At 64.3% G+C, this 459703-nt stretch carries 435 protein-coding genes, 11 tRNA genes, 3 pseudogenes and 1 riboswitch (2 of these 450 running past the window's edge); of the genes and pseudogenes, 233 read left to right on the top strand and 216 right to left on the bottom strand.

Features of this window, described 5'->3' with window-relative positions; translation table 11 throughout:
- From G9408_RS04905 to G9408_RS04890, 4 genes are all read right to left on the bottom strand, one after another.
- Positions 1-824: the start of a DUF11 domain-containing protein gene (locus G9408_RS04905; protein WP_168452922.1), read on the bottom strand. It extends 4330 nt beyond the left edge of the window; only the first 824 of its 5154 coding nucleotides appear in the window; it begins with the start codon at positions 822-824; the stop codon falls past the left edge of the window.
- A gap of 67 nt (positions 825-891) precedes the next feature.
- Positions 892-1968 (bottom strand): DUF11 domain-containing protein, encoded by a 1077-nt coding sequence (locus tag G9408_RS04900; protein ID WP_168452921.1) that lies wholly within the window; start codon positions 1966-1968, stop codon positions 892-894.
- Positions 1969-2041: 73 nt separating this feature from the next.
- Positions 2042-2506 carry a hypothetical protein gene (locus tag G9408_RS04895; protein ID WP_235957471.1) on the bottom strand — a complete coding sequence of 155 codons (465 nt, stop codon included), beginning with the start codon at positions 2504-2506 and terminating at the stop codon, positions 2042-2044.
- A gap of 11 nt (positions 2507-2517) precedes the next feature.
- Positions 2518-3519, bottom strand: a complete 1002-nt coding sequence (locus G9408_RS04890; protein WP_168452919.1) for a DUF11 domain-containing protein — start codon at positions 3517-3519, stop codon at positions 2518-2520.
- A gap of 198 nt (positions 3520-3717) precedes the next feature.
- On the opposite strand from G9408_RS04890, the gene G9408_RS04885 reads away from it, so the two are divergent.
- Together G9408_RS04885 and G9408_RS04880 are read left to right on the top strand one after the other, a co-directional pair.
- Positions 3718-4914 (top strand): AI-2E family transporter, encoded by a 1197-nt coding sequence (locus G9408_RS04885; protein ID WP_168452918.1) that lies wholly within the window; start codon positions 3718-3720, stop codon positions 4912-4914.
- 43 nt (positions 4915-4957) lie between these two features.
- Positions 4958-5034: transfer RNA gene (locus tag G9408_RS04880), tRNA-Asp, on the top strand.
- 78 nt (positions 5035-5112) lie between these two features.
- Here the strand turns inward: G9408_RS04880 and G9408_RS04875 are convergent.
- From G9408_RS04875 to G9408_RS04860, 4 genes are all read right to left on the bottom strand, one after another.
- Positions 5113-5343 (bottom strand): DUF2842 domain-containing protein, encoded by a 231-nt coding sequence (locus G9408_RS04875; RefSeq protein WP_328804386.1) that lies wholly within the window; start codon positions 5341-5343, stop codon positions 5113-5115.
- On the bottom strand, positions 5340-5933 hold the full coding sequence (locus G9408_RS04870; protein ID WP_168452917.1) for a 5-formyltetrahydrofolate cyclo-ligase: 594 nt from the start codon (positions 5931-5933) through the stop codon (positions 5340-5342). Before G9408_RS04870 ends, G9408_RS04875 begins: the two co-directional genes overlap by 4 nt.
- Positions 5934-6164: 231 nt before the next feature.
- Complete coding sequence (locus G9408_RS04865) at positions 6165-6605, bottom strand: cell division protein ZapA (protein WP_120216120.1); 441 nt, start codon at positions 6603-6605, stop codon at positions 6165-6167.
- Positions 6598-6804: a hypothetical protein gene (locus tag G9408_RS04860; RefSeq protein WP_120216121.1), complete on the bottom strand. Its 207-nt coding sequence runs from the start codon at positions 6802-6804 to the stop codon at positions 6598-6600. The genes G9408_RS04865 and G9408_RS04860 overlap by 8 nt, the downstream gene beginning before the upstream one ends.
- Before the next feature lie 168 nt (positions 6805-6972).
- Between G9408_RS04860 and tkt the strand changes: the two genes are divergently transcribed.
- The 5 genes from tkt (at position 6973) to G9408_RS04835 (ending at position 12829) form a co-directional block, all read left to right on the top strand.
- Positions 6973-8940: a transketolase gene (tkt, locus tag G9408_RS04855; RefSeq protein WP_168452916.1), complete on the top strand. Its 1968-nt coding sequence runs from the start codon at positions 6973-6975 to the stop codon at positions 8938-8940.
- Positions 8941-8977: 37 nt separating this feature from the next.
- Complete coding sequence (gene gap / locus G9408_RS04850; RefSeq protein WP_168452915.1) at positions 8978-9985, top strand: type I glyceraldehyde-3-phosphate dehydrogenase; 1008 nt, start codon at positions 8978-8980, stop codon at positions 9983-9985.
- Positions 9986-10002: 17 nt separating this feature from the next.
- Complete coding sequence (locus G9408_RS04845; RefSeq protein WP_168452914.1) at positions 10003-11199, top strand: phosphoglycerate kinase; 1197 nt, start codon at positions 10003-10005, stop codon at positions 11197-11199.
- Between the two features lie 78 nt (positions 11200-11277).
- Positions 11278-12168 (top strand): fructose bisphosphate aldolase, encoded by an 891-nt coding sequence (locus tag G9408_RS04840; protein WP_168452913.1) that lies wholly within the window; start codon positions 11278-11280, stop codon positions 12166-12168.
- A 4-nt stretch (positions 12169-12172) separates the two neighbouring features.
- Positions 12173-12829 carry an O-methyltransferase gene (locus G9408_RS04835; RefSeq protein ID WP_168452912.1) on the top strand — a complete coding sequence of 219 codons (657 nt, stop codon included), beginning with the start codon at positions 12173-12175 and terminating at the stop codon, positions 12827-12829.
- A gap of 115 nt (positions 12830-12944) precedes the next feature.
- Here the strand turns inward: G9408_RS04835 and G9408_RS04830 are convergent, their stop codons facing one another.
- On the bottom strand, positions 12945-13346 hold the full coding sequence (locus G9408_RS04830) for a hypothetical protein (protein WP_235957470.1): 402 nt from the start codon (positions 13344-13346) through the stop codon (positions 12945-12947).
- A 35-nt stretch (positions 13347-13381) separates the two neighbouring features.
- On the opposite strand from G9408_RS04830, the gene thiE reads away from it, so the two are divergent.
- The 4 genes from thiE to G9408_RS04810 all read left to right on the top strand — a co-directional run bounded on the left by thiE (position 13382) and on the right by G9408_RS04810 (position 17937).
- Positions 13382-14029, top strand: coding sequence for a thiamine phosphate synthase (thiE, locus tag G9408_RS04825; protein WP_168452911.1), 648 nt, complete (start codon positions 13382-13384; stop codon positions 14027-14029).
- 298 nt (positions 14030-14327) lie between these two features.
- Positions 14328-16286, top strand: coding sequence for an OPT family oligopeptide transporter (locus G9408_RS04820; protein ID WP_168452910.1), 1959 nt, complete (start codon positions 14328-14330; stop codon positions 16284-16286).
- Between the two features lie 107 nt (positions 16287-16393).
- Positions 16394-16957, top strand: a complete 564-nt coding sequence (gene efp / locus G9408_RS04815; RefSeq protein ID WP_168452909.1) for an elongation factor P — start codon at positions 16394-16396, stop codon at positions 16955-16957.
- Positions 16958-17118: 161 nt separating this feature from the next.
- A complete protein-coding gene (locus G9408_RS04810; protein WP_168452908.1) occupies positions 17119-17937 on the top strand; it encodes an inositol monophosphatase family protein in 819 nt (272 codons plus the stop codon).
- A 98-nt stretch (positions 17938-18035) separates the two neighbouring features.
- Here the strand turns inward: G9408_RS04810 and G9408_RS04805 are convergent, their stop codons facing one another.
- Entirely contained in the window at positions 18036-18518 is a 483-nt protein-coding gene (locus tag G9408_RS04805; protein ID WP_168452907.1) for a YbjN domain-containing protein, read from the bottom strand.
- 228 nt (positions 18519-18746) lie between these two features.
- Between G9408_RS04805 and G9408_RS04800 the strand changes: the two genes are divergently transcribed.
- From G9408_RS04800 to G9408_RS04700, 21 genes are all read left to right on the top strand, one after another.
- Positions 18747-19121, top strand: a complete 375-nt coding sequence (locus tag G9408_RS04800) for an NADH-quinone oxidoreductase subunit A (RefSeq protein ID WP_120216133.1) — start codon at positions 18747-18749, stop codon at positions 19119-19121.
- Positions 19118-19672 carry a NuoB/complex I 20 kDa subunit family protein gene (locus G9408_RS04795; protein ID WP_120216134.1) on the top strand — a complete coding sequence of 185 codons (555 nt, stop codon included), beginning with the start codon at positions 19118-19120 and terminating at the stop codon, positions 19670-19672. The genes G9408_RS04800 and G9408_RS04795 overlap by 4 nt, the downstream gene beginning before the upstream one ends.
- Positions 19672-20592 (top strand): NADH-quinone oxidoreductase subunit C, encoded by a 921-nt coding sequence (locus G9408_RS04790; RefSeq protein ID WP_168452906.1) that lies wholly within the window; start codon positions 19672-19674, stop codon positions 20590-20592. The genes G9408_RS04795 and G9408_RS04790 overlap by 1 nt, the downstream gene beginning before the upstream one ends.
- Before the next feature lie 35 nt (positions 20593-20627).
- Positions 20628-21845: an NADH-quinone oxidoreductase subunit D gene (locus tag G9408_RS04785; RefSeq protein ID WP_210423257.1), complete on the top strand. Its 1218-nt coding sequence runs from the start codon at positions 20628-20630 to the stop codon at positions 21843-21845.
- Positions 21845-22024 (top strand): hypothetical protein, encoded by a 180-nt coding sequence (locus G9408_RS04780; protein WP_168452904.1) that lies wholly within the window; start codon positions 21845-21847, stop codon positions 22022-22024. Before G9408_RS04785 ends, G9408_RS04780 begins: the two co-directional genes overlap by 1 nt.
- The gene (locus tag G9408_RS04775) at positions 22017-22685 is read left to right on the top strand and encodes a complex I 24 kDa subunit family protein (protein WP_168452903.1); all 669 of its coding nucleotides are present in this window, start codon (positions 22017-22019) and stop codon (positions 22683-22685) included. Before G9408_RS04780 ends, G9408_RS04775 begins: the two co-directional genes overlap by 8 nt.
- Before the next feature lie 3 nt (positions 22686-22688).
- On the top strand, positions 22689-23978 hold the full coding sequence (gene nuoF / locus G9408_RS04770; protein WP_168452902.1) for an NADH-quinone oxidoreductase subunit NuoF: 1290 nt from the start codon (positions 22689-22691) through the stop codon (positions 23976-23978).
- A complete protein-coding gene (gene nuoG, locus G9408_RS04765) occupies positions 23978-25990 on the top strand; it encodes an NADH-quinone oxidoreductase subunit NuoG (RefSeq protein ID WP_168452901.1) in 2013 nt (670 codons plus the stop codon). The genes nuoF and nuoG overlap by 1 nt, the downstream gene beginning before the upstream one ends.
- Positions 25987-26127, top strand: coding sequence for a hypothetical protein (locus G9408_RS04760; protein ID WP_168452900.1), 141 nt, complete (start codon positions 25987-25989; stop codon positions 26125-26127). The genes nuoG and G9408_RS04760 overlap by 4 nt, the downstream gene beginning before the upstream one ends.
- Positions 26124-27176 carry an NADH-quinone oxidoreductase subunit NuoH gene (gene nuoH, locus G9408_RS04755; protein ID WP_168452899.1) on the top strand — a complete coding sequence of 351 codons (1053 nt, stop codon included), beginning with the start codon at positions 26124-26126 and terminating at the stop codon, positions 27174-27176. The genes G9408_RS04760 and nuoH overlap by 4 nt, the downstream gene beginning before the upstream one ends.
- On the top strand, positions 27173-27550 hold the full coding sequence (locus G9408_RS04750) for a hypothetical protein (protein WP_168452898.1): 378 nt from the start codon (positions 27173-27175) through the stop codon (positions 27548-27550). Before nuoH ends, G9408_RS04750 begins: the two co-directional genes overlap by 4 nt.
- Positions 27547-28035, top strand: coding sequence for an NADH-quinone oxidoreductase subunit NuoI (gene nuoI, locus G9408_RS04745; RefSeq protein ID WP_077029565.1), 489 nt, complete (start codon positions 27547-27549; stop codon positions 28033-28035). The genes G9408_RS04750 and nuoI overlap by 4 nt, the downstream gene beginning before the upstream one ends.
- Positions 28036-28047: 12 nt before the next feature.
- On the top strand, positions 28048-28659 hold the full coding sequence (locus G9408_RS04740; RefSeq protein WP_168452897.1) for an NADH-quinone oxidoreductase subunit J: 612 nt from the start codon (positions 28048-28050) through the stop codon (positions 28657-28659).
- Between the two features lie 160 nt (positions 28660-28819).
- Positions 28820-29125, top strand: a complete 306-nt coding sequence (gene nuoK / locus G9408_RS04735; RefSeq protein WP_168452896.1) for an NADH-quinone oxidoreductase subunit NuoK — start codon at positions 28820-28822, stop codon at positions 29123-29125.
- A 4-nt stretch (positions 29126-29129) separates the two neighbouring features.
- Positions 29130-31190 (top strand): NADH-quinone oxidoreductase subunit L, encoded by a 2061-nt coding sequence (nuoL, locus tag G9408_RS04730; protein WP_168452895.1) that lies wholly within the window; start codon positions 29130-29132, stop codon positions 31188-31190.
- The gene (locus tag G9408_RS04725; protein ID WP_137869808.1) at positions 31187-32740 is read left to right on the top strand and encodes an NADH-quinone oxidoreductase subunit M; all 1554 of its coding nucleotides are present in this window, start codon (positions 31187-31189) and stop codon (positions 32738-32740) included. Before nuoL ends, G9408_RS04725 begins: the two co-directional genes overlap by 4 nt.
- Complete coding sequence (gene nuoN, locus G9408_RS04720) at positions 32737-34170, top strand: NADH-quinone oxidoreductase subunit NuoN (RefSeq protein ID WP_168452894.1); 1434 nt, start codon at positions 32737-32739, stop codon at positions 34168-34170. The genes G9408_RS04725 and nuoN overlap by 4 nt, the downstream gene beginning before the upstream one ends.
- Complete coding sequence (locus tag G9408_RS04715) at positions 34092-34895, top strand: biotin--[acetyl-CoA-carboxylase] ligase (protein WP_168452893.1); 804 nt, start codon at positions 34092-34094, stop codon at positions 34893-34895. Before nuoN ends, G9408_RS04715 begins: the two co-directional genes overlap by 79 nt.
- A gap of 2 nt (positions 34896-34897) precedes the next feature.
- Entirely contained in the window at positions 34898-35683 is a 786-nt protein-coding gene (locus tag G9408_RS04710) for a type III pantothenate kinase (protein ID WP_168452892.1), read from the top strand.
- A complete protein-coding gene (locus G9408_RS04705; RefSeq protein ID WP_168452891.1) occupies positions 35680-37314 on the top strand; it encodes a ribonuclease J in 1635 nt (544 codons plus the stop codon). Before G9408_RS04710 ends, G9408_RS04705 begins: the two co-directional genes overlap by 4 nt.
- A gap of 14 nt (positions 37315-37328) precedes the next feature.
- The gene (locus tag G9408_RS04700) at positions 37329-37589 is read left to right on the top strand and encodes a DUF1467 family protein (RefSeq protein WP_168452890.1); all 261 of its coding nucleotides are present in this window, start codon (positions 37329-37331) and stop codon (positions 37587-37589) included.
- A gap of 518 nt (positions 37590-38107) precedes the next feature.
- Here the strand turns inward: G9408_RS04700 and G9408_RS04695 are convergent.
- Positions 38108-40480, bottom strand: a complete 2373-nt coding sequence (locus G9408_RS04695) for a hypothetical protein (protein WP_168452889.1) — start codon at positions 40478-40480, stop codon at positions 38108-38110.
- A 68-nt stretch (positions 40481-40548) separates the two neighbouring features.
- Between G9408_RS04695 and G9408_RS04690 the strand changes: the two genes are divergently transcribed.
- A complete protein-coding gene (locus G9408_RS04690; RefSeq protein ID WP_120216153.1) occupies positions 40549-40845 on the top strand; it encodes an Hpt domain-containing protein in 297 nt (98 codons plus the stop codon).
- A 185-nt stretch (positions 40846-41030) separates the two neighbouring features.
- The gene (locus G9408_RS04685; protein ID WP_168452888.1) at positions 41031-42329 is read left to right on the top strand and encodes a tetratricopeptide repeat protein; all 1299 of its coding nucleotides are present in this window, start codon (positions 41031-41033) and stop codon (positions 42327-42329) included.
- 84 nt (positions 42330-42413) lie between these two features.
- On the opposite strand, the gene G9408_RS04680 is transcribed toward G9408_RS04685, so the two are convergent.
- Positions 42414-42887, bottom strand: a complete 474-nt coding sequence (locus G9408_RS04680) for an Lrp/AsnC family transcriptional regulator (protein WP_120216155.1) — start codon at positions 42885-42887, stop codon at positions 42414-42416.
- A gap of 184 nt (positions 42888-43071) precedes the next feature.
- On the opposite strand from G9408_RS04680, the gene G9408_RS04675 reads away from it, so the two are divergent.
- The 3 genes from G9408_RS04675 to G9408_RS04665 all read left to right on the top strand — a co-directional run bounded on the left by G9408_RS04675 (position 43072) and on the right by G9408_RS04665 (position 45914).
- Positions 43072-44715: a histidine kinase dimerization/phospho-acceptor domain-containing protein gene (locus G9408_RS04675; protein WP_168452887.1), complete on the top strand. Its 1644-nt coding sequence runs from the start codon at positions 43072-43074 to the stop codon at positions 44713-44715.
- A gap of 28 nt (positions 44716-44743) precedes the next feature.
- The gene (locus G9408_RS04670) at positions 44744-45769 is read left to right on the top strand and encodes a polysaccharide deacetylase family protein (protein WP_328804385.1); all 1026 of its coding nucleotides are present in this window, start codon (positions 44744-44746) and stop codon (positions 45767-45769) included.
- 69 nt (positions 45770-45838) lie between these two features.
- Positions 45839-45914, top strand: a tRNA-Ile gene (locus tag G9408_RS04665).
- 17 nt (positions 45915-45931) lie between these two features.
- On the opposite strand, the gene G9408_RS04660 is transcribed toward G9408_RS04665, so the two are convergent.
- Complete coding sequence (locus tag G9408_RS04660; RefSeq protein ID WP_137869801.1) at positions 45932-46300, bottom strand: hypothetical protein; 369 nt, start codon at positions 46298-46300, stop codon at positions 45932-45934.
- 135 nt (positions 46301-46435) lie between these two features.
- Between G9408_RS04660 and G9408_RS04655 the strand changes: the two genes are divergently transcribed.
- On the top strand, positions 46436-47911 hold the full coding sequence (locus tag G9408_RS04655; RefSeq protein WP_168452886.1) for a M20 family peptidase: 1476 nt from the start codon (positions 46436-46438) through the stop codon (positions 47909-47911).
- Between the two features lie 30 nt (positions 47912-47941).
- On the opposite strand, the gene G9408_RS04650 is transcribed toward G9408_RS04655, so the two are convergent.
- The 3 genes from G9408_RS04650 to G9408_RS04640 form a co-directional block, all read right to left on the bottom strand.
- Positions 47942-48018, bottom strand: a tRNA-Pro gene (locus G9408_RS04650).
- Positions 48019-48034: 16 nt separating this feature from the next.
- Positions 48035-48382: a hypothetical protein gene (locus tag G9408_RS04645; RefSeq protein WP_168452885.1), complete on the bottom strand. Its 348-nt coding sequence runs from the start codon at positions 48380-48382 to the stop codon at positions 48035-48037.
- Positions 48383-48586: 204 nt separating this feature from the next.
- On the bottom strand, positions 48587-50008 hold the full coding sequence (locus G9408_RS04640) for a M20/M25/M40 family metallo-hydrolase (protein WP_168452884.1): 1422 nt from the start codon (positions 50006-50008) through the stop codon (positions 48587-48589).
- Between the two features lie 140 nt (positions 50009-50148).
- On the opposite strand from G9408_RS04640, the gene ettA reads away from it, so the two are divergent.
- A complete protein-coding gene (gene ettA, locus G9408_RS04635; protein WP_168452883.1) occupies positions 50149-51828 on the top strand; it encodes an energy-dependent translational throttle protein EttA in 1680 nt (559 codons plus the stop codon).
- Positions 51829-51831: 3 nt separating this feature from the next.
- Here the strand turns inward: ettA and G9408_RS04630 are convergent, their stop codons facing one another.
- Positions 51832-52935, bottom strand: coding sequence for a phospholipase effector Tle1 domain-containing protein (locus G9408_RS04630; RefSeq protein ID WP_168452882.1), 1104 nt, complete (start codon positions 52933-52935; stop codon positions 51832-51834).
- 238 nt (positions 52936-53173) lie between these two features.
- On the opposite strand from G9408_RS04630, the gene G9408_RS04625 reads away from it, so the two are divergent.
- Complete coding sequence (locus G9408_RS04625; RefSeq protein WP_168452881.1) at positions 53174-53617, top strand: PaaI family thioesterase; 444 nt, start codon at positions 53174-53176, stop codon at positions 53615-53617.
- Positions 53618-53690: 73 nt separating this feature from the next.
- Positions 53691-54263 carry a DUF1579 domain-containing protein gene (locus G9408_RS04620; RefSeq protein ID WP_168452880.1) on the top strand — a complete coding sequence of 191 codons (573 nt, stop codon included), beginning with the start codon at positions 53691-53693 and terminating at the stop codon, positions 54261-54263.
- Positions 54264-54376: 113 nt separating this feature from the next.
- On the opposite strand, the gene G9408_RS04615 is transcribed toward G9408_RS04620, so the two are convergent.
- Entirely contained in the window at positions 54377-54955 is a 579-nt protein-coding gene (locus tag G9408_RS04615) for a hypothetical protein (RefSeq protein WP_168452879.1), read from the bottom strand.
- Positions 54956-54969: 14 nt separating this feature from the next.
- Positions 54970-55611, bottom strand: coding sequence for a carbonic anhydrase (locus G9408_RS04610; RefSeq protein ID WP_168452878.1), 642 nt, complete (start codon positions 55609-55611; stop codon positions 54970-54972).
- Positions 55612-55673: 62 nt separating this feature from the next.
- On the opposite strand from G9408_RS04610, the gene lipA reads away from it, so the two are divergent.
- Together lipA and G9408_RS04600 are read left to right on the top strand one after the other, a co-directional pair.
- Complete coding sequence (gene lipA / locus G9408_RS04605; RefSeq protein ID WP_168452877.1) at positions 55674-56609, top strand: lipoyl synthase; 936 nt, start codon at positions 55674-55676, stop codon at positions 56607-56609.
- Positions 56610-57089 carry a type II toxin-antitoxin system RatA family toxin gene (locus tag G9408_RS04600; RefSeq protein WP_168452876.1) on the top strand — a complete coding sequence of 160 codons (480 nt, stop codon included), beginning with the start codon at positions 56610-56612 and terminating at the stop codon, positions 57087-57089.
- Here G9408_RS04600 and G9408_RS04595 read toward each other — a convergent pair.
- Positions 57032-57589 (bottom strand): CinA family protein, encoded by a 558-nt coding sequence (locus G9408_RS04595; RefSeq protein WP_328804384.1) that lies wholly within the window; start codon positions 57587-57589, stop codon positions 57032-57034. The genes G9408_RS04600 and G9408_RS04595 overlap by 58 nt on opposite strands.
- A 4-nt stretch (positions 57590-57593) precedes the next feature.
- Entirely contained in the window at positions 57594-58772 is a 1179-nt protein-coding gene (locus G9408_RS04590; protein ID WP_168452875.1) for a bifunctional 2-C-methyl-D-erythritol 4-phosphate cytidylyltransferase/2-C-methyl-D-erythritol 2,4-cyclodiphosphate synthase, read from the bottom strand.
- A gap of 95 nt (positions 58773-58867) precedes the next feature.
- On the opposite strand from G9408_RS04590, the gene dusB reads away from it, so the two are divergent.
- The 7 genes from dusB to hflX all read left to right on the top strand — a co-directional run bounded on the left by dusB (position 58868) and on the right by hflX (position 68083).
- Positions 58868-59866 (top strand): tRNA dihydrouridine synthase DusB, encoded by a 999-nt coding sequence (gene dusB, locus G9408_RS04585; RefSeq protein ID WP_168452874.1) that lies wholly within the window; start codon positions 58868-58870, stop codon positions 59864-59866.
- Entirely contained in the window at positions 59863-60954 is a 1092-nt protein-coding gene (locus tag G9408_RS04580; protein WP_168452873.1) for a two-component system sensor histidine kinase NtrB, read from the top strand. The genes dusB and G9408_RS04580 overlap by 4 nt, the downstream gene beginning before the upstream one ends.
- Positions 60951-62360 (top strand): sigma 54-interacting transcriptional regulator, encoded by a 1410-nt coding sequence (locus G9408_RS04575; RefSeq protein ID WP_168452872.1) that lies wholly within the window; start codon positions 60951-60953, stop codon positions 62358-62360. Before G9408_RS04580 ends, G9408_RS04575 begins: the two co-directional genes overlap by 4 nt.
- A gap of 84 nt (positions 62361-62444) precedes the next feature.
- The gene (locus G9408_RS04570; RefSeq protein WP_235957469.1) at positions 62445-64745 is read left to right on the top strand and encodes a sensor histidine kinase; all 2301 of its coding nucleotides are present in this window, start codon (positions 62445-62447) and stop codon (positions 64743-64745) included.
- The gene (gene ntrX, locus G9408_RS04565; protein WP_120216173.1) at positions 64735-66114 is read left to right on the top strand and encodes a nitrogen assimilation response regulator NtrX; all 1380 of its coding nucleotides are present in this window, start codon (positions 64735-64737) and stop codon (positions 66112-66114) included. Before G9408_RS04570 ends, ntrX begins: the two co-directional genes overlap by 11 nt.
- A 116-nt stretch (positions 66115-66230) precedes the next feature.
- On the top strand, positions 66231-66734 hold the full coding sequence (gene hfq / locus G9408_RS04560) for an RNA chaperone Hfq (protein ID WP_168452870.1): 504 nt from the start codon (positions 66231-66233) through the stop codon (positions 66732-66734).
- Positions 66735-66742: 8 nt separating this feature from the next.
- The gene (gene hflX, locus G9408_RS04555) at positions 66743-68083 is read left to right on the top strand and encodes a GTPase HflX (protein WP_328804414.1); all 1341 of its coding nucleotides are present in this window, start codon (positions 66743-66745) and stop codon (positions 68081-68083) included.
- Here hflX and mazG read toward each other — a convergent pair.
- From mazG to G9408_RS04510, 10 genes are all read right to left on the bottom strand, one after another.
- On the bottom strand, positions 68058-68834 hold the full coding sequence (mazG, locus tag G9408_RS04550) for a nucleoside triphosphate pyrophosphohydrolase (RefSeq protein WP_168452869.1): 777 nt from the start codon (positions 68832-68834) through the stop codon (positions 68058-68060). The two genes, hflX and mazG, sit on opposite strands and share 26 nt — an antisense overlap.
- 121 nt (positions 68835-68955) lie before the next feature.
- A complete protein-coding gene (locus G9408_RS04545; RefSeq protein ID WP_168452868.1) occupies positions 68956-69132 on the bottom strand; it encodes a hypothetical protein in 177 nt (58 codons plus the stop codon).
- A complete protein-coding gene (locus G9408_RS04540; protein ID WP_168452867.1) occupies positions 69129-69893 on the bottom strand; it encodes an MBL fold metallo-hydrolase in 765 nt (254 codons plus the stop codon). Before G9408_RS04540 ends, G9408_RS04545 begins: the two co-directional genes overlap by 4 nt.
- 13 nt (positions 69894-69906) lie before the next feature.
- Complete coding sequence (locus G9408_RS04535; protein ID WP_168452866.1) at positions 69907-70683, bottom strand: TatD family hydrolase; 777 nt, start codon at positions 70681-70683, stop codon at positions 69907-69909.
- Positions 70683-72260, bottom strand: a complete 1578-nt coding sequence (gene metG / locus G9408_RS04530) for a methionine--tRNA ligase (protein WP_168452865.1) — start codon at positions 72258-72260, stop codon at positions 70683-70685. The genes G9408_RS04535 and metG overlap by 1 nt, the downstream gene beginning before the upstream one ends.
- 38 nt (positions 72261-72298) lie before the next feature.
- Positions 72299-73285, bottom strand: a complete 987-nt coding sequence (locus tag G9408_RS04525) for a DNA polymerase III subunit delta' (RefSeq protein ID WP_168452864.1) — start codon at positions 73283-73285, stop codon at positions 72299-72301.
- Entirely contained in the window at positions 73276-73896 is a 621-nt protein-coding gene (gene tmk / locus G9408_RS04520) for a dTMP kinase (RefSeq protein WP_168452863.1), read from the bottom strand. The genes G9408_RS04525 and tmk overlap by 10 nt, the downstream gene beginning before the upstream one ends.
- 75 nt (positions 73897-73971) lie before the next feature.
- Entirely contained in the window at positions 73972-74784 is an 813-nt protein-coding gene (locus G9408_RS16455; protein WP_235957573.1) for a D-alanyl-D-alanine carboxypeptidase family protein, read from the bottom strand.
- Positions 74785-74938: 154 nt separating this feature from the next.
- The gene (locus G9408_RS04515) at positions 74939-75910 is read right to left on the bottom strand and encodes a septal ring lytic transglycosylase RlpA family protein (RefSeq protein WP_168452862.1); all 972 of its coding nucleotides are present in this window, start codon (positions 75908-75910) and stop codon (positions 74939-74941) included.
- Positions 75894-76955, bottom strand: coding sequence for a lytic murein transglycosylase (locus G9408_RS04510; RefSeq protein ID WP_408021861.1), 1062 nt, complete (start codon positions 76953-76955; stop codon positions 75894-75896). Before G9408_RS04510 ends, G9408_RS04515 begins: the two co-directional genes overlap by 17 nt.
- A gap of 148 nt (positions 76956-77103) precedes the next feature.
- On the opposite strand from G9408_RS04510, the gene G9408_RS04505 reads away from it, so the two are divergent.
- The 5 genes from G9408_RS04505 (at position 77104) to G9408_RS04485 (ending at position 84857) form a co-directional block, all read left to right on the top strand.
- Positions 77104-77193 (top strand) — tRNA-Ser (locus G9408_RS04505).
- A gap of 288 nt (positions 77194-77481) precedes the next feature.
- Complete coding sequence (locus G9408_RS04500) at positions 77482-80694, top strand: autotransporter outer membrane beta-barrel domain-containing protein (RefSeq protein WP_168452860.1); 3213 nt, start codon at positions 77482-77484, stop codon at positions 80692-80694.
- 233 nt (positions 80695-80927) lie between these two features.
- Positions 80928-81449: an RNA polymerase sigma factor gene (locus tag G9408_RS04495; RefSeq protein WP_168452859.1), complete on the top strand. Its 522-nt coding sequence runs from the start codon at positions 80928-80930 to the stop codon at positions 81447-81449.
- Entirely contained in the window at positions 81439-82371 is a 933-nt protein-coding gene (locus G9408_RS04490) for a FecR family protein (RefSeq protein WP_168452858.1), read from the top strand. Before G9408_RS04495 ends, G9408_RS04490 begins: the two co-directional genes overlap by 11 nt.
- A 2-nt stretch (positions 82372-82373) precedes the next feature.
- Entirely contained in the window at positions 82374-84857 is a 2484-nt protein-coding gene (locus tag G9408_RS04485) for a TonB-dependent receptor domain-containing protein (RefSeq protein ID WP_168452857.1), read from the top strand.
- A 303-nt stretch (positions 84858-85160) separates the two neighbouring features.
- Here the strand turns inward: G9408_RS04485 and G9408_RS04480 are convergent, their stop codons facing one another.
- Both G9408_RS04480 and G9408_RS04475 read right to left on the bottom strand, forming a co-directional pair.
- On the bottom strand, positions 85161-86300 hold the full coding sequence (locus G9408_RS04480) for an acyl-CoA dehydrogenase family protein (RefSeq protein ID WP_168452856.1): 1140 nt from the start codon (positions 86298-86300) through the stop codon (positions 85161-85163).
- 112 nt (positions 86301-86412) lie between these two features.
- Complete coding sequence (locus G9408_RS04475) at positions 86413-87606, bottom strand: acyl-CoA dehydrogenase family protein (protein ID WP_168452855.1); 1194 nt, start codon at positions 87604-87606, stop codon at positions 86413-86415.
- A gap of 165 nt (positions 87607-87771) precedes the next feature.
- Between G9408_RS04475 and G9408_RS04470 the strand changes: the two genes are divergently transcribed.
- Positions 87772-88848: an MBL fold metallo-hydrolase gene (locus G9408_RS04470; protein WP_168452854.1), complete on the top strand. Its 1077-nt coding sequence runs from the start codon at positions 87772-87774 to the stop codon at positions 88846-88848.
- Here G9408_RS04470 and G9408_RS04465 read toward each other — a convergent pair.
- The 3 genes from G9408_RS04465 to G9408_RS04455 all read right to left on the bottom strand — a co-directional run bounded on the left by G9408_RS04465 (position 88845) and on the right by G9408_RS04455 (position 91913).
- Positions 88845-89741, bottom strand: a complete 897-nt coding sequence (locus tag G9408_RS04465; RefSeq protein ID WP_168452853.1) for a type II toxin-antitoxin system prevent-host-death family antitoxin — start codon at positions 89739-89741, stop codon at positions 88845-88847. The genes G9408_RS04470 and G9408_RS04465 overlap by 4 nt on opposite strands.
- Before the next feature lie 97 nt (positions 89742-89838).
- Positions 89839-91467: a TadG family pilus assembly protein gene (locus tag G9408_RS04460; protein WP_210423176.1), complete on the bottom strand. Its 1629-nt coding sequence runs from the start codon at positions 91465-91467 to the stop codon at positions 89839-89841.
- A 2-nt stretch (positions 91468-91469) separates the two neighbouring features.
- Positions 91470-91913: a TadE/TadG family type IV pilus assembly protein gene (locus G9408_RS04455; protein ID WP_168452851.1), complete on the bottom strand. Its 444-nt coding sequence runs from the start codon at positions 91911-91913 to the stop codon at positions 91470-91472.
- On the opposite strand from G9408_RS04455, the gene G9408_RS16635 reads away from it, so the two are divergent.
- Positions 91912-92037: a hypothetical protein gene (locus tag G9408_RS16635; RefSeq protein ID WP_268932529.1), complete on the top strand. Its 126-nt coding sequence runs from the start codon at positions 91912-91914 to the stop codon at positions 92035-92037. The two genes, G9408_RS04455 and G9408_RS16635, sit on opposite strands and share 2 nt — an antisense overlap.
- 44 nt (positions 92038-92081) lie before the next feature.
- Here the strand turns inward: G9408_RS16635 and yghU are convergent, their stop codons facing one another.
- Both yghU and G9408_RS04445 read right to left on the bottom strand, forming a co-directional pair.
- Complete coding sequence (gene yghU / locus G9408_RS04450) at positions 92082-92957, bottom strand: glutathione-dependent disulfide-bond oxidoreductase (RefSeq protein ID WP_168452850.1); 876 nt, start codon at positions 92955-92957, stop codon at positions 92082-92084.
- A gap of 75 nt (positions 92958-93032) precedes the next feature.
- Positions 93033-94211 carry a CaiB/BaiF CoA transferase family protein gene (locus G9408_RS04445; RefSeq protein ID WP_168452849.1) on the bottom strand — a complete coding sequence of 393 codons (1179 nt, stop codon included), beginning with the start codon at positions 94209-94211 and terminating at the stop codon, positions 93033-93035.
- Positions 94212-94352: 141 nt separating this feature from the next.
- On the opposite strand from G9408_RS04445, the gene G9408_RS04440 reads away from it, so the two are divergent.
- Both G9408_RS04440 and G9408_RS04435 read left to right on the top strand, forming a co-directional pair.
- Positions 94353-97592: an amidohydrolase family protein gene (locus G9408_RS04440; protein ID WP_168452848.1), complete on the top strand. Its 3240-nt coding sequence runs from the start codon at positions 94353-94355 to the stop codon at positions 97590-97592.
- 91 nt (positions 97593-97683) lie between these two features.
- Positions 97684-97773, top strand: a tRNA-Ser gene (locus G9408_RS04435).
- Between the two features lie 66 nt (positions 97774-97839).
- On the opposite strand, the gene G9408_RS16560 is transcribed toward G9408_RS04435, so the two are convergent.
- Both G9408_RS16560 and G9408_RS16555 read right to left on the bottom strand, forming a co-directional pair.
- Positions 97840-98271: a YIP1 family protein gene (locus G9408_RS16560; protein WP_328804383.1), complete on the bottom strand. Its 432-nt coding sequence runs from the start codon at positions 98269-98271 to the stop codon at positions 97840-97842.
- Complete coding sequence (locus G9408_RS16555; protein WP_235957468.1) at positions 98272-98469, bottom strand: hypothetical protein; 198 nt, start codon at positions 98467-98469, stop codon at positions 98272-98274.
- Between the two features lie 188 nt (positions 98470-98657).
- On the opposite strand from G9408_RS16555, the gene hspQ reads away from it, so the two are divergent.
- Positions 98658-99032, top strand: coding sequence for a heat shock protein HspQ (gene hspQ / locus G9408_RS04425; RefSeq protein ID WP_168452847.1), 375 nt, complete (start codon positions 98658-98660; stop codon positions 99030-99032).
- Positions 99033-99035: 3 nt separating this feature from the next.
- On the opposite strand, the gene G9408_RS04420 is transcribed toward hspQ, so the two are convergent.
- Positions 99036-99908 (bottom strand): ABC transporter permease, encoded by an 873-nt coding sequence (locus G9408_RS04420; protein ID WP_168452846.1) that lies wholly within the window; start codon positions 99906-99908, stop codon positions 99036-99038.
- Between the two features lie 118 nt (positions 99909-100026).
- On the opposite strand from G9408_RS04420, the gene G9408_RS04415 reads away from it, so the two are divergent.
- Both G9408_RS04415 and G9408_RS04410 read left to right on the top strand, forming a co-directional pair.
- Positions 100027-100722 carry a GcrA family cell cycle regulator gene (locus G9408_RS04415; protein WP_168452845.1) on the top strand — a complete coding sequence of 232 codons (696 nt, stop codon included), beginning with the start codon at positions 100027-100029 and terminating at the stop codon, positions 100720-100722.
- 10 nt (positions 100723-100732) lie between these two features.
- Complete coding sequence (locus tag G9408_RS04410; RefSeq protein WP_168452844.1) at positions 100733-101131, top strand: PaaI family thioesterase; 399 nt, start codon at positions 100733-100735, stop codon at positions 101129-101131.
- 56 nt (positions 101132-101187) lie between these two features.
- On the opposite strand, the gene G9408_RS04405 is transcribed toward G9408_RS04410, so the two are convergent.
- Positions 101188-102018, bottom strand: coding sequence for an outer membrane protein (locus G9408_RS04405; RefSeq protein WP_168452843.1), 831 nt, complete (start codon positions 102016-102018; stop codon positions 101188-101190).
- Between the two features lie 169 nt (positions 102019-102187).
- On the opposite strand from G9408_RS04405, the gene parE reads away from it, so the two are divergent.
- Together parE and G9408_RS04395 are read left to right on the top strand one after the other, a co-directional pair.
- Positions 102188-104167: a DNA topoisomerase IV subunit B gene (parE, locus tag G9408_RS04400; protein ID WP_168452842.1), complete on the top strand. Its 1980-nt coding sequence runs from the start codon at positions 102188-102190 to the stop codon at positions 104165-104167.
- 37 nt (positions 104168-104204) lie between these two features.
- Positions 104205-105515 carry a serine hydrolase gene (locus G9408_RS04395; protein ID WP_168452841.1) on the top strand — a complete coding sequence of 437 codons (1311 nt, stop codon included), beginning with the start codon at positions 104205-104207 and terminating at the stop codon, positions 105513-105515.
- Positions 105516-105533: 18 nt separating this feature from the next.
- On the opposite strand, the gene G9408_RS04390 is transcribed toward G9408_RS04395, so the two are convergent.
- From G9408_RS04390 to uvrC, 7 genes are all read right to left on the bottom strand, one after another.
- Positions 105534-106325: a LysR family transcriptional regulator gene (locus G9408_RS04390; RefSeq protein WP_168452840.1), complete on the bottom strand. Its 792-nt coding sequence runs from the start codon at positions 106323-106325 to the stop codon at positions 105534-105536.
- The gene (gene apaG, locus G9408_RS04385) at positions 106322-106723 is read right to left on the bottom strand and encodes a Co2+/Mg2+ efflux protein ApaG (RefSeq protein WP_120218160.1); all 402 of its coding nucleotides are present in this window, start codon (positions 106721-106723) and stop codon (positions 106322-106324) included. Before apaG ends, G9408_RS04390 begins: the two co-directional genes overlap by 4 nt.
- Before the next feature lie 17 nt (positions 106724-106740).
- Positions 106741-107946, bottom strand: coding sequence for a trans-sulfuration enzyme family protein (locus G9408_RS04380; RefSeq protein WP_168452839.1), 1206 nt, complete (start codon positions 107944-107946; stop codon positions 106741-106743).
- A 5-nt stretch (positions 107947-107951) separates the two neighbouring features.
- Positions 107952-108998, bottom strand: a complete 1047-nt coding sequence (gene leuB, locus G9408_RS04375) for a 3-isopropylmalate dehydrogenase (protein ID WP_168452838.1) — start codon at positions 108996-108998, stop codon at positions 107952-107954.
- A 166-nt stretch (positions 108999-109164) separates the two neighbouring features.
- Positions 109165-109902 (bottom strand): DNA repair protein RecO, encoded by a 738-nt coding sequence (gene recO, locus G9408_RS04370; protein ID WP_235957467.1) that lies wholly within the window; start codon positions 109900-109902, stop codon positions 109165-109167.
- Complete coding sequence (locus G9408_RS16550) at positions 109890-110282, bottom strand: PaaI family thioesterase (RefSeq protein ID WP_235957466.1); 393 nt, start codon at positions 110280-110282, stop codon at positions 109890-109892. The genes recO and G9408_RS16550 overlap by 13 nt, the downstream gene beginning before the upstream one ends.
- A 156-nt stretch (positions 110283-110438) precedes the next feature.
- Positions 110439-112373, bottom strand: coding sequence for an excinuclease ABC subunit UvrC (gene uvrC, locus G9408_RS04365; protein WP_168452836.1), 1935 nt, complete (start codon positions 112371-112373; stop codon positions 110439-110441).
- A 68-nt stretch (positions 112374-112441) separates the two neighbouring features.
- Here uvrC and G9408_RS04360 point away from each other — a divergent pair, with 68 nt between their 5' ends.
- Complete coding sequence (locus G9408_RS04360; RefSeq protein ID WP_168452835.1) at positions 112442-113161, top strand: SDR family oxidoreductase; 720 nt, start codon at positions 112442-112444, stop codon at positions 113159-113161.
- A 270-nt stretch (positions 113162-113431) separates the two neighbouring features.
- Here the strand turns inward: G9408_RS04360 and G9408_RS04355 are convergent, their stop codons facing one another.
- The 8 genes from G9408_RS04355 to G9408_RS04320 form a co-directional block, all read right to left on the bottom strand.
- The gene (locus G9408_RS04355; RefSeq protein ID WP_168452834.1) at positions 113432-113959 is read right to left on the bottom strand and encodes a F0F1 ATP synthase subunit B family protein; all 528 of its coding nucleotides are present in this window, start codon (positions 113957-113959) and stop codon (positions 113432-113434) included.
- Positions 113952-114452 carry a F0F1 ATP synthase subunit B family protein gene (locus tag G9408_RS04350; protein ID WP_120216210.1) on the bottom strand — a complete coding sequence of 167 codons (501 nt, stop codon included), beginning with the start codon at positions 114450-114452 and terminating at the stop codon, positions 113952-113954. The genes G9408_RS04355 and G9408_RS04350 overlap by 8 nt, the downstream gene beginning before the upstream one ends.
- 79 nt (positions 114453-114531) lie before the next feature.
- Entirely contained in the window at positions 114532-114759 is a 228-nt protein-coding gene (locus G9408_RS04345; RefSeq protein WP_003044110.1) for a F0F1 ATP synthase subunit C, read from the bottom strand.
- Positions 114760-114800: 41 nt separating this feature from the next.
- Positions 114801-115586, bottom strand: coding sequence for a F0F1 ATP synthase subunit A (locus tag G9408_RS04340; protein WP_120216211.1), 786 nt, complete (start codon positions 115584-115586; stop codon positions 114801-114803).
- A gap of 67 nt (positions 115587-115653) precedes the next feature.
- Positions 115654-115974 (bottom strand): AtpZ/AtpI family protein, encoded by a 321-nt coding sequence (locus G9408_RS04335; RefSeq protein ID WP_120216212.1) that lies wholly within the window; start codon positions 115972-115974, stop codon positions 115654-115656.
- A gap of 209 nt (positions 115975-116183) precedes the next feature.
- Positions 116184-116585 carry a YdbL family protein gene (locus G9408_RS04330; protein WP_120218162.1) on the bottom strand — a complete coding sequence of 134 codons (402 nt, stop codon included), beginning with the start codon at positions 116583-116585 and terminating at the stop codon, positions 116184-116186.
- Between the two features lie 17 nt (positions 116586-116602).
- Complete coding sequence (locus tag G9408_RS04325; RefSeq protein ID WP_168452833.1) at positions 116603-116818, bottom strand: YnbE family lipoprotein; 216 nt, start codon at positions 116816-116818, stop codon at positions 116603-116605.
- The gene (locus tag G9408_RS04320; protein WP_235957465.1) at positions 116815-120003 is read right to left on the bottom strand and encodes a YdbH domain-containing protein; all 3189 of its coding nucleotides are present in this window, start codon (positions 120001-120003) and stop codon (positions 116815-116817) included. The genes G9408_RS04325 and G9408_RS04320 overlap by 4 nt, the downstream gene beginning before the upstream one ends.
- Positions 120004-120172: 169 nt before the next feature.
- On the opposite strand from G9408_RS04320, the gene radC reads away from it, so the two are divergent.
- Both radC and rnk read left to right on the top strand, forming a co-directional pair.
- Positions 120173-120883: a RadC family protein gene (gene radC / locus G9408_RS04315; protein WP_168452832.1), complete on the top strand. Its 711-nt coding sequence runs from the start codon at positions 120173-120175 to the stop codon at positions 120881-120883.
- A 228-nt stretch (positions 120884-121111) separates the two neighbouring features.
- A complete protein-coding gene (gene rnk, locus G9408_RS04310) occupies positions 121112-121510 on the top strand; it encodes a nucleoside diphosphate kinase regulator (protein ID WP_168452831.1) in 399 nt (132 codons plus the stop codon).
- Positions 121511-121580: 70 nt separating this feature from the next.
- Here rnk and G9408_RS04305 read toward each other — a convergent pair whose 3' ends face one another.
- Both G9408_RS04305 and G9408_RS04300 read right to left on the bottom strand, forming a co-directional pair.
- A complete protein-coding gene (locus tag G9408_RS04305; RefSeq protein ID WP_168452830.1) occupies positions 121581-122054 on the bottom strand; it encodes an EF-hand domain-containing protein in 474 nt (157 codons plus the stop codon).
- A gap of 31 nt (positions 122055-122085) precedes the next feature.
- A complete protein-coding gene (locus tag G9408_RS04300) occupies positions 122086-122358 on the bottom strand; it encodes a hypothetical protein (RefSeq protein WP_168452829.1) in 273 nt (90 codons plus the stop codon).
- A gap of 196 nt (positions 122359-122554) precedes the next feature.
- On the opposite strand from G9408_RS04300, the gene purB reads away from it, so the two are divergent.
- The 8 genes from purB (at position 122555) to G9408_RS04260 (ending at position 130144) form a co-directional block, all read left to right on the top strand.
- A complete protein-coding gene (gene purB, locus G9408_RS04295; RefSeq protein WP_168452828.1) occupies positions 122555-123871 on the top strand; it encodes an adenylosuccinate lyase in 1317 nt (438 codons plus the stop codon).
- 69 nt (positions 123872-123940) lie between these two features.
- A complete protein-coding gene (locus tag G9408_RS04290; protein WP_168452827.1) occupies positions 123941-124288 on the top strand; it encodes a lipopolysaccharide assembly protein LapA domain-containing protein in 348 nt (115 codons plus the stop codon).
- Positions 124285-124959, top strand: coding sequence for an orotidine-5'-phosphate decarboxylase (pyrF, locus tag G9408_RS04285; protein ID WP_137870645.1), 675 nt, complete (start codon positions 124285-124287; stop codon positions 124957-124959). The genes G9408_RS04290 and pyrF overlap by 4 nt, the downstream gene beginning before the upstream one ends.
- A gap of 113 nt (positions 124960-125072) precedes the next feature.
- Complete coding sequence (locus tag G9408_RS04280) at positions 125073-125705, top strand: phosphoribosylanthranilate isomerase (RefSeq protein WP_168452826.1); 633 nt, start codon at positions 125073-125075, stop codon at positions 125703-125705.
- Positions 125706-125803: 98 nt separating this feature from the next.
- The gene (trpB, locus tag G9408_RS04275; protein WP_168452825.1) at positions 125804-127024 is read left to right on the top strand and encodes a tryptophan synthase subunit beta; all 1221 of its coding nucleotides are present in this window, start codon (positions 125804-125806) and stop codon (positions 127022-127024) included.
- Positions 127021-127812 (top strand): tryptophan synthase subunit alpha, encoded by a 792-nt coding sequence (gene trpA, locus G9408_RS04270; protein ID WP_168452824.1) that lies wholly within the window; start codon positions 127021-127023, stop codon positions 127810-127812. The genes trpB and trpA overlap by 4 nt, the downstream gene beginning before the upstream one ends.
- The gene (gene accD, locus G9408_RS04265; RefSeq protein ID WP_168452823.1) at positions 127809-128660 is read left to right on the top strand and encodes an acetyl-CoA carboxylase, carboxyltransferase subunit beta; all 852 of its coding nucleotides are present in this window, start codon (positions 127809-127811) and stop codon (positions 128658-128660) included. Before trpA ends, accD begins: the two co-directional genes overlap by 4 nt.
- 143 nt (positions 128661-128803) lie before the next feature.
- Entirely contained in the window at positions 128804-130144 is a 1341-nt protein-coding gene (locus tag G9408_RS04260) for a bifunctional folylpolyglutamate synthase/dihydrofolate synthase (protein WP_168452822.1), read from the top strand.
- A 156-nt stretch (positions 130145-130300) separates the two neighbouring features.
- Here G9408_RS04260 and G9408_RS04255 read toward each other — a convergent pair whose 3' ends face one another.
- Together G9408_RS04255 and G9408_RS04250 are read right to left on the bottom strand one after the other, a co-directional pair.
- Positions 130301-131857, bottom strand: coding sequence for an AmpG family muropeptide MFS transporter (locus G9408_RS04255; protein ID WP_168452821.1), 1557 nt, complete (start codon positions 131855-131857; stop codon positions 130301-130303).
- 261 nt (positions 131858-132118) lie between these two features.
- A complete protein-coding gene (locus G9408_RS04250; protein ID WP_235957464.1) occupies positions 132119-132604 on the bottom strand; it encodes a response regulator in 486 nt (161 codons plus the stop codon).
- Positions 132605-132748: 144 nt separating this feature from the next.
- On the opposite strand from G9408_RS04250, the gene G9408_RS04245 reads away from it, so the two are divergent.
- Positions 132749-133570: a pseudouridine synthase gene (locus G9408_RS04245; protein ID WP_328804380.1), complete on the top strand. Its 822-nt coding sequence runs from the start codon at positions 132749-132751 to the stop codon at positions 133568-133570.
- Positions 133570-134112, top strand: coding sequence for a 16S rRNA (guanine(966)-N(2))-methyltransferase RsmD (gene rsmD / locus G9408_RS04240; protein ID WP_168452819.1), 543 nt, complete (start codon positions 133570-133572; stop codon positions 134110-134112). Before G9408_RS04245 ends, rsmD begins: the two co-directional genes overlap by 1 nt.
- Here rsmD and G9408_RS04235 read toward each other — a convergent pair.
- Positions 134099-135367, bottom strand: coding sequence for an MFS transporter (locus G9408_RS04235; protein WP_168453451.1), 1269 nt, complete (start codon positions 135365-135367; stop codon positions 134099-134101). The two genes, rsmD and G9408_RS04235, sit on opposite strands and share 14 nt — an antisense overlap.
- 126 nt (positions 135368-135493) lie before the next feature.
- On the opposite strand from G9408_RS04235, the gene G9408_RS04230 reads away from it, so the two are divergent.
- The 4 genes from G9408_RS04230 (at position 135494) to G9408_RS04215 (ending at position 141075) form a co-directional block, all read left to right on the top strand.
- On the top strand, positions 135494-137806 hold the full coding sequence (locus G9408_RS04230) for an ATP-dependent helicase (protein ID WP_328804379.1): 2313 nt from the start codon (positions 135494-135496) through the stop codon (positions 137804-137806).
- Positions 137807-137880: 74 nt separating this feature from the next.
- On the top strand, positions 137881-138789 hold the full coding sequence (locus G9408_RS04225; protein WP_168452818.1) for a DUF4349 domain-containing protein: 909 nt from the start codon (positions 137881-137883) through the stop codon (positions 138787-138789).
- A 53-nt stretch (positions 138790-138842) separates the two neighbouring features.
- On the top strand, positions 138843-139889 hold the full coding sequence (locus G9408_RS04220; RefSeq protein WP_235957463.1) for an aspartyl/asparaginyl beta-hydroxylase domain-containing protein: 1047 nt from the start codon (positions 138843-138845) through the stop codon (positions 139887-139889).
- Between the two features lie 22 nt (positions 139890-139911).
- Entirely contained in the window at positions 139912-141075 is a 1164-nt protein-coding gene (locus G9408_RS04215; RefSeq protein ID WP_168452816.1) for an acyl-CoA dehydrogenase family protein, read from the top strand.
- A 26-nt stretch (positions 141076-141101) separates the two neighbouring features.
- Here the strand turns inward: G9408_RS04215 and G9408_RS04210 are convergent.
- Positions 141102-141177 (bottom strand) — tRNA-Ala (locus G9408_RS04210).
- 96 nt (positions 141178-141273) lie between these two features.
- Here G9408_RS04210 and G9408_RS04205 point away from each other — a divergent pair.
- A complete protein-coding gene (locus tag G9408_RS04205; protein ID WP_168452815.1) occupies positions 141274-142290 on the top strand; it encodes an NADP-dependent oxidoreductase in 1017 nt (338 codons plus the stop codon).
- A 21-nt stretch (positions 142291-142311) separates the two neighbouring features.
- On the opposite strand, the gene G9408_RS04200 is transcribed toward G9408_RS04205, so the two are convergent.
- Together G9408_RS04200 and G9408_RS04195 are read right to left on the bottom strand one after the other, a co-directional pair.
- Complete coding sequence (locus G9408_RS04200) at positions 142312-143721, bottom strand: DEAD/DEAH box helicase (protein WP_168452814.1); 1410 nt, start codon at positions 143719-143721, stop codon at positions 142312-142314.
- Positions 143722-143833: 112 nt separating this feature from the next.
- Entirely contained in the window at positions 143834-144358 is a 525-nt protein-coding gene (locus tag G9408_RS04195) for a hypothetical protein (RefSeq protein WP_168452813.1), read from the bottom strand.
- Between the two features lie 176 nt (positions 144359-144534).
- Here G9408_RS04195 and G9408_RS04190 point away from each other — a divergent pair, with 176 nt between their 5' ends.
- From G9408_RS04190 to G9408_RS04180, 3 genes are all read left to right on the top strand, one after another.
- Entirely contained in the window at positions 144535-145959 is a 1425-nt protein-coding gene (locus tag G9408_RS04190; RefSeq protein ID WP_168452812.1) for an FAD-binding oxidoreductase, read from the top strand.
- Between the two features lie 112 nt (positions 145960-146071).
- Positions 146072-146851 (top strand): SapC family protein, encoded by a 780-nt coding sequence (locus G9408_RS04185; RefSeq protein WP_120216324.1) that lies wholly within the window; start codon positions 146072-146074, stop codon positions 146849-146851.
- A gap of 14 nt (positions 146852-146865) precedes the next feature.
- Positions 146866-147420, top strand: a complete 555-nt coding sequence (locus tag G9408_RS04180) for a cytochrome b (RefSeq protein ID WP_168452811.1) — start codon at positions 146866-146868, stop codon at positions 147418-147420.
- Positions 147421-147440: 20 nt separating this feature from the next.
- On the opposite strand, the gene G9408_RS04175 is transcribed toward G9408_RS04180, so the two are convergent.
- Positions 147441-147650, bottom strand: coding sequence for a DUF1674 domain-containing protein (locus G9408_RS04175; RefSeq protein WP_120218181.1), 210 nt, complete (start codon positions 147648-147650; stop codon positions 147441-147443).
- A 57-nt stretch (positions 147651-147707) separates the two neighbouring features.
- On the opposite strand from G9408_RS04175, the gene G9408_RS04170 reads away from it, so the two are divergent.
- Positions 147708-149009 carry an RsmB/NOP family class I SAM-dependent RNA methyltransferase gene (locus G9408_RS04170; RefSeq protein ID WP_168452810.1) on the top strand — a complete coding sequence of 434 codons (1302 nt, stop codon included), beginning with the start codon at positions 147708-147710 and terminating at the stop codon, positions 149007-149009.
- Here the strand turns inward: G9408_RS04170 and G9408_RS04165 are convergent.
- Both G9408_RS04165 and G9408_RS04160 read right to left on the bottom strand, forming a co-directional pair.
- Positions 148999-149151, bottom strand: coding sequence for a hypothetical protein (locus G9408_RS04165; RefSeq protein ID WP_168452809.1), 153 nt, complete (start codon positions 149149-149151; stop codon positions 148999-149001). The two genes, G9408_RS04170 and G9408_RS04165, sit on opposite strands and share 11 nt — an antisense overlap.
- Positions 149152-149172: 21 nt before the next feature.
- Complete coding sequence (locus G9408_RS04160; protein WP_168452808.1) at positions 149173-150894, bottom strand: DUF885 domain-containing protein; 1722 nt, start codon at positions 150892-150894, stop codon at positions 149173-149175.
- 129 nt (positions 150895-151023) lie between these two features.
- On the opposite strand from G9408_RS04160, the gene G9408_RS04155 reads away from it, so the two are divergent.
- The 4 genes from G9408_RS04155 to G9408_RS04140 all read left to right on the top strand — a co-directional run bounded on the left by G9408_RS04155 (position 151024) and on the right by G9408_RS04140 (position 155211).
- Positions 151024-152337 carry an MFS transporter gene (locus G9408_RS04155; RefSeq protein WP_168452807.1) on the top strand — a complete coding sequence of 438 codons (1314 nt, stop codon included), beginning with the start codon at positions 151024-151026 and terminating at the stop codon, positions 152335-152337.
- A gap of 124 nt (positions 152338-152461) precedes the next feature.
- The gene (locus G9408_RS04150; RefSeq protein WP_168452806.1) at positions 152462-153130 is read left to right on the top strand and encodes an RBBP9/YdeN family alpha/beta hydrolase; all 669 of its coding nucleotides are present in this window, start codon (positions 152462-152464) and stop codon (positions 153128-153130) included.
- On the top strand, positions 153127-154047 hold the full coding sequence (gene cysK / locus G9408_RS04145) for a cysteine synthase A (protein WP_168452805.1): 921 nt from the start codon (positions 153127-153129) through the stop codon (positions 154045-154047). Before G9408_RS04150 ends, cysK begins: the two co-directional genes overlap by 4 nt.
- A gap of 9 nt (positions 154048-154056) precedes the next feature.
- The gene (locus tag G9408_RS04140) at positions 154057-155211 is read left to right on the top strand and encodes a cell wall hydrolase (protein ID WP_168452804.1); all 1155 of its coding nucleotides are present in this window, start codon (positions 154057-154059) and stop codon (positions 155209-155211) included.
- A gap of 60 nt (positions 155212-155271) precedes the next feature.
- Here G9408_RS04140 and G9408_RS04135 read toward each other — a convergent pair whose 3' ends face one another.
- From G9408_RS04135 to G9408_RS04115, 5 genes are all read right to left on the bottom strand, one after another.
- The gene (locus G9408_RS04135; RefSeq protein WP_168452803.1) at positions 155272-156411 is read right to left on the bottom strand and encodes a zinc-binding dehydrogenase; all 1140 of its coding nucleotides are present in this window, start codon (positions 156409-156411) and stop codon (positions 155272-155274) included.
- A gap of 256 nt (positions 156412-156667) precedes the next feature.
- Entirely contained in the window at positions 156668-157417 is a 750-nt protein-coding gene (locus G9408_RS04130) for a 3'(2'),5'-bisphosphate nucleotidase CysQ (RefSeq protein WP_168452802.1), read from the bottom strand.
- Positions 157418-157419: 2 nt separating this feature from the next.
- Positions 157420-159321: a sulfate adenylyltransferase subunit CysN gene (gene cysN, locus G9408_RS04125; RefSeq protein ID WP_168452801.1), complete on the bottom strand. Its 1902-nt coding sequence runs from the start codon at positions 159319-159321 to the stop codon at positions 157420-157422.
- On the bottom strand, positions 159321-160226 hold the full coding sequence (cysD, locus tag G9408_RS04120; RefSeq protein WP_168452800.1) for a sulfate adenylyltransferase subunit CysD: 906 nt from the start codon (positions 160224-160226) through the stop codon (positions 159321-159323). Before cysD ends, cysN begins: the two co-directional genes overlap by 1 nt.
- A gap of 81 nt (positions 160227-160307) precedes the next feature.
- A complete protein-coding gene (locus G9408_RS04115; protein WP_168452799.1) occupies positions 160308-161210 on the bottom strand; it encodes a LysR family transcriptional regulator in 903 nt (300 codons plus the stop codon).
- 98 nt (positions 161211-161308) lie between these two features.
- Between G9408_RS04115 and G9408_RS04110 the strand changes: the two genes are divergently transcribed.
- From G9408_RS04110 to G9408_RS04075, 8 genes are all read left to right on the top strand, one after another.
- Positions 161309-162478: an isovaleryl-CoA dehydrogenase gene (locus tag G9408_RS04110; RefSeq protein WP_168452798.1), complete on the top strand. Its 1170-nt coding sequence runs from the start codon at positions 161309-161311 to the stop codon at positions 162476-162478.
- A complete protein-coding gene (locus G9408_RS04105; protein WP_168452797.1) occupies positions 162475-162825 on the top strand; it encodes a hypothetical protein in 351 nt (116 codons plus the stop codon). Before G9408_RS04110 ends, G9408_RS04105 begins: the two co-directional genes overlap by 4 nt.
- A 17-nt stretch (positions 162826-162842) precedes the next feature.
- Entirely contained in the window at positions 162843-163115 is a 273-nt protein-coding gene (locus tag G9408_RS04100; protein ID WP_210423243.1) for a hypothetical protein, read from the top strand.
- Entirely contained in the window at positions 163112-164710 is a 1599-nt protein-coding gene (locus G9408_RS04095) for a carboxyl transferase domain-containing protein (protein ID WP_168452795.1), read from the top strand. The genes G9408_RS04100 and G9408_RS04095 overlap by 4 nt, the downstream gene beginning before the upstream one ends.
- A 94-nt stretch (positions 164711-164804) precedes the next feature.
- Positions 164805-165302, top strand: coding sequence for an endonuclease domain-containing protein (locus tag G9408_RS04090; protein WP_168452794.1), 498 nt, complete (start codon positions 164805-164807; stop codon positions 165300-165302).
- The gene (locus tag G9408_RS04085) at positions 165299-167140 is read left to right on the top strand and encodes an acetyl/propionyl/methylcrotonyl-CoA carboxylase subunit alpha (protein ID WP_168452793.1); all 1842 of its coding nucleotides are present in this window, start codon (positions 165299-165301) and stop codon (positions 167138-167140) included. The genes G9408_RS04090 and G9408_RS04085 overlap by 4 nt, the downstream gene beginning before the upstream one ends.
- A 131-nt stretch (positions 167141-167271) precedes the next feature.
- A complete protein-coding gene (locus G9408_RS04080) occupies positions 167272-167721 on the top strand; it encodes a MaoC family dehydratase (protein WP_168452792.1) in 450 nt (149 codons plus the stop codon).
- 139 nt (positions 167722-167860) lie between these two features.
- A complete protein-coding gene (locus G9408_RS04075; protein WP_168452791.1) occupies positions 167861-168712 on the top strand; it encodes an HpcH/HpaI aldolase/citrate lyase family protein in 852 nt (283 codons plus the stop codon).
- A gap of 96 nt (positions 168713-168808) precedes the next feature.
- Here the strand turns inward: G9408_RS04075 and G9408_RS04070 are convergent, their stop codons facing one another.
- From G9408_RS04070 to hisI, 5 genes are all read right to left on the bottom strand, one after another.
- Positions 168809-170320: a phospholipase D-like domain-containing protein gene (locus G9408_RS04070; protein WP_168452790.1), complete on the bottom strand. Its 1512-nt coding sequence runs from the start codon at positions 170318-170320 to the stop codon at positions 168809-168811.
- 45 nt (positions 170321-170365) lie between these two features.
- Complete coding sequence (locus tag G9408_RS04065) at positions 170366-172168, bottom strand: acyl-CoA dehydrogenase C-terminal domain-containing protein (RefSeq protein ID WP_168452789.1); 1803 nt, start codon at positions 172166-172168, stop codon at positions 170366-170368.
- 53 nt (positions 172169-172221) lie between these two features.
- Complete coding sequence (locus tag G9408_RS04060) at positions 172222-172653, bottom strand: MerR family transcriptional regulator (protein WP_120216354.1); 432 nt, start codon at positions 172651-172653, stop codon at positions 172222-172224.
- Between the two features lie 66 nt (positions 172654-172719).
- Positions 172720-173262 carry a hypothetical protein gene (locus tag G9408_RS04055; protein ID WP_235957462.1) on the bottom strand — a complete coding sequence of 181 codons (543 nt, stop codon included), beginning with the start codon at positions 173260-173262 and terminating at the stop codon, positions 172720-172722.
- On the bottom strand, positions 173246-173626 hold the full coding sequence (hisI, locus tag G9408_RS04050; protein WP_168452788.1) for a phosphoribosyl-AMP cyclohydrolase: 381 nt from the start codon (positions 173624-173626) through the stop codon (positions 173246-173248). Before hisI ends, G9408_RS04055 begins: the two co-directional genes overlap by 17 nt.
- Positions 173627-173768: 142 nt before the next feature.
- On the opposite strand from hisI, the gene purF reads away from it, so the two are divergent.
- Genes purF through G9408_RS04035 form a run of 3 tightly spaced genes read left to right on the top strand, consistent with a single transcriptional unit; the run spans position 173769 to position 176412 of the window.
- On the top strand, positions 173769-175226 hold the full coding sequence (gene purF, locus G9408_RS04045; RefSeq protein ID WP_168452787.1) for an amidophosphoribosyltransferase: 1458 nt from the start codon (positions 173769-173771) through the stop codon (positions 175224-175226).
- Between the two features lie 4 nt (positions 175227-175230).
- Positions 175231-175965: an SDR family NAD(P)-dependent oxidoreductase gene (locus G9408_RS04040; RefSeq protein ID WP_120216357.1), complete on the top strand. Its 735-nt coding sequence runs from the start codon at positions 175231-175233 to the stop codon at positions 175963-175965.
- Between the two features lie 60 nt (positions 175966-176025).
- Entirely contained in the window at positions 176026-176412 is a 387-nt protein-coding gene (locus G9408_RS04035) for a hypothetical protein (protein WP_168452786.1), read from the top strand.
- 37 nt (positions 176413-176449) lie between these two features.
- Here G9408_RS04035 and G9408_RS04030 read toward each other — a convergent pair whose 3' ends face one another.
- Genes G9408_RS04030 through G9408_RS04005 form a run of 6 tightly spaced genes read right to left on the bottom strand, consistent with a single transcriptional unit; the run spans position 176450 to position 184289 of the window.
- Complete coding sequence (locus G9408_RS04030; RefSeq protein ID WP_168452785.1) at positions 176450-177622, bottom strand: serine hydrolase domain-containing protein; 1173 nt, start codon at positions 177620-177622, stop codon at positions 176450-176452.
- A 20-nt stretch (positions 177623-177642) separates the two neighbouring features.
- The gene (locus G9408_RS04025; RefSeq protein ID WP_168452784.1) at positions 177643-178923 is read right to left on the bottom strand and encodes an SAM-dependent methyltransferase; all 1281 of its coding nucleotides are present in this window, start codon (positions 178921-178923) and stop codon (positions 177643-177645) included.
- 35 nt (positions 178924-178958) lie between these two features.
- Entirely contained in the window at positions 178959-180347 is a 1389-nt protein-coding gene (locus tag G9408_RS04020; protein ID WP_168452783.1) for a cryptochrome/photolyase family protein, read from the bottom strand.
- On the bottom strand, positions 180344-181333 hold the full coding sequence (locus G9408_RS04015) for a metal-dependent hydrolase (protein ID WP_235957461.1): 990 nt from the start codon (positions 181331-181333) through the stop codon (positions 180344-180346). The genes G9408_RS04020 and G9408_RS04015 overlap by 4 nt, the downstream gene beginning before the upstream one ends.
- 59 nt (positions 181334-181392) lie before the next feature.
- On the bottom strand, positions 181393-182430 hold the full coding sequence (locus G9408_RS04010; RefSeq protein WP_168452782.1) for a 2-oxoacid:ferredoxin oxidoreductase subunit beta: 1038 nt from the start codon (positions 182428-182430) through the stop codon (positions 181393-181395).
- A complete protein-coding gene (locus tag G9408_RS04005) occupies positions 182427-184289 on the bottom strand; it encodes a 2-oxoacid:acceptor oxidoreductase subunit alpha (protein WP_168452781.1) in 1863 nt (620 codons plus the stop codon). The genes G9408_RS04010 and G9408_RS04005 overlap by 4 nt, the downstream gene beginning before the upstream one ends.
- A 197-nt stretch (positions 184290-184486) precedes the next feature.
- Here G9408_RS04005 and G9408_RS04000 point away from each other — a divergent pair, with 197 nt between their 5' ends.
- Both G9408_RS04000 and G9408_RS03995 read left to right on the top strand, forming a co-directional pair.
- The gene (locus G9408_RS04000) at positions 184487-185434 is read left to right on the top strand and encodes an alpha/beta hydrolase (protein ID WP_168452780.1); all 948 of its coding nucleotides are present in this window, start codon (positions 184487-184489) and stop codon (positions 185432-185434) included.
- Positions 185431-185907 carry an RNA pyrophosphohydrolase gene (locus tag G9408_RS03995; protein WP_168452779.1) on the top strand — a complete coding sequence of 159 codons (477 nt, stop codon included), beginning with the start codon at positions 185431-185433 and terminating at the stop codon, positions 185905-185907. The genes G9408_RS04000 and G9408_RS03995 overlap by 4 nt, the downstream gene beginning before the upstream one ends.
- Here the strand turns inward: G9408_RS03995 and G9408_RS03990 are convergent.
- On the bottom strand, positions 185868-186557 hold the full coding sequence (locus G9408_RS03990) for a uracil-DNA glycosylase (protein WP_168452778.1): 690 nt from the start codon (positions 186555-186557) through the stop codon (positions 185868-185870). The genes G9408_RS03995 and G9408_RS03990 overlap by 40 nt on opposite strands.
- 23 nt (positions 186558-186580) lie before the next feature.
- Between G9408_RS03990 and folK the strand changes: the two genes are divergently transcribed.
- The 4 genes from folK to galE all read left to right on the top strand — a co-directional run bounded on the left by folK (position 186581) and on the right by galE (position 189563).
- Positions 186581-187102, top strand: a complete 522-nt coding sequence (gene folK, locus G9408_RS03985) for a 2-amino-4-hydroxy-6-hydroxymethyldihydropteridine diphosphokinase (RefSeq protein WP_168452777.1) — start codon at positions 186581-186583, stop codon at positions 187100-187102.
- A gap of 42 nt (positions 187103-187144) precedes the next feature.
- Positions 187145-187220, top strand: a tRNA-Lys gene (locus G9408_RS03980).
- A gap of 202 nt (positions 187221-187422) precedes the next feature.
- Positions 187423-188427: an NAD-dependent epimerase/dehydratase family protein gene (locus G9408_RS03975; protein WP_168452776.1), complete on the top strand. Its 1005-nt coding sequence runs from the start codon at positions 187423-187425 to the stop codon at positions 188425-188427.
- A 119-nt stretch (positions 188428-188546) separates the two neighbouring features.
- Positions 188547-189563: a UDP-glucose 4-epimerase GalE gene (gene galE / locus G9408_RS03970; protein WP_168452775.1), complete on the top strand. Its 1017-nt coding sequence runs from the start codon at positions 188547-188549 to the stop codon at positions 189561-189563.
- Here the strand turns inward: galE and G9408_RS03965 are convergent.
- The 6 genes from G9408_RS03965 to G9408_RS03940 form a co-directional block, all read right to left on the bottom strand.
- Complete coding sequence (locus G9408_RS03965) at positions 189560-190132, bottom strand: TMEM165/GDT1 family protein (RefSeq protein ID WP_168452774.1); 573 nt, start codon at positions 190130-190132, stop codon at positions 189560-189562. The genes galE and G9408_RS03965 overlap by 4 nt on opposite strands.
- Positions 190133-190149: 17 nt before the next feature.
- Positions 190150-190334, bottom strand: a riboswitch (yybP-ykoY riboswitch).
- On the bottom strand, positions 190306-190590 hold the full coding sequence (locus G9408_RS03960) for a hypothetical protein (RefSeq protein WP_120216371.1): 285 nt from the start codon (positions 190588-190590) through the stop codon (positions 190306-190308). Its footprint overlaps the riboswitch before it by 29 nt.
- Positions 190590-194819 carry a translocation/assembly module TamB domain-containing protein gene (locus tag G9408_RS03955; RefSeq protein WP_168452773.1) on the bottom strand — a complete coding sequence of 1410 codons (4230 nt, stop codon included), beginning with the start codon at positions 194817-194819 and terminating at the stop codon, positions 190590-190592. Before G9408_RS03955 ends, G9408_RS03960 begins: the two co-directional genes overlap by 1 nt.
- Entirely contained in the window at positions 194819-197146 is a 2328-nt protein-coding gene (locus G9408_RS03950; RefSeq protein WP_235957460.1) for an autotransporter assembly complex protein TamA, read from the bottom strand. The genes G9408_RS03955 and G9408_RS03950 overlap by 1 nt, the downstream gene beginning before the upstream one ends.
- A 141-nt stretch (positions 197147-197287) precedes the next feature.
- Positions 197288-198472 carry a nucleotide sugar dehydrogenase gene (locus G9408_RS03945; protein ID WP_168452772.1) on the bottom strand — a complete coding sequence of 395 codons (1185 nt, stop codon included), beginning with the start codon at positions 198470-198472 and terminating at the stop codon, positions 197288-197290.
- An 82-nt stretch (positions 198473-198554) separates the two neighbouring features.
- Positions 198555-200018 carry a protein adenylyltransferase SelO gene (locus G9408_RS03940; RefSeq protein ID WP_168452771.1) on the bottom strand — a complete coding sequence of 488 codons (1464 nt, stop codon included), beginning with the start codon at positions 200016-200018 and terminating at the stop codon, positions 198555-198557.
- A gap of 173 nt (positions 200019-200191) precedes the next feature.
- On the opposite strand from G9408_RS03940, the pseudogene G9408_RS03935 reads away from it, so the two are divergent.
- Positions 200192-200922: pseudogene (locus G9408_RS03935) on the top strand (IS5 family transposase).
- Here G9408_RS03935 and G9408_RS03930 read toward each other — a convergent pair.
- Positions 200890-201593: pseudogene (locus G9408_RS03930) on the bottom strand (IS5 family transposase). The pseudogenes G9408_RS03935 and G9408_RS03930 sit on opposite strands and share 33 nt — an antisense overlap.
- 350 nt (positions 201594-201943) lie before the next feature.
- Between G9408_RS03930 and G9408_RS03925 the strand changes: the two are divergent.
- The 18 genes from G9408_RS03925 to G9408_RS03840 all read left to right on the top strand — a co-directional run bounded on the left by G9408_RS03925 (position 201944) and on the right by G9408_RS03840 (position 221857).
- Positions 201944-202999, top strand: coding sequence for a polysaccharide biosynthesis protein (locus G9408_RS03925; protein WP_168453445.1), 1056 nt, complete (start codon positions 201944-201946; stop codon positions 202997-202999).
- Positions 202996-204135 carry a polysaccharide biosynthesis C-terminal domain-containing protein gene (locus tag G9408_RS03920; protein ID WP_168452770.1) on the top strand — a complete coding sequence of 380 codons (1140 nt, stop codon included), beginning with the start codon at positions 202996-202998 and terminating at the stop codon, positions 204133-204135. The genes G9408_RS03925 and G9408_RS03920 overlap by 4 nt, the downstream gene beginning before the upstream one ends.
- The gene (gene wecB, locus G9408_RS03915) at positions 204132-205286 is read left to right on the top strand and encodes a non-hydrolyzing UDP-N-acetylglucosamine 2-epimerase (RefSeq protein WP_168452769.1); all 1155 of its coding nucleotides are present in this window, start codon (positions 204132-204134) and stop codon (positions 205284-205286) included. The genes G9408_RS03920 and wecB (G9408_RS03915) overlap by 4 nt, the downstream gene beginning before the upstream one ends.
- 11 nt (positions 205287-205297) lie before the next feature.
- Positions 205298-206512 (top strand): glycosyltransferase family 4 protein, encoded by a 1215-nt coding sequence (locus G9408_RS03910; RefSeq protein ID WP_168452768.1) that lies wholly within the window; start codon positions 205298-205300, stop codon positions 206510-206512.
- A gap of 34 nt (positions 206513-206546) precedes the next feature.
- The gene (locus G9408_RS03905) at positions 206547-207716 is read left to right on the top strand and encodes a DegT/DnrJ/EryC1/StrS family aminotransferase (RefSeq protein WP_235957459.1); all 1170 of its coding nucleotides are present in this window, start codon (positions 206547-206549) and stop codon (positions 207714-207716) included.
- 272 nt (positions 207717-207988) lie between these two features.
- Positions 207989-209290, top strand: coding sequence for a phosphoenolpyruvate mutase (gene aepX, locus G9408_RS03900; RefSeq protein WP_168452766.1), 1302 nt, complete (start codon positions 207989-207991; stop codon positions 209288-209290).
- Complete coding sequence (gene aepY, locus G9408_RS03895) at positions 209290-210435, top strand: phosphonopyruvate decarboxylase (protein ID WP_168452765.1); 1146 nt, start codon at positions 209290-209292, stop codon at positions 210433-210435. The genes aepX and aepY overlap by 1 nt, the downstream gene beginning before the upstream one ends.
- Entirely contained in the window at positions 210425-211591 is a 1167-nt protein-coding gene (locus tag G9408_RS03890; protein ID WP_168452764.1) for a phosphonoacetaldehyde reductase, read from the top strand. Before aepY ends, G9408_RS03890 begins: the two co-directional genes overlap by 11 nt.
- A gap of 10 nt (positions 211592-211601) precedes the next feature.
- Positions 211602-212324, top strand: a complete 723-nt coding sequence (locus G9408_RS03885) for a LicD family protein (RefSeq protein ID WP_168452763.1) — start codon at positions 211602-211604, stop codon at positions 212322-212324.
- Positions 212321-213781: an oligosaccharide flippase family protein gene (locus G9408_RS03880; RefSeq protein WP_168452762.1), complete on the top strand. Its 1461-nt coding sequence runs from the start codon at positions 212321-212323 to the stop codon at positions 213779-213781. The genes G9408_RS03885 and G9408_RS03880 overlap by 4 nt, the downstream gene beginning before the upstream one ends.
- Positions 213782-213795: 14 nt before the next feature.
- Complete coding sequence (locus G9408_RS03875) at positions 213796-215124, top strand: Sec-independent protein translocase subunit TatA/TatB (protein WP_168452761.1); 1329 nt, start codon at positions 213796-213798, stop codon at positions 215122-215124.
- A gap of 93 nt (positions 215125-215217) precedes the next feature.
- Entirely contained in the window at positions 215218-215997 is a 780-nt protein-coding gene (locus tag G9408_RS03870) for a sugar phosphate nucleotidyltransferase (RefSeq protein WP_168452760.1), read from the top strand.
- Positions 215994-217100, top strand: coding sequence for a CDP-glucose 4,6-dehydratase (gene rfbG, locus G9408_RS03865; RefSeq protein WP_168452759.1), 1107 nt, complete (start codon positions 215994-215996; stop codon positions 217098-217100). The genes G9408_RS03870 and rfbG overlap by 4 nt, the downstream gene beginning before the upstream one ends.
- 1 nt (position 217101) lies before the next feature.
- A complete protein-coding gene (locus G9408_RS03860) occupies positions 217102-218322 on the top strand; it encodes a glycosyltransferase (protein ID WP_168452758.1) in 1221 nt (406 codons plus the stop codon).
- A gap of 10 nt (positions 218323-218332) precedes the next feature.
- Positions 218333-219214 (top strand): NAD-dependent epimerase/dehydratase family protein, encoded by an 882-nt coding sequence (locus G9408_RS03855; RefSeq protein ID WP_168452757.1) that lies wholly within the window; start codon positions 218333-218335, stop codon positions 219212-219214.
- Between the two features lie 84 nt (positions 219215-219298).
- Positions 219299-220453: an N-acetyl sugar amidotransferase gene (locus tag G9408_RS03850; RefSeq protein ID WP_168452756.1), complete on the top strand. Its 1155-nt coding sequence runs from the start codon at positions 219299-219301 to the stop codon at positions 220451-220453.
- Positions 220450-221061 carry an imidazole glycerol phosphate synthase subunit HisH gene (hisH, locus tag G9408_RS03845; RefSeq protein ID WP_168452755.1) on the top strand — a complete coding sequence of 204 codons (612 nt, stop codon included), beginning with the start codon at positions 220450-220452 and terminating at the stop codon, positions 221059-221061. Before G9408_RS03850 ends, hisH begins: the two co-directional genes overlap by 4 nt.
- 1 nt (position 221062) lies before the next feature.
- On the top strand, positions 221063-221857 hold the full coding sequence (locus G9408_RS03840; protein WP_168452754.1) for an AglZ/HisF2 family acetamidino modification protein: 795 nt from the start codon (positions 221063-221065) through the stop codon (positions 221855-221857).
- 16 nt (positions 221858-221873) lie between these two features.
- Here the strand turns inward: G9408_RS03840 and G9408_RS03835 are convergent, their stop codons facing one another.
- The 12 genes from G9408_RS03835 to G9408_RS03785 all read right to left on the bottom strand — a co-directional run bounded on the left by G9408_RS03835 (position 221874) and on the right by G9408_RS03785 (position 234889).
- A complete protein-coding gene (locus G9408_RS03835) occupies positions 221874-222548 on the bottom strand; it encodes a PIG-L deacetylase family protein (protein ID WP_168452753.1) in 675 nt (224 codons plus the stop codon).
- Positions 222541-223488: a methionyl-tRNA formyltransferase gene (locus G9408_RS03830; protein WP_168452752.1), complete on the bottom strand. Its 948-nt coding sequence runs from the start codon at positions 223486-223488 to the stop codon at positions 222541-222543. The genes G9408_RS03835 and G9408_RS03830 overlap by 8 nt, the downstream gene beginning before the upstream one ends.
- Positions 223485-224075, bottom strand: a complete 591-nt coding sequence (locus G9408_RS03825) for a sugar transferase (RefSeq protein WP_168452751.1) — start codon at positions 224073-224075, stop codon at positions 223485-223487. The genes G9408_RS03830 and G9408_RS03825 overlap by 4 nt, the downstream gene beginning before the upstream one ends.
- 115 nt (positions 224076-224190) lie before the next feature.
- On the bottom strand, positions 224191-224832 hold the full coding sequence (locus G9408_RS03820) for a NeuD/PglB/VioB family sugar acetyltransferase (protein ID WP_168452750.1): 642 nt from the start codon (positions 224830-224832) through the stop codon (positions 224191-224193).
- A gap of 117 nt (positions 224833-224949) precedes the next feature.
- Positions 224950-226218, bottom strand: a complete 1269-nt coding sequence (locus tag G9408_RS03815; RefSeq protein WP_168452749.1) for a tetratricopeptide repeat protein — start codon at positions 226216-226218, stop codon at positions 224950-224952.
- A complete protein-coding gene (locus G9408_RS03810; protein ID WP_268932526.1) occupies positions 226218-228407 on the bottom strand; it encodes a GumC family protein in 2190 nt (729 codons plus the stop codon). Before G9408_RS03810 ends, G9408_RS03815 begins: the two co-directional genes overlap by 1 nt.
- A 41-nt stretch (positions 228408-228448) precedes the next feature.
- The gene (locus tag G9408_RS03805) at positions 228449-229153 is read right to left on the bottom strand and encodes a polysaccharide biosynthesis/export family protein (protein WP_168452747.1); all 705 of its coding nucleotides are present in this window, start codon (positions 229151-229153) and stop codon (positions 228449-228451) included.
- Positions 229154-229221: 68 nt separating this feature from the next.
- Complete coding sequence (locus G9408_RS03800; RefSeq protein WP_168452746.1) at positions 229222-230634, bottom strand: O-antigen ligase family protein; 1413 nt, start codon at positions 230632-230634, stop codon at positions 229222-229224.
- 4 nt (positions 230635-230638) lie between these two features.
- Entirely contained in the window at positions 230639-233107 is a 2469-nt protein-coding gene (locus G9408_RS03795) for a polysaccharide biosynthesis protein (protein ID WP_235957458.1), read from the bottom strand.
- 203 nt (positions 233108-233310) lie between these two features.
- The gene (locus G9408_RS16545; RefSeq protein ID WP_235957457.1) at positions 233311-233559 is read right to left on the bottom strand and encodes a hypothetical protein; all 249 of its coding nucleotides are present in this window, start codon (positions 233557-233559) and stop codon (positions 233311-233313) included.
- A 94-nt stretch (positions 233560-233653) separates the two neighbouring features.
- Entirely contained in the window at positions 233654-234028 is a 375-nt protein-coding gene (locus G9408_RS16540; protein WP_235957456.1) for a transposase, read from the bottom strand.
- A 69-nt stretch (positions 234029-234097) separates the two neighbouring features.
- Positions 234098-234889 (bottom strand): metallophosphoesterase family protein, encoded by a 792-nt coding sequence (locus G9408_RS03785; RefSeq protein WP_235957455.1) that lies wholly within the window; start codon positions 234887-234889, stop codon positions 234098-234100.
- 235 nt (positions 234890-235124) lie between these two features.
- Between G9408_RS03785 and wecB (G9408_RS03780) the strand changes: the two genes are divergently transcribed.
- The 12 genes from wecB (G9408_RS03780) to G9408_RS03725 all read left to right on the top strand — a co-directional run bounded on the left by wecB (G9408_RS03780) (position 235125) and on the right by G9408_RS03725 (position 247362).
- Entirely contained in the window at positions 235125-236246 is a 1122-nt protein-coding gene (gene wecB, locus G9408_RS03780) for a non-hydrolyzing UDP-N-acetylglucosamine 2-epimerase (protein WP_168452745.1), read from the top strand.
- The gene (wecC, locus tag G9408_RS03775) at positions 236233-237528 is read left to right on the top strand and encodes a UDP-N-acetyl-D-mannosamine dehydrogenase (RefSeq protein WP_168452744.1); all 1296 of its coding nucleotides are present in this window, start codon (positions 236233-236235) and stop codon (positions 237526-237528) included. The genes wecB (G9408_RS03780) and wecC overlap by 14 nt, the downstream gene beginning before the upstream one ends.
- A gap of 12 nt (positions 237529-237540) precedes the next feature.
- The gene (locus G9408_RS03770) at positions 237541-238383 is read left to right on the top strand and encodes a class I mannose-6-phosphate isomerase (RefSeq protein ID WP_235957454.1); all 843 of its coding nucleotides are present in this window, start codon (positions 237541-237543) and stop codon (positions 238381-238383) included.
- Positions 238384-238437: 54 nt separating this feature from the next.
- Positions 238438-239004 carry an ATP-dependent protease subunit HslV gene (gene hslV, locus G9408_RS03765; RefSeq protein ID WP_168452743.1) on the top strand — a complete coding sequence of 189 codons (567 nt, stop codon included), beginning with the start codon at positions 238438-238440 and terminating at the stop codon, positions 239002-239004.
- A 5-nt stretch (positions 239005-239009) separates the two neighbouring features.
- On the top strand, positions 239010-240311 hold the full coding sequence (gene hslU / locus G9408_RS03760; protein WP_120216397.1) for an ATP-dependent protease ATPase subunit HslU: 1302 nt from the start codon (positions 239010-239012) through the stop codon (positions 240309-240311).
- Positions 240312-240851: 540 nt separating this feature from the next.
- Entirely contained in the window at positions 240852-241718 is an 867-nt protein-coding gene (locus tag G9408_RS03755; protein ID WP_168452742.1) for a helix-turn-helix domain-containing protein, read from the top strand.
- Between the two features lie 113 nt (positions 241719-241831).
- Positions 241832-242776 (top strand): YbgF trimerization domain-containing protein, encoded by a 945-nt coding sequence (locus tag G9408_RS03750; RefSeq protein WP_168452741.1) that lies wholly within the window; start codon positions 241832-241834, stop codon positions 242774-242776.
- Entirely contained in the window at positions 242730-243734 is a 1005-nt protein-coding gene (tilS, locus tag G9408_RS03745) for a tRNA lysidine(34) synthetase TilS (RefSeq protein WP_168452740.1), read from the top strand. Before G9408_RS03750 ends, tilS begins: the two co-directional genes overlap by 47 nt.
- A gap of 80 nt (positions 243735-243814) precedes the next feature.
- Positions 243815-245761, top strand: coding sequence for an ATP-dependent zinc metalloprotease FtsH (gene ftsH / locus G9408_RS03740; protein ID WP_168452739.1), 1947 nt, complete (start codon positions 243815-243817; stop codon positions 245759-245761).
- Between the two features lie 39 nt (positions 245762-245800).
- Positions 245801-246211, top strand: coding sequence for a hypothetical protein (locus G9408_RS03735; RefSeq protein WP_235957452.1), 411 nt, complete (start codon positions 245801-245803; stop codon positions 246209-246211).
- Between the two features lie 85 nt (positions 246212-246296).
- On the top strand, positions 246297-246737 hold the full coding sequence (locus G9408_RS03730; RefSeq protein ID WP_168452738.1) for a hypothetical protein: 441 nt from the start codon (positions 246297-246299) through the stop codon (positions 246735-246737).
- 19 nt (positions 246738-246756) lie between these two features.
- A complete protein-coding gene (locus G9408_RS03725; protein WP_168452737.1) occupies positions 246757-247362 on the top strand; it encodes a DUF3800 domain-containing protein in 606 nt (201 codons plus the stop codon).
- A gap of 235 nt (positions 247363-247597) precedes the next feature.
- On the opposite strand, the gene rpoZ is transcribed toward G9408_RS03725, so the two are convergent.
- Positions 247598-247942 carry a DNA-directed RNA polymerase subunit omega gene (gene rpoZ / locus G9408_RS03720; RefSeq protein ID WP_120216404.1) on the bottom strand — a complete coding sequence of 115 codons (345 nt, stop codon included), beginning with the start codon at positions 247940-247942 and terminating at the stop codon, positions 247598-247600.
- 141 nt (positions 247943-248083) lie between these two features.
- Between rpoZ and G9408_RS03715 the strand changes: the two genes are divergently transcribed.
- Positions 248084-249280 carry a phospholipase D-like domain-containing protein gene (locus G9408_RS03715; protein ID WP_168452736.1) on the top strand — a complete coding sequence of 399 codons (1197 nt, stop codon included), beginning with the start codon at positions 248084-248086 and terminating at the stop codon, positions 249278-249280.
- Here G9408_RS03715 and G9408_RS03710 read toward each other — a convergent pair.
- Positions 249277-249915, bottom strand: a complete 639-nt coding sequence (locus G9408_RS03710; protein WP_168452735.1) for a class I SAM-dependent methyltransferase — start codon at positions 249913-249915, stop codon at positions 249277-249279. The two genes, G9408_RS03715 and G9408_RS03710, sit on opposite strands and share 4 nt — an antisense overlap.
- Positions 249916-250066: 151 nt before the next feature.
- Here G9408_RS03710 and G9408_RS03705 point away from each other — a divergent pair, with 151 nt between their 5' ends.
- Positions 250067-251386, top strand: a complete 1320-nt coding sequence (locus tag G9408_RS03705; RefSeq protein ID WP_168452734.1) for an MFS transporter — start codon at positions 250067-250069, stop codon at positions 251384-251386.
- 76 nt (positions 251387-251462) lie between these two features.
- On the opposite strand, the gene G9408_RS03700 is transcribed toward G9408_RS03705, so the two are convergent.
- Positions 251463-253790: a CDC48 family AAA ATPase gene (locus tag G9408_RS03700; protein WP_210423171.1), complete on the bottom strand. Its 2328-nt coding sequence runs from the start codon at positions 253788-253790 to the stop codon at positions 251463-251465.
- A 153-nt stretch (positions 253791-253943) separates the two neighbouring features.
- Here G9408_RS03700 and G9408_RS03695 point away from each other — a divergent pair, with 153 nt between their 5' ends.
- Positions 253944-254822, top strand: coding sequence for a LysR substrate-binding domain-containing protein (locus G9408_RS03695; RefSeq protein ID WP_120216408.1), 879 nt, complete (start codon positions 253944-253946; stop codon positions 254820-254822).
- A gap of 6 nt (positions 254823-254828) precedes the next feature.
- On the opposite strand, the gene G9408_RS03690 is transcribed toward G9408_RS03695, so the two are convergent.
- Positions 254829-254903 (bottom strand) — tRNA-Thr (locus G9408_RS03690).
- A 106-nt stretch (positions 254904-255009) separates the two neighbouring features.
- Between G9408_RS03690 and G9408_RS03685 the strand changes: the two genes are divergently transcribed.
- Positions 255010-255150 (top strand): hypothetical protein, encoded by a 141-nt coding sequence (locus G9408_RS03685; RefSeq protein ID WP_168452733.1) that lies wholly within the window; start codon positions 255010-255012, stop codon positions 255148-255150.
- Here G9408_RS03685 and G9408_RS03680 read toward each other — a convergent pair.
- Both G9408_RS03680 and G9408_RS03675 read right to left on the bottom strand, forming a co-directional pair.
- A complete protein-coding gene (locus G9408_RS03680) occupies positions 255140-255454 on the bottom strand; it encodes a DUF1905 domain-containing protein (protein WP_210423170.1) in 315 nt (104 codons plus the stop codon). The genes G9408_RS03685 and G9408_RS03680 overlap by 11 nt on opposite strands.
- Before the next feature lie 102 nt (positions 255455-255556).
- Positions 255557-256567: a peptidylprolyl isomerase gene (locus G9408_RS03675; protein WP_168452732.1), complete on the bottom strand. Its 1011-nt coding sequence runs from the start codon at positions 256565-256567 to the stop codon at positions 255557-255559.
- 73 nt (positions 256568-256640) lie between these two features.
- Here G9408_RS03675 and G9408_RS03670 point away from each other — a divergent pair.
- Positions 256641-256731: transfer RNA gene (locus G9408_RS03670), tRNA-Ser, on the top strand.
- Positions 256732-256757: 26 nt separating this feature from the next.
- Here G9408_RS03670 and G9408_RS03665 read toward each other — a convergent pair.
- A complete protein-coding gene (locus G9408_RS03665) occupies positions 256758-257849 on the bottom strand; it encodes a flavin reductase (protein ID WP_168452731.1) in 1092 nt (363 codons plus the stop codon).
- A 109-nt stretch (positions 257850-257958) separates the two neighbouring features.
- Positions 257959-258939 (bottom strand): NAD(P)H-dependent flavin oxidoreductase, encoded by a 981-nt coding sequence (locus tag G9408_RS03660; RefSeq protein ID WP_168452730.1) that lies wholly within the window; start codon positions 258937-258939, stop codon positions 257959-257961.
- Positions 258940-259070: 131 nt separating this feature from the next.
- On the opposite strand from G9408_RS03660, the gene G9408_RS03655 reads away from it, so the two are divergent.
- The 5 genes from G9408_RS03655 (at position 259071) to G9408_RS03635 (ending at position 264663) form a co-directional block, all read left to right on the top strand.
- Positions 259071-260165, top strand: coding sequence for an acyl-CoA dehydrogenase family protein (locus tag G9408_RS03655; RefSeq protein WP_168452729.1), 1095 nt, complete (start codon positions 259071-259073; stop codon positions 260163-260165).
- Entirely contained in the window at positions 260162-261367 is a 1206-nt protein-coding gene (locus tag G9408_RS03650) for an acyl-CoA dehydrogenase family protein (protein ID WP_168452728.1), read from the top strand. The genes G9408_RS03655 and G9408_RS03650 overlap by 4 nt, the downstream gene beginning before the upstream one ends.
- Before the next feature lie 10 nt (positions 261368-261377).
- Positions 261378-262160 (top strand): SDR family NAD(P)-dependent oxidoreductase, encoded by a 783-nt coding sequence (locus G9408_RS03645; protein WP_168452727.1) that lies wholly within the window; start codon positions 261378-261380, stop codon positions 262158-262160.
- 118 nt (positions 262161-262278) lie between these two features.
- On the top strand, positions 262279-263529 hold the full coding sequence (locus G9408_RS03640) for an acetyl-CoA C-acetyltransferase (protein WP_168452726.1): 1251 nt from the start codon (positions 262279-262281) through the stop codon (positions 263527-263529).
- 3 nt (positions 263530-263532) lie between these two features.
- Entirely contained in the window at positions 263533-264663 is a 1131-nt protein-coding gene (locus G9408_RS03635; RefSeq protein WP_168452725.1) for a CaiB/BaiF CoA transferase family protein, read from the top strand.
- 114 nt (positions 264664-264777) lie between these two features.
- Here G9408_RS03635 and G9408_RS03630 read toward each other — a convergent pair whose 3' ends face one another.
- Together G9408_RS03630 and G9408_RS03625 are read right to left on the bottom strand one after the other, a co-directional pair.
- The gene (locus G9408_RS03630) at positions 264778-265473 is read right to left on the bottom strand and encodes an acyl-CoA dehydrogenase family protein (RefSeq protein WP_168452724.1); all 696 of its coding nucleotides are present in this window, start codon (positions 265471-265473) and stop codon (positions 264778-264780) included.
- Complete coding sequence (locus G9408_RS03625; RefSeq protein WP_168452723.1) at positions 265470-266609, bottom strand: acyl-CoA dehydrogenase family protein; 1140 nt, start codon at positions 266607-266609, stop codon at positions 265470-265472. The genes G9408_RS03630 and G9408_RS03625 overlap by 4 nt, the downstream gene beginning before the upstream one ends.
- 50 nt (positions 266610-266659) lie before the next feature.
- Between G9408_RS03625 and G9408_RS03620 the strand changes: the two genes are divergently transcribed.
- Both G9408_RS03620 and G9408_RS03615 read left to right on the top strand, forming a co-directional pair.
- On the top strand, positions 266660-267463 hold the full coding sequence (locus G9408_RS03620; protein ID WP_168452722.1) for a crotonase/enoyl-CoA hydratase family protein: 804 nt from the start codon (positions 266660-266662) through the stop codon (positions 267461-267463).
- Positions 267460-268248 carry a tyrosine-protein phosphatase gene (locus G9408_RS03615; protein WP_235957451.1) on the top strand — a complete coding sequence of 263 codons (789 nt, stop codon included), beginning with the start codon at positions 267460-267462 and terminating at the stop codon, positions 268246-268248. The genes G9408_RS03620 and G9408_RS03615 overlap by 4 nt, the downstream gene beginning before the upstream one ends.
- A 125-nt stretch (positions 268249-268373) precedes the next feature.
- Here G9408_RS03615 and G9408_RS03610 read toward each other — a convergent pair whose 3' ends face one another.
- The 9 genes from G9408_RS03610 to G9408_RS03570 form a co-directional block, all read right to left on the bottom strand.
- The gene (locus G9408_RS03610) at positions 268374-269699 is read right to left on the bottom strand and encodes a Xaa-Pro dipeptidase (RefSeq protein WP_168452721.1); all 1326 of its coding nucleotides are present in this window, start codon (positions 269697-269699) and stop codon (positions 268374-268376) included.
- 54 nt (positions 269700-269753) lie between these two features.
- The gene (locus tag G9408_RS03605) at positions 269754-270512 is read right to left on the bottom strand and encodes a sulfotransferase (RefSeq protein WP_235957450.1); all 759 of its coding nucleotides are present in this window, start codon (positions 270510-270512) and stop codon (positions 269754-269756) included.
- Between the two features lie 102 nt (positions 270513-270614).
- Complete coding sequence (locus tag G9408_RS03600; protein WP_168452720.1) at positions 270615-271535, bottom strand: aminotransferase class IV; 921 nt, start codon at positions 271533-271535, stop codon at positions 270615-270617.
- A 48-nt stretch (positions 271536-271583) separates the two neighbouring features.
- Positions 271584-271883 (bottom strand): hypothetical protein, encoded by a 300-nt coding sequence (locus G9408_RS03595; protein WP_168452719.1) that lies wholly within the window; start codon positions 271881-271883, stop codon positions 271584-271586.
- Positions 271884-271927: 44 nt separating this feature from the next.
- Positions 271928-272566 (bottom strand): phosphatase PAP2 family protein, encoded by a 639-nt coding sequence (locus G9408_RS03590; protein ID WP_235957547.1) that lies wholly within the window; start codon positions 272564-272566, stop codon positions 271928-271930.
- 2 nt (positions 272567-272568) lie between these two features.
- A complete protein-coding gene (locus G9408_RS03585; RefSeq protein WP_168452717.1) occupies positions 272569-273171 on the bottom strand; it encodes a hypothetical protein in 603 nt (200 codons plus the stop codon).
- 27 nt (positions 273172-273198) lie between these two features.
- Positions 273199-274596: a dihydrolipoyl dehydrogenase gene (gene lpdA / locus G9408_RS03580; protein ID WP_168452716.1), complete on the bottom strand. Its 1398-nt coding sequence runs from the start codon at positions 274594-274596 to the stop codon at positions 273199-273201.
- Positions 274589-275017 carry an endonuclease domain-containing protein gene (locus G9408_RS03575; protein ID WP_168452715.1) on the bottom strand — a complete coding sequence of 143 codons (429 nt, stop codon included), beginning with the start codon at positions 275015-275017 and terminating at the stop codon, positions 274589-274591. Before G9408_RS03575 ends, lpdA begins: the two co-directional genes overlap by 8 nt.
- Before the next feature lie 66 nt (positions 275018-275083).
- Complete coding sequence (locus G9408_RS03570; RefSeq protein ID WP_168452714.1) at positions 275084-276397, bottom strand: pyruvate dehydrogenase complex dihydrolipoamide acetyltransferase; 1314 nt, start codon at positions 276395-276397, stop codon at positions 275084-275086.
- 159 nt (positions 276398-276556) lie between these two features.
- Here G9408_RS03570 and G9408_RS03565 point away from each other — a divergent pair, with 159 nt between their 5' ends.
- The gene (locus G9408_RS03565) at positions 276557-277012 is read left to right on the top strand and encodes a universal stress protein (protein ID WP_120216478.1); all 456 of its coding nucleotides are present in this window, start codon (positions 276557-276559) and stop codon (positions 277010-277012) included.
- Here the strand turns inward: G9408_RS03565 and G9408_RS03560 are convergent.
- Entirely contained in the window at positions 277009-277401 is a 393-nt protein-coding gene (locus tag G9408_RS03560) for a hypothetical protein (RefSeq protein WP_168452713.1), read from the bottom strand. The genes G9408_RS03565 and G9408_RS03560 overlap by 4 nt on opposite strands.
- Before the next feature lie 119 nt (positions 277402-277520).
- Between G9408_RS03560 and G9408_RS03555 the strand changes: the two genes are divergently transcribed.
- Entirely contained in the window at positions 277521-278366 is an 846-nt protein-coding gene (locus tag G9408_RS03555) for a helix-turn-helix domain-containing protein (protein ID WP_235957449.1), read from the top strand.
- A gap of 123 nt (positions 278367-278489) precedes the next feature.
- Here G9408_RS03555 and G9408_RS03550 read toward each other — a convergent pair whose 3' ends face one another.
- From G9408_RS03550 to phaR, 4 genes are read right to left on the bottom strand one after another with little or no spacing between them, the layout of a single operon-like run.
- Positions 278490-280811, bottom strand: a complete 2322-nt coding sequence (locus G9408_RS03550) for a ribonuclease R family protein (RefSeq protein ID WP_168452712.1) — start codon at positions 280809-280811, stop codon at positions 278490-278492.
- Positions 280808-281236, bottom strand: coding sequence for a GxxExxY protein (locus G9408_RS03545; protein ID WP_168452711.1), 429 nt, complete (start codon positions 281234-281236; stop codon positions 280808-280810). The genes G9408_RS03550 and G9408_RS03545 overlap by 4 nt, the downstream gene beginning before the upstream one ends.
- Positions 281237-281294: 58 nt before the next feature.
- Positions 281295-282821: a proline--tRNA ligase gene (gene proS / locus G9408_RS03540; protein WP_168452710.1), complete on the bottom strand. Its 1527-nt coding sequence runs from the start codon at positions 282819-282821 to the stop codon at positions 281295-281297.
- A gap of 47 nt (positions 282822-282868) precedes the next feature.
- Entirely contained in the window at positions 282869-283405 is a 537-nt protein-coding gene (phaR, locus tag G9408_RS03535; RefSeq protein WP_168452709.1) for a polyhydroxyalkanoate synthesis repressor PhaR, read from the bottom strand.
- Positions 283406-283939: 534 nt separating this feature from the next.
- Between phaR and G9408_RS03530 the strand changes: the two genes are divergently transcribed.
- The 3 genes from G9408_RS03530 to G9408_RS16695 all read left to right on the top strand — a co-directional run bounded on the left by G9408_RS03530 (position 283940) and on the right by G9408_RS16695 (position 289448).
- Entirely contained in the window at positions 283940-287236 is a 3297-nt protein-coding gene (locus G9408_RS03530; protein ID WP_168452708.1) for a TonB-dependent receptor domain-containing protein, read from the top strand.
- Positions 287237-287316: 80 nt separating this feature from the next.
- On the top strand, positions 287317-288462 hold the full coding sequence (locus G9408_RS03525) for an aspartyl/asparaginyl beta-hydroxylase domain-containing protein (RefSeq protein ID WP_168452707.1): 1146 nt from the start codon (positions 287317-287319) through the stop codon (positions 288460-288462).
- 5 nt (positions 288463-288467) lie between these two features.
- Positions 288468-289448: a 2OG-Fe(II) oxygenase gene (locus tag G9408_RS16695; protein WP_168452706.1), complete on the top strand. Its 981-nt coding sequence runs from the start codon at positions 288468-288470 to the stop codon at positions 289446-289448.
- On the opposite strand, the gene alr is transcribed toward G9408_RS16695, so the two are convergent.
- A complete protein-coding gene (gene alr / locus G9408_RS03515) occupies positions 289445-290494 on the bottom strand; it encodes an alanine racemase (RefSeq protein WP_168452705.1) in 1050 nt (349 codons plus the stop codon). The genes G9408_RS16695 and alr overlap by 4 nt on opposite strands.
- A 44-nt stretch (positions 290495-290538) precedes the next feature.
- On the bottom strand, positions 290539-292170 hold the full coding sequence (locus tag G9408_RS03510) for an MFS transporter (protein ID WP_168452704.1): 1632 nt from the start codon (positions 292168-292170) through the stop codon (positions 290539-290541).
- 196 nt (positions 292171-292366) lie between these two features.
- Between G9408_RS03510 and G9408_RS03505 the strand changes: the two genes are divergently transcribed.
- Positions 292367-293134 carry a cyclase family protein gene (locus G9408_RS03505; RefSeq protein WP_168452703.1) on the top strand — a complete coding sequence of 256 codons (768 nt, stop codon included), beginning with the start codon at positions 292367-292369 and terminating at the stop codon, positions 293132-293134.
- Positions 293135-293374: 240 nt separating this feature from the next.
- Here G9408_RS03505 and G9408_RS03500 read toward each other — a convergent pair whose 3' ends face one another.
- The 10 genes from G9408_RS03500 to G9408_RS03455 form a co-directional block, all read right to left on the bottom strand.
- The gene (locus tag G9408_RS03500) at positions 293375-293782 is read right to left on the bottom strand and encodes an MAPEG family protein (protein WP_168452702.1); all 408 of its coding nucleotides are present in this window, start codon (positions 293780-293782) and stop codon (positions 293375-293377) included.
- Positions 293783-293858: 76 nt separating this feature from the next.
- Complete coding sequence (locus G9408_RS03495) at positions 293859-294863, bottom strand: alpha/beta hydrolase (protein WP_168452701.1); 1005 nt, start codon at positions 294861-294863, stop codon at positions 293859-293861.
- A gap of 95 nt (positions 294864-294958) precedes the next feature.
- Positions 294959-295330 (bottom strand): tRNA-binding protein, encoded by a 372-nt coding sequence (locus G9408_RS03490; RefSeq protein ID WP_168452700.1) that lies wholly within the window; start codon positions 295328-295330, stop codon positions 294959-294961.
- Between the two features lie 108 nt (positions 295331-295438).
- Positions 295439-297460 carry an acetyl-CoA carboxylase biotin carboxylase subunit gene (locus G9408_RS03485; protein ID WP_168452699.1) on the bottom strand — a complete coding sequence of 674 codons (2022 nt, stop codon included), beginning with the start codon at positions 297458-297460 and terminating at the stop codon, positions 295439-295441.
- A complete protein-coding gene (locus G9408_RS03480; RefSeq protein WP_168452698.1) occupies positions 297460-297963 on the bottom strand; it encodes a hypothetical protein in 504 nt (167 codons plus the stop codon). The genes G9408_RS03485 and G9408_RS03480 overlap by 1 nt, the downstream gene beginning before the upstream one ends.
- A 150-nt stretch (positions 297964-298113) precedes the next feature.
- Entirely contained in the window at positions 298114-299115 is a 1002-nt protein-coding gene (gene bioB / locus G9408_RS03475) for a biotin synthase BioB (RefSeq protein WP_328804413.1), read from the bottom strand.
- Positions 299116-299228: 113 nt separating this feature from the next.
- Positions 299229-301376, bottom strand: coding sequence for a methylmalonyl-CoA mutase (gene scpA / locus G9408_RS03470; RefSeq protein WP_168452697.1), 2148 nt, complete (start codon positions 301374-301376; stop codon positions 299229-299231).
- A gap of 93 nt (positions 301377-301469) precedes the next feature.
- Entirely contained in the window at positions 301470-301910 is a 441-nt protein-coding gene (mce, locus tag G9408_RS03465) for a methylmalonyl-CoA epimerase (protein ID WP_168452696.1), read from the bottom strand.
- Between the two features lie 168 nt (positions 301911-302078).
- Positions 302079-302435, bottom strand: a complete 357-nt coding sequence (locus G9408_RS03460; protein ID WP_168452695.1) for a contact-dependent growth inhibition system immunity protein — start codon at positions 302433-302435, stop codon at positions 302079-302081.
- The gene (locus tag G9408_RS03455; protein ID WP_168452694.1) at positions 302432-303964 is read right to left on the bottom strand and encodes an acyl-CoA carboxylase subunit beta; all 1533 of its coding nucleotides are present in this window, start codon (positions 303962-303964) and stop codon (positions 302432-302434) included. Before G9408_RS03455 ends, G9408_RS03460 begins: the two co-directional genes overlap by 4 nt.
- Positions 303965-304175: 211 nt before the next feature.
- On the opposite strand from G9408_RS03455, the gene G9408_RS03450 reads away from it, so the two are divergent.
- Positions 304176-305588: a helix-turn-helix domain-containing protein gene (locus tag G9408_RS03450; RefSeq protein WP_168453434.1), complete on the top strand. Its 1413-nt coding sequence runs from the start codon at positions 304176-304178 to the stop codon at positions 305586-305588.
- Between the two features lie 122 nt (positions 305589-305710).
- On the opposite strand, the gene gor is transcribed toward G9408_RS03450, so the two are convergent.
- The gene (gene gor / locus G9408_RS03445) at positions 305711-307057 is read right to left on the bottom strand and encodes a glutathione-disulfide reductase (RefSeq protein ID WP_168452693.1); all 1347 of its coding nucleotides are present in this window, start codon (positions 307055-307057) and stop codon (positions 305711-305713) included.
- A 110-nt stretch (positions 307058-307167) separates the two neighbouring features.
- A complete protein-coding gene (gene pgi / locus G9408_RS03440) occupies positions 307168-308673 on the bottom strand; it encodes a glucose-6-phosphate isomerase (RefSeq protein WP_168452692.1) in 1506 nt (501 codons plus the stop codon).
- Between the two features lie 279 nt (positions 308674-308952).
- Between pgi and lepB the strand changes: the two genes are divergently transcribed.
- From lepB to era, 3 genes are read left to right on the top strand one after another with little or no spacing between them, the layout of a single operon-like run.
- Positions 308953-309771, top strand: coding sequence for a signal peptidase I (gene lepB / locus G9408_RS03435; protein ID WP_168453433.1), 819 nt, complete (start codon positions 308953-308955; stop codon positions 309769-309771).
- Positions 309768-310448 (top strand): ribonuclease III, encoded by a 681-nt coding sequence (gene rnc, locus G9408_RS03430; RefSeq protein WP_168452691.1) that lies wholly within the window; start codon positions 309768-309770, stop codon positions 310446-310448. The genes lepB and rnc overlap by 4 nt, the downstream gene beginning before the upstream one ends.
- Entirely contained in the window at positions 310445-311338 is an 894-nt protein-coding gene (gene era / locus G9408_RS03425; protein ID WP_168452690.1) for a GTPase Era, read from the top strand. The genes rnc and era overlap by 4 nt, the downstream gene beginning before the upstream one ends.
- Positions 311339-311441: 103 nt before the next feature.
- On the opposite strand, the gene G9408_RS03420 is transcribed toward era, so the two are convergent.
- The 4 genes from G9408_RS03420 to G9408_RS03405 all read right to left on the bottom strand — a co-directional run bounded on the left by G9408_RS03420 (position 311442) and on the right by G9408_RS03405 (position 318109).
- Positions 311442-312563 carry a lipase family protein gene (locus G9408_RS03420; protein WP_168452689.1) on the bottom strand — a complete coding sequence of 374 codons (1122 nt, stop codon included), beginning with the start codon at positions 312561-312563 and terminating at the stop codon, positions 311442-311444.
- 134 nt (positions 312564-312697) lie between these two features.
- Complete coding sequence (gene topA / locus G9408_RS03415; RefSeq protein ID WP_168452688.1) at positions 312698-315253, bottom strand: type I DNA topoisomerase; 2556 nt, start codon at positions 315251-315253, stop codon at positions 312698-312700.
- A 98-nt stretch (positions 315254-315351) separates the two neighbouring features.
- On the bottom strand, positions 315352-316344 hold the full coding sequence (locus tag G9408_RS03410) for a hypothetical protein (RefSeq protein WP_168452687.1): 993 nt from the start codon (positions 316342-316344) through the stop codon (positions 315352-315354).
- Between the two features lie 130 nt (positions 316345-316474).
- Positions 316475-318109: a vWA domain-containing protein gene (locus tag G9408_RS03405; RefSeq protein ID WP_235957448.1), complete on the bottom strand. Its 1635-nt coding sequence runs from the start codon at positions 318107-318109 to the stop codon at positions 316475-316477.
- Positions 318110-318257: 148 nt separating this feature from the next.
- On the opposite strand from G9408_RS03405, the gene G9408_RS03400 reads away from it, so the two are divergent.
- Complete coding sequence (locus tag G9408_RS03400; RefSeq protein ID WP_168452686.1) at positions 318258-319238, top strand: 2OG-Fe(II) oxygenase; 981 nt, start codon at positions 318258-318260, stop codon at positions 319236-319238.
- Between the two features lie 9 nt (positions 319239-319247).
- Here G9408_RS03400 and dprA read toward each other — a convergent pair whose 3' ends face one another.
- Positions 319248-320345 (bottom strand): DNA-processing protein DprA, encoded by a 1098-nt coding sequence (gene dprA / locus G9408_RS03395; protein WP_328804374.1) that lies wholly within the window; start codon positions 320343-320345, stop codon positions 319248-319250.
- The gene (gene plsY / locus G9408_RS03390) at positions 320342-320947 is read right to left on the bottom strand and encodes a glycerol-3-phosphate 1-O-acyltransferase PlsY (RefSeq protein WP_168452685.1); all 606 of its coding nucleotides are present in this window, start codon (positions 320945-320947) and stop codon (positions 320342-320344) included. Before plsY ends, dprA begins: the two co-directional genes overlap by 4 nt.
- Positions 320948-321161: 214 nt before the next feature.
- On the opposite strand from plsY, the gene murI reads away from it, so the two are divergent.
- Complete coding sequence (gene murI / locus G9408_RS03385) at positions 321162-321965, top strand: glutamate racemase (RefSeq protein WP_168452684.1); 804 nt, start codon at positions 321162-321164, stop codon at positions 321963-321965.
- 4 nt (positions 321966-321969) lie between these two features.
- Here the strand turns inward: murI and G9408_RS03380 are convergent, their stop codons facing one another.
- A complete protein-coding gene (locus G9408_RS03380) occupies positions 321970-322497 on the bottom strand; it encodes a hypothetical protein (RefSeq protein WP_168452683.1) in 528 nt (175 codons plus the stop codon).
- Between the two features lie 198 nt (positions 322498-322695).
- On the opposite strand from G9408_RS03380, the gene hemA reads away from it, so the two are divergent.
- Genes hemA through G9408_RS03365 form a run of 3 tightly spaced genes read left to right on the top strand, consistent with a single transcriptional unit; the run spans position 322696 to position 325068 of the window.
- Positions 322696-323910 carry a 5-aminolevulinate synthase gene (gene hemA, locus G9408_RS03375; protein WP_168452682.1) on the top strand — a complete coding sequence of 405 codons (1215 nt, stop codon included), beginning with the start codon at positions 322696-322698 and terminating at the stop codon, positions 323908-323910.
- Between the two features lies 1 nt (position 323911).
- A complete protein-coding gene (locus tag G9408_RS03370) occupies positions 323912-324382 on the top strand; it encodes an SF0329 family protein (protein ID WP_168452681.1) in 471 nt (156 codons plus the stop codon).
- Positions 324379-325068 carry a nitroreductase gene (locus G9408_RS03365; RefSeq protein ID WP_168452680.1) on the top strand — a complete coding sequence of 230 codons (690 nt, stop codon included), beginning with the start codon at positions 324379-324381 and terminating at the stop codon, positions 325066-325068. The genes G9408_RS03370 and G9408_RS03365 overlap by 4 nt, the downstream gene beginning before the upstream one ends.
- A gap of 247 nt (positions 325069-325315) precedes the next feature.
- Here the strand turns inward: G9408_RS03365 and G9408_RS03360 are convergent, their stop codons facing one another.
- From G9408_RS03360 to G9408_RS03335, 6 genes are all read right to left on the bottom strand, one after another.
- A complete protein-coding gene (locus G9408_RS03360; protein ID WP_408021866.1) occupies positions 325316-325825 on the bottom strand; it encodes a fasciclin domain-containing protein in 510 nt (169 codons plus the stop codon).
- A 128-nt stretch (positions 325826-325953) separates the two neighbouring features.
- Positions 325954-326661, bottom strand: coding sequence for an anti-sigma factor (locus tag G9408_RS03355; protein WP_168452678.1), 708 nt, complete (start codon positions 326659-326661; stop codon positions 325954-325956).
- A complete protein-coding gene (locus G9408_RS03350) occupies positions 326654-327232 on the bottom strand; it encodes a sigma-70 family RNA polymerase sigma factor (protein WP_168453430.1) in 579 nt (192 codons plus the stop codon). The genes G9408_RS03355 and G9408_RS03350 overlap by 8 nt, the downstream gene beginning before the upstream one ends.
- 41 nt (positions 327233-327273) lie before the next feature.
- Positions 327274-327867, bottom strand: a complete 594-nt coding sequence (locus G9408_RS03345; RefSeq protein ID WP_168452677.1) for a GNAT family N-acetyltransferase — start codon at positions 327865-327867, stop codon at positions 327274-327276.
- Positions 327868-327969: 102 nt separating this feature from the next.
- Entirely contained in the window at positions 327970-328404 is a 435-nt protein-coding gene (locus G9408_RS03340; RefSeq protein ID WP_168452676.1) for a hypothetical protein, read from the bottom strand.
- 50 nt (positions 328405-328454) lie between these two features.
- Positions 328455-329444, bottom strand: coding sequence for a threonine ammonia-lyase (locus G9408_RS03335; RefSeq protein ID WP_168452675.1), 990 nt, complete (start codon positions 329442-329444; stop codon positions 328455-328457).
- 64 nt (positions 329445-329508) lie between these two features.
- On the opposite strand from G9408_RS03335, the gene G9408_RS03330 reads away from it, so the two are divergent.
- From G9408_RS03330 to G9408_RS03320, 3 genes are all read left to right on the top strand, one after another.
- Positions 329509-330717 carry a saccharopine dehydrogenase family protein gene (locus G9408_RS03330; RefSeq protein ID WP_168452674.1) on the top strand — a complete coding sequence of 403 codons (1209 nt, stop codon included), beginning with the start codon at positions 329509-329511 and terminating at the stop codon, positions 330715-330717.
- Between the two features lie 153 nt (positions 330718-330870).
- Positions 330871-331224 (top strand): DMT family protein, encoded by a 354-nt coding sequence (locus G9408_RS03325; protein ID WP_120216515.1) that lies wholly within the window; start codon positions 330871-330873, stop codon positions 331222-331224.
- Positions 331225-331237: 13 nt separating this feature from the next.
- Positions 331238-332410, top strand: coding sequence for a carboxynorspermidine decarboxylase (locus G9408_RS03320; protein ID WP_168452673.1), 1173 nt, complete (start codon positions 331238-331240; stop codon positions 332408-332410).
- Between the two features lie 139 nt (positions 332411-332549).
- On the opposite strand, the gene G9408_RS03315 is transcribed toward G9408_RS03320, so the two are convergent.
- Positions 332550-334202, bottom strand: coding sequence for an FAD-dependent oxidoreductase (locus G9408_RS03315; RefSeq protein WP_210423168.1), 1653 nt, complete (start codon positions 334200-334202; stop codon positions 332550-332552).
- Positions 334203-334537: 335 nt separating this feature from the next.
- On the opposite strand from G9408_RS03315, the gene G9408_RS03310 reads away from it, so the two are divergent.
- Entirely contained in the window at positions 334538-335731 is a 1194-nt protein-coding gene (locus tag G9408_RS03310) for a type III PLP-dependent enzyme (protein WP_168452671.1), read from the top strand.
- A 22-nt stretch (positions 335732-335753) separates the two neighbouring features.
- Here G9408_RS03310 and G9408_RS03305 read toward each other — a convergent pair whose 3' ends face one another.
- Together G9408_RS03305 and G9408_RS03300 are read right to left on the bottom strand one after the other, a co-directional pair.
- Positions 335754-336785: an NAD(P)-binding domain-containing protein gene (locus G9408_RS03305; protein WP_168452670.1), complete on the bottom strand. Its 1032-nt coding sequence runs from the start codon at positions 336783-336785 to the stop codon at positions 335754-335756.
- Positions 336782-337771: a TauD/TfdA family dioxygenase gene (locus G9408_RS03300; protein WP_168452669.1), complete on the bottom strand. Its 990-nt coding sequence runs from the start codon at positions 337769-337771 to the stop codon at positions 336782-336784. Before G9408_RS03300 ends, G9408_RS03305 begins: the two co-directional genes overlap by 4 nt.
- 221 nt (positions 337772-337992) lie before the next feature.
- Here G9408_RS03300 and G9408_RS03295 point away from each other — a divergent pair, with 221 nt between their 5' ends.
- The 5 genes from G9408_RS03295 to G9408_RS03275 all read left to right on the top strand — a co-directional run bounded on the left by G9408_RS03295 (position 337993) and on the right by G9408_RS03275 (position 342816).
- On the top strand, positions 337993-339075 hold the full coding sequence (locus G9408_RS03295; protein WP_168452668.1) for a helix-turn-helix transcriptional regulator: 1083 nt from the start codon (positions 337993-337995) through the stop codon (positions 339073-339075).
- A gap of 206 nt (positions 339076-339281) precedes the next feature.
- Positions 339282-340604, top strand: a complete 1323-nt coding sequence (locus G9408_RS03290) for an MFS transporter (protein WP_168452667.1) — start codon at positions 339282-339284, stop codon at positions 340602-340604.
- Positions 340605-340716: 112 nt separating this feature from the next.
- Positions 340717-341871: a CaiB/BaiF CoA transferase family protein gene (locus G9408_RS03285; protein WP_210423235.1), complete on the top strand. Its 1155-nt coding sequence runs from the start codon at positions 340717-340719 to the stop codon at positions 341869-341871.
- A 65-nt stretch (positions 341872-341936) separates the two neighbouring features.
- Positions 341937-342368, top strand: a complete 432-nt coding sequence (locus G9408_RS03280; protein ID WP_120216524.1) for an MAPEG family protein — start codon at positions 341937-341939, stop codon at positions 342366-342368.
- 13 nt (positions 342369-342381) lie between these two features.
- On the top strand, positions 342382-342816 hold the full coding sequence (locus G9408_RS03275) for an MAPEG family protein (protein ID WP_168452665.1): 435 nt from the start codon (positions 342382-342384) through the stop codon (positions 342814-342816).
- An 89-nt stretch (positions 342817-342905) separates the two neighbouring features.
- Here G9408_RS03275 and G9408_RS03270 read toward each other — a convergent pair whose 3' ends face one another.
- The 8 genes from G9408_RS03270 to G9408_RS03235 all read right to left on the bottom strand — a co-directional run bounded on the left by G9408_RS03270 (position 342906) and on the right by G9408_RS03235 (position 352794).
- Complete coding sequence (locus tag G9408_RS03270) at positions 342906-344105, bottom strand: class I SAM-dependent RNA methyltransferase (RefSeq protein ID WP_168452664.1); 1200 nt, start codon at positions 344103-344105, stop codon at positions 342906-342908.
- Between the two features lies 1 nt (position 344106).
- Positions 344107-345459 (bottom strand): NAD(P)H-hydrate dehydratase, encoded by a 1353-nt coding sequence (locus G9408_RS03265; RefSeq protein WP_168452663.1) that lies wholly within the window; start codon positions 345457-345459, stop codon positions 344107-344109.
- Between the two features lie 147 nt (positions 345460-345606).
- Positions 345607-345975, bottom strand: coding sequence for a hypothetical protein (locus tag G9408_RS03260; RefSeq protein WP_235957447.1), 369 nt, complete (start codon positions 345973-345975; stop codon positions 345607-345609).
- Between the two features lie 17 nt (positions 345976-345992).
- Positions 345993-347849, bottom strand: a complete 1857-nt coding sequence (gene ilvD, locus G9408_RS03255) for a dihydroxy-acid dehydratase (protein ID WP_168452661.1) — start codon at positions 347847-347849, stop codon at positions 345993-345995.
- A gap of 59 nt (positions 347850-347908) precedes the next feature.
- A complete protein-coding gene (locus G9408_RS03250) occupies positions 347909-348640 on the bottom strand; it encodes an N-formylglutamate amidohydrolase (protein WP_168452660.1) in 732 nt (243 codons plus the stop codon).
- Positions 348637-349488, bottom strand: coding sequence for a 4-(cytidine 5'-diphospho)-2-C-methyl-D-erythritol kinase (locus G9408_RS03245; protein ID WP_168452659.1), 852 nt, complete (start codon positions 349486-349488; stop codon positions 348637-348639). The genes G9408_RS03250 and G9408_RS03245 overlap by 4 nt, the downstream gene beginning before the upstream one ends.
- Positions 349485-351047 (bottom strand): tetratricopeptide repeat protein, encoded by a 1563-nt coding sequence (locus G9408_RS03240; protein WP_328804369.1) that lies wholly within the window; start codon positions 351045-351047, stop codon positions 349485-349487. Before G9408_RS03240 ends, G9408_RS03245 begins: the two co-directional genes overlap by 4 nt.
- Before the next feature lie 91 nt (positions 351048-351138).
- Positions 351139-352794: an electron transfer flavoprotein-ubiquinone oxidoreductase gene (locus G9408_RS03235; protein WP_168452658.1), complete on the bottom strand. Its 1656-nt coding sequence runs from the start codon at positions 352792-352794 to the stop codon at positions 351139-351141.
- Positions 352795-352912: 118 nt separating this feature from the next.
- Here G9408_RS03235 and G9408_RS03230 point away from each other — a divergent pair, with 118 nt between their 5' ends.
- The 4 genes from G9408_RS03230 (at position 352913) to G9408_RS03215 (ending at position 357213) form a co-directional block, all read left to right on the top strand.
- The gene (locus G9408_RS03230) at positions 352913-353701 is read left to right on the top strand and encodes a uracil-DNA glycosylase family protein (RefSeq protein WP_168452657.1); all 789 of its coding nucleotides are present in this window, start codon (positions 352913-352915) and stop codon (positions 353699-353701) included.
- A gap of 36 nt (positions 353702-353737) precedes the next feature.
- Positions 353738-355471: a lytic transglycosylase domain-containing protein gene (locus tag G9408_RS03225; protein WP_235957446.1), complete on the top strand. Its 1734-nt coding sequence runs from the start codon at positions 353738-353740 to the stop codon at positions 355469-355471.
- On the top strand, positions 355461-355985 hold the full coding sequence (gene moaB, locus G9408_RS03220) for a molybdenum cofactor biosynthesis protein B (protein WP_168452655.1): 525 nt from the start codon (positions 355461-355463) through the stop codon (positions 355983-355985). Before G9408_RS03225 ends, moaB begins: the two co-directional genes overlap by 11 nt.
- 139 nt (positions 355986-356124) lie before the next feature.
- The gene (locus tag G9408_RS03215; protein WP_408021860.1) at positions 356125-357213 is read left to right on the top strand and encodes a PA0069 family radical SAM protein; all 1089 of its coding nucleotides are present in this window, start codon (positions 356125-356127) and stop codon (positions 357211-357213) included.
- Positions 357214-357337: 124 nt separating this feature from the next.
- On the opposite strand, the gene G9408_RS03210 is transcribed toward G9408_RS03215, so the two are convergent.
- The 10 genes from G9408_RS03210 to tpiA form a co-directional block, all read right to left on the bottom strand.
- Positions 357338-358936 carry a long-chain fatty acid--CoA ligase gene (locus G9408_RS03210; RefSeq protein ID WP_210423232.1) on the bottom strand — a complete coding sequence of 533 codons (1599 nt, stop codon included), beginning with the start codon at positions 358934-358936 and terminating at the stop codon, positions 357338-357340.
- 79 nt (positions 358937-359015) lie between these two features.
- Complete coding sequence (dnaE, locus tag G9408_RS03205) at positions 359016-362504, bottom strand: DNA polymerase III subunit alpha (RefSeq protein WP_168452653.1); 3489 nt, start codon at positions 362502-362504, stop codon at positions 359016-359018.
- A gap of 143 nt (positions 362505-362647) precedes the next feature.
- Complete coding sequence (locus G9408_RS03200; protein WP_168452652.1) at positions 362648-363124, bottom strand: glutathione peroxidase; 477 nt, start codon at positions 363122-363124, stop codon at positions 362648-362650.
- The gene (locus G9408_RS03195) at positions 363121-363729 is read right to left on the bottom strand and encodes a hypothetical protein (protein ID WP_235957445.1); all 609 of its coding nucleotides are present in this window, start codon (positions 363727-363729) and stop codon (positions 363121-363123) included. The genes G9408_RS03200 and G9408_RS03195 overlap by 4 nt, the downstream gene beginning before the upstream one ends.
- A gap of 26 nt (positions 363730-363755) precedes the next feature.
- The gene (locus tag G9408_RS03190; protein ID WP_168452651.1) at positions 363756-364433 is read right to left on the bottom strand and encodes an ABC transporter ATP-binding protein; all 678 of its coding nucleotides are present in this window, start codon (positions 364431-364433) and stop codon (positions 363756-363758) included.
- Positions 364426-365676, bottom strand: coding sequence for a lipoprotein-releasing ABC transporter permease subunit (locus tag G9408_RS03185; RefSeq protein WP_168452650.1), 1251 nt, complete (start codon positions 365674-365676; stop codon positions 364426-364428). Before G9408_RS03185 ends, G9408_RS03190 begins: the two co-directional genes overlap by 8 nt.
- Before the next feature lie 472 nt (positions 365677-366148).
- Positions 366149-366832, bottom strand: coding sequence for a Crp/Fnr family transcriptional regulator (locus tag G9408_RS03180; RefSeq protein WP_120216539.1), 684 nt, complete (start codon positions 366830-366832; stop codon positions 366149-366151).
- Positions 366833-366859: 27 nt separating this feature from the next.
- On the bottom strand, positions 366860-368491 hold the full coding sequence (locus tag G9408_RS03175; RefSeq protein WP_168452649.1) for a CTP synthase: 1632 nt from the start codon (positions 368489-368491) through the stop codon (positions 366860-366862).
- Positions 368492-368598: 107 nt separating this feature from the next.
- Positions 368599-369048 carry a preprotein translocase subunit SecG gene (gene secG, locus G9408_RS03170; protein WP_120216541.1) on the bottom strand — a complete coding sequence of 150 codons (450 nt, stop codon included), beginning with the start codon at positions 369046-369048 and terminating at the stop codon, positions 368599-368601.
- A gap of 254 nt (positions 369049-369302) precedes the next feature.
- The gene (tpiA, locus tag G9408_RS03165) at positions 369303-370052 is read right to left on the bottom strand and encodes a triose-phosphate isomerase (RefSeq protein ID WP_168452648.1); all 750 of its coding nucleotides are present in this window, start codon (positions 370050-370052) and stop codon (positions 369303-369305) included.
- A 179-nt stretch (positions 370053-370231) separates the two neighbouring features.
- Between tpiA and G9408_RS03160 the strand changes: the two genes are divergently transcribed.
- The 6 genes from G9408_RS03160 to trpC all read left to right on the top strand — a co-directional run bounded on the left by G9408_RS03160 (position 370232) and on the right by trpC (position 377606).
- Positions 370232-372178, top strand: coding sequence for a peptidylprolyl isomerase (locus tag G9408_RS03160; protein ID WP_168452647.1), 1947 nt, complete (start codon positions 370232-370234; stop codon positions 372176-372178).
- Positions 372179-372185: 7 nt separating this feature from the next.
- Positions 372186-373703, top strand: coding sequence for an anthranilate synthase component I family protein (locus G9408_RS03155; protein ID WP_168452646.1), 1518 nt, complete (start codon positions 372186-372188; stop codon positions 373701-373703).
- A 144-nt stretch (positions 373704-373847) separates the two neighbouring features.
- Positions 373848-374909: an alpha/beta fold hydrolase gene (locus G9408_RS03150; RefSeq protein ID WP_168452645.1), complete on the top strand. Its 1062-nt coding sequence runs from the start codon at positions 373848-373850 to the stop codon at positions 374907-374909.
- Positions 374910-375128: 219 nt separating this feature from the next.
- The gene (locus G9408_RS03145) at positions 375129-375719 is read left to right on the top strand and encodes an anthranilate synthase component II (RefSeq protein WP_168452644.1); all 591 of its coding nucleotides are present in this window, start codon (positions 375129-375131) and stop codon (positions 375717-375719) included.
- Positions 375716-376714: an anthranilate phosphoribosyltransferase gene (gene trpD, locus G9408_RS03140; protein WP_168452643.1), complete on the top strand. Its 999-nt coding sequence runs from the start codon at positions 375716-375718 to the stop codon at positions 376712-376714. The genes G9408_RS03145 and trpD overlap by 4 nt, the downstream gene beginning before the upstream one ends.
- A gap of 106 nt (positions 376715-376820) precedes the next feature.
- Positions 376821-377606 carry an indole-3-glycerol phosphate synthase TrpC gene (gene trpC, locus G9408_RS03135; protein WP_168452642.1) on the top strand — a complete coding sequence of 262 codons (786 nt, stop codon included), beginning with the start codon at positions 376821-376823 and terminating at the stop codon, positions 377604-377606.
- A gap of 266 nt (positions 377607-377872) precedes the next feature.
- Here the strand turns inward: trpC and G9408_RS03130 are convergent, their stop codons facing one another.
- Together G9408_RS03130 and G9408_RS03125 are read right to left on the bottom strand one after the other, a co-directional pair.
- The gene (locus tag G9408_RS03130; RefSeq protein WP_168452641.1) at positions 377873-378211 is read right to left on the bottom strand and encodes a 2Fe-2S iron-sulfur cluster-binding protein; all 339 of its coding nucleotides are present in this window, start codon (positions 378209-378211) and stop codon (positions 377873-377875) included.
- Complete coding sequence (locus G9408_RS03125) at positions 378208-379293, bottom strand: cysteine desulfurase family protein (protein WP_168452640.1); 1086 nt, start codon at positions 379291-379293, stop codon at positions 378208-378210. The genes G9408_RS03130 and G9408_RS03125 overlap by 4 nt, the downstream gene beginning before the upstream one ends.
- A gap of 277 nt (positions 379294-379570) precedes the next feature.
- Here G9408_RS03125 and G9408_RS03120 point away from each other — a divergent pair, with 277 nt between their 5' ends.
- On the top strand, positions 379571-380227 hold the full coding sequence (locus tag G9408_RS03120) for an alpha/beta hydrolase (RefSeq protein WP_088441609.1): 657 nt from the start codon (positions 379571-379573) through the stop codon (positions 380225-380227).
- A gap of 147 nt (positions 380228-380374) precedes the next feature.
- Here the strand turns inward: G9408_RS03120 and G9408_RS03115 are convergent, their stop codons facing one another.
- Positions 380375-380539 (bottom strand): hypothetical protein, encoded by a 165-nt coding sequence (locus tag G9408_RS03115; protein ID WP_168452639.1) that lies wholly within the window; start codon positions 380537-380539, stop codon positions 380375-380377.
- Between the two features lie 113 nt (positions 380540-380652).
- On the opposite strand from G9408_RS03115, the gene rpiB reads away from it, so the two are divergent.
- The 8 genes and pseudogenes from rpiB to G9408_RS03080 all read left to right on the top strand — a co-directional run bounded on the left by rpiB (position 380653) and on the right by G9408_RS03080 (position 384974).
- Complete coding sequence (rpiB, locus tag G9408_RS03110; protein WP_168452638.1) at positions 380653-381105, top strand: ribose 5-phosphate isomerase B; 453 nt, start codon at positions 380653-380655, stop codon at positions 381103-381105.
- Complete coding sequence (glyA, locus tag G9408_RS03105) at positions 381102-382409, top strand: serine hydroxymethyltransferase (RefSeq protein ID WP_168452637.1); 1308 nt, start codon at positions 381102-381104, stop codon at positions 382407-382409. Before rpiB ends, glyA begins: the two co-directional genes overlap by 4 nt.
- 5 nt (positions 382410-382414) lie before the next feature.
- Positions 382415-382633, top strand: a complete 219-nt coding sequence (locus G9408_RS03100) for a hypothetical protein (RefSeq protein ID WP_168452636.1) — start codon at positions 382415-382417, stop codon at positions 382631-382633.
- Positions 382634-382636: 3 nt separating this feature from the next.
- Positions 382637-383101, top strand: a complete 465-nt coding sequence (gene nrdR, locus G9408_RS03095; RefSeq protein ID WP_088441605.1) for a transcriptional regulator NrdR — start codon at positions 382637-382639, stop codon at positions 383099-383101.
- 77 nt (positions 383102-383178) lie between these two features.
- Positions 383179-383388 (top strand): annotated as a pseudogene (locus G9408_RS16690) (GIY-YIG nuclease family protein); the annotation flags it as partial.
- 165 nt (positions 383389-383553) lie between these two features.
- A complete protein-coding gene (locus tag G9408_RS03090; RefSeq protein WP_328804412.1) occupies positions 383554-384330 on the top strand; it encodes an RNA methyltransferase in 777 nt (258 codons plus the stop codon).
- Positions 384331-384363: 33 nt separating this feature from the next.
- Positions 384364-384591, top strand: a complete 228-nt coding sequence (locus G9408_RS03085; protein ID WP_120215978.1) for a hypothetical protein — start codon at positions 384364-384366, stop codon at positions 384589-384591.
- A 134-nt stretch (positions 384592-384725) separates the two neighbouring features.
- A complete protein-coding gene (locus tag G9408_RS03080; RefSeq protein ID WP_168452634.1) occupies positions 384726-384974 on the top strand; it encodes a hypothetical protein in 249 nt (82 codons plus the stop codon).
- Positions 384975-384980: 6 nt separating this feature from the next.
- Here the strand turns inward: G9408_RS03080 and G9408_RS03075 are convergent, their stop codons facing one another.
- Positions 384981-385295 carry a chorismate mutase gene (locus tag G9408_RS03075; RefSeq protein WP_120215976.1) on the bottom strand — a complete coding sequence of 105 codons (315 nt, stop codon included), beginning with the start codon at positions 385293-385295 and terminating at the stop codon, positions 384981-384983.
- 213 nt (positions 385296-385508) lie between these two features.
- On the opposite strand from G9408_RS03075, the gene rpsD reads away from it, so the two are divergent.
- Positions 385509-386120 carry a 30S ribosomal protein S4 gene (rpsD, locus tag G9408_RS03070; RefSeq protein ID WP_120215975.1) on the top strand — a complete coding sequence of 204 codons (612 nt, stop codon included), beginning with the start codon at positions 385509-385511 and terminating at the stop codon, positions 386118-386120.
- 63 nt (positions 386121-386183) lie between these two features.
- On the opposite strand, the gene G9408_RS03065 is transcribed toward rpsD, so the two are convergent.
- Positions 386184-388106, bottom strand: a complete 1923-nt coding sequence (locus G9408_RS03065) for an alpha/beta hydrolase family protein (protein ID WP_168452633.1) — start codon at positions 388104-388106, stop codon at positions 386184-386186.
- A 161-nt stretch (positions 388107-388267) separates the two neighbouring features.
- Here G9408_RS03065 and G9408_RS03060 point away from each other — a divergent pair, with 161 nt between their 5' ends.
- From G9408_RS03060 to aguB, 3 genes are all read left to right on the top strand, one after another.
- Entirely contained in the window at positions 388268-389950 is a 1683-nt protein-coding gene (locus G9408_RS03060; protein WP_168452632.1) for a M28 family metallopeptidase, read from the top strand.
- 114 nt (positions 389951-390064) lie between these two features.
- Entirely contained in the window at positions 390065-391048 is a 984-nt protein-coding gene (locus G9408_RS03055) for an agmatine deiminase family protein (protein WP_168452631.1), read from the top strand.
- A gap of 7 nt (positions 391049-391055) precedes the next feature.
- Positions 391056-391907: an N-carbamoylputrescine amidase gene (gene aguB, locus G9408_RS03050; protein ID WP_168452630.1), complete on the top strand. Its 852-nt coding sequence runs from the start codon at positions 391056-391058 to the stop codon at positions 391905-391907.
- A gap of 15 nt (positions 391908-391922) precedes the next feature.
- Here the strand turns inward: aguB and G9408_RS03045 are convergent, their stop codons facing one another.
- The 3 genes from G9408_RS03045 to G9408_RS03035 form a co-directional block, all read right to left on the bottom strand.
- Complete coding sequence (locus G9408_RS03045) at positions 391923-392534, bottom strand: PilZ domain-containing protein (protein ID WP_168452629.1); 612 nt, start codon at positions 392532-392534, stop codon at positions 391923-391925.
- A gap of 271 nt (positions 392535-392805) precedes the next feature.
- Positions 392806-393516 carry an anti-sigma factor gene (locus G9408_RS03040; RefSeq protein ID WP_168452628.1) on the bottom strand — a complete coding sequence of 237 codons (711 nt, stop codon included), beginning with the start codon at positions 393514-393516 and terminating at the stop codon, positions 392806-392808.
- Positions 393513-394001 (bottom strand): RNA polymerase sigma factor, encoded by a 489-nt coding sequence (locus G9408_RS03035; protein ID WP_168452627.1) that lies wholly within the window; start codon positions 393999-394001, stop codon positions 393513-393515. Before G9408_RS03035 ends, G9408_RS03040 begins: the two co-directional genes overlap by 4 nt.
- Positions 394002-394125: 124 nt before the next feature.
- Here G9408_RS03035 and G9408_RS03030 point away from each other — a divergent pair, with 124 nt between their 5' ends.
- Positions 394126-395397, top strand: coding sequence for a S8 family serine peptidase (locus G9408_RS03030; protein WP_328804368.1), 1272 nt, complete (start codon positions 394126-394128; stop codon positions 395395-395397).
- A 141-nt stretch (positions 395398-395538) separates the two neighbouring features.
- Entirely contained in the window at positions 395539-396339 is an 801-nt protein-coding gene (locus G9408_RS03025; protein ID WP_168452625.1) for a hypothetical protein, read from the top strand.
- Between the two features lie 110 nt (positions 396340-396449).
- Here the strand turns inward: G9408_RS03025 and G9408_RS03020 are convergent.
- Positions 396450-396534 (bottom strand) — tRNA-Leu (locus G9408_RS03020).
- 119 nt (positions 396535-396653) lie between these two features.
- Here G9408_RS03020 and G9408_RS03015 point away from each other — a divergent pair.
- A complete protein-coding gene (locus tag G9408_RS03015) occupies positions 396654-397772 on the top strand; it encodes an AI-2E family transporter (protein ID WP_168452624.1) in 1119 nt (372 codons plus the stop codon).
- Positions 397773-397881: 109 nt separating this feature from the next.
- On the opposite strand, the gene G9408_RS03010 is transcribed toward G9408_RS03015, so the two are convergent.
- Complete coding sequence (locus G9408_RS03010; RefSeq protein ID WP_168452623.1) at positions 397882-399336, bottom strand: coniferyl aldehyde dehydrogenase; 1455 nt, start codon at positions 399334-399336, stop codon at positions 397882-397884.
- On the opposite strand from G9408_RS03010, the gene G9408_RS03005 reads away from it, so the two are divergent.
- The 4 genes from G9408_RS03005 (at position 399335) to G9408_RS02990 (ending at position 402681) form a co-directional block, all read left to right on the top strand.
- A complete protein-coding gene (locus G9408_RS03005) occupies positions 399335-399559 on the top strand; it encodes a hypothetical protein (protein ID WP_168452622.1) in 225 nt (74 codons plus the stop codon). The two genes, G9408_RS03010 and G9408_RS03005, sit on opposite strands and share 2 nt — an antisense overlap.
- Before the next feature lie 28 nt (positions 399560-399587).
- Positions 399588-400418 carry a 23S rRNA (adenine(2030)-N(6))-methyltransferase RlmJ gene (locus tag G9408_RS03000; protein WP_168452621.1) on the top strand — a complete coding sequence of 277 codons (831 nt, stop codon included), beginning with the start codon at positions 399588-399590 and terminating at the stop codon, positions 400416-400418.
- Positions 400419-400716: 298 nt separating this feature from the next.
- Entirely contained in the window at positions 400717-401904 is a 1188-nt protein-coding gene (locus tag G9408_RS02995) for an acetyl-CoA C-acyltransferase (RefSeq protein WP_168452620.1), read from the top strand.
- A 312-nt stretch (positions 401905-402216) separates the two neighbouring features.
- Positions 402217-402681, top strand: a complete 465-nt coding sequence (locus G9408_RS02990) for a DUF1090 family protein (RefSeq protein ID WP_168452619.1) — start codon at positions 402217-402219, stop codon at positions 402679-402681.
- Positions 402682-402754: 73 nt separating this feature from the next.
- Here G9408_RS02990 and G9408_RS02985 read toward each other — a convergent pair whose 3' ends face one another.
- Complete coding sequence (locus G9408_RS02985) at positions 402755-403213, bottom strand: SH3 domain-containing protein (RefSeq protein ID WP_120218131.1); 459 nt, start codon at positions 403211-403213, stop codon at positions 402755-402757.
- Positions 403214-403350: 137 nt separating this feature from the next.
- On the opposite strand from G9408_RS02985, the gene G9408_RS02980 reads away from it, so the two are divergent.
- Positions 403351-404349: a 2-hydroxyacid dehydrogenase gene (locus G9408_RS02980; protein ID WP_168452618.1), complete on the top strand. Its 999-nt coding sequence runs from the start codon at positions 403351-403353 to the stop codon at positions 404347-404349.
- Between the two features lie 120 nt (positions 404350-404469).
- On the opposite strand, the gene G9408_RS02975 is transcribed toward G9408_RS02980, so the two are convergent.
- The 4 genes from G9408_RS02975 to G9408_RS02960 form a co-directional block, all read right to left on the bottom strand.
- Positions 404470-404772 carry a GIY-YIG nuclease family protein gene (locus G9408_RS02975; RefSeq protein WP_168452617.1) on the bottom strand — a complete coding sequence of 101 codons (303 nt, stop codon included), beginning with the start codon at positions 404770-404772 and terminating at the stop codon, positions 404470-404472.
- Positions 404773-404817: 45 nt separating this feature from the next.
- Positions 404818-406221, bottom strand: a complete 1404-nt coding sequence (locus tag G9408_RS02970) for an NAD(P)H-dependent flavin oxidoreductase (protein ID WP_168452616.1) — start codon at positions 406219-406221, stop codon at positions 404818-404820.
- Positions 406222-406323: 102 nt separating this feature from the next.
- Complete coding sequence (locus tag G9408_RS02965) at positions 406324-407469, bottom strand: glycosyltransferase family 4 protein (protein WP_328804366.1); 1146 nt, start codon at positions 407467-407469, stop codon at positions 406324-406326.
- Positions 407466-408368 (bottom strand): alpha/beta fold hydrolase, encoded by a 903-nt coding sequence (locus G9408_RS02960; protein ID WP_168452614.1) that lies wholly within the window; start codon positions 408366-408368, stop codon positions 407466-407468. Before G9408_RS02960 ends, G9408_RS02965 begins: the two co-directional genes overlap by 4 nt.
- A 155-nt stretch (positions 408369-408523) precedes the next feature.
- On the opposite strand from G9408_RS02960, the gene astD reads away from it, so the two are divergent.
- The gene (gene astD / locus G9408_RS02955; RefSeq protein WP_168452613.1) at positions 408524-409969 is read left to right on the top strand and encodes a succinylglutamate-semialdehyde dehydrogenase; all 1446 of its coding nucleotides are present in this window, start codon (positions 408524-408526) and stop codon (positions 409967-409969) included.
- Between the two features lie 7 nt (positions 409970-409976).
- On the opposite strand, the gene G9408_RS02950 is transcribed toward astD, so the two are convergent.
- A complete protein-coding gene (locus tag G9408_RS02950; RefSeq protein ID WP_168452612.1) occupies positions 409977-410141 on the bottom strand; it encodes a hypothetical protein in 165 nt (54 codons plus the stop codon).
- On the opposite strand from G9408_RS02950, the gene cobA reads away from it, so the two are divergent.
- The 5 genes from cobA to G9408_RS02925 all read left to right on the top strand — a co-directional run bounded on the left by cobA (position 410140) and on the right by G9408_RS02925 (position 414205).
- Entirely contained in the window at positions 410140-410928 is a 789-nt protein-coding gene (gene cobA / locus G9408_RS02945; RefSeq protein ID WP_168452611.1) for a uroporphyrinogen-III C-methyltransferase, read from the top strand. The genes G9408_RS02950 and cobA overlap by 2 nt on opposite strands.
- Positions 410925-411221 carry a DUF2849 domain-containing protein gene (locus G9408_RS02940; protein ID WP_168452610.1) on the top strand — a complete coding sequence of 99 codons (297 nt, stop codon included), beginning with the start codon at positions 410925-410927 and terminating at the stop codon, positions 411219-411221. Before cobA ends, G9408_RS02940 begins: the two co-directional genes overlap by 4 nt.
- A gap of 150 nt (positions 411222-411371) precedes the next feature.
- Complete coding sequence (locus tag G9408_RS02935) at positions 411372-413003, top strand: nitrite/sulfite reductase (RefSeq protein WP_168452609.1); 1632 nt, start codon at positions 411372-411374, stop codon at positions 413001-413003.
- Positions 412996-413409, top strand: coding sequence for a DUF934 domain-containing protein (locus tag G9408_RS02930; protein WP_168452608.1), 414 nt, complete (start codon positions 412996-412998; stop codon positions 413407-413409). The genes G9408_RS02935 and G9408_RS02930 overlap by 8 nt, the downstream gene beginning before the upstream one ends.
- A complete protein-coding gene (locus G9408_RS02925) occupies positions 413402-414205 on the top strand; it encodes a phosphoadenylyl-sulfate reductase (protein ID WP_168452607.1) in 804 nt (267 codons plus the stop codon). The genes G9408_RS02930 and G9408_RS02925 overlap by 8 nt, the downstream gene beginning before the upstream one ends.
- A gap of 41 nt (positions 414206-414246) precedes the next feature.
- On the opposite strand, the gene G9408_RS02920 is transcribed toward G9408_RS02925, so the two are convergent.
- A complete protein-coding gene (locus G9408_RS02920) occupies positions 414247-415746 on the bottom strand; it encodes a replicative DNA helicase (protein ID WP_168452606.1) in 1500 nt (499 codons plus the stop codon).
- Positions 415747-415876: 130 nt separating this feature from the next.
- Here G9408_RS02920 and G9408_RS02915 point away from each other — a divergent pair, with 130 nt between their 5' ends.
- From G9408_RS02915 to G9408_RS02885, 7 genes are all read left to right on the top strand, one after another.
- Complete coding sequence (locus tag G9408_RS02915) at positions 415877-416374, top strand: UPF0262 family protein (RefSeq protein ID WP_120215951.1); 498 nt, start codon at positions 415877-415879, stop codon at positions 416372-416374.
- 3 nt (positions 416375-416377) lie between these two features.
- Positions 416378-417130 (top strand): glycoside hydrolase family 25 protein, encoded by a 753-nt coding sequence (locus G9408_RS02910; RefSeq protein ID WP_328804365.1) that lies wholly within the window; start codon positions 416378-416380, stop codon positions 417128-417130.
- On the top strand, positions 417127-417573 hold the full coding sequence (locus tag G9408_RS02905) for a cytidine deaminase (RefSeq protein ID WP_168452605.1): 447 nt from the start codon (positions 417127-417129) through the stop codon (positions 417571-417573). Before G9408_RS02910 ends, G9408_RS02905 begins: the two co-directional genes overlap by 4 nt.
- Positions 417574-417744: 171 nt before the next feature.
- Positions 417745-418299: a dCTP deaminase gene (dcd, locus tag G9408_RS02900; protein ID WP_077146023.1), complete on the top strand. Its 555-nt coding sequence runs from the start codon at positions 417745-417747 to the stop codon at positions 418297-418299.
- A 71-nt stretch (positions 418300-418370) separates the two neighbouring features.
- On the top strand, positions 418371-418889 hold the full coding sequence (locus G9408_RS02895; RefSeq protein WP_168452604.1) for a DoxX family protein: 519 nt from the start codon (positions 418371-418373) through the stop codon (positions 418887-418889).
- Between the two features lie 69 nt (positions 418890-418958).
- Positions 418959-420128, top strand: coding sequence for a saccharopine dehydrogenase family protein (locus G9408_RS02890; protein WP_168452603.1), 1170 nt, complete (start codon positions 418959-418961; stop codon positions 420126-420128).
- 7 nt (positions 420129-420135) lie between these two features.
- Positions 420136-420936, top strand: coding sequence for an acyl-CoA thioesterase (locus G9408_RS02885; protein ID WP_168452602.1), 801 nt, complete (start codon positions 420136-420138; stop codon positions 420934-420936).
- 71 nt (positions 420937-421007) lie between these two features.
- Here the strand turns inward: G9408_RS02885 and G9408_RS02880 are convergent, their stop codons facing one another.
- From G9408_RS02880 to G9408_RS02865, 4 genes are all read right to left on the bottom strand, one after another.
- Positions 421008-422354, bottom strand: coding sequence for a sensor histidine kinase (locus tag G9408_RS02880; RefSeq protein ID WP_287408301.1), 1347 nt, complete (start codon positions 422352-422354; stop codon positions 421008-421010).
- Complete coding sequence (locus G9408_RS02875; protein WP_168452601.1) at positions 422351-423085, bottom strand: response regulator; 735 nt, start codon at positions 423083-423085, stop codon at positions 422351-422353. The genes G9408_RS02880 and G9408_RS02875 overlap by 4 nt, the downstream gene beginning before the upstream one ends.
- 153 nt (positions 423086-423238) lie before the next feature.
- Complete coding sequence (locus G9408_RS02870) at positions 423239-423844, bottom strand: EF-hand domain-containing protein (protein WP_168452600.1); 606 nt, start codon at positions 423842-423844, stop codon at positions 423239-423241.
- A gap of 229 nt (positions 423845-424073) precedes the next feature.
- Positions 424074-424295, bottom strand: coding sequence for a hypothetical protein (locus G9408_RS02865; RefSeq protein WP_168452599.1), 222 nt, complete (start codon positions 424293-424295; stop codon positions 424074-424076).
- Positions 424296-424496: 201 nt separating this feature from the next.
- Here G9408_RS02865 and G9408_RS02860 point away from each other — a divergent pair, with 201 nt between their 5' ends.
- Positions 424497-424982 carry an FKBP-type peptidyl-prolyl cis-trans isomerase gene (locus tag G9408_RS02860; protein ID WP_168452598.1) on the top strand — a complete coding sequence of 162 codons (486 nt, stop codon included), beginning with the start codon at positions 424497-424499 and terminating at the stop codon, positions 424980-424982.
- A 76-nt stretch (positions 424983-425058) separates the two neighbouring features.
- Here G9408_RS02860 and G9408_RS02855 read toward each other — a convergent pair whose 3' ends face one another.
- The 3 genes from G9408_RS02855 to G9408_RS02845 form a co-directional block, all read right to left on the bottom strand.
- Complete coding sequence (locus G9408_RS02855; protein ID WP_168452597.1) at positions 425059-426876, bottom strand: glycoside hydrolase family 9 protein; 1818 nt, start codon at positions 426874-426876, stop codon at positions 425059-425061.
- Between the two features lie 92 nt (positions 426877-426968).
- Positions 426969-429596: a TonB-dependent receptor gene (locus tag G9408_RS02850; RefSeq protein WP_168452596.1), complete on the bottom strand. Its 2628-nt coding sequence runs from the start codon at positions 429594-429596 to the stop codon at positions 426969-426971.
- Positions 429597-429809: 213 nt separating this feature from the next.
- A complete protein-coding gene (locus G9408_RS02845) occupies positions 429810-431063 on the bottom strand; it encodes an ROK family protein (protein ID WP_168452595.1) in 1254 nt (417 codons plus the stop codon).
- 223 nt (positions 431064-431286) lie between these two features.
- Here G9408_RS02845 and G9408_RS02840 point away from each other — a divergent pair, with 223 nt between their 5' ends.
- The 3 genes from G9408_RS02840 to G9408_RS02830 are packed head-to-tail and all read left to right on the top strand — an operon-like array spanning position 431287 to position 434565.
- On the top strand, positions 431287-432246 hold the full coding sequence (locus G9408_RS02840) for a carbohydrate kinase family protein (RefSeq protein ID WP_168452594.1): 960 nt from the start codon (positions 431287-431289) through the stop codon (positions 432244-432246).
- Positions 432247-432280: 34 nt separating this feature from the next.
- Positions 432281-433540: an MFS transporter gene (locus tag G9408_RS02835; protein WP_168452593.1), complete on the top strand. Its 1260-nt coding sequence runs from the start codon at positions 432281-432283 to the stop codon at positions 433538-433540.
- On the top strand, positions 433537-434565 hold the full coding sequence (locus G9408_RS02830) for an SIS domain-containing protein (RefSeq protein WP_210423167.1): 1029 nt from the start codon (positions 433537-433539) through the stop codon (positions 434563-434565). Before G9408_RS02835 ends, G9408_RS02830 begins: the two co-directional genes overlap by 4 nt.
- A gap of 117 nt (positions 434566-434682) precedes the next feature.
- Here G9408_RS02830 and G9408_RS02825 read toward each other — a convergent pair.
- A tRNA-Gly gene (locus tag G9408_RS02825) sits at positions 434683-434756 on the bottom strand.
- 101 nt (positions 434757-434857) lie between these two features.
- Here G9408_RS02825 and dinB point away from each other — a divergent pair.
- Positions 434858-435988, top strand: a complete 1131-nt coding sequence (gene dinB, locus G9408_RS02820) for a DNA polymerase IV (protein ID WP_168452592.1) — start codon at positions 434858-434860, stop codon at positions 435986-435988.
- Between the two features lie 39 nt (positions 435989-436027).
- Here dinB and G9408_RS02815 read toward each other — a convergent pair whose 3' ends face one another.
- The 6 genes from G9408_RS02815 to hisG all read right to left on the bottom strand — a co-directional run bounded on the left by G9408_RS02815 (position 436028) and on the right by hisG (position 443521).
- On the bottom strand, positions 436028-437626 hold the full coding sequence (locus tag G9408_RS02815; protein WP_120215940.1) for a peptide chain release factor 3: 1599 nt from the start codon (positions 437624-437626) through the stop codon (positions 436028-436030).
- Between the two features lie 153 nt (positions 437627-437779).
- The gene (locus tag G9408_RS02810) at positions 437780-439894 is read right to left on the bottom strand and encodes a sodium-translocating pyrophosphatase (protein ID WP_168453423.1); all 2115 of its coding nucleotides are present in this window, start codon (positions 439892-439894) and stop codon (positions 437780-437782) included.
- A gap of 181 nt (positions 439895-440075) precedes the next feature.
- Complete coding sequence (gene thiL / locus G9408_RS02805) at positions 440076-441005, bottom strand: thiamine-phosphate kinase (protein ID WP_168452591.1); 930 nt, start codon at positions 441003-441005, stop codon at positions 440076-440078.
- Between the two features lie 118 nt (positions 441006-441123).
- Positions 441124-441576: a transcription antitermination factor NusB gene (gene nusB / locus G9408_RS02800; RefSeq protein WP_168452590.1), complete on the bottom strand. Its 453-nt coding sequence runs from the start codon at positions 441574-441576 to the stop codon at positions 441124-441126.
- Positions 441577-441585: 9 nt separating this feature from the next.
- A complete protein-coding gene (gene hisD / locus G9408_RS02795) occupies positions 441586-442878 on the bottom strand; it encodes a histidinol dehydrogenase (protein ID WP_168452589.1) in 1293 nt (430 codons plus the stop codon).
- Entirely contained in the window at positions 442865-443521 is a 657-nt protein-coding gene (gene hisG / locus G9408_RS02790) for an ATP phosphoribosyltransferase (protein ID WP_168452588.1), read from the bottom strand. The genes hisD and hisG overlap by 14 nt, the downstream gene beginning before the upstream one ends.
- Positions 443522-443559: 38 nt before the next feature.
- Between hisG and G9408_RS02785 the strand changes: the two genes are divergently transcribed.
- Positions 443560-444639, top strand: a complete 1080-nt coding sequence (locus G9408_RS02785) for a DUF2332 domain-containing protein (RefSeq protein ID WP_168452587.1) — start codon at positions 443560-443562, stop codon at positions 444637-444639.
- A 238-nt stretch (positions 444640-444877) separates the two neighbouring features.
- Here G9408_RS02785 and G9408_RS02780 read toward each other — a convergent pair whose 3' ends face one another.
- Complete coding sequence (locus G9408_RS02780) at positions 444878-445327, bottom strand: DUF1465 family protein (protein ID WP_235957444.1); 450 nt, start codon at positions 445325-445327, stop codon at positions 444878-444880.
- Between the two features lie 101 nt (positions 445328-445428).
- On the bottom strand, positions 445429-445626 hold the full coding sequence (locus G9408_RS02775; RefSeq protein ID WP_120215935.1) for a YdcH family protein: 198 nt from the start codon (positions 445624-445626) through the stop codon (positions 445429-445431).
- A gap of 125 nt (positions 445627-445751) precedes the next feature.
- Between G9408_RS02775 and G9408_RS02770 the strand changes: the two genes are divergently transcribed.
- A complete protein-coding gene (locus G9408_RS02770; RefSeq protein ID WP_120215934.1) occupies positions 445752-445910 on the top strand; it encodes a DUF465 domain-containing protein in 159 nt (52 codons plus the stop codon).
- Between the two features lie 49 nt (positions 445911-445959).
- Here the strand turns inward: G9408_RS02770 and G9408_RS02765 are convergent, their stop codons facing one another.
- From G9408_RS02765 to G9408_RS16530, 3 genes are all read right to left on the bottom strand, one after another.
- Complete coding sequence (locus G9408_RS02765) at positions 445960-446349, bottom strand: PilZ domain-containing protein (protein WP_168452586.1); 390 nt, start codon at positions 446347-446349, stop codon at positions 445960-445962.
- 104 nt (positions 446350-446453) lie between these two features.
- Positions 446454-446915: an RNA polymerase-binding protein DksA gene (gene dksA / locus G9408_RS02760; protein WP_120215932.1), complete on the bottom strand. Its 462-nt coding sequence runs from the start codon at positions 446913-446915 to the stop codon at positions 446454-446456.
- Between the two features lie 714 nt (positions 446916-447629).
- Positions 447630-448610 (bottom strand): hypothetical protein, encoded by a 981-nt coding sequence (locus G9408_RS16530; protein ID WP_235957443.1) that lies wholly within the window; start codon positions 448608-448610, stop codon positions 447630-447632.
- 320 nt (positions 448611-448930) lie between these two features.
- Between G9408_RS16530 and serS the strand changes: the two genes are divergently transcribed.
- From serS to G9408_RS02730, 4 genes are all read left to right on the top strand, one after another.
- The gene (gene serS, locus G9408_RS02745) at positions 448931-450211 is read left to right on the top strand and encodes a serine--tRNA ligase (RefSeq protein ID WP_168452585.1); all 1281 of its coding nucleotides are present in this window, start codon (positions 448931-448933) and stop codon (positions 450209-450211) included.
- Between the two features lie 124 nt (positions 450212-450335).
- A complete protein-coding gene (surE, locus tag G9408_RS02740) occupies positions 450336-451109 on the top strand; it encodes a 5'/3'-nucleotidase SurE (RefSeq protein ID WP_168452584.1) in 774 nt (257 codons plus the stop codon).
- 270 nt (positions 451110-451379) lie between these two features.
- Positions 451380-452345, top strand: coding sequence for a LysM peptidoglycan-binding domain-containing M23 family metallopeptidase (locus G9408_RS02735; protein ID WP_235957442.1), 966 nt, complete (start codon positions 451380-451382; stop codon positions 452343-452345).
- A complete protein-coding gene (locus G9408_RS02730) occupies positions 452342-453409 on the top strand; it encodes a potassium channel family protein (RefSeq protein WP_168452583.1) in 1068 nt (355 codons plus the stop codon). Before G9408_RS02735 ends, G9408_RS02730 begins: the two co-directional genes overlap by 4 nt.
- Here G9408_RS02730 and G9408_RS02725 read toward each other — a convergent pair.
- On the bottom strand, positions 453406-453807 hold the full coding sequence (locus tag G9408_RS02725; protein ID WP_120215927.1) for a DUF1761 domain-containing protein: 402 nt from the start codon (positions 453805-453807) through the stop codon (positions 453406-453408). The two genes, G9408_RS02730 and G9408_RS02725, sit on opposite strands and share 4 nt — an antisense overlap.
- A gap of 73 nt (positions 453808-453880) precedes the next feature.
- Between G9408_RS02725 and G9408_RS02720 the strand changes: the two genes are divergently transcribed.
- A complete protein-coding gene (locus tag G9408_RS02720; RefSeq protein WP_168452582.1) occupies positions 453881-454585 on the top strand; it encodes an alpha/beta hydrolase in 705 nt (234 codons plus the stop codon).
- Positions 454586-454721: 136 nt separating this feature from the next.
- On the opposite strand, the gene G9408_RS02715 is transcribed toward G9408_RS02720, so the two are convergent.
- The 3 genes from G9408_RS02715 to ligK are packed head-to-tail and all read right to left on the bottom strand — an operon-like array spanning position 454722 to position 457322.
- Positions 454722-455591, bottom strand: coding sequence for an amidohydrolase family protein (locus G9408_RS02715; RefSeq protein ID WP_168452581.1), 870 nt, complete (start codon positions 455589-455591; stop codon positions 454722-454724).
- On the bottom strand, positions 455584-456645 hold the full coding sequence (locus G9408_RS02710) for a 4-oxalomesaconate tautomerase (protein ID WP_168452580.1): 1062 nt from the start codon (positions 456643-456645) through the stop codon (positions 455584-455586). The genes G9408_RS02715 and G9408_RS02710 overlap by 8 nt, the downstream gene beginning before the upstream one ends.
- Positions 456645-457322 (bottom strand): 4-carboxy-4-hydroxy-2-oxoadipate aldolase/oxaloacetate decarboxylase, encoded by a 678-nt coding sequence (ligK, locus tag G9408_RS02705; RefSeq protein WP_168452579.1) that lies wholly within the window; start codon positions 457320-457322, stop codon positions 456645-456647. The genes G9408_RS02710 and ligK overlap by 1 nt, the downstream gene beginning before the upstream one ends.
- A gap of 88 nt (positions 457323-457410) precedes the next feature.
- On the opposite strand from ligK, the gene G9408_RS02700 reads away from it, so the two are divergent.
- The 3 genes in view from G9408_RS02700 to G9408_RS02690 are tightly spaced (at most 57 nt apart) and all read left to right on the top strand, a layout consistent with a single transcriptional unit that may run on beyond the window.
- Positions 457411-458565 (top strand): LysR family transcriptional regulator, encoded by a 1155-nt coding sequence (locus G9408_RS02700; protein ID WP_328804362.1) that lies wholly within the window; start codon positions 457411-457413, stop codon positions 458563-458565.
- A gap of 57 nt (positions 458566-458622) precedes the next feature.
- On the top strand, positions 458623-459432 hold the full coding sequence (locus G9408_RS02695; RefSeq protein WP_168452578.1) for an NAD(P)-dependent oxidoreductase: 810 nt from the start codon (positions 458623-458625) through the stop codon (positions 459430-459432).
- Positions 459429-459703, top strand: partial view of an amidohydrolase family protein gene (locus G9408_RS02690; RefSeq protein WP_168452577.1) — the 5' end (the start) only. 751 nt of this gene lie beyond the right edge of the window; 275 of the gene's 1026 nt are visible here — the first part of the coding sequence; its start codon is at positions 459429-459431; the stop codon falls past the right edge of the window. The genes G9408_RS02695 and G9408_RS02690 overlap by 4 nt, the downstream gene beginning before the upstream one ends.

The raw sequence follows: 459703 nt of genomic DNA, 5'->3' as shown, positions 1-459703 counted from the left end.
CCGAAAACCTGCGCGGGCTGACCCGTCGCGGCGTCGACGATGGTAACGCGGCTGCCCGGAACCGGCGCGCCGTCGCCGCTATCGAACACGATGCCGAAGGGATCGACGAGGAAGTTGATCGTCGCCAGCGCGACCAGGCTGGCGTTCGCCTGGTCGGTGACGCGCAGCGACAGCGCCGCGCCCGGATTGACCGACAGACGGCAGTCGCCCGGCGCGACGGCGGGCGGGACGCCGACCGTGTTGATAAACCCGACGAATTCGCCGCTGTTGTTGGCCGTTTCCGTCAGCGTAATCTGCTCACGGTCGCCATTTTCAAGCTCGAGCACGACGTCGAGCGTATCACGCGCCTGCGGATCGGCATTCGCCGATGCGAGCGTGACCCCGACGACGAGCATTTCGCCGGCGCGGAAATTGTCGGTGCTTTGCAGCGAGGCAGGGGCGGTCGAGATGCCCTCATAGACCCCGCTGAGCGGGATCGTGCTGCTGGTGCTGCCGAGGCTGGTGCTGCCGTTCGCGATGCCGCTGCTCAAGGCGTTGGCGATGGGGCCGCCGGCACGGCTGCACTGGGTCGGCGCCAGCGGCACCGATTTGTTGCCGCCGCCGTTGGTCAGGCGGTACGTGGTAATCGTCGGCCGTTCGGGCGGACGCGGCGCCACGGTGACGTCGACGCGGTTCGACAGCGCCTGACCGGGGTTCCCGTCATGCGTCCACTGCGCCGAAGCGGTGTTCGTGATCACCTGCGCTTCTGCCCGGGGAACCGCAGGCAGCAGGGCTGCCGCGACCAGGGAGGTCACAAGGCCGAAATATTTGGTTCCGAGTGCCATGACAGCCCCGAATGGAGCAGCGGGAGGCGGTTTTTGGGCCGCACCCGCTGCTCAATCGGTTCTCCGATCAGTTGACCGTCGCGCGGAAGACGAGCGTGCTCGTGGCGCCCGCTGCGATCGATGCGATCGTGCCCGACACGTTGGGCGCGGTGTAACTGCCGCCCGCGGTGCCGTTGAAATCGCACGTGCCGCTGGGAACGGTGCCCGTGTAGGTACCGCCGAGCAGGATCGAACTCGGAATGTAGGTCAGCTGGCCCGGCACGGCATCGTTGATGACCACCGAGCTGGCGGCCGCCGCGCCTGTATTGGCGACGGCGATACAATATTCGACAACTGCACCCGGGATCAGCTTCGGATTTGTCGTGCCGTTGAACGGATCCGAGATCACGCGGCTGCTCTTGGCGACCGCAAGCGTCGCCGTCTGCACCGTATAGTCGTCGTTGTCGCTGTGCGAACCGTCGCGCGCGGCGTCGCCGGTCACGCCCGCGATGTCGGCAAAGACCGTGTCCTTGCCCGCCGTATTGGCTCCGGTCGTCTCGGTGATCGCAGCGCCCTGGGTGCTCGCGGTACCGCCTTCGCGAGCGGTGGCGCGCAAGGTAACGCCGGCGACGGCGTTGTTGGCGAGCCCCGCCGGAATGTCGGCGACGACGAACAGGCGGATCGCGGTATCGACGACCAGTTCATCGACGAAACCGGTGAGCAGGGTATCGCCCACATCCCAGCTGCCGACCGTACCGGTGACCGTATTATCGCGGTAAATCCGTACGTTGGTGGCGTTGAACGTGTCCGTCCCACCGTGCGCCGCGGTGCCGCCGACGATCTGCGACGCGACGAGCGCGAAATCGAGCGTTTCGTTCGAGCTGTTCGTCAGCTGGAATGTCGTGACGGCGTTCGTCTGCCCCGGCACGACGTTGGTCGTGACCGTGCCGACTTCTTCGACGAGCAGGTTGATCTTGCGGTCGACGGTGAAATTGTTCGACGCCGATTGCTGGCCCTGCGCAACGCCACCGACCTGATAGTCGACGGTGGCGGTATTCGTGATCGTGGTACCCGCGGTCGTCCCGGCAGCAAGTGCCGGGGTGGCGGCGAGACTTGTGATCGCCGCCAGACCGATGATGCCCACGGTGTTCAGCTTGCTGGTCATAGCTGAGCTCCTTGGCTTTGGTCGATTGCCGTTTCCCCACCGCTGGCAATCATTAAGCGGTTATTTTAATTCACTATTTTACGACTCCTCGAAACATCAGCTTGCCGCTGGCACCCGCCGGAATGGGCTTTTGAAAGGCCCAGCGGATGTGCGTGACATCGTCCGGCTGCGCGGCGCGGCGGGTGCCGTCGGCCATCGTCACCGTGAGTTGATCGAGCTGGCCCCAGCCCCGACCGCCATCGATCGAGACGAGCGGCCTGCTGTCGCCCGCATCGGCAAAGCGAACGGCCGCGGGCAGGGGGTTGGTGATGACAAATTTGTCGGCGGGCTGAGCGCCCGCGTTGCGATAATTGAGCACGAACACCAGCCGATCGCCGGGAACGACGACCTTTGGTTCTTCGAGCAAGATCCGCTGCTTACCTTGCGCGTCGGTGCTGACGCGCTCGACAAACACGTCGTTGGCGAGTGCCACCTGGTTGGCGGCAAGCGCCTGACCCGGCAAAAGCGCCGCGAAAAGCAGGAAAAGGGCGGTGCGCATGCGCATCTCCATCAATCGATCGTGGTACGGAAGGTGACGGTGCGGGTCTGGCCCCCGGCAACCGTGCCAAGTGCGACGTTGATCCGCGTGCCATTATAGTCGCCCGCGTCGGCATCGACCGCGTCGGACTGCGCGACGCCGCCAAGCGTGATCGAGCCCGCGACATAGCTGGTGTCAGCGGGGATATTGTCGGTGATCGCCAGCCCGCTGACCGAGCCGCTGCCCGCGACGGTCGCAACGATCGTGTAGGTGATGGTGGCGCCCGGAATCGGGTCTGCGGTGCCGAGCGTGTTGGTCACGACGGCCGATTTCACCAGCGTGACGGTCGCGGCCGACACGATGAACGCGCCCGCGTCGGTGCCATCGGCGCCGGTCGAGCCGACGACGGCGTCGCCGCCGCCTTCGCCCATGCCGGCAAAGCTGTCGCCCGGATCGCCGGTGCCGGTTACCGCGGCCGCAACCAGGCTGACGATCCCGCGGTTGCCGTCGACGACGGTGCCCGGCGTGGTCGCGACGACAAACACCGTCACGCTTTCGTCGGGATCGAGCTCAGGTTCGTTGGCACCGGGCGTATAAAGCGTGTCGGTGCCTGCGTCGAACACGCCGTCGCCATTGTCGATGTAGATTTGGGTGACGACCGGGTCGTAATTGTCCCCGCCAGCGTTGGCGATCGTGCTCAGCACGAAATTTTCGACGCCATTGCCGTTATTGGTGACCGAAAAGGTCAGGACCTGTCCGGTCGCGCCCGGGGTGGTCGGCACATCCGCCGGATTGCTCGAATCGACGGTGACGTCGAGCAATTCATCGACGAGCAGGTCGACTTGGTTCGAATTGATCGTCGTCGAACCGCCGCCTGTGTCAAAGCTGGCCGAGGCGGTGTTGCTGATCGTCGAGCCGGCACGCGTTCCGGCGGCTTGCGCCTGCATTGGCAGCGCGAGCGCGGCCAGCAGGGCGATGGCTGAACAAGAGGGTAGAAGCTGATGCTTCGCGCCCCCCACAGGCGCTTTCATCATCACTTTGACTCCGAAGTGGTTGGTCCTTGGAGCCCTCAGTCGACGAAAAAGGGTAATTTACGGTTAAAAAGCAGCGAGAAAGACGCGTTCTGCCCCAGAAGGAGACAGGTGCCCGGCGCGATTCGTCGCAAAACGGGGCGGCTGGCGCAAAATGCAAAGCACGCGTAAGAAGAGGCGGTTAACGCAAGGAGGCATGGGGTGGCGGACGATCGGGGGAGCAGAGACGCGCGCCCGCGTTCGAACCCTCTCCATCAAATCGAGATCGATGATTTTCGCCGCGATCGGCTGCTCGCGGCGCTTACGCTGATCTTTGGCGCGAGCTTCTGCCTGGGGTTGCCCTTTGCCCTGCAGCACGGCGCAGAGTTTTTTCTGCCACTGACCGCTGCGATCGTGATCGCGATCGCGTTGGTGCCGTTGCTCGAATGGCTCGAGCGGCGCGGCGTTCCGTCGGCGCTGGCGGCGTTTCTTTCGCTCACCGGGTTTCTGATGCTGATCAATGCCGCGCTGGCGATCATCGTCGTGCCCGCGACGGGCTGGTTTGCGCGGCTGCCCGATTCGATCCCGCGGATCCAGAGCAACCTGGCGCCGCTGATCGATTTTTATTCGACGCTGCAAAGGTTTGTCGATCGCACATTGTTGTCGATGGCGAGCGGGAGCGAGGCGACGGCGCAGGCGGTGGCAGCGACAGCGCCAACGTCGGTCGTCGACTATTTCATCTCGGCGGCGCCATCAGCGGCGATCCAATTGTTCTTTGCCGTGCTGGTCATCTTTTTCTTTCTGTCGGGATGGACGCGCCTCCGCAAAGGTACGATCCGGCGCCGTGGCAGCTTCGATGGCGCGATGCAGACGGCGCGGGTGATCCAGAATGTTGTTGATGCCACCGCCGACTATCTCGCCACGATCACCTTGATCAACGCAATCCTGGGACTGTCGGTCGCGCTGCTATTGTGGGCGCTTGGCATGCCGTCGCCCTTCATGTGGGGCGGCATCGTCTCGCTATGCAATTTCGTGCCCTATGTCGGCCCGATTGTGGCGGCGATCCTGCTGGGACTGGGTGGGTTGATGACCTTTGATGCGGTCGGGCTGGCGTTGCTGCCCGCGCTTTTGTTCATCGGTGTCCACACTGTGGAGGCGAATCTGATCACGCCGTTGGTGCTCGGCAAGCGGCTGACAATCAATCCCTTGCTGATTCTGGTGTCGCTCAGCTTCTGGGGCTGGGTGTGGGGCGCGCCCGGAGCGCTGCTCGCGGTGCCGCTGCTGCTGATTTTGCAAACGGTGTTGCAATCGACCGGGACGCCCGATCTCGCGGGATTCCTGTTCGAACGCGGCACGTTGACGACGGTCGACGAGATGCGCGATCGATTAAATCGAAGCCAATTCGAAAGGGATGGTTGACAGGTCGGGGCGAGCGCCATATTGGCGCGGCTCCCAAGCGCACGCGGGTGTAGCTCAGTTGGTTAGAGTGCCGGCCTGTCACGCCGGAGGTCGCGGGTTCGAGCCCCGTCACTCGCGCCATTCCTTGTCTTTCGGGACGGAATGGCCACCGCAGCTTGGAACTATTCCATCACCGGAAATCTGGAAATGGCGCGGCTGTCAGTCGCGCCATCTCCCCAATTCCATCCATCGCAGCAGCGGCTTGAGCGGCAGGATCCAGACGATCCCGGCGACCAGATAGAAAATCGCCTGGACCAGCACCGGCCAGGCGCCGATCCATGGCGACAGGCTGGCGACGATCGCGGTCCAGCCGCCGATCAGCGCGAGGATCAGGAACATGCCCGCGGGCTTGCGCCAGCTTGGCTGGGGGTTGGCCGGATCCTCACTCACAAACGATCTCCGCAAAGGATGAATTCCTGTTCGGTCAATATCGCGTCGAGCGCGACGTCGGTCGATTCGCGCGGCGTAGCGTCGATTTCCTGCACCGACCAGCCGATACCGATCCGCAGCGCATCGGGATGCGCGGCGAAATAGCGATCATAATGACCGCCGCCCTGGCCGATGCGGCCGCCTTGGCGGTCGAAACCGACCAGCGGGCAAAAAATGAGGTCGGGTTCCACGCGCGGCGCATCATCGGCGGGCTGCCGCGTTCCCCACGGCCCCTTTTCCAGCGCTTCATCGGGCTGCCAGCGCCGAAAATCCATCGTATCGACGCGCGCGGCGTGGTGCGGCAGCGCGAGCGCGCCCGCCGCCGCGAGCTCGCCGAACATCGGCAGGATGTCGGGTTCGTCGCCCCACGCGGCATAGGCGCCAACAATGGCATGGCGGGCGAGCAGGTCCGAAAGCGATGCGGGTAGCGCGCGAAACGCCGCAAACTGCGCCATCCCGTCGAGATTCGCGGCGAAATGCTTGCGGCGAAACCGCAGCTTTTCGCGCAGCCTCTGTTTCTGCTGGACCAGATCGGCGGACCAATGGCTCATCGCGCCCTCCGGCTTCGGATACGCCCGTTTAAGGGTCGGTTGGCGGGACCGCCGAGGTCGTTTGCTGGAAGATCCTCTGACGCCAGTAACGTCAGGTGGGGACCATGTACGTCGGACCAGGGTCCGGGCAGGGACAGCCCCCTAGGATGATGTATCGCCTCAGGGATTTTCGCAAAAGCTCGTGCCGGGCAGTACCCGCCGTCCCTTATGTAGGGGGGCGAGTGCCTGCGCTCAAGAGATTTGCTCGACTTTCGTCGCCAAAGCCTCGATCCGATCGGCGATCTGCAGCAGGGCGCGATCATGGGCCGGCTTCGCGGACGCCGCCGCCGGGGCCGAGCGCAACGCTTCCAGTTCTTTGAGCGCCGCCTGTTCGCGCGTCACCGCGGCGCGCAGTTCGTCGCGCGCCGCGGCCTCGCGGCTTTCGGCCAGCGCGACCGCCGCGCGCAGCGAATCGGACTGCGGCTCGGCCTTGTCGGCCTTGCCCCTGGCTTCCTGGGCATCGTCGGCGAGCATCAGCGCGGCGAACAGGAGCTGACGAACTTCGGTTCCGCCCTGAATTCCGCGGGCCTTTTCATCGACGACGGCGGCGAGCTGGAGCAGCTGCGCTTCCTCTCCGTCGGCGCAATGAACGTCGTAGGGACGTCCGGCGATCATCAGCTTGACATCAGCCACGGTCGGCCTCCGCAATCAATCGGTCGAGTTCGCCGATCACCGCGGCGACTTCGGCCCGGAGCGCCGACTGGTCGGCTGCCGGGGCCGCTGAAGCGGATGGCGGCTGCTTTGGCGGATTGGCCAGCGCCTTTTCAATGCGACTGAGCGCGCGTTCGATGCGGCCGATGGCCAGGCTGGATTCGTCGAGGTCGAGTTCCATGCGCGATGGGTAGCAGCGCGGGCAGGGGGGTGCAATTGCCCTGTCGGTCCAAAATGCGCCGATTTTCCGTTCGCAGCGGTTGACTCCTGACCCCGCCGCCGCAAAGGGCTGTGCGCATCCAGTCGGGCCGTAGCGTCCGGCGCCTGCCCAGCCATTTCCGGGGGACAAATGACACTGCCCGAACGTCAGCTCGCCAATGCGATCCGCGCGCTTGCGATGGACGCTGTTCAGGCCGCAAACAGCGGCCATCCGGGGATGCCGATGGGCATGGCCGACGTCGCGACGGTGCTCTATTCGGACTATCTGAAATTCGATCCCAGCGACCCCAAATGGGCCGATCGCGACCGATTCGTGCTGTCGGCGGGGCATGGTTCGATGCTCGCCTATGCGACGCTGCACCTCGCGGGCTATGCGCGGCCGACGATCGACGACATCCGCAATTTCCGCCAGCTGCACAGCCCGTGCGCGGGGCATCCCGAAAATTTCGAGCTCGAGGGCGTCGAAACGACGACCGGCCCGCTGGGGCAGGGGCTTGCGACCGCGGTCGGCATGGCGATCGCCGAGCGTCACCTCAACAGCCTCTATGGTGACGATCTGGTCGACCACCGTACCTGGGTGATCGCGGGTGACGGCTGCCTGATGGAAGGCATCAATCACGAAGCCATTGGTCTGGCAGGTCATTTGCAACTCGGTCGGATGACCGTGCTGTGGGATGACAACAAGATCACGATCGACGGGGCGACCGATCTGTCGACGAGCGAGGATATTGCGGCGCGCTATGCTGCGACCGGCTGGCATGTCGAAAGCTGCGACGGGCATGATCCCGCCGACATTCGCCGCGCGATCGATGCGGCGCTCGCCGATCCGCGGCCGTCGCTGATCGCATGCCGCACGATCATCGGCTTCGGTGCGCCTAACAAGCAAGGCACGTCGGCAACGCACGGTGCGCCGCTGGGTGCCGACGAGATTGCCGCGGCGCGCAGCGAACTCGGCTGGACCGCCGAACCTTTCGATATTCCGGCCGACATAGCGGCGGCGTGGGCAGCCTTTGGCAAAAAGGGCAAGGTTCTTCATGCCGAATGGAATGACCGACTTGCAAACAACGAAAAGAAAAAGGAATTTGAAGATCGCCTGAGCGGCAAGTTCGTTCCGGGCGATGCCTTCAAGGCCTATCTCGATGGGCTGGTGGCCGAGCCGCCGAAGGTCGCGACGCGCAAGGCTTCGGAGAACACGCTGAGCGCGCTGACTGCCGATATTGCCGCACTCGTCGGCGGTAGCGCCGATCTGACGGGTTCGAACAATACCAAAACGTCGTCGACCAAGCCGCTGACGAAGAATGATTATTCGGGGCGCTACATCTATTACGGCATCCGCGAGTTCGGCATGGCGGCAGCGATGAACGGCATGGCGCTGCATGGCGGTATCGTTCCTTATGGTGGCACCTTCCTCGTCTTCGCCGATTATTGCCGCGCCGCGATCCGGCTGTCGGCGCTCCAGCAGCAGCGCGTGGTCTATGTGATGACGCACGACAGCATCGGGCTCGGCGAGGACGGCCCGACGCACCAGCCGATCGAGCATCTCCAGTCGCTGCGCGCGACGCCGAACCTGCTGGTGATGCGCCCCGCCGACGCGGTCGAGACCGCCGAGTGCTGGGCGCTGGCGCTGGCGCAGGAAAGCCGCCCGTCGTTGCTCGCGCTGACGCGTCAGAACCTCCCGCCGCTGCGTCATGACGTCACGGAAAATCTTTGCGCGAAAGGTGGTTACCGCCTGCGCGAAGCCAGCGCCGACCGCAAGGTCGTACTTGTCGCGACCGGCTCCGAAGTCTCGCTTGCGGTCGAGATCGCGGACAAGCTGGAGGCCGCGGGCCATGGCGCCGACGTTGTCTCGATGGTCTCGACCGAATTGTTCGACGAACAGGACGGCGCCTATCAGGATGCGATCCTGCCGCGCGACGCGCTGATCGTCTCGATCGAGGCGGGCGCGACCTTTGGCTGGGAACGCTACACCGGCCGCGACGGCCTCCGCTTTGGTATCGACAGCTTCGGTGCCTCGGCACCGATTGACGACCTGTACAAGCATTTCGGCCTGACCGCCGATGCGATCACCCCCCAGATACTGGCAAAGCTCGGCGCCTAACGACCGGGCTTCCATTCGCAGAAAGGACATCATCGACATGGCAGTGAAAGTTGCAATCAACGGTTTCGGGCGCATCGGCCGCAATGTGGCGCGCGCCATCCTCGAACGGACCGACCACGACCTCGAACTCGTGTCGATCAACGATCTGGCCGACGCCAAGGCGAACGCCCGACTGTTCCAGCGCGATTCGGTCCATGGGCCGTTCAATGGCACGGTCGAAGTCGACGGCAACGACCTGATCGTCAACGGCAAGCGCATCCAGGTGACCGCCGAGCGCGACCCCGCCAAATTGCCCCATGCCGCCAACGGCATCGACATTGCGCTCGAATGCACGGGCTTCTTTACCGACCGCAAGGGCGGGCAGGCGCATCTCGACGCCGGTGCCAAGCGCGTCCTGATCTCGGCCCCCGCCAAGGAAGTCGACCTGACCGTCGTTTACGGCGTGAACCACGACAAGATCGGCGCCGAGCATGTGATCGTCTCGAACGCGTCGTGCACCACCAACTGCCTCGCGCCGATGGCCAAGGTGCTGCATGAGAAGATCGGCATCGAGCGCGGCCTGATGACCACGATCCATGCTTATACCAACGACCAGAAGATCCTCGACCAGATCCACTCCGATCCGCGCCGCGCCCGCGCCGCCGCGATGTCGATGATCCCGACCAGCACGGGCGCGGCGGTTGCCGTCGGCCTCGTCCTGCCTGAGCTCAAGGGCAAGCTCGACGGCTCGTCGATCCGCGTTCCCACCCCGAATGTCTCGGTCGTCGACCTGACCTTCACCCCCAGCCGCGACACGACCGCAGAAGAGGTCAACAAGCTGCTGAAGGAAGCCGCCGAAGGCGAGCTCAAGGGCGTGCTCGGCTTCACCGACGAGCCGCTGGTCTCGATCGACTTCAACCACGATGCGCACAGCTCGACGATCGACAGCCTCGAAACCGCGGTGATCGACGGCAAGCTGGTGCGTGTGCTCAGCTGGTATGACAATGAATGGGGCTTCTCGAACCGCATGATCGACACCGCAGGTGTGATCGCCAAGTTCCTCTAAGCCAAAGGAAAGCAGCGATGACCGCGTTCAAGACCCTCGACGACATCGGCGACGTCACCGGCAAGAAGATACTGGTGCGCGTCGACCTCAATGTCCCGATGATCGACGGTGCGGTCGGCGACAAGACGCGGATCGAAGCGGCGATGCCGACGATCCGCGAATTGTCCGACAAGGGCGCGATCGTCCTGCTTCTGGCGCATTTCGGACGGCCGAAGGGCGCGAAAAACCCGACGCAATCCTTGAGCCTCGTCATGGGCGGGGTCGAGGATGTGCTCGGCCATTCGGTGATGTTCATCCCCGAAGCCGTGGGCGAGGGCGCGAAGGCGGGCGTCGCGGTGCTCGCCGCCGGCGATGTCGCGGTGCTGGAAAACACCCGCTTTTACCCCGGCGAGGAAAAGAACGACCCAGCGTTCGCCGACGCGCTCGCCGAGGTCGGCGACCTTTATGTCAACGATGCCTTTTCGGCGGCGCACCGCGCGCATGGTTCGACTGAAGGCATTGCGCGCCGGCTACCTGCTTATGCGGGACGCGCGATGGAAGCCGAGTTGAAGGCGCTCGACGCCGCGCTCGGCAATCCAGTGCATCCGGTGGCTGCGGTTGTCGGCGGCGCCAAGGTGTCGTCGAAGATCGACGTGCTGCGCAATCTGGTCGGGCAGGTCGATCATCTGATCATCGGCGGCGGCATGGCAAACACCTTCCTCGCCGCGCGCGGGGTCGATGTCGGCAAGTCGCTGTGCGAGCATGACCTGGTCGAGACCGCCAATGCGATCTTCGATGCCGCGGACGCCGCGGGCTGCACCATTCACCTGCCTTACGACGTCGTGGTGGCGAAGGAATTCGCGCCCAATCCCCCGACACGGACGGTCAATGTGCATGAGGTGGCTGCCGACGAGATGATCCTCGACGTCGGCCCTGCGGCGACCGAAGCGCTGGCCGATGTGCTCAAGAACTGCCGCACTTTGGTGTGGAACGGCCCGCTCGGCGCGTTCGAGACGCCGCCGTTCGACACCGCCACCGTCGCGCTCGCGAAAACCACAGCGGCGCTGACGCGCGAAGGCTCGCTGATCTCGGTTGCCGGCGGCGGCGATACCGTCGCAGCGCTCAACCACGCCGGGGCGGGCAAGGACTTTACCTTTGTTTCGACCGCTGGCGGCGCCTTCCTCGAGTGGATGGAAGGCAAGCCGCTGCCGGGCGTCGACGCGCTCAAAGCCTGATTTTTCGGCGCATTTGCATCCCGGTGTCGGGATCGCTATGCGCGCCGCACCATACGTATGCAAACCCACGGAGACGTTATGACCACCGCCAATGCCGCCATGCTGGAGCAGATCAAATCGGGACAGGGCTTTATCGCCGCGCTCGACCAGAGCGGCGGCTCGACGCCCAAGGCGCTCAAGGGTTATGGCATCGAAGCAGACGCTTTCTCGAACGACGAGGAAATGTTCGCGCTGATCCACGACATGCGCAGCCGAATCGTTACGGCGCCCTGCTTCAACGGCGACAAGGTGATCGGTGCGATCCTGTTCGAGCGCACGATGGATGGTGACGCGGGCGGCAAGCCGGTTCCGGCGCTGCTGTGGGAACGCGGCGTGGTGCCGTTCCTGAAGATCGACAAGGGGCTCGAGGACGAAGCCGATGGCGTCCAGCTGATGAAGGCGAACCCCGGGCTTGACGATCTGTGCAAGCGTGCGGTCGCCAAGGGTGTGTTCGGCACCAAGATGCGCAGTGTGATTAACCTCGCCAACGAGGCGGGCGTCAAGGCGATCGTCGAGCAGCAGTTCGCCGAAGCGGCGCGCATCGCAGCGCACGGCCTCGTCCCGATCATCGAACCCGAAGTGAACATCAAGAGCGCCGAGCGCGACGCCGCCGATCGGCTGCTGCTCAACGAAACGCTCGCCGCGCTCGACGCCTGGACCGGCGCGCCGGTCATGCTGAAACTGTCGTTGCCGACCGAAGCGGGGCTGTTCCAGCCGCTCGTCGATCATCCCAAGGTGCTGCGCGTCGTTGCGCTGTCGGGCGGCTTCGCCCGCCCCGAAGCCTGCGTCGAGCTTGCAAAGAACCCGGGGATTATCGCGAGCTTCAGCCGGGCCTTGCTGGAAGACCTTCGCCACCAGATGAGTGACGACGAGTTCAACAGCTCGCTCGGCGGCGCGATCAACGAAATTCACGCGGCCTCCGTGGCCTGAAGTGATGGGAGAGAGGTGGCAAGCCGTCGATGATTATATCGCCGGCAAATTGCTCGGCGCCGACGACGCGCTTGCCGCCACTCTCGCCAACAATGCCGCGAACGGGTTGCCGCCGATCGACGTGTCGGCCGCCCAGGGCAAGATGCTGTTCTTGCTGGCACAAACCGCGGGTGCCAAAAACATTCTCGAGATCGGAACGCTCGGTGGTTATTCGACAATCTGGCTGGCGCGCGCGCTGTCCGAGGGCGGCCGCTTGGTGACGCTGGAGCTCGAGGCACATCATGCCGATGTCGCCCGGGCCAATCTGGAACGCGCCGGCGTCGGCGGGCTGGTGGACATTCGGGTGGGGCGGGCAAGCGACACCCTCGCCGCGATGACCGGCGAAACGGCGTTCGACTTCGTGTTCATCGATGCCGACAAGCAGAACAATGTGCATTATGTGCGCGAGGCAATCAGGCTCGGGCGCGCCGGAACGACGATCGTCGTCGACAATGTCGTGCGCGAAGGCGGGGTGCTGGACGGTGACAGCGACGACGAACGGATCGTCGGAACACGCGCGCTGTTCGACATGCTGAGCGCCGAACCGCGACTTGATGCGACGGCGGTGCAGACTGTCGGCGCGAAAAAGTGGGATGGGTTTGTGCTGGCGCGCGTTCGCTGAGCGGACGTTTCATGTTCCGTCATCCCGGCGAAGGCCGGGATCTCACCGTGGCAATTTAAAGCAGCGTTGAGATCCCGGCCTTCGCCGGGATGACGAGACTAAAGTGTGGCATTTGTCAGAGCCCACCCGCGAAACGGAACGCAAAGCGGTAATCCTCCGGCTTCAGCTCGACGTTCGTCATCCTGTCGGGGCGCACCGATTCCAGCGTGATGCTCCCGTCGGCAAGCGGCGTCGCTTCGCCCAGCGTTACTTCGAACGGCTCCTGTTCGCCGTTGCCGCGAATCCACAGCATCTGCACCCGCACGCGCCCGGCCCAGATGCAGCGGGCGTTCATCGGGCAGCGGCTGTCCTCCAGCACCGCGACCGGCTGAACGATCGGCCCGTCGGCATAGGCGCGCTCGCCGAGCGCGACGTCGCTGGCATCGGCGAGCGGCGCCGGATCGCGCGTCGTGGCGCATGCCGACAGCGCGAAGGCGGCGGCCAGAAGGAGAGGGGTAAGGCGAGGGCGGTTCTGCATTTGCGGGTTCATGAGCGCATCGCTATGAACCCGCCATGACCCAAGTGACCCGCATTCCTTGCCAGCTCTACCTCATCTCGCCGCTTGATGTCGGCGGCGATTTTCCGGGCCAACTTGTGGCCGCGCTCGATGCCGGGCCCGTTGCCGCGTTCCAGTTTCGGGTGAAGGGACTCGATCAGCACGAAGCGGCACGCTTGGCCGAGCCCTTGCAGGCGATCTGTGCGGCGCGCGACGTGGCGTTTATCGTCAACGACGATGTCGCGCTGGCCAAGCGATTGGGCGCCGATGGTGTGCATCTGGGGCAGGGCGACGGCGATCCCAAAGCGGCGCGGCGCGAACTGGGGCCCAGCGCCCAGATCGGGATCACCTGTCACGCCAGCCGCCATCTCGCAATGGAAGCGGGCGAGGCCGGGGCGGATTATGTTGCCTTTGGGGCGTTTTTCCCGACCACCACCAAGACCGTCGAACATCACGCCGATCCGGCCATCCTGGAATGGTGGCAAAGCATGTTCGAATTGCCCTGCGTCGCGATCGGCGGGATCACCGTCCAAAATGCGCGCGAGCTGGTCGATGCCGGAGCCGACTTCCTCGCGGTATCGGGCGGGGTATGGGCGCACCCCGATGGTCCGGCGGCGGCAGTGCAGGCGTTTACCGCGCTGCTGATAGATCAGCCGGCAGGATAATCACGTCCCGGCTTCTTCGACATTTCGGCGGATGGGCCGGGCGGAACGCCATCCTTGCGCCAGCCAAACAGGCCGGCGCAAGGCGCTGGGCGGTGCGGTGGTACGGCACCGCTGCCGCGTGGTCGGGGCGTGACGTGGGAAAGATCGCTATTCATCATGCCGCCGATATGCCGCGAAGCAATGCCTCCATATTGGATCGATACGTCAAATCGGCTTCGGTTCATCGCTTTTCGGCTAGCCCAAATTTGGACTTGCGCAAGGCGGGGCGGGCCGCGAGACAGCGGGCGGGGAGAATGACATGACCGACAGCACCACGGCGAGCACACGCGGGCGCGAACTGACGATCCGCGCGATTATTCTTGGCGGCGTGCTGACGCTGATGTTCACCGCCGCGAACGTCTATCTGGGGCTGAAGGTTGGGCTGACCTTTGCAACCTCGATCCCCGCCGCGGTGATTTCGATGGCGCTGCTGCGTTATATGGCGGGGTCGACAATTCTCGAGAATAATATCGTCCAGACGATCGCCAGCGCGGCGGGGACGCTGGCGGCGATCATCTTCGTCCTGCCGGGGCTGGTGATGGTCGGGTACTGGCAGGGCTTCCCCTTGCTCGAAACCACCGCGATCACGATGCTCGGCGGCATTTTGGGCGTGCTGTTCTCGGTTCCGCTGCGCCGCGCGCTCGTCGTCGATTCGGACCTGCCTTATCCCGAGGGCCGCGCCGCCGCCGAAGTGCTGCAGGTCGGCGCCGCCAGCGCGGAAGGCGCGGCGGAGAACAAGGCGGGCTTGTCGGCACTCCTGTGGAATTCGATTGTCGCTGCGGGTTTCACGCTGCTGACCCAGATGAAACTCGCCGGCGCAGAAGTTGCGCGCTGGTTCGCGGTCGGCAGCGGCGCCACCGGGATTGCGGGCGGGCTCGCCTTTGCGCTGTTCGGCGTCGGTCATCTTGTCGGCCTGTCGGTCGGCATGGCGCAGCTGGTCGGGCTAGTTACCGGCTGGTGGGTGCTGCTGCCGATTCTGACCCAAGGTGGGGTGGGCGACGCAGAAACGCTGGCGAACACCGTGTTTCGCGCCGATGTGCGCTTCTTTGGCGCCGGGGTCATCGCGGTTGCCGCGATCTGGACGCTGATCAAGATCGCCAAGCCGGTAGTCGGCGGCATCCGATCGGCAATGGCGGCCAGCCGCGCGCGGCAGGGCGGGCACGCGCTGGCGATCGAGGAACAGGATATGTCGATCGGCTGGGTGTTCGGCGGATCGCTGTTCCTGATGCTCCCGATCAGCATCCTGCTTTGGTCCGAACTGTCGGGAGGACCGCTCGCCGGGGCGTCGTTTGCGCTGATCGCCGGTGCAATCCTGTTCATCATCATCGTCGGGCTGATGATCGCGTCGGTCACGGGTTATATGGCGGGGCTGATCGGCGCGTCGAACTCGCCGGTTTCGGGGATCGGCATCCTTGCAATCATCGCTTCGTCGCTGCTGCTGCTCGGCCTCCTCGGTCGCGGTGGAAGCGAGGCCGAAGTCAATGCGCTGGTCGCTTATGCGCTAATCGTCACCGGGCTGGTGTTCGGGATCGCGACGATCTCCAACGATAATCTTCAGGACCTGAAGACCGGCCAGCTCGTCGGCGCGACGCCGTGGAAACAGCAGGTCGCGCTGATCATCGGCGTGATCTTTGGCTCGCTCATCGTGCCGCCGGTGCTCAATGTCCTCAACGAAACGGTCGGATTTGTCGGCGCCCCCGGCGCGGGCCCGAATGCGCTTGCCGCGCCGCAGGCGGGGCTGATCTCGTCGCTCGCGCAGGGTGTGCTCGGCGGGGACCTCAACTGGACGATGCTGGGTTACGGCGCCCTCGCCGGGGTGGGCTTTATCATCGTCGATGCGCTGCTCGGCCGCGCAGGCAAGCTGAGCTTGCCGCCACTCGCGATCGGCATTGGTATCTATCTGCCGATGGCGGTGATCCTGCCCGTGGTGATCGGCGCGGTCGGTGGCTGGTTTTACGACCGCTGGGCAGCGAAGCGTCCGAACGCGGGCTTCGCGCACCGCATGGGCGTGTTGACTGCAACGGGGATGATCGTCGGCGAAAGCCTGTTTGGTGTCCTTTATGCCGGGATCGTCGCGGGCAGCGGCAGCGATGCGCCGCTTGCGGTCGTCGGTGATGGCTACGCCCCCTATGCGCCGTGGGTCGGGCTGATCCTGTTCGTCGGGCTCGTCTGGCTCAGCTATCGGCGAACGCGCGCGATGGTTGTCGCCACGGCCTGACACGCGGCTTGCCCTTAGCCGCTGGCGCGGCTAAAGGCGCGCACCTGATAGCGGTGCCCGTTGGGCGCGGCTTTGCTCTTTCCATCCTTGTCTAGTGAGTGTGCGCGATGAAGATCACCGGCGTTGAAATCCGTCCCGGCAATATCCTCGAATATGAAGGTGGCATCTGGAAGGTCACCAAGATCCAGCATACCCAGCCGGGCAAGGGCGGCGCCTATATGCAGGTCGAAGCCAAGAATCTGATCGACGGGCGCAAGCTGAACAACCGTTTCCGCAGCGCCGACACGGTCGAAAAGGTCCGCCTCGACACCAAGGATTTCCAGTTCCTCTATGCCGAGGGCGACGACCTGGTGTTCATGGACAAGGATACGTTCGAACAGATCAACATTTCCAAGGACGTCATCGGCGAGGCGCACGAGTTCCTGCAGGACGGCATGGATGTCGTTCTCGAACTTTGGGAAGATCGCCCGATCTCGGTCGAACTGCCCGAAACGATCGAAGCGACGATCGTCGAGGCCGATGCGGTGGTGAAGGGCCAGACGGCGTCGTCGTCGTACAAGCCCGCAATCCTCGACAATGGCGTGCGCGTGATGGTGCCGCCGCACATCACCAGCGGAACGAAGATCGTCGTGCATGTGTACGACCGTGAATATGTTCGCCGCGCCGACTAAATAACGTCGCCCCCGCGACGGCGGGGGCCGCTATCGGCGTAGCGCAAGGTTGCTTGCGGCCGGTGTAGGGTTGGACATGCCCCCCGGCATGTCCAAGGGTTGTCCGGGGGACAACCCGACCCTCTACCCCTTCGCGGGGGCGACGCTTTGGAGATCGAACAATGGCCGTATCCGGCATCATCACCGTCATGGAGCGCGCTGCGCGCAAGGCTGGCACCAAGCTGCGCCGCGACTTTGGCGAGATCGAGCATCTGCAGGTTTCGCAAAAGGGACCTGCCGATTTCGTGTCGAAGGCCGATCAGGCGGCCGAGCGCACCCTCTATGACGAACTCGGCCGCGACCGTCCGGGCTGGGGCTTTGTGCTCGAAGAGGGCGGGGTGATCGAGGGCGAGCCGGGCAAGCCGCGCTTCATCATCGATCCGCTCGACGGCACATCGAACTTCCTCCATGCGATCCCGCATTTCGCGATTTCGATCGCGGTGCAGGAGCCGAAGCCCGGCGGCGGCTGGGGCGACATCACCTCGTGCCTGATCTATCAGCCGGTCACTGACGAAAGCTATTGGGCCGAACGCGGTCGCGGCGCGTGGCTGCACGACCGCCGCCTGCGCGTGGCGTCGCGCCGCCACCTCAACGAATGCCTGATCGCGACCGGCATCCCCTATATGGGTCATGGCGATTTCGCGCAGTGGAGCCGCATTTTCGGCGCCGTCGCTCCTGAAGTCGCGGGCATCCGCCGCTTTGGCGCCGCCAGCCTCGACCTCGCATGGGTCGCCGCAGGGCGTTACGACGGCTTCTGGGAAAGCGACCTCAAGGTCTGGGACGTCGCGGCGGGCATGCTGCTCGTCCGCGAAGCCGGCGGCTTCGTCAGCGATTTCCGCGGCGGCGACCGCGCGATCGAGCGCAGCGAATTCATCGCGGGCAGCGCCGCGGTGCATTCGAAGTTGCAGAAACTGGTCGCTGGCGCGCTGCGCAACGCGTGAACCTATCCGTCATCCCGGCGCAGGCCGGGATCTCGCCGTTGCGTCATAGGGCGAGGGTGAGATCCCGGCCTTCGCCGGGATGACGTATTTGGCTTACATCATTTCTCGAACACATACTCGCGGAACGAATCCATCAGCGTCGCCCAGGTGTTGAACGTCTCGCCGACATTTTCGCGCGGGATGCCCGCGAAATCCAGGTCGACGTCCATTTCCAGCACCGGATCGCCCTCGTCGTCCTTGTACGCGCGGGCGAAGCGTTTGTCCTTGTTCCACTTGTTCAGCTTTTCCAGCGTCACGTCCTTCGCGTCGCTGAACCCCATATAATATTGCAGCGTCTTGCATTTCTTGCCCTCGTCGCAGTTCATGAACAGGACGAGGAATTTGAGGCCGTTGCGGTTGCTTTCGATATAGGGGTCGTCACCCGGCTTGGCGACGATCGTCGCGGGCCAGCCCTGCGACTCGACGATCGCCTCGATCGTCGCCGGATCGGTCGCGTTGACCAGTTCGGCGTGCGCGGGCGTCGCGGCAAGCAGGGCGGATGCGCCCAAGGCAAGCGCGGTGCGCGTGGCAAATGATCTCATGAAACTCCTCCCTGCATGAACCGCCGTCGAAATCGCCCCGAAAGCGCTCAATTAACCCCAATTCGTGCGGCGTATCACAGCGATAGGCGCTGCCGCCAGCGGCGTTTGTGCTTTTGGTCACTCGGGGCATGAAAATCATGCCCGCGGCGCTTGCGACGGGCGGCAGGCTGGCCTAAAGCGCCCGCATAACGGGTGGCAAACACCTCTAAAACAAGACTGCGAGCTCCCATGGTCGATCTGACGCAATATTTGCCGATCCTGATATTCCTGGTCATTGCGGTCGGGCTGTCGTCGGCGTTCGTGTTCCTGCCGATGGGCGTGGCGCGGCTGACCGGGGCGCACAAGCCCGAGCCGGCAAAGCTGACCGAATATGAATGCGGCTTTCCCGCGTTCGAGGATGCGCGCAGCCAGTTCGATGTCCGCTTCTATCTCGTCGCGATTCTGTTCATCATTTTCGACCTCGAAGCGGCCTTCCTCTTTCCCTGGGCGGTCAGCCTGGAGGAGATCGGCTGGGCCGGTTGGGCCACGATGATGATCTTCCTCGCCGAACTCACGCTCGGCCTTGTGTACGCGTGGAAAAAAGGCGCGTTGGATTGGGAATGAGCACGTCCAGCATCATCATGCCCGGCCAGATGCCGGTGGCTCCCGGCACGAATCCGGACCAAAGCTTTTTCGACGATCTCAACAGCGAGGTCGGCGACAAGGGTTTCCTCGTCACCTCGACCGAGGATCTGTTCAACTGGGCGCGCACCGGTTCGCTGTGGTGGATGACCTTTGGCCTAGCGTGCTGCGCGGTCGAGATGATCCACGTCAACATGCCGCGTTATGACATGGAGCGTTTCGGCGTCGCGCCGCGCGCGTCCCCGCGCCAGTCGGACGTGATGATCGTCGCCGGCACGCTCTGCAACAAGATGGCACCCGCGCTCCGCCGCGTGTACGACCAGATGTCGAACCCGAAATATGTGATTTCGATGGGCAGCTGTGCCAATGGCGGCGGCTATTATCATTACAGCTACTCGGTGGTGCGCGGCTGCGACCGTATCGTGCCCGTGGACATCTACGTCCCCGGCTGCCCGCCGACCGCCGAAGCCTTGCTCTACGGCGTGATGCAGTTGCAGCGGAAAATCCGCCGCACCGGGACGATCGAACGGTGATGGCCCATCCTGCTCCCCTCGTCGCGCCGCAGCCCACGCTTGCGGCAGCACTCAAGGCGTTGCTTGGCACCGATCTGCTGACGCATGATTTCGCTGCCGACGAAGACAGCATCACCGTCGATCGCGCCGCGGTCGCCGGGGTGATGATCGCGCTGCGCGACAATCTCGAATATCAGCAGCTCATGGAGATTGCCGGGGTCGATTACCCCGACCGCGCCGAGCGGTTCGAAGTCGTCTATCACCTGCTCAGCGTGACGAAGAACCACCGCCTGCGCGTGCGCGTGTCGACCGACGAGGCGACGCCGGTGCCGACGATCGTACCCGTGTGGCCGAACGCCGGCTGGCTCGAGCGCGAAGTGTTCGACATGTATGGCGTGCTGTTCGCGGGCAATCCCGACCTTCGCCGCATCCTGACCGACTATGGGTTCCAGGGGCATCCGCAGCGCAAGGACTTCCCGCTGACCGGCTACACCGAGCTGCGCTACAGCGAAGAGGACAAGCGCGTCGTTTATGAGCCGGTGAAGCTGGCGCAGGATTTCCGCAACTTCGACTTCCTTAGCCCATGGGAAGGCGCCGACTATGTGCTGCCCGGCGATGAAAAGGCTGGCGGGACCGGCGAGGCGCCCGGTAAGGGCGCGCCGACGCCGATGACGTCGAAGGAGGTCAAGGCCGCCGACGACAAGGCGAAGGCGCCGCCGCCACCGACCCCGAAGACCACCGACAGCCCGGCGCAGACGGGCGCGGGTGCCAAGGTCAACAAGGCCGCGGCAAAGACGAGCCGCGACGGCGCGAAGGCGACGACGAGCGCCAAGGCAAAGACTCCGGCAACGAAGAAAGCCGAGGATCCCGCCAAGACCAAGGCCAAGGCGCCGACCAAACCGCGCGCGCCGCGCAAGCCCAAAACGGGAGGTGACGCATGACCGACGTTCCTCAGGTCAAGCACCACGGCAGCGACATGTTCGCAGGCTATCCGGTCGACACCGCGAACACCGCGGGCGATCAGGCGGTTACCAATTACACGATCAACTTCGGCCCGCAGCACCCCGCGGCGCACGGCGTGCTGCGCATGGTGATGGAGCTTGACGGCGAGATCATCGAGCGCGTCGATCCGCACGTCGGGCTGCTCCATCGCGGCACCGAGAAGCTGATCGAATATAAGACCTATCTGCAGGCTTTGCCCTATTTCGACCGGCTCGACTATTGTTCGCCGCTCGGCATGGAGCACAGCTATGTGCTGGCGATCGAGAAGCTGCTCGATCTCGAGGTGCCCGAGCGTGCGCAATATCTGCGCGTGCTGTTCGCCGAGCTGACGCGCATCTGCAATCATATGCTCAATATCGGGTCGCACGTCATGGACGTTGGCGCGATGACCCCGAACCTGTGGGTGTTCGAGCTGCGCGAGGATTGCCTCAACTTCTTCGAGCGCGCCTCGGGCGCGCGGATGCACAGCGCCTATTTCCGTCCCGGCGGCGTCCACCAGGATGTTCCCGAGCGGCTGCTCTATGACATCGGCGAATGGTGTGAAAAGCGGCTGCCGAAGCTGTTCGGCGACGCGATGAGCCTCGTCATCGACAACCGCATTTTCAAACAGCGCAACGTCGACATCGCGACGGTGAGCAAGGAAGACGCGCTCGCATGGGGTTTCTCCGGCCCGATGATCCGCGGCAGCGGCATTGCATGGGACCTGCGTAAGTCGCAGCCCTATGACGCCTACGCCAAGATGGATTTCGACATTCCCGTCGGCACGCGCGGCGACTGCTACGACCGCTTCATGGTCCGTGTGCAGGAAGTCCATCAGTCAGCGCGCATCATCCTGCAGTGCCTGCGCGAGATGCCCACCGGCCCGATCGCCAGCCTCGACCGCAAGGTCGTCCCGCCGAAGCGCGGCGAGATGAAGCAGTCGATGGAATCGCTGATCCACCACTTCAAGCTCTATACCGAGGGTTTCCACGTCCCCGCGGGCGAAGTCTATGTGGCGACCGAAAGCCCGAAGGGCGAATTCGGCGTCTATCTGGTAAGCGACGGCACCAACAAGCCGTATCGCTGCAAGATCCGCCCGACGGCGTTTTCGCACCTTCAGGCGATGGATTTCATGTGCAAGGGCCACATGCTCGCGGACACCACCGCGATCATCGGCGCGATCGACGTCGTGTTCGGGGAGTGCGACCGGTAATGTTGCGCGAACTCGCCATTCTTGTCCTGGTGTTTGCAGGCTTTGCGTCTGCGGTCGCGGCTTATCTTGCCGCGTTCCATGGCGAGGTAACGATAAAGGAAGTCGTCTCGACCGCATTTGCCGCAACGCTCGGCATGTATGTCGGACGATATATTGAACGAGGTCTGGCCCGTGGCTGACGCACCCCAAATCCCTGACGAAGCCGAAGTCCGCGCGCGCTGGGGCGCTTTTGCGTGGACCAAGGAAAATGCCGAGAAGGCGAAGGCCGTCATCGCGCGGTACCCCGCGGGGCGCCAGCGCTCGGCGGTCATGCCGTTGCTCGACCTTGCGCAGCGTCAGGTTGGCGCCGAGACGCAGACGCAGGGCTGGCTGCCCGTGCCGGTGATCGAATATGTCGCGGCCGAGCTCGATATGCCCTTCATCCGCGCCTATGAGGTCGCGACCTTCTACACGATGTATAATCTCGTCCCCGTCGGCCGCTATCATGTGCAGGTGTGCGGTACGACGCCGTGCCTGCTGCGCGGGTCGGACGATGTCATGGCGGCGTGCAAGAACCGCGGCATGGTGAAGGGCAAGACGACGCCCGACGGCCTGTTCACGCTGACCGAGGTCGAGTGCATGGGCACGTGCACCAATGCGCCGATGGTCCAGATCAACGACGATAACTACGAAGATCTCGATTTCGACAGCATGGCGCGCATCCTTGACGATCTCGCCGCGGGCAAGTCACCCAAGGCAGGCACCCAGAACCCGAAGCGCCACACGAGCGAGCCCGAAGGCGGCCCGACGACGCTGAAGGATATGGTCAAGGCCAACCACGACTACCGGAAGGAGTGGTAAGCCATGCTCGCCGATAAGGATCGCATTTTTACCAATCTCTACGGATTCCAGCCGTGGAACCTCAAATCTGCGCAGATGCGCGGCGACTGGGACAAGACCAAGGATCTGATGAAGCGCGGCCAGGACGCGATCATCGAGGAGATCAAGGCGTCGGGCCTGCGCGGCCGCGGCGGCGCGGGCTTCCCGACCGGGCTCAAGTGGAGCTTCATGCCGAAGGAGCCGCGCGCCGACCGCCCGAGCTTCCTCGTCATCAACGCCGACGAATCCGAGCCGGGTAGCTGCAAGGATCGCGAGATCATCCGCCACGATCCGCACAAGCTGATCGAAGGCGCGCTGATCGCGGGCTTCGCGATGCGCGCACGCGCCGCCTACATCTATATCCGCGGCGAGTTCATCCGCGAGGCCGAAACGCTCTTCGCCGCGGTGCAGGAGGCGTATGACGCCGGGCTGCTCGGCAAGAATGCCGCGAAGTCGGGCTATGATTTCGATGTCTTCGTCCATCGCGGCGCCGGCGCGTACATCTGCGGGGAAGAAACCGCGATGATCGAAAGCCTCGAGGGCAAAAAGGGCCAGCCGCGCCTGAAACCGCCGTTCCCGGCGGGCGCGGGCCTTTATGGCTGCCCGACAACGGTCAACAATGTCGAAAGCATCGCGGTCGTCCCGACGATCCTGCGCCGCGGCGCATCATGGTTCTCGTCCTTCGGGCGCGAGAACAACAAGGGCACCAAGCTTTTCCAGATCAGCGGCCATGTGAACACGCCGTGCGTCGTCGAGGAAGAGATGGGCATCACTTTCCGCGAACTGATCGACAAGCATTGCGGCGGCATTCGCGGCGGCTGGGACAATCTCCTCGCGGTCATCCCCGGCGGCTCGTCGGTCCCGCTCGTCCCCGCGGCTGAAATCATGGACTGCCCGATGGATTTTGACGGGCTGAAGGCTGTCGGTTCGGGCCTCGGCACCGCCGCCGCGATCGTGATGGACAAGTCGACCGACGTCGTTCAGGCGATCAGCCGCATCAGTTACTTCTACAAGCATGAAAGCTGCGGCCAGTGCACGCCGTGCCGCGAAGGCACCGGCTGGATGTGGCGCGTGATGGAACGGCTACGCACCGGCGACGCCGACATCAGCGAGATCGATACGCTGTACGACGTGACCAAGCAGGTCGAAGGCCACACCATCTGCGCGCTCGGCGATGCCGCGGCGTGGCCGATCCAGGGCCTGATCAAGCATTTCCGCCCCGAAATCGAACGCCGCATCCGCGAGAATGGCGGCGCGCTGGAGGCAGCTGAATAATGCCTAAAGTTACCGTAGATGGCGTAGAACTCGACGTCCCGCAGGGCGCGACCGTGCTGCAGGCGTGCGAGCTGGCGGGGAAGGAAATTCCGCGTTTCTGTTACCATGAACGCCTGAGCATTGCCGGCAATTGCCGCATGTGCCTCGTCGAAGTGTCGCCGGGGCCGCCGAAGCCGCAGGCGTCGTGCGCGTTGCCGACCGCCGAGGGGCAGGTGATCAAGACCGATAGCCCGATGGTGAAGAAGGCGCGCGAAGGGGTGATGGAGTTCCTGCTCATCAACCACCCGCTCGACTGCCCGATCTGCGACCAGGGCGGCGAATGCGACCTGCAGGACCAGTCGGTCGCCTATGGCCGCGGCGCGACGCGCTATGACGAGAATAAGCGCGCGGTCACCGAGAAATATATGGGTCCGATCGTCAAGACGGTGATGACCCGCTGCATCCAGTGCACGCGCTGCGTCCGCTTTGCGGAGGAAGTCGCGGGCGTCGAGGACATCGGCGCGATCTATCGCGGCGAGAATATGCAGATCACGTCGTATCTCGAGCGCGCGGTCGCGAGCGAGCTGTCGGGTAATGTCGTCGACCTGTGTCCGGTCGGCGCGCTGACCAGCAAGCCCTATGCGTTCGAAGCGCGTCCGTGGGAGCTTGCCAAGACGCTCGGCATCGACATGATGGACGCGGTCGGCACCAATGTGCGGATCGACGCGCGCGGGCGCCAGGTGCTGCGCGTGCTGCCGCGCGTCAACGACGATGTGAACGAGGAATGGGCAAGCGACAAGACGCGCCACCATGTCGACGGCCTGACGCGCCGCCGCCTCGACCGTCCCTATGTGCGCAAGGATGGTCAGCTGGTCGAAGCGAGCTGGGCCGAAGCGTTCGACGCGATCAAGGTGGCGAAGGCTGGCAAGTCGGTCGCGGCAATCGCGGGCGATCTTGTCGATTGCGAGACGATGTTTGCCGCAAAGGCGCTGGTGAACGCGCTCGGTTCCGACCTGCTCGAAGGGCGCCAAACCGGCCTCGACTATGACGTTTCCAGCCTGTCGGCGGTCAATTTCAACACCGGCATCGCCGCTGCTGAGAATGCCGATGTCATCCTGCTCGTCGGCACCAACCTCCGCTGGGAAGCGCCGCTGATCAACACGCGCATCCGCAAGGCGGTGTGGAAAAAGGGCGCGAAAGTCTTTGCGATCGGGCCCGAGAAGGACCAGACGTACAAGGTCAGCTGGCTGGGCGACGATGCCTCGCTGGTCGGCAAGCTGCCCGCGGCGGCGCTTGATGCGCTGAAGGGCGCCGAGCGCCCGCTCATCATCCTTGGCGGCGGCGGCCTCGCGGTGCCCGGCGTGCATGGCGCGGCCATCGCGCTCGCCAAGTCGGTCAATGCCGTGAAAGACGGCTGGAACGGCTTCAGCGTCGTCCATATGGCTGCGAGCCGCATGGGCGGGCTGATGCTCGGCTATGCGCAGCCCGGCGGGATCAAGGATGTGGTTGCGGCCAAGCCGAAACTCGCTTTCTTCCTCGGCGCCGACGAGGTTGATTTCACCGGCTTTGCCAAGACGTTGAAGGTTTATGTGGGCCATCATGGCGACAAGGGCGCGCATGCGGCCGACGTCATCCTGCCTGCCGCGGCGTGGACCGAAAAGGATTTCACCACGGTCAACACCGAAGGCCGCGTCCAGCGCAGCGAGAAGGCGGTGTTCGCGCCCGGCGACGCGCGCGAGGATTGGAGCATTTTTCGTGCGCTTGCCGACGCGCTTGGCGTCAACGTCGGCTTCGACAGCTTCGACCAGTGCCGCGCCGCGATGATCGCGGCGGTTCCGGCGCTCGGGCAGGAAGGCCTCGCCGATTATGGCTGGTCGGCTCCCAAGCTGCCCGCCAAGCCCGAGGCTCGCGCGATCCCGTCGCCGATCAAGGATTTCTACCTCACCAACGCCATCTGCCGCGCGTCGCCGACGATGCAGCGCTGCTCAGAAGAGCTGGTGCATGGCGTGGATTTTGCGGAGGCCGCGGAATGACCCCGGTGCATGCCATCGCGTCGATGCTGTTCGTCAGCTTGGGCTATGCCGTCTGGCGCGGCTTTAATCCCAAGGGCAAGTCGGACAAGCCCGGCCCGCATAACGGCTGGCGCAACCAGGATGGGGCAGGGAAATGACCGAGACCTTCATCTCTTGGGGCATGGACCCGAACTGGGCGTGGGGCGTCGCGACGATTTGCGGCATCCTGCTCATCGCGCTGCCGCTGATGCTCGCGGTCGCGATGATCATCTATGCCGACCGCAAGATCTGGGCAGCGATTGCACTGCGCCGCGGCCCTAACGTCGTCGGTCCCTTCGGCCTGCTTCAGTCGTTCGCCGACGGTCTGAAAGTGTTCCTGCAGGAAACGATCATCCCCACGTCCGCCAACCGCGGCCTGTTCCTGATCGCGCCGATCATCACCTTCACCGTGGCTTTGCTCGCGTGGGCGGTGATCCCGTTCAATTCGGGCGCGGTGCTCGCCGACATCAACGTCGGATTGCTCTACATCCTCGCGATCTCGTCGCTCGGGGTGTACGGCGTGATCCTGTCGGGCTGGGCGTCGAACTCTAAATATCCCTTCTTCTCGGCGATGCGCGCCTCGGCGCAGATGATCTCCTATGAAGTCTCGATCGGCTTCATCCTGATCGGCATCGTGCTCTACGCCGACAGCTTCAACATGAACGAAATCGTCAAGGCGCAGATCGGTCACGGCTTCGGGCTGGTCAACGCCTTCGGCTTCAACCTGCTGCTCTTCCCGCTCGCGGTGATGTTCCTGATCTCGTCGCTCGCCGAAACCGCGCGCGCGCCGTTCGACCTCACCGAGGCCGAGAGCGAGCTCGTCGCGGGTTACCAGACCGAATATTCGTCGATGAGCTTCGCGCTCTTCTGGCTCGGCGAATATGCCAACGTCCTCCTGATGTGCACGCTCAACGCGGTGCTCTTCTGGGGCGGCTGGCTGCCACCGCTCAATATCGACCTTATCCCCTGGTTCGACATTCCGGGTGTGATCTGGCTGTTCGCGAAGATCCTCTTCTTTTTCTTCGTGTTCAGCTGGGTGAAGGCGACCGTGCCGCGCTACCGCTACGACCAGCTGATGCGGCTGGGCTGGAAGGTCTTCCTGCCGATCTCGCTGATCTGGATCTTCCTGATCTCGGGCTGGCTGATGCTGACGAGGTATGCAGCGTGAGTATAGCGGCCGCTTCTTTTCTTGCCGTCGTGCTGAATTGCACCGGAACCGTGTCGTCGGCGCCGCTGTGGTCCGAGTCCGCGAGTGAGTTCCAGTTGATCGTGGAACCTGGCGACTTCTTTGGCGTCAAAGGGCCATTCGAGAACGCCTTCGACGATCGCAAGGTGTCGGGATCCGCAGACGGAAGCCGCACGCTCACTGCCAAGCTGCCAGATTCTCCCGGGGCGACCTTCTCGGGGCGCCTCGGTAGCCTTTACGAAGAGAGTCCGTTCGTCTGGCAGGTCGTTGAAATTACATCCAAGGATGGTCGCGGTACGCTTCAAATCGACGGCAAGGCGACCTGCAAGTCAGACAATCAAGTGAGCGCGCAATGAGCAGTATCGCCCATCTCGTCAAAAGCTTCACCTTGTGGGAGTTTGTGAAGGCGCACGCCCTCACGCTGAAATACTTCTTCAAGCCCAAGGCGACGATCAACTATCCGTTCGAGAAGAACCCGCTGTCGCCGCGCTTCCGCGGCGAGCATGCGCTGCGCCGTTATCCGAACGGCGAGGAACGCTGCATCGCGTGCAAGCTGTGCGAAGCGGTGTGCCCGGCGCAGGCGATCACGATCGAGGCCGAACCGCGCGACGACGGCTCGCGCCGCACGACGCGCTACGACATCGACATGACCAAGTGCATCTATTGCGGCTTCTGTCAGGAAGCGTGCCCGGTCGATGCGATCGTCGAGGGGCCGAACTTCGAATTCGCGACCGAAACGCGCGAGGAACTGCTTTATGACAAGGCCAAGCTGCTCGCCAACGGCGACAAATGGGAACGCGCGATTGCGGCGAATCTTGCCGCTGACGCGCCCTATCGATAAGGGCGCGCGCACATGATCCAGCTTATCGCCTTTTACCTGTTCGCGACCATCGTCATCGCCTCTGCGGCGATGGTGATTTTCGCGCGCAACCCCGTCCACAGCGTCATGTGGCTGATCCTCGCTTTCTTCAACGCGGCGGGGCTGATGTTGCTCGCGGGTGCCGAATTCATCGCGATGCTGCTTGTCATCGTTTATGTCGGCGCGGTCGCGGTGCTGTTCCTGTTCGTCGTGATGATGCTCGACATCGATTTCGCCGAATTGCGTGCCGGTTTCGTGCGCTATCTGCCGCTGGGCGCGCTGGTGGCGATCATCCTGGCGGCCGAGCTCGTCTTTGCGGTCGGCGCATGGAGCGCGGGCGGGGTTGACCTCGCGGCGCGCGCCGCGCCGGTGGTGACCGACAAGAGCAATATCCAGCAGATCGGCGAGCTGCTCTACACGAAATATATCTTCCTGTTCGAGGCGGCAGGCATCGTCCTGCTGGTTGCGATGATCGGCGCGATCGTGCTGACGCACCGCCAGCGTGGTGGGGTGCGTACCCAGAATATTTCGGCGCAGAACCGGCGCCGCCCCGAGGACGCAACGCGCCTCGTCGATCCGGGCGTCGGGCAGGGGATGGAATTGTGATTTTGGTCTTTCAGATCCTCCCCGCTTGCGGGGAGGGGGACCGCCGCGAAGCGGTGGTGGAGGGGGGCTGCGGCCTCAAGCAATGGCGGCGGGCCTCGACAACCCCCTCCGTCAGCCGCTTCGCGGCTGCCACCTCCCCACAAGTGGGGAGGATCGGATAATGATCTCCGTCGGCCATTATCTCGCCGTTTCGGCGGTGCTCTTCACGCTCGGCGTGCTCGGCATCTTCATCAACCGCAAGAATATCATCGTCATCCTGATGGCGATCGAGCTCATCCTGCTCGGGGTGAACATCAATCTCGTCGCGTTCAGCGCGGCGCTGAATGATCTTGTCGGGCAAGTTTTCTCGATGTTCGTGCTGACCGTCGCTGCGGGTGAAGCCGCGATTGGTCTCGCCATTCTCGTTATCTACTTCCGCGGCCGCGGCACCATTGCCGTCGACGATGCCAACCGGATGAAGGGGTGAACCGGTGATCCAGGCGATCGTATTCCTGCCGCTGCTCGCGGCACTTATCGCAGGCCTCGGCCAGCGCATCATCGGCACCACCGCGTCGAAAATCCTGACGACGGGCGCGCTGTTCACGAGCTGCGCCCTCAGCTGGCCGATCTTCCTGTCGTTCGTGATGGGTACTGGCGAGGCCGAAGTCGTCACCGTGCTGCACTGGGTCAGCTCGGGCGCGCTCCAGTTCAACTGGGAATTGCGCGTCGATACGCTGACCGCAGTGATGCTCGTCGTGATCACGACGGTATCGGCGCTCGTCCACCTTTATAGCTGGGGCTATATGGAGGAAGACCCGGACCAGCCGCGCTTCTTCGCCTATCTGTCGCTCTTCACCTTTGCGATGCTGATGCTGGTGACCGCGAACAACCTCGTCCAGATGTTCTTCGGCTGGGAAGGCGTCGGCCTCGCGTCGTACCTGCTCATCGGTTTCTGGTACAAGAAACCGAGCGCCAATGCCGCCGCGATCAAGGCGTTCGTTGTCAACCGCGTCGGCGACCTTGGCTTCATGCTCGGTATCTTCGGCACCTTCCTCGTCTTCGGTACCGTCTCGATTCCCGAGATCCTTGCCGCCGCCCCGGGCATGGCGGGTTCGACGATCACCTTCATGGGGATGCGCCTCGACACGATGACGATCCTCTGCCTGCTCTTGTTCATCGGCGCGATGGGCAAGTCGGCGCAGCTTGGCCTGCACACCTGGCTGCCCGACGCGATGGAAGGCCCAACCCCGGTGTCGGCGCTGATCCACGCCGCGACGATGGTCACCGCGGGCGTGTTCATGGTGTGCCGCCTGTCGCCGATGTTCGAAACGAGCGAAGTCGCGCTTGGCGTCGTGACCTTTGTCGGCGCAGCGACCTGCCTTTTCGCCGCGACCGTCGGCACGACGCAGTGGGACATCAAGCGCGTCATCGCCTATTCGACCTGTTCGCAGCTTGGCTATATGTTCTTCGCCGCGGGCGTCGGCGCCTATGGCGCGGCGATGTTCCACCTGTTCACGCACGCCTTTTTCAAGGCGCTGCTGTTCCTCGGTGCGGGCTCGGTGATCCACGCGATGCACCACGAACAGGACATGCGCTATTATGGCGGCCTGCGGAAACACATCCCGATCACCTTCTGGGCGATGATGATGGGGACGCTGGCGATTACCGGCGTCGGCATCGCGGGCGTTGCTGGTTTCGCGGGCTTCCATTCGAAGGACGGCATCCTCGAAGCGGCCTTTGCCGCGGGCGGCGGCGGCGTAATCGCCTTCTGGGTCGGCATCTTCGCCGCGCTGCTGACAAGCTTCTATTCGTGGCGCCTCGTCTTCCTAACCTTCTATGGCAAGCCGCGCTGGGAACAGAGCGAGCATATCCAGCACGCGGTGCACGACGACCATGGTCATGGCCATGACGACCATGCGCATGCCGCGCAGGGCGATCATCATCACGATGCGCACCATAGCGCTTCGGGCGATGGCACTGCGGGCTACCACCCGCACGAAAGCCCTGTATCGATGATCATCCCGCTGGTGCTGCTGTCGATCGGTGCGGTGTTTGCGGGCTATGCATTCAAATATCAGTTCATCTACCCCGAACAGGGGCTGGCCTTCTGGAACGGCAGCATGCTCGCCTATGATGCTGAGCTGATGCACCATTCGCATCAGGTGGACACTTGGGTGAAGTGGACGCCGTTCACGGTGATGGCGATCGGCCTGTTCCTCGCGTGGAACAGCTATATCCGCAACACCACGCTGCCCGCGCGCTTCGTGGCGCAGTTCAAGCTGCTCCACCAGTTCCTGTACAATAAATGGTATTTCGACGAGCTCTACAACGTCCTCTTCGTGAAGCCCGCCTTCTGGATCGGCCGCTTCTTCTGGAAGAAGGGTGACGAAGGCACCATCGACCGCTTTGGTCCCGATGGCGCCGCGGCGCTCGTCGCTGGGGGGACCCGTCTCGCGGTCCGGCTGCAATCGGGTTATGTTTATGGATATGCGTTTGTGATGCTGCTCGGTCTTGTCGGCCTCGCCAGCTGGGCCATGGTGAATTTCCTGTGAGCGGCTTTCCCATCCTTTCGCTGATGCTGGCGGTTCCGCTGGTCGGTGCCATCGCCTGCCTGTTCGTTGGCGACAAGATGTCGCGCTTCGTCGCACTCGGCGCGACGCTCGCGACCTTCGTCCTCGGCTGCATCCTCTGGGCGAACTTCGACATCGGCGGCGCGCAGTGGCAGTTCACCGAACGCGCCGATCTGTTCGGGCGTTTCCAGTGGGCGCTCGGCATCGACGGCATGGCGCTGATGCTGATCATGCTCAGCGTTTTCCTGATGCCGCTCTGCATCCTCGCCAGCTGGGACGCGATCAAGAGCCGTGTCGGGCTCTACATGGCGATGTTCCTGATCATGGAAGTCGTCATGATCGGCGTCTTCATGGCGCAGGATCTGCTGCTCTTTTACATCTTCTTCGAGGCCGGCCTCATCCCGATGTATTTCATCATCGGCATCTGGGGCGGCGCGAACCGCAAATATGCGGCGTTCAAATTCTTCCTCTACACGCTGCTCGGGTCGGTGCTGATGCTGATCGCGATGATCGTCATGATCGCCGAAGCGGGCACGACCGACATTCCGACGCTGCTGAATTACGACTTCCCGGCGGGGATGCAGACGTGGCTGTGGCTTGCGTTCTTCGCCAGCCTTGCGGTCAAGATGCCGATGTGGCCCGTCCACACCTGGCTTCCCGACGCGCATGTGCAGGCGCCGACCGCGGGTTCGATGATCCTCGCGGGTGTGCTGCTGAAGCTCGGCGCCTACGGCTTCCTCCGCTTCATGATGCCGATGTTCCCCGACGCCTCCGCGCAGCTGATGTGGCTGGTCTTTGGCCTGTCGATGGTGGCGGTAGTATATACCAGCCTCGTCGCGCTGGTCCAAAGCGACATGAAGAAGCTGATCGCCTATTCGTCGGTCGCGCACATGGCGATCGTCACCGCGGGCCTGTTCGCGTTCAACCAGCAGGGCATCGAAGGCGCGCTGATCATCATGCTCAGCCACGGCGTGGTGTCGGCCGCGCTCTTCTTCTGCGTCGGCGTGATCTATGACCGGCTCCACACGCGCGAGATCGACCGCTACGGCGGGCTCGCGGTGAACATGCCGGCCTACGCGTTGTTCTTCATGCTGTTCACCATGGCGTCGATCGGCCTGCCGGGGACCAGCGGCTTCGTCGGCGAATTCCTGAGCCTGCTCGGCATCTATGAAGCGTCGAGCGTCGTCGCCTTCGTATGCACCACCGGCATCATCCTGGGCGCCGCATACATGCTTTATCTCTACCGCCGCGTCGTGTTCGGCGAACTTACCAAGGACGATGTGAAGGCGATGCCCGACCTAAACGCGCGCGAATGGACGATCATGGTGCCGCTGGCCGCCGTGGCGCTGTGGATGGGCGTCTATCCCGAAAGCTTCCTCGCGCCGATGCGCGGCGACGTCACGACCGTTGTGGCGCGCCTTGCGCCGGCGAAGCCCGCGGGCGACGCGCATCTCGCCGCCGGGAAGCCCAAGCCCGCCGCGGCGCAGGGTGAAACCGCCCACGGCTCCGCGCATGCGGGAGGCGCAAAATGACCGCCGATCTCGCGCTCATCTGGCCCGAACTGATCCTGACGATCGGCGGGCTTATCACGCTGATGCTCGGTACCTTCCTTGGCGATCGCCAGGTCGGTATCTACCAGCTCAGCGCGCTGCTCACGCTCGCCGCCGCTGCGGCCGCCGTCGTCGCATTGTTCGGCGTTGAAACGACCGTTTTTTCGGGCACGCTTTCGGTCGATGGCTTCGGCGGTTTTGCCAAGCTGCTGATTTATGCTGCAAGCTTTGTCTGCATTCTGATCGCGCCGCGCTTTTTCAGCGGTGGCATGCGCGCCGAATATCCGACGCTGATCGTCTTTGCGGCGCTCGGCATGGGCATCATGGCCTCCGCACGCGACCTGATGACGCTCTATGTTGGGCTCGAACTCAACAGCCTCGCGGCCTATGTGCTTGCGAGCTTCATGCGCACCGACGAGCGGTCGAGCGAGGCCGGGCTCAAATATTTCGTCCTCGGCGCGCTGGCGTCGGGCATGCTGCTCTACGGCATTTCGCTGCTCTACGGCTTCACCGGCACCACCGACTTTGCGGGTATCGCAGCGGCGATGGGCGGCCAACTCAACATCGGGTTGATCTTCGGGATCGTGTTCGTGCTTGCGGGCCTTGGTTTCAAGGTCAGCGCGGTACCGTTCCACATGTGGACCCCCGACGTCTATGAAGGCGCGCCGACCCCGGTGACGACCTTCTTCGCGAGCGCGCCCAAAGTGGCGGCGATGGCGCTCATGACGCGCGTCGTGATTGACGCGATGGGTCCCGCGCTCGGTGCGTGGCAACAGATCATCATCTTCCTCGCGCTCGCCTCGATCATCCTCGGCGCGGTCGGTGCGATCGGGCAGAAGAATATCAAGCGCCTGCTTGCTTACTCATCCATCAACAATGTCGGCTTCATGCTGATCGGCCTAGCCGCGGGAACGCAGCAGGGCGTCGAGGGCGTGCTGACCTATCTGCTCGTCTATGTCGTGACCACGCTCGGCGCCTTCCTCGTCGTGCTTCAGCTGCGCGATGCGGACGGCAACCAGATCGAGAGCATCCCCGCGCTTGCCGGGCTGTCGCAGCGCCGCCCGGGCCTCGCCGCCGCGATGGCGGTGTTCATGTTCAGCCTTGCGGGCATCCCGCCGCTCTTCGGCTTCTGGCCGAAATATCTGGTGTTCGAGGCCGCGGTGAACGCGAACCTCGTCCCGCTCGCGGTCGCGGGTATCGTCGCTTCCGTGATCGGCGCCTTCTACTATATCGCGATCATCAAGATGATGTATTTCGACGACAAGTCGGACACCGAGATTCCGGCGGGCGGCGGCGCGATCGTCGAGGATGCGGTCATCACCGCGAGCGCGTTGTGGCTCTCGGTCATCGGTTACCTTTTCATCCCCGTGCTGGCGGTCGTTTCGGCCAGCGCTGCCGCGGTGCTGTTCTGATACCGCCCATCGAGCGAATCGCGCAGACAGGTTCGACCAACGCCGACCTGCTGGCGCGGCTGGCCAGCGGCGAGCATGTCGGTGAGGGGCATTGGCTCGTCGCGGACCGTCAGACCGCCGGGCGCGGCCGCCTCGGGCGGGACTGGAACGACGGGCAGGGCAATTTCATGGGCTCGACCGTCGTCCATCTGACGATCGGCGATCCGTCGGCGGCGACGCTGGCTCTCGTCGCCGGGGTGGCGCTTGCAAAGACCGTAGCCGCGCTGGCGCCGGGCGTCGGTGCGCAGCTTAAATGGCCAAATGACCTGCTCGTCGATGGCGCCAAATGCGCGGGCATATTGATGGAGCGCACGGGCAATTCGGTTGTCATCGGGATTGGCGCCAATCTGGTCGCCGCCCCCGATTTGCCCGACCGCCCGACCGCGACGCTGGCGGGGCAGGGCGCGTCGCTCGACCGCGACCATTTTGCCGGGGCGCTGGGCATCGCGATGATCGACGCGTTGTGGACCTGGCGGCAGGAGGGCGTCGCGAGCATCGTTCGGGCGTGGCTGCCGCTCGCGCATCCGCTCGGCACGCCGCTGCATGTGTCCGAACAGCGCATCGATGGGACCTTTGACGGGCTTGCCGAGGATGGCGCGCTGCGCTTGCGCGTTGCGGGTGGCGGGACCATGCTGGTGCACGCAGGCGACGTCGAACTGCGTCGCCCGGTCGAAGAAGGGAGATAGTCGTGCTGCTCGCGATCGATGTCGGCAACACCAACGCCAAATTTGCGCTGTTTCGCGGCACGAGCCTGCTGGCGCGCTGGCGCATCGCCACCGACGATCGCCGCACCGCCGACGAATATATGGTGTGGCTTGACCAGTTGCTGCGGATCGAGGGGCATGACCGCGCCGAGGTCGATGCGGTGATCATCTCGACCGTCGTGCCGCGCGCGCTCCACAATCTTCAGTTGCTCGCGGTCAAATATTTCGGCGTCGAGGCGCTGGTCGCCGGGCGCGAGCCGGTTACCTGGGGCATCGCGCTCAAGGTTGACGAGCCGCAGTCGGTCGGCGCCGACCGTGCGGTCAACGCGATCTCGGCGCAGGCGGTGGAGCCGGGCAAGGACAAGCTCGTCATCAGCTTCGGCACCGCAACGACGCTCGACCATATCGGACCCGATGGCGCGTATCTGGGCGGCATCATCGCGCCCGGGGTCAATTTGTCGCTGGAAGCGCTGGTCGCCGCCGCCGCGAAGCTGCCGCGCATCGCGATCGAGGCACCCGCGACGACGAGCGTCATCGGCCGCACGACTGAAAGTCAGATGCTGATCGGCGTCTATTGGGGCTATGTGTCCATGATGGAAGGGCTGATCGCACGGATGAAGGCGGAGATCAGCAAGCCACTAACGGTCATCGCCACCGGCGGCCTTGCGACATTGTTTCAGGAACAGGCGCATCTGTTCGACCGCATCGAACCCGATCTGACGCTGAACGGGTTGATGCACCTCTATCATCAACGAAAGCCAACGACATGACGACTCCGGGTAAGGAGCTGCTTTTCCTCGCATTGGGCGGGTCGGGCGAGATTGGCATGAACGCCAATCTTTATGGCTGCGACGGCAAATGGATCATGCTCGATCTGGGCGTGACCTTTGGCACCCATGATTATCCCGGCATCGATATCATCATGCCCGACCTGGAATTTATCGAGGATCGCAAAAAGGATCTGCTCGGCATCGTGCTGACCCACGGGCATGAGGATCATATCGGCGCGCTGCCCTATCTCGCCGCCGACCTCGGCGTACCGCTCTACGCCAACCGCTTCACCGCCGGGCTGATCGCGAACAAGCTGGCCGAAGAGGGGCTGGAGAAGGACGTCAAGATCAAGACGGTCGACATCGACGCGCAATTCCAGCTCGGCCCCTTTGGCATCCGCCTGATGCCGCTCGCGCATTCGATCCTCGAAATGAGCGCGGCGGTGATCGACACCCCCTATGGCCGCGTGTTCCACACCGGCGACTGGAAACTCGACGATGATCCGGTGCTCGGCACCCCGTCGAGCGCCGCGGCGCTGACCGCGATCGGCGACGAGGGGGTCGATTTCCTGATCGGCGATTCGACCAACGCCTTCAATCCCGAGGCATCGGGCAGCGAGGGCGACCTTTATGACGGCCTGCGCGGTGCGGTCGGTGCGGCGAAGGGGCGCGTGATCGTCACCACCTTTGCATCGAACGCGGCGCGGCTGAAAACGCTCGGCCGCGTGGCCGAGGCGACGGGCCGCACCCTATGCGTCGCTGGACGCTCGCTCGATCGCATCCTCGGCGTTGCGCGTGCGGTCGGTTACCTCAAGGATTTCCCGCCGACGGTCGATTTCGACGAAGCAATGCGGCTGCCGCGCGACAAGGTGATGGTGATCGCGACCGGCGGGCAGGGCGAACCGCGCGCGGCGCTGGCGCGCATGGCGTCGGACAGCCACCAGATCAAGCTGCAGGCGGGCGACACCGTCGTCTTCTCGTCAAAGCAGATCCCGGGCAATGAGGTCGCGATCGGGCGGATCATGAACCAGCTCGCGGCCAAGGACGTGCTGACGGTTACCGAAAAGCAGGCGCATATCCATGTCAGCGGCCACCCGGGACAGCCGGAACTGGCGGCGCTCTATGGCTGGCTGCGCCCGAAACTGGTGGTGCCGGTGCATGGCGAGATCCGCCACATGCACGAACAGGCGCGCTTTGCGCTCGAAACGGGCGTGCCGGAGGCGCTGGTCCAGGAGAATGGCGACCTGGTCCGGCTGTCGCCCGGTCCCGCCAAAATCCTCGAACGCGTCCGCGCCGGGCGCCTGATCCTCGACGGCGACGTCATCCTGCCCGCCGATGGCGAGACGATCAATGAGCGCCGCAAGCTGGCGCTGCACGGGCATATCACCGTTGCGGTCATCTTTACCGATCAGCGCTTCACCGACGTCGCGGTCAGCTATCGCGGCGTCCCGGTCGAGGATGAGCGCGAGGCGTTCATCGACGAGATGCGCGAGGCGGCCGAACAGGCGGCGCTGGCACCCGCCAAGGAACAGGAAAAGATGCGCGAAGCGATCCGGCTGAGCGTGCGCCGCGTCGCGACCGACTGGACGGGCAAAAAGCCGGTCGTCGATGTCATGCTTGTGCAACTCTGAACGGAATACTGACGATGAAATGGACGTCCGCGCTTGCCATCTATTCGCTGTTCTTCGCGCTCAGCGCCTTTTTTGTGCTGCCGTTCCACGGTCGCAAGGCGAGCGACGATGAAGCGCCATTGGTGAGGGGGCAGGATCGCGGCGCGCCCGCGGTGTTCCGTCCCGGGCGTATCCTGCTCCAGATGGCGATCGTCGCGACGATCGGGTTCGTGCTCTACTATGCCGCTTATGTGAACGGTGTTGTCGATCCTGACGTGGTGAGCGGTCGGGCCTGAGGCGACGCTCGGAGGCTAGTTTCATGGGTTTCCCGCGATTGCGCCGGGGTTGGGGCCGTTCACTACTCCGTCGATGAGTATCCAAAGTTCAGTAAAAGTCAGCCCAACGACGGCTGTCTTGCGATCCTATGAATATGCTCGATGGGCCGTGTCGATGAGGTGGCACGAAGGCTGGCACAGCCAAAGATTGTAGGAAAGATCTATTTGAGAGCGATGTCGGTTTTGGGGTGGAGAGCGGACGTTTGCTTATCCGTCATCCTGGCGAAGGCCGGGATCTCGCCGGTGCGGTTCGACGATAGGGTGAGATCCCGGCCTTCGCCGGGATGACGATGCTATAGATCCTCCCTGTGGCGAAGCCATGGGGAGGGGGACCGTTCGCGAAGCGAATGGTGGAGGGGCAGCAACGGTTGCGCCAAAAGCCCCTCCGTCAGCGCTCCGCGCTGCCACCTCCCCATCGCTGCGCGACAGGGAGGATCGATGGCAGCTACCGACCGTCAGCCGACCCTCGCGTCCGCCGGTCAGTTCCGCAGGCGGTCGATCGCTTGCGCCAGCGCGACGTACAGTTTGCCGATGTCCGACGACAGCAAGGTTACGCTGATTGCCGACCCGTCGCGCGCGCCGATCAGCAGGCGGAGCATCGCTTCGAAATCGTGGATGAACTGGTTCACCGACGCGTGGAAACCGTCGTCATTCTGGTAAAGACGGAGAATTTCCTTGGCCTCGCTGTTTTCGATCAGCTTGACCGCGCGGCGCGCGAACACGCCGCGATCGCCCTTCAGATACGCGTCCCATGCGGTGTCGCTGACTTCGGTCGACAGGATCTTGGTGACGTCGATCGCGGTCGATTTCAGCGCTTCGGTGAGTAGCCCGACCTGTTTGGCAAGCGAATCGCGGCCCGATGTGGCGATTGCCTGTTCGGCCTCGGCGACACGCTGTTCGACGCTGGCGCTGGTGTCCATGATCGTGATGAGCTGGCGCATCAGGCGGTCGGCGGCGCCGTTCGCCGCCGCCACCGCGCGTGCGGAGGCTTCTTCGATTGCGGTCAGCTGGGCCATGATTTCATTCTTGAACGCCGCGTCGATCGCCTCGGTCGCGGTGGCCTGCATCGCTTCGCGTGCGCCCGACACCAGCTTTTCGAGCGTCTGACGCGCCTCCTCGGCCGCTGAATCGGCGGTGGCGCGCACCTCGCCCAGCGTTGCGATCATCCGCGCGCCGCCCTGTTCGGCAAATTCATCGGCGCCGTCGCGCAGTTTCGCCAGCGCGGCCTCGGCGTCGGCGAGCGATCCGTTGATCCGGTCGACGAGCGCCTGCTGGCTGGTCGCATGCCCGGCCATCTGTTCCTCGTTCGACTTGAGCGTCGCCTGCACCGCATTGACGTGCGACATCGTCGATTGCGCGACAAGTTCGGACGCCTCGAGCATCGGGCGCAATTGCGCCAGCGCGGTTTGCGTTGCCTTGCCGTGCGATGCCATGCGGTCGAGCGCATGCGGCAGCGTTTCGTCTAGTTCGCGAGTCACCGCGTCGAGCGCGAGCAGCAGCGATTCGGCGTGCGTGATAAGCTGATGCGCGGACGCATTGCCGCTCTGCACTTCCTGCATGAAGGCGCTGAGCTGGGTCTTGGTGTCCTCGATCGAGCGACCGATGACGCCGGTGCTGGCCGTCACGCTGACATCGAGCACGTCGAGCTGCTGCGCGACTTCGGCGACATGCGCGGTGATCCGCGTCGCAAGCGCGTCGCTGGCATCGGCGTGGGCGGACAATTGCGCGCCCATCGCATCGCCCGCATCGCGCGCGGCAACGAGCTTGGCATCCATTTGCGCGGCGGCGGTATCGACACCCTCGCGGAACCGGCGCCAGCTTTCGTCGATCTGCGCGGTGATTGTGGCGACGGTCGATGCCATGTCGTCGCGCGCCGTAGCGCCGGCGCTGGTGATCCGCGCGAGCGCGGCGTCGTGCGCGCTGCTGACCTGGGTGGAGGCAGCGAGCAGGCCGGTTTCGGTCTCCTTGCTCTGTTCTTGCAGCGCGACGATCGCTTCTAGGACGCTGGCGGTCGCGCTTTCGCCGGTTTGGGCGGTTCTTGCGGCTGCTTCGCCAAGTTCGGCGAGCTTGGCCTCAAGGCTCGCGCCCTGCTGGTGCGCGACGAGGCCGGCTTCACGGAAATTGACCGCGAGCCGCTGCGCGACATCGTCGATTCGTGGCAGGCCAGCGAGCAGCCCGTCCATCCGCTGCAAGGCGACATCACCCGAACGCGCGAGCTGATCATGCGCATTGGCAATCACCGACGCGTTGCTGGCCAGCTTGTCGCTGCTTTCGCCCAGCCGCATCACGGTATCGAGGCCGAGTTGCTGGACGATCTTCGCCTGTTCGCCGAGCTGCTTCTGGGCGTCGGCCAGGTGCAGGCCGAGCGAGTGCATCGATTGATTGAGCGCCAGATTTTCCTCGCGCAGCGCGGCAGCGACGCGCGCGAAACGCGCCTGTTCCGAACGACCCGACCGCAGCAGCACCATCCATAGCACCGCGAGCAGGGTCAGCGGCATGGCGATCGTCGCAATCAGCGTCGGTAAGGAGGCAAGCACCGGTGCGCGCGCAAAATTGTCGGTCGCGACGGCCAGCGCGAATCCGGTCCACCCAATCGCCAGTAGAACAAGCAGGGCAGGGGCAACTCGGTCGCGCCACGCCGACGCCCGTTGCGCCGCATCGTCAGCGGAGTCGTCAAGGTCGTCGTCCGCATCAAGCACCGACATGCCGAGCCATTCGCGTTCGACCGGGGCAGCCGCTTCGGGCGCGGGCACCGTTTCCGGCGGCGCGGCATCGGCCTGCGCGGCGCTGTCGGCTTCCTGGATTTTGGCGGAATCCCGCCACAATCCGACGATTTTCTTGTCCCCCGTCATCGCGCCATCTTAGCATCAAATGACCGTCTTGAAACGGAAACTTAACTACAAGCTGCCAACCCTGTGGAATGTCGTTCGATAGTGGCCCCCTTGACCGTTACCTCAGCGCCGCGATCGGTGACGATCCGGCGATCGCGATGGACCTGCGCACGGCCTTTGCCAGCAGCGCGCGCGACCTCGCCGACCTGATGCGCCGGGCCCGCTGCGACGCCAATTGGGAGGTTGCGGCGCTCCGCCTGAAAGGGCTGGCGGCGACCTTTGGCATCATCTCGCTCATCGAACTTGCCGAGCAGGCGATGGCTGGCGCGCCCGGCGACCCGCTGGTGCTGCGCCAGATCAACGCGGCGATCGACGAGCTCGGCTGAGCGACGAGGCGCGCCCTGGGCGGGGTTCAATCGCCGTTCAGCCGCTTTCTTCCAAATAATATCGGTACGGGCCGTCTTGCCTTGGCAACGCGACGGGTTTAGCCGCGTTATGAACGCGCGCCGGAACCCTGTTTGCGTTGCCTGTTTTCGTTGGGCGAGCCGGCCGATTCTGAGGAGAGATTTCGATGTTCACCCGTTTCCGCTCGATGCCCGCGACGGCCATGGCCGCCGTGCTGGGCTGCGCGCTGATGGCGACCGCTACCCCGGCTGCCGCTCAGAAGAAGGAAAAGCCGAAAAAGGAAGAAGCCGCCAAGGGCAAGCAGCTGACCGCAAGCAAAGGTTTTGCGCCTGCGCTCAAGAAGATGACCGACGCCAACTCGGCCAAGGATGCCGCGGCGCTGCAGGCGGCGCTGACCGAGGCGCAGGCCAGCGCATCGACCCCCGATGACAAATATCTCGTCGGCTTTTACCAGCTCCAGCTTGGCATCCTGGGCAAGGACCAGGCGTTGCAGGGGCAGGGGCTGGACGTGATGCTCGAGTCGGGGCTGACCCCGGCGGAGAACATCGGCGTCTATAATTTCTATTCGGGCAACTTCGCCTATGGCGCGAAAAACTACACCAAGGCGATTCAGCGGCTGGAAGCGGCAAAGGCCGCGGGCTCGACCGAAGCCGCGCTGGCACCGATGCTGATGGACAGCTATCTGAATGCCGGTCAGATCGACAAGGGCTGGGAAATTGCACAGGCGGGGATCGCGAGCGCGCGCGCAGCCGGCACAAAGCCGTCTGAAGAGCTGTTCGTGCGCCCCGCGCAGGCTTTTCAGAAAGCCAACCGGACCAACGAGATGCTCGACGTGCTGACGATGCGCGTTCAGGATTATCCGACCCCGGCGACGTGGCGCAACACGCTGTACATCCTGTTGCAGCAGTCGGGCGGTGACAAGGAGCTCAACCTCGACATCCTGCGCTTGATGCGCGCGACCAATTCGATGACCCAGCGCCCCGAATATCTGGAATATGCGGGCTTGGCGACCGAAGCGGGTTATCCGGGCGAGGTTGTCGCGCTGATCAAGCATGGCCAGAACAGCGGCGCCATTCCCAAGACTGACGCGCATTTCGGCGGCATCCTCGAATCGCAGACGCCGCGCGCCACGGCTGACGCCGCGGCGGTTGCGGCGGATGCGACCAAGCCCGCCACGCTGAGCAACCCGAAGGCGGCGCGTGCGACCGCCGACGCGCTGGTCGGTAATGGCGATGCCGCAAAGGCGATTCCGCTGTATCAGGCCGCGCTGGCGGCCAGCCCGACCGATGCGGTCATCCAGTATCGCCTGGGCGTGGCGCAGGCGCTCGCCGGGCAGAGCGATGCGGCGGTGGCGAGTTTCGCGAAGGTGCAGGGCAATCGCCAGCGGTTGGCGCAGCTGTGGACCGTGCGTGCCAAGGCTGGCGGAGCGCCTGCTGCGGCTCCGGCGGCCACGCCTGCGAGCTGAGGCGCGGCTTCACGACATAAAAAAAGGGCGCCGTTCCGATGGGAGCGGCGCCCTTTTTGATGAGCGGTCAGGCGTCGATAACGGTCACGAGTCGACCGGAATGCCCGCCAACTGCTTCGCGGTGCGGATGGTCAGCGACGTCTTGACGCTGGTGACATTGGGGGCCGAGGTCAGATGCGCGGTCAGGAACGACTGGAAACTCTGCAAATCGCGCGCGACGACTTTCAGCAGAAAATCGATTTCACCGTTGAGCATGTAGCATTCGCGCACTTCGGCAAGGCCGCCGATGTAATCCTCGAAGGCTTTCAAATCGGCTTCGGCCTGGCTGCGCAGGCTGACCATCGCGAACACGGTGATGCCATAACCCAGCTTCGCCGCGTCTAGATCGGCATGATAGGACCGGATGACCCCCGATTCCTCCAGGGCACGAACCCGGCGCAGGCACGGCGGCGCGGTGAGCCCGACCATTTGCGCCAGTTCGACGTTCGTCATCCGGCCATTTTTCTGCAGCTCACCCAATATCTGAAGGTCGATTTGATCGAATTTCTGACTCGCCATCGTTGAAACATCCGCTTTCCAAAACTGCGGTGACCATAATATTATTTCAGGCGATTGCAATTGTCCCACAATGTGACGAGCCCGGTTAAGGCACTTTCATGACCAAGGGATTCACGCTAGCCGGTAAGCGTAGGGTAACCAACGATAGAAGCTGTGGGGTTCGGTTCGCGTGATGGCTGACTCGATGATCGCGACCATCCTGCGCCAAGCGCCTTCGGACACGCGCGCGAGCATCGCGGCGTGGCGGCAACTGTCCGATATTCTGGCGCAGCGCGGCAATCAACTGGGTGATGACGATATTCGTCGCAGCCTGCATGCGCTCGCGGTTTTGCGGCCGCGCGTTCCGGAAGCGGTACGCCGCGATTGTGCGCGAGCGATCGCCAAACGGGGCCGATTTGCGCCGCTGGTTGCGCTCTACGCCAATGATGTCCCGGCGGTTGCCGCGATCATGCTCGGCAGCGCGCAGCTGCCCGAGGCCGATTGGCTGGCGATGCTGCCCGCGACCAGCGCGATGGCGCGATCGGTGCTGGCGGGGCGGAGCGATTTGCCGCGCGGCGTCTATCGCGCACTGGCCAGCCTCGGCAGCGCCGCGGTGGCCTTGCCGCAACCGGCGGTATCGGTCGAAGCCGCCCCCGCGCCGCTGGTGGCGCTGCACGCCGCGCCCGATGCGGCGATTGGCAGCGGAACCAGCCAGATCAGCGAACTTGTTCGGCGGATCGACAAATATCAGTCGACCCGCGGCCAGCCCGCGACCGCCGCGGCTCCGCAACAGCAGCGTTCCGCCTTCCTGTTCGAAACCGGCCCCGATGGGGTGATTCACTGGGTCGACGGCGTCACCCGCGGCGCCGTGATCGGCCTGTCGATCGCCGAGGCGGCGTTTGGCGGCGAACCGGGAACGGACGGCGTGGCTGCGGGGGCATTTCGCCAGCGCGCCGAAATCCTCAATGCGCGGATGATGCTGGAAGGCACGCCTGCCGATGGCGGCGAGTGGCGCTTTTCGGCGCTGCCGTGGTTCGATCCGGCGACCGGGCAGTTTCGCGGCTATCGCGGCAGCGCGCGCCGTCCCAACCGCAACGAAATGCCCTATGGTCGGCCCGTCGGCGAAGATTCGGGCGATTCGATTCGCCAGTTGATCCACGAGCTGCGCAGCCCGCTCAATGCGATCTCGGGCTTTGCCCAGATCGTCGCCGGGCAGATGTTCGGGCCGGTCAGCCAAGGTTATCGCACGATGGCCGACACGATCGTCGCCGACGCGCTGTCGGTGCAAACGATCATCGATGATCTGGAAACCGCGGCGCGCAGCAATGTTGCCACCGCGATCGACCCGTCCCCGGACGAAGTCGTCGATATGGGCGCGGTGGTGACGCAGGTGGAAAGCGACCTTGCCCCGCTGCTGGCGGAACAGCATGTGGACCTCAGCATCTCGCGGGTTGGCGGCCCCTTCATGGGGCTCGCCAATGATGCCAACGCACGGCGAATGGTCGGCCGCCTGCTGACCGCGCTGATAGATGTATCCGAAACGGGTACAATTCTTGTCGGCCAGCTCGTCACCGAGACGCCGCACGACGATATGCTCCAGCTACGGATCGTTCGTCCGGCGACGATTCGCTTCGCGACCGCATCCGACCTGCTCGATCCGGGCTTCAGCCCCGAAGGCGAAGCCCCGGGGGCGGCGGTGCTCAGCCTCGGCTTTTCGCTTCGCCTCGTCGATAGCCTGGCCCGTGCCGCGGGCGGGCGGCTCGACATCGGGCATAACGCCTTGACCTTGCACCTGCGCTCCGCCAACTCGAAGACCGAAGCCGGGCTGGAGGCCCAGCAGGGCGAATAGCCCGACCGGTCTGGAAGCAAGGGGGAGCGTGGTGCAGCCTGCGGGCAATTTCTTTGCTGAGCCTGCGCCGTCCGACCTGGTGGAACTCGCAGCGGACGAACGGCCGCGCTTCTGGGTCACGATCGATACCGAAGAGGATTTCGATTGGGAGGCGCCCTTTGCCCGTACCGGCTATGGCCTTTCGTCGATTCCCGCGCTCGCCGATTGCCAGCGATATTTCGCCAATGCGAAGGTGAAACCCATCTATCTGGTGGATTGGCCGGTCGTCGCCGATGATCGCGCCGTCGATATTCTGGGCGCGGCGCGAGCCGACGGCGCGTGCGAAATCGGCGCGCAGCTGCATCCCTGGGTGACCCCGCCCCACGACGAGGATGTCAGCGCGCGCAACAGCTATACCGGCAATCTGCCGCGCGATTTGCAACGAGCAAAGATGATCGCGCTGCGCGATGCGATCCGCGATCGTTTCGCGATGATGCCGACGGTTTATCGCGCCGGGCGCTATGGGCTTGGCGAGGAAACCGCCGCGATGCTGGCCGAACTTGGCTTTCGGTGCGACACATCGGTGCGGTCGGGCTTCGATTATCGTTTCGGCCATGGCCCCGATTACCGCAATGCCCCGCTTCATCCCTGGTGGGTGCGCACCGCAGCCGGGGCGGTGCTTGAGGTGCCCGTGACCACCGTGTTTGGTGGCCTGCTAGGGAAGGCGGGTGAGCCGGTCTATCACCGCGTCGCACGCAACGGCACCCACGCCGGGGCGGCACTCGCGCGGCTGGGGATCGTCGAACGCATTGCGCTGACGCCGGAAGGCATTCCCGCCGACCGGGCCTGCAAGGCGATCGATATCGCGGTGGAGCTGCGCGTGCCCGTTCTCAACTTCTCCTTCCATTCGCCGTCGTTGCAACCGGGAAATACCCCCTATGTCCGCAGCCATGCCGATCTCGACCTGTTCTACCAGTGGTGGGATGTCGTGCTGGATCATCTGGCGCGGCGCGGGGTCGAGGCGACGACCGCAGCGGACATCATGGCCATGGCGGCGCGCAAGGCGCCCGGCTGAGCCTTGGTGCTTGCCAATATAGCGCGCGCTCCGCTATCGCCCGCGCATCCCCTACCGGGTTTCGACGGGGGGCCTGTAGCTCAATGGTTAGAGCTGGCCGCTCATAACGGCTAGGTTGCGGGTTCGAGTCCTGCCGGGCCCACCACTCCCCGATCTGACGCGCTAGGGCGCCTTGGGCCGGAGCCGCTGCGCGGCGGTCAGGTCGCGCAATACCTGCGCCCGCATCTCCAGTTCGCGCCGTTCGGAATCGGACAGGCCGTCGCGCCCGTAACGATCGGCAAGCGTCGATATTTGCCCGGCCTCGCGGCGCAGCGCGCGCGCTTCGCGTTTCGACAATTGTCCGGCATCGCGCCCATCGCGGATCCGCGCGCGGGTTTCGCGAAGATCATGATCGACGGTCGATCGCTGGGCTGCCGTCCCCATATCGGATATTCCGGGCATCCGGTCGCTAGGCGGCGGCGTTCGCGGTACAAACTGCGCCTGTGCCGCGGTCGGCACCAGCAGGACGGCAAGGACGACAGACAATCGCATGGGCGGCCTCAATCGCAGGGGTGAAGCAGAAATCGCGCTGCGGTGATGAATGTGCACTGAACCCGCAGGAGGCATGCATAATGCTTGCAAATCGAAACCGATAACGGTCCATTGGCGGGGGAGCAGGAGGGCGATATGGGGAAGCGGCGCGTAATATTGATCGGTGGTCTGGCGATCATTGCGGTGGTGGCGGGAACGGTGGCGGTACGCACTGCCAGCTTTGCGCCGAAAGACATCGCCGATGGCAGCGATGTCCGACTGGCAGCGGTGCCGCCTTATGAGCTGGACGCCGCGGTTGCGAACCTGAGCGCAGCGGCACAGATCCGCACGATCTCGCACCAGGATCCCGCCGACGACGAGACGGCCGAATGGGACCGGTTGCACGCCTGGCTTGCCGCGACCTACCCCGCCACCCACCGCGCAATGGCGCGCACGATCCTGCCCAACCGCACGCTGATCTATCATTGGCCGGGCAGCGATCCGGCGCTGGCACCGATCATCCTGATGGCGCATCAGGACGTGGTGCCGGTCACCGAAGGAACCGAGGGCGACTGGAAATATCCCCCCTTCGCCGGGACGATCGCCGAACAGGCGGTGTGGGGGCGCGGCACTGTCGACGACAAGGGCTCGCTGGTCGCGCTGTTCGAGGCACTCGAAGCGCTGAGCGGGCAGGGGTTTCGGCCCAAACGGGGCATTTATCTGGTGTCGGGGCATGACGAGGAGGTCGGTGGTTCCGGCGCGGCCGCGGCGGCGGCGAAGCTGAAGGCCGACGGGGTGAGGGCGATCTTCACGCTGGATGAAGGCAGCGTCGTGCTGACCGACACGCCCGTGATCAACGGCCCTGCGATCATGATCGGGATCGCCGAGAAAGGCTATGCGACGCTGAAGGTCACCGCCGATGCGCCGGGCGGCCACAGTTCGATGCCGCCCGCTGAAACCGGCGTCGCGACGCTGGCGCGGGCGATCACCGCGATCACGGAAAAGCCTTTTCCTTTGAGCATTCAGGGACCGGGCGCCGCGATGCTCGAAACGCTGGCCGCGAAAAAGGGCGGGACCACCAAAATGGCGGTGGCGAACCAATGGCTGTTCGGCCCGATCCTGAAAGGCGAAGTCGCCGCGACGCCATCGACCGCGGCGGCATTTCACACGACGATTGCGCCGACGATGCTGGAGGGAAGTCCAAAGGAAAACGTCCTGCCGCAGACCGCGAACGCGCTGATCAACTATCGCATCGCGCCGTGGAATCGATCCGGCGATATCATGGCCCGCGCGCAGGGCGCCGTCGGCGATTTGCCGGTCAAACTGGCGTGGGTGAAACCGCCGCGCGAACCGTCGCGGGTGTCGTCGACCAGCTCGCAAGGCTGGAAATGGATCGCGGCGACGGCGCGAGCCGACGCGCCGAATGCGGTATTGTCACCGATCCTGGTCGTCGGCGGCACCGACAGCCGCAGCATGGAACCGGTATCGGACGATGTGTACCGATTTATGCCGATGCATTTCTCGCTGAAAGAAACAGCGATGATCCATGGCACCAACGAACATATGAAGATCGACAGCTTCAAACGCATGATCGATTTCTATGCGCGGCTGATCGCAACGTCGGCGGGGTAGCCGGGCCGGGCTCATTTTTTTGGGGGGCAGTGGTCGGGGAGACAGGATTCGAACCTGCGACATCCTGCTCCCAAAGCAGGCGCGCTACCGGGCTGCGCTACTCCCCGACTACTGCTGGGCGCCTTAGACAGCGCGCGCGCGCAAGTCTATCCCGCCGTTGCAAAAGGCAAAGAAAAAGGCGGCCTTCCCGAAGGAAGACCGCCCAATTCTAGTTTCGGTCAACGCCCCGAAGGGCTGTGACTTACTTCTTTTCTTCAGCCGGAGCGGCCGGAGCAGCAGCGGCGTCGGCCGGAGCAGCAGCGGTCGCAGCAGCGTCAGCCGGAGCAGCGGCAGCAGCGTCGGCACCAGCAGCGGCAGCTTCGGCACCAGCAGCAGCGGCGTCGGCGCCAGCAGCAGCGGCGTCAGCGCCTTCTTCAGCAACAGCTTCAGCAGCCGGGGCTTCCGTGGTGGCTTCTTCAGCAGCCTTTTCACCGCAAGCGGCGAGGGCGAACATGCTGGCAGCAACGGCGATAGCAGCAAATTTCTTCATGATGTGTGGGCTCCCTAAAATGCCTTACCGCGATGGGGAAACTTCCCGTCCCGCGAGCGGCGGGATTTAGCCGTTCCGTATGGATCGTCAACAAAAATAATTGAGATGCCGTGCGCTGGCGGAAAACTGTCATTTCCGCGCAACATTCACGGCAGCTCGGCGTCGCTGCTATTGGCGAGAATCGCCAGTGCCGCGCTCCAGACCGCGACATTTTGCCGCAATTGCACCGGATCGATCTTGTCGAGCGTATCGTCGGGCGTGTGGTGCAGATCGAAATAGAGCGTCCCATCCTGGGCCAGGTCGATCGTGGGCACCCCCGCGGCGACCAGCGCGCCAATATCCGCACCGCCACTTGCGGGCTGTCGACCGCGCACGACGCCGAAGGGAGCTACGGCAGAGGTCAGCCGGTCGGCGAGCGGCTTTGCGCTGTCGGGCAGCTTGAAATCGATGCGCCACACGCGATCGGCTCCAAAATCGGACTCGAGCGCGACCGCATGCTTCTGTTCGCCATGGCGCTCAAAATAGGCCTTGCCGCCGAACACGCCCACTTCCTCCGCTCCCGCCCACAAAATGCGGATCGTCCGGCGCGGCTGGCCTGCCGTCATCACATGTTTCGCCGCTGCGGTGATAATCCCGCACCCCGCGGCGTCGTCGATCGCGCCGGTGCCCAGATCCCAACTGTCGAGATGACAGGCGATGATGACCGGGCTGGCGCTGCGATCGCTTCCGGGCACTTCGGCGATGACGTTCCCCGATTTGCGGATGCCGAGGTTCTGCGGAGTCAGGATGAGCTTCATGCGGAGCGGCTCGGCGATATAGCCGAGCGGAGTTTCACTCTTTCGCATCAGTTGCGCGCGTTTCCATTGCCTGACCAGCTGGTCGGCGTCGGGATTCGAAATCGCGCCAGCCGGAATTGGCGCGACGCCCGCCTCGAAATTCGTGCCGCCGGTGTGCGGATTACGGTGGTCGTCGGTGCCGATCGCGCGGATCACGGTGGCGATCGCGCCTTTCTTTGCGGCAACATTAGCGCCGATGAAGCGTGCGCGGCCATAAGCGCCATAGCCGCTGCCGTCCTGCGTCGGCACCATCTGATGGTCGATAAAAACGATCCTGCCCTTCACCAGATGGTCGGGCGCCGCGAGCAGCGCGTCGAAATTCTTGAAGTAGGCAATATCGCCTTCGATCCCCTTCGCGCCGGTCGAGGCGCTGGTACCGAGCGCGGTGATCGCGAGCTTCTGCGGCAGGAAGGGGCTCGTCAGCCAGGCCTCTTCGGCGCCGCGCACCCACGTGGGCATATCGAATGGTTCTTCGCGGACGTTGGCAAAGCCCATCGCCTGCAACCGCGCGATCGTCCACTTTCGCGCCGCAGCCTCCGCTTCGGTGCCAGCCATGCGCGGGCCTATTTCGGTCGTCAGATCCTCGGTGATCGACCAGGCGAGATCATCGCCTTGCTGCGCCAGCTCGACCGCGCTGGGCGGCGGCGGAATCGAGGCCGACAGCGGCGCTGCAAAAAGGGCGAGGCTCGCGCTGCCAAGCGCGAAAAGGCGGAAAGGGATCTGGATGGTCATGGTACAGTCCTAGCGAGGCGGTTCGCGCAGGTGCAAGCGCCGATTGCCCCGGTGATTGCCAAGCCCGCGCCCATTCGCTAACCGGCGCGCAACATCTCTCCCGGCCGCGCCTGCGGCCCAGCCCTCACCGGAGCATTTCCATGGCCGCCCAATATAGTTTCGTGATGAAGGGTCTGACCAAGACCTATCCCGGCGCGCAAAAGCCGACGCTCAACAATTTGAGCCTGCAATTCTATCCCGATGCCAAGATCGGCATCGTCGGTCCGAACGGCACGGGTAAATCGACGCTGATGAAGATCATGGCGGGCATGGACACCGAATTTTCGGGCGAGGCCTGGCCGGGCGAGGGGATCACTGTCGGTTATCTCGCGCAAGAGCCCGAGCTCGACCCGACCAAGACGGTCAAGGAAAATGTCATGGACGGCGTTCGCGGTGTCGCCGACATGATGGACCGCTTCAACGAGATCAGCACGCTGATGGCCGATCCGCCCGCCGACGCCGATTTCGACGCGCTGATGGAGGAAATGGGCACGCTGCAGGAAAAGATCGACGCGGTCGACGGCTGGACGCTCGACAACCAGCTTGAAATCGCGATGGAAGCGCTGCGTTGCCCGCCGGGCGATTGGAGCGTCGAGAATCTGTCGGGCGGCGAACGGCGCCGCATTGCGCTGACCCGTCTGCTGCTCGAAAAGCCGTCGATCCTGCTGCTCGACGAACCGACCAACCACCTCGATGCCGAAAGCGTCGCCTGGCTCGAAAAGCATCTCGTCGATTATCCGGGCAACGTCATCCTCGTCACCCACGATCGCTACTTCCTCGACAATGTCGTGAACTGGATCCTCGAACTCGATCGCGGCCGCTATTTCGTCTATGAAGGCAATTATTCGACCTATCTGGAAAAGAAGGGCAAGCGCCTCGAACAGGAAGCGCGCGAGGACGCCGGTCGCCAGAAGGCGATTAAGGACGAGCTCGAGTGGATCCGGCAGTCGCCGAAAGCGCGTCAGGCCAAGTCGAAGGCGCGTATCAAATCGTTCGATCAGCTCATCGAGGCGCAGGAAAACCGCGCGCCCGGCAAGGCGCAGATCGTCATCCAGGTTCCCGAACGCCTTGGCGGCAAGGTGATCGAGGTGTCGGGCATCTCGAAAGCCTATGGCGACAAACTGCTCTTTGAAGATCTGTCGTTCACGCTGCCGCCGGGCGGCATCGTCGGCGTCATCGGCCCGAACGGTGCGGGCAAATCGACGCTGTTCAAGCTGATCACCGGGCAGGAAACCCCCGACAGCGGCAGCGTCGCGATCGGCGATACTGTACGCCTCGGCTATGTCGACCAGAGCCGCGATGCGCTCGACCCGAACAAGAATGTCTGGGAAGAGATTTCGGGCGGCCATGACATGATGAACATCGGCAAGCACGAAATGCAGACCCGCGCCTATGTCGGCGCCTTCAACTTCAAGGGCACTGACCAGCAGAAAAAGGTCGGCCAGCTGTCGGGCGGTGAACGCAACCGCGTCCATATGGCGAAGATGCTGAAGCAGGGCGGCAACGTGCTGCTGCTCGACGAACCGACCAACGACCTCGACACCGAAACGCTCGCCGCGCTCGAAGAAGCGCTCGAAAATTTCGCGGGCTGCGCCGTGGTCATCAGCCACGACCGCTTCTTCCTCGATCGCCTCGCGACGCACATTCTGGCGTTCGAAGGCGACAGCCATGTCGAATGGTTCGAGGGCAATTTCGAGGCGTATGAAGAGGATAAGATCCGCCGCCTTGGTGAGGGCGCGACCCGTCCGCACGCAACGACGTACAAGAAGCTGTCGCGCTGACCCCTAAATCTGCAGAATGTCGTCGAAATAGCGCTGGAGGTCCGGGTCGACCTTCAGCGTCTCGAAACGTGCCGCCAGGACGTTCGCGCACCAAGGATAGCCGGGACGTCGATTGAACGTCACGGTCTCAAGATCGCTGCATATCGGGTGGAGGGTTTCATCGCCGCTGTTTGGGTCACGGGGGTTGCGCCGAAAACCTTTCCCGATGCTTCTGTGTTGGTCGATAAAATAGTGGCGGCTGTGATAGCCCTCTCGAAAGCGCTCCTCCTTGGCGTCGATCGCCGACTGGCGGATGCCTAAATTGGTATGCTCCTTGATGAAATGGACCATCGCGAGAAATGACGCGCGTCCCCAAACCGCATTGCCGGTCCCCCCAACGTCCGAGTGAAGTCCGGGCATCCATATCTGCTTGAGCATCCGTGTCGCGTCGAAGTCGGGCTTTCTTGCCCGCGGCGTGATTCCATCCCAAACATTGGGTTTGAAGTGGCGCCGGTTTTCGTCGATCGCCAGGATCTGGATCGCCCGGCGGCATCGAGCCGGTAGCTTGAAATTCTTGAAACGGATGGGGTTGAAGGTGCGAAGCCAGCTGACGCCGCCCATCACCGAGTCGAATAGCCCTACAAACTCGACCTCGGCGTTTTCCACCTCGACCTTGGGGTTGAGGTTAGGTTTCCCCAGCGACCGATTCCACGCATCCAGGACAATAGGCAGGTCGCGAATATGCTCCGGACGCAACAGGCCAAATTCGGAGATCAGCCCGGCGAGTGCCCTGATCGCCATGGCGCCGCGCGAGAATCCGAAAAGATAGATTTTGTCACGGCTGCCTTCGGGCGCGTCGAAATTATAGTTCGAGCAAATATTGATGTACTGATCGATGATCTGCGACCAGATCGAGTTGCCGGTGACGAGGTCGTAGGGGCTCCATGTGTCGGGCCGTGACGATATCCCCGAAGAGTAGAAAACAATCTGTGGCCCCCCGTCGTCCGAGCGGTCGCTCAGTTGCAGAAGGCACGCGAGTTCGAAGACGTTGGAATAGGAGCCGTAGGCGCTGGCGGTCGATGGTGACACCATCGTTCCATCGATCAACCCGACAAGATGTCTCACCATGCTTTCTCTTCCTTGAGCAAAGCAGATCATTCCCGCGCAGCGAGGCAGCTACGCAGTCGTTCGGAGGCTCAATCTAACCACAGCCATTTTCAAGCTCGATTGATTCCGATCCGGTTCGATATTTCGCTGGGAACGCGCGCTGTCATCGCATTTGATGGGGGCACTGCATCGGCGTTCTGTTGACCCACCATGCGTAACGGACTTTACGCGCTCGCCAACCATCGCGTATCGCGTTGCTATGTCACAATCGATACCAATCTCGTCGAGCGCGATCCGGCTGGACGCCGACGCGCTCAACGCTTTCATGGCGGACGCCTTTCCCAATTCGGCGCCGGGTTCACGCGGCACCGTCGTGTCGGCGGCGCCTGGGCATATCCAGGCGCGGATGGACCCGAATGAAAACGCTTTGCGCCCCGGTGGCCTGATTTCCGGACCCACGCAGATGGGCTTTGCCGATATGGCGGCCTACGCGCTCGTTCTGGCGCATATCGGTCCGGTCGCGATGGCGGTGACGAGCGCGCTCAATTACCAGTTCCTGCGTCCGTGCCGGCCGGGGCCGCTGTTCGCCGATGCGCATATGTTGCGGCTTGGGAAACGGCTCGCGGTGATGGACGTCCGGATCTGGACCGACGACCCAGAAAAGCCGGTCGGGCAGGCAAATGTGACTTACGCCATTCCCTAGATCGCCGCTTGAACGCCTATTCTCCTCGGCCATGCGCTGTGTTATAGCGATAACACAATTGGGGAGGGATATCATGCGAATTGCTCTTGTTGCCGCAGCCTTGCTGTCGGTTGCCGTCTTGCCCGCGCAGGCGCAGATGCGGACCGATCCTGCGGTCATCGCCGAACAAAAGGCCGCGATCGCCCGATTGGCGAAGCTGCACGGCGAGTGGCGCGGGACCGCGACGATCACGTCGCCGGGCGGCACGATCAAGCTGGTGCAGACCGAACGCGCCGGGCCGATGCTGGACGGCACCGCGCTGGTGATCGAGGGGCGCGGTTATGACGAGGCGGGCAAGCTTGCCTTCAATGCCTTTGCGGTGATTTCGTACGACGCCGCGACCGATCAATATGCCATGAACAGCTGGACCGACGGTCGCACCGGGAAATTCCCTTTTGCGGTGACCGACACAGGCTTTGAATGGAGCATCCCCGTCCCGAACGGCGCCACGATCAAATATGTCGCGACAGTCGCCGACGGCAAATGGACCGAAGTCGGCAGCTACATCGGCGCTGGCATGCCGCCGGTCGAGTTCGCCAAGCTGGAGGTTGCGCGGACCGGCGACACCGATTGGCCCGCGGCGGGGTTTGTCACGGCGAAACCGTAACAGGGACATTTCATTCTCGTCATTGCGAGGAGCGAAGCGACGCGGCAATCCAGAGCCTACGTAAACCCGCACTGGATTGCTTCGCTTCGCTCGCAATGACGCCGAGACGAAGGTCAGGCGGGCGGCACCTCCCACAAGATCAATTTGGTCGCATGGACATCTTCGCGCGCCTTGGCGGCGTCGAGGCGTTCGAGCTTGATGCTGCCCTTCAGCGCCCCCATTTCGATCATCGCGCCGATCACGACGACCCCGCCCGCCCCGACTTCGATGTCGAACTCGGCGGGGTGCGCCAGCTTCGCCTTGGCGGTGGCGATATGCAAATGATGCATGCCCGGCGCGACGTCGGCCATCAGCATCTGGCCCGACTTGATCTGACCCTTCGCCGCGCCGTCGAGCGTAACGTCCATCCCTTGCAACGCCGCAACAAAGCCCCGGCGCACCACGTAGATTCGTGCCTGGCCGGCAGGCGCTTGCATCGTTCGCGCATCGGCGATCGCTGCGGTATCGGCCTTCGCGCCGCCCTTATTGCTCGACAACGCCCAAAAGCAGAAGATGACAACGCCCCCGATCAGCAGCACCGACAGGATGAGCAGGGTTTCGGGTGCCAGCACGCTGGCCAGCGACGGCCCCATGAACGCCCCGATGATCGCCGCCGCAAAAATCAGCGTCAACCACATCGCATTCTTGCTCATATCGCGCTCCTGTTTCAGGCGGCAGGCAGAAACTCCCGCGTCGCATCGTCCATAAGGTGCAGCACTCCGTCGCTGATCGCGAAAAAGGCGCCGCGCAGCCGCAAGGTGCCGCGCCGTTCCTTTTCCTGGATGCAGGGGAAGGTGCGGAGATTGTCGATGCTGACGCGCACCGCGGCCAGTTCCATCGCGCGGCCCGCTTCGCGGTTGTCGATGTCGGTATGATCGTGGCGCACCTGTTCGCTGGCATCGTCGAGCAGCGCGATCCAGTCGGCGATGAAGCCGCCGCGGCCCGGCTCGGCGCCCGCCATAGATTTGTGAAGCGCGGCGTGGCACCCGCCGCAGAGGCCGTGGCCCATCACGACGATTTCCTCGACCTTCAGGAACTGGACGGCGAATTCGAGCGCCGCCGACACGCCGTGACGGCCCGGCGTCGTTTCGAAGGGCGGGACCAGAGCGGCGACGTTGCGCACGACAAAGATTTCGCCCGGATTGGTATCGAAAATCTGCGACGGTTCGACGCGGCTGTCGGAACAGGCGATCACCATCACCTTGGGCGACTGGCCTTCGGCCAGTTCGTCCCAGCGGTCGCGCTGTTGTTGCCAGCCGCCGTTACGGAAACGGCGGTATCCCTCGATCATGTCGGTAAAGTGAGTCATGGACTCGCCTTAGCATAGGTAGAGAGGTTGAGAAGAGGCGCGCGCGCGACTATGTGGGCGGCATGACCGCTCCCGCACAGCCCGTTTCGACTGCCAGCCAACGCTCGCGCAAGCCCGACTGGATCCGCGTCAAGGCGCCGACCAGCCCCGGCTATGCCGAAACGCGCAAGCTGATGCGTGAGCTCAACCTGCACACCGTGTGCGAAGAGGCGGCGTGCCCGAACATCGGCGAATGCTGGACCAAGAAGCATGCGACGGTGATGATCCTGGGCGATACCTGCACGCGTGCCTGTGCTTTCTGTAACGTCAAGACCGGGATGCCGCGGGCGGTCGATCCGTTCGAGCCCGAGCATACGGCGATCGCCGCGGCGAAGATGGGGCTGAGCCACATCGTCATTACCTCGGTCGACCGTGATGACCTGCCCGACGGCGGCGCCAGCCAGTTCGTGAAGGTCATCAACGCGCTACGCCGCGAAACGCCGCAGACGACGATAGAGATTCTGACGCCCGATTTCCGCAACAAGCCCGAAAGCGCAGTTGCGGCGATCGTCGATGCGCGGCCCGACGTCTATAATCACAATCTCGAAACCGTCCCGCGGCTCTATCCGACGATCCGTCCCGGCGCGCGCTATTATGCGTCGCTGCGCCTTCTCGAGAGCGTCAAGCGCCGCGATCCGTCGATCTTTACCAAATCGGGCATCATGCTGGGGCTCGGCGAGCAGCGGATGGAAGTGCATCAGGTGATGGACGACATGCGCAGCGCCGACATCGATTTCATGACGATGGGCCAATATCTCCAGCCGACGCCGAAGCACGCCAAGGTCATCGACTTCGTGACGCCGCAGGCGTTCGATGCCTATGCGCAAATTGCGCGCGCGAAGGGCTTTCTTCAGGTCGCCTCGTCGCCGCTGACGCGCTCCAGCTATCACGCCGGGGATGATTTCGAGCGGATGCGCGCTGCCCGCGAAGCGCAATTGGCCCGAACCAAGGCGGACTGATTGCCAAGGCACCATGAAACCCGCGTTCTGCCGTATAGCGACGAGCAGATGTTCGCGCTCGTCACGGACATCGAGCGCTATCCCGAATTCCTGCCGTGGGTGATCGCGCTGCGCCTTCGCAGCGACAGCGAGCATGAAGCGGTCGCCGACATGATCGTCGGGTTCAAGGGGCTGCGCGAAAGCTTTTCGTGCCGCGTCCACAAGGAACGGCCGCGCGAAGTGACCGTGAGCTATATCGACGGGCCGATGCGCCACTTGAACAATGAATGGCATTTCACGCCGACCGAAGACGGTGGATGCCGCGTCGATTTCATGGTCGATTTTGCGTTTCGTAGCCGCATGTTCGAAGCGCTGGCGGGCCAGATGTTCGACAAGGCGCTCCGGAAGATGATCGCGGCGTTCGAGACGCGCGCCGATGACCTTTACGGCGCGGGGAGGGCGATGTCCTCCGACGGGCGCAGCGCGTCCCTTTCGGGCTGAAGCAGGTCGAGCGCGAACAGCGTGGCCGCATGGCGGATCGCGGCGCGGTCGGTCGATTCGAACTGTACCCGCTGGGTGAAATAATCGTCGGGATCCTGACCGCGCAGCGCGCGGGCGAAAACGACCAGCCCGACGGGCTTCTTTTCCGATCCGCCGCCCGGGCCGGCAATTCCGGTGATCGCTACGGCAATATCGGCGTCGCTATTGGCGAGCGCGCCGCTCGCCATCGCCCACGCCGTCGCCAGCGACACTTCGCCGAAGGTTTCGAGGATTTCGCTGCTGACGTCGAGCTGGCTTTGCTTGGCATGGCCCGAATAGGTGATGAAGCCGGCAGAAAACACGTCCGAACTGCCCGCGATGTCGGTCAGCGCGGCGCTGACCATGCCGCCGGTGCAGCTTTCGGCCACCGCCACCTTGCGCCCCGCCGCGCGATTGTTGGCGAGCACGCTGGTCGCGAGCTCGTCGCGCGCGAAAAGGCGCGATTCAGGGTCTGGCAACACGGTATCAATTCTCCGGAAGTCGCAGGGTCGCGACGGCTTGGGCAGCTATCCCTTCGCGGCGACCGGTGAACCCCAGCCGCTCTGTCGTTGTTGCCTTCGCACTAACCCGTTCGACCGGAATCGCAAGGATTTCGGCAATCCGCGCGCGCATCGCGGCGCGGTGCGGGCCAATCTTCGGCGCTTCGGCGATGATGGTGAGATCGACATGGTCAATCCGGCCCGAACGCGCCGCAACGCGCGCCGCGGCAAAGGACAGGAAGCGGTGCGAGGCGGCGCCGCGCCATTGCGGATCGCTGGGCGGGAAATGATCGCCGATGTCGCCGTCGCCGAGCGCGCCGAGGATCGCATCGGTCAACGCATGAAGTCCGACATCGGCGTCACTATGGCCTTCAAGCCCATGACTATGCGCGATTTCTATGCCGCCGATCCACAGCGGCTTACCGGCAACAAGCCGGTGGACGTCATATCCCATTCCGACGGCGGTTCGTGTCATGGTCTCAATCCCCAACAATCCCGACAGGATTGCCATATCTTCGGCATAAGTCAGTTTGTGGAGCCGCGCGTCGCCCGCGACGGTTGCGACGGAAAGCCCCAGGCGCCGCACCAACTGCGCATCATCGGTCGCCGCCGCCTCGACCGTTGCGACGTGGGCGCGGCGCAATGTCCCAAGATGAAACGCCTGCGGGGTCTGAACGCGCGCCAGCGCGGCGCGATCGACGACGTCACCAGCTTTGCCCCCCGCGTGCTCGACGAGGGTATCGGGAACCGGCAGCGTCGGAATTGCAGCGTTGGCGACATCGAGCGCCGCAAGCAGCCGATCGATGACGTCGGCGGTCACGCCGGGCCGCGCCGCGTCGTGAACCAGCACCCGCACCGCGTCGTCGCAGTGGGCCATCGCGGCCAGCGCGCTGGCGACCGATTGTTGCCGTTCTTCTCCGGGATCGGCGGAAATCCAGCCATCCGGCAGCGTACCAAGCGCCGCCATGACGTCATCATTGCCCACGACAACGCCGCCAGCGATTGCAGGGTGGTCAGCAAGGGCGTCGAGGCTCCAGCGCAAGACCGGCCTGTCGCCGAGCATCGCAAGCTGCTTGGGGATCACGAAACCGGCGCGGCTCCCTCGACCGCCCGCGAGCAATATGGCCATCGCGCGCGGCGTGGCGAAGGGAGCGGACTCAGTCATGTTGCGCGCCGGTTAGCGCAGCGGCGGCTTGCGGGAAAGCGGCTTAGCGTGTACGGGCTGCTCAAATTTTAGGCAATTTCGAGAAAGCTCCCGCCATGGCGCCGCTGCGGCCCATCCAGATCGGCAACATCACCATCGCGGATCCCGTGATCCTTGCGCCGATGACGGGCGTCACCGACCTGCCGTTCCGCAAGCTGGTGCGCTATTATGGTTCGGGGCTCAACGTCACCGAGATGATCGCGAGTCAGGCCGCGATCCGCGAAACGCGCCAGTCGATCCAGAAAGCCGCCTGGGATCCGGTCGAAGAGCCGGTTTCGATGCAGCTTGTCGGGTGCACCCCCTATGAAATGGGCGAGGCGGCGAAGCTCAACGAGGACCGCGGCGCGTCGATCATCGACATCAACATGGGCTGTCCGGTGCGCAAGGTCACCAACGGCGATGCCGGATCGGCGCTGATGCGCGACCTGAAGCTCGCTGCGGCGCTGATCGACAGTTGCGTGAAGGCGGTGTCGGTCCCGGTGACGGTCAAGATGCGCATGGGGTGGTGCCACGACAGCCTGAACGCGCCCGAACTGGCGCATATTGCCGAGGATCTGGGCGCCAAGCTGGTGACGGTGCACGGCCGCACCCGCAACCAGATGTATCGCGGCGAGGCCGACTGGGCTTTTGTCCGCTCAGTCAAGGATGCGGTGTCGATCCCGGTTATCGTCAATGGCGACATCTGCTCGGCCGATGACGCCAGGACGGCGCTGGCGCAAAGCGGCGCCGACGGGGTGATGATCGGTCGCGGCGCCTATGGTCGCCCGTGGCTGCTGGGTCAGGTGATGGCGGCGCTGCGCGGCGAGGGCGAGCGTCCCGACCCCGGCATCGACGAACAATATGACGTCATTACATCGCACTACCGCGCGATGATCGACCATTATGGCGAGATCACCGGGGTCAATATGGCGCGCAAGCACCTCGGCTGGTACGTCAAGGGGCTGCACGGATCGGCCGAGTTTCGCAACATGGTCAACCAGATCCCGAGCAGCCGTGACGTGCTCGACGCGCTCGAACGCTTCTATGCGCCTTTCCTGACCAAGGCCGCCGCGTGACCACGCTCACGTCGAGCATCCCGCGTTTCGACCATGACGAGCTGATCCACTCGCACCCCGTTCCCACCCTGCTGATCGACAAGGGTGCCGTCGTTCTGTTCGTCAACGCCGCCGCCGAGCAAATGTGCAATATGAGCCGGTCGGCGATGGTCGGCCGCGTGGTCTATGACGTGATCGACATGGACCGCAGCTATCGCCAGCGAATGAGCGACGCCGCGACGTCGGCGCTGTTCGCGCATCGCGCCGAAATTTCGGTGGGTGGGCGCAAGGCGATTTATGTCGACATGCAGATGGTGCCTTATGGCCAGAGCGGCCACCGCATCCTGGCGCTGATTCCGGCCCACAGCGATGCCGAACTGATGGGCGGCGCGATTGGACGGTCGGGACGCGCCGCCGGCGGCGCTGCATCGATGCTGGCGCACGAAATCAAGAATCCGCTCGCGGGGATAAAGGGCGCGGCGCAATTGCTGGCGCGCAAGACCGACGCCAGCGGCGAACGCTTTACGACGCTGATCTGCGCCGAAGTCGACCGGATCGCGACGCTGATCGATCAGATGGAGCATTTTTCGCGCGGGCAGCCGATCGCCTGCGCCGCGATCAACCTGTACCAGCCGATCCACCAGGCGATGGAAACCGCGCGCGCGCGCCAGTTTCCGGGCGTGCGCTTTGCCGAGGATTTCGACCCGTCCTTGCCGCTGGTGCACGGCAACCATGACGCCATGGTGCAGATATTGCTCAACCTGGTCACCAATGGCTGCGAAGCGCTGGGTGGGCGCGACGACGGCGTGGTGCGGATCGCCACCGCCTATCGTCACGGGCTGTCGATCGACAATGGCGACGGGCGCGGACGCATCGCACTGCCGATCGAGGTCAGCGTCAGCGACAATGGCCCGGGGGTTCCAGCCGATATTCGCGGCGACCTGTTCGATCCGTTCGTGACGACGAAGCGCGAGGGGCGGGGGCTGGGGCTCGCGCTCGTGGCCAAATTGGCGCGCGATATGGGCGGCACCGTCCAGCACATGCGCGACGGCGACTGGACGCGCTTTCGCGTTCATTTGCCGGTCGCGCAAAAGGCCCGCCCTGCATGAGCACCGCCAAGACGATCCTGCTGGTCGAAGATGATCCCGCGATCGCGATGATCATTCGCGAAACTTTGCTTGGCGAATGCGGACATTTCGCATCGGTCGCCAGCATTGCCGAGCGCAACGCCTGGCTGACGGGCAACCGCCCCGATCTGGTCATCACCGACGTCGTCCTGCCCGATGGCGACGGCATCGATTCGCTGCGCATCGATGCGGCGATACCGGTCATCGTCCTGTCGGCGCAAAATACGCTCGACACGGCGGTGCGCGCGACCGGGATCGGCAGCTACGACTATCTGCCCAAGCCGTTCGACCTCGACGAATTGACCGCGAGCGTCCGCGCCGCGCTGCAACGCCGCGCCGAACCGGCGACGAGTGCCGACCCGGCGCAGGCCGACAGCCATGGGCTGGTCGGGCGCGCGCCCGCGATGCAGGCGGTGTACCGCACCATCGCGCGCCTCGCATCGAACGATCTCGCGGTGCTGATCCTCGGCGAATCGGGGACCGGCAAGGAAGTCGTGGCGCGCGCGATCCACGCCACGGGGCTGCGCCGGTCGGGCCCGTTCGTGGCGATCAACATGGCCGCCATCCCGCGCGAACTGATCGAGGCCGAGCTGTTCGGCCACGAAAAGGGCGCCTTCACCGGCGCGCACAGCCGCAATGCGGGGCGGTTCGAGCAAGCGGCGGGCGGTACGCTGTTCCTCGACGAAATCGGCGACATGCCGCTCGAGGCACAGACGCGGCTGCTTCGCGTCCTGCAAAGCAACGAATATTCGACCGTCGGCGGCAATCAGGCGCTGCGCGCCGATGTCCGCGTCATTGCCGCCACGCATCGCGACATGCGGACGCTCGTCGCCGATGGCCGGTTCCGCGAGGATCTCTTCTACCGCCTCAACGTCATCCCGGTCACGCTGCCGCCGCTGCGCGACCGGCGCAGCGACATCGCGGCGCTCGTCCGCCATTTTGTCGACGCGGGGCGCAGCTCTGGGCTGCCCGACCGCCAGTTTTCGCCCGCCGCGATGCAGTGGCTCGAACGCCATGACTGGCCGGGCAATGTCAGGGAACTTGGCAATGTCGTTCAGCGTCTTGCCGTGCTGTCGCGCGACACCGTCGTCACCGAGCGTGATGTCGAAACGGTGCTGCACGAGAATGGCGAGAGCGGCGGCGTGGTCGCGCCCGCCGACCTGATCGCCCGGGCGGTCGACGATTGGGCGCGCGAGCAGATGGCGAGCGGCGCCAGCGAAGGCGATCTGCACGGCCAGCTGGAGGCGATCGTCGAGGCCGCTCTGTTCCGCCGCATCCTGCGCGAGGTGCGCGGCAATCAGCTCGAGGCGGCGCGGCGGCTGGGGATCAACCGCAACACATTGCGCAAGCGCTTGGGTCAGCTCGACATCGACCCAAACCAGCTGTGATGGCGCCGAACTAGTTCATAATAGCGTCATTCAGCCTGCCCGAGCGCAGTTTGTGTGTTTTCTATGCAACAGGTTTGTCGTAGCATGGCAACAATGGCGCATGCGGCACCCCTGACTCACGATCATGATCTCGCGGAGGAGGAAGCGCGCTCGGGCTTCTGGCGCTTCGCCGCGCCCGAATATTACACGCTGGCGCTGATCGTCAGCATCGGCATCGCGACCTATGTCTTCGTCACCGGCGACGCGCAGAGCGAACGGCTGCTGACGCCGGCGCTGGTCGCGGCGATCATGGTCGCCAATCTGGTGCCCGCGATGGCGCTGATCGTGCTGATTGGCAGCCGCATCGCGCGGGCGCGCGCGGTGCGATCGATGGAGGGGGGCAATGGCCGCCTGCACGTCCGGCTCGTGGCCTTGTTTTCGCTGATCGCGGCTACGCCGACATTGCTTGTCGTGATTTTCGCGTCGCTACTTTTCCAGTTCGGCGTCGATTTCTGGTTCTCGGATCGCTCACGCGGCATGTTTGAGAATGCGGCGAACCTCGCCGAGGGATATTATCAGGAAAATCAGCGTGAGGTTGGCGCGAACACGGCAAAAATGGCTGAGGATCTCGGCAATCTTCTGACGCGGGTGCGGATCGATGATCCCGATTTCTCAAACTATTATTTCCAGCAAGTTGTGGTCCGAAGCCTCAACGAGTCAGCCATTATCGAAATTGGAAAAGATGGCGTGGCGCGCACCGCCGCGGCGGTCAGCCCTGACGATCGCGTGGCCGAGAGTCGATTGACGCCGACGATGAGGAACAGGCTCTCGGCGGGTGAAGACGTCGTTGTCGTCCGGCAGGCTGATCGGGTGGAGGCCGCAGCGCGTCTCCCTGGTCGAGACGGCGCATTTGTGTACGCATCGCGTGATGCGAATGTACCCGGTTTTCAACAGTCGGAACGCGCCAGCACGGTGTTGGCAGACTATAACGGCTTGTTCGAGCGCTCGCAGCTCTTGCAGCTGCAGTTCAACGGCGCCCTTTACCTCGGTTCGTTGCTCCTCCTCGCGTTGGCGGTCATCGCCGCAATCGTCGTCGCGGACCGCATCGTCCGCCCGCTCGGTACGCTCATCGGCGCGACGCGCACGGCGGCGGGGGGCGATCTGTCGGTTCGTGTGACGCCGCCTGCACGCGATGACGAGATTTCGGTGCTGACCCGCGCCTTCAACCGCATGACCGAACAGTTGGAAGGCCAGACCGGCGCTCTGGTTAGCGTCAACGAACAGCTCGAGGCGCGCCGCAGCTTCATCGAAGCGGTGCTCAGCGGAGTGTCGTCGGCGGTGATTTCGGTCGATGCCGACCACCGGATCCAGCTCGCCAACGCCGCTGCGGAACGTCTGATCTGTCAGTCGACCGACTGTTTGACCGGACGGCCTTTGGCCGAGGTCGCGCCCGAATTGGCGCAATTGCTGACCGGCGACGAACATGAGGCGATCGTGCAACTCGCCCGTCCCGATGCCGAGCCCGCGACGCTGGCCGCCAAGGCGGTTGCGCAGGGCGACGGCTTTGTCCTTAGTTTTGAAGATATTACCCAGCAATTGCTCGATCAGCGCCGCGCCGCCTGGTCCGACGTTGCACGGCGCATCGCGCACGAGATCAAGAACCCGCTCACCCCCATCCAGCTCGCCGCCGAACGGCTCCAGCGCCGCTTCGGCGACAAGGTCGAAGGCGACAGCGCTACCTTCAAAAAGTTGACCGATACGGTGATCCGCCAGGTTCACGACATGCGGCGGATGGTCGACGAGTTTTCGAGCTTCGCCCGCATGCCCAAGCCGACCTTCGGGGTCGAGGACGTCCGCGATATTTTGCGCCAGTCGGTCTTTCTGTTCGAGGTCGCGAAGCCCGAGATCACGTTTACGATCCAAACCGCGGACGAGATCGAGCCGCTGGTTTGCGACCGCCGCCTGTTGTCGCAGGCAATGACAAATATTGTCAAGAATGCGGTAGAAGCCATTGAAGAACGGCTAAAAAGCTCCGATTCGACCCCAAGCGGACATGTCGACGCGGCGCTTGACATGGGGCCGCGCGGTGAATTGATCATTCGGATATCGGACGACGGCATAGGGCTGCCGCAGGCCCGCGAAGCAATTGCCGAGCCCTATATGACGACCCGCCAGGGCGGGACCGGGCTGGGGCTCGCCATCGTTAAGAAGATCGTCGAGCAACATTATGGCGAACTGGAATTTTCCGACAATCCGGCAGGGCAGGGGACGTGCGTCACGCTGACGCTCCATCCCGACCGGCTGCGCGGATTGGAAGGCAAGGGCGAAGAAACAAGCATGGGGTACGCAGAATCGGTCCCGGGGCGGATCCGCAACCGACAGGACAGAGAAGAACATGGCGCTTGATATTCTGATCGTCGACGACGAGCGCGACATTTGTGATCTGGTCGCCGGCGTCATGGAAGACGAAGGTTATGAGGCGCGCATCGCCTCGGACAGCGACTCCGCTCTCGAAGCGATCCGCCAGCGGCGACCGTCGCTCGCGCTGATCGACGTATGGTTGCAGGGCTCGCGGCTCGACGGCCTGGGCCTGGTCGAGGCGATCAAGGATTTCGACCCGACGCTGCCGATCATCGTCATTTCGGGCCATGGCGGGCTCGACACCGCCGTCGCAGCCATTCGCCGCGGCGCCTATGATTTCATCGAAAAGCCGTTCGAAGCCTCGCGTTTGCTCCATCTGGTCGCGCGCGCGACCGAGAGCGAACGGCTGAAGTTCGAATATGAGCAGCTGCGCGAAAAGGCGGGGCCGTCGGACGAGCTCACCGGAACCAGCGCGGCGATCAACAATGTCCGCGCGACGCTGAAGCGCGTGGCGGGCACCGGCAGCCGGGTGCTGATCACCGGCGCGGCAGGGGTCGGGAAAGAAGTCGCCGCGCGTGTGCTGCACGGGTGGAGCGGCCGCCACAATGCGCCGTTCCGGGTCATTTCATCGGCGCGCATGGATCCGGAGACCGTCGAAACCGAATTGTTCGGCGCCGAAGGCGACGACGGGGCGATCCGTGTCGGGTTGCTCGAACAGGCGCATGGCGGAACCTTGTTCCTCGACGAGGTCGCTGACATGCCGCTGACGACGCAGGGCAAGATCCTGCGCGTCTTGACCGACCAGAGCTTTACGCGCGTGGGCGGCCGCACGATGATCCGCGTCGATGTGCGGATCATTTCCGGATCGGCGCGCGACCTGATGACCGAAATCGCCGAGAGCCGCTTTCGCGAGGATCTCTATTACCGGCTCAACGTCGTGCCGGTGCATATCCCGCCGCTGCGCGAACGGCGTGACGACATTGCCAGCCTGTGCGACCATTATATCCGCCGCTACGCCGCCGACCGCCGCGTGCCGCCGCCCGAGATCAGTTCGGAAGCGATGGCGGCGTTGCAGGCGCATGAATGGCCGGGCAATGTCCGCGAGCTGCGCAATGTCATTGAACGCGTGATGATTCTGGCGCCGAGCGACCGGCTGGCGCGCATCGACGCCGACATGCTGCCCGGCGAGCTGGTGCGCGGCGGCACCGACATCCTGCCCAATTCGGAATCGATCACCGCGATCCCGCTGAAAGAAGCGCGCGAGAATTTCGAGCGCGAATATCTGCGGATCCAGATCAATCGGTTTTCGGGCAATATTTCGCGCACCGCGACCTTTATCGGCATGGAAAGGTCGGCACTGCACCGCAAACTGAAACTTTTGGGGCTCACCGAGAGTTCGGACGGCGAGGGGTAAAGGCTTTGCGCTAGACCTGAGGCAGGCTTTGCCGCATATTGACAGCAAGAAGAAGGTCTTAAAGCCGGAAAACCGGAGCATACCCGCGGTCGTACCGCCAAAAACAGGAGGCAAATGTGTCCGATAAGAGCCAGAATCTCCAGGATATTTTTCTCAACGCCCTGCGCAAGAGCAAGACGCCGGTGACGATGTTCCTCGTCAAGGGCGTGAAGCTTCAGGGCATCATCACCTGGTTTGACAATTTTTCCTTGCTGCTGCGCCGCGACGGCCAGTCGCAGCTTGTCTATAAGCATGCGATCTCAACAGTGATGCCGTCGCACGACTTTGACCTGTCGTTGCTTGGACCCAGTTTGCGCGATGCGCCCGCGAGCAAGGGCAAGGCTTTGCAGGACGTATTCCTGAATGCGGTGCGCAAATCCGACGAATCGGTGACCATGTTCCTGGTCAATGGCGTGATGCTGCAGGGCGATATCGTCGCATTCGATCTGTTCTGCATGCTGCTCGAGCGCGAGCGTCAGGTGCAGCTCGTGTACAAGCACGCGATTTCGACGGTGCAGCCGAACGGCCCGATCAACCTGACCGATAGCGGCGAGGGTGACGGCGAAGCGGACGACGCCTGATCGCCTCGATTATCGACAGTCCGGAAGAGGTGACCCGCGGCGCGGCCGCGCTGTTGGTCGTGCCCGAATGGCATAGCCAACGGCTGGCGCGCGATCTCGACGCGCGCGCTGAGGAGGCGCGGGGACTTGCGCTCGCGATCGGGCTCGACGTCGTTGCCGTCCACAGTTTGCGCCTGCGCCAGACGCGCGCAGCGACCTTGCTCGGCGTCGGACAGATCGAAGCGATTACGCCCGACATCGAGAAATACGGCGTCCAACTGGTCGTGGTCGACGCCGCGCTCAGCCCGATCCAGCAGCGCAATCTGGAAACGGCCTTTGGCACCAAGGTGATCGACCGGACCGGGCTGATCCTCGAAATCTTTGGCGAACGCGCCGCAACCGCCGAGGGGCGGTTGCAGGTCGAACTCGCGCACCTCGATTATCAGGCGGGGCGGCTGGTGCGCAGTTGGACCCATCTCGAACGCCAGCGCGGCGGCTTTGGCTTCCTTGGCGGTCCCGGCGAAACGCAGATCGAAGCCGACCGCCGGATGATCCGCAACCGCATGGCCCGCATCCGCCGGTCGCTCGACGATGCGCGGCGCACGCGCCAGCTCCAGCGATCCAAGCGGCAGCGCGCACCATGGCCGGTGGTTGCGCTGGTTGGCTATACCAACGCTGGTAAATCGACGTTTTTCAATCGCTTGACGGGAAGTGACGTCATGGCGGAAGACATGTTGTTCGCGACCCTCGACCCCACAATGCGCGAAATCCGGCTGCCCGGGATCGACAAGGCGATCCTGTCCGACACCGTGGGGTTTGTGTCGGACTTGCCGACCGAACTGGTCGCGGCCTTCCGCGCGACGCTCGAAGAGGTCACGACTGCCGACCTGATCGTCCACGTCCGCGACATCGTCCACCCCGACAGCGAAGCCCAATATGACGATGTCTGTGCGATCCTGAGCTCGCTGGGCGTTAACGGGCCGCAGGACGACGGGGAGGGGGATGCCCCACCGCCGATCCCCCAGATCGAAATCTGGAACAAGATCGACACCGCAGACGACGAGCGACGCGCCGCGATCGAGGAGATGGCGGCGCGGCGTTCTGACGTCGCGGTCATCTCGGCCGTAACGGGCGAGGGTGTCGAAGACGCGCGCACGCTGATGGCGGCGCAGCTGACCGCGCTCCACAAGATCCAGCGGATTTACCTGAGCTATCAGGACGGCGAAGCTGCGGCATGGCTTTACGCGCGCGGTGAAGTGCTTGCGGACGAGCCGCAGGGGGAAGGCCATGTGCTGACCGTGCGGCTTGATCCCGCCGATGGCGCGCGATTTGCGCGGCTTTGGCCTACGGACGACGCTCCGACGCCTTGACCGCCTGCCAATGGGCTTCCTGCACGTCGAGCGACAGCCCGGCCAGGCTGCCGCCGGCGCGATCTTCCATGGCGGCAAAGCGGCGCGCGAATTTCGCGTTGGCATCGCGCAGCGCCGTTTCGGCATCGACGCCCAGATGGCTTGCATAATTGACGACGGCGAACAGCAGGTCGCCGACCTCCTCGTGGCGCGCGGCATCGTCGGAGGCGGTCGCGACCTCCTCCAATTCTTCGGCAATCTTGGCGCGCGGTCCTTCGGCATCGGGCCAGTCGAAACCGACGCGGGCAGCGCGCGACTGGAGCTTTTGGGCGCGCAGGAGTGCCGGAAGCGACAGCGCCACGCCCGACAGGGCGCCCTTCGGGCCGTCGGCTGCGCGCTCGTCGGCCTTGATTTGTTCCCATTGCTGGCGGACGTTTTCCGTCTTGCCGTCACCAAAGATATGCGGGTGGCGCCGCTCCATCTTGTCGCCGATCGCGGTGGCGACGTCGTTGAAGTTGAACAAGCCTGCATCGGCGGCAATCTGGCTGTGGAACACAACCTGGAGGAGCAAATCGCCAAGCTCGTCGCAAATCGCGGCAGGATCGCCGCCAGCGATGGCATCGGCGACTTCATAGGCCTCTTCGATCGTGTAGGGTGCGATCGTCGCGAAACTCTGCGCAAGATCCCATTCGCATCCACCATCGGGATCACGCAATTTGGCCATCACGGCCAGCAGGCGATCGATGGGGGAGTGGAGCGACGTGTCAGGCATGCAATTATCCGATAATATATATTATGTTAAATCTACATCGATATGGTGGGGCCAGAAAGCCCCCTGCCGTTGGAATCAGGCAGCTTTCCGGGCAATCGTCAGGCCGCCTATTCGCTACCGATCATGTGACGAGCTGCCACGTCCGAATGACCAGAAAGACCAAAGCGAAAATCGCTACCCACGCCAGCGCCATTTTGACCCAGTCGGTCATTGGCAAGCGCCGCGCGACCAGCGAGCTGATCACCAGCGCGAACGCCCCGACGAACCAGATCAGCTGTACGCCCGTGTCACCGCTCATAGCTGCACCTCCAGCCCGTCATAGCCTGGCTCGACCCCCGGCGGCAATTCGCCCGCCAGATCGTCATAATCCATCGTATTGTCCATATGAGTGATGATCGCGCGCGGATTGCCGCATTTTTCGAGCGCCGCGAGCGTCATCGCCAGATGCGGATGCGTCGGGTGTGGATAGCGGCGCAGCGCATCGATTACGAACAGATCGACACCCTGGAAAAAGTCGACCATCTCGTCGTTAAATTTCGAAAAATCAGTGGCATATCCAATTTTGTGGACACCATCGCTAAAGACCAGTCCGCTCGCCTTGATCGGCCCGTGCGGCATTTCGATCGCCGACACCTCGATGGGACCGATCGACTGGTGATCCAGCAGATCGATCGGATCGACCAAGGCCGGATAGCCGGCGTTTCCTGCAAAGGCGTAAGTGAAGCGCCATTTGAGCGTGTCGAGCACATGGCCGCGCGCATAGGCGGGCACCTGCGACCCGCGCAGGTGCATGATCTGGCGCAGATCGTCGAGACCATGGCAATGGTCGGCATGCTCATGCGTCCAGATGATGCCGTCGATGACGCCGACCTTGGCATCGAGCAGCTGGAGCCGCATGTCGGGGCTGCTGTCGACCAGCAGGCGAAAACCGCCGAGCGAGATCAGGATCGATGCGCGGCTGCGCAGGTTGCGCGGATTGTCGGGGTCGCATTGTCCCCAGTCGTTGCCGATCCGCGGTACGCCTGACGACGTTCCGCAGCCCAGGATGCGAACCTTCATAGCGCGCTTGACGTCACGGCGCCGCCTTTTTGAAAAGCTTGTAAAAATTGGCGCTGGTTGCCGCGGCCAGCACCTCCTGATCCTCGCCCCGCAGCGTCGCCAGAAACGCCAGCGTATCGGCAACAAAGGCGGGTTCGCCGGTCTTGCCGCGGTGCGGGACGGGGGCGAGGAAAGGGGAGTCGGTTTCGATCAGCAGCCGGTCCTGCGGCAGCCATTTGACGGTCGCCTGCAGATCGGCGGCATTCTTGAACGTCACGATGCCCGAGATCGAAATGAACAATCCCAGTTCGAGCGCCCTGCGCGCGAAATCGTCACTCGCAGTGAAGCAATGGATCACGCCGGTAAACGCCGCCCTGCCCATCTCTTCGCCCAGCAGCGCCAGCGTGTCCGCTTCGGCGTCACGGGTATGGACGATGATCGGCAGCCCGGTTGCCTGCGACGCGTGGATGTGGCGGCGGAAGCTGTCCTGCTGCCGGACGCGGTCGCTTTTGTCGTAATAATAGTCGAGGCCGGTCTCGCCGATGCCAACCACGCGCGGGTGCGCGGCACGCTCGATCAGCTTGGCGGTATCGACATCGGGATGATGATCAGCGTCGTGCGGGTGGATGCCGACACTGGCCCACACGTCCGGATTGGCCTCGGCCGCCGCCAGGACATCGGCCCATTCGCTCTCGCGCGTCGCGATGTTGAGCATCGCCGTCACGCCGCGCGCGCGAGCGCGGTCGAGCACCTCGCCCTGCTGTTCGGCGAGCCCCTTGTAATTGAGGTGACAATGCGAATCGACGAGCATCACGCCTCCCCTTCCCCTTCCGGCACGTCGAGGCGGGGGAAGAGGGGGGTCGGCTGGCCAACGACAAATCCGCGAGCAGCTAAGTTCACGAACCAATCGCCATCAGTCAACGCTGCGAAATTGCGCTCATCTTCGCTGATTCCCATCTGGTCGAGTAGGGTGTCGGCTGCACTAGGCACTACCGGTCGGATCGCAATCGCGAGCGTACGGACGACTTGAAACAATGTCATCAGCACTGCGCGCATCCGGTCGGGGTCGGTCTTGCGGAGCGCCCACGGGGCTTGGGCATCGACATATTGATTGCAGGCGAACACGGCACGAAGCCACTCCTCAATTCCCACCGAGAACGCGAGTTGTTCAAATTCTCGCGGCAAGAGGTTGCGACAAGCATCGTTCACGATCGACAGCAGTGCGCGATCATCCTCGTGCGACGAGTAATCAGCAGTCAAAATGCCGTTCAAGTTCTTGAAAATCATCGATAAGCTGCGCTGCGCCAGATTGCCAAAGCTGTTTGCCAGATCGGCGTTCGCAGTGCGCACGATTGCCTCGGCCGAATAGGTACCGTCCTGTCCAAAGCTGACTTCGCGCAGCAGATAATAGCGCAGCGGATCGACCCCGAAGGTGTCGGCGAGCGTCATCGGGTCGACGACATTGCCCAGCGACTTGGACATCTTTTCGCCGCGGTTCAGCAGGAAGCCGTGGCCGAACACCTGTTTGGGCAGCGGCAGGCCTGCGCTCATCAGGAAAGCCGGCCAGTAAACCGCGTGAAAACGGACGATATCCTTGCCGATCATGTGGATATTGGCGGGCCAGAATTTTCCGAAATCACCATCGAGATCGGGATAACCCAGCCCCGAAAGATAGGTGGTGAGCGCGTCGACCCACACATACATCACATGCCCGGGTGATCCCGGAACCGGAACGCCCCAGTCGAAGCTGGTGCGCGAGACGCTGAGATCCTTGAGCCCGCCTTCGACGAAGCGCATCACTTCGTTGCGGCGGCTTTCGGGGCGGATGAAATCGGGCTGCTCGTTGTACAGCGCGAGCAATTTGTCCTGATAGTTCGACAGGCGGAAGAACCAGCTTTCTTCGACCGTCCACTCAACGGGGGTGCCTTGCGGCGACAAGCGGACATCCCCTTCCCCGTCGACCAGCTCGCTCTCGTCGTAGAAGGCTTCGTCGCGAACCGAATACCAGCCCTCATAGCGGTCGAGATAAAGATCGCCATTGGCTTCCATCGCGCGCCAGATCGCTTGCGATGCGGCATGATGCGCTGGGTCGGACGTGCGCATGAAATTGTCATAGCTGATATTCAGCTTGGCATACATCTCACGGAAATAAGATGACATTTCATCAGCGAGGTCGATCGTTTCACGGCCCTGGTCACGCGCCGTCTGGAACATTTTCAGCCCATGTTCGTCGGTGCCGGTGATCAGCCGCACGTCGCGGCCCTTGGCGCGCTGGAACCGCGCCATCACGTCGGTGGCAATCGCTTCATAGGCGTGGCCGATATGCGGACGGCCATTGGGGTAGCTGATCGCGGTGGTGATGTAGAAAGGGGCGCTGTTTTCGGACATGGCCGCGCCTTAGCCGCTGGCGCGCGCGAGGGAAAGCGTCAGCGTGCCGGTTGCGTCGAACGCGGCGCCAGTTCAGCAAGGCAGTTGCCGATTTCGAACCCGACCATCGTGCCGTCATAGGAGCCGCGGATCGCATCGCGAACCGTGCGTTGGATGCGGTCCCATTGCGCCAAGATGGGAGCGATCTCGGCTACTGACCGTTCGCGCGCCAGCCGCGCGAGCAGCCCGGGGACGATGTCGATCACCAGTTCGAGCCGGGGGCGATTGCTCGTGCCGCCGACCTCGCGCGCCAGCGCCTCGCGCAACCGGTTTTCGGGGTCGCCGGTCGCGGCGATCGCAAGCAGCTTTTTCTCCATCGCGGCGACATCGCTGTCGATCAGCGCCAGCGCCTTGCCCGGCACCCCGCCCGATGCGGCGACGATCGCGCGCACCTCGGCGACATCGAGCATCGGACGCAGATCATGCAGCCATGCAGTCATGACGTCACGCTCAACGGGTTGAAAACGCAGCGTTCTGCACCGCGACCGGATCGTCGGCAATAAACGTCCCGGTGAGTGGCTGACGAGCAGGAACAGCGTTTTTGCCGGCGGTTCCTCCAGCGTCTTGAGCAGCGCATTGGCGGCGTCGGTTTCCAGATCGTCGATCGCGTCGACGATGATCACGCGCCAGTCGCCCAGCGACAGCGACAGATGCAGGCGGCGGATCATGGTCCGCACCTGATCGATCGTGACGTTGCGCGCGAGATCCTTGCTCTTGTCTTTCAGCTGGCGCGTCAGGTGCAGGATTTCGGGATGATTGCCCGCCTCGACCAGTCGCCCCGCGGCGCTGTCCCCCGGATCATCGAGCCCAATCGCTTGGCCGTCGCCGCCGCTGCCGTGGGTGACGAGGAAGCGTGCGACGCGGGCGGCAAAAGCCCCCTTCCCCATTCCCTGCGGCCCGGCGAGCAGCCAGGCGTGATGCAGCCTGCCGCCCTGCCAGCCTTCGAGAAAGGCGGCTTCGGCTTCCTGATGACCGATCATAGCCATTCGGTCAGCCCCGCGAGGATCGCCGCGGTGACCCGTTCGGCGGGGGCATCGGCATCGACGATCCGCCAGCGTTGGGGCTCGGCCCCAGCCATTTCGACGAAGCGCTCGGCGAGGCGCGCCTGATATTCGGCGGGCTTGCTCCCCATGCGGTCGCTGCCGCCACGGACCGTCAGGCGGCGCGCGGCCTCGGCGGGGCTGACGGTGAGCAGGAACGTGCGGTCGGGCATCAACCCCTCGGATCCGACACCGTGCAGCGCCAATATGTCGGCGTCGGTCAGGCCGCCGCCGCCGCCCTGATAGGCGCGGCTCGAATCGACAAAGCGGTCACACAGCACCCACGCGCCGCGGGCCAGGGCCGGACGGATCGTCCGCGCGACATGGTCGGCGCGCGCCGCGGCGAACAGCAGGGCTTCGCTGCGCGCATCCCAGCGGTCGTCGCTGCCTTCCATCAACAGCGAACGGATCGCTTCGGCACCCGCGCTGCCGCCGGGTTCGCGCGTTGCCACGACGTCGAGGCCGCGCGCCCTAATCGCCTCGGCCAGTGCGGCGATTTGCGTCGACTTGCCGACCCCCTCGCCGCCTTCAAGCGTGATAAAGCGCCCGCGTGTCATGCTGAAAGCCGACGAGGATCGAATGGGAAGCGCGCGTGCATTGCACGGCGGTAGCCGCCAGCACGGCGTTTGTCATCACGGCGCAGCGCGCGCGCCGCCGCTCGTGATCTTTTTGCCCTTGCCGCTTTCGTTGGTGGCCATCGATATGGCGAAACCCCAAGTCATCAGCCGCTCGGCTTCGTCGCGGCGCGCTTTGTCGCTCGGCAGGCCGGCAACGACCATGATCAGCCGCCTACCATCGCGCTTGGCCGATCCCAGCAGGCAATAGCCGGCTTCCGAGGTGTGGCCGGTCTTCAATCCGTCGGCGCCCAGAACGCGCCCGAGGATGGGATTGCGGTTGGCCTGGATGATCGGTTTGCCTTCGGGCGAGATACCGTGCTGGAGCCGGGGAAGTGAAAAATAGCGGGTGTAGCCCCCGGGATGATCACGGATCAGCCGGTCGGCAAGCGTGATGAGATCGGCGGCGCTGACCTTGGTCACTCCCCCGTCAGGCCAGCCGTTTGGCGTTCCGAAATTACTCGACGCCATACCAATCTTTACCGCTACGGCGTTCATTCTTTTTACGAAAGCTTCCTCGCTGCCATCGATGCCGACGGCCAGTGCGGCGGCAGCGTCGTTGCCCGATACGGTGATCAGGCCTTTGAGCAGGTCGTCGACGGAGACTTTTTCGCCCGGGCGAAGAAACATCGTCGATCCGCCGTTGCTGCCCCGCCATTTCTTCCAGGTCGCTTCGCTGACCGTAAACTGCTTGTCGCGCGTCAGTTCGCCCTTTTTGATCAGGTCGAGCACGACATAGGCTGTCATGACTTTCGCCATCGACGCGGGCGCGAAGCGTTTTTCCGCACCGCGTGAAAACAATATTTCGCCTGAATCGAGATCCTTGAGCATCACGATCGGCGCCTGCGTGATGTAGGCGGGGCGCGTTGCCGCTGCGCTATTGGGTTGCGACCCGTCGGCTGCCACCGCTGGCGTCGCCGAAGCCAGTAGGCTGGCTGCGAAAATCGCGACGCTTTGCTTTGTAGTCTCTCGCACGTGGCGCCCGTCAGCGATCGCGCTGGACCACCGCGTCGCGGAAGCCTTTCGCCTTCGCCGTGCCGAGCGCGGTGCGCGCTTCGGCGTCGCTCGCAAAGGGGCCCATTCGCACGCGCCAGAGATTTCCGGCCTTGCTGACCGTGCCGCCCACTGACTTTGCGGCGGCATCGGCGCGGCTTTCGCTGCTGAAAGCGCCAACCTGGACGACGAATTTTCCAGACACCGCGGGAACGGGCTTGGCGGGTGTTGCGGGTTTGGCCGCAGGCTTTGGTTTTTCAACCGCAAGCCGGTCATCGCCGGGCTTCGCTTTTCCCGATGCAATGGGCGCCGCGGGCTGCACTTCGACCGGCGGCGCGGCTGTCGGCGCTTTCGGTGCCGGCATCGCTTTGAGCTTGGTGCGCAGGATCGACAGCAATGAGTCGGGCGTCGCGATCCGCTCTGGAACCGCGCGGCCTGCGCGCAGTTGCGCCCGCTCGGCGACGGGCGGGTTGGTGCGGCGGACCCGAACCGCGGATACGCCGTCGGTCAGGCCCAGCTGTTCGGCGGCGCCGCGCGACAGGTCAATCAGCCGGTCGCCGACCATCGGCCCGCGATCGTTGATGCGCACCAGGATTGTCCGTCCGGTGTCGAGCGCGGTCACTTCGACATAGCTCGGCAGCGGCAACGTCTTGTGCGCGGCGCTGATTCCGGCGGGATCGAACGTCTCGCCATTGGCGGTCGGCCGTCCAGCGAGTTCGTCGCCATACCAACTGGCGTAACCGACATCGTCATAATCGGCGATATCCGCGGGAGTGTAGGTGGTGCCTGCGATCGTATAGGGATCGCCGATCTTGACTGGCGTATCGCTCACGCCGCCGACGGATTGGGCCGGTGTCGGGCTGGCGGTTGGACCGCCCGTGCGCTCGCCGCCAAAACTGCCGCATCCGGCGAGCATCAGCATCGCCCCGGCCATCAGCGCCGTTTTTCTACCGATCGATTTCATCCGCCAGCAACCCCACTGATAGTGCGTAAAAATTGGAACAATTATAGTCCAATATCGCACGATAGTTACCGGTCAGCAAATAGGCGGTTCGTCCCGGCCCATCGGGTTCGAGCAGAACCGCCTGAACCTGTCCGTCGGGCCAGCGCCCGCTGATCGGCTGGATGCCGTCGGCGCGCCATTCGGCCATCGAGCGCCAGCGGCTGTGGCGGGCAAAAACGCGGGGGCAGCGGGTGGGGGTCAGGCGGCTGGCAAAACGATTGCGGTCAAAGCCATTTGGTACGGTTACCGCGACGCCCCACGGCTGCCCGGCGCGCCAGCCGGCGCGGCGCAGATAGGCCCCGATCGATTCGATCGCGTCGGCCTCGCTCGACCAGATATTGGCGCGTCCGTCGCCGTCGCCATCCTCGGCGACCGCCAGATAGACCGACGGCAGAAACTGCGGATAGCCGAAGGCGCCCGCCCAACTGCCCTTCAAGACTTCGCGCGGCACCCCGCGCTGAACCATTTCCAGCGTCGCGAGGAACTCGGGTTCGAACAGGCTGCGGCGCCGTCCTTCATAGGCCAGTGTCGCGAGCGCTTCGGGAAGGTCGAAATTGCCCGTGACCTGACCATAAGCGGTCTCGTGGCCGTAAATCGCGATCATGATGCTCGTCGGCACCCCGGTGCGTGCTTCGATGCGCGACAGCAAGGGCAGCAAGCGGTCGTGGACGCGGCGCCCGCCGCCGATCCGCGCCGCATCGACATGCTTTGCCTTGTAGGGCGCGAAATTCGGGATCGGGGTGTCGTTGGTCGGCGGGCTACCCAGATTGTCGCGGTCGAGCGCGACCACGCGCGGGTTGTAGCGCAGACCGGCGGTAACCCGGTCGAACACCTGCCGCGACACGCCGCGCGCCTGCGCCTTGGGCCACAGCGACTGGACATAGGCATCGAAGCCGCTGTCGCCGCTTTGCGCATGCAGCGGCGCCGATGCGGTGAGCAGCCATGCCGACAGAATGGCAGTGGTGACAGCGAAAAGGCGTCCGATTTTTAAACTGATAGCGTGCATGATGCTCCCACCCATAGGGCGTGTCTCGCACAGATGCGAGCGGCTTGGCTAGGCAAGGGCGGGACGAGCCGAGTCATTCGCGCGGCGGGCCGAGCCGACAAGGTTTTTCTTGCCGCAGCGCATCCGCGCGCTATGGCGGCGGCCAAGCGGACAGGTGGCCGAGTGGTTTAAGGCAGCGGTCTTGAAAACCGCCGTGGGTACAAGCTCACCGTGGGTTCGAATCCCACCCTGTCCGCCACGGCATGCACAAACAGCATGCAGCGTTTCGCAAATTACCGCGATGCCCGGTGCAGAGTGGACGCTACCCCAGGCCCAACGTCCGAAACGGTCGCGGCGAAATGCCACGGCGACCTTATGTTTTTGCCCCCCGTAGCGCGGTCGGCCATATCAGGCGGGTTGCCTATGGTAAACCCGATGTCCGGGCGGCTTTGAAGCGCGCGATTTTTGTTCAAGGCTGTGCCGCCCCCGCTCCGTCTTGTGGTTGTCGCCGGGATGACATCCCGGCTCCGATCACAAGAGGAACCCGATGCGCAATACCTTGCTGGCCACCACCTGTCTGGCCGCCCTGCTTTCGACCGCAGCCCAAGCGGAAACGACGATCACCACCGCGACCACGGCGCCGGTGCGGACGTCGACGATCAAATCGGGCGCGCCCGACGATATCAAGGTTACCTCGACGGGTTCGGTAAAACCCGCGGGCGGCGCTGCGGTCACCATCGACAGCAATCACAAGGTGATCAACGAAGGCACGATCGAGATCAGCAACGTCAACGGCGCGCGAGGAATCGTCGCCAATGCGGGGACGGTCGGCGCGATCACCAATGCCGCGACGGGCAAGATCATCCTCGACGAACCCTATGCGCCGACCGACATCGACAATGATGGCGACATCGATGGCGCTTTTGCGCTGGGCAGCAACCGCGTCGGCATTGCGACACTCGGCGCCTTTACCGGGAATATCGTCAACAGCGGCGCGATCACGATCGAGGGCAATGATTCGGCAGGCATTCGCCTCGGCGGGCCGCTGACGGGCAATTTCACGAACGACGGCACCATCTCTGTGCTGGGCGACCGCGCGCTCGGCGTCGGCTTGCAGGATGTGACCGGCAACGTCCGGTTAGCCGGGACGATCACCGCGACCGGCCTCGACGCCACAGCTGCGCGGCTGGCGGGCAACATCACCGGCGCGCTCGTCGTTCAGGGCAATCTGACCGCGACCGGTTACCGCTTCACGACGCCGCCCGCCGACCCGTCGAAGCTCGACGCCGACGACCTGCTGATCGGCGGTCCGGCGCTGTCGGTCGAGGGAAATGTGACCGGCGGCATTATCCTTGCGGTCCCGCCGAAGGATACGAGCACGACCGACAATGACGAGGACAAGGACGGCATCCCCGACGACAAGGAAGGCAGCGCCGCGGTGCGGTCCTTCGGTTCGGCGGCGGCGGTGCGTATCGGGTCGGCAACGCAAAGCGTGACGATCGGCCCGGTCGCGGGAACCGGCACCGGCTTCGGCCTGATCATCGATGGCGGCGTGATCGGCAACGGCCTTTATGCGGGCAAGGACGGCAACGGGATGCAGATCGGCGGCCTTGGCGGCGCCGTGACCATCGCAGGCGGGATCGGTATTGGCGCGACGGGCAGCGTCGCGGCGCTGTCGAAAGATGTCGCGGCAACCGCGATCCGGATCGGCAGCGGTGCGACGACCCCCGAACTGCGCAACGCGGGCAAGGTCGAGGCGACGACCGCAGACAACGTCGCGAGTTCGGTTGCGACCGCGGTGCTGGTCGAAGCGGGAGGCAACGTCGCGTTGATCCGCAACAGCGGCTTGATCGCGGCTAAGACCGGCGGCGACAATGGCACCGCGCGCGCGATTGTGGATCTGTCGGGCACCGTCGCCACGGTCGAAAACAGCGGCACGATCAGCGCCACCGGCGCGCTCGCCACATCGGATCGCAATATCGCGATCGACCTGTCGGCCAATGCCGCGGGCGCTACCGTGAAGCAGACCGCGGTTGCGTCGGGCGTCACCGCCCCCAGCATCGTCGGCGACGTTCGCTTTGGCGGCGGCAACGACGTGTTCGACATCGCCGACGGGTCGGTGAAGGGGAACAGCTTCTTTGGCGGCGGCAACAACCGCCTCGCGCTGTCGGGTGACGCGATTTACACCGGCAACGCGCGCTTTGGCGCCGGGAACGACAGCATGGCGCTGGTCGGCACGTCGAAATTCACCGGTGCGGTCGATTTCGGTGGTGGCGCCGATACGCTCAGCATCGGCGGTACCTCGATCTTCTCGGGCTCGCTGGCCAATGCGCAGGGACTCGCCGTCTCGGTCGGCGGCGGCACCTTTGACGTCACGGGCGCAGCGCGGATTGCATCGCTGGCGGTCACCGACAAAGGAACGCTGGGCGTGCTGCTCGACACCGGCAGCACCGGCACGGCGTTGCAGGTCACGGGCAACGCAAGCTTTGGCGCCGAATCCAAGCTGGCGCTGCGCCTGTCGAGCATCGAACAGGCCGAAGGTCGGCACGTCGTCCTGACCGCCGGTACGCTGACCGGCGCGAACAATCTCACCGCGTCGCAAACGCTGCTGCCGTTCCTCTACAAAGGCACGTTGACGTCGAACGCGACGCAGCTGATCGTCGATGTATCGCGCAAGAGCACGTCCGAACTCGGGCTCAATCGGTCGGAAGCGGGCGCGTTCGACGCGGTGCTCGATGCCGTGGTCGCCGATCAGAAGATCGAGGACGTGTTCCTGGGGATCACCAGCGGCGATCAGTTCCGCAGCCAGCTGGGCCAGATGCTGCCCGAGCATGAGGGCGGCGTGTTCGAGACGGTGACCTCTGGCTCGCGCGCGCTGTCGCGTCATTTGCAAGACCCCAACGCGCCGTTCCAGGACGAGGGAAAATGGGGTTATTGGGTGAACCAGGCCGTCTGGGGTACGTCGAAGAGCGTCGGCGATACCGCGAGCTATGACGTCAGCGGCTGGGGCATCGGGCTCGGCGCGGAGATCAAGAGCGACATCGGCAACTTCGGTGGTTCGGTCGCTTTTCTGAGCGGCAAGGACAGCAACGGCAGCAATGCGAACGAGGTCAGCACAAGCCAGTTCGAGGGCGCCCTGCATTGGCGCCTGCGGTCGAAGGGCTTCATGGCCAACGCCCGCGTCTCGGGCGCGCCGATCAAGATGAAAGGCACCCGCATCTTCAGCGCCGAGGCGGGCGCTGACGACATCGAGAAGACGATGAAGGGGAAATGGGACGGTACCCTGTGGTCGGCGTCGGGCTCGCTCGCCTATGACGCCCGCGCCGGGGGGATCACGATCCGCCCGATGGTTGCGGTCGATTACTTCAAACTGACCGAAAAGGGCTATCAGGAAACCGGCGGTGGCGACGCGCTCGACCTGAAGGTGCTGGGGCGTGACAGCGATGAGCTGGCGGTGTCGGGCACCGTGGCGCTCGGCATGGATTTCGGCGGCCTTGACCAATATGACGGCTGGACGCGCTTCGAAATCGAAGGCGGCCGTCGCCAGATCGTCGGCGGCACGCTCGGCGCGACGACGGCGTCGTTCAAGGACGGCACGCCGTTCACGCTTATCCCTGATGATCGCACGAGCGGCTGGGTCGGCCGTCTCCGTGGCATCGCCGGCAATTCGGCCTTTCAGGTCGCCGGTGAAGTGTCCGCGGAGGAACAGCAAAGCCATATCGGCTGGGCGTTCCGTGCGAGTCTGCGGGTCGGCCTCTAGCCCCCCGGCCGGCCCCGCGTGCAAGGGGGAGGCACCTCCCTACCCCCGCCTCCCCCTTGCTTAGACAGAAATGAAACAAGACGCCGATGTTTGCACAACCCCTTCCCTCTCGTCCGGCACCGCGGTTGCGCGGTGGGACTTGGCCGCTATATGACGGCGGCATCAGGGGAAGCTATGGCGCGCGCCGGGGCGGCGCCAACCGGCAAAAGATGGCGTTCCAGAGCAAGCAATCGATGACCAGTTCGAACGACCGAACCGATGCCGCGCAAGGCATCGAAGGCGTATTGCTCGCCAACCGCGATCGGATCGTCCGTTTCTTGCTGGCGCGCGGCGCGGGGGATGCGGCTGAGGATCTGTTCCAGGATTTGTGGATGCGGCTGACCGATCGTCCGGCGGGGCCGATCGCCGATCCCCTGCCCTATGTCATGCGCGCCGCCAACAATCTGATGCTCGACCGCTATCGCTCGGCACGGCAAAGCGCGCTGCGCGATCAAGCCTGGGGAGAGACGGCGGCCACCCACGCCCCGTCGGCAGAGATCGCACTGATCTCGCGCGAGCAGCTCGCGCTGGTCGAGGCGGCGATTGCGGGTAGCGGCGAACGCGCCGCCCGCATCTTTCGCCGGTTCCGCGTCGACGGCGCCAATCAACGCGATATTGCCAGTGAAATGGGGGTCAGCCTGAGCACAGTCGAAGCCGATTTGCGCAAGGTGTATGCGATGCTTGCCGCGTTACGGAGACAGTTCGATGCGTCCTGATATCGACAGCATTGAAGCGCGCGCCATCGACTGGCTGATCCGCCAGCGCGACCCGGCGTTCGACGATTGGGACGGCTTTACCGACTGGCTCGGCGAGGATCCTGACCATGCCGCCATCTACGATACCGTCGCCAGCCTCGATCAGGATCTTGGCGCGCTGCCTCCGGCGGTTAAGCCCATGGCCGCGACGGTGCCGACCACGCCGCTGCGTGCGTCACGCCGTGGCTGGTTTGGCGGCGCCATGGCGGCGGCCTTGGTCGCGGTGGTCGGGCTATCGACCCTCAATCCCTTCGGTAGCGCCGATCGGATCGAAACCGCGGCGGGCGAGCAGCGCACGATCGAGCTTGCCGACGGATCGCGGATCGAGATCAATGGCGGGTCGGTGGTCGAAATCGACAAGGATCGCCCGCGCTTTGCTCGTCTGGAAAGCGGTGAGGCGATGTTCCACGTCGTCCACCGCGATAACGATCCCTTTGTCGTCGAAACGGGCGGCAACCGGATCGTCGATCTGGGAACCGCGTTCAACGTCGTTCGGCGCGAGCGCCAGACGTCGGTCGCCGTTTCGGAGGGTATCGTTCTTTACAACCCCGATCGCGACAAGGTTCGCCTGGTCGCGGGCAAGGCGATCGAGGTCCGTGATAATGATCGAAAGGCGCCGGTCGTGCAGGACGTCGATGTGGCCAGCATCGGCGGCTGGCGTAGCGGGCTGCTGGTTTACAACGGCGCGCCGCTCGCGGTGGTCGCCGAAGATCTGAAGCGAACCGCGGGAATGGACGTTCGGATCGCACCTGTGGCCGCCGACCTGTCGTTTCGCGGCGCGCTGATCATTGACAAGAACCGCGGTCGTACGATCGCCGATCTTGCCGCCTTGTCGGGAACAAAGGCGCAGCGACAGGGCGACGGCTGGATATTGACCCGCTGACGATGCACCCGCGCCTTGCCCTTGTCGCCGCTGCGACGCTGCTGGCCCTCCCCGCGCAGGCCTTGGCGGCGGAGGAACGCACGTTCGACGTACCGAAAGGGAGCCTGTCGACCGCCCTGCCGGTGATCAGTCGGCAGGCCGGGGTGAGCATCAGCGTCGTTGACGCGAAACTGTGGCAAGCGCGGGTCAAACGGGTACGCGGACGGATGAGCGTCGAGCAAGCGATCCAGCGGCTGTTGAGCGGTTCCGACGCCCGCGCGATCCGTGTCTCGGCCACGAGCTGGCGTATCGAACGCCGTCCGCTTGCGCCGCGTGTCGCCCACCGCCCCGCCCCGCCGCCGCGGCAGATGCCGCAGCCGCGCGCGCGCGAACCTTCGCAGGATATGATCGCCGCGGCGCAGGACGAGATCATCGTCACCGCGTCGAAAACCGACCTGCCCTATTCGCATTTTGCCGGCGTCGTCACCCAATTGAGTGGCGGCGATTTGGCGTTTGGCGGCGAACGCGGAATGGAATCGATCCTGTCGCGGACCGCGACCGTCTCGTCGACGCATCTGGGGTCGGGGCGCAACAAGCTGTTCATTCGCGGCATCGCCGATTCCAGCTTCACCGGCCCGACGCAATCGACCGTCGGGCAATATCTGGGCGACATCCGGCTCAGCTATAACGCCCCCGATCCCGATCTGCGTCTTTATGACGTCGACAATGTCGAAATCCTCGAAGGACCGCAGGGCACGCTCTATGGTGCCGGATCGCTCGGCGGCATCATCCGCGTCGTCCCCAAATCGCCCGATCCGCGCGCGATGTCGGTGCAGGCGATCGCAGGCGTCTCGGTCACCCAGCATGGCGACCCCGGCGGCGACATCGCCGCGATCGCCAATCTGCCGGTGGGCGACAACGGCCATGCGCTACGTCTCGTCGGCTATATGCTGACCGACGGCGGCTATATCGATAACCCGCTACGGGGACAGAATGACGTCAACCGCGTCCATGTGCGCGGCGGCCGCGCGGCCTTTCGCTTCGACGCTGGCGATGACTGGACCGTCGATCTGGGCGGCGTTTACCAGTCGATCAAATCGAACGACGCACAATATGCCGACAAGGCGGCCGACCCGCTGACGCGCAATTCGATGGTCGAGCAGAATGCCTCGGCGCGTTACGGGCTCGGTACGATGGTGGTGATGAAAGACTGGGACGGTCTGCATTTCCAGTCGTCGAACGCCTTTGTCGACCATCGCCTGTTCGAACGCTTCGACGCCAGCCTGCCAGAAGCGCCGCCCGGATCGGTCGTCTCGAGCGGCGCGGTCGATGTCGAGCGCCTGTTCGCACCAATCCAGGTTATCCCGCTCAGCACGGTGCCCCGCGTGCTCGACCAGCGCAACGCGACGCGAATGTTCGTCAGCGAAAACCGCTTGTCGCGTCCCTATCATGACGGGTTGGGCTGGGTGATCGGCGCGAGCTTCATCGACAATCGCGCGCGGCAGAACCGCGAATATCGCTATGGCGCGCTGCGCGCGGTCCTCCCCGGCGTCACCAACAAAATTTCCGAAGTCACGGGCTATGCCGAGGCGACGGTCGAAGTGACGCCGAACCTGATCGCGGCGGGCGGCGTCCGCCTGTCGCACGCGCGACTGGGCGGGATGGCGGAAGGCGTGTCGTTCGCGCTCGCCCAGGCGGGCCGCGCGACGACCGCGTCGCGAAGCGAAACCGACCTGCTGCCCTCCTTCTCCCTGCTCGCGACGCCGCTGCATAACCTGCGCCTCTACGCGCGCTATCAAGAGGGGTTCCGGCCCGGTGGGCTTGCGGTCGATGGCAATTTCGTGCGGCGCTTCCTGAACGATCAGGTGCGGACGTGGGAGGCGGGTGTACGCTTCGGCGACAAGGGGCAAAGCCTGTTCGATGCCAGCATTGCAGTGTCGCACAGCCGTTGGCGCAACATCCAGGCCGATTTCATCGACAGCACAGGCTTTCCGACCACCGCCAATATCGGCGATGGCCGGATCACCAGCGTTTCGGGCGCGCTGGCGATGCGCCCGACCGAGGCACTGACCTTTGAACTCGGCGCAGTCTATAACCACAGCCGCGTCGACGATCTGGCGCTGGAAATCCTGCCGGTATTTGCCGCAGCGCCCGCGCGACTGGGCCGCATTCCCAACGTCGCCAGCCATGCGGTGCGCGGATCGGTCAATTATGCTACCGTGATCGGCGACGAGGATTTTCGCGTCAATGGCTGGGCCAATTATGTCGGACCGTCACGGCTGGGGATCGGGCCGGTGCTGGGCGAAAGCCAGGGCGACTATATCGACACCGGACTGGCAATGCGCGTCGGCAATGAACGGCGCGGACTGTCGCTGACGCTGACCAATCTGTTCGATTCGCGCGGCAACCGCTTTTCGCTGGGGACGCCGTTTGTCGAGGGTAACGAAGGTTTCATGACCCCGCTGCGGCCAAGGACGCTGCGGATCGCGGTGGATGTGGCGTATTAGCGAATGTCGGCTTTGGGGTGGAGTGCGGACGGAGCGATCCTCCCCGGAACGGGGAGGGGGACCAGCGAAGCTGGTGGAGGGGCACCATCGGTTTGCCTTGCCGCCGAAGTCGTGCTCCATTGCTACGTTCCCGGAACGCTTGGCTCTTCCAACCCGGCGTCGCGGCAACCTCCTGTGCCCCTCCACCACCCTTCGGGTGGTCCCCCTCCCCCGTTGGGGGAGGATCGGCTATGTCCGCAATCGGGCGGTTCCTGCCATTACCGTCGTTTATGCCCCCTCTCCACCCGAGAGGGGTTCGTTGGATCAATCCGCCAGCACAAGCCGTTCGTAACGGTCCATGTGATAGTCATGGCTGCCGAACTGGGCTTCGATCAACGTCGCGCGCTTGAAATAGTGGCCGATCGCCAATTCCTGCGTGATGCCGATGCCGCCATGCGTTTGGATCGCGTTCTGGCCGACAAATTTGGCGCCGCGCGCGACCTTCGCCTTGGCGGCCGAAACCGCGGCCATGCGTTCGTTCGCGGGCAGGCCGAGCTTCAGTACGCCCATGATCGTCATCGAACGCGCCTGTTCGACTTCCATGAACATGTCGACCATGCGGTGCTGCAGCACCTGGAACTTGGCGATCGGAATGCCGAACTGCTTGCGCTGCTGCGTATATTCCAGCGTGCCTTCGTGTAGTTTCTGCATGACGCCGGTCGCTTCGGCGCACACCGCGACGGTCGCTTCATCGACGATCTGTTCGACCAGCGGCAGGCCGGTGCCTTCGCCGCCGAGCAGCGCGTCGCCGGGGATCGCGACATTTTCGAAATAGATTTCCGACGCGCGGCTGCCATCGACGGTCGGATAGTCCCGGCGCACGATACCGGGCAGATTGGCGTCGATCAGGAATAGCGACACGCCCTCGCGGTCGCGCTGGCCACCGCCGGTACGCGCGGTAACGAGCAGATGCGTCGCCCAGGGCGCGGCATAGACGACGCCCTTGTGCCCGTTCAGCACATAGCCCGCGCCATCTTTCTTGGCGGTCGTGCGCAAAATGGCGAGGTCGTAGCGGCCTTGCGGCTCAGCATAGGCGAAGGCGATGATCGCATTGCCCGCGATAATCTCCGGGATCAACGCATCAGCCTGCGCCCCGCCGACGGCTTTCAGCGCGCCGCCCGCGATGACGACGGTCGGCAGATAGGGTTCGATCCCGATGACCTTGCCCAATTCCTCCATCACGATCGCATTTTCGAGCGCGCCGCCGCCGAGGCCGCCATGGTCCTCGTCAAAGGCTGCGCCGAGCATGCCGAGCTCCTGCGCCAGGGCGGTCCAGATCGCCGGATCGCGACCGCTGTCCGAATTGATGAACTTCTGGCGCGTTTCAAAATCATAGGTGTCGCTGAGGAAGCGCGACAGCGTGTCGCGGATCATGTCCTGCGTTTCGGTATAGGTGAAATCCATTATCGTCGTCCCTGAACTTGATCGTCATCCCGGCGAAGGCCGGGATCTCACCGTTGCGTCATGGCTAGAGGTCGAGACCCCGGCCTTCGCCGGGGTGACGGCTGTTTTCCGATTAGAGGCCGAGCACCATCTTTGCGATGATGTTGCGCTGAATCTCGTTCGATCCGCCATAGATCGTCGTCTTGCGCATGTTGAAATAGGTCGGCGCGGCGCGGTGCGCGTAGTCGGGGCCGATCGGATGTTCGTTATCGCCCTCGCCAAAACCGCGGAAATAGGGCGCGCCATAATGGCCGACGGCCTCCAGCGACAATTCGGTCAAGCGCTGCTGGATTTCCGATCCCTTGATCTTGAGGAGGCTCGATTCCGGCCCCGGGCCACGCCCGGCATTTGGGCCGCCAAGGCTGCGCAGCTCGGTAAATTCGAGCGCCGCCAGATCGACTTCCAGCTCGGCGACCTTGCGCTTGAAGAAGGCGTTGGCGAGCAGCGGCTTGTCGCCGTCGACCTCGGTGCGGGCGATGGCCTTGACCTTTTCGATCCCGCGCTTCGAGGCAGCAACGCCCGCGATGCCGGTGCGTTCATGCGCGAGCAGGAATTTGGCGCAAGTCCAGCCCTTGTTTTCCTCGTAAACGCGGTTGGCGACGGGGACGCGGACATCCTCCAGCCATACCTCGTTGACCTCATGCTCGCCGCCCAAGGTGATGATCGGGCGCACGGTGATACCGGGCGACTTCATGTCGATGAGCAGGAACGAAATTCCCTCCTGCTGCTTGGCGTCCTTGTCGGTGCGCACGAGGAAAAATCCCCAGTCGGCGTGCTGCGCGAGCGTCGTCCAGGTCTTTTGCCCGTTGACGATATAATCGTCGCCGTCGCGGACCGCCGTCGTGCGAAGCGAAGCAAGGTCCGATCCCGAACCCGGTTCCGAATAGCCCTGACACCACCAATCCTCGCCCGACAGGATACGCGGCAGGAAATGGACCTTCTGTTCGGGCGTGCCAAAGGTGTAGATCACCGGGCCAACCATCGCGAGACCAAAGGGCATCAGGCGAATGCAGTCGGCGCGCGCGGTTTCCTCCGACCAGATGAACCGCTGCGTCGGGGTCCAGCCGGTGCCGCCATATTCGACCGGCCATGCGGGTGCGATCCAGCCCTTCTTGTGCAGGATCTTGTGCCAGACGAGGAAATCCTCCTTGGACATCTCCTCGCCCTCATCCTGCTTCTCACGCAGTTCGGCGGGGTAATTTTCGGCGATGAAGTCGCGCACTTCCTGCTGGAAGGCGAGATCTTCGGGGCTGAATTCCATGTCCATCACGAATCTCCCATTGGGTAATGGCGCGCTTATACTGCGCGCTCACCTTTACGTAAACGGCAAGTTGCGACTTGCAACTTTCCTTGGCCCAATGATTGCGCGTAACATCGCCGCTTGTCCAGCGCGTGCATTCGTCACGGACGGACAAAGTTGGGGGGATGGGACATGACAAAAGGCAAGCGTACAGCGCTCTGGGTGGCAGCGGTCATTGGTGTCGCCGTATTCTCCGCATGGTTGTTCCAGCGGTCGATCGGCCTGTGGCTGTTCGAGCGCGCGGTCGACCGCGCCGCCGCGCGCGATACGCTCAAGGATCTGCCCGATGGATTGCACGTCGGTCTCTGCGGCACCGGCTCTCCCCTTCCCAGCCGCGAGCGCGCGGCGGCCTGCACTGTCGTGATCGCGGGCAAGGCGATATTTGTTGTTGATGCCGGAGAGGGCGCGGCGCGCAATATCGCGCAGATGGGCCTGCCCAATGGCCGCATCAAGGCGATGTTCCTGACCCATTTTCATTCGGACCATGTCGACGGGATGGGGCCAATGATGCTGCTGCGCTGGACCGCCAGCGACAACAGAAGTCCCCTGCCCGTTTATGGGCCGTCGGGTGTCGAGCAGGTTATTGCCGGGTTCAACGCCGCCTACGCACTCGATAATGGCTATCGCACCGCGCACCATGGCGAGGCGATCACGCCCCCCGCGGCTGCCGGCGCGACGGCGATCGCGTTTGCGCTCCCGGCGGCACCGACGGTCATCTACGACGCGGGCGGCCTTCGCGTCACCGCTTTTGCCGTCGATCACCGACCGGTCCAACCGTCGGTGGGCTATCGGTTCGACTATAAGGGACGCAGCCTCGTCGTCAGTGGCGACACGGCACCATCAAACTCGCTGGAAGTGGCTTCCAAAGGCGCTGACCTTCTGATTCACGAGGCACTGAACCCCGCGATGGTCAAGACGCTCGCGGCAAAGCTCGACAAGGCGGGCCGCAAGCAGACTGCACAGATCATGCGCGATATCCTCGATTATCATGCCAGCCCGGCGCAAGCCGCCGACAGCGCGCGCATCGCAGGGGTCCAGATGCTGGTGCTCAGCCATGTCGTGCCGTCGATGCCGTCGTCCTACCTCAATGCGGCGTTTCTCGGTGGCGCCGAAAGTCACTTCGACGGGCCGATTATCGTCGGCGAGGACGGCCAATATTTCTCGCTGCCCGCTGGCGGTGAGACAATCGAACGCGGCAGCTGGTTCTAGGCAGCGCGTCGGGTGACCAGAACAACCGCACCATCGCTGGCATAAGGTCCACGGACTTCGGCGATCGTCAGATCGACGTCGATGGCGTCGCCGTCGCGCGTCACGATTTGGGACGCAATGCAGACGGGCTGGCCCGATCGGAACAGCGCCTCCAGTCCCTCAGAAAAACCCGACCGATCACCGACCGCCAACAACGCCGAAAAACGCACCCGCCGGATCGCGGCGGCATCGACCCCGAGCATAACGAGTAGCGTGTCGTTCGCCGCCTCGACCGCTCCGCGCACCGATATGCGGGCGTGTCCGATGCTGCCCTGCGCCTCGACCGCGCTCAACAGGGCGGCGCGTGCATCGGTTGCGGCAAAATCGTCGATGGCACCGCTGACGTCGCGCAGGATCACCGCCCCGCCTGTCGGGGTCGGCACAAGGTCGATCCGCAGCCATTGGCGCGGTCGCAAGATGTCCGGCAACTCGCCCGAAAAACGCTCGCGATGGTCGATCAGGCGGATGATATGCTGCGCCAGCATGCTGCGTTCGATCCGTGGCACAGCGGTCGTCAGCGGCACGCCGATCATCGCAGCGCACGATCGTTCGAGCATGTCGCAGGCAGCCGGGTTGGCGGCGACGATCCGCCATTGCCGATCGATCAGGATCACTCCGTCGCGGATCGATTCGATCAGCCCCGCCAGCGATTGTTGCACGCGGTCTGCGGTCCCGGCGACATCATTCGCCTCGCTATCGAGCCGACGATAATCGTCGAGCGAGATCAGCACATGGGCATCCTTGCCATGGTGCGTCACGACGACGGGCTCGCGCGCCGATTGAAGGCGCCAATTGGCAAAGCCGCGGATGAAATCGGCTGCCGATACTCGCTGCGGTTCCTGCGCCGTCGCCACACTGACCTCCCGAAATGTCGATGCTTCGCGAGTATATTGGGACGTTTTCCCAAAGCTTGGCCGCGAAGTGCGTCCGATCCGGTGCCGGTCTGGCGGATCAGACCAGCTTCGCTTTCCCGCAGCGCAGCGCGTTGACCCGCGCGTCGGCCTGCCCGACATGCACGCCGAGCAGCCCGGTGAGGTCGGCGATGACGGTGTGGACCACGGGCGCGGCAAGCGCGACGCCGTCGGCGACCGCGGAGCGCAGCGCGTTGAGGTTGAGCCCGATGCCCAGCACATTGACGCGAAGATCCATGCGGTCGGCGAGCGATTGGGCGGCACCGGCGACCATGCCGCTGCTCGATACGGTCTTGACTTGCCCATCGTCGATATCGCGGCGTGAAAAGGCGACCGGTTTTTCGGCGAGGTCGGAAAGCACCAGTTCGGCCTCGGCGTCGACGCTGGCCAGCGGCAGTTTCACCACGCGCGCCGGTGCGGGATCGAGCGGGCGCTTCATGTCCTGGAAATCGGCGGCGTCGACGGTGCCGATCGCCAGCATGGCGGGCGACGTCACCACCGCGAGCGACACCGCCGCGCTGCTGTCGGGAGCACAATCGATCTCAGAAATCCGCGCCGATGCCGAGCCGAGTTCGGCAAGCACCGGGACGTGGACGCTGGCAAGCAGGGTCTGGACCCTCGTGTCGATCTTGAGCCGTACCTGCGCGGTGCGGACGACGACCTGATTGGTGTCGGTCACCGCGATCAACGGCGAATGGGCTGGCGGCTCGCCGATGAGCAGCGCGATGTCGATCCCGGACCCGCCCGGCAGCGCGCTCGCGACCGAAAGGTCGACCTGGCGATTGGCGTTGCTCAGCAACAACATCGCGCGCAGCAGGCTGAGCGCATTGACTTTGACGGGGTTGGCGGGGTCAACGCGAATGCTCGACGAGCGCGGCCCCAGATCGATCGCGCGCGACGGCAGCAGGCTGCGCGGCAAGGCGCGTCCGGCGATATGTTCGAGCACCCCTGCGGCTTGGCCATCCGATGCGCTGGCCAGCGCTGATACGACCTGCGGCAGCGTAACATGGCTGTCGAGCGTCTGGCCAAAGGTCAGCACATCGGCATCAATCTCGGTCCGGAGCGCCTCGGAAAAGGCGAGCAAGTCGATTTCGGTGCTGGCGAGGGCGTTATAATCCATCAGCGACAGGCTGAGCTCGCTGCCGGTCAGCCCCGACAACAGCGCGTTGGGAAGGCCGCCGTGTACCGCAGCGACGCGCGAACCGAGCGAAAAGGCCGCGTAGCCGCGCCGCGCGCCGGTGGCCGTGGCGCGGATGACGGTGTCGCTCCTGCCGGTCAGGAAGCGGCCGAAGTAGAGCGGGCGGTTGCGGGTCAGGCTGATCTGCACGGCGTTCGCCGACACTCCCCCGGGCGCAAAACGCTGCTCGGCCGCCACGGTCCTTTCGGGCGTATAGGTGCCGGTGGTGAGCGCTGCGATCTGGATGCCGCAATCGCAATTGGCGGCGATGATCCGTTCGGCCGCCGCCCGCTCCTCACCCGGTCGCCCGGCTGCCGCCATCGCGGCGGCGTCAGCGATACCCTGCAATTTGCGCCGGTCGAGGTAGAGCGAGCCGACATCGACCGCGAGCGCCGCGGCACCGATCAGCATCGTCATTGCGAAGGCGGTCGCGATGCTGATCCCCGCGCGGCGATCGCGGCCCAAGCCGCAAAGAAACGGGAGCGGCATCATCGTCAATCGACCGGCAATTCAAAGGTCGCGCGCGACCGAATGACATTGGTCGGCGACGGGACTAGCGCCGAACGCAGGAAGCTGTCCGGCGGGGCGGTAAAGGCGACCGCAACCGTGATGGCTTCGTTCGTTTCGGACACGGCGACGCTATGCGAGCCGCTCACCGATTGCAGGCTCCGCGCAACCGCGCGCGTCGCCACCGCGCTGCGATCGGCGGCATCGAGCCCGACGATGGCGGCGCGTGCACCGTCGTTCGCCGCCTGCTGGACGCTGTGCGCGAGCATGAAATATTGACCATAGACCAGCATCCCCATCAGCAGCATCAGGAGCAGCGGCAGCACCAGCGCCATTTCGACGATGGCAGCGCCGCGCTCCTCGCGCGCCAGCGTGGGGCCGGGCGGAAACGGAGGGCGGGCGGGTCGCGGCAAGGCAGGGAAAGCTGTCATGGCCGCCAGCATGACGGTCCGAAATGAAAGCGGCGTCGAGATCGCCCGACGCCGCTTTTGCGTATTTTACATAGTCTTTGCGCGCAGTGCGGCGGCCTTGTCCGCGGTTTGCGCCATTCCTTGACGCAGCGCTAACGGCGGGCGGTCGTCGCCCGTCGCAAATTGCGCTTATTGAGCGGCCTCCAGCTTGTCCTGGGTCTTGAGGTCAAAGTCCGATGCGTCGTGGCGTTCGCGAAGCTGACTCGCCGGATCGCCGGTAACGCGATTGACCATCCGCCCGCGCTTGACCGCGGGGCGCGTGGCCAGTTGGTCGGTCCAGCGCTGTACATTCTTATATTCATGCACCTGCAGGAACTCGCCAGCGTCATAGACCAGCCCCTTGGCCAGCGCGCCGTACCAGGGCCAGATCGCCATGTCGGCGATGGTGTAGTCGGCGCCCGCGATGTATTCGCTCTCCGCGAGACGCCGGTCGAGCACGTCCATCTGGCGCTTCACTTCCATCGCATAGCGATTGATCGGATATTCCTGCTTCGTCGGCGCATAGGCGTAGAAATGGCCAAAACCACCACCGAGGAACGGCGCGCTGCCCATCTGCCACATCAGCCACGACAAGGTCTCGGCGCGCGTCGCGGTCTCGGTCGGCAGGAAGGCGCCAAATTTTTCGGCAAGATGAATCAGGATCGCTCCCGATTCGAACACGCGGATGGGCTCGGCGCCGCTGCGATCGACGAGAACAGGGATCTTGCTGTTCGGGTTCGCCGCGACATAGCCGCTCGAAAACTGATCGCCCTCGCCGATGTTGATCAGCCACGCATCATATTCGGCGCCGCTGTGGCCCGCCGCCAGCAGCTCTTCGAGCATCACCGTGACCTTCACCCCATTGGGGGTGCCGAGCGAATAGAGTTGCAGCGGATGCTTGCCGATGGGCAGATCCTTGTCGTGCGTCGGACCGGCGATGGGGCGATTGATGTTGGCAAAACGCCCGCCGCTATCCTTGTCCCACGTCCACACTTTTGGCGGCACATATTCGGCTTGATCGGTCATCGTGGAGCTCCTGCACTCAATTTCATACTGATCGGTATCTAAAGATCGATACAACCGCCGTCCACCCCTTGCGGCTCAAATAATATTTGCCGCGCGCAAAGCTGCGATCCCGGCGGCGTCATAGCCGAGTTCGGCCAGGATCGCGTCGCTGTGTTCGCCGACTTGCGGCGCGCGCGTCGAAGCGACCTTGTCGCTGCCCGACAAATTGATCGGCGCCCGAATGACGGGCGCGCCGCCGGGCGTCCCGGGATAGTCGGCAGGCTCGACGAGCCCCATCGCCGCCACTTGCGGCTGCGCCAACGCTTCGGCTGCGCGCAGCACCGGCGCTGCCGGAACGCGGGCCGCGCCCAGTTCGGCGATCGCGTCAGCGCTGCTCCGATCGATGCACCATATCTGCATGATCGCGCTCAGCGCTTCGCCATTGTCGCCGCGCTGGATATCGCTGGCATAGCGCGGATCGTCGATAAGGTCGGGCCGCCCGACCAGATTGGCCCAGCGGGCAAAGATGCCGCCGCCGACGATCTGGGTAACGATCCACCCGTCGCGGGTGCGAAAGATGTCGGTCGGTGCCGAGCTGTAGCTGCGATTGCCGATCGGCTGGCGCTCGATCCCATTGAGCGCATGATCGATCGCCAGCGCATTCGAAAAGGCGAGCGCGGTACCGAGCAGCGACCCCGAAACGCATTGCCCCTTCCCCGTCGTTTCGCGCTCACGCAGCGCCAGCATGACGCCAAAGGCGGTGTGCAGCGCGGTGCCGAAATCGACATAATTGACCTGCGCGCGGTACGGCTGATCGGGCGTCCCGGTCAGGTGCACCGCGCCCGACATCGCTTGGCCGACCGCATCGAAACCGACGTTCTGCGCCAGCGGCCCCTCGCTGCCGAATGCCGACGCGGTGGCAAGGATGATCCGCGGGTTGATCGCGGACAGGCTGGCGAAATCCAGCCCCAGCTTGGTCAGCGCATCGTGCGGCAGGTTGGCGACGACGACGTCGGCGGTTTCGACGAGCTGCCGGACAATCTTGCGTCCTTCGGGGCTGCCAGGCTTCAGCGTCAAGCAGCGCTTGCCGCGGTTCATCTGCAGGAACATAGCGCCCGATCCGTCGTCGGCCACCGGAACCGTGAACCGGTCGTCATTGCCGCCCGGCGCCTCGATCCGGATCACGTCGGCGCCGTAGTCGGCGAGCAGGGCGGCGCAATAGGGGCCGGCGATATAGCGTCCGAAATCGAGGACTCTTATTCCCTTGAGCGGCACGCTTCACTCTCCCGATCGCTGTCTTTGGGTCGGGCTAGCAGCCGCCTGTCGAGCGTGCCAGCGCCTTCGTCGAAACCTGTCGCTTGCATGTTCGTTACAGCATCATATGGTCGGCACATAATTTCAAACGGGGATAATTTCATGGCGCGCTTCGCTCTCGCCCTTGCGGCGACTTTGGCTTGTTCGACTTCGGTTTTTGCGCAGCAGGCGGCGCCAGCGCCCGCCACAGATGCGAAAGCCGAGAAATGGGACGTTAACGCTCCGCCGGGGATGGCGACGCGCAAGGTGCCGATTGCCGTCGATGAAGGCAGCTGGATGAACGTCGATGTGTCGCCCGACGGCCGCACCATCGCTTTCGACCTGCTTGGCGACATTTACACGATGCCGATCGAGGGCGGCACCCCGACGCGCGTCGCAGAAGGTCTCGCGTTCGAGCATCAGCCGCGCTTTTCGCCCGACGGCAAGCGCATCGCGTTCGTGTCCGACCGTGGGGGCGGCGACAATATCTGGCTGATGAATCGCGACGGCAGCGGCAAGGTGCAATTGAGCAAGGAAGATTTCCGCTTGCTCAATCAGCCAAGCTGGTCGCCCGACGGGCAGTTCATTGTCGCGAAGAAACATTTCACCACGGGCCGCTCGCTCGGCACCGGCGAGGTGTGGATGTACCATGTCTCGGGCGGCGCCGGCGTGCCGCTGGTCAAGAAGCCCAATGAGCGCCACCAGAAGGAGCTAGGCGAACCGATCTTCGCCGCCGACGGCAAGAGCGTGTTTTACACGCGCAATGTCACCCCCGGGCCAATCTTTGAATATGCGCAGGACAGCAACACCGACCTGTTCCACATCGAACGCTATGATTTGCAGGCAGCGAAGGTCACCACCGCGGCGTCGGGCGATGGCGGGGCGGTGCGCCCCACCCCTTCGCCCGACGGCAAGCGACTGGCGTTCGTGCGCCGTGAAGCGACCCAATCGAAGCTTTATGTGAAAGATCTCGCTTCGGGCATCGAGCGCAAGGTTTATGACGCGCTCGATCAGGATGTGCAGGAAACCTGGGCGGTCACCGGCGTCTATCCGAACATGGCGTGGACTCCCGACAGCAGCGATATCGTCTTTTGGTCGGGCGGCAAGCTGCGCCGCGTCAGTAGCCAGGGCGGCGACGCGCGGATCATTCCGTTCAGCGTCAGCGACGACCGCGTGATCATCGACGCCACCCACCCCGCGGTCGAGGTGGCACCGGACAGCTTTACGACACAGATGCCGCGCTGGGCGGAGGTGTCGCCCGACGGGCGCAGCGTCGTGTTCGAAACGCTCGGCAAGCTGTACATCAAGCCTGTGACTGGCGGTGCCGCGCGGCGACTGACCGCCGCGAGGGACGATGCGATGGAGGCATGGCCAAGCTGGTCGCGCGACGGCAAATCGCTCGTCTTCGTCCGCTGGACCGACAGCGGGCTCGGCGAGATTCATGTCGTTGGTGCCGGTGGTGGCGCATCGCGCAAGCTTACGACCGTTCCCGGCCATTATGCCGAACCGCGTTTCTCGCCGGATGGCAAGGCAATCGTGTTCGAGCGGCGTGGCAGCGGCGGGCTGACCTCGACGCGCTGGAGCGAGGACACCGGCGTCTATCGCATGGCGGCAAGCGGCGGCACTGCCGAACTGGTCAGCCGCGATGGCGCGAAGCCGCAATATGGTGCGACCAACGACCGTATTTTCATGGTGACCGCGGGCGACGGCAAAAGCCAGCTCGTCAGCACCGACCTCAGCGGCCAGGACAAGCGCACCCATGCCAACGGCGAACTGGTCAGCGACTATGAAATCTCGCCCGACGGCGGGACGCTGGCATTCCGCCAGAATTACGACGCCTATGTCACCCCGCTGATGCCCGGCGGTCAGGACGTTTCGCTCGGCACCAAGAGCGGCGCCTTGCCCGTAACGCGGGTTAGCGGCAGCGGCGCCGAATATATCCATTGGTCGGACGGCGGCCGACGCCTTCACTGGAGTCGGGGAGCGACGCTGTTCAGCGCCGACCTGGCGCGCTTGTTCACCAACGCACCCGCCGACGACAAGGCTCCCAAATTCACGCCGCCGACCGATGGCGTCTCGCTGGCCATGACGCAAGCGGCGGCCAAACGCCGCGGCACCGTCGTCATCACCGGCGCGCGCATCGTCACGATGGCGGGCGCCGACGGCGGCATCATCGACAATGGCGCGATCGTCATCGAGGGCGACCGCATCACCGCGGTTGGCCCCTTGGCGTCGATCAGCGTCCCAACGGGCGCCGTTACCGTCGACGCAACCGGCAAGACGATCGTCCCCGGCTTCGTCGATGCGCACGCCCATGGCAGTCATGGCGACGACGAACTGATACCGCAGCAGAACTGGTCCGAAATCGTCAATCTGGCGATGGGGACCACGACCAGCCACAACCCCTCGTCGCGCGCCTCGGAAATCTTTGTGTCGTCCGAAATGCAGCGCGCCGGGCTGATCCTGGCGCCGCGGATCTTTTCGACCGGCGAGATCATCTATGGTGCCAAGGCGGCGGGGGTCTATGCCGAGATCAACGGCTATGACGACGCGCTCGCGCATGTCCGCCGCCTGAAGGCGCAGGGCGCGCATAGCGTCAAAAATTACAACCAGCCGCGCCGCGATCAGCGCCAGATGGTCGTCAAAGCGGCGCAGACCGAGGGGATGCTCGTCGTTCCCGAGGGCGGCTCACTCTACACGATGGACGTGTCGTTGATCCAGGACGGCAATTCGACCGTCGAGCACAACATCCCGCTCCACACCTTCTACAAGGATCTGGTGCAGCTGTGGGGGCAGACGCAGGTCGATTATACCCCGACGCTGGTCGTCACCTACGGCGGCCCGGCGGGCGACCCCTATTGGCGCGCGCACACCAATGTATGGGAGCATCCGATCCTGACCAGGCACATCCCGCCTGCCCAGCTCGCCGCGAACAACAAGCGCCGCACGATCGCGCCCGAGGGCGACTATGTCGACGATGATTCGGCGCGCGAGGCAGGAAAGATAGCCGCCGCAGGACGCATGGTGTCGATCGGCGCGCATGGCCAGCAATCGGGGCTTGGCGCCCATTGGGAAATCTGGTCGTTCGTGCGCGGCGGGTGGAGCAATATCGACGCGCTACGCGCCGCGACGATCATGCCCGCGACCTCGCTCGGCTATGGCAAGGATGTCGGATCGCTCGAAGCGGGCAAGCTCGCCGATCTGCTGATCCTCGACGCCGATCCGACACAGGACATCCGCAATACCGAAAAAATTCACCGCGTGATGCTGGGCGGGCGGCTGTACGATCCGCTGACGATGAACGAGGTCGCGACAGGCAATCGCACGCGCGCGCCCTATTGGTGGGAAGCCGAAAAGCCCTGATTGGGGCGCCATCGGGCGGCGGACGCGCGAAATTGTGACGAGAGGGTTGCAACTCGCGCGAGCCGCCGCTAGGGGCGTCACCTCTCAGCGAGGAGAGTTGGCTGAGTGGTCGAAAGCGTCGCACTCGAAATGCGAAGTGCCGGCAACGGTACCGAGGGTTCGAATCCCTCACTCTCCTCCATTTTTCCCCTGATCTGACCACCAGCGGATGTCCGCCCCGGCATCGCTGCCGGGACGGTCGAACGGACTACATGCGAATGTCGGGTAGCGAAGGTGCGGTCAGCGACGCGCCGATCGCGCCGACGATCAGGAACAGGACGATCGCGACGATGATCACCACCACCGTGTAGCCCATCGCCTTGTCCTGCGGCACTTTCATCAGGATCGGTAGTCCCAGATACAGAAGGTAGAGGCTGTAGAGGCCGAGCAGGCCCAGGATCGCAAGCGCCGGGATCAGGCCGAAAATTCCCGCGAGCCATCCCGCAGTCGCCGAATAGGCCGCGACCTTAAGCGCCTGCACCTGGTTCTTCTGCCCGCCGAAATTCGGGGCCAGCCCATCAATAACCAGCGCGAGGGCAAAGGTCGTCGCCAGCGCCAGACCGTAAGACAAGATCGCCGAAACCAGCGCGGTCCCGATCGGCGGGTGGAAGCTGATCCCGAATGCGCCGTAACCGAACACCTACCCGCCGATAAGCTGGGCGATCGGTCCGATCGCCGCCAGCACCAGCACATAAGGCATATAGATCGACTGGGTCGTCGCGGGTTCGGCGTCGATGACCGCCCAAGTCTCTTTCGGTTTGAGGATGATGTTCTTGGCCCGCTCGATGATCCCCGCTGCGGGGCTCGGCGGTGGGTTGCTCGTCGGAATGTCGCTCATGCTCTGCCTTTCCCTGTTGCAATCAACACGGCCCGCAATTCAGCCCGGTATTACCGGCGGCCGAGCAGACAGCTTAGCTCGGCCCGCGCCAACATCTGTAACGCGTATCACAGCCGGGATTCGGCTCACCGGCGGGCAAGCGAGTGTAACAGGGTTGAAACGGCAGGGAATAGCCATAGATTAGACGCATGATTTCCAAATCTTCCTCCGACCATGGTGGGGCGGTAACGGCACCGCTGATCGGTGCTGCCAGCTTCGCGCCCGGCGATATCGTGCGCCACCGGATGTTCGATTTTCGCGGCGTCGTGTTCGACATCGACCCGGTCTTTGCGAACAGCGACGAATGGTATGAAGCGATCCCGGAGGAAATCCGTCCGGCGAAAGAGCAGCCCTATTACCATCTGCTCGCCGAAAACGGCGATTCATCCTATATCGCTTACGTCAGCCAGCAGAATCTGGTGCCCGACGCCGAAGGCGGGCCGATCGATCATCCGCAGATCGACGCGATGTTCGAAGGGCTGGACGACGGCCGTTACCGCGTCCGCGCCATCCATCGCCACTGATGGTCAGGCCTTGAGCTTCCAGCCCGAAGCAAGCAGGCGATAGGTCAGCAGTCCCAGCACGATATTGACCGCGATCAGCACCGCGATTGCGGTCGCCACCGGGTTGTTGATCGTCGAATCGACTGTGCCAATAAAGCCGTAGCGAAAGCCCATGATCGCGTAATAGACGGGATTGCCGTGCGCGACGGTCTGGAACCAGGGCGCCAGCCGGTCGACCGAGTAGAAGGTGCCCGAAAGCAGCGCGAGCGGGGTGACGACGAAATTGGTCACTGCGGCGGCATGATCGAATTTCTCTGCCCACACCGACGTAATAAGGCCCAGAAACCCGAGCATCGCGGCACCGAGAACCCCGAACACCGCGACCGCCCAAAAATGCTGAGGCGTCACGCTGACCCCCGGCCACAGCGTCATCGCGAGCCACAGTGCGATCCCGACAAGGATAGCCCGCGTGATGGCGGCGCCGATCAGCGCGATGATCAACTCGCCGACCGCGAGCGGCGGCATCAGATAATCGACGATGGTGCCCTGGATCTTGCCGACGAGTAGCGAAAAGCTGGAATTGGCAAAGCTGTTCTGCAGCATTGCCATCATGATCAGCCCCGGCGCGATGAAGTCGGCGAAGGGAACTCCGATCACTTCGCGGCCCGCGCCGCCGAGCGCCACGGTGAAAATGACCAGAAACAGCAGCGTCGTGATCGCGGGCGCCCAGATTGTTTGCAGCTGGACCTTGAAAAACCGCCGCACCTCCTTGACATATAGCGCCTGCATGCCGGGCACGTTGAGCGTCCGGATGTGCGGCACCCCCGGTTCGGCAAAGGGCGGGGTTGCCGCGAATTTGCTCGAGTCGGGTCGCGAAATTTGGGGCTGGTCGTTCATGGCGTTCTCGCCTATCGCCTCCCCGATCTTACCGCAAGCTGGGCAGTGGCGCCGATCCGCAGGGATCGCATCGATGACCGCGACATCACCCGCGGCGTGGAATGATAAGGATTTGAATATGTCTTGGACCGATGAGCGCATCGAAAGCCTGCGCACCATGTGGGAAAAAGGGCTGACCGCCAGCCAGATCGCCGACGAATTGGGCGGGGTCAGCCGCAACGCGGTGATCGGCAAGGCGCATCGCCTAGGTCTGAAATCGCGCCCCTCGCCGGTCAAGGCGACCGACAAGGTCAAGCCGGCGAAAGCCGCAGCCCCTGCGGCGCCCAAGCCGGCGGCGCCCGTCGCCGCCCCGCGCGCCGCTGCACCGGTCGCGCCGCGGCCTGCTGCACCCGCGCCGCCCAAGTCCGAAGCACGGCCGACGGTCGATACGCCGACCGCCGACGGATCGGTGGGCGACCAGCCTCCGAAGAGCGACCAGCCGCGTATCGTATCGATCGGCCCCGGCGGCTTCATTCGCCAGGGTCCTGGCGATCAGCAGGCGCCGATCCCGCCCGCGCCGCCGCGCCGCCTGGTACCGGCCAAGCCGAGCCCGGAAATCGCGGACAAAACCAGCCTGCTTGACCTTAATGACCGTATCTGCCGCTGGCCGATGGGGCACCCGGGCGAGCCCGATTTCCATTTCTGCGGGCAGGCCGTGAACCCGGGTTTTCCCTATTGCGTCGAACATTGCGGCCGCGCCTATCAGGCTCAGTTGCCGCGCGGCACGCGCCGTCCGCCGCCGCCGCCGCCGTTCGGAGGTCCGCGCGTACGATAGGGCGCGCTCGGTGAGGACGTTCGCTCAGGAGTTCGAGTTCGCGCGCGCGCTCGGCCTGCAAATGGTCGAGCGCGGCGACGGGCGCTGCGTGATGGCGATCGACGTCAATCGCCATCAGCATTTCAGCCCGCAAGGTGCCGCGCACGGCGGTGTTGCCTATTCGCTGGCTGACACCGCGATGGGGGGTGCGCTGACCAGCGTGCTCGACGCCGATCGATGGTGCGCGACGCTGGAGATCAAATTCAACTATCATGTCCGCGTCGGCGAAGGGCGGCTCACCTGCGAAGCGCAAGTGCTGCACCGCGGCAAACGCGTCGCCAATATCGACGCCAAACTGTATCAAGATGGCCGCCTGGTCAGCAGCGCGAACGGAAATTTCGCGATCTTCGCGGCACCGACGCCCGAATAGCCAAAAGGCGCCGGATCTTTTGATCCGACGCCTTTCAACTACTTGTTTTCAATAGTTTAGAAGCGGAAGCTCAGCGTCCCGCGCACGCTGTGGGTGCGGAAATGGTCGCTGCTACGCTTCATGTCCGTGCCGCCGCCATTTAGCAGGAACGGATTGGTCGCGGGTGCCGTACCCTGGCCGACATTGACGACAAAATCATTGTCCTTGATGTCGGTGTACAGATATTCGAGCCCAACCGCGATGTTGTTGGTCACCATGATTTCGGCGCCGCCGCCTGCGGTATAGCCCCAGCCGTTGGTCTTGCCGTTGTTGGCAAAGCTGTTGGCGGTGTTGCTCGTGGTGAAGCGGTTATCGAGACGGGCATAGGCGCCGCCGCCGGTCACATAGAACAACGCGCCCCCACCGGGGGTGTAACCGGCGCGCAGGCGGGCATTCGCCTGATAATCGGCTTCACGGCTGAAGGTGTAGCTCGCCGGCGTAGTCGAGAATGCCGTGACGCTGTCGCGCGCCACGCTGCGACCGCCCTCGATCACGGCGCCGAGGACGAAATTGCCCATGCGCTTGTCAAAGCCCAGCCGGGCGAAATATTCGGGGCCGTCCTTGTCGTTGCGGCAATTGAGGTTAGCGCTGCTGGTGGCCGCGCCATTGCAAAAGCCGGTCGAAAAGGCGTTGGCGCCGCCAACGGTCGTTACCTGGTCGCCATACGTGCCATCGCGGTTGGTATCGAACAGCACGGTTTCGCCGCGATCGCTGCCTTGCAGCGTGCCGCCGCCGCCAATGCTGATGTAGGGACCGTCAAAATCCTGCGACGGGTCGCGGTCTTGCGCGAAGGCCGGGACGGCGACGGTAGTGGCCGCCAGAACGGCGAGGAGAGAGAGAGCTTTCATGTTTTACTCCACTTTTTGAATGACTTTTTAGTCACCCGCCAAACCCGTCCTGCTTGCCCAAAGTTCCGTCGATACACAAAAACGGGACGAATTGAGTGCCTGCGGTTCGGTTCGCATCGCCCGAAAACCGCGCTTGCCAGCGGGCTTTCCCGCCCCCTATAGCCAAGGCATGAGTCACGATTTGTTCGACGCCGCGACCCCGGCTACCGAGAGCTACAATGCTTCGCAGATCGAAGTGCTGGAGGGGCTGGAGCCTGTCCGGCGGCGCCCCGGCATGTACATCGGCGGCACCGACGAGCGCGCCCTGCATCACCTTGCCGCCGAGGTGATCGACAACAGCATGGACGAGGCGGTGGCAGGCCATGCCAGCCGCATCGAAATCACGCTCGATGTCGGCAACCGGTTGACCGTCACCGATAACGGTCGCGGCATCCCGATCGACCCGCATCCCAAATTTCCCGGCAAATCGGCGCTGGAGGTGATCCTGACGACGCTCCATTCCGGCGGAAAGTTCGAAGGCAAGGCCTATGCGACATCGGGCGGCCTGCACGGCGTCGGGATCAGTGTCGTCAACGCGCTGTCGATCGATACCGAGGTCGAGGTTGCGCGCGGCAAGCAATTGTACCGCCAGCGCTTTGCGCGCGGCACCCCGGTCGGCGGACTTGAGGAGCTCGGCCCGACCCCCAACCGCCGCGGGACCAGCGTGTCATTCACCCCCGACCCCGAAATCTTCGGCGACCATCAGCGCTTCAAACCGCAGCGGCTGTATCGCATGGCGCGGTCAAAGGCCTATTTGTTCGCGGGCGTGGAAATTCGGTGGAAATGCGCCGCCGAGTTGATCGGTGACGATACGCCTGCCGAAGCCACCTTCCAGTTTCCGGGTGGTCTCGCCGATCATCTGAAGGAGCAGATCGGAACGCGCGAATGTGCGACCGCCGAGCCCTTCATCGGCCGTCAGGATTTTCCGGGGGACCAGGGCCGTGCTGAATGGGCGATTGCCTGGCCGCTGTGGTCCGACGGCAGCTATAGCTGGTACTGCAACACCATCCCGACCCCCGCCGGCGGCACGCACGAGGCGGGGCTGCGCGCGGCGCTGACCAAGGGTTTGCGGGGTTTTGGCGAGCTGATCGGGCAGAAAAAGGCGGCGCAGATCACCGCGGAGGACGTGTTCAACGGCGGCGAAATGATGCTGTCGGTGTTCATTCGCGACCCGCAATTCCAGAGCCAGACCAAGGATCGTCTGTCGAGCCCCGAAGCGGCGCGCCTGACCGAAAACGCCGTTCGAGACCATTTCGACCACTTCCTTTCGGACAATATGGATCGTGGCCGCGCGCTGCTCGGGCTTGTCCTCGACCGCATGGACGAGCGGCTGAAGCGCAAGGCCGAGCGCGAGGTCAAGCGCAAGACGGCAACCAGCGGGCGCAAGCTTCGCCTGCCGGGCAAGCTGACAGATTGTGCGAATGACGGCCCCGAAGGCACGGAATTATTCATCGTCGAAGGCGACAGTGCCGGCGGCAGCGCCAAACAGGCGCGCGACCGCAAGACGCAGGCGATCCTGCCGATCCGCGGCAAGATATTGAATGTCGCAAGCGCGAGCGCCGACAAGATCCGCGCCAATCAGGAGATCGCCGACCTGGCGCTCGCGCTGGGCTGCGGCATGCGCAAGGATTGCGATGCCGACCGGCTGCGCTACGAAAAAATCGTGATCATGACCGATGCCGATGTCGACGGCGCGCATATCGCGACCTTGCTGATGACCTTTTTCTTTCAGGAAATGCCCGACATCGTGCGCCGTGGGCATGTCTATCTGGCGCAACCGCCGCTCTATCGCCTGACCGCGGGCAGCACGTCGGCCTATGCGCGCGACGACGCGCATCGCGCCGAGCTTGAAGCGACACAGTTCAAGGGGAAGAAAGTCGAGGTTGGCCGCTTCAAAGGGTTGGGAGAAATGAATCCTAACCAATTGAAAGAAACGACGATGGACCCGGCGACGCGCTCCATGCTGCGCGTTACGCTGCCACAGGAATATGAAGAGCGGTACCTGGTCAAGGATCTGGTCGACCGCTTGATGGGCAAGCATCCCGAACATCGTTTCCAGTTCATCCAGGCCAATGCCGCGACGCTCGACGAGGCGGCAATCGACGCGTAGGATTGCCACGGATTTTTTGCCTGAAACGGGGTTCGTCATGGTCCGAAAGGCTGTTTTACTGGCATCTGCGCTTGGGCTGACGTTGCCCGCCGGACAGAGCTTGGCGCAGTCGCCCGAAATGCAGGCCGCGGCTGACTCCGCCTTCGAGCGGCGCGCCGCGCAGCTTGTCGATGTGCTGGGCGGCGCGGTCGCGTTCGCCGACTATTTCGACCAGACATTCCAATCTGCCCTGCCCGAGGCGCAGTTCAGGGCGATGACCGCCAGCCTGATCGCGCAATATGGCAAGCCGATCGCGGTCGAGAAGCTGGTGTCGAACGACGGCCGTTCAGGCTCGCTTGCGCTGCGGTTTGAGAAGGGCGTCGGGGCGGTACTGCTCGACGTTGGCGCCGATCCCGACGCGCGCGTCATCGGGCTGCGCCTGACCGGCTTTGAAATGGCGAACGACAGCTTCGACACGATCGCTGCCGAAATTGCCGCATTGCCGGGATCGACCGGCTTCCTCGTTGCCGAAATCACCGGCGACACCGTTCGCCCGCTCGCATCGGCCAACCCCGACCAGCAATTCGCCGTCGGATCGACCTTCAAGCTCTACATACTCGATGAACTGGCGGCTCAGGTCGCCGCGAAGAAGCGCCGCTGGTCCGATGTCGTGCCGCTGTCGCATCTCAGTTTTTCGTCGATGGGCACCGCAAACTGGCCGAAGGATACACCGGTCACGCTGCAAAGCCTGGCGAACTGGATGATTTCGGTCAGCGACAACAGCGCGACCGATACGCTGATCCACCTGCTCGGCCGCGAGGCGATCGAGGCGCGGATGCGGACGGCGGGGCACAGCAATCCGTCGCGCAACATCCCGTTTCTGACCACGGTCGAGGCCTTTGCGCTCAAGGGGAATAATTTCGAAGGCGAGCGTACCGCCTTTATCGCGGGTGACGATGCGGCGCAGCGCGAACTGATCAATACCAACCAGCTCCGGTTGACCCTTTCCAATGTTGACGGCGTGAGCTTCGCTGGAAAACCGCGCTATATCGACAGTCTCGAATGGTTCGCCAGCCCCAACGACGTCGCAAAATTGATGATTGACCTGCGCAAGCGCAACTCGCCGACGGCGATGTCGGTGATGGCGATCAACCCGGGCGTAAACCCGGGCGCCACCAAGGATTGGAGCTGGCTCGGTTACAAGGGCGGGTCCGAGCTTGGCGTGATTTCGATGAGCCTACTCGGCCAGCGCAAGTCGGACGGCAAATGGTTCGTGGTCACGGCGAGCTGGAACAACCCGGACGCGCCGGTTGCCACTGAAACGATGGTCGGGCTGGTCACAAGATTGCTGACGCTGGCGGTCAAATAGCGACCTTGAGGTCGATGTTTACGCCGTCAACGCGGCAACCAGCGCCTTGACCTTGGCCTGACGCCACTGCGGCGTCGGGGCGACCAGCCAGTAACCCCGCTTCACGGTAACGGTCTCGCCAATCTGGCGAACGCGGCCCGCCGCAATATCGGCTTCCGCAAGCATCGCCGGGACATTGGCGTGGCCAAGTCCGTTGGCTGCCGCATCGATGGCGAGACCGGCATCGCCCAAACGCAGCGCGGGTTCGCCATCGGCGACCGGGCAACCCGGCCAGGCGATCCGCGTGTCGCTGCTGCTGCCCGGGCCCGCAACGGTCACCATCAGCGGATCGGCGAGCGCCACGCCCTCATGATCGCCCGTGCCGTCGGCCCAGAAAATCGCGAGATCGAGGTTGGCCTCGGTGAAGTCGATACCGCTGTCGGCGGACACCAAAGTGAAACGCACGTCGGGCGCCTGCTGGCTATAGCGCGCGAGCCGCGGCGCAAGCCATTTTGCGGTCAGGTCGCGCGGCGCCGCGATCGTCAACGACTGCGACGACTGCCCCGCCTGCATCGCGCGGACCGATTCCTCGAACTGCAGAAAGCCTTGTCGCAGCGCATCAAGGCCTGCCTCGGCCTCACCGGTCAGCTCCAAGCCCTTGGGCGTGCGGCGGAACAGCACGACGCCGAGCATATCCTCGAGCGCGCGGATTTGTTGTCCGACCGCAGCCGGGGTTACCGCGAGTTCGTCGGCAGCGCGCGTGAAGCTCAAATGCCGGGCAGCGGCGTCGAACACGCGCAGGGCGTTGAGCGGCAGGTGCGTGCGTTTCATGCGGCGGTCGCAGGCGCCACGAGCGGGAAATGCGGGATGGCGACCAGCATCTGCGATCCGTCGCCGATTTCCATCGCATAACTGCCGACCATCGACCCTTCGGGGGTCGGCAGCGGGCAACCCGACACATAGTCATAGGCGCCGCCGGGTGCGATCAGCGGCTGTTCGCCGACCACCCCTTCGCCTTCGACTTCGCTGATCTGGCCGCGCCCGTCGCTGATCCGCCAATGACGGCTGATCAGCTGGACCGCAACGTCGCCATGATTTTCGATCCGGACATGATAGGCCCAGAACCAGCGACCGAGCGCCGGGTGCGACTGTTCGGGCAGATAGCTGACCGACACGCGCACGGTGACGGGGCCGGTGGTCGCGGCAAAGGGGAAGAAGGAGTCGATCATCGCGCCTACAGCGTCGCTCAAAGCCCGACTTTGGTCAATGCCTGGTCCAGATCGGCGATCAGGTCGCGCGGGTCTTCGAGCCCGATATTGATCCGCAGCATGCCGTCGACGACCCCCATGTCGGCGCGCGCTTCGGCACTGACGCTATAATGGGTGGTCGATGCGGGGTGGCAGCACAAGCTCCGTGAGTCGCCGATATTGTTTGAAATATCGACCAGTTCGAGCGCGTTGAGCAGCGCCATCGCCTGTTCGCGCCCTTCGAGAATGAAGGAAAAGATCGGCCCGCACGCCTCCATCTGGCTCATCGCCAGATTGTGCTGCGGATGACTGGCAAGGCCTGGGTGGAGGATCTTCGGCACCCGCTTTTCGACAAACTTGCCGACCGCCAGTGCATTCTCCGACTGGCGCCGCGCGCGCAGGTCGAGCGTTTCGAGGCCTTTCAGCACCACCCACGCGTTGAACGGCGACAGGTTGGGGCCTGTGTTGCGCTGGAACGGCAGCAACACGTCGTTGATGAATTTCTCGGTCCCGCACACCGCACCCGCGAGCACGCGCCCCTGCCCCTCCATCAGCTTGGTCGCCGAATAGGCTACGACGTCGGCGCCGAAGTCCATCGGGCGCTGAAGCACGCTCGTGGCAAAGGCATTGTCGACCACCGTCGTGATGCCATGCGCGCGCGCCACGCTGCACACATGTTTCATGTCGACGATGTCCATCGTCGGGTTCGCAGGCGTTTCGAAGAAAAAGACCTTGGTGTTTGATTTGATGGCCTTTTCCCAAGCATCATTGTCGCGCCCATCGATCACCGTCGTTTCGATTCCGAAGCGCGGGCACAGCTGGTCAACGAGCCAACGGCACGATCCGAACGCCGCCTTAGCGGCGACGATATGGTCACCCGCCGATAGCTGACAGAGCAACGCGGTCGTCATCGCCGCCATGCCGGTTGCCTGCGTCCGGCACGCCTCGGCGCCCTCCATCAGCGCGATGCGCTCCTCGAGCATCGCGACGGTCGGGTTCTGGAGCCGCGAATAGGTCATGCCCTGCGCCTCGCCCGCGAAACGCGCGGCGACCGTCTCGGCATCGTCATAGGTGTAGCCCGAGGTCAGGAACAGCGCCTCCGACGTTTCGCCATGTTCGCTACGCCATGTGCCGCCGCGCACCGCCTGCGTCGCCGGGTGCCAGTTGCGGGTGGTGCTGCGATCGAAGCCCGTGGTCTTTTTCATCTGATCTATCCGTTCAAAGCCGCAACAACTGCATCGCCCAGCGCCGCCGTGCTCATATTTCCGCCCAGGTCGGCGCCGCGGCACCCGTCGGCCAGAATTTTTGCCACCGCCGCCTCGATCCGCGCCGCGCTCGCCTCGTCGCCGCCCGAATGGCGGAGCAGCATCGCGAGCGACAGGATCATCGCCAGCGGATTGGCGACGCCCCTGCCCGCGATGTCGGGTGCGCTGCCGTGGATCGGTTCGTACAGGCCCAAGCGGCCTTCGCTGAGCGACGCGGATGCGAGCAGCCCGATCGAACCGACGCACATCGACGCCTGATCCGACAAGATGTCGCCGAACAGATTGCCGGTGACGATGACATCGAACTGGCCGGGGTTGCGCACGAGCTGCATCGCGGCGTTGTCGACATACATGTGGGTCAGCGCGACGTCGGGATATTCCTTCGCGACCTCGATCACCACATCGCGCCACAGCTGCGAGGTTTCGAGCACATTCGCCTTGTCGACCGAGCAAAGCCGCTTCCCGCGGCCCTGCGCCGCACGGAAGGCGACATGCGCAATGCGCCGCACTTCGCTCTCGCTGTACGACATGACGTCATAGCCTTCGCGCTCGCCGTCTGGCGTCGTGCGCATACCCTTTTCGCCGAAATAGACGTCGCCGTTGAGCTCGCGAACGATCAGCAGATCGATCGCCGAGGCGACCTCGGGACGCAGCGCCGAGCTGTCCTCGAGCCCGGCGAACAGCTTGGCGGGGCGAAGATTGGCGAACAGGCCGAGTTCGGCGCGGAGCCCGAGGATCGCCTGTTCGGGGCGCAGATGCCGCTCGACATTGTCGAAGCGCGGATCCCCGACCGCGCCGAACAGGATCGCATCGGCGGCTTTTGCCTTTTCGAGCGTTTCAGCCGGCAGCGGATGGCCCGTCGCCGCGAACGCCGCACCGCCGACGAGCGCGCGGTCGAGCATGACGGGCAGCGCGAGCGCGCCAAGGACCTTTTCGGCCTCCGCCATGATCTCGGGACCGATACCGTCGCCAGCCAGCAGCAGGATTTTCAATGCGTCACCCTTTTCGTCCAGAAACACCGTTCGCCCTGAGCTTGTCGAAGGGCCGCTCTTCCCTTTGGCGCCGTCAAAGAAAGGACGGTGCTTCGACAAGCTCAGCACAAACGGAGTGGGCGGATAGTCCCGGTTTAACGCTGCTCCTCTAGGCAGCACGGCCGAGTCACGCAACCGCCCTCTTGAGCCGGTCGACCAATCTTTGCCTTGCCGTCAGCAAGTCGCGGTTGCGGCCATCGAGGACGTCACGGTCAAGGAAATGGCCGGTGATGGCAAGGCTGTCGAGAACGTCGCCCATCGCCGGGCTGGCGTCATTCCCGCGCAGGAAGCCCGGCAGGCGAAACAACCGTTCCTCATAACCCGCCGCCGCCGCGACGCTCACCGCCCCGCCCGATTTCGGGCTGACGAAAGCGAGTTTGTCCGTAGCGCCGGTCACCACGCATTCCTCAAGGTTCAGCCCGAAACCCAGTTCGGCGAGCAGCAGCAATTCGTAACGCGCCAGCGCTGCCGCCCATTGCCGCGCCGCGGAGGCGGCGCCGATCGCGTCGAGCACCGCCGAAAGCGCGGAATATAGCGCCGGGTAGGGCTGGCTTTCGGGCAGCGTTGCCGTGGTCAGGCTGGTCACCCAGTCGATCGCCGCCGCCGCGAGCGGTTCGGCCAATAGCGGCGCGCGGCTGGCGAGCAGCTCGGCGGTCGCACTCGCCAACTGCTCCTCGGTCCGCGCGCGCAGCTCGAGCGCGACCAGATTGCCCGGGATCAGGATCGGACGCAGCCGCGTCGACCGCCCGCCGCGCACATAGCCGCCGACGAGTCCGGCTTCCTCGGTCAACGCGCGCAAAATCGCGCCATGCTCGCCGTGCGCACGGACCGCGCAGACGATGGCGGTGGCGGTCAGGCTGGCCAAAGCACCATCTGCGTCTGCGTTACCAACGCCACGTCGGCGCCGTCCTCGGTGCGAATGCGCGTCTGCCAGACCGACAGCCGCTTGCCGATCTTCACCGGCGTCGCTTCTCCGACCAACACCGATCCGACCGGCCCGGCGCCAAGGAAATTGGTCTTGCTCTCGATCGTCGTGGTGCCCTGCGCTCCTTCGGGCAGCGTCAGGAACGCGCCGACAGCGCCAAGGCAGTCGGCGAAGGCCATGATCGCGCCGCCATGGACGATATGGCCCGCGGTGCAGATCTCGGGACGCACGGGCAGCTTGCCCGCGACGCATTCTTTGCTTCCTTCGTGGATCGTAACGCCGAGCGTTCCCGCAAGCGGCATGGCGGCTGCAAAATCCATGTCCTGTCCCTTCCTAACCCAAAGCCCTCCCCTTCAGGGGAGGGCAGCGAGACTTGGCAGCATGCTGCCTAGTCGCAGCGGGTGGGGGCCATCGGCCTTGCGCAAGGCCGACGGCCCCCACCCCAACCCCTCCCCTGAAGGGGAGGGGCTCAATCTTCATCCCCCCGGATTGTAGAAATCATAGACTGCCTGCGCGACGCCTGCACTGACCCCCGGCGCCTTCTGCAGGTCCTCCAGACTCGCCCCCTTGATCGCGCGCGCGGTGCCGAAGTGCATCAACAGCGCCTTCTTGCGCGCCGGGCCGATGCCCGGCACCTCATCGAGCGGCGAGCTGCCCATCGCCTTCGCGCGTTTCGCCCGGTGCGCGCCGATCGCGAAGCGGTGCGCCTCGTCGCGAAGCCGCTGGATATAGAACAGCACCGCATTGTTCGTCGGCAGCGTGAATTCGCGCCCGTCGGGCAGGTAGAAGGTTTCGCGCCCGGCGTTGCGATCGGGTCCCTTTGCCACCCCGACGTAGGGCAGGTCGTCGATACCGAGTTCGGCGAAAACCTCGGTCACCGCCGAAACCTGCCCCTTGCCGCCGTCGATCAGCACCAGGTCGGGCCATTCGCCCTTCGTGCGCTCGGGATCCTCCTCTATCGCGCGCGCGAAGCGGCGCTGGAACACCTCGCGCATCATCGCGAAATCGTCGCCCGGCTGCGTTTCGGCGCGCTTGATGTTGAACTTGCGGTATGCGCCCTTGATCCAGCCCTCCGGGCCCGCGACGACCATCGCGCCGAGCGCGTTGGTCCCCTGAATATGGCTGTTGTCGTAGATTTCGATGCGCTGCGGCGGTTCGTCGAGGTCGAACAGGTCGGCGAGTTCGCGCCCGAGCTTCGCCTGACTGCTGCTCTCGGCGAGCCGCCGGTCGAGTTCCTCGCCCGCGTTGCGCACCGCCTGATCGAGCAGACGCTTGCGGTTGCCGCGCTGCGGGACGCTGATCTCGACCTTGCGCCCCGCCGCTTCCCCCAGCGCTTCGGCGAGCAACGCGCATTCGTCGGGTTCGCGGTCGACGAGGATCAGTTTCGGCGGCGGCACGCCCTCGTAGAATTGCATCAGGAAGCTTTCGAGTACCTCCCCCTCGGGTACGCCTGCGACATGTGCGGGGAAGAAGCTGCGATGCCCCCAATTCTGCCCGCCGCGGATGAAGAAACCCGCGATGCAGAGCTGGCCGCCCTTCGCCGCGAGCGCAAACACGTCGGCGTCGCCCAGCCCGTCGGCGTGGACCGACTGGCTGCCCTGAATGAAGGTCAGCGCCTTCAGCCGGTCACGCAGCACCGCGGCCTGCTCATAATCCATCGCTTCGGCGGCCTTGGTCATCGCGTCGCCTAGCCGCTTCTGCACTGCGGTTGAGCGGCCTTCAAGGAAGTCCTGCGCGTCGCCGACCAGCGCCGCATAATCGGCCTTGTCGATGCGGTCGACGCATGGCGCGCTGCACCGCTTGATCTGATAGAGCAGGCACGGCCGCGAGCGATTGGCGAAGAAACTATCGGTGCAGCTGCGCAGCAGAAAGGTTTTTTGCAGCGCGTTGAGCGTGCGCCCCACCGAACCCGCGCTCGCGAACGGGCCATAATAGCGCCCCTTGGCGCGCCGCGCACCGCGATGCTTCTGCACGCGCGGAAAATCATGATCGGTGCGCAGCAGGATGAAGGGGAAGCTTTTGTCGTCGCGGAGCAGCACATTGTACGGCGGGCGGTAGCGCTTGATCAGCTGCGCCTCGAGCAATAGTGCCTCGGCCTCGCTGGTGGTCGTGACGATCTCCATCGCGCGCGTCTGGGACACCATGCGCTGGAGCCGCTGCGGCAGCCGCGCGACCTGGGTATAATTGGTCACCCGGTTCTTGAGCGCGCGCGCCTTCCCCACATACAGCACGTCGCCGCGCGCATCGAGCATGCGGTAAACGCCCGGACGCACCGGCAATTTGCGCACGACGCTGCGGATCGCCTCGGCCCCGCGCTCGAGGTCGGGCTTGTCGCCCTCCTCGCCGCCGCCGCGCACGACATAGGTCGCCTTCTCTTCATTGAATCGGTCAGGAGCGTTCGGGCGGGCCATGATTTTGCATGTAGGCGAAGGTGATACGACCCGCCATAGTGTGCGGGGTAAAACATGGGATGGGTCTTATGGAGTTACGCGGCAAACTGGCGCTAGTCACCGGCGGGAGCGACGGCATCGGGCGCGAGATCGCGCTGCAATTGCAGGGGCTCGGCGCCGATGTCATCGTCACGGGGCGCTCGGCGGAAAAGCTTCAAGCGATGGCGGCGCTGGGATTCGACACGATCGCTGGCGACCTGTCGACCGCCGCTGGGGTCGATGCCGTCGTGACGGGCGTAGCGGGGAAACCGCTCGCCATACTCGTCAACAATGCCGGGATCGGCAGCGAATATGAGCTTGAGGACGCCGGGACGCTGGGCAGCGCCGAATTGTGCATCCGAACCAACCTCGACGCCCCGATCGCGCTTTGCACCCGCCTGCTCCCGGCGCTGCGCGCCCAGCGCGAGGCGACGATCGTGAACGTCACCTCGGGCCTTGCGATTGCGCCGCGCGCCGGCGGTGCGATCTATTGCGCCACCAAGGCCGGGCTCCGGAGTTACACCCAGGCGATCCGTCACTTGCTCAAGGACAGCAATGTCCGTGTGATCGAGGCGTTACCGCCCGTCGTCGAAACCAACCTGACCGCGGGCCGCAGCGGCAAGAAAATGAGCGCCCACGACTGTGCCGCCGAAATCGTCCACGGCATCCGCACCGGCAAGGCCGAGATCAACGTCGGCATGGTAAAGATTTTGCAGCTGGTCCACAGCATCTCACCGGCTCTGGCGCGGCGGATCATGATAAAGTTCTGAGGCAGGAAGGCGTTTGCCAAAGCCAAGCTGTCCATGGACGGAATGTCGAGCGTCGGGTGGCTTCCCGATCATCTCCTACCTCCGTTCGTGTCGAGCGAAGTCGAGACATGCCGAAGGCCCACGCCAAGCCACGCGTATCTCGACTTCGCTCGATAGGAACGGGGACTGGATTGAACGGCTGCTTCCAGTCGCCAGCAGTCGCGCGGTCCACATCCAGCAAAACGCCCGCGGAAATCCGCGGGCGCTCTGTATTCGGCAATGTCCGGACAATCAGCCCTTCGCGACGCTCGCAATGGCGTGATCGACCAGCGCCTTGTCGGCGTTGGCGTCATGCTTTTCGGCGATCAGCGCCGCTGCGGCGGCGGTCGCCGCCTTGGCCGTCGCTGCGCGGACTTCGGCGAGTGCGCCGGCTTCGGCAGCAGCGATACGATCTTCGGCCATCTGCTTGCGGCGTCCGATCAGCGCGGTGGCGTCGGCTTTCGCCTTGGCGATCACCGCTTCGGCTTCGGCCTCGGCACGCGTGCGCATGTCGTCGGCTTCCTTCGTCGCCGTCGCCAGTTTCGCTTCATACTCAGCCTTCAGCGATTCGGCGTCGAGACGCAGCGCTTCGGCTTCGTTCAATTGCTTCGAAATCTCGGCAATCCGCTTGTCGAGCATGGCGCCGATCGCGCCCGGAACGCCCTTCCAGATCAGGATGCCCAGGAAAACGAGCATCGCGATCGAGACCCAGACCGTTGCGTCCATCCCGAACGCGGTCGGAGCGGCGCCTTCGGCAAAAATCAGCGTCAGATTAGCCATGGAGCACCGCCTTCACCGCTGCCTTGGCGTCCGCCGCAGCAACCTTTACGCCCGACAGCTTGGCGACCAGGTCGCCCGCTGCGTCGGCCGCGACCGATTCGATTTCCGCCATCGCCGATTTGCGCGCCGCTGCAACCCCGGCTTCCGCTGCAGCCAGCTTCTCGCTGAGTTCGGCGTCGACCTTGGCCAGACGCTTTTCGGCGTCCTTTGCGGCCTTGTCCTTGGCGGCAGCCACCGCCTTTTGCGCAGCAGCACGGCTTGCGTCGCTCTGCTGGCGATAGCTTTCTTCCAGATTGTCCGCGGCGGCGTGCGCCGCCTTGGCGGCAGCCAGATCGTCGGCAACCTTGCGGTCACGGGCGTCCACCGTCGCTTCGATCTTGGGCAGCATCCCGCGGCCGATCACCAGGTAAATCCCGGCGAAGACGACCAGCAGCCAGAAGAGCTGCGAGGCAAGATACCAGTTGTCAGCGGTGAGCTGGGCTATTTGAGGCATGGAAGGCGAGCCTTAACTTACTGAAAAACCTGCATGGGAAGGCCGACCCCGCGGGGGTCGGCGCTACCCGATCGTCGGATCAGACGACGAACAGCAGGATCATCGCAACGACGAACGCCAGCAGGCCGAGAAGTTCGGCAGCGGCGAAGCCGATGAACAGGCGGCCCTGCTGGCCGTCGGCGGCTGCCGGGTTGCGCAGCGCGCTTTCGAGGAAGCTGCCGAACACGTTGCCCACGCCGATGGCGGCCATGCCGGCACCAATGGCTGCCAGACCGGCACCGATCAGCTTTGCTGCTTCTGCGTCCATTATATTACTCCTTGGTATAATCGTTTGAAAATAAACGTAACTTAGTGAAGGTTGACCGCGTCGTTGATGTACAGCGAGGTCAACAGGGCGAAAACATAAGCCTGGATTCCGGCCACCAGCAGCTCAAGCGCGCTGATCCCGATCATCAGGATGAAACTGAGCACCGACACGATCGAACCGAGCCAGAGCGTTTCGGCGTTGAAGCCGTTGATGACAAAGCCCGACAGCACTTTCAGCAGCACGTGACCCGCGGTCATCGCAACGAACAGGCGCAGGCCAAGGCTGAACGGGCGGACCATGAACGACACGAACTCGATTGGCGCAATGATCGGGATCATCGGCAGCGGCGTTCCGTGCGGCACGAACAGCGAGAAGAAGTGGAGGCCATGGCGCCAGAAACCGACGACAAGGACGATCGCAAAGCTGATCAGCGCGAGCACGCCGGTGATCGCGATATGGCTGGTGACGGTGAAGGGATGAAGCCCCAGCACGCCCAGCGGCAACATGCCGAGCAGGTTGCAGAACAGGATGAACATGAACAGCGAGAAGACATAGGGCGTATATTTGCGGCCTTCGGTGCCGATATTCGCCATCATCATGTTCGAAATGAAGCCGGTGAAGCCTTCGACCGCGGCCTGCCAGCGGCCCGGGACCAGCTGACGGCGCATGCCGCCCCACATGAACAGGCCCAGCGCAATCGCCGCGATCACCATCCACAGCGCGCTGTTGGTGAACAGGACTTCATGCCCGCCGAGGTTGAAACCGCCGCCGAGCGGGGTCACCTCGAACTGGTGCATCGGGTCGATCTTGCCGGATTCCGCCGCCACTCTTCACTCCACGCGTCTGGCGAGGCGGCGAATGCGCCGTCCCGCTGAAAATATCTGGCGCGCCTCGCTAGTTGCGTGGCGTCTTTGACAGGCGAATGATGTTCCGAAAGGCCACGATTATGCCCATGAACAACATCACCAACAGACCCCAGGGTGACGTTTCCGCGAAGCGGTCGATCAGCCAGCCAAACAATGCGCCGCCGATCAAACCGCCCAGCAGTTCGGCCAGAACGCGGTTGCCGAGCCGATAGTTGGCATCGGATTCCGGTCCGGCGTTCACCGCGGTCCGCTTTGCCTCTGCGGCTTCGGCCCGGTCCAATCGCTCGTTGAGCGAGACCAGGCGCGAATCCTCTGAGCCAAGTTCCGGATCGCTGCCGTTCCCCGTCATTTTCCGCCATCCTCCTGAAACAGAACCGGAAAGCCCCGATTCCGCCTGCGAAAAAAGGCCCGAAAAATCGGGAGACCCCTAAGGCGCGGTCCGTTTAGGAATGACGCCCGATGAAGTCAATGCTTGTGCGCAAGTGCACAAAAATGCCGCCGCGTTTAGGGGCGCGGCGGCATGTGGCGCTCGCGGGCGCCCTTGAACGATGTTGTGCCTCAGGGGCAGCTGGCGTTGCGCACCGGCGGGCTATCGTCGCGCGTCAGCCAACGCCCGTCGGGCGCCTGATATTTCTCACCCGGCTTGGTGTTCGCGATCAGGTTGCAACCGCTGGTAAAGGCGAATTGTTCAACGGTGCTGCCCGTTGCTTGCGCGCGCTCGGTATAGGCGGCCTTCCGCTTGATATTCAGATCCTGCACCAACGCGCGGATTGCCGGGGTCGGCGGGCTGGCAAAGCCGAGATAGCCGTCGGGCTGTTCGCCGATCTGGCCCGCGGCGCGGGCGGCTGCATAAGCGGGATCGCGCTGCGCCATCGCCGACGGCACCGCGAGGGCAACAGCGGCGGTCGCCGCGATCGCGGCCAGCGCCAGCCCGGTGGGTTTCCACATCTTCAAACGCATCTGTTCATTCCCTGTCATCAGAATATCTCGCTATTCTGCTCGATGAGCTTTTTGGCATCGCCATCAAGCCTGTACACCACTTCCTGACGAATGTTGATGTTCAGGTTGATTTCGATCGGCTTGTCGGGCGTTTCGATCTGCACGCAACCGGTCAAAGCCGCTGCGCCGATCAGAACCGCCAGCTTGCGTGCCGTTTTGGCCAGCCTCCTTGCTCCTGTCTTCGTGATGTTCATCGCATGGGCTCGCTTTCTGGAGGCTGAACGGGGGCGGATCCGGCCTTTGCGGCCGCTTCGGCTTCTTCCTGGGCGCGCATCAGCGCCGGCAGATTCTGTTCGATCAACAACGACGGATCGTAAAATCCCTTGGCCGAAGTCAGCAGCTGGCGGAACGGCGCGGTAATCTTCACGTTGAAGACCAGCGGGATTCTGGCGACCGCATTGGTCAGGAAGTTGCGCGTCGCGCCCTCGCCCTGCCCTACGCCGCCAAAGCGGATATCGGTCACCATTTCGCCGTCGAGATCCCCATTCAATATGATCGTCAGATCATCATATTTCAGGCTGCGGAGCGCACCAAAGGCAAAATTGGCGATCGCGCCCAGGTTGCGGTTCGACAATTCGCCGACATAGGCCAGTGTGCCGCCACCGGCGCGCGAATCGATGCGTCCTCCGACAATGCGCCCACCCAGCCCGCTGAATTCGACCGGCAGGGTGCCGTCGAACTTGCCGGTCGCGTTGATATTCTCGAACCCGAAGCTTTGCAGGAATACCGCCGCATCGACCCCGACGATGTCGAATGACAGCCGCCGCGTCTGTTCGGCGCCGAAGTCGAGCGTCGTCGGGTGGAGCAACAACTGCCCCCCGGCAAAGGGCCAGCTGCCGCCCTCGACCCGCACCCGGTTATCGCCGAGCAGCTGATATTCGATTTCGCCGTCGAGCACTGGGATGCCCGGGTTGATTTCCTTGATCTTGGCGATCTGCCCGGGAGCCGACCGCAGCCCGATCAAATCATCAAAGGTCAGCGTCGATGTCAGCCCGCTCACCGGGCCGAACGCCGCCGCCAGACTGGCGTCGGCGGTGGCAAAGGTGCCGCGGCTGGTCACCCCCTCGGCGGTCCATTCGATCCGACCGTCTCCCACGACCGACCCGCGCACATTGGCGACGACGCCCAGCGCAAGGTTGGTCAACTGGTCGGGCTGGAACCGTTCGTCGAACCGCAATTCCTTGACGACCAGGTCCGCCGACCCACTGCCGTCGGCCAATCGGTGACGAATGATCGCATCCAGAATTTTGGTGCCGGTCGTGCGCTCGCTGAATGCCGCCTTGGCGTCGATCCGTCCATCGGCAAGACGCAGGCTCGCGTCGTTGCTGATCAGCGGCGCAAAGCGCGCTTCCGGCGCCGCATCGGTCAGCAGCAGCCCGCCGTCGAGCGTCAGCGCGCCATCGGCCCAGCGCCATCCGCCCGTGATTTCGCTCATGTTGAGCGGCACCGCGCCGATCCTGGCACTGGCATCGCGCAGATCGCCCGCCATGCCCTGCGCGGTGGAACGCCCGCTAATCGTGCCGGCACTGAAGCGCGTGACGCTCTCACCCTCGCCTAGCCGGAAATCGGCGAGCGCCAGCGACCAGCGCATCGTGGTCAGATCGACATTTGCCGGTCCGCTGGTCACGGCAAACGGCGAATCGCCGCTTGTGCCACGCAGATTGATGCCCGGAATGCGAATTTGGCCGCGCAGGCCATCCGGCCCCGCACTCAGCAAAGGAGCACCGGGACGGCTGCACAGGTCGATCGCGCTGCGACCGATCTGGAAACCCGATATGACGGCGCGATCCGCGCTCACCCGGCTGCATCCCCCATCGAGCGCCAGCGCGCCTGTCGGCGCCAGAAAGCCGCTGAGCGGCACGCTCAGCCGGTCGATACGCCCGCCCGCGAGCGGACCCGACACATCGGCGCGCGTCGCAAACCGCAGCAGGCCACTGCGGTCGCCGGAAAAGCGCACCGGTGCCAGCGCTAGGCGCGCAGTGCCCGCCTGATAGGGGTCGAAGTTCGCCACACCGGTCATCGAACCGTCGCTACGGCGATCGAGGTTGAGCGAACCGGCGGGCAGATCGCCGCCGCCGAAACGCCAGCGCCCGGCAGCGACAACCGTCGGCTGCGGCGCGCCATAACCATAGCTGATGCGGCTGTCGGCGCTGCCGGTGAAGCGGGCGCCGCTCGCGCTCGTCAATCGCGGAGCGATCAGGTCGATGCGGGCAAGATTGCCCTCCCCGGCCAGGGCGAACGCCGCGCTGCCCCCGACATCGGCGAGCATCCGGCTGACCGCTGCGCCCGCCTTGGCCGCGAGCGGGCCAAGCGGGGTTTCGTCCAGGTTGCGCGCGCCGTCGGTAAGCGCGCGCCGCATCGCCGCGCTGCCGCTCGCGCGGGCAAAGCGGATTTGACCATCCAGTTTCGGCGCGGAGCGCCCGACCACACCCTGTGCATCGACGTTTACCGTCTGGGCGGTGAAATCCGAACCGCGGACGCGCGCCATGGCGGCGTTGATATCCAGCTTGGTTGCCGCCGCATTGCCTTCGAACCTCGCGAGCACGCCCAGCCGATCCGCTTCGACCGAGCCCGCGATCAGTTTCGCGACACTGGCGTCGGCTTCGCCCTTCCAGCTTTGCAGATCCTCCGACAACGACAGGTCGAGCACGACCTGCGGCGACGCCGCGGTGACGTCGCCCTTGTCGCACGACAGGCTTTGGCCGCGCAGGGGACCGACGAGTTGCGCGCGAACGTCGCGCACCAGCAGCGTGCCATAGAAGCTGACGCCCTCGCCATTGCACCCCGCAGCGCTGACGCGCGGCGCGACGAGCGCCAGTTTGCCGGTGAAATCGCGGCGGAGATTGCCGCCGCCGTTCAGTGCGGCGCCGACATTCCCCCACGGCGTGTCGACCCGCGCGCGCGCATCGCGCAGCACGACGGTCAGGTCGGGCAAGGCAAAGGGATCGGTGCTCGTCGGATCGCGAAACTTGTCGAGCGCCCCGAACGAGAGCCGCCCTCCCGAAAAACGGCCATAGAGCCGAACTCCCTCGGCGCGGATCTCGGTGACATAGGGGCCGGACCAGCCGTAGCCGAGCAGCACCTCGACCTTTTTCGCGGTCAGGTCGGGATTTTCGGGATCGCCAATCACGACATTCGATAACCGCTCGCTGCGGAACCCGATCGCGTCGATGCGATATTGCGCCGGAACACCCCGGCTGCCCAATTCATCGCTGATGAAACGGTCGGCAATCGGTTCGCGGGCAATCCATACCCCCGCGATCACCACGATCACCGCGCCCGCAGTCAGCCAGCGCTTTTTGAACAGCAGCGTGCGATGCCGCCACCTTGGCTTTAGGCTCTGGTCGGCGTCGCTCACGGTGCGGACGACCTCAGCCAAGTCCTGTCAGCGGATGACGTCATGGCGTCCACTCGTCCTCCGGTCCGACCCATATTCCTGGCAGCAACGCCGGAAATCCCGTTTCGCTGCAACAAATTGGTCCGGATTGCCATCATCTGTGTCCTATGCCCGTTGAGTGCGGCTCACAAGGCGGTTATTCGGCGGACCGATGGCCAATGCCGACACGCCCGCGCCTGTGCCCGATCTGGCCCCCGACCATGCGGGCCATCGTTCGCGGCTCCGCGGGCGGCTGATCGGCGGCGACGCCGATGGGATGGCCGATTACGAGCTGGTCGAATATCTCCTCGCGCTGGCGATTCCGCGCCGCGATACCAAGCCGCTGGCCAAGGCGTTGCTGCGCGAATTCGGCTCACTGGCACAGCTGATCAGCGCCGACCCCGAATCGCTGCGCCGCGTCGATGGGCTGGGCGAATCGGGCATCGCGGCGCTCAAGATTGTCCAGACCGCCAGCCTGCGGCTGCTGAAGGGCGGGTTTCGCGACAAGCCCCTGCTTTCCAGCTGGGACGCGCTGCTCGACTGGCTGCGCGCCGACATGGGGCCGATCGACATAGAACGCGTGCGCGTCCTATACCTGAACGCCCGCAACATGCTGATCCGCGACGAACTCGCCAGTGAGGGATCGATCGACCAGTCGGCGATCTATGTTCGCGAGGTGATCAAGCGCGCGCTGGAACTCGGCGCATCGGCGATCATCCTCGTCCATAATCACCCCAGCGGCAGCCCCGACCCAAGCCGACAGGACATCGCGATCACCCGCGAAATCGCCGATGCGGGCACGCGCCTGGGGATCGTCCTGCACGATCATATCATCATCGGCGGTTCGGAATATCGCAGCTTCCGGGCGATGGGACTTCTCTGACGGCCGGTCGCCGAAGCGCTGCATTTGACTTCGCCCGTGCGCTGCGACATCATTTGACCCATGCAGATCCGGCGCGGCCTTCTTCGCTTCCGTTTCCACGGGGGACAACTTCTCGCGGGCCTTTAGCCCCGGGTTCCGGCGCACTTGCCCCGAACCCGGGGCAACCTTCCTTTGCAACACTGCTGCGCGCGACTCCGATCGCCGCGCCTCAGCCGGAAAGCTCGTGCCATGTCAAATACCCAGGCCGCGAGGCCGCACATCCATATGATCGACAGCGAAGCCGACATATTGACCGAACTCACGCTGTTGAAGCAGCGCGATTCCCTCAACCTTTGCGAAGGCTTGCTCGACGAAATCGATCGCGCGACGATCTGTAGCCGTTCCGACATTCCGTCCGACGTCGTGACGATGGGGTCGGAGGTGACCTTTGTCGACGCGACGAACGGCGCCGAGCGATCGGTGCGCCTGGTTTATCCGGGTGACGCCGACATCGCTGCCGGTCGTATCTCGATCCTGACGCCGGTCGGCGCAGGCCTGATCGGCCTCAGCGTCGGACAGTCAATCAGCTGGCCCGACCGCAGCGGCGACGATCATGAGCTGAGGATCGTTTCGGTGCGGCAGCCTTAAGGCCGCCCCGCGCACGGCGATGCAGCCGCCGGATCGCTCCGACGGCTGCACCACCCCGCGGGAAGCCTGTTCAGGCGCCGCGCGAAAGGAAACCGGTGAGCTCGGCCTTGTTGACCGCGCCCGATTTGTCGCCATCGGCGGCGGCAAACGCCTGCCCGATCCATGTCTTCACCTCAGCCGACTCGGTGTCGACGGTAGGTTCGGTGGCGGCGCGCAGCTTTTTCATCCACGCCGAAAATTCGGCCTCGTTCAGATCGCCATTGGCATCGCCGTCATAGGTCGGAAATTCCTTGTCGACGATCTGCGCGATCTGGCTCGGCGTTGCCGGGGCGCCAGCGGCGGGTGCCGGTTCGGTCGCCGTCGGCGGCGCCGAAGCATCGGGGGCCGGAGCCGGGGCGGGCTCAGCCGACATCGTCGTGTCGGGCGTCGTGGCCGGTTCGGCAGCGCTCGTTGGGGCGGCAGGATCGGCCGCAGGCGGGGTCGTCTGCGCCAGCGCCGGGAAACTCACGGCGGCGGCACCGATCAAAAGCATCTGTTTCAACATGGTCATTCTCCTAATTCATTCGTCGGGGGTGTTATTCCGGGTCCGGTTCGGGGGTCGGTTCGGGCTCCGGAGCGGGTTGGTCAGCCGGCGGAGTCGGCTCGGCTGCCGGGGGCGTGTCGGTCGGCATGGCGTCCTCGGTCGGCGCCGTGCCGTCGGTCGGGTTGGCATCGTCGGCGGGCTTTTCATCCGGCGCGGGTGCCATGGTGTCGGTCGGGGCAGGTTTCTCACCCGTCGGGGCCGTGGTCTGCGCCAGCCCGGGGAAGCTCACCGCCACGGCGCCGATCAAAAGCATCTGTTTCAACATGAAATTCTCCTTTCGCGGCGACTTTTAAGGCCCGGGGCCGGTCGCCTGTTCTGATGGGGCATGAAAGCAACCGCCGGGTTTGGGCATGGTTGCCGGTCTGCGGCATTTGGCGAAACGCCCCGTCCCTGCTACGGGGCGCCCCGGCGCGGTTCCGCAGGGATTCCGCGATGGAGCGCCCTAAAAGGAAGGAAATTCAATGGTTCCGCGTTACGCCAGGCCGGAAATGACCGCGATCTGGTCAGCCGAGAATCGCTTTCGCATCTGGTTCGAGATCGAAGCGCACGCCACCGACGCCTTGGCCGAGCTTGGAACCGTGCCGAAATCCGCTGCGAAGGCCTTGTGGGATTGGTGGGCGACCAAGCCCGTCATCGACGTGGCGGCGATCGATGCGATCGAGGCCGTCACCAAACATGACGTCATCGCCTTTTTGACCTGGGTGTCCGAAAATGTGGGCGAAGAAGCACGCTTCATGCACCAGGGCATGACCAGCTCCGACGTTCTCGACACCTGCCTTGCGGTGCAGCTGGCGCAGGCCGCCGACCTGTTGATCGCCGACCTTGATGCGCTGCTCGCCGCCATCAAGCGCCGCGCCTTTGAACATAAGCTGACCCCGACGATCGGTCGCAGCCATGGCATTCACGCCGAGCCGGTAACCTTTGGCCTCAAACTGGCGCAGGCTTATGCCGAATTCGACCGCTGCAAGGCGCGCCTGATCGCTGCGCGCGCCGAAGTGGCCACCTGTGCGATCTCCGGCGCGGTTGGCACTTTTGCCAACATCGATCCGCGGGTCGAAGCGCACGTCGCGGCAAAACTCGGGCTCGCTATCGAGCCCGTGTCGACCCAGGTCATCCCGCGCGACCGTCACGCCATGTTCTTTGCGACGCTCGGCGTGATCGCGGGCTCGATCGAGCGCCTTGCGACCGAAGTCCGCCATTTGCAGCGCACCGAAGTTCTCGAAGCCGAGGAATATTTCTCGCCGGGGCAAAAGGGTTCATCGGCGATGCCGCACAAGCGCAACCCGGTGCTGACCGAAAATCTCACCGGCCTCGCGCGCATGGTCCGCAGCGCGGTCGTTCCGGCGCTGGAAAATGTCGCGCTCTGGCACGAACGCGACATCAGCCATTCGTCGGTCGAACGCTTCATCGGTCCCGATGCGACGATCACCCTCGACTTCGCGCTTGGTCGCCTGACCGGGGTTGTCGACAAGCTGCTCGTCTATCCCGAACGGATGCAAAAGAACCTCGACCGCATGGGCGGCCTTGTCCATTCGCAGCGCGTTTTGCTGGCGCTGACGCAGGCGGGAGCAAGCCGCGAAGACAGCTATCTGCTGGTCCAGCGCAACGCGATGCGGGTTTGGGAAAGCGACGGCCAACTGTCGCTGCTCGACCTGCTGAAGGCCGATGCGGACGTCACCGCGCGGCTGTCAGCCGACCAGCTGACGGAACTTTTCGACCTTGGCTATCATATGAAACATGTCGACACGATCTTCGACCGGGTTTTCGGCTCCGCGTAACGCGGGGTGGAAACCCGCTGGAAACTCGCATAGGGTCGGCGGACCCAAGCGAATGAGGAGCAGACGATAGTGGGAATCCTGCGAACGATCATCTGGGTGTTGCTGACCGCGGTGCTGGTCATTTTTGCCATGGCGAACTGGCTGCCGGTGACGGTGACCATCTGGCCGGGGCAGGTGCTCGACACCAAATTGCCCGTGTTGATCCTTGCCGCTTTCCTGATCGGCAGCGTACCCATGTGGATCGCGCTGCGCACCACGCGCTGGTCGTTGAAACGCCGCCTCGACACCAGCGAGCGCCAGCTCGCCGACATGCGCGCGCTGGCCAATCGTCCCGTGGAACCCATGTCGGCGCCGACGCCCGCCCCCGCTCCCGCCACTGGAACCGCTTCCCCCACCCTGCCACTGGATATCCCATGAGCTCGCCGCTTTATCTCGCCATCGATCATCCCCACCTCGACGCAGCGGTGACGCTGGCGCAAAAGGTGCGGCATCATGTCGGCGGACTGAAGCTCGGGCTCGAATTTTTCTGCGCCAACGGGCATCATGGCGTGCATGAAATGGCCAAGCTTGGGCTGCCGATCTTCCTCGACCTTAAGCTCCACGACATTCCGAACACGGTCGCGAAAGCGATCCAGGCGCTGCGTCCGCTCGAACCCGCCATCCTGACCGTGCACGCCGCGGGCGGCCGCGCGATGCTGGAAGAAGCCAAGGCGGTGGCGGGACTGAATACCAAGGTGGTCGCGGTCACCGTGCTGACCAGCCTCGACGCCCCCGACCTCGACGACATCGGCGTCGGCGGCACCCCGCACGATCAGGTCGTCCGCCTCGCCGCGCTGGCGCGCGAAGCCGGGCTCGACGGGATCGTCTGTTCGGGACAGGAAGTGAAAGCGGCGCGCAAGGCGTGGCCCGGCGGCTTCTTCGTCGTTCCCGGCGTGCGGCCCTCCAACGGCAAGGCGGGCGACCAGAAACGCGTCGTCACCCCGGCGCAGGCGATGGCCGACGGCGCGTCGATCCTGGTCGTCGGACGCCCGATCAGCCAGTCGCCCGATCCCGACCTTGCGGCGCGCGAAATCGAAGCGACGCTTTAGCCCACCCCAATTCCCGTTCGTGTCGAGCGAAGTCGAGACACCCATCGGTACGACACTTGGTCGAGGGACATCTCGACTTCGCTCGATGCGAACGGACAGCTTGAGTCTGAACCATGCCCCCCTTCGTCAAAATCTGCGGCCTTTCCACCCCCGAAGCCGTCGACGCCGCCATCGAGCAGGGCGCCACGCATATCGGGCTCGTTCATTACGAGCCCAGCCCGCGGCACGTCGATCTCAAGACGGCCGCTGAACTGCGCAAGCGCGCCGGACGCCATGTCGAGGTCGCGTTGCTGCTCGTCAACGCGTCGCAGCAGCTGACCGGCGAGGCGCTGGCGGCGGTGCGTCCGGACATCATCCAGTTTCACGGCAACGAAAGCCCCGAATGGCTCGCCGTGGTCAAGCGGATCGCGCCTGCGCAGGTGTGGAAAGCCGTCGGGCTGAAGGACGCAGGAACGCTGGAGCGGATTCAGAAATATCACGGCGCGGCCGACCGGATCCTGTTCGACGCCCCCGCAGCCGCGCTGCCCGGCGGCACCGGAACCCGTTTCGACTGGTCGCTGCTCAAAAATCATCGTCACACGATGGATTGGGGCGTCGCGGGCGGGCTCACCCCCGCCAACGTCGCCGAAGCGATCGCCGCGACCGGCGCGCCGCTGGTCGATGTCTCGTCGGGGGTCGAAAGCGCTCCGGGCGTGAAGGATGTGGACAAGATCGCCGCTTTCCTTAAAGCGGTCGCCGCATGTTGACGGCACGCCCCTTGCCCATGCGCATCGGAAAACGATGGCGCTGATCGCTTCAAATCCCGTTTGAGCGAGCGCCCACCCCATTGCCGATGGAAATGACCATGACCGATACGACGACCCTGCCCAACAGCCTGCGCACCGGCCCCGACGAACGCGGCCATTTCGGCCAGTTCGGCGGCCGCTATGTCGCCGAAACGCTGATGCCGCTGATCCTCGACCTCGAACGCCATTATCGCGCGGCGCAGGCCGACCCGGCGTTCAAGGCCGAGTTCGACTATCTGCTCAAAAATTATGTCGGCCGCCCCAGCCCGCTGTGGTTCGCCGAACGGCTGACTGAGCATCTCGGCGGCGCGAAAATCTATTTGAAGCGCGAGGATCTCAACCACACCGGGGCGCACAAGATCAACAATTGCATCGGCCAGATCCTGCTCGCCAAGCGGATGGGCAAGACCAGGATCATCGCCGAAACCGGCGCGGGCCAGCATGGCGTCGCGACCGCGACCGTTGCCGCGCTGTTCGGCCTGCCCTGCACCATCTTCATGGGGGCGGTCGATGTCGCACGTCAGCAGCCGAACGTATTTCGCATGAAGCTGCTCGGCGCCGAAGTCGTCGCGGTCGAGAGCGGCGCCAAGACGCTGAAGGATGCGATGAACGAGGCGCTGCGCCACTGGGTCGCGAACGTCCACGATACCTTCTACATCATCGGCACGGTCGCGGGTCCGCACCCCTATCCACAGCTCGTGCGTGATTTCCAGTCGGTGATCGGTGACGAAGCGCGCGCGCAGATATTGGAGGCAGAAGATCGCCTGCCCGACGTGTTGATCGCGCCGGTCGGCGGCGGTTCGAACGCGATCGGGCTGTTCCACCCCTTCCTTGATGACCCGGACGTCGCGATCGTCGGAGTCGAAGCTGCGGGTGAAGGGCTGGACGGCAAGCACGCCGCGAGCCTCGCGGGCGGCAAGCCCGGCATCCTCCACGGCAACAAGACCTATCTGCTGCAAGATGAAGACGGCCAGATCACCGAGGCGCACAGCATTTCGGCGGGGCTCGACTATCCGGGCATCGGCCCCGAACATAGCTGGCTCCACGACATCGGTCGCGTCCGCTACGAGCCGGTGACCGACGCCGAGGCGCTCGCGAGCTTCCAGAAGCTGACCAAGCTCGAAGGCATCATCCCCGCGCTCGAAAGCGCCCACGCGATCGCCGCCGCCGAGCGGATCGCGCCGACGCTGGGCAAGGACAAGATCATCATCGTCAATTGCTCGGGTCGCGGCGACAAGGACATCTTCACCGTGGCGGATGCGTTGGGGGTGGCGCTGTGACCCGCTTCGCTGCTGCCTTTGCCAAACCCCACCCTGCACTCGTCGCCTTCATCACCGCAGGCGATGGCGACACCGCCGCCAACCTCGACGCGCTGGTCGCGGGGGGCGCCGATGTCATCGAGCTGGGCATGCCCTTCACCGATCCGATGGCCGATGGCCCCGCGATCCAGGCCGCGAATTTGCGCAGCCTCGCCAAGGGTACGACGACCGCCGACCTGTTCGCGATCGCCGCCGCTTTTCGCCAGCGCCACCCCGACACCCCGCTGGTTTTGATGGGTTATGCCAACCCGATGACGATCCGGGGCGGCGACTGGTTCGCGGCCGAATGCGCCAAGGCTGGCGTCGACGGCGTCATCTGCGTCGATGTTCCCGCCGAGGAAGACCCCGAACTCGGCCCTGCGCTGCGCGCCGCCGGGGTCGACCTGATCCGCCTCGCGACGCCGACCACCGATGCAGCGCGCCTGCCCGACGTGCTGAACGGCGCCAGCGGCTTCCTCTATTATGTTTCGGTCGCGGGTATCACCGGCCAGCAGCAAGCGGCGCAGGCGAGCATCGAGGATGCGGTCGCGCGGCTGAAGGCGGCAACCGACCTGCCCGTCGCGGTCGGCTTTGGCGTCCGTACCCCCGATCAGGCGGCGCAGATCGCGCGGGTCGCCGACGGTGTCGTCGTCGGATCGGCCTTCATCGACATCATTGCCGAGCATGGGGACGCTGCAGCGCCGCATGTCGAGGCCTTCACCCGCACCCTCGCCGATGCTATTCATAGCGCCAAGGAGATCGCCGCATGAGCTGGCTCGACCGCGTCCGCAACGCCCTGCCCTTTGGCGCCAAGCGCGATACCGCCGACAATCTCTGGCATAAATGTCGCCAGTGCCAGCAGATGGTGTTCGTCAAGGAATGGGAAGACAATCTCAACGTCTGCCCGCGCTGCGACCACCACGACCGCATCGGCGCCAAGGAACGCTTCGCGCAACTCTTCGACGGCGGTATTCACGAGTTGATCGCCGCCCCGGCAGCGCCCGAGGATCCGCTGAAGTTTCGCGACACCAAAAAATATGTCGACCGCATCAAGGCGGCGCGCGCGCAGACCGGCGACCGCGACGCCTATCAGAACGCCTTCGGCCGCATCGCGGGCCAGGGCGTCGTGATCGGCGTGCAGGATTTCGCCTTCATGGGCGGGTCGATGGGCGTCGCGGTCGGCGAAGCCTTCGTCGCGGGGGTCGAGAATGCGATCAAGCGCGGCGTACCCTATATCGCGATCACGGCCGCGGGCGGCGCGCGGATGCAGGAAGGCACGCTGTCGCTGATGCAGATGCCGCGCGCGACGGTAGCCTTGGCCCGCCTACGCCGCGCAGGCCTGCCCTATATCGTGCTGCTTACCGACCCGACGACGGGCGGCGTGACGGCCAGCTATGCGATGCTCGGCGACGTCCAGATCAGCGAACCCAAGGCGCTGATCGGCTTCGCGGGCCAGCGCGTGATTGAAAACACGATCCGCGAAAAACTGCCCGAAGGTTTTCAGCGCGCCGAGTATCTGCTCGACCACGGGATGATCGACATGGTGGTGCATCGCAAGGAGCTGCCCGAAACATTGGGCCGCCTGATCGGTTATCTGGCGCCTGAGAAGGCGGCCTGACTTTAGACAATCGGCGACCCCCCATTTTTCCGTTCGCCCTGAGCTTGTCGAAGGGCTGTTCTTTCTACTGACGTCGCTAGAAGAACGGTGCTTCGACAAGCTCAGCACGACCGGATCTGGGATCGCTCAGGTTCAATCGCCCCATGCCCGACCACGCCCACTCCTCCGACCCCGCCGTCCAGACCCAGCTCGACCGCCTTGCCGCGCTGTCGCCGGGCCGCGACATCCTCGGCCTCGAACGCATCGCCGAGCTCTGCGCGCGCCTCGGTAACCCGCAAAACCAGCTCCCGCGCACTTTCCACGTTGCCGGGACCAACGGCAAAGGCTCAACCTGTGCCTATCTGCGTGCGATCCTCGAAGCAGAGGGGCGCCGCGTTCACGCTTACACCAGCCCGCATCTCGTGCGCTTCAACGAGCGTATCCGCCTCGCCGGAACGCTGATCGACGACGCGCTGCTTGCCGCGCTGCTCGAAGAAGTGCTCGACGAAGCCGCGGATCTTCAAGCGAGCTTCTTCGAAGTCACCACTGCCGCAGCCTTCCTTGCTTTCGCGCGTATCCCGGCGGACGACTGCATCATCGAGGTCGGGCTTGGCGGGCGCCTTGATGCGACGAACATCATTCCGCCCCCGACGGTCGTCGGCATCGCCTCGCTCGGCATCGACCATGAGGCCTTTCTGCTTGCGCCCGAAGCCGGGACGCCAAGAGAGCCCGCAATGCGTATCGCGTGGGAAAAGGCTGGCATCATCAAACCGGACACGCCCGTCGCCACCCTTGCCTATCCACCCCCCGTTCGCGACACCATCGCGGCCAAGGTCGCCGAGGTCGGCGCGACGCTCTTTCCCGAAGCCGACGGCTGGACGATCGAAGTCGAGGGCAACGCCTTTCGCTGGCATTCGAAACTGGGTTCGGTCGACCGCCTGCTCCATCCACGTATGACGGGTGCGCACCAAATGCGTAATGCCGGGCTCGCCATCGCGATGCTGCGCCTTGCGCCTGATCCGCAGCCGACCGACGCGGCCATCGCGACCGGCGTCGCCAAGGCTTTCTGGCCGGGCCGGATGCAGCGCCTCGGCGCCGGGCCGCTCACCGCGCTTCTGCCCGCGGGCGCACAAATCTGGCTCGACGGTGGGCATAATCCCGATGCCGGGGTCGCGCTCGCCAAGGCGCTCGAAGGCCGCGCGCCGCTGCACATCGTCTGCGGCCTGCTGCGCAACAAGGACGCCACGGGCTTCCTTCGCCCCTTCGCCGATCGCATCGCATCGTTTCAGGCCGTCCCCATCCCGGGACACGAACATCATGATCCCAAGGATCTCTGCCATTGGGTCCAGAGTGAGCTTGGCATTGCCGACGCGCAGCCCTGCGACGATGCGGCCGCAGCGCTCCGCCATATCGCGGCGCACCGTCCGGCGGGCGATGTTCTGATCTGCGGGTCGCTTTATCTGGCGGGGGTGGTGCTGGGCGCGAACGGCGAGATGCCGGTTTAGGGGATATCATGTGGGGGCGGTTCAACACCGCCCTCGGTTTCAGTTCGTGTCGAGCGTAGTCGAGACACGCGAAGGCACGCGCGCCTCATGGATGTCTCGACTACGCTCGACACGAGCGGGTTGAACATTCTGGTTTGACCGCGCGCCCGAAAGCCCTCACGCCACCTTCGCTGTCGGCCCCTTCCACGCCAGCAGCGCGCCAACAAGCAGGGCGGCGAGCGACGCATACATGATTTGCGATGCCAGCTCGAGCTGGTTGGCCAGCAACACGCCGACAACCCCCGCGACGATCAACGCAAAGCCCGCGATGCGCGCGGCACCGACGGGCTTGCGAAGCTTGCCTTCGTCGATCGCGCCGCTCTGGCGGATCGATTGCACGACATAGCCCTTGCGCCACATCATCCACAGCAGGATCATCCCCGGGATGGCGGCGAGGATCGTGAGCCCCCAGAAGCCTGTCCATCCCAGCCTTTCCGCGGCAAACCCGGCAGGCCCGGCCATGAAGGTTCGCCCGATCACCGCAACCGACGACAACAGCGCAAATTGCGTCGCGGTATAAGCGATGTTCGACAGTCCCGAGAGATAGACGGCGACGACGGTCAGGCCGATGCCGCTGGTGATATTCTCGGTCACGATCGCCGCAACCAGCATCCAATAGTCGTTGCCCACGATCGACAGCGCCATGAACATGACGTTCGAGAACATCATCAGCAGCACCGAAACCAGCAGCGCCCGGCCCATACCGAGCCACAGCACGAACGGCCCGCCCAGCGCAGACCCGATAATCAGTGCAGCGAAGCCCCAGATCTTGTTTGCCGAAATATAGTCGAGGTCGGCGAAGCCGAGATCGACGATCATCGGGCCGAGCATCGCCTGCCCCATCGCATCGCCGACCTTATAGACCAGGATGAAGAGCAAGATCATCAGCGCGCCGTTACGGGTCAGGAACTCGCGGAACGGGTTGACCACCGTTTCGACGAGCCACTGCCCCGGCTTCATGCCCGATGCGCTACTGAAGCGGTCGACAAATTTGCCCTCACCCGCCCAGAAGGCGCCTAGGACCGCGGGAAGCACGCAGAGCGTCGTGAGCCCGTAGGCCATGGCCCAGCCAAGCCCCAGCCCTTCCTGCGAGGCAAAGTAGATCGTCCCCGCGCCCGCGATCAGATTGCCGGTGCGATAGCCGAACTGGTTGGTGGCGGTACCGTGAGCGAATTCGTCCTCTTCCAGGATTTCGATGCGATAGGCGTCGATGACGATGTCCTGCGTTGCCGAGAAGAAGGCCGTGACGACCGCCCAGAACAAAAACCAGCGATAATCGTCCGGCTGCGGGTTGCTCGCACCCATCTGCCAGATCGAGATCACGAGGAAGAATTGAACAAGAAACAGCCAGCTTCGCCGCTGGCCGAGCGCCTTCGTCAAGACGGGCAAGGGAATCTTGTCGACCAGCGGCGCCCATAGGAATTTGATCGTGTAGGGGATGCCGACCATCACCGCAAAACCGATGGTTGTCGGCGTGAAGCCGACCTTTGCGAGCCAGAAGGTCATGGTGGCGGCGACCAGCGTGAACGGGAACCCGCTGGAAATGCCGAGAAGGAAAGCGACGGCGGGATTCTTGCGCAGATAGGGCCGGAAGGCCGGGACCGCGAGCGCAACGACGACCAGCCCGCCGAGGATACCGGCAAAAATGAGAAAACGGATAAGGTCGACGGACATTCTGTGCTCCCCGCGGGCCGCGGGCGAGCGGCTCTGTGCTTGGCGCCAAGGCCTAATGCCTTGGGGTCAAATTGGAAGCGGGTATTTGGCGCCACGGCCCGCTATCGCGACGAGGCGTCTGCAAGATTGCCGCCAGCAACATGCGCGCAGACAAAATCGTCGTCATCGCGGCGGAGGCCGGGATCTCGAACGATCATTATGACACACCGGCGAGATCCCGGCTTTCGCCGGGATGACAAAAAAGATGGTGATCCGTCGCGCTTACGCCGCCTCGGGGCGCCAATAGGTGGTGAGGCCGCTGACCTTGCGTGGCATCTTGTTCTGGCAGCTTATCGATTCCACCGCGCGCAACGCGGCAACGAGGGCCGAGGCGCTGTGCGGTTTGCTGAGGCGGGCGACCGCGATATCGCCAGCGTCGTCGGGGCATTGCCCGGTCACGAGCAGGACCGCGATACCCCGGTCGCGTGCCAGCCGCGCCACTTCGCGGCCCGTCATATGCCCGGCCAGCCCCAAATCAAGCACCAGGGCATCGATCTGTTCAGCGGCGATGATCGGCACGGCCGCTTCGCCCGAATCGACCGTCGCGACGATATCGTAACCGCTGTGTTTCAGCGTCCGCTCGTTATCGAACGCGACCAGCGGATCATCCTCGATGATCAGCAGCCGCTTGATGCAGGACGGGCGGGACGCAAACAGCATGGATACTCCCTTTAACGGCGCCATGACGCGCCCGCTGGCACTGTGCAAGATTGCTTCTGCTTCCCATCGACGAAGCGACACTTTTCCGGCTATGAGCGTGGCTGCAGGGCAACACTATGCCCCACATAATGACAAAAGGCCGTATCCGTTCCAATGACCACTCGCCGCCCTCCCCGTGCCGCCCCGCGGACCGTGTCCAAAGCCGCCGGCGACAGCGACGCGCCAAGAGGACGCCGCGCCGCGCGCGGCGCCGCCTCCGCCCTCAAAACCAAGCCGGCAGAGGGCGAGCGCGAAGATGGGCCGCAGCGGATCGCCAAGCTGCTGGCGCGTGCCGGCGTCGGTTCGCGCCGTGACGTCGAACGGATGATCGAGGAAGGCCGCATCGCGCTGAATGGCCAGGTCATCGTTCAGCCCGCGCCTTTGCTCGCTTCGCTCGAAGGCCTGACGGTCGACGGTAATCCCGTCGCCAAACCCGTTTCGACGCGCCTCTACCGCTTTCACAAGCCTGCAGGCTGCCTGACCGCAGCCCGCGACCCCAAGGGCCGCAAGACCATCTATGACCTGTTGCCGAAGGATCTGCCGCGGCTAATGCCCGTCGGCCGCCTCGACTATAATACCGAGGGGCTGTTGCTGCTGACCAATGACGGCGAATTCAAGCGTCAGCTCGAGCTGCCCGCGAGCGGGGTCGAGCGCACCTATCGCGCGCGCGCTTTTGGCGACATCAGCCAGGCGCAGCTTGAGGAACTGGCGATGGGGATCGAGATCGACGGCGTTCGCTATGGCAAGATCGACGCGAACCTCGAGCGCCGCACGGGCCGCAACCAGTGGGTCGAAATGACGCTGACGGAAGGCAAGAACCGCGAAGTGCGTAAGGTGCTCGAACATTTCGGGCTTCAGGTGAGCCGCCTGATCCGAACCCGCTACGGCGCCTTCGAGCTAGGCGGCATGCCGCTGGGCGCGGTCGATGTCGTCCCCCGCGACGAATTGTTCAAATTCCGGCGGCAGATGGGCTGATGCGCGTCATTTCGGGCGAATGGCGCGGCCGCAAGCTGCTCGCGCCGAGGAATGACGCGACGCGCCCTACCGCCGATCGCACGCGCGAAACGCTGTTCTCGATGCTGACCAGCCGCGTCGGCAGTTTTGAGGGACTGGTGGTCGCCGATCTGTTTGCGGGATCGGGCGCGCTGGGGATCGAGGCGCTGTCACGCGGCGCCGAACAATGTCTGTTCGCCGAGCAGGATCGCGACGCGCTCGATGCGCTGCGCAAGAATCTGGCGACGTTGGGCGCAACCGGGCGTGCCGATGTCCGCGCCGGGTCGGTGCTCGCGCTTGGTCCGGCGCCGCGCACCTATGACCTCCTGATGCTCGATGCACCCTATGGCACCGGCGCGGGCGGCGTGGCGCTCGACAAGCTGGGTCGCCTCGGCTGGATCGGGCCGGACAGCTGGATTTCGATCGAGACGGCGCACAACGAAGACGTCGATGCTGCTGGGTTCGAAATCGATGCGACACGCAAGGTCGGCAAGGCGAAGCTGACGCTGCTCAGGCCTGCCTGATCATCTGCTGCCGCACCATCAGCAACCCCAGCCAGCTCACCACGCCCGCCAGCGCCAGATAAAGCCCGACCGTTTCGGTCCCGCCGCGTTCGGCGAGCGCCTGCGCGATGATCGGCGCCATCGCCCCGCCCAATATGCCGCCCGCGTTGAACGTCACCGACGCCCCGGTATAGCGGACGTGGACGGGAAACAGCGCGGTCAGCCAGCTGCCGAGCGGACCATAGACCAGTCCCATCACGAACAGCGCGGCGGCCAGCCCCGCAAATATGATCAGCCAGCTTCCCGACGCCAACGCAGGCCCAAAGACGAAGCCGATCAGCACCGTCGCGCCGCAGCCCCATGTCAGTACGCGCTGCGCGCTCAACGCGTCGCTCGCATAGCCTGCAAAGATGATCCCCGCCGCCATGAACAGGATCGCGCCAAGCTGGATCAGCAGGAACTGCTCCTTCGGATAACCGAGCGCTGTGGTGCCATGGGCCAGCGCAAAGCTGGTCGCGAGATAGAAGATCGCGAAGCAGGCGACGACCGCGAAAGTCCCCGCCAGCGTCGGCACCAGATGATGCCGGAACAGCTCGCCGATCGGGACGCCCACCGGCTTGTCCTTCTCCAGCGCTTCCTGAAAATCGGGCGTTTCGCCGATCTTCAGCCGCACCCAGAGGCCAAGCCCAACGAGCAGCGCCGAAAACAGGAAGGGAATTCGCCAGCCCCAGCTCGTAAAGTCGGCATCGCTGAGGCCGAGCCCGAGCAGCAGGAAAAGCCCGTTCGCCGCGATAAATCCGACCGGTGCGCCCAATTGCGGAAACATGCCGAAGCGCGATTTCCAGCCCGGCGGCGCATTTTCGACCGCCAGCAGCGCTGCCCCGCCCCACTCGCCGCCAAGCCCGAACCCTTGCCCGAACCGAAGGATGCATAGCAGCAGGGGCGCGACCCAGCCGACCATCGCATAGGTCGGCAGGAAGGCGATCAGCAGCGTCGAGGCGCCCATCAGCATCAGCGAGGCGACAAGCGTCGATTTGCGCCCGATCCGGTCGCCATAATGGCCGAACACGATGGCTCCCACGGGCCGGGCAAAAAAGGCAAGGCCAAAGCTCATGAAGCTCAGCATCAGCTGCGCCGACGGCGATTCGGACGGAAAGAAGAGCGGCCCGAACACGAGCGCTGCGGCCGTCCCGTAGATATAGAAATCGTAAAACTCGACCGCGGTGCCGACAAGGCTCGCGGTCAGGATGCGCCGATGCTGTCGATAGGGTACCAGTTCCACGCCCAATGCCCCTTCCCGGATTGATTGCGCCGCCTTGGACGCGACGAGGCGATCGGTGCAAGGTCAAAATGCGCCTGCCCGCGCTGGACAGCCTGCCCTGCGTTCCCTAATCGTTCGCGCGTGAACACGCCCCCCATCTCGACGCCCGACCTCACCCGCCCCGACCCATCGGACCCGCCCTATCTGCAAGGATTGAACGGGCCGCAGCGGCAGGCCGTGCTGACGACCGAGGGGCCGGTTCTGATGCTCGCGGGTGCGGGCACGGGCAAGACCGCGGCGCTCACCGCGCGGCTCGCGCACATTATCGCGACGCGCCGCGCCTGGCCTTCCGAAATCCTCGCGGTCACTTTCACCAACAAGGCGGCGCGCGAGATGCGCGAGCGTATCGGACGGATGATCGGCGACGCGGTCGAAGGAATGCCATGGCTCGGCACCTTTCACAGCATCGCGGCAAAGATGCTCCGCCGCCACGCCGAACTGGTGGGTTTGCAGAGCAATTTCACCATCCTCGACACCGACGACCAGCTTCGCGTCCTGAAACAGCTCATCCAGGCCGAAGGGCTCGACGAAAAGCGCTGGCCCGCGCGTCAGCTCGCGGGGCTGATCGACAAGTGGAAGAACCGCGGGCTGACGCCTGCCGACCTCGATGCCGCCGACAAGGAAGCCTATGCCGACGGCAAGGGCCAGCATTTCTACGCGCTCTATCAGGCGCGGCTGAAGACGCTCAACGCTTGCGATTTCGGCGACCTGTTGCTCCACATGCTGGTCATATTGAAGACGCACCGCGATGTGCTCGAACAATATCAGGCGCGCTTCAAATATGTGCTCGTCGACGAATATCAGGACACGAATGCCAGCCAGTACCTCTGGCTTCGCCTGCTCGCGCAGGCGCGCAAGAACATCTGCTGCGTCGGCGACGACGACCAGTCGATCTATTCGTGGCGCGGCGCGGAGGTCGCGAACATCCTGCGCTTCGAAAAGGATTTTCCGGGCGCGACCGTCATCCGCCTCGAACAGAATTACCGCTCGACGCCGCAGATCCTCGCCGCCGCATCGGCGCTGATTGCGCAGAACTCGGACCGGCTTGGCAAGACGCTGTGGACCGAGCTCGAACCCGGCGACAAGCTCCGCGTCGTCGGGGTGTGGGACGGCCCCGAAGAAGCGCGGCGGATCGGCGAGGAGCTCGAAACGCTCCAGCACCGCCAGGTCAGCCTCGACCGCGCCGCGATCCTCGTCCGCGCGCAGTTCCAGACGCGCGAGTTCGAAGACCGCTTCATCGCGATCGGCATGCCCTATCGCATCGTCGGCGGCTTCCGCTTCTACGAACGCGCCGAAATCCGCGACGCGCTCGCTTACCTTCGCCTCGTCCAGTCACCTGCCGACGACCTCGCGTTCGAACGCATCGTCAATGTTCCGAAACGCGGGCTCGGCGACAAGGCGCTTGGGCGCATCCACCAGTTCGCGCGGGCCGAGCGCGCGCCGCTTTTCCACGCCGCAGCGCGGATCACCGAAACCGACGAGCTGACGCCGCAGGCGCGCCGCCAGCTCGCAAATTTCGTCGCCCAGATGCGCAATTGGCAAAGCAAGGCCAACGAGCTGTCGCACCCCGAGCTGACCCAGCTCATCCTCGACGAATCGGGCTATACCGCGATGCTCCAGGCCGACCGCAGCGCCGAGGCCGCGGGACGCCTCGAAAACCTCTCCGAACTCGTCCGCGCGATGGAGGAATATGAAACGCTCGAGGAATTTCTCGAGCATGTCAGCCTCGTCATGGACCGCGACAATGACGATCAGGTCGAGACGGTCACGATCATGACGATCCACGCCGCCAAGGGGCTCGAGTTCGATCATGTCTTCCTCGCCGGGTGGGAGGACGGCGTTTTCCCGTCGCAGCGGTCGATGGACGAAGGCGGCATCGCCAGCCTCGAGGAGGAGCGTCGCCTCGCCTATGTCGCGATCACCCGCGCCCGCCAGCGCGCAAGCATCTATCACGCCGCGAACCGCCGCATCTATGGCCAGTGGATGAGCAGCATCCCGAGCCGCTTCATCGCTGAAATCCCGCCCGAACATGTCGACAGCGAAAACAGCTTCGGCGGCGGGCAGAGCCTGTGGCGCGCGAATTGGTCGGCGCAGGGCGATCCCTTCGCGCATGTCGCCGAACGCCAGCCGTCGCGCATCATGACGCGCGGTCCGGCGTGGCAGCGCGCCACCGCGCAATCCTCGACGATCACCCGCGCCCCCGCCCCCAGCGAAAAAGGCCCGGCGGCGTCGGTCGGTGCCAAACCGCGTGCCGACCTCGCGATCGGGATGCGCGTGTTCCACGAAAAATTCGGCTATGGCGAAATCGCCGACATCGACGGCAACAAGCTGGAAGTCGCCTTTGAACAGGCGGGCAGCAAGCGCGTGCTCGACAGTTTCGTCCGCCTCGCCTGAGGCTATTGTCAACTAGAACAGTTATGTTATGCCATCCCACGCGACCATCGAGTCGCGTTTTGGGAGAATCCTCGATGAAAATGAAGCTCTTAGCGGGCGCGATGGCGCTCGCCCTGATCGGCTGCTCGGAACAATCGTCGGATGAAGCAAGCATAGAAGCCGTTGCGGAGACCGAAGCGCCCGCAGCAATGGAGGAAAGTGCCGACGCCGCAGCCGCGCCCCGCATCGCAATCGGAGCTGCCCCCGGCGTCGCCTTTGACTATGCCTACACTTTCCGCCTCGGCGACAAGAAGATCGCGAGCGTGCAAGAAGACCATGCCGCCGCCTGCGAAACGCTCGGCACCCAGCGCTGCCGCATTGTCGATGTCCGATACCAGCTCACCGACGAAAAGCTCGTCGAAGCCCAAACCCAGTTCAAGCTCGACCCCGGCATCGCGCGCAAATTCGGCGCCAATGCGATCGCCAGCGTCGAAAAGGCCGAGGGCGTATTGGCCGACGCCAGCGTCGCGGGCGAGGATGTCGGCACCGAAATCCTCGCCTCGCAGCAACGCAGCGCCGGATCGGAGGCCGAGATCGCACGGCTGGAAGGGCGGCTCAAAGCGGGCGGGTTCGACAAGCGCGAGCGCGCCGAGCTGCTGTCGCAGATCAGCCAGCTCCGCGGACAGCTCGGCGATGAACGCCAGAGCCGCCGCACGGGCGAAGCGCGGATCGCGTGGACGAGCGTCGCGTTCAATTATGTCAGCGACGGCGGCTTGCCCGGGATCGGCCACGAGAACCCCTTTGCTAATGCCGGCGAGACGCTGATGCGCAGCGGCAGCACTGCGCTGAATTTCGTGCTGACGCTCGGCGCCGCGCTCCTGCCGTGGGGCATATTGCTCGCGCTGCTCATCGCCTTCTGGCGCAGCCGCTTCGTCGGCGCTGTGCGCCAGCAATTGCGAAGCACGCAAAAGGCGGTTGATCCGGTGATTCCGCCTGGCGTCTGACAGAAAGCGGCGCGCCGTTTGCAAAGGCCGGTTGCTGCGTTATGTCGTGGTCCATGACGCAGCAACCGACATGGCTCCAGCAAGCGCGCGACGCCGAACGCCGCGGCGATGTCGAGGCCGAAGCCGCTATTCTGCGGGCGGCGATCCAGGCCGATCGTGCCAACATCGCCGCGATCCTGGCGATGGCCGAATTGCAGCGCAGCTTGCAAGATGACCGCGCGGCGGGGACATTCTATCGCCTGGCGCTCGGCACCGCGGCCCAGATGGGCAATGTACCGACCGCGCTTCACTCGGGCCTTCAGCGCGCCGAACAGTTCATCATCGCGTCCGAACGCGCCTTCGCCGACCATTTGCTGGGTCAATTGCGCGGCGCGGGCATCGATGCGCGAACCGCGACACCGCGCGTTGCCGAAGCGCTGCGCCTGCTGGCGGGCGAGCAGCAAGTCTATCTGCAGCAACCGAACATGTTCTATTTCCCCGGCCTTGCGCAGCGGCCCGTCTTCGACCGGGCCATGTTCGATTGGGTCCCGGCGATCGAAGCGGCGACCGATGCCATACGTGCCGAGTTGCTGGCGTTGACCGACACCGCATCGGATCGCTTCGGTCCCTATGTCACGGCGGCACCCAATCGGCCGCCGCCCAACAACCCGCTGCTCGACAAACCCGATTGGGGCGCGGCGTGGCTGTGGAAGGACGGCAAGGTCGCCGATGGAATGGACCTGCTTTGCCCCGCCACGCTTGCCGCGCTCGAATGCGCCCCCCAACCGGTCATCCCGGGCCGCGCCCCACTCGCGCTATTTTCGCGCCTGACCCCCGGCACCCACATCCAGCCGCATCACGGCATGCTCAATACGCGGCTGATCTGCCACCTTCCGCTCGTGGTACCCGATGGCTGCGGCTTGCGCGTCGGCCCCGAAACGCTTGGCTGGACCGAGGGCGAATTGCTGGTTTTCGACGACAGTTTCGAACATGAAGCGTGGAATCGCGGCACCAGCGATCGTACCGTCCTGCTGTTCGAAATCTGGCGTCCCGACATCGATGCCGACGAGCGGGAACAGCTGACCCGCATTTTCTCGGCGATCGACAGCTATTCGGAATAATGGACCAAGGGACAGGAATATAATGACCAATCCGGGAATGGACGCCGACATCTACGACGCCTTTATCGAGCAGTTGCAGCGCTATGTTCGCGAGCGACTGATCCCGGCGGAGGATCAGCTTGAAGAGCTGGGCCGCGTCCCCGACGACATCTTGGCCGAAATGCGCGACATGGGCCTGTTCGGGGTCACCATGCCCGAACAATATGGCGGCGCGGGCATGAATATCAGCCAATATGTCGGCTTCATCCGCGAAATCGCCTATGCCTCGCCAGCCTATCGCTCGATCGTATCGATCAATATCGGCATGGTGTGCAAATCGCTGCTCGGCTTTGGCACCGAGCAACAGAAGGAATATTGGCTGCCCAAGCTGGCGACGGGCAGCATTGCCGCCTTTGGGCTGACCGAGCCCGACAGCGGATCGGACAGCGCAGCCATGAAGACCCGCGCGGTGCGCGACGGCAACGGTTATGTGCTGAACGGCACCAAACGCTATATCACCAATGCGCCCTTTGCCGACATGATCCTTGTGATGGCGCGTACCAATGCCGAACCGCTGCCCAAGAACGCCCATGTCAGCGCGTTCCTTGTCCCGCGCGATGCGCCCGGCGTCTCGATCGGCAAGCCCGATGGAAAAATGGGCCAGGCCGGATCACAGATCGCCGATGTCATCCTGGAAGACGTTCATGTCGACGGCGACGCACTGCTCGGCGGCGAAGAAGGCATCGGTTTTCGCGCCGCGATGCAGAGCCTCGACAATGGGCGCCTGTCGGTTGCGGCCGCCAGCGTCGGCTATGCCAAGCGGATGCTCGACGCGGGCCTCAAATATGCGATGGAGCGCAAGGCATTTGGCGAACCGATCGCCAATTTCCAGCTGATCCAGGCGATGCTTGCCGACAGCAAGGCCGAAATCTATGCCGCCGACTGCATGTTGAACGACGCCTGCGCGCGCGCCGATCGTGGCGAGAAAATCCTGGTCGAGGCCGCGGCGACCAAGATGTTCGCCAGTGAAATGTGCGGCCGCGTCGCCGACCGGGTCGTCCAGATCCACGGCGGCGCCGGCTATCTGAAGGAATATCTCGCCGAGCGCTTCTATCGCGACTGCCGCATTTACCGCATTTATGAAGGAACGACGCAGATCCAACAGCTAGTCATCGCCAAGAACATGATCCGCGATTACGCAGGCTGATCGGTCGTGCGGGTGGATGGGGTCGCTGGTGGAGCCGAGGGGAATCGAACCCCTGACCTCTGCAGTGCGATTGCAGCGCTCTCCCATCTGAGCTACGGCCCCGCGACCGCGGCGTAATAAACGCACCGCATTGCAGTTGGCAACGGCTTTTCTGACCACCGCCGTCATCGCCGCGCAAATCAGGGAATGGGGGTTCCGATGAGCAAAGCTTGGCATTTGATCAGCCGCCCGCAGGGGCTGCCGACGATGGACAATTTCGCGCTGCGCGAGATGCCCGATACGGCGCTGGAACCCGATCAACTGCGCGTGCGCAACCTGTGGCTGTCGGTCGATCCCTATATGCGCGGGCGGATGAACGACGCGAAAAGCTATGCCGCGAGCTTCCAGATCGACCAGCCGATGACGGGCGGCGCGATCGGCGAAGTGGTGGAAAGCCGGATGGAGGGTTTTGCCCCCGGCGACCTGATCCTGCACATGGGCGGCTGGCGCGACGGCGGCGTCGTCGGACTCGACATGATGCCGAATAAGCTGCCGCGCGCGGCGCTGGACGCGGGGATGACGCCGCAGACCTTCCTGCACAATATGGGCCTGACCGGCGGCACCGCGTGGATCGGGCTGCTCCGCGTCGCCGCAGCGAAACCCGGCGATGTGGTGTTCGTGTCGGCCGCGGCGGGCGCGGTCGGGTCGGCGGTGGTCCAGATCGCCAAGGCGCGCGAGATGACGGTTATCGGTTCGGCTGGCGGAGCGGAAAAATGCGCATGGGTCAAGGAACTGGGCGCCGATGCGGTGGTCGATTACAAGGTTGGACCGGTGCTTGCGGGGCTGGCGCAGGCGCTCGGCGATCTCGGCAAACCGGGGATTGACGTCTATTTCGACAATGTCGGCGGCGAACATCTCGACGCCGCCTTTGCGACAGCCAATGATTTCGCGCGTTTTGCGATCTGCGGGATGATCGACGTCTATAACGACGGCAAGGCGCAGGAGATGAAATATCTCATCCGTTCGATCCCGGCGCGGATCCGTATGGAGGGCTTCATTTACACCGACCAGTTCTTCGACTGCATGGAAGAATTTTACGCCGACATGGGCGGCCTGATCGCCAGCGGCGCGGTAACGATCCGCGAAACGGTGCACGACGGGATTGAATCGGCCCCTGACGCCTTCCTCGGCCTGTTCTCCGGCGCCAACATGGGGAAGATGCTGGTCAAGCTCTGACGGGCCTGACCGGCTTATCCCTTAGCTTCCGAAACCGACGGACAGGAAGCTTGGGGTCGGGCCGTTCCAACCGTCGTCGGGGCCATCCTGATCGTCGTGCCGCGGCGCAGGTTTCGGCTTTGACGGCGCGGCCGACTTGCGATCGTCGCGCGACTTGGTCGCCTTTGCCGGGGTGGATTTGGCTTCGTTGCGCGGCTGCTCCGCAACCTTGTCAATTTTCGCGCCGCCGCGACCACGGCCACCACGCTCCGAGCGCGCCCGGCGCGGCTTGTCGTCCGCTTCACGCGGTGCCGCAGGGGCGTCGTCGGCGGAGACGGCATCACCACCATGGACCGGAATTTTATAGCCGGTCAGTTTCTGAATATTGTCGATCGCCTCGTCATCCGACGGGGTCGCCAGCGTGAATGCGCGGCCCTTGGCGCCAGCGCGCCCCGTGCGGCCGATACGATGGACATAATCGTCGGGATGCCAGGGCGCGTCGAAATTGAACACATGGCTGACCCCCTTGACGTCGAGCCCGCGCGCCGCGACGTCGGAGGCGACGAGGATGTTGATCGTGCCGTTCTTGAAGCGCTCGAGTTCGGCAGTGCGGCTCGACTGGTCCATGTCGCCCTGGATCTCGCCCGCGCTGTAGCCCGAGCGCTGGAGCACTTTCGCGAGTTCGCGCACCGTCGTCTTGCGGTTGCAAAAGATGATCGCGGTGTTGACGTCCTCGGCTTCGAGCAAGCCGCGCAAGACGTCACGTTTGCCACGTTCCGACGTCTTGACCAGAAACTGCTCGATATTCTCGTTCCGGCTCGCCGGGCGCGCGACTTCGACCGTTTTCGGGTTCGACAGGAACTTGTCGGCCAGCCGCTTGATCGGCGCCGGCATTGTCGCCGAAAACAGCAGGGTCTGACGGTTCGCAGGCAATTTGGTGCAGATATTTTCGATGTCGGGGATAAACCCCATGTCGAGCATGCGGTCAGCTTCGTCGATCACCAGCAGGTTACAACCGGTCAGCAAAATCTTGCCGCGCTCGAACAGGTCCATCAGGCGGCCCGGCGTCGCGATCAGCACGTCGACGCCCTTTTCGAGCGCCTTCACCTGATCGCCCATCTGAACCCCGCCGATCAGCAGCGCCATCGAAAGCTTGTGATATTTGCCGTATTTTTCAAAATTTTCAGCCACCTGCGCCGCGAGCTCACGCGTCGGCGCGAGGATGAGCGAACGCGGCATCCGCGCGCGCGCGCGACCGTGGGCCAGGATATCGATCATCGGCAAAACGAACGACGCGGTCTTTCCAGTACCCGTCTGGGCGATGCCGATAATGTCGCGCATCATCAAGACCGAGGGGATCACCCCCGCCTGAATCGGCGTCGCTTCGTCATAGCCCGACTCGTCGATGGCGCGTAACAGTTCGTCGGAAAGGCCGATCTCGGCAAATTTCATGTGGCATCATGTCCGGAAAAAGAGGTGACGCTCAGCCTTCCACGCAGGCGGCGCTGCGCGGGCCTTGGGCAAATGGCGATGAAAAGTCAAGAAATGGCGACGAAATGCGCGATCAATCGTCGTCGCGGACCGGAACCATCAAGCGAAACTTGTCGATTTCGCATTTGGCGCCGGTTCGCGCGTGGATCTGATCGCGATCCTCGCACAAGTTACCGTCCTTGCTGCCCTGCATGTAGAAACCGGCATAGAAGTCGAGCGCCCGGCACCCCCGATTGAGCTGCGCACGCAGCCGCTGCTTCTGCCGGGTGATGATGTCGATGCTGTCGCGCTGGGTCGCCTGCATCCCCATGATGTTGCGCATGGCCACACATTTGGGCGCCTTTTTCTCTTTCCAGACGATCGGGATTTCGGTCGCGCGCCGCGACGGCATCGGTCCAGCGGCGAAATTGTTGAGCTGCGAACGCTGCGCCGGAACGCGAATGATCAATTGCTGTTCGATCACCACCTGCCAGAACGCGCTGATCTGTTCGGGCGTCGGCGCGGTCAAGGCGACCAGCGGTTCGGGCGCGGCGACCGGCGGCAAAGCATCGCTCGCCGGGGCTGCCGCCGCAATCCACAGGGCCGCCGCCGTCAGCACCAGCGCGCTGCCGCTCCTTCGGCGTCCTGATCGAAATTGCTGGTCACTCGTCGCTCCCGCGTCCAAACCCTCTGGACGATAATTCGATATTCATCCAACCCCGCCATAACAGCCATGATTGAACATCAAATGAACTATATTCGCCCGCGCGCCGCCGCAAGGTGGGAAAACAAGGCATGAGCCACGGGCCATCGCCCGATCTGCTCGCTCGTCTGGCGGCGTTGCTGGGACCGAAGGGCTATACGACCGACGCCGATAGCATGGCGCCCTGGCTGACCGACTGGCGCGGCAAATATACCGGACGCGCCGCGGCGATGTTGTCGCCGGCGTCGACCGAAGATGTCGCGGCGATCGTGCGCCTGTGCGCCGCGGAACGGGCGGCGCTGGTGCCGCAGGGCGGCAATAGCGGCATGGTCGGCGGCGCAACCCCCGACTCCGGCGGCAACCAGCTGCTGCTGAGCCTGCGCCGCATGAACCGGATCCGCAGCATCGATGCCGCAGCGCAGATTGCGGTGGCCGAGGCGGGCGTCATTCTGGAGTCCTTTCATCATGCCGCGCTTGCGCACGGGCTGCGTTTTCCGCTGACCCTCGGCGGCAAGGGGTCCGCCACGATCGGCGGCCTGGTGTCGACCAATGCCGGCGGCACGCAGGTGCTGCGCCACGGCACGATGCGCGCGCTCGTCGCGGGGGTCGAGGCGGTCCTGCCCGACGGCAGCATCTTTGACGGCCTCGCGCCGCTCAAGAAAGACAATCGCGGCTACGACCTGCGGCATCTGCTCTGCGGTGCGGAGGGTACGCTTGGCATCGTGACCGCTGCGACGCTGCACCTCGTTCCAGCGGCGATCGCCCGCTGCACCGCCTGGATCGCGATCGATTCGCCGGAACAGGCGCTACGCCTGCTTCGCCAGCTCGACGCCAGCATCGGACGCGAACTTGAAGGGTTCGAGATCATTCCGCACGCCTGCCTGGATGCGGTGCTGCGCCACATTCCACAAACCCGCGCCCCGATTGCCGCGCCGCATCCTTGGTATGTGCTCGCCGAACTCGCGGGCGACAATGAACAGGAATTGAGCGATGCGCTGGAACGCCAACTCGCCGCTGCGATCGATGCGGGGCTGATCAGCGACGTCGTGATCGCCAAAAGCGATCGCGAAAGCGACGATTTCTGGCGCCTGCGCGATTCCATTTCAGAGGCCGAACGCGCCGAGGGGCCGGCGCTGCAGCATGACGTCAGCGTCCCCGTCGACCTGATGCCGACCTTCATCGCCGACAACCCGGCGCGGCTGGCCGCGGCCTTCCCCGGCGCCCGCGCGCTGTCGTTTGGGCATCTTGGCGATGGCAATGTCCACCATCATGTCCAGCCGCCGGTGGGGACCGACGGCGCGGCGTGGCTGGCCGAGCATGGCGCCGGGGTCAGCCGCCTCGTCTATGCGCATGTCATCGAACTCGGCGGTTCGCTGTCCGCCGAGCATGGCATCGGCCAGCTGAAACGCGACGTCATGGCCGAACTCGACAGCCCTGCGCGACTGGCCGCGCTGCGCGCGATCAAGGCCGGCCTCGACCCGGCGGGTATCTTCAATCCCGGCAAGCTGATCGGCTGATGCCGTAACCGCCGCCTATCATCGCCCCCTTGCGCCGCGCGGCGCGGGTCAATAAGGCGCGCTGTTATCTTTTGCGTCCCGGCTGGTCGGGGCGTCCTACCGGAGTTTTGTCATGGCCACTGCGCCCGCCCCTTCCAACCTGCCGCTGTTCTACAAGGATCTGATGCCGCTTTCGAGCGTCGAACATGCCGATTTCCACGCGCGTCCGATGGACAATGCGGATTTCCTGATCAACCAGCACGCGGTTCCGCTGACGTCGGACGAGTTTGTTTCGGCGTGCCGCTTTTTCCCCATCGTCTTTTCGGCGGGCGACAATCCTGTGCCGCTGGCGCTGATGGGCTTGAACGAAGGCGTGAACACCTTCGTCGACGACAATGGCAAGCTGATCAACCCGGTCTATGTTCCTGCCTATGTGCGCCGCTATCCGTTCATGCTGGCCCGGCTGCAGCAGGGTTCGGAAGAATTGTCGCTGTGCTTTGATCCGACCTCGAACGCGATCGGCAAGTTCGACGAAGGCGATGCGCTGTTCGAAAACGGCCAGCCCACCCAGCCGGTCGAGGCGATCCTCGAATTCTGCAAGAATTTCGAAGAAGCGGGCCAGCGCACCGGTCTGTTCATGGAAGAATTGAAAAAGGCCGACCTGCTGATGGAAGGCGAAGTCAGCATCCAGCAGGAAGGCGTCGACAAGCCCTATATCTATCGCGGTTTCCAGATGGTCGACGAGAACAAGCTGCGCGAACTGCGCGGCGACGTGCTGCGCAAGATGATGCAGAACGGCATCCTCGGCCTGATCTTTGCGCATCTTTTCTCGCTGCAACTGATGCGCGAAGTCTTTGCCGAACAGGTCAAAGCTGGCAAGGTGCCGGACATGCAGGAAATGCCCGCGATCTGAGGAGCGTAAAAGCTATGGCTACCCGGGCAGAAACCACCGGCACCGCCGGTTCGCGTTACACCAGGGTGGCCATCTGGCTTCACTGGCTGATCGGACTGGCGGTGATCGCCAATATTGGCCTTGCCATGCTGACCGAAGACATGCCGCGCGAAACGCATCGTGCGGCGATGGATGTGCACAAGGCGCTCGGCATTGCCGTTCTGGGGCTGACCATCGTCCGCATCCTGTGGCGGCTCGGCCACAAACCGCCGCCGCTGCCGACGAAGACGCCAGCCTGGCAACGACTGTTCGCCGGGGTCGTGCATTTCCTGTTCTACGCGTTGCTGATCCTGCTCCCGCTGTCGGGTTGGGTCTGGATGTCCGCCGCGGGTCGCCCGATCGACTTTTTCGGGGTGGCGACCATTCCGACGATCGTCGCGGCGAACGAGGGGCTGGCCGACGTTATGCACGATCGGCATGAGGTGTTGGGGCTCGCGATGCTGGGACTCGCGGCCGTGCACATCCTCGCGGCGCTGAAGCATCAGTTTGTCGATCGCAACGGGCTGATGGGGCGGATGAACCCTATTTGACGCGCCCGGCTGCGGTCACGTCAGAAATCGACGGCGATCCCTTTCAGCTCCCAGTCGCCATAGCGCACCGGATTGCGACCGCCGGGCTGATCCTCGGCCTTTTCCTCGCAGATCGGTTCGGGGCGTGGTACCGGGCTGGCCGTCCATTCGGCGGGCGCCTTCACATGCGCCGGACGCTGCACCGCGCGCGGCGTTCCGCCGATCGTGTCTGTTTCGCTGCGGTCAGTCATAACGCGCATCATATATAGGATTTTTCATGCATCACGCCAGCCTCGCCGAATATCGTCATGGTTGATCGCTCGCGGCGCCCCAGGCAGCGCGGGGGACATGAGCCCGATCCCCCGGGCACCGCGCCGCGCCGCGCTGCGCTGCGGCTGGTCGACGCCATCCTGCGCCGCGGCGATTCACTCGACGTCGCGATGCATGCCGCGGCGCAGGGTCTGACCGGCGCCGACCGCGCCTTTGCCGTGGCGATCGCATCCGAAACCTTGCGGTGGATGGTCGATATCGATGCGCTGATCGACAGCGCGACCGCGCAGACATTGCCCGAAGACGTCAAATCGCGCGCCGTCTTGCGGATCGCCCTGGCGCAGTTGCTCGTGCTCAAAAGCCCTGCGCATGCGGTGGTGGCGACCGCGCTGCCGCTCGTCGCGGGCGGCCCGCGCCGACTGGTCCACGCGATCCTGTCGCGAGCGCAGCAGGACGATTGGCAGCTCCCCGACCGCGCCACCCTGCCGCTGCCCACCGCCGAACGATGGGCCGAACAATGGAGTTTGGCGATCGTCGAAGCGGCGGAGGCCGGGTGGAGTTCGCCGCCGCCGATCGACCTTAGCTTCGCCGCAGAACCGGGCGCCGACGAATGGCCCGATGCCGTGTCGCTCGCACCGCGCCATCGACGCCTGCCGCGCGGCCAGGCGGTCGAGGCGATGCCGGGCTACCGCGAAGGCGGCTGGTGGATTCAAGATCTGGCCGCCAGCCTGCCCGCACGGCTGCTCGGTTCCGGCGACGGACGCACCGTGCTCGACCTGTGCGCGGCCCCCGGTGGCAAGACGATGCAGCTGGCGGCCGCTGGCTGGCATGTCGTCGCGGTCGATTCCAGCGCGAAGCGGCTGGAACGGCTGAGCGCCAATCTGACGCGCACCGGGCTGGCCGCCGATATCGTGCAGGCCGACATCCGGTCATGGACGCCCGCAGAGGCGGCTGACGCGGTGCTGCTCGACGCGCCCTGTTCGGCGACCGGCATCTTCCGCCGACACCCCGACGTGCTGCACCGGGTCGAGCAACGCCAGATTGACGAAATGGCGGTGCTGCAAGGCGAATTGCTCGCGCGCGCCGCGGGCTGGCTGAAGCCCGGCGGTACGCTGATCTACGCCACCTGTTCGCTTGAACGCGCCGAGGGCGAGGAGCAGATCGAAGCCTTTCTCGCGCATCACCCGACATGGCGGATCGATCCCGTGCAGGCGGATGAACTGCCAGATGCGGTGACACCCGACGCAAGCGGGTTCGTCCGCACGCTGCCGGGCGTCCTCGGTGATGTTGGCGGGCTCGACGGTTTCTTTGTCGCCCGGCTGCGCGCGCCTACGGGCTAAACGGCGTGACCGCGTCGGCGTTTTGAAACGTCATCCCGGCGAAGGCCGGGATCTCGCCGGTGCGGTTCGACGACAGGGTGAGATCCCGGCCTTCGCCGGGATGACGAGGAAGAGGAAGCGGCTCTCGCTCAAGGATGATCATCCTCCCGTCGCATTGTCACCCTCAGAACACCGCCTTCGGCGCATCCTCTTTCATCATCGCCGCGCGTACCATCGGGATCGGCGGGCCGCCGTAGGAGAGGAACTCGTCGTGGAAGGCCTTCCACTTGGTCCGGTCGCCTTTCGTCCAGTCTTCGCGAAGCTTGCGGATCATCAGCTTGCCCATTGTGTAGTTGAGGTACAGCGGATCATAGGTACCGCGCGCCGCCTGCTGCCGTGCATTGCCCTCATCCTGATAGCATTGCTCCTTGAACAGCTTTTCGGAGTCCGCGACGGTCATCCCCTTGGTGTGAAGGCCGATCGCGGAGAGGTAACGGCAGTTGCGTAGCAGCGCATTCGACAGCTGACCGATATGCGTTTCGGGATCGCCCTCGCCCAGCCCCGCTTCCCACATCATCTCCTCGGTGTAATGCGCCCAGCCCTCGGCAAAGGCATAGCCGACGAACAGCTTGCCAAAGATACTCTCCGCACGGTTCGAATGGAGGAAGTTGAGGAAGTGGCCCGGCCACACTTCGTGGACCGATGTGAACATCAGATCCTTTCGTCCGGGGACGAACGCATCCTGCGTTGCCTTGTCCCACGCCGGGTCGGGCGGCGAGATGTAATAGACCGATGGCAGCCCTTTTTCATAAGGCCCCGGAATGTCGATATAGGCGCTGTTCTGCCGGTTATACGGTGGTGATTCCTCGACCTTGGCCTGTTCGGTACCCGGAATCGTCACCAGATCTTTCTCGATCAGGAACGCCCGCAGCGTCGGCAACTGGCGCCGCGCCTCGGCGACCGGACCGTCGGCGGCCTTGTCGGCGCCCATTTTCTTCATGCAGTCGCCGATCGTCATCCCCGCGGCATAGGTCGCGCAGGCGGCCTTCAGCGCATCCTGATTGCGCTTGAGATCGGCCTGTCCGATGCGCTCCAGCTCGTCCAGCGGGGTATCGACGCCCTCGTTGGTCAGGATCATCTTCGCAAATTTGTCGGCGCCCAGCGCATAGCCGTCGGGCGTACCCGGCTGCGATCCGACATATTTGGCAAGGTCGCTCATCGCCGCACCGGCTTTGGCGGCGGCCTCGTCAAACTGCTTCTGCAGCGCGGCGTCCTTGACCTCGGCAAAGGCGGCTTTGGCGTCGCCGGTGTAATAATCAGCGAAGCCGCCGAACCCGGCGGTACCATATTTGACGAAGGTCGCGGGCAGCGGCAGCTTCAAATTCGCCTTGATCTGCGCGGCGGCTGCCGGGACTTTCTCGGCATAGGCGATGAACGCCTTCATCCGCGTCGTCGCATCGGCATAGGGCCGTGCGATATAGACATTGGGATCGAGCGCGTCGGTGTAGAAGGCCGGGTTCTTCTGCGCAAAATCGGTGTCGCGAAGGAAGAACAGCTGGCCTTGCGCGACATGGACCAGATAGTCGCGCTCGAATTTTTCGGCGTCGGTCATCGCGCCGTCGAACGTCTTGGCGTCGGCGATCGCCTTTTCCAGATAGGCCGCCTGCTTCTCCAGCCCTTCGGGCGACCAGTCGGGCAGTTGCCCGTCAAACTCATGCTTGCCCTGATAAACCGCGAAATTCGGATTGAGCGGGAAATAACCAGCAAGGAACTGGTCGCGAAATTCGGTCCAGCTTGCTGCGCTCGGCGCGGTCGCGGACTTGTTGTCCGATGCGTTGCACGCGGTCAGCACCAACAGTGCACCAGCCATGGCCGCGCCGCCAAAACGGGTAAATTTGCGTGTCATTCGGCTATCTCCCTGTATTCCCAGCAGCCTGTTACTGGCATTCCTGCTGGCCATTGACATCCGATAATCGACGAACGGCACCAGCAACCCCTCTGGACAGCGACAAAAAGCCGTTTAGGGCGAAGCGCAATGGCGACGATCCCTCCCCCCGAAGGTGTAGAACCGGTCCTGCCGGACGCGACGCCCAAAACGCCGTCCCCACTCAGCTTTCCTGATTATCGCTATTATTGGCTGGCGCGCTTCACGGCGGTGATGGCGACGATGGCGATGGTCGTGGTCATCGGGTACCAGCTCTATGACACCGCGCGCACCGATTACGGCATGTCGATCCGCGAGGCTTCGTTCCAGCTCGGCCTGCTCGGGCTGGTCCAGTTCATACCGCTGGCAATCCTGACCCCGGTGGCGGGTTGGGTCGCCGACCGGTTCGAGCGGCGCAAGGTCGCGATCTTTGCCAATATGATCGACCTCGCCATCGCGGTCCTGCTCGGCTGGTACACCTGGACGGACGGCCTGACCCTGCCGCTGCTCTTTGCCCTCGCCGCGCTGCACGGCGTCGCGCGCGTCTTTGTCGGTCCCGCGATGAGCGCAATCGCGCCGAACATCGTCCCGCCCGCCGTCCTGCCCCGCGCGATCGCGATGAGCAGCATCGCGTGGCAGTCGGCATCGGTCGTGGGCCCCGCTGCGGGCGGGCTGATCTATGCCGCGCATCCCGCGTCGGTCTATGTCTTTTCCGCCATTCTGCTTGCCGTCTCGGCCTTTACGATCAGCCGCGTGCGCCCGGTGCTGCCGCCGCCCAGCGAGGTCCGCCGCCACCCCTTGCGCGAGATGGCCGACGGACTGCAATTCACCTGGCGCGAGCGCTTTCTGCTCGGCACGATCACGCTCGACCTGTTCGCAGTCATCCTGTCGGGTGCGACGGCGCTGCTGCCCGTGTTCGCGCGCGACATTTTGCAGACCGGTTCGGAAGGGCTCGGCTTCCTGCGCGCCGCCCCGGCGGTCGGGGCCGCGATCGTCGCGCTCGGGCTCGCCGTCCGCCCGATCGAACGCAACGTCGGGGTCAAGATGCTGTGGGCGGTGGCCGCCTTCGGTGCCGGGACCGTCGCCTTCGGCTTTTCGACCAACTTCTTCCTCTCGCTCGGCCTGCTCGTGCTGATGGGCGCCGCCGACATGTTCTCGGTCTTTGTCCGCGGGACGCTGATCCAGCTCAACACCCCCGACCATATGCGCGGCCGTGTCAGCGCGGTGTCGGGGCTAGCGATTTCGGCGTCGAACGAGCTTGGCGAGATGCGCGCCGGATCGATGGCGGCGGCCTTCGGCCCGATCCCTGCGATCGTCGTCGGCGGCGTCGCTGCGATCGGCGTCACGGCGCTTTGGGCATGGATATTCCCCGAACTGCGGCGCGCCCGAACCTTTGAACCGCAATTCAAACAGCAGACGCATTAGCGCAATCGGTTCAACGCATTTGCCCATCGGTCTATCTATCCACTATTGTCAATTATTTTAATTGAGTTATTTTGCCTACACCCGTCACCGCGGCTCCCCCTCCCCCTAAAATGGAGCGACCGCCATGCATCACCTGACTATCCAGCACAAAATCCTGACGATCCCCGGCCTCAACAAGAGCGGCCCGACCCACTGGCAAAGCTTGAGGGAACGCCGCTTCGCGCGATGCGAGCGCATCGAGCTTGGGCAATGGGATGCCCCCGACAAAGACCTATGGGTCGACCGGATCGCCGACGCGATCGGCATTGAACCCGATCCGGTCCTGATCGTCGCGCACAGCCTCGGCTGTCACGCTTTTGCCCACTGGTTCGCGGGGGCGAGCAGCGTCGCGCGCGACCGCATTGTCGGCGCGCTGCTCGTTGCCCCGCCCGACCTGACGCAGCTGCGCCGCAATCATCGCATCGCGGGCTTTGCCGATTCGCCCGCGCTGTCATCACAGACGCCGATGATCGTCGTCGCCAGCGACGATGATCCCTACGCGAAAACCGCGCATGTCTGGCGCCTGTCGCGGCATTGGGACGCGCGGTTCGTCAACGCCGGTCCCTTCGGCCATATCAACGCCGACTCGGGCATCGGCGACTGGCCTTATGGACAGTATCTGCTCGCCTCGTTACAACCCGCGCCGACGCCGGTGCTGGCGGACGAGGCCCGCTGGCTCCGCGCCGGCGACTGGCCAAACCGCGTCCGCCGCGACCCGCGTTTCGAATTCAACGAAAGAGCGCACCGATCATGAAAGCCAATTCGATCCTCGATACCATCGGCAACACGCCGCACATCCGTCTGGCCAAGCTGTTTCCGGGCGCCGAAGTCTGGGTGAAGTCGGAACGCAGCAATCCCGGCGGATCAATCAAGGATCGCATCGGCCTCGCGATGATCGAGGCAGCCGAACGCGACGGCAGCCTGAAGGCAGGCGGCACCATCGTCGAGCCGACGTCGGGGAACACCGGCATCGGCCTCGCGATGGCGGCCGCGGTCAAGGGCTACAAGCTTGTCCTCGTCATGCCCGAAAGCATGTCGGTCGAGCGCCGCCGGTTGATGCTCGCCTATGGCGCGACCTTTGATCTGACCCCGCGCGAAAAGGGCATGAAGGGTGCGATCGAGCGCGCGATCGAGCTCGTCGAGACGACCCCCGGCGCGTGGATGCCGCAGCAGTTCGAAAATGAAGCGAACATCGACGTCCATGTCCGCACGACCGGCCCTGAAATCCTCGCCGATTTCAATGACACGCCGATCGACGTGCTGATCACCGGCGTCGGCACCGGCGGCCACATCACCGGCACCGCGCAGTTCCTCAAACAACATTGGCCGAACCTCAAAGTGTTCGCGGTCGAGCCCGAAGCCTCGCCGGTCATCTCGGGCGGCCAGCCTGCGCCGCACCCGATCCAGGGCATCGGCGCGGGCTTCATCCCGCGCAACCTCCACACCGACCTGCTCGACGGGGTGATCAAGGTCGACGCTGGCGCGGCGAAGGATTTCGCCCGCCGCGCCGCGACGGAGGAAGGCATGCTCGTCGGCATCTCGTCGGGCGCCACCCTCGCCGCGATCGCGCAGAAGCTTGCCGAATTGCCGCCCGGCAGCCGCGTGCTCGGCTTCAACTATGACACCGGCGAGCGCTACCTGTCGGTCCCCGATTTCCTGCCGGAGATCTGAGTCCGGTTCATGCGCCCCGATGGCGATCAAGCAGCGTGGCCAATATGGCGCGACTGGTCCGGTTGGCTGTTCGTGCTGCTGGCCGCGGCCGCGATCGCGCTCGTCCTTTATGTCAGCGACCGGAGCTCCGAGCGGGCCTTGGCCGCACGCCCGCACCCGGTCGCGCCGCCTGCCGACGTCGTCCCCGACGTGCTGCCGATGGAATTCGCCCCGGTCGCAGAGGACGACGCCCGCGCTGCCAACGCGCGCATCGCGCTGATCACAAAGGGCTTCATTGCCCCGCGCCCCTTCATCTACGCCGGAAATGGCGATGCCAAGGCGCGCGCACGCGACTGCCTCGCCGCCGCGATGATCTACGAAGCGGGCGACGACGCCAGGGGGCAGCAGGCGGTCGGACAGGTGGTGATCAATCGCGCCCGCCATCCCGCCTTCCCCAAATCGATCTGCGGGGTGGTATTTCAGGGCTCCGAACGCGTCACCGGCTGCCAGTTCACCTTCACCTGCGACGGCGCGCTAAGCCGGCGCTATTCGGACGCGGCATGGCAGCGCGCGCGCAACAACGCCGACCTGATGCTGTCGGGCGGAACCTACCCGCCCGTCGGGCTCGCAACCCACTATCACACCGACTGGGTGCGCCCCTATTGGAGCGACAGCCTCGAAAAGATCGCGATCGTCGACACGCATCTGTTCTTCCGCTGGCCGGGCTATTGGGGCACGCCCGGCGCCTTCCGCGGCGCCGTCTCAGGCGGCGACGGGCCGGTCGCAAAGCTCGCCGCTATCTCGCCGCTGCATGCGATGGCGCTCGGACTGCCGACCGAGCTCGCGACCGGCGTCGATGCCAATGCCGCGGTGGGCGAAGCGCGCGTCGTGGCAGGTGCGGGCGAAAGCGCAGGCCGCGACACCATCTACACCCAGCTCGACCGCAGGGCGGCGCCCGAAAGCTTCGTCACCACCGCGCTGCGCCTGTGCGGCGACAAGCCCTATTGCAAGTTCATGGGCTGGACCAACCCGGTCCTGAAACCCGACAGCGACTCGATGAGCGACACGCAGCGCGCCGCGATGAGCTTTTCCTACCTCCGCGACGACAAGGCCGGGTTCGAAAAGGCGCTGTGGAATTGCAGCGAATATAAGCGCGACGATGTGCGGCAGTGCATGAAGCGGTAGGATGCGGGTGGCTGCTTAGGGGTGGGGCGACGGCGACTATCGGTCGAACCGCCCCGTGCCCTACCCATGCGGCTTGATCAGATATTTCTCGCCCGTACGCTTCGCATTATAGGCCTGCGCCGTATCGACATCGAGCGCGCCGATCAGCGAAACTTCGTGGCTGTAGTGGCTCTTGAACGTCGTCGTCAGCTCGTCGACCACGCGCTTGCGCATCCGGCCGACGACCTCCATCCCCGCTTTCGCCATGAAGGGGGTCAGCAGGAAGCCGCCGAGCGCCCAGGTCAGCCCGAAGCTGCGCGCCGAGAAGGTCGTCGGCGACAAGTCGAGAGCGCCATAGATATAGACCTGTTTGAACGCGTCGGACCCATAGCGGCTGTATGTCGTCATCTTCTTGACCGCAGCGGCTTCCATTGCGGTCAGGATCTGTCCCGCCAGCTTGCCGCCGCCCGTTGCGTCGAAGCCGATCGTCGCGCCCGTCTCGACGATCGCGTCGATCAGACGGTCCATGAAATCGTCAGCGCTGCTGTTGACGACATATTGCGCCCCGATGCCCTTCAATATGTCGACCTGCGCGTCGCTGCGCACGATGTTGACCAGCGGGATGCCGTCCTTCGCGCAAATCTTGACGAGCATCTGGCCCAGGTTCGACGCCGCTGCGGTGTGGACGATCGCGCTATGGCCTTCCATGCGCATCGTCTCGGTAAAGGCGAGGCTGGTCAGCGGATTGACGAAGCACGACGCACCGTCGGCGGGGTCGGTCCCGTCGGGCAGCGGCATGACCATCTGCACCGGCAGGCAGCGATATTCGGCGTACATCTCACCGCCGAGCAGCGCGACGGTCTTGCCAATCAGCGCCTGCGCTTCGGGCGATGTGCCCGCCGCGACGACGGTGCCGCATCCTTCGTTGCCGATCGCCATCGCTTCGCCGACGCGTCCCGCCATCGCGCGCATTCCCGCGCGCGGCACATCGGCGGTGAGCACGGGCAGCCCGTCCTGCGTCGTGGCGCGCGCCGTCGACATGTCGGCGCCGCCGAACAACAGGCCGAGGTCCGACGGGTTGATCGGCGCCGCCAGCACTTTCACCAGCACCTCATGCGGCTTGGGGGTCGGCATCGGCCGCCGCGCCAGCGACACCTCGAGCTGGCCCTCGGGCTTCACGAGCGTCAGCATGGTGAGGTTTGTTTCAGGCAGGTCGGTCATCGCAGGTCTCCCGTGTTCGGTTTCTGGATGAAACGGATTAGAATGCCTCATCAAAGCTGGCAATCGCAAACCGTCGAACGTGTCGTCTGCCTTGTGTCGGAAAGCGGCCGTTCCAATAAACCGTCGCCCCCGCGAAGGCGGGGGCCGCAACCGGCATTGTCCTTCGTCGCTGCGTAAACCGCCAGCTTCCCCCGCCTTCGCGGGGGCGACGGCGACTGTAGGTAGAAACCAGATGTTTCAGCGATGAAACGCCAAGCTATGCGGCCTCAAACCCCGCCGCCAGTCGCAACACCTCGCCCGCCAGCTCCTTCCGGCAAACCAGCAAATCGGGCAGGTAGGTGTCGGGCTTATTGTAGCGGATCGGCGATCCATCGACGCGGCTGACGTGCAGCCCTGCCGCCTGCGCAACCGCGACCGGGGCGCAATTGTCCCACTCATATTGGCCACCGGTGTGGAGGTAGATGTCGGCCTCACCGCGCACGACGGCCATCGCTTTTGCCCCTGCCGACCCCATGCCGACCAGTTCTGCGCCGACCCTTTCGGCAACAAACACCGCTTCGGCAGCGGGCCGCGTACGGCTGACCAGCATCCGCAGCGGACTGTTCGCGGGGCGGAGCGGAACCGGCGCGCCTGAGGTCAGCGTGATGCCGAGCCCGGGCAGCGCCACCGCGCCGACCGTCGCCACGCCATCGACAGCGAGCGCAACATGCACCGCCCAGTCGTCGCGTCCCTCGCCATATTCGCGCGTACCGTCGAGCGGGTCGATGATCCACACGCGCGCGTTATTCCGGCGCGCGAGGTTGTCCTTTTCCTCTTCGGACAAGAGCGCGTCGCCGGGGCGTGTGGCGCGAATTTCGCGGCACAGCATCGCATTCGCTTGCTCATCGCCCGCCTTGCCCAGCGCCTTGCCTTCAAACTCTCCGAGCGCGCGCAGGTCGAGCAGGATCGCACCCGCTGTGGTCGCGAGCCGTTCGGCCAGTTGCTCGTCGCTTTCCCCCGCGGTCATGTCTATCCCAGCAAGCGATCAATGATCAGGTCTGCGGCTTCCTCGGGCGTCATCGCAGTTGTGTCGATACGAATTTCGGGATTCTCGGGCGCCTCATAGGGGCTGTCGATCCCGGTGAAATTCTTGAGCTGCCCGGCGCGCGCCTTTTTGTAGAGGCCTTTGACGTCCCGGCGTTCGGCTTCGGCGAGCGGCGTATCGATAAACACCTCGATGAACTCGCCCGCGGGCAGCATCGCGCGCACCATCTCCCGCTCGGCGCGGAAGGGCGAGATGAAGGCGGTGATGACGATCAGCCCGGCATCGGTCATCAGCTTCGCAACCTCGCCGACGCGGCGGATATTTTCGATCCGGTCGGCCTCGGTAAACCCGAGGTCGCGGTTCAGCCCATGCCGGACATTGTCACCGTCGAGCAGGAAGCTGTGCCGGTTCATCCGGTGCAGCTTCTTTTCGACCAGATTGGCGATCGTCGACTTGCCCGATCCCGACAGGCCGGTGAACCAGAGCAGCGCGGGGCGCTGGTTTTTCAGGTTCGCGCGCATGTCGCGGTCGACGTCGCTTGCCTGCCAATGGACATTTTGGGCGCGGCGGAGGCTGAAGTGCAGCATGCCCGCGGCGACGGTCGCGTTGGTGAGCTTGTCGATCAGGATGAAGCCACCGAGCGTGCGGTTGTCGCCATAGGCTTCGAATGTGATCGGCTTATCGGTCGACAGCTCGACGACACCGATACCGTTGAGGTCGAGCGTCTTTGCCGCGAGATGGTCGAGCGTGTTGACGTTGATCTCATATTTCGGCGCCTGCACCGTTGCCGACACGCTCTGCGTCGCGAGCTTCAGCCAATAGGCGCGCCCCGGGATCATCGCCTCATCGGCCATCCAGACGAGCGTCGCCTCGAACTGGTCGGCGGCTTCGGGCGGATTGTCGGCGGCAGCGATCACGTCACCGCGCGAGCAATCGACTTCGTCGGCCAGCGTCAGCGTCACCGACTGACCCGCGACGGCTTCATCGAGATTGCCACCGAGCGTGACGATGCGGTCGACCGTCGTCGTCTTGCCGCTCGGCAGGATGCGTACGGCATCGCCGGGGCGAACCTTGCCGCTCGCAAGCTGACCCGAGAAGCCGCGGAAATCCAGGTTCGGGCGGTTGACCCATTGCACCGGCAGACGGAACGGCTTGGCTTCATCGGCGGCGGCGCCGATCTCAACATTCTCGAGATGCTCGATCAGCGCGGGCCCCTTGAACCAAGGCATATTGTCCGACAGCGCGGTAATATTGTCGCCCTTGAAGCCCGAGATCGGGATCGCGGTGAAGTTGGTGATGCCAATCTCGCTCGCAAACGCCCGATAACTCAGCAAAATGCGCTCGAACACCGTCTTGTCGTAACCAACAAGGTCCATCTTGTTCACCGCGAGCACGATATGCTTGATGCCGATCAGGTGCGCGAGAAAGCTGTGGCGGCGCGTCTGGGTGAGCACGCCCTTGCGCGCGTCGATCAGGATGACGGCAAGATCGGCGGTCGAGGCGCCGGTGACCATGTTGCGCGTATATTGTTCGTGCCCCGGCGTGTCGGCGACGATGAACTTACGCTTCTCGGTCGTGAAAAAGCGGTAGGCGACGTCGATCGTGATCCCCTGCTCGCGCTCGGCGGCGAGGCCGTCGACGAGCAGCGCAAAGTCGATCTCCTGCCCCTGCGTGCCGACGCGCTTGCTGTCGGCTTCGAGCGCGGCAAGCTGGTCCTCGAAGATCATCTTGCTGTCGTAAAGCAGCCGCCCGATCAGCGTCGATTTGCCGTCGTCGACCGAGCCGCAGGTGATGAAGCGCAGCAGCGACTTCTTCTCATGCCCTGCGAGATAGGCGTCGATGTCCTCGGCAATGAGTGCGTCGGTGACGTAAACAGGGTCGGCCATCAGAAATACCCCTCCTGCTTCTTTTTCTCCATCGATGCATCGCCGCCATCCTTGTCGATGATCCGGCCCTGCCGTTCGCTGGTGGTCGTCAGCAGCATTTCCTGAATGACTTCGCTTAGCGTCGATGCCTCGCTCTCGACCGCGCCCGTCAGGGGATAGCAGCCGAGGGTGCGGAAACGCACCGATCGCTCGACCGGCACCTCGCCGTCCTTCAACGGAAAACGATCATCGTCGACCATCAGCAGCAAGCCGTCGCGCTCCACCGTCGGGCGCGGCGCGGCGAAATAAAGCGGCACGATCGGGATATTCTCGCGCGCGATATATTGCCAGATGTCGAGCTCGGTCCAGTTCGAGATCGGGAAGACGCGGATACTCTCGCCCTTCGCCTTGCGCGCATTGTAGAGGTTCCACAGTTCGGGCCGCTGCTTCTTGGGATCCCAGCCGTGGCTCGCGGTGCGGAACGAGAAGATGCGCTCCTTGGCGCGGCTCTTTTCCTCGTCGCGGCGCGCGCCGCCGAAGGCGACGTCGAAGCCGTGTAGGTCGAGCGCCTGCTTGAGCCCCTCGGTCTTCCACATGTCGGTGTGCAGCGGGCCATGGTCGAACGGGTTGATCCCGCGCTCCTTGGCTTCCGGGTTCTGATAGACGATGAGTTCCATGCCCGATTCCGCGGCCATCCGGTCGCGCAATTCGTACATCGCCTTGAATTTCCACGTCGTATCGACATGGAGCAACGGGAACGGCGGCGGCGAGGGATAGAAGGCCTTGCGCGCGAGATGCAGCATCACCGCGCTGTCCTTGCCCACGCTGTAGAGCATCACGGGCTTGGCCGCGTCGGCCATCACTTCGCGCATGATATGAATGCTCTCGGCCTCGAGCCGGTCGAGATGGGTCAGCGTATCGATCATGCCCCGCCCTTGCCTCCGCGTCTCAGGACGATCAAGCTGTATGGCCTTTTGCCCGTACAAGCCAGACTTGTGCGGGCGACCTCATGCCGCGGCGTCGACCCGTGTCCGGCGCCAATCGGCGGCAATGGCCCTCACCATTTCGCGAGCATGCACCAGCCGCGGATCGACATCGGGTAGCGACGCCCATGCCGGGTCGACGAGCAGCCCCAGCTCGCGCCGGAAATCATAACCCGTAACCTTCAGCGGGACGATGCCTTCGATCGCCAGCGACACCGGCGCGGTGGTGATGCCGATCCCTGCTGCGACCATGCGCAGGCAGCGCTCGTCGCTTTCGCTGCGCAGGGCAAAGCGGGGGCGGACGCCGTGGCGCGTGAAGAAGCGGCTCGTCGCGCCCAGAAATTCGCATGCGCGGCGCGCGATCATCGTTTCGGCGGCCAATTCCTCGGGACCAACCGCGATACGCCCCGCCAGCGGATGATCTGCCGCGATGAACATGGCGAGCGGCTCGTCATAGAGCGGGACCACATGCGCGCCTTGCTCGCCCGTTCGCAGCGGCACCAGCGCCATGTTGATCCGCCCGCTGCCGAGTGCGGCGCGCAGCTCGGAATCGCTGTTTTCAATGATTTCGATGGCAAAGCCGGGTCGCAAGGCAGCGATGATCGCTTGCAACAACTCGGCGGGCGCCGAGCGGATCACGCCGAATTTCAGCTCGGTCACCGACCGGTCGCTATCGCGGCCGAAATCATCAGCCGCCTTGAAACCGCGCTCCAGGTCGCGCGCGATTGGCAGGAAGCGCCCGCCCGCCTCGGTCAGGCGGATCTGGCGCCGGTTGCGGATGAAAAGCGGCGCTCCGGTCAGCTTTTCCAGTTCGGCGACCCCGGCGGACAGCGCCGGTTGCGTCACGCGGATTCGCAGAGCGGCTTGGGTGAAGCTGCCGGCATCGACGACGGCCAGGAACTGGCGAATATGCGCGCGCTTTATCATAGATTTTACTTATGCGAAATCTATCGGCCTTTCAATTTCCATATGCTGGACAAATCGGGCAGTATCGCGCCTGTCCTTCCTCAACCGATAGGTCCCCCATGCGCGCCACCCCCGATTTCGATTTCGCGCTCGGCGAAACCGCCGACATGATCCGCGACACCACCGCCCGCTTCGCCGACGAACAGATCGCCCCGCTCGCCGCCAAGGCCGACGCCGACGACTGGTTCCCGCGTGACGAACTCTGGACGCAGATGGGTGAGCTGGGGCTCCACGGCATCACGGTCGAGGAAGAATCTGGCGGCCTCGGCCTCGGCTATCTCGAACATGTCATCGCGGTCGAAGAGGTATCGCGGGCATCGGGTGCGATCGGCCTGTCCTACGGCGCGCATTCGAACCTGTGCGTCAACCAGATCCGCCGCTGGGGTAATGCCGAACAGAAAGCGAAATACCTGCCCAAGCTAATTTCGGGCGAGCATGTCGGCAGCTTGGCAATGTCCGAAGCGGGCGCGGGCAGCGACGTCGTATCGATGAAGCTGAAAGCGGAGCGGGTTCAGGGCGGCTATGTCCTCAACGGCACCAAATTTTGGATCACCAACGCGAGCCATGCCGACACGCTGGTCGTTTATGCCAAGACCAGCCCCGAGGCCGGGTCGCGCGGCATCACCGCCTTCCTGATCGAAAAGGATATGCCGGGGTTCAGCATCGGGCAAAAGATCGACAAGGTCGGGATGCGCGGTTCGCCGACCGCCGAGCTGGTGTTCACCGACTGCGAAGTGTCCGAAGAACAGGTCATGGGCCCCGAGAACGGCGGCGTCGGCGTCCTGATGTCGGGGCTCGACTATGAGCGCGTCGTGCTCGCCGGGCTCCAGCTTGGCATCATGCAGGCGTGCCTCGACACCGTCATTCCCTATGTTCGTGAACGCAAGCAGTTCGGCAAACCGATTGGGTCGTTCCAGCTGATGCAGGCCAAGGTCGCCGACATGTATGTGATGCTCCAGTCGGCGCGCTCCTATGTCTATAACGTCGCCAAGGCGTGCGATGCCGGGCAGACGACGCGCTTCGACGCCGCGGGAGCGATCCTGCTCGCGAGCGAGAATGCGGTGAAGGTCGCGGGCGAAGCGATCCAGGCGCTCGGCGGCGCGGGCTATACCAAGGACTGGCCGGTCGAGCGCTACTGGCGCGACGCCAAGCTGCTCGACATCGGCGCGGGGACCAACGAGATCCGCCGCATGCTGATCGGCCGCGAACTCATCGGCGCCGGCGCATGATCTGGCTCTGGCTGTCGGCGGCCTTCATGGCGACGACGGCGCTGGTGCACGGCGCACTGGGCGAAAAGCGGCTGATCCGGCCGCTGCTCGAACTCGATCAGGGCATCATGGCGGTCCTCCTCGCGCGCCGCGTGTTTCGCTTCGCCTGGCACGCGATGTCGCTGCTGATGCTGGTGTCAGCGGCCACGGTGGTATGGCCGGGGACACCGCGCGCGCTGATCCAGCTGGTCGGCGCGGCGTGGGTCGCGGTCGGGCTCGCCGACGCGCTCTATACCCGCGGGCAGCATATTGGCTGGCCGATCCTGACGCTTTCGGGCGTGTTCGCACTGATCGGCGGCAGCGGGTGAGCGGTGGCTTGCTTGATATGCTACAATATTACGGCGCCGGCGCGTCGACGCTCGCGGCGCTGATCGTCTCGCTCAACCTTGGCCGCCGACACACCGGCTGGGCGTTCGTTATCTTTGTCACCGCCAGCATCGCGCTGATCATATGGGGTTTCCTGAACCCCGACAGCGAAGGCATCGGGTGGCAGAATATCGCACTGCTGATCATCAATATGGTCGGCGTCTATCGCTATCTGATCCAGAAGGATAAACCGGATCGTCCGGACGATATGCAGGGAGAATCTGTACAGTGAGCGCACCGGTCCTTGGCACCAGCATCAACGCGGACAGCGACGAATATCGCACCCGCAGCGCGCATAATCGCGCGCTGACCGACGACTTGCGCGCGCGCGTCGCCGAAGCGGCGCTCGGCGGCAATGAAAAGTCGCGCGAGCGGCACACGAGCCGCGGCAAGCTGCTCCCGCGTGAGCGCGTCGAACGCCTGCTCGATCCCGGTTCGCCGTTTCTCGAGATCGGCCAGCTGGCAGCCAATGACCTTTATGATGGCGAAGTGCCGGGCGCCGGGCTGATCTGCGGCATCGGCCGCGTGTCGGGGCGCCAGTGCATGATCGTGTGCAACGACGCAACGGTGAAGGGCGGCACTTACTATCCGCTGACCGTCAAAAAGCACTTGCGCGCGCAGGAAATTGCGCTCGAGAACCGGCTGCCCTGTATCTACCTCGTCGACAGCGGTGGCGCCAACCTGCCGCATCAGGATCAGGTGTTTCCCGACCGCGACCATTTCGGGCGCATCTTTTTCAATCAGGCGAATATGTCGGCGCGGCGCATCCCGCAGATCGCCTGCGTCATGGGCAGCTGCACCGCGGGCGGCGCCTATGTACCGGCAATGTCCGACGAAACCGTCATCGTGCGCAATCAGGGTACGATCTTCCTCGCCGGGCCACCGCTGGTCAAGGCCGCGACGGGCGAAGAGATCAGCGCCGAGGATCTTGGCGGCGGCGACCTCCACGCCAAGAAGTCGGGCGTGGTCGACCACCTCGCCGAGAATGACGAACATGCGCTGACGATCGTCCGCGACATCGTCAGCCACTTGGGCGAAGACAAGGGTTTCGAGGTGCCGATGAAGACCCCGCGCCCGCCCAAATATGCCGCCGAGGAAATCTATGGCGTCGTCCCCGACGACGTCCGCGCGCCCTATGATGTGCACGAGGTCATCGCGCGCATCGTCGACGGCAGCGAGTTTCACGAGTTTAAGGCTAATTACGGCGCGACGCTCGTCTGCGGCTTCGCGCATATCTGGGGCATCCCCGTCGCGATCCTCGCGAACAATGGTGTGCTGTTCAGCGAATCTGCGGTCAAGGGCGCGCATTTCATCGAACTGGCGCAGCAGCGCCGCATCCCCCTGCTCTTCCTCCAGAATATCAGCGGCTTCATGGTCGGCGGCAAATATGAGGCCGAGGGGATCGCCAAGCATGGCGCAAAGCTGGTGACGGCGGTTGCCACGGCAACGGTTCCGAAGATCACCGTGCTGATCGGCGGCAGCTTCGGGGCGGGCAATTACGGCATGTGCGGGCGGGCCTATTCGCCGCGGTTTTTGTTCACCTGGCCCAATGCGCGGATTTCGGTGATGGGCGGCGAGCAGGCGGCGAGCGTGCTGGCGACGGTGCACCGCGATGCGGAGAAATGGACGCTTGGGGAGGCCGAAGCCTTCAAGGCGCCGATCCGGCAGAAATATGAGGATGAAGGCAACCCCTACCACGCGACCGCGCGGCTCTGGGACGATGGCATCATCGACCCCGCGCAGACGCGCGACGTGCTGGGGCTGGCCTTCGCCGCAACGCTGAATGCCCCGGTCGAGGACCGCGGGTTCGGCGTGTTCCGGATGTGATGGGTACGGGCGATCAACTTCCTCCCCGGAACGGGGAGGTGGCGCCGCGAAGCGGTGACGGAGGGGTCGAAACCTCGCCATCTAGAGCGTGTGCATGACCGATAGCGCCCGGCCCCTCCACCACCCTTCGGGCGGTCCCCCTCCCCGTTCCGGGGAGGATTTGGGACGGGTGCGGCATCGGACTTTGGGTGCGCCTGAAAAGACGGTTAAGCTCGCACGCAAGCTGCGGCGGGCAATGACGTTGCCTGAGGGGCTGTTATGGCGCGAGCTCCGCGGCAAGCGCACCGGACTGAAATTTCGGCGTCAGTTTCCCGTGCTCGACTATATTGCCGATTTCGCATGTGTCGAGATTCGGATGCTCGTCGAGGTTGATGGACTGGCGCATGATTTTGACGATCGCCCAGAACGAGATGCAAGGCGCGACAAGATTTTGAACGAGAGAGGATGGCGCATCGTGCGAATAGCGGCTGTTGACGTTTTGAGGGATGCGGCGGCGACCGCGCAGTCCATCCTCGCCTTGGCCGATAGCTTGCGGCCCCTCCACCATCCTACGGATGGTCCCCCTCCCCGTTCCGGGGAGGATCGTGCATGATCAATTCCCTCCTCATCGCCAATCGCGGCGAAATCGCCTGCCGCATCATCCGCACCGCGCGCGAGATGGGCATCAGGACCGTTGCGGTCTATTCGGACGCCGATGCGAAGGCGCTCCATGTGCGCGAGGCCGACGAGGCGGTGCATATCGGGCCGTCGCCCGCGCGCGAATCCTATCTGGTCGGTGAGAAGATCATCGCCGCCGCGAAAGCCACCGGTGCCGAGGCGATCCATCCGGGCTACGGCTTCCTTTCAGAAAATGCCGAGTTTGCGCAGGCGGTTGCCGACGCCGGGCTCATCTGGGTCGGGCCCAAGCCTTCGTCGATCACTGCGATGGGGCTGAAGGACGCCGCCAAGAAGCTGATGGCCGACGCCGGGGTGCCGGTGACGCCGGGCTATATGGGCGAGAATCAGGACCCCGCGTTCCTCGCCGAACAGGCAGGCCAGATCGGCTATCCCGTCCTCATCAAGGCGGTCGCGGGCGGCGGCGGCAAGGGGATGCGCAAGGTTGACGCCGCGGCGGACTTCGCCGACGCGCTCGCCTCGTGCCAGCGCGAGGCCGCGGCGTCGTTCGGCAACGACCATGTGCTGATCGAGAAATATATCCTCACCCCGCGCCATATCGAGGTGCAGGTCTTCGGCGACAGCCACGGTAATGTCGTCCATCTGTTCGAGCGCGACTGCTCGCTCCAGCGGCGCCACCAGAAGGTGATAGAGGAAGCCCCTGCCCCCGGCATGGACGAAGCGACGCGCGCCGAGCTTTGCGCCGCTGCGGTGCGCGCGGCGAAGGCGGTCGACTATGTCGGCGCGGGGACGATCGAGTTCATCGCCGACGCCAGCGAAGGCCTGCGCGCCGACCGCATCTGGTTCATGGAAATGAACACGCGGTTGCAAGTCGAGCATCCGGTGACCGAGGAGATTACCGGAGTCGATCTCGTCGAATGGCAACTGCGCGTCGCGAGCGGAGAGCCGCTGCCGCTGACGCAGGAGGAGTTATCAATCAACGGCTGGGCGATGGAAGCGCGGCTTTACGCCGAGGACCCCGCCAAGGGCTTCCTGCCTTCGATCGGCACGCTCGAACTGTTCCAGCTCCCTGAACATATGGGCCGCGTCGACACCGGCGTCTATGAAGGCGCGGAGGTGTCGCCCTTCTACGACCCGATGATCGCCAAGGTCATCGCATGGGGCGAGGATCGCGACGAAGCGCGCGAGCTACTTTCGGAGATGCTCGAGGACAGCGCTATCTGGCCGGTGAAGACCAATTCAGCTTTCCTGATCAACGCCCTCGACCACCCCGATTTCGTCGCGGGTACCGTCGACACCGGCCTGATCGGCCGCGACGGTGATGCGATGACGGCGGAGCCTGAACCGTCGGCGCAAGCGCTCACCAACGCTGCAATGGCGATGACGCCGCGCTCGCTGCAATCGGGCTTCCGTCTCAACGCGCCCGACGTGCGCAGCGCGCCCTTCCTGCTCGATGGCAAGCGCGTCGAGGTCGACCTCCACGGCCCCGGGGCCGACGAGCCCGCGCCCGCAATGCTCGTCGCCGAGGGCGGTTCGGTGTGGCAGCTGACGCCTTGGCGTGCTGCGGGCGGCGCGGGCGGAGCAGCTGGCGACGGCGCGATCCTCTCCCCCATGCCCGGCAAGATCATTGCTGTCGATGTCGCCGCGGGCGACACGGTGACCAAGGGCCAGAAGCTGCTCACGCTCGAAGCGATGAAGATGGAGCACAGTCTCACCGCACCGTTCGACGGCGTGGTGGCGGAGCTTAATGCCTCGGCGGGCGCGCAGGTGCAGGTCGAGGCGTTGCTGGTGAAGATCGAGAAGAGCGACGACTAAATTCTGTTCTTCGTCACCCTGAACTTGTTTCAGGGTCCATGGCCGGACGTCAGAATAGACGCAGCGCCAGACGAGAGGACGGGCCATGGACGCTGAAACAAGTTCAGCATGACAAGTTATGGAGTGAAGTGATGCCCGGCAAATTTTTCGACGAATGGACCATCGGCGACACGCTGACCCACGACATCCGCCGCACCGTCACCGAGACCGACAATCTGCTGTTCACGGTGATGACGCACAACCCGCAGCCGCTTCACCTCGACATCGAGGCAGCGAAGGCGTCGGAATTCGGCCAGATCCTCGTCAACGGCACCTTCACCTTCAGCCTGATGGTCGGGCTGTCGGTCGGCGACACGACGCTCGGCACGCTCGTCGCGAACCTCGGTTACGACAAGCTGGTGATGCCCAAGCCCGTGTTCATCGGCGACACGCTGCGCGCGGAAAGCGAGGTGATCGGGCTCAAGGAATCGAAGTCGCGGCCCAACGCCGGGATCGTTACCTTCCTCCACCGCTGCCTCAACCAGCGCGATGAACTTGTGTGTCAGTGCGAGCGTTCAACGCTGGTGAAGAAACGACCGTGAAATCCTCCCCGCTCGCGGGGAGGTGGCAACCCGCAGGGTTGACGGAGGGGGAGCGCGCCCTCACACTTTGCGCCATGACGAAAACCCCCTCCACCATCCTTCGGATGGTCCCCCTCCCCATCCCGGGGAGGATCGGATCATGAGACTACGTTCCCTCCTCTTCGTCCCCGGCGACCGCCCAGAACGCTTTGCCAAGGCGGCCGCGTCGGGCGCCGATGCCATCATCCTCGACCTCGAGGATTCTGTTTCGCTCGCCAACAAGGATGCGGCGCGGCACGCCATTGCCGACTATCTCGCCGCCGAACGCGAAGTCATCACGCTGGTGCGCGTCAATCCGCTCGACGGCCACCTGACCGCCGCCGACGTCGCCGCGATCATCGCGGCGCGACCCGACGCGATCATGCTGCCCAAGGCCGAAGGCGCGCCGAGCATCGCGCAGCTCGACACGATATTGCGCAGCGAATCGGCGCCCGACGCCTCGCTGCCGCCTATCCTGCCGATCGCGACCGAAACCGCTGCGGCGATCTTCACCCTCGGCAGCTACCGCGAGGCGAAGGACCGCCTGCTCGGGCTGACCTGGGGCGCCGAAGACCTGCCCGCCGCGATCGGCGCCACCACCAGCCGCGAGGCCGATGGCAGCTACACCGCGCCCTATGATGTCGCGCGCGCACTGACGCTGTTTGCCGCGCACGCCGCGGGTGTCGCTGCGATCGATACAGTGTTCCCGGCGATCAAGGACGAAGCGGGCCTCGCCGCCTACGCCGCCCGCGCGCGCCGCGACGGCTTTACCGGGATGATGGCGATCCATCCGTCACAGGTCGCCGCAATCAACGCCGCCTTCACCCCCACCGCCGACGAGGTTGCCCGCGCGCAGGCGATCGTCGACGCCTTTGCGGCGCAGCCGGGCGTCGGTGTGCTCCAGGTCGACGGCAAGATGGTCGATGCCCCGCACCTCAAACAGGCGAAGCATATTTTGTCGCTGGCGGATTGACCCCCACCCCATTTCCGTTCGTGTCGAGCGAAGTCGAGACACGTTGAGTAGGTGGATGCCTTCACGTGTCTCGACTTCGCTCGACACAAACGGAATTCAGGTCGACTTACGCCCAAACGGCCGATGCCGCTTCATCCAGCTGCGCCCGCGGTGCCAGCTCTTTTTCAGCCCGCGCTCGGCGATGCTTTCGAACATCGCATCGGGGCTGGTCGGATCGAGCACTTCATTGTCGGCGATAAACTCGTCCAGCGGGCCAGGCGGAACTAGGTCCAGAAGCTCAAGCGACCGCCCCTCTCCGCGCAACGCCTCGATTGTATCGATCAAGGATGCGGTGCGCTCGAACGTCGCCGCTACATCCTTCTCGGCCACCCCCAGATGCTCGGCCATCAGCGACTCGCGCAGTCTTGCGATCACCGGCTCGACGCCCTTGTTCGCCGCTAACGCCGCATCGATCGTGACGTCGCATTCGCTGTCGAGCCCCATCGACCGATTGTTGAGGTTCGACGATCCGATCCTCAGCAACCGGTCGTCGACGATCGCGGTCTTCGCATGGACATAAATCGGCTCGCCGCCCTTGGTGTGCGGGACATAGACCTTCAGCCGATCGCCGTGGCGTGACTTGGCGATCGAGCGGACCAGTTGCACCCGCGCCGCATCCATCGCCATCTGCTCCAGCCACCCGTCGGCGGTCTTGGGCATCACCATCACAAATTCGGGCGGGTCGTCCTCGTCGAGCCGCGCCGCAATCGCCGCGGCAATCGCGCCGCTGGTGAAATATTGATTCTCGAAATAGATGAAGCGCCGCGCCGCGGCGATCATGTCGAGATAAAGCTGCTCATTCTCGCGCACCTCGGCGCGGCCATCATATTCGGCGCTGGTGCGCGAGATCGCGACATCGACGTCCGTGAAATCGGGTTCAAGATCGTCAGGCCAATTCTCGCCAGCGCCGCTCAGGTCGCGCAGCGGCTTCTTCGTCGCACGCTGCCAACGCTCGTTGCCGAGATCGGCGAGCGCCTCGCCAATCGGTCCCGACAGAATCATCGTCGAATCGTGCCACGGCATATAGGGTTTGCCGTTGGGGCCGGTACGCCGCGGGTCGTCGTCGACATGGTCGCGCGTGTCCCAGCGCACCGAGCTGACGTCGATGCCGCCGCACACCGCCAGATGATCGTCGAACACCGCAACCTTTTGATGGTGGCTGCACCCGACCGGATGCGCGCTGTCGAGCCGGAAGCTGATCGACCGGGTCATTTTCCAGCGCAGCACCATCGCGACGATCGACGGCACGAACAGATGCTTCAGCCCACCGAAGTTCCAGCGCAAAATGTCGATGTCGCGCTTCGGCTGATCCTTGGCGAGGCGGAGGAGATAGTGGCCGAGCGATTCGCCTTTGCCCCGCTCATCCGGGATGAGCGGAATACGCGGATCGAAATCCCACCCGATCAGCAGGATGCGCTCCTTCGCGCCCGCCATCAACCGTTCGAGAAGCGCATAATAGTCGGCTGCATCGACAATCATCCGCGCCTTGTTCGCCCGCTCGATACGCCAGCAGTTCCGCCCGGTGGCGACGATCGGAGCCAAAGTGCGCGGGCGTTCGGTATCGCTCATCGCCGACGCCACGCATGGCGTCGGCGATCGTTCCATTGGGCGCGATCAGGCGGCGTAAAATTGTTCCGGGGTCAGTGCCATCATCGCGTCGCTGCCCGCCTCGATCTTGCGGCGCAGCGATCCCGCATCGGGCAGGAAGCGTTCGGCGAAATGGCGCGCCGTGACCAGCTTGGCCTCAAGAAACGCCTTGTTGCCGCGACCCTCGGCGAGCGCTTTTCCTGCCGCTTCGGCCATCATCAGCCACATCGAACCCAACGCGACGATGCCCATGATGTGCATGTAATGATGCGCGCCGGCGCCGATATTGTTGGGGTTCGCCATGCCATTTTGCATGAACCACATCGTCGCGGCCTTGAGTTCGCCGTTCGCCTTTTCAAGCCGCCCGGCAAAATCGGCCAGCGCCTCATTGTCCTTGGCGCGCGCGCACTCGCCGTCGATGACCGCGAAGAAGGCCTGGATCGCGCGCCCGCCATTCTGCGCGAGCTTGCGTCCGACGAGGTCCATCGCCTGCACGCCGTTGGCGCCTTCGTAGATCATCGTGATGCGGGCATCGCGGACATATTGGCTCATGCCCCATTCCTCGATGTAGCCATGGCCGCCGAACACCTGCTGCGCATTGGTCGCGACGTCATAGCCCTTGTCGGTGCCATAACCCTTGATCACCGGGGTCAGCAGGCTGACGAGGTCGTCGGCGCGCTGGCGCTCCTCCTCGGTCTCCGCGACATGCGCCAGATCGACCTGCAACGCGCCCCACAGGCACAGCGCGCGAAGTCCCTCGACGGTCGCCTTGGCGTCCATCAGCATGCGGCGCACGTCGGGGTGGACGAACAGCGGGTCGGCCTTTTCCTGCGGGTCTTGCGGCCCGGTCAGCGCGCGGCCCTGACGGCGGTCCTGCGCATAGGCCACCGCATTCTGGAACGCGATGTCGGCTTGCCCCAGCCCCTGGATACCGACGCCAAGGCGCGCCGCGTTCATCATCACGAACATTGCGGCGAGGCCTTTATTCTCGTCGCCGACCATCCAGCCCTTGGCGCCGTCATAGTTCATCACGCAGGTCGAATTGGCGTGGATGCCCATCTTGTGCTCGATCGATCCGCATTGCAGCGCGTTGCGGTCGCCGAGCGAGCCGTCGTCATTGACCAGGAACTTGGGCACGATGAACAGCGAGATGCCCTTGACGCTGTCAGGCGCGTCGGGGGTCTTGGCGAGGACAAGGTGGACGATATTCTCGGTCAGGTCATGTTCACCCGACGAAATGAAGATCTTGGTCCCGGTGATCGCATAGCTGCCGTCGCCGTTGGGTACCGCGCGGGTACGGATCAGCCCCAGATCGGTGCCGCAATGCGGTTCGGTCAGGTTCATCGTCCCGCCCCACTCGCCCGAAATCATCTTGGGGCAATAGGTCGCCTTCTGCTCGTCCGATCCCTTGACCAGGATCGCCGCGACCGCGGCCTGGGTCAGCCCCGGATACATGGCAAAGGCCTGGTTCGCCGCCATGCGATATTCCTCGACCGGAAATCCGACGACATGCGGCAGCGCCTGCCCGCCAAATTCCTCGGGCTGGGTCAGCAAGGTCCAGCCGGCGTCGCAATAGGCCTTATAGGCTTCCTTGAACCCCTTCGGCGTGGTCACCGATCCGTCGTCGTGACGCGTGCAACCTTCCAAGTCGCCCGACTGGTTGATCGGGAACAGCACTTCCTGACAGAATTTGCCGGCTTCGGTCAGCACCGCCTCGATCATGTCGGGGGAGGCGTTGGCGAAACCGGGCAGGTTGGCGTAGCGCTCAACCCCCAGCACATCGTTGAGGAGGAACAGGCTGTCCTGCACAGGCGCGCGATAGACGGGCATGGGAAATCCTTCTGAAAATCAGGTTGGCAATGTTAGCTTGCCTGGGGAGAGGCTCAACCGGCCTTTTGGCTCGCGTCGACTTTTTTCACCATATCGATGAACCGCGACAATTCCTCGACAGCACTGTCGATGTCGTCGCGCTGGCGCTGCAACAGGCCGATGCGCTGCTCGCATTTTTCGATCGTGACCTGCCGCTGCAACTTGCGGCCATCGCCGACGTCGTAGAGGTCGATCATCTCGCGAATGTCGGCGAGGCTGAACCCCGTACGCTTGGCGCGCAGGATCCACGCCAGCCGCGCCCGGTCGCGTTTCGAATAGATGCGCGACAATCCCTTGCGCGACGGGCTGATCAGCCCTTCATCTTCGTAAAAGCGCAGCGCACGCGCGGTCACGCCGAACTCGGTCGACAAGTCGGTGATGCTGAATTGTTCGCGCCCCAGATGGTCGGGGGTATCGATATGGGAGTGGCCGTAGGCTTCGGTCATGCCGAGGAAACTAGTTTCCGTTGACGTGAACGTCAAGACCGGCAAATCGGCGCATATCGGGACCGTTCAGCCCCCACACGGTTGCAGCATATTGCCCTGCCCGTCGCGGATCTGCAAGCCCCGCGCATCGTCGGCGGACCAGCTCGCGCGCGGCAACCGCAAACCCGACAGCGACGCGCGGGCTGGGCAGAGCGCGGCGCATTGCGGCGGCAAGCTTCCGGGGAGGCGAAGCTCATCCTCCTCTTCGCGCACAAGTGCCTCGCAGCCGTCCGCTCCGGCAAAACGCATGCGCCAGCCGTCGCCGTCGCGCACGATCGTGCCGGTCGCCGAACAGGACAAAGTCGTCCCGAATGCTGCGGTCACCGCAAAACGCCACTGACCCGCTCCGTCGGGAACGACGCACATCGCGTCGCGGCCCAGATCGTGCGAACGCTCGAACACACCGACCGGCGTCGTCGCGTCGGGACTGACGACGCCGCGTTCGCGCGCGGCGATCTCCAGCGGGTTGTCGGCGTCGATCCCCGGCTCGCTCCGATCCGGCGCATGCCGCTCGCACGCGGCGACGAGCAATATGCCGAATGCCAGCGCGAGCTCAGCCTTGCGCATCATCGTCCAGAAACGTCAGTGCCCCGTCGGCCTCGACACGGCGATAAAAGCACGACCGGCGCCCGGTGTGGCAAGCCGGGCCGGCGGGCTTCACGCGCAGCAGCAGCGCGTCCTGATCGCAATCGACGCGCATTTCGATCATGGTCAATCCGTTGCCCGACGTCTCGCCCTTGCGCCATAGCGCCGCGCGCGACCGCGACCAGAAATGCGCCTGGCCCGTCGCCTGTGTCCGCTCGATCGCCTCGGCGTTCATGTGCGCGACCATCAGCAGCACCCCGGTGTCGGCATCGGTAACGATGGCAGTCACCAATCCGGCAGCGTCGAAACGCGGCAGAAATCGGTCGGCGGTGTCGCGCTGCTGGTCCATGTTTCGGGGCTTTAGAGCACAAGCCCGACCCCTGTCATCCCGTCGTTTGAACATGGCGTGACAATATCGTGAATAGGGGGGCGACATTTGCGATAACCGTCCCTATATGCGCGCCAGTCACTGCCCTCGTTGCTGGACCATCATGCTCACCACCAACCCTTTCGATGACGACAAGCTCCGCGAGGAGTGCGGCGTCTTTGGTATTCATGGCGCCGACAGCGCCGCCGCGGTCGTTGCGCTCGGCCTGCACGCGCTGCAGCATCGCGGCCAAGAGGCCGCCGGCATCACCGCGTTCGACGGCAAGGAATTCCACACCCACCGCGCGATGGGCCATGTCGCGGGCAATTTCGACCGCGACGACATCATGCGCCAGTTGCAGGGCGGATCGTCGGTGGGTCATGTCCGCTATTCGACGACCGGTGAAACCGCGCTGCGCAATGTCCAGCCCCTGTTCGCCGACCTCGCGACGGGCGGCTTCGCGGTGGCGCACAATGGCAATATTTCCAATGCCGCCGCGCTGCGCAAGCTGCTCGTTCGCCGCGGTTCGATCTTTCAGTCGACCAGCGATACCGAGGTGATCATTCACCTCGTCGCGACGTCGAACTATCGCTCGCTGCTCGACCGGTTCATCGACGCGCTGAAACAGGTCGAGGGCGCCTATTCGCTGATTTGCCTCACCGCCGAGGGGATGATCGGCTGCCGCGATCCGCTCGGCATCCGTCCGCTTGTCATCGGCAAATTGGGCGACGCGCATATCCTGGCATCGGAAACGGTGGCGCTCGATGTCGTCGGCGCCGAGTTTGTCCGCTCGGTCGAACCCGGCGAGCTGGTGATCATCCGCGACGGCCAGCTGACTTCGCACCGTCCCTTTGCCGATCAGTCCGCGCGGCCGTGCATCTTTGAATATGTCTATTTTTCGCGCCCCGATTCGATCGTCGACGGCACCAGCGTCTATTCGGTGCGCAAGGCGATCGGCGCCGAGCTGGCGCGCGAAAACCCGGTCGACGCCGATCTGGTCATTCCTGTACCCGATTCGGGAACCCCGGCAGCGATCGGCTATGCCCAGGAATCGGGCATCCCCTTTGAACTCGGGATCATCCGCTCGCACTATGTCGGGCGCACCTTCATCCAGCCGGGCGACAAGGTCCGCCATCTGGGCGTGAAGCTCAAGCACAATGCCAACCGCGCGCTGATCGCCGGCAAGCGCATCGTGCTGATCGACGATTCGATCGTGCGCGGGACGACCAGCCTGAAGATCGTGCAGATGATGCGCGATGCCGGCGCTGCTGAAGTCCATATGCGGATCGCCAGCCCGCCGACCCAGCATAGCTGCTTCTATGGTGTCGACACGCCCGAGCGCGCCAAGCTGCTGGCGGCGCAGATGACGGTTGGGCAAATGGCCAATTTCATCAACGCCGACAGCCTGTCCTTCCTGACCATCGACGGCCTGTATCGCGCACTCGGCGAAGCCGAGCGGCATCACGACGCACCGCAATATTGCGATGCCTGCTTTACCGGCGATTATCCGACCACGCTGACCGACTTCGACGAGCATGGGCTGGACGATCAATTTTCGCTGCTTGCCGAACGGGTTGTCTGACATCATGACTATCAGGACTGAAGAATTGGCGGGCCAGGTCGCGCTCGTCACCGGCGCGAGCCGTGGCATCGGCGAAGCGATCGCCGAAGCGCTGGCCGCGCGCGGCGCACATGTCGTGATTACGGCGCGCACCGCGGGCGGGCTCGAAGCGCTCGAAGACCGTATTCACGAGGCAGGCGGCGCCGCGACGATCGCGCCGCTCGACCTGACCGATGGTGACAGCATCGCGCGGCTGGCCAGCGCGATGGCCGAACGCTGGCAACAGCTCGACATGCTGGTGCTCAACGCCGCCATGCTCGGCACGCTCACCCCGGTGGCGGCGATCGACGGCAAGGAATTCAACAAGCTGCTGACGCTGAACCTCATCGCGCAGCAGGCGCTGATCGCCAATTTCGACCCGCTGCTGCGCCGCGCCGCGAACGGCCGTCTATTGGCGCTGTCTAGCGGCGTCGCGCGCGAACCCCGCGCCTATTGGGGCGCTTATGCCGCATCGAAGGCTGCGCTCGAGACGCTCGTGACCAGCTACGGCGCCGAGATGCGCAATATTTCGACGGTGCGGACCGCGATCCTCGACCCCGGCGGGACGCGCACGCAGATGCGCGCGCGCGCTTATCCCGGCGAAGATGCGAACAGCATCAAGGAGCCCGCAGCGGTCGGGACCTTCGTTGCCGATCTGATGGTCAAGGGCTTTGACAGCACTGCATTCCACGCGCTGCCCAAGGTCATGGAAAAGGCTTAACGCCATCTTTGTTTTCCGGCACTAAGGCAGCCGACAAGACGGGTTTGCAAGGGCGCAGCTATGACCAAGGATATTTTGCGATCGGCGATCGCGGCGGTAATCGGGATTGTCGTTGCTTTCGGGCTCATCTGGCTGGCGCAATATGCCGGCAGCGAAATTTCGCCGTCCGAATATGATGTCGAGAGCGGCGAAATTCTGATTCCGCTCGGCTCGACCATCGCTCTGATCGTCGGTTGGTTCATCGGCAGCTTCGCCGGGGGATGGCTTGCGATGCGGATATCGGCGGGAACCGGCGCGGGCTGGATCGTCGCCGGGTCGGTGATCGGCGCAGCGCTCTATCGTGCGGTAACGCTTGCCGACACATGGTGGATCATGGCGCTGGGTGTCGCAGTGCCGCTCGCGGCAGTATGGCTGGCGCAGCGCGCGACAGCGATGATCGCCGACTGAATGACCGTTGCCCCCGGCTTCGCGGGGGCGGCGAACCCTATTTCGCTTCCCGATCCACCGCCGCCTGCACGCTCTTGTAGAACGCCTCGCGCGCCGCGCCGACACCTTCGGGATCGGTCGCCGTCGGCCAGTTGCCGTTCGACGCGATCACCAGCTTGCGCTTCGGATCGATGAAGATGCCCTGACCAAAGATGCCCTGCGCGGCGAAGCTGCCATCGTCATTCGTCCACCACTGATAGCCATAACCGCGGCCCGGCAGGCCGATATCGGCCTGCTTCGTCGTCGCATTGCTGAACCAGTCATCCGGCACGATCCGGACCCCGTCCACAACGCCGTCGTTGAGCACAAACTGGCCAAGCCGCGCATAATCCTTCAGGCTTGCGGAGATGCAGCAACCGCTGATCTCATGCCCGGTTGCCCCAAGCATCCAGACCGCATCCTGCTCCATCCCGAACGGTTTCCAGATCTTTTCGGAAAGATAGGCCGACAAGCTTTTGCCCGTCGCACTCGACACCAGCACGCCGATCAAATTGGTCTCGCCCGTGCTGTATAGCCATGTCGACCCCGCCGGAACGTCGCGTGGCAAAGTCTTCATATAGCTGACGGTTACGTCTTCGCCCGCAATGGGCTTTTGCATATTGAACAGCGCGACGTCGGATTTGGGATCGGTATAATCCTCGTTCCATTTGACGCCGGATGTCATGGTCAGCAGTTGGCGCACCGACACGTCGTCATAGGCCGATCCCTTGAGCCCGGGGATATAGACGGTGACCTTGTCGTCGAGGCTCTTGATATAGCCGTCCTTCACCGCCGCTCCAACGAGGGTCGAGGTGAAACTCTTTGCGACCGAAAAACTGGTCCAGCGCCCCGCGGCGCCATAGCCGAGCGCATATTTCTCGAGCCGGATCTTGCCATCCTGGACGATGATCAGCCCGGCATGGCGCTGTTTGGCCATATAGGCATCGACGTCTGAACCCAGATCGATAGGTTGACCCTGCGGCAACGGATAGACGACATCACCCGCTTCGACAGTATTGACCACCACTTTCGGGACGGTCTCCATCGTCCGGAAAGCAAGGTCGCGTTGATCCTGGGTCCAGAACAGCACATTCATATCCTTTGGCAGCGTGTCGGTGGTTTGGGTGGACGCGGGTGCCGTGCAGGCGGTCGCCGCCGCGCACAAAAACGCCGCTGCCAGATATCGTCGCATAGCTTGCCTCTCCCCTGTTTTCAGGCTGTTTTTTCCAGCGTCACTTGCGCAACGTCGATGCCGCCGCCGCGAAAGCCGCCCTCGCAATATTGCAGATAATAACGCCAGAGCCGTACGAAACGGTCGTCGAAACCGGACGGGAGCTGATTGGCGGCGACCGCCGCGTCGAAACGCTCGCGCCACTGGCGGAGCGTTTCGGCATAATCCTCGCCGAAATGGTGAACGTCGCGCCACGCCAGACCGCGGGCCTCAGCCAACGCGCGGAACCGGCTTTCGGAGATCAGGCAGCCCCCGGGGAAGATATAGGCCTGGATGAAGTCGCTGCTCGCCGCATAGCGCTCGAACAGCGCATCGTTGATCAGAATATATTGGATCGCGGCCTTGCCGCCGGGGCGGAGCAGCCGCGCGACCGCGTCGAGATAGGCGGGCCAATAGGCCTGGCCGACCGCTTCGACCATTTCGACGCTGGCGATCGCGTCATAGGGACCCTGCGCGTCGCGATAGTCGCAAAGCTCGATCCGCGACCGCCCCGACAGGTCCACCGCGACAAGGCGCGCGTCGGCAATCTCGGCCTGCGCCGGCGACAGTGTTATGCCTGTGTAGATGACATCGTGCCGTTCGACCGCCCGCTCCGCCAGTGCACCCCAGCCGCATCCGATTTCGAGCAAGCGGCTGCCCGACCGCAAGTCGAGCCGGTCAAGGATCGCGTCGACCTTGCTGGTCTGAGCCTCTTCCAGCGATTGCGCCGGATCGGCAAACAGCGCACTGGAATAGTTCATCGCATGATCAAGCCACAAGTGATAGAAATCATTGCCCAAATCATAATGGGCATGGATGTTGCGCTTCGCACCGCGGCGATTGTTGCGATTAAGGATATGGGCGATCTTGTTGAGCCAGCGCAGCGGCCCACGCGCGCGCGCCACGTCGCCCAGCGATTCGCCGTTGCGCATGAACAGATCGAACAGCGGCACCGGATCGGGCGATGTCCACTCCCCCGCGTCCCAGGCGCGGTACCAACCCACCGACCCCGACATTGCGAGGCGCGCCAACGCGGCCCAGCTGTGCAGATGCACGACCGCGGTCGGCCCCTTTCCGCGCCCGCCAAGCAAACGGACGCTGCCATCGGGCGTATGCGCTTCAATCGTACCCAGCGCGAGGCCTGCGTCGATCCGGTCGAGGAGGCGATGGAACAGGCCCGCGGGCGCCAACGCCAGCAGCCGCGCCAGCGCGCCGCCGCTGCGATAGGCGCGGTCGGCGCGAAGCAATTGCTTGCCGCGGCGCGGGCTGACATGCGTGTTCATAGCGTCTTCCTGCCCCAAAGTCGGGCGCCTGACAATCAGTTGCCGCGCGCCTTCATGACGTCATAAGCAGCCAGCGCGCGTTCGCGTGCTTCACGGTGACCGATGAGCTTGGCCGGGTAGGATTGCGGACGCTGGCCGAAGGCTTCGGGATCGTGGATCGCGGGCTCGGTGAGTTCGGCAAGTTCCGGCACCCACTCGCGAATATAGCCCGCAGCGTCGAATTTTTCCGATTGGGTTAGCGGCGCCATGATCCGCGGGAACATATTGCTGTCGACCCCGCTCCCCGCGACCCACTGCCAGTTGACGGCGTTGGAGGCATAATCGGCATCGACCAGCGTGTCCCAGAACCATTGCTCGCCCTGTCGCCAATCGATCAGCAGATGCTTAATCAGGAAGCTTGCGGCGATCATCCGGACGCGGTTGTGCATCCATCCCGTCGCCCACAGCTGGCGCATCCCCGCATCGACAATTGGATAGCCAGTCCGCCCCCGCTGCCATGCGGCGAGGTCAGCGTCGGCCGCGGCGCCGCTGCGCCACGGCAAATGATCGTCAAACGCCGCGCGCGCGCTGCGGCTGCCATAGTCCGGAAACTGCAGGATGATGTTCTGCGCATAGTCGCGCCAGCCGATTTCGCCGAGAAAGACATCGACCGAGCCGCCGGCATCGGCGGTCCGGTGCCAGATCGTCGCGGGTGACACCTCGCCGAAATGAAGGTGCGGCGACAGGCGCGAACTGCCCTCGCGCGACGGCAGGTTGCGTTGGCGGTCGTAATCGGCGGCCTCATCGACAAATGCCGCGATCCGCTTGCGCGCGCCCGCTTCGCCCGGCTCCCATTCGGCCGCAAAACCGGTAGCCCAATCGGGCTTGGTCGGCAGCAGCCCCCAGTCCGCCAGCGCATCCGAATTGGGCCACGCGCCCGGCGCCGCGATGTCGCGCGGGCGGTTCGACGGCTCCGGCGGCGGCATCTGTTCTTTAAGCGCGCGCCAATATGGCGTGTAGATCTTGTATGGCGTCCCGCCTCCGGTCATCAGCGATCCGGGCGGAAGCAAATAATTGCCATCGTGGCAGACGAGGTCGAGCCGCTTCGCCACAGCTTTTTCGGCGTTGCGCCACCAGGGCTCATAGTGGCGCAGGCAATGGACCGACCTTGCGCCGGTTTCTTCGGCAATCATAGCGAGCTGCTCGTCACAGCGCCCGCGCCGCAACACCAATTGTGATCCCTTTTCGCGCAGGCTGGCGTCGAGGCTGGCAAGGCTATGGTGCAACCACCAGCGCGAGGCCGCGCCCATGCGACGATGCTTGGGCGTTTCATCGTCGAGGATATACACCGGGATCACCGGCCCAGCCGCTGCGGCCGCCATGACCGCCGCCTGATCGGAAAGGCGCAGATCGCGGCGAAACCAGATTATGCTCGGCGCGGTCATTCGTCGCGCGTAGCGGTGTCGGGTGCGGTCAGCCGAACCTGAAAACGATCCTGCGCCAGAGGATGCATAAACCGCTGGTCACGCAGCAGAATCGCGTCGCCGTCCGCCTGCGCAACGGGCATCCGCGCCCAGAAAAGGAAAGCGCGGGCACCGGGATCGCCCATCAGCCAGGTTTTCAGGCGGGGATCATCCATTCCGGTCGGCTGACCGGCGATGTCCAGATTGCCGCCCACGCCGGGGGTAAAGCTCCCGCTCCCATAACGGTCCGCGGTGCGCCAAAAGATGTCGCGTTGCCAGAAGGCAAGAGGCGGCGGACTCGCGACGACCAGCGCGTCGGGGTGTCCGCCCGCGGCCAGCGCGCTCGCCGTTGTCCGTTCAGCGGCGCCCGTGATCAGGCCGTTGGCAAAGATGTAGGCGCAGACCGCGGTGAAGCCGACCCACGCGGGCCGCTGCCAGTTCGCCGCCCCGCCCCGTTCGCGGCGCAGCGACAGCCAGATCGACAGACCCAGCGCAATCCATATCCACAGGTCTATGATGAAGATCGTATCGCCGTAAAACCATTGCGACGAAAAGGGTTCGAGCAAGCGGATGCCGTAATTGTTGAGCCAGTCGAGCGCAGGGTGGCTCAGGCAGCCGATATAGGCGAGCGCCAGCAACCAGCCCTTGTCGATCGGCAGCCGTGCCGCCGGGCGTTTGCCGCGCTTCGTCTGCCAGCGATCGAATGCCAGCATCGCCGCCCACAGCAATATCGGCAGAACGAGCAGCGCGATCGGGCCATGCGTAATCCCGCGCCGAAACCCCAGATGTTGAACCCCGTCGAGCCACGCCAGACACGCGGCGTCGACGTCGGGCAGGTTCGCCGCCAATATCAGCGTCGGGATCGCCAGCCCCGTCTTTTTCTTGAGCCCCATCTGGCCGAGAAGCGCGCCGACAAGGCTGTGCGTCAGATTATCCATCGCCGCTTGGTGGCGCGGATCGGGCGGCATTGCAATGCGTTATGCGGACCGGTTCATCCGCCAGCTTATGCGAACCACCTACGCCGCGACTACAGCTCCGGGCCGCCTTCGGTCACCGTCCACGTCTGGCCCTTTTTCAGCAGGCCTTGGAGATCGGCGGTCTTGCCTTCGCGCGCCGCTGCATTCTGGCGCCATACGTCGGCCTCGAAGGTCGGGCGCGGATCGTCGTAAAGCACGCCAAGCGCCATCGGAAATTCGCCGAAGCGCATCTCGACGAGCATGTGCGCGACGCTGCGGTTGGTGACGTCATGGACGATCACGCCCGCGGCTTCCCAGTCGCCATCGACGACATCGACGGTCTTGAGGTGCAGTTCGTCGGCATCGAGCGCGATGCCTTTGGTGCCTTTGGCATAGAGCATCGGCTCACCATGCTTGAGCCACAGCTGGCGATCCTCGGCGCCCTTCGGCGCCGCGAAATCCTCGAACACGTCTTTATTATAGACGATACAGTTCTGGAAAATCTCGATAAAGGCGGCGCCTTTATGGGCATGCGCGGCCTTCAGCACGTTCGGCAGTTCCTTCGACACGTCGAAACCACGCGCCACGAATCGCGCGCCCGCGCCGAGCGCGAAGGCGGCGGGCTGCGCCGGGCGATCGACCGAGCCATAGGGCGTCGACGGGCTCGTCGTGCCGACCCGGCTGGTTGGCGAATATTGCCCCTTGGTCAGCCCGTAAATCTCATTGTTGAACAGCATGATCTGGCAATCGAGATTGCGGCGAATGAGGTGCATCGTGTGGTTGCCGCCGATCGACAGTCCGTCGCCGTCGCCAGTGACGATCCACACGTCGAGGTTCGGGTTGGCAAGCTTCAGCCCCGTTGCGAACGCCGGCGCGCGGCCGTGGATCGTATGAAAGCCATAGGTTTCCATATAATAGGGAAAACGCGACGAGCAGCCGATGCCGCTGATGAACACGGTGTTCTCGGGCGCGGTGCCGATTTCGGGCATCGTGCGCTGCACCGCTTTCAGGATCGCATAGTCGCCGCAGCCGGGGCACCAGCGAACTTCCTGATCGGTTTCCCAATCTTTGAGCGTGGTGGCGCGGGTGATCGGAGTAACCTGGTTCACTTCAATGCCTCCTCGATGGCGGCCTCGATTTCGGCGATGGTGAAGGGCTGACCCGACACCTTGTTCACGGGCTTGGCATCGACCAGATATTGGTCGCGCAGCACGGTCTTGAGCTGCCCCGTGTTCATCTCGGGCACGATCACCTTGTCAAAACTCTTGAGCAATTCGCCAAGGTTGGCGGGCAGCGGCCAGATATGACGGATGTGAACGTGGCTGACGTCAAGACCCTCGGCGCGCTTGCGACGCACCGCCTGGTGGATCGGGCCGAAGGTCGAGCCCCAGCCGACAACCGCAAGCTTGCCGCCCTCGGCGCCCAGCTCGACGATCTGGTCGGGCACCTTGATGCCGTCGATCTTGTTCTTGCGGATGTCGGTCATCGCCTGATGATTGCCCGGCGCATAATTGATGTGGCCGGTGTCGACTTCCTTCTCGATCCCGCCGATGCGGTGGAGCAGGCCCGGCGTGCCAGGCTTGACCCATGGACGCGCGAGCTTGTCGTCACGGCCATAGGGTTTGAAGCCGCCGTCGGGCACCTCGGTCAGGAACTCGACCGGGAAAGCCTCGTACGTCGTCAGATCCGGCACCGCCCACGGCTCGGCGGCGTTGGCGATATAGCCGTCGGTGAGCAGCATCACCGGGGTCATATATTGCACCGCGATGCGCACCGCCTCGATCGCGCAATCGAACGCGTCGCCGGGCGAGCGCGCCGAAATGACGGGCATCGGGGAGTCGCCGTTGCGGCCATAGACCGCCTGATAAAGGTCCGACTGTTCGGTCTTCGTCGGCAGGCCGGTCGAGGGACCCCCGCGCTGCGAATTGACGATGACGAGCGGCAGCTCGGTCATGATCGCAAGGCCCATCGCCTCGCCCTTCAGCGCGATACCGGGTCCTGACGATGACGTCACACCGAGCGCACCGCCGTAGCTCGCACCGATTGCCGAGCAGATGGCGGCAATTTCGTCCTCGGCCTGAAAGGTTGTGACGTCATATTCCTTGAGCCGCGACAGATGATGCAGGATCGCCGACGCCGGGGTGATCGGATAGCCGCCAAAGAACATCGGCAGCTTCGCAAGCTGCGCCCCTGCGACGAGGCCAAGTGCGATCCCCTCGGCGCCGGTCAGCGTGCGATAGAGGCCCGGTGCAACGGGCGCCGGATCGACATGATGCTGCTTCAGCGGCCCCGCGAGCTCGGCGGTCTCGCCATAGGCGTGGCCCGCGTTGAGCGCCGCGATGTTAGCCGCCGCAAGATCGGGTGCCTTCGCAAACTTGCCATTCAGCCAGTCGATCAGCGGCTGGCGATCACGATCGAACATCCAAAGCGCCAGCCCCAGCGTCCACATATTCTTGCAGCGCAGCGCTTCCTTGTTGCCAAGCCCGAAGGGTTTGACCGCGTCCATGGTGAGCTGGCTGATGTTGAGCTTGAGCAGCTGCCACTTGGCCAGGCTGCCGTCATCGAGCGGGTTGGCGTCATATTTCGCCTTGGCAAGGTTCCGATCGTTGAACTCGCCCTCGTCGGCAATGATCAGCCCGCCGGGTTTGAGCGACGGCACATTGGTCTTGAGCGCCGCAGGGTTCATCGCGACGAGCACGTCGGGCGCATCGCCCGCGGTATCGATCGCCGACGAACCGAAATTGATCTGGAAGGCCGACACCCCGAACAACGTGCCCTGCGGGGCGCGGATCTCGGCGGGGAAATCGGGGAAGGTCGCAAAGTCGTTGCCCGCGAGCGCCGACGACAAAGTGAACTGACCACCGGTCAGCTGCATCCCGTCGCCGCTATCGCCTGCAAATCTGACTACCACCGCATCCGAAAGGGGGGACTGCCGCTTGTCGGCTTCGTCCACTACCGCTGTCGCCATCTTTTCTTCTGCCTTGAATCTTGCGAACCTGTGACGCTGGCCTAGGCCTGTGGGCGCGATGCCGCAATTCAGAAAAAATTGTGCGCTGCAAACTTCAAACGTCCGAATGGGTTGCGAATTGCGATTGAATTATCTGCGGTGATGCCGAATAGCTGCGCAAACAACAGGCCGCACAAGCGGAACGAGGGGATTACAGGATGACCGACGGCACCACGCATTTCACGCGCCCTGACGTGGCGATGTTCCTGGCGTTTCTGAACGCGCAGGAAGGTCCGAAGATGGAAGAGATGCCGCCCGAGGGCGCGCGCGAGATGTTCCGCGTGATGGCCCAGATGGCCGACGCGCCCCGCGGCGAGATTGCGCAGGTTGAGGACCGGAGCATCCCCGGCCCCGCCGGCGAGATTCCCGTCCGCATCTACGACAATCGTCCGGGCCGCGAACCCGGCCCGGTGATGGTTTTCTTCCATGGCGGCGGCTGGGTCATCGGCGACCTCGATACCCACGACGGCTATTGCGCCGAAGCCGCACGCCTCCTCGACATGCCGGTGATTGCGATCGACTATCGTCTCGCGCCCGAACACCCCTTCCCCGCCGCGCCTGAGGATTGCGAGGCGGCGGCGCGCTGGGTTGCCGACAATTTCGCGTGCACCGGGCTGGTCCTGTCTGGGGAAAGCGCTGGTGGCAATCTGACCATTGCAACAGCACTCACCCTTCGCGACAAGCCCGCGTCAAAGCCGGTGATCGCAATGCACCCCATCTATCCAGCGGTTACGACGCACGATGACTGGCAAAGCTATCGCGATTTTGGCGAAGGCCATCTGCTGACCACCGGCAGCATGACGTATTTCGGCAACCATTATGCACCAGATCCCGCCGACTATCGCGCGGCGCCGCTCGATTTTCCGGCAGCTGGCCTGCCGCCGACACTGCTCACCACCGCTGGCCTCGACCCGCTGCGCGATCAGGGCCGTGCCTATGCCGCCAAGCTGGTCGAGGCAGGCGTCCCGACGACGTACCGCGAAGCGACGGGCAGCGTTCATGGCTATATCAATCTGGCGCAAGGCATCCCAAGCGCCAAGGAGGACATCCGCGGCGCCTTGTTGGTCTTGAAAGCGATCGTCGCCGAAGCTAGCGGAGCGGCATGATCGATCCCAACGCCCTTCCCTATCGGCCCTGTGCCGGCGTCATGCTCGCTAATCGCGACGGCAAGGTGTTTGTCGGCCAGCGACTCGACACCTCGAGCGAAGCCTGGCAGATGCCACAGGGCGGGATCGACGACGGCGAAGATGCCGAAGAGGCGGCGATCCGCGAACTTGGCGAGGAAACCGGCGTCCATGGCGGGCTGGTCGAAATCATCGCGCGCAGCCGCGAGGAATATTTCTACGATCTTCCCGACCATCTGATCGGCAAGATGTGGGGCGGCAAATATCGCGGCCAGCGCCAGCACTGGTTCCTGATGCGCTTCATGGGTGAGGATAGCGATATCAATATCGCCACCAAGCATCAGGAATTTCGCGCCTGGAGGTGGGCCGAGCTGCACGAGATCGAAAAGCTGATCGTGCCGTTCAAGCGCGTGCTTTACCGCGGATTGATCGACGAATTCGGCCCGCTCGTCTGATCGCGCAGCGCCAGCGCCACGCGAAAGACGTCGGCGAACATTTCGGGGGTTAGGCGCCCGGTGTTCGTGTTGTATCGCGAACAATGATAGCTATCGATAACATGCCTGCCGTCACCGAGCAGATGAATGGCGCCATGACCGAACGGATGCGCCGCCAGCCGGGCGCCCGCTGCTCTTAGCACCGCGTCATGCGCGATTCGTCCCAGCGCGACGATCACGCGAACGAGGGGCAAGGCCGCCAGTTGCTGTTCGAAATACGGGCGACAATTCGCAATCTCGGCGGGTGTCGGCTTGTTCTGCGGCGGCAGGCATTTGACGCTGTTGACGATGATCGCGCCGTCGAGGGTCAATCCGTCGTCAATCCGCGCATCATACCGACCTTTGCTCAGCCCGAAATTGGCCAGCGTCGCGAACAGCAGGTCGCCCGCATAATCGCCCGTGAATGGCCGTCCGGTCCGGTTCGCACCATGCTTGCCCGGCGCCAGTCCCGCAAGTGCCAGCCAGGCGTCAGGGTCGCCGAACGCATGGACGGGCGCGTTCCACCAGTCCGGATATTCGGCCTGACATTCGCGCCGCAACGCGACCAATCGCGGACAGCGCGGGCAATCGCGCGGCGGCTCGGTACCGGGCAATGGGCTGTCAATCTCCACACAACTGCGATAGGCGCGAGAGCATGAGCAACGCAACGCCGCTTCCGCTGTACGCGATCGGTCTCGGGTCGAACCGGCGCCATGCGCGCTTCGGCGATCCGCGCGCGGTGCTGATGGCGGCGCTCGCGGCGCTCGAAAGCGACGATATCGAAGCGGTCGATGCCAGCCCGATCATCGCGAGCGATCCGATCGGCCCGTCGCGCCGCCGCTATGCGAATGCGGTGGCCTTGGTCGCATCGACGCTGACCCCGCCGCAGATGCTCGCAAGACTTCACGCGATCGAAGCCGCCTTTGGCCGCCGCGTCGGGCAGCGCTGGAGCGCGCGGACGCTGGACCTCGATATTCTCCTCTGGTCGGGCGGCATCTGGTCCGACAGCGCGCTCACCATCCCCCACCCCGCGATCGACCGGCGCGCCTTCGTCCTCGGCCCGCTCCGCGCGATCGTTCCCAATTGGCAGCATCCGCTCCACCGCCGCAGCGTCCGCCAGCTCGCCGCGCGCCTCGGACGTCCAAAGCCGGTTGACCGGGGCGCAGCAGCGCACTAGGGCGACGGCTCACTTCGCGCACCGCCTTTGCGGCGCCGCGATGGGCCCTTAGCTCAGTCGGTAGAGCAACTGACTTTTAATCAGTAGGTCGCTGGTTCGAACCCAGCAGGGCTCACCACCCCCAAATATTCTTACGACAGCGCGTCGCGCACGCACGCGCTCCGCGGCGGTTGGCCAACAGCCGTCAATAATCCTGCTGTCGTTACCTCTGAATTTACCGATTGGCGTGATAAGAGCGGCATCGGGAGCGCACGCATTGTCGGGCAGCCAATTTTGCGGATGGGCTGCGCGCAGTTTGACGGCCAAGGCAGGGACAGAATTTGACGACACTCATCACCGGTGCGGCAGGCTTTATCGGCATGCATGTTGCGGCGGCGCTGCTTGCGCGCGGCGAGCGCGTGGTCGGTATCGACAATTTCACCCCCTATTATTCGCTCGATCTCAAACGCGCGCGGATCGAGCATCTTGCGGCGCGCTATGGCGACCTGTTCGCGTTCAAGGATGTCGATTTTGGCGATGCCGGGGCGCTTGCCGCGGCGCTGACCGATGTGGCGATCGACCGCATCGTGCATCTGGGGGCGCAGCCGGGAGTGCGCTACTCGCTCGAAAACCCGGCGGCCTACATTCACTCGAATGTCGCCGGCCATGTGAATATCCTCGAACTGGCGCGCCACCGGACAATTGCGCATCTGGTTTATGCATCATCGTCGTCGGTTTACGGCATGCGTGCCGATACGCCCTTTCGCGTGGCCGACCGCGCCGACGCGCCGATCTCGCTCTATGCGGCGACCAAGCGCGCTGATGAGCTGATGAGCGAAACCTATGCGCATCTGTTCCGGATACCACAGACCGGACTGCGGTTTTTCACCGTTTACGGCCCTTGGGGGCGGCCCGACATGGCGGTTTGGAAATTCACCGAAGCGGTGCTGCAAGGGCGCCCGATCGACGTCTATAATCACGGCGACATGCTGCGCGATTTCACGTTCATCGACGACATCGTAAGCGGCGTCGTTCTGGCACTCGACAGCCCACCCAGCGATGACAAGCAGATGAAGCCCGGCGGCTTCACCACCCCGCACCGGCTGTACAATATCGGCAACAACCGGCCCGAACAGCTGACCGACCTGATCCGCGCCATCGAAACCGCCTGCGATCGCAAGGCCGAAATAAATTTGCTGCCGATGCAGGACGGCGACGTTTATCAGACCTTCGCCGATATCGACGATATCACCCGCGACCTGGGCTTTGCGCCCACCACACCGATGGCGGTCGGCATTCCGGCGTTTGTCGATTGGTATCGCGAAGACTGGTTAAAGCGCGGGTAACGCCCCCACACCAACCCCATGGCGCAACGGGACGCAGCCAGTGGCTTGGTCGCGGGCGCGGGATCGAATAGGGCGGATTCATTGACGGCAAAATTTCCGCTTGGAGGCAAAGCAATCCGATGAATATCCTTTTGACCGGCGGCACCGGCTACATCGGCAGCCATGTTGCGACCGCTTTGATTTCAGCAGGCCACCAGGTTGTCTGCTTCGACAACCTCGCCAACAGCGATGCCGCGGTCATCGACCGCCTCGCAGCGATCACCGGTACGGCGGTTCCCCTGGTCGTCGGTGATATTCGTGATGGCGATGCGTTGCGCGGCGCGATGGCGGATCACGATGTCGAAGCCGTCATCCATTTCGCAGGCCTCAAAGCCGTCGGCGAATCGGTCGCCGAACCGATGAAATATTACGACAATAATGTGCGCGGCACGCTGTCGCTGGTCCAAGCCATGGCCGATTGCGGCGTTAAGACGATGGTCTTTTCGTCAAGCGCAACGGTCTATGGCCAACCGCAATATCTGCCGCTCGACGAAAACCACCCGACAGCGGCGACCAATCCCTATGGCCGCACCAAGTTGATGATCGAAGAGATGCTGGCGGACATTGCGGCGTCCGACCCCGAATGGCGCATTGCCACCTTGCGCTATTTCAACCCGGTCGGCGCGCATGACAGCGGCCTGATCGGTGAGAATCCCAATGGTATTCCGAACAATCTGATGCCCTTTATCAGCCGCGTCGCCGCCGGACGGCTCAACGAGCTATCCGTATTCGGCAGCGACTATGACACGCCCGACGGCACGGGGGTGCGCGATTACATCCACGTCGTCGACCTCGCCGATGGGCATGTTGCAGCGCTCGACGCGATCGTCCAGGCCGCTCCCGGCCTTTCGACTTGGAACCTTGGCACCGGGCAAGGCTATTCGGTGCTGGATATGGTTCGGGCGTTTGAACGGGTGAACGGCGTCAGAATTCCCTATCGCCTCGCACCGCGCCGCGACGGCGATGTGGCAAGCTGCTACGCCAGCCCCGAACGCGCGGCGCAAGAGCTTGGCTGGACCGCGCAGCGCGACCTCGACGCCATGTGTGCGTCAAGCTGGAGCTTCGAGCGGACGCTGGCGATGCGCAACACGGGTTAGCCGAGCCAACCCGCGGCCTCAGCCAACACCCACAATCCGATCAGTAGGAACAGCGCCGCCGCGACCGATCTGACTTTCGCCAAGTCGACGCGCTTGAGCAATTCATGCCCCAGGAAGATTGCCGGGACGTTGGCAATCATCATCCCCAGCGTCGTCCCCGCGGTCACCGCGACAACGTCATGATATTGCGCGCCCAGCGCGATCGTCGCGATCTGGGTCTTGTCACCCATTTCGACGAGGAAAAAGGCAACCAAGGTCGTCAGAAACGCGCCGAACCGCGGTTTGGGCGCCTCATCGTCTTCGAACTTGTCGGGGATCAGCGTCCATGCCGCCATGGCCACGAAGGACACGCCCACCGCATAGCGGAAGATCGGGCTGTCCAGAAAGGCCGCCGCCGACGCGCCGAGCAGCGCCGCGAGCGCATGATTGGCAAGCGTCGCGACCAGGATACCGAGAATGATCGGCAGCGGGCGGTTGAACCGCGTCGCGAGCAAAATCGCGAGCAACTGCGTCTTGTCGCCGATTTCGGCGAGCGCAACGACGGCGGTCGATGTGAACAAGGCTTCCATGAACAAGCTCCGGGGCCGAGCGGCTTCGCGATTCCAACGGACATCGAACCCGCCGCCCGGCCCGGACGAAGGTCGATGCCATTGGTCTCGCCCAAGCGGTGTCCCGCTTCCACCGCACCACGGCCTCTCGGCCGAGTATGTTGACACGGTGGCCCGTCCGGCTGGACGGCTGGCTACTCCCCAGATGACGGGGGCGGATTAGTCGGGTTGACGGTTTCTGGCAAGGGCTCGGGCGACACGCGCGGAATTTTCCCGCCCCGTTCCGCCTGCGGCGCTCGCGTCGCCGCCGTCTCCCCCGCAGCAGCCGCAGCAGCCTCGGATTCGGCGATCGCCGCGTCCATCGCCTCGGCGCGCGCTTCAATCTCCGCCGCCGCCTTGTCGTAACGCGCCTCGAAGTCGGGTTCGTCCTTGCACCCCGCGAGCAGCAGCAACGGCAACAGGGTCATCGCGCCGCGCATCAATAATCCTTGCGGTAACGGATGCTGAGGTTCGACTGGCCCGAACCGCCCGCCTGACTGAGCAGCGACAGCGCCCGGGTCAGGCTGATCTCCAGCTGCGTCGCGGTGTAGCCGCGCGCGTCGGTGATGACCTCCAGATAGATGTCCTTGGTGATATACTGCCCTGCGGCAAGTGCTGTTCCCCGTCCGACGGTGTCGTCGGGGCCAAGCACGCGCAGCCGGTCGATTCCCGTCGCCGATTGGAGCGCGCCCAAGGGGCTCAATCCGCCACCGCCACTGCTCAGCGTATTGAGCGAGGAAGCGAGTTGGACCGCCTGAAGCGGCGATAGCGTCGTGATCGAATCGCCGAACAGGATGCGCGATACGATCTCGTCCTGCGGCAGGCCGGGGACACTGGAAAAGGCAATCTGCGGATTGCTGGCGCGGCCCGACACCGCGACGTTCACCGTCACCGTCTCGATCGTATCGCTCGCCAGCAGCCGGATAGCCGGGTCGTAAGCGTCGCCGGTCGGGAAGGTCACGCGGCCTTCCTGCAATTCGAACGAACGTCCTGCAAAGCCCAGCGTCCCGCGCACCAACTCGATCTCACCCGTCACGCGCGGCGCGAGGGTGGTTCCGCGCAGGACGATATCGGCCATCCATTCTGATTCCAGCCCCATGCCGTTGACGTAGATTTCGTCCGACGCCTTCAACGCAATATCCAGACGGATAAGGTCGAACAGGCTGCCGCCGACCGCAGCCAGCCCGTCGCCGCTGATCCGTTGCCGTCCCGCCGCGGGCTTGCGCCTGATGCCGGTGAGCACCGGCACCTGCGCCGCGCCCTCGCGCACGATACGATAGCGCGTTTCGGGAAGACGCAGGCTACCCGACAGCAGCGCCGCCTGCCCCGCGACCTTTTCAAGCACCAGATTGCCCGTCGCGCGCGCGGCGATATTCTCGCTGCGCGCGAGCCGCGCGTTGCCGAGTGTCATCGCGATGTTCATCGGATAGCCATCGGCCTGCGCCAGGCTGATATAGCCCTTCGCTTCGACCTTGCCGTCGCCAGCCGTCGCCGTCAGTTGGTCGATTTCCAGCCGGTTGCCGTCAAAGCGGCCGTTGACGACCATGTTGGTCAGGCGGGTGCCATAGGTCTGGTTTTCATAGACCATGTCCTTGCCGCGCACGACACCCGACAGGCAGGGGTCGGCAACGCTACAGCTGAAATCGGCAGCGACGGCGATCGGTCCCGACACACCCTGATCCGCGGGACCGAAGAAGGAATAGAGTGTGTCCGATGGACCATTATAGCGGATGCCGCCGCCCAATGGCGCCGCGCGCAGCCGCGTCATCCAGTCGCCCGCACCCGGGCCAAGCGGGCGGAGCGACGCCTGCATGCGCCCGATCACGCTGCCGCGTTTGCGCATCACCGCGCGCGCCTCGCCGCCGTCGCTGAGCAGCTTGCCGACAAAATTGACATCGACCGGTTGGCTGACCGACGCTGCTGTCGTCCGGGTAAAGCCGGTGATCGAGAGGCGCGCATCGGCGCGCGGGAAACTCTCTGCGCCAGCCTGCTCGAAATCGAGGTTGCCGGTTGCGCGCCCGCCTAGCCCCATGTCGGGGTAAACGGCGTTCAGGATAGCCATATTGACCCGTTCGAGCCGGCTCTGGATCATGATCCCCTCGCCAAACCGCCCGGCCACGCGCGCGCTGCTGCCGCGGCCCAGATTGACCATCGTCGGCAGCAGTTCATAACCGTCGGCGCCGGGGATGATCCGCGCGGGCGAGGTGGTGCGGAAATTGATCCCCGTTGCGCGGCCCTGCACCGAGGCACGCCACAGCGCGGGGGTCAGATCGGCATTGGCGGCGATGCGGAACGGCACCCCGCTGGTACCCTCGACGAGCGCCTGCGCCTTGCCGCGTCCGTCGCGATAATCGATCTTCAACCGTCCGACCGCAATGTCATATTCGCGGATACGCGTTTCGGCGATCTGGATGTCGCCTACGACATGCGGGGTGTCGTAGAGCGTGACGTCGGCATCGACGATCGCCGATCCGACTGCCAGCTTGGCTGGGCCGGGCAGCACGACGTTGTTAGCGCGGACGTTGATCGCCGCCGCCTGATATTGCCCCGCAGCGCTCAGTCGGACGAGCCCGCCCAGCCCCTGCCCCGACGCGTTGAGCTGACCAACGAACGGCCCCGCCTGACTGCGCATCAGGCGCCCGTTGAAACCGATCCCCGACAGATCGCCGCGCTCGACGTCGATGGTCAATGGTCCCGCTGCGGTCAGCAGCACGACGTCGGCCGCCAGCGGGCCATAATCGGTGTCGCCGGTGGCGGCGAGACGATACCCGTTCGGCGCGCCGTTGATCCGCGCGACCAGATTGGCAAGCCCGATGCCAAGCCCCGGACGCTCCGCCGTCACGACGGCACGCGGATCGCTGATCGTCCCGGCCAACTGAACGCCAACGGGCCCATAGTCGGTCGAATTGGCGCGCGCACTGATCTGGATCTGGCCGTTGGGCGCATAACTCCCCTGCCCGCCGGTGACGCGCAAGCGCGGCGCCGCCAGCCGCAGATTGGCGAAGCGCACGACGCCATCGGTGCCGTAGCGGACGTCGCCCGACGCCGTCGCATTACCACCCAGGAAATCGCGCACGCCCGAGTTGAACAGACGCGTCGAACGGGCGCGCACGCGCCCGGCGATTTCGAAACCACCGCGCGGCGCGGTCTTCACATCGGCGTCGGTATCGATATCGAAGATGCCAACGCTTTCGACCCGATAGTCGTTGATCCGTCCGTCGATCGCGCCGGTATAAAAGCCTCGATTGAGGTCGGCGATGACGATCGCCTTCGCGTCGATGCGCGGCGAGCGCAGGCGCAAGTTGTCGCTGAGCACCCGTCCATTGCTGTAAGCGAGATCGCCGTCGAGCCGCACCTGGACCAGCGTACCGCCTGCAACGGTATCAAGCCCGCGTATCCGCGCTGCGCGTCCGGCGACCGGGATGAGGATCTGATCGGCGTCGACGCGCGCTTTCCCCGCGAGGGCAAGCGTTTCGACGACGATGTCGTTGACCGCGAGGGTCGTGGCGTTCGCCTGATATTCGACCGTCGGCACGTCGAATGCGCCATCCAGCGTCGCGATCGCCCGCACGCCATTGGCCCGCACCGCGGGCGCCACCGCACTCGGACGAAGGAGCACGAATGCCAGTTGCAGCGCCTCGTACCGGCTGTTGCCGAGGTCGACCCCGCCGCTCACGCCCAGCCGGAAGGCGTCGGACGAGAACCGACCGTCGAGGTCGGCCTTGCGGTCGGCGAGCCGGGCCGTCACATCCACCGCGGTTTCCGGCCCGAGCAGCGCCGCGACCGGGCCGTCGAACAGTCGCGACGCCTGCGCGACGCCTTTCACGGCGAATGTGCCATTGCGTGCCGTCAGCGCCAGCCGCGCGAGCGGTGCGGCGCCAAGATTGGCGGTGAGATTGCCGTTCCAGACTTTCCAGTCGCCGCGGCCTACCAACTTGGCAGTCATTGGTTGGTCAAAGCCGCCCATCGCTGCTAGTACGCCCCCCTGCGGCGCGCTAACGTCCACCCCTACGTCAAAGCGGTTCGCTTCCGGAACGGCATCGAGCCGAAGGGCCAGCGTGTCACCCTTGGCATTGGCGCCGATCGTGGCGGCATTGGCGGTGATCTGCGCACGCCGGTCGGCGATCGCGATCTTGCCATTCAAGCGCGCCTCCTGCCGCTCGCCGACGACGGCAGGCTCAAAGATAAAGCGATCGACGCGCAGGTTGCCGACGTCGATATCGAGATCAGGGAGCAGCGGCTCGCTCGTGTCGGGCACGACCTTGAACGCGGGTATTTTCCGCATCGTCATCGTCGCCGCAGTCGCCGAACGAATATCGACATGGTTGGCGAAATAGCGGATCGGCCGCCAGTCGATCCGGACCTCGGGCGATTCCAGAAATACTCCCGTCGGATCGGACAGGGTGAAATTGCGGATGACCATGCGGCCATAGAGCGACCCGTCGAGCCGACCGATGCCAATCTTCATCCCGTTTTCGAATTCATATTTTTCGATTTGGGTGACAACGAAGCGCCGCCCGGCGTCGCTGTTGAGTCCGACCAGGAACAGCGCGAACAACAGGATCAAACCCAGCAGCGACAGGCCAATCCAGCGCAGAATCGCCATGGGCCAGTTCCGCGGCTTTGCCGCTGTCGCCGTGTCGGCGGCCACGGGCGCCTCGTCGGCCATCAGAACGCCTGTCCGATCGACACATAGACGCTGACCAATGCCTCTCCCGGCTTGCGCCCGATCGGCGTCGCGACGTCCAGTCGCATCGGCCCGAAGTTGGTATAATAGCGCGCGCCGATCCCGGCGCCGAAGCGAAGGTCGGAAAATGTCGGCGCCGACCCGCGATAAACCTGTCCGGCATCGACAAACCCGACGACGCCGAAATTGCCGAACCGATAGCGCCCTTCAAAAGCTGCTTCAGCGACGCTGCGACCACCGATCGGATCATCATTGGGATCCTTGGGTCCCAGTTCCTGATAGCCAAACCCGCGCACCGACCCGCCGCCACCGGCATAAAAACGCCGCGATGGCGCCAGCCGCTCACGCGCCGCACCCAGGATCGACCCGACCCGCACCCGCCCGGCCAAAACGACGTTGTCGGTGACCGGATAATAGCCGCTGACGTCGAGACGCGTCCGCGCGTAGGGCGAAAACTGCCCGGCGAGCGAGCCTTCGGGCTGGATCAGCGCGGTCACGCGAAATCCCTTGGTCGGATCGAGCAGGCTGTCGGTGCGATCCATCCCGACCTGGCCCGTCAGCCCAAAAATCGTGTAGAAATCGCGGTCGCGCGTGCCGCGGGTGAAATCATAATCATCTTCGCTCGTCGCGATCAGTTCGGCCCCGAATGCATAGGTGAATTTCTTCTGCCAGATCGGGGTCGAATCATAGCTGACCCGCGCCGCAACGCGGCCGGTGATCGCCTCGAACGCGTTGTAATTGCTGCGCGTCGCTTCGGCGACCAGCTCAAAAGTGCGGTCGCGGCGGCCTGCGTTCGACCGGCGCAGCGTGGCGCCGAGCCCCTGCTCCTGCGTCCCGACGACCCCGCGAAAGATCAACGCCCCCTCAGGCGGCAACAGGTTGCGATGCGTCCAGCTGGCTTCGAGGCGTATCCCCTCGCCTGTCCCATAACCCGCGCTCGCCGCCAAAGTCCGCGGCGGTCCCGCCTGCTGCGTCACCAGCATCGTCACATATTCGGTATCGTCGCCCGCACTTTCGCCCGTTGGCTGCGGCTCGGCGGCAACCGTGGCGAACAGGCCGGTCGCGACCAGCGCCTGCCGCAGGTCGTCGACCTTGCGGCTGTCGTAGAGCTCGCCGCGCTTGAAGCGCGCCAGCACCGCAACATGTTCGGCATCGAACGCCAGATCGCCCGTCGTCTCGATCCCGCCGAACCGCGATCGTTTTCCGATGTCGATGGGCAGCGTATAGACGCCGTCACCGGTCGCTCCGTCGAGCAGGATGTCACGCTGTCCGACTTCGGCAAAGGGATAGCCCTCTTCGGGCAGCTTCAGCGCGATCGCAGCCTCGGCGCCCTGCACCCGCTGGGCGACGATCGGTTCACCGACGCTCAGCGGAAAATTGTCGGCGATCAGGTTTGGCGGCACGGTCGGATCGGCCTTCAGGATGATCTCCGCCAGCCGATATTGCGCCCCCGGCGTCACATCGATCACGGCAGTGATCGGTCGGCGCTGACGCGGCTGTCCCTCCTGCCGTTCCTCGCGCTCGCCGCGATCGATCCGTGTCTCGACGACGGCATCGTAATAGCCTTCAGACGCCAGGATACGCTGCATCAACTCGCCGTCGGCGGTCAGTCGCGCCCGCACCATGGCGGCATTGTCCGCCTTGCCATCGCCGTCGTAAAGCGCCGACAGATCGCCAAACAGGTCGGCAAGATCGACGTCGGTACTATCATCGGCGGGCGCGAGCCCGTTGACCTGGACGGCATATGCAACGCTGACATCATCATCGTCGGCCTCAGCCTCGGCAAATTCGACAGGCTCGACATCGAAATTTTCAAGTGGCGGCAAAGGTGCTGCAAGTTCGCTGTCGGTGATCGGGGCATCGCCGATCACCTCAACCGCATCGCCGTCGGCCAGCGCCGGGATCGGGACGCCATCGACCGCCGGCGTCGGCGCATCAGCATCCGAATCGCTGGCGGCGGTCGGCGCGGCGGCCTGTCGCTTTTCAAACTCGGCGATCGATTCGAGGGGCCGATCGAGTTCAGGATCGTCCTCGACCGGGATCGGCGGGATCGCCTTCTCAAACTCTTCGTCGCTGATAATCGGCGCCACCTCGGGAAATGCCACGCCGGGCGGTGGCGGGGTCGGCGCCGCGATCGCCGCATCGGTTGTGGGTGCCACCGTCGGCACGACCTCTGGCGGCGCAACCGGCTGCGCACTGACGGAAGCCGTCCCGGCCAGTCCGAATATCGAGGCCGACACAATCAATATCGGTCGCAACCGCATCAGGCGCGCCGGGTGATAATCACTGGAGGTTTCAGGGTTTTGCATCTGTCAGCCGTCGATACGGCATCTCTGGCTGGCACGCTGCCGCGGCGCAACCGGATTCTACGCGGCCAAAGCCCTGTTTCCCCTTCGCTTCGTCGCATTTCCATACGCCGTCGTCCGGGACGCGGACGTCCCGCGCCGCTGCTAGGAATCGACGCCAAACAGATCGCGGCTGTAAACCTTGTCGGTCACATCGGCCAGTTCGTCGGTGACCCGGTTGGCGATAATGACGTCCGCCTCGGCCTTGAAGGCGGCCAGGTCGCGCACGACGCGCGAGTTGAACAGGCGCTCGTCGTCGATCAAAGGTTCATAGACGATCACCTCGATCCCCTTGGCCTTGATCCGCTTCATCACGCCGAGGATGCTGCTGGCGCGGAAATTATCCGACCCGGCCTTCATTGCCAGGCGGTGGATGCCCACGACGCGCGGACCGCGCTTGAGGATTTCGGAGGCGACAAAATCCTTGCGCGTCGTGTTCGACGCGACGATCGCCTGGATCAGGTTCTGCGGCACTTCGCGATAATTGGCGAGCATCTGCTTGGTGTCCTTGGGCAGGCAGTAGCCGCCATAGCCGAAGGACGGATTGTTGTAGAAACTGCCGATCCTGGGGTCGAGGCAGACACCTTCGATGATCTGACGCGAATCGGCATCGTGCATCGCGGCATAGGTGTCGAGTTCGTTGAAAAATGCGACGCGCATCGCAAGATAGGTGTTGGCGAACAGCTTGATCGCCTCGGCCTCGGTATTGCCCGTCTGCAATACGGTCGCATCAGGTTTCAATGAGGCGGAAAGCAAAAGCTGGGCGAACTCCGCGGCGCGCGGATGCGTGTTGCCGACGATGATCCGCGAGGGATGCAGGTTGTCGAACAATGCGCGGCCCTCGCGAAGAAATTCGGGCGAAAAGACGATCACGTCGCTCTCGTGCTGGCCACGCATACGGTCGGTGAAGCCCACGGGAACGGTCGATTTGACGACAATCACCGCGTCTGGCGCCAGCTCCCTGGCATCCGCGATCACCGATTCGACCGAGCTTGTGTTGAAATAGTTGGTGTCGGGATCATAATCGGTCGGCGTCGCGACGACGACGAAATCGGCGCCGCCATAAGCCGTCGCCTTGTCGATCGTCGCGGTCAGGTCCAGCGCACGCGTTGCAAGATACTCCTCGATCTCCGGATCGGCGATCGGCGATCGGCGCGCGTTGATTTCGTCCACTTTGCGGCGATCGATATCGAGTGCCACCACGCGATTATGCTGCGCGAGCAGCACCGCGTTCGAAATCCCGACATAACCCGTGCCGACGACTGTGACTTTGACCCGAGCATTCGGCACTGGCGCTGTTCTCCTGTGGTGCTGCGCGGTCTCTAACAGTCGCGGCAAAATGGCTCAACCGCAGCGATCCAGCCGACTAAGCTCAGGTGCCGCAAAAGGTGACATGGGGCGCCGCATCTTCGGGTGCAGGATGCGCGTAAACGTCCCATTCCGGACGATGAACATAGGGGTTCTGAACGACCTCCAGCAACGCGTGCCAAGGCGCCATATCGCCTTCCTCTGCCGCAATCAGCGCGGCCTCAACCTGGTGATTGCGCGGGATATAGAGCGGATTTACCGCGTCCATGGCATCCGCGCGTTCGAGCGGCGCGATCGCTTCGCGCTCCAGCTGTGCCCACCAGTCGGCGATCCACGGCGCCATCGCCTCGGCATCGGGCAAAAGCGATTGCAGCATATCGCCGTCGCCGCGAAGAAGTTGTGCCAGCGCGCGAAAGAAGGATGTGAAATCGACGGAATGCTGTTCCAACTCGCCGAACAGCGAATCGATCAGCTTCTCATCATCCTTGTGCGGCTTCCCCAGGCCCAGCTTTGCGCGCAACTCGCTGAGCCATATTGCCCGGAACCGTGCGGGGATCGCGTCGACCAGCGCCTTGGCCGCGTCGACGTCGGCCGGTTCGACAGCATGGATCGCGGGCAACATCGCCTCGGCAAAGCGCGCCATGTTCCAATGCGTGATCTGCGGCTGGCGGCCATAGGCATAGCGCCCATTGGTGTCGATCGAGCTGAACACGGTGTTCACCGCAAAGCGGTCCATAAAGGCGCACGGGCCATAATCGAGCGTCTCGCCGCAGATCGCGACGTTGTCGGTGTTCATCACGCCGTGGACGAACCCGACGCCCATCCAGCGCGCGACAAGCTCACATTGGAGGCCAATGACGCGTTCGAGCAGCGCGAGGTGCGGGTTGGCGGCAGCGGCCAGTTCGGGCCAGTGGCGCCAGATGGTGTAGTCGGACAGTTTGACCACATGATCGACACCAAAATGCGCCGCAAAAAACTGAAAGGTCCCAACCCGAATATGGCTGCTTGCAACGCGCGTAAGCACCGCGCCGGGATGCGACCGCTCGCGCTGCACACGGTCGCCCGTCGCGACAGCGGCGAGTGAGCGGGTGGTGGGCACCCCCATTGCCGCCATCGCTTCCGACACCAGATATTCGCGTAGAACCGGGCCGAGCGCCGCCTTGCCGTCACCGTTGCGCGAAAATGGGGTGGGGCCGGAGCCTTTGAGCTGAATGTCAAACCGAGCGCCATCGGGGGTGATGATTTCACCGAGGAGTAGCGCCCGACCGTCGCCGAGCTGTGGCGAGAAGTGACCGAATTGATGGCCGGCGTAAGGGAGGGCTAGCGGAGCACTTCCCTTGGGCATCTGGTCACCGACAAAGATACGAGCAAGTTCACCGTCGTTCGCGCTCCCCGGAGTGATCCCAAGTCGCCTGGCAAATGTATGGTTGATGATCAATAGTTCGGGTGCCGACGGCTTTTCCGCCTCCGCCGGCGCAAAGAAGGCCTGCATGTTCTCCCGAAAGCTATTTTTGAACGCGAAATCCATGCCACACTAGTTCCCCGCGGACGCTGCAAATGCAAGCGCCCAAGGTGACACGATTTAGACCGCAGGAATGATCCTAGGTTCAGGATCCGTTGATTTGACGTGACGGCTGTCATTAACGCTCGCGGTGAGGAGCCTGAATTACGAACGATTTGGTCTGGCTGCTCGCCAAGTAGATGGGGCGCCTTCAGCCGTATCTTCCGAAGATCCATGCTCGCGAGCAGGTCGACGATCGACAGATTTTGAGCGGCATTATCTTCGTCGGCCGCAATGGGCGGAGATGACAGGGTGCACCGAGAGCATCTGGCCCCGCGAAGGCTGTCCTCAGCTTGTTGAAGGGACGATCTTCAATCGCTGGAAGTAGTGCAGCTTCATCCACATGATGAAAGGCCCAACTACCCTTCGAGCGCACGATCGTAGGACCTTCATGATCGACGCACCTATCTCGAAACGCACCGTACGACACCTAGCCTAGGCGCAAAAGGGGGTCGGGGACGCCGGGTCGACTGTGCGAAAGGCGGCGCATGAACATCAAGCCGGTTGCCGTAACTGACGCGAATGATCGTCCCATCAGCTATGTCATGACCTCCGGACAGGTTAACGATTATGCCGGCGCAGTCGCATTGCTCGATAATCCGCCTAAGGCACAGTAGGCGCTCGCCGACCAGTGCCATGATGCGACTGGCGCCGGGACGCGTTGCCAAAAAAGCGGATCACGCCCTGTATTTTGGGCCTGAGACTCGGAACCAAGACCGTCAAATATGACAAGCGCGGCTACAAACGCCGCAATCGCGTCGAGATCACGTTCGAGCGTCTCAAGGACTGGCGGCGGATTGCGGCACGCGACGATCGGTGCCCTAGGTTGAATCGACATTCAGCACCAGAAGGCGATGGCGGCGAGGTATAGAGTTGCGAGGTAGTTGTGTGGGAGGCGGTCGTATCGCGTGGCGACGCGGCGTAGCTGTTTGAGCTTGCCGATGGTGCGCTCGATCCGGTTGCGAAGCCTGTAGATTGCGGGGTCGAAATCGCGTCGGCGTGGCATGCAGACGCGCTGGGGGATGACGGGCCGAGCGCCGCTGGTTTCGACATGGTCGAGGATGGCGTGGCTGTCATAAGCCTTGTCGGCGAGGACATGGCGAGCGTCGAGACCGGTCAGCAAGGGGATCGCGAGCTTGGCATCGCTGACATGGCCACCGGTCAGGATGAAGCGCACCGGTCGTCCGAAGGTATCGACCGCGATATGCCATTTGGAGGTCAGTCCTCCTCGGGAGCGCCCCAGAGCCTGGTCGCCGAGCCCCCTTTTTGACCCGTCGCCGCTTGGGCATGGGCGCGCACGATCGAGCTGTCGATCATCAGATACTCATTGTCCCGGTCGCGGGCGAGCGAGGTGAAGATGCCTTCCCACACCCCGGCGGCGGCCCAGCGGGTGAAGCGCTTGTGGACAGTCTTGTACTTGCCATAGCGCTCCGGCAGGTCCGACCAGCGCGCACCCGACCGCAAAACCCACAAAACACCGTTCACGAACAGGCGGTTATCCAATGCTGTGCGGCCAGGATCAGATGCCTTGCCGGGCAGCATCGGCGCGATCCGAACCCACTGCGCCTCGCTCAACTCGTACCGCTTGATACCCATGATACCTCCGCAATCTGCCGAAACTCATGAATCAGACACCAACGCTCTTGGGAATCCCTGAATGTCGATACTGCCTAATGCCATCCTCTCTACGGTAGTTCTCGCCGCGACCGTCATAATCTGGCTCTGATCAATGATTCCTGACGCTGGATTCTTGGGCTGAGAGCCAATGATTCTTTCGATGACTAAGACTTTGGAGCGTTTTCGCTTGCCCATCTGTCGCAGTGGAAATTTTTGGCTGGCCAGTCTCCGATACAACGTTAAATGCTGACGCAGGATTCTAAGTGACCAGATTCATGATTTCTGCAGCAGGACGACACAAATTGGATCAGAGAAGCAACCCGATCCTGATCACCGGCGGCACGGGGTCGTTCGGCAAGACGATTCTGCGCGAGTTGTTAGCTTCAAGCGACCGCGAAATCCGCGTTCTCAGTCGCGACGAGGAAAAGCAGGATGCACTGCGTAACGATTTGCGCGATCCGCGTGTTCGTTTCTTCATTGGGGATATCCGGGACCGCAACAGTGTTGATCGCGCAATCAAAGGCACGGGAGCGATTTTCCATGCTGCAGCGCTGAAACAGGTCCCTTCGTGCGAATTTTTTCCGCTCGAAGCAGTGCGGACCAATGTCTTGGGTTCAGAAAACGTCATCAGGTCCGCGATTGAGCATGGGGTCGAAAGCGTAGTGTGCTTGTCTACCGACAAGGCAGTCCATCCGATCAATGCGATGGGCATTTCTAAGGCCATGATGGAAAAGCTAGCACATGCCGCGGCTCGCGAAATCGGCTCTGACGCCGCGACGACGATCAGTTGTGTCCGCTATGGCAATGTCATGTATTCGCGGGGGTCGGTCATTCCCCTGTTCATCGCGCAGATCAAATCGGGACGGCCGATCACGATCACCGAACCCGAGATGACGCGGTTCCTGATGCCGCTTCGCGACAGTGTCGCGCTGGTGCGCTTCGCCTTTGACCACGCGCGCCAGGGCGACCTGTTCGTCCGCAAGGCTCCCGCCGCGACGATCGCCAATCTGGTCGCCGCATTGGTCGATCTGTTCGATGTGCCCGACCATCCCGTTCAGGTCATCGGCTGGCGCCACGCCGAAAAGCTCGCCGAAACGCTGGCGAGCGCGCAGGAATTGTCGACGGCGGAGGATATGGGCGATTACTGGCGCATCCAGCTCGACGCCCGCGACCTCAACTATTCGGCCTATTTCAGCGAAGGCGATGAACTGAGCCCGGCGCTGGAGGATTTCCATTCGCACAATGCCGAGCGGCTGGACAAGGAAGGCGTGAAGCAACTGCTTCTGACGCTCGACGAGGTCCGCGCCGAACTCGCTTCCTGGAAGCCATGACCACACGCAAGATCGTCGTGACCGGCGCCGCCGGACTGTTGGGCTGGCATGCCGCCGCGCGTCTTCACGCCGCGAACTGCGCGGCGCGCTATCGCGGGGAAAGCGAACCTTATCAACTGGCGCTGCTGGGCCGCACCGCCTTCGCCGACCATGCGCAGCGCGACGCAGCCGTCGCGGATGCGGACGCCGTCCTCCATTTTGCGGGCGTCAATCGCGGCGAAGAGGCCGAGGTGGAGGCCGCCAATCCGGCGATCGCGCAGTGTCTGGCCGACAGCCTGTCGCGAACCGGCGCCCGCCCGCACGTCGTCTATGCCAACAGCACCCATGCGCGGATCGATACGCCCTATGGCCGGTCCAAACGCCGCGCCGCCGAAATATTGGCGGAAACTGGCTCAGCGCTGACGAACCTGATCCTTCCGCACATCTTCGGCGAGTGCGCGCGCCCCTACTATAACAATGTCACCGCGACGCTGATCGATCAGATCTGGTCGGGCGAGCAGCCGACGATCAATCCCGAAGGCAAGGTTCAACTGCTCCACGCGGGCGCCGCCGCCGAACTGGCGATCGAAAAGGCGCTCAACCGTGAAAGCGGCGAGGTCGTGCCCGAAGGCCGCGAAACGGCTGTCACGGCACTTTATGAAAAACTGTCGGGATTCCACCAATCCTATCGGGCGAACATTTTTCCCGACCTGACGGACCCGTTCGACCTCGCGCTGTTCAACACTTATCGCACGGGCGGCTTCCCGAACCATTATCCGCTGGCGCTGAAACTCAACGAAGATGCGCGCGGCGGCCTGTTTGAATCGGCGAAGTCGCTTGCCGCATCGCAGACCTTCCTGTCGACCACCCACCCCGGCCAGCGGCGGGGCGACCATTTCCATATCGATCTGGTCGAGCGTTTTCTGGTCGTCTCCGGCAAGGCGGTGATCCGCATCCGCAAGGTGCTGACGGATACCGTCCACAGTTTCGAGGTGTCGGGCGACGCGCCGATGGCGATCGACATGCCGCCGCTGCACACGCATCATATCGAAAATGACAGCGACGGAGAGGTTGTGACCTTTTTCTGGGCCCACCGCCTGTTCGATCCCACCAACCCCGACACATTCGCCGACCCCGTAATCGAGAAGGCCGCATGAGCAAGATCAAGGTCATGACCGTGCTGGGCACGCGCCCCGAAATCATCCGCCTGTCGCGGGTGCTGGCGATGCTCGATCGCTATACCGACCATCGCATCGTCCATACCGGACAGAATTGGGACTATGAGCTGAACGAGCTGTTCTTCAGCGACCTTGGCGTGCGCAAGCCGGACCATTTCCTGGGCGTCGAAACGAGCAGCCTTGGCGCCGTGCTCGGCGGCATATTGATCGGCGTCGAAAAGGTGCTGAAGGACGACCGCCCCGATGCCCTGCTCGTGCTGGGCGATACCAACAGCGCGATCGCGGCGATCATGGCGCGGCGGATGAAAATCCCGATTTATCATATGGAAGCGGGCAATCGCAGCTTTGACCGCAATGTGCCCGAGGAAACGAACCGGCGCCTGGTCGATCACATCAGCGATTTCAATCTGGTCTATACCGAACATGCCCGCCGCCATCTGCTGAGCGAAGGGATGGAGCATCGCCGCGTCTATCTGACCGGATCGCCGATGCGCGAGGTTCTGGATCATTACCGCCCGCAGATCGAAGCATCGGACGTTCTGGACCGCCTTGACCTTCGCGCCGGACATTATTTCATCGTATCGATGCACCGCGAGGAAAATGTCGACAGCCGCGAACGGCTGACCTCGCTCGTCACCACGCTGAACCGACTGGCCGAGCAGCATGACATGCCGGTGATCGTGTCCACCCATCCGCGCACGCGCAACCGGCTGGAGGCTATCGAGGGCATCGCGCTCGACCCGCGTGTCCAATATATGAAGCCCTTTGGCTTTCACGATTACAATCATCTTCAAATGAAGGCGCTGTGCGCGATATCGGACAGCGGCACCATCGCGGAGGAAAGCTCGATCCTCGACTTTCCGGCGATCACCCCGCGCGATGCGATCGAGCGCCCCGAAGCGATGGACACCGGCAATATCATCGTCACCGGAATGGATGGCGACGCAATCCTTGGCGGCATCGAGGCCGCGACCGCCATGCATGCAGCGCGCAAGGCCGCCGGCATCGCCGGGGTGGTGCCCGCCGATTACCAGATCGCCAATACCGCCGAACGCGTGGTCAAGCTGATCCTGGGCACCGCACGCCTGTCCAACGGCTGGGACGGCATCCGCATGCACGATTATATCTGACCCGGACACGCATGCCCCCGATGCGCATTCTATACATCACCCAGTGGTTTCAGCCCGAACCGGCCTTCAAGGGCATCGACTTTGCCGCTGCGCTGGCCGCGGCGGGGCATGAGGTCGAGGTCGCGACCGGCTTTCCCAACTATCCGGGCGGACGCCTGTATCCGGGCTTTTCGCTACGCCCCTATCGGCGCGAGGCGATGGACGGGATTACCGTCCACCGGCTGTTCCTTTACCCCTCGCACGACCAATCGTCGATCGGCCGGGCGCTCAACTATGTGAGCTTCTTTCTGTCGGTGCTGCTGTTCGGCCTGTTGCGCGGGCGGCGCTACGACGCCGTCTATGTCTATCATCCCCCGATCACGCCCGGCCTTGCCGCCGCCCTTTTCACTCGCCTGTATCGCAAGCGGTTCGTGATCGATATCCAGGATCTGTGGCCCGACAGCGTCGCCGCATCCGGCATGGCCAACGGTCGGGTAATCAAGATCCTCAGCCGGCTGTGCGATTTCGTCTATCGCGCCGCCGATCATATCGTGCCGCAATCGGACGGGATGCGGCAGCGCCTGATCGAGCGCGGCGTTCCCGAAGCCAAGATGACGCGTATCTATAACTGGGCCACCTATGTGCCGCCACGGGACGGAGAGGAAACGGCGGTACCCGCCGAGTTCGCTGACCATATCAACATCGTCTATGGCGGCAATTTGGGACAGGCACAGGCGCTCGACATTCTGGTCGATGCCTTTGACCGCGCGCAGCAAAAGCACCCGGCCCTGCGCCTGCACTTGTTCGGCGACGGGATCGAACGCGACATGCTCGCGAAGCGCGCGGCCGCTCGCCCCGACAGCGGCCTGTTCCTTCACGGCCCGGTCCCACGCGACCGGATGGACCGGATATTCGATGCCGCCGACATATTGGCCGTCAATCTGAAGGACGATCCGCTGTACCTGATCACCATCCCTTCAAAGACCCAGCATTATCTGGCCTGCGGCAAACCTATCATTGGCGGCCTCAGCGGCGAGGCGGCCGAAATCTTGCAGCAATCGGGCAGCGCGCTGGTGTGCAAGCCCGGCAATATCGCGGCACTGGCCGACGCGATCGAACGGCTTGGTGCGATGGACGACAGCGAGCGCCGTGCCATGGGGCAGCGCGGATTGGCCCATTATCGGGACCATTTCAGCATGGACCGGGCGGTCGAAACAACCCTACGGCTGATTGCCGCCCCGGCCTGATGCCGGCCTCATTCAAGCGGAGCAGATGACGGTGATGAACAAAGGCAGATGGCCCTGTTTTGACGAGGAAGAGGTATCGGCGGTCGCCGCGACGCTTGCGTCGGGCAAGGTCAATTACTGGACCGGGACCGAAGGCCGAGAGTTCGAACGGGAGTTCGCGGACTGGACGGGCTCGCGCAAGGCCGTCGCGCTGGCAAACGGCACGCTCGCGCTCGACGTCGCGTTGAAAGCGCTGGGAATCGGACCGGGCGACGAAGTCATCGTGACGCCGCGTACCTTCATCGCTTCGGTTTCCTGTGTCGCGAATGTCGGCGCCACGCCGGTGTTCGTCGATGTCGACGCCGACAGCGGCAATATTAGCCCTTCGACCATCGCCCCTGCCCTCACCGACCGGACCCGAGCTATCATTCCGGTGCACCTTGCCGGATGGCCATGCGACATGGATGGCATCATGGCGCTGGCCGAACCGCGCGGCATCAAGGTGATCGAGGATTGCGCGCAGGCGCACGGCGCCGCGATCGGCGTGCGCGCGGTCGGTTCGATCGGCCATGTCGGCGCCTGGTCCTTCTGCCAGGACAAGATCATGACCACCGGCGGCGAAGGCGGTATGGTAACCACCGACGACGAGGCGCTCTGGTCGGCGATGTGGTCGTTCAAGGACCACGGCAAGGGCTGGGAAGCTGTCTATGAACGCGAGCATCCGCCGGGCTTCCGCTGGCTGCATGAAAGCATCGGCACGAACTGGCGCATGCTGGAGATGCAGGCGGTGATCGGTCGCATCCAGCTTCGGCGGATGGCGGGCTGGACGGCGCGCCGGACCGAAATTGCACGGCGTATCGCTTCGGTTCTGGCGGAGTTCCCCGACATTGTCCGCGTGCCGCAGACGGCCGACGGTTTCACCCACGCCTATTACCGGCTGTACGGCTATGTGCGTCCGGAGGCGTTGCCAAACGGATGGACACGCGACCGACTGGTCGCCGAAATGAGCGCGCGCGACGTCAACGTGCTGCATGGCTCCTGTTCCGAGGTCTATCTGGAAAAGGCGTTCGACGGCACGGGCTGGCGTCCGGCGCAATCGCTGCCTGTGGCTCGGCAACTGGGCGAGACCAGCCTGATGTTCCTGACGCATCCGACCATGACCGACGAAGAAGTCGCGGCGCAATGCGACAATATCCGGCATGTTTTGCAGAAGGCAACCGCCTGATCACGCATACGAATGGCGATGGCGAAACGCCTAACCATGCTGGACATCGCAGGACTAAATCCTTACACACGCGCCACTTGGCGACCCGCAAGTTTAGGCTTTTCCGTCCGGATAGAGAAGGTCCATCCATTTTTAACGACCGTTTTCATTGTCGGGCGAAGCAATGGCCCGGCGACACCCCGAACCGCTGCGGACCGGTTATCACAACAAATAGAATCGCGTCGCCGAAGCACTGCTTTGGACTTGCATCACAATCTTGGAGCCAGATTTAAATGAGTAAGATCGCCTATGTCGGGATGAGCGCCGACCTGATCCATCCCGGCCATATCAACATCGTCAACCGGGCGGCCGAACTGGGTGATGTCATCGTCGGCCTTTTGACCGACGAGGCGATCGCGACCTACAAACGCGTGCCATTCATGTCGTGGGATCAGCGTGCGGCGGTCATCGGCGCGCTGAAAGGCGTCGTCCGCGTCGTCCCCCAGCATACGCTCGACTATACCGACAATCTGGAATCGAACCGGCCCGATTATGTCATCCACGGCGACGACTGGAAAACGGGGGTCCAGTCGCAAACCCGCCAGAAGGTGATCGACACCCTGGCCCAATGGGGCGGAGAACTGGTCGAAGTGCCCTATACCGAGGGTATCTCCTCAACCAAGTTCCACAATGCGATGAAGGAAATCGGCACGACGCCGGACATCCGCCGCGCCAGCCTGCGCCGGATGCTGAAGGCAAAGCCGCTGGTGCGCTTCATCGATCTTCACAACGCGTTGAGCGGTCTGGTGATCGAAAAGATCGGCGTCGACACCCCCAACGGCCGCCGGGAGTTCGACGGCATGTGGGCCAGCTCGCTCACCGACTCTACGGCCAAGGGAAAGCCGGACATCGAGGCGGTCGATACGTCGTCGCGCATGGTCACGCTGAACGAGGTTCTCGAAGTCACGACCAAGCCGATCATCTATGACGGCGACACCGGCGGCAAACCGGAACATTTCGTCTTTACCGTCCGGACGCTCGAACGCCTGGGCGTATCTGCGGTGATCGTCGAAGACAAGACGGGGCTCAAGAAAAATTCGCTCTTCGGCACCGAGGTCGAGCAGACGCTCGACAGCATCGAGGCCTTTTCGCACAAGATCATCATGGCGAAGCAGGCGCAGCAGACCGACGACTTCATGGTCATCGCGCGGCTGGAAAGCCTGATCGCGGGTTATGGCGTCGATCATGCGATCGAACGGGCCAAGGCTTTCCTCGAAGCGGGCGCCGACGGCATCATGATCCATTCGCGCGAAAAGACGCCCGACGAGATTTTCGAGTTCTGCAAGAAATACAACGAGCTTCCAAACCGCAAAACGCTCGTTGCAGTGCCGTCGAGCTATAATCAGGTCACCGAAACCGAATTGCAGGCGCAGGGCGTGAATGTCGTCATCTATGCCAATCAACTATTGCGGTCGGCCTATCCCGCGATGCTCGAAACCGCCCGGTCGATCCTTACGCACCAGCGGTCGTACGAGTGCGATTCCCGGATGATGCCGCTCAAGGAGATCCTTGAACTGATCCCCGGAGGAAAATAATGACGTCTCCGAAGGTTTTCTTCGATACGCTGTTCGAACTGGGCGTCGATTTCTTCACCGGCGTGCCGGATTCGCTGCTGAAGGAATTTTGCAGCTATGTTGATGCGGTGCTGCCGCCGGAATCGCACATCATCTCGGCAAACGAAGGCACTGCCGTCGGCATCGCGACCGGCTATCAGCTTGCGACCGGCCACCTGCCGCTCGTCTATCTCCAGAATTCGGGGCTCGGCAACACGGTCAATCCGCTGCTGTCGCTCGCCGATACCGAGGTTTATGCGGTTCCGATGATCGTGCTGGTCGGCTGGCGCGGGGCACCGGGCGAAAAGGACGAACCGCAGCATCTGAAGCAAGGCCGTGTGACCGAGGCAATGCTGGATGCGATGGAAATCCCCTATCGCATCCTGACTGCGGACGAGGACGAGGCGCTCGCGAACGCGCGCTGGGCCACCGAAACCGCAAAGCAACGTTCGGGTCCGGTGATATTGCTCGCGCGCAAAGGCGCGTTCAGCAAATCGGAAGCCCGTCGCGACACCACGTCACAGACCGATCTGCTCACACGCGAAGAGGCGATTTTCGCCGTCACCGAAGCGTTGCCGGCCGACAGCACGATCGTCGCCACCACCGGCATGATCTCTCGCGAATTGTACGAACAACGGCAACGGACCGGTAACAACGGCGCCTCGGACTTTCTGACCGTCGGATCGATGGGTCATGCATCCCAGATCGCCCTCGGCCTGTCGAACGCCTTGCCCGGACGCCGGATCGTCTGCCTTGATGGCGACGGCGCGATACTGATGCATATGGGCGGACTGGCGACGGCCGGCGTGCTGGGACGCGGTGACTTCCTGCATATCGTGCTCAACAATGGCGCGCATGACAGCGTCGGTGGCCAGCCCACGGTGGCGTTCGACGTCTCGCTGACGGGCGTAGCCACCGCCTGCGGCTATCGCCACGCGCTGGGACCGGTGAAGACGGTCGAGGATATCCGGTCGGCACTGGCCGAATTGCGGGACAAGCCGGGTTGCCGGCTGCTCGAAATCCACGTTTCATGTGGATCCCGACCGGACCTTGGACGCCCGAAGGATACACCGCTTGCCAACAAGCAGAAGTTTGTGGCCCGTCTGGAACAAGGTCATGATGGCTGAAGGCTTTTCCCTGTCCGGGCCGCGTCCCTGGACATTCCACAACCCGACGCGGGTGCATTTCGGCGTCGATAGCCGTTCCGCCGCGGCGGGGATCGTCGGCGACGGCCGCGCACTGATCGTCGCGACGCGTCGCGGCCGTTCCCAATTCGAGGCGGATGCCCTGCTCAGCCCGGTCGCAGCGCGCGCCGGGACGATCTGGTTCGACAATGTCCAGGCCAACCCCGGCCTCGCCGACTTTGCGGCGCTGGCCGATCGCGCGGCCATCGACGATGTTCGCGCAATCATCGGGTTCGGTGGCGGATCCGCGATGGATTCGGCGAAAGCCATTTCGGCGCTGATCGCCTGCCGCCGTGAAAAACTGTCGCTGCGGGACATTATCGGTCAGCCCGCGATTCTCGGCAATCTCGATTTCCCGCCGATCCATGCGCTGCCCACCACGTCGGGGACCGGCGCCGAGGTAACGCCCTTTGCAACGATATGGGATCATGAGGCGCGCAGAAAGCTGTCGCTTGCCCATTCGTCGCTCTATCCCGCAACCGCCATCGTCGATCCCGCCCTGACGCTGGGCCTGCCCGAAGATGTCACGATCGCCACGGCACTCGACGCGCTGAACCAGGCCTTTGAATCGGCATGGAACCGGAATGCATCGCCCTACACGCTCAGCCTCGCGGGGCTCGCGATCCAGCAGGGCATGAAGGCGCTCACCGCGCTTGCCGAGGATCTGACCGACCTGGACGCGCGGGCGCGCATGGCGGAGGCCAGCCTGCTCGCGGGCCTGTGCATCAGCCAGACGCGAACGGCGGTGTGCCATTCGATTTCCTATCCGCTGACCGCGCATTTCGATCTGCCGCACGGCATCGCCTGTGCCTTCACGATGAAGGCGGTGGTCGCCGATGTCCTGGCCGAGCGGCCCGATGTTATCGAACAAATTTCCGCGCTGGCAGGATATGCTAACGCAGCGGCGATGATCGAGCATCTGGATCGGATATTGGCGCTACCCTCGGTTCGTCGGCAGTGGCAGGCAGCCCTGACCGCGCCGGTAGCCGTGAAGGCGCTGGCGGGCGAGATGATCACCCCTGGTCGCAGCGACAACTTCATCCTGCCCCTCGACGAAACGCGTCTGCTGCGGTTGCTCGACCGCAGCCTGGCGCAGTAGCGGTTGTGTCATGAGTGACAGTGCATCTACCGCGCCCACTCCGAAGGACCGCGTCTGGCTCGATGCGCTGACGCGCGTCGCGGCTTCGCTGGATGGCGATCGCATCGCCTATTTCCTCGATACCGGAACCCTACTGGGCGCGGTGCGCGACGGCGCCTTCATTCCGTGGGACAATGACATCGACATCGGCATTCTCGACTGCCCGTACCACGATCCGCGGCTCAACGCGGCCATCGACGCGCTGGTTGCAGAGGGCTTTGTCGCAAATCGCTCGCCAACCGGGGTCGGCTTTTTCAGCCCGGCTGGCGTCGAGGTGAATCTGAAGCTTTACGAGGATGACGGCGACGGGCTTATCGGCGATTATTCGCATCATACGCATCCGTCGCGGCTATGGAATTTCCTCTATAATGTGGCGTCGGGCGAACACGTGTCGAGCCACGGCGGCCGACTCTCCTATCGCGTGAAATCGCTCTTGATCGCCATGCGCCCCTTGTGGCGGCTGCTGACCCTGCCTTGGCTTTCTTCGCGAATGACGCACAAGAAACTGGTATCGCGCGTTCGCAAAACCAGCCTGCTCCCGCTTGGCATCATCCGCTTCTACGACACCGATTTCCGTGCGCCCGGCGACTGCCGCACCTATCTCTCCGACCGCTATGGCGCATCATGGGAGACCCCCGTTCGCGACTATGACTATACGCGCGACGATCAGAGCATCGCGGGCAATCGTTCGTGACGACGTACAAGACCGATTCCTATCACGGTATTTTCAGGATCATCTCGTTGCTTGGCACGGCATCGGTGCTGAGCGTTGTATTTGGTCTGATCCGGATGAAATTTGCGGCGGTGCTGCTAGGCCCGATCGGGGTCGGAATCATCGGTCTGTTGCAGAATGTCTCCGGCATTGCAACCACGCTCGGCGACATGGGCATGCGCCAATCGGGCGCCCGCGCCATTTCGCGCGCGCGCGCGGGCGGTGATGAGAACGGGCTTCGCCGCGTCCGCGAAACGCTGGCGTGGATGGGCATCGCGCTCGCGCTGATGGTGGGCGGCGCCTTTTTTCTGTTCCGCAACGCCATCGCGCTCCGTCTGCTCGATCAGCCGGATCTGGCGAATGACGTGGGCTGGCTGACGATCGGCGTGGTAGCAACCATTCTGGCCGCCGCCCTGACAGCGATACTGAACGGCTATCAGCGGGTCGACGAGATCGGCCGGATTACCGTTATGTCGGCGCTCCTTTCCTGCATCATTTCGGTCGCCGCGTTCTGGCTGTGGCGCGATCAGGCCATTCTGATCGTGGTCATTTCGGCGCCCGTTATGCTGCTCTGCTATTCGGCCTGGTATGTCGCGAAGATCGGGGTCTTTCCGCGTTGGGTCCGGCCGACCGCCGCGCATCTGGCCACCGGCAGCGGTATGCTCAAGCTGGGTGTCTATGTCATGGCGAGCGCGCTGCTGCTGTCGGCGTGCGAATTCCTCGTCCGGCTCAGCATCCAGCGCGAATTGGGTGTGGTCGAAGTCGGCCTGTTCGCTGCGGCTTGGACGATCGGCGTCTATTATCTCAATTTCCTGATGATCGCGACATCGACCGAATTCTTTCCCCGTATCTCCGCCGGCATGGACGACCACGTCGCGCGCGACGCCGCGATCAACCTGCAATTCCAATCGCTGTGCATCGCATCGGTTCCCGTCGTGATCGCCTTGACCGCCTTTTGCCCGATCGTGCTGCAAATTCTCTACAGCAAGCAATTCGTCGTCGGCACATCGCTCGTCCGGCTGATGGCAGTGGGCGACGTGTTCCGGCTTTCCATCTATCCGCTGGGTTTCGTTCTTCTCGCCGCTTCGCATGGCCGGACCTATTTCCTGATGAAGCTTTTCGAAGGGTTGGCGTTCGCCGCGCTATCCGCACTCCTGCTTCCCCGCTTCGGCCTAGAGGGCGTCGGCATGGCGCATATCGTCACCTTCACGGCGCTCTTTTGTATCTATCAGTTCCTGCTCCGCCGTTTCCTGCGCTTCTCTCTATCGCCGCGTTCGCTGCTCTGCGTATCGACGCTGGCCGTCATAGCGATTGCACTGTCGGCCCTAGCGGGGCTAAGCGAAATACTCGCTGCGCTGACGGGCAGCCTGTTGGTGGTCGGCTGGCTCATTCTTGTCATGCGGTTGCTGAAGACGGTGCGAACCGGACATATGGACTGAATTGGGTTTTTTTAGTGTCGGCTAGCTATCTCGCCATTTTCGGATCGGGTTTCATCCTGTTTCTGGCCCACGCCTTGCCGTGGTTCATGCACGATGACGGTAATTTCGTCCGCAACCCGGCCAAGCTGGCGGCGCTGCTCAGCGGGCTTCAGGTAATTCCCCACTATTTCGTCGTCACGATCTGGCCCGAAGAATCGATGATCTTTCCTTTCTATGGGGACGGGCTTCTTGAGCTCTTGCCGCGGTTCGCGCTTTATTACGCCGCGGGCTTCGCCTTCATGATATGGGGGATCAGGCGTGGAATGAGGGGGATCGCCAATCAATCGACGCTGACAATCGATTATGAGCCTAACTATTACCTGATCTCAGCATTGATGTTCACCCTCTACATTCTAGCCATGTATCTGATGATCGACAAGGTCGGTGGCCTCAACGTCTTCATCCAGAATTTCGGCAACCAGACGGAGTTCCAATCCGGAACCGGTATTTTTCAGATCATCAAACTTCCGGCCGTTTATCTTTCGATCCTTTTTTTGGCCGTGCAGCACGCCAAAACCGGCAAGCCACATCTGCTGTGGATCATCTTGTACATCCTGATCGTGATCGCGATCGAATCAGGCTTGGGAGGACGACGGACGCCCATTCAGATCATTCTGTTTGCGATTGCGTCCATCTACATCATTAATCCCGAACGGCGCTTGTTGTCGTTTACGAATGTCGGCCTGTTCGCTGTCTGCGTGACGATCTTCGTCGTCATCTTGAATATCCGTGACAGCGCTTCTGGATACACCGAAGAGCGCGATGCCTTTTCCTATTTCATCAATTTCAGCTACAACGACATATATATTTTCGTTATCGATCATTTCTCGAGAAATGATTTCTGGTACGGTAAGATATTCCTTGATTTTCAGTACCGATTCACGGGTGGGCACCAAGGACTCCCCCCGCCATCGCTTGACGATGGAGTCTATATATACAACCTCTATCTCGGACGTTTTGCCGAACCGCCGATGAGCCTTGAGTTGATGGCGCAGAATTCGTGGCCACCGCGAACGTTCGGCAATGGCTATATGAATTTTGGATTTCAGGGCATCCTCCTCTTCTTTTTCCTGCAAGGATTAGTGACAGGCTGGACTTACAAGCTGGTGGTACGTACCGGCTTCAATCCCGTCTTCGTGTTTGTGTATCTGATTCTCATCTTCTCGTTCCAGATGTCAAATCTCAAGTTCACGGAGATGGCGCTGATCCTCGTCGGCCTTTTGCTGATTTTCGGGCCGGCCGCGCTGATCAATCGATGGCTGCCAAATGCCCGGCGTGGACTTGGCAATACGCCGCAAAGTTGAATATAGGCGACGGACCATCTCGTTGGCATCGATAAACCATCCCAAGACAAGCTGTTAGCTTTGTATCCGAAACATCTGAAAGGAAGATTGGACGTGAAGGTTGTATTGCTGTGCGGCGGCAAGGGTACCCGCCTTGGCGAGTTGACAGGCCGTCGCCTGCCGAAACCGCTCGTCGAAATCGACGGTCGACCGATCCTGTGGCACATCATGAAAAGCTACGCGCGCCAGGGCTATACCGACTTCGTCCTCTGCGCCGGCCATCTGTCGGAGATGATCAAGCAATATTTCCTGCATTCCAAGCTCTATGGCGGCGACATGCGGGTCAACACGCGCACCGGCGAGGTCGAATTCCTGGGCGGGGGAGACGAGGATTGGACGGTGACGATCGCCGACACAGGTGCAGAAACGCAGACCGCGGGCCGTATCGCCCGCGTCGCTCGCTACCTCGACCCTGAAGGCCCCTTCTTCCTGACCTATGGCGATGGTCTGTCCGACGTGGACCTGGCCAAGCTGCTCGCCTTTCACAAGGATCACGGCCGCCTGGCGACGATCACGGGCGTGGCCCCGCCGGGACGCTTCGGCGAGCTCGATCTCGACGGCAGCCGCGTGGCCGAACTGAAGGAAAAACCAGAAGAGACCGATCGCTATATAAATGGCGGCTTCATGGTGCTCGATCGCGAGTTCGTCTGCCGTTATTGCGAGGTTCCCGATGCCGACAACATCATGCTGGAACGTGCGCCGCTCGAACGCGCGGCGCTCGACGGCGAACTGATGATGTTCGCGCATCACGGCTTCTGGCAGTGCATGGATACCGCGCGCGACTGGGAATTGCTCGAAAAGCTGGCCAGCGGCCCCAAGGTGCCGTGGCAATGACGCCGGAGTTCCTGCAAGCTTTTCGTGGCAAGCGCGTGCTTGTCACCGGGCATACGGGATTCAAGGGCAGCTGGCTGACCTTGTGGCTCGAGCGTCTGGGCGCCGAGGTGGCAGGCTTCTCTCTCGCGCCGCCGACCGATCCCGCCATGTTCGATCTGTGCGGCGTCGCCGCCGGCATCGATCATCATATCGGTGATATTCGCGATACGGCCGATCTCGGCGAAGTCGTTCGCCGCTTCCGACCGGATGCCGTCTTCCACCTCGCGGCCCAGCCGATCGTGCGCCTGTCCTATGACGATCCCATCGAAACGGTGACGACCAATATCGTCGGCACGGCAAATGTACTCGAAGCCGTCCGCGCCCTTGACGCGCCATGCGCCGTGGTCGTCGTCACCTCCGACAAATGCTATGAAAATCGCGAGTGGATCTGGGGCTATCGCGAGGACGACCCGATGGGCGGCCACGATCCGTACAGCATGAGCAAGGGCGCGACCGAATTGGTGGTCGCGTCGTGGCGCCGCAGCTTCTTTGGCGCGAACAGCCTGGTCAAGCTCGCTTCTGCCCGCGCGGGCAATGTGATCGGCGGAGGCGACTGGGCGCAGGACCGGATCGTACCCGACTGCGTCCGCGCCTTTTCGGCGGGACAGAAAGTCGAGCTGCGCAATCCCGGCGCGACGCGACCTTGGCAGCATGTTCTCGAACCGCTGGGCGGTTACCTGCTGCTTGGCGCGCTGCTGTTATCGGACGAGGCGGATGCGTATTGCGAAGGCTGGAACTTCGGCCCGGCGACGGATGATGTCCAGCCGGTCGGCACCATCGTCCGACTGATGGCGGAGCGATGGGGCGATGGCGCAGCCTCGTCCATGTCGAAAGGTTCGCACCCCAAGGAAGCCGCGCTGCTGTCGCTGAACTGCGACAAGGCAATCGGGCGACTGCACTGGAAGCCCTGCTGGCATCTGGGTGCGCTCGTTGAACAGACGGTCGACTGGTACAAGGAATGGCAAGATAACCCGGCGGGGCTTCGGGGAAAAACCCTCGCCCAGATCGAGATGTTCGAACAAGCGATGATCGACCGCCGCATCGGCCACAGCTCCGTCGGCTGACATGCGAATATTGCTGGTCATCGACGGAATGCATCCACGCGACGGGGGGCCGCCTGCCGTGGTCGCGGGGTCAGCCATCGCGCTCAAGACCGGCGGGCTCGACGTGACAGTGCTGACCACGCTCATCCCCGGCGACGAGGCCGATGTCGAGCGGACGTGGGCCCCGATGATCGAGACGGGCGTCAAGCTGCAATATTGCATGCCGGTCGGATTGAAGCATCTTGTCGGACTGCAGGCCGTCGACCGCACCATGGCCGACGCGATCGAAGCGGCGGATGTCGTCCATATCCACGGTTTCTGGACTCCGGCCCTGATCAACGCCGCCAAAATCGCGCGGCAGACCGGTACTCCCTATTTCATTTCGACCCACGGCCTGCTCGATCGGCGCGCAATGACCTCGTCGAAAGCGAAATGGGTCAAAAAACAACTGGCCTTGGCGATCTTCGGATTTCGCCCGGTCTTCCGCGATGCGAGCGGCATCATTTTCGGCAGCGAGACCGAAGACAAGGAAAGCTGGGATCCGGTGCGCGGCATGCGCAAGCTCTACATACCGAACGGCGTCAAGGCGAGCGTCGGGCAAACGCCCGCCTCCCCCGCATCGCGGGAACGACTGTCGGTCATCGCGCCGCAGTTTGACGGTTGGCACCGATCCCTGCTGTTCTACAGCCGTATCCATCCGGAAAAGGGTCTGGATATGCTGGTGAAGGCGTTCAACGCGGTCGTACCCGATTTTCCGGACGTCGGCCTGTTGATTGCGGGGATCATGAAGGACGAACATTATGGCGCGATGGTCGCGCGGCTGGTCGAGGAATGTCCCATGCCCGACCAGATCGTCATGACCACAAGCCTGACCGGACCCGAAAGCCATTTTGTTTACTCGCTCTGCGACATTTTTGTGCTGCCCTCGCATGCGGAGGGATTTTCGGTGGCGCTGACCGAGGCGCTGGCGCATGGAAAGCCATCGCTCATCACACGCTATTGCCATCTGCCGCTCGTCGAATCCGAGGGAGCCGGCTTCGTCGTCGACCCCGATCCCGCGAGCATTGAGACCGGGCTTCGCAAATTGCTGTCGCGCACCGACGACGAACTGTCGGCGATGGGCGAAAACGCCAGATCCCTGTTCGAGCGGCGCTTCACCTGGGACCGCGTCGCGGAACAGCTTGCAGAGGCCTATGCATCGGGAATCCGCAATCGTGATGGTGAGACGCATGGCAGGCGGTAACTCGGTCCTGGTGACCGGCGCCACCGGGTTCGTCGGTGGTCGGCTGATGCGATATCTGCAAGGCACGGGTCGGCACGTCGCGGGCTGGACACGCGCGGATGGAGACTTGCGTGATGGCGACGCCGTGCGCGCGCGGATCGCCAGCCTTCGTCCCGATCACATCTTTCATCTCGCGTCGCGACCGCCGGGATCCGGCGATGACTGGTCCCGCATCATGGAAGAGCAGCGCATGCTCGCCAATCTGGCCTATGCGATGCCGCAACATTGCACGCTCATATACACCGGCAGCATGGCCGAATATGGCCGCTCCGGCATACTTCGCGATAGCGATCAATGCACGCCCGACACCGTCTATGGCTGCGCCAAACTCGCCGGGACCAGCCTTGCCCTGGCGCTTCGCTCCATGCTCGATCTCGATATTCGCGTTGGACGGCTGTTCGGCGTCTACGGTCCCGGCGAAAGCCCTGCCCGCCTGCTTCCGGCATTGATCGAAAAATTGCGCGCCGGCGACAGCGTGCCGCTGAGTGACGGCCGGCAACTTCGTGATTTCATCCACGTCGATGACGCGTGCAAGGCGCTTGTCGCGTTGGGCGATGCATCGTCGGAGGCGAAGCCACCCGTCATCATGAACATCGGAACCGGCACGGGTGTGACCGTGACGGACGTCTGCACGATGACAGCCGACATCCTCGGCGCGGACCATCGCCTTCTCCGGTTCGGAGCCCTGCCCCGTCGTCCGGTTGATCAGGATTGCCTGGTTGCCGACGTCACCGCGATGCGCACCATTGTCGAGCCGCCCGCGCAACGCTGGCTCGATCGCGCTTCCGCGGCGCCGGCGATCGAGGAGATGATCGCGACCGCCGCAGCCGATAGCCTCGAAAAATCAGAATAGCTTTCTTTGCGCGTAGCCAATATTGGCTACGCGCAAGCCCTAATTCCTCACGCCCGATGACGATTCACGAAAGCACCCGTTAAGATGACCAGTAAGCTGGCCGAGCGAAGCTACCAGATTTGTACGCGCTGCATCATGGATACGTCGGACCCGAACATCGTCTTTGATGATGCCGGTCTGTGTGAATATTGCCATAATTTCGACGAGCAGATCCTTCCCAACTGGCACACCGACGAGCGCGGAGCACGCGAGTTGGATCAGCTTGCTGCGGACATCCGCAAAGCCGGCGAAGGCAAGGATTTTGACTGTATCATCGGGCTGAGCGGCGGGCTCGACAGTTCCTATGCGACCTTTGTCGCGTGCGAGCGCATGGGGCTGCGCCCGCTGCTCTTTCACGTCGATGCGGGCTGGAACACCGACCAAGCCGTCGGCAATATCGAAAAGCTGGTCGATGGGCTGGGGATCGAACTGTTCACCGAAGTGGTCAACTGGCAGGAAATGAAGGATCTGCAGACCGCGTTCCTGAAATCCCAAATCTCCGATCAGGACCTTCCGCAGGATGGCGCTTTCTTTTCCGCCCTGTACAAATTTGCCCGCAGTCACGGGATCAAATATGTTCTCACGGGCTCGAACTATTCGACCGAATGCTGCCGCGAGCCGGAGGAATGGGGCGGGTATCCCGGGATCGACAAGCGCCTGTTCAAAGGGATTCACAAGCGTTTCGGCAAGCGCGAACTGAAGACCTTTCCGCTTGTCGACATCATGATCTATAAAATCTGGTACCAGCGCGTGCTCGGGATGACGGTGGTGAAACCGCTGAACCTCGTGCCCTATGTCAAGGCGGAGGCCGAAGCCGAGCTGGAGCGTCGCTTCGACTGGAAACGCTTTCAGCACAAGCATCATGAATCGCGCTTCACGCGCTTTTACGAGGATTATTGGTTGCCGCGCAAATTCGGTTACGAAAAGCGCCGCGCCCATTTCTCGAGCCTGATCATGACCGGCCAGATGACGCGCGAGGACGCCATCGACCGCATTTCGCGACCGGAAATGGACGAACATTTCCTGAAGCAGGAGCTCGAATATGTCGCGAACAAGCTGGACTTGAGCGTCGATGAATTGCAGGAAATTTTCGAAGGCGAGAACAAGACCTTCCGCGATTATCCCAACAAGCGCTGGGCGATCGGTGTCGGCGCGACCGTGATGCGTCTGCTGGGGCTGGAAAGGCGCCTGTTCCGGTGATCAGGATCATCGACTATGGGCTTGGCAACATCCAGGCCTTTCTGAACGTGTACAAGCGCCTCGGGATTCCTGCGGAGCGCGCGACCGATCCTGCGGCGCTGGAGGGTGCGCGTCATGTGATCCTGCCCGGCGTCGGCGCTTTCGACCGTGCGATGAGCCTGTTCGACGCATCGGGCTTTCGCGCCCCTGTGGAGCGGCTGATCGCCGAAACGGAGGTCCGCGTGCTGGGCATTTGCGTGGGCATGCAGATGCTGTCCGAAGGAAGCGACGAAGGCGAGCTTCCGGGCCTTGGCTGGGTGCCGGGTCGCGTGCGGCACATCGACAGCCTCGAAAAGGCAAAAGGGCTGCCGATGCCGCATATGGGATGGAATGACGTCGAAGCGCGCGCGGGCGCAACGCTGTTCGACGGGCTCGACGATTTGCGCTTCTACTTCCTTCATTCCTATTATTTCGAGTGCCGAAACGAAGCGAACAGCCTCGCCACCGCCGAATATGGCGACCGCTTCAGCTGCGCCGTGTCCAACGGCCACGTCTATGGCGTGCAGTTTCATCCCGAAAAAAGCCATCACTGGGGGCAGGCGCTGCTCCGCAACTTCGCGCTGACCTGACATGCTGAGACCGCGCATCATCCCGACTTTGCTGGTCCATCAGGGCGGGCTCGTCAAAACCATCGGATTCAAGGACCCCAAATATGTAGGGGATCCGATCAATGCGGTGAAGATTTTCAACGAAAAGGAAGCCGACGAGCTGGTCGTGCTCGATATCGATGCGACGGTGAACGGCGCCGAGCCCGATTATCGGATGATCGCCAATCTGGCTGCCGAATGCCGCATGCCGCTGTGCTATGGCGGCGGCATCACCACCGTGGCGCAAGCCGAACGCATCATCAGCCTGGGTGTCGAGAAGGTTGCACTCAGCGCGGCGGCGATCGAACGTCCTGCCCTGCTCAGCGAAATCGCCGAACGCATCGGCCGGCAGAGCGTCGTCGCGATCATCGATGTCCGCCGCCGGACCGGGATGTTCCGCAAGGGGCTGGAGGTCACGACCCGCAATGCGACGCGGACGCATTCGGTGACGCCCGGCGAACTTGCGGAGGAACTGGAACGCGCCGGGGCGGGCGAAATCGTCATCAATTCGGTCGATCGCGACGGTACGAAAACGGGATATGACCTGGAACTGGCAGCCGAGATTCGCGAGCGGGTCAAGGTTCCGCTGACGATCCTTGGCGGCGCCGGATCGCTCGACGACATCGCCGCGCTGATCGGCACCTGCGGCACGGTCGGCGCGTCTGCAGGCAGCCTGTTCGTGTTCAAGGGCGGTCTGCGCGCGGTGCTGATCAACTATCCGGCGAGCGAGAAAAAGGACCAGATTTGCGCCGACGGCTTCGCCCGGCACCGCGCCTAGGGTCAGGGCCCCCAGATCACCAGCGGCTAAACAGTATCTGGAATGCCTCCGCATACCGAACGCCGATGTAGGCCCCCCGCACGCTGGCGAGCCCGGCAATCGCTTCGGGTGCCCGCGGACTATGTCCTGCGAGCTGCTGCGACGCATAGAGCGACCAGGCGGCCAGCTTTGCGTCCAGATGGTCGCTGATGTCGACGAACTCGTTCGGAACGAACGCCATCGCCGCCTCGCCCGGCCGCAGGTGCGTCTCGGTCGGCGTTTCGTACATCGCCAGCATCTTCACATACGGCGCGCGATAGGGCCGTGCGGCGACCTGCGCCGCATAAGCGATCTCGTAATGATCGCGGTGCAGATCGTGGACGAAGGGCACAAAGACCCGTTCCGGTTCGATCCGCGCGAACAGCGCCGCGACCCGCATATTCGTGTCATGGGTCGGATGCTGATCGACGCAAGAGGCGGGCAGTTCCTCGAACAGAAGTTCAGTGACGCCCAGGCGCTCACAGGCCTTTACGGCCTCGCCGCGAACGACGTCCCATGTGCTTGGCGGCCAGAGCGGGTGCGGTTTTTCGCCATGTCCCGTCATGACGGCGACGGTGACGGCCCAGCCCTCCGCGGCGAGCCGGGCGATCGTGCCTCCCATCCCCAAGGTTTCGTCGTCGGCATGCGGCGCGATGACCAGAGCTTTACGCATGACCCATTCCCCCGATGTCGCCCAGCCGCGGTTGTCCCTTCAACGCCGGCAAGGTCTCTCCGTCTTCGCCGAGAAGCTCGTAATCGTCGATCCGGAAGCTGCTGCCGCCACCGCAGCGAACATACAGGGCGCCGTCACAAATCCGAAAGACCTGTCCCGTCTGGGCATGCCATTCCGAAGCGTCCACCGGCTCACCGCGCCAGACCATCAACCGATTCCTCCCCCATGCCGTGAAGGCGCCAGGATAGGGTTTGGTGACCGCGCGGACCAGGCGATCGATGTCCTCTGCGTTCGCCGACCAGTCGATCCGGCCATCTTCGGGGCGGCGCATCGCGAAATAGCTTGCCTGGCTGGCATCCTGCACCTGGGCGGGAATCTCGCCCGCCTTCAATTGTGCCAGCAGATCTCCGATCATTTCCTTCAATGCCACCAAGTGCTGCTCGTAAAGCGTGGGGAGATCGACGCGCGGCGCCAGCGGGAAAGCTCGCTGTGCGGCGATCGGTCCGGAATCGACGCCCTCGTCGATCCAGAACAGGCTGCCCGCCGTTTCGCGCATACCGAGCAGGATGGTCCATGCCAGCGCCGAACGACCGCGCCCCTTGGGCAAGGGAGCCGGATGATAACCGAGAACGCCCTTGGCCGCGCACGCGCACAGCGCCTCGCCGACGAGCCGCGACCACCCGATGACGAAGATGAAATCGGGGTTCAGCGCGCGCACACGCTCGACCACCGCATCGCTGTTCGCATTCTGCGTTGCCAGCAGTTCCACGCCATGTCGCGCGGCAAGCGGCGCCAGATCGACGAAATCCGAATGCATCCCCGATCGTTCGGGCGGAAGCGTGATCACCAGTTGGAGCGCGCATTGCGCCTCGACGATCGCCTCAAAGGCCACGCGGGTCGAATCGACGGCGCCGATCAATATGATGCGGGGTCGGTTCAAGCCATCTTCTCCATTTCATCGAGCGCGCGGCGGATCAGTGGTTCGTCGCGGCGCTCGCCCCTCAGGACCGTGATCAACGTTTCCCAGACGATCCGGAAATCGCCGATCAGGCTATGATGGCCGATATAATATATGTCCACGGCGAGTTTCTCGTGGTTCGACAGCAAGGTGTTGCCGCTGACCTGCGAAAGTCCGGTCAGCCCGGGACGTACCGCAAGCCGCGCCCGCGCGAACATCTGGTTGATTTCCATCGTCGGCGGCAAAGGCCGCGGCCCGACGAAGGAAAGATCGCCCGCCAGAATGTTGAGCAGCGAGGGCAACTCGTCGACGCGCAAACGGCGGACAAGGCGACCAACACGCGTCACTCGCATGTCATCGGGCAACAATTCGCCGGTTGCGTCGGTCGCATTGCTCATGCTGCGCCATTTGTAGAGCGCAAAGACCTCGCCGCCCTGCCCGGCGCGTCGCTGTACGAAAATCAGCGGCAGTCCCAATGACGCGAACACCATGATCGCGGTTAGCATGACGACGGGAAAGAACAGAACGCCGACGATCAGCGCCAGCATGATGTCACAGAGTCTCTTCACCCGCGCCGCCCGCCCCGAAATCCGCCGCCCACCTTTCCGGCGGCGCACGATGCAGCTCCGCTTCTATAAGCAACGCTGCGATCATCCAGCATTTCTGGCTCCCGATGGAATGTCATCACATCGGCCGTGCCGGGTTACCGATCACCGTCGCTCCGGCTGGGACGTCCTTCGTAACCACCGCCCCCATGCCGATAACCGCACGCTCTCCGATCCGCAGCGGGCTGGCGGCGGTGCCCTGTTTGATGATCGCGCCCGATCCCACATAAGCATGGTCGCCGATATGGACATTGCCATTGCACCGGACGCCCGGCGCGAAGGTGACATAATCCCCGATGATGCAGTCATGTTCGACATAAGAGGAAATGTTGCAGTGAAAGGAGCGACCGATCCGGATGTTCGACGTGATCGTGACAAAAGGCGAAATAATGCTCCCGGGGCCGATCACGACATCGTCCATGATCGTCGCGTGGGCGGAAAGCACATCGACAATACCGATGCCCCTGTCGAGCACGCTGCGCTCGATATTCTGCCGGATCACGGAGTTTGCGATGGCGATCGCGACTGACTTCCGTTCGCTTTCTACCGCCAGAAACGCCTCCCAGCCCAACACCGGCTGTCCGTTGATCTGCGGCGCGACGGCTCCATCGTTGATGAACACCAGATCGGCCCGCTCTCCCGCGAGTTGTTGGCGCAGCAGGGGCATGACGCCCCGCCCGCATCCGCCGGCACCATAAATCCCATAGAGCGGCCTGATCATTGCCTTCTCCGCGCGGCGACCGGCATCGCCCGATCGGCGGCAACCTCACGAAACCGGCGGCGGGGAAAATGATGTTCCGGACCGTCGCCCGGAATCCTCACCGGCCAGCCGCGCATGTCACTTCGCCGGCGCAGCTTTGGCCAGCGCCAGATTGCCGACGATCAGGCTCGCAGGATTGGTTCCGATCCCGCCGGCGATCCGCATGTCGAGCCGCACAACCTCGCAATTGCCGGGCAAGGGCATGCTCAGCACCTTGTTCTGCGGAACACCCTGATCGAGCAGATTGACTGATGCCTGCCGCGCGCCCTTTGCCTTGCCGGCAACGCAGGTCGCGACCCACGACGCCGAACTTTGCAAATTGGGCGCCCGATCGTGCACACGCCAGCGAAGCTGCGATCCTGCCTGCGGCGCGATCAACTTCGTCGCGGCCATGCCGATCGTGCCCGGCGCACCGAAAAACTCCATCCCGCTGCCGCCGGCATCAAGGCTGATCGGAGTGCCCCCGAAAGCATCGTTGGCAAAGGACCAGATGAAGGGTGGGTAGCCGGTGTCGAGCCGTCCATCGACCATGCCGCTGACATTGCGGAGCGCCGCGGCCTTGCCGTTGGGAAGCAGGGGATAGAGGCGCAGCGCGACATCCTCGGCTTCTTCCTGAACCAGGCGGTTCACCAGCTTGGCATAAATGGGTTCCAGCTCGTCGCTGCGGGGTGCCTTGGCACCATTTTCGAGCAGCAGCAGGCCAACGGGTCGTGCCTTGGGCAGCGTATCGACCGCGGTGCGAAGCAGCGCCGGATACCAGGGATTTTTCATGCCGACATAAGGCTGAAGGTATCGACGCCCTTCGCGCGCGATCATCACCGCCGCCAGTCGAGGGAGGATTTCCGCGCTCGCCGCCGGTTCCGACCGGATGATCAAATCATAGCGCCGCAAGCCTTCGGCGATCTGTTCGCGGCGAAAGGCGTCCTCCGCCAGCCACAGCTGGACGGCGGCATCGCGCCGTGTAACCTGCGCAGCGCGCGTCATCACGCGGCGAGCCGCTTTCAGGTCGTTCTGCGCCTCGAAACCCTTGCCGATCATCCACAGCGACCGCGCCGACAGCGGAGCATAGCCAAGGCCCGCGCGGCCCGAAGCGATAAAGCGCTTCGCATCCACCTTCTTCTGTTTCTGAGACACATCGAGTGCCAGCGTCCGCTGCCCGCTCCGCCACGAAAAGAAGCTGCCGCCAAGCGGCCGGAAGCTGTCGATGCTGATCCCCGTCGATGCCGCGGCCTGCGAAAAAGCGAGCACGGAAAGCAGCAGCCCCGCGAGCAACGCGAAAAACAGTTTCGGGGTCAGTCGAAACGACAGCTTTTCCGCCGTTGTCCGCCGGGAACGCGCGATAGTCATCAGTCCTCCGCACCATCACGGTCGCGGCCATAACCATAGCCATAGCCATAGCCGTAACCATAGCCCGACTGCTTCGCGCGATATTTGGTCAGCAATGCGCCCAGGATATGTGCACGCGAATCACGCAAGCGCTGGATCGCAGACTGCGACGCGCGAACCGCTGTGCGATCGGCCTCGATGACATAGACCACGCCTTCGACGACGTTCGCGATCAGCGGCGCATCGGACAGGCCGAGCATCGGCGGGCTATCGAGAATCACATGGTCGAACTTGCTCGCCAAATGCTGGACAAAAAGGGCCAGCCGCTCACCGCTAAGCAGTTCAGACGCGCTCGGCGGCGTCGGCCCTGCGGCAACGAAAAATACGTTGGCGCTTTCGGTCTGTTGCAACAGGTCCTGCCAATTGTCATCACCCGCGAGGAAGTTCGAGACACCGCGCAGGTTTTTGAGCCCAAGCCGCGAGGCCAGGATCGGTCGACGCATATCGACATCGACGAGCACGACCGAACCTGACGTCCGTCCAAGGACACGGGCGAGCGAATAGGCAGACGTCGACTTGCCCTCGGCCGGTGACGTACTCGTCAGCGCGAAGGTCTTGGGCACGCCATGGTCGGTTGAGAAGCTGAGGTTCGTTCGAACCGTCATATAGGCTTCGGACAGGACCGACTTCGGATCGTCCATTTTTTCCAGAGACTCGTCGTCGACCGCCGGGATCGCGCCGAGCAGGGGGACGTCCAGCTTTGTTGGAACCTGGCTCGGTTCGCGAAGGCTCTCGTCGTGATTTTCAAGTACGAAGATCGCAACGGCCGCCAGACCGACGCCGCCCAACAGCGCCATGATCAGATTGATGAGTAGCTTCGGCGACGACGGCTTTTCAGGCATCGGCGCCGGATCCACCACCGAGATATTGTTCGTGCCTACGCCGGCAACGCCGATTTCCTTGTACCGCTGCAAAAGCGAATCATAGAGTTGGCGGTTGGTGTCTACCTCGCGCTGATAGATATTATATTGGATGCTCGACCGGTTTTCGGCATCAAAGCGCCCGAGCAGATCGTTGACGCGCGCGCGCAATTGCTCCTCACGCTGCGACGCGGCTTCGAAGTCGGCCATATAAGCATCGCGAACGCGCTTTTCCTCGGACCCAATCGCGCGATCGAGCGCCGCGACCTGCTGTCGAGCGGCTTGCGCTTCCGGATACTCGGGATCGAAATGCACGAGCAGATCCTGATATTTCGCATTGGCTTCGGCGCGGCGCTCATGAAGGCCACCCAAGGCCTGATTCTCGATACCAAGCTGCGTGCCGCCCGCCGAACGCGCTGCACGAAGCCGCGCCTCCGCCTGCGTGCGTTCAGCGCTGGCTTGCAACAGGAAGCTGTTGAGCTGGTCGAGATTCCTCGATGCCAAGGTCTGCGTGGTCTGGGTTCGCCCTTCCATGCTCTTCGTTTCCGACAGACGGACGATACCCTGACGTGCGGCATAATTCACAAGGTCGCGTTCCGACTGCTCAAGTCGTTCGCGCAAACCCTGAAGCCGCGTTTCCAGATACACGCGCGCATCGGCGGTCGAAGCCAGCCGGCGATCCATGCTTTGCAGCGCGAACTCATTGACCCAAGTCTTTGCCACCAGCTGCGAAATCTCCGGCGAGGCGCTGGAATAGCTGACGTCAATCAGAGCCGAACCACGAAGTGGGGACACCGACAGATGTTCGATCAGCAGATCGACGGCCTGGCGCTGCCGTTCGCGGATGTTGCTGACCGACATGGTGTCGCTCTTGCCGCCCGACAGAAAACCCTCACCTACAGGGGTCGCGCCATGTGCGGCGAAGAAATCCTTGTTCGTCGCAAGCCGCAGACGACGTTCGACACGCTCGGCCAGCGAGCGCGCGTTGAGCAGCGAATATTGCGTCAGGTAGAATTCCTGATTGGGCGTGCTGTCTTCGCGCTGAAGCCCCTCGACATTTGTGACGTTCGCCTGCTCGCGCGCGATTTCGATGCGCGACGTCGCCGTATATTGCGGCGTCATCAGAAGGGTCAGGACCATGCCAATGACCAGCGTCACCGCGACAATCGCCCCCGCCAACCAGATGTGGCGCTTCAACGCATTCCAATATTCCAGGAGCGTGGGTGGCGACCAGCTGGTCTTGGTTCCACCGGCGGCGCTCTCACCAATAGTTTGCGCAGGAAATTGCATGTTGGACATCAAATCAAAACTCACACAAGCCGGATAGCCGGTCAGCGGTTGTCGAGAACCGCAACCAGGGGGGAGATGAACAGCGGCGCAATCGTCACCAGCTGCTGAAGCAGGCGACGCGACGGCGAATCACCGATGACGACGATGTCGTTGGGATAAAGGATCGGATCGGCATAAGTGCCGCGACGAATAGCCGCGAGGTCATAGAGCGCGATCATCGATTGGCCGTTCACCGTACGATGAATGACGACTTCGCGAAGCTTGGCAAAATCGGTCGCGCCCTTGGCCGCAGCAACGCCGCGCATCAGCGTCATGCCGCCGACCATGGGATAATTTCCCGGCTGCTCGACTTCGCCGTCTATCGTTACGAACCGGCTGACCGATTCCTCCAGATTCACCGCGACGCGCGGGTTGCGCATGTGCCCGGCGCGCAACTGCTGCGTCACGCGCTCGGTGGCCTCGGCGATCGTCAGATTGTTGAGGTCGATCGGGCCCGCGACAGGCAGCGTGATGATGCCCGAGCTGTCGGCGGTTACCCGGCGATCGGACAGTTGCTCGATACCGAGTACATCGACGATCAGCTTGTCATAGGCGCCGATGCGATAGACATAGCCTTGCGCCTCCCCGGTCTGCCCCTGGGGGCCGGGTAACTCGCTCGCCTCGACACGCGTCACATTCGAACCCCCGATGCCGCCCTTGCTCAGGCTGTCTGCACAGCCCGCGACGGACATGGATAGCAGGGCCATCGCCCCTACCAGTGCCAGCTTGACCTGATTTCCGGACTTGGATCGTTGCATAAAACTCTTCAGACTCTTCATTTCTCTGCCGCCCGATAGGCGTTGGAACACCATGCCGCAGCAACTGCCGTCAGCATCATAAGCGAAGGAACGCGCAGCGGATAGTCAGCCGCGCTATTGAGTGCAAGCATGACAATGATCACCAGCCCCGCCCGTCCGAGCACCTGCGCCTGAAAGCCCGGCTTCTCGGAGGACAGGTTGCGCGTTCTGAGCTGGAACCGAACCGCGACAAGACCGAGCCAAGCCGCCCACAGGATCAGCAGCACGGCAGGAATGCCAGCCGTCAAAAGCAACTCAACGAAGTCGTTGTGCGCGTGATTGAAATAGGTCGCCGCAATCAGGCGGTTGGGTTCGAAAATCTGATAGGTTTCGACAAAGGTGCCAAGCCCGCTTCCAAAGGGGAAAAAATGGCCAACCGCTTCCATGATCGTAGGCAAGGCGCTGAAACGCAATTCGCCTGCAGGATCGGTCTCAAGCAGACGCTGCACCGCCGTCGTGCGCGCCGCGACGATCACCGCGAAGAGGAGCAACAGGCCGGCCAGCCCGAAGCCGATGAGCCGGCTGCGAACGTCCGTTTTTCGTTCGGCCGAACGCACCTTGGCGACGGGTGAGCGATACACCCACCAGGTCGACGCAATTCCCATCAGGCCCAGCACAATACCGGCGCGAGACCCCGTCATCAGAATCAACGGAACCAACAGCAGCGCTCCGGCAATCGCTATCGCCCGATGAAAGTTGAGCTGTTCGGGCTTGCCCTTGAAAAAGGAAAGGTTGGCGGCGATCAGCGGATACATCGCCGCTAGGAAGGTCGCCTGATGATTTCGGTTCGAAAACAGGCCGACACTGAGCCCGTTGTTCGTGATGCGATAGAAATAAAGCGGCCCCTGCGCCGGCCCGATCGCCTGGAGCATGCCGATCACGCCGCTCACAAAGCCAAGTCCCAGCAGCACGAGGACCAGATGGCGCTGCGATCGCATATCCATTGAAAGCACCAAAATCAACGCAGCGAGCGGCGCGGCGAGGGAGAAAAGCGCGTTCCAGGTGCGAGCCTGCGCGATGGACAACGGCTGCCAAGGCAACGCCATTCCGGCATCGCGATAAATGGCGGCCAGTAACTCACGCCCCGGCAGCGACGACCATATTGCGGGCGGAAGGGGAACGAGATGCAATATGGGAAGCGCGATCACGGCGATCGCCAGCAACATGATGCCGCGCCCGTTCTGCCAGGCGTCCCTCCAATAGGTCGCCGCGACGACAGTCAAAAACAGCATGGACAGCGGGCGCCAGAGAAGCAGCGACAACAGGTCGTCGCGGGCACCCCCGGCGATCAGAAAGCCCGTGCAGAGAAGCGCCGCCAGCACGAAGAAGGCGAATCGCGCCCGCGATGACGCCGTGCTGGATTGCGACGAAAATACGCCGGTCTTTTGCATTGTTTCAATCACCGCCTGGTTCTGCGACAGCCCCGACCCGTTCCGATGGACGGTCTTCGGAGTTCAAGGACGCCGGGCTATAGTCTGGAACGACGTGACGCACCACAGCCATTGCAGCTTCCGCATCACCCGCATCGAGCGCGAGAGCGATCCGGTCGAGCGATAGTTTGAGTTCGCTCCATTCCAGCCGCTTTTCCCGGGCCCGCATGATACGGCTGTGATCAGTCGGTTCGGGATTGTCGCCGATCAGAAGCTCTTCGTACATCTTCTCGCCGGGGCGCAATCCGACCTCTTCGATAAGGATGTCGCCGTCGGGATTATCGTCGTCACGGACCGAACATCCCGACAGCTGGATCATCGATCGGGCGAGATCCATGATCAGCACCGGCTGCCCCATGTCGAGCACGAAGACCTCGCCGCCCTTTGCCATTGCGCCAGCCTGCATGACGAGCTGCGCCGCTTCGGGGATTGTCATGAAATAACGCGTCACGTCGCGATGGGTCAAAGTCACGGGGCCGCCCGCGTTGATCTGCGCCTGGAAGCGCGGAACGACCGAACCGCTGGAGCTCAGGACATTGCCGAAGCGCACCGACGAAAATACGGTGGCGGACGCGCCTTCCGCCGCCCTTCCCTGCACGACGAGTTCGCAGAACCGTTTGGACGCGCCCATGATGTTCGTCGGCCGGACCGCCTTGTCGGTGCTTACGAGGATGAACCGCGCGGTGCCCACCCGCTCGGCCTCGATGCAGCAATTATAGGTGCCGAATATATTGTTCCGCAGACCCGATACCGGATTGGCCTCGACCAGCGGCACGTGCTTGTAAGCTGCCGCATGAAAGACGGTTTGCGGTCGGTGCTTCTGCATCACGCGCCGGACGGCGGCCGCGTCGGAAACATCGACAAGTTCCGGAACCAGCACCACATCATCGCCCGCCGCGCCGCTTTCTTCCAGCTCGGTCAGGATGGTGTAGAGCATGAATTCGGACTGCTCGACGAGCACGAGGCAGCTGGGGCCGCGCGCAAAAACCTGTCGGCACAGTTCAGCGCCGATCGACCCGCCCGCCCCCGAAACAAGGACGACCTTGCCGGCGATCGCACCGCCCAGCAGTCGCTCGTCGGGCGGAACGGGATCACGGCCGAGAAGGTCTTCGACGCGGACTTCCATCAGGTCCTTGATCGAGACCTCGCCGCCGATGATGTTCCCGATACTGGGCAAAGATCGAACCCGAACCCCATGATTTTTTAGCTGTTCCACGATCTCGCGCCGACGCGCGCGCGTCGCGCTCGGCAAGGCGAGCAGGATTTCGTCGATTCCAAGTTCGCCGATGCAGCGTCCCACATCCGTGCTGGAATGAATCATGATGCCATCGATGCGATCGCCGACGATGCTCGCGTCATCGTCCAGATAGCAGGTCAGGACGAGGTGGCTTTCATGACGAAGCGCCAGCCCAAGTTGCTGCCCCGCACGACCGGCGCCATAAATGGCGACGCGCTGTTGCCGTCCACGATGGACGAGGTGGAGAACGTCGACAAGAGCGTAGCGGATGACGACACGACTGGTTGCCAAAAGCATCAGGAAGATCATCGGCTGCAGGACGCCGATCGTGCGCGGCACGCCATCGACCCCCAAAAACGAGAAGACCGTCAGCATCACAAGCGACAGGAAAAGGCATGCGACCGCGATGTCGGCGATCGTGCGTCCTCCGGCCGTCCGGATGATCGAACGATAGATACCGGCAGGGACCGCAATCAGGAACCAGGCGGGAAGCGCGACCGCTATTACGACGAGGACAGGAGCACCGAACAGATTCCACTCGCCCGTTCGGATTGAATAGGCGCACCAAGCCGACCCCACGCAAAGCAGGGCATCCATCAGGAATGCGAACAACCGCCGCAAGCGACGCGGCAGGTCCGCCATCCGCCGCAGGACCGCAACGATGGAGGCAAATAGAACGGGTGTTTCCAGGGACTGAAATTCCATGAAATCAGAAACTACAAATGCTCGCATTAGAATGCATCGAACCGCCGCCATTCGCCAAAAAGATGCTTCAGCGCGAAGTAAATTGCACGCGCCGCAACAACAGCCCTCGCGCCTTAGAGCCGTCGCCAGCATCGCGCAATCCAATTCCTTGGCAGCCGAACTTGATGCTGCAAATTTCCATCGTACAAGCGATTGAGACCCGCTCGCCACTCGCCATACGTCGCAGGATGATGCGAATGAGATCGCCGCGGATTTACGCCATGAAAAGAGTATCAATATTAGAGATGCGTCACGACCATTTGTGCCGATGTGTTCATCGACCGCAGCGACCCAGGACCAGGCAGAGCAACCATAACGACCGCAATCCTCGTTGCATGCATCACCGGATCCATAGGTATCATCATCGCGAAGCGTACGGTCAAGCTGATCGAAGAGGCCTGCGGACGCAGGGCCGAATATCATTTTCTGCCGATACAGACGGGTGATTTCCATGAACTCTACGCCGACATTGACGCCGCTCCGCGGAAAACAGACTATAAATCAGCGATAAACATCAACGAGAGTACTCGGCGCTCTGTGACTTGGTATAAGGAACACAGTGGTAAGCCGTAATCAGCCTAGGCAGTGTTGACAAATCACGTCAGCCATCGCCGTGCGGCAGCGAGGCTGAGGAAGCTCTCGAAGGAGAGGGTTTGTCATGGCGTGTAGCGGTGCGCCGTTGCTGTTTGAGCTTGCCGAACATACTTTTTGAGCTTGCCGAACATACTTTCGACGCGGTTGCGGTCCTTGTGGCGGCGATAGCCGAGATGCTCGGGCACCTTGCGGTTCGAGCGTGGCGGGATGATCGGCAGGATACGCCAGGCCAGGAGGCTTTCCCGGAAGCGGCCATCACCACAGCCCTTGTCCGCAAGCCGCGCCTTGGGGGTGACGACGGGGATGGCCATCAGCGGGTCGGCAGCGGTGTGGTCGGAAGCCTTCCCCCGGTCGGGATGAAGCCGACAGGCAGTCCTTTATTGTCGCAGCGGGCGTGGATTTTGCTCATAAAACTGCCGCGTGATCGACCATGAGCGTTCGCACAAGCCCCCTTTTCCGCCCGCTGCCCAGACCGGCCGCGTACCTGGTGCTGTCAATCACGTGCTGCCAGTCGTCAGTCAGACTCAGATCGACCAGTTTCTGCCGCAGTGCGTCGCAGACACCCTGTTCAGCCCACAGACGGAAGCGCAAATGAACCGAGTTCCATTTGCCATAACACTCATGCTTGCCGCGCGAGGGGCGGCCGACCCGAAGCACGTAAAGCATCCCATTAAAGAAGAGCCGGTTATCGCCCGCTAGCCGCGCCCACCGACCGCGCTCAGGCGGCAGCAACGGCTCAATCAGTTCCCACGCCGCGTCTGAAAAATCCCCGCGACCCATGACTTCTCTTCAAAAAGCAGTTTTGAATCAGAAGTCTACGCGATTGAGAATCCCCTTTATCAACACGACCTAGTCGGCCCTCTTTGCGGGGTTGGTCTTCAAATAGCGTCGTTCGTCGCCCTCGATCACTATCGCAGTTAGTATCCCGGATTTATAGGCGCCGGTATCAATACCGATCCGGTTGGGCCATTCGTCAACATCATCCCGAATCGTATGCCCGTGCACGATCATCACGCCGTGATCGCGCTCATCATAAAGGAAGTCGTCGCGAATCCAGCGCAGATCGGCCAGCGCCTGTTTTTCCAGCGCGACACCCGGCCGGATTCCGGCATGGACGAATACGTAGTCCCCGATTTCGATAGCATCTTCCCCCTGCCCGAGAAACTCAACGTGTGTTTCCGGAACCATCACCGAAAGCTGCTCTGCGACTTCTTCGAAGGTAGCAGTCTCCAAGCTAGTCTCGCCCACCCAATAGCTCCTGACTGTGGCCTCGCCTCCGATGCGCATAAAGTATCGCAGTCGTCTGACATCGCCCGTCAGCGCCGCAAGAAAACACTCTTCGTGGTTACCAATCAGTAACCGGGTGTCCGCAAATTCCTCCCGCAGCCGGATCGCGCGTTCGATAACTTCGGCGGATTTAGGGCCGCGATCAACAAGGTCGCCGAGCAGAATCAGCGTGACCTGAGCAGGCTCGCGAGCGGCATTATCGGAACGAATCATTTCGATGAGTTCGGCGAACAGGTCGTCGCGGCCATGAATGTCGCCAATAGCGTAGACACGCCGCCCTTGCGGAACCGCAAAGCTGTTTCCCGCAACGAAAACCGGCTTGCTATTACGCTTCCAAAACATGGAAAAGTCCAACTTTCAATCTTTAGTGGCACTGGTCGGAAGTTGCCTCCAGTCCGCGGCAACCCCTAGCCTGGCCTTGGACAGGTGACAATATATGCCATTGTCCCGAGGAGGTTGCTAGGGCGCTCCTTACTGTCGGCCTTTGCCCAGGATCGTCGCGGTTTAAGGGTGTCGCAAGCTTTGGAGCTTAATCGCCAATTAGCCACGACCAGCCCTGGACACGGCTCAAACGGTGTCGGAGGATGTTATGACCAAGGTAATGAACGTCTTCGGGACGCGTCCGGAGGCAATCAAGATGTTTCCAGTCGTCCACGCGCTTAACGCGCGGACAGACATCAAAGCGCGGGCGTGCGTGACTGCGCAGCACCGCGAAATGCTTGACCAAGTGCTCGAAATCGCACGAATCGTACCCGACTTCGATCTGGACCTCATGACGCCCAATCAGTCGCTCGACGCGCTACTCGCCCGCCTCGTCACGGGGATAGGCGAAACCTTAGACGCCGAACGGCCCGACCGTATCCTCGTCCATGGCGATACACTCACGACCATGGCTGCCACCCTTGCCGCCTATTTCCGTAAGATCCCGGTTGGCCATGTTGAAGCGGGCCTGCGCAGCGGCGACATTTATCACCCCTGGCCCGAGGAGGTGAACCGCAAGGTTGCCGGCGCGGTTGCCGACCTGCATTTCGCGCCCACGGAGACCGCGGCGGCCGCGCTGCGTGCCGAGAATGTCCCTGCGGACCGCATTCACGTCACAGGCAATACCGTGATCGACGCCCTGCTCGCGACCAAAGCGCGAATCGATGAAGAACCCGCGCTTGCCGCCGGGCTCGATCCGCTGCTCGCGCGTTTTGCGGGCAAGCGGATCATCGCCGTTACCTCGCACCGCCGCGAGAATTTCGGCGACGGGATGAAAGCGATCGCCGATGCCATCGCGGGGATCGCTGCGCGGCCCGACGTCGCGGTGATCTTTCCCGTGCACCCGAACCCGCATGTTCGCAGCGCGATGGAGCCCATTCTCGGCGCGCTGGACAATGTCGCGCTGATTGATCCGCTCGACTATCCGCATTTTGTGCGGCTGCTTGCGCTCAGCACTATCGTCCTCACCGACAGCGGCGGCGTGCAGGAAGAAGCGCCTTCGCTGGGCAAGCCCGTGCTCGTCATGCGCGAGACCACCGAACGCCCCGAAGGCATCGAGGCGGGTACCGCGCGCCTTGTCGGCACCGACAAAAATCGCATCATTTCTGAAATTTTCAGCCTTTTGGACGATGAAGGCGCGTATAACGCCATGGCGCGCGCCCATAATCCCTTTGGCGACGGCAAGGCGGCGACACGAATTGCGGAGATTATTGCGCGTGCCCATCGATAGCGAACAGACCGTCACCGTCCTTGGCCTTGGCTATATTGGCCTGCCGACTGCGGCGCTGATTGCGCGATCGGGCTGCAAGGTCACTGGCGTCGATGTCAGCCAGCATGTTGTCGACACCGTCAACAACGGCAAGGTGCATATCGAAGAAGTCGATCTCGACGGTTTGGTCCAGGGGGTGGTTTCGCGCGGCGCGCTCGTCGCATCGACCGAGGTCGCGCCCGCCGACGTCTTTGTCATCGCGGTCCCGACTCCGCATGACGACGAGCATCGGCCTGACATCGCCTATGTCCTGTCCGCCGCGCGCGCCATCGCGCCCCAGCTGCAAGTCGGTAACCTCGTCATCCTCGAATCAACCTCGCCCGTCGGCACGACCGAAAAGGTCGCCGCGCTGCTCGCCGAGCTCCGCCCCGACCTCAAGGTACCGGGCGCCTGCACCGGCGCTGCCGACATCTTCGTCGCTTATTGTCCCGAACGCGTGCTGCCGGGGCGCATCCTCGTCGAGCTGGTCGATAACGACCGCTGCATCGGCGGCATTACCCCGCGCTGCGCCCGCCGCGCGATGACCTTCTATCGCCAGTTCGTGCGCGGCGCGTGCGTCACCACCTCGGCGCGCGCCGCCGAAATGGTCAAGCTGGTCGAGAACAGCTACCGCGACGTCAACATCGCCTTTGCCAACGAACTGTCGATGATGGCTGAACAAATGGGTGTCGACGTGTGGGAGGTGATCCGCCTCGCCAACCGGCACCCGCGCGTCAACATCCTCCAGCCCGGGCCCGGCGTCGGCGGTCACTGCATCGCGGTCGATCCCTGGTTCCTCGTCCACGGCGCGCCCGACCACAGCCGCCTGATCCGCACCGCGCGCGAGGTCAACCTCGCCAAGACCGCGCATGTTGTCGGCGCCGCCGAAATGCTGGTGTCGCAGCACCCGCAGGCGCGCGTCGCCTGCCTCGGCCTCGCCTTCAAACCCAATATCGACGATTTTCGCGAAAGCCCTGCGGTCGAAATCGCCGCCGCGCTTGCCCGGCGCTTTGGCAAGCAGGTCAAGATCGTCGAACCCTATGCGCGCGGCCTGCCGATGGAATTTGCTGGCACCGGCGCCGAGCTCATTGATCTCGACAGCGCGCTCGCCGATTGCGACCTGCTGATCGTGCTGGTTGACCATGACCTGTTCAAATCGATTCCGCTCGAAGAACGCGGTGACAAGATCGTCTATGACACGCGCGGGCTGTGGCTCGACCAGCCGAACGGGTCGGGCGCGAGCCCGCTCCACCGCGCGGCCTGACCGCTTTTGTACATGGCGCCCCGTCATCGTCCTCAAAGCAGCGCCGGATCGCTCCGGCGGCTGGCGCGGCTTGTGGTCGAAAAGCCGTGGGGCCGCGACGATATCCCCCGCGAATATGGTGATTTCGAAGGGCGGCGGATCGGCGAAATCTGGTTCGCGCATCCCGACGGCGACGCGGCGCCGCTGATGGTCAAATTCCTGTTCACCTCCGAACGCCTGTCGATCCAGGTTCATCCCGACGATCCGGCGGCAAAGGCCGCGGGGCTCGCACGCGGCAAAGATGAATGCTGGCTGGTGCTTGCGGCGGACTCGGACGCGCGACTGGGTGTCGGATTGACCGATGATGCGGACCGCGACGCGCTCCGGGCGGCCGCGCTCGATGGGTCGATCGTCGATCTGATCGACTGGCGCGCCGCGGCGAAGGACGACTTCGTCTATAACCCCGCGGGAACGATCCATGCGATCGGCGGCGGCCTGACGATCGTTGAGGTGCAGCAGAATGTCGACCGCACCTATCGCCTGTATGACTATGGCCGTCCGCGCGCGCTTCACCTCGACGAAGGGCTGGCCGTCGCGCGCCTCACGCCGACCGCCGATCCGCGCGATCGGCACGTCGATCCGACGCGCGCCGCCAAGCTGGTGAGCGGCCCCTTTTTCCACGTGCTCCACCTGTCGGGGCCGGTCGATTCCGCGATGACCGGCGGCATCACGTCCGACCTGACCTTTGTCCCCCTGTCCGCCGGCTGCTTCGCCGCGGGCGAAGCCGTCGCGCTCGGCGAAGCGGTATTGCTCGACGACCCCTCGCTGATCAGCATCGAACCCGGCGGCCGCGCGCTCCTCTGCTGGCCTGCCTGACCGCCTGCCCCTCGCCCCTTGCGGCGCATCGACCGATCTCCCATATCGCACCGCATGACCAATCCTCATGCGCAAAGTGCCGCGCCTTGGCACGGAACCACCATTCTTTCCGCCCGCACCGCCAACAAGGTCGTCGTGATCGGCGACGGACAGGTGTCGATGGGCCAGACGGTGATGAAGCCCAATGCGCGCAAGGTGCGCCGCCTGCACGACGGCAGCGTCATCGGCGGTTTCGCTGGCGCCACCGCCGACGCCTTCACCCTCTTCGAACGTCTCGAAGCCAAGCTCGAACGCCATAATGGCCAGCTGCTGCGCGCCGCGGTCGAGCTCGCCAAGGACTGGCGCACCGACAAATATCTCCGCAATCTGGAAGCGATGATGATCGTCGCCGACAAGGAAGTGACGCTCGTCATCACCGGCAACGGCGACGTGCTCGAGCCCAAGGGCGGCATCGCCGCGATCGGCTCGGGCGGCAACTACGCCCTCGCCGCCGCCACCGCGCTTGCCGACTATGAACAGGATGCCGAGATACTGGTGCGCAAGGCGATGCAGGTCGCCGCCGACATCTGCGTCTATACCAACGACCAGTTCACCCAAGAAACCATCGAAATCCAGGCGTAAATCAGATGAACAAGGACCTGACTCCCAAGGCGATCGTCGCTGCGCTCGACACGCATATCATCGGCCAGAACGCCGCCAAGCGCGCGGTCGCGGTGGCGCTGCGCAATCGCTGGCGCCGCCAGCAATTGTCGCCTGACCTGCGCGACGAAGTGACGCCGAAGAACATCCTGATGATTGGCCCCACCGGCTGCGGCAAGACCGAGATTTCGCGCCGTCTGGCCAAGCTCGCCGATGCGCCCTTCATCAAGGTCGAGGCGACCAAATTCACCGAGGTCGGCTATGTCGGCCGCGACGTAGAACAGATCGCGCGCGACCTCGTCGAAGAGGCCGTCCGGCTCGAGAAGGACCGCCGCCGCGAAGCGGTACGCGCCGCCGCCGAGGAAGCCGCGATGGAACGCCTGCTCGACGCGCTCACCGGCAAGGGCGCGAGCGAGGCGACGCGGCAAAGCTTTCGCCAGCGCATCCGCGAAGGCCATCTCGACGACAGCGAGGTCGAGATCGAGATCGCCGACGCGCCGTCGATGCCGTTCGAGCTGCCGGGCCAGCCCGGGCAGATGAGCATGATCAACCTCTCCGAGATGCTCGGCAAGGCGATGGGCGGCCCGCCCAAAAAGCGCCGCAAGCTCAAGGTGATCGAGGCCGCGACGCGGCTGATCGAGGAGGAACAGGAAAAGCGGCTCGACCAGGATGACGTCGCGCGCATCGCGCTCGCTGATGCTGAGGCCAACGGCATCGTTTTCCTCGATGAAATCGACAAGATTGCCGTCAGCGACGTGCGCGGCGGATCGGTCAGCCGCGAGGGCGTCCAGCGCGACCTGCTGCCGCTGATCGAGGGAACGACGGTCGCCACCAAATATGGTCCGATGAAGACCGACCATATCCTGTTCATCGCCTCGGGCGCCTTCCACGTCGCCAAGCCGAGCGACCTGCTGCCCGAACTGCAGGGCCGCCTGCCGATCCGCGTCGAGCTGAACGCGCTGACCGAAGCTGATTTCGTCCGCATCCTCAGCGAGACCAAGGCGGGCCTGCCCGAACAATATGCAGCGTTGCTCGGCACCGAAGACGTGGCCTTGTCGTTCACCGACGATGCCATCGCCCGCGTCGCCAAACTCGCTGCCGAGGTCAATGAGCGGGTCGAGAACATCGGTGCGCGGCGACTACAGACGATCATGGAACGGTTGGTCGAGGAGGTCAGCTTTGACGCCGAAGATCGGGCCGGGACGACGCTTACGGTCGATGCCGCCTATGTCGACAGCCAGCTGGCCGAAGTCGTCGGCGACACCGACCTCAGCAAATATGTGCTTTGAGAGGTGATGGCTGGTTTCGACCGATAGCTGCCATCGATCCTCCCTGTCGCGCAGCGATGGGGAGGTGGCGGCGCGGAGCGCTGACGGAGGGGCATTGGCACTACCGCCGCCGCCCCTCCACCATTCGCTTCGCGAACGGTCCCCCTCCCCATGGCTTCGCCACAGGGAGGATCTATAACATCGTCATCCCGGCGAAGGCCGGGATCTCGCCGGTGCGGAAAACCGATAGGGTGAGATCCCGGCCTTCGCCGGGATGACGATAAAAACTGAACGTCAGCTCTCCGTCCCAAAGCCGCCGTTCCCGCAAATGCGGCACTTTCTGCCCCTTTCGGTCGCGGCAACCCGATCCTGCTCAACCATCGCAAATGCAACAGCGACGCACCACGCGCGTCGCACCCACCATCTCGCTCCAACGGTCTCAAATCTGCATCTTTTCAGCCGGTCGTTTGCCGAACTTCATTTGACTTTTTCCGCTCGTCAATGCGATGAACGGTGCGACACGGTCGACCTGGGTTGCAACCGACCGGCGCGGAGACAGTAATGACGGACGAGGATGTCGCCCCGGAGCAGGGCGAGCTGGCGATCACGCGCACCGGCGATCGGCTTCGGCTGGCGCGGGAAGCGGCGGGATTGTCACTCGCCGATGTCGCGACGCGGACGCGGATCACGCAGCGGCATCTGTCGGCGATCGAAAAGTCCGATTTTTCGGAGCTTCCAGGTCGTACTTATGTCACCGGCTTTGCCCGCGCCTATGCCCGCGCCGTCGATTTGCCGGAAGCTGAAGTCGGGGCCGCGGTGCGCCGCGAGCTCGAAGAAGACGCCTATGGCGCGCGCCCGCTGTACGAAGCCTATGAACCGACCGATCCGGCGCGGCTGCCCACCGCGCGGATGACCTGGACGCTGGTGATCGTCGCCCTGCTCCTCGCGTCGGCCTATGGCGTTTGGCGGTTCCTGTCGGTCGAACCCGGCGAAGCGCTGGTGGCGGCGCAGAATCGGGCCGCCGAAGAATCCGAAGCACCGCAGAGCGATGTGGTCGCGTTGCCCGCCAACAAGGCTGGAACGGCGCCGTCGGCGGTCGCGGCCAATGCGCCGGTGGTGCTGACCGGCATTTCGGAAGTCTGGATCGGGTTCGACGATGCGGCGGGCAAGACCGAAAACTGGCGGACACTCGATCCGGGTGAAACCTATCAGGTGCCGCCCGAATATATTCAGCAATTCACGCTGCGCACCAGTATTCCGCAAGCGCTGAAGGTCACCGTCGGTGGCCGCGACGTTGGCGCGATCGGCCCCGCCGATACGCTGGTCAAGGGCGTTTCGCTGAAGCCCGCCGACCTGTTGGCGCGCACCGAAGGGAACAGCGCGCCCGGCGCCGCGGCGCCCGCGACCCGCGCGCTTCCCAAGGGCTGAAGCGTCCATCTTTTGGGTCGGCACGATCGGCGCGCACCGAATTGGGTTTGCGCTGCCGCACTTTGCCGCGTTATGAACGACAAAATGGTTAATTGGTGGGGGCCGAACGGCAAATGAAAATGCGTCAGATCACTTTCCTTGGAGCTGCGACGCTTGCGCTTGCGGCGACCATGCCCGCGCAGGCGCAGGACGGCGCGATCGACAAGCGCGTCGAACGGCTCGAAAAGGAAATGCGGGCGGTCCAGCGCTCGGTGTTCCCCGGCGGCAGCCCGACCTTTTTCGAAGGCGAGATCGCGCCCGACAACACCCCCGGCGAACGCGCGCGCAGCAATGCGCCGGTGATCGACCTGACGGCGCGCGTCGATGCCTTGGAAAGCCAGCTCCAGGCGCTGACCGGCCAGACCGAGCAGAATGCGTTTCAGCTGCGCGAGCTCGAAAAGCGGTTCGCAGCTTACAAGGCGGAGATGGACAAGCGCTTCGCCGAGCCCGAGCCCGCCGCAACCCCCGCCAGCCTTTCCCCCGCCCCGACCGTGAAGCCGCCGGCGACGACATCGACCGCCGCCGCCACGCCCGCGAAGAAGCCCGCGACGCCTGCCGCAAAACCGGCGGCAACGACGCCCAACGCGGCGCGCCTGGCGCTGGTCAAGAAGGTCGAGATCCCCGCGACCGGAAACGAAACCAAAGACGCCTATGATTACGGCTATCGGCTGTGGGAGGCGAAGCTGTATCCCGAGGCGCAGGCGCAGCTGAAGCAGGTCGTGACCAAATGGCCCAGCAGCAGCCACGCTAGCTTTGCCCAGAATCTGCTCGGCCGCGCCTATCTCGATGAAGGCAAGCCCAGCCTTGCGGCGGTGGCTTTCTACAACAATTACAAGGACCGCCCCAGCGGCGCCCGCGCGCCGCACAGCCTGATGTACATGGGGGTCGCGCTCGACAAGCTCGGCCGCAAGGCCGACGCCTGCAAGGCGTTTCGCGAACTCGAAGAAGTCTATGGCGACAAGGCGCCACAGGATGTCCGGACCGATGCAGCCGCCGCAAAAACAAAAGCAGGCTGCTGACCGCGACAGCGCCGAGCGGCTGGCGGGCGACCTGCGCGCGCTCGTCGGGCCCGAATGGCACCGGTTGCATTATGGCATTGCCGTGTCGGGCGGCCCCGACAGCATGGCGCTGCTGTGGCTGATGGCGACGCTGCTGCCCGGACAGGTCTGGGCCGCCACCGTCGATCACGGCCTGCGCAAAGGGTCGGACGAGGAAGCGCGCATGGTCGCGAGCTTCTGCAACCGCGAACATATCCCCCATTCGACCCTGCGCCCCACCGCACCGATCAAGGGATCGTTGCAGGCCGCGGCGCGCGCCGAGCGTTACCAGCTGCTCGACCAGTGGCGGGGCGCCAATGCGCTCGACCATATCCTGACCGCGCATCATGCCGACGATCAGCTGGAAACGGTCGTGATGCGGCTGAACCGCAGCAGCGGCGTTGGCGGCCTCGCCGCGATTCGATCACGCAACGGCGTCGTGATGCGGCCCCTGCTCCACTGGCGACGCGACGATCTGGTCGCGCTGGCGCTCGACAATGACCTGCCCTTTGTCGATGACCCGTCGAACAGCAACAACCGCTTCGATCGCGCCCGTTTGCGCAAAGCATTGAAGTCGCAGACGATCCTCGATCCCGCCGCCGCGGCGCGATCGGCGGACTGGCTCGCCGAAGCCGACGAGGCGCTCGACTGGGCGGTCGAGCGGCTGGTCGCATCCTGGCCAGACGCGTCGGACATCGCGGTGATCCGGAACGAATCCTACCCGCCCGAGATATTCCGCCGCATCGTCGCGTTGCGGCTGCGCGCCAATGCGGCGCAATTGGCGATCCGCGGCGCCTCGCTCGACGGCGTGATCGCCGCGATGCACAAGGGCAAGCGCGCGATGGTCGGCGCGCTGCTGATCGACCCGGTTTGCGGTTTCGAAGGGACGATTTGGCGTATTTCTGCGGCACCGCGCCGGAAACCGCCAAAAAAGGGATGACTGGCTCATTGTCATTTAACGCTACCGCCCTATCTTGGTGGCAGTGGGCGCGGCGCCGCGCCGATTAGGAAAGTACTCGCATGCAGGACGACAAGGAACCGCAGGGCAACCCCTGGATGAAGAGCGTGATGATCTGGAGCGGCATTTTGCTTGCCATGCTCCTCGTCGCCTCGATGTTCGGTGGCGCCGCGCAGCCCGCGGGCAGCGCGCTGGCCTATTCCGAGTTCCGCCAAAAGGTCGAGGAAGGCGCCGTCAAGGACGTCGTGCTATCCGAAGACAAGGTGACCGGTACGCTGTCGAACGGCGACCGCTTCACCGCCAATGTCGTTCGCGACCCCGACCTGCTCAAGATGCTCAACGACAATGGCGTCAAATATGACGGCAAGGCCACCGAGGCGCCGAACTTCTGGATGTATATGCTCATCCAGTCGCTGCCGTTCATCCTGATCCTGGGCATTGCTTTCTTCGTGTTCCGTCAGGTTCAGAAAAACAATGGTTCAGGCGCCATGGGCTTTGGCAAGTCGCGCGCCAAAATGCTGACCGAAAAACAGGGCAAGGTGACCTTTGACGACGTCGCGGGCATCGACGAGGCGCGCGAAGAGCTGGAAGAAATCGTCGAATTCCTGCGCGACCCCAGCAAGTTTTCGCGCCTTGGCGGCCAGATTCCCAAGGGCGCGCTGCTCGTCGGTTCGCCCGGCACCGGCAAGACGCTGCTCGCCCGCGCGATCGCGGGCGAAGCGGGCGTTCCCTTCTTCACCATTTCGGGTTCGGACTTCGTCGAAATGTTCGTCGGCGTCGGCGCCAGCCGCGTCCGCGACATGTTCGAACAGGCGAAGCGCAACGCGCCGTGCATCGTGTTCATCGACGAAATCGACGCGGTCGGTCGTCATCGCGGCGCCGGCCTTGGCAACGGCAATGACGAGCGCGAACAGACGCTCAACCAGCTGCTCGTCGAAATGGACGGATTTGAAGCCAATGAAGGCATCATCATCGTCGCGGCGACCAACCGCCCCGACGTGCTCGACCCTGCCCTCCTCCGCCCGGGCCGTTTCGACCGCCAGGTCGTCGTCCCGCGCCCCGACATCGAGGGCCGCCAGAAAATCCTCGAGGTCCACACGCGCAAGAAGCCGATCGCGCCCGACGTCGATCTGCGCCGCGTAGCGCGCGGCACGCCGGGCTTCTCCGGCGCCGATCTGGCTAATCTTTGCAACGAAGCGGCGCTGCTCGCGGCGCGCAAGGGCAAGCGCCTGATCGCGAATGACGAGTTTGAAGAGGCCAAGGACAAGGTCATGATGGGCGCCGAACGGCGTTCGATGGTGATGACCGAGGATGAGAAGAAGTCGACCGCCTATCATGAAGCCGGTCACGCGCTGGTTTCGCTGCACGTCGACGGCTGCGATCCGCTGCACAAGGTGACGATCATACCGCGCGGCCGCGCGCTGGGCGTGACGTGGAACCTGCCCGAACGCGATCGTTATTCGATGAGCATGAAGCAGATGAAGGCGCGGCTCGCGCTCTGCTTTGGCGGGCGCATCGCCGAACAGCTGATCTATGGCAAGGACGAGCTCAACACCGGCGCCTCTAACGACATTCAGCAGGCGACCGACATGGCCCGGTCGATGGTCATGGAATATGGCATGTCGGAAAAGCTCGGCTGGCTGCGTTATCGCGATAATCAGGACGAAGTGTTCCTGGGCCATAGCGTGTCGCGCGCGCAGAATATGTCGGAAGAAACCGCCAAGCTGATCGACGCCGAAGTCCGCCGCCTGGTCGAGGAAGGCGAAAAGACAGCGCGCAAGGTGCTGACCGACCATCTCGACGAGCTCCACCTGCTCGCCGCCGCGTTGCTCGAATATGAAACGCTGTCGGGCGACGAATCGCGCCGCGCGATCAAGGGTGAAGACATTGGCCGCGAGGACGATGCCGACAAGCGCGGTACGCCGGTGTCGGGCCACGCGGGTTCGCTGCCGCAGATCAAGCGCAAGCCCCGCGGACCGTTCGGCGACCCGAAGCCGCAAGGCGCCTAAGCCTTTGGCGCCTGGCGCGGTCGATTCAGGGGTTATTCATTGGCTGACGGCAAGTTGCGGCGGATGACCTTCCGGAAAAACGCGCGCATCTTGCCCGTCCTCTTCGCAGCGCCGTTGCTGTGCGCGATGGCGCCGGGCGACATGAGCGTCGCCGCCTTTCTGGTGCGCGCCGACGCGCTCGAGCGGCTTGGCCCGCTCGCGCTTGCAACGCCGCAGGGCCACCAGCTGAAGGGCGAGGTGATCGCGGCAGGCAAACGCTATAAGGCGCGCATCGACGCCGACCGCCGCGCCGGACGCAGAACGACCAGTTGCCCGCCCGAATCGGGAACGCTCACCCCCGATCAGTGGCTCAGCCATCTGCGTTCCTATCCCGCCGCCGCGCGCAACAAGATCAGCGTTTATTGGGCCTTCGACGCGCTGATGAAGAAACGCTATCCCTGCCCCGCCTGATACGCCAAAGGTGCAGACACGGATCAGGAGAGAGACAGCGATGACGGGAAAACGGTGGGGCATTTGGGCTGCGGCAGGGCTTCTGATGATTGGCGCCCAACCGGCGCTGGCACAAGGCACGAGCGCGCTGACCACCAAGGTCGAAGTAGAAAAATCCGTCGCAGGCCCGGATGGCCAGCCCGCCGCCAAAAGTTACCACACGCCCGACGTCGTCGTCCCCGGCGACCGGGTGCGCATCTCGCTCAATTTCACCAACAATGGCGCGCAGCCCGCTTCGGGTGTCGTGATCTCCAATCCAATCCCGGCGGCGCTGCTGTTCGACGGCACGGACGACCCGGCGGGCTTTGGCGTTTCGGTCGATGGCGGCAAGCAGTTCGCGCCGCTGGGCGCGCTGAGCGTGCCGGTCGAAGGTGCGGCGCCGCGGCCTGCGACCCTGGCCGACGTGACCCACGTCCGCTGGACATGGCCTGACGCGATCGCGCCCGGACAAAGCCGCTCGGTCGCTTTCTTCGGGCGCGTCCGGTAGACGGACGGCGACCTGCCCGGTGACGATCTATTGCGACGAATCGGGCGGGCTCAACGCAGGGGCGATGAGCTTTGCCGCGGTGATGCTCACCCCGCAGGCTGCCGCCGACATCCATGAGCGGTTTCGCAGCGTCACGGGACTGCGCGGGGAACTGAAAGGCAGCCGGATCAGCATCGTCGAGCGGGCCTATCTGCTCGAATTGTTCGATCGCGCTGGCGGACGCGCGTGGGTCGCGGTGGCGAAACGCGATGCGCTCGCCAAAAATCCGGGCGGAACATTGCCCAGCGACCTCGCCCTCTACGCGGCGCTGCTCGATCTCGCGGTCGGGCGTTGGCTCCCCGAAACCGGCGGCGTGTGCACCGATGTGGTCATCGACGAAGGTCGCTACGACCCAACGATCCTTGCGAAGGTGCGCGCGGACATTCAGTCGGGGCTTGGCCAGTGGGGGCGCGCCTCGCTGGCCGACAGTCGCCGCAGCGACGGGGTGCAGATCGCCGATGTGATCGCCAACAGCCTGTTCAACATCGCCGTCGCCTCACCGCGCGCGCGGCGTATCCAGCGGATTATCGATCCCATGTTGGCGTCAAAGGCGATCCGCGTCGCGGAGTTGACGCAGATTGCTTAGATGAGCGCTAAATTGGGGTGGATTCCCGACCGTCTCCTATTCCCGTTCGTGTCGAGCGAAGTCGAGACACGCCGATCGCCCACGCCAAGCCACGCGTATCTCGACTTCGCTCGATACGAACGGGGACTGGATTGCGCGGCGGCTTATCGTCGATAGCCGACATCACCCGTACACCCGGCCGCAACAAAAAGGGCCGCAGTTTCCCGCGGCCCCTTCGTATCGCTATTCGCAGCGCTTATTCAAAGTCGCTGCCACCGCCTGCGGGGCTGCGCGGCGGCGCGGCGGCGGTCAGACGGAGGGCTTCGGCCGAGCGGCTGATCGAGCTGATTTCGTCCGGCGTATCGTCGTCGTCGATCACAACCTTCTGCAGCGTCGAAACCAACATTTCCTTGAGATCCTTCGGACGCACGGTCTGTTCGGCGATTTCGCGCAGCGCCACGACGGGGTTCTTGTCGCGGTCGCGATCAACGGTCAGTTCCGAACCGCCCGAAATCTCGCGCGCGCGGTGCGCGGAGAGCAGGACCAGGTCGAAACGGTTGGGAATCTTGTCGACGCAATCCTCGACGGTAACGCGGGCCATGTTGTTTCCTTAAAGATACAGGAGAGGCCAGCCCTTTATGGAGGCGTGGCGGCAAGCGCTGCGCGCTAGCAGGACGGCCCGCCGCTGTCAATAAAAGCGCTGGCCTTGCGGGGTTCGCGTCGCGCCGCCTATGAGCGGAGGATGAGCGACGCGCCCTGCCCCGCCAGCGATCCCGACACGCTGACCGCCGACCTCGCGGGCCATCGGCTGGAGGTCATCGTCGATGGCGACCAGCGGCTCAACCATATCCTGACGCTGTTGAACGGTGCGATCCGCAGCATCGACATCATCATGTATATTTTCGAACATGACGCCGCCGGAACGCGGGTGCTCGATGCGATGACCATCGCGGCGCGGCGCGGCGTGCGCGTCCGCGCGGTGATCGACAGCTTCGGATCGTCGGATATTTCCGACAGCATCTTTACCCCGCTGCGCGAAGCGGGCGGCAGCGTGACCTTCTTCTCGCGGCGCTGGCGGTCGAGCTATTTGATCCGCAATCATCAGAAATTGCTGCTGATCGACGAGACGGTGGCGATAACCGGCGGCTTCAACATCGCCGCGCCGTATCTGGGGACACAGCCCGACAATTGCTGGTTTGACCTGGGGATCGTGGTTCGCGGCCCATCGGTAGCGCGGATGGTCGCCTGGTTCGAGGCGATCCACGACTATACGGTGAACCATGACGGCAAGCTGTTGATGCTGCGCCGCCTGATCCGCGAATGGCCGGTCGAGGCCGGGCCGGTCACCTGGCTCGTCGGCGGCCCGACGCAGCGGTTGTCGCCATGGGCGCGGGCGGTGCGCACCGACCTCACCGGCGCGCGGCAGCTCGATATGGCGATGGCCTATTTCTCGCCCGGGCAGGGCATGTTGCGGCGACTGGGCCGGGTCGCGCGCGACGGGCGTGCGCGCTTCATCATGGCGGCGAAATCGGACAATGCCGCGACGATCGGCGCCTCGCGGCTGCTCTATGGCTATCTGCTGCGCAAGGGTGCGCAGATCTGGGAATATCAGCCGTGCAAGCTGCACATGAAGCTGATCGTGATCGACGATGTCGTCTATATCGGCACCGCAAATTTCGACATGCGCAGCCTGTTCGTGAATGTCGAAGTGATGCTGCGCGTCGCCGACGCCGGTTTTGCGGCGCAAATGCGCGGCTTCATCGCGGCGCAGCAGCCCGAATGCGAAAATATCACGCGCGCATCGCACAAAGCGCGCGCAGGCTGGCTGACCCGGCTACGCTGGACGTTGGCGTGGTTCGTGGTGGGTGCCGCGGATTATACCGTGTCGCGGCGGCTTAACTTCGGGCTGGGTGATCCCGATCCAGATTTGGAAGTTTAGTCTTTCCAGCCCCAGAACAGGAAACACGGCGGGACGTTCACCCATTCGAACGCATTGTCGATGCGGGCGAAGTGCGGCGCCAGAAAATCGCGCGCGCGGGCGCGGAACTGATAGACAAGAAAGGCTCCGCCGGGGCGCAGCACGCGATGCGTTGCGGCGGCGATGGCCGGGCCGACACCCGCGGGCAAAGTGGAAAAGGGCAGACCCGACAGCACATAATCCGCCTTGTCAAAGCCATGCGCCGCGATGATCTCTTCCACCTCGGCCGCCGACCCATGGACCGCGATAAAGCGGCTGTCGCGGATGTCCTTCCGCAAATAATCGATGAAATCCTCGTTGGTGTCGATCGCGATCAGCGTCGCATCGCCCGCCATGCGTTCGAGTACCGGACGGCAAAAGGTGCCGACCCCGGGGCCATATTCGACGAACAGCTTCGTGTTCTTCCAATCGACGGGGCGCAGCATGTGGCGGATCAGCGTCGGCGACGACGGCACGATCGATCCCACCATGACCGGATGCTTGATGAAGCCACGGACAAACATGCCCCACGGCCCGAAAAAGCGTTTGAAACCCTCGCGCAGCCGACGGGCCAGCGGGGCTTTCGTTTCTTGGGCCTGCGCCCGCGGATTGGTCATGGTGGCTTTCGCGTTGTTGCGGTTGCCGTGGGCGTGGCAAAAACAGCGCGCGGGCGCAAGGAAAGAGTCTGTCTTGACTCTGGACAGCGGGGCGCCCGCGTGTAGGGAAAGGCCGGGTTGCGCAGGTTGAATAGCAAAGGGGATTTCCGGCATGGCGACTCTATCGCGCTCGATCCCCGCCGACCGCATGGCGGTGCTGTTCGCTGTGATGCTGGTCGCCGCCGCGGGCAATACCGCGATGCAGTCGATCCTGCCCGCGATTGGCGCCAAATTGCACATTCCCGACGTGTGGGTCAGCCTGGCGTTCAGCTGGTCGGCGCTGCTGTGGGTGATGACCGCACCCTATTGGGCGCGTCAGTCGGACCAGCGCGGGCGCAAGGCGCTGATGGCGCTGGGGGTCGTTGGTTTCATGCTGTCGATGGCGTTTTGCGGGCTGGCGCTGTGGGCGGGGCTGGCGGGCTATCTGGCCGCCGGAACCACCTTCATCATCTTTGCGCTGTTTCGCAGCCTGTACGGCGGGCTGGGTTCGGCGGCGCCGCCCGCGGTCCAGGCCTATGTCGCATCGCGCACCGATCCGGAGGAGCGCACGCAGGCGCTGTCGCTCGTTTCCTCGTCTTTCGGACTGGGAACGGTCATCGGCCCGGCGATCGCACCGCTGTTCATCCTCCCCTTCGTCGGGCTGTCAGGACCGCTGCTCGTGTTTGCGCTGATCGGCCTGATCGTGCTCATCATGCTGCGCTGGCGGCTGCCCAACGATGTTCCAAGGTTTGCCGCGCGTGGCGCGATCGCGGCCTATCCGACCGCGGCAGGATCGCCCGCATCGGCCAGCAACGACAGCGACGACGATATGGTCGACAGCGACGCCCCGGCCCCGACCCCGCTGCGCTGGACCGACAAACGCGTGCGGGCGTGGATGCTCGCCGGCCTCTATGGCGGGCAAGCGCAGGCGATGATGCTGGGCGTGATCGGCTTTCTGATCCTCGACCGGCTCGAGCTTCGTCCGCGCCCCGACGAGGGCGCCGCCATGACCGGCATCGTGCTGATGGCTGGCGCCTTTGCCACGCTGTTGTCGCAATGGGGCCTGATCCCGTTGCTCAAGCCTTCGGCGCGTACCGCGGTGCTGATCGGCGCCGCGCTCGGCGCCAGCGGGCTGATCATCACGGGCGTCGCGCAGGATCTGCACGGCATCGTGATCGGCTTCGCGCTCGCCTCGCTAGGCTTCGGGCTTTTCCGCCCCGGCTTTACGGCAGGCGCCTCGCTATCGGTGCCGCGCCGCGATCAAGGGAGTGTCGCGGGCATGACCGCGTCGATCAACGGATCGGCCTATATCGTCTCCCCGGCGATCGGGGTGCTGCTCTATAACTGGCACCCCATGGTCGCTTATGGGCTGATGGCGGGTTTCTGCGGCTGGCTGGTGCTGTGGGGCTGGTCCGCGCTGCGCTTGGACCAGCCCGAAACCAAATCGCCGTAGCCCTTGGGCCTGTCGAATGGCGCCTATTCGGATAAGCGCCCTTCGACAGCCTCAGGGCTACGGTTTGACTTCGACGCTAATCCTTGACCACGTCGTCGGCATGTTTCTGCTCGCGCACCGGCTTGAGCATGCCGGGCGCAAAAAAGCCGATCGGATTGACGCTCATCGCCGCCTGCTTGATCTCGCCCTGGATCTTTTCATAATCCTTTTCCATCGCCTCGGTGACCGAAGCGCGGGTATCCTTCAGCGCCGTTTCGAAATCGGCCATCGTCACCGCGTCGCTGTTGATTGACCGCTTGAGCGCAGCGAGACCGGCGCGGCGGGTCAGATCTTCCAGATCGGCGCCGGTAAACCGGTCGGCCTTCTCCGCCAGCGCCGCCAGATCGACGTCGCCCGCCAGCGGCATCTTGGCGGTCTGAATCTCGAGGATGCGGCGGCGCCCGTCCTTGTCCGGCACCGAAACATAGATCAGCTCGTCGAGCCGACCGGGTCGCAGCAAGGCAGGATCGATCAGGTTCGGGCGATTGGTAGCGCCGATGACGACCACCGACTGCATTTCCTCGATCCCGTCCATCTCGGCCAGGATCGTGTTGACGACACGTTCGGTCACCTGCGGCTCGCCCGATGTGCCGCTGCCGCGGGCGGGCACCAAGCTGTCGAGCTCGTCGATGAAGATGATCGTCGGCGCCACGGCGCGCGCGCGTGCAAACAGCCGCGCAATCTGTTGCTCGCTCTCGCCATACCATTTCGACAGCAGGTCGGACGACTTGATCGAGATGAAATTGGCGTCGGATTCGCGCGCCGCCGCCTTGGCCAGCAGGGTCTTGCCGGTCCCGGGCGGGCCGTAGAGCAGAAAGCCCTTGGCGGCCCGGATGCCCAGCCGCCGAAAAGCTTCGGGATGCTTGAGCGGCAGCTCGACCCCTTCGATCAGCTTTTCGCGCGCCGCATCCAGCCCGCCGATGTCGCTCCATCGCGTCGTCGGCGCCTGCACCATCACCTCGCGCATAGCGGACGGCTGCACGCGTTTCAGTGCATTGCTGAAATCATCGCGCGTGACGCGCAGTTCCTCCAGCACCTCCGGCGGGATCGTCCCTTCTGCGAGGTCGAGCTTGGGCATGATTCGCCGCACCGCCTCGATCGCCGCTTCGCGGGTCAGCGACGCCATGTCGGCGCCGACAAAACCAAAGGTGGTGCGCGCGAGTTCCGCAAGGTCCACGTCGGCCGACAGCGGCATACCGCGCGTGTGGATACCCAAAATTTCCCGCCGCCCACTTTCGTCGGGAACCCCGATCACGATCTCGCGATCGAAGCGGCCCGGACGGCGCAACGCCTCGTCGATCGCGTCGGGGCGATTCGTCGCTGCAATGACGACCAGGTTGGTGCGCGGCTCCAACCCGTCCATCAAGGTCAGCAACTGCGCGACGAGGCGTTTTTCGGCCTCGCCCGTCACCTGCCCGCGCTTCGGCGCGATCGAATCGATCTCGTCGATGAACAGGATCGACGGCGCGGCCTTTGCCGCCTGTTCGAAAATATCGCGCAGCCGCTTTTCGGATTCGCCATAGGCCGAACCCATAATTTCAGGGCCGTTGATCAGGAAAAACTGCGCCTCACTCTCGTTGGCGACCGCGCGCGCCAGCCGCGTCTTGCCGGTCCCCGGCGGGCCATGGAGCAGCACCCCGCGCGGCGGGTCGACGCCCAGGCGGCGGAACAATTCGGGATAGCGTAGCGGCAGTTCGACCATCTCGCGCAGCTGGTCGATCGTTTCGCCCAGCCCGCCCAGATCGTCATAGGTGACATCGGTGCGGCGCGCGTCCTGCGGCTCCTGATATTCGGGCAGCAGTTCGATTTCGGTGTTTTCGTCGATGAACACGACCCCCTTGGGCGCCGCGGAGACGACGACCAACCGCACTTCGGCGAGCGCATAGGCGGGCGCATTGAGCATCTGGCGCAGCTGCGGCGGCATATCACCCGATTCGAGCCGCTGCTGGCCCGCAGTCGCAACGGTGTCGCCGGTCACCACCGGGCGCCCGAAAAAGCTGCGCTTCAGTGCATTCGCCGATCCCTGCAAACGCAGATTTTCCTGCGCAGGCGCGAACACGACGCGCGTCGCCGGGCGGGCTTCGACGCGGCTCAGCACCACCATATCGCCCGCGCCCGCGCCGGCATTCGCGCGCTGCAACCCGTCGAGGCGGATAACCTCCAGCCCCTCATCCTCGGCATAGGGGGCGACGACGCGCGAGGCGGTCTGTCGCTTGCCGCTGATCTCGACGATATCGCCCTCGGTCACGCCCAATTGGGCCATCGCCGCGCGCGGGATGCGCGCTATGCCGCCGCCGCTTTCTTCGGCGCGCGAATTCGCCACCTGCAGTTTCACCTGTTTTTCTTTTACCGCGGCGTCGGCCAAGGCGCGTCTCCCTCAAAAAGGTCAGAATGCCGAAGATAGGGAGGTCGTTCCCGATTTGCGACCCCTCGCCCGCGTCGCGGCGCCCGCAATCCTATGACGCACTGCACAAAATTGTGGCACATCGCGCGGCGGCATGTATCATCGGCGCCCGATATGCCCCGCCTTCCTCCCCTCAGCAGCATGGAAGCCTTTCTGGAGGTCGCGCGCCACGGCACCGTCAAGGCCGCCGCGATCGAACTTGGCCTGTCGATGCCTGCGCTGTCGCGGCGCATCCAGACGCTCGAACACGCCGTCGGGCGACCGCTGTTCAACCGCCATCACCATGGGCTCAGCCTGACCGAGGCGGGGCGCGCGCTGCAGGGTCAGCTGGCGCCAATCCTCGACGAATTGCGCACCGTGATCGGCCAAGTCGGCAGTCCCGACGCGTCGCTGCGTCTGCATCTCAACGTGCTGCCGCTCTTTGCGCAGCAACGCCTGTTCCCGCGCTTGCCCGAACTGCGCCGCGAACATCCCGAACTGCACATCGACATCGACACGATGTCGCATGCCGAAGCACGGCTGGGCGACGGCATCGATGCCGCGATCGCGCTAGCCCGCTCGATCGACCCTGCGCTTTATGCGGCGCGGCTCGATCAGGACAAGGTGTTCCCGATCGCTGCACGAACGCTGACCGACGGGAATCGCGCCATCGCCGTTCCCGAACAATTGCAGCGCATGACCGTGCTGCTCCACCGCGAGATGCCGGAAACCTTCACCGAATGGAAAAAGGCGATCGGCATGCCCTATCTGGAACCTGCGGGAATCGACTATTTCGATTCGGGACCGCTGATGCTCGAGGCGGCGGCGCAGGGCATCGGCATTGCGTTCATGCACGGCCATCATCTCGACGATGCCAACGATCCGCGACTGGTCCGCCTGTTCGATTTCGACGTCGACAGCCCGTACAGCTATTGGTTCGTCTGCCGCCCGCGCGCGCTGCGCCAGCCCGCGGTCAAGCTGTTCCACGACTGGTTGCTGGCGGCGAAGATTTAAGGAAAATGGTGCTGCTGGACAGGATTGAACTGTCGACCTCGTCATTACCAATGACGCGCTCTACCACTGAGCTACAGCAGCAACCGGGCGCCCGGCGAACCTCTGTTCGGTGGGCAGGCGCGGCCTATGGCGGGGCGTCCCGCGCCTGTCAAGGTGCCAGGGTTGACGATGGGGCAATTTCGGGGGCATGGCCGTGAAGGTGAGCAAAGCCCCCTCCCCCGCCGATATCGAACGCGAACGCCGTCTGGCCGAGGCGCTGCGCGAGAATTTGCGCAAGCGCAAGGCGCAGGCGCGCGAAACGAGAGCGGACACCCAGGCTAAAGACTGACCGTCACCCGCACCAAATCGCCCTCGGCCAATCCCTCGGCCTTGCGCACCGCGGCCTTGACGGGGAGCAGCCAGCTGCCGCTTTCCTTGTGCGGGAACACCGATGTCTGCCAGCTTGTGGCGCCGATCGTCACATCGACCCGCGCCGATCCGAATCCCTTGCGCCCATCTAGCCACTGGCCGCTGATCGCGGCGATCCGGATGCCATCGGCGGCATCGCCCGTGATCGTGACAAAGAACCACGCCGCGGGGGCGGTCGCGGACTGCCAGCGCCACAGCGGGGTGGTGACGGTGAAACTTTCCAACTCGCCCTCAATCCGTTCGTGTCGCGCGAAGTCGAGACATTTGGCCCGAGCACTTTATCCCAAGGCATCTCGACTTCGCTCGATGCGAGCGGCTGAGAATTGTCACTTTACGACCGCGCGAACTGGCACCGGGATATTGCAGATGTCGGCCCCGCCCGCGGGCTTGATAAAAAACGGATCGCGGCGATTGGCGCGGGCGTCGGCATAGCGTGCGAAGCTGTCGCTTTCGGTCGAAAGATATTCGAAGTGCGGCTGATCGGCCTCGGGCAGTTCGGTAGCGATCCGGACTGAGGCGATCGGCACCCGCTCAGCCTCGGTTTCATAAAAGCCCAGCGCACCGGTGCCGCGTGGCAAACTCGACAGATGCTCGATCCCGCTAATCACGCGGCCGACGAGCGCTATATTCTGGTCGAGATGGCGCGGGGCGTGGCCGATGACGGTGTAGAGTTCGGCGCCCGTGCCCGTGTCGGGCGACATGTTGCGGCCTACACCGACCATGCCGTAGCAATGAAGAGGCCAACGGCTATCTGGCACGGACGCATTGGAATAGCCGATCGGCCATCCGGATTCGAACATCACGGTCGGCGCATAGGCGTCAGCCATCGACGCGCCGTCAAAAATATCTACCGACCGTTCAAAATGCTTCGCCCGCCGTTCCGCCTCGGCCCTCGATAGGCGGATCCCCGGCTTGCCATCCACGGTGGTATGCCCGCTTGCTGGATCGGAAGTCACATATGTGCTCTCCGACACCATCTCCAACCCCTCCGGCAACGCCTTCTTTTCGGTCGCATCGCCCCATTGCACGACATAATTGTCTTGCACCCGGTTAACGCTCGTCCCGTCCCACCAATGCGCGGCGGCGAGCTTGCGGATGTTCCCGATCCACCCCTGGCTGAACGGCGCGGGCATCAGCTGGATGATGACGCGGCGCGGCTTGCTGTTGGTGTCGGGCGCCAGGTCCATCACCAACAGGTCGGAAGGCGCGATCGCGATCCAGTCGCTCGCGGGTGCCGCCGCCGCGATCTCTCCCGGCGACGGGATTGGCGCGGGTTCCTGCGCGGTGACCGGAAGGGCGAGCGAAGCGGCAGCGGCGGCCAGAAGCAGATGTCTCATCCCACCTGTGTGCCATGCTCAACCGACTTGCGAAAGCCCTGCCCAGCGACTAGGGCGCCCCTTCCAAGCATGCGGAGCGGTGGCCGAGTGGTCGAAGGCGCTCGCCTGGAAAGTGAGTATGGGTCAAAAGCCCATCGAGGGTTCGAATCCCTCCCGCTCCGCCATCGACCGTCCGGTCCGACCATCAACCTCAAGCGAAATGCAGGCGGCGGTATTTGCCGCGGAAATAGAGCAACGGATCGCGGTGCGGTTCGAACTGCGCGCGCACGACGCGGCCGACCAGGATAAAATGATCGCCCGCCTCGTGCAGCGATTCGCGCTGGCATTCGAATGACACCAGTGAGCTGCCGAGCAGTGGGACGCCGGTCTGCCCCGGCGCCCACGGCAGATTCGCAAAGCGATCCTCGCCGCGGGTGGCAAAGCGGTTCGATGCGGGCTGCTGGCCAATCTGGAGGACGTTGACCCCGAAATGCCCCGCCTCGCGCAACGACGGCGCCGTGCCTGCCGAATTGGCGATGCACACGAGCAAGAGCGGCGGGTCAAGCGACACCGAGGTGAAGCTGTTCGCGGTCAATCCGACCGGCGCCCCGTCCGCATCAAGCGCGGTGACGATCGTCACGCCGGTGGCAAAGCAACCCATCGCATCGCGCAGCGTCCGCGGGTCCGATCCCGCCTGAAACTCGGTCGCCTCGCGTGGCTGGCGGCGTTCGAGAAATTCGAGCAACTGTCCGAGCAGCGCCTCGGTCCGGTCGGTGCCCAGCGCCAGATCGCTATCGTCGATATCGGCCCGTTCGCCGATCGGCAGCGCGGCTTGGAAGGCATCGCCCCCGGCGCCCCCCGGCACCGCGGCAAAGCCGCCGCGCACCACCAGCGTCGGCAGCGCCTGCCGCGCCGCGATACCGCTGGCCACCGCGTCAGCATCGTCGGGCATATCGACGAGCACCAGCCCGCCCGCGAGCAAAATGCCGTCGGTCGCCAGCGCGCGCGTCGCGATCCAGCCGCCATGTCGCGCGGCAACCACCACCGGGCGCGACCCCATTTGCGCGAGGACCAGCCGCAAGTCTTCGACATGGGCGGCGAGTTGGTCGACGCCGCCGGGCGCGCGCAGGTCAAGATTGACCACGCGCCGCCCCGACAACACCAGGCCTTCGGCGACCGCGCGCCATGCGCTGCGCGGCTGCCCGATGTCGGGGATCAGCAGGACCACAGGGTCGTTGTCGTCGCCCAGCACATCGGCGGACAGCGGAACGCCGCCAAAACCCTTATATTCGATGAGGCTCAAACATCCCCCCTGGCGCACCGGCGGGCGATAACGCCGTGGGCAACGAAATGATCAGATTGCGAAGAATCGGATCATATCGAAAGCCCGCGCGGCGCGCCAGCATATCGGCCTAACGCCGCATCGATGCCAGTCGCTGATCGACGATCGCGTCGGCCTCGGCGATGATGCGGTCGATCAGTTGCTGACAGGTCGGGATGTCGTGGATCAGCCCCTGCACCATACCGGCCCAGAACACACCCTTGCTGAGGTCGCCGGTTTCGAGCAGTTCGCGCCCCGCCTTTCCATTCACCAGTTCGGCGACGTCGGCAAAGGTCGCATCGGGCTGGGCAAGACGGCGCACCACCTCTTCGCTCACCGCGCTCTTGCCGACGCGCGCGGTATTCTTGAGGCTGCGGAAGATCAGGAAGCTGCCGCGCTCGTCATTGTCGATATAGGCCTGCTTCACATTGTTATGGATCGGCGCCTCGACCGTCGCGCAGAAGCGCGTGCCCATGTTGATCCCCTCGGCGCCCAGCGACAGCGCCGCGACCAGGCCGCGCCCGTCGCCAAAGCCGCCCGACGCCAGCATCGGGATCTTCACCTTGTCGGCAGCGGCGGGGATCAGGATCAGCCCCGGAATATCGTCCTCGCCCGGATGCCCCGCGCATTCGAAACCGTCGATCGAAATGATGTCGCAGCCCGCGCGCTCAGCGGACAGCGCGTGGCGCACCGCGGTGCATTTGTGGAGGATGGTGACACCATGCGGTTTCAGCATCTCCCAGATTTCGCGCACCGCCTGCGTCCCCGCGGTCTCGACGATCTTGACCCCGCCGTCGATGATCGCCTGCGCATAGGCCTTGTAATCGGGGGCGTTGATCGTCGGGAACACGGTCATGTTCACCCCGAACGGTTTGTCGGTCATCGCGCGGCAGCGCTCGATCTCGGCGCGCAGCGCTTCCGGGCTGGACTGCGTTAGCGCCGTGATAATCCCGAGCCCCCCGGCATTCGAAACCGCGCTGGCGAGTTCGGCGTAGCCGACGCTCTGCATCCCTCCCTGAACGATCGGATGTTCGATCTCCAGCATGTCGGTGATGCGTGTCTTGAAAGCCATGGCCTGTCCTTCCCCATTTTGGTCGCGGCAAATGACGCTACGTCGCCGCCGCGCCGGAATTGACTTGACGTTTACGTCAACGTCCGGTTCATTGGCAAGACAAGATATATGGGAGCGGGACAAATGCGGTCATGACGATCCTTTACGACGAAGGCCAACAGGCCATCGCGACCGAATCACGGCGGGTACTCGAAGCGCGCGTCAGCAAAGACGACTTGCTGCCACTGCTCGAATCGGTCGGCGATTATCATCGCTCCTTCTGGGACACGGCAAAGGAGCAGGGCTGGACCGCGCTGGCGCTTCCGGAAGCACAGGGCGGCCTAGGGCTTGGATTGGTCGAACTTGGGCTGATCGCGCATCAGGCGGGCCGATCGCTCAGCGGCGCACCCTTTCTGACGTCTAATTTCGGGGCCGCCAAGGCCATCGAAATCTATGGCACCGACGCGCAAAAGGCCCGGTGGCTGCCCGGGCTGGCGTCGGGCGAGGCGATCGGCGCGATTGCCTTTGCCGCTGGCCCCGATGCGCTGCCCGGTCAGCCCGACGTGACGCTCACCGGCGATTTGCTCGTCGGGGTTGCCAGCGCGGTTTCGGGTGGGCTGGCCGCCGACATCGCGATCGTGCTGGCCAACGGTCCCGGAATGCCCGCGCTCACGCTGGTCGAGCTTGCGGGGGTCGAACGATCGGCGGTTGCGAGCTTCGACAACAGCCGTTGCCTCGCCGACCTGCACTTTGCGGGCACACCCGCGGAAACCCTGGCGGTCGGCCATGCGGCGCGCGATGCCGCGCTCCACGTCCTCGCCCTGCAAGCCGTGGTGACGGCGCATGAGCAGACCGGCGGCGCCGAAGTGCTGATGGAAATCGCCCGCGACTATGCGCTCACCCGCCGCGCCTTTGGCCAGCCGATCGGCGCCTTTCAGTCGGTGAAGCACCGTATTGCCGAACTCTATGGGCTGGTCGAACTCGCCCGCGCCAATTGCATCCACGCCGCCGCCCGCGAAGGCCAGCCCGATTTCATCACCGCCGCGGCCGCCGCGCGGCTGTCGGCGACCGAAGCCTATGACACCGCGGCGCGCGACTGCATACAGATCCACGGCGGCATCGGCGTGACGTGGGAGCTCGGCCTGCACCTCCATATGCGCCGCGCGCGCAGCCTCGCGATCGAACAGGGCAGCAGCCTGTTCTGGGAGGATGTGCTGGTCGACCGTCTGGCAGGAGAAGCGGCATGAGCGATCTCGAAACCTATCGCGCCAAGGCGGCCGCCTGGCTCGAATCGGTCGCACCGACCTTTGGCCGCGAGGCGCGCAAGGGTCTGTCGGAAGCCGACGACCTCGCGCTCGGGCGCCGTTATCAAAAGGCGAAGTTCGACGCGGGCTATGCCGGGATCAACTGGCCGACCGAATATGGCGGCCAGGGGCTGACCCATCTCGAAAAGGTCACGTTCGACGCCGAAGAGATGAAGCACGGCTTCCCGAACTTCTACTTCGGCATCTCGCTTGGCATGCCGGTGCCGGTGCTGATGCAGTTCGGCAGCGACAAGGAATTTGTCAAAGAACGCGTGCTGAAGGCGCTGCAGGGCGAGGAAATCTGGTGCCAGCTGTTTTCCGAGCCCTCGGGCGGCTCGGACCTCGCGGGCCTGCGCACGCGCGCCGAACCCGACGGCAATGGTTGGAAGATCAACGGCCAAAAAGTGTGGACCAGCTGGGCGCATTACAGCGACTATGGCGTTATCGTAGTGCGCACCGACCCGACCGTGCCCAAGCATAAAGGCCTGACCTACTTCTGGGTCGACATGAAAGCGCCGGGGGTGACCGTGCGCCCGATCAAGCTTGCGGGCGGCGACAGCCACGTCAACGAGGTGTTCTTCGACGATGTGAAGATCAGCGACGATCACCGCATGTCGCCTGTAGGGGGCGGCTTTGCGGTCGCGATCACCACGCTGATGATCGAGCGCTATGTTGCGACCGACAGCGCGGGTTTTGGTCCGCATCTCGACCTGTTCGTCGACCTCGCCAAAGACACGCTGCTGGGCGGCAAGCCCGCGATCGAGGACGGCCGCATCCGCCAACAGATTGCGCGCAACTATGCGATGCGCTCGGGGCTCGATTCGATCAACGTCCGTGCGCGCCTGATGATGCAGGCGGGTATGATTCCCGGCGCCGAAGGATCGCTCAACAAGCTGGTCGCGGTGCGCTCGCGCCAGAAACTCTCCGAACTCGCGATCGACCTGCAGGGCACGGACGGCTTCGCCTTCGACGCACATGCCTCGCAAAAGGAAGATTGGGCATCGAGCTGGATCAACGCCCCGACAGGCCGCATCGCCGGCGGGTCGGACGAGACGTTGCTCAACACGATTGCCGAAAAGGTGCTCGGCCTGCCGCAGGACCACCGCCCCGACAAGGGCATCCCGTTCAACCAGATTCCGGCCTGAGGAGGCGCGCATGAAATTCGATTCCACCACATCGGCCGTCGTTACCGGCGGCGCTTCGGGACTTGGCCGCGCCACCGCCGAAGCACTGGCGGCGGCAGGGGTCAAGGTCACGATCTTCGATATCAACGACGCGCTCGGTGAAGAGGTCGCCGCGGCGATCGGCGGGCTGTTCGTCCATGTCGACATCACCGACGAGCAATCGGTGCTCGACGGTTATGCAAAAGCGCGCGCCGCGCACGGTCAGGAGCGCGTCTGCGTCCACTGCGCGATGACGTCGCGGCGCGGCAAGACGCTCGCCTATGACAAGGAAAAGGGCGGCTATCGCCGGACGCCCACCGAGGATTATGCCTTTGGCGTCGAGGGCATCCTGACCGCCAGCTACCGCGTCGCTTCGATCGCCGCCGAAGGCATGGCCACCCTGCCCGAACTGGAGGATGGCGAGCGCGGCGCGATCATCCTCACCGCCTCGGTCGCGGCGCAGGATGGCCAGATCGGGCAGGTCATCTATGGCTCGGCGAAAGCCGGGGTAAACGGCCTCGTTCTGCCGATGGCGCGCGACTTGATGGACCTTGGCATCCGCGTCAATTCGATCATGCCGGGCGTGTTCGGCACGCCTTTGCTCAACAATATGAACCCCAAGGTGAAGGAAAGCCTCGAAGCGTCGGTCCCCTTCCCCAAGCGGCTCGGCAAGGCCGAGGAATATGCCAGCCTCGCGATGGAAATGATCCGCAACACCTATTTCAATGGCCAGGCTGTCCGCCTCGACGGCGCGATCCGCATGGCCCCCCGTTGAGATATGACACCGTCCCCTTTCCGTTCGTGTCGAGCGAAATCGAGACACGAACGGGGTAGAGGTCAGCAAATCCCCAAATCATGATGTTCCAATAATTTCCTTCTGAAAGGACACTTCCATGCCCGAAGCCTATATCATCGACGCCGTCCGTACCCCGCGCGGAGTTGGCAAGCCCGGCAAAGGCGCGCTGTCGCACCTCCATCCCCAGCATCTCGCCGCGACCGTGCTGAAGGCGATCAAGGAGCGCAACAATCTCAACACCGGGACGGTCGACGACATCATCTGGTCGACGTCGAGCCAGAATGGCAAGCAGGGCGGCGACCTCGGCCGGATGGCGGCGCTGTCGGCGGGTTATGACACCAAGGCTTCGGGGACGACGCTTGACCGCTTCTGCGGCGGGGGCATCACGTCGGTCAATCTCGCCGCTGCCACGGTGATGAGCGGCATGGAAGATTGTGTCATAGCGGGCGGCACCGAGATGATGAGCTACACCAGCGCCTTCGCCGCCGAACAGGCCAACGCCGGCCTGCCGCCACGCCTGATGGGGTCGGGCCACGAAGCGCTCGACGAACTCCACCCGCAATCGCATCAGGGCGTCTGCGGCGACGCGATCGCAACGATCGAGGGAATCAGCCGCGAGGCACTCGACGCGCTCGCGCTCGTCAGCCAGCAACGCGCCGACCGCGCGATCAAGGAAGGCCGTTTTGCCAAATCGGTCGTCCCCGTGCTCAACCCCGACGGCAGCGTCGCGCTCGACCACGAAGAATTCCCGCGGCCCGAAACCACCGCCGAAGGACTGGCGTCGCTCAAGCCCGCCTTCACCGGGCTCGCCGATTTCGACCTTGGCGGCGGTTTCACCTTCCGTAAGCAGATCAACCGCCGCTATCCCGACGTCAAAATCCAGCATTTCCATCATGCCGGCAACTCGTCGGGGGTCGTCGACGGCGCCGCCGCGATCCTGCTTGCGTCCAAAGACTATGCCGACAAGCACGGCCTGAAACCCCGCGCGCGCGTCGTCGCCTATGCCAATATCGGCGACGATCCGACGCTGATGCTAAACGCCCCTGTCCCCGCCGCGAAAAAGGTGCTCGAAAAGGCTGGACTGACCAAGGACGACATCGACGTCTGGGAAATCAACGAAGCTTTTGCCGTGGTCGCCGAAAAATTCATCCGCGACCTCGATCTCGACCGCGATAAGGTCAACATCAACGGCGGCGCGATGGCGCTCGGCCACCCGATCGGCGCCACCGGTTCGATCCTGATCGGCACCGCGCTCGACGAACTCGAACGCTCGGGCGGCCGTTACGGCCTTGTCACCATGTGCGCCGCGGGCGGCATGGCGCCCGCAATCATCATCGAACGGATCTGAGGCATGACGGGACCGCTTCAAGGCATCCGGATCATCGAATTCGCCGGGATCGGTCCCGGTCCCTTTTGCGGCATGATGCTTGCCGACCATGGCGCCGAAGTGATCCGCATCGACCGCCCCGGCGGCTTCATGGACCCGCGCGATCCATTGAGCCGCAATCGCACCTCGATCGCGCTCGACATGAAGAACCCCGACGCGGTCGCAATTGCGCGCGATCTTTGCAAAAGCGCCGACGGGATCATCGAGGGGTATCGTCCCGGTGTGATGGAGCGGCTCGGGCTCGGGCCCGACGTGCTGCTCGCCGACAATCCGCGGCTGATCTACGGCCGTATGACCGGTTGGGGGCAGTTCGGCCCCTACTCCCAAGCCGCAGGTCACGACATCAACTATATCGCACTCTCGGGCGTCCTACACGGCATCGGGCGCGCGGGCGAAAAGCCGGTCCCGCCGGTCAATTATGTCGGCGATTTCGGCGGCGGCGGGATGATGCTGGCGTTCGGCATGGCGAGCGCACTCGTCCATGCCGCGCGCACCGGCGAGGGCCAGGTGATCGACTGTGCGATGACCGACGGCTCGGCGCTGCTCGCGGGCATGACCTGGGGTTTCAAGGCAATGGGACGGCTGAAGGACGAAGCAGGCGTCAACCTGCTCGACGGCGCGGCGCATTTCTATGACAGCTATGTCTGCGCCGATGGCAAATTCATCTCGATCGGGTCGATCGAACCGCAATTCTATGCACTGCTGCGCGAAAAGACTGGCCTTGCCGACGATCCCGATTTCGATGCGCAGCTCGATCCGTCGAAATGGCCGGTGCTGAAGAACAAGCTGACGGCGTTGTTCAAGACCAAGACGCGCGACGAATGGTGCACGATCATGGAGATGACCGACGTCTGCTTCGCGCCGATCCTGTCGCTGGGCGAAGCGCCCCAGCATCCGCACAATGTCGCGCGTGAGACGTTTCTGGAGGTCGGCGGCGCGGTCCAGCCCGCTCCCGCGCCGCGCTATTCGGCGACAGTCAACGACACCCCGCGCGCAGCTCCGGCAGTCGGCGCCGACGGCGATGCGGTGCTGGCGGGGCTTGGTTATGATGCGGTCAAGATCGCGGCGCTCCGCGATGGTGGTGCGGTTCGGTAGTGGATGCTCGTTCAATCTGAACCGTAGCCCTGAGCCTGTCGAAGGGCGCTTCTCGGATAGGCGCCCTTCGACAGGCTCAGGGCTGCGGTGATGACCGCGTGGTACAAATCAGGCTTACCGTGCCGTCAGCGCTTCCCACAACCCGCGCCCGCCAAACCCCGCGACCTGCCGCCCCAGCTTCGCCGCCCAATAAGCATCATTGCCATGCTCTCCGCGCCAGCGCATCAGCGGGATCGTCACGCGGTTCAGCTCATATTCGGCGGTAAAGCCGATCGCGCCATGCACCTGATGCGCGATCGCGGTCACCACCCCGACCGCCCGGTTGGCGCGCAACTTCGCCGCGGCAATCTCGAAATCCGCCGCGGCGGCATCGAGCTCCACCGCATCCAGCCGCGCCGCCAGCGCCGCCGCCGCCGCCTCGACCGCGCGCACTTCGCACGCTATCACCGCCAGCGATTGCTGCACCGCCTGGAACTTGCCCAGCGGCCGTCCGAATTGCTGGCGGGTGTTCACATGCTCGATCGACAGCGCCAGCGCCTTCCCCATCGCCCCCGCCATCAGGCTGACGATCGCGGCGGGCTGCAGCGCCTCGCCGGCGATCAGCGCAGCGACAGGCAGATCGGGGACGGCGACGCCAGCGATCTGCAACACCGCATTCACGTCGCCCCAGTCGCCGCCGAAACCGCCATCGCCTTCGGGCACGAGCAGCAGGGCAAACCCGGCCTCCTCGACCGGCGCTATCCCTGCGGTGGCGGCCTCGGCAAACACCGCCCGCGCGGTATCGCACAGCATTTCGCGCGCCGCGCTCATCGCAGGCCTAATCCGCGTGCGATGATCCCGCGGATCACCTCGCGCGTACCGCCGCGCAGCGAAAAGCTGGGCGATGCGATCAGCAACGCGCGGAGCAATCGGCCAAGGTCGCCCGGATCGCCCCACGGACAATCAACGATCGCCTGTACCCGCCGCGGCATATCCTGCTCGAACGCATTGCCCAATTCCTTGACGACCGACGCCTCGACCATCGGATCCTCGCCCGCCGCCAGCTTCGCCGCGGTCGACATAGACAATTGGCGCAGCGTCCACATCTCGGCAGTGAGTTCGCCGATCAGCACCGCGACCGCCGGGTCGGGTTCGGCGCCCGCCGCATCGATCAGCGCGGCGAGCAGCGCTTGGCTGGACAAGTATCGCTCCGGCCCCGACCGTTCGAGCCCGAGTTCGGCGGTGACTTGCTGCCACCCCTGCCCCCGCATCCCGACCAGCGTGCCATGCGGCACCAGCACATCGTCGAAAAACACCTCGTTGAAGTCGTGGTTACCCGCCATGTCGATGATCGGACGGATCGTGATGCCGGGCGTGTCGAGGTCGATCAGCAGCTGGCTCAATCCCGCGTTGCGCTCGCTGCCCTCTTCGGTACGCACCAGCGCCAGCATGATGTGCGAGAAATGGGCGCCGGTGGTCCAGATCTTCTGCCCGTTGATCCGCCAGCCCTCGGCGGTTTCGCGCGCCGTGGTCCGCACCGCCGCCAAATCGGACCCTGCCCCCGGTTCGGACAGCCCGATGCACGCATAAAGCTCGCCCTTCGCAATCCCCGGCAAATAGCGCTGGCGCTGGTCCTCGCTGCCATAGCGCAGGATCAGCGGCCCGGTCTGCCGATCGGCAATCCAGTGCGCCCCGACCGGCGCACCGGCGGCAAGCAATTCCTCGATCACGACATAGCGTTCCAGTGGATGGCGGTCGCCGCCGCCATATTGTTTCGGCAAGGTCATCCCGACGTAGCCCGCCGCGCCGAGCGCGCGGCTGAAATCGGCATCGAAGCTCGCCCAGCAATTGGCGCGCGCGACGATGTCGCCCTGCGGCTGGTTCACCGCGAGCCATGCCCGCAATTCGGCGCGCAGTGCCGCGACGTCGCCGGGTGGATCGAAGGGATAGAGCGCAAAGCCTTGCATGTCCCGTCAGCCATGCAATAGCTTTTCCCGAGCAGCAAAAGGATTTTCACATGGGCGAGTTTTTGAGTGTCGAGCGGCGGGGCAAGATTGCGATCCTGACGATGATCAAGCCCGAAAGCATGAACGCGATCGGCACCCATGAAGACTGCCAGGACATCATCGACACGCTGCGCGCCCTTGGCGACGACCGCAGCGTCAGCGCGATCATCCTGACCGGCAGCGGGAAGGCGTTCAGCGCCGGCGGCAACCTCAAAGGCATGCAGGATCGCACCGGCATCGGGGTGCTCGACCAGCCCGACTCCACCCGCGCCAACTACCGCAAGGGGGTGCAGGCGGTGATCCGCGCGCTGATGGACTGCGAAGTGCCGATGATCGCCGCGGTCAACGGCCACGCGATCGGGCTCGGTGCCGACCTTGCCTGTACCTGCGACATCCGTATCGCCGTCGAAAGCGCCAAATTTGCGTGCAGCTTCATCAAGGTCGGGATCGTTCCCGGCGACGGCGGAGCATGGCTGCTGCAAAAGATCCTCGGCTATCCGCGCGCCGCCGAACTGTTCCTGACCGGCGATCGCTTTGACGCGCAGCAGGCAAAGGAATATGGTCTGGTCACGGACGTCGTCCCCGACGCGGACCTGCTCGATCGCGCCGTGGCGATTGCCGAACGGATCGTGTGCAATCCGCCGCGCGCGCTGCGCCTCACCAAAAGGTTGCTGCGCGAGGCGCAGCATAGCCGGATGAGCGACATTTTGGAGCTCAGCGCTGCCTATCAGGCGATTGTCCACGAGACGGCCGACAATCGGGAGGCGATCAACGCCTTTGTCGAAAAGCGCCCGCCGGTGTTTACGGGAGAATGACCATGATTGCCGAGCGTGTCCTGCCGTTGTCGGGCATCCACAATTTCCGCGACTATGGCGGCTATGCGGTGGAGGGCGGCGGGCGACTGCGCAGCGGGATGCTGTGGCGCTCGGCGCATCATCAGGATGCGAGCGACGACGATCTGGCGGCGATCGACAGGCTGGGGATCGAAACGATCATCGACCTGCGCGGCGACGACGAGCGCGCCGCGCATCCCTGCAAGCGACCCGAAGGCTTTTCGGCGCGGGTGCTGTTCGCCGACGGCAATACGGCGGGCCTCGCCCCGCATCTGCAGGCGGCCCAAGGGGCAATCGACAACGAAACGGCGCGGGCGCGGATGATCGATACCTATGCCGGGATGCCATACCGCCCGGTGCTCGTCGCCACATTGCGGCTCTACCTCGCCGCGCTTGCCGAATATGACGCGCCGAGCCTGGTCCATTGCGTCGCGGGCAAGGACCGGACCGGCTTTGCCGTCGCGATCGTCCACCGGTTGCTCGGCGTCCATGAGGACGATCTGATGCACGATTATCTGCTCACCAACAGCGCGGGCAAGATCGAGGAACGCATTGCACAAGGCGGCGATGTGATCCGCGCGCGGTATAACGCCGACATCCACGACGATGCGATCCGCACCTTGATGTCGGTGAACCCGATCTTCCTCGACGCCGCGTTGGCCACCGTCCGCCGCGACCATGGCGACGTGCCGAGCTATGCCGAAGCGGTGCTGAACTTCACCCCCGACATGCGCGATGCGATCGTGGACAAGCTGGTGGTTTATTGAAATCCGCAACTTTACCCGTCATCCCGGCGAAGGCCGGGATCTCGCCGGTGCATCATAACGATAGGGTGAGATCCCGGCCTTCGCCGGGATGACGACAGGTTGGAGGTTGCCCCTCAGCTTAGAGGCTACTCCCCCTTCACCAGCACCCCGCCCTTGACCACCGCATCGACGCTTTCCAGCTGGCGCACGTCCGCCAGCGGATCGCCGTCGACCCCGACGATGTCGGCATAACGCCCCACCGCGATCGCCCCGACGTCCTTTTCGCGCCCCAGCGCCTCGGCGGCGTTTTTCGTCGCCGCCTGGATCGCTTGCATCGGCGTCATCCCATATTCGACCATGACGCGGAACTGGCCGCCGACCTGGCTGTGCGGCATCACCCCCGCGTCCGACGCGAACACCATCCGCACCCCGGCGCGGTGCGCCTTGCGGAAATTGTCGCGCTGGATCTGGGCGATCTCGCGGTCCTTGCGCAGATTATCCTCGAGCACGCCGTTCTTGGCACCTTCGGCCTGCGTATATTCGGTGTTGAAGATGTCCATCGCGAACCACACCGGCTGCTTGCGGGCGACCGCCATGCGGATGCCCTCGTCGTCGACCAGGCTGGCATGTTCGATCGTGTCGATCCCCGCCGCAATCGCGGCGCGGATGCCCGCGCCGCCATGCGCGTGCGCAGCGACCCGCAAGCCCCATTGATGCGCCTCGTCGGCAATCGCGCGCAGCTCGTTCTCGGGCACCTGCAACTGCCCCGGTTCGGTGTTGCGCGAAAAGACGCCGCCCGTCGCGCACACCTTGATCACCTCGGCGCCATATTTGCGCTGGCGCCGCACCTGATAGCGCAGTTCTTCGGGATTATCGCCGATCCCCTCTTCCTTGCCGTCCGCTTTCTCCAGGCTGGGCGGCAGGAAAGTGCTGTCGCAGTGCCCGCCGGTCGCGCCGAGCGCATAACCCGCAGGGACGATGCGCGGCCCGGTGGCGTAGCCAGCGTCGATGGCCTGCTTCAGCCCGATGTCGTTGCGGTCGCCAGCGCCGACGTTGCGTACCGTCGTGAAGCCGGCGTCGAGCATGTCGCGGGCATTTTTGACCGCAGTCATGCCCCAGAAACTGTCGGTGAACTCCAGCCCGCGATAACCGCCGATGTCGGCAGGACCGTCGAGATGGACGTGCATGTCGATCAGCCCGGGCAGCAGCGTCTTTTGCCCCAGGTCGATATGCTTGACGTCGCTGCCCCAGCGCACCGTGCGCGCATCGGCGATGTTGGTGATCCGCCCGTCGGCGCCGACGAAGATCGCGGGATGTTCGACCGTCTTGCCGGACAGCACATCGACATAACGGGCAGCGGTGATGACGGTCTGCCCCGCAGGCGCCTGCGCCGCCGTGGAGACCGCAAAAAGCGCCGCCGAGCCCAACGTGATTCCCCGCAGAAAACTGCCGAACTTTACTCGCGATTCCATAGTTTGATCCGCCCGCTTCTGTTGCCCGGTACCTTGATGGCAAAGGCAATAAAATTAGGACAGCGAAATCTTGTGCTGCGCAAGATACTGATAATCGGGACGGCAGGCGTCGGCGACGCTTTGCGCCTCCGGGGTCAGTTCGGGTTGCGGTTTGTCCGGCGCGCCAAAGCCGGTACTCGCCGCGACCGCATCATACCAATGGCTTGCCCAAATGCCGTCGGTGGCGTGAAGCCCCGGCTTCCACGACAACATTGCCGGATCCCATGCAATGCCCAGCGCCGCGCACAATTTCTGCAGCATCGTCGCCGGATCGCGCAAGATGTCGGCGCTGTCGATCACCGGCGGCGCGTGGCCCAGCCGATCGGCCTCGCGATCGAAAAATTCGACCTGCTTGTCGGTGCCGAGATGGTCGGGGCGCACCGCGACGCGCTTGGCGGCATAGCTCGCAACGACGCGCGCGGGATCGCGGATCAGGAAAGCGTGGCGCAGGCCCGGCAGGTCGTGATGCGCGATCGGCCCGACCATGTGGTGCGCCATATGCTTCTGGTACCAGATCGGCGCGCCGGTCGGGCACGCGCCGGTCATGCTGCGCGCCACGCCGTGCCAGTCGCAGTCCATCGACGCCATAACCTCGTCGGCCATCGGCTGCGGGTCGCCGGTTGCCCTCAGATAGGCGCCGTAAAAGGGCTCGTCGGTGACGAAGCTGTCGGCGCGGCTGCCGAAGCTGCGCATCATCGCGGTCGACAGGTTGCGCGGTCCCGACCACATTGCGATCTTGAGCGGCTCCCCGCTCGGGGCGATGCGGATCGTCATCGCGCCGCTTTCCTTCTTCCGTTCGTGTCGAGCGAAGTCGAGACACGCTGGCGCCAGACGTGTCTCGACTTCGCTCGACACGAACGGGATTGGAAGGGCCGCCTATCCATCGAGCGCGCCCGCAATATCCCGCTCGATCAACGCCTTGTACAGCCCTTGCAGCCGCTCGACCATCGGCCCGCGACCGTCGGTAAGCTTGCGGCCGTCGATCGTATGCGCCGGAACCACTCCGGCAAAGGTGCCGGTCACAAAGGCCTCGTCGGCGCCGTGGACCTCGGTCAGCGAGAAATTCTTCTCGAACACGGGAATATCATTCTCGCGGCAGATGCGGATGACATTGCTGCGCGTGATCCCGGCAAGGCAATAATCGCCGCTCGACGTCCACACCTCGCCCTTGCGGACGATGAAGAAGTGCGTCGAATTGCACGTCGCGACAAAGCCGTGCGGATCGAGCATCAACGCCTCGTCGGCGCCCGCCTGTGCCGCCTGGATACAGGCGGTGATGCAGTTGAGCTTCGAGTGCGAATTGAGCTTCGGATCCTGCACCGCCGGATCGCCGCGGCGCACATGCACGGTGAACAGCGACAGGCCTTTTTCGACCGTCGAGGGGAGCGGATCCTTATGCTCGGCGATGATGACGATCGTCGCGGGCGAGATGACGACGCGGGGGTCCTGATACGGAGTCGAGCGGATGCCGCGCGTGACCATCAGCCGGATATGACAGGCGTCCATGCGGTTCGCGTCAATGGTGTCGTAAAGCCGCTGCGTGAGCGCGTCGCGGCTGATCCCGATGTCCATCGCGATCGCCTTGGCCCCTTCCCACAGGCGGTCGAGATGCTGGTCGAGGAACGCCATGCGCCCTTTGTGGACGCGAATCCCTTCCCACACCCCGTCGCCCAGCATGAAGCCGCTGTCGAACACCGACACGCTGGCCTGTGCACGTGGCACCAGCGTGCCGTTGATGTTGATCAGGATCGCGTCGTTGCGCGGATCGGGGACGAAGTCATGCGTGCCTTGGGCCATGCCCCCTTGGTAGCCGCTCGTGCGCGGCTGTCGAGAGCGAAGCGGCTGCTAAATCGCCTTGCGGCCAAAGCTGGCGGGGTGCGTCGACATTTGGGACGCCGCGTCGTCGGCATCGACCGACACGTCGCCGACCAGCCCGGCCTCGCGCTTGCGCATATAATTGGCAAAGGCGGCATCGGGATCGAACTCGGGTTCGACCAGAACCTCGCCCGGTTTCAGCCTGGCCTCGAAACCCATATCCGCACCACCGTGGGCGCCAGCAGCCGTACCCAGATTCTTGATGATCAAGGGCAGCGCGATCAACAACACGCCGACCACGACCAAAATGATCCAAGGGGAAATGTCCATGCCGAAGCTCCCACTATTCAGCGGAGCGCAATAGCAGCGACAGTTTACGATTCCCTTAGTGCGCCGCCGCCGTTCAGGCGGCCACGCGCGACCCACCACGCCGCCGTCAGCGCAAACGCCGTGCCGAGCAACGTCCCGCCGACGATGTCGCTCGCCCAATGGACGCCGAGCATGATGCGCGAAAAAGCGTTGAGAAAAATCATCGCGACCGCGAGCGTCCAGGCCGCGGTGCGCCAACGCGGCGGCGCCAGCCAGGCAAGCAGCAGATAAACCACCGCCGCGCTCGTCGCATGCCCGCTGGGGTAGGCAAAGCTCGTCTGATGATCGAGGTGATCGATGACATCGGGCCGCGCGCGACCAAAGCTGAGCTTGAGCAGGCTCGACGCCAGATTGGCGAGCAGCGACGCCCCGCCCAGCGCCACCGCGCAGCGCGGCCCGCACCAATGCCAGACGAGCCCGCAAAGCAGGATGACGATGACCCAGCGCGGAATGCCGCCGCCGATCCAGCTCACCGCCTGCATGAACGTCACCAGCGCCGGATCGACCGCCTCGACGCGCAGCGCGAGCGCGGCGGAAACCGCCCGATCGATGCCTTCGGTCCATCCCGCGCCGACCGCAAAGCCCAGCAGGATCATCACCATCAGCATCAGCGCCGCAATCGTCGGCGCCTGCCGCACCGTCATGTTCACCGGCCCGTCTCCCTTGTCATGCGCGCGCCCGACCGGCGCCATGCGTCCAATTGTCCGGCAAAGCGCCGCAATTGATCGACTCCGCCCTCGACGTCATTGTCGAACAATCGCACCTCCCGGTCGCCGCCTTCGCTACGGTAGCGAAGGTATAGCCCGTGCCGCAAACGCGCGCCGATCCGCGCCGCTCCGCCGCCACCCTCACCCGGCAGGCGATCGGCGCGGTCAACAATCACCTCGGCAATATCGGCCACCGGTACCGGGCTCGCCGCGCCGTAGCTTGCATGAAGATAGAGCGCATGGCCCTCGATCCGCGCCGCACCCCCGCCGCGCACGACGCGCGCGCCGAACCGCCCGACATAGAACAGGCTGGCGCTGCCCAGCAGTAACAGGAACGGGATTTGCAGCGATCCGAGCAGGTCGTCGTCCCGATGGGCGGGCGCGGGAAATTCCAGGCCCGGCAGCCCGATGGTCGGCGACGGCGCGATACGCTCGGCATGTTCGATCCACGCCAGCGCGAACGCCGCGGCCGCGAACGCCGCAAACAGCAGCGCCTTCCCCAAATTGCCCGCGCGGGAAAAATGCAGGATCGACGGGTTCACGCGGTGGTGCCGGATCGCGGCGCGCGATCAGATGTGCAGCGGCCGCCCGAAAGCCGCCAGCACGCCCTCGTGCATCGTCTCGCTGAGCGTCGGATGCGGGAAGACGGTGCCGATGAAGTCATCCTCGACCAGCTCGGCGGTCTTGCCGATCGTATAGCCCTGAATGAGCTCGGTGACCTCGGCGCCGATCATGTGCGCGCCGAGCAGTTCGCCAGTTTTTGCGTCGAACACGGTCTTGGTGAAGCCCTCGGCCTCGCCCAGCGCAATCGCCTTGCCGTTGCCGATGAACGGGAAGGTACCCGCCTTGACCTCATAGCCCAGCTCCTTCGCCTTCGCCTCGGTCAGCCCGACGCTGGCGATTTGCGGGCGGCAATAGGTGCAGCCGGGGATGTTGCGCACGTCCATCGCGTGCGGATGGTTGCCCGCGATCGCCTCGACCGCGATGATCGATTCGTGCATCGCCTTGTGCGCAAGCCACGGCGGCGCGGTGACGTCGCCGATCGCCCACAGGCCGGGGACGTTGGTGCGGCACATCGCGTCGGTGTCGATATGGCCCTTGGTCGTCTTCACGCCGAGCGCTTCCAGCCCGATATTCTCGGTATTCGGGACGATGCCGATCGCGACGATCGCATGGCTGAACTCGGCCGATTCGACCTTGCCGTCCTTGCCCTTGATCTTGGCGGAGACTCCGGTCGCGGTGGCCTTCAGCTCCTCGACCCCGGCACCGGTGTGGATCGTCATGCCCTGTTTCTTCAATGCCTTTTCAAGGAAGGCCGACACATCGGCATCCTCGACGGGGACGAGCCGGTCGAGCATTTCGACCACGGTCACTTCGGCGCCCATATCCTTGTAGAAGCTCGCAAATTCGATCCCGATCGCGCCCGATCCGATGACGAGCAATTTCTTGGGCATTTCAGGCGGCACCAGCGCATGGCGATAGGTCCAGATGCGCTTGCCGTCGGCGGGCGCGAACGGCAGGTCGCGGGCGCGGGCGCCGGTGGCGACGATGATGTTCTTGGCGGTGAGGGTTTCGGTTCCCTTCTCGCCCTTGACCTCCAGCTTGCCCGGCGCCGTCAGCTTGCCCTCGCCCATATGGACGGTGATCTTGTGCTTCTTCATCAGGTGCGTAACGCCCTGATTGAGCTGCTTCGCCACCCCGCGCGAGCGTTTCACCACCGCACCGATATCGGCGCTGATCTCGGCGGCTTTCAGCCCATAGGCGCCCGCGTGCTGCATGTAGTGATAGATCTCGGCCGACCGCAGCAGCGCCTTGGTGGGAATGCACCCCCAGTTGAGGCAGATGCCGCCAAGCAGCTCGCGCTCGACAATCGCGGTCTTGAGGCCGAGCTGCGCCGCGCGGATCGCGGCAACATAGCCGCCGGGGCCGGAGCCGAGGACGATGAGGTCGTATGAGGTGTCAGCCAAGATTCGCTCCATTATCAATCCCCTCTCCCTTCAAGGGAGAGGGAGGGGCCCATTGCGCAGCAATGGGAGGGTGAGGGTCCGAAAGCGCGGCCAAGATCGCCGCCAATACTCCGGACATGTTTCCAGTCACTTCATTGTTCCAGATGCGGAGCACACGATAACCCTTGTCATCGAGGAAAACGTCCCGACGCGCATCGGCCTGCGATTCAGCGTGCTGCGATCCATCCAACTCGACGATCAGACGTCGTTCCTGACAGACGAAATCAGCGATAAACGGTCCAATCGGCTGCTGCTTACGAAATTTGAAACCGCCGAGCCGCCGATCGCGCAGGGCACCCCATAACTTCTTCTCTTGTTCGGTGAGCGAGCGGCGCAGCGATTTGGCACGTTCCAGCGTCTGCTTCGAATAGCCTGCCGTCACACCCTCACCCTCCCACGCGCTGACGCGCGCGGGCCCCTCCCTCTCCCTTGAAGGGAGAGGGGTCCATCAAGCCACCAGCCCCAGCGGGTTCTCGACCAGTTCCTTGAAGGTCTTCATCAGTAGCGCGCCATCCGCCCCGTCGATCGCGCGGTGGTCAAAGCTGCCGGTCGCCGACATGACCGTGGCGATCGCGAGCGCGTCGTCGACGATGTAGGGCCGCTTCTCGCCCGCGCCGATCGCCATGATCATCGCCTGCGGCGGATTGATCACCGCGGTGAATTGCTTGATCCCCATCATGCCCATGTTCGAGATCGAGGCGGTGCCGCCCTGATATTCATGCGGCTGGAGCTTGCCTTCCTTCGCCTTCGCCGCGAGCTCGGCCATTTCGGTCGAGATTTTCGACATCGACTTGCCGCCCGCGTCGGTGATGATCGGGGTGATCAGCCCGCCCGGGATGCTCACCGCGACCGAGATGTCGGCGCGGCTGTATTTGCGCATCACATCGCCGCCGAAGCTGACATTGCAGGCGGGCACGCGTTCGAGTGCGACCGCGAGCGCCTTGATCAGCATGTCATTGACGCTGAGCTTGACGCCGCGGCTTTCGAGGCTGGCGTTGAGCTCGCCGCGGAGCTTGAGCAGCGCGTCGAGGCGGATGTCGACGGTGAGGTAAATGTGCGGCGCTTCCTGCATCGACTGGGTCAGGCGGCGCGCGATCGTCTTGCGCATGCCGCTGAGCTTTTCGTCCTCGTGCGGAATGCCGAAATCGGGGATCGGGCCAGCCGGCGCCGGAGCAGGCGCCGTGCCGACAGCGCCCGCCGCCTGCGCGGGGGCGACGGGAGCGGATGCCGCGGCGCCTGCGGGCGCGCCTTCGAGGTCGGCCTTGACGATGCGGCCGCCCGGGCCGGTGCCGGTCACCCCCTTGAGATCGATGCCCCGTTCGGCGGCAAGGCGCTTGGCGAGCGGGCTGGCTTTGATGCGATCGCCTTTTTCCGTTTGTCCTGAGCTTGTCGAAGGACCGTCCTTCACCGCGGCCGCCGGAGAAGATGAGGACGGCGCTTCGACAGGCTCAGCGCGAACGGGTTCAGGGGTGGGAGCAACGGCAGGCGCCGGAGCCGCCTTCGCGCTCCCGGCATCGTCACCCTCGCCCGTAATTACCGCAATCACGGTACCGACCTTCACCCCGTCGGTCCCCTCGGCGACCAGAATCTGGCTGACCACGCCCTCGTCGACCGCTTCGAACTCCATCGTCGCCTTGTCGGTCTCGATCTCGGCCAGCAGGTCGCCCGATTTGACCTCATCGCCCTCCTTCACCAGCCATTTGGCGAGCGTGCCCTCCTCCATCGTCGGCGAGAGGGCGGGCATCTTGAGTTCGATTGGCATGTCTAGGCGTGTCCCTGTCAGTCTTGCAGGCCAAGCCTGCCGCTACGGATTCGTCCCTCGTCATAAGAGCATCGTTCGTCAACGTCCATTGGCGCAAACTTGCGTTTCATACGAATGTGACGCACTCTCTACGCACAAAAAGCATAGGGGGTCGGGGCGATGCGGACATATCTGGTGGTGATCGACGACAGCCCCGAGGCGTCGCTGGCGCTGCGCTTTGCGGCGCGCCGCGCCGCGCGGACCGGCGGCGGGGTCGCGGTGCTGGCGATCGTGACGCCGCAGGATTTCGTCGCCTTTGGCAGCGTGCAGGCGACGATCGAAGCCGAAGCGCGCGAACATGCCGAGGAACTGGTCGCTGCCGCCGCCGACGCGGTGGTGCAGGAAGCGGGGGTGACGCCGCAGATCCTGGTGAAGTCGGGCAAACCCGCCGACGTCGTGCGCGAGGTGATCAATGCGAGCGACGAGATTGCGGCGCTGGTGCTGGCCACCGCGGCGAACGGCGCACCGGGGCCGCTGGTGGCGCACTTCACCGGGCAGGACGCCGGAACGCTGCCCTGCCCGGTGATGATCGTGCCGGGCGGGATCGACCTCGCCCGGCTCGATGCGTTGAGTTAGACGGTAATCGTGCGCTGCAATGCCGCCGCGCCCTTCGCTTCGTAGATCGCAAAAACCAGCACGCCGATGGCCTGCACAAAAACGACCGCGATGCCGAGTGCGGTCATCTGGGCAGCGAACATCGCCAGCACCACAAAGCTTGCGATGACCCAGCCAAGATTGCCGACCGCAATCAGGTTGGCGAGCCCCTTGTTCGGCGCCTTCTGGTTCGCGACGAACAGCATCAGCAACGCCGACGGCAGCCCGATCCAGCCTGCGACGGTCACCAGTTCGGAGGGGAGGCCGAGCAGGGTGGCGACCGTCGCAGTCGCAAAGACGCAAAAGACGAACAATCCGGTGCAGGTGATGGCATCGATAATCAGCGTGTTCTTGAGGTTGAAAAGCGACATTGGAGTTCTCCTTTCGGGATGACCCCTTCCGTCTGCCGCGCCGAACGCCGCCAGTCGATTACGCGCAAGGTAATGGAAAAGCAGAAAGCCGGGGTATAGCTCTCGCGGCAAAGGAGACGATGATGCAACCCGCACCGCTCGGCACCCAACTCCGCGAATGGCGCAGCCGCCGCCGGATGAGCCAGATGGACCTGGCGCTCGACACCGAGATGTCGACCCGGCATTTGAGCTTCATCGAAACGGGGCGATCGAAACCGAGCGCGCAGATGTTGCAGCGGATCGCCGATCGTCTGGAAGTCCCGCATCGTGCCCGCAACGCGCTGTTGCTCGCCGCGGGTTATGCCCCAGACTATCAGGAACGCCCGCTCGACAGTCCCGAAATGGCGGGGGTGCGCGCGATCGTCGAGCATGTGCTGAAAGGTCACGAGCCCTATCCGGCGCTCGCGGTCGATCGCCACTGGAACCTGGTCGCCGCGAACGGCGCGATCGCGATCCTCACCGCGCAGGTCGCGCCCGCGCTGCTGGCCCCGCCGGTCAATGTGCTGCGCATCGCGCTGCATCCCGAGGGGCTGGCACCGCAGATCGTCAACTATGGCGAATGGCGCGCGCATATATTGGAGCGGATCGACGTCCAGATTGCGACGAGCGCCGATACCGGATTGATCGCGCTGCGCGACGAGCTGGCGGGTTATGCGGTACAGAGCGACGATCATAGCGCCGAGCATCGCGACAGCCATGCCAGCAGCATCGCGGTCCCGCTGATCCTCGACACCGATGCCGGGCGCATATCGTTCGTGTCGACGGTGACGATTTTCGGGACGCCGGTGGATATCACGCTGTCGGAACTGGCGATCGAGGCGTTTTTTCCAGCGGATGCAGAGAGTGCAGCGTTGTTGGCGAGGTTGGCAAATAGAACGCCCTCCCCTTCAGGGGAGGGCAGCGAGACTTACGAACTTGTTCGTTAGTCGCAGCGGGTGGGGGCCAGCAGCCTTGCGCTGCGCCGCCGACCCCCACCCCGTTCGACTAAAGGCCCGGCTAGGCCGGGCCAAGTCTCACTGCCCCTCCCCTGAAGGGGAGGGGTGCGAATGTTAGCGCCGCCGCCCCTTGTGCTTGATGTTTGCCGGCCGCCCGCGCTTGCCGACCATATGCTTGCCCGCCTTGTCTTTCCCGGTCGCCTTCCCCTTCACCCCGTCGCGGCGCGGCGGGCGATTGCGGAAGCCGCCTTCGGGTGCATCGGGCAGCTCGAAACGCAGTGCGCCACTCACCGGGTTCGCGTCCATCAGCCGCAGGTCCAGCCGCTGACCGACGGTATAGCTGACGCGGCCATGCTCGCTGTCTAGGCTCCGCGCCGCTTCGTCGTAAAAGAAGCGTTCGCTGCCCAGCGTCGATACCGGCACCAGCCCATCGCCGCCGAGCCCGTCGACCGTCGCGAAAAAGCCGAAGGGCTGCACCCCGGTGATCCGCGCCGCGACGATTTCACCGGTCTTGCCCGCCAGATAGGCCGCGACATAGCGATCGACCGTCTCGCGCTCGGCCTCCATCGCGCGGCGTTCCAATGCGCTGATCGCCTCGCCGATGCGCGACAGCCCCTTGGCATCGGCCTCCCCCAGCCCGGTGCGCGCGGGCAGGTTCCTGGGTTTGCCCGGGACTTCGAGCTTGTAACTATCGACCAGCGCGCGGTGGACGATCAGGTCGGCGTAACGGCGGATCGGCGAGGTGAAATGGGCGTAAGAGCCGAGCGCGAGGCCGAAATGGCCCGCATTGGCGGGGCCGTAATAGGCCTGCGTCTGGCTGCGCAGGATCGCCTGCATGATCTCGGGCAGCCGGTCGTCCTCCGAAAAGCCGTCGATCAGCCGGTTGAACACCGCAGGCGTGATCACCTGCCCCAGCGCGAAGCTTTGTTCAAAGGTTTCGAGATAATCCTTGAGGCTGACCAGCTTCTCGCGGCTCGGCGGCTCGTGGATGCGGTACATGACCGGCGATTTCTTCGCCTCGAGCGCTTTTGCCGCCGCGACATTCGCCGCGATCATATAATCCTCGATCAGCCGCATCGAATCGAGCCGGTCGCGCACGCGGATTTCGGCGATGCCGCCCGCCTCGTCGAGGATCACCTGACGTTCGGGCAGATCGAGGTCGAGCGGCGCGCGGGCCGCGCGCGCTTTCGCGAGCAAAGCCCAGCAAGCCCACAGGTTCCGCAGCGTCGGGAGCACATCGGCGTCCCAATCGTCCCGCGGCGTATCGGCATCATAGGCCGCTTGTGCGTGTTCATAGGCGATGTTTGCGCGCAGCCGCACGAGCGCGCGGTTAAAGCGCCATGACGTCACCTTGCCATGCTTGTCGATAACCAGGTGGCACGCCATCGCGGCGCGGTCTTCGCGCGCTTTCAGCGAACAAACCCCCGCCGACAGCGTTTCGGGGAGCATCGGCACGACGCGGTCGGGGAAATAGACGCTGTTGCCGCGCCGCCGTGCCTCGCGGTCGAGGTCGCCGTCGGGGCGGACATAAAAACTGACGTCGGCGATCGCGACGATCGCCCTATAGCCGCCCTTGTTGCCCGGATCCTCGTCGGCGATCGCCCAGACGGCGTCGTCATGGTCGCGCGCGTCGATGGGGTCGATCGCGACGATCGGCAGGTCGCGCAAATCCTCGCGCCCGTCGGGGGTAAGCGGCAGCCTGGCCGCGCGTTCGGCCTCAGCAATCGTTTCGCCGTCAAAAACATGCGGGATCTCGTGCCGCGCGATCGCGATCATGCTCAGCGACTTCGGCGCAAAGGGGTCGCCGATCCGGTCGATGACCTTCGCCTTGATCGCCGCGCCGCGTCCGGTCAGTTCGGCGCGCACGAGGTCGCCGATGTCGGCATCGCCCTTGTCCGCAACCGCGAAGTCGAACCGCGCGCGCTTGTCGGCGGGACGCAGCCAGATCATCGGCTTGCCGCCCGGACCAACGTCCTCGACCAGCACGCCGATCACCGTCTCGGCGCTCGCCGCGAGCCGCTTCATCGGATGGGCGACGTGGCCGTTGCCGCGCTCCTCGGTGCGCGCAAGGATGCGGTCGCCGACGCCGAGCGCGCCTTTTCGCCCCTGCTCCATCACGCGTAGCCGCGGCGGCGGCGCGGTTCCTTCCCAGCGGTCGGGAACCGCCCAGAGGTTGCTGCCCTCGATCGCGACGACGCGCAGCACCGTCACCCGCGGTAGGCCGCCATGCTTATGGAACGCCCGGCCCGGCGCCATGTCGACCAGCCCCTCGTCGGTCATGTCCTTGAGCAGCGCCTTCAATGCGATCTTGTCGTTGCCGTGCAGCGCAAAATGCTTCGCGATCTCACGCTTGCCGACCGCATCCTTACTCGCTTCGATAAAGCGAAGGATCTGCTCGCGCGTCGGGAGTCCGGGCTGTGGCTTGGGCTTTTTCATCCGACGTCGCGCAGTTTGTTCGCACGAAGACACGAAGACACGAAGAGCGTCGGGTCATTCAGCAGGCGCCGGACGCCTTCTTTAAATGTCAGGGTACCGAAGTTCATGACAAATCCGTGGGTCAAACCCATTAATCTCAAATAAGTAATAACTTGCTTCGCATGAACCGGGGCGGTTGTCTCGCTCGACTTGAGCTCTATCAAGACCCTATCATCGACCAGCAAATCGATCCGAAAGGCGTTGGGAATGGCAATGCCGTCGTAGGTCAAGTCGATCGGCACCTGCCGATCGACTTTTAATCCCAAAGCACACAGTTTGGCCGCCAACATCGCTTCGTAGGCCGACTCCAGTAAGCCGGGGCCAATATCCTGATGAAGTTTGAAGCCGCAATCGACGACGATAGTGCAGAGCTGTTCGATATCCATGCCCTGCCCCCTTCGTGTCTTTGTGTCTTTGTGCGAACCAAATCTCGCAACGCCTAAATTAGTAGGTGCGCCCGATCAGCACCCGCTCGACCGCCGGTTCGCCGGTGAAGAAGCAGGCACCGTCGGCGGGCGCGGCGTCCATCGGCGTGTTGCGCATCGTCAGCTTCAGCGACTTGAGCTGCTCGACGATCTTGTCGAGCGCCGCGCCAGTCGGGCGCGACCATTGGACTTCGGCCCAGCCGACGAACTTGTCCTCGCCCTTGAAATGCGCGGCGAGGTCGGTGACGTCGCGGCGGATATTAGCGTCGAGGCGCTGTTTCGCCTCGGCGTGGAGGCTCGTCTGGATGTCGGCGAGCGTTGCGACCGCGTCGGCGACGAAATCGCCCTTCGCGATGAAGGCCGAATTGAGCTTCCCGTCATCCTTGTACAGCCGGTCGCGGCGGATGACCGCGACATTGCCGCCCGCAACGTCGCGCGGGCCGACCTCGACGATGATCGGCGCGCCCTTCTTGACCCAGCCCCAGCGCTTGGTCTGCGCCTTGTTCGCGCCGGTATCGAGCAGCACCCGCACCGGTTCGCGGAATGCGTCGAGCGCTTTCAGCTGCGCCTCGAGGTCACGGCAATAATCGAGGATCGCGGCATCCTCATCGTTGTCGCGCAGCATCGGCACGATCACGATCTGGTGCGGCGCGATGCGCGGCGGACAGCGGAGGCCATCATCGTCGCCGTGCGTCATGATGACGCCGCCGATCATGCGCGTCGACACGCCCCAGCTCGTCGTGTGGCACAGCGAATGGCCGCCGTCCTTGTCCTGATACCGAATGCCCGCGGCCTCGGCGAAGCCGGTGCCGAGATAATGCGAGGTGCCAGCCTGCAAGGCCTTGCCGTCCTGCATCATCGCCTCGATCGAATAGGTCGCGACCGCGCCCGGGAAGCGCTCGTTTTCGGGCTTTTCGCCCGCGACGACCGGCATCGCCAGCACATCCTCGGCAAAGGCGCGGTACATTTCGAGCGCGCGCAAGGTTTCGGCCATCGCGTCGTTGCGGTCGGCGTGCGCGGTATGCCCTTCCTGCCACAGGAATTCGCTGGTGCGCAGGAACATGCGGGTACGCATTTCCCAGCGCACGACATTGGCCCATTGATTGACCTTCAGCGGCAGGTCGCGCCAGCTCTGCACCCAGCGGCTCATCGCGGCGCCGATCACCGTCTCCGACGTCGGGCGGACGATCAGCGGTTCTTCGAGCTTGGCCTCGGGGTCGGGGACCAGCTTGCCCTTGCCGTCACCGATCAGGCGGTGATGGGTGACGACCGCCATTTCCTTTGCGAAACCATCGACATGATCGGCTTCCTTCTCAAAGAAGCTCAAGGGAATGAACAAGGGGAAATAGCAGTTCTGCACCCCGGCATCCTTGATCGCCGCGTCCATCACCGTCTGGATGCGTTCCCAGATGCCATAACCCCACGGCTTGATCACCATGCAGCCGCGCACGCCCGATTCCTCGGCAAGATCGGCTTCGGCAATGACGTCCTGATACCAGGCCGCAAAGTCGGCCTGCCGGGTTACGCTGAGCGCATGTTTGACCATGAAATATCCGATTTTTCTGTCGTTGAGGGCGCCGCGGCACCCATCTGTCACTTCTTCGCGAGTTCGGCCTTCAGCGCCGCCACTTCGGCCTTCAGCGCCGCGATTTCGGCGTCCTTGGCCTTCGCGCCGCCTGCGCCCGGGATAAATGCCCCGGCGGCCTGCTGGAACATTTCCATGTTGCGCCGCGTCAGCTCGGCCAGCGGGTTCGAACCCAGCGCGCCTTCGAACGCCGCACGGACATCCTGCTGGTTCTTCCGGAAGGCCGTCATCGATGCTTCCAGATATTGCGGCACCATCGACTGCATCTTGTCGCCATACATGCCGATCAGGTGGCGCAGGAAATTGACCGGCAACAGCGTTTCGCCGCGCGTTTCCTCGTCCATGATGATCTGGGTCAGCACATTATGCGTGATGTCCTCGCCGCTCTTGGCATCGACGACGCGGAATTCGCGCCCGTCGCGGACCATCGCCCCCAAATCTTCGAGCGTGATGTAACAGCTGCGTTCCGTGTCATAGAGCCGCCGGTTGGCATATTTCTTGATCGTGACGACGCCATCGTCCGCCGCCGTCTTGGACTTCGCCATCTTGACCCGCGCTCCTTGTTGCTCCGCATTCTGGCGACCACGCCGCGCGGGATATTTGATCGATCGGCGCAATAGCACCAAATTATGATGCATCGCAACATGCGCGACCTATAGGCCAGCCAACCGCGCAGCAGTCGATTCGCCTCCCGCGACTTGCGGAGGCTTCGTGATGGTGAATTGCAGCTTCGGAAAACCATCAAGCGCCCCGGAGCCGCTTGCCGCCGCAATGAAGACGGATCGCGCATCGAACGCAATTTAGTTTCTCATGAAATCAAAATGCTGGTATAAACGGCGCGAAAAGTCTTGCCGCGCAAAACTTCATTACGACCCCTTCAACCGGGCGCATCCATTCGCTTCCGCAAGGCCCACCCGGCTACCTGTTGCGAAAATGGCACAGCCCTCGACCGAGTTGAACCGGTGCCACAAAAATCACATCAAAATTTCATCAAAGGCTTGTGCCGCTCGGCTTTTTTGTCTTTCTAGGGCGCAACCCGTTCACTCTCATCTTTTGAACGGCAACCGGGGAATAACATTATGAAGAAGACTAGCCTGCTAGTGCGGGGCTCGGCCCTCACTCTCGCTTTGTTCAGCGCCATGCCCGCAATGGCGCAGGATCCGATCGCGCCTGCCGATGACGCCGCCAGCGCCGATGAAGGCACCATCGTCGTCACCGGGTCGCGCATCCGCCGTCCGAACCTCGAATCGACCGTGCCGATCACGTCGATCACCGGCGAGAGCTTTTTCCAGCAGTCCGACACCAATATCGGCGACTCGCTTAACGACCTGCCCCAACTGCGCAGCACCTTCGCGCAGCAGAACCCGGGTCTTGGCATTGGTATCGCGGGTCTGAACCTGCTCGATCTTCGCGGCCTGGGTACCTCGCGTACGCTGGTGCTGGTCAACGGCCGTCGCCACGTCCCTGCCGACATCCTGGCCAATGCCGTGTCGCCCGACATCAACACCATCCCGAACGACCTGATCGAACGCGTCGACATCGTCACGGGCAGCCAGTCGGCGACCTATGGCTCCGACGCCATCGCAGGCGTCGTCAACTTCGTGCTGCGCCGCAATTATGAGGGCATTCAGCTGCGTGCCCAGGCCGGTGTGGCCGACGGCGGTTACGGCGGTAACCAGTTCGTGTCGGGCATGGTCGGCAAGAATTTCGCCAATGATCGCGGCAACATCACGCTGCATGGCGAATATGCGCGCCAATCGCGCGTCTTCGCTTCGGACATCGGCCACCTGCGTCGTCAGGACGGCCTGCTCGTCGTCGACGTCGATACCGCTGGCTTGCCCAACGGCAGCGACGGCTTCCCTGACCGCGCTTTCTTCCGCGACATCCGCTCGGCCAGCATTCATCGCAACGGCCTGGTGCCGATCACACAGTCGGGCAGCAATCCGCTGTGCGGCACGGGCATCGGTTCGACCAACGGCGCGCCTGGTGCCGGTTCGGGTTCGACCGTCGGCACCCCGTACAACTGTACCTTCATCTTCACCGACGCTGGCGCCCTGACGGCTCAGACCGGCACGCGCCTGGGTCAGGGGATCATCGGCGGTATCGTTGGCGGCAACGGCCAGACTGGCCGCGAAGGCAGACTGCTCTCGGTATTCCCGTTCACCGAACGCTACAACTTCAACATGCTGGCGCATTTTGAAGTCAGCGAAGGTTTCGAACCGTTCATCGAAGCGAAGTGGAACCGCGTCAACGCGCTCGGCAACAACGCGGGCCCGTCGTTCATCCAAGGCACGTTCGGCCAGTTCGACTTGCGCGAACGCACCCGTTTGGACAACCCGTTCCTGGTTCTGAACGACCCGACGGCGCGCACCCGGCTTGCCAATGCGATCATCGCTTCGGGTTGTAACACCAGCCTGACCGCGGCCTGTAACGTGACCGGCGTCGCATCGTCGTTTACCCGCTCGACGCGCACGGACGGCAACGGTTCACAGGGCATCGGCGGCCCGCTGAACGCAGCAGATATTGCGGCAATCAACGCGGGAACCTATCGCTTCGTGACCTCGCGCAGCCTGCTTGATGTCGGTATCCGCGATGAAAAGTTCCAGCGTGACACCTATCGCGTCGTGGTCGGTGCCCGTGGCTCGTTCAACGAAGACTGGAACTACGAAATTGCCGCCAACTACGGCAAGTTCGAACAGGATGTGACGACGTTCGGCTACATCGACCGTCAGAAGTTCGTGCTCGCGCTTGACGCTGGCGTCAATCCGCTGACCGGCCAGATCCAGTGCCGTTCGCAGTTTGACCCCGCAGCTCGGGTCGCCTTCGCTGGCGGCGCGGCGCGGCTTGCGAACGACATCGCGGCGTGCGTCCCCTACAATCCGTTTGGCGGCACCGACAACACGGCGTCGGTCAACTACTTCAGCTACAATGCACGCACCAAGGCGAGCCTTGAGCAGCTGAATTTCTCGGGCTTCGTCAGCGGCGACCTCAGCGGCCTGTTCGAACTGCCGGGTGGCCCGGTCAGCTTCGCCTTGGGCGCTGAATACCGCCGTGAGCGTGCGCGTTACCAGGACGACGACTATGTCGAAACCGGGGCCACCAACGCGGTTGTGATCGGCGAATTCGACCCGCCGACGTTCGAAGTGAAGGAAGCCTTTGCCGAACTTCGTATCCCGCTGCTCAAGGACATGCCGTTCGCGCATGAACTCAGCGTGTCGGGCGCCGGGCGCGTTTCTGACTATAAGGGTGCGGCGGGCACCGTGTGGACGTATAATGTCGGTGCGGACTATGCGCCGATCGACGACATCCGCTTCCGCATTGGCTATGGTAAGGCAGTTCGTGCGCCGAACGTCTCGGAAACCGGCTTCCCGCCCGTTCCGAACTTCGCGCCGGGTTTCGCCGACCCGTGTTCGTCGGGTAACATCGCGAACAACCCCAACCGGCTTGCGAACTGCACCGCCGACCTGGGTCCGTTGCTCTCGGGTCTGCCGAACGTCGCTTACTCGCTGCCGATCGTCAGCGGCAGCAACGATCAGTTGGTCCCCGAAGTCTCGAAGTCGCTGACCATCGGCGGCGTGTTGCAGCCGAGCTTCATGCCCGGCTTCTCGCTGAGCGTCGATTACTACGACATCAAGGTGAGCAACGTGATCGTGTCGCTGACCGGTCAGGCGATCGCCAACGGCTGTTACGACCAGGCCTCGCTGGATAATATCCTGTGCCAGGCGTTCACCCGCTGGCGCGGTCCGGGCAACAGCCCGGGTGGCTTCGTCCCTGGCCAGATCCTGGAAAACTCGCTGCTGTCGTCGCCGCTGAACTTCGCGAAGCGTATTCGCCGCGGCATCGACTTCAACGCGTCGTACAACACGACGCTGGGCAGCGATGTAAAGCTCGCCACGAGCCTGATCTATGTTCATGGCCTCCAGTCAAGCAACTTCGAGAACCCGTCGTTGCCGGACTTCGAAAACCGCCTGCTCAGCGAGCTCGGCGATCCGAAGGACGAACTGCGTCTCGATGCCGACGTGTCGTACAAGAACTTCACGCTCGGCTACCGCCTGCGTTACATCGGTCCGATGTACGTGAACGCTTATGAGGACTTCAACGAGCTGCCCTCGGCCTGCACCGCAGCCGGTTGCCCGCCCGTGAACCTCGACTATGCGGACGTCGAGAAATTCTCGAGCGTCTTCTATCACGACCTGCGTTTCACGTTCGACATCGACAGCTCGGGTAGCTTCGGCAAGAGCTTCCAGTTCTATGCTGGTGTCGATAACCTGTTCAACAAGAAGCCGCCGTTGGGCAGCACCGCAACGGGTGCCGGCAGCGCGATCTATGACATTCGCGGTCGCAGCTTCTACGCTGGCGCACGCGCCCGCTTCTAATCGCAACGCGATCGGAATAGATTGGGGGTCGGGACATTGTTCCGGCCCCTTTTCTTTGGCCCAAAGGACTGATTTTGCAGTTGAGCAATCACGATGCCGAACGCCTCGCGAAAGAAGGCGTCGATGCACTCCAGCGTGGGCAGTCGGCCATCGCCCGCGCGCGTTTCGAAACAATCACGCAGAGCGGCCGCGCCAATGCGCAGATTTGGCTGCTCCTCGCGGTCGCCTGCCGGTCGGATGGCGATCGCGTTGCCGAAGAAGCCGCGCTCGACCAATTGCTCGCCCTCGAACCGCAAGCGGTCCGTGGGCACATCATGAAGGGTGACTGCCGCTCCCATGCGGGCGATGATCGCAATGCGTTGCAACGCTATGAAATCGCCCTTCTTGTGGCCCAGCGTCAGGACCTGCCGCCCGACCTGCACAGCGAAGTGCAGCGCGCGGAAACATGGGTCGCGACGTTCAAAGCGCGCATTGTCGAGCAGCGCGAAAACAAACTCATCGATGCCGGCCTGCCCCCCGATGCGCGCAGCCCCCGCTTCCAGCGGTCGCTCGACATTCTCGCGGGCCGCAAGCGCATCTTTGTGCAGGAACCCACGGGCTATTACGTCCCCGAGCTGCCGCAGATCCAGTTTTACGACCCTGCCGCGTTCGCCTGGGCTCCGGCGCTAGAGGCTGCGAACGGCGCCATCCGCGACGAGCTTGTGGCGCTGCTCGCGGCGGGGGGCGACGGATTCCGGCCCTATATGACGTCGCACGTCGATCGGGCGCGCGCCGACGCCAATCCATTGCTCGACAATAGCGACTGGAGCACCTTGTTCTTTGCCGAAAATGGTGCGCTGTCGGACGATGTCATCGCCCGCTGCCCCAAGACCTGGGAGGCAGTGAATGCCGTTCCGCTGCCCTGGATCGCCAGCTCGCCGACGGTGATGTTTTCCTTGCTCCGCCCCGGCGCGCGGATTGCCCCGCACAACGGGATGCACAACGCCCGGCTGATCTGCCACCTGCCGCTTATCGTGCCCCCGAATTGCGGCTTCCGCGTCGGTAATGACGTGCGGCAGTGGGAAGAAGGCAAGCTGCTGATCTTTGACGACACGATCGAGCATGAAGCGTGGAACAACAGCCACGAGGATCGCGTCGTGCTGATCTTCGACATCTGGCGCCCCGAACTTAGCGACCGAGAGCGTCAGGAAATTGCGACCTTCTTTGCCAATCCAGCGCTGGATTGAAGCGCGTGCAGCCGTCGAACATCGTCGAACGCGCCAATGCGTTGCTGGATGCCGGGCGCGCGCAGGCAGCGGTCGACCTCCTCATCGACGCGGCGAAACGCGGGCATGGCGACGCGCTTTACGAGCTCGCGCTGTGGCACGTCTATGGCACCCCGGTGCCGCGCAGCTTTGCCGCAGCGCGGGCGCTGTTCGAAAAGGCCGGCGCGGCGGGGCATCGCGGCGGGGCGCTGACCCATGCGGTGTTTGTCGCCATCGGCGCGGGCGGCCCAGCGGACTGGGGCGCGGCGCTGAACCTGCTCGACAAGGCGGCCAAGCATGATGCCGACGCGGCGCGCCAGCGCGAGCTGCTCGCGGCGATGGCGCTGACCCCGACGGGCGATCCGGCCTCGGCATCGCCGATCGAAACGCTGGCGACGTCGCCGACGCTCGGTGTCGTGCGCGGCCTGCTCACGCCCGACGAATGCGCGCACATCATGGCGCTATCCGGGCCCAGGCTGGTGCCGTCGATCGTCGTTGATTCGACCACGGGCCGTGAAATTCCGCACCCGATCCGGACCTCCGAGGGCACGGTGCTGGGCCCCATCCAGCAGGATCTGGTCATCCACGCGATCGACCGGCGGATTGCAGCGGCGACACGCACGCGCACCGAGCAGGGCGAACCGCTCACCGTGCTGCGCTATGCGCCCGGTCAGCAATATCGGCTGCATCATGATTGCCTGCCCGGCGAAAGCAATCAGCGCATGATGACGGCAATCGCCTATCTCAACGACGATTATGACGGCGGTGAGACGCAGTTTCCGTCGGTCGGCGTCGAGTTTCGCGGACAAACCGGCGACATGATCCTGTTCGCCAACACGCTCGCCGACGGCCAAGTCGACGAGCGCAGCCGCCATGCCGGGCTACCCGTTACTCGCGGCGAAAAATGGATCAGTACCCGCTGGATCCGCATCCACGACTTCGACCCTTGGGGGATGCGTCCGGTTTAGCCCCAGACGCGCTCGAACCGGCGGCCGAGCCCGGTGAGCAACTCATATTGCGACAGCCCGATCTGCGCCGACACGGCGGGCAGGTCGTAGGCGAGGCTCAGCCATTCGCCCTCACCCAGTCCCGCCGTATCGCTGGCATCGAACGCGGTGAGGTCCATCGACACACGGCCGACCAGCGGCAGTGCCCGCCCCTGCCACGTCGCGCGCCCGCTGCCCGCATGACAGCGAAGATAGCCGTCGGCATAGCCGAGGTTGACCACCGCGATGCGGCTGTCGCGCGCCGCCGTCCACGAAGCGCCATAGCCGACCGTCTCGCCCGCGGGGACCGGACGCACTTGCAGCACGCGCGCTTCTGGAAACGCCACCTGACCGATATGGCCCGCCGCCTCGCCGCGCGGGATGCCCCCATAAAGCGCGATCCCCGGACGCGTCAGGTCGAACGCATATTCGGCGCCCAGGCAAATCCCGGCGCTGTTCGCGAGGCTGTATCGCCGCGCCGCGATCCGCTCGCGCAGCGCCCGAAACGCGGCGAGCTGCCGCGCATTCTGCGCGCTGTCCTCGTCCGCCGACGCCAGATGACTCATCAGCGTGTCGATCGCCAGTCCATCGAGCGCACCGCCCAGCGCTTCCTCGACGCGCAGGCCGAGCCGGTTCATGCCGGTGTCGACCATGACGTCGCACGGTCGCGCTTCACCGGCATCGCGCCAGCGTCGCACCTGTTCGACGCTGTTCAGCACCGGACGCGCCGGGAGCAAACGCGCGGCGACCATGTCGCTCGCTCCAACCCCATGCAGGACCGACAGCGACACGCCCGCGGACAGCGGCATCAGCGCCGCCGCTTCGGACCAAGTGGCAACGAAAAAATCGCGGCACCCCACGGCGGCAAGATGCTGCATCACGGCGCGCGCACCAAGGCCGTAGCCATCAGCCTTGAGCGCCGCACCGCACGCGGCGGCGCCGCCGCTTTGCGCCGCCAGCCAGCGCCAGTTGGCAACCAGCGCGTCGCGGTCGAGACACAGGCGGAGGGGCGAAGGCACGGCGATCATCGGCGTGCCCTATACGGGTTGGCGGGCTGCGCCAATGGGTTCGATCAGGCCTCCGCCGCCCCGGATGGCTGTTTGTCCCACTGGCCCTCCACCGGGTCCTTCAGCATGAAAGCGGTGACCAGAAACGCCACCAGCACGACGACCCAGGTGTACCACAGCCCCGAATAGGCATTGCCGGTCTTGGCGATGATGAAACTGGCGATCAGCGGCAGGAAGCCTCCGAAATAGCCGGTCCCGATATGATAGGGAATCGACAGCGACGAATAGCGGACGTGCGGCGGGAACATCTCCGATAGCAGCGCCGCGACCGGGCCATAGGTAAAGCCCGACAAGGCACTGAGCCCGAGCAGCGCGAGAAAGATGATCGCGATGCCGCCCCAGCCCGGCACCTGCTTGGCGAAATCATAGCCGCTCGCTTCCAGCGCGGGTTTCAGCAGCGCGGGATCCTCGCTCGCCACCTCGCGCTCACCGATACGGATGGTGACGCTGTCGAACTTGCTGTCGGTCGCCACGACGCTGTAGGGTACGCCAAGCTTGGTGAGTTCACCCAGCGTCTTGCCGCACGCGGTTTCCTGTACCTGCGCAAACGGATCAAAGCTGCACTGCGATCCCGTCACGGTGACCGGCGCCCGCTCGGCCGCCGCCGATAAAGCGGGGTTGCCAACGCTGCCCATCCACCAGAACAGCGGGAACAACAGGACCAGCGTCACGCCATAACCCCACACGATCGGCTTTTTGCGCCCGATGCGGTCCGACAAATGCCCCGCCCAGATGAAAAAGCCCATGCCGACCGCCGCCGCGACGCCGACGATGATCTCGGCGGCGGTATCTTCGACCTTCATCGGTCCTTTCAGGAACGACAGGCCCGAAAACATCGCGGTGTACCAGATCACCGTCAGACCCGCCGCGATCCCGAACAGGGCGATGAAGATGCGGCGCGGGTTGCCGGGATAGGTGAAGCTTTCCTTCAGCGGATTCTTCGCCAGCTCGCCCTGCGCCTTCATCGCCTTGAACACCGGGCTTTCGGACAGTTTCAGGCGCATCCACAGCGAGATCGCGAGCAGGATCAGCGACAGCAGGAACGGCACCCGCCAGCCCCAGCTTTCCCAGACCGCATCGGGCATCAACGCCTTGCATCCCAGCACCACGACCAGGCTGAGCACAAATCCGCCGACGACGCTGGCCTGGATGAAACTGGTGTAGAAGCCGCGCTTTCCGGGCGGCGAATGTTCGGCGACATAGACCGCCGCACCGCCATATTCGCCGCCGAGCGCCAGCCCTTGCAACACGCGGAGCAGGATGACGATGATCGGCGCGGCGATCCCGATCGTCGCCGCCGACGGGATCATGCCGACACCCGCGGTCGCCACGCCCATCAGCGTCACGGTGACCAGGAATGTATATTTACGCCCCAGCCGATCGCCGAGGAAACCGAACAGCACCGCGCCGAGCGGACGAAAGCCGAAGCCGACCGCAAAGCCCGCCCAAACGAGCAGCGTTTCCAGCGTCGCATTGTCGCTCGGGAAAAATGCCTTGCCGATGATCGCGGCGAGCGTGCCGTAGATGAAGAAATCATACCATTCGAACACGGTGCCTGCCGACGAGGCGGCGATGACCATGCGGATTTCTTTCTGCGTCGGTTCGTAAACGGCGCCCGCGGCACTGGCTTCGGTCATATATCTCTGGCTCCCCCACCCCGTCGGGCTTGTCACTTTTCCGTTCGCATCGAGCGAAGTCGAGATGCCTCGCGCGCATCGCCGAAGCGGCGTGTCTCGACTTCGCTCGACACGAACGGTTACGCTACGTCTAATTGCACCGCCGCGTGGCGCAAGCCTTCTTGGCGTGGGCCATTGTTCGTGTCAGACTGCGATCATGCAGTTCATCGACCTGTCCATCCCGATCACCAACGACGTCGTTTCGGACCCGCCGGTGATGCGCCCCAACATCACCTATATGACCCATGAAAATACATGGGAGCAGATCGCGATGTTCTTTCCGGGACTGACCCGCGAAGACCTGCCTGACGGCGAAGGCTGGGCGGTCGAAATGCTGTCGCTTAGCACGCACAACGGCACGCATATGGACGCGCCCTGGCATTATCACTCGACCACCGACAGCGGCGCGACGCCCGCGCCGTCGATCGACGAAGCCCCGCTCGACCTGTTCTTTCGTCCCGGGGTCAAACTCGACTTTTCCGACCGCCCGCACGGCCATGTCGTGAGCGCCGCCGAGGTAGAGACCGAACTGGCGCGGATCGGCCACGACCTCCAGCCGCTCGACATCGTGCTTGTCCAGTCGGGTGCCATCTATGGCACCGACAATTTCACCGATCAGGGCTGCGGCATGGGTGCCGAGGCGACGCTGTACCTGACGGAGCGCGGCGTGCAGGTCGTCGGCACCGACGCATGGAGCTGGGACGCGCCGTTCAGCCATACCGCTAAGCGCTGGGCCGAAACGCGCGACCCGTCGATCATCTGGGAAGGGCATAAGGCGGGGCGTATCCGGCCCTATTACCAGATCGAAAAGCTGACGAACCTGTCGACGATCCCCGCAACCGGGTTCACTTTCAGCTGCTTCCCGGTGAAGATCGAGCGCGCGAGCGCGGGGTGGATCCGCGCGGTGGCGCTGGTCGAGGATTGAGGTTTGGACATGGTGCGCCGCATCTCGGAGCTGCGGCTAACGACCGATTGCGGACGTTAGGATCCTCCCCGGGACGGGGAGGGGGACCGCCGCCGCAGGCGGTGGTGGAGGGGGCTATCGGCCTGACGCGCCGCGAAAGGACGCGAACCCCCTCCGTCAGCCCTACGGGCTGCCACCTCCCCACAAGTGGGGAGGATCGGATATGTCAGCTCCCCATCCCAAAACCGCCGTTACGCTCAGCTACAAATTCACCGTCACGAGCATCCACAACGTCCACCCACCGAGCGCCAGCAAGGTGATCCACGTCGCGGCAACCCCGATCTGGCGCGTAACCGGCGGCTTGCCGGGTTCGACCGGCGCATGCAGCCCGGCGATATGTGCGACGCGGCCAATCAGGAACAGCGCGCCGATGATCATCAGCGCCATATGATTGGCGCGCGCGGTCTCTAGCAGGCCCAGCAGGATGACGACGATCGGCGCATGTTCGGCAAGATTGCCGTGGCTGCGGCTCGCCGCGATCAGTTTCGCGTCGCCCTGATCGCCGAACGCGGCTTTCAGGCGCAGCCGCCGGCGCACCGTCAGCATCGCGGTGAACAGCAGCAGCAGCGCGCAGACGGCGCCGACGAAAGCGGTAACCGGTAATGTCATGATCGTATCTCCCCCGAATGCCGGTGCAACCTAGCCGGTCACCGGCGACTTGGCACGACCAATCGCGCGGCGCGCGCTATTCCTTCTGCAAATTGGCGTCGAGAAAGGCGACGATCCGCGCCGCGACGGGCGCGCGGCTGACCTTGTCGCCCAGCCCGACTGCCCCCATCGGGTAGAAGTGCCCGAAACCCGGCACCCACACGGTTTCGCTCGCGATGCCCTTGTTGCCGAGCGCCGCGGCGGTATGGCGCGTGCCATTGAGCACCCCCACATAATCATTCTGACCAAGGATCAAGAGCGCGGGCGGCATGCCGTTCGTCGCCGTTTCATAGAGGTTATAGCCGCTGATCCCGCCCGACAGCGACACCACGGCCTTTGCCGGAACTCCCAGACCATAAGCCGTGTTGAGCGCGGTGATCGCCCCCGCCGAAAAGCCGCCGATTGCGAGCCGATCGCCGTCGACCCCGAATTCCCCTGCCCGCGTGCGGACAAAATCGACCGCCATCGCCATGTCGTCGGCGGCGCCAAAGGTCGCATGCCAATAATGCGTCAGCGTCGTCTCGTCGAACGGCGGCAGCTTCATCTGGTGGCGCACTTCGGCGATCCGCTCGAGCTTTTCGGGCGACAGGTTGACCGTGCGCGGCACGATGCGCTTTTCGTCGAGCGGGCGGACGAGCCCCGGCTGCTCCTGCACGAAGCGATATTCGATCGAGAAACAGGCGTAGCCCGCGCGCGCAAAGCTGCGGCAATAATCCGCCATTGAGCTGTCCTGCGCGCCCTCGACGGTGAAGTTGAAATCGCCCTTGTCGCCGCGATGAAAGGCGCCGCCGAACGCCATGACGACCGCGGGGCGGCCCGTCAGCGGTTTGCCGTCGGCGGCGACCGGGCGATAGACGTCGAGCAGCAGATCGCGCGCCTTGGCGCCGTCGACCGATACGCCGACCGGCGCGCGGCCATAAACGACGTCGCGCGTCTCGATCACGCCATAGCTGCGCTTCCCGGCTTCATTCGCGCTACTGGTTGCCCCCGTCGCCAACGCCAAACCCATCGCCGCCACGACCATAGCTGCACGCCGGACCATCGGCCCCTCTCCCATTGATTGTTGCTTTGCCGACGCCACCTAATCGCGCCGCCGACGGAACGCTGCGATCGAAATGAGCTAGTGCGCCGCGGGGATCAGAATAGCCGCGAGCCGTTGGGGACCGGCACATCGGGCGCGAACAGGATCACCGCGCCATTTTCATCGGCGAACCCCAAGGTCAGCACTTCGGACATGAATTTGCCGATCTGGCGCGGCGGGAAGTTGACCACCGCGGCGACCTGCCGACCGACCAGGTCGTCCAGCGCATAGCGATCGACGATCTGCGCGCTGCTTTTCTTCACCCCGATCGCCGCACCGAAATCGATCTTCAGCTTGAACGCCGGTTTGCGCGCTTCGGGAAAGGGCTCGGCCGCGACGATCGTGCCGATGCGGATGTCGACGCGGAGGAAGTCGTCGAAGGTGATTTCGGACGCCGCACCGGCGTCGGTGTCGTGATTGACGTGCATTGGAACAAACTCCGTTCGCCCTGAGCTTGTCGAAGGGCCATTCTTCTCTTCAACCGCCGTAGAAGGAAGGACGGTGCTTCGACAAGCTCAGCACGAACGGGTGTGAGCTTATTCCATCTCCAAAATCACCGCATCGACCGCCAGGCTGTCGCCCTGCGCCGCGTTGACGCTCTTCACGACCCCCGATTTTTCGGCGCGCAGGATATTTTCCATCTTCATCGCCTCGACCGTCGCTAGCGGCTGGCCCGCCTCGACGGCGTCGCCTTCGCCGACATGCAGCGCGACGAGCAGGCCCGGCATGGGGCAGATCAGGAACTTCGAAAGGTCGGGCGGGATCTTCTCGATCATGTGGCTCGCGAGCGGCGCGACATGCCAGGGCAGCACGCGCACATCGTGGATCGCCCCGCGCGTCGTCATGCGCCAACCGGTGCGCGTCTTGGCGACTTTCACCGCCAGCTCGCTGTCGTCGATCTCCGCCACCACCAGCCGGTCGCCCGGCGTATATTCAAGCGCGATGTCGACCTTGTCGCCATCGACCTTGATATGCTTATGGCCGAGCTTCACCTTGTGGCTCGTGCCGCCGATCGTCACCTGCCACTTCGCGGGCGGGTCAAGCCGGTCGCCGAGCTGGCCGTCGGTGCGCCGCGCGCGGTCGGCTTCGGCGGACGCCATGAAGCCCGCGATCGCGGCAAGCGCGCGCGTCACATTCTCGTCGGTCGGCGCGCCGTGGAAGCCTTCCGGATATTCTTCGGCGATGAAGCCCGTCGTCAGCTCGCCCGAGCGGAAGCGCGGGTGCTGCATGATCGCCGACAGGAAGTCGATATTGTGGCCGAGCCCTTCGAGTTCGAAGCGGTCGAGCGCCGCGACCTGCAAATCCGCCGCCTCGTCGCGCGTCTTGCCCCAGGTGATCAGCTTCGCGATCATCGGGTCGTAAAAGATCGACACCTCGCCGCCGTCATAGACCCCGTCGTCGACGCGCACGCCATCGACGCCGCGGCGGCCGTTTGCCGCGCCATCGTCGGTCCAGCCCGCCACCGGTGGCTGGTAGCGGGTGAGGCGCCCCGTCGAGGGCAGGAAGCCGCGATACGGATCCTCGGCATAGACGCGGTTCTCGATCGACCAGCCGTCGATCTTCACGTCGTCCTGAGTCATTTCGAGCTTCTCGCCCGCCGCGACGCGGATCATCTGCTCGACCAGGTCGATGCCGGTGATCGCCTCGGTCACCGGATGCTCGACCTGAAGCCGCGTGTTCATTTCGAGGAAGTAGAAGCTCTCGCCCGTCGGATCGGCGCCCGACACGATCAGTTCGACCGTCCCCGCGCTATAGTAACCGACCGCCTTCGCCAGCGCGACGCACTGCTCGCCCATCGCCTTGCGCATCTTTTCGGTCACGAACGGCGACGGCGCTTCCTCGACGACCTTCTGGTGACGGCGCTGGATGCTGCACTCGCGCTCGTTGAGGTACAGTGTGTTGCCATGCTGGTCGCCGAGGATCTGGATCTCGATATGCCGCGGGTTGAGGATGAACTTCTCGATAAACACGCGGTCGTCGCCAAAGCTGTTCAACCCCTCGCGCTTCACGCTCTCGAAGCCTTCGCGGACGTCCTTTTCGTCATAGGCGAGGCGCATGCCCTTGCCGCCGCCCCCCGCCGACGCCTTCATCATCACCGGATAGCCGATCTCGTTGCTGATCTCGACCGCATGCTCGGTGTCGCGGATCTCACCGACGAAGCCGGGGACGACGTTGACGCCCGCTTCCTTCGCGAGCTTCTTCGACTCGATCTTGTCGCCCATCGCGGCGATCGCGTTCACCGGCGGGCCGATGAAGGCGATATTTTCCTTGGCCAGCGCCTCGGCAAAGCTGGTGCGTTCCGACAGGAAACCATAGCCCGGATGCACCGCCTCGGCGCCCGTCGCCTTGCACGCGGCGATGATCTTGTCGGCAATCAGATAGGATTCGGACGCGGGCGACGGCCCGATATGCACGGCTTCATCCGCCATCTGCACGAAAGGCGCACGCGCGTCGGCGTCCGAATACACCGCGACGGTCGCGATGCCCATGCGCCGCGCGGTCTTGATGACGCGGCAGGCGATTTCACCGCGATTGGCGATCAGGATTTTCTTGAACATTACGAATAAACTCCAGCCAGCCCAGTGGCATTGATCTGATCTAAAAGATTCGGCCAATCATGTTTTAACTCCTGGGAGGTTGCCGGAACTTGCCTGATTTGCCCGGATAACAACTGAAGAAAAGAACGTACCGAATTCACGTTGTGAAACAGATTCTCACCTTGCAGAACAACTTCATTTTCCATTGCAATACGATCTTCAGCATATTTCGAGAGATAAACGTCACCCCTAGACTTTTCCTTTTCTAATGACTTGTCCATCATGCGCCACGTCATTGCAGGGGCATTTTTCCATTCGAAGAATTTTTCAGCAAGTTTTGGCCAGTAGAAAGTATATTCAACACACGCCAGCTGACGATTGTATCGCATTACGTAAATTTCGACGCCAATCGCAACTTCTCCAAGAGATTTTCGGAATTTTTGGCGCTTGAATGGAATTTCGACGCGCTTTGCGGAAGCCACTAGCCATTTTGAAATTTCTTGTTGGATGTTCTCTGAAGGCACAGACTGGTCACTCCCCAGCCGACAGTCCGTTGGTCCACGCCAGAATTTGCGGACCTGCGGACCATTTCATCACGTTACTCAGGGTCCCGTAAGCGTGCTGAGAGCACCTGTCGTGATAGATATTGTGAACCCGCTGTACTTTACCGTTGTTCACTGTGCCGCCTCCATAATATTGTTTGCCCGCATCGGCTCCGCGCTCTCCATCGGCCGCAGCCCCAGCTTCGCGAACAGCGCCGCGTCGGCATTGTCGCCCGCATTTGCCGTCGTCAGCAGCTTGTCGCCGGTAAAGATGCTGTTCGCGCCCGCCATGAAGCAGAGCGCCTGCGTCGCTTCCGACATGCTCTCGCGCCCCGCCGACAGGCGGACCATCGATTTCGGCATGGTGATGCGCGCCACCGCGATCGTGCGGACGAATTCGATGTCGTCGATCTTTGCGAGCGGCGAGTCCGCCAGCATGTCGCCGAGCACCGTGCCCTTTACCGGCACCAGCGCGTTGACCGGCACGCTTTCGGGATGGCGTTCGAGCGTCGCGAGCGCGTGGATGAAGCCGACGCGATCCTGCCGGGTCTCGCCCAGCCCGACGATCCCGCCCGAGCAGACGTTGATCCCCGCGTTGCGCACTTCCTCCAGCGTGTCGAGCCGGTCCTGAAAAGTGCGGGTCGAGATGATATTCGCGTAATTCTCGGGGCTCGTGTCGATGTTGTGGTTGTAATAGTCGAGCCCCGCGACCGCCAGCGTCTGCGCCTGCTCCTTGCTGAGCATCCCCAGCGTCATGCAGGTTTCCATGCCCATCGCGCGCACGCCCTCGACCATCTCGACGATCGCGGGCATGTCGCGGTCCTTGGGGTTGCGCCACGCGGCGCCCATGCAGAAACGCTTTGACCCCGAATCCTTCGCCTGCGCCGCAGCCTGCAGCACCGCGCGCACGTCCATCAGCTTGGTCGCCTTCAATCCGCTGTCGGCGCTTTTCGACTGCGAGCAATATCCGCAATCCTCGACACAGCCGCCGGTCTTGATGCTGAGCAGCGTGCACAGCTGCACTTGCCCACGCGCATGATGGCGGCGATGGACGCCCTGCGCCTCCCACATCAGTTCGTCGAACGGCAGGTCGAAGAGTTGGGCGATTTCCTCGCGGGTCCAGTCACGGCGCACATCCCCCTCCCCGTTCGCATCGAGCGAAGTCGAGATGCCCGTCGGGCGCGGCGTGCGGTCGAAGGGTGTCTCGACTTCGCTCGACACGAACGGGATAGAAAGGTTGGTATTACTCACGCAGCTTCTCCAATCGGCGGCATATTATGCCCCAGCAAGCGCAACACATCGGCGGCGCATTCGACAACATTCGATCCCGGCCCATAAATTCCCTGCACCCCGGCATCGCGCAAAAACTGATAATCCTGCGGCGGAATCACCCCGCCCGCGATCACCTTGATGTCGCCGCGCCCCGCTTCCTTCAGCTTGTGGATAAGTTCGGGGATAAGTGTCTTGTGCCCCGCCGCAAGGCTCGACGCGCCGACGACGTCGACCCCGCTGTCGAGCGCCAGCACCACCGTCTCCTCGGGGGTCTGGAACAGCGGTCCCGACACGACATCAAAGCCCATGTCGCCGAACGCCGAAGCGATCACATTGGCGCCGCGGTCGTGCCCGTCCTGCCCCATCTTGGCGACGAGCAGCTTCGGCTTGCGCCCCATGCGGCGTTCGACCGCCTTCACCCCGTCGAGCACCTGTTGCCAGCGGTCGTCGCCCGCATAAGGCGCGGCATAGACGCCCTTTACCGGGGTTGGCTGCGTCGCATAGCGTTGAAAGCTGGTTTCCATCGCCGACGAGATTTCGCCGAGCGTCGCACGCGCGCGCGCCGCCTCGACGGCGAGCGCAAGCAGGTTGTTGTCGATCGATTGCGGTGCCGCAGCCCCCCGGCGCAGCGCGGTCAGCGCCGCCTGGCACGCCGCCTCGTCGCGGCTCGCCTTCACGCGATTGATCCGCGCGACCTGCGCCTCGCGGACCTTCGTATTGTCGACCTCGAGCGTTTCGAGCAGATCCTCGTCCTTCAGACGATATTTGTTCACCCCGACGATGACATCCTCGCCGCGATCGACGCGTGCCTGCCGCGCCGCGGCGGCTTCCTCGATCATCGCCTTGGGCCAACCCGCGGCGACGGCTTTCGCCATGCCGCCCTCCTTCTCGACGCGCTCGATGATCTCCCACGCCTTGTCGACCAGCTCCTGCGTCAGCGCCTCAACATAATAGGAGCCGCCGAGCGGATCGACGACCTTGGTCATCCCGGTCTCTTCCTGGATGACGATCTGGGTGTTGCGCGCGATGCGCGCCGAGAAATCGGTCGGCAGCGCGATCGCCTCGTCGAGCGCGTTGGTGTGCAGCGACTGGGTGCCGCCCAGCATCGCCGCCATCGCCTCGATCGTCGTGCGCATGACATTGTTGTAGGGGTCTTGTTCGGTCAGTGAGACCCCCGACGTCTGGCAATGCGTCCGCAACATCTTGCTGCGCTCGTCCTTGGCGCCGAGGTTGGTCATCACGCGGTGCCACAGAACGCGCGCGGCGCGCAGCTTCGCAATCTCCATGAAGAAGTTCATGCCGATCGCGAAGAAGAAGGACAGGCGCCCCGCAAACTTGTCGATGTCGAGCCCCGATGCGACGCCGTAGCGAACATATTCGGCGCCATCGGCGATGGTGAAGGCCAGCTCATGCACCTGCGTCGCGCCGGCTTCCTGCATATGATAGCCGGAGATCGAGATGCTGTTGAACTTGGGCATCTCGCGGCTGGTATAGCCGAAAATGTCCGAGATGATCCGCATGCTTGGCTCGGGCGGATAGATGTAGGTGTTGCGGACCATGAACTCCTTCAGGATGTCGTTCTGGATGGTCCCGTCGAGCAATTTGCGCTCGACCCCCTGCTCCTCGCCCGCGACGATGAAAAAGGCGAGGATGGGGATCACCGCACCGTTCATCGTCATGCTGACCGACATCTGGTCGAGCGGAATGCCGTCGAACAGAATCTTCATGTCCTCGACGCTGTCGATCGCGACCCCCGCCTTGCCGACGTCGCCGACGACGCGCGGATGGTCGCTGTCATAACCGCGGTGCGTCGCAAGGTCGAAGGCAACCGACAGCCCCTTCTGCCCCGCGGCAAGGTTGCGGCGATAGAAAGCGTTCGATTCCTCGGCGGTCGAAAAGCCCGCATATTGCCGGATCGTCCACGGCCGCCCGGCATACATCGACGCCCGCACCCCGCGCGTGAAGGGCGCGAAACCGGGCAGGCCGGGGTCGGTGGTGACGTCCTCGGCCGTGTAGAGCGGCTTGACGTCAATCCCCTCGGGCGTGTGCCAGGTCAGGTCCTTGCCCTTCACTTCCTTGTCGGCGGCTTCAGCCCATTGGTCGAGGGTCGGTTTGTCGGTCACTTCAAACTCTCCGTTCGTCTCGAGCGAAGTCGAGAGACGTTGTGGTCGCTCTGCACGTGTCTCGACTTCGCTCGACACGAACGGCAAACAGGGTCAATGCGCCGCTTTCGGCGTCTCCATAATCTCGGTCAGCACCCCGCCCATATCCTTGGGATGGAGGAAGAAGATCAGCGTCCCATGCGCCCCGATGCGCGGCTTCCCCAGCACCCGCTTGCCCAGCGCCTCGAACTCTGCCTTGGCGACATGAATGTCGGGCATCTCGTAACAGACATGATGCTGCCCCCCCGCCGGATTCTTCTCCAGAAACCCAGCAATCGAGGTGTTGCCCGGCAGCGGCTCGATCAACTCGATCTGCGTGCCGTTCAGCGCGCCATCGGCGCCCGGCGTATCGACGAAGCACACCTTCACCCCCTGCTCGGGCAGGTCGAATGGGTCGTGGATCGTCGTGGCACCCATGACGTCGCGGTAAAAGACGATGCTGTCGGCAATCGACGGCGTCGCAACGCCGATATGGTTCAATCTTCCAAGTTTCATAATACGTCCTTCAATCCTCCCCGCTCGCGGGGAGGTGGCAGCGCGCAGCGCTGACGGAGGGGGGTGGCATCCTGACGCGACGCAGCTCAAAATCGACAGCCCCCTCCACCATGCTTCGCATGGTCCCCCTCCCCGTTCCTGGGAGGATTCGGTTGGGACGGCCTGGTTTCATGGCTTCCAATGCTCCACTTCCTTACGGATCGACACGATGAGCTTGTCGTAGACCATATTCATAAAGTGACGCCCGGCCTCGGGACTCTCGAAATGAATGTTGACACCCAGCCCATCGTTTATCGCCGGTCGAGGATCATATTGCGAAGACTCGACGTTGTTCCAGTCCCACCATTGTCGCACGATTGTCTGCCGCATTTCGACGGGGTGATCGCCGATCGCCCGATCAATCGCCGCCTCCGGGCTCGCATCGAAACGGTCCCAATCTTCGTGCACATAGCTTTCAAGGAACTGCCGAAGGTCGGGCCAGTTCTCCTCTGCCTTCAACCGGCGCTCTCGCGTTTCCCTGCTCATAGCGGAATATTATCGTGCTTCTTCCACGGGTTCTCGAGGCTCTTGTTCCGAAGCTTCCTTAACCCCAGCGCAATCCGCCGCCGCGTGGAGTGCGGATAGATCACCTCGTCGATATAGCCGCGCTGCGCCGCGACGAACGGATTGGCGAAGCGGTCCTCATATTCCTTTGTGCGCTCGGCGATCTTTTCAGGGTCGCCGATGTCGCTGCGGAAGATGATCTCGACCGCGCCTTTCGCGCCCATCACCGCGATCTCAGCGGTCGGCCAGGCATAGTTTAAATCGCCGCGCAGATGCTTCGACGCCATCACGTCATACGCGCCGCCATAGGCCTTGCGCGTGATCACCGTGATCTTCGGCACCGTCGCCTCGGCATAGGCAAAGAGCAGCTTCGCACCATGTTTGATGATGCCGTTATATTCCTGCGCCGTGCCGGGCAGGAAGCCGGGGACGTCGACGAAGGTGACGATCGGAATTTCGAACGCATCGCAGAAACGCACGAAGCGCGCCGCCTTCTTCGATGAATTGATGTCGAGCACGCCCGCGAGCACCAACGGCTGGTTCGCGACGATGCCGATCGTGCGCCCCTCGATACGCCCGAAACCGCAGATGATGTTCCCGGCATGCGCCGACTGCACCTCAAAGAAATCGCCCTCATCGACCGTTTTGCGGATCAGCTCGTGCATGTCGTACGGCTGGTTCGCATTGGGCGGGATCAGCGTGTCGAGGCTCTTGTCCTCGCGGTCATAGGGGTCGCTCGTCGGGCGCGCCGGGACGCCGCTGCGGTTGTTTTCGGGCAGGTAATCGAAGAAATCACGCGCCGCGAGCAGCGCCTCGATGTCATTCTCGAACGCCAGATCGGCGACCGAGCTCTTGGTCGTGTGCGTGATCGCGCCGCCCAGTTCCTCCTGCGTCACCACCTCGTTCGTGACCGTTTTGACAACATCGGGACCCGTAACGAACATATAGCTGCTGTCCTTCACCATGAAGATGAAGTCGGTCATCGCCGGGCTGTAAACCGCGCCGCCCGCGCACGGCCCCATGATCAGGCTGATCTGCGGCACGACGCCCGACGCCAGCACATTCTTCTGGAACACATCGGCATAGCCGCCAAGCGACGCGACGCCTTCCTGGATGCGCGCGCCGCCGCTGTCGTTCAGCCCGATGACCGGCGCGCCCGCGAGCATCGCCTTGTCCATCACCTTGCAGATTTTTTCCGCATGACGCTTCGACAGCGATCCTCCAAACACGGTGAAATCCTGGCTGAACACATAGACGAGGCGGCCGTTGATCGTTCCCGATCCCGTGACAACGCCGTCACCGGGAATCTTCTGGTCCTGCATCCCGAAATCGACGCAGTCATGTTCGACATAGGCGTCGAGTTCCTCGAACGATCCTTCGTCGAGCAGCACGTCGAGCCGTTCGCGCGCGGTGAGCTTGCCCTTGGCATGCTGCGCATCGATGCGCTTCTGCCCCCCGCCCAGTCGGGCGGCGGCGCGGCGGCGTTCCATTTCGGCGATATTGGCGGACATGCAGCTCTCCGATAGTGTCGAATGCGTCGTCTGCCTCCGTCGGCGCTCCGATGCAAATGCGAATTTGCGAAGTTGCAAAGTCCAGTTTTGCAAACTATTGCTACGCCTTGTTCCGTTCGTGCTCAGCTTCTCGAAGCACCGTTTTTGCTTTGACGTCGTGCCAAGAAAGTGCGGCCCTTCGACAAGCTCAGGGCGAACGGATTTGGGGATGATGTCGATGCGCCAACGAATCTTTGCCGGAAATCGTCTCAAGGCGCTGCGGGTCGAACGAGGAATCAAGCAAGCCGAGTTCGCCGAAACACTCGCCATTTCCCCCTCCTACCTCAGCCAGATCGAGCATGACGACCGCCCGCTGACCCCCGCCCTCCTCGACCGCCTGCAAAAACTCTTCCCGCTCGAATGGGAAGAAGTCGCCGCCGACGCGGGCGACCGCCGCGCCGGGGCGCTGCGCGAAGCCGCCGCCGATCCGCTGTTCGCCGCGTCGCCGCTCCCCCCCGAACAGCTCGAACGCGCCGCACTCCAGCAACCTCAATTCGCCGACCAGTTCGTCGCGCTCCACGCCGCCTATCGCCGCGCCGGGCAGCGGCTCCAGATCATCGACGAGGCGCTGACCGGCGGCACCGCCGAGGGCAGCCGCCTGCCGTGGGAAGAGGTGCGCGACTGGTTCCACGACGCGGGCAATTACGTCGACAGCATCGATCGCGCCGCCGAGGCGCTCGCGGGGCAATTGCGCGGCCGCGACCCGTCGCCCGCGATCGAGACGATCGAGCGGCGACTGCGTGACGCGCTCGGCATCTCGATCGTCTATACGCAGACGCAAAGCCTGCGCGATTTCGACGCGACGATGCGGCACCTGGTGATCGACCCGTCGCAGCCCGCCGAAACGCGACGCTTTCAACTCGCGCACCAGCTTGCAGCGCTGGCGCTGGCACGCGAGATCGCGGCGGTGGTCGAGGCCAGCCCGCTGCGCACCGCCGCCGCGCGCCAGCTCCTCCACGTCGGCCTTGCCAACTATGCCGCGGGCGCGGTGCTCATGCCCTACGCCCCCTTTCGCGCCAGCGCGCGTGCGGTGCGCCACGACATTGACCGGCTGCGGCTGGAATATGGGGTGAGCTTCGAACAGGCATGCCACCGCCTCTCGACCCTCCAGCGCCCCAGCGCGCGCGGCATTCCGATGTTCTTCTGCCGCGTCGATATGGCGGGCAACATCACCAAGCGGCACTCGGCCACGCGGCTGCAATTCGCGCGCTTCGGTGGCGCCTGCCCGCTGTGGATCGTTCACGAGGCCGCAGCAATCCCCGACCGCATCCTGTTCCAGCTGGCCGAGACCCCCGATGGCGTCCGCTATGTCTCGATGGCGAAGGGGCTGGTGAAGCCCTCAGGCAGCTATGCGCGAAGCCCGCGCCGCTACGCCGTCGCGCTGGGGTGCGAGGCGCAATATGCCGGTGACTTCATCTATGCCGACGGGGTCGATGTCGCAGCGCCGCAGGCCGCGACGCGCATCGGATCGTCGTGCCGCATCTGCCCGCGCGACGACTGCGACCAGCGCGCCTTTCCGCCGAGCGATCGCCCGATCTTGGTCGATCCGGACCGGCGCGATGTGGTGCCGTATCGGATTGGGTGATTTCGGGAATACCAACCCAAAGTCCGTTCGTGTCGAGCGAAGTCGAGGCACGCGGAGTTAGCGCCAGACTTCACGTGTCTCGACTTCGCTCGACACGAACGGAATTCAGGACTTACCCTAACCTACTTCAGCAAAACCAACTCTTCCGCCATGCTCGGGTGCAGTGCCACCGTCGCGTCGAAATCGGCCTTGGTCAGCCCCGCCTTGACCGCGATCGCCGCCGCCTGCAAAATCTCCGGCGCATCCGGCCCGATCATGTGCAGCCCGACGACCTGATCGGTCGCCTCGTTCACCACCATCTTGTACAGCGCGCGTTCGTTGCGCCCCGCCAGCACATTCTTCATCGCACGGAAATCGCTGGTGTACACGCGCACCGTACCCAGCTTGTTGCGCGCCTCGGCCTCGGTCATCCCGACCGCGCCGATCGGCGGGTGGCTGAACACCGCGCTCGGCACATTGGCATAGTCGACCGTCGTCGGCTTGCCGCCGAACACGCTGTCGGCAAAGGCCTGCCCTTCGCGGATCGCCACGGGGGTCAGCTGGATGCGGTTGGTGACGTCGCCGACCGCATAGATGCTGGGTACCGACGACTGGTTCGTTTCGTCGACCTTGATCGCGCCGTCCTGGTCGAGTTCGACGCCGGCCTCCTCTAGCCCCAGCCCCTTGGTGTTCGGCACCCGCCCCGCCGCGAACAGGACGATGTCGGCGTCGATCGGGTCGCTGTTGCCCAGGTGGACCGTCAGCGAGCCGTCGGCCTTCTTCTCGATCGACTCGAACGGGGCGTTGAACTTGAATTCGATGCCCTTGGTCATCGAAATTTGCAGCAGGCGGTCGCGGATCTGCTCGTCATAGCCGCGCAGGATCGTGTCGCCGCGGTTGACGATCGTCACCTTGCTGCCGAATTCGTTGAAGATGCCAGCGAACTCGTTGGCGATATAGCCGCCGCCCGCGATCACGACGCGCTTGGGCAGGCTCTCCAGATGAAAGACCTCGTTCGAGGTGATCGCATGTTCGCTGCCCGGAAATTCGGGAACGAACGGCCAGCCGCCGGTCGCGATCAATATGCGTTCGGCGCTGATTTCCTGCCCGTCGCTCAGGCAGACTTTCTGCGGCCCGACGATCGTTGCCCGCGATTTGAACAGGGTGACCTTGTGATTGTCGAGCGTCTGGCCGTACAGCCCCTCAAGCCGCGTCACCTCGTTCAACACATTGTCGCGCAGCCGGTCCCAATCGAACTTGCAGTCGGGAACGTCCCAGCCGAAGTGGCGCGCGTCCTTCAAATCCTCGGCAAAATGGGCGCCGTAGACGAGCAGTTTTTTCGGCACGCAGCCACGGATCACACAAGTGCCCCCGACCCGATGTTCTTCGGCCACCGCAACGCGCGCGCCATGCGAAGCGGCGACGCGCGAGGCGCGAACCCCGCCCGACCCGGCGCCGATGACAAACAGGTCGAAGTCGAAATTGCTCATGAAGGAGATCCCCGAAAATTGGCTTGGCTGACGTTCGCAGCGCGCGCCTATGTGGTTACGCGGGCCGCCATTGCCAATCGATTTTTGCCATCACAGATAGTGGCGCGACCTCATTCGCCCAGCGCGGCGGCCATCAGCGCCTGGGTCGCGGGGTCGAATTCGACGGTCCCCTCGGCCAATCCCTTCGCCATTTCCTTGCCGAGTTCGACCCCGAACTGGTCGAACGGGTTGATCCCCAGCAACACCGCATTGGCGAACACACGATGCTCGTAAAAGGCGATCAGCGCGCCGAGCGCGCGCGGGGTCACCTGATCGAGCAGGATCGTCGTCGAGGGCCGGTCGCCGGGATAGTGGCGCGCGCCATCGGCGCTGGCCCGCCCCGTCATCAGCGCGGCGCCCTGCGCGATGCAATTGGCGACCAGTGTTTCGTGATGCGCCTCGTCGAGCAGATGGTCAGGCTCGCGCGCGACGACGAATTCGACCGGGACGAGGTTCGTTCCCTGATGGAGGAGCTGGAACACCGCATGCTGCGCGTCGGTGCCGACCCCGCCCCAGGTGATCGGTGCACTGTGCCGACCCAGCGCCTCGCCCGCCAGCGTCACCGACTTACCGTTCGATTCCATCTCCAGCTGTTGCAGATAGCTGGGCAGCAGGCGCAACCGTTCGTCATAGGCGAACACGGCGCGCGTCTGGCACCCCAGCCGATTGGCGTAAAGCTGATCGACGAAGGCGGCGAGCAGGCAGACATTGTCGGCGCCATCGGCAAGCCGGAAATGGCGGTCCATCTCTGCCGAGCCCTCAAGCAGATCCTCGAACGCATCCCAGCCGAGCGCGAGCGCCGCCGGGAAGCCGATCGACGACCATAAGGAATAGCGCCCGCCGACCATCTCGCTGAACGGCAGGATGCGCGTTTCATCGATCCCCCATTCGATCGCGCGATCGGGCATCGCGGTCAGCGCAATAAAGCGCCCGAGCGGGTCGGCAACCCCGGCCTCGTCCAGCCATTGCAACGCCGAATTGGCGTTGAGCAAGGTTTCGGTCGTCGTGAAGGTTTTCGACGCGACCGCGACCAGCGTATGTTCGGGGCTGAATTTGGCGAAGGCTTCGTCGAGCGCCGCCCCGTCGACGTTCGACACCACCGCGACATCATAACGGTCGCTGTGGCGCCCCAGCGCATCGACCAGCAGATCGGGGCCAAGCGCCGACCCGCCGATGCCGATGTGGAGCAGATGACGGATCTCGCCGAACGCGCCCGCCTCGATCGCGTCGATCATCATCCGCATCCGCTGGTGCAGCGCCTGGGCGCGGTGGACGGATTCGGGCGCCCCGTCGCCGCGTTCGGCGCTATGTTCGGCGGCGCGCCGTTCGGTCGGGTTCGCGATGCCGCCGGAAAACAGCGTCTTGCGGCGGCCGTCGAAATCCTGCGCCGCGGCAAGGTCAGACAGGATCGCGACCGCAGCATCGTCGAGATGCGTCTTGGCGAAATCGAACCGGATGTTGGCGACGCTGCGGACCATCGCGTGGAGCCGGCTATCGGGATCGGCCGCGACCAGGCTGGTCAGTTTCTGCGGCTGCCATTCGGCGAGTGCCTGCCAGGCTTGATCGGCGGTTGTCATCGTCCACATCCTCCCTCATCCGTTCGTGTCAAGCGAAGTCGAGACACACCGAGGGCGCCCAAGGCCGATAGGCATCTCGACTTCGCTCGATGCGAACGGGAAAATAATGGCTCGTTCCATAGGTCCGCCGCCGCGCGCGCGCCAGTACGATCCGCCGATATTTGCTTGCACGCAGACCTATTCACCGCCAAATGCCGCGACATGACCAATGCCAGCTTTACCGCCGATGTAACGCCCCCGACCGAGCCCGCGCCCACCCCTTCGCCCCCTCCCGCACCGGTGTCGGCCAAGGAGGAAGCGGTCGACACCGTTCGCTTCCTGGCCCTGCTCGCGATCGCGGTGCTGATTTTCCGCAGCTTTTTCCTGTCGCCGTTCAATATTCCGTCGGAATCGATGCAGCCGCGGCTGCTGATCGGCGATTATCTGCTCGTCAACAAAATGGCCTATGGCTATTCGAAATACAGCCTGCCGTTCAGCGTGCCGCTGATCCCCGGCCGCGTTTTCGCCCGCACCCCCGAACGCGGCGACGTGGCGGTGTTCAAGGCGCCGCCGACCGCCCAGAATGACTATATCAAGCGCGTTATCGGCCTGCCCGGCGACAGCGTGCAGGTAAAGGGTAGCATTGTCTGGCTCAACGGCAAGCCGCTGAAGCGCGAAGCCATGCCCGATTTTGTGATTCCGGTGACGGCTAACATGATCGAGGCGTCGCGCGCGATGGGCACGCTGCCCTGTTATTCGATGGAATTCGAGGAAGTCGGGGCCGACGGTCAGCGCCAATGCCGGTACAAGCAGTTTCGCGAAACGCTGCCGAGCGGCAAAAGCTATGCGATCCTCGACATCGCGCCGATCGCCGAAGACAATACGCCGCTGGTCATTGTCCCCGAAGGTCATTTGTTCATGATGGGCGACAACCGCGACCGCAGCGCCGACAGCCGTTTTCCGGCGATGGAAAACCAGGGCATCGGGCTGGTGCCAGAGGAGAATCTGGTCGGCAAGGCGCTGGTCGGCATGTTCTCGACCGACGGATCGGCGAGCTGGATCAACCCGATCAGCTGGTTCACCGCCGCGCGCTGGGACCGCATCGGGGACGGTTTTTGAACGACCCGCTGAATGGCGGGGCGCTGGCCGAAATCCTCGGTAGCACCCCGGACGATCTGGCGCTCTACGAACTGGCGCTGACCCATGGCAGCACCGGGCGCGCCGATTACCAAAGGCTCGAATTTCTGGGCGACCGCGTGCTCGGACTGGTCATCGCGTCCGAACTTTACAGTCGCATTCCGAACGCTAGCGAGGGCGAAATGTCGTCGCGGCTGCATGTGCTGGCGTCGGGTGCAACCTGCGCCGCGATCGCGCAGCGGCTGAACCTCACCGCGCTGATCCGTTTCGGCGCGCAGGCCCGTAACGACGGCGGCCGCTACAGCGACAATATCGCCGCCGATGCGATCGAGGCGCTGATCGGCGCGCTTTATCTCGACAAGGGCATCGATACCGCGCGGGCCTTTGTCATCGCCCATTGGGGTGAGATGATCGACGGGCAGGCGGCGGCGCCAAAGCATCCCAAGGCGGCGCTGCAGGAATGGGCGCTTGCCCGGCGACGGCGTCCGCCCGAATATGAAATCGTCGCGCGCGAAGGCCCGGACCACGCCCCCCGCTTTCGTGTCGCCGTCAGCATCGGCAAGCTCGCGCGCGCCGAGGCCGAAGGCGCCAGCAAACAGGCGGCGGAAAAGGCCGCCGCGGCAATCTTGCTTGCCGAACTCGAAGGACAGGAAAAATGACCCACCGCTGCGGATTTGTCGCCGTCGTCGGCGCGCCGAACGCGGGCAAATCGACGATCGTCAACGCGCTCGTCGGCCAGAAGGTGGCGATCGTCAGCCCCAAGGCGCAGACGACGCGCACGCGGTTGATGGGCGTCGCGATGGACGGCGACACGCAGATCGTGCTGATCGACACCCCGGGCATCTTTGCCCCGACGCGGCGGCTCGACCGCGCGATGGTCGCCGCGGCGTGGGGCAGCCTCGAGCAGGCCGAAGCGATCCTTGTGATGGTCGATGCCGCTGCCAAGCTGACGGGCCGCGTCGAGCGCGTGCTTGAGGGCGTCGCGAACCGGCCCGAGAAGAAATATCTGGTGCTGAACAAGGTCGATCTGACGCGGAAGGACAAATTGCTGACGATCGCGACCGATCTCAACAGCCGCGTCGCCTTCGACGAAACCTTCTTCATCTCGGCCAGCAGCGGCGACGGGGTTCCCGAACTGAAGGCGCATCTTGCGGCGCTGATGCCGGAGGGACCGTGGCACTTTCCCGAAGACGAGGTCAGCGACGCCCCCGAACGCATGCTGGCGGCCGAAATCACCCGCGAACAACTCTATCGCCAGCTCCACGAAGAACTGCCGTACCAGTCGACGGTCGAGACCGAGAAATTCACGACGCGCGCCGACGGCAGCGCGGAAATCCATCAGCAAATCCTCGTCGCGCGCGACAATCAGCGCGCGATCATCCTTGGCCACAAGGGCGAACGGATCAAGGAAATCGGCAGCAAGGCGCGCGCCGAGCTCAGCGAGTTGCTGGGTCGCAAGATCCACCTTTTCCTGCATGTGAAGGTCAAGGCGAACTGGGACGAGGATCGCGGCGTGTACCGCGACATGGGGCTTGATTGGGTGGATTAAGAGCAGCTTTAACCTTCACGTCCGTCATTGCGAGCGAAGCGCAGCAATCCAGGGCGTGACAAGCCGCTCTTGATTGCTTCGCTTCGCTCGCAATGACGAGGAGCTAAACCCGCCGACAATCGTTCGGCGCCGGATTGCCGTCGAAGCGCGAGGTGATCCAGCCGATCGTTTCCTGCGCGCTGTCTTTGGCGCTGCTGCCATGATCGCCCGTCATCTCGATCCAGCGGATACCGGTCCCGCGCCGACAAACCGCCTTGGCGAATTTGCGCGTCACCGACGGCGCGACGATCGTGTCCTTGCTGCTCTGCGCGATCAGTAGCGGTCCGGGGACGCGCGCGGCGTCGACGCTGTTGGCGCGGGCGAAGCTGCCGAAGGGTTCGATCCGCGCGATGTCCTTGTTCCTTGTCGCGCGGGCGACGGTGAGGAGGCCAAGGATTGTGCCGAGCTTCGGCTTCGCGTTGAGGCTGACGCAATTATTCTGCGCCAGACGGTTAATGATCCCCTGGTTCGCCCGGTTGGCGATGCCATCCATCGAGAAGCCATATAGCGTCGACCAGCTATGCAGCGCGAACGACAGCAGCAGCGCGCGCGCATTCTTGTCGCTGGCCTCGCGCAGATTCGCGGCGAGGTCGGTGGGCGGCGCGGCGGCGGCGGTCGCGATGAGGTTCAGGTCGGGCGCATAGGCGCGCGCCGCGGTTGCCGTCCACAGCGCAGCATGACCACCTTGCGATTCTCCCCACACGGCAAAATCGCTGCCCGCCGCGGCACCCGGAATTGCGCGCGCCGCCCGCACCCCGTCGAGCACCGCCTGGGCCGTATCGGGGCCGACGAGGAACGGGTGCATCGTCGGGCTGGCGAGCCCGATATAGTCGGGCGCAACGACGACATAACCGCTGCGGACGGCGTCGATCCCGGCGGTCGCGGCGAAGAAATTCGGGCTGAGCGACGGCGCGCATCTTTCGGCGACGCCCCATGCACCGTGGGTCCACGCGATGACGCGGCGCGGGCGCGGTGGGATCGCCTCCATCGGCGCCGCGACGACGCCGGTGACCGCCAGACGCTGGCCGCTACCGTTCGTCGTCCAATATTGCACGCGCCAGGCTTGGGTGCCGGGCGGTGTGTCGGGCATCGGCTCGGCAGCGATGAGCGTGCCGGGCTGCTGCGCGATGGCAGGCACGGCGAGCAAAGCGAAAAGGGCGGATAAGGCGGCAAGCAAATGGCGCATCGAAAGACCTCCCGATGCGCCAGCCTAACATAGCTCAATATGAACGTCATCCCGGCGAAGGCCGGGATCTCACCGATGCGTCTTGGCGATAGGGTGAGATCCCGACCTTCGCCGGGATGACGTTCGTATAAAGGCTATTCCTTAGCCGACTTCTTCTTGGCCGGCGCCTTCTTCGCTGCGGGCTTCTTCGCGGCAGCCTTCTTCTTCGGCGCCGCCTTTTTCTTGCCCTTCGCCGGTCCCTTCGCGGCGCGTGCATCAATGAGCGCGATCGCCTCTTCGAGCGTCAGCGTCGCCGGGTCGGCGGTCTTGGGTAGCGTCGCATTGGTCGTGCCGTCGGTGACATAAGGACCGAAGCGCCCTTCCATCAGCTTCATCTCGCCGCCACTCGTCGGGTGCGGGCCGAAGGTGTTGAGCGGTTCGGCCTTCGTTCGCCCGCGCCCGCCGCCCGCGGCGGCTTCGGCGATACGGACGACCGCGGCGTTCATCCCGATGTCAAAGATTTCGGCGGTGCCGGTCAGCTTGGCATATTTGCCGTCGTGGAGCAGATAGGGGCCATAGCGTCCCAACCCCGCCATGATCGGCTTGCCGCTTTCGGGATGCACCCCGACCTCGCGCGGCAGGCTCAAAAGCCGCAGCGCATAATCGAGATCGAAATCCTCGCCCGGGATGTCCTTTGGAATCGACGAACGCTTCGCCTCCTTGCCGTCGCCGAGCTGGATATAGGGACCGAACCGCCCGCTGCGCTTCGTCACTTCCAGCCCGCTGTCGGGATCATTGCCCAGCGTCTCCGGCCCCGTATCGGCGCCGTCGCTGCCGCCAGGCTGCGCGAACTTCCGCGTGAATTTGCAGTCGGGATAGTTGCTGCACGCAATGAACGGGCCGAAACGGCCGCCGCGCAGCGCAAGCTTGCCGGTGCCGCAATTGGGGCAGAGCCGCGGGTCGCTGCCATCGCCCTTGTCGGGGAAGAGATAAGGGCCGAGGAATTCGTCGAGCGCCGCGGTGATCTCCGACGGCTTCTGCTCCATCACCTCGCCGGTGCGCGGCTTGAAATCGCGCCAGAAGCGTTCGAGCACTGCCTGCCACTGCGCGCGGCCACCCGAGACATCGTCGAGCTCTTCCTCAAGCCCCGCGGTGAAATCATAGCCGACATAGCGTTCGAAGAAGCGCTCGAGGAATGCCGTCAGCAGCCGTCCGCTTTCCTCGGGGATGAAGCGGTTCTTCTCGACCGTCACATAGGAGCGGTCCTTCAGCACCTGCAGGATCGACGCATAGGTCGACGGGCGCCCGATGCCGAGTTCCTCCATCTTCTTGACGAGGCTCGCCTCGGAATAGCGCGGCGGCGGCTGCGTCTCGTGGCTCTCGACCTCGACCCCGGTTTTCGCAGGCGCATCGCCCTTCGCCATCGCGGGCAGCAGGCGCGCGTCGTCATCGTCACCCGCATCGTCGCGGCTTTCGTCATAGAGCGCGAGGAAACCAGGGAATTTCACGACCTGGCCGGTCGCGCGCATCACCGTCTTGCCCGTCCCGTCGGAAAGGTCGACGCTCGTGCGTTCGAGCCGCGCCGACGCCATCTGGCTCGCCATCGCGCGTTTCCAGATCAGTTCATAGAGCCGCGCATGGTCGCCGCTGCCCGCCTTGTCCTTCGAAAAGTCGGTCGGCCGGATCGCCTCATGCGCTTCCTGCGCATTCTTCGCCTTGGTCTGATATTGCCGCGGCTGGTCGGGGACATAGCCGCCGTCGTAGCGCGTCGCGATGGCCTTGCGCGCGGCGCTGATCGCGCTGCCGTCCATCTGGACGCCGTCCGTACGCATATAGGTGATCGCGCCATCCTCGTAGAGCGCCTGCGCGATCCGCATCGTATGGCTGGCCGAAAAACCGAGCTTGCGCGCCGCTTCCTGTTGCAGGGTCGATGTCGTGAAAGGCGGCGGCGGGTTGCGGGTGAGCGGTTTCGTCTCGACCGCATCGACGGTGAAATGCCCCGCCTTCACATCGGCTTCGGCGGCGCGGGCATCGGCTTCGCTGGTGATCGACAGTCGCTCGATCTTGTCGCCCTTCCACCGCGACAGCCGCGCCTTGAACGGCGTGCCGCCCATTTCGAACAGGCCGGTGACCGACCAATATTGCTGCGCAACAAAGGCCTCGATCTCGCGCTCGCGCTCGACCACCAGCCGCAGCGCGACGGACTGCACGCGCCCCGCCGACTTGGCGCCGGGCAGCTTGCGCCACAGCACTGGCGACAGGGTGAAGCCGACAAGATAGTCGAGCGCGCGGCGCGCGCGATAGGCGTCGATCAGATCGGTATCGAGCTCGCGCGGATGCGCCATCGCGTCGGTCACGGCCTGCTTGGTGATCGCGTTGAAGGTCACGCGATCGACCGCCTGCGGCAGCGCCTTTTTGCTGCGCAGCAATTCCTGTACATGCCAGCTGATCGCTTCGCCCTCGCGGTCAGGGTCGGTCGCGAGGATCAGGCGGTCGGCGCTCTTCGCCGCGTCCTGAATTTCCTTCATCCGCTTCGTCTTGTCGGGATAAAGTTGCCACTGCATGGCAAAACCGTCGTCGGGATCGACCGATCCGTCCTTGGGCGGCAGGTCGCGCACATGGCCATAGCTGGCCAGCACCTTGAAATCGCGCCCCAGATATTTCTCGATCGTCTTCGCCTTGGCGGGCGATTCCACAATTACCAATTGCATGGAAAAATTCGTTCCCCGATTACTCTCACGTACACGCGCGAGGGTGGCGGGCGCTCCGGCCCTCCGTCAAGCGGATTTAAGAAGCGCCCGCCGCGGGGTCAACGCAGCGCGCTGAGCCGACCGATCAGCATTTGACTGGCAAGGCTTGCCGCCTTCGCTGCCCCCTCCTCGTAATTCCCCGGCTTGGCGGTGAATTCGAATTTGCGTGTCTTGCCGAAGCGCAGCCCGCCAAAGCCCGCGACGGCGGCAAGGCCGCCAGCGACATTCGCCCCCGACTGCAGCGCCTTGTCGGTGCCGCTCGTCGCGTCATTCTTTTCGACGAACTCGCCCTCGACGGCGACCGGCGCCTTCACCGTGAGGACCGCCTGCTTGCCCGCAGGGGTGATCAGCGTCATGCGCGAATAATCGGCGCTGACCGACAAGGCGCTGTTCACCTGCAGCCCGCCGAAGCTGAAGGCGCCCGGTCGCTTCTGCTGCGAAAAATCGATCAGATAGACGACGTCGATCACGCCGACGCCGCTTTCGCGCGCATAATTGTTCAGCGCCATACCGGCCTGCCCCGCCGCCATGTTGATCCCCATGCTGCTCATGCCGCTGCCCATGAAATCACCGGGGATCATCAGCAGCGACGGCAACGCCGACGGTTTGAAATAGGTCGCCTTGCCCTTGCTTCCCTTTTCCAGCGCCAGGTTGATGTCGAGCGGCGCCGCCTGCGACTTGGTCTTTGCGAGCGCCGGATGAGCAAACAGATCGCCAGCCGCCTGAACCGAATAGCCACCCGCGGTCAGCTGCGATACGAAATCGGCATAGGCAGCGTCGGTGATCGCCTGCATCATTTCCGGCGTAACCCCGACCAACTCGCTCTTCGCCTTGGTCGTCCCCCCGAACGCCCCCATCAATCCACCCGAAGCCGCGGTGCGGTCGATCGATTCAAAGATGAAGCCGACGTTGAACGCACCGATCGCGACCGTCGTCACGCCCTTGGCGTTCGACGGGCCGGAAATCTTGACCGGTTCCTTTTCTTTTGCGGCAATGGTGATGGGCTGCGCGAGCAGTACGGCCATGGCGATGCCCGCCAATAACTTCCTCATGGGTATTCCCCCTCCGACTCCCCTCCCCGCCGGTCGACCCACCCGACCGGAAAAAGGAGTTATCGAAGCAACCCACGGCCCCCGCATCGGCCAGATGCGGGGGGCATGTCAAGCTTGTGACGTCACGCCGTCACCCGTTCTGCCATTTGAAATCGGCGGGCAGGATACATTTGCCCGCGTCATATTTGCCGACACTGCGGATGATCTCTTGATCCTCGGGCTCGACCCGGCGGCCGCTGATCTGGCTGTCGATCACGCGGCGCACCAATGCGTCGAGCCTGGTCACCAGATAGCAGTCGATCGCCGGCGGCGCGTGCGGATTGCCGACGCCGCTATCGTCGGTGAGGAACAGGTACCGCGACTGGGTCGCCGCGGCCATCGCGCGCATCGCATATTCGGCCTTGTCGGCGACGCCCGATGCGGCAACCGGCGTGATGTGGATGCGCTTGGCGCGCGCGGCTTCCGCCGCCTGCCACGTCCGCCCGAACAACTGGTCGTGCGGCGGCGCATCGGCGACGAGCAGCAGCGATTTGACCGCGTCGGCGCGCCACTCCTGTCCGACCGCGCGGATCAGCGCCTGATCCATCGCTTCGGGATAATCGCCGCCACCGTTCGCATTCTGCCGCGCAAGGGTGCCCTGTACCCGCCCGACGTCGCGGTCGAAAACGACCGTGCGCGTGACATATTCGTCGCCCAGGTCGCGGTAGAAGACAAAACCGATGCGAATATCCAGATCGCGATGCTTGGCCGTGATCGCACTGATGATCGATCGCAGTTCGGACTGCAGATAATTGATCTCGTCGCCCATGCTGCCCGTCGTGTCGACGACCAGCATCAGGTCGAGCTTGGTCACCTTGGCCGCCGCCTGGTTGGCGGTCAGTCCGACGAGCTGGCCGCCCGCCGCGTTGGCGACGAGCACTGGCCGCGCGTCGGCGATGGTGCGCCCCGCCTTGCGCGCGGTCACGGTGATCCGCTCGCTCAGCCGGTCGAGGCCCGGAAAGAACACCGCGCTGCCGTCGGCCTGTGTCGCCATGGTGATGCTGTTGCCGTCGCTGCACGTCACGATGACATCGGCAAAGGGGATGGGCTGGCCGCTCCGGTCGTTGACCTTCACCGTCACCACGCGCGTCGTGTCGACGCGCGGCAGGCTCTGCACCTCTTGCCCCAGATCGCCGCTGCGGCCGACATAGGCGGCGTAGAGTTCGGGGTTGAGCAGATCGTCATGCTCGCCCGCGGTCAATATGCCCGCCTGCGGCTGCGGCCGTGGATAGGGGCGCGGCGGATGCGGCAGGGCGATCCGTGCGTCGCCCACCGAACCCGCCACCGGCGGAGCGGCCGATCGTTCGGCGCTCATTTCTTCGGCGCCGATGCTCGTCACCGGGCTCGGCGAATCGAGCGCGGGCGACGCTACGCGCGAACCGGTGACGACGACCTCCGAAACCTCTCCGGCATCGACATAGGAGGGCGCGGGCGGTGCCATAAGTGGCGGCGGCGGAGGAGGGGGTGGTGGCGGGGGTGGCGGCGGCATCGGTTCGGACGCCGTGACGACCGCACGATCGCGCTTGCTCCCGCCCTTCGTCTTGACGCTGTTGCTGGACTGCTGCTGCGGCTGGACCTCGGGATCGAGACGCGGCAACAGATCGGCGGTGCGGCAGAAACCCTGCCCCGGCGCTTCCCGCGCCTGGGTCGCCGCTATCGGCACCGGACCTGCACCCGTCGTCAGCACCGCGAACAATGTCGCCGATGTCAGAAACTTGCTTTTCATGAACGCTCCCCGGCCCTCGCCACTACGGTTGATGCGAACCCGCCCTTTGATTGCGACCGCTGCGGTGAACCATGGGTGAATTGCGCCGAACCGACTATGCCCGCGATCACATTGTCATCGCGCATCGCCCTGCGCTAAGGAGCGGCGCATGGCGTCGCAGTTCAATCCACACCAACCACATCCGATGATGGCGCGCGCCGAAGCGCTGGCCAATGCCGGGCGCGCGGAAGAGGCGATGCTGCTGATCCGCCAGCTGGCCGCGCAAGGCCAGCCCGACGCCTTGTTCGTCCTTGCCCGCAACCTGTGGAGCGGCGGCGCCATAGCATCGGACCCGGTCGCGGCGCGCGTTCAGTTCGATCTAGCCGCGAAGGCCGGGCATGGCCCGGCGCGGATCCTCAGCACAAATTTGCTGGCGAGCGGCATCGCGGGGCCGCGCGACTGGCCCGCCGCGATTGCCCGCATGGCCGGCGAAGTCGCGATCGATCCGCGCCGCAAGCTGCAGATCGAATTGCTGAAAAAAATGGCGCTGACCGCGTCGGGCGATCCCGAAGTCTGCCGTAAGCCCGAACGGTTGGCGGAAGCGCCTGACGCCGTGCGGTACCCCGGTTTTGCCACGGCGGCCGAATGCGCCTATCTGCTCGACGTCGGCGGCAAAAACTATCGACCGGCCCAGATCAACGACGGCCGCGGCGGCACGCGACTCGACCCGATCCGCAACAGCGACGAATTCACGATCCAATGGTTGCTGGAAGACCCGGTGGTCCATGCGATCAACCGCCGTATCGCGGCGGTTGCCCAAAGCGACGCGGACTGCGGCGAGGCGCTGCAATTGCTGCGTTATCGCCCGGGCCAGCAATATCGGTCGCATTTCGATTTCAATCCGCAGCTCGACAATCAGCGGGTGCTGACCGCGCTTATCTATCTCAATCACGATTATAAGGGCGGCGAGACCAATTTCGTGAAGACGACGCTGAAGTTCAAAGCGCGCAAAGGCGACCTGCTGTTGTTCCGCAACACCCTGCCCGACGGTGCCGTCGACCCGGCATCGGAACATTGCGGCATGCCCGTCATCAGCGGGACAAAATATGTCGCATCGCGCTGGATCCGCGAACGCCGCTTCGTCCCCTGAAGAGGTCGATCAGACGGTACTGATCCGCGCGCCGGCATGGCGCTCGATCCGTCCCGCCAGTTCGAGTTCGAGCAGGACCAGTTGCACCGCCGGAGCGGGGCGTCCCGACAGGCGGATGATTTCGTCCACCGCGACCGGCGTCGGGCCGAGCAGGTCGACGACGCTATACCGGTCGTTGTCGCGGAGCGATCCCGCGGCGTCGACGTGCATCGGCGGCGTGACCGGCGCTGGTGCCGGTTCGCGCACCATCCGCCTGTCGATCGGCCCGATCGCCTCGAGCACGTCCTCGACCGTCTGGATCAGCGTGGCACCTTCGCGGATCAGCAGGTTGCAGCCCTGCGCGCGCGGGTCGAGCGGCGACCCCGGCACCGCCATCACCTCGCGCCCATAATCCCCCGCCCGCCGCGCCGTGATCAGCGATCCCGAGCGCGGCGCCGCCTCGATCACCACCGTGCCATGCGCCAGCCCCGCGATGATGCGGTTGCGCGATGGGAAATGGCGCGCCAACGGCTCGCTGCCCGGCGGCTGTTCCGCGATCAGCAACTGATCGGTCGCAATCTTTTCCTGCAGCGCGGTATTTTCGGGCGGAAAGGCGATGTCGATCCCGCTCGCGATCACGCCGACTGTCGATCCACCGAGCGCACCGACATGCGCCGCCGTATCGACCCCGCGCGCCAGCCCGCTGACCACCGTCACGTCGCGCGCCACCAGGTCGGCGGCGAGCTGGCGGGCAAAGCGGCACGCGATCGCCGAAGCGTTGCGCGCGCCGACGATCGCGACGCATGGGCGCCGCAACATCGCGGTGTCGCCGCGCACGACGATCACCGGCGGCGCGCCCTCAACTTCGCGCAGCAGCGATGAATATTCGGGCTCGTCGCTGAAAATATGCCGCGCGCCGAGGTCGGCGACGCGCGCAAATTCACGCTCGGCAACCTCGATCGGCGCGATCCGCGCCTTTCCTGCCCCGCCGCGCAGGACCAGTTCGGGCAGCGCATCGAGCGCCGCCTCGCCCGATCCGAACCGCTGCATCAACTGGTGCCAGCTGACCGGGCCGACATGCGGCGTGCGGATCAGCCGCAACCGCGCCAGCCGCTCCGCAGGGGTCACGCGGCAGCGTCTTTCTTCGCGCCGATCCTGGGCTCGGTCCCGGCGCGCAGCCGCGCAATATTCTCGCGGTGCCGCCACAACACGATGACCGCGAGTCCCGCCAGACCGATCGCGTAAACCGGATACCCCAGCGCGATCGCAGCAATCGGCGCAGCCACCGCCCCGAGCATCCCGCCGAGCGAGGAGATGCGCAGCAACAGGACCGCGCCAATCCATACCACAGCAAAGACAAGCCCGATCGGCCAAGCCAGCGCGAGCGCGAGGCCCAGCAATGTCGCCACCCCCTTGCCGCCGCGGAATTTCAGCCACACCGGATAGCAATGGCCGATCATCGCCGCCGCGCCCGCAATCATCGCGGCCTGATCGCCAAGCTCCGGCACGAAATGCCGTGCCAGCAGCACCGCGACCGCGCCCTTCGTGCCATCGAGGATCAGAGTCGCCGCCGCCAGCCCCTTGCGCCCGGTGCGCAGCACATTGGTCGCCCCGATATTACCCGACCCGATCTGACGCAGGTCGCCTGCCCCGAACAGACGGGTCAGGATGACTCCGAAAGGGATCGACCCGAGCAGATAGCCCATCACGATCAGCAGCAAATTGGTCATGGCGTTCCTTGCTCCGTTCGCGAGGGTTGTGGCGAAGTTGGCGCACGCAAGCAACGGATTCGCACACCGATGCGGCCAGAATGGACGATTACCGTCGCCCCCGCGCAGGCGGGGGCCGCTGGCGACCTTCCGCAAGGCCGATGGTGGCCCCCGCCTGCGCGGGGGCGACGGTTAGGCAATTGAGCCCCAACCGCCCCCCTGCTAATCGCCGCGCATGAACCCCGCCCCCGACGCCCCGATCCTGTTCTTCGACTCCGGCCTTGGCGGCCTCACCGTCCTCGGCCCGACGCGGGCGCTGCTGCCGACCGCGCCGATCGTCTATGCCGCCGACTATGCCGGGCTGCCCTATGGCCAGAAAAGCGAGACCGAACTTGCGGCGCGCGTCCCGGCGCTGCTCGGGCGGCTTGTCGAACGCTATCAGCCCCGGCTGGCGGTGATCGCGTGCAACACTGCATCGACGATCGCGCTCGCCCATGTCCGCGCCGCGCTCGACCTGCCGATCGTCGGAACGGTACCGGCGATCAAGCCCGCGGCTGCCCTGTCGAAGACCGGGGTCATCGGGGTTCTCGGCACCGAAGCGACGGTCCGCCAGCCCTATGTCGATGACCTCAGCGCGCGCTTTGCGGGCGGCAAAACGGTGCTGCGCCACGGCAGTCCCGGGCTGGTCACCGGCGCGGAGGCCAAGCTGCGCGGCGAACCGGTCGATCCGACCGTCATCGCGCGCGCCATTGCGGGGCTCCGCGATCAAGAGCGCGGCGATGCGATCGACGTGATCGTGCTCGCCTGCACCCATTTTCCGCTGCTCGCGGATGAGCTTCAGGCGGCGGCCGGTCCCGCCGTGACCCTGATCGACGGCGCCGATGGCATCGCGCGGCGGATCGCCGCTTTGACGGAGGGCCAGCCCTGGCCCGCCTTCCCAACGCCCGGGGTCGCGGTTTTCACGCGCAGCATCGACCGGCCACCGCCGCCGCTCGCCACGCTCGCGCCCTATGGCATCGACCGGATCGAAACGATCTGACGCGTCACTCGCGCCCCGCCGCACACGCCGCGAGCCAGGTGCGATCCTCCGGCTGCGGCCCTTGTCCGCCCAGGCTGCGGACGCGCGGGATGCCCATGTTGGGCGTCACGCCCCGACAACTGGGCGGCGCATCGCTCGACGTGCTGAACAATCGACCGCGGCACTGGAACAGTCGTTCTTTCGACGGAGCCCATCCCACCTTGGCGGCATCTGGCGGCGCTCGACCGGGACAATAGCTGTCCGTCTCCGATCCCGGGTCGCCGCAGATCTTGTCGATCTGCGCCACGCCGCCCGTCACCGTGCCAACCAGCCGCTGTTCATAATAGGCGTTCGTCGCAAAATAGCGCTGGACGCCGCACAAGCGGTTCCCGCGCTGCGCGAGCAATTTGTACGAGCAGATTTCCGCCCCCCGATAAGTCTCGCAGGACATCCATGCGCCGTCGAACGGCGCAGGCGTCGACGCCGGGGCGGGAGCGGACACCCCTATCACGGCGGCAACCGCCCCCATGACAACAACCGGAAAACGGATCATGATCTTGCTCCTTCGCGCCACTTACGGTTCGCGCCTTAGCCGCCGGGCGTCAATGTACCGGTGCGATAGATCACAGTGATCGACGCAATGACTTGCGAATCGTTCTCACTGGATTTTGGCCCAATTCGCCGTTATTGGCCCGCCTGTTAATAGCCGCCCAGAACGAGCGGCGCGGGAACCTGACTGCGGGGCCGGACCTTGAACTATAACGACATCTTCGCTCGCGCGATCGACCGGCTGCACGAAGAGGGACGCTATCGCGTCTTCATCGACATCCTCCGCAACAAGGGCGCCTTTCCCAATGCGCGCTGCTTTGCCGGCCATAATGGTCCGAAGCCGATCACCGTCTGGTGCTCGAACGACTATCTCGCCATGGGCCAGCACCCCAAGGTCGTCGCCGCGATGGAAGAAGCGTTGCACGATGTCGGCGCCGGGTCGGGCGGTACGCGCAACATCGGCGGCAACACCCATTATCACATCGACCTCGAAGCCGAGCTTGCCGACCTCCACGGCAAGGAAGGCGCGCTGCTCTTCACCTCGGGCTATATCTCGAACGAAGCGACGCTTGGCACGCTGGGCAAACTCTTGCCCAATTGCATCATCTATTCGGACGAATTGAACCACGCCTCGATGATCGCGGGCATCCGCAATTCGGGCTGCGAAAAGCGCGTGTGGCGCCACAACGACCTCGCGCATCTCGAAGAACTGCTGGCGCAGGACGATCCCGACGCGGCCAAGCTGATCGCGTTCGAAAGCGTCTATTCGATGGATGGCGACGTCGCCCCGATCCACGCGATCTGCGACCTTGCCGACAAATATAATGCGCTGACCTATTGCGACGAAGTCCATGCGGTCGGCATGTACGGCCCGCGCGGCGGCGGTATCACCGACCGCGACGAAGCGGCGAGCCGCGTGACGATCATCGAGGGCACGCTCGGCAAGGCGTTCGGCGTGATGGGCGGCTATATCGCCGCCGACAAGAATATCATCGACGTGATCCGCAGCTATGCGCCGGGCTTCATCTTCACGACCAGCCTGTCGCCGGTGCTCGTCGCCGGGGTGCTCGCCAGCGTCCGCCACCTGAAAGAATCGAGTGTCGAACGCGACGCCCAGCAGGCCGCGGCAGCGTTTCTGAAGCAGAGCTTCCGCGACGCGGGCCTGCCGGTGATGGATTCGACGACGCACATCGTGCCGCTGATGGTCGGCGACCCGGTGCGCGCGAAGAAGATCAGCGACATCTTGCTCGCCGAATATGGCGTCTATGTGCAGCCGATCAATTTCCCGACCGTGCCGCGCGGCACCGAACGCCTGCGCTTCACCCCGGGTCCGGCGCACGACGAAGCGATGATGCGCGAGCTGACGCAGGCGCTCGTCGAAATCTGGGACCGGCTCGAACTGCGCAAGGCCGCGTAATTTGCGGTGGAGCGGTCTCCGTGCAGTAGTGATCGAACGGTTCGCGCCCGAACTGCGGAAACGGCTCGACATCCATAGCGCCGCTTATGGCAATTGTAGTTGCGGCCGCGCATGGCTGACGTTCGACGGCGACGTTATCGCGAATTTTTGTACACGCGCGCATTTCATCGCGAGCGGCATGGACACCTCAGCGGCTAAGCAAAACGCCATGTACCGGCACCAGTTCGCCGATTTCGGCGAGCTGAGCCGTCAGGATGCCTATCAGGCCTGCTGGGCATTCGTGCATGAGCTCTCGATCGAACAGGCGCTGAACGACGAAGATCCGTTGATCCAGTCGCTCGCCATCGCCGACGCCCGCATCGGCAAGCGGCGCCTCGTGCAACTCGATGCCACCATGCTGCACCGGCTGCCTGCTCATATACTGGAACTTCGCCGAACCATCCTGGGCCTCGATCGGCGCGACGCCGCGTGACGGGCGCGCTGACCTATGACGAGATCGTCGTCGGACGCCGCTCGATCCGCGGCTTCCTCGACAAGCCCGTCCCGAAGGCGCTGATCGCCGAGATCATCGAGGTCGCCATGCGCGCGCCTTCGTCCTACAACAACCAGTGCTGGAATTTCTCGGTCGTCACCGGCGCGCCGCTCGACGCGATCCGCCGCGGCAATACCGACGGCATCTTGGCGGGCAAGCCCGACAGCCGCGAATTTCGGACCTTCAATGTCGTCCCCGACGAACATCGCGGCCGCCAGGTCGAGGTCGCCAAACAATTGTTCGGTGCGATGGGCATCGACCGCGACGACAAGGCGGGGCGCCAGGATTGGGTGCTGCGGGGTTTTCGCCAGTTCGACGCGCCAGTCAGCATCGTCGTGACCTATGACCGCGTCCTGCTCGGCAGCGATATCGCGCCCTTCGACTGCGGCGCAGTGACCAACGCGCTGGTCAACGCCGCCTGGTCGCGCGGGCTCGGCTGCGTGATCAACAGTCAGGGCATCATGCAGTCGCCGGTGGTGCGCGAGCATGCGCATATCCCCGACGATCAAGTCATCATGATCTGCGTCGCGATGGGCTGGCCCGACGACGACTTTCCCGCCAACGCCGTGGTGTCGAACCGCAAGAGCGTCGAAGCGGCGGCGCGGTTCGTGGGGTTCGACGACTGATCTCGGAAATTCTCTCGGCCGCTGTCCAAGCTGTCATCGAGGTTTTGTTCGGAAAACGTCTCGACCAAGGCTTGCAGCAACACCGCTGGTTACAGTTCGGATGCCTTGCGGTTTTCGCGATTATTTTCGGCTTGGCCGTAGGCTACGCCGCCCGCGAGTTCATTTGATACTTGGCATGAGCGACCCGCCGGCAATGCGGCCCGTCCCGGGAGGGATGGACGGACCGCACCTGCGCCGGACGAAGGGGTCAGCCCGGCAGCAACACGCCATCGACGACGTGGATCACGCCGTTCGACTGCTTGACGTCGGCAATGGTGATCTGGGCCTTGCCGCCCTTGGCGTCGGTGACATACCATTTGCCGTCCTTGCCCCAGACGGTCAGCTTGGCGCCCTGAACGGTCGTCAGCGTCGCCTTGCCGCCGTTCGCCTGCGCATTGGCGGCCAGATCGGCGGCGGTCAGCGTGCCGGGCACGACATGATAGGTCAGCACTGCGGTCAGCGTGCCCTTGCTTTCGGGCTTCAGCAGCGTGTCGACGGTCCCGGCGGGCAGCTTGCCGAACGCGGCATTGGTCGGCGCAAAGACGGTGAACGGGCCGGGGCTGGCCAGCGTATCGACCAGTCCGGCGGCCTTGACCGCAGCGACCAACGTGGTGTGATCCTTTGAATTAATGGCATTCTCGACGATGTTCTTGCTTTCGTACATCGCGGCGCCGCCGACCATCGGGTTGGCAAGCGCGATGCCGCCACCGGCAACCATGACCAAAGCAGCAAGCGACGCGGAGAGTTTGGAAAGTTTCATCATACGATCCTCTGGTTTCTGGCACCCCGGAAATGCAGGATGCGGCGCAGCTACGGCGGCACCCCGTCACCGGATGCACAGAAAAGTCAGATCGTGATAATTTTTCCGGACGCGACCGCGGCGCTGCTGGGCGCCGGGTGCGGCGTCTTCGACACCGGCTCCATCGTGATCGCCAGCGTCGCGCCTTCGGTCATCAGCAGACGGTGCGGTGGCGGCATCGTCATTTCGGCCTCGCCCGCATGGCCGATCTGCCCGAGCGAGACGGGCGCGCCACCCTCGGGAATGACCCACAGTTCGGGCGCCAGCGCGCCGGGTTCGAAGCCGTGGATGCGCAACTGCATCAACCCGCTGGTCTGGTTGTAACGCGCCAGCACCAACGGCCCCGCAGCGTCGCTTTCGATCCGCGCGACCGCCAGCTGGGGGCTGGTCGGCACGGGTGACGGCACGGGCCGGGTGATCAGCACAAAGGCGAGCGCCGCCGCTACGGCGCCCGACAGCAGCGCCCCGGCGCGCCAGCGGCGCAAGCGCGTCTCGATCGCCGTAACCTTGTCGGCGGGCGCATCGGCTAGCCGCCGTTCGATCGCGTTCCACACCGCAGCGCCCGGTTCGGCGTCGGCCCACTCGCCATGCAACGGCGCCAGCTTCGCCTCCCACGCCGCGACCAGTGCCGCAAAGGCGGGATCGCTGAGCGACTGCCGTAGCGCGTCGGCGCGCGCTTGTCCCTCAAGCAGGCCGAGCGCCAGTTCGGCGGCGAGCGCGTCGCGCTCCTGATCGGGCGTCAGATGGTCATCCATCGCCAAGACAATCCTTCAGGCGCATGAGCCCGCGCCGTATCCAGCTTTTCATCGTTCCCAGCGGCACCTTCTCACGCTCCGCCAGTTCGGCATAAGTCGAACCATCGAAAAACGCCGACCGGATGCACGCGCGCGTTCGCGCCTCCAGCTCGTCCAGGCAGCGGTGCAACTGCTCCCCTTCTTCCGCCGCAACCAGCGACTGGTCGGCGCGCGGTGCCTCGTCGGCCACCGCAAAGGCCGCCTGTTCGGGCAAGCTATCGCGGGCGGCCCGCCCAGCCACCGACCGCCGCCAGTCGATCGCGCCGTTGCGCGCGATCGTCGCCAGCCAGGTGATCGGGCTGGCGCGCGTGGCATCGAACTGCCCCGCGCGTTCCCACACCTTGATATAGACGGTCTGCAAAACATCCTCCGCACTGGCCCTCTCGCCACAGATACGGAGGCATATTCCAAATAGTTTCGCGGCGGTCAGGTCGTACACTTGGCGCAGCGCCGCCTGATCGCCGCGCCCGACCGCAGCAAGCGCCGCCGCCAGTCGCATTCGCGCCTCGTCCGCGCTCGATGGCCATTGCATGTCGCTCACCGCGCCAAGTCGTAGAGCGATCACGGGATTATTCAAGCGCCAGGCGCCCGCATCATCCCCCAGAAATGCGGCCCGCCGCCCGGCACATCCCATTCCACCTGCGTGACAAAGCCCAGCCGCTCGTAAAGCGGCACATTTTCGGGCGTCGCGGTTTCCAGCCAGCAGGGCAGCCCGTCAGCGTCGGCAACCGCAGTTTGCGCGCGGATGATCCGCCCGCCCTGTCCTTTGCCCTGATGTTCAGTGCGCACGCCGACATAATGAAGGTACCAGAAGCGGCCCTGTGGTCGATGCGCGTCGATGCTGCCCTGCACCTTCAACCCGCGCGGCAAGGCGGTGCCGAAGGTCGCGATCAGCGGAAGGACGGTACGCAGAAATTCCAGCGTTCCGCCATGCGCCTGCCCCGGCGCGCGCCACAGCGCCGCCGCTTCGTCGCCCGCCGACCGCAGCGCCACCCCGGCGCGCATGTCGGCGGGAACCAGGGTATGGAAAAGGCTACGCAGCGCGCGAGCGCGTTGGCTGGGATCGGGCAAAATCCACGACAGCGCCGGATCGGTTTGGAAAGCCTGCGCCAGCGTTTCGATGAGCGCGGGCTGGTCTGCTACCGTTGCTTTGTCGATCTGATCCATTCGCCCCCCATCGTCATTGCGAGCGTAGCGAAGCAATCCAGAGCGGTTTACGCAAGCTCTGGATTGCTTCGCTGCGCTCGCAATGACGAGGAAGTCAGGTGATCAATCGCGGCAATAGCCTTCGCCGTCCTTTACCTTCAGGCAATCCTTCTTGCCCGCCAGATATTTGAGGCCGGTCGCATCGCCGGTCGATGCGGCGAGCGTCAGCGTTTCAGCACCGCGCGTGAAGGCAATTCCGCCGTCGCTGTCGCTGCCGTCATAAGCACCCTTGGTGTCGAGATCCGACTGCATCTCCAGCTTGTACTTGCCGGGTTCGCCGGGGGTGATCGTCACATACATGCCCTCGACCCCGGTCCATTTGCCCGCCCACGCCGCATAGCGGTGTGTAGCGGCCGCTTCCGCGCCATCGGGCGGGGCCGTTTCGACCGGAACCTCGGTCGTCGTCGTATCGGTCGGCGCGGGCGCTTCCGCCTTCTCGCATCCGCTCAGAACAACCAGCGCTGCTGCGCCGGCGAAAATCAGGCCTTGCTTTCGCATCTTGCGTCTCCTTCCCCAGTCCGAACGCGGCAAAGGAAACAAATATCCCGTCATTCGGCAAGAATTTCCGCATAATGGCCGGGATCGACATTGCCCCCCGACAGGGTGACGAGCGTTGCCTCACCCAATTCCACCTTGCCCGCCAGCACCGCGGCCAGCGCCGCCGCGCCGCCCGGTTCGACGACGAGGTGCAGCCGCTCGAACGCCACCCGCATCGCGTGCCGCACCTCGTCGCGGGTCACCGCGACCCCGCGCACGCCGCGCGCCTGCAGCACCGCAAAATTGATCGGCCAGGTCTGCGGCGTTTGTAGCGCGTCGCATTCGGTCGGATAGGCCAGGTCCTCGACCGACAGGATTTCGCCTGCTGCCAGCGAGCGCGTCACATCGTCCCAGCCCTCCGGCTCGACCGCGATGATCTCGGCATCGGGACACGCCAACGCCAGCCCGGCGGACAGTCCGCCGCCGCCGCAGCACGCCACCACCTTGTCGGGTCCCGCGATCCCGCGCGCCGCCAGCTGCGCCTGCGCTTCGATTCCGGCGCTCCCCTGCCCCTCGATGATCCACGGATCGCCATAGGCGTGGACCAATGTCCCGCCGCTCGCTTCGAGCAGTTTCGCCGCGACGGCATCACGCGATTCGGTCACGCGGTCGTACAGCACCACCTCGGCACCCAGCGCGCGCGTCGCCGCCAGCTTCATCTTGGGCGCATTACTCGGCATCACGATCGTCGCCTGGATGCCCAGCCGTTTCGCCGCCCAGGCGACGCCCTGCGCATGATTGCCGCTCGACACCCCGACCACGCCCGCCGCCGCCTGCTCGGGCGTCAGGTCGGTCAGCCGGTGCCAGGCGCCGCGAATCTTGAACGCACCGACCGGTTGCAGGTTTTCGGCTTTGCACCAGATCGTCCGCCCATCGATTTCTATCGGCAGCAGCGGCGTTTGCGGCAGCAACGCAGCGACTTTCGCAGCGGCGCGTTCAACCCCGGCAAGGGTCGGTGCACGGTCGGGACGGAGAAGGGCATCGGGGCTTTGCTGTGTCATGGCTTCGTCCTATAGGGCCGGGCATACAAGACAAGCCGCATAGGTAGGCGCAGGAGATTTTTCGATGAGCAAGGTTCTGGTGATCGGCGCAGGCGGCGTCGGTTCAGTCGCGGTGCACAAGATGGCGATGAACCCCGACATCTTTCCCGACATCACGCTGGCCAGCCGCCGCAAGTTCAAATGCGATGCCATCGCCGAGTCGGTGAAGGCGCGCACCGGCGTCACGATCAAGACCGCCGAGGTCGACGCCGACCATATCGACGCGACCGCGGCGCTGATCCGCGACATCGGCGCGACGCATGTCGTGAACCTCGCGCTGCCCTATCAGGACCTCACCATCATGGAGGCGTGCCTGTCGACCGGCGCGCATTATCTCGACACCGCCAATTACGAGCCGCGCGACGAGGCGAAGTTCGAATATCATTGGCAATGGGCGTACCACGACCGCTTCAAGGACGCGGGGCTGATGGCGCTGCTCGGCTCGGGCTTCGACCCCGGCGTGACGAGCGTGTTCACGACCTGGCTCAAGAAACATCATTTCGACCGCATCGATACGCTCGACATTCTCGACTGCAATGGCGGCGACCATGGCCAGCATTTCGCGACCAATTTCAATCCCGAGATCAACATCCGCGAAGTGACCGCGGTCGCGCGCCACTGGGAAAATGGCGACTGGGTCGAAACCCCGCCGATGTCGGTGAAGCAGCAGTTCGATTTCGAGGCCGTGGGCCCCAAAAATATGTACCTCATGTATCATGAGGAGATCGAAAGCCTGAAGACGCACCTGCCCGAAATCCAGCGTATCCGGTTCTGGATGACCTTTGGCGACGCCTATATCCAGCACCTCACCGTGCTGCAGAATGTCGGCATGACGCGGATCGACCCGGTGATCTACGAGGGCCGCGAGATCATCCCGCTCCAATTCCTCAAAGCCGTGCTCCCCGAACCGTCGAGCCTCGGCGAGACGACCAAGGGTAAGACCAACATCGGCGTCATCGCGACCGGTCTCGGCAAGGACGGCAAGGAAAAGACGCTCTATCTCTACAATATCTGCGACCATGAGGATGCCTATGCCGAAACGGGCAATCAGGCGGTGAGCTACACCACCGGTGTCCCGGCGATGATCGGCGCTGCGATGATGGTCACCGGCGCGTGGAGCGGCAACGGCGTGTTCAACATGGAACAGATGGACCCCGATCCCTTCATGGACATGCTGATGGAACACGGTCTGCCGTGGCAGGTGAAGGAACTGGACGGGCCGCTGAACTTTTAAGTCCGACCGCAACCCTCAATTCCGTTCGTGCTGAGCCTGTCGAAGCACCGTTCTTTCTTTGAGCGTCACAAGAAAGAGCGGCCCTTCGACAAGCTCAGGGCGAACGGGCTATGGGTCTTCCGTCCGCGATTCCCGCCGGACGAAGGATAAGCCATGACCGCCTATCTCGCCCCCATCGGCCTGCTCATCATCTCGAATATCTTCATGACCTTTGCCTGGTATGGGCACCTCGGCGATATGTCGCGGCCGCTGTGGCTGGCGGTGCTGATCGCGTGGGGGATAGCCTTCTTCGAATATTGCCTCGCGGTCCCCGCCAACCGCATCGGTTATGCCGTTTATACCGCTGCCGAACTCAAGACCTTGCAGGAAGTCATCACCCTCGTCATATTCGCCGGGTTCGCGGTCTTCTGGCTCGGTGAGAAGCTGACGGTGAACCATCTCGTCGGCTTTGGCCTGATTGCGGCGGGGGCATTCTTCATCTTTAAAGGCCCGATTGCGGTCGCATAGGAACCGATAAGCCATGGAAACCCGTGCCGGCGATCCCGGAGCTTTCGCAAGCTTCGACCTCAGCCGTGTCCCCTCGCCCGCATTTGTCGTCGATGCCGCAAAGGTTCGCGCGAACCTGTCGGTGCTGCGCCATATCGGCGACGCATCGGGCGCGCGCGTGCTTGCGGCGCTCAAGGCGTTCTCGATGTGGTCGCTGGGGCCGACGATTGCCGAATATCTCGATGGCGTCTGCGCGTCCGGCCTGTACGAAGCCAGGCTGGGCCGCGCCGAATATGGCGGCGAAGTCGCAACCTATTGCGCGGGCTACAAGGAAGCCGACCTGCCCGAAATCGCCGCGCTCTCGGACCATCTGATCTTCAACTCGCCGGGGCAGATCGCGCGCTTTCGCCCCTTGCTCGACGACCTTCGCGCGCAGGGCGTGGCCTTCGACATCGGCCTGCGCATCAATCCGATGCACAGCGAGGGTGAAGTCGCGAAATACGACCCCGCGGCACCGTGCAGCCGCCTCGGCTTTCCGATCACTCAGCTGCTCCCCGAACATATGGAGGGCGTCGATGGCGTCCATATGCACAGCCTGTGCGAACAGGATTTCCCGCCGCTGCAACGCACCTGGGACGCCGTCCAGCCGATGCTGCGGCCCTTTTTCGGCCAGCTCAAATGGATCAATTTCGGCGGTGGTCATCATGTCACGCGCGCCGATTATCAGGTCGACGACCTGATCGCCTTTCTCAAACAGGTGCGCGCCGCGACCGACTGCGACGTGATGATCGAACCCGGCGAAGCGATCGCGCTCGACGCCGGAATCCTCGTTGGCGAGATCCTCGACCTCTTCGACAATGGCATGCCGATCGGGATCACCGACATTTCGGCGACCTGCCATATGCCCGACGTGATCGAAGCCCCCTATCGCCCCGCGCTGCTGGGCGAAGGCAGCGAGGGCATGCCGACGCGGCTCGGTGGTCCCTCTTGCCTCGCGGGCGATGTCATCGGCGATTACCGCCTCCCCGGCGGCGCGCGCATCGGCCAGCGCTTCGCTTTCTTCGACCAGGCGCATTATTCGATGGTCAAGACCAACACCTTCAACGGCGTCCCGCTGCCGTCGATCTGGCTGTGGGACAGCGAAACCGACGAGCTCCGGCTGATCCGCGAATTTGGGTATGAAGACTTCAAAACGCGGTTGAGTTGAGTCGATCCTCCCTGTCGCGCCGCGATGGGGAGGGGGACCGCCCGCGCAGCGAGTGGTGGAGGGGCGGCGACTTCGGCGCCAAAGCCCCTCCGTCAGCGCTCCGCGCTGCCACCTCCCCATCGCGGCGCGACAGGGAGGATCAGCTTGCCGCAATCTCCGCCAGCGCCGCGTGAATGTCGCTCACGACCACCGAACCCTCGCCGACCGACGACGCCACGCGTTTCACCGATCCCTTGCGCACGTCGCCGATGGCATAGATGCGCGGCCAGCTGGTCTCATAGCGGCTTGGCATCCGGTCGAGCGACCAGCCGGCCTTGACCAGCTCCATCGGCGCAATGTCGGCACCCGTCTTCACGAAGCCGCGCTCGTCGCACACCATTTCCTTCGGCAACCAGCCGGTATTTGGGCTCGCGCCGAGAAACAGGAACAGGAAGCCGCAGTCGCAATGCCCTTCGTCGCCACTCTCGCGGTCGCGATAGGTCAGCCCACCCAGCCGATCCTCGCCATGTAGCGCAACGACGTCGGTCGATCCGATGATCTCGATATTCGGATGTTCTTCCAGCCGCTTGACCAGATATTCCGACATCGTTTCGCGCAGGCTCTTGCGGCGGAAGATGACATAGACCTTCTTTGCGACGCTCGCGAGATAGATCGCCCCCTGCCCCGCCGAATTGCCCGATCCGACGACGGTCACCTCGGCATTGCCGCAGAGCTGCGCCTCCATTGGCGTCGCGCCATAATAGATGCCGCGGCCTTCATACGCCTCGATACCGTCGATCGGCAGCCGCTGATATTGCGCGCCCGATGCGACCACCACCGCGCGGCTGCGCAGCCTCCGCCCGTCGGCCAGGTGCAGGCAATAGGCGTCCGCGTCGCGCGCGATCGACGCCGCGCGCACCGGGGCGGCGATCCGCGCACCGAATTTCTGCGCCTGCACCGTCGCGCGGCGTGCCAGTTCGTTCCCCGAAATGCCCGTCGGAAAGCCGAGGTAATTTTCGATCTTCGACGATGTGCCGGCCTGTCCGCCCGGCGCCAGCGAATCGAGCGCGATCACGGTCAGCCCCTCGGACGCCGCATAGACCGCCGCCGCGAGACCGCCCGGACCACTGCCCACGACCAGCACGTCGGCGGTCGCGCCGTCGGGCAGCAAATCGAGCCCCAGCGCCGCCGCGAGCTGTTCGGGTGTCGGCTGGACGAGCATATCCGACGCGCCGAGGATCACCACCGGCAGCTGATCCTCGGCAAGGTCGCGCTCGGCGAGCAGGTGCGCGGGGACGGGTCCATCGGCGGGATCGAACCAGCGATGTGCGACACCATGCTTCGCGAGCAGGTCGCGCAGCGCATAGACGCTGCGGTCGAGCGCCGCGCCGATCACGATTGTCGCGGCAAAACCACGCTGGTTGCTGAATTCGCGCCGCGCCGACAGCACGCGGACGAAGATGTCGGAGTAATGCGAATTGCCCGCGATCAACCGCTGGAAATCGGCGTGCTTGATGCGCAATATCTCGCCATCAGCGCCCATTTCGACGCGCGAGAGGTGGCGCTGTCCGGTCAGCACCGACAGATCGCCCGCGAACTGCCCGCGCTCCATCCAGCCGACGCGCTTTGGCCCCTCATCGGTCGCGGCAAAGATGTCGGTGTGGCCCGACAGGGTGATGATGCAATCGGGCGCCATCGTCCCTTCGGCGACCAGCAGGTCGCCCGCCTTGTGCGACTTGACGGTGCCAAAGGCGCACAGCTCGTCGATCTCGGCGTCGCTGAACGTGTGATTCACATCGGCGGGAGAAACCATGAGCTGCCAGCATCCCTTCATCGTCAACCCGGCGAAGGCCGGGATCTCAACGTCGCGTCCCTATGCACCGTCGAAATCCCGGACTTCACCGGGATGACGAACATAATCGGGACTCAGCCTAGCTGACAGGCGATTGTTTGTCGCGTCTTTGCCCCGCTCGGCGCACCGCTGCCCCGTTTCGCCCCGACCGTTACGTGCCTATTACAAAATTGCGCGATGGGGTCTTTACAGGGGGGACCCCCCTCAATATATCGCCCTCCGCTGCCCCAGGGGGACTTCCAATAACCGCAAGGCAGCCTTGTCGTTTACCGTTACACTTTTGGGGGTCCCTTGCATTGCACCAGCATCATAGCGCCCACGGGCTGATTCAGGCACTTTCGCCGGTCGAACCTGTCACGCTTGTCCGCCCGCACGCCGCGCGGCGCGCAGCGCGTTTCTTCATCGACCGCTTTCCCGGCACGACCCTTTATGCGGTCAAGGCGAATCCGTCGCCCGACCTTTTGCGCGTCCTGTGGGATTCGGGCGTCACCCATTATGACGTCGCCTCGATCGCCGAAGTGCGGCTGGCCGCGCGCACGCTCCCCGAAGCGACGCTCTGCTTCATGCATCCGGTTAAGGCCGAGGAAGCGATTTCCGAAGCCTATTGGAAGCATGGCGTGCGCACCTTCTCGCTCGACACGATGGACGAACTCGAAAAGATCGTCCGCGCGACCGAAGGCGCAACCGACCTCAACCTGCTCGTCCGCCTGCGCGTCTCGTCAGACCATTCGAAGCTCAGCCTCGCGGCCAAGTTCGGCGCCGAAGCCGATGAAGTCGTCGAGCTGCTGATGGCGACCCGTCAAGCCGCCGACGCGCTCGGCATCTGCTTCCACGTCGGCAGCCAGGCGATGACGCCGCATGCTTATGCGCAGGCGATGGAGCGCGTCCGCGCCGCGATCGTCGCAGCGTCGGTCACCGTCGACATCATCGATGTCGGGGGCGGCTTTCCGTCGTCCTATCCGGGCATGGAGCCGCCGCCGCTCGGCGCCTATTTCGATACCATCCACCGCAGCTTTGAAAGCCTGCCGATCAGCTATTCGGCCGAACTGTGGTGCGAACCGGGCCGCGCACTGTCGGCGGAGTACAGCTCGCTGATCGTCCGCGTCGAAAAGCGCCGCGGCGACGAGCTCTATATCAACGACGGTGCCTATGGCGCGCTGTTCGATGCCGCGCATGTCGGCTGGCGTTTCCCGGTCTCGCTGCTGCGCGACGGCGGCAGCGATGCCGAGATGGTGCCGTTCAGCTTCTATGGCCCGACCTGCGACGACCTCGACCATATGGCGGGGCCGTTCTTCTTGCCGGCAGACATCAAGGCGGGCGATTTCATCGAAATCGGCATGCTCGGCGCCTATGGCTGCGCGATGCGGACCAAGTTCAACGGCTTTGGCGCGGACGAGACCCATGTCGTCAGCGACGAACCGATGGCCAGCCTCTACACCGGCGAAGTCGAACAGGAACGCCGCAGCGCGACGGTGACCAAGCTGTTCTGATCGCCGCCGCGCGGCGGTCGGTTCACATCGCGGCGATGCGGGGGATGACGTAATCGGCGTCGCGCCCGACGCCGCGCAGCGTCGCCGATGCAAAGCCGTTTTGGCCCGAAAGCCCGACAAAGCCGAGCCCGCGGACGGCGGTCGATACGCCGCGGCGATGCAGCGGCTGGCCATGCGCGTCGAGCGCGCCCGACGGGCTGAGGAAATCCATCGCGTGGCGAAAGCCGGTGGCAAAAATGACCGCGTCGATCCGCTCCTCGGTGCCGTCGGGCCACAGAACGCCGTCGGGACTGAAGGCACGGAACATCGGCCGCGTCGCGGGGCGATTGGCCCGCAACGCAGCCTTGTATCGCCCGTCGTCGACGATCGGCACGCCATGATCGGAAAACAGGTTGAGACTGTTCAGGCGCAGCCTGTCGAACCACCAATGGACGTCGCGGCCGAGCACCCGTTGCGGCAGAAAGCGAATGCGGTCGCGGACTGCCAGCGTGACGTCGGCATGCCCGGAGAGCTCGACCGCGATCTGTACCGCCGAATTGCCGGCCCCGACGACGATCACGCGCTGGCCGCGAAAGGCGTCGGGGCTGCGATAATCCGACGAATGCAGGACACGCCCGCGAAAATCGCCCTGCCCCGCCAGCGTCGGCATGTTCGGTGTCCCGAACGCGCCCGATGCGACGACCAGTTTCCGCGCGCGGATGGCCTGCCCGCCGCCGATGTCGGCCGAAAAGCCGCCAGCATCGCGCGTCACCGCCGCGACGCGCGTTGCCAGCCGCACGGGAAAGGCGAAATGCCCCGCATAGCGCTCCAGATAATCGACGACATCGTCGCGCCGTGGATAGGCATAAGGCTCCCCCGGCATCGCCAGGTCGGGCAGCGACGAATATCGCACCGGCGAAAACAGCTCGAGGCTGTCATAATAGTGCCGCCACGATCCACCGACCGAAGGCGCGGCGTCGACCAGCAGGAAGTCGGCGCACGATCGCTGCAAGCGGCGCGCCGCTGCCAGACCCGCCTGCCCGGCCCCGATCACCAGAAAATCGACGTCGCTCATGCGGTGGCCCGCGCGGCAAAGCCGTGCCGCAACCGGTCGTCGCCATCGGCAAATTTGGGCACATTCAGCCACAGCCGCAGCAGGTGCCGCTTTTCGTCGGGCGCGTCCCAATCCTCATAATCGGTGCGCGCATGCAGCACGACCGAGTTTTTGAGGAACTGCATGTCGCCTTCCTGAAAATTCATGTCGAGCGCCATGCCGGGCTCGAAGGGCAGCCATTCGAGCAGGTCGAGCAGGCTCTGCTCATCGTCGGTCAGCGCCGCGATCTCGGGAAAATCCTCGGCGGCATTGCGGATATACCAGGTCAGCAGCATCATCCGGAAAATCCCGCCATCGCGGCTGACGATTGGATAACGGAAGGTCTGGGGACCATCGGGCCCCAATTGTCCGTGCGCATGATGGTGGAATTCGCGCTCCATCAGCGGGGCGAGCTCCGGGCGCCGCGCGACGACCTGGTTATACACCTCGACCGACGAGCAGATGCGACTGACCCCGCCTGCCCGCGCACCGCGCAGGCAGAGCAGCCCGATGATGTCGGCACCATCGGTGTGAAAGGCCAGCTCGGCGCGCGTTTTGTACAGGCGGACATTGTGATCGCTGGCCGGTGCGCCGGTGTCGCGAATGTCGACCAGCATCTCGCCCGCCGGATTCTGCGCGGCCGGCTGGCCGAGATGCAGCCCGATCAGCCAATAGGCCGCCGCCGCGACCTCGCGCCCGATGCGCCGCACCGGAAGCCCGCGGATCAGCACCATGCCATGGCCGCCATCGATCCGGGCGCGCCAATCATCCAGCGCCGCCTCAAGCCCGGTCAGCGGGTAATCGCGGCGCGCCAGCTCCCGCAGCGGCACGCCCGCTGCAACCGCCAATTGCGCCGCCGTCACGACCGCCCCTATTTCGGCTTCATCGAGCAGGTAGAGCCACTGCTCGGGCCGGTTTTGCAATGCCTCGCCGCGCCACGGCGCGGGCGACGTCACGATTGATACCATTTTCCGTCCTTCCAATCCTTTGCGCGCAGGACGTGCATCCTTCGCGCTCGCTTTGATTCTATATTTCCGGAATTATCGAATTAAACAGGACGGTCAATTCATATTTCGATCTCCATCGAAATATATCACGCCTCTGCGCTTGCACATTTTCACCGGGGCGCCCTTGCAAAAAACGCTCCGGCACTCGAAAGTCGCCGCGACGTCGCAGCAACGGGGGCGGAATGCAGGACGATCTGATCGACCGAATCTATGAATGCTCGGTGGTGCCCGAGGCGTGGCCGGCGGTGCTCGACGATGTCGCGGCGCTGTCGGGGGCCGTTGGCGGCCTCTTGTTCTCGGCCCGCAAGGCGCTGAATTGGACCGCGTCGGATCGGGTCGCCGATGTGTTTGCCGAATATGTCAACGACGGCTGGTTCGGAAAATGCAGCCGCCGCGTCTGCCTGATGAGCCAGGACGCGCCGTCCTTCTTTGTCGAACATGATTTCTGGAGCGACGCGGAAATCGACGCCGACCCCGTGTATCGAGATTTCTTTCGCCCGCGTGGCCTCGGCTGGTCGGCGGGGACCGGGCTGCAGGTGCCGACGGGCGACAATATCGTGTTCAGCGTCGAACGCCCCTTTACCGATGACCCGGTCGACCCGGACAGCGTCGCGCGGCTTAACATGATCCGGCCCCACCTGGCGCGCAGCGCGCTGGTCAGTGCGCGGCTCCAGCACAAGCGCGCGCAGGGCGCGAGCGAAGCCCTGACCGCGCTCCAGCTCCCCGCCTTTTTGCTCAAGGCGACTGGAGAGGTGGCGGAAATCAGCCCGCTAGCCGCCGACCTCAGCGACCATGTCGTACAGGGCGCGTACGGACGCCTGCGTCTGCGCGACGGCCAGGCCGACCGGATTTTGACCGACGCCATCGCTGCGCTCGATCGGGATGCCGGCGACATGGTCCGCTCCTTTCCAGTGCGCGGCGACGATGGCCTGCCCCGTCTCGTCGCGCACGTCATTCCCGTTCGGCGCGGCGCGCATGATGTGTTCGGCGACAGTTTTGCGCTCCTGCTGCTTATCCCCGTCGCGGCCGACCGGGCGCCGAGCGCGACGTTGATGAAATCGCTGTTCGACCTGACGCCCGCCGAGGCGCGCGTCGCGCGCGGCATCGCCGCGGGCGAAACACCCGAGGCGCTCGCGACCGAAGGCGATGTGGCAATCAGCACGGTGCGAACCCAGCTTCGCCGCGTACTGGAAAAGACGGGCTGCGCGCGGCAGGCCGATCTCGCGGCGCTGCTGGCGCGGATCGGCGCGAGCGCGCCCGGCTGATCCGCGCGCCCATCCTTCATATGGAGGATGCGGCTTGCCGCCGAATCGGGTCTTATCCTTCCACTGGCGGCGTTTCTGCGACCCACATCTCCGTCAGTCGGCGGCGTCCTTGTCCCCGCGGTTTCGGCCCCGGGTGCCGGGGGCGCCGTCGATCGCGAATAGATGTTGCTGACGCCGGAACTCGGGGGCGCTAAGCCAGTCGGCCCATGCGTCCCTTTCACCACCTCCTCATCAACAATCTGATCGCCAACATCACCAACTTCACGGTGTGGTTTGCGATCACGTTCTGGATCTTCCTCGAAACGCGGTCGGTGTTCGCGACGGGGATGATCGCGGGCATCTATCTGGTGCTCACCGGGGCGCTGGGCATCTGGTTCGGCAGCCTGGTCGATCATCATCGCAAGCGCAGCATGATGCTGGTCTCCAGCATCGCGTCGCTGGCGATATATGCCGCCGCGCTCGGCGCCTATGCGATCGATCCCGCTATTCGCGTCGCCGCGACCGACAGCGTCGCGCTATGGCTGTTCGTCCTCTTGACGATGCTCGGCGTCATCGTCGGCAATATTCGCATGATCGCGCTGCCAACGCTCGTCACCCTGCTCGTGCCCGCCGATCGGCGCGACAAGGCGAACGGGCTGGTCGGGATGGTCAGCGGCATCGGTTTCCTGACAACCTCAGCGATCAGCGGTTTCCTCGTCGCATGGGGCGGGATGGTCGCGACCCTCGCCGTCGCTATCATCTTCTCGCTCGTCGCCGCGCTCCACCTCCTGTTCGTATCTGTCGACGAGCCGCGCGAAGCCGATGCACATGACGCGCCGCGCCGGATCGATCTCGCTGGCACATTTCGCGTCGTGCGCGCCATTCCGGGGCTGTTCGCGCTGATCCTGTTCGCGGCGTTTAACAATCTGCTCGGCGGCGTCTTTATGGCGCTGATGGACGCTTATGGCCTGTCGTTGATGAAGGTCGAGCAATGGGGGCTGCTCTGGGCCTTTGTATCCTGCGCCTTCATTCTCGCGGGGATGGTGATCGCGCGCACCGGCCTTGGCGCCAATCCGGTGCGCACGCTGCTGCTTGTCAACCTGATCGTATGGGCGGTTGCGGCCGTGTTCACGATCCAGTCGTCGATCATCCTGCTGACGATCGGTTGCTTCATCTGGCTTTTCCTCGGCCCCTATGCCGAAGCCGCCGAGCAGACCACGTTGCAGAAGGTGGTGCCGTTCGAGCGGCAGGGCCGCGTCTTCGGCTTTGCCCAATCGGTCGAACAGGCGGCCTCGCCGCTGACCGCTTTCCTCATCGCCCCGCTGACCCAGTTCCTCTTCGTCCCGCTGATGACCAGCGGCGCGGGGGCCGAGATGATCGGCGACTGGTACGGGCGCGGTGCCGAACGTGGCATTGCGATCGTGTTCACGATCACCGGCCTGTTCGGCGTGCTGGCGACGCTCGCGGCGTTCCGGTCGCAAGCCTATCGCCAGATTTCCGCAGCCTATGCGGCGGGAGCGCCGCTCGACGAGAATGCCGCCCAGCAATAGGGACGACCGATTGCCTTTTCGGTTTCCTTCTGCAACCATTCTGGCCGAGTTGGGAAATGGAGAGGCATAGGATGGCATCGAAGTCGAACCAGTTGGGGGCCACCGCGTGACCATGCTGTCCGGCATCCGTATCGTCGACCTCACCACCGTGATTTTTGGCCCCTATGCGACGCAAATGCTCGCCGATCTTGGCGCCGAGGTGATCAAGGTCGAAACGCCGGGAACGGGGGACATCTCGCGCTATCTGGGCAGCGGGGTTCCCGATCCGACGATGGGATCGATCCATCTGACGGTGAATCGCGGCAAGCGCTCGATCGCGCTCGACCTCAAAAAACCCGACGATGCCGCGGTGCTCCGCGACCTCGTCGCCACCGCCGACGTGTTTTTCCACAATGTCCGCGGCAAGGCGATCGCCAAGCTGGGGTTCGACTATGCCGGCTGCAAGGCGATCAAGGACGACATCATCTATGTCCATGGCACCGGCTTCGGGCAGGACGGCCCCTATGCCGATCTCCAGGCCTATGACGATGTCATCCAGGCCGCGACCGGCACCACCAGCCTGCTGCCGCGCGTCGATGGCGACCCGCGCCCGCGCTATTTCCCGTCGCTGATCGCCGACAAGATCGCGGGACAGTTCGGCACGCAGGCCATTCTCGCGGCGCTGATCCACAAGCTGCGCACCGGCGAGGGACAGGCAGTCGAGGTGCCGATGTTCGAATGTTTTGCATCGTTCATGCTGACCGAACATCTGCGCGACGCCGCGCTCGACCCGCCGCTCGGTCTCGCGGGCTATCCGCGCCAGCTCGATCCGACGCGCCAGCCCTTTCCAACGAGCGACGGCTATCTTGCGATCGTTCCCTACACCCCCGAATCGACCGCGCGGCTGATGGCAATCCTCGGCAGCGCGGGGCTGACCGAAACGCCCGAGTTCGAGGCGGCGAAGGCGAAGGGCCAGCATATGCCGATCGTTTACCGCGAGATCGCGCGCAAGACCCCGGCCAAGACAACCGCCGAATGGCTGGCGCTGTTCGCGGCAAACGACATCCCCGCGATGGCGGCGCGCGACCTGCAGGACATCAAGGACGATCCGCATTTCTCCGCGACCGGCTTTTTCCGGCCGCGCGTCCACCCCGACGTCGGCGCGTTCCACGAAATGCAGCCGCCGGTGAAATATGGCGCCGCGCCCGCCCGCGACCTCGGCCTTGCGCCAAAGGTCGATGGCGATGGCGCCGCGATCCGCGCCGAACTCGCCGCCCGGCAGGGCTGAATTTCGGCGATTGCATTGCGGCGCGCGCGCCCTAGCATCGCGTCCATTCTGGGAGGGGGAACAAAATGCCTGAAAATCTGCTGGCACCCGGCGCGGTCCTCGCGCTGTGGACACTCATCATGCTCGGCTGGGTCGCCGTCACCCGTTTTTCGGCGATGTCGAAAGCGGGCGTCGACCTCAGCGCCGCGCCGCCAGGCGGGCGCGGGGTCGACCTGGAAAATGTGCTGCCGCCGACGATCAACTGGAAATCGCACAATTATACGCATCTGCTCGAACAGCCGACGCTGTTCTACGCCGTGATCATCTTTCTGCACCTGTCGGGGGGCAGCACCGATCTGACGCGCGGGCTTGCATGGGCCTATGTCGTGCTGCGCATCGTCCACAGCCTCTGGCAGGCGACGGTCAACCGGATCCCGGTGCGCTTCGCGATCTTTGCGCTGGCGACCTTCTGTCTGATCGCGCTGGCTTTGCTGGCGGTGATCGCCACATTGGGTTGAGGGGAGACAATATATGGATACGAACGACATTCTTGGGCCGGTCGCCACGCTCGCGCTTTGGTCGATGACCATGTGGGTGTGGATGTATGCGACACGCATTCCCGCCATGCAGCGCGCCAAGATCGACGCGAAGAATCTGGTGGGGACGACCGGCAGGGGGCTCGACGATGTCTTGCCTGCCGAAGTGCAGTGGAAGGCGCACAACTACAACCATCTGATGGAACAGCCGACGGTGTTCTACGCGGTCGCGATCGCGCTGGCGGTCGGCGGCATGGGCGGCGGACTCAACGCCCAGCTCGCCTGGGCCTATGTGGTCTTGCGGATCGTTCACAGCCTGATCCAAGTGACGGTCAACCGCGTGATGTGGCGCTTCCTGGTGTTCGCCTTGGCCAGCCTCGCGCTGCTCGCGCTGTGCGTCCATGCGTTTATGGGGTTTGTGCTGAATTGAGTTGATGGCTGTCGCCCCCGCGAAGGCGGGGGCCGCTGGCAGCCTTGCGCTACGCCGACGGCGGCCCCCGCCTCCGCGGGGGCGACGGTTTACTTCGAAAACCGCGCCGCCAGCTCGACATGCGTCGACCAGCGGAACTGCCCGACCGGCTGCACCCAATCGAGCGTGTAACCGTCCGCGACCAGCAGCTTTGCGTCGCGCGCGAAGCTCGCCGGGTTACAACTGACATAGGCGATCACCGGCGTGTCCGCAGCCGCCAGCTGCACCACCTGCTCCTCCGCCCCCGCGCGCGGCGGGTCGAGGATCACCGCGCCAAAGCGGTTCAATTCCGCCGGGATCAACGGGCGACGGAACAGGTCGCGATGCTCGGTCGCGACGAGCGCCCGCGCCCGGTTGGCAGCGCCCATCAGCGCGGCAATCGCATCGCGCGCGCCCTCGGCGGCATAAACTTTGCGGCCCTGCTGGATCGAGAGCGCGAATGTCCCCACCCCGGCGAACAGATCGGCGACCGCGCCGGCATCGCCAATCGCCCTCGTCACCGCGTCGACCAGCGCGGCCTGCCCGGCCGTTGTCGCCTGGAGAAACGCGAAAGGCGGCACTTCGACCGTCACGTCGCCGAAAACAACCGTCGGCGGCTCGGGCTGCCACAGCGTTTCCAGCCCATATCCCTGATCGACCGCCAGCCGCGCGAGCGCGTGCGCGCCCGCAAAATCCTGCAGCGCCATCGCCGCGTCCAGCCCCTCGGCCTTTACGCCCTCCAGCACCAACTCGACCCCCTGATCGAGCATCTGGAGCTTGACCTTCACCGGCCGCCTTGGCGGCGCTATGTCCGCCAGTAGGTCGCGCAGCGGCGCGATCAGCGCGAACAATTCGGGCAGCAGCAGCGGGCATTCGCGCATGTCGACGATCTGGTTGCTCTGCGCCGCGTTGAACCCGATCGCGACCTGCTTGCCGGTGCGCAGCGCGGTCAGCGCCGCGCGGCGGCGGCTCTGCGGCGCCGACAGCTGCGCGGGCAACACCTCGCCAACCGGCACATCTTGCCCCGCCAGCGCCCCGACCACCCGGTCGTGCACAAAATCGGCGAGCGCACTTTCAGCAACATGTTGCAACTCGCACCCGCCGCATTTGCCGAAATGGCGGCACGGCGGCTCGGCGCGGTTCGGGCCCGGAATGATGATCCCGTCGTCGCGTACCCTGTCGCCGGGCACCGCACCGGCAACGTGGCGGCCATCGCCGGTCACGCCATCGCCGCGCGCGGCGATGCGCTCGATCAGCGCGCTGTTGCTCATTTCATTCCCTAACCAGATCGTCGGCGACAAGGCCGCGGCCTATACGCGCGGCCTTTGCGATATGCCACCCCACCGCCGCCACCGCAGCGTCAAACGCGTCGCCGCCTTTCGCCAGCATCGCCCCGCACGCCCCCGCCAGGACGTCGCCGGTCCCCGCTGTCGCCAGCCAGGGGCTGCCCGGCCACGCCGCAGCGACCCGGCCATCGGGGGCCGCGATCACCGTATCGGCGCCCTTGTAAACGACCACCGCCCCCGTGCGCACCGCCGCGGCCTTCGCGCGGTCGATCTTGCTGCCGTAGAGTTCGGGAAAGATACGCGCAAACTCGCCTTCGTGCGGGGTCAATATCGCTTTGCCCGGCGTCTCGCACAGGCGCGGCAACGCCGCGGCGATCGCGGCCGCGTCGAGCACCAGCGGCTTGCCCGAATCGAGTGCCGCTTCGACATCGAACAACAGTTCATCGCCCGCCGGAAAGCCCGGTCCGATCACGACCGCCCCGACGCGCGGATCGCTCAGCCGCTCGCCGAACCGCGCGTCGCTTTCGGTGATGATCGCGGCGAACGGCGCGCGTTCGCTGCCCTCCAGCACAACATAGCCTGCCCCTGCGCGGAGCGCCGCCGCCGCCGCCAGTCCGGCGGCGCCGGGCATCGGGCCCGCAAAAACCAGCACCATCCCCCGGTCGAACTTGTGCGCCGCCGCAGCGGGGCGTGCGACCTTCGGCCTCGGCAGCGTCCGCATCGCGGCCGGCGCGGAAATCCCGATCGGTGCAAGCAGCACCCGACCGCACGCGGGCGCCGTGGGCAGGAGGACATGGGCTGGCTTCAACGCGCCCAGCGCCAGCGTGACGGCGGCGGGCAGCGGCGGCATCCAGTCGGCGTTTCCGTCGCTCTCCACGCCGCTCGGCACATCGACCGCCAGCACACGCTGCCCCGCGAAACGGCGAAGCACGGCCGCAAGATCGTCGGTCAGCGGCCGCGACAGCCCGACCCCGAACAGCGCATCGACAATCACCGGCGCCGCCGCCAGCCTGCCATCGATCGGTTCGACCGGGCCGCTCCACGCGCCGCGCGCCGCCTTTGCCAGATCCGTCGCGGGCTCCGTCAAGGCCGCAACCCGCACCGCCGCGCCGCGCGCCGCCAGCAACCGCGCCGCCACATAGCCGTCACCGCCATTATTGCCGGGTCCGCACAGGATCAGCACCGGCGCGCCCGCTGCCATCCGCCACGCGGTGTCGGCCACCGCCGCCCCGGCGCGCTCCATCAGTTCGGCGAGCGACGTCCCCTGTACTGCGCAGGCGGCCTCCGCCTCGCGCATCGCGGCGCTGGTCAGGATCGGGGCGTCGGCGGGGATGGACATGGTTGGGGAGATTATCACGGCCAGCAAAAATGTCTCGGTGGAAGCAATCGCTCGCTCCCAATTCGTCATTGCGAGCGCAGCGAAGCAATCCAGAGCGGATTAGGCCTACCCTGGATTGCTTCGCTACGCTCGCAATGACGATTGTGGCTACTTCGCGCCGCCGGTATTCGCGGGCAATCGGTACCGATCGCTGCCGATCGCCACCTCGATCACCCCGTCGCCGACGATCGTCACCTTCGCCGGTTCGGCGCCGTCCGCCGACACGACGCCGCGTCCATCGGTAGCGATCTGCAACCGGCGATAGCCGACATTGGCCCGCCCGACGACCAGTACGGTCCCGTCCGCGCCACTGATCTCTTCGACGGTACAGGTGCGATCGAACAGCTTTGCGCCCTCCAGCGCGCATTCGATCCGCCCTTCCGCCGCCGCTTCGCGCGACCCGCGCGCTTCGGCTTCGGCCAGATCGCCATTGTCGGGGGCGCCGCCGCACGCCGCCAGCAACAAGAGCCCCGTCAAGCCCCCAACAATCCGCATTATCTGCCCTTCAGCTGCGACAGGTCGCGCACCGCCCCGCGCGCGGCGCTGGTGGTCATCGCGGCATAGGCCTGAAGCGCGACCGAAATCTTGCGCGGGCGCGGTTTGGCGGGCTGCCACGCGGCATCGCCCTTGGCTTCCATCGCCGCGCGCCGTTCGGCCAGCACGCTGTCGGCTACCGCCAGCGTGATCGTCCGCGACGGGATGTCGATGTTGATCAGGTCGCCGTCCTCGACCAGTGCGATCGTTCCGCCCTCGGCGGCTTCGGGTGATGCATGGCCGATCGACAGCCCCGATGTGCCGCCCGAAAAGCGCCCATCGGTGACCAGCGCGCACGCGGCGCCCAGCCCCTTCGATTTGAGGTAACTCGTCGGATAGAGCATTTCCTGCATCCCCGGTCCGCCCTTTGGCCCCTCGTAACGGATCACGACGACGTCGCCCGCCGTCACCTGCCCGGTCAATATGCCCGCAACTGCCGCGTCCTGGCTTTCAAATACCTTGGCTGGACCTGAAAATTTCAGAATGCTCTCGTCCACCCCGGCGGTCTTCACGATACAGCCGTCGACCGCCAGATTGCCCGACAGCACGGCGAGCCCGCCGTCCTGACTGAAAGCATGGTCGGCCGACCGGATCACCCCGGCCTCGCGATCGAGGTCGAGCGCGTCCCAGCGCCGTTCCTGACTGAACGCCGTCTGCGTCGGCACCCCGCCCGGCGCCGCCATGAAGAATTTCTGCACCGCGGGATCGTTGGTGCGCGAAATATCCCATTTGTTCAGCGCATCGCCCATCGTGGCGCTGTGCACCGTCGGCAGATGCGCGTGGAGCAAGCCCGCGCGCTCGAGCTGGCCCAGGATCGCCATGATCCCGCCGGCGCGGTGGACATCCTCCATATGGACGTCGCTCTTCGCGGGTGCGACCTTCGACAGGCACGGCACGCGGCGCGACAGCCGGTCGATATCCGCCATCGTGAAATCGACCCCCGCCTCATAGGCTGCGGCGAGCAGGTGGAGCACGGTATTGGTCGATCCGCCCATCGCGATATCGAGACTCATCGCATTTTCGAATGCCTCGAACGTCGCTATATTGCGCGGCAAAACGCTGTCGTCGTCTTCCTCATAATGGCGGCGACACATCTCGACGACGATCCGCCCGGCGCGCAGGAACAGCTCCTTGCGGTCGGCGTGCGTCGCAAGCGTCGAGCCATTGCCGGGCAGCGACAGCCCCAGCGCCTCGGTCAGGCAGTTCATCGAATTGGCGGTGAACATGCCCGAGCACGACCCGCAGGTCGGACAAGCCGCTTTTTCGATCTCGGCCACCTCGGCATCGCTGTATTTCTCGTCGGCGGCGGCGACCATCGCGTCGACCAGATCGAGCGCGACCTCCTTGCCTTTCAGCACGACCTTGCCTGCCTCCATCGGCCCGCCCGATACGAAAACGACGGGGATGTTGATGCGCAGCGCCGCCATCAGCATGCCCGGGGTGATCTTGTCGCAGTTCGAAATACACACCATCGCGTCGGCGCAATGCGCGTTGACCATATATTCGACGCTGTCGGCGATCAGGTCGCGGCTGGGCAGCGAATAGAGCATCCCGTCATGCCCCATCGCGATCCCGTCATCGACCGCGATCGTATTGAATTCCTTGGCGACCCCGCCCGCCGCCTCAATCTCGCGCGCGACCATCTGGCCGAGGTCTTTCAGATGGACATGACCGGGGACGAACTGGGTGAAGCTGTTGACCACCGCGATGATCGGTTTGCCGAAATCGCTGTCCTTCATCCCCGTCGCGCGCCACAGGCCGCGCGCGCCCGCCATGTTGCGGCCGTGGGTCGTGGTGCGCGAACGATATGAAGGCATTTTGAGCAGTCCTGATAATTATATTTCAATATTTGGCGAAGAAACGCGCCTCTACACGCCTATTCGCCCGGATACAATGCAAGCTTGCTGCACATGCGAGAAAGCCGCTGCGCAAACAGCGCCTGCCCCGCCGCATCGCTGACCAGATCCTGCCGCATCTCGATCCCGACATAGGGAATGGCATTGCCCTCGGCATGACGGTTCATCGTCGCATTGAGCAATTTGCCCGAATAGGGAAGCTGGTCGCCAACCATCAGCCCTTCCGCTTCCAGCGCCGCAATCGCCGCGCCCGCCAGCCGGTCATCCTCGTTGTAGAGCACCCCAACATGCCATGGCCGCGCCTGATCGGGATGCGCCGACAGGGCCGGCGTAAAGCTGTGCAGCGACAGGATCATCGCCGGTCGATGCGCCGCGATCGTCGCCGCGATATGATCGTGATAGGGCCGGAAAAAGCGCGCGAGCCGCGCCTCGCGGCCTGCATCGTCGAGCGCATTGCCCGGCACCGCATGCCCGTCGCTCGCGATCGGCAGCACCCCCGGGGCTTCCTCGTCGCGGTTGCAATCGACCACCAGCCGCGACACCCCGCCGAGGATTGCGGCATCGACCGCGCCGCCCGCGACCAGCAAGGCCGCCACCTCGGCGACTCCAATATCGATCGCGATATGATTGCTCAACAGTCCCGGATCGATGCCGAGGTCGATGTCATCGGGAACATGGTTCGACGCATGATCGCCAATCAGCAGGACGCCGCCGCCGCGCGGTGTTCCCAGCTGGCGCCACGCCTCGCTCATCGCAGCGCCCCGGCCAGCTGCCACCAGTGCGGATGGCTCTCTGCAAGCCGCGCCGCTGCGGCATCGCGTTCCGCCGGTGCATCGAACAGCGCAAAACAGGTCGCGCCCGATCCCGACATCCGCGCAAGCCAGGGCCGCAACGCGCCGAGTTCGAGCAGCACATCGGCAATCGCGGGACATTGCGCGGTCGCCGGACGCTGCAAGTCATTGCGCGCCGCCAGCAACTGCGCCCGCCCCGCCGGATCGCCGAACAATTCCCCGCGGTCGATGCCGTCCCACGCCGCAAATACCGGCCCGGTCGTGACCGGCTGGCGCGGATTGACCAGCAGCACCGGCGTGCCGCCCAACCGCAGCTCAGGCACCGCGCGCAATTCCTCGCCGACGCCGACGCCCAGACAGGTCGCACTCGCGACGCAGGCGGCAATGTCGGCGCCGAGCGGGCTGACGATCCGCGCCAGCGCCGCATCACCCAGTTCGGGCAGGAAATGCGTCCGCAGCAGCCGCGCCATCGCCGCCGCATCGGCCGAGCCGCCGCCGATCCCCGCCGCGACCGGCAAATTCTTGGTCAGCGTCACTGCCAGCGACGGGACCCGCTCGGCACCATGGCGCGCCCGCAGCAGCGCCAGCACCTGCATCACCAGATTGTCGGCGCCCGCGCTAAGCCCCTCGGCAAACTCGCCCTCGATCGTCAGGTGATCGGCGTCCGCCACCTCGGCAACGATCGCGTCGCCGCCATCGACAAAGGCAAACAGCGTCTCGATGTCATGATAGCCGTCGCTCCGCCGCCCGCGGACGTGGAGCGCGAGGTTGATCTTGGCCCAGCCGGTTTCGATCATGATGTCGCTCATGGCGCGGTCGTCGCCGGCGTCAGCCCGTCGCGCAGTTTTGCGGCCAGCCGCGTCGCCATCTCGGCCTCGGCGAGCAAAGCCGCCGCGCGCCAGGTATAGCGTGCCTGAAACTTGCGCCCCGCCTGCCAGTAAGCGTCGCCCAGATGCTCGACGATCACCGCATTGGCGGGCTCGCCCGCTTGCGCCTTTTCGAGCAGCGCGACCGCATCGTCGGTACGCCCGGTCAGGAAATAGGCCCAGCCGAGCGAGTCGGTGATGCTCGCGTTCTGCGGTTCCTGCCGCCACGCTGTCTCGATCCGCGCCAGCGATTGCTCGACATCCTTGCGCCGTTCAAGCGCCGAATAGCCCGCAAAATTGAGCACCGCGGCATCATTCGGACGCAGCGCGACCGCGCGCTCCATCAGCGGCGCGGCGGCATCCCATTCACCCGCCTGCAGATGCAGCTCGGCGCGCGCGATCAGCAACGAGCCGCGCAATATCTGGTCGCCTTCGCTATCCTCCAGCGCGGCCTCCAGCCGTTCATAGGCGCGGGCTGCTGATTTCGGATCCTCCGACCGCCGCGCAATATCCGCGAGCCGCACCAGCAGGCTGCGCGGCGCATCACCCGCCGCCGCCGTTTCGGCCAGCTTGGCCGCCCCCGTCAGGTCGCCGCCATCGGCGAGCAATTCGGCGCGCCGCATTGCCAGCACCGGCGGCACGTCCGCGCGCCCACCATCGATCAGCGCCGCCGCTGCCCCCTGCTGCCCATTGCGATCGAGCGCCTCGACCAGCGTCGCGCGCACCGCCCAATCGGCGTCGTTCAGCCAAAAGGCGGCGCGCGAGAACAGCAACGGCAGTTTCGAGTTGCCGTTCGGAACCCGCGCCAATCCGTCGGCGAGCAGCCCCAGCCACTGCGCCACCCCGGCGCGCGGCGTCGTCACCGCCTGATCGGGCAGCAACAGCATCGGATCCTCGCGCTGTCCCGCCGCCAGCGCGATCCGTCCGCGCAAACGCTGCGCGGCATCGCCCTCACCCTCCTTGTCGAGCGTCGCGGCCAGTCGCAACCCAACCAGCTGGCTCGTCCGGTCGGTCAGGACAATCTCGTCGGTCAGCGCCGCCGCTTCATCGGCGCGCCGGGTTGCGAGCTGCACCAGCGCGACCTGCAACGTCAGCGCCGGTTCGGGGCGCGATCGGCCGCTGACGTCCAGCAAATGCCGTTCGGGCTGTTTTTCGCGCGCGCCGACATCGATCCACGCGTTGACCGTCGGCAGGATCAACCGCGCGATCGTATCGGCCCCCGTCTTGTCGCTGCGCCCCGCCATGGCATCGCGCGCAGCTTTCCAATCCGACCGCCGCATCGCATCGACCAGCAGCACCAGCTGCGCATCGAACCGGCGATCGCCCGCGGTCCACAGCTGCAACGCTGCGGTGCGGGCAGCGGCAAGGTCGCCCGCTTCGATCGCCTGTTCCAATATTCGCCCGCGCACCCCGGGAAGGCCCGGCGCCAGGCTCGAGACATCGGTCAACGCCGCCAGCGCCGCCGCGGGCTCGCCGCCCTCCTCGGCCAGCCTCGCCCGCACCAGCGCGTTCAGCGCCGCGCCGCCTTCGTCGGCGGCCTGCGCAGGCGCCGCGGCGGCAAGCGCGCCGACCGCCAGAAAAACCCGCGCGATCTTACATGTTCGGGTAATTTGGGCCTCCGCCGCCTTCGGGGGTGACCCAGTTGATATTCTGGGTCGGATCCTTGATGTCGCACGTCTTGCAATGGACGCAATTCTGCGCGTTGATGACGAACTTCGGGTCGCCCTCTTCCTCGCCGACGATTTCATAGACCCCCGCCGGGCAATAGCGCTGCGCGGGCTCGTCATACAGCGGCAAATTGTACGCCACCGGGATCGTCGGATCTTTCAACTGCAAATGGACCGGCTGGTCCTCCTCATGATTGGTGTTCGAAATGAACACCGACGACAGGCGGTCAAAGGTCAGCACGCCGTCCGGCTTCGGATAATCCGGCTTCGGCATGATGTCGGCGCGGTACAGGCTCTCGTTATCCGGATGGTGCTTCATCGTGAATGGGACTTTGATCTTCAGCGTTTCGAGCCACATCGTGATCCCGGCCAACATCGTTCCGGCAAGGTCGCCCCATTTTTCAACCAGCGGCAACACGTTTCGCACGACGCTCAGCTCTTTCTTGACCCAGCTGTCGTCATAGGCGGCCTGATAGCCGTCCAGCGTATCGCTGCCGCGTCCGGCGGTCACCGCGGCGAACGCCGCGTCGGCCGCCATCATCCCCGATTTCATCGCGGTGTGCGTCCCCTTGATCCGCGGGACGTTGAGGAAGCCGGCGCTGTCGCCGATCAGCGCGCCGCCCGGAAACGCCAGCTTCGGCACCGACTGGTACCCGCCGTCGCTGATCGCGCGCGCGCCATAAGAAACGCGCTTGGCGCCCTTCAGGATTTTCGCGATCTCGGGATGCGTCTTCCACTTCTGCATTTCCTGGAACGGCGAGATGTGGGGGTTGCGATAGTTCAGCCAGGTGACGAACCCCAGCGCGACCTGTCCGTTCGCCTGATGATAGAGGAAACCGCCGCCATTGGCATTTTCGTCGAGCGGCCAGCCCTGCGTGTGGATCACGCGCCCGGGCGCGTGAAGTTCGGGGTCGATGTCCCACAATTCCTTGACCCCCAGGCCATAGACCTGCGGCTCGCAATCAGCGTCGAGCGCGAATTGCTTCTTCAACATCTTGGTCAGGTGGCCGCGCACGCCTTCGCCAAAGAAGGTATATTTGGCGTGGAGCTCCAGCCCCGGCGCATAATCGCCCTTGTGGCTGCCGTCGCGCGCAATGCCCATGTCGCCCGTCGCGACGCCCTTGACCGACCCATCCTCATTATAAAGGATCTCGGCGGCCGGAAAGCCAGGGAAGATTTCGACCCCCAGCGCTTCGGCCTGCTCCGCCAGCCAGCGGCAAAGATTGCCCAGGCTGCCCGTATAAGTCCCCTGATTGTGCATGAAGCCGGGCGAGATGAACTCGGGCAGGTTGAACTTCTTGGTCTTGGTCAGCACCCAATGCTGGTTGTCGTTGACCGGCACCTCGGCCATCGGACAGCCCATGTCGCGCCATTCGGGCAACAGTTCGTCGAGCGATTTGGGGTCGATCACCGCGCCCGACAGGATGTGCGCGCCGACTTCGGACCCTTTTTCCAGGATACAGACCGACAATTCGCTGCCCGCTTCGTTCGCAAGCTGCTTGAGGCGGATTGCCGCCGAAAGCCCCGCCGGCCCCGCGCCGACGATGACCACGTCATAGGGCATCGATTCCCGTTCGCTCACCGCAAATACCTTTCTGCCGTCCCCGCGCCGACGTTCATCGCGTCGGGCGCTCATTCTGTCACGAATTGCGATGCCCGCCAATTGACGCGCCCGTCAACTGTCTGTTTCAAACATTTTCATGGGTGGGCGTAACTCTGCGTTGCTGGCGGAAAGCATTTGCGACTGGTGGTCGCTGGCGGGCGTCGATGCGCTTGTCGGCGATGAACCGGCAGGCTGGCTTGTCGCGCCACCGGCGAATGACGCTGCGGCAGCCAAGCCAAAGGCGCTGCGCGCGGCTGAACCCGAATTGCCCCCGCTACCCGCAGTTTTGCAGCGCCCCGAAGCTCCGGAAGTCGTTGAAAACAAGGGGCCCGTCATATTCCCGGACGACTGGGACGATTTCCAGCAATGGCTGGCGACCGGCGACGATGTGCCGGGCAGTCAGTGGGACGCCCGCCGCGTCCTGCCTATCGGTGCGCCGGGCGCCGCGCTGATGCTGCTCACCGCCTGGCCCGAAATCGACGATCAGCAAAGCGGCGCGCTATTCTCCGGCGCGGCCGGAAAACTGCTCGACGCGATGCTCGCGGCGATCGGTACGACGCGCGCCGAATCCTATGTCGCCAGCCTTGCCGTTACCCGTCCCGCGGGCGGGCGCTGCGACAGCCGCGACGCAGCAGAGCTCGACCGGCTGCTATGGCACCATCTGCGGCTGGCAAAGCCCGAACGGTTGCTGCTGATCGGCAGCGACATCGTCCGCATGGCGGCAGCTAGCGAATTGCCCGATACGCGCGGCAAGTTACTCGAAATTAACCAAGACGGCGGCAAGGTGGCGGCGGTGGCGGTGGCGCATCCGACGATGCTCCTGGCCCGGCCCGCGCAAAAGGCAGCGGCCTGGGACAGCCTGAAACTGTTCAACCGGGGACGTTGACAGATGAGAATGATGACCAGAACTTTGATCTCAAGCATGGTTTTTGCCGCGGCCGTTGCCGCAACGCCCGCGCTGGCGGCCGATGCCAGCAGCCGCGACGTCGTTGCGGCGCCGCAAACCGTGCCGGACATTCTGACTTCGAAGCAGAAGCAGCATTACACGCAGGTGCTCACCGCGATCCGCAGCCAGCGCTGGGCCGACGCCAAGGTACTGCTCGATAGTGCCGAGCACGGCCCACTCACCGACTTCCTGCGCGCCGAACTGCTCACCGCCGCGAACAGCCCGCGCGCCGAAGTCGCCGACATCATGCCGATCCTGTCGCGCTCGCCGCACCTGCCACAGGCCGAACAGCTTGGCCGCCTGGCGACCAAGCGCGGCGCCACCGATCTGCCGGCGCTGCCCTTGCAGGCCCGCCTTGCCTGGGCCGGTAGCGCGCCGCGCCGTCTTGGCGCCGACGCGGTCAGCAACGACCCCGCCGCCGCCGCGCTGACCCGTACCATTCCCGACCGGATCAAGAACGACGATCCGGCAGGCGCCGAAGCCCTGCTCAATGCGGTCGCCGACCGGCTGTCACCCGAAGCCCGCGACGAGTGGCGCCAGAAAGTTGCCTGGTCCTATTATATCGAAAATGACGATGCGAACGCGCTCCGCCTCGCCGCGGAATGTTCGGGCGGGCGCAGCGCCTGGTCGACGCAGGGGGCGTGGGTTCAGGGGCTCGCCGCGTGGCGCACCCACGACTATCGCACGGCCCTAACCGCCTTCGATCGGGTCGCCCGCGAAGCGCCCGACAGCGAGCTGCGCGCCGCCGCTTATTATTGGGCCGCGCGCGCGGCGATCGCGGCGGGCGAACCCGCATCGGTGCAATCGCGCCTGCGCGCCGCCGCCGCCAATGAAGAAACCTTCTACGGCATGCTCGCGGTCGAAACGCTCGGCATCGCCCCCAACAACCAGCGCGAACTCGTCCGCGCCGACCGCAGCGCGTGGCGCGCGCTCGAAAACCTGCCCAATGTCCGCGTCGCGATGGCGCTCGCCGAAATCGGCGAGGATAAATATGCCGACACCATTCTGCGCCATCAGGCACGGATCGGCGACGCGCGCCAGCATGACCAGCTGCTCGCCATGGCGGGGGCGCTCAGCCTGCCCGAAACCCAGCTCTATCTCGCCCACAACACCCCGCAGGGCCGCAAACCGGCAGCACAGGCGCGCTATCCGCAGCCCAAATGGGAACCCAATGGCGGGTGGAAGGTCGATCCGGCGCTGGTCTTTGCCCACACGCTGCAGGAATCGCGTTTTCAGCGCGCCGTGGTCAGCCCGGCGGGCGCCAAGGGGCTGATGCAGGTCCGTCCGGGCACCGCGCGCGACGTCGCGCGCTGGCGCGGCGACAGCATCGACACGCGCGACCTGTCGATCCCCGCGGTCAACATGGACATGGGGCAAAGCTATCTGCAATATCTCGCGCGCGACGCCTCGACGGGCGGGCAACTGCCGAAGGTGATCGCCGCGTATAACGCCGGTCCCGCACCGATCGCGCGCTGGCAGTCCGAAATTCGCGATAATGGCGACCCCCTGCTATATATGGAATCGATCCCCTATTGGGAAACGCGCGGCTATGTCGGCATCGTGCTGCGCAATTACTGGATGTACGAAGCGCAGCAGGGCAAACCGTCGGTCAGCCGCGCCGCGCTGGCGCAGGGCAAATGGCCGCGTTTCCCCGACAGCAAGGATCGCACCCGGCTGACCTGGGCGGGCGGCCTGGCCAATGCCGATTGACGAAAGCCTGACCTTCAAACCGGTCCGGATCGCGCTGCTGACGATTTCGGACAGCCGCAGCGCCGCTGAAGACCGCTCGGGCGACAAGCTCGAGGAATTGCTCACCGGCGCTGGACACATCCTCGCCGCGCGCGCGATCATCAAGGACGAAGCCGACCTGATCGTCTCACGCCTCCACAATTGGATCGATGACGCACAGGTCGATGTCGTCGTCACCACCGGCGGCACCGGACTCACCGGTCGCGACGTGACGCCGGAGGCGCTGCACCGGCTCGACGGCAAGGACATTCCCGGCTTTGGCGAACTCTTCCGCTGGCTCAGCTACCAGACGATCGGCACCTCGACGATCCAGTCGCGCGCCTGCGCCATCGTCGCCCGCGGCACGTACATCTTCGCGCTCCCCGGCTCGACCGGCGCGGTCACCGACGCATGGGAAGGCATCCTCTCGACCCAGCTCGACAGCCGCAACCGCCCCTGCAACTTCGTCGACCTGATGCCGCGGCTGATCGAGTAATCCTCTACGTTCGTCATCCCGGCGAAGGCCGGGATCTCACCGTTGCGTCACTCTGCGAGGTCGAGACCCCTGCCTTCGCCGGGATGACATAGAGCAGAATGTTCTTTATTTGTTCTCATTGAACAGATAATGCGCGTCAGTGGAACCCACCAAACCCCTCCCCCCGATCGCTGGCCGCGGCGCCCCCGCTAACCCGCGCCCGACACGCACCGGATCGCTCGATCGCGAGCCCGATGGCGACTGGCTCGACACCGCCGAACGGATCGATGGCGCGCCGCCGCCGCTGCGCACCACAGTCACCGTCGAGCATCCCAAAACGATCATCGCGCCCAACAGCTCGCCCGACATCGGTTTCGACCGCTCGATCAACCCCTATCGCGGCTGCGAGCATGGCTGCATCTATTGCTACGCGCGCCCGACCCACGCCTTTCACGACCTGTCGCCCGGCCTCGATTTCGAAAGCCGCCTGTTTGCCAAGCCCGACGCAGCGAAACTGCTGCGCGCCGAACTGGCAAAGCGCGGCTACACGCCCACCCCGCTCGCGATCGGTACCAACACCGACGGTTATCAGCCGATCGAGCGCGAATGGGGCATCACCCGTTCGGTGATCGAGGTGCTCGCCGAAACCAAGCATCCGCTCCTCATCACCACCAAATCCGACCGCCTGCTTCGCGACATCGACCTGCTCACCGACATGGCGCGCGACAATCTGGTCGGCGTCGCGATTTCGGTGACGACGCTCGATCCCGTACTCGCCCGCACCCTCGAACCCCGCGCGCCGCATCCCAAACGCCGCCTCGCCGCGATCCGCGCACTGATCGACGCCGGGGTACCGACACAGGTCAACATCTCGCCGATCATCCCCGCGATCACCGATCACGAGATCGAGGCGATCATGGCCGCCGCCGCCGAAGCTGGCGCGATCCGCGCCTCCTACATATTGATGCGCCTGCCGCACGAAGTCGCACCGCTGTTCCGCGCCTGGCTCGCCGCGCACTACCCCGACCGCGCCGACAAGGTGATGCACATGGTGCAGGACATCCGCGGCGGCCGCGACAATGACGCGGGGTTCTTCACCCGCATGAAGGGCCAAGGGGTGTGGGCGCAGCTCATCCGCACCCGCGTCAAACGCGCCGCGCGCGAGCATGGCCTGGACCGCCGCTTCCCGCCGCTACGCAGCGACCTGTTCAGACCACCGGAGCGCGATGGGCAGATGGAGTTGTTCTGAAGTAAACCGTCGCCCAATCGGCAGTCCGTCATTGCGAGCGCAGCGAAGCAATCCAGAGCCTGCGTAAACCGCTCTGGATTGCTTCGCTGCGCTCGCAATGACGAAAGATTGTGGGTGAGGCGAATTACGCCTCGGCCAGCGACTTCAGCTTATAATCCTTGTAATCGTCCCGAATCTGCCGCTTCAAAATCTTGCCCGTCGCCGTATGCGGAAGTTCGTCGACGAACACCACCTCATCGGGCAGCCACCATTTCGCGACCTTGTCCTTGAGGTAATCGACGATCGCCGCCTCGCTCGTCTCGGCACCCGGCTTTTTGACGATCAGCAGGATCGGCCGCTCGTCCCACTTCGGATGATAGACGCCGACCGCCGCCGCCTCCTGCACCCCCGGCGCGCCGATCGCGGCATTTTCCAGTTCGATCGACGAAATCCATTCGCCACCCGACTTGATGACATCCTTCGCGCGGTCGGTGATCTGCATGACGCCGTCGGGGTGGATCACCGATACGTCGCCGGTGTCGAACCACCCGTCGGCGTCGGCGGCGTCGGCATCGGCCTTGAAATAGCGCTGAATGATCCACGGCCCGCGGCATTGCAGCCGCCCGCTCGTCACCCCGTCACGCGGCAGCTCATTGTCTTCATCATCGACGATGCGCAGCTCGACCCCGAACGGCGGACAGCCCTGCCGCGCGACGACATCGACGCGCTCGTCGAAACTCATCTCGTCCCAGTTCCACGGGCGCTTGCCCATCGTCCCGATCGGGCTTGTTTCGGTCATCCCCCAGGCATGACCGACGTCGATCCCCGCCTTCATGAAGCGCTCGATCATCGCGCGCGGGCACGCCGATCCGCCGATGATGACGCGGTGCAGCTTGCCATAATCGATCCCCGTCGCGTCCATATGCGCGAACATCGCAATCCACACCGTCGGCACCCCGGCGCTGTGCGTCACGCCCTCGCCGTGCATCAGGTCGCACAGCACCGCCGCATCGTTGGTCGCCGAAAAGACTAGCTTGGCGCCCACCGTCGCCGCGGCAAAGGGAATGCCCCAGCTATTGGCATGGAACATCGGGACGATCGGCAGGATGACGCTGCGGTTCGACATGTCGAACACGTCGGGCTGGATCTCGGTGATCGCGTGGATGACGTTCGAGCGATGCTCGTACAAGACGCCCTTGGGGTTGCCCGTCGTGCCGCTGGTGTAGCACAGCCCGACCGGATCGCGCTCGTCGAGCGCCACCCACTGAAAGCTGCCGTCCTCGGCGTCGATCAGGTCGCGGTACGATTTGTAATCCCCCTGCGCGGGCGCATCGAACAGGATGAAATGTTCAACCGTCGGCAACTGGCTGCGCAGCCGCTCGACGATCGGGAGGAACATCGCGTCGAACAGCAGCACGCGGTCCTCGGCATGGTTGATGATATAGACCAGCTGCTCGTCGAACAGCCGCGGGTTGACCGTGTGCAGCACCCCGCCCATGCCCGCGCTGCCGTACCAGCTGACCAGATGATGGCCATGGTTCATCGCCAGCGTTGCGATGCGGTCACCCTTCTTCATGCCCAGCCGGGTCATCGCCGCGGCAAAGCGCCGTGCGTCGACCCCCACCTCGCCCCAGTTCGATCGCGTCACGCTGCCGTCGGCCCAACGCGACACGATTTCGCGCCCCGCATGTTCGCGCGCGGCATGGTCGATCAGGCTGGTGACCAGCAGCGGCTGGCTCTGCATTCCGTACATCTCGGCATTCCTCTCTTGTTTCCTCAAGGAATAAGGCGAGGACGCCGCTTTACGCAAGCGTGAACCGGGATTAGCGCATCCGGAAATCGCGCGGCGTGACCAGCGACAGCGTGCTTTCGCTGATCCCCGCGATCGTCTCGAACCGCGCGACCAGATCGGGACCAAGCGCAAAGCCGCGGCCGAGGTTGATCCGGATGTCGTCGCCGGTCGCCGGATCTTCGGTCATCACGATCACGCGCCCGCGCGCATCGTCGCGTTTTTCGAGCAGCCGCGCCATCTCGGCAATCGCCTCGGGCATCGACACGCGGCACGTCAGCTCGAGCGCCGCGGTCGCCGCAATTTCCGCCAGCGGCTGCGCCCCGCGCACCGTGACGCGCGGCGTCTCCTCGCCTTCCAGCAGGTCGAGCTCGACCGACAGAATCGCACAGCCGCCATCGACCGCCAGCGTTTCGAGGAGCTTGCACGTCTGCTCGTCGAAACAGCTCGACTGGAACTGCCCGCTGCGGTCGGACAAGGTCAGGTTCAGGAAGCGGTTGCCGCGCTGCGACACCCGCGCCTTGGCGTTTTCGACCATGCCCGCCATCACCATCGGCAGGCGTGTACCCGGCGTCATTTCGACATTGGCGCAAATATCGCCATAGGTTCGCGCCCCGCGCGCCGCGACGATCGCCTCATATTGCTCGACCGGGTGCGACGAGAAGTAAAAGCCGAACGCCTCCTTCTCGCGCGTCATCCGTTCTGCCAGCGTCCATGGTTCGGCAGCGGGCAGTTGCAGCACCGGCGCAACGTCGATGTCGCCGCCGAATAGCCCGCCCTGCCCGGTCGAGCGCTCATGCGCCGAACTGTTCGCGCAGGCGAGCAGGCTTTCGGCGCCGGCATAGGCGCGCGGGCGATTAGGCTCGATCCCGTCGAACGCCCCCGCCCCCGCCAGCGCCTCGATCTGGCGCCGGTTGAGCAGCTTGGGATCGATCCGGTTCGCGAAATCGTCGAGGCTCGCAAAATCGCCGCGCGCGCGCCGTTCGGCGACCAAGGCCTCCATCGCGCGTTCGCCGACGCCCTTCAGCGCGCCGAGCGCGTACCGCACCGCCAGCCCGTCGTCGCTTTGCCCGACCGAGAAATCGGCTTCGCTGTCGTTGATCGACGGCGGTGCCACCGCGACCCCCAGCCGCCGCATGTCGTCGATGAAGATCGACAATTTATCGGTCTGGTGGCTGTCGAACGACATCGAGGCCGCAAAGAATTCGTGCGGATAATGCGCCTTCAGCCAGGCCGTCTGATAGGACAGCAGCGCATAAGCCGCAGCATGGCTCTTGTTGAAACCATAGCCGGCGAACTTGTCGATCAAATCGAACAGCTCGTTCGCCGCCTTGGCATCGATCTGGTTATGCTCGCCGCACCCCTTGACAAAGGTGTCGCGCTGCGCGTCCATCTCCGCCTGCACCTTCTTGCCCATCGCGCGGCGCAAAAGGTCGGCGCCGCCGAGGCTGTAGCCGGCGAGGATCTGCGCCGCCTGCATCACCTGTTCCTGATAGACGAAGATGCCATAGGTTTCGGCGAGGATGCCCTCGAGCAGCGGATGCGGATAGGCGATCGGCTCGCGCCCATTCTTGCGCGCGCCGAACAGCGGGATATTGTCCATCGGGCCGGGCCGATAGAGCGCGACGAGCGCGATGATGTCGCCGAAATTGGTCGGTTTCACCGCCGACAGCGTGCGCCGCATGCCTTCGGATTCCAGCTGGAACACCCCGACCGTCTCGCCGCGTTGGAGCAGCTCGTAAACCGCCGGATCGTCCCAGCCGAGCGTGTCGAGATCGACGTCGATCCCGCGCAGCGCCAACAGTCGCCGCGCTTCTTTCAGCACCGACAGCGTTTTCAGGCCCAGAAAGTCGAACTTCACCAGCCCGGCGCTCTCGACATATTTCATGTCGAACTGCGTCACCGGCATGTCCGAGCGCGGGTCGCGATAGAGCGGGACGAGCTGGTCGAGCGGACGGTCGCCGATCACCACCCCCGCGGCGTGGGTCGAACTGTGCCGCGGCAGGCCTTCCAGCTGGCGCGCCATGTCGAACAGGCGGCGCACCCCGTCGTCCTGCTTATATTCGGTCATCAGCTCGGAAACGCCGTTCAGCGCGCGTTCGAGCGTCCAGGGGTCGGTCGGATGGTTCGGTACCAGCTTCGCCAGCCGGTCGACCTGCCCATAACTCATCTGGAGCACGCGCCCGGTGTCCTTCAGCACCGCGCGCGCCTTCAGCTTACCAAAGGTGATGATCTGCGCGACGGTATCGCGGCCGTATTTTTCCTGCACGTAACGAATGACTTCGCCGCGCCGCGTTTCGCAAAAGTCGATGTCGAAGTCGGGCATCGACACGCGCTCGGGGTTGAGGAAGCGTTCGAACAGCAGACCAAGCTTCAGGGGATCGAGGTCGGTAATGGTCAGCGCCCACGCAACGACGCTACCCGCACCCGACCCGCGGCCCGGCCCCACCGGAATATCGTGCGCCTTCGCCCATTTGATGAAGTCGGCAACGATCAGGAAATAGCCGGGAAAGCCCATCTGGACGATCACCCCGACCTCGAAATCGAGCCGTTCGATATAGGCTTGCCGCTGCTCGTCGGTCAGATCGTCATAAAGCGCCAGCCGCGCCTCCAGCCCCGCCCGCGCATCCTGCGCCAGCTGGGCGGCCTCGCCCTCGCGGTCACCCGCCAGGCTGGGCAAGATCGGCGCGCGCTTCGGCGCCATGAAGGCGCAGCGTTGCGCGATCACCAGCGTGTTGCGGATCGCCTCGGGCAGGTCCGAAAACGCATCTTCCATCGCCTCGGCGGGCTTCAGCCACGCCTCGGGGCTCGACACCCGCCGGTCTTCGCTTTCGACATAGGCCGATTGCGCGATGCACAGCATCGCGTCGTGTGCGGCGTGGAACTGCGGCTCGACGAAATTCGCCGGATTGGTCGCGGCCAGCGGCAACGCGCGCGCATAGGCGAGATCGATCAGCGCGTTTTCGGCGGCCATCTCGGTCGCATCGTTCCGCCGCGACAATTCGATGTAGAGCCGCCCGCCGAACAGTGCTTCCAACTGCTCGACATAATCCTCGGCGGCGCTTTGCTGCTCGCCCGCCAGCAAGCGCGCGAGTGCGCCTTCGCCGCCGCCGGTCAGGCAGATGAGGCCGTCGGTCTTGCCCGCCACGTCGGACAGCGTGACATGCGGTTCCTGCTCGACCGGACGCCCAAGGTGCGCCGCGGACACGAGCGCGCACAGATTATTGTAACCCGCTTCGTCCTGCGCAAACAGCGCCAGCCAGTCGATCAGCGGCGCCCCATTCGCCAGCCGCTGCCCCGGCCGTGCGACGCTGAGCATCGCACCGACGATCGGCTGCACCCCCGCCGCCTTGCACGCCTCGCCGAACGCCATCGCGCCGTACAGCCCGTTGCGGTCGCAGATCGCGATCGCCGGAAACCCCCGCTCGCGCGCGGCCTTGGCGATCGACTTGGGCTCGATCGCCCCTTCGAGCATCGTGAAGCTGGAAAAGACGCGCAGGGGAACGAAGGGGCTGTAGGCCATGGCGGTGACGCTAACGCGGCGCTATTGATTCGACCACAACCCATTCACAAAATCGTCATTGCGAGCGAAGCGAAGCAATCCAGAGCTGTCTACGCACACTCTGGATTGCTTCGCTTCGCTCGCAATGACGATGCGTTTGAGGGTTACCCCAGCAATTCCTCAATCTCTTTCCGCAGCTGCTCAGGTTTGGTCGTCGGCGCATGCCGCGACACCACCTTGCCATCGCGATCGACCAGGAACTTGGTGAAATTCCATTTGATCGCGCTGCCCAGCAGCCCGGTCTTTTCCTTCTTCAAATGCTTGAAAATCGGGTCGGCATCATCGCCATTGACCTCGATCTTGGCCATCACCGGAAAACTGACGTCATAGGTCAGCGAACAGAAATTGGCGATCTCCGCCGCGTCGCCCGGTTCCTGCGCCCCGAACTGGTTGCACGGAAAGGCCAGCACCTCGAACCCGCGATCCTTGTAATCGCGGTACAACTCCTCCAGCCCTTCATATTGCGGCGTAAACCCGCACTTCGACGCGGTGTTGACGATCAGCAGCACCTTGCCGCGATAGTCCGCCATCGACTGGCTTGCCCCACCGGGCAGCGGCGCCGAAAAATCATAAAGGCTCATGGTCTTTTCTCCCCCGCCTTCTGCGGTTTGTAGATAAAATCGAAGCTGGTCGTCCATGTCAGCCCATGGTCGGTCGATTGCTCGCCGTGCTGGCGCACCGCCCCGCCCGCCTCCTTGCTATAGGTCATGCGGATCAGGCCATCCTTTCCCCGCGCGACGACATTCGCCCAATGACCCGTCAGCACCATCTTGCCGTTCGCCGGGCCGCCGTCGAAATCGACGCGCGCGCCGCTGCTGTCGACCCATGCCTGCCGCCAGTGGCGCCGTTCGGCGTCATAATGGCTGAACGATCCGCCTCCCCCGCCCGTCCGCGGTTTCCATGTCTCGCGGATCGCACAGCCCGCGAACATTGCCTCGATGCTGCTCGTCGCGACCTGCGTCGCGCTGCCATTGGCAAAGACGTCCCATTCGCCGACCCAGAAATCAAAGGCGCGATGATCGGCGGTCGCGCAGGCCGGCGGCGCGGGCGGCACGGCGACCGGGGGCGGTGGCGGCGGCGGAGCGGGCGCCGGAGGGGGCGGTGGCGGCGGCGATTGCGCCCCCGCGACCGGCAGCATCGCCGCCAGCGACAGCGCGATCAGCAGCAATGGCCTGTATTGCATCATGCTCGCCCCCCAAAGTTGCGGGCAGCTTACGCCTCGATCCGCCCGTCGTGCAAGCGCAGCACCCGGTCCATTCTTGCTGCCAGCCGTTCGTTATGCGTCGCGACCAGCGCTGCCGATCCATGATCGCGCACCAGCTTCACAAACTGGTCGAACACCCGGTCCGCCGTCGCCTCGTCGAGGTTGCCCGTCGGCTCGTCGGCGAGCACCAGCAGCGGCCGGTTCGCCAGCGCGCGCGCCACCGCGACGCGCTGCTGCTCGCCGCCCGACAGCTTGCTCGGCTTGTGATGCAGCCGTTCGCCCAGCCCCAGCCGCCCCAGCAGGTCGGCGGCGCGCTCCTCGGCCTCGGCTTGTTCCGCGCCGCGGATCAGCTGTGGTAGCACGACATTCTCGATCGCGTTGAAATCGGGCAGCAGATGGTGGAATTGATAGACGAAGCCGATCTTTTCGCGCCGCGTCTTCGTCCGCTCGCCCTGCTCATATTGCGTCACGTCGGCGCCGTCGATGCGGATCGTCCCGTCGAAGCCGCCTTCGAGCAGCCCGACCGCCTGCAACATCGTCGACTTGCCCGACCCCGACGGACCGAGCAGCGCAACGATCTCGCCGCGCTTCAGATGCGCATCGACCCCGCGCAGCACGTCGATCGTCACCTCGCCCTGCGTGAAGCTACGCTTCAGCCCGACGAGTTCCAGCGCCAAATCACTCATAACGCAGCACCTGCACCGGATCGGTATTCGCCGCCTTGAACGCCGGATAGAGCGTCGCGAGGAAGCTGAAAACGACGGCCATCAGCGCGATCCCGACAATCTCGAACGGATCGGGCTTCGACGGCAATTCGGTCAGAAAACGGATCGACGGATCCCAGAGCGGCTGGCCGGTCAGAAACTCGACCCCGCGCAGCACCCCCTGCCGGAAATAGAGCAGGCTGAAACCGAGCGCCATGCCCATGAGCGTCCCCGCGATGCCGATCGACAGGCCGATCGCCATGAAGATGCGCAGCACCGCATCGCGCGGCGCGCCCATCGTGCGAAGGATCGCCATGTCGCGCGTCTTGGCGCGCACCAGCATGATCAGCGACGACACGATGTTGAACGCGGCAACGAGCACGATCAGCGACAGGATGACGAACATCGCCACCCGCTCGATCGACAGCGCCTCGAACAGGCTGCTGTTCATCTGCCGCCAGTCCGAAATCACCGCCTGCGCGGCAACCTTTTCCTTCAGCGGCGCCAGTATCTCGCCCACCTTGTCGGGATCGGTGACCTTGACCTCGATCATCCCGACCTGATCGCCGGTCAGCAGCAGCAATTGCGCATCCTCCATCGGCATCACAACGTACATTTTGTCGAAGTCATACACCCCGATCTCGAACACCGCCGTCACCCGATAACTGATCTCGCGCGGCACCGTGCCGAATGGCGTCGAGCGGCCCGCGGGATTGATGATCGTCACATTCGATCCGACCGTCGCGCCGATATTGCGCGCCAGCTCGCTGCCGATCGCAACATTGCCCGCATTGGGGGTCAGCGTATTGAGATTGCCCTGCAACACCTTGCCGCCCAGCGTCTGGTTATTACGAATGTCGGGGACCGTCATGCCGCGCACCAAGATGCCTTCGACGCGGCCGTTAAAGGTCGCCAGCAAAGGCTGTTCGATCAGCGGGGTGGCCGACACGACTTCGGGGGTCGCCTTCGCCTGTTTCAGCACGCCCTGCCAGTCGTCAAGCCGCCCGCCAAAGCCCTGCACCACCGCGTGGCCGTTGAGCCCGACGATCTTGTCGAACAGGTCGGCGCGCACGCCGTTCATCACGCTCATCACGATCACCAGCGCCGCAACGCCAAGTGTGACGGCGACAAAGCTGAACGCCGCGGCGACAAAGATGAAACCCTCGCCGCGCTGCGGAAGCATATAGCGTTTGAAGATGGTGCGCTCGTACGGACGCAGGATCATGGGGCAATGGGCCTTTGCGGCGCATGGGAAATGACACGCATGCCGCGGCTTTACGGGCCATCCTCGCCGCTGGCAATGGGCGCCAACATGCCCATCTGTTGCGATCGAATCGCAGAATATGTTGCACATCGGCCACAGCGGGGGGCAAAAGCGGCGGCGAACGGCTTGCACAGGGTGACAAACCGCCCCCTTGCGCCTAGCCCGATGACTTCTGGATCAAGCGGCCCCAAGGCCCGGTTCCAGGGAGTGCAGGCCTTTCGCCGGGCCTGCAACAAAAGGGGATGGCGAGTGTTCGTCACACGCGCCCGGGTCTTGCAAAGCGAGGCCCGGGCGTTGTGATTCCGACGCGAAGCGTCGCCCCCGCGAAGGCGGGGGTCGCTGGAGGCTTTGTCCTGCGTCGCTGCGTAAGCCGAAGGCGGCCCCCGCCTTCGCGGGGGCGACGGCTAGCTCCGATCGTTAGCTGCCTGTCCGCCTACCCCTCGCTCTCGCTAATATCCTCGAGCATATCGGCATCGAGCACCCGCACCCGTCCCTGCTCCAGCGAGATCACCCCCGATTCCTCCCAGCTTTTCAGCTGGCGGTTGATATGCTCGCGGCTCATGCCGGCAAAATTGCCGAGCTCGGTCTGGCTGAGCTCGACGCGCTGCGACGCCTCGACATCCTTGCGGATCAGGCGTTTCAGATAGCGGGCGAGCCGCGGCCCCGACGCATAGGCGCGGTCGCTCTCGATCGTCTGGTCGGCGGTGCGCAGGCGGCGCGCCAGCTGTTGCATCAGCGACCAGGTGAATTCGGGATGGCTCGCCGCGAAATCCTTGAGCGCGTTACGGCCGAGCTGGAGCGCGCTCCCCGCGCTCGTCGCGGTCACCGACGCGGTGCGTTCGCCGCCATCGAGTAGCGCGATCTCGCCCAGCACCGCGCCGGGTTCGGCATAGGCCAGCACGATCTCGCGTCCGCCGCCGGTCAGCATCGACACGCGCGCCGTCCCTTGCGTCAGGATCAGCATCATGTCGCCGGGGTCGCCCTGGACCAGCAGCTCCTTGCCCTTGACGAAATTGATCTGGACCGCGCGGCTAGTGATTTCGGCCCAGTCTTCGGCCGAAAGGCCAGAAAAAATGCTGTCGGGGCTTTGCAACTCGGCGAGTTTCGCGTGATCCATAGCCCCTGACACCCCTTTTGCGTTGTTCTAGACCAGCCGGCTCTGCTTCACCGCCGCTTCGATAAAGCCCGCAAACAAGGGATGCGGGTCGAACGGCTTTGACTTCAGCTCCGGATGGAACTGCACCCCGATAAACCACGGATGGTCGGGACGCTCAACGATTTCCGGCAACATGCCGTCGGGCGACATGCCCGAAAACACCAGCCCGCCCTTTTCCAGTCGCTCGCGATACGCGCCGTTGACCTCATAGCGGTGACGGTGGCGCTCGCTGATCTCGTTCGCGCCATAGACGCTCGCGACATGGCTGTTCGGCGACAATTTCGCATCATAAGCACCCAGCCGCATCGTGCCGCCCAGGTCAGTGTCGGCGCCGCGCTTTTGCAGCCCTTCGGCGCTCATCCATTCGGTGATCATGCCGACCACCGGCTCGTCGGTCTTGCCGAATTCGGTGCTTGACGCGTCCGCAATCCCGCTGGTGTTGCGCGCCGCCTCGATGCACGCCATCTGCATCCCGAGACAGATGCCGAAGAAGGGCACCCCGCGCTCGCGCGCAAACCGTACGCTCGAAATCTTGCCTTCCGACCCACGCTCGCCGAACCCGCCGGGCACCAATATGCCGTGCAGCGGCTCGAGATTGGCCGCCAGATCTTCATCGCGCTCGAACATTTCGGCATCGAGCCAGCGGATATTGACCTTCACCCGGTGCGCCATGCCACCATGGACCAGCGCCTCGTTGAGTGACTTATAGGCATCGGGCAGCGACACATATTTGCCGACGACGCCGATCGTGACCTCGCCCTCGGGATGCTGCTTGCGGTCCATGATGTCGTACCAGCGCGACAGGTCGGGCGCGGGCGCGTCATGGATGCCGAAGTGCCGCAGCACTTCATTATCCAGCCCTTCGCCATGATATTGCACCGGCACGGCATAGATGCTGTCGGCGTCGAGCGCCGGGATCACCGCCTCTTTGCGCACGTTGCAGAATTGCGCGATTTTCGCACGCTCGCCATCGGGCAGCGGGCGTTCGCAGCGGCAGAGCAGGATTTCGGGCTGGACGCCCAGCGACGCGAGCTCGCGCACGCTATGCTGCGTCGGCTTGGTCTTCAGCTCGCCCGCCGCGGCGATGTACGGCACCAAAGTGACGTGGACCGACAACGTCTTGTCGCGGCCTTCTTCGTTGCGCAGCTGGCGGATCGCCTCGATGAACGGCAGCGATTCGATGTCGCCGACGGTGCCGCCGATTTCGCACAGCACGAAATCGAGGTCGTCGAGTTCGGCGCGCGCGAACGCCTTGATCGCGTCGGTCACATGCGGGACGACCTGGACGGTGGCGCCCAGATAATCGCCGCGGCGTTCCTTGGTGATGATCTGCTGATAGATGCGGCCCGAGGTGATATTGTCGCTCTGCCGCGCCGCAACGCCGGTAAAGCGCTCATAATGACCAAGGTCGAGGTCGGTTTCCGCGCCGTCGTCGGTCACATAGACCTCGCCATGCTGGTACGGCGACATCGTCCCCGGATCGACGTTCAGATAGGGATCGAACTTGCGAATACGGACACGATAGCCACGCGCCTGCAACAAGGCCGCGAGGCTAGCCGCCATCAAACCTTTGCCAAGCGAGGAGACCACGCCGCCGGTGATAAAAATGAACCGCGCCATGGGAGGAAAGACTTACTCAACGGGAGGGGGACGGCGCAAGCCGTCGAATCGCTTGCCGCGGAATTTATTTCCGCAGCGCGGGCTGCTGTATCGACCGGGGTCGAGGATTATTTCTTGGCGGGCGCCTCAGCCGGAGCCGGAGCGGCTTCCTGCGTCGCAGCCGCCGCTGCCGCGGCCAGCGGATCGTCGCTCGCCGGGGCGGGCGCGGCCGTGGCCGGGGCCGCCTGCACGGGCTGCGCCGGACCGGTCAGCGACGACGTAGGCGCTGCGCCGCTGGTCTGCGCCGATTTCGACAGCGAGGTGTCGATCGTCGAACCGGTACGCCCGACCGATGCCATCGCGGCCAGCACGATCGACAGGCCGACGAACAGGCATGCCAGGATCGTCGTCGCGCGGGTCATGAAATCCGCCGCGCCGCGCGCCGACAGCATCCCGCCGGGGCTGCCGCCGACACCCAGGCCGCCACCTTCGGACTTCTGCATCAGAATGACACCGATCATCGCCGCGGCAACCAGCGCCTGCAGGACTAGAATGAAGGTGAAAAGGCTGGACATCATATTTTCCTGAACTTGCACGCCCTCAAACGAACGCGCCCGCGGCGCACATAGAGACGAAGCGGCTGGGCTTCAAGCATCTTGGCTTCTAGCATATCGTCGCTCGCAACGATCCTCCCTGTCGCGTAGCGATGGGGAGATGGCAGCGCGAAGCGCTGACGGAGGGGCCGTTGCGCAGAGGTTGCGGCCCCACCACCACTCATCTGCGATGAGCGGTCCCCCTCCCCATGGCTGCGCCACAGGGAGGATCACGCTAATCACCCCAACGCCGCAGCAGCCGCGACAATCGGCACAAATTTCGCCGCCGTCAGGCTCGCACCGCCAACCAGCGCGCCGTCGACATCACCCGCATCCAGCAATTCGGCGGCATTGTCCCCATTGACCGACCCACCGTACAGCAACCGCATTTCCTCCGCCTTGCCGCCAAAGCGCGCCGCCAGCGCGCCGCGGATCGCTCCGTGCATCGCCGCGACATCGGCGACCGTCGGCACCAGTCCGGTGCCGATCGCCCAGATCGGCTCGTAAGCGATCGCCAGCCGGTCGGCGGCAAAATCATCGGGCACCGATCCGGCGATCTGCGCCAGCACATAGTCGATCGCCCCGCCCGATTCGCGCACCTCGCGCGGTTCGCCGACGCACAGGATCACCGACAGGCCCGCCGCCAGCGCAGCCTCGGCCTTCGCCCGCACATCGGCGTCGCTTTCACCGCATCCTTCGCGCCGTTCGCTATGCCCGACGATCACCAGCGTCGCCCCGGCGTCGGCCAGCATCGGTGCCGCAACGGATCCGGTAAAGGCGCCTGACGCGGCGCTATGGCAGTCCTGCCCGCCAACCGCCGCCCCCGGCACCGCGGCAGCCATCGCGCCGACCAGCGTGAACGGCGGGCACAGCGCGACCTCGACTCCGGCATGATCGCCCGCCCCAGCGAAAATCGCCTGCGCTTCGGCCAGCGCCGCCGTCGTGCCGTTCATTTTCCAGTTGCCGACCACATATTTGCGCCGTGCCATTGCCGCGTCTCTCCCGCTGTTCGAACGAAGTCGATGCCCTAGCGGCGGGTGGGGGCGATAGGCAAGCGGTGTCGCGGCGCCGCGAAAAGCCCCTTTCGCGCCTTGATGCGGTGCCGCCACCTCTCTAAAGCATCGCCCAGCCGCGCATCCCCGCGCCCCGCCGAAAGAATAGCTGCCCCATGATTACCGCCATCCGCCGTATGTTTTCCTCGACGCTCGGCAAGATCCTCGCGCTGGGCTTCGTCGCCTTTATCGGGGTAGCCTTTGCGCTGAGCGACGTCACCGGAAACTCGACCTTTGGCGGGATCGGCGGTGCCAATGTCGCCAAGGTGGGCAGCGAACAAATTGGCGTCGGCGAGCTGCGCGATCGCGTCCGCCTCGCCTATAATCAGGCGCGTCAGGACCAGCCCGGGATGACGATGGCGGCATTCGTCGAATCGGGCGGGCTCGACCAGGTGCTCAATCAGATGGTCGAGGGCATGGCGTTCGACCAGTTCGCGACCGAGATGGGCTTTGGCGTCAGCAAGCGACTGATCGACGGGCGCATCGCCGACATCCCCGCCTTTGCCGGTGTGTCGGGCAGCTTTGACCAGACCGCGTTCGAAACCTTTCTGCGCCAGAATGGCATGACCGAGGCGCAGCTGCGCCGCGACCTGCGCCAGCAATTGCTGATCGAACAGATTGCCGCCCCGATTGCCGGCATGCCGCGCCTCGCGCCCGGCATGGCGCAGCCCTATGCCGCGCTGCTCCTCGAACAGCGCCGCGGCCAGGCGACCTTCATTCCGGCCAGCGCCTTTGCGCCGACCGCCGACCCCGGCGACGCCGCGCTCAAGACGCATCTCACGCAGAATGCCGCGAAATTCACCGTGCCCGAACGCCGCGTCATCCAATATGCGGTGTTCGACGCCGCCGCCGTGCCGGTTCCGGCGGTCACCGACGCTGAAATCGCCAAAGTCTATAAGGACAATGCCGCGCAATATGCCGCCAGCGAAACGCGCCGCTTTGCGCAGGTGATCGCGCCGGATCAGGCAACCGCCAACGCGCTGGCCGCCAAGGTGCGCGGCGGCACGTCGCTCGCCGCTGCGGCGCAGGCCGCTGGGCTGTCGGCCTCGACGACCGGCGACCTCACCCAGTCGGCCTATGCCGCGACCAGCACCGCCGCGGCGGCAAAGACGGCCTTCGCCGCCAAGCAGGGCGACCTGATCGGCCCGGTCCAGACCGGGCTTGGCTGGAATGTCGCGCGCGTCGAGAACGTCACTGCGCGTCCGGCGCGCAGCCTTGCCGACGCCAGCGCCGACATCCGCACCGAACTGGCCAAGAACAAGGCGAACGAGGCGATCGTCGATTATTACAACGCAATCCAGGACGCGGTGAACAGCGGCGCGTCGATCGAAGAAATCGCCGCCGACCGCAAGCTGACCCTTGCGACCACCCCCGCGCTGCTCCCCAGCGGCCGCGTCCCCGGCCAGCCCGGCTACACCCTGCCCCCCGAACTCGCCCCGCTGGTCAGCCAGGCGTTCCAGGGCGGCTCGGAGGGCGAGGGCCAGCTCGCCACGCTCGTCGAGAACCAGAAATTCGCCGTCTATGCGGTGAAATCGATCATCGCCGCCGCCCCGCCGCCCTTCGCCCAGATCCGCGCCGACCTGCTCGCCGACTGGCGTTTTGCGCAAGGGCAAAAGGTCGCCCGCGACAAGGCCCGCGCGATCGTCAAGGCAGTCGAAGGGGGCCAGACGCTCGCCGCCGCGGTCGCCGCCGCCGGACCGAATATCGGCAGCGTTCAGACGATCGGCGGACGCCGGGGCGAACTCGGCCAGAACGGCCAGCCCGTGCCGCCCGAACTCGCACTGCTGTTCTCGATGGCGAAGAACAGCGTCAAGACGCTCGAAATCCCGGGCAACCGCGGCTGGATGGTGATCGCGCTCGCCGATGTGCAGCGCCCCGATCCCAAATCGATCGAGCCCGCGCGCGTCGCCGCGATCGCCCAGCCGCTCGCCCCTGCCTTCGGTAACGAGCTGATCGAACAGCTCGCCGCCGAAGCCAAGCGCCGCGTCGGGGTGACGATCAACAAGGAACTGGTCGAACAGCTGCGCCAGGAACTCACCGGCACCGCGCCGGTCGTCGAATAGCCGACCGGTGGCGCTGGAGGGCAAAGCCGCGGCGCTCGAAGCCCTGGCGGGCGGCCGCGGCGCGGTCGTCTGGCAGCGGCTGATCGCCGATATCGAAACCCCGGTTTCAGCGGCGCTCAAGCTGATCGAGCCGGGACGCGGCGACTGGGTGCTCGAATCGGTCGAAGGCGGCGAGACGCGCGGGCGTTACAGCCTGCTTGGCCTCGACCCCGACCTGATGTTTGAAGTCACCGGCGACAGCGCGCGGATCAACCGCGACTGGCGCCACGACCGCGAGGCGTTTCAGCCCCTCGCCACCCCGGCATTGCAGGCACTCCGCGATCTCGTCGCCGAATGCCGCTTCGACGTGCCCGAAGGCTTGCCCAAGGCGCTGGCGACGCTCGTCGGCTTTTTCGCCTATGAAACCATCGGCCTCGTCGAACGCATCCCGCGCGCGCCGGGCGCCGGGCTCGCCCTGCCTGACATGGTGTTCGTGCGCCCGACGACGATCCTCGTCTTCGACCGGCTCGCCGACGAATTGTTCCTGATCGCGCCGATCTGGCCCGATGCCGATGGCGCCCTCGACCGGATGATCGAAACCGCACAGGACCGCCTCGACAGCGTCGCCGCGCGCCTGTCGACGGCCAGCCTGTCCGCCGACCGCGCCATCACCGACGCGCTCCCCGCCGACATCGCCGCCACCCCCGCCACCCCGCCCGCGCACTTCGCGTCGATGGTCGCCAAGGCAAAGGACTATATCGCCGCGGGCGACATCTTCCAGGTCGTGCTGTCGCAGCGCTTTTCGACCCCCTTCGACCTGCCGCCCTTCGACCTCTACCGCGCGCTTCGCCGCATCAACCCGTCGCCCTTCCTCTATTTCCTCGACCTCCCCGGCTTCGCGCTGATCGGTTCGTCGCCCGAAATCCTGGTCCGCGTGCGCGACGGCGAGATCACGATCCGCCCGATCGCGGGTACCCGCCCGCGCGGGCGCAGCAGCGCCGAGGATGTCGAAAACCGCGAAAGCCTGCTCGCCGATCCCAAGGAACGCGCCGAGCATCTGATGCTGCTCGACCTTGGCCGCAACGACGTCGGCCGCGCCGCCATAGGGGGCTCAGTCACGGTCACCGACAGCTACACCGTCGAATTTTACAGCCACGTCATGCACATCGTATCGAACGTCATCGGCCGCATCGCGCCGGGCAAAGACGCGATCGACGCGCTGTTCGCGGGCTTTCCCGCCGGCACGGTCAGCGGCGCCCCGAAAGTGCGCGCCTGCCAGATCATCGCCGAATTGGAGGCCGACGCGCGCGGGCCCTACGCGGGCGGCGTCGGCTATTTCGCCCCCGACGGCAATATGGACAGCTGCATCGTGCTCCGGACCGCGATCGTCAAGGACGGCGAAATGCACGTCCAGGCGGGCGCCGGCATCGTCGCCGACAGCGACCCCGCCTATGAACAGCGCGAGTGCGAGGCGAAAGCGGGCGCGCTGTTCGCGGCCGCGCGCGAGGCGGTACGACTGGCGGGAACGCCGGGTTACGGGCAATAGCCCAATCGTCGCCCCCGCGCAGGCGGGGGCCGCTGGAGGTTTACGCCGCGCCGCCGAGCAAGGTCGCAAGCGGCCCCCGCCTGCGCGGGGGCGACGATATTCATCTCACTTCAATCCGCTCTCAAAACCCGCTAGCCTCCCGCCATGCGCAAACTCCTCGCCCCGCTCGCCCTGCTGTTCGCCAGCCTTCCCGCCCACGCGCAAACCCCCGCACCCCCCGTCGAGGGCGACGCGATCCTCCAGAATTTCACCTTCACGACGGGCGAGAAACTGCCCGAACTCAAAATCCACTACACCACGCTCGGCACCCCGCAGCGCGACAAAAGGGGCGAAATCACCAACGCGGTGATGATCCTTCACGGCACGGGCGGCACCGGCAAGCAATTCTTCCAGCCGCAATTCGCCAATGAGCTGTTCGGCCCCGGCCAGCCGCTCGACACGCAGAAATATTACATCATCCTGCCCGACAATATCGGCCATGGCGGATCGTCAAAGCCCAGCGACGGGATGCGGATGACGTTCCCCAAATATGATTATGACGACATGGTCACCGCGCAGCACCGGATGCTCACCGAAAAGCTCGGCGTCAAAAAGCTGAAGCTGATCCTCGGCACCTCGATGGGCTGCATGCACGCCTTCATCTGGGGTACCAAGCGCCCCGGCTTTGCCGAAAAGCTTGCGCCCTTCGCCTGCCTGCCGGTCGAGATCGCGGGGCAGAACCGCATGTGGCGGACGCTGACGATCGACGCGATCAAGGCCGACCCGCTGTGGCAGGACGGCAATTACACCACCCCACCCGCCGCCGGTCTGCGCACCGCCGCCTCGCTCAGCATGATTGCGGGCGCCAACCCCTATGCGCTGCAGGCGCAATATCCGACGCGCGAGGCGGCGGAGAAATACAAGGACGAAGCCTTCGCCCGTATGTTCGGTCGCAACGACGCGAATGACACGATTTATCAGCTCGATAGCTCGCGAACCTACAACCCGTGGCCGCTGCTCGAAAAGATCGACGTCCCGACGCTATGGATCAACAGCGCCGACGATTTCATCAACCCGCCCGCCTATGGCATCACCGAAAAGGCGGCGGCGCGGATGAAAACGACAAAGTTCATCCTGATCCCCGCCAGCCCCGAAACCAAGGGCCACAGCACCCACACCTGGGCCAAATTCTGGAAGGACGATCTGGCGAGACTGCTGGCGGAATAACCGATCCTCCCTGTGGCGAAGCCATGGGGAGGTGGCAGCGCGCAGCGCTGACGGAGGGGCGGCAACGGGAGCGCCAAAGCCCCTCCGTCAGCGGCTACGCCACTGCCACCTCCCCATCGCTTTGCAACAGGGAGGAACATCGACGCCCAATCCCGCCTCGCCCGCACAAAAGGACTTATTGCTTCACTCGCGCGCCTTCACCCATTACGGCCCACCCCCATGATCCTCGTCATCGACAATTACGACAGCTTCACCTTCAACCTCGTTCATTATCTGATCGAGCTGGGCGCCGACGTGCGCGTCGAACGCAACGACGCGCTGACCGCAGCCGAAGCCCTCGCAACCGGCGCCGAGGCGATCCTGATCTCGCCCGGCCCGTGCACCCCGAACGAAGCCGGGATCAGCCTCGACCTCGTCGCCGCCTGCGCCGACGCGCGCCGCCCGTTGCTCGGCGTCTGCCTCGGCCATCAGGCGATCGGCCAGCATTTCGGCGGCACCGTCCAGCGCGGCCATCTGATGCACGGCAAGACCTCGCCCGTCTGCCACGACGGCAGCGGGCTTTACGCAGGCCTGCCCTCGCCGTTTCAGGCGACGCGCTACCACAGCCTCGAAGTCGTCGACATTCCCGCCAGCCTGATCATCAACGCGACCAGCGATGACGGCGCGGTGATGGGCTTCCGCCACGTCGAGCTGCCGATCCACGGGGTGCAATTCCACCCCGAAAGCATCGCCACCGAACATGGCCATGCGATGCTGGCAAACTTCATGGGGCTGGCCGGGCTGCCGGTGCGCGAACGGCAAGCCGCATGAGCCGCTTCGGCCCCTTACCCGATCCCGCGCATCTGCTGGATCATGACGAGGCCGCGCAGGCCTTCGCCGACATCCTCGATGCGCGTACGACCGAGGATGAAATCGCCGAATTCCTCTCCGCGCTGTCCGACCGCGGCGAGACGATGGTCGAGATTGCCGCGGCGGCACAGGCGCTACGCGACCGGCTGATCCCCATCGACGCCCCGGCGGGCGCGATCGACGTCTGCGGCACCGGCGGCGACGGCCATCACACGCTCAACGTCTCGACCGCCGTCGCGATTGTTGTCGCGGCCTGCGAAGTCCCCGTCGCAAAGCACGGAAATCGTGCCGCTTCATCGAAATCAGGTGCCGCCGACACGCTAGAGGTGCTCGGCCTCGACATGGAACGCGCCGGGCGGCTTGCCGAAGCGACGCTCGCCGATCTCGGCATCTGTTTCCTGTTCGCCGCCAACCACCATCCAGCGATGAAGCGCATCCAGCCGATCCGCACCCGGCTCGCCCGCCGCACCATCTTCAACCTGATGGGGCCGCTCGCCAATCCCGCGCGCGTCACCCGCCAGCTCATCGGCATCGCGCGCCCCGCCTATGTCCCCGTCTATGCCGAGGCCTTGCACCGCCTCGGTACCGACCATTCGCGCGTCGTCTCGGGCGACGAAGGCATCGACGAACTCTCGCTCGCGGGCGGTAACGAGGTTGCGGTGGTCAATGCCGAGGGCGTGTTCATGCAGCGCAGCCACGCCAGCGACGCGGGGCTCCCCACCCACCCGATTTCGGCGATCCGCGGCGGCGACGCGGCGGACAACGCAAAGGCGCTGCGCGAGCTGCTACAGGGCGCCCCCGGCGCGTACCGCGATGCGGTGCTCTACAACACCGCCGAAGCGCTCGTCATCGCGGGTGCGGTCGAAACGCTGACCGATGGCGTCGAGGAAGCCGCCGAAGCGATCGACAAGGGGCTGGCCAACGCGCTGCTCAACTGCTGGATCGCCTATAAATGAGCATCCCCGACGACCATCACCGTAGCCCTGAGCCTGTCGAAGGGCGCCTATCCGAGAAGCGCCCTTCGACAAGCTCAGGGCTACGGGAAAATTTGCGACCCACCCAATGAACAAACTCACCCAGATCCTCGCCACCAAGGCAGAAGAAGTGACCGCGCGCCGCGCGCTACGCTCGCTCGCCGACCTCGACGCGATCGACGCAGGCCCGGTACGCGGCTTCCACGCCGCCTTGCAGGCAAAGATCGACGCAGGCGGCTTCGCCCTCATCGCAGAGATCAAGAAAGCCTCGCCCTCCAAAGGATTGATCCGGAACGACTTCAGTCCAGCAGATCACGCCCGCGCCTATGCCGCGGGCGGCGCCGCCTGCCTCTCGGTCCTGACCGACGCGCCCTATTTTCAGGGCCATGAAGATTATCTGGTCGCCGCGCGCGCCGCCTGCCCCCTCCCCGCGCTGCGCAAGGATTTCATGATCGACCCCTGGCAGGTCGCCGAAGCGCGCGCGATCGGCGCCGACGCAATCCTGATCATCGTCGCCGCGCTCGACGACGGCGCGATGCAGGAGATCGAGGCCGCCGCGATCGAGCGCGGCATGGATGTGCTCGTCGAAGTCCATGACGAGGCCGAACTCGACCGCGCGCTGAGCAAGCTCAAATCGCGGCTGATCGGCGTCAACAACCGCGACCTCAGAACCTTCGAAACCGACCTCGCCGTCACCGAACGCCTCGCCAAACTGGTTCCCGCGGGCACGCTGCTCGTCGGCGAAAGCGGCATCGCCACCCACGCCGACTGCCAGCGCCTCGCGGCGAGCGGCGTCAAAACCTTCCTCGTCGGCGAAAGCCTGATGCGCCAGGATGACGTCACGGCGGCAACGAAGGCGCTCCTCGAAGGCTAACATCCGCTTTGGGATGGATTCCCGACCAATCTCCTACCTCCGTTCGTGTCGAGCGCAGTCGAGACACGCCGAAGGCTCACGCCAAGCCACGCGTATCTCGACTTCGCTCGATACGAACGGGGACTGGATTGAACGTCCGCAACCGATCGTTTCTTGACATTGTCATCCCGGACTTGATCCGGGATCCATGACGACGGCGCAGCTATGGATCCCGGATCAAGTCCGGGATGACGATATCAAAAATGGCCACTTCCGGTCCTCACCGCTCAACGCGGCCCCTGCATATTGCGGCTTTCCGACGGAATATGCACCGTCAGCCCGTCCATCGCCTCGGTCAGTACGATCTGACACGACAGACGGCTCGTTCGCCGCACTCCGGCGGCGAGGTCGAGCATATCCTCTTCCATTTCGGTCGCGCGCGGCAGGCGGTCGAAATCCTCTTTCGCCACGATGACATGGCAGGTCGAGCAGGCCATCTGTCCCTCGCACGTCCCCTCCAGCGGCATCATATGCGCCTGCGCGACGTCGAGCAGGATGCTGCCCGGTTCTGCTTCGGCCTCGGTGCGTTCCTTGCCGTCGGCATGGATGAAGGTGACGCGCATCAATTGACCCCCTGCAATCGCGCGGCGTCCTTGATCGCTGTCAGCCCGGCGCGGAGCTCCTGTTCGCTGGTGTAGCGTCCCCAGCCGAGGCGGATCGACGCGCGTGCGTCGGCCTCGCTCACCCCCATCGCGCGCAGCACATGGCTGACCTTGCCCGACCCGCTGCCGCACGCGCTGCCCAGCGAGAAGGCGACATTGCGCGCGTCGGACATCAGGCGCAGGCCGTTGACGCCCTCGCGCCGGATGTTGAGATTGCCGTGGTAGCGCGCATCGACCGCGCCATTGACGCTCCATTCGGGCAGCATCTCACGCGCCAGCGACCACAGCCGTTCGACATGCGCGGCGTCCGCGTCCGCCCGCTCGGCGGCGAGTGCGGCGGCGGCGCCGAACCCGGCGCACAGCGCGGGCGAGACCGTCCCCGATCGCATCCCCTGTTCCTGCGCCCCGCCGAACATCAGCGGCGGCAGATCGACGCCATCGCGGATCCACAGCGCGCCGATACCTTTCGGCCCGTGCATCTTGTGCGCCGAGATGGCGATGAGGTCGGCGCCCTCGGGAATCGCGACGCGCCCATAGCCCTGCACCGCGTCGCACAGCAGCAGGCTGTTCTTTGCATGCGCGGCAGCGGCGAAGTCGGCGACCGGCTGGACCGTGCCGACCTCGTTATTGACCAACATCGTAGCGACGATGCCATTTTCGGGGATCAACGCGGCGTCAGGCGGCAGGGCGACCCCGTTGCCGTCGACAGGCAGCACGGTTGCGTGCAACCGCTCCAGACATTGCAGCGATGCCGCATGTTCGATGCTCAGTCCTGCGACCCCGCCCCGCATCAGCTCGGCGCCGCGCAGCAGCGCCCAGTTGAGCGCCTCGGTCGCGCCCGAGGTGAAGAATACGCGGCCGCCCTTGGGGAGCAGCGCTGCGACCTGATCGCGCGCCACTTCGACCGCGGCCGCCGCGGCGCGGCCAGCTTTGTGGGTGCTCGACGGGTTGGCGAACGTGTCGCCATCGCCGTCCAGCCAGCGCAACATCGACGCGCGCGCTTCGGGGGCGAGCGGTGTCGTGGCCTGGTAATCAAGGTAGATCATGCGCGGCATCTGCCCCCTTATCCCGTTCGTGTCGAGCGATCCATAGCCGTCGCCCCCGCGAAGGCGGGGGCCGCTGTCGGCCTGTTCCGGCGTCGCTGGGTAAAACGACAGCGGCCCCCGCCTTCGCGGGGGCGACGGTATCCCCAATCGCCTTATTGCGAGCGATTCGCAAAAGTTGCATGTTGCAACGCTGTTTCTATATAGGCGCCAACTTCGCTCCGCCATCCTGCCAGTCCGGCGATTCGGCGGTCAGCCGCAAAAGACAAGAGGTGCTCCCATGCCCGACGTGATTTTCCCCGGCCCCGAGGGCCGTATCGAAGGCCGTTTCTCGCCCCCGCCGCGCCCGCGCGCGCCGGTTGCGATGATCCTGCACCCGCATCCGCAGGGCGGCGGCACGATGAACGACCGCATCACGCAGGCGATGTACAAGAGCTTCGTCGCGCGCGGTTTCGCAGTCTTGCGCTTCAACTTCCGCGGCGTCGGCCGCAGTCAGGGCACGTTCGATAATGGCATCGGCGAACTCAGCGATGCGGCGTCGGCGCTCGATTGGGTCCAATCGATCCATCCCGAAGCGCAGACGACGTGGATCGCGGGCTTCAGCTTCGGTGCGTGGATCGGCATGCAATTGCTGATGCGCCGCCCCGAAATCCGCGGCTTCCTGTCGGTCGCGCCGCCCGCGAACATGTATGATTTCAGCTTCCTGGCGCCCTGCCCATCGTCGGGCATCATCGTTGCGGGCGGCCAGGACGAGATCGTGCCGCCATCGGCCGTGCAGAAGCTGGTCGACAAGCTGCGCACGCAAAAGGGAATCACCATCCATCATGACGAGATCCCGCGCGCGAACCATTTCTTCGAACATGAGCTCGACCAGCTGATGAAGTCGCTCGATAACTATCTGGATATGCGGCTCGCGCCCGATTCGCCGATCCGCTGAGCATTGAGCCTCCCTGTGGCGCAGCCATGGGGAGGTGGCAGCGCGAAGCGCTGACGGAGGGGCAATGGCGCCGACGTCGTGGCCCCTCCACCACGCCCTGCGGGCGCGGTCCCCCTCCCCATCGCTTCGCGACAGGGAGGATTTTCACTATTTCACTGGCACCAGCCACACCGCGACATTGGCGAACATCACCAGCGCCGCGACCAGCATCAGCAGCGCGCGGCGCTTGTCGCCCTGGCGGAAAACATAGGCAGCCCCGCCGGTCAGCACGACCCCGGTGAGCATCAGCACGGATATGATGGTGTCGGACATGGCGCGGCTTTATCGGCCGCGTCACAAATTTGCCACCTCGCTTATGGCCAAATCACACGCCGTCGCCTAAAGGGCCGACATCGATTCCCTTGACCCCAGCGGGAGCCGCGCCGATGCGCATCGCCATTGCCTCTGACCACGCCGCCTACGAGCTGAAAGCGCTCCTCGCCGACTGGCTGCGCGCCGAAGGCCATATGGTCGAGGATTTGGGCACCAACGGCCCCGACAGCGTCGATTACCCCGATTTTGGCTATGCGCTGGGCGAAGCGATCGCCGAGGCCCGTGCGGAGCGCGGCGTCGCGCTGTGCGGTTCGGGGATCGGCATTTCGATCTCGGTCAATCGCAATCCCGCGGCCCGCTGCGCCTTGGTGTCCGAACCGCTGTCGGCGAAACTGTCGCGCGAACATAATGACGCCAATGTCATCGCGATGGGCGCGCGCCTGACCGGCATCGACATGGCCAAGGCGTGCCTCACCGCCTTCCTCACCACCGACTTTGCCGGCGATCGCCATGCGCGCCGCGTCGACAAACTTTCAAACCCGCCGCAACTGGAGACCAGCCGATGACCACCGACACGCTTAACAAGCCCATCAAATCGGCCGGCTATTTCACCGACGGCGTCGGCACCGTCGATCCCGCCGTCGCCGCGGCGATGAAGCATGAGCTGGAACGCGAGCAATATCAGATCGAACTGATCGCCAGCGAGAATATCGTCTCGAAAGCTGTCCTCGAAGCGCAGGGCAGCGTCTTCACCAACAAATATGCCGAGGGTTATCCCGGCCGTCGCTATTATCAGGGCTGCGCGCCGTCGGATGAGGTCGAAACGCTGGCGATCGACCGCGCCAAGCAGCTGTTCGACTGCGGTTATGTCAATGTCCAGCCGCACTCGGGCGCGCAGGCCAACGGCGCGGTGATGCTGGCGCTGACCAAACCCGGCGCGACGATCCTGGGCATGAGCCTCGACGCCGGCGGTCACCTGACCCACGGCGCGCCGCCCGCGATGTCGGGCAAATGGTATAATGCCGTGCAATATGGCGTGCGCGCCGACGATCATCTGGTCGATTTCGATCAGGTCGAGGCGCTGGCGAAGGAGCACCGCCCGACGCTGATCATCGCAGGTGGCTCGGCCTATCCCCGCACCCTGGACTTTGCCCGCTTCCGCAAGATCGCCGATGACGTCGGCGCGTTGCTGATGGTCGATATGGCGCATTTCGCCGGACTCGTGGCGGGGGGCGTTCATCCCTCACCGCTGCCGCACGCGCATGTCGTCACCACGACCACGCACAAGACGCTGCGCGGCCCGCGCGGTGGTATGATCCTGACCAATGACGAAGCGATCGCCAAGCGCATCAATTCCGCGGTGTTCCCCGGCCTGCAGGGCGGCCCGCTGATGCATGTCATCGCTGCCAAGGCCGTGGCGTTCGGCGAAGCGCTGCGCCCCGATTTCAAGGATTATGCGAAAGCGACCGTCGCCAATGCGCAGGCACTCGCCGGTCGACTCAAGGCGCGCGGCGCCGATGTCGTCGCGGGCGGCACCGACACGCATCTCGCCCTCATCGACCTGCGTCCGCTCGGCGTCACCGGCCGCGACGCCGACGAGGCGCTCGAACGCAGCGCGATCACCTGCAACAAGAACGGCATTCCCTTTGACCCGCTGCCGCCGATCAAGACCAGCGGCATCCGCGTCGGGTCGCCCGCGGGCACGACGCGCGGCTTCGGCATCGCCGAGTTCGAGGAAATCGGCGACATGGTCGCCGACGTGCTCGAAGCACTGCGCGACAAGGGCGAGCATGGCGATGCCGATGTCGAAGCCAATGTGCGCGGCCGCGTTCGCGCGCTGTGCGAACGCTTTCCGATCTATCAGGGCTAAAACCGTTGGCGCGCCAACATCCCGAAGAGCCGACACTGGCGGAGCTGACGATCGAAGAGGTCAAGGCGATGGGCAAGCAGGGACTGGCGCATCCGTCGACCAAGCCGGTCCTCACCGGCGGCGTAATTGGAGCGGTCGCAGGCGCCATCCTGCCGGTGGTGAGCTGGCCCGTCGGGCTGTTCGCGGGCGCCGCGATCGCGCTTTATTCGCGGGTGAAACGCTAGACCATGCGCTGTCCCTATTGCGGCCATGAAGACAGCCAGGTGAAGGACAGCCGTCCGACCGAGGACGGCGCCGCGATTCGCCGCCGCCGTCAGTGCGAGGATTGCGGGGCGCGCTTTACCACCTTCGAGCGCATCCAGCTGCGCGAAGTGTCGGTGCTCAAGGCGGGCGGCGGGCGCGAACCCTTTGACCGCGAGAAACTGATGCGAAGCATCCAGATCGCGTGCCGCAAGCGCCCGATCGACGGCGCACGCATCGAACGGCTGGTGTCGGGCATCCAGCGCCAGCTGGAAACATCGGGTGAGAATGAAGTGCAGGCCGCGCAAATCGGCGCGATGGTGATGGAAGCGCTGAAGGGTTTCGACAGCGTCGCCTATATCCGCTTCGCCAGCGTCTATCGCGAGTTCACCGAAGCCCGGGATTTCGAGGAATTCGCCTCGTCGGTGACCGAGGCGGCGCATAAGAGCTAGATCTTTTTTCTCCGTTTTCGCGAGCGAAGACGAGGGACTATTTCGAGCGCAGCGAGAAACGCGAAAGCAGGCAGCCCATGACATTTTGGACCTATATGCTGCGCTGTAGGGATGGCAGCTACTATATTGGGCACACAGACCATCTCGAATATCGGTTCGGGGAACATCAGGCCGGAGAAGTTTCGGGTTATACCGCGACGCGACGGCCTGTAGAGCTTGTCTGGAGTGCCGAGTTTTCCACCCGGGTCGAAGCCTTGGAAGCTGAACGGCAGGTCAAGGGATGGTCGCGCGCCAAAAAGGAAGCCCTGATCCGTGGCGACTGGCCCGCGATCCGTCGGCTCGCAAGCCGTGCGAATATCCTTCGAGACGAGGAAGAGCCTTCGCCAAGCTCAGTCTCTGCCTCTCCTCAGGACGAACGGACACAAACAAACCCCGTTCGTCCTGAGGAGCGACTGAGCCCCGGCGAAGGCGCGTCTCGAAGGACCGCAGCCCCACCGCCCGTCATCATCCTCGTCCGTCCGCAACTTGGCGAAAATATCGGCAAGGCGGCGCGGGCGATGCTGAATTTCGGGCTGACCGAGTTGCGCCTCGTCGCGCCGCGCGACGGTTGGCCCAACCCCGACGCAGGTCCGGTGGCGGCGGGCGCCGACGTCGTGCTCGCCGAGGCGCGGGTGTTTGATAGCCTGGCCGACGCCGTCGCCGATTGCACCACCATCTATGCCACCACCGTGCGCAAGCGGGGGGTGATGAAGCCGGTGCTGACCCCGGAAGCCGCGGCGCGCGCCGTGCATACCGAGGCTGGACGTTCGGCCTATGTTTTCGGCGCCGAGCGTTCGGGGCTCGAAACCGACGACGTCGCCCTCGCCCACGCGATCGTGACCGTTCCGATCAACCCCGCCTTCGCATCGCTGAACCTGGCGCAGGCCGTGATCCTGCTCGCCTATGAATGGTCAAAGCATGCGCCGGGCGAAGGTGAAGGCGGCGTCGCGCTCGCCAGCCCGCCGACCGTGGCGCTCGATCCCGTCGCGCCGCATGGCGAGCTGGAGGAATTGATCCAGCACCTGGTCCGCGACCTCGACGCCAGCGGCTATTTCAATCCGCCCGAACGAACCGAGGCGACGCTGCGCACGTTGCGTACCGCGCTGACCAAGACCGGCTGGTCGCACAATGATATCAGGATGATGCACGGGGTCATAACCAGTCTTGGCAGGACGCCGCGCGCGCGATAACAGACGCCTCCCCTCCTTGGAGTTCGATCGTTCATGTTGACCTTGATGATGTCGCTGGCGCTTGCCGCTGCGACCACCGAAACCCCGCCCGCATCGCCGACGACCGAGACGGCGGCCAAGCCCGAAAAGGTCAAGCCGAAGCTGATCTGCCGCCGGATCGCCAACACCGGCAGCCGCCTGCCCGAGCGCGAATGCCGTACGCAGGAAAGCTGGGATCGTCAGGCCGACACGACCAGCCAGCAGCTGAAGGGCGCCAAGTGATGGCGGCGGGTGCCTGACCCGGCGCCCGTCACCCCTCACCCCCTTGCCAGTCACTATCAAGCCATGGTGCACCGGTACCTTGGCCGTTTAGCGAAGCGAATTTAGGCCTTGATCCGATCAAGGAGTTTGATTCGATGCTGACGCTTTTCCTCTCCCTCGCCCTGTCGTCCGCCGCGCCTGATGCGGCAACGGCAGCACCCCCTGCGACCCCCGACGCAGCAGGTTCGACAAAGCCCGCCAAGCCCAAGAAGATTTGCCAAAAGGTCGAAACGACCGGCAGGACGGTACCAAAGCGCGTCTGCCGCGTTGTCGCCGAACCGGTGCAGCCTGCCCCCGACGCGGCGCGCGCCGAAACAGCGGCGCCTAACGGGGGGCGCCGCTAACCAGGGTCAGTGATCGGCACGAATGCGGCGCCACTCGGTGGCTTCATAGGCGATCGACTGCTCGACCAGCACGTCCCATATCGCGCGGAAATGCTCGGGTGGCAGCCCGGCCAGCTCGGCCTCGCGCGCCACATTGTCCAGCACCTGCGCCTTGCGCGCTTCGTTGCGCACGGCGCCATGATCGGTCTTGATCCGCGCCGCGGCGTCCATATAGCCAAAGCGCCGCGCCAGCAGCGCGACAAGTTCGCGGTCCATCTGATCGACGCCGGCGCGCACGTCGATCATCGTCTCGCACTGTTCGGGAAGTTTGATGTCAGTCATGCGCCGAGCGTTTAGCGGAATTTATCCGGCTGTCGAGGCACCAGTACGGACACAGCGCCGCACGCTTGACTTTGCCCCGCCCCCCGGCTAACCGCGCGCCTTCGCAATGGACCCCGCACCCCGGTGAAGCGGCGGTCGCATAGGACGTAGCTCCTATGGTGCGACCCGGGAACCCGCCGAAATCCTTCGGCACACAGCATATTGGAGACGACAATGTCGAAGCGCCAGAGCGCCAAGTATAAACTCGACCGCCGCATGGGCGAGAACATCTGGGGTCGCCCGAAGAGCCCGGTCAACCGCCGCGAATATGGCCCTGGCCAGCACGGCCAGCGCCGCAAGGGCAAGGTGTCGGACTTCGGTATCCAGCTCCGCGCGAAGCAGAAGCTGAAGGGCTATTACGGCGACATCACCGAGAAGCAGTTCAAGAAGAACTATTTCGAAGCGTCGCGTATGAAGGGCGACACCGGTCAGAACCTGATCGGCCTGCTCGAGCGCCGCCTCGACGCCGTCGTCTATCGGTCGAAATTCACCCCGACGATCTTCTCGGCGCGCCAGCTCGTCAGCCACGGCCACGTCTATGTGAACGGCGTGAAGTGCAACGTCGCCAGCCGCCTGGTGAAGCCGGGCGACGAAATCACCCTCGGCAAGAAGGCGCAGGAAATGGCGCTGGTTGCCGAAGCGCAGAGCCTGCCCGAGCGCGACCTGCCCGAATATCTGGCGGTCGACGGCACCAAGACGACGTACGTTCGCGTGCCGACGCTCGACGAAGTGCCCTATCCGGTGAAGATGGAGCCCAATCTGGTCGTCGAATTCTATTCGCGCTGATCGGTTACCATCGGAAGAATTCAAAAGGGCGGCCCGAAAGGACCGCCCTTTTTTATTGCCTTGTCACTTCGGCAGAAAAGCCTCGATCCGTTTGAGCATGTCGATGCGCGCCGACGACGATCCGAGGTCGTGGGCCAAACCGGGATATTCGATCAGTTCTACGGCGCGTCCTGCTTTTTGCAGTTCGCGGACCATGGTCTTTGACTGCGTCGGCTCGACATTCTGATCGATCGTCCCGTGGAACAGCAATACGGGCGCCTTGAATTGCGCGGCGTTTTGCGCAGGCGAACCTTCGCGCAGATGCGGACCGGTCCCGATAAAGTCGCGCTGGATCCGCGCCGTCGTGTACCGACTTTCCTCTTGTCGCAGCTGGGCAAGGTCAGTGACTGGCGCGATCGCCACGATCGACTTGAACAGGTCGGGGGCAATTACGCCGGACTGCAAGGCCGCATAACCACCGTACGACCAGCCGACGATCGAGAGCTTGGCCGCTGGCACACCTTGGCTGAGCAGCCAACGCCCAGCATCGCTCACGTCTCCAACCGATGTCCGCCACGATTGAAAACCGTTGCGCTGGTACCATTCGTCCCCGTAGCCGGTCGAACCTCTGAAATTCGGCTGGAGTACCGCGAAACCGCGCTGAGCGAGGAATTGCGCCAGCCAATCGAAGCCCCATTCATCGCGAGCAGATGGCCCGCCGTGCGGCATAACCACTGCTGGCAGGCCAGCGGCACTGACTTTGCCGGGCGGAAGCGTGAGATATGCAGGAATTTCAGTGCCGTCCGCCGCGGGATATTTAATCGGGCGTACCTCGGACAGCTTTGCGCCTTCAAGCATCGGCCGGTCAGCCAGCAACGGCCGCAAGCTTTTGAGTGCGGTGTCGAACAGGTAATAATGCCCGGGATCGGTGTCTGAACCCGCCCAAACAAGAAATGTCTTCTCATCGCGCGTTGCGTCAATAAGCCGCACCGTGCGGGCACCCAAGGCTTTTTCAAGTTGTGCTGCCAGCGCTTTAATACGCGGGTCGAAATAATGGGCATGTGGTCGATCGGTCGAATAGGCGACCCCAACTACCCGCCCCGATTGCCCGATCCGCAGAGTGCCCGACACGTCGACCTCAGGATGCGAAAAGATCGTCTCGGCATCAACTGCCCCTTGCAGGTCCATCCGTTGCAATGCGACGCGACCATTCACTCGGCCAAAACCGAACACGCGGTCGGCGCCGTGTTCGATCGCCACCGGGCGAAAACCGTCGCGCGCTGAGATGTCATATACTGATAGATTTCGCCAGCTTCCGCCAGAAGCAGGCCTCGAAAAATAGCGGTTCTTCCCATCGATCATCCCGCTCTCGCTGGATGCATTGCTGACCAGAACGCGCAGTTTTCCGGTTTCGTCGGACAAATAATTGACGGCATATGTGCGCGGCGCTTCGACGGTCTTTTCATCCTCGTTGCGCGTCGAAATCGTGACAACGCGGTTGCTGGGATGCCACAGCATGATCCGATCGTCTTCGGCGGGCAGCCAGTCGATCAAATGGCTGCCTGCAAACGCATATTTTCCTTCAGGCCCGACGACATTCAGGTTCTTACCGTCGGGGTCGAGCGCCATCAATCGCCGGAAAGAATTGACGTCGCGTCCCTGTCCTTTTTCGCGACCGGCGATTTCGCAAAGCAAGCGTTTTGCATTTTCCCACCCGCACCACGAGAAAAACTCCGGATCACCACTCGCGCGCATGATCCGTCGGGGGACGGCGCCTTCGGCGGTACCAACAACAAACAGATCATTACCGCCAGTCGGCGATGGCGAGATAAAGGCGATCGCAGAGCCATCAGGCGAGAGACTGATATCATCGACCGAGCCGACCGAGCCGAACAGGGCCGCCGAATCAGAGACGGTCGTTTGCGCTTGCCCCAATCCGGCTGAAAATAGGACCAATGCCGCCGAAAAAGCCGAAGATGTCGAACGCAAACCCTTAAATCGAGCCATTAAAACCTGCTCCCCTCCACTCATATTGTCACGCCCCGCGCGATCATTTCCACGTTCTTTCCGCGATTTGACCTTATGCGCAAGCCCCACCGCTTGCACCCGCGCCGACGGGCTGGCACAAGCCCGTCCAACCGCAAACGAAACCTTCCAAGGACATTCCCATGCTTCGTTTCCCCCGATCTGCCGCGGCTTTCGCGGTTCTGCTGACCGTCGCCGCGTGCAACGCGTCCGACAAGGCGGCGACCACTGCCACCGCCATTCCCGATGTCGAAATCCCCGAGCTGTCGCTGGCGACGTTGCAGGAAGTGACGAAGGAATTGTCGCTCGACGCCTATGAAGGCCGCGCCCCCGGCACGCCGGGCGAGGAAAAGACCGTCGCCTACCTGATCAAGAAATATCAGGAAGCGGGACTGAAGCCCGGCAACAACGGCAGCTGGACGCAGGATGTGCCGCTGGTCGAAATCACCGCGAAAAATGCGACCCCGCTGACCTTCACCGGCGGCAAGACGCCGGTCACCGCACAATATGCGAAGGATTATGTCGCGTTCAGCTATCGCGTCCAGCCGACGACCGCGGTCAAGGACAGCGACGTCGTGTTTGTCGGCTATGGCATCGTCGCCCCTGAAAAGGGCTGGAACGACTATGCCGGGCTCGACGTAAAGGAGAAGACCGTCGTCGTCCTCGTCAACGATCCCGACTGGCAGACCGCCGAAACCAAGGGCGAGTTCAACGGCCGCGCGATGACCTATTATGGCCGCTGGTCGTACAAATATGAGGAAGCGGCGCGGCAGGGCGCCGCCGCGGTGCTGATCGTCCACGACACCGAACCCGCCGCCTATGGCTGGAATGTCGTCGAATCGAGCAACACCGGCACGCAATATCTGGCCGAAAGCAAGGACGGCGGCGCCAGCCAGACCGTCGCCAACGGGTGGATCCAGCTGCCCAAGGCGAAGGAATTGTTCGCCAGCGCCGGGCAGGATTTCGACGCGCTGCGCGACGCGGCGAAGAAGAAGGGCTTCAAGCCCGTCGCGCTGACCGGCGTGAAGGCCAACTTCAGCTTTGACAATGACATCGCCAAGAAAATGTCGCGCAACGTCATCGGCATCTTGCCGGGCGCCAAGCGTCCGCAAGAATATGTGCTCTACACCGGCCACTGGGACCATCTCGGTCGCTGCACGCCGGTCGCGGGCGACGACATCTGCAATGGCGCGGTCGATAATGCCACCGGCATCGCGGGCCTGGTTACGCTGGCGCAGGCGTTCAACAAGGCCGGGGCGCCCGACCGCAGCATCGTGTTCCTGGCGGTGACCGCTGAGGAATCGGGGCTCCTCGGGTCGAAATATTATGCCGAGAACCCGGTGTTTCCGCTGTCGCAGACGGTCGGCGGGGTCAATATGGACGCGCTCAACTCGGTCGGCCCGGCGAAGGACATCGTGGTCGTTGGCGGCGGCAAGTCCGAACTCGACGCCTATGTCGAAAAGCTCGCCAAGATGGAGGGCCGCACGGTCAAGGCCGAACCGACCCCCGAAAAGGGTTTCTACTATCGCTCGGATCACTTCAGCTTTGCCAAGCTCGGCGTGCCGATGTTCAACTTCGGCAGCGGCGACGATCTGGTCGAGGGCGGCGTCGAAGCGGGCCAGAAGGCGTCCGAGGATTATGAAAAGAACCGCTATCACGCGCCGGGCGACGAATATGAGGCGATCACCAATTGGGGCGGCATGATGGCCGACCTGCGCCTCTACTATGCCGCGGGCCGCATGCTGGCGATGACCGAGGCGTGGCCGAACTGGGTCGAGGGTGACGAATTCCGCGCCGCCCGCGACAAGTCGCGCGCGGGCAAGTAATATCCCGCACCCTCGTCATTGCGAGGAGCGAAGCGACGCGGCAATCCAGAGTGGCGTAAAACCGCTCTGGATTGCTTCGCTTCGCTCGCAATGACGAACTAGGATTTGAACAAGATGACCCTACGCATGCCCGCCGAATGGGCGCCGCACGAAGCCGTCTGGATCGGCTTTCCGCATATGGCCGACGAATGGTCGGGCCAGATCGACGCCGCGCGGCGCGATGTCGCCGCCTTTGCCAACGCCGTCCACGACGGCGGGCGCGGCGAGACGGTCCATCTTCTCGTTCGCGATCATGACAATGCCGACATTGCCGAGACGCTCGTCGACGCGGGCGTGCAGCTTTTCGTCGCTCCCTTCGGCGATATCTGGCTGCGCGACACAGGGCCGATCATCGTCGGCACCGACACTCGGCGCGAGGCGCGCAATTTCGACTTCAACTGGTGGGGCAACAAGTTCGTGATGCCCGGCGACCGGGAGATCGGGGCGATCCTCGCCGCGCACGCGGACCTGGCGACGCAGCACCTTGATTGGGTACTCGAAGGCGGCGGCATCGACGTCGACGGCACCGGCCTGTGCGTCACCACCGAGGAGTGCCTGCTCAACCCCAACCGCAACCCGACGCTGACGCGCGAGGATATTGCGGTGCGGCTGCACCAGTCACTCGGCATCGACCGATTGCTGTGGCTCGGCAACGGTCTGGTCGGCGATCACACCGACGGCCATGTCGACAATCTGGCGCGGTTCGTCGGCGAAGGGCGGCTGGCGCTGCCCGTCGCGGACGGCGACGACGATCCCAACGCGGCTATCTACGCCGACGCGCGCGCGCGGACGGCGGCGTTCGGCGGGATCGAGATCGTCGACCTCCCCTCGCCCGGCCGCGTGGAAATCGACGGCGAGATCGCGGCGGCGAGCTATATGAACTTTTATATCGGCAACAGCACCATCGTCGTGCCGACCTATGGCGCCCGAAACGATCAGGCGGCGGTCGATGCCCTCGCGGCGCTGTTTCCCGACCGCCGCGCGGTGGGCGTCCCCGCGCGCGGCATCATCGCCGGCGGCGGCAGCTTCCATTGCTCGAGCCAGCAGCTTCCGGCATAGCGCACCCATGACCCGCACCATCACCGTCGCTGCGTTGCAGCTTCCCCTGCCCGGCCCTGTTCAGCCTAACATCGATGCCGTGACCGCGTTGGTCGAGGATGCGGCAGCGAAGGGCGCGCAGGTCATCCTGCCGCCCGAGCTGTTCGAGGGGCCCTATTTCTGTCAGGTCGAGGAGGAGGCGCTGTTCGCGTCGGCGCGTCCGACCGCCGAGCACCCGAGCGTCGTCGCGATGCAGGCGCTCGCCGCGAAGCTCAAAGTCGCGATCCCGACCAGCTTCTTCGAGCGCGAGGGACATCATTATTACAACACGCTCGCGATGATCGGCCCCGATGGCGGGATCATGGGAACATACCGCAAGAGCCACATCCCCGACGGCCCCGGCTATGAAGAGAAATATTATTTCCGCCCGGGCAATAGCGGCTTCAAGGTGTGGGACGTGTTCGGAGCGCGGATCGGCGTTGGGGTGTGCTGGGACCAATGGTATCCCGAATGCGCGCGCGCGATGGCGCTGATGGGCGCCGAACTGCTATTCTATCCCACCGCGATCGGATCGGAGCCTTATGATGCCGATCTCGACACCAGCCGCATGTGGCGGCGCGCGATGCAGGGTCACAGCGTGTCAAACTGCATGCCGGTGATCGCCGCGAACCGCATCGGGAGCGAGGGCGACGCCAATTTCTATGGTCACAGCTTCATCAGCAACGAATGGGGCGATTTGACGCAGGAATTCGGCGCCAGCGAGACCGGCGTGCTGATCGATACGATCGACCTGGACCGCGCCGCGAAGCACCGCGCGGGGATGGGCTTCTTCCGCGACCGCCGCCCGCAGCTTTACGGGCGGCTGGTCGAGGATATCTGACACCGCAAAGCGCCGTCAGCTTTCAAATCGGCGGATGCTTTCGAGGTCGGCACGATCGAGCGGTTGGGTCAGCCACAACCCGCCGCGCCCGGCGCGCGACCAGCGCACGATCGCGCGGCGCTTGACCCCGCCAGGCAGGATCAGGTCAAGCTCCTTGCCCACCTCGAAATGCCCGTCGTGCAAAAACCCCGCGCCATGCTGCGACAGATCGACGAGTTCGATATTGCCCGTCCCTTCATCGGTGACCGCCTGCGCGCGGCTATGCACCGGCAGGCGCGGCTGGCGGTAGCCGGTGGCGCGCTGTTCGGCGGCCAATTGTTTGAGCACATCGGCGACGTCGACCTCCTGGTCGAACGCAACGCCGCAGCGCCCGCCCTCTGACCACACCACCTTGCCGCGCAGCTGCACCGTATCGGACAAGGCGATTTCAAGCTGTTCGCCGACGCTGATCGGCACATCGGCGGCAAGCATCATGCCCCGGTCGGATATGTTGCGGACGCGCCATAGTCCCGCGTCGCCGTTGCGAATGATTTTCGCGATGCGCCACACGGTGCGGTAACGATCCGCCCCTCGGCGATCGCTGGCGGCGGCAAATTCCTGCTCGGCGTTGGGGCGAGGTTGGTTCATGGCGTCCACCTTGTCGGCACAAAGTCAGATCGGGTCGGCAAACGGCGATAAAAGCTGCAAAATTCGCAAATATGTTCCAGCTCGAATATCGTATTTTTCATTATTTTTCAATGCCCATGCAGACGGTGTTGACATGAATTAGGTTAACGCCACAAAATCCTTAGCCATGTTTGATTGCTAACCATGAATAAATTTCGTTATTTTCATGCTTTAACGGTGCCATAGCGGCGGCATTAAGCGCCAAAATGGCAGCATTGGCGCGGCAACGATGTTATCGCGCTCGCCACCCGGAATCGCGCGCGACACGCTCGGCGTCCGCGTCGAGCGGATCGCCTGCCATCATCGTCGCCACCATCGCGGCGAGTTCGCCCGAGCCCGCCTGACGATAGTCGGTGGGCGCCCGTCCGCGCTGTGTCCGCTCCAGTTGCCAGCGGTCGCCCTCGCGGCAACCGATCCCGTCGACCGTGGCGCTTTCGAAACTGCGGCAGTAACGCCCCGCACCGTCGCGAAAGCTGAGCCCGATCCGCACCGCAGCGTCGGCGGGCTGGTTCGACGCCAGCCGGGTATCGAGCGCGTCGGCCAGCGAACCCGATGCCACGAGCACGCCCTTGTCGCTCGCGACATCGGCGGCAGGCAGCCAGGGCCGCAATCCGATTGTCAGCCCGAGCACCAGCGACGCGGCGAGCGCCCCCCAATGCAGGGGTTCAAAGCGCGCCCGCTTCGCCGCGCGGCGATCCGCCAAACTGGTATCGACCCCGTCCGCGTTGTCCGCCCCGACGAGCAAGGCGCGCAGCCGTTCGGGTATGGCTTCATCGGCGATCGGCGCATAATGCGCGGTCAGCTGCGCCTTCAGTGCGCGGTGGCGCGCGATTTCCGCCGCCAGCGCGGGATCCCCCGCCGCTTCGCGTTCGATGCGCCGCGCGGTCAGATCGTCGAGTTCGCCGTCAACAAAGGCCGCGACAATGTCCCGATCCACGCTCATGCCGCCTCTCCCAGATAATGCATCAGCGTCTCGCGCCCACGCGCCAGCCGCGAAGTGACGGTGCCGATCGGCACGTCCAAAATGTCGGCCGCCTCGCGATAGGCATAGCCTTCGACCAGAACGAGCATCACGACCTCGCGCTGCTCGTCGGGCAGCCGCGCCATTGCGCCGTCGACATCGCCGCGCAGCGCCCCGGCCTCGACCTCGGCCGCGCCATCGCCAGCCACCTGCGTTGCGGCATCGTCGATCGCATCATGAACGCCCCGGCGACCGACGGCCCGGCGTTCGTCGATCCACAGATTTCGGGTGATGCGGTACATCCAGCTATCCAGTCTCGTTCCCTCGTACCACTGATCGCGCGATTTCAGCGCGCGTTCGATGGCGGCCTGACACAAATCATCGGCATCGGCCGGATGACGCGCGAGACCGCGCGCAAAACGGCGCAAGCGGGGTAACAATGCCACCAGTTCCTCTTCGAAGCGCATAATCGCCTTTTCGTGATCGCTGGGGAAGAAACGACGCCACCCTATCGTTTCTTCCGCGACATGCTAAATTTTTTGGATGCAACCCGTGGGCCGGCGGCACGCCGGGCGGAAACAAGGAAAAACCGTGCGACGATCGATAGCCCTGATAGCCACGCTGAGCCTGTTGCTGGGCGCAAGCGGACAGCGCGTCGATGCGCAGATCGCGGTGCCGTCCCTGCAGCTGCCCGATGCGGCGCGCACGCTGCCATCGCTGCCCGACATCGCCAGCGAGCCGCTGATCGCTGTTGGCGAGACGCTGGCGCAGGCGCGCATCGAACGGATTGCCGACCTGCTGCGTGATCGCCGCGACCGGATCGAGCCCGATCGCAATGGCCAACCCGCAGTGCGCGGGGTGCTGATCGCCACGGGCATCGACGACGCCATGGTCGCCCGCGCCCGCGAAGGCGGCTTTGCTCTCATCGACCGCGAGCAGATTGCCGGGCTCGATCTCGACATCGCGCGCTTTGCGGTTCCCGAGGGACAAAGCCTGGCGCGCGCGCAAAAGCGGCTTGCCAAACGCCTGCCCGCTGCAGCGATCGACGTCGACCATCTCTATTTCACGAGCGGCCCGGGCGGCGCGCTGCCCGGCGTCGCGCTGGCGACCGCCAGCGCTTCGTCATCGGGCGCCCCGCTCGGGCTGATCGACGGCGGCGTCGCCGCGCACCCGTCGGTCGCTGGGCGCGTCGAGCAGCGCGGGTTCGCGCGCGGCGCGCCCGTACCAAGCCGCCACGGCACCGCGGTCGCCTCGCTGCTCATCGGGACCGGCACCGTGCGCGGCGCTGCGCCGGGGCGCCGCCTCGCGGCGGCCGATGTCTATGGCGGCGACGCGGCAGGCGGCAATGCCAGCGCCATCGCCCGCGCGCTGGGCTGGCTTGCCGAGCGCGGTGTCGCCGTCACGACGATCAGCCTTGTCGGTCCCGACAACAAGCTGCTCGCGATCGCGGTATCGCGCGCGCAGCAGCGCGGAATGCTGATCGTCGCGGCGGTGGGCAACGACGGCCCCGCCGCGCCGCCCGCCTATCCGGCCTCGTACAAGGGCGTATTTGCCGTGACCGGCGTCGATGCCCGCGATCGCGCGCTGCCCGAGGCGGGCCGCGCGCTGCACGTCGATTTCGCCGCCCCCGGCGCCGATGTCCACGCCGCCACCGGCGCCGCCACCAGCGATCGGCTGCGCGGAACATCCTTCGCCGCACCGCTGGTCGCCGGGCGACTGGCGCAGCATTATGCCGCGCCCGCGACGGACCGGATCGCCGCCGCGGTGACCGCGCTGGTGCTGGAAGCGCGCGATCTGGGCAAGAAGGGCCGCGACAAAATCTATGGCCACGGCCTGATCTGCGGCAGCTGCGGCGGCCGCTGACCCCGACCCGAAATTTTTCGGAAGAAATTCGCAAGCGCCATCGTTCTCTTGTCAGGCCCATCCCCTTCGGGCCGCAAATTCAGGAGAAGAGCAATGGCAAAACAGATCTTCGTCTCGGCCCTCGCTATCGCTGCGTCGGCCATGACCCTTTCGGTCCCGGCGTCGGCGCAGCTGCTTGGCGGCAACGGCGGGCTGACCGGCGGTTTGGGTGGCACGCTGGGCGGGACGCTCGGTAATCCGACGGGCCCGATCGGCGGCACGCTGGGCTCGGCGGGCGAGCTCGCCGGTTCGGGCCGCGGCGATGCGCAGGTCGATCGCCGCTCGGGCCGCGTGCAGGGCAAGGGCAGCGCCGACGCGAACGGCCGGGGTTCGGCGGGCGGCAATGGCGACCTGCTGGGCAACAGCATCGGCGGCAACGCCAATGGGTCGGGCAGCGCCGCGGGTAGCGGCAGCGTCGATGCGCAGGCCGTGGGAACCGATTTTGGGGGGCAGACCGCGCGCGGCGCTGTCGGCACTGCCCGCGGCACGGCTTCGACCGTAACCGGCACCGCGCAGGGTGCGGTCGGGACTGTCCGCGATCGAACCGGCGGCGCGCTGTCGAACGTCTCAGGCAGCGCCAGCGGCGCCGGATCGGCCGCGGGCAGCTTCCAGGGCAGCCTCGGCCAGCTTGCCGCAGCAGGCAGCGGCGCGGCGAGCGGCAACGGCATGTTCGCGGTGGAACCGGGGACGCCCGTGACCGACGCGCGCGGCAAGGTTATCGGCCATGTCCAGGAACTGCGCCAGACGGGTCGCGGCGTGGTCGAAGCGGTGACTGTCGAAGTCGGCAACCGCGTTGCGACGCTGCCTGCCGCGAGCTTCGCCGGATCGGGCGATGTACTGGTCACGGGAATGACCAAGGGCCAGCTGAAAAAGGCCGCGGAACAGCAGGAAACTGCCGAATAAGCAATCGAACGGAGCGACCGGCGATGACCCCAAGCACGCCGGTCGAAACCTTGGCGGGCCGCCACGCGGTCCGCCATTTTCTCTGTTCGCAAAGGCGGCTGAAAAGATGATGGTGCCCCTGGCCGGACTCGAACCAGCACTCCTTGCGGAACCGCATTTTGAGTGCGGCGCGTCTACCAATTTCACCACAGGGGCCCGTGGACGGCGCCCGCGCCGGGACTGATTCCCGCCGGACGACCGATGCGGACGTGCCGTTGCCACAGAAAGGTGGTTTTAGTCTAGTGGATAAGCGGCATCGTGCATAAGACGGTGGCATGACCGACAAGAGCAAGCCAGCCCCCGCTGCATCGCCATCGCGCCGCGCCCCCGCCAAGCCCGCCCGCGCGCAGCCAGCCACCGCCGCGGCGTTCGGCCCCGGCAAGATCGCGATGACGGCGCTGATCGTCATTGCGATCATCGGGGTCGCGTGGCTGGCGATCACCCTCACCCGCTTTTTCATGCTGGTGTTCGCCGCGATCGTGCTGGGCGCGATCTTCGACGCCATCGCCAGCTGGCTGGTGCGCCGGACCGGCATGAAGCGCGGTTTCGCGCTGGCCGGATCGGTGGCGGGGATCATCGCCGTCTTTGTCGGCGCCTTCGTGCTGTTCGGATCGCAGCTCGCGAACGAGGTCGATACGATCCGCCAGCAGGTCCCGCGCGCCTTGCAAGGGGTGGAAGCCTTCCTCGACCGCTATGGCCTCGGCGAGCGCGTACGCGAACTCGCCGAAGTCGGCGGCAACGACATATCGCAGCTCGTGTCGCAAGCGGGCGGCTATGCGCTGGCCGCAGGCAGCGGCATCGCCGATTTCGTGCTGGTGCTGGTCGCGGCGATCTTCCTCGCCAGCGATCCCGCCACCTACCGCCGCGGCCTGCTGCTGCTGATGCCCGCCAAGGCCGAAGAAACCGCCGCGCTGGCGCTCGACGATGCCGGGCGCGGGCTGAAGGGCTGGATGGTCGGCCAAGCGGTGTCGTCGCTGGTCGTCGCGGCGCTGACCTGGGCAGGGCTGGCGCTGCTTGGCGTTCCGGCAGCGGGCGGGCTCGGCCTGATCGCCGGCCTGCTCGACGTCATTCCGATGATCGGCCCGATCATCGCGGGCGTCCCCGCGGTGTTGCTCGCCTTCACCGTATCACCCGCGACCGCGCTGTGGACGCTGGTCCTGTTCCTCGTCATTCAGCAATTGCAGGGCAATTTCCTGCAACCGATGATCCAGAAACAGGCGGTCGACGTGCCGCCCGCGGTGCTGCTGTTCGCGGTGGTCGCGGCGGGGGTCTTGTTCGGCTTCCTCGGCGTGCTGCTCGCGGCGCCGCTGACGGTCGTGGTCTATGTGCTGGTGCAGCGGGTCTATGTGAAAACGCTGCTGGGCAAGGATATCAAGATCGCCGGGGCGGATTGAGGTCGCCGCTGAGACAAAGACCATAGCCCTGAGCCTGTCGAAAGGCGCATATCCGAGAGGCGCCCTTCGACAGGCTCAGGCCTACGGTGATTTTGTCGCTGTGGTTTACCTATTTCTTCAATTCCTTCGCCAACGTCTTCGCCGTCGCCTTGCCATAGGGCGGCTTGAAACCCGCCAGCCCGGCAACGTCGAGCTTCGGCTGGCGATAAACCGCGCGCGCATGACTGAAGGTGCGGAAGCCGTCGACGCCGTGATAATTGCCCATCCCCGACGGACCGACCCCGCCGAACGGCAGATCCTCCATCGCATTGTGGAACAGCACGTCGTTGACCGTCACCCCGCCCGAGATCGTCCGCGTCAGCACGCGGTCCTCCTCGCTCTTGTCCTGCCCGAAATAATAGAGCCCGAGCGGGCGATCGTTCGCGTTCACATAATCGATCGCCTCATCGATCGTCTTGTAGGTCTTGACCGGCAGGATCGGGCCAAAGATTTCCTCCTGCATCACCTTCATGTCGTCGGTCGGATTGCGGACGATGTGGAGCGGCATCTTGTGGCCATTGGCACTCGCGAAATCCTCGCCCGCCGGATTGACCTCGATCACTTCGGCGCCCTTTTCGCGCGCGTCGGCCAGATAGGATTGCAGCCGATCATAATTGCGGCCGTTCACCACCGACGTATAGTCGTCATTGGCGAGGAGCGTCGGATAAAGCGCGGTCGCGCCCTTGGTGACGCTGTCGATGACTTCGCCCTCCTGATCCTCCGCCACCAACAGATAATCGGGAGCAAGGCAGATCTGCCCTGCGTTCATCATCTTGCCGAGCGCCACGCGCTGCCCGACCAGATCCTTGTTCGCGCTGCGCCCGATAAAGGTCGGCGACTTGCCCCCCAGCTCCAGCGTCACCGGCACCAGATTGTCCGCCGCGGCGCGCATGATGTGGCGCCCGACGCTCGTCGCGCCGGTAAAGATCAGATGGTCGAACGCGAGCTTCGAAAAGGCGACCCCGACATCGGCATCGCCCGTAAACACCGCCATTTCGGTCTCATCGAAATATTCGGGCACCAGCCGCGCGATCAGCGCCGAGACATTCTCGGTAAACTCGCTCGGCTTGATCATCGCGCGATTGCCCGCCGCGAGTATCCCCGCCATCGGCACGAACACCATGCCGACCGGAAAATTCCACGGCGCGACAACGCCGACGACGCCCTTGGGCTGATAGACGACCTCCGCCTTCGCGCCGAGCAGGCCGAGCGGAAAGGTGGGCTTCCGTTTCTCGCCCTTCGACCAGGCGGCCATATGCTTCTTCGCATGCTTGAGCGCGCTGACCGAGGGCATGATGTCGGTCATCAGCGTCTGTTCGCGGCTGCGATGCCCGAAATCCTCGCTGACCGCCTTGGCGAAATCCTCGGCATTGTCGACGAGCAAGGCGATCGCGCGGTCGATACGGTCGGTGCGGACGCTCAGGCTTTCAGGCATCGCTGCGGTAAAGCTCGCCTTCTGCGCCGCGAGTATCTTGTGCATCCGTGCGGTTTCGCCGGTGATATCCTGCTTGATGGCGGTGGCCATGACCCGTCTCCCCTGTTTCGATTTGCGCGACTTCACCATGACGCGCGGTGCGTTGCAAGTTGAAACCCGCGTCCGCGACATCTCCGCCTCTGGCGACGATCGTCATCGTGGGGCCAAGCGTTGCGCAGAAAGCTTTGAAGCTTCCCGCCCGACGCTATACGGGCACCCGATTGATTGCTTTCACCGCCTCGCGCTCGGCTGCTGCGCCCGGCCGTCCGCATGAAGGCAAATCGACGGGATTTTGAATTGCCATGAATTATCGTCATTCCTTCCATGCCGGCAATAGCGCCGATGTCGTAAAGCACGGCCTGCTGATCGCGCTCGTGCGGGCCTTGCAACTCAAAGAGGGGCCGTTGACCCTGATCGACACCCATGCCGGTTGCGGCCTGTACGATCTTGGCAGCGAGGAGGCCCAGCGCACCGGCGAGGCCGCGCAGGGCGTGCTGCGCGCCTTTGCCGACGACAATCCCTTATTGGACGACTATCGCGCCGCCGTGCGGGCGGTGAATGCCGGGGCGGAGCCGCGCCTCTACCCCGGCTCGCCGCAGGTTCTGGCGCAGCTTCTGCGACCGCAGGATTTTCTGGTCCTCAACGAAAAGCATCCCGATGACGCTTACACCCTGCGCGGCGCGATGCGGGGCACATCCGCCGCCGTGCATCAGCGCGACGCCTACGAGCTTTGGCTGGCGCTGCTGCCGACGCGCACCCCGCGCGGCGTGGTGGTGGTCGATCCGCCCTACGAGCAGACCGACGAACGCGCGCGCATCACATCGACCCTCGCCGCCGCGCATCGCAAATGGGCGCATGGCGTCACGGTGATCTGGTTTCCGCTGAAGGACCGCGAAACGCATCGGCGGTGGAAGCAGCAGTTGCGAAATCTCGGAATCCCCAAGTTTCTGGTGGTCGAGCATTGGCTGTACGATCGCGATCAGCCCGACATCTATAATGGCGCGGGCCTTTTCATCGTCAACCCGCCCTATGCCTTCACGCAGGCGTTGCCGCCGCTGCTGGAAGCCATGCGGCGCGCGCTCGCGCCGGAGGGGCATAGGGGAGAGATTAATTGCGATTGGCTGGACGGTTGAAATACCGTCCTTGCCTTTGACACCCGGCGGCAAAGAAACCGCTTTCCTATTATATTTCGCCATGCTTCAACATGGCAGAGGAATGACGACACGCCCGCCCAGACACGCGATTCCACCGCGGGTAGCTAGGCCGCAGGGCTCGTCGTTGGGCTGAACTTTACTGAACTTTGAACCCACGCCGCGCGGGTGGGTCGCCCCGTCCCGACAAAAGCGGTGCGCTATATCACCCCCTTTCGCAGTTGCAGCATTTCCGCTAATCGGGCCGCCGATCCTGTTTTCCCTTACGGAGTCTTGTCCCATGGCTGCCACCGATCCCGTCGTCTTTCTGTCCTACGCCCGCACCCCGATGGGCAGCATGCAGGGCAGCCTGTCCGATGCGACCGCTACCGACTTGGGCGCGACCGCAGTGAAGGCGGCGGTCGAGCGCGCGGGCGTCGCGGGTGACGATATCGAGCGTATCTATATGGGCTGCGTCCTGCCCGCTGGCCTTGGCCAGGCGCCCGCGCGCCAGGCCGCGATCAAGGCGGGCCTGCCCAAATCGGTGCAGGCGACGACGGTCAACAAGGTATGCGGTTCGGGGATGCAGACGGTGATCATGGGCGCCGAAGCGCTCGCCGCGGGGAGCGTCGACCTGATCGTCGCGGGCGGCATGGAATCGATGACCAACGCCCCCTATCTGCTCAAGAAGCATCGCGGCGGCGCGCGCATCGGCCACGACACCGCCTATGACCATATGTTCCTCGACGGGCTGGAAGACGCTTATGAAGCAGGCCGTGCGATGGGGACGTTCGCACAGGACACCGCCGACGCCTACCAGCTCAGCCGCCAGGCGCAGGACGACTACACGCTCGCCTCGCTGAGCCGCGCCAAGGCCGCGATCACCGACGGCGCTTTCGCCGCCGAAATCGCGCCGGTGACGATCGCGGGCCGCAAGGGCGACACCATCGTCGATACCGACGAAGCCCCCGGCAAGGCAATGCCCGACAAGATCCCGACTCTGAAGCCCGCCTTTGCCAAGGACGGCACGATCACGGCGGCGACCAGCAGCTCGATTTCGGACGGCGCCGCCGCGGTGGTGCTTACGCGCCAGTCGATCGCGGACGCCAAGGGCGCGAAGCCCGTCGCGCGCCTCGTCGCGCACGCCGCGCACGCGCAGGAACCGAAGGATTTCACCATCGCCCCCGTCGGCGCGATCAACAAGGTGCTGGCGAAGGCGGGCTGGACGATCGGCGACGTCGATCTGTTCGAAGTCAACGAAGCCTTTGCCTGCGTCGCGATGTTCGCGATGCACGACCTCGGCATTCCGCACGAAAAGATCAACGTCCATGGCGGCGCAACCGCGCTCGGCCATCCGATCGGCGCCAGCGGTACGCGCATCATCACGACGCTGATTGCGGCGCTCCAGCGCCACGGCAAGACGCGCGGCATCGCCAGCCTGTGCATCGGCGGCGGCGAAGCCACCGCGGTCGCGGTCGAGCTGGTTTAAAGCGCATCCATGTGGCTGTGCCCCTGCGAAGGCAGGGGCCCATCTCCTGTCGTTCCGTTTTTACGCCGCAGAGATTTGCAAGACGACAGTTCGGGCAATGGGCCCCTGCCTTCGCAGGGGCGCAGTGCTTTCCGGAAGAGTTCCATCTACACGCCGCACGACCGCATCACCCCATCGCATCACCGCGACAAATTGCGACACTAATGTCCTGAAAATAAACGCGCCGTTCCGGAACAATTCAAATCGACTCGCGTAAATCTATCCTTGTCATCGGGCAGTCCCCTCCCCCTGACGGATTGAAAGGATAGACCTATGAAGACCAAGTTTCTGACCGTCGGCCTGATCGCCGCCATGATGGTACCTGCCGCCGCGCAGGCGCAGACCCGCGAAATCCGCGAAGACCGCCGCGACGTGCGCGAAGAACAGCGCGAGCTGCGTCAGGCGCAGCGCTATGGCGACCGTGGCGACATTCGCGAAGAACGCCGCGAGTTGCGCGACGCCCGTCAGGATCTGCGCGACAGCAAGCGCGACTGGCGCCGCGACACGCGCTACCAGAATTATCGCGCGCCCTTCCGTTACCAGCAGTTCGCGGTCGGTGCGACGATCCGACCGAACTACTACGCACCGGCCTATCGCCCGACGTGGGATAGCCGCTGGGGCGTGCCGCGCGCCGGTCGCAACCTGACCTATGTGCGTCATTATAATGACCTGCTGCTCGTCAACGAGCGCAACGGCCGGGTGATCAAGGTTTACCGCAACCATTTCCGGTGGCGCTAACCGCTAACGGCGTCAGCCGACAACCTAGGAAGGGTCGGGCGGGAAACCGTCCGGCCCTTTTACATACAGGCGATCAATCGCCCCAGATATGGTCGGTCTGGATCCAGCCCTTGCGGCCTTTGACGTCGAACAGGCACCAGCCAGCGCTGCATTCGGTGATCCGCCCGACAACACCCGGTTCGGCGCGATAGGCGATCGCGGCCGAGGCACTGGCCTGTTCACGCATCGGGCGAATATCCCCGGTCACGATCGCGGTCCGTGTGCGGCTGAGCAGCCGGGCCGCCATCCAGCCCTGCGTTCCGTCAGGGTCTTCGATCTTGCGCCAGGTTTCGTGCCGCGCGACGACCTTGACCGGCAAATCCTTGCGCCGATACTCCCAGATCACCGGAACGTCGGGCGACGGCCCCTTGCGCATCCGCGCCTCGTCGACGCTGATCGACGCCCAGTAGGGCAATACGGGATCGGACTGCGCCGCGGCCGGTCCTACGACGGCGAGCAGCGCGGCAGTTGCGAATATCAGGCGGCTGGTCATCATTCTGCCTTGTCAAACTCGGACCCGATATTCAACCGCTCGCCGCGCAAAAGGCTGCGTTCATCCCCAGCCTTTTCAAGCTTCTCTCTGCGTTCGCACCCTTGACCGTGGCGCCGCGGCGCGCTCTATCGACCCCCATGCCCGATTCATCCCGCCCGAAACGCCCGCGCGTCATCGTCACCCGCCAGCTGATGCCGCATGTCGAGGCGCGCATGGCCGAATTGTTCGACGTCGCGCTGTCGGCGCACGATCATGCCTTTACCAAGGACGAGTTGAAGGCGGCGGTCGCCGACTGCGATGTGTTCGTCCCGACCGTGACCGACGAGATCGACGCCGACGTTATCGCCGCAGCGGGCGAGCGGCTCAAGCTGATCGCCAACTTCGGCGCCGGGGTCGATCATATCGACCTCGCGGCGGCGCGCGCCAAGGGCATCATGGTGTCGAACACCCCCGGCGTCTTCACCGAAGACACTGCCGACATGACGATGGCGCTGATCCTGTCGGTGCCGCGGCGGCTGGCCGAGGGCGAGAAACTGATGCGATCGGGCCAATGGGCCGGCTGGGCGCCCAGCGCGATGCTGGGCCACCGCGTCGGCGGCAAGCTGCTCGGCATCATCGGCATGGGCCGCATCGGCTTGGCCGTGGCGCGCCGCGCCCGGGCCTTTGGCCTGTCGATTCATTATCACAATCGCCGCCGCCTCCCCGAAGCGATCGAGGAAGAATTGGGCGCAAGCTATCACGCCAGCGTCGATACCCTCCTGCGCATCAGCGACATTGTGACGCTGCACTGCCCGCACACCGCCGAAACGCACGAGATGGTGAGCGCCGCGCGCATCGGATCGATGAAGCCCACCGCCTACCTCATCAACACCGCGCGCGGCGAGATCGTCGACGAAAAGGCGCTGATCGCCGCGCTCCAGACCGGGCGCATCGCTGGCGCCGGACTCGATGTGTATACCCATGAGCCCGCAGTCGATCCGGCGCTGCTCGCGCTCGACAATGTCGTGCTGCTCCCGCACCTTGGCTCGGCAACGATCGAGGGCCGCGAGGCATCGGGTGAAAAAGTCATCGCCAACATCCGCGCCTGGTGCGACGGCCATCGCCCGCAGGATCAGGTGCTAGAGGGGTGGGCTTAAGGGATATCACTGCGAGCGCGGCCCTACGACCTCTCTCGTCTGCTTCGTCGCAGCGCTCCTCGTAATGACGAGGCTCAATAACGCATCGTCATTGCGAGCGTAGCGAAGCAATCCAGAGCGTCACTCGCTGCCGTCCAATATCGTCGGCCACAGGTCGATCCAGTGCGGATTGTCAGCTTCGATCAGCGCGAGCTTTTTTGCACGGCTCCCCGCCTTGATTTGCTTTTCGCGCGCGATGGCGGACTCCATCGTGGCATGCATTTCAAACCAAACAAAAAGCTTGCAACCATAGCGCGTCGAAAAGCCGCCAAGTCCTTCACGGTGCTGCCATATCCGTTGCATCAGATGCGCAGTCACCCCGGTGTAAATCGTACCGTTGCGCTGATTTGCGACGATGTAGACCGCTGGCAGACGTTCGCGCATGGCCGCCCCTAGATTGCTTCGCTTCGCTCGCAATGACGGCGGATTTTAATCCCCCGTCAAAATCCGATCCACCAGCTGCTTCACCGTCGGGGTGAAGTTGTTCGAGTAGAAGGGATCGGTCTTGAAATTGAACGCCGCATGGCCGGCGAACATCAGATTTTGTTCGGGATCGCCGCCGTGCGCGATGTCCTGCAGCGTCTTCTGGATGCAGAAGCTGCGCGGATCGGCGAGGTAGCCGGTCGTGTAGTCGTCATGGTCCTTCCACGACGAAAAGCCGCAATGCGACAGGCAGCCCATGCAGTCGGTCTGGTCCTTGCGGATCACCGCCTTGTCGGCTTCGGTGACGAAAACCACGGTGTTGTCCGGGGTCTTCAGCGCTTCGGTATAGCCCTCTGCCGCCCAATCGCGCGCGCGGGCGCGGTCGTGCGGGGTGACCCAGAAATTCTTGCCCTTCACCCCGACGTCGAGCTGGACGATATGATCTCCCGCTTCCTGCTTCGAATAAGGAATCTGGCGCTCCGACCGCGCTTCCAGATCGCGCAGGAACGGCGTGCGGACCGCGCTCGAGTAAAATCCGGTCGGCGAGAAACGATGGAGCAGCACATCGCCGTCGTCGAGGGTGCGGAGGCGATCTTTCCATGCTTGCGGGATCGGGCTTTCTTCGGTCAGCAGCGGGCGGGTGCCATATTGGAATGCGATCTGGCCGAGTTCGGGGTTGTCGATCCAATTCTCCCAGTCGCGCAGATACCAGACGCCGCCCGCCATCACGATCGGCACATCGTCCGAAATTCCCTCGGCGCGCATGACGTCGCGCAGCGCCTTGACGCGCGGATAGGGATCCTGCGGCACCAGCGGATCTTCGGCATTCGACAGGCCGTTGTGACCGCCCGCGAGCCACGGATCCTCGTAAACGACCGCGCCGAGCAGCTGCGGCACCTTGTGATAGGCGCGCTTCCACAGCGCGCGGAAAGCGCGCGCCGAGCTGATGATCGGCAGGTACATGACATTGTGGCGCTCGGCGATTTCGCTGAGCTTGTACGGCATCCCGGCGCCGCAGGTGACCCCGGCGATCTTCCCGGGTGTGCGGGCCAGCACGCCTTCCAATATCTGCTGTGCGCCGCCCATTTCCCACAGCACGTTGATGTTGATCGCGCCTTTGCCATCCGCGATTTCATAAGCGCGTTCGACCTGCGCGACCGCGCCTTCGATGCCGTAATGGATCAGTTCCTCGTGGCGTTCCTTGCGGGTGAGCGACTTGTACACCTGCGGCACAATCTTGCCCTCGGCGTCGTAGCTGTCGGCGTTGACCGCCGACACGGTGCCGATGCCGCCCGCCGCAGCCCACGCGCCGCTCGACATATGGTTGGTCGCCGACACGCCCTTGCCGCCCTCGACCAACGGCCAGACTTCGCGTCCGCCGTAAAGGATGGGCTTCAATCCTTTGAACATTTTATATCTCTTTCTCTCCACCGGCCGCCGTGTTTTGGGCCAGTCCCCGTGCCGGTTCCGTAAGCGGAAGCGCGCGGCGAAAGTCAATGGTTCCGCGGTGGTTCAGCCACCAAAGAGGCGGCGTCCGCCCAGCGCCCGACCATAGAGTTTTTCGTAGGCAGCGACCATGATTGATTCGTCGAAACGCTCGGCAGCAACGCGCCGGTTCGCCTCGCCGATCCGGCGGCGCAGCGCGGCCTCGGACGCAAGCTGCTCGATCCCTTCGCGAAACGCGGCCTCGTCCGACGTGATGAAAGGCAGGTTTTCCGGCGCCACCATCGCGCGTACGTCGCCGACGTCGAAGCTCGCCACCGGAAGCCCGGCCGCCATCGCCTCGATGACTGCGATCGGCGCCTGCTCGCTGAGCGAGGTCAGCGCGAGGATGTCGAAATGGCCGATCCAGCGATGCGGTGTGGGCATGAAGCCGGGGAGGACTAGATCACCGCCCCATCCGCAAGCCATGGCTTCGGCTGCAATCGCGGCGCGTTCCGGCCCTTCGCCCACGATCACGAGCCGCGCGTCATCGCGAAGATGCGCGGTCAATTGGACGAGCCGGGTCAGATTCTTGACCTTGCGGAGCCCCGCAACGGTACCGATCACCACCTCTTCTTCGCCTTTGTCGAGCCCCGGTATCGGCATCGCGGGGGCGCCCGCATAGGCTGCGACGTCGATGCCGTTGCGGATCAGCACAGTGCGCCGCCGCGCGCGCCATTCGTCGGCGGCAATGTGCTGCAACAGTTCGGACGGCACGACCAACGCCTCGGCGGTCGGGAGCGCAAGGCGCCGGAAACTGTTGCGTTTCCAGCTGCGCCGGATACTTTCATCCTCGTTGAACCCATCCTCATGGTGGATGAGCGGCGGCAGGTCGCGAAACGGCGCAAAAATCCGGTGCGCCATCACCCCGTCCATCGATCCCCAATTATAGCTGAGCACAAGGTCGAATTGCTGCATGAAGCGCGCCAGGTCGCGGTACCGCGCCAGCCCCGGCTTGCCATGCAGCGGCGGCGCCGTATCGCCCGGAAATTCGACATCGATGCCGGGATCGATCGCATCGCGTGCGCCGAGCGCGTCGGGAACGGCCGACAGGATCGTGTGCCGCGCGCGCGGCCCCATTAGGTTCATCAACCGGACGGCCCGCGCCTCCTTTCCGCCCAGCGAAAAACTGGAATGAAGGTGCAACAGGCGCAGAGGCGTATTCGCGCCGGTCACGCGGCGGGCAAGTCGCTCAGCCAAGCGTCGATCGCCGCGAGAGCTTCGGGTTCGTCCATCGTCGGCGCATGACCGACCCCCGGAACCTCGACAAAGCGCGCTTGCGGCAGCGCGGCGACCATCTTTTCGCCCGCCGATCGCGCCAATATGTCCGACAGTTCGCCGCGCAGGATCAACAGCGGGACGTCGCCCAGCGCGCGGTACACGGGCCACAGGTCGAAGGCGCCCTGCCCGCCAGGCGCGCGCAGCGGCGCCGCGATCTGCTTGTCATAATCGGTAACGATGCGGCCTTCGGGGGTCAGGCGGTGGGTGCGCTTGGTCAGCCGCAACCAGTCGTGCACGCCATAATGCGGGTAAATCGCGCCGTTCAGTTCGGCAAAGGCGCGCGCCGCGTGCATCCATGTCGGCTGGCTGCCCGCGGCGCCGATATAGTCGCGAATCCGGTCGAGCCCCGCCGTCTCTAATTCGGGGCCGACGTCGTTCAGCACCGCGCCGACCAGCCGCCCTGGCAGCGTCGCCGCCATCAGCATCGACACCAGCCCGCCGAGCGACGTGCCGATCGTTGCAAACCGATCAATGCCCAGTTCGTCGAGCAGCGCGACGACATCCTGCACATAGGTGAGCGGGATATAGGTCATCGGATCCTTGGCATAGGCGCTCTCGCCGCGCCCACGAAATTCGATCACGATCGTCTTGCGGTGCTGCGCGAGGTACGGCGCCAGCATTTCGAAATCCCGCGCATTCCGCGCCAGTCCCGGCAGGCACAACACCGGCGGCGCGCTTTTCGCCGCTTCGGGCCCGGCATAGATGCGCGCGTGCAGCCGCACGCCGTCGCCCGACCACCAATATTGGTCCGACCAGTCGCGGCGCCCGTCCTGCTTTGCGTCGTGCTTGGCCAATATGGCTCGTCCCCTTGACTGATGTCCCTGACGTTCCGTCCGCGGGAGTCGTCCGTGTCTATCGCCAACCAGACCGCGCGGCGCAAGCGATCCGTCGTACCATCGCGCCGCACAGGTTGCCGCCACCCGCTTTCGCCGATAAGAGCGGGGTGACCATGAGCGACGCCCTGCTTTCCTTCGAACCCGCAACCGGTGAAGAACTTTGGCGCGGCGCGGTCAGCAACGTCGATGATGAAGTGGCTATCGCGCGCGCGGCCTGGCCTGCATGGGCCGCCAAGCCCGTCACCTTCCGCACCGAAACGCTGCGCCGCTTCGCCGACCGGGTGAAGGCGGAAGGCGAGACGCTCGCCGACCTGATCGCGCGCGAGACCGGCAAACCGCTCTGGGAAGCGCGCACCGAGGTCGAATCGGTGGTGAACAAGGTCAATATCTCGGTCACCGCCTATGCCGAGCGCACCCCCAATCGGCGGATCGAGGGCGCGATGGGGCTGCGCAACGCCGTGCGTCACAAACCGCACGGCGCGCTCGCAGTGCTCGGCCCGTATAATTTCCCCGCGCATCTGCCGAACGGCCATATCGTCCCGGCGCTGATCGCGGGCAATTCGGTGCTGTTCAAACCGTCGGAAAAGACCCCGGCGGTCGGCGCCAAGCTGGTCGAGCTGTTTCACAGCGCCGGGGTGCCGCCCGAGGTGCTGCGGCTGATTGTCGGCGGCCCCGACACGGGCAAGGCGCTCGCTGGACACGCAGGCATCGACGGGCTGCTGTTCACCGGCTCGGCGCGCACCGGACTCGCGCTCAACCGCCAGTTCGCCGACCAGCCGGGCAAGATGCTCGCGCTCGAAATGGGCGGCAACAATCCGATCGTCGTGTGGGACACCGCCGACATCCGCACGGCGGCGATCCTTGTCGTCCAGTCGGCCTTCCTCAGCGCCGGGCAGCGGTGCAGCAACGCGCGGCGACTAATCGTACGCGACAGTCTCGCCGACGCGCTGCTCGAAGAGGTCAAGACACTCGCGAGCCGCTTGATCGTCGATCATCCGCACGCCGACCCTGCGCCCTATATGGGGCCGGTGATCGACAATGAGGCCGCCGACCATCTGACCGAAAGCTTCCTGATCCTGATGTCGAACGGTGGCCAGGTGATCCGCCACATGACGCGGCCGATTGCCGGGCGCCCGTTCCTGACCCCCGGCATCATCGACGTGACGGGCATGCCCGAACGCCCCGACATCGAGCTGTTCGGGCCTTTGCTGCAAGTGATCCGCGTCGACAGTTTCGAGGCGGCGATTGCCGAGGCGAACAATACCGCGTTCGGCCTTTCGGCCTCGCTGATCGGCGGGACGCCGCAGCTGTACGACCAGTTCTGGGCCAATGCGCGCGCCGGGGTGATCAACTGGAACCGTCCCACCAACGGCGCTTCGTCCGCCGCGCCTTTTGGGGGCGTCGGGCTGTCGGGCAATCATCGCCCCAGCGCCTTCTACGCAGCGGACTATTGCGCCTATCCCGTGGCGTCGTCCGAAAGCGATACCATGCGTGCATCGATCGGCGTGGGATTGCGCGATCCTGAAGGGTCGCAGCTGGTGACGAAGAAGTACCTCTAACAATTCATCATTGCGAGCGCAGCGAAGCAATCCAGAGCACGCGTAAGCCGCCCTGGATTGCTTCGCTGCGCTCGCAATGACGAGTGAAACGAAGCGGCGCAATTTTACCTACACCCCCGTCAACAAAGCCTGCTTTGCGCTTTCCGGGCGCGTGAACCATCTTCGCCAGCATGGAAAAGACTTTCCCCTCTGCTGGCAAACTCTGGCTCGTCGGCGCCGGTCCGGGTGACCCAGACCTGCTGACGCTGCGCGCCGCGCGGCTGCTGGCAAGCGCCGACCTCGTCGTCCATGACGGGCTGGTCGGCGACGGCGTACTCGCGCTGATCCCGGCGCATGTCGAGCGGATCAGCGTCGCCAAGCAACGCAGCCGCCACACGATGAAGCAGGAGCTGATCAACGCACTGCTCGTCCGCGAGACGCTGGCGGGGAAGCAGGTCGTGCGCCTCAAGGGCGGCGATCCGTTCATCTTCGGGCGCGGCGGCGAGGAACTCGATGCGGCGCGCAATGCTGGTGTCGCCTGCGAAGTCGTCCCCGGCATCACCGCTGCTGCGGGCTGTGCCGCGCAGGCCGGGCTCCCCCTCACCCACCGCGAAGACGCGAGCGCCGTGAGCTTCGTCGCGGGCCAATGCAAGGATTTGTCCGACCAGGACTGGTCGGGGCTTGCGGGGCATGGCCGCACCCTCGTCATCTACATGGGCCTCGCCACCGCCAGCGCCATAGCCGACAAGCTGATCGCCGACGGCGTGTCGCCCGACCTGCCCGTCGCGGTAATCGAGCGCGGTACCACCAAGGATGCGCGCGTACTCCGCACCTTGCTCACCGACCTTGGCGACCTCGTCGTGCGCGAAAAGGTCGCGAGTCCGGCGCTGATCGTCGTCGGCAAGGTCGCCGCGCGGGCCGATGCGCTGGATTGCCTGGGCGCCCCGGGCATCACCGAAATTATGGGAAATTTTGCATGAAACTGTTGACCGGCAACGACCTGAAAACGGGCTTCGTCACCTGGTGGACCGGCACCGACTGGTCGCTGCACATCGAGGACGCCGCCGATGTCGGCGAAGCTGGCGAAGCGATCCTCGCGGTCGAGGAAGCCGCGCGGCGCGTCAACGCGCCCTACATCATCGCCGGCGAAGCGACCGCCGAAGGGCCGCGCCCCGCGCATATCAAGGACCGCATCCGCGCATTGGGCCCGACCGTGCGCCCCGACCTGACACTGAAACCCGCCGATCCCGCGGCAGGCGACTGGGTGATCTGATGAATTCCTTTCATTCCGTTCGTGCTGAGGAGCCATTGAGCTTGTCGAAATGGCGTCTCGAAGCATCCGCACGCGGTCTCCTTCGAGACGGGTCTTCGTCTGCGCTCAGCCCCTCCTCAGGACAAACGGCAGTTATTGGCGAGAAACAGCATGTATAAATATGACGAATATGACCATGCGATGGTCGCCGCCCGCGTTGCCGAGTTCAGCGATCAGGTGAAGCGCCGCCTCGCCGGCGAGATCACCGAGGACCAGTTCAAGCCGCTGCGGCTGATGAATGGCCTCTATCTCCAGCTTCATGCCTATATGCTGCGCGTCGCGGTACCCTACGGGACGCTCGACAGCCGCCAGATGCGGATGCTCGCGCATATCGCGCGCAAATATGACCGCGATTACGGCCATTTCACCACGCGCCAGAATATCCAGTATAACTGGATCAAGCTGGAGGACGCGCCCGCGATCCTTGAGGACCTTGCGTCGGTCGAGATGCATGCGATCCAGACCAGCGGCAATTGCATCCGCAACATCAGCTCCGACCAGTGGGCCGGTGCCGCCGCCGACGAGATCACCGATCCCCGGCCCTGGGCCGAATTGCTCCGCCAATGGTCGAGCTTCCACCCCGAATTCAGCTATCTGCCGCGCAAGTTCAAGATCGCCGTCATCGCCGCCGACGAAGACCGCGCGGCGATGCGCCTGCACGACATCGGCATCCAGATCGTCGAGAAGGATGGTCAGCATGGCGCCGCCTTCTACGTCGGCGGCGGCATGGGCCGTACCCCGATGATCGCACCGCTGATCAAGGATTTCGTGCCGCTCGAAGACATGCTGAGCTACGCCGAGGCGTGCCTGCGCGTCTACAACCGCTATGGCCGCCGCGACAATATCTACAAGGCGCGCATCAAGATCCTGATCCACGAACTCGGCGCCGACGAATATCGCCGCCAGGTCGAGGAAGAGTTTGGCCATGTGAAATCGCTGGGCATCGACCCGCCGAAGGCCGAATTCGACCGGATCGCGGCGCAATTCGCACCGCCGCCGCTCGATGCGTCAGCTTTAGACACGATCGACCGCAGCGATCCCGACTTCGCGGTGTGGGTCGACCAGAATGTCGCGGCGCACAAGGTGCCGGGACACGCGATCGTCAACATCAGCCTGAAACCCGTCGGCGGTATCCCCGGCGATGCCAGCTCGGCACAGATCGACCTGATGGCCGACCTCGCCGAACGCTACAGCCACGACGAGCTGCGTGTCACCCACGCGCAGAACATCGTCCTGCCGCACGTCCGCAAGGCCGACCTTTACGCGATCTGGCAGGCGCTCGACGGTGCCGGGCTCGCGACGCCGAACCTCGACCTGATCAGCGACATCATCGCCTGCCCCGGGCTTGATTATTGCAGCCTCGCCAACGCGCGATCGATCCCGGTCGCGCAGAAGATCGCGACGCGCTTTTCGGACCTTGGCCGCCAGAAGGAACTCGGTGAGCTCAAGCTCAAGATTTCGGGCTGCATCAACGCGTGCGGGCACCACCACGCTGGCCACGTCGGCATCCTCGGCGTCGACCGCAAGGGCACCGAGAATTACCAGCTGCTGCTCGGCGGCTCGGGTGCTGAGGATGTGTCGCTCGGCACGATCACCGGCCCCGGCTTCGACGAGGACGGCATCGTCGACGCGATCGAGCGCGTTACCGACAAATATCTCGCCGAACGGACCGACGGCGAACGCTTCGTCGACACCTATCGCCGGGTCGGCATGGCGCCCTTCAAGGAAGCGATCTATGGTTGAGCATCTGCAAGCCGATGGCGAAGAACCCTGCGTCACGCTCGACGCTTTCCTCGAACAGTCGAACGCGACCGCGGTGCGGCTCGAACCCGACGAAGATGCGCGCGCGCTGATCCCGCATTTGGGCCGACTCGCGCTGATCGAGGTCGCCTTCCCGAAATTCCGCGACGGTCGCGGCTATTCGTCGGCACGCATCCTTCGTGAAGCGGGCTATACGGGCGAACTCCGCGCCCAAGGCGACGTCCTCGTCGATCAGATCGCCTATATGAAGCGCTGCGGCTTCGACAGTTTCGCACCCGAAAAGTCGCTCAATCCCGCCGATGTCGAGGCGGCGCTGACCCGTTGGCCCGAACATTATCAGACCGCCGCCGACGGCGCGGTGCCGATCTGGAAGCTGAGGCATGGCTGACGTGAAACACTCTCTCCCCAGAGCCAGCGAAGACCGCACCCGCGACCGCATCGACGTCGCGCCACGCTTCACCCAGGCCGACGTCATCCGCCTGAACAACCTCTTCCGCGGTCAGGACGCCGCCGAAGTCGTCGCGAGCGTGATCGGCGCCGGATTGCTCGGCGAGACGGCGATCGTTTCCAGTTTTGGCGCCGAGAGCGCCGTGTTGCTGCATTTGGTGGCGCAGGTGGCGCCCGACATGCCGGTCCTGTTTCTCGATACCGGCAAGCATTTCCCCGAAACGCTCGCGTACCGCGACGAGTTGGCGGCGCGCATCGGGCTCAATATCGTCAACCTGACGCCCGATCCCAACGATCTGGCGAAAAAGGATGCGACCGAGCTGCGCTGGTCATACGACCCCGACGGCTGCTGCGAGATCCGCAAGGTCAAGCCGCTCGAAAAGGCGCTAGCCGAATTCGACACCTCGATCACGGGACGCAAGGGTTTCCAGGCGGCGACGCGGACCGGCCTGCCGCGCTTTGAGCTCGACGGCACCACCGGCCGCCTGAAATTCAACCCGCTCGCCAACTGGACGCGCGCGGATCTCGACGCCTATTTCGACGCGCACGACCTGCCGCGCCATCCGCTTGAAGCGCAGGGCTATCCGTCGATCGGTTGCTCGCCGTGCACGTCGAAGGTTCGCCCGGGCGAAGACCCACGCTCGGGCCGCTGGCGCGGCTGGGACAAGACCGAATGCGGCATCCATGACGCTGTGTCGCCGATCGACGACGATCCGGCGAACGACCCGGCGTTCTGACAGTCGATCAACCCGGCAAGGACCGGGCCGACCGACGACCTCTACTCATAATCCTCATAGGCCATGCCATTATCGGCAAGGTCGCTGAACTTTGTGATGTGCGATTCAAAGCGCAGCCGGATGCGCCCGGTCGACCCGTGGCGCTGCTTCGCGACGATCAGCTCGGCGGTGCCATGGACCCGCTCCATCTTCTCGTGCCAGTCCATATAGGCCTGTTGCAGCTTCGTATCATTCTGGTCGGGTTCCTGCGCGGCGAGGTAATAGTCCTCGCGGAACACGAACATCACCATATCGGCGTCCTGTTCGATCGAGCCCGATTCACGCAAATCCGAAAGCAGCGGGCGTTTGTCCTCGCGCTGTTCGACCGCACGACTGAGCTGCGACAAGGCCATCACCGGGACATGCAGTTCCTTTGCCAGCGTCTTCAAGCCACGCGAGATTTCCGAGATTTCCTGCACGCGATTGTCGCCGCCTTTGGACGTGCCCTGAAGCAGCTGGAGGTAATCGACGATGATAAGCCCGATGCCGTGTCGGCGCTGAAGGCGCCGCGCGCGCGTTCGCAGGCCCGCGATGGTCAGGCCGGGCGTATCGTCGATGAACAGCGGCAGCGTCTGGAGCTGCTGCGCCGCGCGCGAGAGCTTTTGAAACTGTTCCTTGCTGATCTTGCCCATGCGTAGCGCTTCGCCCGACACTTCCGACTGTTCGGCGAGCACGCGCGTCGCGAGCTGGTCCGCCGACATTTCGAGGCTGAAAAAGGCGACCTTGGCGCCCATATTCTTTTCGGGCGGGATGCCGTCCGCTTCGTCGCGGCGGTACCGCTCGGCGGCATTATAGGCGATGTTGGTGGCAAGCGAAGTCTTGCCCATGCCCGGACGGCCCGCGAGGATCATCAAGTCCGAATTGTGCATGCCGCCGATCTTGGCGTTCATGCTGGAAAGGCCCGTGGTGACGCCCGACAAATGGCCGCCCGAATTCAGCGCGCGCTCCGCCCCGTCGAGCGCCATTTTGGACGCCTGGCTGAAGCTTTTGACCGTCCCCATCTCGGCCTCGCCGCCCGCCACGCGATAGAGCGCGGTTTCGGCTTCCTCGATCTGCGCCTGCGGATCAACGCGCTCGCTGGTATCGAGTGCATTGTCGACGAGCACCCGGCCAACCCCGACCAGTTCGCGCAGCAACGCAAGATCGAAAATCTGCCGCGCAAAATCGCGCGCGCCGATGAGACCCGCGCCGCTTCCGGTCAGCTGCGCCAGATAGCCGGGGCCGCCGACCGCCTTCATCGCTTCGTCGACCTCGAAATAGGGCTTCAAAGTCACGGGGGTCGCGATGCTGTTGCGTTCGATCAGCGCCATCGCCTGCTGAAAGATACGGCCATGCAGCGGTTCGAAGAAATGATCGGGTGTCAGCGCGACAGGAAGATCCTCGACGACTCGGTTATCGATCAGGATCGCGCCGAGAAACGCGGCCTCGGCCTCGATGTTTCGGGGTAATTGGCGCTCATCCCCGGCGGTAGCCGGGGTCGGAATCAGGGCTAGCTCTGGCATGGCGACCCTCATGCGGTGCCGCTTCGCGCGGCGCAACAGGCGATGCCGTGCAGGCTATCATAACTGTGGGTTGCTGTGAATAAGTCCCCCCCTTGCCCTTCGGCCCGGTGCAAGTAGAAGCACAGGCAGCATGGCTGACGCAGACCCTTCCAAACAGCGGATCATTTCGGTCGAACTCGACGAGGGTTCGATCGTGTGGCGCAATCCCGATGTCGAACAGGAACGCCGCGTCGCGATCTTCGACCTGATCGAGGACAATAAATTCGTCCCGCAGCGCGGCCACCCCGACGGCTATGCCGGCCCGTACCGTCTGATGCTGCGCGTCGAGGACGGGCGGCTGATCTTTGAAATCAGCCGCGAGGACGGTTCGCCGCTCGAAGCGATCATCCTGGGGCTGGGGCGTTTTCGCCGTCCGATCCGCGATTATTTCGCGATTTGCGACAGCTATTATCAGGCGATCAAGACCTCGACCGCGCAGCAGATCGAGACCGTCGATATGGCGCGCCGGGCGTTGCATAACGAAGCCGCCGAAATGCTGATGGACCGGCTCGACGGCAAGATCGCGGTCGATTTCGACACCGCGCGGCGATTGTTCACGCTGATCTGCGTCCTCCACATCAAGGGCTGAGGCGTGGCGACGGGGGCGATCAAGAGCAATAGGGCCGGAAAAGGCGGTGGTTGGCGCGAAGCGGTCGCACGAACGCTGCGGCGGATCGGCGCCGCGATCGTGCTCATCCTCCTCGCGGCAGGCCTTTCGCTATGGTGGGCGGCGCGCTGGACCCCCGACCGTGCAGCCTTTCCAACGCAGGGCGTGACGATCGACGCCGACAATGGCGATGTTCAGTGGGGATCGATCAAGGCGGCGGGCGCCGATTTCGCCTATGTGATGGGAACCGACGGCAGCCGCGGCATCGACGCCAAATTCGCCCGCAATATGGCGGGCGCGCGCGAAGTCGGCGTACAGGTTGGCGCGATCCATCGGTATAGCCTGTGCCAGCTCGCGACCGATCAGGCCGCCAATTTTATCCGCCATGTCCCGCGCCGCGCCGACGCGCTGCCCGCCGTGGTGTGGCTCGACTTTGACGATCGCTGCCCCGACCGCCCGACGCGCGCGCTGCTCCTCTCCGAACTCGCGACCTTTCTGGCGCAGATCGAGGCGCATATGGGCAAGCGCAGCCTGATCGCCCCCGGTCCGGCGTTCGAGAGCGACTATAAGGTGACGCAGGGCATCGCGCGGACGATCTGGCTGCGCCGCGATTTCTTCGAACCCGATTATGGCGCCCACCCCTGGGCGATGTGGCAGGCGAACGACTATGTCCGCCTGTCGGGCGCCGATGGTACGGTGGGGTGGAACGTCGTCCGCCCGGAAGGAAATGGACCATGACCGAAACCCGTGACGAATTGATCGCCGCCGCCCGCGACGCCGCGAGCCGCGCTTATGCGCCCTATTCGGGCTTTCACGTCGGCGCCGCGCTGCTGCTCCGGAACGGCGACGTCGTCACCGGCGCCAATGTCGAAAACGCCAGCTATGGCCTGACGCTGTGCGCCGAGACCGCCGCGGTCGCGAAGATTGCGAATGAGGGCTGGATCGGCGAGCTCGCCGAGGTCGCGATCATCGGCGGGCGCCCCGACGGCGACGCTCTGCTCGGAACCGAACCGGTCAATCCGTGCGGGCGGTGTCGCCAGATCTTGAACGAAGCCGCCGAGCGGTCGAAGGCCGACATCCTTGTCCATTGCGCATCGGGCGATGGCAGCGCGGTCAAGACGTACAGGCTCAGCGAACTGCTTCCCGCGGCTTTCGGGCCGAAGGATCTGGGTTTGATCTAGCTGTATCCTTCCGTCATCCCGGCGAAGGCCGGGATCTCGCCGGTGCGCCGTGGCGAAAGGGTGAGATCCCGGCCTTCGCCGGGATGACGAACTTGAAGTGATTATCAGGACCGCCCAGTCTCCCCCCAAACATCGGCTTGCGCAATCGCGCGGCCCTCGACAAACAGCAGCATGGCCATTCTTTCCGACCGCTGGATTCGCGAAGCCGCCCGAACGCAGGGCATGATCGAGCCGTTCGTCGAGGCACAGCGCCGCGATGGCTGCATCAGCTACGGCCTGTCCTCCTACGGCTATGACGCGCGCGTCGCGCCCGAGTTCAAAATTTTTACCAACGTCGATTCGACGATCGTCGATCCCAAGGATTTCGATCCGAAGAATTTCGTCGACCGCGAAACCGACGTCTGCATCATCCCCCCGAACAGCTTCGCCCTCGCGCGCACGGTCGAATATTTCCGCATCCCGCGCGACGTGCTGGTCATCTGTCTCGGAAAATCGACCTATGCGCGCTGCGGCATCATCGTCAACGTCACCCCGCTCGAACCCGGCTGGGAAGGCCATGTGACGCTGGAATTTTCCAACACCACCCCGCTGCCCGCCAAGATTTACGCGAACGAAGGCGCGTGCCAGTTCCTGTTCCTCCAGGGCAACGAGCCGTGCGAGACGAGTTACGCCGACCGCGCGGGCAAATATATGGGGCAAAAGGGCGTGACGCTGCCCAAGCTGTAAAGCGGAACCTCCGACGCTGCGGCGCGTCCTCTTTGCACAAGCGGACGGGGCATCGTTTGGAGGATCGACGCATGTCCATGATCGCTGTCTTTATCGGCCGTCTCTTCATTTCAGTGATTTTCATCGTGTCGGGGATCAACAAGCTGATCCACGTCAACGACACCAATGCGATGATCACCGCCGCGGGCCTGCCTGCGGGCCTCGCCATCCCGACCGGGCTGTTCGAGCTGATTGCGGGTGTTTGCATCGCGCTCGGTATCGCGGTTCGTCTGTGGTCGATCTTGCTGGCAGGCTTTGTCCTCGCGACGATCCTGTTCTTCCACCGCGAATTTACCGATCCGGTGCAGGCGATGGCGGCGATGAAGAATCTGGCGATCGCGGGCGGCTTGCTCGCGCTGTTCGGTTATGGTCACACGCGCTGGAGCTATGATGCGCTGCGCCAGCGCCGCCGCGACGAACTGGCGGCGCGCGATGCGCAGCTGCGCGCGAGCGAAGCCGAAGTTCGCGCCGCACGCGCCGAGGGCCGCGCCGAAGCGGCGGCGGTCGGCGAGCCGGTGGTGATTCAAAAACGACCGTTCTGGCGCCGCTGACGCTTGGCGCTTGGCATCGAAGCCACGCTGCGCTAGCCTCCCTTTACGTTTACGTAAAGGGAGGCATTTATGGCCAGCCGCGAATTTGACATCATTGTCTATGGCGCCACCGGCTTCACCGGTCGGCTCGTCGCTGAATATCTGACGCAGCATTATGGGGGCAGACCGGACGCGCCGAAATGGGCGATGGCGGGGCGTAGCCTCGACAAGCTTGCCGAAGTACGCGAGCTCATCGGCGCCCCCGCTGATACGCCGCTGGTCGTCGCTGACGCCAGCGATCCCGCTACCCTTGATGCGATGGCTGCGCGCACCAAGGTCGTCCTCACCACGGTCGGCCCCTATCAGCTTTACGGCAGCGACCTGGTCGCGGCGTGTGTGAAGGCGGGCACCGCCTATGCCGACCTGTGCGGCGAACCCGGCTGGATGCGCGAGATGATCGACGCGCACGAGGGTGTGGCGAAAGCATCGGGCGCGCGCATCACCTTCAGCTGCGGCTTCGATTCGATCCCATTCGACCTTGGCGTCCATTTCCTGCAGGCCGAGGCCGTGAAGCGCCACTGCATGCCCGCGCCGCGCGTTAAGGGCCGCGTCCGCAAGATGGCGGGCGGCGCGTCGGGCGGCACCATCGCCAGCCTGACCGAAACCTTGAAGGCCGTCGCGAAAAAGCCGTCGCTCGCGCTGCTGCTCAAATCCTCCTTCGCGCTGACCCCGGGGTTCGAGGGTCCGTCGCAGCCGACCGGCCTGTTCCCCGAATATGACAGCGCCACCGGCACCTGGACCGCACCGTTCGTCATGGCGCCGATCAACACCAAGAATGTCCACCGCACCAACTTCCTACTCGGTCATCCGTGGGGCGCCGATCTGGTGTATGACGAGATGGTGATGACGACGATCGGCGACGCCGGAAAGGCGATGGCGGAAGCAATGGCGAAGGCAAACCCGTTCGGCGAATCCAAGCTCAAACCCGGCGAAGGACCGAGCAAGGAAGAGCGCGAGAACGGCTTCTACGACATCTTGTTCATCGGCGAATATCCCGATGGCACCACGGTTCGCGCCAGCGTTCAGGGCGACCGCGACCCCGGTTATGGCTCGACGTCGAAGATGCTCGCCGAGACTGGCATGGCGCTGCTCGCGAACAAGGGCGCGGGCGGCGTGTGGACCCCCGGTGCGCTGCTCGGCGACGCGCTGATCGCGCGGCTGACCGAGCACGCCGGACTGACCTTCCAGATCGAGGAATAACCGCAAAATGACCACCTCTCCCAGCGCGCTCGACGCGCTGCTATCGACGCTGCGTACCGAAAACGGCGTGGCAAAGGCACATATCGACGACGGCTGGATGCAGGGGCGCACTGCCTATGGCGGGATCAGCTCGGCGGTCGCGCTCGCCGGCACGATGGCACTCCACCCCACCGACACGCCGCTGCGCTATGCGCAGATCAGCTTCGTCGGTCCGGTCGGCGGCGACTGCACGGTGAACACGCGCGTGCTGCGCCAGTCGAAATCCTCGCTGTTTGTCGACGCGGGGGTGTCGAGCGACGCAGGTTTCGGTACCGCCGCGGTTTTTGCCTTTTCGCCCGACCGCGAAAGTCATCTCGACCATAATCGGCTGGCGATGCCCGACGCACCCGCGCCCGAAACGCTGGAGCCCGTCCCCGAACATCACGCGCGCCCCGCCTTTACCCGCCATTTCGACATGCGTCCGACCACCGGCCCGCGCTTTGCCTGGAAAAGCGAGGTCGGCGAATATCTGACCTGGGTCCGCTTTGTCGAAGAACCCGTATGTCATCCCGCCGTCGCGCTGCTCGCGATGGGCGACGCGCTGCCCCCGGCGGCGATGGCGCTGTTCAGCGAGTTCGGGCCGATCAGCTCGATGAACTGGACAGTGAACATGCTGACCGCCGACCCCCGGACCGACGACGGCTGGTGGCTGCTGTCGGCGAAGACCGGCTATGCCCGCCACGGCCTGTCGGTACAGGACATGATGCTGTGGAACCGCGCCGGCGAGCCGGTGCTGAGCGGCAGTCAGGCGATCGCGATTTACGCATGACCCACCTGTCGCCCTATTTCAGCGCTTCCGAGTAAACCGCTAGGGGCCCCCGCTTTCGCGGGGGCGACGAACTACGCTGTTGGCAACGTGACCACCGCATCCAGCCCGCCGGCGGCGCGATTGACCAAGGTAAGCGCCCCGCCCTCGCCCTCGGCGATGTCGCGCGCGATCGACAGCCCCAGCCCCGACCCGCCGGTCGCCCGGTTGCGCGACTGCTCGCCGCGCGCGAAGGGTTCGACCAGCGTCCGGATCTGATCGTCGGACAGGCCGGGGCCATCGTCCGATACAATGATCCGCACCGCACCCGGCGCGCGCTCGACCGATAGGCGCGCACGCACCCCATAAGCCGCGGCATTGTCGATCAGGTTGCGAAGCGCGCGGCGCAGCAGCAACGGACGCGCAAGCACCGCAGCGTCGACGGCCGCCGCCACGGACACATCCTTGCCGCGTTCGCGATAATCAGCGGCCAGTTCTTCGACCAGTCCGCGCAGCGCCACCGGCTCGCGCCCCTCGGTCCCAGCGCCCGACCGCGCCAGCGCCAATATGTCGGTCAGCATCGCCGCCATTTCCTCGATCGACGCAATCATCTTGTCGCGCAGCGCGTCATCTTCGACCTGCTCGACCCGCACCCGCAGGCTGGCGAGCGGGGTTCGCAGGTCATGGCCGACTGCGCCGAGCATCCGGTCCTTGTCTGACAGCATCGTCGCGATCCGGCTGCGATAGGCGTTGAAGGCGATGATCAGGTCGCGGACGTCGGACGGCCCCTCCTCTTCCAGCGGCGTCGCGTCGCGCAGCGCCGGATTGGATCGGGCCGCGCGGGTCAGGTCACGCAGCGGCGCCGCAGCGCGCCAGGCGATGACCATGATCGGTATCAGCAGCAGCAGATAGAGCGACAGCGTCTGCCAGACCAGAAAGCCCTGCAAGCGATTGCCGCTGGTCGGAATACGACCGCGCACCGCGATGTAACGGCCATCGATCTGGGCCGACACGATGACGGTCCTGCCGGGAATATTGGCTCGCAGCCGCGGTCGCTGTGGCAATGCCCACGCATCGACCGACTCGGCGGTGACGTCCGCCTCGCCAAGCAATTTTTCGACATAATCGGCAAGATCGGGCAGCGGGACGGCCCCCGTCGGCAACGGCAGCGGCCGGTCCGAAACCACAAGTTTCTGGGCGCGGTTGGGACGTCCGTGCTCCCCCGACCGCGCATCCTGTTGCGGCGGCAATTCCCCGCGCCGGGCGCGGTCGACCGCATCGATAATCCGCGCCACCGCCATGCCGCCGCCATGCGCCAGCGTCTGCTGGCTCTGGCCGCGCACGAGCAGGGCAAAATTGATCGCTTGCGCGGCGAACAGCATCAGCGCCACAGCAAGGACGAGCTGGCCGATCAGGCTGCGCGGCCACAACCGAATTTTCACGCCGCCGGTCCCATCCGCTTGACTTCGCAGGCCAGCGTATAGCCGCCGCCCCACACCGTCTTGACGATCTGTGGGTGCGCGGCGTCCACCTCGATCTTCTTGCGCAGGCGGCTGACCAGATTGTCGATCGCGCGGTCAAAAATTTCGGCCTCGCGCCCGCGCACCAGGTCGAGCAACCGGTCGCGGCTCATCACCTGCCGCGGATGGCGGACCAGCGCGTGGAGCAAATGATATTCGCCCGATGACAGCGCCACTTCATTGCCCTGGCTATCGACCAGTACGCGTTCCACTTCGCGCAGCACCCAGTCGGCAAAGGCATAGCTGGTTCCGCCGGGATCGAGCACGCGCCCGCCCTGCTGCGTCCGCCGCAGCACGGTGCGGATGCGCGCCACCAACTCGCGCGGGTTGAACGGTTTGACGACATAATCGTCGGCGCCGATCTCCAGCCCGATGATCCGCTCGGTATCCTCGGCGCGCGCGGTCAGCAGGATAACGGGAATGGCGCTGTTCTCGCGCAGGTGGCGGGTCAGCGACAGACCATCCTCGCCGGGCATCATGATGTCGCTGACGACCAGGTCGATCGACTGGGCACGCAGCACCGATCGCGCCTCGGCGGCGCTCGCAGCGGCAGTGACCGCAAAGCCTTGGGCGGTCAGATATTCGGTGAGAGGCTCGCGGATCGACGGTTCGTCGTCGATCAACAGGATGCGCGGGTTGTGGTCGTCGGTCATTGTCGATCCGCTGAAAACGCCAAAGTCGGAACGCTAGTTCGCCCACCGGTCGAACGACCGATGGGCGATAGCTGGCAGGGGCCAGCCGCAAAGGCAATGCCGGGAGGGGGGAAGAAAGCCTGCCCGTCGCCGCCGATCCCTGCCAAATGCCAATTAGCTGGCGGGAACGGCGGGTGCCGCACGCTTGGCGCGCCATTCGCTGCGCTGCGCCTTGCGTTCATCGGCGGTCACCTGGCCATCCTTGTTGGCGTCAGCCGCATCGAAGCGAGCCAGTGCAGCAACCTGGAACTCGGCCTGGCTGATCGCCTTGTCGCCGTTGGTGTCGGCCTTGGCCATCATGCCGCCGTGCATGGCATGGCGCGCTCCACGCTTGCCATGACCGCGCATGCCATGACGTTTGCCTTCGCCGGCTTCGCCAGCCTCGGCGCGCTTGGCGACGCGCTCTGCACGCTTGGCAGCCCGTTCGGCGTTCTGGTTGGTCCATTCGGCCTGGCTGATGCTGCCGTTGCCGTCGGCGTCGAGGCTGGCGAATTTCTTGGCCTGCATTTCGGCGCGCTTCGCCGTCCGATCGGCAGCGTCGATCTTGCCGTCCTTGTTGTAATCCATCTTGGCAAACCGCTCGGCGGCATGCGCCTGCGCTTCAGCGCGCGTCAACGTCCCGTTGCCGTCGGTGTCGGCCTTGGCGCCGCCAGGAGCGGCGAGGACGGGCGCGGCAATCAACGCGGCGCCCAGCGTCAGAAACGAAATCTTCTTGCACATGGTACGAACTCCTTCAGGGGATCGATCCGGGGGATGACCGGATCCCGATGAAGGCGTTCTAGGCGTCATTTGTCCCAGCCACTTGCCGGATCGACGCAAAATTGTCGCAAATTGTCGCAGTTTGGCGGCGCCGTTCATTTTCGCGACAACCGCGACAGCCTTGCGCGCAAAAATGCAAGGGTGCGCGCACCACCGATGCACGCACCCGTTCCAACAGCAACAGCGTCGATTACGGACTAACCGGCGAATCCTCGTCATCGTCGGAAATCAGGACGATGGCGGTGATCCCGGCGAGCAAACCGACCAGACCGATGATCCAGCTCGAATCGCCTTCAAGATTGCTTTCGCCAGCAACGGACGATGGCGCCCGCGCACCCACCGCCGCGGATGCCGCGACCGGCGCCAATACGGCTGACGATGCCGCCAGCGCGATGACGAGCTTTTTGGCCATATGCATTTCATTCTCCATCGATTGATCAGAAGGGGTGAGCACGATCAACGACCCGGCCGCGCCGATTGATCCCCGGCTGGGGCGGCGTTCGTCGCGTTAATCGGACGGGTCGGCGGGGCGTCGGCCGCACGGCGGGTTCGATCAGGGGTTGCTCGCCGCGCGCGTCCGGGCTTATGCGGCGTCAAGATAACAGGAGATATTATGGCCGCATCGCTACCCCTTCGCCTGCTGCTGACCGCCGCCAGCCTGGGCCTTTTCCTGCCCGCCGCGATCGCCGCTGAGCCCACGCAAGGGACCGCCTGGCTCAACCGCCAGATGGCCGCGCTGACCGAACGCAATGGCGCAGACGGCTGGCACGTTACCCCGAGCGGCCTGCGCTGGCGCCGCATCGCGGGCGACGGCAGCGGCGCGCACCCCGCCCCCACCGACGTCGTGACGGTGCACTATGTCGGCACCCTCGCCGACGGACAGGAATTCGACAGCTCGATCAAGCGCGGCACGCCGACCAGCTTTCCGCTCAATCGCGTCATTCCAGGGTGGCAAGAAGGCGTGGGGCTGATGGGCGTCGGCGACAAGGTTGAACTCGCGATCCCCTACCAGCTCGCCTATGGCCCCGAAGGAAAAGGCCCGATCCCGGGCGCCGCGACCCTGCTGTTCACGGTCGAGTTGCTGAAGATCGAGCGTTGATCCGCGGCGTGCAGGATCCTTCATAAAGCACCGGCTTGCGCGGCTTCAGACGGCTTGGCCACTGAACCGGGGTCGGCTAGTTTGCCCTAGGCTGATCACCCGCGGTCGCGCTTGCGAGCAAGAGCAGCCAGGCGGTGTGCGGGATCCATTGTTCGATCCAGCGCCAGTTTTCGGAATCCGGTCCCGGGGCAAAGGTGATGCCCCGGCCTTCATCGCTCGTATCCGACCCCGTGATGCCGTTCGAGACGCCGCCGCGCACCATGGCGCCCGCGCTCTCGGCGTGCGGCGGATTCTTTGCACCGAAGCCATAAACCATGCTGAGGTCATAGGGATTACGACCCAGCGTCCAGTCGATTTGCGCCTGTGCAAAGGCGGCGAGTTCGGGGGCGACGCCGAATGCCTTGCCCGGCTGCGGCGCGGTGGCGCGCCCGCCTAGCACCGCTGCGACCGATAGCGATGCGAGACGGGCGCTTTCTCCCTGCCACCAATAGCCCGTCTCATTGGCGTGCGGCATGAAGAAACCTTCGCGAACGCGCGGATCGCGTTGCTTCGTCTTGAAGTCATAGAGTTGGAAACTTTGGCGCGGATAGGCGAAGGGGTTGGCGACGCTGGCGTCCAGTTTGAGCTGGGCGGCCAGCACGCGCGCGATCGTCGCCTTCGCTGCTGCGTCCCGAGCAGGGTCGTTTTCGATCGCGAGATAGGCGACGAGCGCGACAACCGGCAGTCCGGCCTCGGCGCCGTGGTAGAAGGGCCGGTCGCTATCGTCAGAGCGAAACCAGCCCCGGTCGGTCAGTCGCCCGTTGAGCGCTGCCGCGCGGCCACGGGCAGCATCGAGATAGACCGGCTTGCCGGTCGATTCGAACAATTCGGTGGCGGCCAGCAACGCGCTATAATCGTCGATGATATTTTCTTTGCCATCATCGGCATAGCGCAGGTTGTTCGCCTGAAGATGGGCAAAGGCGCGTTCGGCGTCGGCGAGATATTGATCGGCGGTGAAAGCCCCTTTCACGCCCTTTTCCCTGGACAGCCGGGCGATCCGCGCCAGCGCGGCGATCGCCGCCCCCGCCCCTTCGCGAAAGGCCGCAGGATAATCGTCCGAATAGACCCCGTCGCGTCCCGTATACGCGGTGAGCACGCGTTCGGCGCCCGGGGTGCCCCAGCGGTCGAACACGGTCATGTAGAAATAGCCCTCGGGCGCGAGCAGGCGGTGCAGGAAATCGGCGCCCCACAGCGCTTCGGCGATCACCGCGTCTTCGGCGCCATGTTCGCGAAATTTGGCAGGTGCCAGATCATAGCTTTTGGCCAGCGCCCAAGCCGCGAATCCCGTCTGCTGCGGGTTGAAGAAGTTGGCGTAGGACAGGTGCGACAGATATTTGCCGTTGTCGCCCCCGGCGTCCTTCCACCCTCCCCAGACGTCGACGAAGCGGTTGCCGCCATGGACGCGGATATTGCGATCGGCGGGGTCGGTGTGACGACTGAGCCGAAAATAATCGACCAGCGCCTGCCCGGTGACGCCGAACAACGCCCCGTCAGCCAACACAAAAGCGGGCGAACGGGCGCTTGTCTTTCCTATCGAGACTTCGATCGCATAGGCAGCGGGCTCCCGAACATGGGAAAAATCGGCGGCGAAATAGCGTTTGCCGACGCCCCATTCAGTAAATTCCGGAAGCCTTTCCAATGCGCCGGTCGCAACCGGTTTGCCGTCGCGCAGCAAGGTGAAACCGCCGGCTTCCGCCAAGCCCTCATATTCGACGATCGCCGTTTTGCTGCCGGTCCGCTCCAAAGCGACCTGGTTGACATGGAGCTTGAGGCTGTCGGCCGAAGCGGGCGACGCCCAACCGAGCGCTGCGCCGATCGCGATCGCCGCCCCCAGACAATGTTTCACCCCCGACATCCCTCTCTCCCTTGTCCGCGCCGCCATGCTCTTATCGCTCTATACGCTAGCCCAGGCCCGCCTACCCGTCGTGTCCTTGTCAGGCGCGCGCGTCAGAAGGTCACCCGGGCGCGCAAGCCATAGCTTCGCGCATCGTTAAGGAAGCGCAGATTGAGCGAAGATCCGACCAGCGCCTTCGTCGATGCCTCTTCGTTCATCAGGTTGGACGCCCACGCTTCGAAACGGAAATTGCCGATCGTATAACCCGCCCCAAGGTTGAGCGTCGCAAAGCCCTTTTGCTTGTCGGGAAAGCCCGCCTCCAGTGCCGTCAGACGCGTACCATCAAGGAAAACGATGTCGTTCTCGTTGAACTGCGACAGATAATAGGATGAGCGATAAGCAAGCAAGGCCTGCCAATCGAACTTGCCCGGACCGGCATCGAAATGTTGCGACAGCCGCGCGGTGATGTTGAGTTTCGACGCCAGCGGCAGGTCGTTGCCCTTCAGGCTGATCAACGGCGAATTGCCCCCTGCGCTAAAGTCCTGCGCGCGCGAATCCGCGACCACACCGTCGGTGACCTTGGTATCGAGCCAGACAAAATTGAGGTCGAGCCCGAAATTCCCGGGCAGGCGGAAACCCGTTTCCGCTTCGATGCCATAGAGCCGCGAGGCGCCCACGTTACGATTGACCAATGCGAAGCCGTTGCACGGCGGGGTCGCGGTCGGATCGAAGTTGATGCAGGTCAGATCCTGGAAGACCTGGTTATTATACTCATAGTAGAAACCCGTCAGGTTGAAGGTCGCGCGGCGGCCAAAGGCATCGAAGATATTGCGCGTTCCGACCTCATAGACGAGGACGTCTTCGGGCTTGTATGTTTCTGGCACCAGATCGGGATCGAAGCTGTCGTTGAAACCACCCGACTTGTGGCCGGTCGAGACCTTGGCATAGAGCATCGAGTCTTCGCCAACATCGAGTTCGAACCCCGCGCGCCAGTCGACATAGTTGAACTTGGAGCGGCCAAACTGCTGCGTCGGGATTGTGAGGTCGGCGTAGGTGTGTGCCCCATCGGCGGGGCAATCGACAAAGCCATTGTCGATGTCGGGCCGATCGAGACATGTGCCGAGCGGATTGGTGCCATTGGCGATCGCCTGGATCTGCTGGATCAACGTGTCGCGGCGGCCGGGCGCGCTGATACCTTCGATCAGGAAACGGGCGCGCTCCTGCGGGGTATCAAGATCGCGAACATCGAAATTGGGCCGGTTGAGTCCTGACGGGACGAAACCTTCGGTTCCGAGGCGCGTCGCAAAGCAGCATGCGAAATCCGCGCCGCCGAGCGTCAATGCCCAGTTACCGCCGATGCCATAACGCGACTTCTTTTCGTCGGTGTAGCGCAAGCCGCCAAAGATGCGGATACGGTCGGTCACGTCGAACGTGCCGTCACCGTAGAAGGCGAAGCTTTCACCCTGGACGTCGGGCATCGTATATTCGGTACCCGAATAGCAACAATAGCCACGGTCAGCGAGCGAGAAGAAGAAAACCTCCTGATCTTCCTGGAAATAGAAGGCGCCTGCATTCCAGCGGAAGCGCTGGTCGGCATTGGCGAACAGGCGCAGCTCATAGACCTGGCTTTTCGATTTTGTTTCCCAAAAGGTGTTCGAAAAATTGTCGTACTGGATGGCGTCAAGATCGCGCAGCGGATAGGCGATCCCGTCACTGCTGGCATTGTTCTGCTCGAAATGGACCGACCGATAGCTGGCGCTCGCCTCGGCGGAGAAGGTGCCGAAATCATACAGGATCTTGCCCTGGACGCCCCAAAGCTCGTTGGTCATGTCGCCCTGGGTACCGCGATAGACGACATCTTTCAGCTTGAGCCGGTCGGCAGTGAGCCCGCTGTCGGTGACCGCGCCCCAGATGCTCGAACCCGGATAGCCCGTCCCCGTTTCCTTGCCATAATCGCCGATCAGCGAGACGCTTAGCGCGTCGCTCGGCTCCCACAGCAGCGACGCGCGGCCTGCATAATTTTCCTCGAGCCCCGCGGGCTTCAGCGCGCGCGCCTCGGCGCCGGTCGAGGCGTTGCGATAGCCGAAGTCCTTGTTGACATACATGCCGGCAACCCTGGCGGCGAAGGTCTCGCCAAGCGGGATATTCAGTGCGCCCTCTGCACCATAGGACGAGCGATTGGATATCTCCGCCTGCGCATATCCGCCAAATTCGCCCAGCTTCGGCTTTGCGGAGATGATGTTGAGCGTGCCAGCCAGCGCGTTGCGACCGAAAAGCGTGCCCTGCGGCCCCTTGCTCACCTCAACCCGTTCGAGGTCATAGAACATCACCCCCAACCCGCGCGGACGCGGGATGTAGGTGCCGTTGAAGTGCGGTGCCGCTGCCGGGTCGCCAAGTTCGGTATTGTTGGCTGACCCGACCCCGCGGATGAAGATGTCGACATTGCCTTCGGCGTTCGAGATGTTGAGGCCGGGTACCGCGACCTGCAAATTGCGCAGATCGGCAATGCCGTCGAGACGCAGCTGATCGGCTGTGAACGCCTGCACGACCCCCGACACGTCCTGCAGATTTTGCTCGACGCGGTTCGCGGTGACGATGATTTCGTCCGAAGCGGGTGTTGCGGATGCATCCTGCGCTACAGCGATCCCCGGCTGGGCGGAAAAGCCGATCGCCGCGCATGCGCTCCCAAGCCACAAACGGCGACGAAAATTGACGTTGGACCTCTTAAGCCGGCTCCGCATGCCTACCTCCCCTTGATGGATCGTGTCCGGCGTTCATCGCCAGCCATCCGTTGTGCGATCACAGGATCGTCGGCGCCCGCTGATGCGGCCTGCAAACGACATCTGATTCTGTCGCAGCTTAAGCGCTCCCATCACAGCATGTCAATATTACTTCTATTGGATGTTTTTATTTATTGGCCCGCACGGGCTTGGGGCGCGCTCCCCACCCGCGGCTCAAAAGCGCGGCATGCGTTGAGGTCGCGGTTCGCCGAGGATTTTGTTGACGTCCAGCCGGTCCTGCCGCTCGTGCAGAAGCAGGTCGAAGCGCGGCGAGAGCATCTCGTGGATCGGCAATACTGCGGCGCCGAGGATCGAACTATCCTCCTGATGTTCGGACAGGACGATGCGCGGCGGCGCGCCGGCGACGGCTGCGCGTACCGAGTGGCGGAGCGGCATCGCTAGCGCCACGACGCGCTCGGCCAGCGCGCGGGGCGCCGAGCCACCGATGACGATCGTCGCTGGGTCGAGCATATTCTCGATAATGCACACCGCGCTGCGCAAATGCGTCGCCGCCTGCGTACACCATTCCATCAGGCGCGGATCTTCGTCGGCCAGCAGGGCGCCGATTTCCGATTGGCTCAGCTCGTCATCGGGTGTTCCACGGATGAATTCGGACAGCGAATGCAGCGAAAGATAGCGTTCGAGGCAGCCATGATTGCCGCAATAACAGGCCTTGCCATGCGGCACGATCGGGATGTGACCGATCTCGGTGGCATTGCCGTTGGCGCCGCCATGGGCGCTTTTGTTGATGACGAGCGTACCGCCAAGGCCGACGCCGAAATGCAGGTAGAAAAAGCCGTCAAGATTCTGCGCCACGCCAAAAAGCGATTCGCCCAGCGCACCCGCGACGCTGTCGATATTGTGAAAGACGTGAAAGCCGGTCGCCCGCCGGATCTGGTCGAGAATCGAGAGATTGGTCCACCCTTCCAGCGCGGTCGGACCGACAAAGCTGAGGTCGGGAACGTCAAAGGGGCCGGGCAACGCGACGCCGACCCCCCATATCCGCTGCGCATCCGACGACCGGCGCGACAGATCGCGAACGATCGCGACGACCGCCTCCAGCGTGGCACGCTGGTCGCGCGCATCGATGTCCTGTTCGACGCGATGGAGCACTTCACCCACCAGATTGACCAGCGCCGCCGTCACCCTGCGCGGCTCCAGGCTGATGCCGATCGAATCGCCGCCGCGCGGATTGAGTGCGTAAGCCATCGGCGGCTGGCCGCGCGATTTCGCGCCTGTAATCCGTTTCGATACGATCAGACCCAGCGATTCGAGGTCCTGCGTGATGTTCGCAACGGTTTGCGGGCTGAGCGAAACCAGGTCGATGATGTCCTTGCGCGCCACCTCTTTTTGCCGCCGGATCACGTCGAGCACGATCCGGCGATTATAGGGGGCGCTCGATTGCTGGGTGGCTCCCCTGCTGGTCATATTCGCACTCCACAAGCCCAATTCCGACAGGTCTTACGAAAGCGGCGCGGTCATGGCCAGCTTTTGATTTCTTCTATCCGATAGATTTATTAATTGACAGCGACCCTCCCGATCGACCATTATCCGGGCAACGGCCTGTAGGGTCATCAGGGGAGGACACCAAGGCCAGCCAAGCGCTGTGCCGTGATCCGATCCGCCAAAGCAGATCGAGCAGAAGCAGTTCATGACGCAACACGACGCCGCCGCGCCCGGCCTCACCATCATCGGCGACATTTGTATCGACCTGATCCTGGGCACCGTCGACGGCTGGCCGGCGATTGGCACCGAGACGTTGATGGAGCGCAGCGAGATGCGCGCAGGCGGGTCGGCGGGAAACACCGCGCTCGCCATGCGGTACCTCGGTGCGCCATGCCTGCTCTTTTCGGAGGTAGGAAATGATTCCTTCGGCGGGTGGCTGGCCCAACAATTTGCGGATGTCAGCACCGACCTTCATGGCTGCGACGCAGCAACGTCGATCTCGACGGGGATCATTCATGATTGCGGGGAACGCACCTTCTTCACGACGCGTGGGCATCTTGAAAAACTGTGCTGGCAGAATATCGAGCGACAGATCCACGCCGCCCCCTTCCCGGGAGCGATCGCGCTTTTGACCGGCGTGTTCCTGTTGCCGCGAATGCGCGCAGTTTATGACACGATCATCGCCACGTTGCGCAAGCTCGGCTATCAGATCGCATTGGATACAGGTTGGCCTTCGGGTGGCTGGACCGAAGCGACCCGCGGCGAAATGCTGGGCTGGGTCGCCGCTTGCGATCATATTTTGTTGAATGAAATCGAAATCACCGCGCTCGCCGGAGAGGATGACCTCGACCGCGCGATGCAGCGGCTTGCACCCGCGCTACGCCCCAATGCGACGCTGATCGCCAAAACCGGCCCCAAAGGCGCCGTAGGGCTCCAAGCCGGGACCAGAGTCGCCAGTACCGCGCCGCTCGTGCAACCGTTCGACACGATCGGCGCCGGCGATTCCTTCAACGCCGGTTATCTCGACGCACGCCTGCGCGGCGCGTCGCTGGCGGACGCGCTGGGAGCGGGTTGCCGAACAGCCGCACGGGTGATCGCGCGCTTTCCGCGCCAAGCGATCGAGCAAGGCGAGTTCGCGATCGACCGCGCGCTGGCGGAGTCCTGACACAAGAAACTATATCGGTCGCGGGAGAGGGAAAATGGCCAATCGGACGCTGGTGGTTTGCTACATATTGATCGTGTGGTTCGCGATCTCGTTCGTAACCAACATTATCGGCCCACTGATGCCGGTAATTATCCGGGATTTCGGTCTGAGCCTGACGCTTGCCGGCTTCCTCCCCTTCTCATTCTTCCTCGCTTACGGAGTGGTGTCGATCCCCGCCGGCATCATGGTTGAAACGGTCGGCCCAAAAACGACGCTCGTGACCGCTTTTTGCCTCAATCTGACCGGAGCGCTGCTGTTCGCATTGCTGCCAAGTTATGCGGTTGCCGTTGGCGCCCTGTTTGTCATCGGCGTGGGCATGGCGATGTTGCAGGTGGTGATCAATCCGCTGATGCGCACTGCCGGGGGCGAGGCGAACTTCGCGTTCTTTTCGGTCATGGGCCAACTTGTTTTCGGCCTTGCTTCCTTCGTCAGCCCCTTGGTCTTTGCCGCCATGATGGCGCGTGGTACGCGGAACGCGTCTCTATTTGGCTTGCCCGCGACCGACCCGGCGTGGATCGCGCTCTACTGGGTTTTCGGCGCCATTTTTGCCGTGCTGATCGTCGGCACGATCGCAATGCGCGTTCCCCATATCGTCCTGAAAGCCGACGAGCGCGCGGGCAACGCCCTTGCCTATCGCCAGCTCATTGCGGATCGCAAGGTTCGGTTCTTTTTTCTCGCCATCGCCGCTTATGTCGGCACCGAACAGAGCCTTGCCAACTGGATGTCGCAATTTCTGGCAACCTATCACGGCGTCGCGCCCGAAACCGAAGGTGCGCGCGCGGTCGCGATGTTCTGGGGCTGGATGGTGATCGGCTGCGCGCTGGGACTGGTCCTGCTCAAGCTCATCGATTCCAAAATCGTGCTGCGTATCGCGGCGATCGCCGCAATCGCCTGCGTCGCGGCGGCGCTGTTCGGCGGGCGGAGTGCGTCGCTGATCGCCTTCCCCGCCGCAGGCCTGTGCATTTCGGTGATGTTTTCCATCATCTTCGCCCTGGCGCTGAATTCGGTATCGCGCGACCATGGAGCGTTTTCGGGAATATTGTGCACGGGGATATTGGGCGGCGCGATCGCCCCGCTTCTGGTGGGTATCGTCGGCGAATGGATGGGGCTCAGAGCCGCCTTGCTTATCGTCTTTGCTTTGCTTGGCTTCATTCTCAGCGTCAGTTTCTGGGCCGATCCGCTTACACGCAACCAGACGATCGACCTGCGAAAGCGGCTGCGTCCGGCTGTCGCGGCGGAGGGCGACAGCCAATGATCGCCGAACAAACGCTTATGCACGCGGAAGCGGCCAGCGCCGCCGCAATCGTCGCGGCGCAGCTTGTCGGCGCGGCGGACAGCATCGAACCGCTAGCGCGGCGGCTTTGCGCGGACAGTCCGCAGATGGTCGCGACGTGCGCACGGGGCAGTTCCGATCACGCCGCCACCTTTGCCAAATATCTGATCGAAACCCGGTTGGGGATCCCGGTAACCTCGGCGCCGCCCTCGATAAGCTCGGTCTATCAGGTCACACCGAAATTGTGCGACGCGCTGTGGATCGCCATTTCGCAGTCGGGACAAAGCCCCGACCTGCTCGCCGCTACCCAAGCGGCAGCGCGATCGGGCGCGCAGACCGTCGCACTCGTCAACGCCCCGGGCGCGCCACTGGCGGAGATCGCCGACACGGTGATCTCGATCGGCGCCGGCGCCGAACGGTCGGTGGCGGCGACCAAAAGCTACATCGCAACGCTGACGGCATTGGCGAACCTGGTCGCGCGGTGGAGCCGCGACCGGACGCTTGCCGACCAGCTATTGGCGATACCCGACAAACTGGCAGCAGCTTGGGAGCTCGATTGGTCGCCGCTCGCCGACGGCCTGACGATGGCGCGCGGCCTCTACGTCATCGGACGCGGGCCGGGCCTGGGAATCGCGCAGGAGGCGGCGCTCAAGTTCAAGGAAACTTGCGGTCTGCACGCCGAAGCCTTTAGCGCCGCCGAAGTTCGCCACGGGCCATTGGCGCTGGTCGGCGCCGATTTCCCGCTCCTCGTGTTTCGCCAGAGCGACGAAAGTGCCCAAGGCATCGACCGGCTGGCAGCCGAGGTGGGCGAACGCGGCGGCCGCGTATTTGTCGTCGGCGGCGGTGTTCCCGGCACCATCAGCCTGCCTACGATCGCCGGACATCCGGTGCTGGAGCCCATCCTGCAAGTCCAGACCTTTTATCGCGCGGTGAACGCGCTGGCGGTTCAGCGCGGATATGATCCCGACAATCCGCGCCATCTGCGCAAGGTGACCGAAACCGTTTGAAATCGCGACTGCCGGATCGCGGGATGATCGATCATCGGCTTGGGACCGATTGCAGTGAACGCTCCCTCACTGCGCCCCGATCGGCAGACAAATTGGCGTGAATCTGGCGAATATTGTTGGAGCGGGTAGCGGGAATCGAACCCGCCTAGCTAGCTTGGAAGGCTAGAGCATTACCACTATGCTATACCCGCTCACCCAAGGTCGGCGGCGATTGCCAGTTTGCCCCATCTTCGTCAAGCCCGGCGTCGTGCGCATCGTTGAGAACATCATGGCAACATGCTAAAGCTGCGCCGTGCACGACGACGCGGACCTCAACCCCGGTGACGGCGCGGACGCCCCTGTTCGCAAGATCATCCATGTCGACATGGACGCCTTTTACGCGTCGGTCGAGCAGCGCGACGATCCGGCGCTGCGCGGGCAGCCGGTCGCGGTCGGCGGATCGTCGCGGCGCGGCGTCGTCGCGGCGGCAAGTTACGAGGCGCGCAAGTTCGGGGTGCGGTCAGCGATGCCGAGCATCACCGCGAAGCGCCAGTGCCCGGCGCTGATCTTTGTCCCGCCGCGGTTCGAGGTGTACCGCGACATCTCGCACCAGATCCGCGCGATCTTTCGCGACTATGCCGACGAGGTCGAACCGCTGTCGCTCGACGAGGCCTATCTCGACGTCAGCGCCGACAAGATGGGATTGGGCAGCGCAACCGCGACCGCCAGGCTGATCCGCCGCCGAATCCGCGAGGAAACCGGCCTGACTGCGTCTGCCGGCGTTTCCTATAACAAGTTCATCGCCAAGCTGGCGTCCGACCAGAACAAGCCCGACGGATTGACCGTCATCCCGCCGGGCAAGGGCGCCGCGTTCGTCCAGACATTGTCGATCCGCCGTTTTCACGGCATCGGGCCGGTGACAGCGGCGAAGATGGAAGGGCTCGGGGTTTTTTCAGGCGCCGATCTCGCGGCAAAAGACCCGCTGTGGCTGGCAGAGAATTTCGGCAACAGCGCCGAATGGCTGTTCAACCTGGCGCGCGGTATCGACCATCGGCGGGTCAAATCGAACCGCCCGCTGAAGTCGCTGGGTGGTGAACGCACCTTCTTCAACGACCTGATCACCGATACCGAAATTCGCGAGGCGCTCGCGCATGTCTGCACCGTCGTGTGGGACCGCGCCGCGAAGAAAGGGGCGCGCGGGCGGACGGTCACGCTGAAGCTGCGCTACGCCGATTTCCGGACGATCACTCGGGCGAAATCGGTGGCGGCGCCGATATTGGACGGCGCCGCGTTGCTGGCGGCGGGCGAAGCGATCCTGGCGCCGCTGCTACCGACCGAACAGGGCATACGCTTGCTGGGGCTGACGCTCAGCAAGTTCGAGGGCGAAGATGATGAGGATGAGGCCGAGACGGCGGGGCCGACCGATCTGTTGAGTCTGATCTGACCGACACCGTCGCCCCCGCCTTCGCGGGGGCAACGGACTCTATTCAGCCAACGCCCCCAGCCGCCGTTCCTTGGTCGCGGTAAAGCGAATGTCGGGATTGCGCTGGGTGATATAGCCCACTTCCCACCCGTCCTTCGCCATGAACACCGGCGCGCCGTCGCGATCGGTGGCGCTCGCGCCGCGATGTTCGGACTGGAACGCCTTCAGCTTTGCGGCGTCATCGCTGGCGATCCAGCGCGCGGTTTCCCAAGGCGACTGCTCCAGTTTCGCCTCGACTTTATATTCCACGTCGAGGCGGCTGATCAGCACCTCGAGCTGCAACTGGCCGACCACGCCGACGATCATGTTCGATCCGATCTCGGGGTAGAAAACCTGGATGATCCCCTCCTCCGCCATATCGTCGAGCGCCTTGCGCAGTTTCTTGGTCTGCGTCGGGTCGACCAGCGCGACGCGGCGCAGCAATTCGGGGGCGAAATTGGGCAGCCCGGTGATCGTGATGTCGGTGCGTTCGGACAGCGTATCGCCGACGCGGAGCGTGCCGTGGTTGGGAATGCCGATGATGTCGCCGGGAAAGGCCTCCTCGGCCATTTCGCGGTCCTGCGCCAGGAACAGCATCGGGCGGCTGATCGCAATCGCCTTGCCCGTGCCGCCCTGCATCAACCGCATCCCGCGCTCGAACTTGCCCGAACACAGGCGCATGAAGGCGATGCGGTCGCGGTGCGCGGGGTTCATATTGGCCTGCACCTTGAACACGAAGCCGGTCACCGCACTGTCTGTCGGCTCGACCGGTGCCGGTTCGGCGGGCTGTGGCTGCGGCCCCGGGGCGTGGTTCGCGAGCGCCGCGAGCAGGTCGACGACGCCGAATTCCTTGAGCGCGGACCCGAAATAGACCGGCGTCAGATCGCCATTTCGATACGCCGCCGCGTCGAACTCGGCATAGCAGGCCGAGGCCAGCTCGGTTTCTTCCTTGAGGTGCGCGAGCGCGTCAGCGCTGATCTCGGCCGCCAGCGCCGGGTCATCCAGCCCCGCCACCTTGGCGCGGTGCCCTTCATACATCCGCGACGCATCGGCGCCCGGTTTCATGATCGCCGGATCCACGAGATCGTAGATTCCTTCGAACTGCCCGCCCATCCCCGCGGGCCAGTTCATCGGGGTCACGTCGAGCGCCAGCCGGTCGGCAACCTCGTCGAGCAATTCGAACGGCGGCAGCCCTTCGCGGTCGACCTTGTTGATGAAGGTGATGATCGGCACCGAACGCAGGCGGCAGACTTCGAACAGTTTCAGCGTCTGCGGCTCGATGCCCTTGGCGGCGTCGATCACCATCACCGCGCTGTCAACCGCGGTCAGGGTGCGATAGGTATCCTCGCTGAAATCCTCGTGTCCCGGCGTGTCGAGCAGGTTGAATACCAGCCCGGCATGTTCAAAGGTCATCACCGACGAGGTGACCGAAATCCCGCGCTGCTGCTCGATCTTCATCCAGTCGGAACGCGCACGCCGCGCTTGCCCGCGCGCCTTGACCTCGCCCGCGATATGAATAGCCCCGCCTGCGACGAGCAATTTTTCGGTCAGCGTCGTCTTGCCCGCGTCGGGGTGCGAGATGATGGCAAAGGTGCGGCGTTCGGGATGCTTCTGGGACATGGCGGGCGCCTAGCAGCGGCGCGGCAATGTGGGAAGGGGTTGGTGCAATGCAGCAATCTTGCCGCGTCCTGGAGGAGAATCGCGTGACCACCAAAAAAGCCCCGCCGGATCGCACCGACGGGGCCATTTTTTTGCCCGCAAGGGCGGCCCGGCTTACGCCGCGCCGTGCGCCAGCGCCGCGAGGAGCAGGATCGCCACGATATTGGTGATCTTGATCATCGGGTTGACCGCCGGCCCCGCGGTGTCCTTGTACGGATCGCCGACGGTGTCGCCGGTCACCGCGGCCTTATGGGCTTCGCTTCCCTTGCCGCCGTGGTTGCCGTCTTCGATATATTTCTTGGCATTGTCCCATGCGCCGCCGCCCGAGGTCATCGAGATGGCGACGAACAGCCCGCCGACGATCACGCCAAGCAGGAGCGCACCGAGCGCTTCGAGCGCCGCGGCCGGTCCTGCGACCGAACGGATCACGAAGAACACGACGATCGGCGCCAGCACCGGCAGCAACGACGGGATGATCATTTCCTTGATCGCCGCCTTGGTCACCAGATCGACCGTGCGCGCATAGTTCGGCTTGCTTTCATAGGTCATGATGCCGGGGTTGTTCTTGAACTGGTCGCGAACATCCTTGACGACTTCACCCGCAGCGCGGCCGACCGCGGTCATGCCCATCGCCCCGAACAGGTACGGCAGCAGCGCGCCGAGCAGCAGCCCGACGATGACATAGGGCGACGACAGCGAGAAGGTCAGCGGCTCGGTCAGCCCCAGCGCCGCCGAATATTCGGTGATGTCGGCGGTATAGGTGCCGAACAGCACCAGCGCCGCAAGACCCGCCGAACCGATGGCATAGCCCTTGGTCACCGCCTTGGTGGTGTTGCCCACCGCGTCGAGCAAGTCGGTCTTTTCACGCACGCTGTCGTCAAGGCCCGCCATTTCGGCAATGCCGCCGGCGTTGTCGGTGACCGGGCCATAGGCGTCGAGCGCGACGACCATGCCGGCCAGCGCCAGCATCGCGGTCGCGGCAAAGGCGATGCCGATCAGCCCCGCCAGCATATAGGCGATGATGATGCCAGCGCAGATCACCAGCGTGGGCAGTGCGGTCGATTCCAGGCTGATCGCCAGCCCTTGAATGACGTTGGTGCCATGACCGGTTTCCGAAGCCTTGGCGATCGAGCGCACAGGCCGATAGTTGGTGCCGGTGTAATATTCGGTGATCCAGATGATCAGCCCGGTGATGATCAGGCCGAGCAGCGAGCAATAGAACAGCGAACGACCGTTGAAATCGGTCCCGGGGATCAGCGCTTCCATGCTGCCCAGCGCATATTGGGTCGAGAACCAGATCGCCGGGATCGACAGGATCGCGGTGACGAGAAAGCCCTTGTACATCGCGCCCATGACATTCGTCCCGTTACCGAGACGGACGAAATAGGTGCCGATGATCGAGGTGATGATGCAGACGCCGCCCATCAGCAGCGGCAGGCTCATCAGCGGCACGAGCATCTCGCCCGCCCCCTTCAGCAGCAACGCCATCAGCACCATGGTAGCGCCGACGGTGACGACATAGGTTTCGAACAGGTCGGCGGCCATACCGGCGCAGTCGCCGACATTGTCGCCGACGTTATCGGCGATCACCGCCGGGTTGCGCGGATCATCCTCGGGGATCCCAGCCTCGACCTTGCCGACGAGGTCGGCGCCGACGTCGGCGGCCTTGGTAAAGATGCCGCCGCCCAGACGCGCGAAGATCGAGATCAGCGAGGCGCCGAAAGCCAGCGCGACGAGCGCGTCGACAACAGTGCGGTCCTCACCGCCAACGGTATAACCGCCGGGGCCGATCAGATACCAGAAGAAGACCGAGATCGCGAGGAGCGCGAGGCCCGCCACCAGCAGGCCGGTGATTGCGCCGGCGCGGAACGCCATGGTTAGACCCGCCTGCAATCCGGTCTGCGCCGCGGCCGCAGTGCGCACGTTCGCTTTGACCGAAATATTCATGCCGATGTATCCGGCAACCCCCGACAGGACGGCGCCAATAACAAAGCCCGTCGCCGAAATCGCGCCGAGGAACATTCCAACGAGCACGGCGACGACGACGCCGACGATGGCGATGGTACGATATTGGCGGCCCAGATAGGCTTTGGCGCCTTCCTGAATGGCGCCAGCAATTTCCTGCATCTTTTCGTTACCCGCCGAGGCGCTGAGCACCTGCCGCGAGGTAATGAAGCCATAGAGCACGGCGACAAGGCCGCACGCTATCGCGATCATAACCGGATCAATCATGAATTTCCTTCCCCATTGAACGGGGCGGACCCAGTGAACAGTCGAGCACGTCCGACTTATGATTGCCGGTTCGCCCTCTCCCCTGATGCGACCGCCCCAATATTTGGACGCCGCGTTATGGGAATAAAGAAAGCCTAGGGCAAGCCCGGTTTTTCGGCACTTTTGTAACGGTTTCGCGTCAATGTATGAAACCGAGACGCTCGGGCAGCGCGATGCGTTGGGCGCGGTGCGTCAGCAGCAGCCCCTCGCCCACCCCGGCATGGCCGATCGGCGTCGCCGCGATATTCAACGCAGCCGCAATCTCGCGGATTGCGCCTGCCGATCCCGGATCGGCCGCGAAAAGCAATTGATAATCGTCGCCGGCGCTCGCCGCCGCCAGCCGGGTATCGACGACGTCGGGGCGCACTGCGAGCAAGGCCGCAGACAGCGGCACTGCCTCCAGCATCAGGACTAGCTCACACCCGCTGGCGGTCGCCATCCGTTCGGTGTCGATCAGCAGCCCGTCGGAAACATCCATCATCGCATGAACGTGGGGCGCCACCGCCTGCCCGAAGGTCAGCTGCGGCTGCGGGCGGCGATAGGCGGCAAGGCAGGTCTCGTTTGCTTCCTCGTGACCGAGGCGCATCGCAAGGCCTAGCCCGGCATTGCCGATTGAACCCGTTACCCACAGCTGATCGCCGGGCCGCGCCCCCGATCGCGACGGCGCCCCGCCCGGCGGCGCGCGGCCGATCGCGGTCAGCCCGAAACTGCGCGGCGCACCCGCAGGCGCGCGCACCGTATCGCCGCCAAGCAGAATGACGCCAAAGCGGCGAAGCGCCAGATCGAGCCCTTCCACGAACGCCACGTCCCATTCCGCGTCGCCCAGGCTATACCCAACGAGCACGCCAACCGGTGCGGCGCCTTTCGCGGCAAGATCCGACAGGTTCACCGCGACAAGCTTCCACGCGACATCCTGCGGCGTGTCGTCGGGCAGGAAATGCACGCCCTCGACGATCATGTCGTGGGTGAGGACCAGCCCTTCCCACTCGGCGGCATCGTCGGTCAGGCCGCGCGCGGCGGGGTCAGCGGCGATGGCGCGCAGACGGGCGATGAAATCGGTTTCGGACATGCGATACCCTCTCACCCAGAACAATGTGCCCTAATTCCGCTCGTGTCGAGCGAAGTCGAGACACGCTTGGGACGGGCTACGGTCTGCGTATCTCGACTTCGCTCGACACGAAAGGAGCTTAGCTATTCTTCCGCGCGTCCTTGCCGATCGCGTCGAGCAGGCCATTCGCAAACCCCGCTTCGCGCGCATCGAAAAACGCCTTGGCCACATCGACATATTCGCTGACCACCGCGCCGACCGGCACGTCACTACGCGCAATCAGCTCATAGGCGCCGGCGCGCAAAATCGCTTTCATCGTGCGGTCGAGTCGCTCCATCGACCAACCGCTGGCCAGCCGCGCGACGATCGCCGCATCAATCTCGTCGGCGCGCGCCAGCGTGCCTTTCACGATGTCGTCAAAGAAGGCGACGTCGGCATCGGCATATTCGGCGTCCTCGATCGTCGCGCCGATCCGGTGCTGGTGAAACTCGTGGATCAGCTTGGCCACCGGGGTCGCCTCCATCTCGTGCTGATAGAGCGCCTGAACGGCGGCGAGACGGGCGGCGGAGCGAGACTGGGCGCGTTGGTTCATAATTCTTTTCTACTTAAGACGCTGGCTGACCGAAAGCGCGTGGGCGGGCAGCCCTTCGGCACCCGCGAGCGCAACCGCCGCAGGGCCAATCGCAGCGAGACTGGCTTCGTCCAGTGCCAGAAAGCTGGTGCGCTTCATGAAATCCGTGACCGATAGGCCGCTCGAAAAGCGCGCGCGGCGGCCAGTGGGAAGGACGTGGTTCGGCCCCGCGACATAATCGCCGATCGCCTCGGGCGTCTGGCGGCCCAGGAACACCGAGCCCGCGTGACGGACCTTGGCGAACAGCGCGTCGGCCTCGGCGGGATCGACCGCGAGTTCGAGATGTTCGGGCGCGAGCCGGTCGCACAGCGGAATCGCGTCGGCCAGCGTCGGCACGGTGATCACCGCGCCATTACCGGCCCAGCTCGCCTGCATCGTCGCCGCGGTACTCAGCGTCGGGATGATCTGCGCGACCGCCGCCGCGACGGCGTCGGCAAAGTCGCTGTCGTCGGTGAACAGGATCGACTGGCTGGTCGGGTCATGCTCGGCCTGGCTGAGCAGGTCGGCGGCGATGATCCGCGCCTCGTTCTGCGCGTCGGCAACCACAACAATCTCGCTCGGCCCCGCGACCATGTCGATGCCGACGACGCCATAAACCTGCCGCTTTGCCTCGGCGACCCAGGCGTTGCCGGGGCCGGTGACAACATCGACCGGCGCAATGCGGTCGGTGCCATAGGCCAGCGCCGCCACCGCCTGCGCCCCACCGACGCGCCAGATTTCGTCGACCCCGCCGATATGCGCAGCGGCCATCACGACCGGATTGACCTCGCCGCCCGGCGTCGGGGTCATCATCACGATCCGGCCCACCCCCGCGACCTTGGCAGGCAGGATGTTCATCAGCACCGATGAGGGATAGGCGGCGCGTCCGCCGGGGACATAGACGCCCGCGGCATCGACCGCGTTCCAGCGCGCGCCGAGCCGCGCGCCCGTCGCATCGCAATAGTCGCGATCTTCGGGCAGCTGCGCGGCGTGATAAGCCCGGATGCGCTCGGCAGCGAGATTGAGCGCGTCGCGGAGTTCGGGTGCCAGCGCGTCATAGGCCGCGGCGCATTCCGCCTTCGAGATACTCCACCCGCTCGCGTCCAAGTTGAAGCGGTCGAACTTCGCGGTATAATCCGCGAGCGCCGCGTCACCGTCTGCCTTCACCCGAGCGATGATCGCCGCGACGTCGCTCGACACGTCGGAATCGCTCTCGCGCCGATCATTGACCAACGCGTCGAATTCGGCCGCAAAGCCGGGTGCGGAAGCATCAAGCCGCCGCATCGCCCACCGCCTGGCGGAATTGTTCGACGAGCGCCGGGACTTCGGCCGAGCGCAGCTTGAACGCGGCGCGATTGACGATCAGCCGCGCCGACACCTCGCTGATGATTTTCTGCTCGGCGAGCGCATTTTCGACCAGCGTCCGCCCCGTCGATACCAGATCGACGATGTGCGAGGCGAGCCCGAGCTTCGGCGCAATTTCCATAGCGCCGTTGAGCTTAATGCATTCAGCCTGGATGCCCTGGCCTGCGAACCAGCGCCGCGTCGTCGCCGGATATTTGGTCGCGACGCGGATATGGCTTTCGCCCAGCCCCGGCGGCGCGCTGCCCTCCGGCCCCGCAAGCGACAGGCGGCAATGGCCGATGCCAAGGTCGACCGGCGCGTACAGCTCGCTGTAATCGAACTCGTCGACCACATCGGACCCGACGATGCCGAGCTGCGCCGCACCGTGCGCCACGAACGTCGCGACGTCGAACGCGCGGACGCGGATCAGCGATATGTGCGGCTGGTTCGTCCCGAACACCAACGCGCGGCTTTTCTTGTCGAAAAAGTCTGCCGCGGGTTCGATCCCGACGCGCGCCAGCAGCGGCAGCGCCTCGTCGAGGATGCGTCCCTTGGGGATGGCAAAGATGATCGGTTCGGGCATAAGCGTCGCGCACATAGGCGGCGACGGGACAAAGGGCAATGAGCGAGCGTTATGAGCCGATCGAACTGGGCGATACCGGACCCGGCGCGGTGCGTGCCGCCTTTGCCAACCAGGTCGCCTATTGCCGCGCGAACGGCGCCCCGGTGACCGCGCGGATCGTGGCGGCGCTGGCCGCGTTGCTCGACAAGCCCGCCAGCGAATTTGCCCGCCGCATCGCCGACTGGAAGGGCGCGCCGCTCGCCGATGCGCTGCCGCTGCGCGCCGCGGGCGGACTTCACGCGCTGCACCTTGCCGGAGCCGCGCACGAATTGGCGCCGATCTACGCCGATGCCGACGACATCAACGATGCCGCGATCGTCGCCGGGGTCGTCGCTCGGCATCAGGCAGCACTGCTGCCCTGGCTCGACGGTCCGCCGCAGACCAACGAGGCGGGCCGCTCGTCGAATTTCATCGCCGCAATGCTGTGGCTTGCCGACAAGGGATTGCCGCCGCGCTTCGACTGCCTCGAAATCGGGTCGAGCGCGGGGATCAATCTGATGATCGACCGCTATCATTACGACCTCGCCGGGGTGCATGTCGGCCCGACACCGGGTGCGATGGCGTTCGCCCCCGAATGGCGCGGCAACCATCCGCCGATGCACGCCATTGAATTTGCGGGCCTCAAAGGCTGCGACGTCGCGCCGGTCGACCTGGCCGATCCGGCGCAGGCGCTGCGGCTGAAAGCCTATATCTGGCCCGAACATCATGTCCGCTTCCAGCGCATGGAGGCCGCGATCGCTGCGGCCACCGATGCGCCGCCGCAGCTGATCCACGCCAATGCCGCCGACTTCGTCGAGGCCGAACTGGTGCGCCCGCAGGCTGAAGGCACGACCCGGGTGCTGATGCACTCGATCGTCTGGCAATATGTCCCCGCCGACCAGCAGGCCCGCGTCACCGCCGCAATGGAAGCTGCGGGCGCCCGCGCGACCGCGGAGCGCCCGCTGGTGTGGATCGCGCTCGAGGCCAATCGGACGGTGCATCATCACGAGCTGGTGGTGCGATATTGGCCGGGCGGCGGCGCGCCGGTGAAACTGGCGCATGCGCACGCCCATGGCGCGTGGGTGGAGTGGTTGGGGTAAGGGCTGGATGTAGCCGATTGCGAACTTAGGCTATTTTCTCTCTCCCCTTGCGGGAGAGATACGAAGGCTTGGCAGCTTGCTGTCTAGCCGCAGTTGAGAGGGGGTTTGCGCCCGCTGGCGCCCACCCCCCTCTCCAAGCTTCGCTAGCTCCTGACGGAGCAAGCTGCGCTATCCTCTCCCGCAAGGGGAGAGGAGTTTATGACGGCATTTTCCCCCCAAAGCCAGCACACCCCCAAGCCTAAAGCCGCGCCTCCAACTGCGCCAGCAACCGCTGCACCGGGGTCGCGGCCTGCGGCGCGTTCCAGCCCGCTTCGATCTGCGCGATGCGTTCGAACAGACGTTCGCTCGCCGCGATGATGCGCTGCACCGATCCTTCGAATCCGTCGCAAATGCCCCAGTCGGCGGCGATCGGATCGCCGATGCACGCCGCGCTGTCGTTGGGACCGGCGCCCGGATCGCCCGCCATCATCGCGCGGCGATGGAGCAGCCATGCGATGACGTGCATCAGCCGCGTCGTCGTCTTCAGCGATTCGCAAGCAAGGCTGATCTGCATCAGACCGTCGCGCCGGGAGCTGCTCAGGTCGCGCTGCGCGGCAAAGGCCGCGTGCGCTTCGTCCGCGAGCACCATGGCTTCGACATAGAGATTTTCGACCTGGGCGCGTTGCACCGGCGCTGCGATTGCCATCATGTCTGAATGCTGGGCCACCATCTGCCGATGGATGCCACGGCTGTCCGGCAATGCAATGGCGGTAACCATGAAATCGCCGCCTGCCGTCGTCCCGTTTTGAGTCAGGCGATGATGTCGGGTAGCAGCTGATCCTCGCACCAAGCGATTTCATCGCGCAGCCTGAGCTTGCGTCGCTTCAGGCGCGCGAGTTGCAACTGGTCGGGGACCGCCGCCTCGCCGAGCGCAATGATTGCGGCGTCGAGGTCGCGATGCTCGACGCGAAGCAGTTCCAAGCGCTGGGTAATTTCATCGGTGCTCACGCGCGCTTCCCTGCCACGTTCACCACTGGTCCGCAACGGGGACCGGCTGACCGAATCGCGACGACATTCGTGCCGATTCGTGATTTACTCGGACCTGCCAATCGAGTCGAAAAGGAGAATGGCCCATGAGCACGTCGCATCTTTCCGCCCTGAAGTCGCGCCACGCGAACCTCGACGAGAAAATTGCGAATGAAGAGCGGCGCCCCGCGCCCGACATGGCAGCGCTGGCGCAACTGAAAAAGCAGAAGCTGAAAGTGAAGGAAGAGATGCTCGCGATCGCCTGACGATCGCCAGTCGTTACCGCCCCGCTGATGCTGCCCTAACCCGGATGCATCAGCGTCGGCGGTACAGCGGCCCCCGTTCGAGGCCCGAACGCCGCAGATGCGGTGGCAAATCGGACTGCGACACCACCTGACGACGCACCGCCTGCGGATCGATCTGATGATCGAAGGCGATCCCGAACTTGCCCTCGCCCGCCCATACGACGCGCCCCGGCACCGGACCGATATTTTTCAGATCGACCTCGATCGCCGCGCCCTGTTCGACGCGGACCTTGCCCTCGGCCAGCATGCCGCCCGGCGAAAGGTTGCGCACCCGGACGATCACCGGATCGGTGCGACCCGGCAGGATCAATCCGGCCTGCAGGAACAGACTGTCCCGATCCGCGCCGCGCGACAGCGCTGCGACTTCTTCATCAACCGATACCGGCCCACGCGAATCCATTGCGACCTATTCCCCGCGTTGTTGTCAGGGTCGCGAAACTAGAGTGCAGCCATTGCCGAAATGTAAATTGCCGCCGGAGATCGGGCCTTTTGTCCCGGCGCGGGTCAATCTTCGCGCGAAATCCGTTCGTTGCGCTCGTGACGCTCCTGCGCCTCCAGCGTCATCGTGGCAATCGGGCGCGCCTGCAGGCGGGCCAGCGAGATCGGCTCGCCGGTGACGGCGCAATAGCCATATTCGCCCTCATCGATACGGCGGATCGCCGAATCGATCTTGGCGATCAGCTTGCGCTGACGGTCGCGGGTACGAAGTTCGATCGCCCAATCGGTCTCGCTCGACGCGCGATCAGCGAGATCGGGTTCGCGCAGCGGCCCGTCTTGCAAATGTGCCAGCGTCGATTCGGATTCGGACAGGATCGACTTTTTCCAGGCGAGCAGCAGACCGCGGAAATACTCCTGCTGCCGCTCGTTCATAAACTCTTCGTCGTCGCCAGGAACATAATCCGTATCGAGATTTGATTTGGCTTCGCGAAGCGCGTCAGCGCCAACGTCGGCAATCTTGGTCGGCATGAGGGGCTCTCGCGTCCTTTCCTGTCACCCCGCGACCGGCCATGCGGCGCGGGGAGTGGCGCGCCTATAACCAGCCGCTGGTTTCGATACAAGCGCCGAAGCAGCCAATAGCGTCGAGGCGTGAAGCGCGGCTGAACGGACACAAGGATCGGAGTGATTCTGGGCGGCCGATCGCGCGCCAATGCATCGATCGCCGAAGCCCGGTTTAGGGCCGAAGGTTAACCAATCGCATAGAATCATTGCAGTTTCCGTACTATTTTGGGACAAGAACGGCGATTTGGGTTGATTCCAACGCTCTTTTCCCGCTGTCGGACAGGCAAACGCGGTTAACGCAATTGCCGCGTTCGCAAAGCTTTGACCTTTTGGCGTATAGCGAGGTGGGATTGGTGTCGGTCGATGGCGCTTCGCACCTGCAACGGGAAAGAAAGAGAAACCTATGTCTGTCCGAATGGCCCTCGCCAAGCTTTGCGCCTGCACCTGCGGCGGCGCGCTCATCGGCACCGGCGCGATGCAGATTACCGATGTCCCCAAGGCGCGGGCGCAGACGGCCAAATCCTGTTCGCCCTGCGTTGGCAAAAAGGTCGTTCGCAAGCGCCATGCAGCGCGCAAGCCGGTGAAACGGATCCGCCGCGTCGTCACGACGAAGCGCGTCATCCGCACCGCGACCCCGCAAACGCAGGTCGTGACGCAGACGATCCCCCTGCCCCCCATCCCTTACGCGCCCTTCCCGCAGCGCGGCGGTTTTGAAGGCGGCGGCAGCGGCGGCGGCGTGACCGTTATCGGCGGCGGCTTCGGCGGCGGTTTCGGCGGCGGCTTTTTCGGCGGCTTCTTTGGCGGCAGCAGCTCGGGCGGCGGCGGCAGCGTGGTGGTCACCTCGACGACCACCGGCGGCCTCAGCACGACCAGCAGCAGCACGTCGGGCGGCGTGTCCACCTCGACGGGCGGCGTCAGCACCTCGACCTCGACTGGCGGCGTGTCGACTTCGACCGGCAGCGTGAGCACGTCGAGCGGCGTGTCGACCTCAACCGGCGGGGTTTCGACCTCGACGGGTGGCGTGTCGACTTCGACCGGCGGGGTCAGCACCTCGACCGGCGGCGTTTCGACCTCGTCGGGCAATGTCAGCACATCGTCGGGTAACGTCTCGACGTCGTCGGGCAACGTCAGCACCTCGTCGTCGAGCAGCAGTTCGTCGTCGAGCTCCTCCTCGTCGTCGTCCTCGTCCAGCTCGTCCTCGTCGGGCGGCAGCTCGTCGAAGGGCGGTTCGTCGCACGGCAGCTCGGGCTGGGGCAGCTCGTCGCACGGTAGTTCGGGCGGATCGAATGGCTCGAGCGGCAGCTCGGGCGGTTCCAGCAGCAGCAGTTCGGGCGGATCGAGCAGCTCATCGTCGAGCTCCTCGTCCTCCTCATCGTCGAGCAGCAGCACGTCGAGCGGGGCGACCTCGTCGGGCGCGACCGGCGGCAGCAGCAGCTGGGGTTCGACGGGCAGCACGAGCACGGGAAGCTCCAGCTCGTCGTCTTCGTCGTCGAGCAGCAGCTCGTCGTCATCCTCGTCTTCGTCGTCCAGCTCGGGCGGCGGAACCACCAGCACCTCGTCGGGCACCCCGACCCCAGTGCCGGCGCCGCCGATGCTGCTGCTGTTCGGCGCTGCGGCCGCCGCGCTGGTCGCGCGCCGCCGCGCCGCCAATCGCAATGACAAGGACGCCGACGCGGCTTAAGCAATCCACTGGCGGTCCGGGGGGGCTTTTACCCAGACCACCTACTGAAGGGTCGCCTTTCGGGGCGGCCCTTTTTTATGAGCCGCTCCCGCTTACGCGGCCCGGCGCGATAATGATCCTCATTGTAGCGCAGCCATGGGGCGGTGACAGCCCGCAGCGCTGACGGAGGGGCGATGGCGCGACCCTTGCCGCCCCGCCACCCCCTGCTTCGCAAGCGGTCCCCCGCCGCATCGCTGCGCGACAGGGAGGATCAAGAAAGGACGGGCTTGCACCCCCCGCTCAGCAACGCCATAGCGCGGCGATGCACGATATCCGCCTGATCCGGGACGACCCGCAAGCTTTCGACGCCGACCTTGCACGCCGCGGCCTCGAACCCCTGTCCGCTCAAATCCTGGCCGCGGACGCGTCGGTGCGCGCGCTGCAGACCGAAATCCAGGCCGCGCTCGCACGTCGCAACGAAGCGTCGAAGCTGATCGGCCAAGCGATGGCGCAGGGCGACAAGGACAAGGCCGAAGCGCTGAAGGCAGAGGTTGCCGAGCTGAAGGCCGTGCTCCCCGCGAAGGAAGACGCCGAACGCGAGCAGCTCGCTGCCCTCCACGACCGGCTGGCGGCGCTCCCCAACCTCCCCGCTGCCGACGTGCCGGACGGCGAAGACGAAGACGGCAATGTCGAAATTGCCCGCTGGGGCACCCCGCGGTCGTTCGACTTCGCGCCGCAGGAGCACGCCGATTTCGCCCCTGCCCTGGGCCTCGATTTCGAAACCGCGGCCAAGATGTCGGGCGCACGCTTCGCGTTTCTGAAGGGCCAGATGGCGCGCCTCGAACGCGCGCTCGGCCAGTTCATGATCGACCGGCAGACGATCGACGCGGGCTATACCGAATGTGCGACGCCGCTGATGGTCCGCGACGAGGCGGCGTTCGGGACGACGCAGCTCCCCAAATTCCGCGAAGATCTGTTCCAGACCACCGACGGTCGCTGGCTGATCTCGACGTCGGAAATGAGCCTGACCAACGCGGTGCGCGGAGAGATTGTGCCGGAGGCCGAGCTGCCGATCCGGATGACCGCGCTCACCCCTTGCTTCCGGTCCGAAGCGGGATCGGCGGGGCGCGACACGCGCGGCTATATCCGCCAGCATCAATTCTGGAAGGTCGAGCTGGTGTCGATCACCCGCCCTGAAGACAGCGACGCCGAACTGGAACGCAAGACGCGCGCCGCCGAGGCGATCCTCGAAGCGCTCGAACTGCCATATCGCAAGATGCTGCTGTGCGCCGGCGACATGGGTTTTGCGGCGCGCAAGACCTATGACCTCGAAGTGTGGCTGCCCGGCCAGAACGCCTATCGCGAAATTTCGAGCTGTTCGAACTGCGGCGATTTCCAGGCGCGCCGGATGAACACGCGCTTCCGCCGCGAAGGCGCGAAAGGTAACGAGTTCGTTCATACGCTGAACGGTTCGGGTCTGGCAGTCGGTCGGACGCTGGTCGCGGTGCTGGAGAATTATCAGCAGGCGGATGGGAGCGTCATCGTTCCAACGGCACTGCTGCCCTATATGGGCGGGATTACCCGCCTGATGCCTTCAAGTTGACGAGATTATACCGACGTCATTTTCCCGTTCGTGTCGAGCGAAGTCGAGACACCCGGCAGCTCGCACCGTGCCGATGGGCATCTCGACTTTGCTGGATGCGAACGGAACCGAGAAAGAGAAAATTATGCGCATCCTCCTCACCAACGACGATGGCTATCACGCCCCCGGCATGGCCGTGCTCGAAACGATCGCCCGCCAGCTCAGCGACGATATCTGGGTCTGCGCCCCGGCCGAGGAACAGTCGGGCGCCGGCCATTCGCTGACCCTGTCACGCCCGGTGCGGATTCGCGAACATGGACCGCAGCGCTGGTCGTGCAGCGGCACGCCGACCGATTCGGTGATGATGGCGATCAGCAAGCTGATGCCCCAAAAGCCCGACCTGATCCTGTCGGGCGTCAACCGCGGCGCCAACCTCGGCGACGACGTCACCTATTCGGGCACCGTTTCGGCGGCGATCGAGGGTGCGCTCGCGGGCATCCGCTCGATCGCGCTCAGCCAAGTTTATGCGAAGGAAGGCATGGGCGACACGGTGCCGTTCGAACCCGCCGAGACATGGGGCGCCAAGGTCCTACGCCCGCTGCTCGACCTCGACATGGCGCCGCGCACGCTGATCAACATCAACTTCCCCGCAATCCCCGCCGCCGATGTGCAGGGCATCCGCGTGACGCGGCAGGGTTTCCATGATTATGGACGGGGTTCGATTGTCGAAGGCACCGACCCGCGCGGTTACCGCTATTACTGGTTCGGGCTGCACGGCATCGAACATTCGCCGGGCCACGACAGCGATCTGGAAGCGATCGACGACCGCTATATCTCGGTCACCCCGCTCCAGCTCGACCTGACGCATGACGCGTCGCTGGCGGCGCTGCGCGGGGCGTATGGGACCGAAACCCCTTAACTTCGTCATCCCGGCGCAGGCCGGGATCTCGCCATCGCGGACCAATGCAGGGGAGAGATCCCGGCCTGCGCCGGGATGATGAAAATACGAAACCCGTGCCGGACTGAAACAGAAGTTCTAGCCACCGTCCCAAAGCTTTGGCAAAAGCCTTGCGTGGGGCAAATCAGGCATCATGGCGGGATAGTTCTGGGCGCGCTGGCGCTCGCCGGTTGCATTCCGGCTGCACCTACCCCGCCGCCGCGACCCGCGCCCCCCGCGCCTGCCCCAACAATGCTCCCGGACAGCTTCGACTTCGAGCGCCGCGTGCTAACCGACGTCGTCGGCGGCGATGCCCGCCCGACCTGGACGCTGAAGCCCGTCGCGACCAACGCGGTCCAGGTCGCCGCAGGCAGCTACACCGTCCGCCCCGGCGACACGCTGCGGGCGATCGGCGAGATGAGCGGCGCGGGGTCCGAAGCGATCGCGCTGGAAAACGACCTCACCCCGCCCTTTACGCTGCGCGCCGGGCAATTGCTGCGCATCCCCGCCGGCCTCTATCACCGCGTCGGCACCGGGGAGACCGGAATCGGCATCGCGCGCGCCTATGGCGCCGACTGGGGCGAGATCATCACGATCAACGCGCTCGCCGAACCCTATATCCTTCGCGTCGGCCAGCGGCTGCGTCTGCCCTCCGACGCGCGCCCCGCCCCACCCGGCCCGGTCAACGTCGGCGCCCGCGCCGCCGCCTTCACCCTCGACATCGACGACATCGTCACCGGCAGCCAGCCCGCACTGGCCGAGGCCGCGCGCCCGACCACCGGCAGCGCCGCGCCGCGCCAGCCGGTTACCACCGCGATCGCCGCACCGGCGCGCTTCGCTGGCCGCTTCGAATGGCCATTGAACGGTCCGATCCTGGCGCGCTTCGGCCCGCTCGCGCCGGGCAAGGTCAGCGACGGGATCAACATCGCGGCCGCCGCGGGTACCCCGATCCGTGCCGCCGCCGACGGCGTTGTCGCCTATGCCGGCGACCAGATCGGCGTTTATGGCGGGCTCATCCTGATCAACCATGGCGGCGGTTGGGTCAGCGCCTATGGCCATGCCGCGCGGATCGACGTCCAGCGCGGTCAGGCGGTGCGGAGCGGCGACGTCATCGGGCGCGCGGGGGCGACCGGACAGGTCCAGACGTCGCAACTCCATTTCCAGCTGCGCAAAAATCGCATACCCGTTGATCCGATGAAGCAATTGCCGCCCCGATGAGCGATCGCAGGCCGTCGAAACTGAAGCTGCACCATCGGTTTCAGCCGCTGAAACGTGCGAGCAAATGGCCAGTGTGGGCCGACGTTCTGGCGCGGCTCAGCCTGGCCTTTGCGCTGATTGGCATCGTCGTGCTGGTGCACTGGATCGACCGTGCGGGATTAAAAGACAATCACGACGGCCACATCAGCTTTCTCGACGTCGTCTATTTCACGATGATTTCGGTGACGACGACGGGGTTCGGCGACATCCATCCAGTATCGGACCGATCACGGCTGATCGAGGCTGTGATCGTCACCCCGATCCGGATCGCGGTGCTCTTCATTTTTGTCGGCACCGCCTATAATTTCGTCCTCAAACGCACATGGGAAAAATGGCGCATGGCCCGCATCCAGGCAAAGCTCACCGACCATATCGTCGTCCTCGGCTTCGGCGTCAGCGGCAGCGAGGCGGTGAAGGAACTGATCGCGCGCGGTACCGATCCGTCGTGCATCGTGGTGATCGACCAATCGCCGACGCGCATTGCCGAGGCAGAAGCGATGGGCTGCAACGTGCTGCAGGGCGACGCATCGAACGACGACACGCTGATCGACGTTCATATCGCGCGCGCCCAATCGGTGCTGGTGTCGGCGGGGCGCGACGACACCTCGATCCTGATGGTCCTGACCGTCCGCCACCTGTCGCCGAAAGTACCGATCAGCGTCGTCATCCGCGCCCAGGACAATGAATTGCTCGCGCGCCAGGCGGGCGCGAACAATGTCATCAATCCGGTCAGCTTTACCGGGCTGCTGCTCGCCGGCTCGGCGCAGGGCGCGCATGTCGCCGACTATATGGCCGACCTTGCCAGCATCGGCGGGCGGGTCCAGCTGCGCGAACGCCCCGTCGCGGCGGCCGAAATCGGCCGCAGCATCGACCAGCTCGCCAGCGAAGGCCGCGGACTGCGTATCTATCGCGGCGGCAAGCCCTTCGGCTTTTGGGAACCCGAAGCGCAAAGCCTCGCCGCCGGCGACCTGATCGTCGAGGTCGTCCGCTGCGAAGAATGTGAAGCGAGCGTACCGGGCGGCTAGCCCAAGAACACGAACACCGCGCCCATCGCCGCGTAAAAGGCGATCCAGTACCCGGCGTCGATACCGAACAGCTTCATGCTCGCGCGACTGAACAGATAGTTGGTGCCGATCGCCGGGACGATAAAGCCGAGCGCAATCCCGACCGAAATCATCATCGTCGACCGCGCGCTCATATCACCGAAATGCGCCAGCAAATGGCCAAGAAACACCGCGGAGACGATGCTGAGCAGAAAGGTGGTGCCATAAATCTGCACCATATTGCCCTGCTGCAATTCCGCTTCGGTCAGCCCGCGTTCCTGCATCCATGCCTTGCCGAACAGCGGCCCGTACCACAGTCCGCCGACGAGAAATCCCGCGAGCGCCGCGACCAGGATCGCGATCCAGTTCAGATTTGCCATATTCCCCTCCCCTTACCGGCTTGCAATGCCGTGCCGAGGCGACAAACTATAACGATATGAAAGGGAGAAGGCGATGCCCCGCGACGTTCCGCTTCCCACCGGATTAAAGCCCCCGACCCGGCGCGCGCAGTTGGGGGAACTCGCACTGCCGTTCGACATGCTGCGCTATGGCCTTGGTGGTTATCATCTGTTCGGCGCGCCGCGCGGCGACGGCCGCCCGATCGCGCTGCTCCCCGGTTACGGCGCCAGCGAGCTGTCGATGCGACCGCTCGAAGCCTGGCTCCGTCACCTTGGCTACCACGTCCGCGACTGGGGCATGGGGCGCAACCAGGGCCGCGTCGCCGCCGACGTCGAACGCTTTGCCGCGCAGGCCGCCGATTGGGTCAAGGCCGACGGCGCCCCGCTCACCCTGATCGGCTGGAGCCTTGGCGGCGTCATCGCCCGCGAAACCGCGCGCGGCTACCCGCACCTGGTCCGCGCGATCATCACCATGGGCACCCCGATCATCGGCGGCCCCAAATATACCGCGCTCGCGCAGCGCTTTGCCGGCCGCGATTTCGACGCGATCGAACGCGAAATCCACGCGCGCAACCTCAAAGGCCTGACCCAGCCGCTGACTGTCATTTACTCCGACCGCGACGGCATCGTCAGCCCCGACATCGCGGTCGACATCTACAATGCGCACGCCCGTAACATCAAAGTCGACAGCACGCATCTGGGCTTGGGAATCAATCCGCGCGTGTGGCGGATCGTGGCCGACACGCTGGCGGAGACATGATTGTGGCCGTCCGATCGGCCGTCGCGCGGAAGCGTCACGAGCGGCAGCGAAACCCGGTCCGGCGGCAACGGTAAATTTGCTATGTCCATACGATGCGCAATGAAGGTGCTTCAAGCACGACCCGCCGACTAAGCCTTCAGTCCCCCCAGTATAGGCGGTCGGGATTATCGACGAGCAGCCTGCGCTGAAGGTCGGCCGTCGGCGCGAGCCGTGGGATCATGTCGACGAGGTGTCCGTCGTCGGCAAGGTTGTCCTGCATGTTGGGATGCGGCCAGTCGGTGCCCCAGAGGCAGCGATCGGGATAGTCGGCGACCAGAGGCGCAACGGCATCTGCGAACATGTTCCACGGGTCGCCGGTAGGATCTAGACGGTCTGGGCAGGTGGCCTTAAACCAAATGTCCTCGCGGCTTTCGAGCAGTCGCCGGAAGGCGCGCATGTCAGGTCCGTCGGATCCCTGTGTCACGTCCGGTCGCCCCATGTGATCGATTACTAACGGTACCGGGATTGCGTCGATGAACGACCAAAGCTCTTCCAGTATATCGGCCTCGAAGTAGATCACCACGTGCCAGTCCTTCGGCAGCCGACGGCTGACTTCCAGAAATTTGTCCTTCGGCGCGTCATCGACGAGGCGCTTCAAGAAGTTGAAGCGGATGCCGCGAATGCCGCCATCGTGCAAAGCGGCCAGCTCGACGTCGGAAATCGCCGGATCGACAACCGCGACGCCCCGTGCTTTCCCTTCCGATTTTGCGATCGCATCGAGCGTGGCGGCATTATCCGTCCCGTGGCAGCTCGCCTGGACGATCACATTCCTGGAAAAACCGAGATGGTCGCGCAAGGCGAACAGCTGCTCCGCCCCAGCGTCTTCGGGCAGATACTTCGCCTTTGGGCTGAACGGGAACTCAGCCATTGGACCGAATATGTGGCAATGCGCATCTACCGCGCCGGGTGGAGGTACGAAGCGCGGCTTCGATGGGTTCGAATGCCATGAGACGATGCGATCAGACATAGACGATGCCATCCATCAGCTTGCGGGCGGTGCGCAGCAGAGCGGCGCTGATGACCTGCCCCTGCCCGTCGGTTTCGAGCACGCAGCTCATTTCGCCCGAAGGATGCTCAACGCTCAAGGTTTTGCGACGACCCTCCGGGACTTCGGCGACCTCGGCGGCGGGAGATCCTTTGACGAGACAAGCGGTCGCTGCCGTAACGGCTCCAAGCACGCCGATGCTAGCGTGCGCGCGGTGGGGTATGAATACCCGCGCCGTGATCGCTCCCCCGTTTCGCGGCGGCGCCACGAGCGTCATCTTGGGCACGGACTTGGCACTGACGTCGCCAAGGTTCATCAACGGCCCCGCCGCGAGACGGATCGCCTCGATCCGCTCCCGGATGGGCGCGAACCCTTCGCTCTCCAGTTCCTCGCGAGTCTCGTAGCCGGTCGCGCCGACATCTTCAGCCTTGAACAGCACGCACGGCATCCCATTGTCGATCAACGTGCAGGCGACGCCCCCGATGATATCGACCGGGTTGCCCGTCGGCAGTAACGCGCCGCAACTCGATCCGGCGGTATCGCGGAATTCGAGCGGGATCGGAGCGTGCGTGCCGGGGACGCCATCGATCGCCGCCTCGCCGACGTAGTTGACCGCGCCACCGGGCGTCTGGACCGTCGCGATCGCAACCTGTCCCGTATTTTCCATATAGATTGCCACGGGGGTTTCATCGCCCGTCGGGACAACAAGGCCGCGCTCGATTGCAAACGGACCGACCCCGGCCAGGATATTGCCGCAATTCTGCTGGTCCGAAACCAGCGCCTGATCGACGAACACCTGCAGGAACAGATAGTCGACATCGATCCCCTGACGCACCGACTTGCGGACGACGGCAACCTTGCTCGTCAGCGGATCGGCGCCGCCCATCCCGTCGATCTGGCGCAGGTCAGGGCTGCCCATCACCCGCAAGAGGAACGCATCCCGCTCGCCGCGATCGAAGGGCAGGTCGTCGGCGAGGAAATACCCTCCCTTCGACGTCCCGCCGCGCATCCAAATGACTGGCGCGCTGATTTGCATCAGACGTACTTCAGTCCTTCGGCCGCAAGGCGTTCGCGCATCTTGTACATATCGAGACCGAGTATGCCGCTCGCCAGCTTCTCGCGCTTTCCGGCTTCATTGGCTTCGCGGGCTCGCGCTTTCTCGAGTACCACAGCGGCGTCGGCGCGCCGGACGACACAGACGCCGTCGTCGTCGGCGACGAGCACGTCGCCCGGATCGATCGCAGCGCCGGCGCACACCACCGGCACATTGACGCTGCCGAGCGTGTTCTTGACGGTGCCTTGCGCGAAGACGGCTTTCGACCAGACCGGAAAGCCCATCGCGGTCAAGTCCCGGACGTCGCGCACGCCTGCGTCGATCACCAAGCCGCGGCAGCCCCGGGCCATCGCACTCGTGGCGAGAAGGTCGCCGAAATAGCCATCTTCGCAGGGGCTCGTCGGGGCAAGCAGCAGAATGTCGCTCTCCCGCAATTGCTCGATTGCGACATGGACCATCCAGTTGTCGCCCGGAGGCGCACTGATCGTCACCGCACTACCCGCGATACGCGCGCCGGCGTAGATCGGCCGCATGTAGCTCGCGAGCAATCCGGTCCGGTCCTGCGCCTCGTGGACCGTCGCCACGCCGCATTCGGCAAGCGCGTCGATGATGGCTCGATCAGCCCGCTCGATATTCTGTACGACGACGCCCACGCTCATTCTCCTCTGCAAATCGCTCTGCGCGTCCGCCGCGCCCCACTCCAATGCGAAGTTTGGCGACAGGATAAAAAAATGCTAAACCTACTTTGTGGATGAAACCATTCCCAACATACGGCAACTCGGTGCATTCGCTGCCGTCGTCGAGCACGGATCGGTGACGCGCGCGGCGGAAGCGGTGTATCTCACCCAGTCCGCCCTGACGCAGGCGATTGCGCGCCTAGAAGGTGAGCTCGAATGCCGGATGTTCGATCGCCTGCCGGGCGGAATGCGGCCCACCGCGCCCGCCGAATTGCTGGCACCGCGCGTGCATGACGCGCTCAAGCGAATAGGATCCCGTCGGGTTACCGCACCCCAGATCCGAGCTTTCCTCGCGGTCTCCAGTGCGGGCAGCTACTCGGGTGCGGCGGACCGCACCGGCTTGGCCCCAGCCTCCTTGCACCGGGCGGTGGCTGACCTGTCACTCGAGCTTGGCGAACGCCTGGTCGAGCGGCGGGGCCGTTACCTCACTCTCACAACGAAGGGAGCCCGCAGAGCCCTGAACTTCCGGCTGGCGCTTGCAGACCTGCGGAGCGGATATGCCGAAGTCGCCGAATGGCTTGGCAAGGCAAAGGGCAAGATCGTGGTAGGCGCAATGCCGCTTTCGCGTGCTCGATGGCTACCGGCCGCGATCGTCCGTCACCTCAAGCAATTTCCGGCAACCGATGTGGTTGTCGTGGAAGGCAGCCACGACGAGCTGGTGGGTCCGCTCCGGAACGGAGAGATCGACATCCTGCTCGGCGCCTTGCGCCACGACGGGGCGGATGACGATCTTGCGCAACAGAAATCCTTTGAAGACCATCCCAAGATCGTCATGCGGCACGCACATCCGCTGGCCGGCAAGCGCATCCCCTCGCCGAAAGATCTGAAGCGCTTCGAATGGGTGCTCCCGACCGCGTCGACACCCTTGCGAAGCTTTTGGACCGAGCTTTTTGGTGGCGATGTCGATCCACCGCATGTGTCGATCGAATGCGGCTCGGTTCTGACGATCCGGGAAATCCTGCTCCAGACCGACAACCTGACGCTTCTCTCTCCGGATCAGCTGCGGGTCGAGATTGATGCCGGGCTGTTGCGCACGGCCCCCCGCCCAAAGCCGTTTCGCGCACCATCGGGATTACCACGAGGCGAGACTGGCATCCAACGCGTCAGCAGCGCGCATTCGTCGAAACGCTACAAAATCTGGCTAACGGGTATTCGTAAATTCTAATTTCATGACTGTGCTATTCATTGGCGAGGCTTGCGCCGGGCCGTTTAGCGAAAGGTCATGGAAAAGCGAGTTGCCATCACCGGGTTCGGCGAAGCGGGATCGACCTTTGCTAGCGCGGCCGACTGGGGCGCTGCGGCAAGCGCGTTCGATATCGATCCCGTGCGCCGGTCGATGGTGACGAAAATGGGCTTGATGCCTGCCGCCAACGCAGAGTCTGCACTCGCGGGGGCACGCATGGTCCTGTCGCTCGTAACCGCGGGCAGTGCGATAGCGGCGGCCGATCAGGGGGCGCCTTATATTGAACAGGGCGCACTTTGGATCGACATGAACTCGGTCGCCCCGGACACCAAGCGCGTGGCCGCCGCCATTATTGAGTCAGCGGGCGGAAGGTACGTCGATGCAGCGGTGCTTGCTCCGGTCGATCCGGCAAAACTGGACGTGCCGATCCTGCTGTCAGGTAGTTTTGCAAAGGACGCACTGATCGGTCTCTCCTCGCTTGGCTTCACAAATGTGCGAATAGTCGGCGAGGAGGTCGGACGGGCATCTGCAATCAAGATGATCCGCTCAGTGATGGTCAAGGGTATCGAGGCGTTGACCGGCGAGATGATGGCAGCTGCCGACGCGGCCGGGGTAACCGTCGAAGTCCTGGCCTCGCTCGATGCGAGCGAGCATCCACGGCCTTGGGCCGAGCGGACCGAATATAACCTCGAGCGGATGGCGACCCACGGCATCCGTCGCGCCGAAGAAATGGAAGAGTCGGTCACGACGCTCCGTTCGCTTGGCGTCGATCCCATCATGACCTCCGGCACCGTTCGCCGCCAGCGCGAAGCTGCCCGCGGCCACCGACGCGCAAGGGACGCCGCATGAGCCTGATCATCGACTGCCACGGCCACTACACCGTCCTGCCAAAGGCGCACGACGACTGGCGCGAAGCGCAGATTGCTGCATTCAACGCGGGAGAACCCGCCCCGCCCTACCCCGACATCTCCGATGCGGAGATCCGCCGGACAATCGAAGAAAACCAGCTCAAGCTGGTAAGGGAGCGCGGCGCAGATTTGACGATCTTCTCCCCGCGCGCATCCGCGATGGCGCACCATGTGGGCGACCAAGCCGTCAGCGCCGAATGGGCGCGCCGGTG

Source organism: Sphingopyxis microcysteis (assembly GCF_012274265.1).
Taxonomy (GTDB): Bacteria; Pseudomonadota; Alphaproteobacteria; order Sphingomonadales; family Sphingomonadaceae; genus Sphingopyxis; species Sphingopyxis microcysteis.
This window is presented reverse-complemented; position numbering and strand designations above follow the sequence as displayed.

Bases quoted from the DNA above. Each gene is read 5' to 3' on its own strand.
- trpC (WP_168452642.1), top strand. From the start codon at position 376,821: ATGAACAAACTCACCCAGATCCTCGCCACCAAGGCAGAAGAAGTGACC.
- G9408_RS04260 (WP_168452822.1), top strand. From the start codon at position 128,804: ATGCCCGACCACGCCCACTCCTCCGACCCCGCCGTCCAGACCCAGCTC.
- G9408_RS03655 (WP_168452729.1), top strand. From the start codon at position 259,071: ATGACGATCCTTTACGACGAAGGCCAACAGGCCATCGCGACCGAATCA.
- G9408_RS04415 (WP_168452845.1), top strand. From the start codon at position 100,027: ATGTCTTGGACCGATGAGCGCATCGAAAGCCTGCGCACCATGTGGGAA.
- serS (WP_168452585.1), top strand. From the start codon at position 448,931: ATGCACGATATCCGCCTGATCCGGGACGACCCGCAAGCTTTCGACGCC.
- G9408_RS03960 (WP_120216371.1), bottom strand. From the start codon at position 190,590: ATGCGCGGCGCGATGACCCTGTTGCCGTTGCTGCTGCTCGCGGGGTGC.
- ettA (WP_168452883.1), top strand. From the start codon at position 50,149: ATGGCCGCCCAATATAGTTTCGTGATGAAGGGTCTGACCAAGACCTAT.
- G9408_RS03750 (WP_168452741.1), top strand. From the start codon at position 241,832: ATGAAAATGCGTCAGATCACTTTCCTTGGAGCTGCGACGCTTGCGCTT.
- tilS (WP_168452740.1), top strand. From the start codon at position 242,730: ATGTCCGGACCGATGCAGCCGCCGCAAAAACAAAAGCAGGCTGCTGAC.
- rpsD (WP_120215975.1), top strand. From the start codon at position 385,509: ATGTCGAAGCGCCAGAGCGCCAAGTATAAACTCGACCGCCGCATGGGC.
- plsY (WP_168452685.1), bottom strand. From the start codon at position 320,947: ATGACCAATTTGCTGCTGATCGTGATGGGCTATCTGCTCGGGTCGATC.
- G9408_RS02980 (WP_168452618.1), top strand. From the start codon at position 403,351: ATGCCCGATTCATCCCGCCCGAAACGCCCGCGCGTCATCGTCACCCGC.
- G9408_RS03230 (WP_168452657.1), top strand. From the start codon at position 352,913: ATGGGTGGGCGTAACTCTGCGTTGCTGGCGGAAAGCATTTGCGACTGG.
- G9408_RS02875 (WP_168452601.1), bottom strand. From the start codon at position 423,085: ATGACCGACGACCACAACCCGCGCATCCTGTTGATCGACGACGAACCG.
- G9408_RS03250 (WP_168452660.1), bottom strand. From the start codon at position 348,640: ATGAGCGAGGCGTGGCGCCAGCTGGGAACACCGCGCGGCGGCGGCGTC.
- hisD (WP_168452589.1), bottom strand. From the start codon at position 442,878: ATGCGGCGGCTTGATGCTTCCGCACCCGGCTTTGCGGCCGAATTCGAC.
- G9408_RS16555 (WP_235957468.1), bottom strand. From the start codon at position 98,469: ATGAGCGACATTCCGACGAGCAACCCACCGCCGAGCCCCGCAGCGGGG.
- G9408_RS04060 (WP_120216354.1), bottom strand. From the start codon at position 172,653: ATGACCGAAGCCTACGGCCACTCCCATATCGATACCCCCGACCATCTG.
- G9408_RS04205 (WP_168452815.1), top strand. From the start codon at position 141,274: ATGAGCAAAGCTTGGCATTTGATCAGCCGCCCGCAGGGGCTGCCGACG.
- G9408_RS04395 (WP_168452841.1), top strand. From the start codon at position 104,205: ATGGTCCGAAAGGCTGTTTTACTGGCATCTGCGCTTGGGCTGACGTTG.
- G9408_RS04090 (WP_168452794.1), top strand. From the start codon at position 164,805: ATGACCGATAGCGCCCGGCCCCTCCACCACCCTTCGGGCGGTCCCCCT.
- G9408_RS04740 (WP_168452897.1), top strand. From the start codon at position 28,048: ATGATCCAGCTTATCGCCTTTTACCTGTTCGCGACCATCGTCATCGCC.
- G9408_RS16550 (WP_235957466.1), bottom strand. From the start codon at position 110,282: ATGGATTTTGCAGCCGCCATGCCGCTTGCGGGAACGCTCGGCGTTACG.
- G9408_RS02815 (WP_120215940.1), bottom strand. From the start codon at position 437,626: ATGTCCCAGAAGCATCCCGAACGCCGCACCTTTGCCATCATCTCGCAC.
- G9408_RS03405 (WP_235957448.1), bottom strand. From the start codon at position 318,109: ATGAAAAGCAAGTTTCTGACATCGGCGACATTGTTCGCGGTGCTGACG.
- folK (WP_168452777.1), top strand. From the start codon at position 186,581: ATGAGCAACGCAACGCCGCTTCCGCTGTACGCGATCGGTCTCGGGTCG.
- G9408_RS04870 (WP_168452917.1), bottom strand. From the start codon at position 5,933: ATGAGCCATTGGTCCGCCGATCTGGTCCAGCAGAAACAGAGGCTGCGC.
- G9408_RS04380 (WP_168452839.1), bottom strand. From the start codon at position 107,946: ATGAAAAAGACCACGGGCTTCGATCGCAGCACCACCCGCAACTGGCAC.
- G9408_RS04510 (WP_408021861.1), bottom strand. From the start codon at position 76,955: ATGCACGCTATCAGTTTAAAAATCGGACGCCTTTTCGCTGTCACCACT.
- tmk (WP_168452863.1), bottom strand. From the start codon at position 73,896: ATGACACGCGGGCGCTTTATCACGCTTGAAGGCGGCGAGGGGGTCGGC.
- G9408_RS03620 (WP_168452722.1), top strand. From the start codon at position 266,660: ATGGGCGAGTTTTTGAGTGTCGAGCGGCGGGGCAAGATTGCGATCCTG.
- G9408_RS03455 (WP_168452694.1), bottom strand. From the start codon at position 303,964: ATGTCCGCCAATATCGCCGAAATGGAACGCCGCCGCGCCGCCGCCCGA.
- G9408_RS03490 (WP_168452700.1), bottom strand. From the start codon at position 295,330: ATGCACGTCAATCACGACACCGACGCCGGTGCGGCGTCCGAAATCACC.
- hspQ (WP_168452847.1), top strand. From the start codon at position 98,658: ATGATTTCCAAATCTTCCTCCGACCATGGTGGGGCGGTAACGGCACCG.
- G9408_RS02935 (WP_168452609.1), top strand. From the start codon at position 411,372: ATGTATAAATATGACGAATATGACCATGCGATGGTCGCCGCCCGCGTT.
- G9408_RS04255 (WP_168452821.1), bottom strand. From the start codon at position 131,857: ATGTCCGTCGACCTTATCCGTTTTCTCATTTTTGCCGGTATCCTCGGC.
- G9408_RS02890 (WP_168452603.1), top strand. From the start codon at position 418,959: ATGGCCAGCCGCGAATTTGACATCATTGTCTATGGCGCCACCGGCTTC.
- G9408_RS02840 (WP_168452594.1), top strand. From the start codon at position 431,287: ATGACGCAACACGACGCCGCCGCGCCCGGCCTCACCATCATCGGCGAC.
- G9408_RS04390 (WP_168452840.1), bottom strand. From the start codon at position 106,325: ATGAAACGCACGCACCTGCCGCTCAACGCCCTGCGCGTGTTCGACGCC.
- G9408_RS03125 (WP_168452640.1), bottom strand. From the start codon at position 379,293: ATGATCTACCTTGATTACCAGGCCACGACACCGCTCGCCCCCGAAGCG.
- G9408_RS04225 (WP_168452818.1), top strand. From the start codon at position 137,881: ATGAAAATGAAGCTCTTAGCGGGCGCGATGGCGCTCGCCCTGATCGGC.
- G9408_RS04110 (WP_168452798.1), top strand. From the start codon at position 161,309: ATGCGCGCCACCCCCGATTTCGATTTCGCGCTCGGCGAAACCGCCGAC.
- G9408_RS04115 (WP_168452799.1), bottom strand. From the start codon at position 161,210: ATGATAAAGCGCGCGCATATTCGCCAGTTCCTGGCCGTCGTCGATGCC.
- astD (WP_168452613.1), top strand. From the start codon at position 408,524: ATGAGCGACGCCCTGCTTTCCTTCGAACCCGCAACCGGTGAAGAACTT.
- G9408_RS03860 (WP_168452758.1), top strand. From the start codon at position 217,102: ATGCGAATATTGCTGGTCATCGACGGAATGCATCCACGCGACGGGGGG.
- G9408_RS04590 (WP_168452875.1), bottom strand. From the start codon at position 58,772: ATGACTGAGTCCGCTCCCTTCGCCACGCCGCGCGCGATGGCCATATTG.
- G9408_RS02720 (WP_168452582.1), top strand. From the start codon at position 453,881: ATGCCCCGCGACGTTCCGCTTCCCACCGGATTAAAGCCCCCGACCCGG.
- G9408_RS02950 (WP_168452612.1), bottom strand. From the start codon at position 410,141: ATGCTGGCGAAGATGGTTCACGCGCCCGGAAAGCGCAAAGCAGGCTTT.
- aepX (WP_168452766.1), top strand. From the start codon at position 207,989: ATGAGTAAGATCGCCTATGTCGGGATGAGCGCCGACCTGATCCATCCC.
- G9408_RS03645 (WP_168452727.1), top strand. From the start codon at position 261,378: ATGAAATTCGATTCCACCACATCGGCCGTCGTTACCGGCGGCGCTTCG.
- rnk (WP_168452831.1), top strand. From the start codon at position 121,112: ATGTCAAATACCCAGGCCGCGAGGCCGCACATCCATATGATCGACAGC.
- G9408_RS03420 (WP_168452689.1), bottom strand. From the start codon at position 312,563: ATGCGCCATTTGCTTGCCGCCTTATCCGCCCTTTTCGCTTTGCTCGCC.
- G9408_RS02855 (WP_168452597.1), bottom strand. From the start codon at position 426,876: ATGTCGGGGGTGAAACATTGTCTGGGGGCGGCGATCGCGATCGGCGCA.
- G9408_RS04835 (WP_168452912.1), top strand. From the start codon at position 12,173: ATGGGAGAGAGGTGGCAAGCCGTCGATGATTATATCGCCGGCAAATTG.
- G9408_RS04345 (WP_003044110.1), bottom strand. From the start codon at position 114,759: ATGGACGCAGAAGCAGCAAAGCTGATCGGTGCCGGTCTGGCAGCCATT.
- G9408_RS03060 (WP_168452632.1), top strand. From the start codon at position 388,268: ATGCTTCGTTTCCCCCGATCTGCCGCGGCTTTCGCGGTTCTGCTGACC.
- G9408_RS03695 (WP_120216408.1), top strand. From the start codon at position 253,944: ATGCCCCGCCTTCCTCCCCTCAGCAGCATGGAAGCCTTTCTGGAGGTC.
- G9408_RS02975 (WP_168452617.1), bottom strand. From the start codon at position 404,772: ATGCGCGAACGTCTGCCAGCGGTCTACATCGTCGCAAATCAGCGCAAC.
- cysK (WP_168452805.1), top strand. From the start codon at position 153,127: ATGAAAGCCAATTCGATCCTCGATACCATCGGCAACACGCCGCACATC.
- G9408_RS02915 (WP_120215951.1), top strand. From the start codon at position 415,877: ATGGCTGACGCAGACCCTTCCAAACAGCGGATCATTTCGGTCGAACTC.
- dksA (WP_120215932.1), bottom strand. From the start codon at position 446,915: ATGCCGACCAAGATTGCCGACGTTGGCGCTGACGCGCTTCGCGAAGCC.
- G9408_RS04165 (WP_168452809.1), bottom strand. From the start codon at position 149,151: ATGATCATCCTTGAGCGAGAGCCGCTTCCTCTTCCTCGTCATCCCGGC.
- G9408_RS03015 (WP_168452624.1), top strand. From the start codon at position 396,654: ATGACCGACAAGAGCAAGCCAGCCCCCGCTGCATCGCCATCGCGCCGC.
- G9408_RS03635 (WP_168452725.1), top strand. From the start codon at position 263,533: ATGACGGGACCGCTTCAAGGCATCCGGATCATCGAATTCGCCGGGATC.
- G9408_RS04305 (WP_168452830.1), bottom strand. From the start codon at position 122,054: ATGTTGAAACAGATGCTTTTGATCGGTGCCGCCGCCGTGAGTTTCCCG.
- G9408_RS04610 (WP_168452878.1), bottom strand. From the start codon at position 55,611: ATGACTCACTTTACCGACATGATCGAGGGATACCGCCGTTTCCGTAAC.
- parE (WP_168452842.1), top strand. From the start codon at position 102,188: ATGAGTCACGATTTGTTCGACGCCGCGACCCCGGCTACCGAGAGCTAC.
- nuoF (WP_168452902.1), top strand. From the start codon at position 22,689: ATGCTCGCCGATAAGGATCGCATTTTTACCAATCTCTACGGATTCCAG.
- G9408_RS03450 (WP_168453434.1), top strand. From the start codon at position 304,176: ATGTCGATGCGCCAACGAATCTTTGCCGGAAATCGTCTCAAGGCGCTG.
- G9408_RS04470 (WP_168452854.1), top strand. From the start codon at position 87,772: ATGACAAAAGGCAAGCGTACAGCGCTCTGGGTGGCAGCGGTCATTGGT.
- G9408_RS04175 (WP_120218181.1), bottom strand. From the start codon at position 147,650: ATGACTGACCGCAGCGAAACAGACACGATCGGCGGAACGCCGCGCGCG.
- G9408_RS03410 (WP_168452687.1), bottom strand. From the start codon at position 316,344: ATGAGGAAGTTATTGGCGGGCATCGCCATGGCCGTACTGCTCGCGCAG.
- G9408_RS03485 (WP_168452699.1), bottom strand. From the start codon at position 297,460: ATGTTCAAGAAAATCCTGATCGCCAATCGCGGTGAAATCGCCTGCCGC.
- G9408_RS03280 (WP_120216524.1), top strand. From the start codon at position 341,937: ATGCCTGAAAATCTGCTGGCACCCGGCGCGGTCCTCGCGCTGTGGACA.
- G9408_RS04100 (WP_210423243.1), top strand. From the start codon at position 162,843: ATGCTACAATATTACGGCGCCGGCGCGTCGACGCTCGCGGCGCTGATC.
- G9408_RS04455 (WP_168452851.1), bottom strand. From the start codon at position 91,913: ATGACAGCTTTCCCTGCCTTGCCGCGACCCGCCCGCCCTCCGTTTCCG.
- G9408_RS16540 (WP_235957456.1), bottom strand. From the start codon at position 234,028: ATGGGTCGCGGGGATTTTTCAGACGCGGCGTGGGAACTGATTGAGCCG.
- gor (WP_168452693.1), bottom strand. From the start codon at position 307,057: ATGAGCAATTTCGACTTCGACCTGTTTGTCATCGGCGCCGGGTCGGGC.
- G9408_RS03530 (WP_168452708.1), top strand. From the start codon at position 283,940: ATGAAGAAGACTAGCCTGCTAGTGCGGGGCTCGGCCCTCACTCTCGCT.
- thiE (WP_168452911.1), top strand. From the start codon at position 13,382: ATGACCCAAGTGACCCGCATTCCTTGCCAGCTCTACCTCATCTCGCCG.
- hisI (WP_168452788.1), bottom strand. From the start codon at position 173,626: ATGGACCAGCAGCGCGACACCGCCGACCGATTTCTGCCGCGTTTCGAC.
- wecB (WP_168452745.1), top strand. From the start codon at position 235,125: ATGACCAAGGTAATGAACGTCTTCGGGACGCGTCCGGAGGCAATCAAG.
- G9408_RS02785 (WP_168452587.1), top strand. From the start codon at position 443,560: ATGAGCGAGCGTTATGAGCCGATCGAACTGGGCGATACCGGACCCGGC.
- G9408_RS04280 (WP_168452826.1), top strand. From the start codon at position 125,073: ATGCCCCCCTTCGTCAAAATCTGCGGCCTTTCCACCCCCGAAGCCGTC.
- G9408_RS03610 (WP_168452721.1), bottom strand. From the start codon at position 269,699: ATGGAATCGCGAGTAAAGTTCGGCAGTTTTCTGCGGGGAATCACGTTG.
- G9408_RS03885 (WP_168452763.1), top strand. From the start codon at position 211,602: ATGAGTGACAGTGCATCTACCGCGCCCACTCCGAAGGACCGCGTCTGG.
- G9408_RS04655 (WP_168452886.1), top strand. From the start codon at position 46,436: ATGGGGAAGCGGCGCGTAATATTGATCGGTGGTCTGGCGATCATTGCG.
- G9408_RS03950 (WP_235957460.1), bottom strand. From the start codon at position 197,146: ATGCAAAACCCTGAAACCTCCAGTGATTATCACCCGGCGCGCCTGATG.
- G9408_RS04080 (WP_168452792.1), top strand. From the start codon at position 167,272: ATGCCCGGCAAATTTTTCGACGAATGGACCATCGGCGACACGCTGACC.
- mce (WP_168452696.1), bottom strand. From the start codon at position 301,910: ATGAAACTTGGAAGATTGAACCATATCGGCGTTGCGACGCCGTCGATT.
- rpiB (WP_168452638.1), top strand. From the start codon at position 380,653: ATGCGCATCGCCATTGCCTCTGACCACGCCGCCTACGAGCTGAAAGCG.
- G9408_RS03905 (WP_235957459.1), top strand. From the start codon at position 206,547: ATGAACAAAGGCAGATGGCCCTGTTTTGACGAGGAAGAGGTATCGGCG.
- G9408_RS02735 (WP_235957442.1), top strand. From the start codon at position 451,380: ATGCTCCCGGACAGCTTCGACTTCGAGCGCCGCGTGCTAACCGACGTC.
- G9408_RS02725 (WP_120215927.1), bottom strand. From the start codon at position 453,807: ATGGCAAATCTGAACTGGATCGCGATCCTGGTCGCGGCGCTCGCGGGA.
- G9408_RS03995 (WP_168452779.1), top strand. From the start codon at position 185,431: ATGATCGATCCCAACGCCCTTCCCTATCGGCCCTGTGCCGGCGTCATG.
- G9408_RS03910 (WP_168452768.1), top strand. From the start codon at position 205,298: ATGCCCCCGATGCGCATTCTATACATCACCCAGTGGTTTCAGCCCGAA.
- G9408_RS03615 (WP_235957451.1), top strand. From the start codon at position 267,460: ATGACCATGATTGCCGAGCGTGTCCTGCCGTTGTCGGGCATCCACAAT.
- purF (WP_168452787.1), top strand. From the start codon at position 173,769: ATGCTCACCACCAACCCTTTCGATGACGACAAGCTCCGCGAGGAGTGC.
- G9408_RS03770 (WP_235957454.1), top strand. From the start codon at position 237,541: ATGGCGCCCCGTCATCGTCCTCAAAGCAGCGCCGGATCGCTCCGGCGG.
- G9408_RS03565 (WP_120216478.1), top strand. From the start codon at position 276,557: ATGCGGACATATCTGGTGGTGATCGACGACAGCCCCGAGGCGTCGCTG.
- G9408_RS03360 (WP_408021866.1), bottom strand. From the start codon at position 325,825: ATGGTTGCCGGTGGCGGCATCGCGCTTGCCAACCCGATGGTCGGCGGC.
- hslV (WP_168452743.1), top strand. From the start codon at position 238,438: ATGACCAATCCTCATGCGCAAAGTGCCGCGCCTTGGCACGGAACCACC.
- G9408_RS03180 (WP_120216539.1), bottom strand. From the start codon at position 366,832: ATGGATCACGCGAAACTCGCCGAGTTGCAAAGCCCCGACAGCATTTTT.
- G9408_RS02985 (WP_120218131.1), bottom strand. From the start codon at position 403,213: ATGACCAGCCGCCTGATATTCGCAACTGCCGCGCTGCTCGCCGTCGTA.
- mazG (WP_168452869.1), bottom strand. From the start codon at position 68,834: ATGCCTGACACGTCGCTCCACTCCCCCATCGATCGCCTGCTGGCCGTG.
- G9408_RS03800 (WP_168452746.1), bottom strand. From the start codon at position 230,634: ATGCAAAAGACCGGCGTATTTTCGTCGCAATCCAGCACGGCGTCATCG.
- ntrX (WP_120216173.1), top strand. From the start codon at position 64,735: ATGGCGCTTGATATTCTGATCGTCGACGACGAGCGCGACATTTGTGAT.
- G9408_RS03210 (WP_210423232.1), bottom strand. From the start codon at position 358,936: ATGCAGAGCCAGCCGCTGCTGGTCACCAGCCTGATCGACCATGCCGCG.
- G9408_RS03325 (WP_120216515.1), top strand. From the start codon at position 330,871: ATGACCGCCTATCTCGCCCCCATCGGCCTGCTCATCATCTCGAATATC.
- G9408_RS03925 (WP_168453445.1), top strand. From the start codon at position 201,944: ATGATTTCTGCAGCAGGACGACACAAATTGGATCAGAGAAGCAACCCG.
- G9408_RS03630 (WP_168452724.1), bottom strand. From the start codon at position 265,473: ATGAGCGCGGCGCGCGAAATGCTGTGCGATACCGCGCGGGCGGTGTTT.
- G9408_RS03805 (WP_168452747.1), bottom strand. From the start codon at position 229,153: ATGGCCCTGCTATCCATGTCCGTCGCGGGCTGTGCAGACAGCCTGAGC.
- G9408_RS02885 (WP_168452602.1), top strand. From the start codon at position 420,136: ATGACCACCTCTCCCAGCGCGCTCGACGCGCTGCTATCGACGCTGCGT.
- phaR (WP_168452709.1), bottom strand. From the start codon at position 283,405: ATGGCGAAGTCCAAGACGGCGGCGGACGATGGCGTCGTCACGATCAAG.
- G9408_RS03055 (WP_168452631.1), top strand. From the start codon at position 390,065: ATGACCCTACGCATGCCCGCCGAATGGGCGCCGCACGAAGCCGTCTGG.
- wecB (WP_168452769.1), top strand. From the start codon at position 204,132: ATGAGCAAGATCAAGGTCATGACCGTGCTGGGCACGCGCCCCGAAATC.
- G9408_RS02835 (WP_168452593.1), top strand. From the start codon at position 432,281: ATGGCCAATCGGACGCTGGTGGTTTGCTACATATTGATCGTGTGGTTC.
- nuoI (WP_077029565.1), top strand. From the start codon at position 27,547: ATGAGCAGTATCGCCCATCTCGTCAAAAGCTTCACCTTGTGGGAGTTT.
- dcd (WP_077146023.1), top strand. From the start codon at position 417,745: ATGGCCATTCTTTCCGACCGCTGGATTCGCGAAGCCGCCCGAACGCAG.
- G9408_RS04440 (WP_168452848.1), top strand. From the start codon at position 94,353: ATGGCGCGCTTCGCTCTCGCCCTTGCGGCGACTTTGGCTTGTTCGACT.
- G9408_RS04640 (WP_168452884.1), bottom strand. From the start codon at position 50,008: ATGACCATCCAGATCCCTTTCCGCCTTTTCGCGCTTGGCAGCGCGAGC.
- G9408_RS02860 (WP_168452598.1), top strand. From the start codon at position 424,497: ATGGCCGCATCGCTACCCCTTCGCCTGCTGCTGACCGCCGCCAGCCTG.
- G9408_RS16635 (WP_268932529.1), top strand. From the start codon at position 91,912: ATGGCCGCCAGCATGACGGTCCGAAATGAAAGCGGCGTCGAGATCGCC.
- ftsH (WP_168452739.1), top strand. From the start codon at position 243,815: ATGCAGGACGACAAGGAACCGCAGGGCAACCCCTGGATGAAGAGCGTG.
- G9408_RS02995 (WP_168452620.1), top strand. From the start codon at position 400,717: ATGGCTGCCACCGATCCCGTCGTCTTTCTGTCCTACGCCCGCACCCCG.
- G9408_RS03650 (WP_168452728.1), top strand. From the start codon at position 260,162: ATGAGCGATCTCGAAACCTATCGCGCCAAGGCGGCCGCCTGGCTCGAA.
- G9408_RS03850 (WP_168452756.1), top strand. From the start codon at position 219,299: ATGACCAGTAAGCTGGCCGAGCGAAGCTACCAGATTTGTACGCGCTGC.
- trpB (WP_168452825.1), top strand. From the start codon at position 125,804: ATGACCGATACGACGACCCTGCCCAACAGCCTGCGCACCGGCCCCGAC.
- G9408_RS03460 (WP_168452695.1), bottom strand. From the start codon at position 302,435: ATGAGCAGGGAAACGCGAGAGCGCCGGTTGAAGGCAGAGGAGAACTGG.
- radC (WP_168452832.1), top strand. From the start codon at position 120,173: ATGGCCAATGCCGACACGCCCGCGCCTGTGCCCGATCTGGCCCCCGAC.
- G9408_RS04575 (WP_168452872.1), top strand. From the start codon at position 60,951: ATGAGCACCGCCAAGACGATCCTGCTGGTCGAAGATGATCCCGCGATC.
- G9408_RS03340 (WP_168452676.1), bottom strand. From the start codon at position 328,404: ATGCGAAAGCAAGGCCTGATTTTCGCCGGCGCAGCAGCGCTGGTTGTT.
- ligK (WP_168452579.1), bottom strand. From the start codon at position 457,322: ATGAGCGTGGGCGTCGTCGTACAGAATATCGAGCGGGCTGATCGAGCC.
- G9408_RS02870 (WP_168452600.1), bottom strand. From the start codon at position 423,844: ATGTGCAAGAAGATTTCGTTTCTGACGCTGGGCGCCGCGTTGATTGCC.
- gap (WP_168452915.1), top strand. From the start codon at position 8,978: ATGGCAGTGAAAGTTGCAATCAACGGTTTCGGGCGCATCGGCCGCAAT.
- G9408_RS04690 (WP_120216153.1), top strand. From the start codon at position 40,549: ATGTCGTTCGATAGTGGCCCCCTTGACCGTTACCTCAGCGCCGCGATC.
- G9408_RS04615 (WP_168452879.1), bottom strand. From the start codon at position 54,955: ATGAGCAAGAATGCGATGTGGTTGACGCTGATTTTTGCGGCGGCGATC.
- G9408_RS04065 (WP_168452789.1), bottom strand. From the start codon at position 172,168: ATGCCCGTCTATCGCGCGCCTGTGCAGGACAGCCTGTTCCTCCTCAAC.
- G9408_RS04140 (WP_168452804.1), top strand. From the start codon at position 154,057: ATGCGCCCCGATGGCGATCAAGCAGCGTGGCCAATATGGCGCGACTGG.
- G9408_RS04760 (WP_168452900.1), top strand. From the start codon at position 25,987: ATGACCCCGGTGCATGCCATCGCGTCGATGCTGTTCGTCAGCTTGGGC.
- cysD (WP_168452800.1), bottom strand. From the start codon at position 160,226: ATGATCGATACGCTGACCCATCTCGACCGGCTCGAGGCCGAGAGCATT.
- G9408_RS03145 (WP_168452644.1), top strand. From the start codon at position 375,129: ATGATCCTCGTCATCGACAATTACGACAGCTTCACCTTCAACCTCGTT.
- G9408_RS04055 (WP_235957462.1), bottom strand. From the start codon at position 173,262: ATGATGCGCAAGGCTGAGCTCGCGCTGGCATTCGGCATATTGCTCGTC.
- rpoZ (WP_120216404.1), bottom strand. From the start codon at position 247,942: ATGGCCCGCGTTACCGTCGAGGATTGCGTCGACAAGATTCCCAACCGT.
- G9408_RS03555 (WP_235957449.1), top strand. From the start codon at position 277,521: ATGATGCAACCCGCACCGCTCGGCACCCAACTCCGCGAATGGCGCAGC.
- nusB (WP_168452590.1), bottom strand. From the start codon at position 441,576: ATGAACCAACGCGCCCAGTCTCGCTCCGCCGCCCGTCTCGCCGCCGTT.
- G9408_RS03500 (WP_168452702.1), bottom strand. From the start codon at position 293,782: ATGACATTACCGGTTACCGCTTTCGTCGGCGCCGTCTGCGCGCTGCTG.
- G9408_RS03355 (WP_168452678.1), bottom strand. From the start codon at position 326,661: ATGGATGACCATCTGACGCCCGATCAGGAGCGCGACGCGCTCGCCGCC.
- G9408_RS03270 (WP_168452664.1), bottom strand. From the start codon at position 344,105: ATGAGCAACAGCGCGCTGATCGAGCGCATCGCCGCGCGCGGCGATGGC.
- era (WP_168452690.1), top strand. From the start codon at position 310,445: ATGACCCACCGCTGCGGATTTGTCGCCGTCGTCGGCGCGCCGAACGCG.
- G9408_RS03815 (WP_168452749.1), bottom strand. From the start codon at position 226,218: ATGACTATCGCGCGTTCCCGGCGGACAACGGCGGAAAAGCTGTCGTTT.
- thiL (WP_168452591.1), bottom strand. From the start codon at position 441,005: ATGTCCGAAACCGATTTCATCGCCCGTCTGCGCGCCATCGCCGCTGAC.
- G9408_RS04485 (WP_168452857.1), top strand. From the start codon at position 82,374: ATGCACCCGCGCCTTGCCCTTGTCGCCGCTGCGACGCTGCTGGCCCTC.
- G9408_RS04805 (WP_168452907.1), bottom strand. From the start codon at position 18,518: ATGAGATCATTTGCCACGCGCACCGCGCTTGCCTTGGGCGCATCCGCC.
- G9408_RS03010 (WP_168452623.1), bottom strand. From the start codon at position 399,336: ATGGCCACCGCCATCAAGCAGGATATCACCGGCGAAACCGCACGGATG.
- G9408_RS02765 (WP_168452586.1), bottom strand. From the start codon at position 446,349: ATGGATTCGCGTGGGCCGGTATCGGTTGATGAAGAAGTCGCAGCGCTG.
- G9408_RS03550 (WP_168452712.1), bottom strand. From the start codon at position 280,811: ATGAAAAAGCCCAAGCCACAGCCCGGACTCCCGACGCGCGAGCAGATC.
- G9408_RS03810 (WP_268932526.1), bottom strand. From the start codon at position 228,407: ATGCAATTTCCTGCGCAAACTATTGGTGAGAGCGCCGCCGGTGGAACC.
- G9408_RS04180 (WP_168452811.1), top strand. From the start codon at position 146,866: ATGGCTACCCGGGCAGAAACCACCGGCACCGCCGGTTCGCGTTACACC.
- uvrC (WP_168452836.1), bottom strand. From the start codon at position 112,373: ATGGCCCGCCCGAACGCTCCTGACCGATTCAATGAAGAGAAGGCGACC.
- G9408_RS03505 (WP_168452703.1), top strand. From the start codon at position 292,367: ATGCAGTTCATCGACCTGTCCATCCCGATCACCAACGACGTCGTTTCG.
- G9408_RS04005 (WP_168452781.1), bottom strand. From the start codon at position 184,289: ATGGCGACAGCGGTAGTGGACGAAGCCGACAAGCGGCAGTCCCCCCTT.
- G9408_RS03560 (WP_168452713.1), bottom strand. From the start codon at position 277,401: ATGTCGCTTTTCAACCTCAAGAACACGCTGATTATCGATGCCATCACC.
- aepY (WP_168452765.1), top strand. From the start codon at position 209,290: ATGACGTCTCCGAAGGTTTTCTTCGATACGCTGTTCGAACTGGGCGTC.
- G9408_RS04780 (WP_168452904.1), top strand. From the start codon at position 21,845: ATGTTGCGCGAACTCGCCATTCTTGTCCTGGTGTTTGCAGGCTTTGCG.
- G9408_RS04695 (WP_168452889.1), bottom strand. From the start codon at position 40,480: ATGACGGGGGACAAGAAAATCGTCGGATTGTGGCGGGATTCCGCCAAA.
- nrdR (WP_088441605.1), top strand. From the start codon at position 382,637: ATGCGCTGTCCCTATTGCGGCCATGAAGACAGCCAGGTGAAGGACAGC.
- G9408_RS03275 (WP_168452665.1), top strand. From the start codon at position 342,382: ATGGATACGAACGACATTCTTGGGCCGGTCGCCACGCTCGCGCTTTGG.
- G9408_RS04535 (WP_168452866.1), bottom strand. From the start codon at position 70,683: ATGCTCGTCGATTCGCATTGTCACCTCAATTACAAGGGGCTCGCCGAA.
- G9408_RS02905 (WP_168452605.1), top strand. From the start codon at position 417,127: ATGACCGAAACCCGTGACGAATTGATCGCCGCCGCCCGCGACGCCGCG.
- G9408_RS04845 (WP_168452914.1), top strand. From the start codon at position 10,003: ATGACCGCGTTCAAGACCCTCGACGACATCGGCGACGTCACCGGCAAG.
- G9408_RS04025 (WP_168452784.1), bottom strand. From the start codon at position 178,923: ATGAACACGCATGTCAGCCCGCGCCGCGGCAAGCAATTGCTTCGCGCC.
- G9408_RS04700 (WP_168452890.1), top strand. From the start codon at position 37,329: ATGAAATGGACGTCCGCGCTTGCCATCTATTCGCTGTTCTTCGCGCTC.
- G9408_RS04350 (WP_120216210.1), bottom strand. From the start codon at position 114,452: ATGCCTCAAATAGCCCAGCTCACCGCTGACAACTGGTATCTTGCCTCG.
- G9408_RS16545 (WP_235957457.1), bottom strand. From the start codon at position 233,559: ATGGCCATCCCCGTCGTCACCCCCAAGGCGCGGCTTGCGGACAAGGGC.
- G9408_RS02715 (WP_168452581.1), bottom strand. From the start codon at position 455,591: ATGTCTGATCGCATCGTCTCATGGCATTCGAACCCATCGAAGCCGCGC.
- yghU (WP_168452850.1), bottom strand. From the start codon at position 92,957: ATGACCGATCAAGCCGAATATGTGCCGCCAAAAGTGTGGACGTGGGAC.
- G9408_RS04135 (WP_168452803.1), bottom strand. From the start codon at position 156,411: ATGACCGACCTGCCTGAAACAAACCTCACCATGCTGACGCTCGTGAAG.
- G9408_RS04105 (WP_168452797.1), top strand. From the start codon at position 162,475: ATGATCTGGCTCTGGCTGTCGGCGGCCTTCATGGCGACGACGGCGCTG.
- G9408_RS03320 (WP_168452673.1), top strand. From the start codon at position 331,238: ATGGAAACCCGTGCCGGCGATCCCGGAGCTTTCGCAAGCTTCGACCTC.
- hslU (WP_120216397.1), top strand. From the start codon at position 239,010: ATGAACAAGGACCTGACTCCCAAGGCGATCGTCGCTGCGCTCGACACG.
- G9408_RS03600 (WP_168452720.1), bottom strand. From the start codon at position 271,535: ATGGCCCAAGGCACGCATGACTTCGTCCCCGATCCGCGCAACGACGCG.
- G9408_RS03590 (WP_235957547.1), bottom strand. From the start codon at position 272,566: ATGACGGTGCGGCAGGCGCCGACGATTGCGGCGCTGATGCTGATGGTG.
- pyrF (WP_137870645.1), top strand. From the start codon at position 124,285: ATGAGCTCGCCGCTTTATCTCGCCATCGATCATCCCCACCTCGACGCA.
- G9408_RS03715 (WP_168452736.1), top strand. From the start codon at position 248,084: ATGAGCGACGCGCCCTGCCCCGCCAGCGATCCCGACACGCTGACCGCC.
- G9408_RS04070 (WP_168452790.1), bottom strand. From the start codon at position 170,320: ATGAGCGATACCGAACGCCCGCGCACTTTGGCTCCGATCGTCGCCACC.
- G9408_RS04000 (WP_168452780.1), top strand. From the start codon at position 184,487: ATGACCGACGGCACCACGCATTTCACGCGCCCTGACGTGGCGATGTTC.
- G9408_RS03920 (WP_168452770.1), top strand. From the start codon at position 202,996: ATGACCACACGCAAGATCGTCGTGACCGGCGCCGCCGGACTGTTGGGC.
- G9408_RS04075 (WP_168452791.1), top strand. From the start codon at position 167,861: ATGAGACTACGTTCCCTCCTCTTCGTCCCCGGCGACCGCCCAGAACGC.
- G9408_RS04620 (WP_168452880.1), top strand. From the start codon at position 53,691: ATGCGAATTGCTCTTGTTGCCGCAGCCTTGCTGTCGGTTGCCGTCTTG.
- G9408_RS03640 (WP_168452726.1), top strand. From the start codon at position 262,279: ATGCCCGAAGCCTATATCATCGACGCCGTCCGTACCCCGCGCGGAGTT.
- aguB (WP_168452630.1), top strand. From the start codon at position 391,056: ATGACCCGCACCATCACCGTCGCTGCGTTGCAGCTTCCCCTGCCCGGC.
- G9408_RS03285 (WP_210423235.1), top strand. From the start codon at position 340,717: ATGCTGTCCGGCATCCGTATCGTCGACCTCACCACCGTGATTTTTGGC.
- G9408_RS03570 (WP_168452714.1), bottom strand. From the start codon at position 276,397: ATGCCAATCGAACTCAAGATGCCCGCCCTCTCGCCGACGATGGAGGAG.
- G9408_RS04660 (WP_137869801.1), bottom strand. From the start codon at position 46,300: ATGCGATTGTCTGTCGTCCTTGCCGTCCTGCTGGTGCCGACCGCGGCA.
- G9408_RS04705 (WP_168452891.1), top strand. From the start codon at position 35,680: ATGACGACTCCGGGTAAGGAGCTGCTTTTCCTCGCATTGGGCGGGTCG.
- G9408_RS03795 (WP_235957458.1), bottom strand. From the start codon at position 233,107: ATGGAAATCACCCGTCTGTATCGGCAGAAAATGATATTCGGCCCTGCG.
- proS (WP_168452710.1), bottom strand. From the start codon at position 282,821: ATGGTCAAACATGCGCTCAGCGTAACCCGGCAGGCCGACTTTGCGGCC.
- apaG (WP_120218160.1), bottom strand. From the start codon at position 106,723: ATGATCGACTCCTTCTTCCCCTTTGCCGCGACCACCGGCCCCGTCACC.
- G9408_RS02930 (WP_168452608.1), top strand. From the start codon at position 412,996: ATGGTTGAGCATCTGCAAGCCGATGGCGAAGAACCCTGCGTCACGCTC.
- G9408_RS02895 (WP_168452604.1), top strand. From the start codon at position 418,371: ATGTCCATGATCGCTGTCTTTATCGGCCGTCTCTTCATTTCAGTGATT.
- G9408_RS04355 (WP_168452834.1), bottom strand. From the start codon at position 113,959: ATGGCTAATCTGACGCTGATTTTTGCCGAAGGCGCCGCTCCGACCGCG.
- cobA (WP_168452611.1), top strand. From the start codon at position 410,140: ATGGAAAAGACTTTCCCCTCTGCTGGCAAACTCTGGCTCGTCGGCGCC.
- G9408_RS03025 (WP_168452625.1), top strand. From the start codon at position 395,539: ATGACCCTTTCGGTCCCGGCGTCGGCGCAGCTGCTTGGCGGCAACGGC.
- G9408_RS04680 (WP_120216155.1), bottom strand. From the start codon at position 42,887: ATGGCGAGTCAGAAATTCGATCAAATCGACCTTCAGATATTGGGTGAG.
- G9408_RS02940 (WP_168452610.1), top strand. From the start codon at position 410,925: ATGAAACTGTTGACCGGCAACGACCTGAAAACGGGCTTCGTCACCTGG.
- G9408_RS03595 (WP_168452719.1), bottom strand. From the start codon at position 271,883: ATGGACATTTCCCCTTGGATCATTTTGGTCGTGGTCGGCGTGTTGTTG.
- G9408_RS03335 (WP_168452675.1), bottom strand. From the start codon at position 329,444: ATGACACAGCAAAGCCCCGATGCCCTTCTCCGTCCCGACCGTGCACCG.
- G9408_RS02850 (WP_168452596.1), bottom strand. From the start codon at position 429,596: ATGCGGAGCCGGCTTAAGAGGTCCAACGTCAATTTTCGTCGCCGTTTG.
- topA (WP_168452688.1), bottom strand. From the start codon at position 315,253: ATGCAATTGGTAATTGTGGAATCGCCCGCCAAGGCGAAGACGATCGAG.
- galE (WP_168452775.1), top strand. From the start codon at position 188,547: ATGAATATCCTTTTGACCGGCGGCACCGGCTACATCGGCAGCCATGTT.
- G9408_RS04300 (WP_168452829.1), bottom strand. From the start codon at position 122,358: ATGTTGAAACAGATGCTTTTGATCGGCGCCGTGGCGGTGAGCTTCCCC.
- dnaE (WP_168452653.1), bottom strand. From the start codon at position 362,504: ATGGCCTACAGCCCCTTCGTTCCCCTGCGCGTCTTTTCCAGCTTCACG.
- G9408_RS04810 (WP_168452908.1), top strand. From the start codon at position 17,119: ATGGCCGTATCCGGCATCATCACCGTCATGGAGCGCGCTGCGCGCAAG.
- G9408_RS04015 (WP_235957461.1), bottom strand. From the start codon at position 181,333: ATGCCGCCCGATCCGCGCCACCAAGCGGCGATGGATAATCTGACGCAC.
- G9408_RS03040 (WP_168452628.1), bottom strand. From the start codon at position 393,516: ATGAGCGTGGATCGGGACATTGTCGCGGCCTTTGTTGACGGCGAACTC.
- G9408_RS04545 (WP_168452868.1), bottom strand. From the start codon at position 69,132: ATGAGCGGTGACACGGGCGTACAGCTGATCTGGTTCGTCGGGGCGTTC.
- G9408_RS03605 (WP_235957450.1), bottom strand. From the start codon at position 270,512: ATGACGATCCGCATCGCCCCGAGCGGGGAGCCGCTCAAGATCGCAATG.
- G9408_RS04900 (WP_168452921.1), bottom strand. From the start codon at position 1,968: ATGACCAGCAAGCTGAACACCGTGGGCATCATCGGTCTGGCGGCGATC.
- G9408_RS04335 (WP_120216212.1), bottom strand. From the start codon at position 115,974: ATGACGGGGAACGGCAGCGATCCGGAACTTGGCTCAGAGGATTCGCGC.
- G9408_RS03495 (WP_168452701.1), bottom strand. From the start codon at position 294,863: ATGGTCCGGCGTGCAGCTATGGTCGTGGCGGCGATGGGTTTGGCGTTG.
- G9408_RS02865 (WP_168452599.1), bottom strand. From the start codon at position 424,295: ATGGCCAAAAAGCTCGTCATCGCGCTGGCGGCATCGTCAGCCGTATTG.
- G9408_RS04360 (WP_168452835.1), top strand. From the start codon at position 112,442: ATGGAGTTACGCGGCAAACTGGCGCTAGTCACCGGCGGGAGCGACGGC.
- G9408_RS04150 (WP_168452806.1), top strand. From the start codon at position 152,462: ATGCATCACCTGACTATCCAGCACAAAATCCTGACGATCCCCGGCCTC.
- G9408_RS03005 (WP_168452622.1), top strand. From the start codon at position 399,335: ATGACCCGTCTCCCCTGTTTCGATTTGCGCGACTTCACCATGACGCGC.
- G9408_RS04630 (WP_168452882.1), bottom strand. From the start codon at position 52,935: ATGGTGAGACATCTTGTCGGGTTGATCGATGGAACGATGGTGTCACCA.
- G9408_RS03660 (WP_168452730.1), bottom strand. From the start codon at position 258,939: ATGGCTTTCAAGACACGCATCACCGACATGCTGGAGATCGAACATCCG.
- G9408_RS03545 (WP_168452711.1), bottom strand. From the start codon at position 281,236: ATGGATATCGAACAGCTCTGCACTATCGTCGTCGATTGCGGCTTCAAA.
- G9408_RS03085 (WP_120215978.1), top strand. From the start codon at position 384,364: ATGTTGACCTTGATGATGTCGCTGGCGCTTGCCGCTGCGACCACCGAA.
- G9408_RS04500 (WP_168452860.1), top strand. From the start codon at position 77,482: ATGCGCAATACCTTGCTGGCCACCACCTGTCTGGCCGCCCTGCTTTCG.
- G9408_RS03890 (WP_168452764.1), top strand. From the start codon at position 210,425: ATGATGGCTGAAGGCTTTTCCCTGTCCGGGCCGCGTCCCTGGACATTC.
- G9408_RS03160 (WP_168452647.1), top strand. From the start codon at position 370,232: ATGATTACCGCCATCCGCCGTATGTTTTCCTCGACGCTCGGCAAGATC.
- G9408_RS03175 (WP_168452649.1), bottom strand. From the start codon at position 368,491: ATGGCGCGGTTCATTTTTATCACCGGCGGCGTGGTCTCCTCGCTTGGC.
- G9408_RS04475 (WP_168452855.1), bottom strand. From the start codon at position 87,606: ATGGACATGGAATTCAGCCCCGAAGATCTCGCCTTCCAGCAGGAAGTG.
- G9408_RS03675 (WP_168452732.1), bottom strand. From the start codon at position 256,567: ATGAGACATCTGCTTCTGGCCGCCGCTGCCGCTTCGCTCGCCCTTCCG.
- G9408_RS04800 (WP_120216133.1), top strand. From the start codon at position 18,747: ATGGTCGATCTGACGCAATATTTGCCGATCCTGATATTCCTGGTCATT.
- G9408_RS02710 (WP_168452580.1), bottom strand. From the start codon at position 456,645: ATGCAAATCAGCGCGCCAGTCATTTGGATGCGCGGCGGGACGTCGAAG.
- G9408_RS03080 (WP_168452634.1), top strand. From the start codon at position 384,726: ATGCTGACGCTTTTCCTCTCCCTCGCCCTGTCGTCCGCCGCGCCTGAT.
- G9408_RS04860 (WP_120216121.1), bottom strand. From the start codon at position 6,804: ATGGAACTCGACCTCGACGAATCCAGCCTGGCCATCGGCCGCATCGAA.
- cysN (WP_168452801.1), bottom strand. From the start codon at position 159,321: ATGGCCGACCCTGTTTACGTCACCGACGCACTCATTGCCGAGGACATC.
- G9408_RS04675 (WP_168452887.1), top strand. From the start codon at position 43,072: ATGATCGCGACCATCCTGCGCCAAGCGCCTTCGGACACGCGCGCGAGC.
- G9408_RS04420 (WP_168452846.1), bottom strand. From the start codon at position 99,908: ATGAACGACCAGCCCCAAATTTCGCGACCCGACTCGAGCAAATTCGCG.
- G9408_RS04480 (WP_168452856.1), bottom strand. From the start codon at position 86,300: ATGGATTTCACCTATACCGAAACGCAGGACATGATCCGCGACACGCTG.
- G9408_RS03685 (WP_168452733.1), top strand. From the start codon at position 255,010: ATGGCCGTGAAGGTGAGCAAAGCCCCCTCCCCCGCCGATATCGAACGC.
- G9408_RS03820 (WP_168452750.1), bottom strand. From the start codon at position 224,832: ATGATCAGGCCGCTCTATGGGATTTATGGTGCCGGCGGATGCGGGCGG.
- G9408_RS02780 (WP_235957444.1), bottom strand. From the start codon at position 445,327: ATGATGGCAATCGCAGCGCCGGTGCAACGCGCCCAGGTCGAAAATCTC.
- surE (WP_168452584.1), top strand. From the start codon at position 450,336: ATGCGCATCCTCCTCACCAACGACGATGGCTATCACGCCCCCGGCATG.
- G9408_RS03190 (WP_168452651.1), bottom strand. From the start codon at position 364,433: ATGAGTGATTTGGCGCTGGAACTCGTCGGGCTGAAGCGTAGCTTCACG.
- G9408_RS04625 (WP_168452881.1), top strand. From the start codon at position 53,174: ATGTCACAATCGATACCAATCTCGTCGAGCGCGATCCGGCTGGACGCC.
- G9408_RS03940 (WP_168452771.1), bottom strand. From the start codon at position 200,018: ATGGATTTCGCGTTCAAAAATAGCTTTCGGGAGAACATGCAGGCCTTC.
- G9408_RS04190 (WP_168452812.1), top strand. From the start codon at position 144,535: ATGAGCCACGGGCCATCGCCCGATCTGCTCGCTCGTCTGGCGGCGTTG.
- G9408_RS03245 (WP_168452659.1), bottom strand. From the start codon at position 349,488: ATGAGCGACATCATGATCGAAACCGGCTGGGCCAAGATCAACCTCGCG.
- G9408_RS04160 (WP_168452808.1), bottom strand. From the start codon at position 150,894: ATGACACGCAAATTTACCCGTTTTGGCGGCGCGGCCATGGCTGGTGCA.
- G9408_RS02920 (WP_168452606.1), bottom strand. From the start codon at position 415,746: ATGCCAGAGCTAGCCCTGATTCCGACCCCGGCTACCGCCGGGGATGAG.
- glyA (WP_168452637.1), top strand. From the start codon at position 381,102: ATGACCACCGACACGCTTAACAAGCCCATCAAATCGGCCGGCTATTTC.
- G9408_RS03330 (WP_168452674.1), top strand. From the start codon at position 329,509: ATGAGCAAGGTTCTGGTGATCGGCGCAGGCGGCGTCGGTTCAGTCGCG.
- G9408_RS04460 (WP_210423176.1), bottom strand. From the start codon at position 91,467: ATGATGCCGCTCCCGTTTCTTTGCGGCTTGGGCCGCGATCGCCGCGCG.
- ilvD (WP_168452661.1), bottom strand. From the start codon at position 347,849: ATGCCTTCATATCGTTCGCGCACCACGACCCACGGCCGCAACATGGCG.
- G9408_RS03730 (WP_168452738.1), top strand. From the start codon at position 246,297: ATGATTGGCGCCCAACCGGCGCTGGCACAAGGCACGAGCGCGCTGACC.
- G9408_RS04540 (WP_168452867.1), bottom strand. From the start codon at position 69,893: ATGAAGGTTCGCATCCTGGGCTGCGGAACGTCGTCAGGCGTACCGCGG.
- G9408_RS04795 (WP_120216134.1), top strand. From the start codon at position 19,118: ATGAGCACGTCCAGCATCATCATGCCCGGCCAGATGCCGGTGGCTCCC.
- G9408_RS03300 (WP_168452669.1), bottom strand. From the start codon at position 337,771: ATGGTATCAATCGTGACGTCGCCCGCGCCGTGGCGCGGCGAGGCATTG.
- G9408_RS04085 (WP_168452793.1), top strand. From the start codon at position 165,299: ATGATCAATTCCCTCCTCATCGCCAATCGCGGCGAAATCGCCTGCCGC.
- G9408_RS04330 (WP_120218162.1), bottom strand. From the start codon at position 116,585: ATGCGTTTGAAGATGTGGAAACCCACCGGGCTGGCGCTGGCCGCGATC.
- G9408_RS02695 (WP_168452578.1), top strand. From the start codon at position 458,623: ATGGAAAAGCGAGTTGCCATCACCGGGTTCGGCGAAGCGGGATCGACC.
- rfbG (WP_168452759.1), top strand. From the start codon at position 215,994: ATGACGCCGGAGTTCCTGCAAGCTTTTCGTGGCAAGCGCGTGCTTGTC.
- G9408_RS03345 (WP_168452677.1), bottom strand. From the start codon at position 327,867: ATGGATCAGATCGACAAAGCAACGGTAGCAGACCAGCCCGCGCTCATC.
- G9408_RS04490 (WP_168452858.1), top strand. From the start codon at position 81,439: ATGCGTCCTGATATCGACAGCATTGAAGCGCGCGCCATCGACTGGCTG.
- G9408_RS03510 (WP_168452704.1), bottom strand. From the start codon at position 292,170: ATGACCGAAGCCAGTGCCGCGGGCGCCGTTTACGAACCGACGCAGAAA.
- pgi (WP_168452692.1), bottom strand. From the start codon at position 308,673: ATGACAACCGCCGATCAAGCCTGGCAGGCACTCGCCGAATGGCAGCCG.
- G9408_RS04515 (WP_168452862.1), bottom strand. From the start codon at position 75,910: ATGAAATCGATCGGTAGAAAAACGGCGCTGATGGCCGGGGCGATGCTG.
- G9408_RS03315 (WP_210423168.1), bottom strand. From the start codon at position 334,202: ATGGTTTCTCCCGCCGATGTGAATCACACGTTCAGCGACGCCGAGATC.
- nuoH (WP_168452899.1), top strand. From the start codon at position 26,124: ATGACCGAGACCTTCATCTCTTGGGGCATGGACCCGAACTGGGCGTGG.
- G9408_RS04200 (WP_168452814.1), bottom strand. From the start codon at position 143,721: ATGAAATTTGCCGAGATCGGCCTTTCCGACGAACTGTTACGCGCCATC.
- G9408_RS02730 (WP_168452583.1), top strand. From the start codon at position 452,342: ATGAGCGATCGCAGGCCGTCGAAACTGAAGCTGCACCATCGGTTTCAG.
- G9408_RS03965 (WP_168452774.1), bottom strand. From the start codon at position 190,132: ATGGAAGCCTTGTTCACATCGACCGCCGTCGTTGCGCTCGCCGAAATC.
- G9408_RS03755 (WP_168452742.1), top strand. From the start codon at position 240,852: ATGACGGACGAGGATGTCGCCCCGGAGCAGGGCGAGCTGGCGATCACG.
- G9408_RS04020 (WP_168452783.1), bottom strand. From the start codon at position 180,347: ATGACCGCGCCGAGCATAATCTGGTTTCGCCGCGATCTGCGCCTTTCC.
- purB (WP_168452828.1), top strand. From the start codon at position 122,555: ATGGTTCCGCGTTACGCCAGGCCGGAAATGACCGCGATCTGGTCAGCC.
- tpiA (WP_168452648.1), bottom strand. From the start codon at position 370,052: ATGGCACGGCGCAAATATGTGGTCGGCAACTGGAAAATGAACGGCACG.
- G9408_RS03290 (WP_168452667.1), top strand. From the start codon at position 339,282: ATGCGTCCCTTTCACCACCTCCTCATCAACAATCTGATCGCCAACATC.
- alr (WP_168452705.1), bottom strand. From the start codon at position 290,494: ATGATCGCCGTGCCTTCGCCCCTCCGCCTGTGTCTCGACCGCGACGCG.
- G9408_RS04325 (WP_168452833.1), bottom strand. From the start codon at position 116,818: ATGAACATCACGAAGACAGGAGCAAGGAGGCTGGCCAAAACGGCACGC.
- accD (WP_168452823.1), top strand. From the start codon at position 127,809: ATGAGCTGGCTCGACCGCGTCCGCAACGCCCTGCCCTTTGGCGCCAAG.
- G9408_RS03710 (WP_168452735.1), bottom strand. From the start codon at position 249,915: ATGACCAATCCGCGGGCGCAGGCCCAAGAAACGAAAGCCCCGCTGGCC.
- murI (WP_168452684.1), top strand. From the start codon at position 321,162: ATGAACCCCGCCCCCGACGCCCCGATCCTGTTCTTCGACTCCGGCCTT.
- G9408_RS03195 (WP_235957445.1), bottom strand. From the start codon at position 363,729: ATGATGCAATACAGGCCATTGCTGCTGATCGCGCTGTCGCTGGCGGCG.
- G9408_RS04525 (WP_168452864.1), bottom strand. From the start codon at position 73,285: ATGGCTATGATCGGTCATCAGGAAGCCGAAGCCGCCTTTCTCGAAGGC.
- G9408_RS03185 (WP_168452650.1), bottom strand. From the start codon at position 365,676: ATGATCCTGCGTCCGTACGAGCGCACCATCTTCAAACGCTATATGCTT.
- G9408_RS04035 (WP_168452786.1), top strand. From the start codon at position 176,026: ATGACCAAGGATATTTTGCGATCGGCGATCGCGGCGGTAATCGGGATT.
- G9408_RS04155 (WP_168452807.1), top strand. From the start codon at position 151,024: ATGGCGACGATCCCTCCCCCCGAAGGTGTAGAACCGGTCCTGCCGGAC.
- G9408_RS03075 (WP_120215976.1), bottom strand. From the start codon at position 385,295: ATGACTGACATCAAACTTCCCGAACAGTGCGAGACGATGATCGACGTG.
- G9408_RS03835 (WP_168452753.1), bottom strand. From the start codon at position 222,548: ATGCGTAAAGCTCTGGTCATCGCGCCGCATGCCGACGACGAAACCTTG.
- G9408_RS04895 (WP_235957471.1), bottom strand. From the start codon at position 2,506: ATGCGCACCGCCCTTTTCCTGCTTTTCGCGGCGCTTTTGCCGGGTCAG.
- G9408_RS03045 (WP_168452629.1), bottom strand. From the start codon at position 392,534: ATGAACCAACCTCGCCCCAACGCCGAGCAGGAATTTGCCGCCGCCAGC.
- G9408_RS02770 (WP_120215934.1), top strand. From the start codon at position 445,752: ATGAGCACGTCGCATCTTTCCGCCCTGAAGTCGCGCCACGCGAACCTC.
- metG (WP_168452865.1), bottom strand. From the start codon at position 72,260: ATGTCCGAAAACAGCGCCCCTTTCTACATCACCACCGCGATCAGCTAC.
- nuoN (WP_168452894.1), top strand. From the start codon at position 32,737: ATGACCGCCGATCTCGCGCTCATCTGGCCCGAACTGATCCTGACGATC.
- secG (WP_120216541.1), bottom strand. From the start codon at position 369,048: ATGATGTCCAGCCTTTTCACCTTCATTCTAGTCCTGCAGGCGCTGGTT.
- G9408_RS04820 (WP_168452910.1), top strand. From the start codon at position 14,328: ATGACCGACAGCACCACGGCGAGCACACGCGGGCGCGAACTGACGATC.
- G9408_RS04030 (WP_168452785.1), bottom strand. From the start codon at position 177,622: ATGCGACGATATCTGGCAGCGGCGTTTTTGTGCGCGGCGGCGACCGCC.
- trpD (WP_168452643.1), top strand. From the start codon at position 375,716: ATGAGCCGCTTCGGCCCCTTACCCGATCCCGCGCATCTGCTGGATCAT.
- tkt (WP_168452916.1), top strand. From the start codon at position 6,973: ATGACACTGCCCGAACGTCAGCTCGCCAATGCGATCCGCGCGCTTGCG.
- G9408_RS03840 (WP_168452754.1), top strand. From the start codon at position 221,063: ATGCTGAGACCGCGCATCATCCCGACTTTGCTGGTCCATCAGGGCGGG.
- G9408_RS04405 (WP_168452843.1), bottom strand. From the start codon at position 102,018: ATGAAAGCTCTCTCTCTCCTCGCCGTTCTGGCGGCCACTACCGTCGCC.
- G9408_RS04130 (WP_168452802.1), bottom strand. From the start codon at position 157,417: ATGACCGCGGGGGAAAGCGACGAGCAACTGGCCGAACGGCTCGCGACC.
- G9408_RS03120 (WP_088441609.1), top strand. From the start codon at position 379,571: ATGCCCGACGTGATTTTCCCCGGCCCCGAGGGCCGTATCGAAGGCCGT.
- G9408_RS04785 (WP_210423257.1), top strand. From the start codon at position 20,628: ATGTTCGCAGGCTATCCGGTCGACACCGCGAACACCGCGGGCGATCAG.
- G9408_RS04790 (WP_168452906.1), top strand. From the start codon at position 19,672: ATGGCCCATCCTGCTCCCCTCGTCGCGCCGCAGCCCACGCTTGCGGCA.
- G9408_RS02925 (WP_168452607.1), top strand. From the start codon at position 413,402: ATGGCTGACGTGAAACACTCTCTCCCCAGAGCCAGCGAAGACCGCACC.
- G9408_RS04220 (WP_235957463.1), top strand. From the start codon at position 138,843: ATGACGCAGCAACCGACATGGCTCCAGCAAGCGCGCGACGCCGAACGC.
- G9408_RS02845 (WP_168452595.1), bottom strand. From the start codon at position 431,063: ATGACCAGCAGGGGAGCCACCCAGCAATCGAGCGCCCCCTATAATCGC.
- G9408_RS04495 (WP_168452859.1), top strand. From the start codon at position 80,928: ATGACCAGTTCGAACGACCGAACCGATGCCGCGCAAGGCATCGAAGGC.
- G9408_RS04830 (WP_235957470.1), bottom strand. From the start codon at position 13,346: ATGCAGAACCGCCCTCGCCTTACCCCTCTCCTTCTGGCCGCCGCCTTC.
- hisG (WP_168452588.1), bottom strand. From the start codon at position 443,521: ATGCCCGAACCGATCATCTTTGCCATCCCCAAGGGACGCATCCTCGAC.
- G9408_RS03380 (WP_168452683.1), bottom strand. From the start codon at position 322,497: ATGATCCGTTTTCCGGTTGTTGTCATGGGGGCGGTTGCCGCCGTGATA.
- G9408_RS03065 (WP_168452633.1), bottom strand. From the start codon at position 388,106: ATGGCTCGATTTAAGGGTTTGCGTTCGACATCTTCGGCTTTTTCGGCG.
- G9408_RS03150 (WP_168452645.1), top strand. From the start codon at position 373,848: ATGCGCAAACTCCTCGCCCCGCTCGCCCTGCTGTTCGCCAGCCTTCCC.
- efp (WP_168452909.1), top strand. From the start codon at position 16,394: ATGAAGATCACCGGCGTTGAAATCCGTCCCGGCAATATCCTCGAATAT.
- G9408_RS04890 (WP_168452919.1), bottom strand. From the start codon at position 3,519: ATGATGAAAGCGCCTGTGGGGGGCGCGAAGCATCAGCTTCTACCCTCT.
- G9408_RS04185 (WP_120216324.1), top strand. From the start codon at position 146,072: ATGGCCACTGCGCCCGCCCCTTCCAACCTGCCGCTGTTCTACAAGGAT.
- G9408_RS03115 (WP_168452639.1), bottom strand. From the start codon at position 380,539: ATGTCCGACACCATCATATCCGTGCTGATGCTCACCGGGGTCGTGCTG.
- G9408_RS04040 (WP_120216357.1), top strand. From the start codon at position 175,231: ATGACTATCAGGACTGAAGAATTGGCGGGCCAGGTCGCGCTCGTCACC.
- G9408_RS02970 (WP_168452616.1), bottom strand. From the start codon at position 406,221: ATGTTCAAAGGATTGAAGCCCATCCTTTACGGCGGACGCGAAGTCTGG.
- nuoG (WP_168452901.1), top strand. From the start codon at position 23,978: ATGCCTAAAGTTACCGTAGATGGCGTAGAACTCGACGTCCCGCAGGGC.
- G9408_RS03000 (WP_168452621.1), top strand. From the start codon at position 399,588: ATGAATTATCGTCATTCCTTCCATGCCGGCAATAGCGCCGATGTCGTA.
- moaB (WP_168452655.1), top strand. From the start codon at position 355,461: ATGCCGATTGACGAAAGCCTGACCTTCAAACCGGTCCGGATCGCGCTG.
- rsmD (WP_168452819.1), top strand. From the start codon at position 133,570: ATGCGCGTCATTTCGGGCGAATGGCGCGGCCGCAAGCTGCTCGCGCCG.
- G9408_RS03705 (WP_168452734.1), top strand. From the start codon at position 250,067: ATGGCGACTCTATCGCGCTCGATCCCCGCCGACCGCATGGCGGTGCTG.
- lipA (WP_168452877.1), top strand. From the start codon at position 55,674: ATGACCGCTCCCGCACAGCCCGTTTCGACTGCCAGCCAACGCTCGCGC.
- G9408_RS03955 (WP_168452773.1), bottom strand. From the start codon at position 194,819: ATGGCCGACGAGGCGCCCGTGGCCGCCGACACGGCGACAGCGGCAAAG.
- G9408_RS02830 (WP_210423167.1), top strand. From the start codon at position 433,537: ATGATCGCCGAACAAACGCTTATGCACGCGGAAGCGGCCAGCGCCGCC.
- G9408_RS03225 (WP_235957446.1), top strand. From the start codon at position 353,738: ATGGTTTTTGCCGCGGCCGTTGCCGCAACGCCCGCGCTGGCGGCCGAT.
- G9408_RS03305 (WP_168452670.1), bottom strand. From the start codon at position 336,785: ATGAGCGACGTCGATTTTCTGGTGATCGGGGCCGGGCAGGCGGGTCTG.
- G9408_RS04570 (WP_235957469.1), top strand. From the start codon at position 62,445: ATGGCAACAATGGCGCATGCGGCACCCCTGACTCACGATCATGATCTC.
- G9408_RS03295 (WP_168452668.1), top strand. From the start codon at position 337,993: ATGCAGGACGATCTGATCGACCGAATCTATGAATGCTCGGTGGTGCCC.
- G9408_RS03200 (WP_168452652.1), bottom strand. From the start codon at position 363,124: ATGAGCCTTTATGATTTTTCGGCGCCGCTGCCCGGTGGGGCAAGCCAG.
- G9408_RS04215 (WP_168452816.1), top strand. From the start codon at position 139,912: ATGACCAATCCGGGAATGGACGCCGACATCTACGACGCCTTTATCGAG.
- G9408_RS03350 (WP_168453430.1), bottom strand. From the start codon at position 327,232: ATGCAATGGCCATCGAGCGCGGACGAGGCGCGAATGCGACTGGCGGCG.
- dusB (WP_168452874.1), top strand. From the start codon at position 58,868: ATGGCGCCGCTGCGGCCCATCCAGATCGGCAACATCACCATCGCGGAT.
- G9408_RS04840 (WP_168452913.1), top strand. From the start codon at position 11,278: ATGACCACCGCCAATGCCGCCATGCTGGAGCAGATCAAATCGGGACAG.
- G9408_RS04170 (WP_168452810.1), top strand. From the start codon at position 147,708: ATGGTTGATCGCTCGCGGCGCCCCAGGCAGCGCGGGGGACATGAGCCC.
- G9408_RS04685 (WP_168452888.1), top strand. From the start codon at position 41,031: ATGTTCACCCGTTTCCGCTCGATGCCCGCGACGGCCATGGCCGCCGTG.
- G9408_RS16455 (WP_235957573.1), bottom strand. From the start codon at position 74,784: ATGCTCAAGGATCTCGATTCAGGCGAAATATTGTTTTCACGCGGTGCG.
- G9408_RS03265 (WP_168452663.1), bottom strand. From the start codon at position 345,459: ATGTCCATCCCCGCCGACGCCCCGATCCTGACCAGCGCCGCGATGCGC.
- G9408_RS03625 (WP_168452723.1), bottom strand. From the start codon at position 266,609: ATGCAAGGCTTTGCGCTCTATCCCTTCGATCCACCCGGCGACGTCGCG.
- G9408_RS02990 (WP_168452619.1), top strand. From the start codon at position 402,217: ATGAAGACCAAGTTTCTGACCGTCGGCCTGATCGCCGCCATGATGGTA.
- nuoK (WP_168452896.1), top strand. From the start codon at position 28,820: ATGATCTCCGTCGGCCATTATCTCGCCGTTTCGGCGGTGCTCTTCACG.
- G9408_RS03035 (WP_168452627.1), bottom strand. From the start codon at position 394,001: ATGCGCTTCGAAGAGGAACTGGTGGCATTGTTACCCCGCTTGCGCCGT.
- G9408_RS03400 (WP_168452686.1), top strand. From the start codon at position 318,258: ATGGCGTCGCAGTTCAATCCACACCAACCACATCCGATGATGGCGCGC.